Source organism: Micrococcus sp. iso_229 (assembly GCF_058072725.1).
On record NZ_CM176514.1, the window covers coordinates 791043 to 1250082 of the forward strand.

407 protein-coding genes, 19 tRNA genes, 1 other RNA gene, 4 pseudogenes and 1 riboswitch (2 of these 432 only partly in view) are annotated in these 459040 nt (G+C 73.2%); of the genes and pseudogenes, 308 read left to right on the forward strand and 123 right to left on the reverse strand.

Going from position 1 to position 459040, the window contains the following annotated elements; all coding sequences use genetic code 11:
- A protein-coding gene (locus AC3RKA_RS03695) for a Fur family transcriptional regulator (protein WP_049160055.1) crosses the window boundary here: on the reverse strand, positions 1-16 show its beginning. It extends 431 nt beyond the left edge of the window; the window shows 16 of its 447 coding nt (coding positions 1-16); it begins with the start codon at positions 14-16; its stop codon lies beyond the left edge, outside the window.
- 111 nt (positions 17-127) lie between these two features.
- On the opposite strand from AC3RKA_RS03695, the gene AC3RKA_RS03700 reads away from it, so the two are divergent.
- Together AC3RKA_RS03700 and AC3RKA_RS03705 are read left to right on the forward strand one after the other, a co-directional pair.
- Positions 128-1255, forward strand: a complete 1128-nt coding sequence (locus AC3RKA_RS03700; RefSeq protein ID WP_060774643.1) for a sulfurtransferase — start codon at positions 128-130, stop codon at positions 1253-1255.
- Positions 1256-1299: 44 nt separating this feature from the next.
- On the forward strand, positions 1300-1728 hold the full coding sequence (locus tag AC3RKA_RS03705) for an HIT family protein (protein WP_049160060.1): 429 nt from the start codon (positions 1300-1302) through the stop codon (positions 1726-1728).
- Positions 1729-1752: 24 nt separating this feature from the next.
- Here AC3RKA_RS03705 and hrpA read toward each other — a convergent pair whose 3' ends face one another.
- Positions 1753-5856: an ATP-dependent RNA helicase HrpA gene (gene hrpA, locus AC3RKA_RS03710; protein ID WP_489727513.1), complete on the reverse strand. Its 4104-nt coding sequence runs from the start codon at positions 5854-5856 to the stop codon at positions 1753-1755.
- A 97-nt stretch (positions 5857-5953) separates the two neighbouring features.
- Here hrpA and putP point away from each other — a divergent pair, with 97 nt between their 5' ends.
- Together putP and thpR are read left to right on the forward strand one after the other, a co-directional pair.
- Complete coding sequence (gene putP / locus AC3RKA_RS03715) at positions 5954-7588, forward strand: sodium/proline symporter PutP (protein WP_061867898.1); 1635 nt, start codon at positions 5954-5956, stop codon at positions 7586-7588.
- A complete protein-coding gene (gene thpR, locus AC3RKA_RS03720; RefSeq protein WP_098471444.1) occupies positions 7585-8178 on the forward strand; it encodes an RNA 2',3'-cyclic phosphodiesterase in 594 nt (197 codons plus the stop codon). The genes putP and thpR overlap by 4 nt, the downstream gene beginning before the upstream one ends.
- Before the next feature lie 163 nt (positions 8179-8341).
- Here the strand turns inward: thpR and AC3RKA_RS03725 are convergent, their stop codons facing one another.
- The 4 genes from AC3RKA_RS03725 to AC3RKA_RS03740 form a co-directional block, all read right to left on the reverse strand.
- Complete coding sequence (locus tag AC3RKA_RS03725; protein ID WP_489727514.1) at positions 8342-9757, reverse strand: NAD-dependent succinate-semialdehyde dehydrogenase; 1416 nt, start codon at positions 9755-9757, stop codon at positions 8342-8344.
- A 63-nt stretch (positions 9758-9820) separates the two neighbouring features.
- On the reverse strand, positions 9821-10570 hold the full coding sequence (locus tag AC3RKA_RS03730; protein ID WP_489727515.1) for a DNA-3-methyladenine glycosylase I: 750 nt from the start codon (positions 10568-10570) through the stop codon (positions 9821-9823).
- 202 nt (positions 10571-10772) lie between these two features.
- On the reverse strand, positions 10773-12596 hold the full coding sequence (gene thiC, locus AC3RKA_RS03735) for a phosphomethylpyrimidine synthase ThiC (RefSeq protein WP_145031971.1): 1824 nt from the start codon (positions 12594-12596) through the stop codon (positions 10773-10775).
- Positions 12597-12769: 173 nt separating this feature from the next.
- Positions 12770-13927, reverse strand: coding sequence for a YkvI family membrane protein (locus AC3RKA_RS03740; RefSeq protein WP_489727516.1), 1158 nt, complete (start codon positions 13925-13927; stop codon positions 12770-12772).
- Between the two features lie 72 nt (positions 13928-13999).
- Here AC3RKA_RS03740 and thiD point away from each other — a divergent pair, with 72 nt between their 5' ends.
- Positions 14000-14839: a bifunctional hydroxymethylpyrimidine kinase/phosphomethylpyrimidine kinase gene (thiD, locus tag AC3RKA_RS03745; protein ID WP_489727517.1), complete on the forward strand. Its 840-nt coding sequence runs from the start codon at positions 14000-14002 to the stop codon at positions 14837-14839.
- Between the two features lie 199 nt (positions 14840-15038).
- Here thiD and AC3RKA_RS03750 read toward each other — a convergent pair.
- A tRNA-Arg gene (locus AC3RKA_RS03750) sits at positions 15039-15111 on the reverse strand.
- Positions 15112-15197: 86 nt separating this feature from the next.
- Positions 15198-15935, reverse strand: a complete 738-nt coding sequence (gene thiE, locus AC3RKA_RS03755) for a thiamine phosphate synthase (RefSeq protein WP_004167637.1) — start codon at positions 15933-15935, stop codon at positions 15198-15200.
- Between the two features lie 145 nt (positions 15936-16080).
- Here thiE and AC3RKA_RS03760 point away from each other — a divergent pair, with 145 nt between their 5' ends.
- The 24 genes from AC3RKA_RS03760 to AC3RKA_RS03875 all read left to right on the forward strand — a co-directional run bounded on the left by AC3RKA_RS03760 (position 16081) and on the right by AC3RKA_RS03875 (position 40933).
- Positions 16081-17250, forward strand: a complete 1170-nt coding sequence (locus tag AC3RKA_RS03760) for an FAD-dependent oxidoreductase (RefSeq protein WP_004167636.1) — start codon at positions 16081-16083, stop codon at positions 17248-17250.
- Complete coding sequence (gene thiS, locus AC3RKA_RS03765; protein WP_004167635.1) at positions 17247-17489, forward strand: sulfur carrier protein ThiS; 243 nt, start codon at positions 17247-17249, stop codon at positions 17487-17489. Before AC3RKA_RS03760 ends, thiS begins: the two co-directional genes overlap by 4 nt.
- A 3-nt stretch (positions 17490-17492) precedes the next feature.
- A complete protein-coding gene (locus AC3RKA_RS03770; protein WP_004167634.1) occupies positions 17493-18311 on the forward strand; it encodes a thiazole synthase in 819 nt (272 codons plus the stop codon).
- Positions 18308-19504, forward strand: a complete 1197-nt coding sequence (moeB, locus tag AC3RKA_RS03775) for a molybdopterin-synthase adenylyltransferase MoeB (protein WP_004167633.1) — start codon at positions 18308-18310, stop codon at positions 19502-19504. Before AC3RKA_RS03770 ends, moeB begins: the two co-directional genes overlap by 4 nt.
- Positions 19505-19619: 115 nt before the next feature.
- On the forward strand, positions 19620-21290 hold the full coding sequence (gene argS, locus AC3RKA_RS03780) for an arginine--tRNA ligase (protein ID WP_002857285.1): 1671 nt from the start codon (positions 19620-19622) through the stop codon (positions 21288-21290).
- Between the two features lie 8 nt (positions 21291-21298).
- The gene (gene lysA / locus AC3RKA_RS03785; protein WP_036335016.1) at positions 21299-22771 is read left to right on the forward strand and encodes a diaminopimelate decarboxylase; all 1473 of its coding nucleotides are present in this window, start codon (positions 21299-21301) and stop codon (positions 22769-22771) included.
- Positions 22772-22941: 170 nt separating this feature from the next.
- Positions 22942-24264 (forward strand): homoserine dehydrogenase, encoded by a 1323-nt coding sequence (locus tag AC3RKA_RS03790; protein ID WP_002857281.1) that lies wholly within the window; start codon positions 22942-22944, stop codon positions 24262-24264.
- Positions 24265-24267: 3 nt separating this feature from the next.
- Positions 24268-25380, forward strand: a complete 1113-nt coding sequence (gene thrC, locus AC3RKA_RS03795) for a threonine synthase (RefSeq protein WP_002857280.1) — start codon at positions 24268-24270, stop codon at positions 25378-25380.
- A 3-nt stretch (positions 25381-25383) separates the two neighbouring features.
- Positions 25384-26337, forward strand: coding sequence for a homoserine kinase (gene thrB / locus AC3RKA_RS03800; protein WP_002857278.1), 954 nt, complete (start codon positions 25384-25386; stop codon positions 26335-26337).
- Between the two features lie 320 nt (positions 26338-26657).
- Positions 26658-28733 carry a transcription termination factor Rho gene (gene rho / locus AC3RKA_RS03805; protein WP_002857276.1) on the forward strand — a complete coding sequence of 692 codons (2076 nt, stop codon included), beginning with the start codon at positions 26658-26660 and terminating at the stop codon, positions 28731-28733.
- Positions 28734-28848: 115 nt separating this feature from the next.
- Entirely contained in the window at positions 28849-29958 is a 1110-nt protein-coding gene (gene prfA, locus AC3RKA_RS03810) for a peptide chain release factor 1 (protein ID WP_002857274.1), read from the forward strand.
- Positions 29955-30857 carry a peptide chain release factor N(5)-glutamine methyltransferase gene (gene prmC, locus AC3RKA_RS03815; RefSeq protein ID WP_002857272.1) on the forward strand — a complete coding sequence of 301 codons (903 nt, stop codon included), beginning with the start codon at positions 29955-29957 and terminating at the stop codon, positions 30855-30857. The genes prfA and prmC overlap by 4 nt, the downstream gene beginning before the upstream one ends.
- Positions 30854-31585: an L-threonylcarbamoyladenylate synthase gene (locus tag AC3RKA_RS03820; protein ID WP_002857270.1), complete on the forward strand. Its 732-nt coding sequence runs from the start codon at positions 30854-30856 to the stop codon at positions 31583-31585. Before prmC ends, AC3RKA_RS03820 begins: the two co-directional genes overlap by 4 nt.
- 9 nt (positions 31586-31594) lie before the next feature.
- On the forward strand, positions 31595-32734 hold the full coding sequence (locus AC3RKA_RS03825; RefSeq protein WP_002857269.1) for an MraY family glycosyltransferase: 1140 nt from the start codon (positions 31595-31597) through the stop codon (positions 32732-32734).
- Complete coding sequence (locus tag AC3RKA_RS03830) at positions 32731-33165, forward strand: hypothetical protein (protein WP_002857267.1); 435 nt, start codon at positions 32731-32733, stop codon at positions 33163-33165. The genes AC3RKA_RS03825 and AC3RKA_RS03830 overlap by 4 nt, the downstream gene beginning before the upstream one ends.
- Positions 33166-33396: 231 nt before the next feature.
- Complete coding sequence (atpB, locus tag AC3RKA_RS03835) at positions 33397-34197, forward strand: F0F1 ATP synthase subunit A (RefSeq protein ID WP_002857266.1); 801 nt, start codon at positions 33397-33399, stop codon at positions 34195-34197.
- Between the two features lie 150 nt (positions 34198-34347).
- A complete protein-coding gene (locus tag AC3RKA_RS03840) occupies positions 34348-34563 on the forward strand; it encodes an ATP synthase subunit C (protein ID WP_002857264.1) in 216 nt (71 codons plus the stop codon).
- An 84-nt stretch (positions 34564-34647) separates the two neighbouring features.
- A complete protein-coding gene (locus AC3RKA_RS03845) occupies positions 34648-35202 on the forward strand; it encodes a F0F1 ATP synthase subunit B (RefSeq protein WP_002857262.1) in 555 nt (184 codons plus the stop codon).
- Positions 35199-36014 carry a F0F1 ATP synthase subunit delta gene (locus AC3RKA_RS03850; protein ID WP_002857261.1) on the forward strand — a complete coding sequence of 272 codons (816 nt, stop codon included), beginning with the start codon at positions 35199-35201 and terminating at the stop codon, positions 36012-36014. The genes AC3RKA_RS03845 and AC3RKA_RS03850 overlap by 4 nt, the downstream gene beginning before the upstream one ends.
- Positions 36015-36104: 90 nt before the next feature.
- The gene (atpA, locus tag AC3RKA_RS03855) at positions 36105-37739 is read left to right on the forward strand and encodes a F0F1 ATP synthase subunit alpha (protein WP_036334989.1); all 1635 of its coding nucleotides are present in this window, start codon (positions 36105-36107) and stop codon (positions 37737-37739) included.
- 83 nt (positions 37740-37822) lie between these two features.
- A complete protein-coding gene (locus AC3RKA_RS03860; RefSeq protein ID WP_002857258.1) occupies positions 37823-38716 on the forward strand; it encodes a F0F1 ATP synthase subunit gamma in 894 nt (297 codons plus the stop codon).
- Between the two features lie 53 nt (positions 38717-38769).
- Positions 38770-40227, forward strand: coding sequence for a F0F1 ATP synthase subunit beta (gene atpD, locus AC3RKA_RS03865; RefSeq protein WP_002857256.1), 1458 nt, complete (start codon positions 38770-38772; stop codon positions 40225-40227).
- Positions 40228-40233: 6 nt separating this feature from the next.
- The gene (locus AC3RKA_RS03870; RefSeq protein ID WP_002857254.1) at positions 40234-40509 is read left to right on the forward strand and encodes a F0F1 ATP synthase subunit epsilon; all 276 of its coding nucleotides are present in this window, start codon (positions 40234-40236) and stop codon (positions 40507-40509) included.
- Between the two features lie 34 nt (positions 40510-40543).
- The gene (locus AC3RKA_RS03875; protein WP_232502405.1) at positions 40544-40933 is read left to right on the forward strand and encodes a DUF2550 family protein; all 390 of its coding nucleotides are present in this window, start codon (positions 40544-40546) and stop codon (positions 40931-40933) included.
- Between the two features lie 14 nt (positions 40934-40947).
- Here the strand turns inward: AC3RKA_RS03875 and nucS are convergent, their stop codons facing one another.
- Positions 40948-41643, reverse strand: coding sequence for an endonuclease NucS (nucS, locus tag AC3RKA_RS03880; RefSeq protein WP_002857250.1), 696 nt, complete (start codon positions 41641-41643; stop codon positions 40948-40950).
- Between the two features lie 52 nt (positions 41644-41695).
- Here nucS and AC3RKA_RS03885 point away from each other — a divergent pair, with 52 nt between their 5' ends.
- Positions 41696-42055: an Rv1322 family protein gene (locus AC3RKA_RS03885; protein ID WP_049145255.1), complete on the forward strand. Its 360-nt coding sequence runs from the start codon at positions 41696-41698 to the stop codon at positions 42053-42055.
- Positions 42056-42089: 34 nt separating this feature from the next.
- On the opposite strand, the gene AC3RKA_RS03890 is transcribed toward AC3RKA_RS03885, so the two are convergent.
- Positions 42090-43403, reverse strand: a complete 1314-nt coding sequence (locus tag AC3RKA_RS03890; protein ID WP_269601362.1) for an AI-2E family transporter — start codon at positions 43401-43403, stop codon at positions 42090-42092.
- 125 nt (positions 43404-43528) lie between these two features.
- Between AC3RKA_RS03890 and AC3RKA_RS03895 the strand changes: the two genes are divergently transcribed.
- The 5 genes from AC3RKA_RS03895 to AC3RKA_RS03915 all read left to right on the forward strand — a co-directional run bounded on the left by AC3RKA_RS03895 (position 43529) and on the right by AC3RKA_RS03915 (position 49147).
- Entirely contained in the window at positions 43529-44485 is a 957-nt protein-coding gene (locus tag AC3RKA_RS03895; RefSeq protein WP_230955702.1) for a co-chaperone YbbN, read from the forward strand.
- A gap of 64 nt (positions 44486-44549) precedes the next feature.
- On the forward strand, positions 44550-45374 hold the full coding sequence (locus AC3RKA_RS03900) for an ABC transporter ATP-binding protein (protein WP_060774589.1): 825 nt from the start codon (positions 44550-44552) through the stop codon (positions 45372-45374).
- A complete protein-coding gene (locus AC3RKA_RS03905; protein WP_489727518.1) occupies positions 45365-46966 on the forward strand; it encodes a Tat (twin-arginine translocation) pathway signal sequence in 1602 nt (533 codons plus the stop codon). Before AC3RKA_RS03900 ends, AC3RKA_RS03905 begins: the two co-directional genes overlap by 10 nt.
- 23 nt (positions 46967-46989) lie before the next feature.
- Positions 46990-47334: a DUF3039 domain-containing protein gene (locus AC3RKA_RS03910; RefSeq protein ID WP_010079007.1), complete on the forward strand. Its 345-nt coding sequence runs from the start codon at positions 46990-46992 to the stop codon at positions 47332-47334.
- Complete coding sequence (locus tag AC3RKA_RS03915; protein WP_415752134.1) at positions 47327-49147, forward strand: DEAD/DEAH box helicase; 1821 nt, start codon at positions 47327-47329, stop codon at positions 49145-49147. Before AC3RKA_RS03910 ends, AC3RKA_RS03915 begins: the two co-directional genes overlap by 8 nt.
- 38 nt (positions 49148-49185) lie before the next feature.
- On the opposite strand, the gene AC3RKA_RS03920 is transcribed toward AC3RKA_RS03915, so the two are convergent.
- From AC3RKA_RS03920 to AC3RKA_RS03930, 3 genes are all read right to left on the reverse strand, one after another.
- Positions 49186-49647, reverse strand: coding sequence for a GNAT family N-acetyltransferase (locus AC3RKA_RS03920; RefSeq protein ID WP_489727519.1), 462 nt, complete (start codon positions 49645-49647; stop codon positions 49186-49188).
- A 149-nt stretch (positions 49648-49796) separates the two neighbouring features.
- The gene (locus AC3RKA_RS03925) at positions 49797-50480 is read right to left on the reverse strand and encodes an isochorismatase family protein (protein ID WP_002857239.1); all 684 of its coding nucleotides are present in this window, start codon (positions 50478-50480) and stop codon (positions 49797-49799) included.
- 3 nt (positions 50481-50483) lie between these two features.
- Positions 50484-51836, reverse strand: coding sequence for a nicotinate phosphoribosyltransferase (locus AC3RKA_RS03930; protein WP_489727520.1), 1353 nt, complete (start codon positions 51834-51836; stop codon positions 50484-50486).
- 64 nt (positions 51837-51900) lie between these two features.
- Between AC3RKA_RS03930 and clpS the strand changes: the two genes are divergently transcribed.
- From clpS to AC3RKA_RS03965, 7 genes are read left to right on the forward strand one after another with little or no spacing between them, the layout of a single operon-like run.
- A complete protein-coding gene (clpS, locus tag AC3RKA_RS03935) occupies positions 51901-52263 on the forward strand; it encodes an ATP-dependent Clp protease adapter ClpS (protein ID WP_002857236.1) in 363 nt (120 codons plus the stop codon).
- Between the two features lie 8 nt (positions 52264-52271).
- Positions 52272-53039 carry a DUF2017 family protein gene (locus AC3RKA_RS03940; RefSeq protein WP_489727521.1) on the forward strand — a complete coding sequence of 256 codons (768 nt, stop codon included), beginning with the start codon at positions 52272-52274 and terminating at the stop codon, positions 53037-53039.
- Positions 53036-53968 carry a glutamate racemase gene (gene murI, locus AC3RKA_RS03945; RefSeq protein WP_049158362.1) on the forward strand — a complete coding sequence of 311 codons (933 nt, stop codon included), beginning with the start codon at positions 53036-53038 and terminating at the stop codon, positions 53966-53968. Before AC3RKA_RS03940 ends, murI begins: the two co-directional genes overlap by 4 nt.
- Complete coding sequence (locus AC3RKA_RS03950) at positions 53965-54780, forward strand: MBL fold metallo-hydrolase (RefSeq protein ID WP_206396133.1); 816 nt, start codon at positions 53965-53967, stop codon at positions 54778-54780. Before murI ends, AC3RKA_RS03950 begins: the two co-directional genes overlap by 4 nt.
- 22 nt (positions 54781-54802) lie before the next feature.
- Entirely contained in the window at positions 54803-55567 is a 765-nt protein-coding gene (gene rph / locus AC3RKA_RS03955) for a ribonuclease PH (protein WP_002857227.1), read from the forward strand.
- Entirely contained in the window at positions 55564-56256 is a 693-nt protein-coding gene (locus AC3RKA_RS03960) for a non-canonical purine NTP pyrophosphatase (RefSeq protein WP_489727522.1), read from the forward strand. Before rph ends, AC3RKA_RS03960 begins: the two co-directional genes overlap by 4 nt.
- The gene (locus AC3RKA_RS03965; RefSeq protein ID WP_489727523.1) at positions 56253-57398 is read left to right on the forward strand and encodes a 3'-5' exonuclease; all 1146 of its coding nucleotides are present in this window, start codon (positions 56253-56255) and stop codon (positions 57396-57398) included. The genes AC3RKA_RS03960 and AC3RKA_RS03965 overlap by 4 nt, the downstream gene beginning before the upstream one ends.
- A gap of 5 nt (positions 57399-57403) precedes the next feature.
- Here AC3RKA_RS03965 and AC3RKA_RS03970 read toward each other — a convergent pair whose 3' ends face one another.
- Positions 57404-58558, reverse strand: coding sequence for an ADP-ribosylglycohydrolase family protein (locus tag AC3RKA_RS03970; RefSeq protein WP_410993320.1), 1155 nt, complete (start codon positions 58556-58558; stop codon positions 57404-57406).
- Positions 58559-58624: 66 nt separating this feature from the next.
- Between AC3RKA_RS03970 and AC3RKA_RS03975 the strand changes: the two genes are divergently transcribed.
- Both AC3RKA_RS03975 and AC3RKA_RS03980 read left to right on the forward strand, forming a co-directional pair.
- Positions 58625-59848, forward strand: a complete 1224-nt coding sequence (locus AC3RKA_RS03975) for an exonuclease SbcCD subunit D (protein WP_489727524.1) — start codon at positions 58625-58627, stop codon at positions 59846-59848.
- A complete protein-coding gene (locus AC3RKA_RS03980) occupies positions 59845-62889 on the forward strand; it encodes an AAA family ATPase (RefSeq protein WP_489727525.1) in 3045 nt (1014 codons plus the stop codon). The genes AC3RKA_RS03975 and AC3RKA_RS03980 overlap by 4 nt, the downstream gene beginning before the upstream one ends.
- Before the next feature lie 46 nt (positions 62890-62935).
- Here the strand turns inward: AC3RKA_RS03980 and AC3RKA_RS03985 are convergent, their stop codons facing one another.
- The 7 genes from AC3RKA_RS03985 to AC3RKA_RS04015 form a co-directional block, all read right to left on the reverse strand.
- Positions 62936-66169 carry an efflux RND transporter permease subunit gene (locus tag AC3RKA_RS03985; protein ID WP_489727526.1) on the reverse strand — a complete coding sequence of 1078 codons (3234 nt, stop codon included), beginning with the start codon at positions 66167-66169 and terminating at the stop codon, positions 62936-62938.
- Positions 66170-66176: 7 nt separating this feature from the next.
- Positions 66177-67667: a malate:quinone oxidoreductase gene (locus AC3RKA_RS03990; RefSeq protein WP_241185704.1), complete on the reverse strand. Its 1491-nt coding sequence runs from the start codon at positions 67665-67667 to the stop codon at positions 66177-66179.
- Positions 67668-67766: 99 nt separating this feature from the next.
- Positions 67767-69431, reverse strand: a complete 1665-nt coding sequence (locus AC3RKA_RS03995; protein ID WP_489727527.1) for an ABC transporter substrate-binding protein — start codon at positions 69429-69431, stop codon at positions 67767-67769.
- 48 nt (positions 69432-69479) lie between these two features.
- Positions 69480-69560, reverse strand: a tRNA-Leu gene (locus AC3RKA_RS04000).
- A gap of 65 nt (positions 69561-69625) precedes the next feature.
- The gene (gene bcp / locus AC3RKA_RS04005; RefSeq protein WP_489727528.1) at positions 69626-70114 is read right to left on the reverse strand and encodes a thioredoxin-dependent thiol peroxidase; all 489 of its coding nucleotides are present in this window, start codon (positions 70112-70114) and stop codon (positions 69626-69628) included.
- An 83-nt stretch (positions 70115-70197) separates the two neighbouring features.
- Positions 70198-70273 (reverse strand) — tRNA-Lys (locus tag AC3RKA_RS04010).
- 67 nt (positions 70274-70340) lie between these two features.
- The gene (locus AC3RKA_RS04015; RefSeq protein ID WP_126860350.1) at positions 70341-70889 is read right to left on the reverse strand and encodes a hypothetical protein; all 549 of its coding nucleotides are present in this window, start codon (positions 70887-70889) and stop codon (positions 70341-70343) included.
- A gap of 104 nt (positions 70890-70993) precedes the next feature.
- Between AC3RKA_RS04015 and ilvD the strand changes: the two genes are divergently transcribed.
- The 22 genes from ilvD to AC3RKA_RS04125 all read left to right on the forward strand — a co-directional run bounded on the left by ilvD (position 70994) and on the right by AC3RKA_RS04125 (position 95992).
- Positions 70994-72721: a dihydroxy-acid dehydratase gene (gene ilvD / locus AC3RKA_RS04020; RefSeq protein WP_060775813.1), complete on the forward strand. Its 1728-nt coding sequence runs from the start codon at positions 70994-70996 to the stop codon at positions 72719-72721.
- Positions 72722-72824: 103 nt separating this feature from the next.
- The gene (locus AC3RKA_RS04025; protein WP_396743142.1) at positions 72825-72983 is read left to right on the forward strand and encodes a hypothetical protein; all 159 of its coding nucleotides are present in this window, start codon (positions 72825-72827) and stop codon (positions 72981-72983) included.
- A 43-nt stretch (positions 72984-73026) separates the two neighbouring features.
- Positions 73027-74247 (forward strand): N-acetylglucosamine-6-phosphate deacetylase, encoded by a 1221-nt coding sequence (locus AC3RKA_RS04030; protein ID WP_489727529.1) that lies wholly within the window; start codon positions 73027-73029, stop codon positions 74245-74247.
- Positions 74248-74538: 291 nt separating this feature from the next.
- The gene (locus AC3RKA_RS04035; protein WP_095353808.1) at positions 74539-76440 is read left to right on the forward strand and encodes an acetolactate synthase large subunit; all 1902 of its coding nucleotides are present in this window, start codon (positions 74539-74541) and stop codon (positions 76438-76440) included.
- A gap of 12 nt (positions 76441-76452) precedes the next feature.
- Entirely contained in the window at positions 76453-76962 is a 510-nt protein-coding gene (gene ilvN / locus AC3RKA_RS04040; protein WP_002854209.1) for an acetolactate synthase small subunit, read from the forward strand.
- A gap of 35 nt (positions 76963-76997) precedes the next feature.
- The gene (gene ilvC, locus AC3RKA_RS04045) at positions 76998-78029 is read left to right on the forward strand and encodes a ketol-acid reductoisomerase (protein ID WP_010078979.1); all 1032 of its coding nucleotides are present in this window, start codon (positions 76998-77000) and stop codon (positions 78027-78029) included.
- 149 nt (positions 78030-78178) lie between these two features.
- Entirely contained in the window at positions 78179-79774 is a 1596-nt protein-coding gene (serA, locus tag AC3RKA_RS04050; RefSeq protein ID WP_180537289.1) for a phosphoglycerate dehydrogenase, read from the forward strand.
- A gap of 64 nt (positions 79775-79838) precedes the next feature.
- On the forward strand, positions 79839-80696 hold the full coding sequence (locus tag AC3RKA_RS04055; protein ID WP_489727530.1) for a hypothetical protein: 858 nt from the start codon (positions 79839-79841) through the stop codon (positions 80694-80696).
- Positions 80689-82314 carry a methionine--tRNA ligase gene (gene metG / locus AC3RKA_RS04060; RefSeq protein WP_489727531.1) on the forward strand — a complete coding sequence of 542 codons (1626 nt, stop codon included), beginning with the start codon at positions 80689-80691 and terminating at the stop codon, positions 82312-82314. Before AC3RKA_RS04055 ends, metG begins: the two co-directional genes overlap by 8 nt.
- Positions 82315-82385: 71 nt before the next feature.
- Complete coding sequence (locus tag AC3RKA_RS04065; protein ID WP_060775801.1) at positions 82386-83462, forward strand: 3-isopropylmalate dehydrogenase; 1077 nt, start codon at positions 82386-82388, stop codon at positions 83460-83462.
- 145 nt (positions 83463-83607) lie between these two features.
- On the forward strand, positions 83608-84699 hold the full coding sequence (locus AC3RKA_RS04070) for a branched-chain amino acid aminotransferase (protein WP_080983940.1): 1092 nt from the start codon (positions 83608-83610) through the stop codon (positions 84697-84699).
- Positions 84700-84724: 25 nt separating this feature from the next.
- Entirely contained in the window at positions 84725-86986 is a 2262-nt protein-coding gene (locus AC3RKA_RS04075) for a carbon starvation CstA family protein (RefSeq protein ID WP_489727532.1), read from the forward strand.
- 1 nt (position 86987) lies between these two features.
- The gene (locus AC3RKA_RS04080; RefSeq protein WP_049145181.1) at positions 86988-87233 is read left to right on the forward strand and encodes a YbdD/YjiX family protein; all 246 of its coding nucleotides are present in this window, start codon (positions 86988-86990) and stop codon (positions 87231-87233) included.
- Between the two features lie 195 nt (positions 87234-87428).
- Positions 87429-88223 carry a fumarylacetoacetate hydrolase family protein gene (locus AC3RKA_RS04085; protein ID WP_060775803.1) on the forward strand — a complete coding sequence of 265 codons (795 nt, stop codon included), beginning with the start codon at positions 87429-87431 and terminating at the stop codon, positions 88221-88223.
- A gap of 49 nt (positions 88224-88272) precedes the next feature.
- Positions 88273-89850, forward strand: coding sequence for a glutamate--tRNA ligase (gltX, locus tag AC3RKA_RS04090; protein ID WP_049160450.1), 1578 nt, complete (start codon positions 88273-88275; stop codon positions 89848-89850).
- An 8-nt stretch (positions 89851-89858) separates the two neighbouring features.
- Entirely contained in the window at positions 89859-90647 is a 789-nt protein-coding gene (locus AC3RKA_RS04095; RefSeq protein ID WP_206397840.1) for an HAD family hydrolase, read from the forward strand.
- A gap of 119 nt (positions 90648-90766) precedes the next feature.
- Positions 90767-90838, forward strand: a tRNA-Gln gene (locus tag AC3RKA_RS04100).
- Between the two features lie 55 nt (positions 90839-90893).
- Positions 90894-90966: transfer RNA gene (locus AC3RKA_RS04105), tRNA-Glu, on the forward strand.
- Between the two features lie 129 nt (positions 90967-91095).
- Positions 91096-91168 (forward strand) — tRNA-Glu (locus AC3RKA_RS04110).
- A gap of 113 nt (positions 91169-91281) precedes the next feature.
- Positions 91282-93090, forward strand: a complete 1809-nt coding sequence (locus AC3RKA_RS04115; protein WP_049158211.1) for a dynamin family protein — start codon at positions 91282-91284, stop codon at positions 93088-93090.
- A complete protein-coding gene (locus AC3RKA_RS04120) occupies positions 93087-94847 on the forward strand; it encodes a GTPase (protein ID WP_145031871.1) in 1761 nt (586 codons plus the stop codon). Before AC3RKA_RS04115 ends, AC3RKA_RS04120 begins: the two co-directional genes overlap by 4 nt.
- Entirely contained in the window at positions 94844-95992 is a 1149-nt protein-coding gene (locus AC3RKA_RS04125; protein WP_145031868.1) for a thiamine-phosphate kinase, read from the forward strand. Before AC3RKA_RS04120 ends, AC3RKA_RS04125 begins: the two co-directional genes overlap by 4 nt.
- Before the next feature lie 27 nt (positions 95993-96019).
- Here the strand turns inward: AC3RKA_RS04125 and AC3RKA_RS04130 are convergent, their stop codons facing one another.
- Both AC3RKA_RS04130 and AC3RKA_RS04135 read right to left on the reverse strand, forming a co-directional pair.
- Positions 96020-97486, reverse strand: coding sequence for a UDP-glucose dehydrogenase family protein (locus tag AC3RKA_RS04130; protein ID WP_002856420.1), 1467 nt, complete (start codon positions 97484-97486; stop codon positions 96020-96022).
- A gap of 123 nt (positions 97487-97609) precedes the next feature.
- On the reverse strand, positions 97610-98386 hold the full coding sequence (locus AC3RKA_RS04135) for an IclR family transcriptional regulator (RefSeq protein ID WP_002856418.1): 777 nt from the start codon (positions 98384-98386) through the stop codon (positions 97610-97612).
- 228 nt (positions 98387-98614) lie between these two features.
- On the opposite strand from AC3RKA_RS04135, the gene leuC reads away from it, so the two are divergent.
- The 6 genes from leuC to AC3RKA_RS04165 all read left to right on the forward strand — a co-directional run bounded on the left by leuC (position 98615) and on the right by AC3RKA_RS04165 (position 105104).
- Positions 98615-100069, forward strand: coding sequence for a 3-isopropylmalate dehydratase large subunit (gene leuC / locus AC3RKA_RS04140; RefSeq protein WP_036334717.1), 1455 nt, complete (start codon positions 98615-98617; stop codon positions 100067-100069).
- A gap of 3 nt (positions 100070-100072) precedes the next feature.
- Complete coding sequence (gene leuD, locus AC3RKA_RS04145) at positions 100073-100678, forward strand: 3-isopropylmalate dehydratase small subunit (RefSeq protein WP_002856414.1); 606 nt, start codon at positions 100073-100075, stop codon at positions 100676-100678.
- Positions 100679-100850: 172 nt separating this feature from the next.
- Positions 100851-102179, forward strand: a complete 1329-nt coding sequence (murA, locus tag AC3RKA_RS04150; protein ID WP_002856412.1) for a UDP-N-acetylglucosamine 1-carboxyvinyltransferase — start codon at positions 100851-100853, stop codon at positions 102177-102179.
- A gap of 5 nt (positions 102180-102184) precedes the next feature.
- On the forward strand, positions 102185-102934 hold the full coding sequence (locus tag AC3RKA_RS04155; RefSeq protein WP_260851720.1) for a lysophospholipid acyltransferase family protein: 750 nt from the start codon (positions 102185-102187) through the stop codon (positions 102932-102934).
- Positions 102931-103968 (forward strand): NAD(P)H-dependent glycerol-3-phosphate dehydrogenase, encoded by a 1038-nt coding sequence (locus AC3RKA_RS04160; RefSeq protein ID WP_489727533.1) that lies wholly within the window; start codon positions 102931-102933, stop codon positions 103966-103968. Before AC3RKA_RS04155 ends, AC3RKA_RS04160 begins: the two co-directional genes overlap by 4 nt.
- Positions 103965-105104: a D-alanine--D-alanine ligase family protein gene (locus tag AC3RKA_RS04165; RefSeq protein ID WP_489727534.1), complete on the forward strand. Its 1140-nt coding sequence runs from the start codon at positions 103965-103967 to the stop codon at positions 105102-105104. Before AC3RKA_RS04160 ends, AC3RKA_RS04165 begins: the two co-directional genes overlap by 4 nt.
- A 17-nt stretch (positions 105105-105121) precedes the next feature.
- Here AC3RKA_RS04165 and AC3RKA_RS04170 read toward each other — a convergent pair whose 3' ends face one another.
- On the reverse strand, positions 105122-105601 hold the full coding sequence (locus tag AC3RKA_RS04170) for a DUF3515 family protein (protein WP_049161674.1): 480 nt from the start codon (positions 105599-105601) through the stop codon (positions 105122-105124).
- Between the two features lie 89 nt (positions 105602-105690).
- Between AC3RKA_RS04170 and AC3RKA_RS04175 the strand changes: the two genes are divergently transcribed.
- From AC3RKA_RS04175 to rsmD, 4 genes are read left to right on the forward strand one after another with little or no spacing between them, the layout of a single operon-like run.
- Positions 105691-106815: an LCP family protein gene (locus AC3RKA_RS04175; protein WP_489727535.1), complete on the forward strand. Its 1125-nt coding sequence runs from the start codon at positions 105691-105693 to the stop codon at positions 106813-106815.
- Entirely contained in the window at positions 106812-107849 is a 1038-nt protein-coding gene (locus AC3RKA_RS04180; RefSeq protein ID WP_049161678.1) for a DAK2 domain-containing protein, read from the forward strand. Before AC3RKA_RS04175 ends, AC3RKA_RS04180 begins: the two co-directional genes overlap by 4 nt.
- Complete coding sequence (locus AC3RKA_RS04185; RefSeq protein WP_489727536.1) at positions 107839-110031, forward strand: ATP-dependent DNA helicase RecG; 2193 nt, start codon at positions 107839-107841, stop codon at positions 110029-110031. The genes AC3RKA_RS04180 and AC3RKA_RS04185 overlap by 11 nt, the downstream gene beginning before the upstream one ends.
- Before the next feature lie 3 nt (positions 110032-110034).
- Positions 110035-110598, forward strand: a complete 564-nt coding sequence (rsmD, locus tag AC3RKA_RS04190) for a 16S rRNA (guanine(966)-N(2))-methyltransferase RsmD (protein WP_216879419.1) — start codon at positions 110035-110037, stop codon at positions 110596-110598.
- 237 nt (positions 110599-110835) lie between these two features.
- On the opposite strand, the gene AC3RKA_RS04195 is transcribed toward rsmD, so the two are convergent.
- Both AC3RKA_RS04195 and AC3RKA_RS04200 read right to left on the reverse strand, forming a co-directional pair.
- Positions 110836-112089: an aminotransferase class I/II-fold pyridoxal phosphate-dependent enzyme gene (locus AC3RKA_RS04195; RefSeq protein WP_400268537.1), complete on the reverse strand. Its 1254-nt coding sequence runs from the start codon at positions 112087-112089 to the stop codon at positions 110836-110838.
- A gap of 118 nt (positions 112090-112207) precedes the next feature.
- Positions 112208-113218: an IS481 family transposase gene (locus AC3RKA_RS04200; RefSeq protein ID WP_324701571.1), complete on the reverse strand. Its 1011-nt coding sequence runs from the start codon at positions 113216-113218 to the stop codon at positions 112208-112210.
- Positions 113219-113347: 129 nt separating this feature from the next.
- On the opposite strand from AC3RKA_RS04200, the gene coaD reads away from it, so the two are divergent.
- The 18 genes from coaD to AC3RKA_RS04290 all read left to right on the forward strand — a co-directional run bounded on the left by coaD (position 113348) and on the right by AC3RKA_RS04290 (position 133897).
- Positions 113348-113821 carry a pantetheine-phosphate adenylyltransferase gene (gene coaD / locus AC3RKA_RS04205; RefSeq protein WP_489727537.1) on the forward strand — a complete coding sequence of 158 codons (474 nt, stop codon included), beginning with the start codon at positions 113348-113350 and terminating at the stop codon, positions 113819-113821.
- A gap of 68 nt (positions 113822-113889) precedes the next feature.
- Positions 113890-114804 (forward strand): UTP--glucose-1-phosphate uridylyltransferase GalU, encoded by a 915-nt coding sequence (galU, locus tag AC3RKA_RS04210; RefSeq protein ID WP_049160607.1) that lies wholly within the window; start codon positions 113890-113892, stop codon positions 114802-114804.
- Between the two features lie 173 nt (positions 114805-114977).
- Complete coding sequence (locus tag AC3RKA_RS04215; protein WP_060775663.1) at positions 114978-115550, forward strand: YceD family protein; 573 nt, start codon at positions 114978-114980, stop codon at positions 115548-115550.
- 2 nt (positions 115551-115552) lie between these two features.
- Entirely contained in the window at positions 115553-115756 is a 204-nt protein-coding gene (gene rpmF, locus AC3RKA_RS04220) for a 50S ribosomal protein L32 (protein WP_489727538.1), read from the forward strand.
- Between the two features lie 73 nt (positions 115757-115829).
- Positions 115830-116492: a ribonuclease III gene (gene rnc / locus AC3RKA_RS04225; protein ID WP_020621711.1), complete on the forward strand. Its 663-nt coding sequence runs from the start codon at positions 115830-115832 to the stop codon at positions 116490-116492.
- Positions 116493-116496: 4 nt separating this feature from the next.
- A complete protein-coding gene (gene mutM, locus AC3RKA_RS04230) occupies positions 116497-117414 on the forward strand; it encodes a bifunctional DNA-formamidopyrimidine glycosylase/DNA-(apurinic or apyrimidinic site) lyase (protein WP_060775664.1) in 918 nt (305 codons plus the stop codon).
- Positions 117415-117464: 50 nt separating this feature from the next.
- A complete protein-coding gene (locus tag AC3RKA_RS04235; RefSeq protein ID WP_060775665.1) occupies positions 117465-118610 on the forward strand; it encodes an LCP family protein in 1146 nt (381 codons plus the stop codon).
- Positions 118600-119772 carry a glycosyltransferase family 4 protein gene (locus tag AC3RKA_RS04240; RefSeq protein ID WP_060775666.1) on the forward strand — a complete coding sequence of 391 codons (1173 nt, stop codon included), beginning with the start codon at positions 118600-118602 and terminating at the stop codon, positions 119770-119772. Before AC3RKA_RS04235 ends, AC3RKA_RS04240 begins: the two co-directional genes overlap by 11 nt.
- A gap of 82 nt (positions 119773-119854) precedes the next feature.
- Positions 119855-120625, forward strand: coding sequence for a hypothetical protein (locus tag AC3RKA_RS04245; RefSeq protein WP_216879415.1), 771 nt, complete (start codon positions 119855-119857; stop codon positions 120623-120625).
- Complete coding sequence (locus tag AC3RKA_RS04250) at positions 120622-122817, forward strand: glycosyltransferase (RefSeq protein WP_060774578.1); 2196 nt, start codon at positions 120622-120624, stop codon at positions 122815-122817. Before AC3RKA_RS04245 ends, AC3RKA_RS04250 begins: the two co-directional genes overlap by 4 nt.
- Before the next feature lie 97 nt (positions 122818-122914).
- Positions 122915-124171, forward strand: a complete 1257-nt coding sequence (wecC, locus tag AC3RKA_RS04255; RefSeq protein ID WP_060774579.1) for a UDP-N-acetyl-D-mannosamine dehydrogenase — start codon at positions 122915-122917, stop codon at positions 124169-124171.
- A 50-nt stretch (positions 124172-124221) separates the two neighbouring features.
- On the forward strand, positions 124222-126027 hold the full coding sequence (locus AC3RKA_RS04260) for a glycosyltransferase family 4 protein (RefSeq protein ID WP_216879412.1): 1806 nt from the start codon (positions 124222-124224) through the stop codon (positions 126025-126027).
- Positions 126028-126139: 112 nt separating this feature from the next.
- A complete protein-coding gene (locus AC3RKA_RS04265; protein ID WP_060775010.1) occupies positions 126140-127450 on the forward strand; it encodes a nucleotide sugar dehydrogenase in 1311 nt (436 codons plus the stop codon).
- Positions 127447-128070, forward strand: a complete 624-nt coding sequence (locus tag AC3RKA_RS04270; RefSeq protein ID WP_060775009.1) for an acyltransferase — start codon at positions 127447-127449, stop codon at positions 128068-128070. Before AC3RKA_RS04265 ends, AC3RKA_RS04270 begins: the two co-directional genes overlap by 4 nt.
- Positions 128063-129166 carry a DegT/DnrJ/EryC1/StrS family aminotransferase gene (locus AC3RKA_RS04275; RefSeq protein ID WP_060775008.1) on the forward strand — a complete coding sequence of 368 codons (1104 nt, stop codon included), beginning with the start codon at positions 128063-128065 and terminating at the stop codon, positions 129164-129166. Before AC3RKA_RS04270 ends, AC3RKA_RS04275 begins: the two co-directional genes overlap by 8 nt.
- On the forward strand, positions 129163-130149 hold the full coding sequence (locus tag AC3RKA_RS04280) for a Gfo/Idh/MocA family protein (RefSeq protein ID WP_060775007.1): 987 nt from the start codon (positions 129163-129165) through the stop codon (positions 130147-130149). The genes AC3RKA_RS04275 and AC3RKA_RS04280 overlap by 4 nt, the downstream gene beginning before the upstream one ends.
- Positions 130146-131768, forward strand: a complete 1623-nt coding sequence (locus tag AC3RKA_RS04285) for a glycosyltransferase family 4 protein (RefSeq protein WP_230955735.1) — start codon at positions 130146-130148, stop codon at positions 131766-131768. Before AC3RKA_RS04280 ends, AC3RKA_RS04285 begins: the two co-directional genes overlap by 4 nt.
- On the forward strand, positions 131765-133897 hold the full coding sequence (locus AC3RKA_RS04290; RefSeq protein WP_489727539.1) for a hypothetical protein: 2133 nt from the start codon (positions 131765-131767) through the stop codon (positions 133895-133897). Before AC3RKA_RS04285 ends, AC3RKA_RS04290 begins: the two co-directional genes overlap by 4 nt.
- A 55-nt stretch (positions 133898-133952) precedes the next feature.
- On the opposite strand, the gene AC3RKA_RS04295 is transcribed toward AC3RKA_RS04290, so the two are convergent.
- The 4 genes from AC3RKA_RS04295 to AC3RKA_RS04310 are packed head-to-tail and all read right to left on the reverse strand — an operon-like array spanning position 133953 to position 140111.
- Positions 133953-136538, reverse strand: a complete 2586-nt coding sequence (locus tag AC3RKA_RS04295; protein ID WP_489727540.1) for a glycosyltransferase family 4 protein — start codon at positions 136536-136538, stop codon at positions 133953-133955.
- Positions 136539-136558: 20 nt separating this feature from the next.
- A complete protein-coding gene (locus AC3RKA_RS04300) occupies positions 136559-138355 on the reverse strand; it encodes a glycosyltransferase family 4 protein (protein WP_489727541.1) in 1797 nt (598 codons plus the stop codon).
- Positions 138352-139227, reverse strand: coding sequence for an ABC transporter ATP-binding protein (locus AC3RKA_RS04305; protein WP_060775589.1), 876 nt, complete (start codon positions 139225-139227; stop codon positions 138352-138354). Before AC3RKA_RS04305 ends, AC3RKA_RS04300 begins: the two co-directional genes overlap by 4 nt.
- A complete protein-coding gene (locus AC3RKA_RS04310) occupies positions 139224-140111 on the reverse strand; it encodes an ABC transporter permease (protein WP_002856362.1) in 888 nt (295 codons plus the stop codon). Before AC3RKA_RS04310 ends, AC3RKA_RS04305 begins: the two co-directional genes overlap by 4 nt.
- Positions 140112-140288: 177 nt before the next feature.
- Between AC3RKA_RS04310 and wecB the strand changes: the two genes are divergently transcribed.
- Positions 140289-141434, forward strand: coding sequence for a non-hydrolyzing UDP-N-acetylglucosamine 2-epimerase (gene wecB, locus AC3RKA_RS04315; RefSeq protein ID WP_060775590.1), 1146 nt, complete (start codon positions 140289-140291; stop codon positions 141432-141434).
- Between the two features lie 88 nt (positions 141435-141522).
- Here the strand turns inward: wecB and AC3RKA_RS04320 are convergent, their stop codons facing one another.
- Positions 141523-142827: an MFS transporter gene (locus tag AC3RKA_RS04320; protein WP_060775591.1), complete on the reverse strand. Its 1305-nt coding sequence runs from the start codon at positions 142825-142827 to the stop codon at positions 141523-141525.
- Positions 142828-143057: 230 nt separating this feature from the next.
- Between AC3RKA_RS04320 and AC3RKA_RS04325 the strand changes: the two genes are divergently transcribed.
- From AC3RKA_RS04325 to AC3RKA_RS04435, 23 genes and pseudogenes are all read left to right on the forward strand, one after another.
- Positions 143058-144863 (forward strand): alginate lyase family protein, encoded by a 1806-nt coding sequence (locus tag AC3RKA_RS04325; protein WP_489727542.1) that lies wholly within the window; start codon positions 143058-143060, stop codon positions 144861-144863.
- A 47-nt stretch (positions 144864-144910) separates the two neighbouring features.
- Positions 144911-146119 (forward strand): signal recognition particle-docking protein FtsY, encoded by a 1209-nt coding sequence (gene ftsY, locus AC3RKA_RS04330; RefSeq protein ID WP_489727543.1) that lies wholly within the window; start codon positions 144911-144913, stop codon positions 146117-146119.
- A gap of 195 nt (positions 146120-146314) precedes the next feature.
- Positions 146315-147577, forward strand: a complete 1263-nt coding sequence (locus AC3RKA_RS04335) for an ammonium transporter (protein WP_049158763.1) — start codon at positions 146315-146317, stop codon at positions 147575-147577.
- Positions 147578-147700: 123 nt separating this feature from the next.
- The gene (gene ffh / locus AC3RKA_RS04340) at positions 147701-149287 is read left to right on the forward strand and encodes a signal recognition particle protein (protein ID WP_489727544.1); all 1587 of its coding nucleotides are present in this window, start codon (positions 147701-147703) and stop codon (positions 149285-149287) included.
- Positions 149288-149487: 200 nt separating this feature from the next.
- Positions 149488-149934 carry a 30S ribosomal protein S16 gene (gene rpsP / locus AC3RKA_RS04345; RefSeq protein WP_489727545.1) on the forward strand — a complete coding sequence of 149 codons (447 nt, stop codon included), beginning with the start codon at positions 149488-149490 and terminating at the stop codon, positions 149932-149934.
- Between the two features lie 2 nt (positions 149935-149936).
- Positions 149937-150176, forward strand: a complete 240-nt coding sequence (locus AC3RKA_RS04350; RefSeq protein ID WP_029248213.1) for an RNA-binding protein — start codon at positions 149937-149939, stop codon at positions 150174-150176.
- A gap of 104 nt (positions 150177-150280) precedes the next feature.
- Positions 150281-150883: a ribosome maturation factor RimM gene (gene rimM, locus AC3RKA_RS04355; protein WP_002853823.1), complete on the forward strand. Its 603-nt coding sequence runs from the start codon at positions 150281-150283 to the stop codon at positions 150881-150883.
- A gap of 3 nt (positions 150884-150886) precedes the next feature.
- The gene (trmD, locus tag AC3RKA_RS04360) at positions 150887-151633 is read left to right on the forward strand and encodes a tRNA (guanosine(37)-N1)-methyltransferase TrmD (RefSeq protein ID WP_489727546.1); all 747 of its coding nucleotides are present in this window, start codon (positions 150887-150889) and stop codon (positions 151631-151633) included.
- A gap of 248 nt (positions 151634-151881) precedes the next feature.
- Positions 151882-152235 carry a 50S ribosomal protein L19 gene (gene rplS, locus AC3RKA_RS04365; protein ID WP_002853821.1) on the forward strand — a complete coding sequence of 118 codons (354 nt, stop codon included), beginning with the start codon at positions 151882-151884 and terminating at the stop codon, positions 152233-152235.
- A gap of 36 nt (positions 152236-152271) precedes the next feature.
- Complete coding sequence (gene lepB / locus AC3RKA_RS04370) at positions 152272-153015, forward strand: signal peptidase I (RefSeq protein WP_489727547.1); 744 nt, start codon at positions 152272-152274, stop codon at positions 153013-153015.
- The gene (lepB, locus tag AC3RKA_RS04375) at positions 153012-153611 is read left to right on the forward strand and encodes a signal peptidase I (protein WP_489727548.1); all 600 of its coding nucleotides are present in this window, start codon (positions 153012-153014) and stop codon (positions 153609-153611) included. Before lepB (AC3RKA_RS04370) ends, lepB (AC3RKA_RS04375) begins: the two co-directional genes overlap by 4 nt.
- Entirely contained in the window at positions 153608-154360 is a 753-nt protein-coding gene (gene rnhB, locus AC3RKA_RS04380; RefSeq protein WP_336264922.1) for a ribonuclease HII, read from the forward strand. Before lepB (AC3RKA_RS04375) ends, rnhB begins: the two co-directional genes overlap by 4 nt.
- A gap of 116 nt (positions 154361-154476) precedes the next feature.
- Entirely contained in the window at positions 154477-154800 is a 324-nt protein-coding gene (locus AC3RKA_RS04385; protein WP_002853817.1) for a DUF2469 domain-containing protein, read from the forward strand.
- A gap of 134 nt (positions 154801-154934) precedes the next feature.
- Positions 154935-155354: a YraN family protein gene (locus AC3RKA_RS04390; protein WP_002853815.1), complete on the forward strand. Its 420-nt coding sequence runs from the start codon at positions 154935-154937 to the stop codon at positions 155352-155354.
- Positions 155351-155605, forward strand: a pseudogene (locus AC3RKA_RS04395) (magnesium chelatase domain-containing protein); the annotation flags it as partial. The gene AC3RKA_RS04390 and the pseudogene AC3RKA_RS04395, both read left to right, overlap by 4 nt.
- Positions 155606-155623: 18 nt before the next feature.
- Complete coding sequence (locus AC3RKA_RS04400; protein ID WP_489727549.1) at positions 155624-157060, forward strand: recombinase family protein; 1437 nt, start codon at positions 155624-155626, stop codon at positions 157058-157060.
- Between the two features lie 28 nt (positions 157061-157088).
- Positions 157089-157568 carry a hypothetical protein gene (locus AC3RKA_RS04405; protein ID WP_489727550.1) on the forward strand — a complete coding sequence of 160 codons (480 nt, stop codon included), beginning with the start codon at positions 157089-157091 and terminating at the stop codon, positions 157566-157568.
- A gap of 107 nt (positions 157569-157675) precedes the next feature.
- Positions 157676-157894 (forward strand): hypothetical protein, encoded by a 219-nt coding sequence (locus tag AC3RKA_RS04410; RefSeq protein ID WP_170747788.1) that lies wholly within the window; start codon positions 157676-157678, stop codon positions 157892-157894.
- Positions 157891-158301 carry a hypothetical protein gene (locus AC3RKA_RS04415; protein ID WP_489727551.1) on the forward strand — a complete coding sequence of 137 codons (411 nt, stop codon included), beginning with the start codon at positions 157891-157893 and terminating at the stop codon, positions 158299-158301. The genes AC3RKA_RS04410 and AC3RKA_RS04415 overlap by 4 nt, the downstream gene beginning before the upstream one ends.
- Positions 158298-158612 (forward strand): hypothetical protein, encoded by a 315-nt coding sequence (locus AC3RKA_RS04420; RefSeq protein ID WP_489727552.1) that lies wholly within the window; start codon positions 158298-158300, stop codon positions 158610-158612. Before AC3RKA_RS04415 ends, AC3RKA_RS04420 begins: the two co-directional genes overlap by 4 nt.
- A complete protein-coding gene (locus tag AC3RKA_RS04425; RefSeq protein WP_489727553.1) occupies positions 158609-158878 on the forward strand; it encodes a hypothetical protein in 270 nt (89 codons plus the stop codon). Before AC3RKA_RS04420 ends, AC3RKA_RS04425 begins: the two co-directional genes overlap by 4 nt.
- The gene (locus AC3RKA_RS04430; RefSeq protein WP_489727554.1) at positions 158862-159977 is read left to right on the forward strand and encodes an AAA family ATPase; all 1116 of its coding nucleotides are present in this window, start codon (positions 158862-158864) and stop codon (positions 159975-159977) included. Before AC3RKA_RS04425 ends, AC3RKA_RS04430 begins: the two co-directional genes overlap by 17 nt.
- A 175-nt stretch (positions 159978-160152) precedes the next feature.
- The gene (locus tag AC3RKA_RS04435; protein ID WP_489727555.1) at positions 160153-160305 is read left to right on the forward strand and encodes a hypothetical protein; all 153 of its coding nucleotides are present in this window, start codon (positions 160153-160155) and stop codon (positions 160303-160305) included.
- A gap of 6 nt (positions 160306-160311) precedes the next feature.
- Here the strand turns inward: AC3RKA_RS04435 and AC3RKA_RS04440 are convergent, their stop codons facing one another.
- A complete protein-coding gene (locus AC3RKA_RS04440; protein WP_081091226.1) occupies positions 160312-161307 on the reverse strand; it encodes an IS481 family transposase in 996 nt (331 codons plus the stop codon).
- A gap of 307 nt (positions 161308-161614) precedes the next feature.
- Between AC3RKA_RS04440 and AC3RKA_RS04445 the strand changes: the two genes are divergently transcribed.
- From AC3RKA_RS04445 to AC3RKA_RS04455, 3 genes are all read left to right on the forward strand, one after another.
- Positions 161615-161860: a hypothetical protein gene (locus AC3RKA_RS04445; RefSeq protein WP_489727556.1), complete on the forward strand. Its 246-nt coding sequence runs from the start codon at positions 161615-161617 to the stop codon at positions 161858-161860.
- 23 nt (positions 161861-161883) lie between these two features.
- Entirely contained in the window at positions 161884-162840 is a 957-nt protein-coding gene (locus AC3RKA_RS04450) for a hypothetical protein (protein WP_489727557.1), read from the forward strand.
- A 534-nt stretch (positions 162841-163374) separates the two neighbouring features.
- Entirely contained in the window at positions 163375-163725 is a 351-nt protein-coding gene (locus AC3RKA_RS04455; protein WP_489727600.1) for a phage terminase small subunit, read from the forward strand.
- Positions 163726-164177: 452 nt separating this feature from the next.
- Here AC3RKA_RS04455 and AC3RKA_RS04460 read toward each other — a convergent pair whose 3' ends face one another.
- From AC3RKA_RS04460 to AC3RKA_RS04475, 4 genes are all read right to left on the reverse strand, one after another.
- Entirely contained in the window at positions 164178-164609 is a 432-nt protein-coding gene (locus AC3RKA_RS04460) for a hypothetical protein (RefSeq protein WP_489727558.1), read from the reverse strand.
- A 381-nt stretch (positions 164610-164990) separates the two neighbouring features.
- Positions 164991-165356: a hypothetical protein gene (locus AC3RKA_RS04465; RefSeq protein ID WP_489727559.1), complete on the reverse strand. Its 366-nt coding sequence runs from the start codon at positions 165354-165356 to the stop codon at positions 164991-164993.
- A 544-nt stretch (positions 165357-165900) separates the two neighbouring features.
- Positions 165901-166203: a hypothetical protein gene (locus tag AC3RKA_RS04470; protein WP_129867240.1), complete on the reverse strand. Its 303-nt coding sequence runs from the start codon at positions 166201-166203 to the stop codon at positions 165901-165903.
- Between the two features lie 2 nt (positions 166204-166205).
- Positions 166206-166334 carry a hypothetical protein gene (locus AC3RKA_RS04475; protein WP_489727560.1) on the reverse strand — a complete coding sequence of 43 codons (129 nt, stop codon included), beginning with the start codon at positions 166332-166334 and terminating at the stop codon, positions 166206-166208.
- Positions 166335-166371: 37 nt separating this feature from the next.
- On the opposite strand from AC3RKA_RS04475, the gene AC3RKA_RS04480 reads away from it, so the two are divergent.
- The 4 genes from AC3RKA_RS04480 (at position 166372) to AC3RKA_RS04495 (ending at position 170836) form a co-directional block, all read left to right on the forward strand.
- Complete coding sequence (locus AC3RKA_RS04480) at positions 166372-167784, forward strand: YifB family Mg chelatase-like AAA ATPase (RefSeq protein WP_489727561.1); 1413 nt, start codon at positions 166372-166374, stop codon at positions 167782-167784.
- Entirely contained in the window at positions 167781-169055 is a 1275-nt protein-coding gene (locus tag AC3RKA_RS04485) for a DNA-processing protein DprA (RefSeq protein ID WP_431794176.1), read from the forward strand. Before AC3RKA_RS04480 ends, AC3RKA_RS04485 begins: the two co-directional genes overlap by 4 nt.
- A gap of 66 nt (positions 169056-169121) precedes the next feature.
- Positions 169122-170162 (forward strand): tyrosine recombinase XerC, encoded by a 1041-nt coding sequence (locus AC3RKA_RS04490; RefSeq protein WP_489727562.1) that lies wholly within the window; start codon positions 169122-169124, stop codon positions 170160-170162.
- Between the two features lie 170 nt (positions 170163-170332).
- On the forward strand, positions 170333-170836 hold the full coding sequence (locus tag AC3RKA_RS04495) for a DUF3145 domain-containing protein (protein WP_489727563.1): 504 nt from the start codon (positions 170333-170335) through the stop codon (positions 170834-170836).
- Positions 170837-170870: 34 nt separating this feature from the next.
- Here the strand turns inward: AC3RKA_RS04495 and fabF are convergent, their stop codons facing one another.
- From fabF to aceE, 6 genes are all read right to left on the reverse strand, one after another.
- Positions 170871-172115, reverse strand: a complete 1245-nt coding sequence (gene fabF, locus AC3RKA_RS04500; RefSeq protein ID WP_489727564.1) for a beta-ketoacyl-ACP synthase II — start codon at positions 172113-172115, stop codon at positions 170871-170873.
- Between the two features lie 176 nt (positions 172116-172291).
- On the reverse strand, positions 172292-172537 hold the full coding sequence (locus tag AC3RKA_RS04505; RefSeq protein WP_002858017.1) for an acyl carrier protein: 246 nt from the start codon (positions 172535-172537) through the stop codon (positions 172292-172294).
- 61 nt (positions 172538-172598) lie between these two features.
- On the reverse strand, positions 172599-173651 hold the full coding sequence (locus AC3RKA_RS04510; protein WP_070709699.1) for a beta-ketoacyl-ACP synthase III: 1053 nt from the start codon (positions 173649-173651) through the stop codon (positions 172599-172601).
- A gap of 32 nt (positions 173652-173683) precedes the next feature.
- The gene (locus AC3RKA_RS04515) at positions 173684-174607 is read right to left on the reverse strand and encodes an ACP S-malonyltransferase (RefSeq protein WP_489727565.1); all 924 of its coding nucleotides are present in this window, start codon (positions 174605-174607) and stop codon (positions 173684-173686) included.
- 107 nt (positions 174608-174714) lie between these two features.
- A complete protein-coding gene (locus AC3RKA_RS04520) occupies positions 174715-175917 on the reverse strand; it encodes a PucR family transcriptional regulator (protein WP_145031810.1) in 1203 nt (400 codons plus the stop codon).
- A gap of 124 nt (positions 175918-176041) precedes the next feature.
- Complete coding sequence (gene aceE / locus AC3RKA_RS04525) at positions 176042-178792, reverse strand: pyruvate dehydrogenase (acetyl-transferring), homodimeric type (RefSeq protein WP_489727566.1); 2751 nt, start codon at positions 178790-178792, stop codon at positions 176042-176044.
- Positions 178793-179046: 254 nt separating this feature from the next.
- Between aceE and AC3RKA_RS04530 the strand changes: the two genes are divergently transcribed.
- From AC3RKA_RS04530 to AC3RKA_RS04550, 5 genes are all read left to right on the forward strand, one after another.
- The gene (locus tag AC3RKA_RS04530; RefSeq protein ID WP_002853631.1) at positions 179047-179478 is read left to right on the forward strand and encodes a DUF3052 domain-containing protein; all 432 of its coding nucleotides are present in this window, start codon (positions 179047-179049) and stop codon (positions 179476-179478) included.
- A complete protein-coding gene (locus AC3RKA_RS04535) occupies positions 179471-179977 on the forward strand; it encodes a redoxin domain-containing protein (protein WP_002853630.1) in 507 nt (168 codons plus the stop codon). The genes AC3RKA_RS04530 and AC3RKA_RS04535 overlap by 8 nt, the downstream gene beginning before the upstream one ends.
- A 15-nt stretch (positions 179978-179992) precedes the next feature.
- Positions 179993-180066, forward strand: a tRNA-Val gene (locus AC3RKA_RS04540).
- A gap of 86 nt (positions 180067-180152) precedes the next feature.
- On the forward strand, positions 180153-180980 hold the full coding sequence (locus tag AC3RKA_RS04545; protein WP_232502359.1) for an AzlC family ABC transporter permease: 828 nt from the start codon (positions 180153-180155) through the stop codon (positions 180978-180980).
- Positions 180977-181321: an AzlD domain-containing protein gene (locus AC3RKA_RS04550; protein ID WP_489727567.1), complete on the forward strand. Its 345-nt coding sequence runs from the start codon at positions 180977-180979 to the stop codon at positions 181319-181321. Before AC3RKA_RS04545 ends, AC3RKA_RS04550 begins: the two co-directional genes overlap by 4 nt.
- Here the strand turns inward: AC3RKA_RS04550 and AC3RKA_RS04555 are convergent.
- Positions 181308-181892, reverse strand: coding sequence for a hypothetical protein (locus AC3RKA_RS04555; RefSeq protein ID WP_036334037.1), 585 nt, complete (start codon positions 181890-181892; stop codon positions 181308-181310). The genes AC3RKA_RS04550 and AC3RKA_RS04555 overlap by 14 nt on opposite strands.
- A 138-nt stretch (positions 181893-182030) precedes the next feature.
- Between AC3RKA_RS04555 and AC3RKA_RS04560 the strand changes: the two genes are divergently transcribed.
- The 4 genes from AC3RKA_RS04560 to AC3RKA_RS04575 all read left to right on the forward strand — a co-directional run bounded on the left by AC3RKA_RS04560 (position 182031) and on the right by AC3RKA_RS04575 (position 186600).
- On the forward strand, positions 182031-182531 hold the full coding sequence (locus tag AC3RKA_RS04560) for a hypothetical protein (protein ID WP_002856848.1): 501 nt from the start codon (positions 182031-182033) through the stop codon (positions 182529-182531).
- 204 nt (positions 182532-182735) lie between these two features.
- Positions 182736-183650, forward strand: a complete 915-nt coding sequence (gene ppk2, locus AC3RKA_RS04565) for a polyphosphate kinase 2 (RefSeq protein WP_002856845.1) — start codon at positions 182736-182738, stop codon at positions 183648-183650.
- Positions 183651-183729: 79 nt separating this feature from the next.
- The gene (gene gndA / locus AC3RKA_RS04570; RefSeq protein ID WP_002856844.1) at positions 183730-185292 is read left to right on the forward strand and encodes an NADP-dependent phosphogluconate dehydrogenase; all 1563 of its coding nucleotides are present in this window, start codon (positions 183730-183732) and stop codon (positions 185290-185292) included.
- A gap of 138 nt (positions 185293-185430) precedes the next feature.
- On the forward strand, positions 185431-186600 hold the full coding sequence (locus tag AC3RKA_RS04575) for a M14 family zinc carboxypeptidase (protein ID WP_002856842.1): 1170 nt from the start codon (positions 185431-185433) through the stop codon (positions 186598-186600).
- Between the two features lie 46 nt (positions 186601-186646).
- Here the strand turns inward: AC3RKA_RS04575 and epsC are convergent, their stop codons facing one another.
- The 3 genes from epsC to msrA all read right to left on the reverse strand — a co-directional run bounded on the left by epsC (position 186647) and on the right by msrA (position 188880).
- Positions 186647-187234 carry a serine O-acetyltransferase EpsC gene (gene epsC / locus AC3RKA_RS04580; RefSeq protein WP_002856840.1) on the reverse strand — a complete coding sequence of 196 codons (588 nt, stop codon included), beginning with the start codon at positions 187232-187234 and terminating at the stop codon, positions 186647-186649.
- 43 nt (positions 187235-187277) lie between these two features.
- Positions 187278-188213 (reverse strand): cysteine synthase A, encoded by a 936-nt coding sequence (cysK, locus tag AC3RKA_RS04585; protein ID WP_002856838.1) that lies wholly within the window; start codon positions 188211-188213, stop codon positions 187278-187280.
- A gap of 85 nt (positions 188214-188298) precedes the next feature.
- Positions 188299-188880, reverse strand: a complete 582-nt coding sequence (gene msrA / locus AC3RKA_RS04590; RefSeq protein WP_002856836.1) for a peptide-methionine (S)-S-oxide reductase MsrA — start codon at positions 188878-188880, stop codon at positions 188299-188301.
- A 113-nt stretch (positions 188881-188993) separates the two neighbouring features.
- Here msrA and AC3RKA_RS04595 point away from each other — a divergent pair, with 113 nt between their 5' ends.
- The 3 genes from AC3RKA_RS04595 to AC3RKA_RS04605 all read left to right on the forward strand — a co-directional run bounded on the left by AC3RKA_RS04595 (position 188994) and on the right by AC3RKA_RS04605 (position 191722).
- Positions 188994-189920 (forward strand): Nif3-like dinuclear metal center hexameric protein, encoded by a 927-nt coding sequence (locus tag AC3RKA_RS04595; protein ID WP_002856834.1) that lies wholly within the window; start codon positions 188994-188996, stop codon positions 189918-189920.
- Complete coding sequence (locus tag AC3RKA_RS04600; RefSeq protein ID WP_002856832.1) at positions 189917-190651, forward strand: zinc ribbon domain-containing protein; 735 nt, start codon at positions 189917-189919, stop codon at positions 190649-190651. Before AC3RKA_RS04595 ends, AC3RKA_RS04600 begins: the two co-directional genes overlap by 4 nt.
- An 81-nt stretch (positions 190652-190732) precedes the next feature.
- Positions 190733-191722, forward strand: a complete 990-nt coding sequence (locus AC3RKA_RS04605) for a reverse transcriptase-like protein (protein WP_002856830.1) — start codon at positions 190733-190735, stop codon at positions 191720-191722.
- A 34-nt stretch (positions 191723-191756) separates the two neighbouring features.
- Here the strand turns inward: AC3RKA_RS04605 and AC3RKA_RS04610 are convergent, their stop codons facing one another.
- Positions 191757-192554 carry a YaaA family protein gene (locus tag AC3RKA_RS04610; RefSeq protein ID WP_002856828.1) on the reverse strand — a complete coding sequence of 266 codons (798 nt, stop codon included), beginning with the start codon at positions 192552-192554 and terminating at the stop codon, positions 191757-191759.
- A 98-nt stretch (positions 192555-192652) separates the two neighbouring features.
- On the opposite strand from AC3RKA_RS04610, the gene AC3RKA_RS04615 reads away from it, so the two are divergent.
- Positions 192653-192967, forward strand: coding sequence for a hypothetical protein (locus tag AC3RKA_RS04615; protein ID WP_002856827.1), 315 nt, complete (start codon positions 192653-192655; stop codon positions 192965-192967).
- Positions 192968-192988: 21 nt separating this feature from the next.
- Here AC3RKA_RS04615 and rnpB read toward each other — a convergent pair.
- Positions 192989-193367: RNase P RNA component class A (gene rnpB / locus AC3RKA_RS04620), an RNA gene on the reverse strand.
- 144 nt (positions 193368-193511) lie between these two features.
- On the opposite strand from rnpB, the gene AC3RKA_RS04625 reads away from it, so the two are divergent.
- A complete protein-coding gene (locus tag AC3RKA_RS04625) occupies positions 193512-194957 on the forward strand; it encodes a glyceraldehyde-3-phosphate dehydrogenase (protein ID WP_049159239.1) in 1446 nt (481 codons plus the stop codon).
- 82 nt (positions 194958-195039) lie between these two features.
- Here the strand turns inward: AC3RKA_RS04625 and def (AC3RKA_RS04630) are convergent, their stop codons facing one another.
- Together def (AC3RKA_RS04630) and AC3RKA_RS04635 are read right to left on the reverse strand one after the other, a co-directional pair.
- Complete coding sequence (gene def, locus AC3RKA_RS04630; RefSeq protein WP_126860526.1) at positions 195040-195681, reverse strand: peptide deformylase; 642 nt, start codon at positions 195679-195681, stop codon at positions 195040-195042.
- Between the two features lie 94 nt (positions 195682-195775).
- On the reverse strand, positions 195776-196081 hold the full coding sequence (locus AC3RKA_RS04635) for an antibiotic biosynthesis monooxygenase family protein (RefSeq protein ID WP_010078879.1): 306 nt from the start codon (positions 196079-196081) through the stop codon (positions 195776-195778).
- A gap of 98 nt (positions 196082-196179) precedes the next feature.
- Here AC3RKA_RS04635 and AC3RKA_RS04640 point away from each other — a divergent pair, with 98 nt between their 5' ends.
- Together AC3RKA_RS04640 and AC3RKA_RS04645 are read left to right on the forward strand one after the other, a co-directional pair.
- Positions 196180-197667: an MFS transporter gene (locus AC3RKA_RS04640; protein ID WP_489727568.1), complete on the forward strand. Its 1488-nt coding sequence runs from the start codon at positions 196180-196182 to the stop codon at positions 197665-197667.
- A gap of 181 nt (positions 197668-197848) precedes the next feature.
- The gene (locus AC3RKA_RS04645) at positions 197849-198157 is read left to right on the forward strand and encodes a helix-turn-helix domain-containing protein (RefSeq protein ID WP_489727569.1); all 309 of its coding nucleotides are present in this window, start codon (positions 197849-197851) and stop codon (positions 198155-198157) included.
- A gap of 234 nt (positions 198158-198391) precedes the next feature.
- Here AC3RKA_RS04645 and AC3RKA_RS04650 read toward each other — a convergent pair whose 3' ends face one another.
- Entirely contained in the window at positions 198392-202012 is a 3621-nt protein-coding gene (locus AC3RKA_RS04650; protein ID WP_489727570.1) for a hypothetical protein, read from the reverse strand.
- Between the two features lie 240 nt (positions 202013-202252).
- Positions 202253-202807 (reverse strand): PIN domain-containing protein, encoded by a 555-nt coding sequence (locus tag AC3RKA_RS04655; protein WP_489727571.1) that lies wholly within the window; start codon positions 202805-202807, stop codon positions 202253-202255.
- Positions 202808-203062: 255 nt separating this feature from the next.
- On the opposite strand from AC3RKA_RS04655, the gene AC3RKA_RS04660 reads away from it, so the two are divergent.
- Positions 203063-203623 (forward strand): hypothetical protein, encoded by a 561-nt coding sequence (locus AC3RKA_RS04660; protein WP_489727572.1) that lies wholly within the window; start codon positions 203063-203065, stop codon positions 203621-203623.
- 135 nt (positions 203624-203758) lie between these two features.
- Here AC3RKA_RS04660 and AC3RKA_RS04665 read toward each other — a convergent pair.
- Together AC3RKA_RS04665 and orn are read right to left on the reverse strand one after the other, a co-directional pair.
- Positions 203759-203834: transfer RNA gene (locus AC3RKA_RS04665), tRNA-His, on the reverse strand.
- Positions 203835-203946: 112 nt separating this feature from the next.
- Entirely contained in the window at positions 203947-204573 is a 627-nt protein-coding gene (gene orn / locus AC3RKA_RS04670; RefSeq protein WP_002857127.1) for an oligoribonuclease, read from the reverse strand.
- A gap of 90 nt (positions 204574-204663) precedes the next feature.
- On the opposite strand from orn, the gene mptB (AC3RKA_RS04675) reads away from it, so the two are divergent.
- The 3 genes from mptB (AC3RKA_RS04675) to AC3RKA_RS04685 are packed head-to-tail and all read left to right on the forward strand — an operon-like array spanning position 204664 to position 209425.
- Positions 204664-206319 (forward strand): polyprenol phosphomannose-dependent alpha 1,6 mannosyltransferase MptB, encoded by a 1656-nt coding sequence (mptB, locus tag AC3RKA_RS04675; protein ID WP_489727573.1) that lies wholly within the window; start codon positions 204664-204666, stop codon positions 206317-206319.
- Between the two features lie 50 nt (positions 206320-206369).
- Complete coding sequence (gene mptB, locus AC3RKA_RS04680) at positions 206370-208043, forward strand: polyprenol phosphomannose-dependent alpha 1,6 mannosyltransferase MptB (protein WP_489727574.1); 1674 nt, start codon at positions 206370-206372, stop codon at positions 208041-208043.
- On the forward strand, positions 208040-209425 hold the full coding sequence (locus AC3RKA_RS04685; protein WP_489727575.1) for a glycosyltransferase family 87 protein: 1386 nt from the start codon (positions 208040-208042) through the stop codon (positions 209423-209425). The genes mptB (AC3RKA_RS04680) and AC3RKA_RS04685 overlap by 4 nt, the downstream gene beginning before the upstream one ends.
- A 36-nt stretch (positions 209426-209461) precedes the next feature.
- Here the strand turns inward: AC3RKA_RS04685 and AC3RKA_RS04690 are convergent, their stop codons facing one another.
- Positions 209462-210907, reverse strand: coding sequence for a DUF2079 domain-containing protein (locus AC3RKA_RS04690; protein WP_145015502.1), 1446 nt, complete (start codon positions 210905-210907; stop codon positions 209462-209464).
- Between the two features lie 115 nt (positions 210908-211022).
- Positions 211023-211096 (reverse strand) — tRNA-Arg (locus AC3RKA_RS04695).
- A gap of 198 nt (positions 211097-211294) precedes the next feature.
- Between AC3RKA_RS04695 and AC3RKA_RS04700 the strand changes: the two genes are divergently transcribed.
- Both AC3RKA_RS04700 and ettA read left to right on the forward strand, forming a co-directional pair.
- Positions 211295-211843, forward strand: a complete 549-nt coding sequence (locus tag AC3RKA_RS04700; protein WP_036316845.1) for a single-stranded DNA-binding protein — start codon at positions 211295-211297, stop codon at positions 211841-211843.
- Between the two features lie 98 nt (positions 211844-211941).
- Positions 211942-213624: an energy-dependent translational throttle protein EttA gene (gene ettA, locus AC3RKA_RS04705; protein ID WP_060974242.1), complete on the forward strand. Its 1683-nt coding sequence runs from the start codon at positions 211942-211944 to the stop codon at positions 213622-213624.
- Positions 213625-213708: 84 nt separating this feature from the next.
- Here the strand turns inward: ettA and AC3RKA_RS04710 are convergent, their stop codons facing one another.
- Positions 213709-214728, reverse strand: a complete 1020-nt coding sequence (locus AC3RKA_RS04710; RefSeq protein ID WP_489727576.1) for an acyl-CoA thioesterase — start codon at positions 214726-214728, stop codon at positions 213709-213711.
- Between the two features lie 77 nt (positions 214729-214805).
- Between AC3RKA_RS04710 and AC3RKA_RS04715 the strand changes: the two genes are divergently transcribed.
- Entirely contained in the window at positions 214806-215513 is a 708-nt protein-coding gene (locus tag AC3RKA_RS04715; RefSeq protein ID WP_489727577.1) for a DUF8185 domain-containing protein, read from the forward strand.
- A gap of 37 nt (positions 215514-215550) precedes the next feature.
- Here AC3RKA_RS04715 and AC3RKA_RS04720 read toward each other — a convergent pair whose 3' ends face one another.
- From AC3RKA_RS04720 to AC3RKA_RS04735, 4 genes and pseudogenes are all read right to left on the reverse strand, one after another.
- Positions 215551-216024 (reverse strand): globin, encoded by a 474-nt coding sequence (locus AC3RKA_RS04720; protein WP_158184944.1) that lies wholly within the window; start codon positions 216022-216024, stop codon positions 215551-215553.
- Positions 216025-216192: 168 nt separating this feature from the next.
- Positions 216193-216624 (reverse strand): annotated as a pseudogene (locus AC3RKA_RS04725) (OsmC family protein); the annotation flags it as partial.
- Between the two features lie 91 nt (positions 216625-216715).
- Complete coding sequence (pepN, locus tag AC3RKA_RS04730) at positions 216716-219337, reverse strand: aminopeptidase N (RefSeq protein WP_489727601.1); 2622 nt, start codon at positions 219335-219337, stop codon at positions 216716-216718.
- 156 nt (positions 219338-219493) lie between these two features.
- Positions 219494-220264 carry an IclR family transcriptional regulator gene (locus tag AC3RKA_RS04735; protein WP_489727602.1) on the reverse strand — a complete coding sequence of 257 codons (771 nt, stop codon included), beginning with the start codon at positions 220262-220264 and terminating at the stop codon, positions 219494-219496.
- Positions 220265-220446: 182 nt separating this feature from the next.
- Between AC3RKA_RS04735 and AC3RKA_RS04740 the strand changes: the two genes are divergently transcribed.
- The 4 genes from AC3RKA_RS04740 to AC3RKA_RS04755 all read left to right on the forward strand — a co-directional run bounded on the left by AC3RKA_RS04740 (position 220447) and on the right by AC3RKA_RS04755 (position 224353).
- Entirely contained in the window at positions 220447-221301 is an 855-nt protein-coding gene (locus tag AC3RKA_RS04740; protein ID WP_489727578.1) for an alpha/beta fold hydrolase, read from the forward strand.
- Positions 221302-221315: 14 nt separating this feature from the next.
- Positions 221316-222881: a flavin-containing monooxygenase gene (locus AC3RKA_RS04745; RefSeq protein WP_489727579.1), complete on the forward strand. Its 1566-nt coding sequence runs from the start codon at positions 221316-221318 to the stop codon at positions 222879-222881.
- An 86-nt stretch (positions 222882-222967) separates the two neighbouring features.
- On the forward strand, positions 222968-223441 hold the full coding sequence (locus AC3RKA_RS04750) for a ribose-5-phosphate isomerase (RefSeq protein ID WP_044659097.1): 474 nt from the start codon (positions 222968-222970) through the stop codon (positions 223439-223441).
- Positions 223442-224353: an Fpg/Nei family DNA glycosylase gene (locus AC3RKA_RS04755; RefSeq protein ID WP_041104798.1), complete on the forward strand. Its 912-nt coding sequence runs from the start codon at positions 223442-223444 to the stop codon at positions 224351-224353.
- A 122-nt stretch (positions 224354-224475) separates the two neighbouring features.
- On the opposite strand, the gene AC3RKA_RS04760 is transcribed toward AC3RKA_RS04755, so the two are convergent.
- Positions 224476-224546: transfer RNA gene (locus AC3RKA_RS04760), tRNA-Gly, on the reverse strand.
- A 76-nt stretch (positions 224547-224622) separates the two neighbouring features.
- Here AC3RKA_RS04760 and AC3RKA_RS04765 point away from each other — a divergent pair.
- From AC3RKA_RS04765 to AC3RKA_RS04795, 7 genes are all read left to right on the forward strand, one after another.
- The gene (locus AC3RKA_RS04765) at positions 224623-225516 is read left to right on the forward strand and encodes an SDR family oxidoreductase (protein WP_036316872.1); all 894 of its coding nucleotides are present in this window, start codon (positions 224623-224625) and stop codon (positions 225514-225516) included.
- Between the two features lie 83 nt (positions 225517-225599).
- Positions 225600-225673: transfer RNA gene (locus AC3RKA_RS04770), tRNA-Pro, on the forward strand.
- 42 nt (positions 225674-225715) lie between these two features.
- Positions 225716-227170, forward strand: a complete 1455-nt coding sequence (gene tig / locus AC3RKA_RS04775; RefSeq protein ID WP_036316981.1) for a trigger factor — start codon at positions 225716-225718, stop codon at positions 227168-227170.
- A gap of 267 nt (positions 227171-227437) precedes the next feature.
- A complete protein-coding gene (locus AC3RKA_RS04780) occupies positions 227438-228052 on the forward strand; it encodes a ClpP family protease (protein ID WP_169577765.1) in 615 nt (204 codons plus the stop codon).
- Between the two features lie 41 nt (positions 228053-228093).
- Positions 228094-228759, forward strand: coding sequence for an ATP-dependent Clp protease proteolytic subunit (locus tag AC3RKA_RS04785; protein WP_041104792.1), 666 nt, complete (start codon positions 228094-228096; stop codon positions 228757-228759).
- Positions 228760-228926: 167 nt separating this feature from the next.
- Positions 228927-230225 (forward strand): ATP-dependent Clp protease ATP-binding subunit ClpX, encoded by a 1299-nt coding sequence (gene clpX, locus AC3RKA_RS04790; protein ID WP_012750840.1) that lies wholly within the window; start codon positions 228927-228929, stop codon positions 230223-230225.
- A gap of 62 nt (positions 230226-230287) precedes the next feature.
- Positions 230288-230905 (forward strand): mycothiol-dependent nitroreductase Rv2466c family protein, encoded by a 618-nt coding sequence (locus tag AC3RKA_RS04795; protein WP_036316880.1) that lies wholly within the window; start codon positions 230288-230290, stop codon positions 230903-230905.
- Between the two features lie 83 nt (positions 230906-230988).
- Here the strand turns inward: AC3RKA_RS04795 and AC3RKA_RS04800 are convergent, their stop codons facing one another.
- Together AC3RKA_RS04800 and valS are read right to left on the reverse strand one after the other, a co-directional pair.
- Positions 230989-231324: a DoxX family protein gene (locus AC3RKA_RS04800; protein WP_036316984.1), complete on the reverse strand. Its 336-nt coding sequence runs from the start codon at positions 231322-231324 to the stop codon at positions 230989-230991.
- A gap of 364 nt (positions 231325-231688) precedes the next feature.
- The gene (gene valS, locus AC3RKA_RS04805) at positions 231689-234373 is read right to left on the reverse strand and encodes a valine--tRNA ligase (RefSeq protein WP_406905514.1); all 2685 of its coding nucleotides are present in this window, start codon (positions 234371-234373) and stop codon (positions 231689-231691) included.
- A 139-nt stretch (positions 234374-234512) separates the two neighbouring features.
- Between valS and AC3RKA_RS04810 the strand changes: the two genes are divergently transcribed.
- From AC3RKA_RS04810 to ndk, 15 genes are all read left to right on the forward strand, one after another.
- Positions 234513-235307, forward strand: coding sequence for an SDR family oxidoreductase (locus AC3RKA_RS04810; RefSeq protein WP_489727580.1), 795 nt, complete (start codon positions 234513-234515; stop codon positions 235305-235307).
- Between the two features lie 43 nt (positions 235308-235350).
- A complete protein-coding gene (locus AC3RKA_RS04815; RefSeq protein ID WP_489727581.1) occupies positions 235351-236100 on the forward strand; it encodes a sirohydrochlorin chelatase in 750 nt (249 codons plus the stop codon).
- A gap of 116 nt (positions 236101-236216) precedes the next feature.
- Entirely contained in the window at positions 236217-237932 is a 1716-nt protein-coding gene (locus tag AC3RKA_RS04820) for a nitrite/sulfite reductase (RefSeq protein WP_489727582.1), read from the forward strand.
- On the forward strand, positions 237929-238654 hold the full coding sequence (locus AC3RKA_RS04825; RefSeq protein WP_049146121.1) for a phosphoadenylyl-sulfate reductase: 726 nt from the start codon (positions 237929-237931) through the stop codon (positions 238652-238654). Before AC3RKA_RS04820 ends, AC3RKA_RS04825 begins: the two co-directional genes overlap by 4 nt.
- A 32-nt stretch (positions 238655-238686) precedes the next feature.
- Entirely contained in the window at positions 238687-239622 is a 936-nt protein-coding gene (gene cysD / locus AC3RKA_RS04830; protein ID WP_002855962.1) for a sulfate adenylyltransferase subunit CysD, read from the forward strand.
- The gene (locus tag AC3RKA_RS04835) at positions 239622-240962 is read left to right on the forward strand and encodes a sulfate adenylyltransferase subunit 1 (protein ID WP_049160397.1); all 1341 of its coding nucleotides are present in this window, start codon (positions 239622-239624) and stop codon (positions 240960-240962) included. Before cysD ends, AC3RKA_RS04835 begins: the two co-directional genes overlap by 1 nt.
- A 31-nt stretch (positions 240963-240993) precedes the next feature.
- Positions 240994-241719, forward strand: coding sequence for an ABC transporter ATP-binding protein (locus tag AC3RKA_RS04840; protein ID WP_010078844.1), 726 nt, complete (start codon positions 240994-240996; stop codon positions 241717-241719).
- Entirely contained in the window at positions 241709-242632 is a 924-nt protein-coding gene (locus AC3RKA_RS04845; RefSeq protein WP_336264851.1) for an ABC transporter permease, read from the forward strand. The genes AC3RKA_RS04840 and AC3RKA_RS04845 overlap by 11 nt, the downstream gene beginning before the upstream one ends.
- Complete coding sequence (cobA, locus tag AC3RKA_RS04850) at positions 242629-243897, forward strand: uroporphyrinogen-III C-methyltransferase (protein ID WP_489727583.1); 1269 nt, start codon at positions 242629-242631, stop codon at positions 243895-243897. Before AC3RKA_RS04845 ends, cobA begins: the two co-directional genes overlap by 4 nt.
- A complete protein-coding gene (locus AC3RKA_RS04855) occupies positions 243894-245330 on the forward strand; it encodes an FAD-dependent oxidoreductase (protein WP_489727584.1) in 1437 nt (478 codons plus the stop codon). Before cobA ends, AC3RKA_RS04855 begins: the two co-directional genes overlap by 4 nt.
- A gap of 81 nt (positions 245331-245411) precedes the next feature.
- A complete protein-coding gene (locus AC3RKA_RS04860) occupies positions 245412-246047 on the forward strand; it encodes a TIGR03085 family metal-binding protein (protein WP_489727585.1) in 636 nt (211 codons plus the stop codon).
- A 278-nt stretch (positions 246048-246325) separates the two neighbouring features.
- Complete coding sequence (gene ileS, locus AC3RKA_RS04865) at positions 246326-249742, forward strand: isoleucine--tRNA ligase (protein ID WP_489727586.1); 3417 nt, start codon at positions 246326-246328, stop codon at positions 249740-249742.
- Positions 249742-251295, forward strand: coding sequence for a bifunctional folylpolyglutamate synthase/dihydrofolate synthase (locus tag AC3RKA_RS04870; protein ID WP_489727587.1), 1554 nt, complete (start codon positions 249742-249744; stop codon positions 251293-251295). The genes ileS and AC3RKA_RS04870 overlap by 1 nt, the downstream gene beginning before the upstream one ends.
- The gene (locus AC3RKA_RS04875) at positions 251292-251792 is read left to right on the forward strand and encodes a DUF4233 domain-containing protein (RefSeq protein ID WP_002853926.1); all 501 of its coding nucleotides are present in this window, start codon (positions 251292-251294) and stop codon (positions 251790-251792) included. The genes AC3RKA_RS04870 and AC3RKA_RS04875 overlap by 4 nt, the downstream gene beginning before the upstream one ends.
- A 75-nt stretch (positions 251793-251867) precedes the next feature.
- Positions 251868-252290, forward strand: coding sequence for a nucleoside-diphosphate kinase (gene ndk, locus AC3RKA_RS04880; protein WP_002853924.1), 423 nt, complete (start codon positions 251868-251870; stop codon positions 252288-252290).
- Positions 252291-252376: 86 nt separating this feature from the next.
- Here ndk and AC3RKA_RS04885 read toward each other — a convergent pair whose 3' ends face one another.
- The gene (locus tag AC3RKA_RS04885; protein ID WP_002853923.1) at positions 252377-253036 is read right to left on the reverse strand and encodes a vitamin K epoxide reductase family protein; all 660 of its coding nucleotides are present in this window, start codon (positions 253034-253036) and stop codon (positions 252377-252379) included.
- A gap of 397 nt (positions 253037-253433) precedes the next feature.
- Here AC3RKA_RS04885 and AC3RKA_RS04890 point away from each other — a divergent pair, with 397 nt between their 5' ends.
- The 11 genes from AC3RKA_RS04890 to AC3RKA_RS04940 all read left to right on the forward strand — a co-directional run bounded on the left by AC3RKA_RS04890 (position 253434) and on the right by AC3RKA_RS04940 (position 264252).
- A complete protein-coding gene (locus AC3RKA_RS04890) occupies positions 253434-256736 on the forward strand; it encodes an Rne/Rng family ribonuclease (protein WP_489727588.1) in 3303 nt (1100 codons plus the stop codon).
- 232 nt (positions 256737-256968) lie between these two features.
- Positions 256969-257274: a 50S ribosomal protein L21 gene (gene rplU / locus AC3RKA_RS04895; protein WP_002853919.1), complete on the forward strand. Its 306-nt coding sequence runs from the start codon at positions 256969-256971 to the stop codon at positions 257272-257274.
- A 51-nt stretch (positions 257275-257325) separates the two neighbouring features.
- The gene (gene rpmA / locus AC3RKA_RS04900; RefSeq protein WP_002853915.1) at positions 257326-257583 is read left to right on the forward strand and encodes a 50S ribosomal protein L27; all 258 of its coding nucleotides are present in this window, start codon (positions 257326-257328) and stop codon (positions 257581-257583) included.
- Between the two features lie 169 nt (positions 257584-257752).
- Positions 257753-259300, forward strand: a complete 1548-nt coding sequence (gene obgE, locus AC3RKA_RS04905) for a GTPase ObgE (protein WP_060774887.1) — start codon at positions 257753-257755, stop codon at positions 259298-259300.
- 3 nt (positions 259301-259303) lie between these two features.
- Positions 259304-260509: a glutamate 5-kinase gene (gene proB / locus AC3RKA_RS04910; RefSeq protein WP_002853910.1), complete on the forward strand. Its 1206-nt coding sequence runs from the start codon at positions 259304-259306 to the stop codon at positions 260507-260509.
- A gap of 72 nt (positions 260510-260581) precedes the next feature.
- On the forward strand, positions 260582-261931 hold the full coding sequence (locus AC3RKA_RS04915; protein WP_002853908.1) for a glutamate-5-semialdehyde dehydrogenase: 1350 nt from the start codon (positions 260582-260584) through the stop codon (positions 261929-261931).
- Between the two features lie 79 nt (positions 261932-262010).
- The gene (locus tag AC3RKA_RS04920) at positions 262011-262232 is read left to right on the forward strand and encodes a hypothetical protein (RefSeq protein WP_002853906.1); all 222 of its coding nucleotides are present in this window, start codon (positions 262011-262013) and stop codon (positions 262230-262232) included.
- 74 nt (positions 262233-262306) lie between these two features.
- Positions 262307-262954 (forward strand): nicotinate-nucleotide adenylyltransferase, encoded by a 648-nt coding sequence (gene nadD / locus AC3RKA_RS04925; protein ID WP_002853904.1) that lies wholly within the window; start codon positions 262307-262309, stop codon positions 262952-262954.
- Positions 262951-263376, forward strand: a complete 426-nt coding sequence (gene rsfS / locus AC3RKA_RS04930) for a ribosome silencing factor (RefSeq protein ID WP_002853902.1) — start codon at positions 262951-262953, stop codon at positions 263374-263376. The genes nadD and rsfS overlap by 4 nt, the downstream gene beginning before the upstream one ends.
- A 13-nt stretch (positions 263377-263389) precedes the next feature.
- Entirely contained in the window at positions 263390-264055 is a 666-nt protein-coding gene (locus AC3RKA_RS04935) for a histidine phosphatase family protein (RefSeq protein WP_002853899.1), read from the forward strand.
- A 121-nt stretch (positions 264056-264176) separates the two neighbouring features.
- Positions 264177-264252: transfer RNA gene (locus tag AC3RKA_RS04940), tRNA-Ala, on the forward strand.
- A gap of 86 nt (positions 264253-264338) precedes the next feature.
- Here the strand turns inward: AC3RKA_RS04940 and AC3RKA_RS04945 are convergent.
- Positions 264339-265469, reverse strand: a complete 1131-nt coding sequence (locus AC3RKA_RS04945) for an oxidoreductase (RefSeq protein WP_002853897.1) — start codon at positions 265467-265469, stop codon at positions 264339-264341.
- A gap of 169 nt (positions 265470-265638) precedes the next feature.
- On the opposite strand from AC3RKA_RS04945, the gene AC3RKA_RS04950 reads away from it, so the two are divergent.
- Together AC3RKA_RS04950 and AC3RKA_RS04955 are read left to right on the forward strand one after the other, a co-directional pair.
- Positions 265639-265714: transfer RNA gene (locus tag AC3RKA_RS04950), tRNA-Ala, on the forward strand.
- Positions 265715-265983: 269 nt separating this feature from the next.
- Entirely contained in the window at positions 265984-267063 is a 1080-nt protein-coding gene (locus tag AC3RKA_RS04955) for a hypothetical protein (RefSeq protein ID WP_489727589.1), read from the forward strand.
- Positions 267064-267159: 96 nt separating this feature from the next.
- Here the strand turns inward: AC3RKA_RS04955 and AC3RKA_RS04960 are convergent, their stop codons facing one another.
- A complete protein-coding gene (locus AC3RKA_RS04960) occupies positions 267160-267852 on the reverse strand; it encodes a TetR/AcrR family transcriptional regulator (RefSeq protein ID WP_036334098.1) in 693 nt (230 codons plus the stop codon).
- Positions 267853-268015: 163 nt separating this feature from the next.
- Between AC3RKA_RS04960 and AC3RKA_RS04965 the strand changes: the two genes are divergently transcribed.
- From AC3RKA_RS04965 to AC3RKA_RS04980, 4 genes are all read left to right on the forward strand, one after another.
- Positions 268016-269548, forward strand: a complete 1533-nt coding sequence (locus AC3RKA_RS04965) for a flavin monoamine oxidase family protein (protein WP_002853890.1) — start codon at positions 268016-268018, stop codon at positions 269546-269548.
- A gap of 26 nt (positions 269549-269574) precedes the next feature.
- Positions 269575-271236: an APC family permease gene (locus tag AC3RKA_RS04970; RefSeq protein WP_002853889.1), complete on the forward strand. Its 1662-nt coding sequence runs from the start codon at positions 269575-269577 to the stop codon at positions 271234-271236.
- On the forward strand, positions 271233-272618 hold the full coding sequence (locus tag AC3RKA_RS04975; protein ID WP_002853888.1) for an NAD-dependent succinate-semialdehyde dehydrogenase: 1386 nt from the start codon (positions 271233-271235) through the stop codon (positions 272616-272618). Before AC3RKA_RS04970 ends, AC3RKA_RS04975 begins: the two co-directional genes overlap by 4 nt.
- A 195-nt stretch (positions 272619-272813) precedes the next feature.
- Positions 272814-273125: a hypothetical protein gene (locus AC3RKA_RS04980; protein WP_002853887.1), complete on the forward strand. Its 312-nt coding sequence runs from the start codon at positions 272814-272816 to the stop codon at positions 273123-273125.
- An 81-nt stretch (positions 273126-273206) separates the two neighbouring features.
- On the opposite strand, the gene gabT is transcribed toward AC3RKA_RS04980, so the two are convergent.
- Entirely contained in the window at positions 273207-274529 is a 1323-nt protein-coding gene (gabT, locus tag AC3RKA_RS04985; RefSeq protein ID WP_004167618.1) for a 4-aminobutyrate--2-oxoglutarate transaminase, read from the reverse strand.
- 145 nt (positions 274530-274674) lie between these two features.
- Here gabT and AC3RKA_RS04990 point away from each other — a divergent pair, with 145 nt between their 5' ends.
- The 5 genes from AC3RKA_RS04990 to AC3RKA_RS05010 all read left to right on the forward strand — a co-directional run bounded on the left by AC3RKA_RS04990 (position 274675) and on the right by AC3RKA_RS05010 (position 280302).
- Complete coding sequence (locus AC3RKA_RS04990; protein WP_004167617.1) at positions 274675-275583, forward strand: LysR family transcriptional regulator; 909 nt, start codon at positions 274675-274677, stop codon at positions 275581-275583.
- Positions 275584-275677: 94 nt separating this feature from the next.
- Positions 275678-276817 carry an Ig-like domain-containing protein gene (locus AC3RKA_RS04995; protein WP_036334545.1) on the forward strand — a complete coding sequence of 380 codons (1140 nt, stop codon included), beginning with the start codon at positions 275678-275680 and terminating at the stop codon, positions 276815-276817.
- Between the two features lie 148 nt (positions 276818-276965).
- Positions 276966-277862 (forward strand): class F sortase, encoded by an 897-nt coding sequence (locus tag AC3RKA_RS05000; RefSeq protein WP_004167615.1) that lies wholly within the window; start codon positions 276966-276968, stop codon positions 277860-277862.
- A gap of 122 nt (positions 277863-277984) precedes the next feature.
- Positions 277985-279055 (forward strand): DUF305 domain-containing protein, encoded by a 1071-nt coding sequence (locus AC3RKA_RS05005; RefSeq protein WP_004167614.1) that lies wholly within the window; start codon positions 277985-277987, stop codon positions 279053-279055.
- 197 nt (positions 279056-279252) lie between these two features.
- A complete protein-coding gene (locus AC3RKA_RS05010) occupies positions 279253-280302 on the forward strand; it encodes a hypothetical protein (protein ID WP_004167613.1) in 1050 nt (349 codons plus the stop codon).
- A gap of 9 nt (positions 280303-280311) precedes the next feature.
- Here the strand turns inward: AC3RKA_RS05010 and AC3RKA_RS05015 are convergent, their stop codons facing one another.
- A complete protein-coding gene (locus tag AC3RKA_RS05015; RefSeq protein ID WP_036334543.1) occupies positions 280312-280617 on the reverse strand; it encodes a GNAT family N-acetyltransferase in 306 nt (101 codons plus the stop codon).
- 412 nt (positions 280618-281029) lie between these two features.
- Between AC3RKA_RS05015 and nrdH the strand changes: the two genes are divergently transcribed.
- The 9 genes from nrdH (at position 281030) to AC3RKA_RS05060 (ending at position 290068) form a co-directional block, all read left to right on the forward strand.
- On the forward strand, positions 281030-281275 hold the full coding sequence (nrdH, locus tag AC3RKA_RS05020; protein ID WP_020625683.1) for a glutaredoxin-like protein NrdH: 246 nt from the start codon (positions 281030-281032) through the stop codon (positions 281273-281275).
- A gap of 11 nt (positions 281276-281286) precedes the next feature.
- Positions 281287-281754: a class Ib ribonucleoside-diphosphate reductase assembly flavoprotein NrdI gene (nrdI, locus tag AC3RKA_RS05025; RefSeq protein WP_004167610.1), complete on the forward strand. Its 468-nt coding sequence runs from the start codon at positions 281287-281289 to the stop codon at positions 281752-281754.
- Between the two features lie 47 nt (positions 281755-281801).
- The gene (gene nrdE / locus AC3RKA_RS05030) at positions 281802-283928 is read left to right on the forward strand and encodes a class 1b ribonucleoside-diphosphate reductase subunit alpha (RefSeq protein WP_180537555.1); all 2127 of its coding nucleotides are present in this window, start codon (positions 281802-281804) and stop codon (positions 283926-283928) included.
- 246 nt (positions 283929-284174) lie between these two features.
- Positions 284175-285158 carry a class 1b ribonucleoside-diphosphate reductase subunit beta gene (gene nrdF, locus AC3RKA_RS05035; RefSeq protein ID WP_241179122.1) on the forward strand — a complete coding sequence of 328 codons (984 nt, stop codon included), beginning with the start codon at positions 284175-284177 and terminating at the stop codon, positions 285156-285158.
- 510 nt (positions 285159-285668) lie between these two features.
- Positions 285669-286574 (forward strand): MetQ/NlpA family ABC transporter substrate-binding protein, encoded by a 906-nt coding sequence (locus AC3RKA_RS05040; protein WP_080556403.1) that lies wholly within the window; start codon positions 285669-285671, stop codon positions 286572-286574.
- Between the two features lie 3 nt (positions 286575-286577).
- Positions 286578-287672, forward strand: a complete 1095-nt coding sequence (locus AC3RKA_RS05045; RefSeq protein ID WP_004167606.1) for a methionine ABC transporter ATP-binding protein — start codon at positions 286578-286580, stop codon at positions 287670-287672.
- Positions 287669-288346, forward strand: a complete 678-nt coding sequence (locus AC3RKA_RS05050; protein ID WP_004167605.1) for a methionine ABC transporter permease — start codon at positions 287669-287671, stop codon at positions 288344-288346. The genes AC3RKA_RS05045 and AC3RKA_RS05050 overlap by 4 nt, the downstream gene beginning before the upstream one ends.
- Before the next feature lie 88 nt (positions 288347-288434).
- Positions 288435-289301, forward strand: coding sequence for a thioesterase family protein (locus AC3RKA_RS05055; protein ID WP_004167604.1), 867 nt, complete (start codon positions 288435-288437; stop codon positions 289299-289301).
- A complete protein-coding gene (locus AC3RKA_RS05060) occupies positions 289298-290068 on the forward strand; it encodes a lipoate--protein ligase family protein (protein ID WP_004167602.1) in 771 nt (256 codons plus the stop codon). The genes AC3RKA_RS05055 and AC3RKA_RS05060 overlap by 4 nt, the downstream gene beginning before the upstream one ends.
- Before the next feature lie 27 nt (positions 290069-290095).
- Here AC3RKA_RS05060 and AC3RKA_RS05065 read toward each other — a convergent pair whose 3' ends face one another.
- Genes AC3RKA_RS05065 through AC3RKA_RS05075 form a run of 3 tightly spaced genes read right to left on the reverse strand, consistent with a single transcriptional unit; the run spans position 290096 to position 292499 of the window.
- Positions 290096-290716, reverse strand: coding sequence for a uridine kinase family protein (locus AC3RKA_RS05065; protein WP_004167601.1), 621 nt, complete (start codon positions 290714-290716; stop codon positions 290096-290098).
- A 32-nt stretch (positions 290717-290748) separates the two neighbouring features.
- Positions 290749-291405 (reverse strand): MBL fold metallo-hydrolase, encoded by a 657-nt coding sequence (locus AC3RKA_RS05070; protein WP_004167600.1) that lies wholly within the window; start codon positions 291403-291405, stop codon positions 290749-290751.
- A complete protein-coding gene (locus AC3RKA_RS05075) occupies positions 291405-292499 on the reverse strand; it encodes an S-(hydroxymethyl)mycothiol dehydrogenase (RefSeq protein ID WP_004167599.1) in 1095 nt (364 codons plus the stop codon). The genes AC3RKA_RS05070 and AC3RKA_RS05075 overlap by 1 nt, the downstream gene beginning before the upstream one ends.
- Positions 292500-292702: 203 nt before the next feature.
- On the opposite strand from AC3RKA_RS05075, the gene AC3RKA_RS05080 reads away from it, so the two are divergent.
- The 3 genes from AC3RKA_RS05080 (at position 292703) to AC3RKA_RS05090 (ending at position 294607) form a co-directional block, all read left to right on the forward strand.
- On the forward strand, positions 292703-292939 hold the full coding sequence (locus tag AC3RKA_RS05080; protein WP_004167598.1) for a hypothetical protein: 237 nt from the start codon (positions 292703-292705) through the stop codon (positions 292937-292939).
- Position 292940: 1 nt separating this feature from the next.
- Entirely contained in the window at positions 292941-293798 is an 858-nt protein-coding gene (locus AC3RKA_RS05085; RefSeq protein WP_004167597.1) for an SOS response-associated peptidase, read from the forward strand.
- A gap of 92 nt (positions 293799-293890) precedes the next feature.
- A complete protein-coding gene (locus AC3RKA_RS05090) occupies positions 293891-294607 on the forward strand; it encodes a hypothetical protein (protein WP_232502387.1) in 717 nt (238 codons plus the stop codon).
- 68 nt (positions 294608-294675) lie between these two features.
- On the opposite strand, the gene AC3RKA_RS05095 is transcribed toward AC3RKA_RS05090, so the two are convergent.
- Positions 294676-295146: a PKD domain-containing protein gene (locus AC3RKA_RS05095; protein WP_004167595.1), complete on the reverse strand. Its 471-nt coding sequence runs from the start codon at positions 295144-295146 to the stop codon at positions 294676-294678.
- A gap of 479 nt (positions 295147-295625) precedes the next feature.
- Positions 295626-296351 (reverse strand): DUF6318 family protein, encoded by a 726-nt coding sequence (locus AC3RKA_RS05100; protein ID WP_004167594.1) that lies wholly within the window; start codon positions 296349-296351, stop codon positions 295626-295628.
- A gap of 475 nt (positions 296352-296826) precedes the next feature.
- Between AC3RKA_RS05100 and AC3RKA_RS05105 the strand changes: the two genes are divergently transcribed.
- The 5 genes from AC3RKA_RS05105 to pgsA all read left to right on the forward strand — a co-directional run bounded on the left by AC3RKA_RS05105 (position 296827) and on the right by pgsA (position 304264).
- Positions 296827-297153: a DUF6504 family protein gene (locus AC3RKA_RS05105; RefSeq protein ID WP_004167593.1), complete on the forward strand. Its 327-nt coding sequence runs from the start codon at positions 296827-296829 to the stop codon at positions 297151-297153.
- Positions 297150-300848 carry a DNA polymerase III subunit alpha gene (locus tag AC3RKA_RS05110; RefSeq protein WP_004167592.1) on the forward strand — a complete coding sequence of 1233 codons (3699 nt, stop codon included), beginning with the start codon at positions 297150-297152 and terminating at the stop codon, positions 300846-300848. Before AC3RKA_RS05105 ends, AC3RKA_RS05110 begins: the two co-directional genes overlap by 4 nt.
- 109 nt (positions 300849-300957) lie before the next feature.
- Entirely contained in the window at positions 300958-302976 is a 2019-nt protein-coding gene (thrS, locus tag AC3RKA_RS05115) for a threonine--tRNA ligase (protein WP_004167591.1), read from the forward strand.
- Positions 302973-303653, forward strand: coding sequence for an HIT family protein (locus tag AC3RKA_RS05120; protein WP_004167588.1), 681 nt, complete (start codon positions 302973-302975; stop codon positions 303651-303653). The genes thrS and AC3RKA_RS05120 overlap by 4 nt, the downstream gene beginning before the upstream one ends.
- Complete coding sequence (pgsA, locus tag AC3RKA_RS05125) at positions 303653-304264, forward strand: phosphatidylinositol phosphate synthase (protein WP_004167587.1); 612 nt, start codon at positions 303653-303655, stop codon at positions 304262-304264. Before AC3RKA_RS05120 ends, pgsA begins: the two co-directional genes overlap by 1 nt.
- Before the next feature lie 24 nt (positions 304265-304288).
- Here the strand turns inward: pgsA and ybaK are convergent, their stop codons facing one another.
- From ybaK to AC3RKA_RS05140, 3 genes are read right to left on the reverse strand one after another with little or no spacing between them, the layout of a single operon-like run.
- Positions 304289-304807: a Cys-tRNA(Pro) deacylase gene (gene ybaK / locus AC3RKA_RS05130; protein WP_004167586.1), complete on the reverse strand. Its 519-nt coding sequence runs from the start codon at positions 304805-304807 to the stop codon at positions 304289-304291.
- 7 nt (positions 304808-304814) lie between these two features.
- Positions 304815-305273, reverse strand: a complete 459-nt coding sequence (locus AC3RKA_RS05135; protein WP_004167585.1) for a SufE family protein — start codon at positions 305271-305273, stop codon at positions 304815-304817.
- Positions 305274-305309: 36 nt separating this feature from the next.
- Positions 305310-306203 (reverse strand): sulfurtransferase, encoded by an 894-nt coding sequence (locus AC3RKA_RS05140; RefSeq protein WP_004167584.1) that lies wholly within the window; start codon positions 306201-306203, stop codon positions 305310-305312.
- 223 nt (positions 306204-306426) lie between these two features.
- Between AC3RKA_RS05140 and zapE the strand changes: the two genes are divergently transcribed.
- Positions 306427-307482: a cell division protein ZapE gene (gene zapE / locus AC3RKA_RS05145; RefSeq protein WP_004167583.1), complete on the forward strand. Its 1056-nt coding sequence runs from the start codon at positions 306427-306429 to the stop codon at positions 307480-307482.
- Between the two features lie 68 nt (positions 307483-307550).
- Here zapE and AC3RKA_RS05150 read toward each other — a convergent pair whose 3' ends face one another.
- Genes AC3RKA_RS05150 through AC3RKA_RS05165 form a run of 4 tightly spaced genes read right to left on the reverse strand, consistent with a single transcriptional unit; the run spans position 307551 to position 312950 of the window.
- Positions 307551-309386, reverse strand: coding sequence for an IucA/IucC family protein (locus AC3RKA_RS05150; RefSeq protein ID WP_004167581.1), 1836 nt, complete (start codon positions 309384-309386; stop codon positions 307551-307553).
- Positions 309383-310036 (reverse strand): GNAT family N-acetyltransferase, encoded by a 654-nt coding sequence (locus AC3RKA_RS05155; protein WP_004167580.1) that lies wholly within the window; start codon positions 310034-310036, stop codon positions 309383-309385. Before AC3RKA_RS05155 ends, AC3RKA_RS05150 begins: the two co-directional genes overlap by 4 nt.
- Entirely contained in the window at positions 310033-311358 is a 1326-nt protein-coding gene (locus tag AC3RKA_RS05160) for a lysine N(6)-hydroxylase/L-ornithine N(5)-oxygenase family protein (RefSeq protein WP_036334558.1), read from the reverse strand. The genes AC3RKA_RS05155 and AC3RKA_RS05160 overlap by 4 nt, the downstream gene beginning before the upstream one ends.
- The gene (locus tag AC3RKA_RS05165) at positions 311355-312950 is read right to left on the reverse strand and encodes a pyridoxal phosphate-dependent decarboxylase family protein (RefSeq protein WP_004167578.1); all 1596 of its coding nucleotides are present in this window, start codon (positions 312948-312950) and stop codon (positions 311355-311357) included. The genes AC3RKA_RS05160 and AC3RKA_RS05165 overlap by 4 nt, the downstream gene beginning before the upstream one ends.
- Positions 312951-313111: 161 nt before the next feature.
- On the opposite strand from AC3RKA_RS05165, the gene AC3RKA_RS05170 reads away from it, so the two are divergent.
- Positions 313112-314002: a siderophore-interacting protein gene (locus AC3RKA_RS05170; protein WP_049147987.1), complete on the forward strand. Its 891-nt coding sequence runs from the start codon at positions 313112-313114 to the stop codon at positions 314000-314002.
- A 97-nt stretch (positions 314003-314099) separates the two neighbouring features.
- Here AC3RKA_RS05170 and AC3RKA_RS05175 read toward each other — a convergent pair.
- The 4 genes from AC3RKA_RS05175 to AC3RKA_RS05190 all read right to left on the reverse strand — a co-directional run bounded on the left by AC3RKA_RS05175 (position 314100) and on the right by AC3RKA_RS05190 (position 314497).
- Positions 314100-314176: transfer RNA gene (locus AC3RKA_RS05175), tRNA-Gly, on the reverse strand.
- Positions 314177-314204: 28 nt separating this feature from the next.
- Positions 314205-314276: transfer RNA gene (locus AC3RKA_RS05180), tRNA-Val, on the reverse strand.
- A 58-nt stretch (positions 314277-314334) separates the two neighbouring features.
- A tRNA-Cys gene (locus AC3RKA_RS05185) sits at positions 314335-314405 on the reverse strand.
- Between the two features lie 18 nt (positions 314406-314423).
- Positions 314424-314497, reverse strand: a tRNA-Gly gene (locus tag AC3RKA_RS05190).
- 158 nt (positions 314498-314655) lie between these two features.
- On the opposite strand from AC3RKA_RS05190, the gene AC3RKA_RS05195 reads away from it, so the two are divergent.
- The 11 genes from AC3RKA_RS05195 (at position 314656) to AC3RKA_RS05245 (ending at position 324826) form a co-directional block, all read left to right on the forward strand.
- Complete coding sequence (locus AC3RKA_RS05195) at positions 314656-315645, forward strand: PD-(D/E)XK nuclease family protein (RefSeq protein WP_004167576.1); 990 nt, start codon at positions 314656-314658, stop codon at positions 315643-315645.
- Entirely contained in the window at positions 315642-316217 is a 576-nt protein-coding gene (def, locus tag AC3RKA_RS05200; protein ID WP_004167575.1) for a peptide deformylase, read from the forward strand. Before AC3RKA_RS05195 ends, def (AC3RKA_RS05200) begins: the two co-directional genes overlap by 4 nt.
- Entirely contained in the window at positions 316214-317314 is a 1101-nt protein-coding gene (locus tag AC3RKA_RS05205) for a methionyl-tRNA formyltransferase (RefSeq protein WP_004167574.1), read from the forward strand. Before def (AC3RKA_RS05200) ends, AC3RKA_RS05205 begins: the two co-directional genes overlap by 4 nt.
- A complete protein-coding gene (locus AC3RKA_RS05210) occupies positions 317311-318942 on the forward strand; it encodes an RsmB/NOP family class I SAM-dependent RNA methyltransferase (RefSeq protein ID WP_004167573.1) in 1632 nt (543 codons plus the stop codon). Before AC3RKA_RS05205 ends, AC3RKA_RS05210 begins: the two co-directional genes overlap by 4 nt.
- Before the next feature lie 16 nt (positions 318943-318958).
- Positions 318959-319630, forward strand: a complete 672-nt coding sequence (gene rpe, locus AC3RKA_RS05215) for a ribulose-phosphate 3-epimerase (RefSeq protein WP_004167572.1) — start codon at positions 318959-318961, stop codon at positions 319628-319630.
- Between the two features lie 94 nt (positions 319631-319724).
- A riboswitch (FMN riboswitch) is annotated at positions 319725-319869 on the forward strand.
- Between the two features lie 82 nt (positions 319870-319951).
- Positions 319952-320656: a nicotinamide riboside transporter PnuC gene (gene pnuC / locus AC3RKA_RS05220; RefSeq protein WP_004167571.1), complete on the forward strand. Its 705-nt coding sequence runs from the start codon at positions 319952-319954 to the stop codon at positions 320654-320656.
- A complete protein-coding gene (gene ribD / locus AC3RKA_RS05225) occupies positions 320653-321786 on the forward strand; it encodes a bifunctional diaminohydroxyphosphoribosylaminopyrimidine deaminase/5-amino-6-(5-phosphoribosylamino)uracil reductase RibD (protein WP_004167569.1) in 1134 nt (377 codons plus the stop codon). The genes pnuC and ribD overlap by 4 nt, the downstream gene beginning before the upstream one ends.
- Positions 321787-322443 (forward strand): riboflavin synthase, encoded by a 657-nt coding sequence (locus AC3RKA_RS05230; protein ID WP_004167567.1) that lies wholly within the window; start codon positions 321787-321789, stop codon positions 322441-322443.
- Complete coding sequence (locus AC3RKA_RS05235) at positions 322440-323753, forward strand: bifunctional 3,4-dihydroxy-2-butanone-4-phosphate synthase/GTP cyclohydrolase II (RefSeq protein WP_002855771.1); 1314 nt, start codon at positions 322440-322442, stop codon at positions 323751-323753. The genes AC3RKA_RS05230 and AC3RKA_RS05235 overlap by 4 nt, the downstream gene beginning before the upstream one ends.
- The gene (gene ribH, locus AC3RKA_RS05240; protein ID WP_002855769.1) at positions 323750-324232 is read left to right on the forward strand and encodes a 6,7-dimethyl-8-ribityllumazine synthase; all 483 of its coding nucleotides are present in this window, start codon (positions 323750-323752) and stop codon (positions 324230-324232) included. The genes AC3RKA_RS05235 and ribH overlap by 4 nt, the downstream gene beginning before the upstream one ends.
- A 465-nt stretch (positions 324233-324697) precedes the next feature.
- A complete protein-coding gene (locus AC3RKA_RS05245) occupies positions 324698-324826 on the forward strand; it encodes a hypothetical protein (RefSeq protein ID WP_002855768.1) in 129 nt (42 codons plus the stop codon).
- Between the two features lie 378 nt (positions 324827-325204).
- Here AC3RKA_RS05245 and AC3RKA_RS05250 read toward each other — a convergent pair whose 3' ends face one another.
- The 5 genes from AC3RKA_RS05250 to arsB form a co-directional block, all read right to left on the reverse strand.
- A complete protein-coding gene (locus tag AC3RKA_RS05250; protein ID WP_002855767.1) occupies positions 325205-325801 on the reverse strand; it encodes a cadmium resistance transporter in 597 nt (198 codons plus the stop codon).
- Complete coding sequence (gene cmtR, locus AC3RKA_RS05255) at positions 325798-326157, reverse strand: Cd(II)/Pb(II)-sensing metalloregulatory transcriptional regulator CmtR (RefSeq protein ID WP_002855766.1); 360 nt, start codon at positions 326155-326157, stop codon at positions 325798-325800. The genes AC3RKA_RS05250 and cmtR overlap by 4 nt, the downstream gene beginning before the upstream one ends.
- Before the next feature lie 98 nt (positions 326158-326255).
- Positions 326256-327593, reverse strand: a complete 1338-nt coding sequence (locus AC3RKA_RS05260; protein ID WP_002855765.1) for an FAD-dependent oxidoreductase — start codon at positions 327591-327593, stop codon at positions 326256-326258.
- A gap of 28 nt (positions 327594-327621) precedes the next feature.
- Positions 327622-328050, reverse strand: a complete 429-nt coding sequence (locus AC3RKA_RS05265; RefSeq protein ID WP_002855764.1) for an arsenate-mycothiol transferase ArsC — start codon at positions 328048-328050, stop codon at positions 327622-327624.
- A gap of 23 nt (positions 328051-328073) precedes the next feature.
- The gene (gene arsB / locus AC3RKA_RS05270) at positions 328074-329165 is read right to left on the reverse strand and encodes an ACR3 family arsenite efflux transporter (RefSeq protein ID WP_002855763.1); all 1092 of its coding nucleotides are present in this window, start codon (positions 329163-329165) and stop codon (positions 328074-328076) included.
- 82 nt (positions 329166-329247) lie between these two features.
- On the opposite strand from arsB, the gene AC3RKA_RS05275 reads away from it, so the two are divergent.
- From AC3RKA_RS05275 to AC3RKA_RS05290, 4 genes and pseudogenes are all read left to right on the forward strand, one after another.
- Positions 329248-329613: an ArsR/SmtB family transcription factor gene (locus AC3RKA_RS05275; protein ID WP_036334534.1), complete on the forward strand. Its 366-nt coding sequence runs from the start codon at positions 329248-329250 to the stop codon at positions 329611-329613.
- A gap of 85 nt (positions 329614-329698) precedes the next feature.
- A pseudogene (locus AC3RKA_RS05280) lies at positions 329699-330042 on the forward strand (arsenate reductase ArsC).
- Positions 330043-330090: 48 nt separating this feature from the next.
- The gene (locus tag AC3RKA_RS05285; protein WP_002855760.1) at positions 330091-330480 is read left to right on the forward strand and encodes an IS5 family transposase; all 390 of its coding nucleotides are present in this window, start codon (positions 330091-330093) and stop codon (positions 330478-330480) included.
- A 144-nt stretch (positions 330481-330624) separates the two neighbouring features.
- Positions 330625-330954 (forward strand): annotated as a pseudogene (locus AC3RKA_RS05290) (transposase); the annotation flags it as partial.
- A 24-nt stretch (positions 330955-330978) separates the two neighbouring features.
- Here AC3RKA_RS05290 and AC3RKA_RS05295 read toward each other — a convergent pair.
- The 3 genes from AC3RKA_RS05295 to AC3RKA_RS05305 all read right to left on the reverse strand — a co-directional run bounded on the left by AC3RKA_RS05295 (position 330979) and on the right by AC3RKA_RS05305 (position 334143).
- Complete coding sequence (locus AC3RKA_RS05295; RefSeq protein ID WP_002855758.1) at positions 330979-331995, reverse strand: CNNM domain-containing protein; 1017 nt, start codon at positions 331993-331995, stop codon at positions 330979-330981.
- Positions 331995-333416, reverse strand: a complete 1422-nt coding sequence (locus AC3RKA_RS05300) for a hemolysin family protein (RefSeq protein WP_489727590.1) — start codon at positions 333414-333416, stop codon at positions 331995-331997. The genes AC3RKA_RS05295 and AC3RKA_RS05300 overlap by 1 nt, the downstream gene beginning before the upstream one ends.
- Positions 333417-333648: 232 nt before the next feature.
- Positions 333649-334143: a GNAT family N-acetyltransferase gene (locus tag AC3RKA_RS05305; protein ID WP_036334532.1), complete on the reverse strand. Its 495-nt coding sequence runs from the start codon at positions 334141-334143 to the stop codon at positions 333649-333651.
- 777 nt (positions 334144-334920) lie between these two features.
- On the opposite strand from AC3RKA_RS05305, the gene AC3RKA_RS05310 reads away from it, so the two are divergent.
- The 15 genes from AC3RKA_RS05310 to pyk all read left to right on the forward strand — a co-directional run bounded on the left by AC3RKA_RS05310 (position 334921) and on the right by pyk (position 353010).
- The gene (locus AC3RKA_RS05310) at positions 334921-335295 is read left to right on the forward strand and encodes an MPN domain-containing protein (protein ID WP_036334528.1); all 375 of its coding nucleotides are present in this window, start codon (positions 334921-334923) and stop codon (positions 335293-335295) included.
- 854 nt (positions 335296-336149) lie between these two features.
- Positions 336150-336413, forward strand: coding sequence for a phosphoribosyl-ATP diphosphatase (locus AC3RKA_RS05315; RefSeq protein ID WP_002855752.1), 264 nt, complete (start codon positions 336150-336152; stop codon positions 336411-336413).
- 54 nt (positions 336414-336467) lie between these two features.
- Positions 336468-337316 (forward strand): ATP phosphoribosyltransferase, encoded by an 849-nt coding sequence (hisG, locus tag AC3RKA_RS05320; protein ID WP_002855750.1) that lies wholly within the window; start codon positions 336468-336470, stop codon positions 337314-337316.
- Positions 337317-337362: 46 nt separating this feature from the next.
- Positions 337363-338133, forward strand: a complete 771-nt coding sequence (gene hisF, locus AC3RKA_RS05325) for an imidazole glycerol phosphate synthase subunit HisF (protein ID WP_002855738.1) — start codon at positions 337363-337365, stop codon at positions 338131-338133.
- A gap of 44 nt (positions 338134-338177) precedes the next feature.
- The gene (gene hisI / locus AC3RKA_RS05330; RefSeq protein WP_002855722.1) at positions 338178-338558 is read left to right on the forward strand and encodes a phosphoribosyl-AMP cyclohydrolase; all 381 of its coding nucleotides are present in this window, start codon (positions 338178-338180) and stop codon (positions 338556-338558) included.
- Positions 338555-340105 carry a chorismate-binding protein gene (locus tag AC3RKA_RS05335; protein ID WP_002855721.1) on the forward strand — a complete coding sequence of 517 codons (1551 nt, stop codon included), beginning with the start codon at positions 338555-338557 and terminating at the stop codon, positions 340103-340105. The genes hisI and AC3RKA_RS05335 overlap by 4 nt, the downstream gene beginning before the upstream one ends.
- Positions 340105-340710 (forward strand): Trp biosynthesis-associated membrane protein, encoded by a 606-nt coding sequence (locus tag AC3RKA_RS05340; RefSeq protein ID WP_489727591.1) that lies wholly within the window; start codon positions 340105-340107, stop codon positions 340708-340710. The genes AC3RKA_RS05335 and AC3RKA_RS05340 overlap by 1 nt, the downstream gene beginning before the upstream one ends.
- Positions 340711-340835: 125 nt before the next feature.
- Entirely contained in the window at positions 340836-341159 is a 324-nt protein-coding gene (locus tag AC3RKA_RS05345; protein WP_049161882.1) for an HGxxPAAW family protein, read from the forward strand.
- Positions 341160-341164: 5 nt separating this feature from the next.
- Positions 341165-341971, forward strand: a complete 807-nt coding sequence (trpC, locus tag AC3RKA_RS05350; protein WP_049161880.1) for an indole-3-glycerol phosphate synthase TrpC — start codon at positions 341165-341167, stop codon at positions 341969-341971.
- Between the two features lie 29 nt (positions 341972-342000).
- Entirely contained in the window at positions 342001-343326 is a 1326-nt protein-coding gene (gene trpB, locus AC3RKA_RS05355) for a tryptophan synthase subunit beta (protein ID WP_060774921.1), read from the forward strand.
- Entirely contained in the window at positions 343323-344129 is an 807-nt protein-coding gene (gene trpA, locus AC3RKA_RS05360; RefSeq protein ID WP_049158192.1) for a tryptophan synthase subunit alpha, read from the forward strand. Before trpB ends, trpA begins: the two co-directional genes overlap by 4 nt.
- A 2-nt stretch (positions 344130-344131) precedes the next feature.
- Positions 344132-345115: a prolipoprotein diacylglyceryl transferase gene (gene lgt / locus AC3RKA_RS05365; protein ID WP_049158191.1), complete on the forward strand. Its 984-nt coding sequence runs from the start codon at positions 344132-344134 to the stop codon at positions 345113-345115.
- A 203-nt stretch (positions 345116-345318) separates the two neighbouring features.
- The gene (gene gltB, locus AC3RKA_RS05370) at positions 345319-349971 is read left to right on the forward strand and encodes a glutamate synthase large subunit (RefSeq protein ID WP_065573022.1); all 4653 of its coding nucleotides are present in this window, start codon (positions 345319-345321) and stop codon (positions 349969-349971) included.
- Complete coding sequence (locus AC3RKA_RS05375) at positions 349964-351424, forward strand: glutamate synthase subunit beta (protein ID WP_065573023.1); 1461 nt, start codon at positions 349964-349966, stop codon at positions 351422-351424. The genes gltB and AC3RKA_RS05375 overlap by 8 nt, the downstream gene beginning before the upstream one ends.
- Positions 351425-351522: 98 nt before the next feature.
- Positions 351523-353010 (forward strand): pyruvate kinase, encoded by a 1488-nt coding sequence (gene pyk, locus AC3RKA_RS05380; RefSeq protein ID WP_115261154.1) that lies wholly within the window; start codon positions 351523-351525, stop codon positions 353008-353010.
- 18 nt (positions 353011-353028) lie between these two features.
- Here the strand turns inward: pyk and AC3RKA_RS05385 are convergent, their stop codons facing one another.
- Positions 353029-353625: an ANTAR domain-containing response regulator gene (locus AC3RKA_RS05385; RefSeq protein WP_336264823.1), complete on the reverse strand. Its 597-nt coding sequence runs from the start codon at positions 353623-353625 to the stop codon at positions 353029-353031.
- 164 nt (positions 353626-353789) lie between these two features.
- On the opposite strand from AC3RKA_RS05385, the gene AC3RKA_RS05390 reads away from it, so the two are divergent.
- The 7 genes from AC3RKA_RS05390 to mnhG all read left to right on the forward strand — a co-directional run bounded on the left by AC3RKA_RS05390 (position 353790) and on the right by mnhG (position 359986).
- Positions 353790-353871, forward strand: a tRNA-Leu gene (locus AC3RKA_RS05390).
- A 70-nt stretch (positions 353872-353941) separates the two neighbouring features.
- Positions 353942-356782 carry a DUF4040 family protein gene (locus tag AC3RKA_RS05395; RefSeq protein WP_336264822.1) on the forward strand — a complete coding sequence of 947 codons (2841 nt, stop codon included), beginning with the start codon at positions 353942-353944 and terminating at the stop codon, positions 356780-356782.
- Complete coding sequence (locus AC3RKA_RS05400) at positions 356779-357234, forward strand: sodium:proton antiporter (protein WP_002855699.1); 456 nt, start codon at positions 356779-356781, stop codon at positions 357232-357234. Before AC3RKA_RS05395 ends, AC3RKA_RS05400 begins: the two co-directional genes overlap by 4 nt.
- A complete protein-coding gene (locus AC3RKA_RS05405) occupies positions 357231-358871 on the forward strand; it encodes a monovalent cation/H+ antiporter subunit D family protein (protein WP_060774928.1) in 1641 nt (546 codons plus the stop codon). The genes AC3RKA_RS05400 and AC3RKA_RS05405 overlap by 4 nt, the downstream gene beginning before the upstream one ends.
- Positions 358868-359308, forward strand: a complete 441-nt coding sequence (locus tag AC3RKA_RS05410) for a Na+/H+ antiporter subunit E (protein ID WP_081091264.1) — start codon at positions 358868-358870, stop codon at positions 359306-359308. Before AC3RKA_RS05405 ends, AC3RKA_RS05410 begins: the two co-directional genes overlap by 4 nt.
- The gene (locus AC3RKA_RS05415; RefSeq protein ID WP_049158185.1) at positions 359305-359595 is read left to right on the forward strand and encodes an MrpF/PhaF family protein; all 291 of its coding nucleotides are present in this window, start codon (positions 359305-359307) and stop codon (positions 359593-359595) included. The genes AC3RKA_RS05410 and AC3RKA_RS05415 overlap by 4 nt, the downstream gene beginning before the upstream one ends.
- A gap of 13 nt (positions 359596-359608) precedes the next feature.
- Complete coding sequence (gene mnhG, locus AC3RKA_RS05420; protein ID WP_049158184.1) at positions 359609-359986, forward strand: monovalent cation/H(+) antiporter subunit G; 378 nt, start codon at positions 359609-359611, stop codon at positions 359984-359986.
- 60 nt (positions 359987-360046) lie between these two features.
- Here the strand turns inward: mnhG and AC3RKA_RS05425 are convergent, their stop codons facing one another.
- On the reverse strand, positions 360047-360568 hold the full coding sequence (locus AC3RKA_RS05425) for a PaaI family thioesterase (protein ID WP_036315345.1): 522 nt from the start codon (positions 360566-360568) through the stop codon (positions 360047-360049).
- A 67-nt stretch (positions 360569-360635) separates the two neighbouring features.
- Here AC3RKA_RS05425 and polA point away from each other — a divergent pair, with 67 nt between their 5' ends.
- The 3 genes from polA (at position 360636) to rpsA (ending at position 366406) form a co-directional block, all read left to right on the forward strand.
- The gene (polA, locus tag AC3RKA_RS05430) at positions 360636-363449 is read left to right on the forward strand and encodes a DNA polymerase I (protein ID WP_336264821.1); all 2814 of its coding nucleotides are present in this window, start codon (positions 360636-360638) and stop codon (positions 363447-363449) included.
- Positions 363433-364806, forward strand: a complete 1374-nt coding sequence (locus tag AC3RKA_RS05435) for a GNAT family N-acetyltransferase (protein WP_336264820.1) — start codon at positions 363433-363435, stop codon at positions 364804-364806. The genes polA and AC3RKA_RS05435 overlap by 17 nt, the downstream gene beginning before the upstream one ends.
- Positions 364807-364948: 142 nt before the next feature.
- Complete coding sequence (gene rpsA, locus AC3RKA_RS05440; protein WP_002855685.1) at positions 364949-366406, forward strand: 30S ribosomal protein S1; 1458 nt, start codon at positions 364949-364951, stop codon at positions 366404-366406.
- Between the two features lie 135 nt (positions 366407-366541).
- On the opposite strand, the gene AC3RKA_RS05445 is transcribed toward rpsA, so the two are convergent.
- Together AC3RKA_RS05445 and AC3RKA_RS05450 are read right to left on the reverse strand one after the other, a co-directional pair.
- Positions 366542-367759 (reverse strand): class I SAM-dependent methyltransferase, encoded by a 1218-nt coding sequence (locus tag AC3RKA_RS05445; RefSeq protein WP_336264819.1) that lies wholly within the window; start codon positions 367757-367759, stop codon positions 366542-366544.
- Positions 367752-368453, reverse strand: coding sequence for an IMPACT family protein (locus AC3RKA_RS05450; RefSeq protein WP_002855681.1), 702 nt, complete (start codon positions 368451-368453; stop codon positions 367752-367754). The genes AC3RKA_RS05445 and AC3RKA_RS05450 overlap by 8 nt, the downstream gene beginning before the upstream one ends.
- A 154-nt stretch (positions 368454-368607) precedes the next feature.
- On the opposite strand from AC3RKA_RS05450, the gene coaE (AC3RKA_RS05455) reads away from it, so the two are divergent.
- The 7 genes from coaE (AC3RKA_RS05455) to AC3RKA_RS05485 all read left to right on the forward strand — a co-directional run bounded on the left by coaE (AC3RKA_RS05455) (position 368608) and on the right by AC3RKA_RS05485 (position 377889).
- Positions 368608-370977, forward strand: a complete 2370-nt coding sequence (coaE, locus tag AC3RKA_RS05455) for a dephospho-CoA kinase (RefSeq protein WP_002855679.1) — start codon at positions 368608-368610, stop codon at positions 370975-370977.
- Positions 370974-371621 carry a dephospho-CoA kinase gene (gene coaE / locus AC3RKA_RS05460; RefSeq protein ID WP_002855677.1) on the forward strand — a complete coding sequence of 216 codons (648 nt, stop codon included), beginning with the start codon at positions 370974-370976 and terminating at the stop codon, positions 371619-371621. The genes coaE (AC3RKA_RS05455) and coaE (AC3RKA_RS05460) overlap by 4 nt, the downstream gene beginning before the upstream one ends.
- Before the next feature lie 37 nt (positions 371622-371658).
- Positions 371659-373788 (forward strand): excinuclease ABC subunit UvrB, encoded by a 2130-nt coding sequence (gene uvrB, locus AC3RKA_RS05465; protein ID WP_002855674.1) that lies wholly within the window; start codon positions 371659-371661, stop codon positions 373786-373788.
- 76 nt (positions 373789-373864) lie between these two features.
- Positions 373865-374503 (forward strand): SatD family protein, encoded by a 639-nt coding sequence (locus tag AC3RKA_RS05470; RefSeq protein WP_002855673.1) that lies wholly within the window; start codon positions 373865-373867, stop codon positions 374501-374503.
- Complete coding sequence (locus tag AC3RKA_RS05475; protein WP_489727592.1) at positions 374500-375264, forward strand: hypothetical protein; 765 nt, start codon at positions 374500-374502, stop codon at positions 375262-375264. Before AC3RKA_RS05470 ends, AC3RKA_RS05475 begins: the two co-directional genes overlap by 4 nt.
- Positions 375265-375340: 76 nt before the next feature.
- Positions 375341-376384 (forward strand): TerC family protein, encoded by a 1044-nt coding sequence (locus tag AC3RKA_RS05480; RefSeq protein WP_002855671.1) that lies wholly within the window; start codon positions 375341-375343, stop codon positions 376382-376384.
- 245 nt (positions 376385-376629) lie between these two features.
- A complete protein-coding gene (locus tag AC3RKA_RS05485) occupies positions 376630-377889 on the forward strand; it encodes a TerC family protein (protein ID WP_002855667.1) in 1260 nt (419 codons plus the stop codon).
- A gap of 53 nt (positions 377890-377942) precedes the next feature.
- Here the strand turns inward: AC3RKA_RS05485 and AC3RKA_RS05490 are convergent, their stop codons facing one another.
- Positions 377943-379409, reverse strand: a complete 1467-nt coding sequence (locus tag AC3RKA_RS05490; protein ID WP_489727593.1) for an alpha/beta fold hydrolase — start codon at positions 379407-379409, stop codon at positions 377943-377945.
- A 32-nt stretch (positions 379410-379441) separates the two neighbouring features.
- The gene (locus tag AC3RKA_RS05495; protein ID WP_489727594.1) at positions 379442-382075 is read right to left on the reverse strand and encodes a DEAD/DEAH box helicase; all 2634 of its coding nucleotides are present in this window, start codon (positions 382073-382075) and stop codon (positions 379442-379444) included.
- Between the two features lie 42 nt (positions 382076-382117).
- Here AC3RKA_RS05495 and AC3RKA_RS05500 point away from each other — a divergent pair, with 42 nt between their 5' ends.
- Positions 382118-383041 (forward strand): methyltransferase domain-containing protein, encoded by a 924-nt coding sequence (locus AC3RKA_RS05500; RefSeq protein WP_480221681.1) that lies wholly within the window; start codon positions 382118-382120, stop codon positions 383039-383041.
- Positions 383042-383071: 30 nt separating this feature from the next.
- On the opposite strand, the gene AC3RKA_RS05505 is transcribed toward AC3RKA_RS05500, so the two are convergent.
- Complete coding sequence (locus AC3RKA_RS05505) at positions 383072-383752, reverse strand: MBL fold metallo-hydrolase (RefSeq protein WP_134416973.1); 681 nt, start codon at positions 383750-383752, stop codon at positions 383072-383074.
- A 113-nt stretch (positions 383753-383865) separates the two neighbouring features.
- Between AC3RKA_RS05505 and uvrA the strand changes: the two genes are divergently transcribed.
- The 11 genes from uvrA to secG all read left to right on the forward strand — a co-directional run bounded on the left by uvrA (position 383866) and on the right by secG (position 396867).
- Positions 383866-386850: an excinuclease ABC subunit UvrA gene (gene uvrA / locus AC3RKA_RS05510; RefSeq protein ID WP_095695702.1), complete on the forward strand. Its 2985-nt coding sequence runs from the start codon at positions 383866-383868 to the stop codon at positions 386848-386850.
- A gap of 40 nt (positions 386851-386890) precedes the next feature.
- On the forward strand, positions 386891-387562 hold the full coding sequence (locus AC3RKA_RS05515) for a lysophospholipid acyltransferase family protein (protein ID WP_036315306.1): 672 nt from the start codon (positions 386891-386893) through the stop codon (positions 387560-387562).
- Complete coding sequence (gene uvrC / locus AC3RKA_RS05520; protein ID WP_036315391.1) at positions 387555-389480, forward strand: excinuclease ABC subunit UvrC; 1926 nt, start codon at positions 387555-387557, stop codon at positions 389478-389480. The genes AC3RKA_RS05515 and uvrC overlap by 8 nt, the downstream gene beginning before the upstream one ends.
- Complete coding sequence (gene rapZ / locus AC3RKA_RS05525) at positions 389477-390373, forward strand: RNase adapter RapZ (protein ID WP_489727595.1); 897 nt, start codon at positions 389477-389479, stop codon at positions 390371-390373. Before uvrC ends, rapZ begins: the two co-directional genes overlap by 4 nt.
- Positions 390370-391416: a gluconeogenesis factor YvcK family protein gene (locus AC3RKA_RS05530; protein WP_049147872.1), complete on the forward strand. Its 1047-nt coding sequence runs from the start codon at positions 390370-390372 to the stop codon at positions 391414-391416. The genes rapZ and AC3RKA_RS05530 overlap by 4 nt, the downstream gene beginning before the upstream one ends.
- Before the next feature lie 31 nt (positions 391417-391447).
- Complete coding sequence (gene whiA / locus AC3RKA_RS05535; protein ID WP_061867952.1) at positions 391448-392413, forward strand: DNA-binding protein WhiA; 966 nt, start codon at positions 391448-391450, stop codon at positions 392411-392413.
- Positions 392414-392562: 149 nt separating this feature from the next.
- Entirely contained in the window at positions 392563-393189 is a 627-nt protein-coding gene (locus tag AC3RKA_RS05540; protein ID WP_036315296.1) for a superoxide dismutase, read from the forward strand.
- Between the two features lie 185 nt (positions 393190-393374).
- Entirely contained in the window at positions 393375-394385 is a 1011-nt protein-coding gene (gene gap / locus AC3RKA_RS05545; protein ID WP_044658949.1) for a type I glyceraldehyde-3-phosphate dehydrogenase, read from the forward strand.
- Positions 394386-394492: 107 nt separating this feature from the next.
- A complete protein-coding gene (locus tag AC3RKA_RS05550) occupies positions 394493-395740 on the forward strand; it encodes a phosphoglycerate kinase (RefSeq protein WP_489727596.1) in 1248 nt (415 codons plus the stop codon).
- Between the two features lie 2 nt (positions 395741-395742).
- Entirely contained in the window at positions 395743-396534 is a 792-nt protein-coding gene (tpiA, locus tag AC3RKA_RS05555) for a triose-phosphate isomerase (protein ID WP_145031685.1), read from the forward strand.
- 81 nt (positions 396535-396615) lie between these two features.
- Entirely contained in the window at positions 396616-396867 is a 252-nt protein-coding gene (gene secG, locus AC3RKA_RS05560; protein WP_002855646.1) for a preprotein translocase subunit SecG, read from the forward strand.
- A 93-nt stretch (positions 396868-396960) separates the two neighbouring features.
- Here the strand turns inward: secG and AC3RKA_RS05565 are convergent, their stop codons facing one another.
- From AC3RKA_RS05565 to tkt, 5 genes are read right to left on the reverse strand one after another with little or no spacing between them, the layout of a single operon-like run.
- Positions 396961-397902: a glucose-6-phosphate dehydrogenase assembly protein OpcA gene (locus AC3RKA_RS05565; protein WP_145031683.1), complete on the reverse strand. Its 942-nt coding sequence runs from the start codon at positions 397900-397902 to the stop codon at positions 396961-396963.
- Complete coding sequence (gene zwf, locus AC3RKA_RS05570; RefSeq protein WP_002855642.1) at positions 397899-399461, reverse strand: glucose-6-phosphate dehydrogenase; 1563 nt, start codon at positions 399459-399461, stop codon at positions 397899-397901. The genes AC3RKA_RS05565 and zwf overlap by 4 nt, the downstream gene beginning before the upstream one ends.
- Positions 399451-401052, reverse strand: coding sequence for a glucose-6-phosphate isomerase (locus AC3RKA_RS05575; protein ID WP_336264817.1), 1602 nt, complete (start codon positions 401050-401052; stop codon positions 399451-399453). The genes zwf and AC3RKA_RS05575 overlap by 11 nt, the downstream gene beginning before the upstream one ends.
- A gap of 55 nt (positions 401053-401107) precedes the next feature.
- Positions 401108-402226: a transaldolase gene (gene tal / locus AC3RKA_RS05580; protein ID WP_002855640.1), complete on the reverse strand. Its 1119-nt coding sequence runs from the start codon at positions 402224-402226 to the stop codon at positions 401108-401110.
- A 60-nt stretch (positions 402227-402286) separates the two neighbouring features.
- Positions 402287-404461, reverse strand: a complete 2175-nt coding sequence (gene tkt / locus AC3RKA_RS05585; RefSeq protein ID WP_336264815.1) for a transketolase — start codon at positions 404459-404461, stop codon at positions 402287-402289.
- A 262-nt stretch (positions 404462-404723) separates the two neighbouring features.
- Here tkt and AC3RKA_RS05590 point away from each other — a divergent pair, with 262 nt between their 5' ends.
- Entirely contained in the window at positions 404724-405707 is a 984-nt protein-coding gene (locus AC3RKA_RS05590; RefSeq protein WP_002855638.1) for a heme o synthase, read from the forward strand.
- A gap of 87 nt (positions 405708-405794) precedes the next feature.
- Here AC3RKA_RS05590 and AC3RKA_RS05595 read toward each other — a convergent pair whose 3' ends face one another.
- Genes AC3RKA_RS05595 through AC3RKA_RS05605 form a run of 3 tightly spaced genes read right to left on the reverse strand, consistent with a single transcriptional unit; the run spans position 405795 to position 408599 of the window.
- Positions 405795-406811, reverse strand: coding sequence for a COX15/CtaA family protein (locus AC3RKA_RS05595; protein ID WP_336264814.1), 1017 nt, complete (start codon positions 406809-406811; stop codon positions 405795-405797).
- A gap of 49 nt (positions 406812-406860) precedes the next feature.
- Positions 406861-407637: an ABC transporter permease gene (locus tag AC3RKA_RS05600; RefSeq protein ID WP_336264812.1), complete on the reverse strand. Its 777-nt coding sequence runs from the start codon at positions 407635-407637 to the stop codon at positions 406861-406863.
- Positions 407634-408599, reverse strand: a complete 966-nt coding sequence (locus AC3RKA_RS05605) for an ABC transporter ATP-binding protein (protein ID WP_223246403.1) — start codon at positions 408597-408599, stop codon at positions 407634-407636. The genes AC3RKA_RS05600 and AC3RKA_RS05605 overlap by 4 nt, the downstream gene beginning before the upstream one ends.
- 142 nt (positions 408600-408741) lie before the next feature.
- Here AC3RKA_RS05605 and AC3RKA_RS05610 point away from each other — a divergent pair, with 142 nt between their 5' ends.
- The 5 genes from AC3RKA_RS05610 to AC3RKA_RS05630 all read left to right on the forward strand — a co-directional run bounded on the left by AC3RKA_RS05610 (position 408742) and on the right by AC3RKA_RS05630 (position 413362).
- On the forward strand, positions 408742-409434 hold the full coding sequence (locus AC3RKA_RS05610; protein WP_489727603.1) for a helix-turn-helix transcriptional regulator: 693 nt from the start codon (positions 408742-408744) through the stop codon (positions 409432-409434).
- 76 nt (positions 409435-409510) lie between these two features.
- Positions 409511-410983: a Fe-S cluster assembly protein SufB gene (sufB, locus tag AC3RKA_RS05615; protein WP_049158418.1), complete on the forward strand. Its 1473-nt coding sequence runs from the start codon at positions 409511-409513 to the stop codon at positions 410981-410983.
- 1 nt (position 410984) lies between these two features.
- A complete protein-coding gene (gene sufD / locus AC3RKA_RS05620) occupies positions 410985-412223 on the forward strand; it encodes a Fe-S cluster assembly protein SufD (RefSeq protein WP_336264810.1) in 1239 nt (412 codons plus the stop codon).
- Between the two features lie 46 nt (positions 412224-412269).
- Complete coding sequence (gene sufC, locus AC3RKA_RS05625) at positions 412270-413034, forward strand: Fe-S cluster assembly ATPase SufC (RefSeq protein ID WP_010078702.1); 765 nt, start codon at positions 412270-412272, stop codon at positions 413032-413034.
- A 1-nt stretch (position 413035) separates the two neighbouring features.
- A complete protein-coding gene (locus AC3RKA_RS05630; protein WP_002855327.1) occupies positions 413036-413362 on the forward strand; it encodes a metal-sulfur cluster assembly factor in 327 nt (108 codons plus the stop codon).
- Between the two features lie 108 nt (positions 413363-413470).
- On the opposite strand, the gene ypfJ is transcribed toward AC3RKA_RS05630, so the two are convergent.
- Positions 413471-414418 (reverse strand): KPN_02809 family neutral zinc metallopeptidase, encoded by a 948-nt coding sequence (gene ypfJ / locus AC3RKA_RS05635; protein WP_036334441.1) that lies wholly within the window; start codon positions 414416-414418, stop codon positions 413471-413473.
- A 122-nt stretch (positions 414419-414540) separates the two neighbouring features.
- On the opposite strand from ypfJ, the gene abc-f reads away from it, so the two are divergent.
- On the forward strand, positions 414541-416139 hold the full coding sequence (gene abc-f / locus AC3RKA_RS05640) for a ribosomal protection-like ABC-F family protein (protein ID WP_489726973.1): 1599 nt from the start codon (positions 414541-414543) through the stop codon (positions 416137-416139).
- A 30-nt stretch (positions 416140-416169) separates the two neighbouring features.
- Here abc-f and AC3RKA_RS05645 read toward each other — a convergent pair whose 3' ends face one another.
- The 3 genes from AC3RKA_RS05645 to AC3RKA_RS05655 are packed head-to-tail and all read right to left on the reverse strand — an operon-like array spanning position 416170 to position 417916.
- Positions 416170-417084, reverse strand: a complete 915-nt coding sequence (locus AC3RKA_RS05645) for an SURF1 family cytochrome oxidase biogenesis protein (protein ID WP_336264688.1) — start codon at positions 417082-417084, stop codon at positions 416170-416172.
- A complete protein-coding gene (locus AC3RKA_RS05650) occupies positions 417081-417452 on the reverse strand; it encodes a hypothetical protein (RefSeq protein WP_206480455.1) in 372 nt (123 codons plus the stop codon). Before AC3RKA_RS05650 ends, AC3RKA_RS05645 begins: the two co-directional genes overlap by 4 nt.
- Entirely contained in the window at positions 417449-417916 is a 468-nt protein-coding gene (locus tag AC3RKA_RS05655; protein ID WP_206396632.1) for a DUF3099 domain-containing protein, read from the reverse strand. The genes AC3RKA_RS05650 and AC3RKA_RS05655 overlap by 4 nt, the downstream gene beginning before the upstream one ends.
- 171 nt (positions 417917-418087) lie before the next feature.
- Here AC3RKA_RS05655 and AC3RKA_RS05660 point away from each other — a divergent pair, with 171 nt between their 5' ends.
- A complete protein-coding gene (locus AC3RKA_RS05660; protein WP_002855336.1) occupies positions 418088-418834 on the forward strand; it encodes a beta-ketoacyl-ACP reductase in 747 nt (248 codons plus the stop codon).
- 37 nt (positions 418835-418871) lie between these two features.
- Positions 418872-419630, forward strand: a complete 759-nt coding sequence (locus AC3RKA_RS05665) for an SDR family oxidoreductase (protein ID WP_002855338.1) — start codon at positions 418872-418874, stop codon at positions 419628-419630.
- 73 nt (positions 419631-419703) lie between these two features.
- Here AC3RKA_RS05665 and serB read toward each other — a convergent pair whose 3' ends face one another.
- Positions 419704-420540 carry a phosphoserine phosphatase SerB gene (gene serB, locus AC3RKA_RS05670; RefSeq protein ID WP_336264687.1) on the reverse strand — a complete coding sequence of 279 codons (837 nt, stop codon included), beginning with the start codon at positions 420538-420540 and terminating at the stop codon, positions 419704-419706.
- Between the two features lie 86 nt (positions 420541-420626).
- On the opposite strand from serB, the gene AC3RKA_RS05675 reads away from it, so the two are divergent.
- The 5 genes from AC3RKA_RS05675 to lplB all read left to right on the forward strand — a co-directional run bounded on the left by AC3RKA_RS05675 (position 420627) and on the right by lplB (position 424657).
- The gene (locus AC3RKA_RS05675) at positions 420627-421451 is read left to right on the forward strand and encodes an ABC transporter ATP-binding protein (protein WP_052520061.1); all 825 of its coding nucleotides are present in this window, start codon (positions 420627-420629) and stop codon (positions 421449-421451) included.
- Positions 421448-422293 (forward strand): sulfite exporter TauE/SafE family protein, encoded by an 846-nt coding sequence (locus AC3RKA_RS05680; RefSeq protein ID WP_336264686.1) that lies wholly within the window; start codon positions 421448-421450, stop codon positions 422291-422293. Before AC3RKA_RS05675 ends, AC3RKA_RS05680 begins: the two co-directional genes overlap by 4 nt.
- Positions 422286-423128 carry a TrmH family RNA methyltransferase gene (locus AC3RKA_RS05685; protein WP_489726974.1) on the forward strand — a complete coding sequence of 281 codons (843 nt, stop codon included), beginning with the start codon at positions 422286-422288 and terminating at the stop codon, positions 423126-423128. The genes AC3RKA_RS05680 and AC3RKA_RS05685 overlap by 8 nt, the downstream gene beginning before the upstream one ends.
- 109 nt (positions 423129-423237) lie before the next feature.
- Positions 423238-423495, forward strand: a complete 258-nt coding sequence (locus AC3RKA_RS05690; RefSeq protein WP_144824029.1) for a type B 50S ribosomal protein L31 — start codon at positions 423238-423240, stop codon at positions 423493-423495.
- 103 nt (positions 423496-423598) lie between these two features.
- A complete protein-coding gene (lplB, locus tag AC3RKA_RS05695) occupies positions 423599-424657 on the forward strand; it encodes a lipoate-protein ligase small subunit (RefSeq protein ID WP_336264684.1) in 1059 nt (352 codons plus the stop codon).
- A gap of 79 nt (positions 424658-424736) precedes the next feature.
- Here lplB and pepN (AC3RKA_RS05700) read toward each other — a convergent pair whose 3' ends face one another.
- Entirely contained in the window at positions 424737-427385 is a 2649-nt protein-coding gene (gene pepN, locus AC3RKA_RS05700; protein WP_336264683.1) for an aminopeptidase N, read from the reverse strand.
- Positions 427386-427488: 103 nt separating this feature from the next.
- On the reverse strand, positions 427489-428733 hold the full coding sequence (gene glgC / locus AC3RKA_RS05705; protein ID WP_063190062.1) for a glucose-1-phosphate adenylyltransferase: 1245 nt from the start codon (positions 428731-428733) through the stop codon (positions 427489-427491).
- Positions 428734-428846: 113 nt separating this feature from the next.
- Between glgC and glgA the strand changes: the two genes are divergently transcribed.
- Positions 428847-430043 carry a glycogen synthase gene (gene glgA / locus AC3RKA_RS05710; protein WP_336264682.1) on the forward strand — a complete coding sequence of 399 codons (1197 nt, stop codon included), beginning with the start codon at positions 428847-428849 and terminating at the stop codon, positions 430041-430043.
- A gap of 75 nt (positions 430044-430118) precedes the next feature.
- On the opposite strand, the gene AC3RKA_RS05715 is transcribed toward glgA, so the two are convergent.
- Together AC3RKA_RS05715 and AC3RKA_RS05720 are read right to left on the reverse strand one after the other, a co-directional pair.
- The gene (locus AC3RKA_RS05715; protein ID WP_049158207.1) at positions 430119-432242 is read right to left on the reverse strand and encodes an acyl-CoA dehydrogenase family protein; all 2124 of its coding nucleotides are present in this window, start codon (positions 432240-432242) and stop codon (positions 430119-430121) included.
- Complete coding sequence (locus tag AC3RKA_RS05720) at positions 432239-432952, reverse strand: TetR/AcrR family transcriptional regulator (protein ID WP_336264681.1); 714 nt, start codon at positions 432950-432952, stop codon at positions 432239-432241. Before AC3RKA_RS05720 ends, AC3RKA_RS05715 begins: the two co-directional genes overlap by 4 nt.
- A 119-nt stretch (positions 432953-433071) precedes the next feature.
- Here AC3RKA_RS05720 and AC3RKA_RS05725 point away from each other — a divergent pair, with 119 nt between their 5' ends.
- From AC3RKA_RS05725 to AC3RKA_RS05735, 3 genes are read left to right on the forward strand one after another with little or no spacing between them, the layout of a single operon-like run.
- Positions 433072-434415: an acetyl-CoA C-acetyltransferase gene (locus AC3RKA_RS05725; protein WP_002855050.1), complete on the forward strand. Its 1344-nt coding sequence runs from the start codon at positions 433072-433074 to the stop codon at positions 434413-434415.
- A 32-nt stretch (positions 434416-434447) separates the two neighbouring features.
- The gene (locus tag AC3RKA_RS05730) at positions 434448-435797 is read left to right on the forward strand and encodes a 3-oxoacyl-ACP reductase (protein ID WP_489726975.1); all 1350 of its coding nucleotides are present in this window, start codon (positions 434448-434450) and stop codon (positions 435795-435797) included.
- A gap of 2 nt (positions 435798-435799) precedes the next feature.
- Complete coding sequence (locus AC3RKA_RS05735; RefSeq protein ID WP_049158204.1) at positions 435800-436693, forward strand: MaoC/PaaZ C-terminal domain-containing protein; 894 nt, start codon at positions 435800-435802, stop codon at positions 436691-436693.
- Positions 436694-436760: 67 nt separating this feature from the next.
- On the opposite strand, the gene malQ is transcribed toward AC3RKA_RS05735, so the two are convergent.
- Complete coding sequence (gene malQ, locus AC3RKA_RS05740; RefSeq protein ID WP_489726976.1) at positions 436761-440270, reverse strand: 4-alpha-glucanotransferase; 3510 nt, start codon at positions 440268-440270, stop codon at positions 436761-436763.
- Positions 440271-440354: 84 nt separating this feature from the next.
- Positions 440355-440438, reverse strand: a tRNA-Leu gene (locus tag AC3RKA_RS05745).
- A gap of 116 nt (positions 440439-440554) precedes the next feature.
- On the opposite strand from AC3RKA_RS05745, the gene AC3RKA_RS05750 reads away from it, so the two are divergent.
- On the forward strand, positions 440555-441880 hold the full coding sequence (locus AC3RKA_RS05750; RefSeq protein ID WP_489726977.1) for a M20/M25/M40 family metallo-hydrolase: 1326 nt from the start codon (positions 440555-440557) through the stop codon (positions 441878-441880).
- A gap of 49 nt (positions 441881-441929) precedes the next feature.
- Here the strand turns inward: AC3RKA_RS05750 and AC3RKA_RS05755 are convergent, their stop codons facing one another.
- On the reverse strand, positions 441930-442169 hold the full coding sequence (locus AC3RKA_RS05755) for a DUF5703 family protein (protein WP_036315193.1): 240 nt from the start codon (positions 442167-442169) through the stop codon (positions 441930-441932).
- A 94-nt stretch (positions 442170-442263) separates the two neighbouring features.
- Here AC3RKA_RS05755 and AC3RKA_RS05760 point away from each other — a divergent pair, with 94 nt between their 5' ends.
- The 3 genes from AC3RKA_RS05760 (at position 442264) to mshC (ending at position 444718) form a co-directional block, all read left to right on the forward strand.
- Positions 442264-442482: a hypothetical protein gene (locus tag AC3RKA_RS05760; protein ID WP_036315190.1), complete on the forward strand. Its 219-nt coding sequence runs from the start codon at positions 442264-442266 to the stop codon at positions 442480-442482.
- Positions 442483-442551: 69 nt separating this feature from the next.
- Positions 442552-443385 carry an undecaprenyl-diphosphate phosphatase gene (locus AC3RKA_RS05765; protein ID WP_049161802.1) on the forward strand — a complete coding sequence of 278 codons (834 nt, stop codon included), beginning with the start codon at positions 442552-442554 and terminating at the stop codon, positions 443383-443385.
- 64 nt (positions 443386-443449) lie between these two features.
- A complete protein-coding gene (mshC, locus tag AC3RKA_RS05770; RefSeq protein ID WP_049161804.1) occupies positions 443450-444718 on the forward strand; it encodes a cysteine--1-D-myo-inosityl 2-amino-2-deoxy-alpha-D-glucopyranoside ligase in 1269 nt (422 codons plus the stop codon).
- 22 nt (positions 444719-444740) lie between these two features.
- Here mshC and AC3RKA_RS05775 read toward each other — a convergent pair whose 3' ends face one another.
- On the reverse strand, positions 444741-445691 hold the full coding sequence (locus AC3RKA_RS05775; RefSeq protein WP_053090914.1) for a PAC2 family protein: 951 nt from the start codon (positions 445689-445691) through the stop codon (positions 444741-444743).
- 91 nt (positions 445692-445782) lie between these two features.
- Between AC3RKA_RS05775 and AC3RKA_RS05780 the strand changes: the two genes are divergently transcribed.
- From AC3RKA_RS05780 to dop, 5 genes are read left to right on the forward strand one after another with little or no spacing between them, the layout of a single operon-like run.
- Positions 445783-446523, forward strand: coding sequence for an HAD family hydrolase (locus AC3RKA_RS05780; RefSeq protein ID WP_049161806.1), 741 nt, complete (start codon positions 445783-445785; stop codon positions 446521-446523).
- Complete coding sequence (locus tag AC3RKA_RS05785) at positions 446520-447647, forward strand: site-2 protease family protein (RefSeq protein ID WP_049161808.1); 1128 nt, start codon at positions 446520-446522, stop codon at positions 447645-447647. Before AC3RKA_RS05780 ends, AC3RKA_RS05785 begins: the two co-directional genes overlap by 4 nt.
- 17 nt (positions 447648-447664) lie before the next feature.
- Entirely contained in the window at positions 447665-448729 is a 1065-nt protein-coding gene (locus AC3RKA_RS05790; RefSeq protein ID WP_060774967.1) for a tRNA (adenine-N1)-methyltransferase, read from the forward strand.
- The gene (gene arc / locus AC3RKA_RS05795; RefSeq protein ID WP_060774968.1) at positions 448730-450484 is read left to right on the forward strand and encodes a proteasome ATPase; all 1755 of its coding nucleotides are present in this window, start codon (positions 448730-448732) and stop codon (positions 450482-450484) included.
- Positions 450481-452208: a depupylase/deamidase Dop gene (dop, locus tag AC3RKA_RS05800; RefSeq protein ID WP_136940512.1), complete on the forward strand. Its 1728-nt coding sequence runs from the start codon at positions 450481-450483 to the stop codon at positions 452206-452208. Before arc ends, dop begins: the two co-directional genes overlap by 4 nt.
- Positions 452209-452223: 15 nt before the next feature.
- Here dop and AC3RKA_RS05805 read toward each other — a convergent pair whose 3' ends face one another.
- Both AC3RKA_RS05805 and AC3RKA_RS05810 read right to left on the reverse strand, forming a co-directional pair.
- The gene (locus AC3RKA_RS05805) at positions 452224-452817 is read right to left on the reverse strand and encodes a cyclodeaminase/cyclohydrolase family protein (RefSeq protein ID WP_489726978.1); all 594 of its coding nucleotides are present in this window, start codon (positions 452815-452817) and stop codon (positions 452224-452226) included.
- Between the two features lie 40 nt (positions 452818-452857).
- Positions 452858-453322 carry a pyrimidine dimer DNA glycosylase/endonuclease V gene (locus AC3RKA_RS05810; protein WP_002855074.1) on the reverse strand — a complete coding sequence of 155 codons (465 nt, stop codon included), beginning with the start codon at positions 453320-453322 and terminating at the stop codon, positions 452858-452860.
- 124 nt (positions 453323-453446) lie between these two features.
- On the opposite strand from AC3RKA_RS05810, the gene AC3RKA_RS05815 reads away from it, so the two are divergent.
- The 7 genes in view from AC3RKA_RS05815 to tatC are tightly spaced (at most 37 nt apart) and all read left to right on the forward strand, a layout consistent with a single transcriptional unit that may run on beyond the window.
- A complete protein-coding gene (locus tag AC3RKA_RS05815; RefSeq protein ID WP_017488237.1) occupies positions 453447-453638 on the forward strand; it encodes a ubiquitin-like protein Pup in 192 nt (63 codons plus the stop codon).
- Positions 453635-455029, forward strand: coding sequence for a Pup--protein ligase (gene pafA, locus AC3RKA_RS05820; RefSeq protein ID WP_227448449.1), 1395 nt, complete (start codon positions 453635-453637; stop codon positions 455027-455029). The genes AC3RKA_RS05815 and pafA overlap by 4 nt, the downstream gene beginning before the upstream one ends.
- Positions 455030-455066: 37 nt before the next feature.
- A complete protein-coding gene (locus AC3RKA_RS05825) occupies positions 455067-456158 on the forward strand; it encodes an FKBP-type peptidyl-prolyl cis-trans isomerase (RefSeq protein ID WP_065573075.1) in 1092 nt (363 codons plus the stop codon).
- Positions 456159-456190: 32 nt separating this feature from the next.
- Entirely contained in the window at positions 456191-456586 is a 396-nt protein-coding gene (locus AC3RKA_RS05830) for an FKBP-type peptidyl-prolyl cis-trans isomerase (RefSeq protein WP_010078659.1), read from the forward strand.
- Positions 456587-456602: 16 nt separating this feature from the next.
- A complete protein-coding gene (locus AC3RKA_RS05835) occupies positions 456603-458702 on the forward strand; it encodes a helix-turn-helix transcriptional regulator (protein ID WP_002855079.1) in 2100 nt (699 codons plus the stop codon).
- 37 nt (positions 458703-458739) lie between these two features.
- Entirely contained in the window at positions 458740-458997 is a 258-nt protein-coding gene (locus AC3RKA_RS05840; RefSeq protein ID WP_002855080.1) for a twin-arginine translocase TatA/TatE family subunit, read from the forward strand.
- A 20-nt stretch (positions 458998-459017) separates the two neighbouring features.
- Positions 459018-459040: the start of a twin-arginine translocase subunit TatC gene (gene tatC / locus AC3RKA_RS05845; protein ID WP_098471709.1), read on the forward strand. The gene runs 835 nt beyond the window's last position; only the first 23 of its 858 coding nucleotides appear in the window; its start codon is at positions 459018-459020; the stop codon falls past the right edge of the window.

Here is a 459040-nt window from a genome sequence, read left to right on the forward strand (position 1 = left end):
CGCTCACGGTGCTCACGACTCCTTCTGCGGCGGCTGCCGCCTCCTCCGCGCGGTCCGGAACGGGTCCGCGCGGGCCATCCTCCAGGTTATCAGCGGCGCCGAAGGGGGCGTGGAGTAGGGTGTCCGGGTGCACAGCGAGAGCCCGGACCCATCCCCTGTCCCGGACCGCGACGGCGCCGCCCCCGATCGACCCGACCCGCTGATCGTCGTCGACGAGAGGCAGGGCCGCGTGGTCCCGGCGCCCACGGCGGCCCCGCCCTCGGCCCATGACGCCGGCGGCGACCCGGACGCGGACACCGACGGCGTCGATCCCGAGGCCGCCGAGCCGCCCACCCTGGTGACGGTGGACGTGCTGGCCGGCTGGCTCGGCCTGGCCCCCGTCGAGGACCTGCCGCCGGTGCCCGGGGGCCCTGCCTACGCCCAGCCGGGCCGATGCCGCCCGAACCGGGTGATCCTGCTCGACGTCCGGTTCCGGGCCACGGGGGGCGGGCCGGACCACGCCGCCTATCTCCAGGGCCATCTGCCCGGCGCCGTCTACGTCTCCCTGCCCAGCCAGCTCGCCGGCCACGCCGGTCCGGCGGCGGGGCGCCACCCCCTGCCGGACGCGCGCCAGTTCGCGGAGACCGTGCGGATGTGGGGGATCGACGAGGGCGACACCATCGTGGTCTACGACGACGACCACGGCCTGTCCGCCGCGCGCGCCTGGTGGCTGCTGCGCCACGCGGGGCTGCGGGACTCCGTGCTCCTGGACGGCGGCCTCGAGGCGTGGCGCGCCGCGGGCCTGCCCCTGCAGCCCGGCGAGGTCATCCCGGTGCCCGGCACCGCCCGGCCGTCGTGGGGCCGCATGCCCGTCGTGGACACGGCCGGCGCCGAGGCGATGGCCTCCGGCGGTCTGCTCCTCGACGCGCGGGCGGCCGAGCGCTACCGCGGGGAGGTCGAGCCCCTCGACCCCGTGGCCGGTCACATCCCCGGGGCGCGGAACGTGCCCACGGCGGAGAGCATCGCCGAGGACGGTCGCCTGCGGCCCGCCGCGGAGCTGGCGGAGCGGTTCGACGCCGTCGGCGTGGACGACGCCACTCCCGTGGCCGTGTACTGCGGTTCGGGCATCACCGCGGCGCACGCCGTGCTCACCCTGGCCGTCGCGGGGCGACCCGGAGTGGCGCTCTACCCGGGTTCGTGGTCAGCATGGGTCCAGGACCCGTCCAACGCCGTCGCGGTCGGCCCCGAGCCCGACGGCGCGTCCGGCCGGGACTGACGACCCCCGGGGCCCCGCCCCGCCGACCCCTCAGGAGGATCCCCATGGCCACCGTCTTCAGCAGGATCGTCGCCGGCGAGCTGCCCGCCCGCTTCGTGTGGCAGGACCAGACATGCGTCGCGTTCCTGTCCGCCGCGCCGCTCCAGCCGGGGCACACGCTCGTGGTGCCCCGTGCGGAGGTGGACGAATGGGTGGAGGTCGACCCGGCGCTGGTCACGCACCTGACGACGGTCGCCCAGCAGATCGGCAAGGCGCAGGTGGCGGCGTTCTCCGCGCGCCGGGCCGGGCTCATGATCGCCGGCTACGAGATCCCGCACCTGCATGTGCATGTGTGGCCCTCCACCTCGCTCGCCGACTTCGACCTGGCCCGCGTGGACAACGCCCCCGATCCGGCGGACCTGGACGACGCCGCCGCCCGCCTGCGCGCGGCCCTGCGGGACCTGGGCCACGGCGAGGTCGTCCCGCAGGACTGACGGGCCGCGCCGCCCGGACCCGACTCAGGCGCGCGTGGCCCGGGCGAGCGCCTGACGCACCCGCTTCTCGGAGACCGAGACGGCCGTGCCCAGCTCCTGGGCGAAGAACGAGACGCGCAGCTCCTCGATGAGCCAGCGCACCCGCTCCAGCTCCGCGGGCACGGGCGTGCCCGCGAACCGGGCGCGGTGGGCCGCGACGGCGGCGTCGAACTCGTCCTCGAGCCCCTGCACCACCGCCATGTGCTGCCCGTCGCGCTGCAGGTGGCCGCCGGCGTCCAGCCGGTCCAGGCGCGTCAGGATGCCCTGCAGGTAGCGCGGCAGGTGCTGCAGCCGCTCCCAGCCCGTGGCGGCCACGAAGCCGGGGAACACGAGCTGCTCGAGGTGCGCCTTCACGTCCGACAGCGCCGGCGCGAGGGCGAGCGAGACCGAGCCCTTGAGCCGGCGGCGCACCTGCGCGGCCCGGGAGAGCACCTGCTCCACCAGGGACGTGACGGCGAAGACCGTGTCGATCAGGTCGGCCCGCACCCGGTCGAACAGGGCACGGAACGCGGCCTCGTCGAACGGCAGCTCGTCTCCGACGAGACGGTCGACGGCGGCCTGCGTGCAGTCCGCGACGAGGGAGTCCACCGAGCCGTGCGGGTTCTGGGTGAAGGTGAGCTTCTCCCGGTTGTCCAGGTGGTCCAGCACGTAGCGCTGGGGGCTGGGCAGGGTGGCCAGCAGCAGCCGGATCACCCCGGCCCGGTGCCAGGCCGCCTGGTCGTCCGCGGACCGGGCCACGGTCAGGCCGGCCGCGAGGCCGCCGTCGGGCGTGGTCTCCGGTACCAGGCTCGGGTAGCCCGTGATGGCGGGGCCACGCGCCCCGGCCGCGGTGGAGACGGTCCGCGGCACCGTGCCGATGCTCCATGAGGTCAGCCCGTGCCGCTCCTCGAAGGCCGGGGTCGCGCCGGACCGCCCGGGGCTCTCCGGGCGACGTCGTCCCTCGGCCCCGGCCCGCCCGTCGGCCTGGGCCCGGCGGCCGCGGCCCGTGCCGCGCGGGCCCGGCCGGGCCGAGGCGGGGTCGTCGGTGCCGGCGAGCCGGGCGGCGATCGCGGAGCGGTTGGCCTGCGCGAGCCGGGCCTGCAGCGCGGGCAGGTCCTGGCCGGCGCCCATCACTGCGCCGCGGGCGTCCACGACGCGGTAGTCCATCCGCAGGTGCAGGGGCACCGCGTCCAGGGCCCACAGTCCGGGCTCCACCACCACGCCGCGCACCCGGCGCACGGCCGCGGACAGCGCGTCCGGCAGCTCGTCCCGCAGCGGGTCGCCGTGGGCCTCGAGGTCCGCGACGAGCTGCTGGGCCACGTCCGGGGCGGGCACGAGGTTCTTGCGCACCGCCTTGGGCAACGCCTTGATGAGGGCGGTGACGAGCTCGACCCGCAGGCCGGGGACCAGCCACGCGAAGGGGCCGGGGGAGACCTGGTTGAGCAGCAGGATCGGCACGGCCACGGTCACGCCGTCGGTGCCGGCCGCGCCGGTCGGGTCGAACGTGTACTCGAGGTCGAGCTCCACGTCGCCGCCGGGCATCGGATACGTGAACGTGGTGGGGAACGCGTCGGTGTCCAGGTCCTCGGCGTCGGCGGTGAGCAGGGCGGCGACGTCGAGGTCCAGCAGGTCCGGCTGCTCCTGGCGCGCCTTCTTCCACCACGCGTCGAAGTGCCGCTCGGAGACGACGTCTCCCGGGATCCGCGCGTCGTAGAAGGCGAACAGGTCCTCGTCCCCGATCCGCAGGTCGCGGCGGCGCAGGCGCGTCTCGAGGGCGTCGACCTCCTCGAGCGCGGCCCGGTTGCGGGCGAAGAACCGGTGGCGCGTGCGCCAGTCGCCCTCCACGAGGGCGTGCCGGATGAACAGCTCGCGGGAGAGCTCCGGGTCGATCCGGCCGTACCGGACCGAGCGGTCCGGGATCAGGGTGACGCCGAACAGCGTCACCTTCTCGCGCGCGACGACGGAACCCGCCCGCCGCGACCAGTGCGGCTCGTTGTAGGTCCGCTTGACAAGGTGGCCGGCGACCTCCTCGGCCCACTCCGGCTCGATCCGGGCCACCGTGCGCGCCCACAGCCGGGAGGTCTCCACGAGCTCGGCGGCCATGACGAACGGGTGGCGCTTCTTGAACAGGGCGGAGCCGGGGAACACGGCGAAGCGGGTGCCGCGGGCGCCCGCGTACTCGCGACGGCGCTCGTCGTAGGCGCCGATCTGCGAGAGCAGGCCCGTGAGCAGGGACTTGTGCACGGCCTCGTGCCGGCCCACCGGGTCCACGGGTCCGGCCTCGACGGTGAGGCCCACGTCCTTGGCGAGCTGGCGCAGCTGGCGCACCAGGTCCTGCCACTCCTGCACGCGCAGCCAGTTGATGTGCTCACGGCGGCACAGCTTGCGGAACTGGGAGCCGGAGAGCTCCTGCTGCCGCTCGCGCAGGTACGCCCACAGGTTCAGGATCGCGGAGAAGTCCGAGTTCTCGTCCGCGAACCGGCGGTGCAGCTCGTCCGCGGCCTCACGCTGCTCCGTGGGGCGCTCGCGGGGGTCCTGGATGGTCAGGGCCGCGGCGATCACCATGACCTCCCGGACGCAGCCGCGCTCACCGGCCTCGAGGATCATGCGACCCAGCCGCGGGTCCACCGGCAGACGGGCCAGGCGGCGTCCGACCCGGGTGATGGTGCCCGCGCGGGCACCCCCGGCCTCGAGCGCGCCGAGTTCGGTGAGCGTGGTGGCGCCGTCGGTGACCTGACGGCCGTCCGGCGGCTGGACGAAGGGGAACTCCTTGACGTCGCCCGGGGTGCGGGCCACGCCGAGGGAGAGCATCTGCAGGATCACCGAGGCCAGGGAGGTGCGCAGGATCTCCGGGTCCGTGAACTCGGGGCGGGAGAGGTAGTCCTCCTCCGAGTACAGGCGGATCGCGATGCCGTCCGAGGTGCGGCCGGACCGGCCCGCGCGCTGGTTCGCGCTGGCCTGGGAGACGCGCTCGATCGGCAGGCGCTGGACCTTGGTGCGGTGGGAGTACCGCGAGATGCGCGCGGTGCCCGTGTCGATCACGTACTTGATGCCCGGCACGGTCAGGGAGGTCTCGGCGACGTTCGTGGCCAGCACGATCCGCCGGCGCACCCCGGCCCCGGCGCGGCCGAACACGCGGTGCTGCTCCGCCATGGACAGGCGACCGAACAGCGGCAGGATCTCCGTGCCGGCCAGGCGCGTGGTGCCGGCGACGACGCCGGTCAGGTGGTCCGCGGCCTCGCGGATCTCCCGCTCGCCCGGCAGGAACACGAGGATGTCGCCCGGCGGCTCGGCGGCCAGCTCGAGGACGGCGTCGCCGATCGCGTCGAGGGGGTCGCGGGTCTCGGCGGCGTCGTCCGCGTCGTCCTCGGGGTCGTCCGGGGAGGGCTCGTCGGTCAGCGGCCGGTAGCGGATCTCGACGGGGTAGGTGCGCCCCGAGACCTCGATGATCGGCGCCGGGACCACGCGGCCGCCGTCGTCGGCCTCCACTGCGTCCGCATGGTCCTCGCCCTCGGCCAGCGGCCGGCCGAAGTGCCGGGCGAAGCGCTCCGGGTCGATGGTGGCCGAGGTGATGATCACCTTCAGGTCCGGGCGCTGGGGCAGCAGGTTGCGCAGGTAGCCCAGGAGGAAGTCGATGTTGAGGCTGCGCTCGTGGGCCTCGTCCACGATGATCACGGAGTAGCGGCGCAGCTGCGGGTCGTGGGGGATCTCGGCCAGGAGGATGCCGTCCGTCATGACCTTGACCCGGGTGGCCTTCGAGGTCTGCGCCGTGAAGCGGACCTGGTAGCCGACCGTCTGTCCGATCTCCTCGCCCAGCTCCTGCGCGATGCGTTCGGCCACGGAGCGGGCGGCGATGCGCCGGGGCTGGGTGTGGCCGATCGAGCCGGCCTCCCCGAGCCCGAGGGCCAGGCACATCTTCGGCAGCTGCGTGGTCTTGCCCGAACCGGTCTCGCCCGCGACGATCACCACCTGGTGGTCGCGGATCGCGGCCATGATCTCCTCACGGCGCTCCGCCACCGGCAGGTGTTCGGGGAACGTGATCGCGGCGGCGTCGTGGGGCGTCGCGGACGGCTGCGCGGGGGGCGTGGAGGGCGGGGGAGTCTGCGTCATGACGGCCTCCATCCTAGGCGCGCGGGGGCCCGGGCCGACCCGGCCGGGACGGATCCGGGACTGGGGCTGAGAGTCCGGATGTGATTCTCTGGAGCCCATGGACACGAACACCGTCTTCCTGTTAGCGGCGATCGGCCTCTATTTCCTCGCAATGATCGCGATCGGCCTGTACGCCTCCCGCAAGAACACCGACCTCGACGACTACATGCTCGCCGGACGCGACATGAAGCCGTCCGTCGCGGCGCTCTCCGCGGGTGCGTCCGACATGTCCGGGTGGCTCCTGATGGGCCTGCCCGGCGCAATCTACGCCGCGGGCCTGGTCGAGGGCTGGATGGCGGTCGGCCTGACCGTGGGCGCGTGGGTGAACTGGCGCGTGGTCGCCCCCCGCCTGCGCTCCTACACCGAGGTGGCCGGGAACTCGATCACCATCCCGTCCTTCCTCGAGAACCGGTTCAAGGACCGCACGCACATCCTGCGGATCGTGGCCGGCCTGATCATCCTCGTGTTCTTCACCTTCTACGTCTCCTCGGGCATGGTGGCCGGCGGCAAGTTCGTCGAGTCCACCTTCGGCCCCGACTCCTTCTACGCCCAGGGCATCAGCATCAACTACCTCACCGGCATGCTCGTGGTCGCGGGCATCACGGTGCTCTACACCCTGTTCGGCGGCTTCCTCGGCGCCTCGCTGACGGACGTGGCCCAGGGCGTCCTCATGTTCCTCTCCCTGCTGGCCGTGCCCATCGTCGTGATCCTGACCATGGGCGGCTGGGACGCCGTCGTCGAGGGCATCCGCGCCGCCGACGCCGCCGGCGGCGGAGTGAACCACTTCTCGATGTTCGAGAACGCTACGCTGATCGGCGTCCTGTCCTCCCTCGCCTGGGGCCTGGGCTACTTCGGCCAGCCGCACATCATCGTCCGCTTCATGGCCCTGCGCACCCCGCACGACGCGGCCGTCGCCCGGCGCGTGGGCATCGGCTGGATGGCGCTGTCCGTGTTCGGCGCCGTGATGGTGGCCCTCGTGGGCATCGCCTACTTCCAGGCCAACCCCGGCACCACGCTCGAGGACCCGGAGACCGTGTTCCTCGTGCTGGCCTCGATCATGTTCCACCCGTTCGTGGCCGGCCTGGTGCTGGCCGCCGTCCTCGCCGCGATCATGTCCACGCTCTCCTCGCAGCTGATCGTGTGCTCCTCCGCCCTGGTGGAGGACCTCTACATGCTGCGCGGGCGCACCGGTTCCCCGACGTTCACCCTGTGGCTCGGCCGCATCGGCGTGCTGGTGGTGGCGCTCGTGGCGGGTCTGCTCGCCCTCAACCCGGACTCCTCCGTGCTCGAGCTCGTCTCCTTCGCGTGGGCCGGCTTCGGCGCCGCCTTCGGCCCCGTGATCCTGCTCGCCCTGTACTGGCCGCGGTTCACCTCGTGGGGGGCGATGGCCGCCATGCTCACCGGCGCCGCCGTCGCCTGGGTGTGGTCCGAGGCCAGCGCCGAGACGTGGGAGTGGTTCGGCCTGTACGAGCTGCTGCCGGGCTTCGTCGCCGCCCTCGTGGTGGGTGTGGTGGTGTCCCTCGTGACCCAGCGCTCGCGCCGCGTGCAGCGGCGGATCGACGCCGAGTTCACCGGCGCGATCGACATCGTGGCCGGCCGCGAGCCGCACCCGGACGTGGCCCCGGCAACCATGGCGCGGGACGCCGCCGGGGGCTCGACCGCAGCCGCCGCGGATCCGCGCGCGCAGGCGTGAGGCTCTTCCTCGCGATCCGTCCGCCGAGGGCCGTGCTCGACCACCTCGAGCCGGCCCTCGACGGCGTCCGGGACCGGGCGGGACGCGCGCTGCGCTGGACCGAGCGGGAGCAGCGGCACCTGACGCTGGCGTTCCACCCGGAGGTGCCCGCCGGGGCCGTGGACGACGTCGTCGCCGACGCCGGCCGCATCGCGGCGGGACACGCGCCGCTGGACCTGCACCTGGCCGGGGCGGGGGAGTTCTCCCACCGCACGCTCTGGATGGGGGTGGGCGGGCAGGTCCGGGAGCTCGGCGCGCTCCTGGCGGAACCGTGGCTCGCCGACGACGACGGCCGGGACCGCCGGCGCGCCCACCTCACCGTGGCGCGGGTCTCGGCGGCCGCACCGCGGCCCAGGTGTCGGAGGCGGGGCGAGCCTCGACCGTCGGCGCCCAGCACCGTGCTGCTGGCCGAGGCCGTGCACGCGCTCGCCGTGTACCGCGTCCCGCAGTGGACGGCGGACGAGGTCGAGGTCGTGGCGTCCCGGCTCGGCGAGGGCCGCTCCGGCGGCCCGCTGCACGAGGTGCTGGCGACCGTGCCGCTGCGCGGCTGAGGGGCCGACGAGCAGGCCCCGACGAAAAGGCCCCGACGAACAGAGTGGTCACGACATGCCGTGACCGGATTCCGGTGACGGCATGTCGTGACCACTCTGTGTGCCTCAGGCGGCCGACGGGCCGGCCGGAGCGGGAGACCCGCCCGGCCGACCCGGCCCGGGGTCAGCCCTCCAGCGGGCCCTGCACCGCGTACAGGCGCTTGTTGGCGAACTCGTCTAGGGCCAGGGGGCCGAGCTCGCGGCCGAAGCCCGAGCGCTTCACGCCGCCGAAGGGCAGGTTCGCCCCGGCGGCGGAGGCGAGGTTCACGTTCGCCATGCCCACCTCGAGCTGGTCGGCCACGCGCTTGGCCTCGTCCAGGTCCGTGGAGAAGACGGCACCGCCGAGACCGTACTGCGAGTCGTTGGCCAGGGCCACGGCCTCCTCGGCCGAGGACACCTTGTAGACAACGGAGGCCATGCCGAACAGCTCCTGCGTGTAGGCGGGGTTCTCCTGGTCAACGTCCGTGATCACGGCCGGGGAGACGTAGAAACCCTCGCCCTCGGGGCCCGAGACGCGCTCGCCGCCCACGTGGACGGTGGCGCCGGCCTCCTTGGCCGCGGCGATCTGCTCGGCGAGCCCGTCGGCCGCGGACTCCGAGGACAGCGGGCCGTAGACGTCGGCGTCGCGCGAGGTCGGGTCGCCGGGCTGCATCGCCGAGGAGCGCTGGACCAGCTCGTCCACGAAGTCGTCGTAGAGGTCCTCCATGACGATCATGCGCTTGTTCGAGTTGCAGGCCTGGCCCCAGTTGCCCATCCGGGTGGCCAGTGCGTCGCGGGCGGCCGCGCGGGCGTCCGGCGCGGAGAGCACGATGTACGGATCGGAGCCGCCGAGCTCGAGGACGACCTTCTTGAGATGCCGGCCGGCCTGCTCGGCGACGGCGGCGCCGGCCCGCTCCGAACCGGTGAGGGATACGCCCTTCACGCGCGGATCGGCGATGATCGTGGAGATCTGGTCGTGGGTGGCGAACACGTTCTGGTACACGCCCTCCGGCAGTCCGGCCTCGGTGAAGAGCTCTTCCAGCAGCTGCGCCACCTGCGGGTTGATCTCGGCGTGCTTCAGCAGGATGGTGTTGCCGAGCACGAGGTTCGGCGCCACGAATCGGGCCACCTGGTACACCGGGAAGTTCCACGGCATGATCCCCAGCAGCGGGCCGATCGGCAGCCGCTGGACGAACGCCTCCTGCCCGGAGAACTGCTTGATCGGCTGGTCCGCGAGCAGCTCCTCGGCCTCGTCCGCGTAGTACCCGAAGATCTGGGCGCTGTAGCGCACCTCGCCGACTGCCGCGCCGAGGGACTTGCCCATCTCCGTGGTGATCAGCGCGGCGATGTCCTTGGAGCGCTCGGCCAGCAGCTCGGAGATCCGCTTCACGACGGCGGCGCGCTCGGCCACCGACTTCTGGGACCACTGCTCGTAGGCGGCCTGCGAGGCGTCGAGGGCGTCGGCGATCTGCTGATCCGTGGCGTTGTCGAAGGACTTCAGCAGCTCCCCGGTGGCCGGGTTGATCGTGCGGTAGCCCTGAGAGGCAGAGGTGGTGGTCATCAGTCGTCACCCTTTCGTGTGGACGTCCTGCGTTGAGCTCCCCATCCTGCCGGAGGCCCCCGCTCACTCCCAGATCCCGGACGCCCCTCTTCGCCACGAGCCGAGAAGGTGGGTGTCCACGACCCCGGCGGCCTCCATCAGGGCGAAGCACGTGGTCGGCCCGACGAAGCGGCAGCCGTGCGCCTTCAGCGCCCTCGCGAGCGCGCGCGACTCGTCCGAGGTCGAGGGCACCTGCGCCACCGTCTCCGGCCGTGGGGTCGCGGCAGGCTGGTGAGCCCAGACCAGCCCCGGCAGACCGCGGGCCGGCCGGTCGCCGTCGCCGTGCCAGGCGGGGCCCGCGCCGGGGGAGCCCGGGTGCAGCGGGGCGAACCGCTCGCCGCGCATCCCCACGACGGCCCGCGCGTTCGCGACCGCGGCCTCGATCTTGCGCCGGTTCCGGATGATGCCGGGGTCCGCCAGCAGCGCCTCGACCCCCGCGTCCCCGAACGCCGCGACGGCGTCCGGGTCGAAGTCCGCGAACACCTCCCGGAACCGCGGCCGCTTGGCCAGGACGGTCCGCCAGCTCAGGCCCGACTGGAACGCCTCGAGCACGAGGCGCTCGAACAGGCCCGGCTCGTCCGTGACGGGCAGGCCCCACTCCGTGTCGTAGTACTCCCGCAGCAGCGGATCCCGTGCCGCCCACGGCGGGCGGGCTCGCCCGTCCTCACCCACGACGACGCCACTCGGCGGCGCCTGTCGCCCGCTCGCCGGTGGATCCTCGGCGGGGGTGGGGACGGGGGCGGGGAGGCCGTCGTCGGCGTGGTGCGCGCTCATGCCCCGAGCCTAGGAGCGGCCCCGGACATCCGGAGCCGGAACGCGACGCCCGGGGACGCAACGCCGGCAACGGACGCCTGTGCAGGAGGCACCGCCGGACCTCGTCACTCGAGCCGCCCTGCCAGGGAGGGCAGTCACGTGGGGGCTCGTGGACGTGGTCGCGGAGCCGGAGTCCTGGCCTTCGCGCCGCGGCACGGACCGCTCAGTCCCTCGCGAGCACCGCGTCCCCCTCGGGCCGGCGCAGGCTCGGCTCCGGCAGGTACACGGACCCACCGGCGGCCCGGAACTCCGCGGACTTCGCGGCCATGCCGGCCTCGGCGATTCCCGCCTGCTCGGACGCGCCGCCGAACTCGCTGCGGATGTCCTGGCTGATGCGCATGGAGCAGAACTTCGGCCCGCACATCGAGCAGAAGTGGGCGGTCTTGGCGGGCTCGGCCGGCAGCGTCTCGTCGTGGTACTCCTCGGCGAGCTGGGGGTCCAGGCCGAGGCCGAACTGGTCGCGCCAGCGGAACTCGAAGCGCGCCTTGGACAGCGCGTCGTCGCGGTCGCGGGCGCCGGGGTGGCCCTTGGCGACGTCGGCGGCGTGCGCGGCGATCTTGTAGGTGATCACACCCGTCTTCACGTCGTCCCGGTTCGGCAGGCCCAGGTGCTCCTTGGGCGTGACGTAGCAGAGCATCGCGGTGCCGTAGCGGGCGATCTCGGTGGCGCCGATGGCCGAGGTGATGTGGTCGTACGCCGGGGCGATGTCCGTGACGAGGGGGCCGAGCGTGTAGAACGGGGCGCCCTTGCACAGCTCCTGCTGGCGCTCCACGTTCTCCCGCACCAGGTGCAGCGGGATGTGGCCGGGGCCCTCCACCATGACCTGGACGTCGTACGCCCACGCCCGCTCCGTCAGCTCGGCCAGCGTGTCGAGCTCGGCGAACTGGGCGGCGTCGTTGGCGTCGGCCACGGAGCCCGGCCGCAGGCCGTCGCCCAGGGAGAACGCGACGTCGTAGCGCGCGAAGATCTCGCAGAGCTCGTCGTAGTTCTCGTAGAGGAAGTTCTCCTTGTGGTGGCCCAGGCACCAGCCGGCCATGATCGAGCCGCCGCGGGACACGATGCCGGTCACGCGGTCCGCGGACAGCGGCACATGGCGCAGCAGCACGCCGGCGTGCACGGTCATGTAGTCCACGCCCTGCTCGCACTGCTCGATCACGGTGTCGCGGAAGATCTCCCAGGTCAGGGCCTGGTGGTCGCCGCCGACCTTCTCGAGGGCCTGGTAGATCGGCACGGTGCCGATCGGCACGGGGGAGTTGCGCAGGATCCACTCGCGGGTGGTGTGGATGTCGTCGCCCGTGGACAGGTCCATCACGGTATCCGCGCCCCAGCGGGTGGCCCACTGCAGCTTCGAGACCTCCTCGGCGATCGACGACGTCACCGCCGAGTTGCCGATGTTCGCGTTGACCTTCACGGCGAACGCCTTGCCGATGATCATGGGCTCCGACTCGGGGTGGTTCACGTTCGCCGGGATGATGGCGCGGCCCGCGGCGACCTCGGCGCGCACGAGCTCCACGTCCACGCCCTCGCGCAGGGCGACGTAGCGCATCTCCGGGGTGATCTCGCCGCGCCGGGCGTAGTGCATCTGGGTGACGCGCGCGCCCTCCTGGGCGCGCAGCGGGGCGCGGCGCTCGCCGGCCCACTCCTGCGAGGCGGCGCCGCGGCGCACGGCCGAGCGGCCGTCGTCGAGCAGGTCGCGCTCGCGGCCCTCGTACTCCTCGACGTCGCCGCGGGCGCGGATCCACTCGGCGCGCTGGGCGGGCAGGCCGCGCTCGGGCACGGAGCCCGGGCCCATGGTGCGGTAGACGGTCAGGGGCGCGTTGGGTGTGCCGTCGGGGGAGTCGTCCTGGTGGACCTCGGTGACGGGGACGCGGATGCCGTGCTCGGCATCCTCGAGCCAGCCCAGACGGTGCGTGGGGTAGTTCTCCTCGGCGACGACCTCGGCCGTCGACTCGGCTGCGGGCAGGGGGGTGCGCTCGGAAACGGACATGGCCGCGGCTCCTTCTTCCTTCGCCGGAATGACCCGGACAGGTTCAGACGGTCTCCGGGCGGCGTCAGCCCGGTCTCAGCCCCGTGCCGTGGGGCTCCCGTGGGATGCGAGCGACCCTAGCACGTCCCCTGCGAGGCCTCACCGCCGCCGGCAGCGGCCATGCGGCGGGCCGCTCAGGCGCGCGCCGCGCGGGCCGCCCGCCGGCGCACCGTGGTGCGCTCGACGATCCACGTCACGATGAGCATCACGATGATGACGATGCCGGCGTAGCCGAGGACGGGGTAGACGGTGCCCACGAGGTCGGAGAAGCCGACGCTCGAGAGCAGGGTGGCGGCCAGGGCCGTGACGACGGCGATGACCCAGCCCGGCACGCGTCGCATCGAGGACAGCAGGGCGATGCGCTCCACCCCGCCGTACAGGCACGAGACCGCCGTCGTGAACTGCGCCAGCAGCAGGACGACCGTGTACAGCAGGGCGGCCCAGCCGCCGATCATGGCGGCCAGCTCGACCATGGGCAGCTCGGCGCGGCCGATCAGCTGGGCGTGGGCGGTCATCGCGGCCATCACCGCGCCGGCCATCACCACGAGGCCCAGGGCCCCGAGCCCGGCCCCGGCGACGAGGGAGCGCCCCGACGAGGAGCTCTCCTGCCCGATCGGGGCGAGCACCGCGTAGGCCAGCTGGATGTTGAACGCCACGTACAGCACACCCGAGAGCCACCACTGGTTGATCAGCGGGGACGAGGTCACGAGCGCGGCGACGTCGTCCACCGCGGCCCCCGGGTTCACCAACCCCCACACCGCGACGCCGACGGCGACCACGATGATCAGGGGGACCACCACGGCCTGGACGCGCACGAGGCCCGTGATGCCGGCCAGCACCGAGACCACGCAGACGGCCGCCATCACGAGCGAGCCCACGAGCGAGGGCAGCCCGAACGCGGTGTGCACCGCCGCCCCGGCCCCGGCCAGCATGATCACCAGCGTCCCCAGCAGGGACGTGGTGATGCACAGGTCCGCGAACCAGGTGGGCACGCGCGAGGTCGTGGGGTTCACGATCCGGTGGATGTCCGTGGTCCGCAGCTTCTGCGCCAGCCGCAGCACGATCACCGCGAGCAGGAAGAACAGCGTGCCGGCGATCACGAGCGCCCCCGTGCCGCCCCAGAGGCCGAAGCTCACGAAGTACTGCAGGATCTCGTTGCCCGAGGCGTACCCGGCGCCGATGGTGGTGCCGATGAACGTGGCGGCGATCCCGAGCGGGGAGGTCGGCCGCAGCGGCGCCGACTCCTCGGCTCGGCCGGGGTGCGCGGGGGAGCTCTCTGTGACGGGGGACATGCGACTACATTCTCATGGGCGGGATCGGCCCGGCCCGGGCGGCCGATCCGCCCCGACCCGAAGGAGCCCCGCATGACCCCCGCCGTCCCCCGCGTGCTCAGCATCGCCGGCTCCGACTCCGGCGGCGGCGCGGGTGTCCAGGCCGACCTGAAGACCATCGCCGCGTGGGGCGGCTACGGGATGACCGCGATCACCGCGATCACCGCCCAGAACACGCAGGGCGTGCAGGCCGTCCACCCGCTGCCGGTGGACGTGGTGCGTGCCCAGCTCGACTCGGTCGCCGCCGACATCGCCGTGGACGCCGTGAAGATCGGCATGCTCGGCACGGTGGAGCTCATGCGGGCCGTCGCCGGCTGGCTCGAGGAGACCCTGCCCGCCGTCGTCGTGCTGGACCCGGTCATGGTGGCCTCGAGCGGGGACGCTCTCACCGCGGTGGGCGACGACGACGGGCGCGCCGCGTGGTCCCGGCTGCTGCGGGCGGCGCACCTGGTGACCCCCAACCTGCCCGAGCTGGCCCGGCTGACCGGACGGGACGCGACGGACTGGGACGCCGCCCTCGACGCGGCGCGGGGCCTGGCCGCCGAGCACGACGTGACGGTGCTGCTCAAGGGCGGGCACCTGGACGAGGCCGCAGCGGCGGAGGTGCCGGACGCCGTCGTGCGCGTGGACGGGGCCGTGCACGAGGTGCGCGGCCCGCGCGTGGCGACCCGCGCCTCGCACGGCACCGGCTGCACCCTCTCCTCGGCCCTGGCCACGCTGGCCGGCGCGGGCCTGAGCTGGGAGGACGCGATCGAGCGGGCCAAGCCGTGGCTGGCCGACGCGATGCGGGCGGGGGAGGCGCTCGCGGTCGGGGACGCCTCGCGGCCGACGTGGCACGGGCCCGTGGACCACGGTCACGCGCAGCGGGGCTGATGTGCGCGGGACCTCCGGGCTTCGACACGTTCGTGGCGGGAAATCCGGCGAATGCGCACCGCGGGACGTCCCATGAGGTCGATTTCCCGCCTCGAATGCCGGTGACCCGGACCTCCCGCTCCGCTCAAGCGCCCGGGGCCGCAGAACGCGGAAGAGCCGGACCCCCGTGTCGCCACGGGGGTCCGGCTCTGTTCGCTCGTGCCCCCGGCAGGATTCGAACCTGCGGCCTTCTGCTCCGGAGGCAGACGCTCTATCCCCTGAGCTACGGAGGCGGGGGTCGCGACGCGTCGAGCGCGTTGCGGACTCGTCGACTCTACACCATCAGGACGGCCCGTCCGTGACCTCCCCGCGGGGCGCGTCAGCCGGGCAGGCCCGCGCGCAGGGTCCGGGCCGCGGCCTCGGGGTCCTCGGCCTGCGTCACGGCGCGGACCACCACGATCCGTTCCGCCCCGGCCGCGCGGACCTCGGGCAGCCGGTCCGCGTCGACGCCGCCGATGGCGAACCAGGGTCGCGCCCCCGCCGGGTCCTCGGCGTCCAGGCGCGCGGCGAGGGAGGGCAGCTCCAGTCCGACGGCGGCCCGGCCCGGCTTCGTGGGCGTCGCCCACACCGGCCCCGTGCAGAAGTAGTCCAGGCCGTCCTCCGCGCGGGCGGCGCGCACCTGCGCCTCGGTGTGGCACGAGCGGCCGAGCACCGTGTCCGGGCCCAGCAGGGCGCGGCACTGTGCGGTGGTCAGGTCGGTCTGGCCCGTGTGGAACACGTCCACCCCGGCCAGGGCGGCGACGTCGGCGCGATCGTTGGCGGCCGAGAGCGCCCCGTGCTCCCGGGCCAGCGGGACGAGCACGGCGAACGCGGCCAGCTCGACCGCCACGTCCACGGCCTTGTCCCGCACCTGGATCAGGTCCACTCCGCCGCGGAACGCCGCCGCGCAGAAGTGAGCGAACGCGGCCGTGTCGAGCGTGCCGTCCGGGCGCAGGAACCGCTGCAGGTCGGTGCAGACGTACAGCCGGGAGGCGGCGAGGCGGGCGCGGCGGCCCGCGCCGGTGTCGCCGTCGTCGTGGTCGGCCGCGGCCATCAGGAGCGGATCGGGGGAGTGCATGCGCCCACTGTGGCAGACTGGCCGCAGTTCCATGGGAGCCCGGGCCGCACACGCCGGGCTGAGAGGGCCGCAGGGGCGCACCGCGCCGGCGCGGCCGACCATCACCACTCGATGCGGGTCATGCCGCCGTGAGGAGGACCGGTCCGTGCACGTGGCCGTCGTCGGGGCCGGGATCATCGGCCTCACCGCCGCCGTGCGTCTGCGCGCCGCAGGCCACGCCGTCACCCTGATCGCCCCCGAGCTGGACACCGCCGGGCGCCCGCACGCCGTGGCCGGGGCCACCCACGCCGCGGCGGGGATGCTCGCCCCGCTCGCCGAGACCCAGTTCAGCCAGGACGACCTCGCCCCGCTGCTGCAGGCCGGCTGGGAGGCCTACCCGGCGCTCGTGGACCTGCTCGCCGCCTTCACCGGCGTCGAGACGGGCTTCCTCGCACAGGGCGCCTGGATCGTGGCCGCGGACCCCTCCGATGCCCGCGCGTGGGACCACGTGCTCGAGCACGCCTCGATCCTCGGCCGCCGGGTCGAGCCCGTCTCCGTCCGCGCGCTGCGCCGCGCCGAGCCCGCCCTGACCCCGGGCCTGGCCGCCGGCTTCGACGCCCCGGACGACCATCAGGTGGACCCGCGACGGCTCGCCGCCGCCTGCGTCGCCGCCCTGCACGCCGAGACCGGGCCCGACGGCGGCCCGCTCCCGGCCGGCGCCGGACCCGTCGCCCGGTTCCTGGCCGGACGCGTCACCGCCGCCGACCCGGAGGGCGAGGGAGTGCGCCTCACGCTGGCCGACGGGGACGTCCTCACCGCCGACGGCGCGGTCCTCGCCGCGGGCCTGGGCCACCGCGGGATCGGCGGCGCGGCCACCGCCGTCGAGGTCCCGCTGCGCCCCGTCCACGGCGACGTGCTGCGCCTGCGGGTGCGCCCCGAGCAGCTGCTGCCGGGGGAGTCGCACCTGATCACCCGCACCGTCCGCGGCCTCGTCCACGGGCGCCAGGTCTACCTCGTGCCCCGCGCGGACGGCACCCTCGTGGTCGGCGCCTCGGCCCGCGAGGACGGCCTGGCCGGCACCTCCGCCGGGGCGGTGCTGGACCTGCTCGCCGACGCCGCCGCGATCCTGCCCGCCGTCCGCGAGTGCGAGCTCGTCGAGATCACCACCGCCGCCCGCCCCGGCACCCCCGACGACGCCCCGCGCGTGCTCACCGTGCCCGAGGCCCCGGGCGCCGTCGTCGCCACCGGCTTCCACCGTCACGGGATCCTGCTCGCCCCCTGGGCGGCCGGGCGGATCCTCGAGCTGCTGCACGCCCGCCTGAAGGAGATCGCATGAGCACCCTCACCCTGACCCTCAACGGAGAGCCCGCCGAGCTGGCCGCGGCCACCGTCCGCGACGTCGTCGCGCACGTCACCGGGCGCGCGGTCGGCGACGACGGCGCCGCCGCGGACGGGCGGCGGCTCGGCGTGGCCGTGGCGGTCGGCGGCGAGGTCGTGCCCCGGTCGGCCTGGGCCACCCGGGAGCTGGCCGCCGGGGACGAGGTCGACGTCGTCACCGCGGTGCAGGGGGGCTGAGCGATGGCCGAGCACCGCACCCCGCCCGCCGCCCCCGCGATCCCGCCGCTGCGGATCGGCGGCTACGACCTGGCCTCCCGGCTCATCATGGGCACGGGCGGCATCACCGACCTCACCGCCCTCGAGGGCGCCCTCGTCGCCTCCGGCACCACGCTCACCACCGTGGCGCTGCGCCGCTGGTCCGCGGACACCCGTGACGGCCTGGTCGCGCTGCTGGACCGCCTCGGCATCGACGTGCTGCCCAACACCGCCGGCTGCTACACCGCCCGGGACGCCGTGCTCACCGCCCGGCTCGGCCGCGAGGCGCTCGAGACCGAGCTCGTGAAGGTCGAGGTCATCGCCGACGAGCGCACCCTGCTGCCCGACGTCGTCGAGACCCTCGAGGCCACCGAGCGGCTCGCCGCCGACGGCTTCACCGTCCTGGCCTACACGTCGGACGACCCCGCCATGGCGCTGCGCCTCGAGCAGGCCGGCGCCGCCGCCGTCATGCCGCTGGGGTCGCCGATCGGCTCGGGGCTGGGCATCCTCAACCGCGCACACCTGGAGCTGATCGTCTCGCGCGCCTCCGTGCCGATCGTGCTCGACGCCGGCGTGGGCACGGCCTCGGACGTCGCCCTGGCGATGGAGGCCGGCTGCGACGCCGTGCTCGCCGCCTCCGCGATCACGCGCGCCGCCGAGCCCGCCCGCATGGCCCACGCGTGCCGGCTCGCGCTCGAGGCGGGCTTCCACGCCCGCCGTGCCGGGCGCATCCCGCGCCGCGAGCACGCCCTGGCCTCCTCGCCGATGGCCGGGCGGGTCACGGCCGAGGAGGACGAGCGGTGACCGCCGCCCTGGGCTCCGCCGCCCGCGATCCCCGCGACCTCACCGCACTGTCCGACACCCAGCTGCAGCGCTTCGCCCGCCACCTGAGCCTGGACGGCTTCGGCCCCGAGGCCCAGCTGGCGCTGCTGCGCTCCCGCGTCCTCGTGGTCGGCGCCGGCGGCCTCGGGGCGCCCGTGCTGACCTACCTCGCCGCGGCGGGCGTGGGGGAGGTCCACGTGATCGACGACGACGTGGTGGACCGCTCCAACCTGCACCGCCAGGTGATCCACGCCGAGGCGGACCTCGGCCGCCCCAAGACCGCCTCCGCCGCCGCGACGATGCGCGGCCTGCACCCCGAGGTGCGCGTGGTCGAGCATCGCGAACGCCTGACCGCCGCCAACGCGCTCGAGCGGGTCGGCGCCGTGGACCTCGTGCTCGACGGCACGGACAACTACGCGACCCGCTACCTCGTGGCCGATGCGTGCGAGATCGCCGGCGTGCCCGTGGTGTGGGGCGCCATCCTGCGGTTCGCGGGGCAGGTGAGCGTGTTCGCCCCGGGCGGGCCGCTGTACCGGGACGTGTTCCCGGAGCGGCCCGAACCCGGCGAGGTGCCCTCGTGCGCGCAGGCCGGGGTGCTCGGGGTGCTGCCGGGGATCGTCGGCTCCCTCATGGCGGCCGAGGCGATCAAGCTGCTCTCCGGGGTGGGCGAGACCCTGGCCGGGCGGCTGCTCTCCGTGGACGCCCTGACGATGCGCTTCCGTGAGCTGCGGCTCGTGGCCGACCCCGAGCGGCCCCCCGTGACGGACCTGTCCGCCCACGCGGCCCAGGCCCCCCGCCCGGACGACGCCGGCGCCCCCGGCTCGGCGGAGGCCTGCGGCGCCGCGGGCGGGGAGATCGCCCCCACCGCGCTGGCCGCCCTGCTCGCCGACCCCGCCCGGGCCGCGTCCCTGACCCTGCTCGACGTCCGCGAGGACTGGGAACGCCGCCTGCGCCGGGTCGAGGCCCCCGCGGCGGTGGCCGATCGGCACGTCCCGCTCGAGGCCGTCCTCGCGGAGCCGGCGGCCCATGCGCCCGGGCAGGACCGCGTCCTGGTGGTCTACTGCGCCGCCGGAGCCCGCTCGGCCCGGGCGCGGGACGCCGTCGTCGGTGCCGACCCGAGCGCCGGCGGGCGCGTCCTGTCCCTCGCCGGCGGCCTCGCCGCCTGGCCCGCCTGACCCCCCACCCCGACGAACCCTGCGAAAGGGCCCTCACCGCGGGCCGGAGGGGGCCATCTCGCAGGGTTCGTTCGCACGCGCACGGGCGCGGCGGCCCTTCCGTAGACTTGGGCGGGTGAAGCCCGAAGACCTCTCCGCCCTGCTGTCCGCTGTCCTCACCGACGCCGTCGATGCCGGTGACCTCCCCGCCGAGCTGCGGGGGGAGATCACCCCCGCGCGCGTGAAGGTGGAGCGACCCCGCAGCCGCGAGCACGGCGACTGGGCCACCAACGTCGCCCTCCAGCTGGGCAAGAAGGCCGGGATGGCCCCGCGCGACCTCGCCGGGCTCGTGGCCGAGCGCCTGACCGGGAAGCCGGGCATCGCCGCCGTCGACGTCGCCGGCCCCGGCTTCCTCAACGTCACCCTGGACGCGGCCTCGGCCGGCGCCCTGGCCCGCGAGATCGTCGAGGCCGGCCCGGAGTACGGCCGCAACGACGCCCTGGCCGGGCACACCGTGAACATGGAGTTCGTCTCCGCCAACCCCACCGGCCCGCTGCACATCGGCCACACCCGCTGGGCCGCGCTGGGCGACGCGATCGCCCGCCTGCTGCGCGCCTCGGGCGCGGACGTCACCGCCGAGTACTACGTCAACGACGCCGGCAACCAGATGAACGTGTTCGCCGACTCGGTCCTCGCCCGCCTGCACGGCCGCGACGTCCCCGCGGGCGGCTACCCCGGCGCGTACGTGCAGGAGCTGGCCGACGCCGTCGCCCTCGAGCACCCGGACGTGCGCGAGCTGACGGACGAGGCCGCCCGCCCGGTGGTCCGCGAGGCCGCGTACCGGCTCCAGATGCAGGACATCAAGGACACGCTCGCCGCCTTCGACGTGCACTTCGACGTGTTCACCTCGGAGCAGACGCTCCACGACTCCGGCGCGATCGAACAGGCCGTGCAGCGGCTGCGCGAGCAGGGCCACATCGAGGACCGCGAGGGCGCCGTGTGGCTCAAGACCACCGACTTCGGCGACGACAAGGACCGCGTGCTCATCCGCGCCAACGGCGAGCCCACCTACTTCGCCGCCGACGCCGCCTACTACCTCCACAAGCGCGACCGCGGCTTCGAGGAGAAGGTGTACCTGCTCGGCGCCGACCACCACGGCTACGTGAACCGCCTCAAGGCGATCGCCGCCGCCGCCGGCGACGACCCGGCGACGAACATCGAGATCCTCATCGGCCAGCTCATCTCGGTCAACGGCGCGAAGCTCTCCAAGCGCGCCGGCAACATCATCGAGCTCAAGGACCTCGTGGAGTGGCTCGGCCGCGACGCCCTGCGCTACGACCTGGCCCGCTACCCCGCGGACTCGCCCCTGACGATCGACCCCGAGCTGCTGCGCTCCGCCACGAACGACAACCCCGTCTACTACGTGCAGTACGCCCACGCCCGCGCCTCGGGCGCGGCGCGCACCGCGCAGGCCCACGGCGTGGACCGCTCCGAGTTCGACGCCGCCCTGCTCACCCACGCCACCGAGTCGGAGCTGCTGGCCCAGCTGGCGGAGTTCCCGGCCGTCGTCGGCGCGGCGGCGCGCCTGCGCGAGCCGCACCGCGTGGCCCGCCACCTCGAGGTGATCGCCGGGGCCTACCACTCGTGGTACGCCGCCTGCCGGATCGTGCCCATGCCCACCGACGACGGCACGCCGCGTCCCGTGGAGACCCTCAACCGCACCCGCCTGTGGCTCAACGACGCCACCGCCCAGGTGCTGGCCAACGGCCTCGGCCTGCTCGGCGTGTCCGCCCCGGAGAAGATGTGAGCGCCCAGATGACGACGCCGCAGCCCGCCCCCGCCTCCCCGCTCGCGCCCGCCTGGCTTCCCGCGCCGGGGGACCCGGACGCGCTCGTGCCCGGCCTGTGGGCCGCCGGCGTGGACCGCGCCGCCGACGGCGAGCTCACCGTCCAGGGCCTGCGCGCGAGCGCGCTCGCCGCGGAGTTCGGCACGCCGCTGCTCGTGGTGGACGAGGACGACTTCCGCGCCCGCGCCCGCGCGTTCCGCGAGGGCTTCGACGCCGCCTTCGCCGACCTGTGCGGGGGAGCGGACGTCTACTACGCCGGCAAGTCCATGCTCACCCTCTCCACCGCCCGCTGGGCGGCCGAGGAGGGCCTGCGCGTGGACACCGCCTCCGGCGGCGAGCTGGCGATCGCGCTGGCCGCCGGCGTCGACCCGGCCCACATCGGCCTCCACGGCAACAACAAGTCGGACGCCGAGCTGCGCACCGCCCTCGAGGCGGGCGTGGGTCGGATCATCGTGGACTCGCTCGACGAGCTCACCCACCTGGCCGCGCTCGCGTCCGAGGCCGGTCGCCGCGCCCCCGTGATGCTCCGGCTGACCCCGGGCGTGCACGCGCACACCCACGACTTCATCGCCACCGCGCACGAGGACCAGAAGTTCGGGCTCTCCCTGGCCCCGGCCTCCACCGACCGGGACGGCAACGTGGCCGGCCGCTCGCCGGCCGCCGTCGCCGTGGCCGCGGCCCTGGCCGCCGAGTCGATCGAGCTGCTGGGCGTGCACTGCCACATCGGGTCCCAGATCTTCGAGGCCGAGGGCTTCGGGCTGGCGGCCGGACGCGTGCTCGAGTTCCTCGCCGAGGTCAAGGCCGAGCACGGGGTGGAGCTGGCCGAGCTCGACCTCGGCGGCGGCCACGGCATCGCCTACACGGCCGTGGACGAGCCGCGCCCGGCCGCGGAGATCGCCGACGCCCTCGCCGACGACGTCCAGAAGACCGTCGAGCGCCTCGGCCTGACGTGCCCGCGCATCTCCCTCGAACCGGGGCGGGCCATCTCGGGCCCCGCGGGGCTGACCCTCTACACGGTCGGGGTGACCAAGACCGTGGACGTGGACGCCCCCGACGGCGGCACCGCGGCCCGCCGCTACGTCGCCGTGGACGGCGGCATGTCCGACAACCCGCGTCCCGTGCTCTACGACGCCGACTACACCGCCGTCTCCGCGCGCCGCACCTCGGAGGCCGAGCCGCTGCTCTCCCGCGTGGTGGGCAAGCACTGCGAGTCCGGCGACATCCTGGTCCGCGACGTGTACCTGCCGGCCGACCTGGGCCGCGGCGACCTGTTGGCCGTGCCGGCCACGGGCGCGTACACGCACGTGATGTCCTCGAACTACAACGCGCTGGCCCGCCCGGCCGTCGTCGCGGTGTCCGGCGGGCAGGCGCGGGTGATCATCCGTCGCGAGACGCAGGAGGACCTGTTCGCCCGCGAGGCCGATCCGCGCCTCGCCCGCTGAGGATGCGGGCGCCCGCCCCCGGCCGTCGGCCTCGGGCCCGGGTGGGTCCGTCCCGCTCTGCGGACACCGAGTGTCGCGCGGTGGGACGGGCCGGGGCGCCACGCTAGATTCGAGGCCAGCCGGGCCGCGCGGTCGCGCGGGCCCGACCCCACCCTGGATCACGGAGGACCATGCCCCAGCACACCGACGCCCCCACCGCACTCAAGGTCGCCCTGCTGGGCGGCGGGACCGTGGGGTCCCAGACCGCCCGGATCCTCACCGAGGACGCCGACATCCTGCGGGACCGCGTGGGCGCCGACCTCGAGCTCACGGGCATCGCGGTGCGGGACACGGGCGCGACGCGCGACTGGCAGGCGGACCCGGCGCTCTACACCACCGACGCCGAGGCGCTCGTGGACGGCGCCGACGTCGTCATCGAGCTGATGGGCGGCATCGAGCCGGCCCGCACCCTGATCCTGCGCGCCCTGGCCGCCGGCACGTCCGTGGTGACCGGCAACAAGGCGCTGCTGGCCCAGCACGGCGAGGAGCTGTACGCCGCGGCCGCCGCCACCGGCGCGCAGCTCAGCTTCGAGGCCGCCGTCGCCGGCGCCATCCCGATCCTGCGCCCGCTGCGCGACTCCCTGGGCGGCGACCGCGTCACCCGCGTGATGGGCATCGCCAACGGCACCACCAACTTCATCCTCGACCGGATGGACTCCGAAGGGGCGGACTTCGACGACGCCCTCGCCGAGGCCCAGCGGCTCGGCTACGCCGAGGCCGACCCGACCGCCGACGTCGAGGGCCACGACGCCGCCGCGAAGGCCGCGATCCTGGCGACCATCGCGTTCGGCGCGCCGTACACCCTGGACCAGGTGGCCGTCGCGGGCATCACCGCGATCACGGCGGAGGACAACGCCGCCGCCGCGGAGGCGGGCTACGTCATCAAGCTGCTGGCGATCGCCGAGCGCGGCCGCGCCGCCGACGGCGCCGAGGGCGCGGTCCTGCGCGTGCACCCCACCCTGCTGCCGCGGGAGCACCCGCTGGCCTCCGTGCGCGGGGCGTTCAACGCCGTCTTCGTGGAGGCCGAGAACGCCGGCGAGCTCATGTTCTACGGTCCCGGCGCCGGCGGCGCCCCCACCGCGTCCGCGGTGATGGGCGACGTCGTCTCGATCGCCCAGCGCATCGTGCGCGGCGGCCCGGCACGCCTGCGCACCCCCGTCACCGCCCTGCCCGCCCTGGACCCGGCCGAGGCCCACACCTCCTTCATGGTCGTGCTGCGCGCGGCGGACCAGCCCGGCGTGCTGCGCCGCGTCGCCGGGGTGTTCGAGGAGCACGGCGTCTCCATCGAGACGCTGCGCCAGGTCCCGTCCGAGCGCGAGGACGCCCCCGGCGCGTCCCTGCGGCTGATCACCCACCGTGCGCGGCAGCGCGACCTCGACGCCACCGTCGAGGCGCTCGCCGCCCTGGACGTCGTCCACGAGGTCGCGTCCGTCCTCCGAGTCGAAGGGAACTGACCCATGGCCCACCAGTGGCGCGGCGTCGTCCGCGAGTACGCCGACCGCCTGCCCGTCACCGAGGACACGCGCGTGATCACCCTCGGCGAGGGCGGCACCCCGCTCATCCACGCCCCCCACCTCTCCGAGCTGGTGCAGGGCACCGTGCACGTGAAGTTCGAGGGCATGAACCCGACCGGCTCCTTCAAGGACCGCGGCATGACCATGGCGATCACCGCCGCCGTCGCGGACGGCGCGAAGGCCGTCGTCTGCGCATCCACCGGCAATACGTCCGCCTCGGCGGCGGCCTACGCCGCGCAGGCCGGGATCACGTGCGCCGTGCTCGTGCCCGAGGGGAAGATCTCGATGGGCAAGATGTCCCAGGCCGTGGCCCACGGCGCGGAGATCCTCCAGGTGCAGGGCAACTTCGACGACTGCCTCGAGGTGGCCCGCAAGCTCGCCGAGAACTACCCCGTGTTCCTCGTGAACTCCGTCAACCCGGCCCGCATCGAGGGGCAGAAGACCGGCGCATTCGAGGTCGTGGACACCCTCGGCGACGCCCCGGACTACCACCTGCTGCCCGTGGGCAACGCCGGCAACATCACCGCGTACTGGAAGGGCTACCGCGAGTACGCCGCCCCCTACGTGAACCCGCACGAGGGCGCCTCGGACGCCGAGCTGCCCGCGGTGGCCACGAAGACCCCCGTGATGTGGGGCTTCCAGGCCGCGGGCGCCGCCCCGATCGTCCAGGGCCACCCCGTGACCGACCCGGACACGATCGCCACCGCCATCCGGATCGGCAACCCGGCCTCGTGGGAGCAGGCCGAGGCCGCCCGCGACGAGTCCGGCGGCATGATCGACTCCGTCACGGACGAGGAGATCCTCGAGGCCCACCGCTGGCTCTCCGCGAAGGAGGGCGTGTTCGTCGAGCCCGCCTCCGCCGCCGGCGTCGCCGGGCTGCTCAAGCACCACGCCGCCGGGAACGTGCCGACCGGCAAGAGCTGGGTCATCACCGTCACCGGCCACGGCCTCAAGGACCCGCAGTGGGCCCTGCGCGGCGCCGACGGCGCCGACGTGACCCCGCGCTCGGTGCCGTTCGACGTGGTCACCGTCGCCCAGGCGCTCGGCCTGAGCTGAGCCATGGCCGCACCGCAGCCGCTGGCGCCCGGGACCGCCGCGTCCGTCTCCGTCCCCGCCACCTCCGCCAACCTCGGCCCCGGCTTCGACTCGATGGGCCTGGCCCTGGAGCTGCGCGACGAGGTGACGCTCACGGTCGTGGCGGGCCCCGACGTCGCGGAGGTCGAGGGGGAGGGCGCGGCCACCCTGCCGCGGGACGGCGCGCACCTGATCCTGCGCCTGGCGCACGAGCACCTGCGGGACCGCGGGTTCACCGCGCCGGGGCTGCACCTGCGCGCCGTGAACCGGATCCCGCACGCCCGCGGGCTCGGCTCGTCCGCGGCCGCCGTCGTCGCGGCCTACGCCGCGGCGGAGGCCCTGCTGCCGGCCGCGCTGCGCCGGGCGCCCGCGGACCTGCTCGAGGCGGCCACCCGCTTCGAGGGGCACCCGGACAACGTCGCCCCCGCGCTCGTGGGCGGGGCCACCGTCTCCTGGACCCGTGACGACGTGCCCGGCCCGGCCACGGCGCCGCTGCGGCTGCACGAGCGCGTGGTGCCGGTGGTCGCGATCCCGGACATCGAGCTGTCCACCCACGTCGCCCGGGGCGTGCTGCCCGCCGAGGTGCCCCACGCGGTGGCGGCGGCCCAGGCCGGCCGTGCCGCGCTGCTCGTCCACGCGCTGGCGGAGGACCCCGCGCTGCTGCTGGCCGCCACGCGGGACTGGCTGCATCAGGAGCCGCGCGCCGTGACCATGCCGGCCAGCTCCGCACTGGTCGCGGGGCTGCGCGGGCGCGGCCATGCCGCCGTCGTCTCCGGCGCAGGTCCCACGGTGCTCGCGCTGTGCGACGGCGTCCAGGCGGCCGAGCACGCCGCGGAGGCGGCGCGTGCTCTGACGGCGGACGGGGCGGCCGCCTGGCGCGTGCTGGTGCCGTGCGTGGCCGTGGACGGTGTTAGGGTGGAATCACTCCACCACGGCTGACCCCACCGCCTCGCGCGGCCCGGGTCTCCGGTGCCCGGGCCAGTGACGGCCGGACGCACCGTGCGCCGTCGGCCGGAACCCCGCCGCGATCCATCCCGTGCTGCGCACGGCCGGCGTGCGGGACCCCCTCCGGCTCGGTCGAGTCCGGACGCCTCCGCCCCGTCACGCAGCGACTGCGCACGATCAGGGGAGGCGCCACTGCTGAGTTCACACCATGAAACCCGGTTTTCTGGGGCGCCGCTGCGCGGCCCGACCGGATGCACACCGCAGCCCGACGCGCCACGCGCCGCCGGGCCGCATTCGAGGGAGAAGGAACCTTCGTGACCGAATCCACGGAACAGACCACGCCGACGAACGGCGGTGGCCTGGCCTCGCTCAAGCTCGCCCAGCTCCAGGCCCTGGCCTCTCAGCTCGGCATCGCCGGCGGCTCGCGCATGCGCAAGGCCGACCTGGTGACCGCGATCTCCGACCACCAGCGCGGCGGCTCCGTGGCGGACCGCGACGCCGCCGAGCGCGCGGCCCAGGCCACCGCGGCCCCCGCCGCCGAGGCCGCCCCGGCCGCCGCGTCCTCTCAGGACGCGGCCCCGGCCGCCGAGCGCCCGGCCCGCCGCCGCTCGCGCCGCGCCGACGCCGACACCTCCGCTCCGGCCGCCGCCGCCCAGGACGGGCAGCCCCAGGCCGAGGCCCGCGAGGACCAGACGGAGCAGGCCCCCCGTGAGACCGCCTCGGACCAGGATCGGTCCGGGGGGTCCGAGGCCCGCGACGAGGGCGAGGACCGCCCGCAGTCCGAGCGCCGCTCCCGCGGTCGTCGCCGCGCCGGCGACGACGACGCCCAGCAGGGTCAGGACCGTCGCTCCGACGGCGCCCAGGGCGAGGACGGCGCGGACCGCCGCGGCGACCGGGAGGACCGTGACGACAACGGGCGCGAGAACGGCCGCGGCCGCAACAGCCGCAACGGGCGGGACCGCGACAACGGCCGCGACCGTGAGAACGGCCGCGAGAACAACCGGGACCGTGAGAACGGCCGTGACGGCTCGCGCGAGCAGCGCGGCGACAAGTCCGAGGACGGCGGCCGGGGCGACGGCGGACGCGGGGACCGCAGCCGCCGCGACGACCGCGACGACGAGGGCGGCCGCAACCGTCGCAACCGCCGCAACCGCAACGAGCGCGGCCGCAACCGCCGTGGCCGCGGCGGGCCCGAGGTCGACGAGACCGAGCTGACCGAGGACGACGTCCTGCAGCCCGTGGCCGGCATCCTCGACGTGCTGGACAACTACGCGTTCGTCCGCACCTCCGGCTACCTGCCGGGCCCGAACGACGTCTACGTCTCCCTGGCCATGGTGAAGAAGTACGGTCTGCGCAAGGGCGACGCCGTCGTCGGCGCGATCCGCGCCCCGCGCGACGGAGAGAAGCAGCAGCACCACGGCGGCGGCTCCAACCGTCAGAAGTTCAACGCCCTGGTGAAGATCTCCTCGGTCAATGGCCAGCCCGCCGTCGAGCACCCGCAGCGCGTGGAGTTCGGCAAGCTCGTGCCGCTGTACCCGCAGGAGCGCCTGCGCCTGGAGACCGATCCCAAGCTGATCGGCCCCCGCGTGATCGATCTGGTCAGCCCCATCGGCAAGGGCCAGCGCGGCCTCATCGTCTCCCCGCCCAAGGCCGGCAAGACGATGATCCTGCAGTCGATCGCCAACGCGATCAAGACGAACAACCCCGAGGTCCACCTCATGATGGTGCTCGTGGACGAGCGCCCCGAGGAGGTCACCGACATGCAGCGGTCGGTGGACGGCGAGGTCATCGCCTCCACGTTCGACCGCCCGGCGGACGACCACACCACCCTCGCCGAGCTGGCCATCGAGCGCGCCAAGCGCCTCGTGGAGATGGGCCGCGACGTCGTCGTGCTGCTCGACTCCATGACCCGCCTGGGCCGCGCCTACAACCTGGCCGCCCCGGCCTCGGGCCGCATCCTCTCCGGCGGTGTGGACTCCTCGGCCCTGTACCCGCCGAAGAAGTTCTTCGGTGCCGCCCGCAACATCGAGAACGGCGGCTCGCTGACCATCCTGGCCACCGCGCTGGTCGAGACCGGCTCGCGCATGGACGAGGTGATCTTCGAGGAGTTCAAGGGCACCGGCAACATGGAGCTGCGCCTGTCCCGCCACCTCGCGGAGCGCCGCATCTTCCCGGCGGTGGACGTCAACGCGTCCGGCACGCGCCGCGAGGAGGCCCTGCTCTCGCAGGAGGAGGTCAAGATCATGTGGAAGCTGCGTCGGGTGCTCTCCGGCCTCGAGCAGCAGCAGGCCCTCGACCTGCTCACCAACAAGATCAAGGACACCGCGTCCAACGCCGAGTTCCTCATGCTGGTCTCCAAGACCACGCTGGGGTCCAAGGGCGACGACTGACCGTCCCGTCGCACGGCCCCGTCCCGTCCGGGGGAGCTCGTCTCCGCCGGACGGGGCGGGGCCGTCCGCGTCGGACAGCCCGGCCCGCTGAGGCCGGAGGAGGAGAGGCACGCACGTGTTCGATTCGGAGCAGCGGCGCGAGGCCGTGGATCGGCTCCTGGCGGAGCATCGCGAGCTGACGGCGCGCCTGTCCGACCCGGCGGTGCACCAGGACCCGGCGCTCGCCCGGCGGCTGAACCGGCGGTTCGCCGAGCTCGGCGCCGTGGTGACGGCCCACCGCGCCTGGTCGGCGGCCGTGGAGGAGCTGGCCGACGCGCGGGAGCTGGCCGCGGCCGGCGACGACGACGCGGCGGCCTTCGCGGCCGAGGTGCCCGGTCTGGAGGCGGCCGAGGCGGAGGCCGCCGAACGGCTGCGCCGGCTGCTGATCCCGCGCGACCCCGACGACGCCCGCGACGTGATCCTCGAGATCAAGGGCGGCGAGGGCGGCGAGGAGGCCGCCCTGTTCGCGGGTGACCTGCTGCGCATGTACCTGCGCTACGCCGAATCCCGGGGCTGGAAGACGGAGGTCCTCTCCGCCACGCACTCCGACCTGGGCGGCTACAAGGACGTCCACGTGGCGGTGCGGGGGAGCGCGGCCGACCCGGCCGACGGCGTCTACGCCCGGCTCAAGTTCGAGGGCGGCGTGCACCGCGTGCAGCGCGTGCCCGTCACCGAGTCCCAGGGCCGCATCCACACCTCCGCCGCCGGGGTGCTCGTGCTGCCCGAGGTGGACGCCCCGGACGAGGTCCACCTCGATCCGAACGACCTCAAGGTGGACGTCTTCCGCTCCTCCGGGCCGGGTGGCCAGTCCGTCAACACGACCGACTCCGCGGTGCGTCTGACGCACCTGCCCACGGGGATCGTCGTCTCCATGCAGAACGAGAAGTCCCAGATCCAGAACCGCGAGGCCGCGCTGCGCGTGCTGCGGTCGCGGCTGCTCGAGCGGCAGCGGGCGGAGCAGGACGCCGAGGACTCCGCGGCGCGCGCCGCGCAGGTGCGCACCATGGACCGCTCGGAACGCATCCGCACCTACAACTTCCCGGAGAACCGGATCGCGGACCACCGCACCGGCTACAAGGCGCACAACCTCGACGCGGTCCTCGACGGCGACCTCGAGGCCGTGATCGCCTCCTGCCTCGCCCTCGACGAGGAGCGCCGGCTCGCCGCGCTGGGCGCGGACGCGTGAGCGCACCGGCCTGGTCCGCGCTGCTGCGCGACGCCGCCGCCCGCCTGACCGCGGCGGGCATCGACTCGCCGCGCGTGGACGCCGAGCTGCTGCTGGCCCACGTGCTCGGCCTCGACCGCGGCGCGCTGCTGGCCCGGGTGTTCGCCGGGGCCGTGGCCGAGCCCGCGCAGGCGGCGGCGTTCGAGGCGCTCGTCGGGCGCCGCGCCGCCCGCGAGCCCGTCCAGCACCTGACCGGCGTCGCGCACTTCCACGGGCTCGACCTCGCGGTCGGCCCGGGGGTCTTCATCCCGCGACCGGAGACCGAGCTGCTCGTGGAGACCGTCGTGGCCGACCTGGCTGCGCGGCCCACGGCGGACGTGGTGGTGGACCTGTGCACCGGCTCCGGCGCGATCGCCGCGGCCGTCGCGGCGTGGGGCGAGGCACGGGGCCGCCCGCTCGCCGTCGCCGCCGTCGAGCTCGACCCGACGGCGGCCGACTGGGCCCGGCGGAACCTCGCCCTGCGCGGGGTCGACCTGCGACAAGGCGACGCCCTTGTCGCATGCCCGGACCTCGAGGGCCGCGTGGACGTCGTCGTAAGCAACCCGCCCTATGTGCCCGAGGCCGAGGTGCCCGCCCAGCCCGAGGCCCGACTGGACCCGGCGCGGGCGCTCTACGGCGGGGACGCGCCCGGGCTGCGGGTCCCGCGGGCCATCGCGCACCGGGCGGCGGACCTGCTCGCCCCGGGCGGCCTCTTCGCCATGGAGCACCACGAGACGCAGGGCCCGGCGCTCCTGGCCGCCCTCGGCGCGGACCCCCGGTTCACGGGCGTCCGCGTGCACCAGGACCTCACCGGACGAGACCGGTTCCTGACGGCGCGCCGGTCCTGCGACGCCGCGGCGGGCGCGGAGGTGGAAGAATGACCGACGTGAGTGACTTCATCGACGTCTCGGATCCGGCCGCCCTCGAGAATGCCGTGGCCCGCGCCCGCGAGGTCCTCGCGGACCGCGGCTGCGTGGTCCTGCCCACGGACACCGTCTACGGCATCGGAGCGGACGCGTTCTCCCCGCTGGCCGTGGCCGTGCTGCTGGCCGCCAAGGGCCGCAGCCGCACCATGCCGCCGCCCGTGCTCATCGCGGACCGCCGCGTCATGTCGGGCCTCGCGTACGACGTGCCGGAGGAGGCCGAAGCCCTCGCCGAGCGCTTCTGGCCCGGCGCCCTCACGCTCATCCTCAAGTCCCAGCCCACGCTGACCTGGGACCTCGGCGAGACCCGCGGCACCGTCGCCCTGCGCGTGCCGGACGACGCGGTGGCCCGCGAGCTGCTCTACGCCGTCGGCCCCATGGCCGTCTCCAGCGCGAACCGCACCGGCATGGACGCCGCCACCACCGCCGACGCCGCCCGCTCGATGCTGGGGGAGTCCGTGGCCCTCTACCTCGACGCCGGCCCCCGCGAGAGCCGGGATCCCTCGACGATCGTGGACTGCACCGTCACCCCGTTCCGCGTGGCCCGGCAGGGCTCCGTGCCCCTGGAGGAGCTGCGCGCGGTGGTGCCGGACCTGCTCGCCGAGGGCGAGGAGCCGCCGGTCGCCGCCGAGCGGATCGCGGCCGACGACGCCGCCGCGGCGCGTCCCGCCGACCGGGAGGCCTGACCGGCCCCCATGCGCGCGTATCTCGTCCTGGTCGTGGTCACGGCCGTCGCCTGCGGGGCCCTGACGCCCCTCATGCGCCGGCTGGGGCTGCGCGCGCGCGTGTTCACCCCGCTGCGCCAGCGGGACGTGCACCGGCACCCCGTGCCGAAGCTGGGCGGCGTGGCCATGGCCGCGGCCGTGCTGGTGGGATTCGCCGTCGGGGGAGTCGTGCCGTTCCTCCAGGGGATCTACGCGGACGACGCCGCGATGCGCGGGCTCCTGGTCGCCGTCGCCGTCGTGCTCGTCGTGGGCATCGCCGACGACATGTGGGACCTGCGCTGGTGGGTGAAGATGGCCGGCCAGGTGCTGGCCGGGCTCGCGGTGGCCCTGGGCGGGATCCGCATCGAGGCGATGCCGGTGGGCTGGATCCCGGTGGGGAACGAGACCACGCAGGTCATCCTCACGGTGTTCGCCGTGGTGCTGACGATGAACGCGATCAACTTCGTGGACGGTCTGGACGGCCTGGCGGCGGGCGTCGCGCTGATCGGCGGCTCGGCCTTCTTCGTCTACTCGTATCTGCTGACGCGGACCATCAACCAGTTCGACTACGCCAACCTCGCCACCCTGCTCATGGCCCTGCTCGTCGGCGCGTGCGTGGGCTTCCTGCCGTGGAACCTGGCCCCGGCCCGCATCTTCATGGGCGAGGTGGGGGCCATGATCATCGGCCTGCTGATGGCCGCGGCCGCGGTCGCCGTGACCGCGGACGTGAACGCCCTGGACGGGATGCGCTTCCGCAACGTCCCCGCCTACATGCCGATCCTGCTGCCCGTCGCCGTCCTCGCACTGCCGCTCACGGACCTCGCCCTGGCCGTGCTGCGGCGGACGGCCAAGGGCACCAGCCCCTTCTCGGCGGACCGCGGGCACCTGCACCACAAGCTCGTGGACGGCGGCTACACCCAGGCGCAGGCCGTCGCGCTGCTCTGGCTCTGGGCGTTCCTCGTGGCCTGGGGCGCGGTGTCCCTGAACTTCGTGGACCACAGGATCGTCCTGCCCGTGCTCGCCGTGGCCCTGGCCGGAGCCGGCTACCTCACCCTGCATCCGATCGTGGAGCGCCGTCGCGCGGTCCGGAACGACGCCGCGGCCCACCCGGACGAGCGGGGGGACGCGTGACCGGGGCGGGAGGTCGCCGACGCCGGCGCCGCTGGGAGAACCGCCGTGGCTGGTGGGGGATCCTCGGGTGGTCCCTGGCCGCGGCGGGGGCTGCCCTGGCGATCACGTGCGCCGCGTGGCTGCTCTCCGCCGGCGGGGAGGCGGCCGGGAGCGCCCTGCTGGGCGGCGGCGCGGTGCTCGCGCTCTCGGCGCTCACCGGGGTGACGACGGCACTCGTCTGGGACCGGGCGCGCGAGGCGGCGCTGCCGGTCAGCGTGGGGCTGTTCGTGCTCAAGATCGCGGTGTTCGCGGTGCTGCTGGGGGTCCTGCCCCGCCCCGACTGGGTCCGGCCGGACGCGGCGGCGATCGCCGCCCTCGTGACGATCCTCGTCTGGCAGGCCGCGGAGGTCCTCGTCTTCGCCCGGACCCGCCGCGGGATCTACGCCGATTGACCCGCCTGAGGGGCGAAGACACGGAGCCGCGGGCCATGCCGTGGGCCCCTTCTGCGGTACGGAGCACGGGTCACCGTTTGGTATCGTTGGAAGCGAACACTTCGACGGCGCCCATCTGCCGCCATCCGTGTCTCGCATCGCACCGGTACCCCCGCAATGTCGCGGCGCCCGCCTGTGGTCCGGGGACGAGGCTGCGGTCCCGTCGACTGCATCACTTCGGAGAGGAACCGCGTGCTGACCCTCGTGCTGGCCAACGCATCATTCGTGCCCCCCACCATCTCTGATGGTCACCTCCCGGAGATCTTCCCCTGGGGTGCGGAGTACGGCACCGGCTTCGGCAAGCAGATGCTGCTCGTCCTGCTCTCCGTGGTGCTCATCACCGCCTTCTTCGCGTGGGCCATGCGCCGTCCCCGGCTCGTGCCCGGCAAGGCCCAGTGGCTCGCCGAGTCCGGCTACTCCTTCGTCCGGAACGACATCGCGAAGGACATCCTGGGCGAGAAGAACTTCAAGCAGTGGGTGCCGCTGCTCTTCGCCATCTTCTTCTTCGTGCTGCTGAACAACCTGTTCGGCGCCATCCCGGTGCTGCAGCTGCCGACCTTCTCCCACGCGGGCGCCGCCTACGGCCTGGCCCTCATCGTCTACGCGATCTGGATCGGCGTCGGCATCAAGCGCCACGGCGTGCGCTACCTGAAGCTGGCCGTCGTGCCCTCCGGTGTGCCCGGCTGGATCCTGCCGCTGCTCGTGCCGCTGGAGATCATCTCCAACTTCATCGTGCGCCCCCTGACCCACTCCCTGCGTCTGATGGCCACCATGCTCTCCGGCCACATGATCGTGATGCTCGCCGGCGCCGGCGCCGCCTACCTGATCACGCAGACCGGCAGCCTGGCCCTGCAGGGCACCGGCATCCTGGTCATCCTCGGCTCGGTGGCCCTGTACTTCCTCGAGCTGCTGATCATGTACCTGCAGGCCTTCGTCTTCACGCTGCTGACCGCGATCTACATCCAGGGCGCGATCGACGCGAACGACCACTGATCTTCCGGGGCCGCCTCGGGCACGACCCAGGCGGCCGCGGTACGGCGGGAGAGCCCGCCACCAGTCTTCCCGGCCCTCCGCAGGAGGACCACCCGGGAGGCCGACCCTCCACAACCCGGCCGGACACCTCGGCCTCGTGAAAGGAACACCATGGAACTGCACGGTTCGCTCAACATGATCGGCTACGGCCTCGCCGCCATCGGCTCCGCCATCGGCGTGGGCCTGATCTTCGCCGCCTACATCAACGGCGTCGCCCGTCAGCCGGAGGCCCAGCGCATCCTGCAGCCGATCGCCCTCCTGGGCTTCGCGCTCGCCGAGGCCCTCGCCATCCTGGGCCTCGTCTTCGCCTTCGTCATCGGCGCCTGACGCGCCGCGTCCACGGAGCGCCCGCACGGTGAGACCGTCGGTGCTCCCTCTCCACAGGACTCTTGACCGAAGGATGGTTGAAACATGATCAGCAACGGACTGATCCTCGCGGCGGCTGAGGGGGCCAACCCCCTGATCCCCAACCCGTGGGAGATCCTCGTCGTCGTGGTGGGCTTCGCCCTGCTCATGTTCATCGTCATCAAGTTCATCGTCCCGACCCTCGAGAAGTCCTACCAGGACCGTGTCGAGGCGATCGAGGGCGGTCTGGCCAAGGCTGAGAAGGCCCAGGCCGAGGCGAACGCGATGATGGCGGACTACGAGTCGCAGCTGGCGGACGCCCGCACCGAGGCGAACCGCATCCGCGAGGATGCCCGCACCGAGGCCGCCGAGATCGTGGCCGAGGCGCGCGAGCGCGCGACCGCCGAGGCGACGCGCATCTCCGAGCAGGCGCAGGCGCAGATCGCCGCCGAGCGTCAGCAGGCCGCCGCGCAGCTCAAGGGCGAGGTCGGCTCGCTGGCCACGACCCTGGCCGGCAAGATCGTGGGCGAGTCCCTCGAGGACGACGCCCGCTCGCAGCGCGTGGTCGACCGCTTCCTGGCTGACCTGGACCGTCACCAGAGCGCAGGTGTCGCCGAATGATGACGGGCGCATCGAGGGACTCCCTGGCCGCCTCCCTGGAGGCCGTCGGTCCGGTGCTGGACGAGGGCGGCGTGGCCCTGGCACGCGAGCTGTTCGGCGCGCTGGACGTGGTGGACGAGCACGGCGCCCTGCGCCGCGCCCTGACCGACCCCGCCTGGACCACCGAGCGCCGTCACGGCCTCGTCGACTCGCTGTTCGGCGCCCGGGTGACCCCCGGTGCACTGCAGGTCCTCAAGGACCTGGCCGGCCGCCGCTGGTCGGCGGAGCGCGATCTCGGGGACGCCCTCGAGACGGTGGCCGCGCACGCGGCCGCCGCGGAGGCCGCACGCGGCGGACACGCGGGCCTGGCCGCCCTCTCGGGCGAGCTGCTGGCCTTCAACCGCACGGTGGAGGACTCGCACGAGGTGCAGCGGGCGCTCACCGATCAGCACGCACCCCTCGAGGCGCGGGCCGCTCTGGCCGGTCGTCTCCTGGGCGAGTCGGCCAGCCCGGCCGGCCGACTGCTGGTCGAGCGCGCCGTCGCGGCTCCGCGCGGCCTGAAGCCGTCCGCCGCCATCCGCAAGGCCGCGGACGTCGTCGCCGAGCGGCAGCGCCAGTGGATCGCCGAGGTGACCGTGGCCCGGCCGCTCGAGGCCGAGCAGCAGGAGCGGCTGGCCCTGGGCCTGCGCCGCGCCTTCGGCCGCGATCTCGTCATGGACGTGACGGTGGACCCCCACGTGGTGGGTGGCATCCGCGTCCAGGTCGGCGACGACGTCGTCGACGGGTCCATGGCCTCGCGCCTCCACGACCTCCAGCGGCGGATGGCCGGCTGAGGCCGGCTCCCGCCCGCATCCGGAACACCCACGAACGTAAGCATCATCGTCACGTCGATGATCACCAAGCACAGAGAGCAGGGACTGCAGATGGCCGAATTGACCATCAACGCTGACGATGTCCGCAATGCCTTGAACGATTTCGCGGCATCGTACGAACCGTCGGGCACCGATCGCACCGAGGTCGGCCGTGTCATCTCCGCGGCGGACGGCATCGCTCGTGTGGAGGGTCTGCCCTCCGTCATGGCGAACGAGCTGCTGCGCTTCGAGAACGGCATCCAGGGCCTGGCCCAGAACCTCGACACCCGCGAGATCGGTGTCGTCGTCCTCGGCGAGTTCCAGGAGATCCGCGAGGGCATGGAGGTGCAGCGCACCGGCGAGATCCTCTCCGTCCCGGTGGGCGACGCCTTCCTGGGCCGCGTGGTGGACCCGCTGGGCCAGCCCATCGACGACCTGGGCCCGATCGAGGCCGAGGGCCGCCGTGCCCTCGAGCTGCAGGCGCCGACCGTGACCGAGCGCAAGTCGGTCCACGAGCCGCTGCAGACCGGCATGAAGGCCATCGACGCCATGATCCCGATCGGCCGTGGCCAGCGTCAGCTGATCATCGGTGACCGCCAGACCGGCAAGACCGCGATCGCCGTCGACACGATCCTCAACCAGAAGGCCAACTGGGAGTCGGGCGACGTCGAGAAGCAGGTCCGCTGCGTCTACGTGGCCGTGGGCCAGAAGGCCTCCACCATCGCCGGCGTCCGCGCCACGCTGGAGGAGCACGGCGCCCTGGAGTACACCACCATCGTGGCCTCCCCGGCGTCCGACCCGGCCGGCTTCAAGTACCTCGCCCCCTACGCCGGCTCGGCCATCGGCCAGCACTGGATGTACGGCGGCAAGCACGTGCTGATCATCTTCGACGACCTGTCGAAGCAGGCCGAGGCCTACCGTGCCGTCTCCCTGCTGCTGCGCCGCCCGCCGGGCCGCGAGGCCTACCCGGGCGACGTCTTCTACCTGCACTCCCGGCTCCTCGAGCGCTGCGCCAAGCTCTCGGACGAGATGGGCGCGGGCTCCATGACCGGCCTGCCGATCATCGAGACCAAGGCGAACGACGTGTCGGCCTACATCCCGACCAACGTCATCTCCATCACCGACGGCCAGATCTTCCTGCAGTCGGACCTGTTCAACGCCAACCAGCGTCCCGCCGTGGACGTGGGCATCTCGGTGTCCCGCGTGGGCGGCGCCGCCCAGGTCAAGGCCATGAAGAAGGTCTCCGGCACGCTGAAGCTGGACCTGGCGCAGTACCGCGACCAGCAGGCGTTCTCCATGTTCGCCTCGGACCTGGACCCGGCCACCCGCCGCCAGCTCGCCCGCGGTGAGCGCCTCATGGAGCTGCTCAAGCAGCCGCAGTACTCGCCCTACCCGGTCGAGGAGCAGGTCGTGTCCATCTGGGCCGGCTCCAAGGGCCACCTCGACGAGGTGCCGGTGCAGGACGTGCTGCGCTTCGAGCGCGAGTTCATCGACCACCTGCGTCGCCACACCTCCGTCCTGACCGACATCGCCTCCACCGGCAAGCTCGAGGACGGCACCGTGTCCGCGCTCGAGTCGGCCGTCGCCGAGTTCTCCAAGGGCTTCCAGTCCTCCGAGGACGGCGGCGTGCAGGCCGGCCACGAGGAGCACCGCGCGATCGAGCAGGACCAGGTCGCGCAGGAGCAGATCACCAAGCAGAAGCGCTGACCGCCGGTCGGTGAGGGAGCGGTCCGGCGTCGGACCCCACGGGGACGACGCCGGGCCGCCCTCCCGCCAGGGAAAGGACCACCATGGGAGCCCAGATCCGGGTCTACCGTCAGAAGATCGCGTCGACGTCGTCGATGAAGAAGATCTTCAAGGCGATGGAGCTGATCGCCACGTCCCGCATCACCAAGGCACGTGAGCGCGTCAGCGCGTCGCTGCCCTACGCGAACGCGATCACCCGCGCCGTCTCGGCCGTGTCGAGCCAGCACGACATCGATCATGTCCTCACCACGGAGCCCGAGAACCCGACCCGGGCGGCCGTGCTCATCATGTCCTCGGATCGCGGCCTCGCCGGCGCGTACTCCGCGAACGTGCTGCGCAAGGCCGAGCAGCTCCTCACCCGCCTCGGCGAGGAGGGCAAGGACGTGGACGTGTACGTCGTCGGCCGCAAGGCGCAGACGTACTTCGACTTCCGCGGCCGCGACTACAAGCAGCTGTGGACCGGCCAGACGGACGCCCCCGTCGCCGAGCGCGCCTCCGAGATCGGCGAGGTGCTCGTGGACGCGTTCCTCACGGACACGGCGGACGGCGGCGTGGACGAGATCCACGTCGTGTTCACCGAGTTCGTCTCGCTCGTGAAGCAGAACCCCCACGTGGTGCGCCTGCTGCCCCTCGAGGTCGTCGAGGAGGAGGCCGCCACCGCCGAGGAGGTGCTGCCGCTCTACGAGTACGAGCCGGACGCGGGGGAGGTCCTCGACGCGCTGCTGCCCAAGTACATCGAGTCGCGCATCTTCAACACGATGCTGCAGTCGGCGGCCTCGGAGCTCGCCAACCGTCAGCGCGCCATGAAGTCGGCGGGCGACAACGCCACGAGCCTCATCAAGGACTACACGCTCCTGATGAACAACGCCCGTCAGGCCGAGATCACCCAGGAGCTCACCGAGCTCATCGCGGGCGCGGACGCGCTCAACAACTCCTGAGCCCGTTCGGGACTCACCAGACTCGCCATCCACACACGATAGAAGTGAGAGAGATGACTGCCACCATCACTGACCAGGGCACCGGGACCCCCACCGGCGGTGCCACCGGACGCGTGTCCCGCGTCATCGGCCCCGTGATCGACGCCGAGTTCCCGGCCAACGCGATGCCGGAGATCTACAACGCGCTGACCACTGAGATCGACCTCAACGGCCAGCGCCGCACGGTCACCTTCGAGGTCGCCCAGCACCTCGGCGACAACATGGTCCGTGCCATCTCCCTGCAGTCCACCGACGGCCTGGTGCGCGGCACCGACGTCGTGGACACCGGCGCCCCCATCTCGGTGCCGGTCGGCGACGCCGTGAAGGGCCACATCTTCAACGTGCTCGGCGAGACCCTGGACATGCCGTCCTCGCAGCTGCAGGCCGAGGACCGCTGGCCGATCCACCGCCCGGCGCCGAACTTCGCCTCCCTCGAGGGCTCCACCGAGATGCTGGAGACCGGCATCAAGGTCATCGACCTGCTGACCCCCTACATCAAGGGCGGCAAGATCGGCCTGTTCGGCGGCGCTGGCGTGGGCAAGACCGTGCTCATCCAGGAGATGATCACCCGTGTGGCCCGCAACTTCGGCGGCACCTCCGTGTTCGCCGGCGTCGGCGAGCGCACCCGTGAGGGCAACGACCTCTGGGTCGAGATGGACGAGGCGGACGTCCTGAAGGACACCGCCCTCGTGTTCGGCCAGATGGACGAGCCGCCGGGCACGCGTCTGCGCGTGGCCCTGTCCGCGCTGACCATGGCGGAGTACTTCCGCGATGTGCAGAACCAGGACGTGCTGCTGTTCATCGACAACATCTTCCGCTTCTCGCAGGCCGGTTCCGAGGTCTCCACGCTGCTGGGCCGCATGCCCTCCGCCGTGGGCTACCAGCCGAACCTGGCGGACGAGATGGGCGTGCTCCAGGAGCGCATCACCTCGACCCGCGGCCACTCCATCACCTCGATGCAGGCCGTGTACGTCCCCGCGGACGACTACACCGACCCGGCCCCGGCCAACGTGTTCGCGCACCTGGACGCGACCACCAACCTGACCCGTGACCTCGCGTCCCGTGGCCTGTACCCGGCCGTGGACCCGCTGGCCTCGACCTCGCGCATCCTCGACCCGCAGTACGTGGGCCAGGACCACTACGACGTGGCCATCCGCGTGAAGCAGATCCTGCAGAAGAACAAGGAGCTGCAGGACATCATCGCGATCCTCGGCGTGGACGAGCTCTCCGAGGAGGACAAGATCACCGTGGGCCGCGCCCGCAAGATCGAGCAGTTCCTCTCGCAGAACACCTACACCGCCAAGCAGTTCACCGGCGTCGAGGGCTCCACCGTCCCGGTCAAGGACACCGTCGAGGGCTTCAAGGCCATCGCCGACGGCGACCTGGACCACGTCGCGGAGCAGGCCTTCTACAACGTGGGCGGCCTGGACGACGTCGAGCGCGAGTGGGCCAAGATCCAGGCCGAGGGCTGATCGATCATGGCTGAGCTCAACGTCGAGATCGTCTCCGAGGAGCGGTCCATCTGGTCGGGCGCCGCGTCGGCCGTGTCGGCGCGCACCGTCAACGGTGAGATCGGCATCCTCCCGGGCCACACCCCGATGCTCGCCGTCCTCGGCGACGGCGAGGTCGTGGTGCGCACCACGGACGGCGGCACCGTCACGGCGCAGGCCCACGGCGGCTTCTTCTCCGTGGACCACGACCGTGTCGTGATCGCCGCGACGTCCGCCCGGCTGGGCGACGCCGCGGCGGCCTGACGCGGCGCGGCAGGACCTGACGGTGGAGGGCCCGGTGCTCATCGCCTCGGCGACCGTGGTGGCAGTCATCGTGCTGTCGACACTCGCCCTGGTGATGCGGCGCCGGGCCCTCGCCCGTGTCACGGCCGCCTTCCCGGCGGTCCTGGAGCGGGAGGGCCCGGGGCGTGAGCGCGTGATCGGCGTGTACGACGAGTCCCGTCTGCGCCTCACCGGGCCCTGGCGCCTCTCCCGGGAGCGTTGGAGCGCGGACCGGAGCCGCCTGCAGATCGACCGCCTCCCGGCGGACGAGGCCGGCCGGACCGTCCTGGAGCTGAGCGCCGGCGCACGTCCGGTGCGCGTCGTCGTCGACCCCGACGACGCCGGCGCCCTGCGCGCCTGGAGCGAGGCGGGGCCGTCCGCGGCGTCGTCCTTCTGGCGTCGCTGAGCCCGCCCGGCGCCTCAGAACAGGCGGGATTCGGCGTCGTCCACGCCGCGCATCGCGTCGTAGTCGAGGGTGACGCAGCGGATGCCGCGGTCCTCGGCGAGGGTGCGGGCCTGGGGCTTGATCTGCTGGGCCGCGAACACGCCCCGCACGGGCGCCAGGAGCGGGTCCCGGTTCATCAGCTCGAGGTAGCGGGTGAGCTGCTCGACCCCGTCGATGTCCCCGCGGCGCTTGAGCTCGACCGCCACGGTGCCGCCGTCGGCGTCGCGGGCCAGGATGTCCACGGGGCCGATCGCCGTCATGTACTCGCGGCGCACGAGGGTGTGGCCGTCGCCGAGCAGGCTGATCTGCTCGGCCAGCAGACGCTGCAGATCCGCCTCCACGCCGTCCTTGACGAGGCCGGGATCCACGCCGAGCTCGTGGGAGTCGTCCGCCAGGACCTCCTCGATGAGCACGATGAGCCGGTCGTCGGACTTCTTGGCCTGCACGCGCCAGACCTGCGTCACTCCCTGGTCGGCCTGGTCGGGGGAGGGCTCCTCCACGTGCAGGGTCGCGGGCGGCGACATCCAGTTGAGGGGCTTGTAGGAGCCACCGTCGGAGTGCACCAGCACCGAGCCGTCCGCCTTCACCATGAGCAGACGGGTGGCGGTGGGCAGGTGGGCGTTGAGGCGGCCCTCATAGGTCACGGAGCAGCGGGCAATGACGAGTCGCACCGGTCCATCCTAGGCGGACCGCGCCCACCGGCTCGTGTGCCAGCATGGAGGCATGCCCCGTTCGAACCGCCCCCGCCGCTCGTCCGCGCCTCGGCGCAGCGAGCGCGGGGCCTCCGGCGCCTCCCGGCGGTCCCGGCCGTCGCCGGGGCGCGCCGACCCGCTCGAGGAGCTCCTCGGCCTGGACGCGGGCTACTCGCGCCAGTCCGGGTCCGACGGCGGATGGCACGTCCGGCAGATCCCCGCGTGGCGCGCGGTGAAGGACTACACGTGCCCCGGCTGCGGCCGGGTGATCCGGCAGGGCCAGGCGCACCTCGTGGCCTGGCGCGCCGACTGGATCATGGGGGACGAGGACGCGGGCGCCGACCGGCGGCACTGGCACCCGGTGTGCTGGCGCACCCGCCCGAGCCGCTGACCGCGACGGTCCGGGCCGCGCCGCCGTCGTGGGCCTACCGGGCGTCCTGGCGGGGGATGAAGACCTCGCGGACCAGAAGCAGCAGCGCGGCGGCGAGCGGGATCGCCATGAGGGCGCCGAGGACGCCCAGCAGCGCGCCTCCTGCGATCACCGCGATCACGGCCACGGCCGCCGGCACGGACACCGCGCGCGCCATGACGCGCGGCGAGATGACGTAGGCCTCGATCTGCAGGTAGACGAAGTAGATGGCCGCGAACACGGCGGCGGTCTGCCACGAGGTCAGCAGGCTCACGAGGGTCAGCAGCGTGCCGCCGATCGCGGCGCCCACCAGCGGGATGAAGGCCATGAAGGCGGCGATCGCGGCGAGCAGGACGGCGAAGGGGGCGCCGGCGATGGCCAGCGCCGTGAACGCCACCGCGCCGTTGAGGGCGGCCACGAAGGACTGGCCCATCACGTAGTGGCCGACCGAGGAGGTGATCTGCTCGGACAGCGCCTCGATGCGCGGCCGGCGCGAGCGCGGTGCGAGCCGGTAGGCCCAGTACTTCATGTGCGGCAGGGAGGAGAGGAAGTACAGCGTCAGCACGACCACCACGAGCACCGAGAAGACGGCGTTCAACACGGTCTGGCCGAAGCCGAGGAGCCCGCCGAACAGGTCGGTGACGGCGGCGCCGTCGGCGGCGAGGCGCTCGGTCTGGGCGCGGACGGCCTCCTGGAGGTGGAACTCCTCGTCGAGCTGCACGAACCACTCGGCCCGCATCACCCCGTCGATGATGGCCGGCAGGTCCTGGACCAGCTGCGTGGACTGCTCGATCACCGTGGGGACCAGCAGGGCGACGAACGCCCCGGCCACGGCGGCCAGGCCGAGCGCGGCCGTGAGCACGCCGACCCAGCGGGGCGCGCCCCATGACTCGACCCGGCGCACCAGTGGGTCCAGGCCCAGGGCGATGAACAGGGCCGCGGCGATCCACACGATCAGCTGCCCGTTCGTGCGCAGCACCGAGACGACGCCGATGGCCAGGGCCACGCCCACCGCGAGCAGGAAGCCGGTCAGCACGGGGGACGCGACGGCCACGGCCGCGACCGCCGGATCCGCAGCGCCGTCGGCGGGGACCGACTCGGGGTCCACCCGGTCCTCCGCGAGGAAGGGGCGGCGCCGCCGCAGGACGGAGCCCAGGCGGAGCAGTCGACGACGACCGGCGGGAGTCGGCCCGTGCGACGGCGGCGCGGCGGCCACCTCGACCGGCTGCGCGGGGATGCCGGCCACGGGCGGCTGCTCGGCGCCCGCGGGCTCGGCTGAGGCGCGGACGCCTGCGGTGTCCGGGCCGGACGCGGTCTCCTTCTCCTCCACGCGTTCAGCGTACGTCAGGGCCCCGGACTGACCGCGCCGCGCCCGGGAGGCTACCGTGGGGCCCACTGACAACGCCCCTCGCTCCGACGACGGGGCGGCCCCGGACCGGAAGGATCGTGACCGACGTGACCGCCCAGCCCCCCTCCGACGCCCCGTCCCACCTGCGCGGCGCCGTCGACCTGTCCTCTCTCGGCACCCCGGCCTCGGCCGGACGGACCGCGCCGGGGGCCGACGCCGGCGCCGGCGGCGGCTCGTGGGTCATCGCGGACGCCGACCAGGGTCTGCTGCAGCAGCTGGTCCAGCTCTCCGCCCAGGTGCCGGTGCTGCTGCACCTGCATGTGCCCGGGGACGCGGCGAGCGAGGCGCTCTACCGACAGTTCGCGGACGCGGTCGACGCCCAGGCGGGACGGCTCGTGCTCGCGCGTCTGGACGTGGCGAAGGAGCCCGCAGTGCTGCAGGCGCTGGGCCTGGGGGCCGGCCCCGCGGTCATGGCCGTGGTGGGGGGGCAGCCGGTGCCGCTGGTCAATCAGGAGGTGCCGGAGGAGACGCTGCGCCAGCTCATGGGGGAGATCCTCGAGGTGGCCCGTGAGAACGGTGTCGCCGGCACCGTGCCCGCGGTCGCCCCGGCGCGCCAGGACGCCGGCGCCGCGGCCGCGGAGGCTCCGCCCGTGCCGCCGCTGCACCGGGCCGCCCACGAGGCCCTCGCCGCCGACGACCTGCCCGGGGCCGTCTCGGCGTGGGAGGCGGCGCTGGCCGACAGCCCCGCGGACGCCGTGGCCCAGCAGGGCCTGTCCGCGGCCCGCCTCATGCTGCGCACCCGCGACGCCGACGCCGCAGCGGTGCGCGCGGCGGCCGCGGACGGCCCGGACGACGTCGCCGCCCAGCTCGCCGTCGCCGACCTGGACGTGCTCGGCGGCCACGTGGAGGACGCCTTCGACCGGCTCGTGCGGTTCATCGCCCTCCACCCCGGCGACGACCGTGAGACGGCGCGCGCCCACCTCGTGGACCTCTACACCGTGGTGGGCACGGACGACCCCCGCGTGCAGGCCTCGCGGCGCCGACTGGCCGCAGCGCTGTTCTGAGGGACCCACGGTTCATCCCTGAGGACGACGCCGTGTCCGCCTGACGGTGGGTAACGTCCCAGGCATGACTCCCCATGCGCCCGAGCCTGTCCCCGCCCACCTGGCGGCCGCCGCCCGTCGGCGTGCGGCCGACACCCCCGATCCGGACCTCGCCCTCGTCACGCGCGGGCTGACCCAGCGGTTCGGGGACAAGCTGGCGCTGGACGCGCTGGACCTGGACGTTCCGGCCGGCTCGTTCTTCGGGGTGGTCGGGCCCAACGGGGCGGGCAAGACCACGGCCCTGTCGATGGCCACCGGGCTGCTGCGCCCGGACCACGGCCGTGCCTGGATCCACGGCGTCGACGTGTGGGAGCAGCCCCTCGAGGCCAAGCGGCGGGTCGGCGTGCTCGCCGACGGCGTGCGCACCTTCGACCGCCTCACGGGCGCGCAGCTCGTGACCTACGCCGGGCTGCTGCATGGCCTCGACGCGGACACCGTGGCCGAGCGGACCGCGGACCTGCTGCGGGTGATGGACCTGGAGGACGCCGGCCGCACGCTCGTGGCCGACTACTCCGCCGGCATGACCAAGAAGGTGTCCCTGGCGGCCGCCATGGTCCACGCCCCGGACCTGCTCGTCCTGGACGAGCCGTTCGAGGCCGTGGACCCGGTCTCCGCCGCGAACATCCGGGACATCCTGCGCTCGTACGTGGAGCGGGGCGGCACCGTGATCGTCTCGAGCCACGTGATGGACCTCGTCCAGCGCACGTGCACCCACGTCGCCGTGATCGCGGCCGGAACGCTGCGGGCCGCCGGCACGCTCGAGGAGGTCCGGGACGGGCGCGACCTCGAGGACCGCTTCGTGGACCTCGTCGGCGGCCGCCACGGCTCGGAGGGGCTGGCATGGCTCTGACGCTCGTCCGACTGCGCTGGACGCTGACCCTGAACCAGTGGCGCCGGTCCCCGTTCACCCTGGTGGTGAGCGTGCTCGGCGCGCTGTATGTGCTCGGCATGGCCGCCGTGGCCGTGACGCTGTTCGTCACGGGCCTGCCCGCCCTGCCGGACGAGGCCCGCGGCGCGACGACCGTGCTGGTCGCCGCCGTCGTGGTGCTCGCCTGGCTCGTCATCCCGCCGTTCGTCACGGGCGTGGACGCCACGCTCGACCCGCACAGCTTCGTGCTCTTCCCCGTCCCGGCCCGCACCCTCATCGCCGGGCTGGTCCTGAGCGCCTTCACGACGCCGGTCGGGCTCGCCACGCTGGCCGTGCTGGTGGGCCTGGGGGCCAGCTGGTGGGACCGGCCGGCCGCGCTGGCGGCGGGCCTGGTCGGGGGCGCGCTCGCCGCGGTGACCGCGGTGGCGATCGGCTCCGGCCTCGCCGGCCTCCTGGCCGCCTACGCGAGCCGGCGGCGGGTGCGGGACGTCGTCTCCGTCCTGCTGTTCATCCCGCTCATGCTCGGCGGCCTCGCCCTCTCGCGGGCCATCGCGTCGTTCGAGGACTTCCTGGCGATCGCGCCCCAGATCGCCCGCGGCGCGGCGTGGACCCCGTTCGGGGCGGGCCCCGCCGCGGCGTGGGCGGCCGCCGAGGGCCGCGGCGCCGCCGTCGCGCTCCACCTCGCGGTGGCGGCCGCCTGGTGCCTGGCCGCCCTGGCCCTGTGGCACCTGGCCGTGCGCCGCACCGTGGAGCCGGTGGCCGTGGGCGGCGGTCGGTCCCGTCGCGTCGCCGCGGGAGCGGACCCGACGCCGCTGCGCTGGCTGGGCCGACCGGCCACGGGCCCGCGCACCGCGATCGCGGCCCGCGCCCAGCGCTACTGGCTGGCCGACCCGCGGTACGCGGCCGGGCTCATCATCATCCCGCTCATGGCCGTCCTGCTGTGGTTCACCGGGGGCATGGCCGCGGAGGGGGGTCCCGGACTGGGCCTGCTGCTGGTCCTCGGGCCCATCACCGCCTGGTCCCTGGCCTACTCGATCTCCGCGGACATCGCCTACGACCACACGGCGTTCCACCTGCACGTCGTCTCGGGCGTGCGGGGCGTGGACGACCGCTGGGGCCGGGTCCTGGGCCTGGCGGGCTGGGGCGTGCCGATGATCCTGCTCGTGACGACGGCGACGGTGGCGGCGGCGGGTGACTGGTCCCTGCTGGCGCCGATGCTGGGCCTGGCCCTCGGCCTGTTCGGGACGACCGCCGGGCTGTCCGCACTCGTCTCCGCCCGCTTCGTCTACCCGGTTCCGAAGCCGGGGGACAGCCCGTTCGCGACGCCGCAGGGCGCGGCCATGCGGACGATGCTCGTCCAGGGCGCCGCGATGCTGGTGAGCCTGGCGCTCGCGGTGCCGTTCCTGGTGCCCTTCGTCGTCCGGCTCGTCACCGGGGCCGCCGTGTGGGGCTGGGTGACGGTGGCGCTCGGGCTCGCGTGGGGCGCCGTCGCGCTGTGGCTGGGTGTGCGCCTGGGGGCGCGCTGGTACGACCGCGCGCAGGCCGAGACCTACCAGGCCGTGGCCGCCTTCTGAGGGGCGCGGCTAGACTGGCCCGCATGAGTGTGACCGGCGAACCCGACCTGAACGACCCCTTCGCGCCCGCCGGCGGCGGCACGTCCGTCCTCGAGCGTGAGGAGCTGCGCCAGGAGATCGAGCCGGGCGACCACGAGCGCTTCGCCCACTACGTCCGCAAGGAGAAGATCACGGAGTCCGCCGTCACCGGCGCCCCCGTGATCGCCCTGTGCGGCAAGGTGTGGGTGCCGGGCCGGGACCCGAACAAGTTCCCCGTGTGCCCCACGTGCAAGGAGATCTACGAGGGCCTGCGCGAGCCGCAGGACGGCGGCGACGGCGACGGCGGCGGCAAGCGCGGTGGCTGGTTCGGAGGCCGCGGCCGTGGCTGACGGCCGCTCCCTGACGAGCGGCACCCCGGACGGCAGCGTCCAGCACGACCTGTTCCACATCGGCGAGGACCTTCCCCCCGCCATGCCCGAGCGCGCGGCGTGGGGGACGGCCCCCAAGCTGCGCCAGTGGCAGCAGGAGGCGCTGGAGCGCTATCTCGAGACCGCGCCGCAGGACTTCCTGACGGTCGCGACCCCCGGCGCGGGCAAGACCACGTTCGCGTTGCGCGTGGCCAAGATCCTGATGGACTCCGGCGTGGTGCAGCGGCTGACCGTCGTCGCGCCCACGGACCACCTCAAGCGCCAGTGGGCGGACAACGCCGCGCGCGTGGGCATCGCGATCGACCCGAACTTCAAGAACGCGGACGGGCGGCACGGCGCCGAGTACCGCGGGGTGGCGCTGACGTATGCCCAGGTGGCGAACAAGCCCGTCCTGCATCGCAACCGCACCGAGGCTGCCAAGACCCTCGTGATCCTCGACGAGATCCACCACGGCGGCGACGCCCTGAGCTGGGGCGAGGGCATCCGCGAGGCGTTCGAGCCGGCCGCGCGGCGTCTGTCCCTGACCGGCACCCCGTTCCGCTCCGACACCGCCTCCATCCCCTTCGTCCGCTACGAGCTCGGCCCGGACGGCATCGAGCGGTCGAAGGCGGACTACACGTACGGCTACGGCCCGGCGCTGCGGGACCACGTGGTGCGCCCGGTGATCTTCATGGCCTACTCCGGGCAGATGCGCTGGAAGACCTCCACCGGCGAGGTCATGGAGGCTCAGCTCGGCGAGGCCGCCACGAAGGACATCACCGCCTCCGCCTGGCGCACCGCGCTGGACCCGGCGGGCGAGTGGATCCCGTCCGTGCTGCGCGCGGCCGACCGGCGGCTCAGCGAGGTGCGCCGCAACGTGCCCGACGCCGGCGGCCTCGTGATCGCCACGGACCACCAGGACGCGCGCGCGTACGCAGCGCAGCTCGAGGCGCTGACCGGCCAGCGGCCGGCCGTGATCCTCTCGGACGACAAGGGCGCCTCGGATCGCATCGAGGAGTTCGCCGCGTCGGACGAGCGGTGGATGGTGGCGGTGCGCATGGTGTCCGAGGGCGTGGACGTGCCCCGCCTGTGCGTGGGCGTGTACGCCACGTCCACGTCCACGCCCCTGTTCTTCGCCCAGGCCGTGGGCCGCTTCGTGCGCTCCCGCCGGCGTGGGGAGACCGCCTCGGTGTTCCTGCCGTCCGTGCCCGCGCTCATGCTGCTGGCCAACGAGATGGAGCTCGAGCGGGACCACGCGTTGGACCGCAAGGAGGGCGCCGTCGAGGTCGAGGACCTCGAGGACGCCCCCGAGGAGGACCTGATCGCGGAGGCCAACCGGGCCGAGAGCGGCTCGGACGCGCTGACGCGGGAGAAGTTCGAGGCCCTCGAGTCCCGGGCCAGCTTCGACAAGGTGCTCTTCGACGGCGGCGAGTTCGGCCTCGGCGGCGCCGTCGGCTCGGAGGAGGAGCAGGACTTCCTCGGCATCCCGGGCCTGCTGGACGCCGAGCAGGTCTCCGCCCTGCTGCGGCAGCGGCAGGCCGAGCAGATCCAGCGCCGGCCGCGTGCGCAGGCGGCCGAGCCCGCCGACGTCGTGGACCACCGGCGGATGAAGGAGCTGCGCTCCGAGCTGTCCAAGACGGTGTCCGCCTGGGCTGCCCGTTCCGGCCAGCCGCACGGGGTGATCCACAACCGCCTGCGGGAGATCTCCGGCGGCCCCGCCGTGGCCCAGGCCTCCCGCGAGCAGCTGGAGAAGCGGCTGAGCACCCTGCGCGGGTGGTTCGTCGGCCGGACCTGAGGTCCGTCGGGAGCGCCGCGGGCGCCCGCGCGCCGGGGTCAGCCGTCCCGGGACTGGAAGCGCACGAAGGCGCGCAGCTCGTCGCCCTCCACGTCACGGGACTCGCGGAATCCATGGGCCTCGTAGAAGGCGCGCTGGCGCTCCTCGGTGTCCGTGAGCAGCACGTGCCGACGCACGTGGCCGAACCGGGCGAAGACGCGGCGCAGCAGCTCGGAGGCGATGCCGCGGCGCTGGTGCCCCGGATCCACGAGGATGTCCTGCAGGTAGGCGATGGTGTGGCCGTCGGAGACCACGCGGGCCAGACCGACGAGACGGCCGCCGTCGAAGGCGGTCACCACCGTGGCCGAGCCCTGCAGCCCGCCCATGAGCGTGTCCATGTCCGCCGTGTAGGCGGACCAGCCCACGGCGTCGTAGAGGGCGCGGACGTCGTCGGCGGCCGGGATCGCCCCGGAGAGGTAGCGGATGCCGTCCCGGTCGGCGGCGATGGGGGAGTCGGTCATGGCTGCTCTCCTCCTCTGCGTCGGGCACCGGCTCCGGCACGCCCGCCGGGGCCGCGTGCCCCCATCATGCCGCACGTCGTGACTTTCGTCACTGTCCCGACGTGCGGCGCCTCAGAGGCGACGCGGGCGCCGCTCGGGGCCGAACCCGCTCACGAGGTCGCCAGGATGGCCCCGGCGGCCTCCATCTCGTGGAGCGCGGCCTGGGCGGCCGCCTCGTCGACGCCGGCCACCAGGTCGGTCAGCACGGTGACCTCGTAGCCGGCGTCGAGGGCGTCGAGCACGGTGGCGCGCACGCAGTGATCCGTGGCGATGCCCACCACGGTGATCGCGTCCACACCCTGCTCGCGGAGCCACTCGTCGAGGCCGGGGGCGCCGGACTCGACGGCGGCCGCGGCCACGGCGGTGGCCCCGTACGGGCCGACGGTCCCGGAGGGGCGCTCGCCCGCGGCCCCGGTCGGGACGGCGTCGGGCTCGCCGAGGGCCCCGTCGAAGCCGGAGTAGGCGTCCGTGTGCAGGCCCTTGAGGAACTCGGCGTCGAGGTGCTCGATGTCCAGGTCGGGGTGCAGCTCGGCGCCGGTGGTGCCGGCCACGCAGTGCACCGGCCAGGTGGTGCGGAAGTCCGGCTCGGCACCGGTGGCCGCCGCGAAGTGCGTGCCCGGGTCGACGTGCCAGTCGCGCGTGGCGGCCACGGCCGTGTAGGCGTCCGCGTGCTCGGCCAGGTGCTCGCTGACCCCGGCCGCGACGGCGGCGCCGCCGGTCACGCCGAGGGCGCCGCCCTCGCAGAAGTCGTTCTGCACGTCCACGATCACCAGGGCGCGGTTCAGGTTCTCCACGGGTCAGTCCTCCAGGAAGATGGTCGGGATGGCGGGGTCGCCCGGCTGCAGGCGGCCCACGGAGGCGGGCAGCTCGCGCAGGGAGGCGGCGTGCCGCTCGGCGGCACGGGTGACGGCCTCGGGACCGGTCCAGCCCTCGGCCAGCTCGCCGGCGTGCACGAAACGGTGCAGCAGGGGACGGTCGTCGGCGTCGGGCGCGGCGCCGCGGTTGACGCCGATCACCTCGGCGGTGGCCCGGCCCCCCGGGTCTCGGCGGCGCGCGGCCTCCTTGCGGCCGCCCCGGCTGGCCTTGCCGGAACTGGCCTTGGCCACGTCCACCCACGTGCCGTCGTCGTCCTGGCGGGCCACGAGCTTGTAGACCATGGAGGCGGTGGGCGCGCCGGATCCGGTGACCAGGCGCGTGCCCACGCCGTACGAGCTGACGGGGGCGGAGCGCAGGGCGGCGATCGCGTACTCGTCCAGGTCCGAGGTGACCATGATCCCGGTCTCGGTGTTGCCCAGCTCGTCGAGCAGCTCGCGCACCCGGTGGGCCTGGATCACGAGGTCGCCGGAGTCGACCCGGACGTTCCGCAGGGCCGGGCCGGCCACCTCGACCGCGGTGCGCACGCCCTGTTCCACGTCATAGGTGTCCACGAGGAGGGTGGTGTCCGCTCCGAGCGCGGCGACCTGGGCCTCGAAGGCGGCGCGCTCCGTGTCGTGCAGCAGGGTGAAGGAGTGGGCGGCGGTGCCGACGGTCGGGATGCCGTACCGGCGGCCCGCCTCGAGGTTCGAGGTCGCGGTGAAGCCCGCGATGGCCGCGGCGCGGGCCGCGGCCACGGCGGACTCCTCGTGCGTGCGGCGCGAGCCCATCTCGGCGCACGGGCGGCCGTCCGCGACCGCCGTCATGCGGGAGGCGGCGGAGGCCACGGCGGAGTCGTAGTTGTAGATGGAGAGCAGGTAGGTCTCCAGGATGCACGCCTCGGCGAAGGTCGACTCCACCTGCAGGAGGGGGGAGTGCGGGAAGTAGGCCTCACCCTCGGCGTAGCCCACGATGTCGCCCGTGAACTCGAAGTCGGCGAGCCAGGCCAGCGTGGCGTCGTCGAGGGCGGTGGTGTCCGCGAGGAAGTCGAGCTCGGGCGTGTCGAACCGGAAGCGGGACAGGCCCTCCAGCGCGCGGCCCACGCCGGCCACCACGCCGTAGCGGCGGCCGCTGGGCAGGCGTCGGGTGAACAGCTCGAAGCGGGAGCGGCGGTGCGCGGTGCCGGCCTTCAGCGCGGCCTGGAGCATGGTCAGCTCGTAGTGGTCGGTCATCAGCGCCGTGGGGATCTGCCAGTCGTCGGCGGTCCGCGGGGCGCTGGGCACGGGGTTCTGGCTCACGCGCCCACCCTAGTGGACCGTCGCGGGGCCGGTCCTGGCCCGCCCGCCTCGTACACTGGGGCGCATGTCCGTGCTGACCCGCCACGATCCGTCCGCGCCGCGCGCCGTGCGTCCGGCGCCGGGCGAGTCCGTCCCCGCCGGCGCCACCGACACCGCCCTGCTGGAGCGGCCGCACGAGGACACGGCCCGGGACCGGCCGTGGAACGTCGTGGTGTGGAACGACCCGGTGAACCTGATGAGCTACGTCGCCTACGTGTTCCGCACCCACTTCGGCTACTCCGCGGCCAAGGCGCAGCGGCTCATGCTCGAGGTCCACGAGCGGGGCCGGTCCGTCGTGGCGACGGGCACCAAGGAGAAGGCCGAGCTGCACGTGGGCGCGATGCACGGCTACGGGCTGTGGGCCACGCTGGAGCAGGCGGAGGACTGAGGAGGGGCATGGCAGAGCGGTTCCGCTGGACGCGGCGGGGGTACACGGCGCAGCTGGAGCTGCCGGAGGTGCGCCTGCTGCGCGGGCTGGTCAGGGACGTCGTCGCCCTGCTCGAGGGCCGACGCGCGGACGTGCGCCCCGCCGAGGCGGACCCCGCCGGGGCCGTGGCCGCCAACGACGGCGTCGACACGCCCGAGGACATCCCGGCGGCGCCGCCGTCCGCGTCCGCCGCGGAGGACGCGGGCCCCGTGGCCGGACTGGACGCGTCCGACGCCGCGTTCTGGGGGCTGGTCTCCGGCCTGCACCTGAGCCAGGGCCCGGAGTCGCAGCGCTCGGCCCCCGCCGACCCGGCCGTCGCACGCCTGCTGCCGGATGCGATGCCCCAGGCCGGCGCCGCCGAGCAGGGCGCCCACCGGGCCCTGACCGAGGACGCCCTGTCCGAGGGCAAGCTCGCGGACGCGCGCCTGGCACTCGAGCTGCTGCGCTCGACGCGCGTGGAGGTGCCGCACGACCAGGCGCCGGCCTTCGGCCGCGCGCTCAACGACGTGCGCCTCGTCCTCGCCGCCCGCCTGGGCGTCGAGACCGAGGAGGACGCCGCTCGCGTGCACGCCGTGGACGACTGGCGCAGCGCGGAGGACGTCGAGTCCACCATGGCCCTGCTCTACAACTTCACCTCGTGGCTGCTGGAGACGCTCATGACGGAGATGCTCAGCGAGCTGCCCGAGGGATCGGACGAGTCTGCGCCGGGCGCCGGGGACGCGGAGGGCGAGCAGTGACCGGCCGGCGCACCGTCGTGGACGCCGCCGCGCCGATCGGCGTGTTCGACTCGGGCGTGGGCGGGCTGACCGTGGCCCGGGCGATCATGGACCAGCTGCCCCACGAGTCCATCCTCTACGTGGGCGACACGGAGCACTCGCCGTACGGCCCGCGGCCCATCGCCGAGGTGCGGGCCCTGGCCCTGGCGATCATGGACGAGCTCGTCGCGCGCGGCGTGAAGGCGCTCGTGATCGCGTGCAACTCCGCGTCGGCCGCCGTGCTGCGCGACGCTCGCGAGCGCTACACGGGAGGCCACGGCATCCCCGTGATCGAGGTGATCCAGCCCGCCGTGCGCCGCGCCGTGGCCGCCACGCGCACGGGCCGGATCGGCGTGATCGGCACCGAGGCGACCGTCGGGTCCCGCGCCTACGAGGACTCGTTCTCGGCCGCCCCGCACCTCGAGATCACCTCGGTCGCGTGCCCGCGGTTCGTGGAGTTCGTGGAGGCCGGCATCACCACCGGCCCCGAACTGCTGGAGACCGCCCGGGAGTACACGGCCCCGCTGCGTGCGGCGGGCGTGGACACCCTCGTGCTGGGATGCACCCACTACCCGCTGCTGACCGGCGCGCTCTCGCTCGTGATGGGGGAGGACGTCACGCTCGTCTCCTCCGCGGAGGAGACCGCCAAGGACCTCTACCGGGAACTGGTCCGCCTCGGCCTCGAGCACCCCCACTCGGCCGCGGGCTCCGGCCAGGCCACCCGCCACCGCTTCGCCGCCACCGGCGACCCCGACCACTTCCAGGCCCTCGCGCGCCGCTTCCTCGGACCTGAGGTCGAGTCCGTGCGACGCCTGGAGACGATCGGCGCGCCCCGCCCCGCGGCTGCGCCGGTCCCGACGCGCTCGACGGCCTCCGTGCGGCCGGGCGCCGAGCAGGAGGGTGTGACGTGAAGCTGACCATCATCGGGGCCTCCGGGTCCTTCCCCGGCCCGGGCTCGCCCGCCTCGTGCTACCTCCTGACCGCCGAGGGCGTGGCCGAGGACGGCGTCACCCCGCGCACGTGGCGGATCCTGCTGGACCTCGGCAACGGCGCCCTCGGCGTGCTGCAGCGCTACGTCGATCTCGAGGACCTGGACGGCATCCTGCTCTCCCACCTGCACCCGGACCACTTCATGGACCTGTGCGGGATGCACGTGGCCATCCGCTGGAACCCGGCCGGCTGGGGCCGCGGCCGGCTGCCCGTCTACGGACCCGCCGGCACCGCCGACCGCATCGCCGAGGCGTACGGGATGGACCCCGAGCCGGGGATGCACCAGGACTTCGAGTTCCGGTGCTGGACTGCCGGCCGGACCGAGCGGCTGGGTCCGTTCCGGTTCACCCCGGTCCCCGTGCGCCACCCCATCGACGAGGCCTACGCGATCCGGGTCGAGGTGGACCGCGTCGACGACGACGGCGGCCTCACCACCCGCGTGCTCACCTACTCCGGGGACACCGACGCGTGCGAGGGGCTCGTCGAGGCCGCGCGGGACGCGGACATGTTCCTGTGCGAGGCCGCCTTCCACGAGGGCCGGGACGACGGCATCGACGGCGTCCATCTGACCGGCCGACGGGCCGGCGAGACGGCGGCGCAGGCCGGGGCCCGGAAGCTGCTGCTCACGCACCTGCCGGTGTGGAACGATCCGCAGCGCGCCGTCCAGGAGGCCCGCGCGGTCTACGACGGCCCGCTGGCCGTCGCCGTCTCGGGGCTGAGCTACGGCGTCTGAGGGCGTGCCTAGACTGGAGACCATGAGCTCTCCCGCCACCACCGCCCCCCGCCCGGACGGCCGCGCCGTCGACGAGCTGCGCCCCATCACCATCACCCGGGGCTGGTCCCGGCAGGCGGAGGGCTCGGCCCTGATCGAGTTCGGGAACACCCGCGTGCTGTGCACCGCCTCCTTCACCGAGGGCGTGCCGCGCTGGCTCAAGGGCGAGGGGACCGGCTGGGTCACCGCCGAGTACGCGATGCTCCCGCGGGCCACCAACGAGCGCAACCAGCGCGAGTCCGTCAAGGGCCGGATCGGCGGGCGCACCCACGAGATCTCCCGCCTGATCGGCCGGTCCCTGCGCGCCGTCATCGACCTGTCCGCCCTGGGGGAGAACACCATCGTCCTGGACTGCGACGTCCTCGACGCCGACGGCGGCACCCGCACCGCCGCCATCACGGGCGCCTACGTCGCCCTCGCCGAGGCGGTGGCCTGGGCGCGGCGCGAGGGGATCCTCGCCAAGGGCGCCGCCGTCCTCAAGGACTCCGTCGCCGCGGTGTCCGTGGGCATCGTGGACGGGGTGCCCGTCCTCGACCTGCCATACGTGGAGGACGTGAAGGCGGAGACGGACATGAACGTGGTCGTCACCGGCGCCGGGGAGTTCGTGGAGGTGCAGGGCACCGCCGAGGGCGCGCCGTTCACCCGCGCCGAGTTGGACACCCTGCTGGACCTGGCCCTGATCGGCACGGGCGAGCTGGCCCGCATCCAGGCCGAGACCCTGGCCGCCGCCACGGAGGACCGGGCGTGAGCGGGCCGGCCGCCTCCTCGTCGTCGGGTGCGCCGGAGGGCGCCCGCATCGTGCTCGCCACGCACAACGCGGGCAAGGTGCGCGAGCTGCGGCAGCTGCTCGCCGGCGCCGTGCCCGGCCTCGACATGGAGACCGCGGTGGTGGACGCGGGCGCCGTGGGCGCCCCGGACGTCGTCGAGGACGGCGTCACGTTCGCCCAGAATGCGCTGAAGAAGGCCCGCGCCGTGGCCGCGCACACCGGGCTGATCGCCGTCGCGGACGACTCCGGTCTGGCCGTGGACGTGCTGCACGGCGCCCCCGGGATCTTCTCGGCCCGCTGGGCCGGGCGCCACGGGGACGACCGTGCCAACCTCGAGCTGCTGCTGGCCCAGCTGGCCGACGTGCCGGACGAGCATCGGGGTGCCCAGTTCGTGTGCGCCGCCGCGCTCGCGGTCCCCAGCGGCCCGGACACCGCGGGCGCCCGGGCCATCCACGTCGAGCACGTCGAGCACGGCCGCCTGCCCGGCACGCTGCTGCGCGAGCCCGTGGGGGACGGCGGCTTCGGCTACGACCCGATCCTGCGCCCCGAGGGCCGGGACGTGTCCACCGCGCAGCTGAGCCCCGAGGACAAGAACGCGATCAGCCACCGGGGGCACGCCTTCCGCGCGCTGCTGCCCTACCTGGTGGACGCGCTCGACGCGCGCCCGTGAGCGGCGGGCGCGCCCCCGTGCCGGGGCTGGACTTCACCGCGATCGACTTCGAGACCGCCAACGGCTTCCGCGGCTCCCCGTGTGCCGTGGGCGCCGTTCGGGTGCGGGACGGGGTCATGGTGGACCGTGCTGAGTGGCTGATCCGTCCGCCCGTGGGCTTCGACCGGTTCGATCCCCGCAACGTGCGCATCCACGGCATCACCGAGGACCGCGTCCTGGACGCCCCCCGGTTCGCGCAGGTGTACGACGAGCTCGCGGACTTCGTGGGGACGGACGTGCTCGCGGCGCACAACGCGGGCTTCGACGTCGGCGTCATCGAGTCCGGCCTCGAGGTCTCCGGGCGGGACGTGCCGGGCCTGGAGTTCGTGTGCACCCTGGTGCTGGCGCGCCGCGTCTACGACCTGCCCTCGTACGCCCTGCCCTCCGCGGCGCGCGAGGCCGGCTTCACCCCGGGACGCCACCACGACGCACTGGCCGACGCCGAGGCCTGCGCGGCCATCCTCGTGGACATCGGCCGGCGCGTGCTGGGGGCGCCGCCGGCCGACGCGGAGGTCCTGCCGGGGCTGACCGACGCGCCGGCCGGCCGCGGCGTCGACCGCCTGATGCGGGCCCAGGGGCTGAGCGTCAGCGTCCTCGCCCCCAAGGCGGCGGGATCGGGCGCCGAGTCGAAGGCCACCCGCCAGGCCCGGCGCACCGAGGGCGTCTTCGACGCGCGGGTCCCGCTGCGGGACGAACGCGCCATGCCCGACTTCATGCGCTGGCCGGACGAGGGCGTCAATCCGCTTCCGAACCCGGCCGCCGACCCGGGCCACCCCCTGTTCGGCCAGACCGTGGTGTTCACGGGCGGCATCGGCATGTCGCGTCAGAGTGCCAAGACGCGCGCGGCCGCGCACGGCGCGCAGACCGCGAACCGGGTGGGCGCGGCCACCACGATGCTCGTCGTGGGGGACGGCTTCGAGGCCGCGGACCTGCACCGCCCGCGCGCCGAGGACGGGGCACCGCAGGCCGTGACCACGGCGCTGGCGCACCGCAAGACGCGGGACGCCCTGCGCCGGCGGGAGCGTGGGCAGGCCATCGCCCTGGTCTCCGAGGGGGAGTTCCTGCAGATGCTCGACGGGAACTGGCCGGACGCCGCGCGCTGAACCGCTCAGGTGGTCGCGGCGCTCCAGCGCCGGGCGGCCTCCAGGATGACCTCGCGCTCGGCGATCCACCCCGGGACGGAGGCCTCGGCCGCGGCGCGGTCCGCGGGGTCGTGCGCACCGAACACGGCGGTGCCGTGCGCCGCGCCGAGCACCTGCCCGGCCAGCGAGGCCGTGGAATCGGAGTCGCCGTCGTGGTTCACGCCGATCCGCAGCGCCAGGGCGAGCGCCGCCGCCGGATCGGCCGGGTGCGCCGCCTGCGCGGTGAGCGCGGCATACAGCGCGATGGCCAGGGCCTCCTCCGCGACCCAGCCCTCGCCGAGCGCGGTGGGGAGGGCGCCGGGGGCGCCGGGGTCGGCGTCGACGGTGCCGACCAGGTCGACCGCCGCGGCGACGGCGGCGCGGGTCTCCTCTGCCTCCTCGCCCAGGCCGTCGAGCCACGCGCGGGCGTGCGCGACCGCGGCGGCCAGGTCCAGGCCGCGCAGCAGGGCCGCGATGACGAGGGCGTACGCGGCCGCCGCGACCCACGCGGTGGGGTGGCCGTGCGTGAGGACGGCGCCCTGGCGGGCGAGGGACACGACGTGCGGATCCTCGAGCCCCGGCACCATCCCGTACGGGGCCGAGCGCATGACCGTCCCGCAGCCCTTCGAACCCGGGTTGTGCGGGTCGCCCGGCAGGCCCATCCCCGGTTCGGCGAGCCCGCTCAGGCACGCCGTGCCCGGCGCGCGGCGCACCTTCAGCTCCGCGTGCGCGTCGATCCAGCGGGGCGGGGCCGGGGGAGCGTCCTCGGGCAGCGCGCCGTCCTGCGTGGCGAACCAGCGCAGGCACGCGAGCCACACGCACGCGGCGGGATCGGCCGGGACGCCGTCGTTCTGCCACTCGATCCACTCGAGCAGGCCGTCGAGCACGTACAGCGTCAGCTGCGTGTCGTCGGTGATCGGCAGGGCGTGGGCGCCCTCCTGGGCGAGCAGGTCCGCGGCGTCGGTGACGCCGGCGGGGCCGTGCACCGCCGCGATCCCCGACGCGGGGGTGAACTCGACGACGCCGCCCAGCGCGTCCCCGGCGGCACCGGCCGCGAGGAGGGCCAGGACCCGGTCGGCGTGCTCGGGGCCGGGCAGGGGCGTGGACGAGGAGGCGGTGGGCTCGGGCGCGGTGGCGGACATGCCGCCATCGTACGAGCTGCGCCGCGTCGTGCTTATCCCGTCCGCAGCCTCCCTAGAGTGGGCCGCATGATCCTGCTGCACACCTCGGACTGGCATCTGGGCCGGTCGTTCCACGGCACCGGGCTGCTCGAGGCCCAGGAGGAGGTCCTGGACGCCCTGGTCGCGACCGTGACGGAGCGCGGCGTGGACGCCGTCCTGCTGGCCGGGGACGTGTACGACCGCGCGCTGCCGCCGGCGGACGCCGTCCGGCTGTTGGACCGGACGCTCACCCGGCTGCACGCGGCCGGCGCCCAGGTGGTGCTCACGAGCGGCAACCACGACTCGGCGGTGCGCCTCGGCTTCGGCGGCGGACTCCTGGCGGCCGCGGGCGTGCACGTGCGCGCGGACGCGGCGGAGCTGGACCGCCCCGTGCTGCTCACCGAGCCCGGGGTCGACGGCGGTACAGGCCAGACCGTCGCCGTCTACGGCATCCCCTACCTCGAACCGCGCCACCAGGGACCGGCCTGGGGCGTGGAGCCCCACCACACGGCCGTGCTGACGGAGGCGGTCCGCCGCGTCCACGCCGATCTGGCCGCCCGCCGCGCCGAGGCGCCGGAGCCGGTGGCCGGCGTCGTGCTGGCCCACCTGTTCGCGGCCGGGGGCCACGGCTCCGAGTCCGAACGGGACATCGGCGAAGGGGAGCACGTCGAGCCGGACGCCCCGCCCGAGATGCTGGTGGGCACGCTGGGGCAGGTGCCGGTCTCCGTGTTCGACGGGCTCGACTACGCGGCCCTGGGCCACCTGCACGGCCGGCAGCGGCTGGCCGAGCACGTGCGGTACTCCGGCTCTCCGCTGCCGTACTCCTTCTCCGAGGCGGGCCACCGCAAGGGCGGCTGGCTCGTCCACGTCACGGGCGGGGCCGTCACCGACGTCGAGGCCGTGGACTGGGACGCCGGGCGGCGCCTGGCGGTGCTGTCCGGGCCGATCGAGGACCTGCTGGAGTCCCCGGAGTTCGCGTGGGCGGAGCAGTGCTGGGTGCAGGTCACCGTCACCGACGACGACCGCCCCGAGCGGGCCCTGGAGCGTCTCAAGACGCGGTTCCCCTCCGTGCTCGTCTTCCGCCACGAACCGGCCGGCGGGAGGCGGGCCCGGGAGCGCACCTACGCCCAGGTCCTGCGGCAGGCGCCCTCGGACCACGCGCTCGCGGTCGGTTTCGTGGACCACGTCCGGCAGCGGCCGGCCAACGAGGCCGAGCGGGACCTGCTGGGGGACGCCCTCGAGGCCGCCCGCGCGGCGGAGGTGCGCGCATGAGGATCCACCGGATGCGCCTGGAGGGGCTCGGGCCCTACGCCCAGGCGCAGGACGTCGACTTCGACCGGCTCAACGCGGCCGGCCTGTTCCTGCTGGACGGGCCCACCGGCGCGGGCAAGTCCACCGTGCTGGCCGCGCTGTGCTTCGCCCTCTATGGGACCGTGCCGGGCGGACGGTCGGCCGAGTCGCTCGTGACCACGCTGCGCGAGCCCGGCGCGGTGATCCCCGAGGTGCAGGTCGAGTTCACCGTGCAGGGCCGGCGCTTCGAGGTGGTCCGCTCGCCCAAGCACGAGCGGCCCCGCCGGCGACGCAGCGCGGCGGGGGGTGCCACCGTCACCACGCCGGCCACGGTCTCCCTGCGGGAACGCGTGGCCGGGGAATGGACGGCGCCGCTCACCCGGGCGGACGAGGTGGGCCAGCAGATCGCGGACGTCCTGCACCTGGACGCAGAGCAGTTCATGCAGGTGGTCCTGCTGCCCCAGGGGCAGTTCGCCCAGTTCCTCACCGCGAAGTCGGATGAGCGCCGCGCCCTGCTGCGGCGGCTCTTCGGCACGCAGCGCTTCGACGGCGTCGAGGAGCACCTGCGCGGCGAGACGGCCCGGCTGGACACCGCGGTGGCCGTGGACGCGGACGTGGCCCGGACCGCGCGGGCGCAGCTGGCCGAGGCGCTCCACGAGGCGCTCGGCCCGGACTGGCATGCGCCGGAGCCGTCACCGGACACGGACGAGCGGCTGCTCACCCTCGCCGCCGAGCGCGCGGGTCGCGCCCAGGAGGACGCACGGGCCGGCCTCGCCATGGCCCGCGCCGCCGAGCAGCAGGCTCGGGGGACGGCGCGTGAGCTGGAGACCCGCGGGCGGGACCTGGCCGCGGCCGAGGCGTGGGGGCGCCGTCGACGCGACCACGACGCCGAGGCCGAGACCGCCGCCGCGCGGCGCCGCGCCGTCGACGCCCATGAGTGCGCCGGGCGGGTGCTCGCGGCCGTGCACCGGGCCGCCGCGGCGGCGGACGTCGCCGGCACCGCGTCGGAGGCGGTGACGCAGGCCCTGGCGCACGTCGAGGACGAGCCGATCGCGGCGGCGTGGCTCGCCGCCGCCCGGGCGGACGGGGCCGCCGACGCGCCCGCCTCCCGCCAGGCGCTGGGGGAGGCCGAGCGCGCCGCGGAGGCGGTGGCGCGCGCCGTCCGGGACCGTGACCGGATGCGCGAGCTGGAGCAGGAGGCGGCCGCCGCGGCGGAGCGGCGGGCCGAGATCGACCGCGACCGCGCCGCCCTGGTCGAGTCCCGCCCCGAGCGTGAGGCGGCCGTCGCGACACTCCGCTCGGCCGTCGAACGCGGCACCGAGCGTCTCGGTGCCCGGGAGGCCGTGGACCGCGCCGTGGACGAGGCCGCCGCGCGCCGCACGGCCGCCGAGGCCGCGGCTGCCCGCGCCGTCGAGGTCGAGACCGCGGCCCGGGCCCATCGGGAGGCACAGGAGCGGCGGAGTGAGGCCGCCGAACGGCACGTCGGTCTGCTGCGTGCCCGGTACGAGCAGGCCGCCTCCGAGCTGGCGGAGCGGCTCGTGCCCGGCGAGCCGTGCGCCGTGTGCGGCTCGCCCGAGCACCCGGCCCCGGCCGCCACCGCGGACACCACGGTGACCGAGGCGGACGTGCGGGACGCCGAGCAGGCCCGGACCGCGGCCGACCGTGCCGCGGCCGACGCCGAGACCGCCCTGCGCGCCGCCGAGCAGACCCTCCGCACGGCGCGCGAGGCCGCCGCCGGGCTCGCACCCGAGGCCGCGCGAGAGGCGCTCGAGCGCGCCGAGGCCGAACGGGCCGTGCTGGACCAGGCGGCGAAGGACCTCGCCGCGGACCGCCGCCGGCTGACCGCCGCCGAGAAGACGCTCGCCGGGGCCGACGAGACCGCCGCCGCGCTCGCGGCCGAGGACGGCCGGCTCGCCGAGGCCGCCGCCCACCGCACCGCCCGGCTGACCGAGCTGCGGGACGCCGTCGAGGCCGCCCGCGGCGACGCCGAGACCCTCGACGCCCGCGGCGACCAGGTCACCGCCGCACGCCGGGTCCTGGCCGCGCTCGCGGCGGCGCAGGACGAGGACGCGCGCGCCCGGGCGGTCGCGGACGAGACCGGCCAGGCGCTCACCGCCGCGCTGGCCGAACAGCACTTCGACGACGTCGACGCGGCGCGCGCGGCCCGCCTCGAGGAGACGGACGCCGCCGCCCGCACGGCCGCCGTGCAGGAGTGGGACGCCGAACGGGCCCGCCTCGCCGAGCTCGAGACGAGCGAGCCCGTCCGCCGGGGCCGCGCCCTCGCCGAGGCGGGCGTCGCGCCGCCGACCGAGGAGCAGACCCGCGCCGCCGCCGAGGCGCTCGCCGCGGCCGAGGCCACGAGCTCGTCCCGGGCGACGGCGGTCGGGCGGCTCGATTCGCTCGTCGCCACGGTGCGCCGGCTGTCGGCCGCCCTGACCGAGGTCCTGGAGCGGTCCGCCGGGCTCATCGCCGAGCACACGCGGGTGCGGGCTCTGCTCGACCTCGTCCGCGGCGGCGGGGAGAACCTGCTCAAGATGCCCCTGACGAGCTACGTCCTCGCCGGGCGGCTCGAGGAGATCGCCGCCGCGGCCACCGAGCGTCTGCTCGCCATGACGGACCAGCGGTATTCGATCGAGTACTCCGACGCCGTGGGCGGGCGCGGGAACAAGGGCCTCGAACTCGTCATCCGGGACCACTACGTGGACGAGACACGCCACCCGGCCACGCTCTCGGGCGGCGAGACCTTCATGGCCTCCCTCGCCCTCGCCCTGGGGCTCGCGGACACCGTGCAGGCCGAAGCCGGCGGCATCGAACTGGACACGCTCTTCGTGGACGAGGGCTTCGGCTCGCTCGACGCGGACACCCTCGACGACGTCCTGGACGTCGTGGACACCCTGCGGACCGGCGGCCGGACCGTGGGCCTCGTCTCCCACGTCGAACGGATGAGGCAGGAGATCGGCGTGCGCCTCGAGGTGCGCAAGGACCGGCGCGGCTCGAGCCTCGCGGTGCACGACGGCGCCTGAGCGGCGGGGGTGCGCCCCGCCGCCCCGGTCCGCGCCACGCGTGAGGTCAGGCCCGGCGCCACCGCCGGCGGAGGCGCTGCCGGAGTCGGCCGAGGCGTCCGGCGTCGAGCTCGGACGGGGCCGCGCTTCCCTGCTCGGCCCGGCGCTCCCGCTCGGCCGCCCGCTCCGCCGCGACGCGCTGCGCCTCCCGCTCGGCCGCGACACGGCGCTCCTCCTGCAGGCGGCGCTCCCCGCGGACCTCGGTGAGCCGGTACAGCACGGGCACGAGCACGAGGGTGAGCAGGGTGGAGGACACCAGGCCGCCCACCACGGCCACCGCGAGGGGCTGGGAGATGAACCCCGCGTGCCCCGTGACGCCCAGGGCCATCGGGGTCATGGCCAGGACCGTGGCCAGGGCCGTCATCACCACCGGGCGCACGCGGTTGAGCGCGCCCACCTCGATCGCCTCGTCCAAGGTCATTCCGCGGTCGCGTCGGTACTGGTTGATCAGGTCGATCAGCACGATCGCGTTCGTCACCACGATGCCCACCAGCATGAGCAGCCCGATCATCGTGGACAGTCCCAGCGGCGTGCCGGTGGCCAGCAGCGCCAGGAACACGCCCGTGGCGGCGAAGGGGATCGACACGAGCAGCACGAGCGGCTGGCGCAGCGAGTTGAACGTCGCCACCATCACGACGTACACGGTCGCCACGGCGGCCAGCAACGCCAGCCCGAGGTCCCGGAACGTCTGCGCCTGCTGCTCCGCCGCGCCGCCCACGGCCGCGGTGACGCCCTCGGGCAGGTCCAGCTCCGCCACGGCCTGCGTGACCCGGCGTGAGACGGCCCCGAGGTCCTCGTCGTCCGGGGTCACCGTGACGACGGCGGTCCGCTCGCCGTTCGAGGACGTCACCCGGGCGGGCACGGACACCCGCGAGACCTCGGCGAGGTCCCCCAGCGGCACGGGTCCCTCGGCCGTCTCCACGGGCACCTGGCGCAGGGCGTCGAGGGACTCGACCGGCTCCGGGTCACCCAGCTGCACCGCGAAGCTCTCGAACCCGAAGCGGACCTCGCCCGCGGGCACGGCCTGCAGGGCGGCGGCGGCCTGGCCGGCCACCGCCTCCTCGGTCAGGCCGAGCCGGGCGGCGGCGACGGTGTCCACGTCCACCTGGAACGTCGGGCGCAGGTCCGAGGCCGGCGTCGTCACCTCGCGGGCACCCTCGACGGGCCGCAGCGCCTGGGCGACCTGATCGGCGGCCGCGGTGAGGGCCTGCGGGTCGGGGGCGGAGACGGACACCTCGATGTCCTGGCCGCCGCTCGGCCCCTGCTGTGTGGAGACGGACACGTCGCCCACGCCGTCGAGACCGGTGAGCTCGGCGCGCACCCCGTCCTGAAGGGCCCCTTGGTCGGCATCCGGGTCGGTCACCACCGTGAACCGCGCCCGGTCCGCCGAGGAGCCGCCGAAGGCCCCCATCGGACCGGCGGCGGTGCCGGCCGTCCACTGGACCGTCTCGACGCCGTCGGTGTCCAGCAGCACCCGCTCGATGCGCTCGGCGGCGGCGGCCGTCGTCTCCAGCGACGCCCCCGGCTCCTGCTCCGCCGTGACGACGAACGAGTTCTGTCCCGAGTCGCCCAGGAGGTTCGTGGGGATCAGCGGGACCAGCGCGGCCGTGCCGGCCAGCAGCGCCAGGGCGGCGGCGAGGGTGACCACGGTGTGCCGCTGCGTCCAGCGCAGCACCGGTCGGTAGGCCCGCGTGAGCCACCCGCCGGCCGCCACGGGCCGGTCGCCGGGGACGGCGGGCGCGGCTGCGGTCTCGGCCCCACGCCGTGGGTCGCGCAGGAACCACCAGCACAGCACCGGCACGATCGTCAGGGCGACGACGAGGGAGGCCAACAGGGCGACCGTGGCGGTCACGGCGAAGGGCCGGAACAGCTCGCCGGCCAGGCCGCCCACGAAGGCGATGGGCAGGAACACGGCCACGGAGACGAGGGTGGAGGCGGTGATCGCCGTGGCGACCTCGCGCGTGCCGTCCAGGATCGCGGTGCGCCGGTCGGCGCCCAGGCCGAGGTGCCGACGGATGTTCTCCACCACCACGATCGCGTCGTCCACGACCCGACCGATCGAGATCGTCAGCGCCCCGAGCGTCAGCGTGTTGAGGGAGTAGCCGAAGGCCGCCACCCCGATGAGGGCGGCCAGCAGGGACAGCGGAATGGACACGGCGGTGACGAGGGTGGAGCGCACCGAGAGCAGGAACACGGCGATCACCAGCACGGCGAACGCCAGGCCCAGCAGGCCCTCCTGGAACAGCGTGTCGATGGACTGCTGGATGAACGGGGCCTGGTCGAACACCACGGTCAGGTCCGCGCCGCCGCCCACCAGCGACGCCAGCTCCGGCAGGGCGTCGCGCACGGCCTCGGAGACCGCCACGAGGTCGGCGTCCGGGGTCGCGGTCACGGAGACGGACAGCGTCGGCACCCCGTCGGTGCGGGTCAGGGACGTGGGGGCCGCGGCCACGAGGGTGACGTCGGCGACCTCGTCCAGGGTGCGCGGTTCGCCGTCGCCGGAGGGAGCGACGACGATCCCGCGCAGGCCCTCGAGGTCCTCGACGGCGGCGCCCGCCTGGACGGGATAGGTGGTCGCGCCCTCGGTGACCTGGCCGACGGGGAAGAGGCCGGCGTTCTCCTCGAGTGCGTCGGTGATGTCGGAGGTGGTCAGCCCGGCGGCGGCGAGCGCGGCCGGGTCCGGGACCACGGAGACGTTCTCGTCCGTGCCGCCCAGGACGTCGGCGCCGCGGACGCCGTCGATCTTCTGCAGTCGCGGGGCCAGGACGTCCTCGGCGCGGCGGCGCAGGGTGTTGAGGTCCTCGTCCCCGGACAGGGCGAGGAAGACCACCGGGAAGTCGGAGACGGAGCCCGCGAAGGACGAGGTCTCCGCCTCCTCCGGCAGCTGGGGCCCCAGGTTGGCGACCACCCGGTCCACCTGGGACCGGGCCCGGTTCAGGTCCGTGCCGTAGGCGAACTCCAGCTGGACCGCGTTGAAGCCGGACTGCGACGTGGACCGCGAGGATTCGAGCCCCTCCACGGCCTGCAGGGCCGTCTCGAGGGGCTCGCCCACCTGCGCGTCCACGACCTCGGGGGACGCCCCCGGGTAGAGCGTCGAGACGGAGATGACGGGCAGCTCGAGCGGGGGGATCAGCTCCCGCTTGAGCTGCCCGGCGGAGAGGACGCCGAAGACCGCGATGAACACGGTGACGAGCGCCACGAGCGCCCGCCGGCCGAGTGAGAACCGTGCGAGCGCTCCCATCGCGGCCTCAGGCCAGCTTCAGTGCGGCGTCCGTGACGGTGCGGACCTCGTCCAGCAGCGCCGGGTCGTCGTTGAGCGTGTGGCCCAGCGACGGGATGAGCTCCTTGAGCGTGCCGTCCCAGCCGGCCATCTTCGCGGGGAAGCAGCGCTCGAGCAGCTTCACCATGATGGGGGCCGCGGTGGAGGCGCCCGGCGAGGCGCCGAGCAGGCCGCCGAGCGAGCCGTCCGCGTGGGTGACGACCTCGGTGCCGAACTGCAGGACGCCGCCGAAGCGGCCCTTGCGCTTCATCACCTGCACGCGCTGGCCCGCGGTGATCAGCTCCCACTCGCCGCCGTCAGCCTCCGGGTAGAACTCGTGCAGCGCGTCGATCTTCTTGTCCCGGGACTTCAGCACCTCGGTCACGAGGTACTTGGTCAGGTCCATGTTGTCCTTGGCCACGTCCAGCATCGTGCTGAGGTTGTGCGGGCGCACGGACAGCGGCAGGTCCAGGTAGGAGCCGGTCTTGAGGAAGTTCGTGGAGAACCCGGCGTAGGGACCGAACAGCAGGGACCGCTTGCCGTTGACGAAGCGGGTGTCCAGGTGGGGCACGGACATCGGCGGGGCGCCGACGGCGGCCTGGCCGTACACCTTGGCCATGTGCTGGTTGACCACGGACTCGTCCGTGCAGCGCAGGAACTGGCCGGAGACCGGGAAGCCGCCGAAGCCCTTGACCTCGGGGATGCCGGACTTCTGCAGCAGGGGCAGGGCGCCGCCGCCGGCACCGACGAAGACGAAGCGGGCGCGGTCCACGACCTCGGATCCGGCGGCCTTGTTCTTGACCTTGACCTCCCAGCGGCCGTCCGTGCCGCGGGTGAGGCCGGTGACCTTGTGACCGAAGCGCACCTCGGCGCCGGCGCCGGCCATGGCCGTGACGAGCTGGCGGGTGAGGGAGCCGAAGTCCACGTCGGTGCCGCCCGTGTTGCGGGACGCCGCCAGGCGCTGACCCGACTCACGGCCCTCGATCAGCAGCGGGGCCCAGGCACGGATCTGCTCCGGGTCCTCGCTGTGCTCCATGCCGGCGAACAGCGGCTGGGCGGACATGGCCTCGTAGCGGGCGCGGAGGTAGTCGGCGTGGTCGTCACCCCACACGAAGGACATGTGCGGCAGCGGGTTGATGAAGGACTTGGGGTCCTTGAGCGTGCCGTCCGCCACCAGGGAGGACCAGAACTGGCGGGTGGTCCAGAACTGCTCGTTGATGCCCAGCGCCTTGGTGACGTCCACCCGGCCGTTCTTGTCCATGGGCGAGTAGTTCAGCTCGCAGAGGGCGGCGTGGCCGGTGCCCGCGTTGTTCCACGGGTCGGAGGACTCCAGACCGGCCTGGTCGAGGCTCTCGTACAGGGCGATGGACCAGGTGGGCTCGAGCTTCTGCAGCAGCACGCCCAGGGTGGCGCTCATGATGCCGCCGCCGATCAGGACGACGTCGTGGGTGGCGGTGGACGAGGTGGTGGGCACGGTCAACTCCTGAAGCAGAACGACGGCGGGTGGGCGCAGTGCGACCAGGCCGAGCAGTGGCGGTCGGGCCGGGCGCCGTGATCTCCCACTGTACTACCGGTGCGTTCAGCCTTCGGTCAGCCTGACGCGCGAGAAGGGCTCGTCCAGCTGCGGCGACGTCGGGTAGGAGGCCACGCGCGGGCCGGTGGCCAGGGCCGAGATCGGGTAGACCAGCGGCAGCGCCGGCAGGTCGAGGGCCATGGCCCGGACGACGCGGCGGAACAGGCCGCGGCGCGCGTCGTCGTCGGTCTCGGCCGCCGCCGCGTCCACGTCCTCGACGACGCGCGGGTTGCGGTAGCCGGTCTCGGCGCGGCCCGAGCGTGCGAAGGGCTCGAGGAACGCGTGCGGGTCGCGGTAGTCGCCGGTGCGGCCCATCAGGTGCAGGGCTCGGGTGGGTCGGGAGACCACGGCGTGCAGGTAGTCCTGGTCCTCCGGCACGGGCACGGGCACGATGTGCATCCCCACCGCGCCGAGGTCGCGGGCGACCATCGCGTAGACCCGCTCCGGTTCGGGCAGGGAGGGGCGGGCCGTGCCGGCCGGGTAGAGGAACTCCAACGGCTCCCCGTCGTATCCTGCCAGGCGGAGGAACTCGCGGGCCCGGCCCGGGTTGACGTCGTAGCGCCGCGCCTCCTCGTCGCCGACGCCGAGGGACGGGGGGACGAGGTCGTGGGCCAGGCGGGTGCCCTCGAGGAAGACGTCGCTGCCGGCGATGCGCGGGCGGTCCACCGCGTACGCGATCGCCTGGCGCAGGTACTGAGAGCGCACGCGCGGGTGGTCCAGGTTCATGCCCACGTAGAGCACGCCCAGGGGGTCCCGGGGCAGCACCTGGGTGCCGGCCTCGACGAGGGGGCGCAGCTGGCCGGGGGCGACGACGTCGATCACGTCCGCCGTGCCGCGCCGCAGCTCCCGCAGGCGCACGGAGGCCCGACCCCACGCCTGCACGGCCACCGGGTACGCCGCCGGATCGGAGCCGCGGTGGCCGGCGCTGGGGACCAGGATCGTCGCGCCCGAGGCGCCCGGGTGGGCGCGCGTGAGCTCGGCGGTCTCCGCGGCGTCGGCCCAGCGGTAGGGGCCGGTGCCGGCGGGGGTGGTGACCTCGGAGCCGTCCACGTCGACCGTGCGGTCCCACGAGGCCGGCGAGGAGATCCCGAAGGCCGGCGAGGCCAGCGCGGCCGCGAGGTGACGGCGGGGGGAGTGCAGGCGCAGCCGCACCTCGAGCTCTCCGTGCGCCTCGACGCCGGCGAAGGCGGAGTCCGCGTCCCCGGCGTATCCGCCGAAGGCCGAGACGAACGAGGAGGGCGGGGTGACGGTCCCGTCCACGGGCGCAGGGGCGGCGGCCCACCGCTCGATGTTCGCAACCACGGCGGCGGCGTCGCACGGCTCGCCGTCGTCGAACACCACCCCGGAGACCAGGTGGAACGTGTGGAGGCGGCCGCCGTCGGACTCCTCGTGCCGCTCGGCGAGGCGGGGCGTGGGGGCGCCGGTGTCCGGGTCCACGCCGAGCAGCGTCTCGAAGACCTGGCGGATCAGACGGAAGGACTCGACGTCTAGCGCACGGGCCGGATCCCGCGTCAGCGCCCGCGCCGGGGCGCCGACCACGAGCAGCCGACCCGGTCCCGAGGAGGTCGGGGCGGCGGTGGACGGCGCCGCGGGCGACGTCGTGCAGCCGACCGCGCCCAGGCCGAGCAGGCCCAGGCCCCCGCCGAGGAAGGCGCGGCGAGTGGGCTGCATGGCGGCCTCCTCTGGCAGGTGACGTCGGGATCGGGCGGGCCCGGGGAGTGCGGGCGGGGGGACTCGAACCCCCACGTCCAGGACACTGGAACCTAAATCCAGCGCGTCTACCAGTTCCGCCACGCCCGCGCACACCCCGCGCACGGGGCGAGGCCCGATCCTACCGTGTGGTGCCCGGGCGCTGCGGGCGCGGATCAGGCCTCGTCGAGGCCGAGGGTGCGGCGCAGTCGGGCCACGTGGCCGGTCGCCTTCACGTTGTACTGCGCGTGGGTGACCTCCCCGTCCGGGCCGACGACGATCGTGGAGCGGATCAGGCCCTCGGAGGTCCGCCCGTAGTTCTTCTTCTCGCCCCAGGCGCCGTAGGCCTCGGCCACCGCGTGGTCCTCATCCGAGAGCAGGGGGAACGTCAGGCCCTCCTGCTCGGCGAACCGGATGATCTTGCCGATCGGGTCGGGGGAGATCCCCAGGACGACGTAGCCGGCCGCGGTGAGGGAGGCGAGGCTGTCCCGGAAGTCGCAGGCCTCCGTGGTGCAGCCGGGCGTGGACGCGGCCGGGTAGAAGTAGACGATCGTGTGCTTGCCCGCGCTGTCGCGCAGCGAGACGGGCCGGCCCTCCTGGTCCTGGAGGGTGAACGCAGGTGCCGTGTCGCCGGGCTGGAGGCGGTGCTGGGTCGTGTCGGTCATGGGCCCAAGCCTACGGTGGGGCCTGCCGGGGAGCGGGGACGACGAAGGCCCCGTCTCCGTGGAGACGGGGCCTTCGCTTCGTGTGGTGCACCCCCCGGGACTCGAACCCGGAACCTGCTGATTAAGAGTCAGATGCTCTACCGGTTGAGCTAGAGGTGCAGGTGCCGCACCGCCTCTCGGATCTCTCCGGTGCGCCGTGCAACGAGGTGAAACCCTACCAGGGGTTTCAGACGCCGTGCAAATCGGGGGGCGTGACGTCCGTCGTGTCCGGCTCCGGGGCCGCGTAGAGGCGGTCCAGTTCATCCATGAACGCGGTCATGAAGGCGTGGAAGTCGGTGGCGTCCTCGGCCTGGTCGAGCTCCGCGGTGCCGTCCTCCGTGAGGTCACCCACCGGGACGCGCGTGTGCTCCGGGACGTCGAACCACGTGCGGAAGCCCGTGACGGTCTCCACCTGATAGCCGCTGCCCGTGTCCGCCACGGTGGCCACGTTGGCCAGGCCCACCCCGACGACGTCGGCGCGGTCTGCGGAGGCCTCGGTCACCGGGCCGTGCGGGTCGTCCTCGGCCACGCCCGGGGTGCGGCGGTCGTGGTCGTCCGGGGTGGAGGTGGGGTCGAACGGGCACAGCAGCATCTCGAGCGGCTGGTGGCGGTACCCGATGACGAGGGGGGAGGAGGAGCCCGAGGGCTGGCCGTAGACGACGTTGTAGTCGCCATGGTTGAACACGCGCGCATCGAAGACGCGGCGCAGCCGTCTGTGCAGGGTGGGCGTGTCCATGACCCCAACGTACGCGGACCCGTCCGCACGTGTCATGCCGCCGCGCCCGTCACACGGGGACGTCGCTCCGGCCCTCTCGCGCCGTGCTCACTAGACTCCGCGGCATGGACTCCGCCGCGTCGACTCCCAGCACCCCGTCCGCCGCCCCCGACATGAAGCCGCGCTCGCGCGACGTCACCGACGGCATGGAGCGCACCGCCGCCCGCGGCATGCTCCGCGCGGTCGGCATGGGGGACGAGGACTTCGGCAAGCCGCAGATCGGCATCGCCTCGTCCTGGAACGAGATCACGCCCTGCAACCTCTCCCTGGACCGCCTCGCCCAGGCCTCGAAGGACGGCGTCCACGCCGCCGGCGGATATCCGCTGGAGTTCGGCACGGTCTCCGTCTCGGACGGCATCTCCATGGGCCACGAGGGCATGCACTTCTCCCTCGTCTCCCGCGAGGTGATCGCCGACTCGGTGGAGACCGTGATGATGGCCGAGCGCCTGGACGGCTCCGTCCTGCTCGCCGGCTGCGACAAGTCGCTGCCGGGCATGCTCATGGCCGCCGCCCGCCTGGACCTGGCCTCCGTGTTCGTCTACGCCGGCTCGATCATGCCGGGCGTCGCCCGCCTGACCGACGGCACCGAGAGGCAGGTGACCATCATCGACGCCTTCGAGGCGGTCGGCGCCTGTGCCCGCGGCCTCATGTCCGAGGAGGACCTGCTCCGCATCGAGAAGTCCATCGCCCCGGGCGAGGGCGCCTGCGGCGGCATGTACACCGCCAACACCATGGCCTCCATCGGCGAGGCCCTCGGCATGTCCCTGCCCGGTTCCGCCGCCGCCCCCTCCGCGGACCGTCGCCGTGACGCCTTCGCGCGCCGCTCCGGCGAGGCCGTGGTGAACATGCTCCGCCAGGGCATCACGGCCCGGGACATCATGACCAAGCCCGCGTTCGAGAACGCGATCGCCGTGACCATGGCCTTCGGCGGCTCCACCAACGCCGTGCTGCACCTGCTCGCCATCGCCCGGGAGGCGGGCGTCGACCTGCAGCTGTCCGACTTCAACCGCGTCGCCGACCGCACCCCGCACATCGCCGACCTCAAGCCGTTCGGCCAGTACGTCATGACGGACGTGGACCGCATCGGCGGCGTCCCCGTGGTCATGAAGGCCCTGCTGGACGAGGGCCTGCTGCACGGTGACACCCTCACCGTCACCGGCAAGACCCTCGCCGAGAACCTGGCCGCGCTCGATCCGGACCCGGTGGACGGCAGGGTCATCCGCACCATGGACGACGCGCTGCACCCCAACGGCGGCATCGCGATCCTCCACGGCTCGCTGGCCCCGGAGGGCGCCGTCGTGAAGTCCGCCGGCTTCGATGCGGACGTCTTCGAGGGCACCGCGCGCGTCTTCGACCGTGAGCGCGCCGCCATGGACGCCCTCGAGGACGGGACCATCGCCGCCGGCGACGTCGTGGTCATCCGCTATGAGGGCCCGAAGGGCGGCCCGGGCATGCGCGAGATGCTCGCGATCACCGGCGCCATCAAGGGCGCGGGTCTGGGCAAGGACGTCCTGCTGATCACCGACGGGCGCTTCTCCGGCGGCACCACCGGCCTGTGCATCGGCCACATCGCCCCCGAGGCCGCCGAGGGAGGGCCGATCGGCCTGGTGCAGGACGGCGACCGCATCCGCGTGGACATCGCCGGACGCACCATGGACCTGCTCGTGGACGAGGCCGAGCTCGCCGCCCGCCGCGAGTCCTGGGAGCCGGTGGCGCCGAAGTTCACCACGGGCGTGCTGGGCAAGTACGCCAAGCTGGTGCACTCCGCCGCCGAGGGCGCCTACCTGGGCTGAGGCCTGGTCGGCCCGCACGCCGCGTCCAGCAGGGGATGAGCATGCATGAGCTCGCCGCCCGGGCCGGGGGACCCGCGCCCCGTCCCGGGCGGGAGGCGCGCTGATGGAGGTCGTCATCCTGCCCGACGCCGGCAGTGTGGACGTGCAGCTGCTCGCCGCGCAGACCCGGCGGGACGACGCCCGCGTCTTCGACGGCGACCTCGAACTCGCGGGGGAGTACCGCCACATGGGGGAGGCCAAGCCGTCCTGGCAGGGCCTCTGAGCGCCCCTCGTCCATCGACCCGTCCACCCCGGAAGGTGCATCCGTGCCCGCCTCGGTCCCTCACCGGCCGCGCGCCGAGCAGGCGTCGCCGGCCGTCGCATCCCCGTCGGTGCTGCGCGCGGACCGCGTCCATGACGGCGAGTGCCTCGGCGGCTCCGGCTGGATCGCCCTGGCCGAGGGCCGCGTGGTGGCTGTCGGGACCGGCGACCCGCCGCGCACCCGCGGCCCCGTCCACGACCTCGGCGACGGCCTCCTCGCTCCCGGCTGCGTGGACGTGCACTGCCACGGCGGCGGCGGACACGCCTTCGAGTCCGGCGCGGCCGCGGCACGCGAGGCGGCCGCGGCCCACGCCCGTGCGGGCACGACCACGGTGGTGGCCTCCCTCGTCACGGACCACGTCGACGCGCTCGCGGCGCAGCTGACGGCCCTGACGCCCCTGTGCGCGGAGGGGGTGCTGGCCGGCGTGCACCTCGAGGGCCCTTGGCTCTCGCCCCGGCACCGCGGCGCGCACCGGGCCGCGTCCCTGCGCGCCCCGGCCCCCGACGACGTCGCGCGCCTCGTCGAGGCCGGCGCGGGCAGCCTCGCGATGGTGACGCTGGCCCCCGAGCTGCCGGGCGCCCTCGACGCGGTGCGGACGCTGCGGGCGGCGGGCGTCCTCGTCGCGATCGGCCACACCGACGCGTCCTACGAGGTCACGCGCGCGGCGATCGAGGCGGGCGCGCGGATGGCCACCCACCTGCACAACGCGTGCCGGCCCGCCCACCACCGCGAGCCCGGGCCGGCCGTCGCCCTGCTGGAGGACCCCCGCGTGGGGATCGAGACCATCGTGGACGGCGTCCACCTGCATCCGGCCACGGTGCGGCGGGTCGCCCGGGAGGCGGGGGAGCGGTGGATCCTCGTCTCGGACGCGATGGCCGCCGCCGGCTGCGGCGACGGCGACTTCTCCCTCGGACCCCTGCGGGTCCGGGTCCACGACGGCGTCGCGCGGGTGGTCGGCGCGGATGGCGCAGCCGGGGCCATCGCCGGGTCCACGGCCACGCTCGCCGGCTCGGTGCGCTCCGCCGTCGCCGCCGGGGTCGACCTCGACGCCGCGCTGCGGGCGGCGACGGCCGCGCCCGCGGACGCCCTGGGGCTCCCCGACGTCGGCCGGCTCCGAGTCGGGAGCCGAGCGGACGCCGTCGTCTTCGGCCCGGAGCTCGAGGTGCGCGGGGTGCTCCGTCACGGAACGTGGGTGAAGGCGGCCGCCCCCGCGGCGGCTGACTAGGGTGGGCTCAGGCCCGGGATCCGACCCCGACCGCTCGGTCGTCTCACGATGTGACGCTTTATCTCACATTGCGAGACAGGCGGGTGGTCGATGGCGGACGGGGCGCACGGCTGTCGATACTGAGACCACCCCCGAAGGACCCGGCGGCCCGTGTCCCCACCTCAGACTCCGCCACGCCGGCCCGATCCGTCATCGACGCGGCCACGGTCCCCGACGCCCGACGGATCCGAACGACGACCGTCCGACGCCCCCGCGACGGACACGCAGCGACGAACGCAGTGAGGTGACCCCATGAGCACGACCCCCCGCGACGCCCGCGCGGCGGTCCCGCAGGTCCCGACGCCGGCCTCCCGCCCGACGGAGACCGCCCGGGTCCAGGAGCGCCGTCCGGCCCCCCGGCCCGAGATCGTCGAGCCGCGGGTGCCCGGCGAGGGCTCCCGCGTCGAGCCGACCCGGATGACCGGCTCCGAAGGCATCATCCGCTCCCTGGAGGAGCTGGGGGTCACGGACGTGTTCGGGCTGCCCGGCGGCGCCATCCTGCCGACCTACGACCCGCTCATGGACTCCGATCGGATCCGCCACATCCTGGTGCGCCACGAGCAGGGCGCCGGTCACGCGGCGCAGGGCTACCACCTGGCCACCGGCAAGGTCGGCGTGGCCATCGCCACCTCCGGTCCCGGCGCCACCAACCTGGTGACCGCCATCGCGGACGCCCACATGGACTCCCAGGCGGTCGTGTTCATCACCGGCCAGGTCTCCTCCGCCGCGATCGGCACGGACGCCTTCCAGGAGGCGGACATCGTGGGCATCACGATGCCCATCACCAAGCACTCCCGGCTCGTGACCCGGCCCGAGGACGTCCCCCAGGCCCTCGCCGAGGCGTTCCACATCGCCGCCACGGGCCGGCCCGGGCCCGTGCTCGTGGACGTCACCAAGGACGCCCAGCAGGGCGAGTTCGAGTTCGCGTGGCCGCCCCGGATCGACCTGCCCGGCTACCGCCCCGTCCTGCGCGGCCACCCCCGGCAGATCCGCGAGGCCGCCCGGCTGATCCGCGAGGCCCGGCGCCCCGTGCTGTACGTGGGCGGCGGCGTGGCCCGCGGCGAGGCCCACGAGGAGCTGCGCGCCCTCGCCGAGCTCACGGGCGCCCCGGTGGTCACCACCCTCACCGCCCGCGGCGTCTTCCCCGACTCGCACCCCCAGCACCTGGGCATGCCGGGCATGCACGGCGGCGTCCCCGCCGTGGCCGCGCTCCAGCAGGCCGACCTGCTGATCACGCTCGGCGCCCGCTTCGACGACCGCGTGACCGGTCACCTGCCCTCGTTCGCCCCCGGCGCCCGCGTGATCCACGCGGACATCGACCCGGCCGAGATCTCCAAGAACCGCACCGCGGACGTGCCGATCGTCGGCCACGTCAAGGAGATCATCCCGGACCTGGTGGCCGAGCTCGCGACGGACACCGAGGCGCTGCCCGACCTCGCCGACTGGTGGGCGGTGCTGCGGCGCCTGCAGGACACCTACCCGATGGGCTGGACCGAGACCGAGGACGGCCTCCTCGCGCCCCAGGAGGTGATCTCGCGTCTGTCGGCCCTGTCGGGCCCCGAGGCCACCTACGTGGCCGGCGTCGGCCAGCATCAGATGTGGGCCAGCCAGTTCGTCGCCTATGAGCGGCCGCGCCAGTGGCTCAACTCGGCCGGCCTCGGGACGATGGGCTTCGCCGTCCCCGCCGCGATGGGGGCGCAGGTGGGCGAACCCGACCGCGTGGTCTGGGCCATCGACGGCGACGGCTGCTTCCAGATGACCAACCAGGAGCTCGCCACGTGCGTGATCAACCGCATCCCCATCAAGATCGCGGTGATCAACAACTCCTCGCTGGGCATGGTGCGCCAGTGGCAGACCCTCTTCTACGACGGGCGCTACTCGAACACGGACCTGAACACGGGCCACGACACCGCTCGGGTGCCGGACTTCGTCAAGCTCGCCGACGCCTACGGCGCCGCGGGCCTGCGCTGCGACCGCCGGGAGGACCTGGACGACACCATCCGCCAGGCCCTGGCCATCGACGACCGGCCCGTGATCGTGGACTTCGTGGTCTCCCGCGACGCCATGGTCTGGCCGATGGTCCCCGCGGGGGTCAGCAACGACGCGATCCAGGTGGCCCGGGGCATGACGCCCGACTGGGACCAGGAAGACTGAGGAGGGCAACCGATGGAACGCCACACCCTGTCCGTGCTCGTCGAGGACGTGCCCGGCACGCTGACCCGCGTGGCCGGCCTCTTCGCCCGGCGCGCGTTCAACATCCACTCGCTGGCCGTGGGCGTCACGGAGGTCGAGGGCCTGTCCCGGATCACCGTGGTCGTCGACGCCGACACGGACCTGCTCGAGCAGGTCACCAAGCAGCTGAACAAGCTGATCAACGTGATCAAGGTCGTCGAGCTCACGCCCGACTCCTCCGTTCAGCGCGACCACCTGCTCGTGAAGGTGCGCGCCGACGCGGCCACCCGCGGCCAGGTCGTCCAGGCGGCCGACCTGTTCCGCGCCCACGTCGTCGACGTGGCCCCGGAGTCCCTGACCCTCGAGGCCACCGGCACCCGTGACAAGCTCGAGGCCTTCCTCGAGATGATGGAGCCCTACGGCGTGCGTGAGCTCGTCCGCTCGGGCACCCTCGCCCTCGCCCGGGGGCCGCGGTCCATGACCGACCGCGCCCTGGCCCGCTGACCGTCCCGATCCACCCATCCCGTGAGGAGAACAGCATGACCGTGAAGAAGTTCTACGACGACGACGCCGACCTGTCGATCATCCAGGGCCGCACCGTGGCCGTCATCGGCTATGGCTCCCAGGGCCACGCCCACGCCCTGTCGCTGCGCGACTCCGGCGTGGACGTGCGCATCGGCCTCGCCGAGGGCTCCAAGTCCCGCGCCAAGGCCGAGGCCGAGGGCCTGCGCGTCGTCGACGTCGCCACCGCCGCCGCCGAGGCCGACCTGATCATGATCCTCACCCCGGACCAGGTCCAGGCCGACGTCTACGACCAGCACATCGCCGGCAACCTGCAGGAGGGCGACGCCCTGTTCTTCGCGCACGGCTTCAACGTGCGCTTCGGCTACATCCAGGCCCCCGAGGGCGTCGACGTCGCCCTGGTCGCCCCCAAGGGCCCGGGCCACGTGGTGCGCCGCGAGTTCGAGGCCGGCCGCGGTGTGCCCGCGCTGATCGCCGTCGAGAAGGACGCCTCCGGCCAGGCCCACGCCCTCGCCCTGTCCTACGCCAAGGCCGTGGGCGGCACCCGCGCCGGCGTCATCGAGACGACCTTCACCGAGGAGACCGAGACCGACCTGTTCGGCGAGCAGGCCGTGCTCTGCGGCGGCGCCTCCCAGCTCGTGCAGTACGGCTTCGAGACCCTCACCGAGGCCGGCTACCAGCCCGAGATCGCCTACTTCGAGGTGCTGCACGAGCTGAAGCTCATCGTCGACCTCATGGTCGAGGGCGGCATCGCCAAGCAGCGCTGGTCCATCTCCGACACCGCGGAGTACGGCGACTACGTCTCCGGCCCCCGCGTCATCACCCCCGACGTGAAGGAGAACATGAAGGCGGTCCTCGCCGACATCCAGTCCGGCGCCTTCGCGCAGCGCTTCATGGACGACCAGAAGGCCGGCGCGCCCGAGTTCAAGGAGCTGCGCGCCCGGGGCGAGGCCCACCCGATCGAGAAGACCGGCCGCGAGCTGCGCCAGATGTTCTCCTGGCTCAAGGACGCGGACGACGACTACACCGAGGGCACTGCGGCCCGCTGAGCCGCCTGAGCCCCCGACGCCGGCCCCGGGCATCGCGCTCCGGGGCCGGCGTCGCATTCCGGCCACGGTCCGGTCACGCGTCTAGGCTCGGACCGGAGCGCGGGCCGGCCCGCCTCCCATCCCACCGCACCACACCTCCAGGAGCATCCGTGAGCGCAGCCCAGCCCGTCGTCCTGATCGCCGAGGAACTCTCGCCCGCCACCGTCGAGGCCCTCGGCCCCGACTTCGAGATCCGCCGCACGGACGGCGCCGACCGCGCCCGCCTCCTCGAGGACCTGCGCGACGTCGACGCGGTGCTGATCCGCTCGGCCACCCAGATGGACGCCGAGGCGATCGCCGCCGCGCCGCAGCTGAAGGTCATCGCGCGCGCCGGCGTCGGGCTGGACAACGTGGACGTGCCCGCCGCCACCGAGGCCGGCGTCATGGTCGTCAACGCGCCGACGTCGAACATCATCTCCGCCGCCGAGCTCACCTGCGGCCACATCCTGGCCGCCGCCCGCAACATCGCGGCCGCCCACGGCTCGCTGAAGGCGGGGGAGTGGAAGCGTTCGAAGTACACGGGCGTCGAGCTGTACGGCAAGCGGCTGGGCGTGATCGGCCTGGGCCGCATCGGCGCGCTCGTGGCCGAGCGCATGAAGGCGTTCGGCATGGAGATCCTCGCCTACGACCCCTACGTGACCACCGCCCGCGCGCAGCAGCTCGGCGCGAGCCTCGTCGAGCTGGACGAGCTGCTCGAGCGCGCCGACGTGGTCACGATCCACATGCCCAAGACCCCCGAGACGGTCGGCATGATCGGCGACGAGCAGTTCGCCCGCATGAAGGACACCGCGATCATCGTGAACGTGGCCCGCGGCGGCCTCGTGGACGAGGACGCTCTCGCCCGCGCGCTCGAGGCCGGGACCATCGGCGGCGCCGGCATCGACGTCTTCAGCTCCGAGCCGGCCACGGACCTGGCGTTCTTCGCCCACGACTCCGCCGTCGTCACCCCCCACCTGGGCGCCTCGACCGCCGAGGCCCAGGAGAAGGCGGGCGTCGCCGTCGCCGGCTCCGTGCGCCTGGCCCTCTCCGGCGAGCTGGTGCCGGACGCCGTGAACGTGGCCGGCGGCGCGATCCACGAGGACGTGCGCCCCGGCCTGCCGCTGGCCGAGAAGCTGGGCCGCGTGCTCACCGCGCTGGTGGGCGAGCAGTCCATCACGGCCGTCGAGGTGGAGATCGCCGGTGAGATCGCCGAGCACGACGTCTCCGCGATGCGCCTGGCCGCCCTGAAGGGCGTGTTCACGGACATCGTCTCGGACCAGGTCTCCTACGTGAACGCCCCCGTGCTGGCCGAGCAGCGCGGCGTCGAGTGCCGCCTCACCACCACCGCGGTGTCCGAGTCCTACCGCAACACCGTCACGGTGCGCGCCGCGACCGCGCAGGGCACCCAGACCGCCGTCACCGGCACGCTCACCGGCCCGCGCCAGGTGCAGAAGCTCGTGGGCGTGGACCGGCACGAGCTCGAGGTGCCGCTGGCCGACCACCTGCTCGTGTTCGCCTACCAGGACCGCCCGGGCGTCATCGGCGTCCTGGGCCAGGCCCTCGGGGTGCAGGGCGTGAACATCGCCGGCATGGACGTCTCGCGCGACGACGAGGGCGCCGCCCTGGCCGTGCTGACCCTGGACGGGGCGCTGTCCGGGGACACCGCGGCCACGCTGGCCGCGGCCATCGGTGCCGCCCGTGCGGCCGAGGTGGACCTCTCCGTCTGACCCGTCCACGCCCGGGCGGGCGACGCGGGGCCCGTGCGCGTCGCCCTGTGTTGAGATGGTGTCCATGTCGCGTCCACCCGAGCCCCGCCCCGCTCCCGCCCCGACCGCGCGCGCCGCAGCGGCCCGCCCCGCCACGCCTCCGGGCCTGCAGGGCCGCTGGGCCCGGCGCGCGGCGGGCGGGCTGATCGGCGTCAGTGTCCTGCTCGCCGCCTGGTCGTTCGCCCTCCCCTTCGTGTTCGGGCTGGGCCCGCGGCAGGTGCCGTGGTGGCGCGAGCTCTTCGACGTGAACCACGAGGCCAACCTCACGGCGTGGTGGAGCGCGGGCCTGCTCCTGCTGGGGGCCGCGGGCTTCACCACGGTGGGTCTCGTGCGCCGCGTGCTGGGGGCGGACCGGCGGCGGAGCCTGCTCGCATGGTTGACCCCCGCGGCCCTGCTGGCGGCCATGAGCCTGGACGAATCGACGCAGATCCACGAGCACGCCGGCCAGCTGTGGGAGGCCCTGCCGTTCGCGGGGGAGAACCCGCTGCCCGCGTTCCAGTGGCTCATCCTCGGAGCACCGGCCGCGATCGTCGTCCTCGGGCTGCTCGCGCTGTGCACCGTCGCCCTGCCCCGCCGGACCCGAGCGCTGACGGTGGCGGGCGGCGCGGTGTTCTTCTTCGGCGCGATCGTCCTCGAGGCGGTGCCGCTCGTCTTCGGGATCGGGCGCAGCACCCTGGCCTACCACGTGGCGACGCACGCGGAGGAGCTGACCGAGATGATCGGGGCGTCCGTGCTCGTGGTGGCCCCGTGGGCCCACCTCCACCTGCGGCCTGCGCCGGGCCATCTGCAGGTGACCGCCGACGGCGTCCCGGACGTCGGCGCGGACGACGTCGTCCTCGGCGCGGGCCCCGGCCCCGCCGGTAGACTCGACGACTGTGACTGACGCCCGCGCCCCGTACTACCTGACCACGGCCATCTCCTACCCGAACGGCGAGCCGCACATCGGCCACGCCTACGAGTACATCGCCTCGGACGCGATGGCCCGCTTCCAGCGGCTCGACGGGCGGGACGTGCGCTTTTTGACCGGCACGGACGAGCACGGCCAGAAGATGGAGCAGACGGCGCAGCAGCAGGGCGTGAGCGCCCTCGAGCTGGCCACGCGCAACGCGGCCGTCTTCAAGGAGATGGACGACGACGTCCTGGACATCTCCTACGACCGCTTCATCCGCACCACGGACACGGACCACGCCGAGGCCGTCCGCGAGATCTGGCGGCGCATGGAGGCCAACGGGGACATCTACCTCGGCTCCTACGCCGGCTGGTACTCCGTGCGCGACGAACGCTACTTCGGCGAGGACGAGACCGAGGTGGGACAGGACGGCGTGCGCCGCGCCGTCGAGACCGGCACCGAGGTGACGTGGACGGAGGAGGAGTCCTACTTCTTCCGCCTGTCCAAGTACCAGCAGCCGCTGTTGGACCACTACCGCGACCACCCGGACTTCGCCGCCCCCCGGTACCGCTTCAACGAGGTCATCCGCTTCGTGGAGGCCGGGCTCGAGGACCTGTCCATCTCCCGGACCTCCTTCCAGTGGGGCATCGACCTGCCGGCGCCCGCGGACCCCGACGCCGACGACCCCGACCGGCGCGCCGACCACGTCACCTACGTCTGGGTCGACGCGTTGACGAACTACCTCACCGGCGCGGGCTGGCCCGCCGAGGACCCGGAGGCGTTCGCGCGCTACTGGCCGGCGGACCTGCACGTGATCGGCAAGGACATCTCCCGGTTCCACTGCATCTTCTGGCCCGCGTTCCTCATGTCGGCCGGCCTCGAGCTGCCGCGCCGCGTCATGATCCACGGCTTCCTGAACAACAACGGGGCCAAGATGTCCAAGTCCCTGGGCAACGTGGTGCACCCGCGGGAATGGGTGGCCCGGTACGGCCTGGACGCCATCCGCTTCTTCCTGCTGCGCGAGTTCCCGTTCGGCGCGGACGGCTCCTACAGCCACGAGGCCGTGGTGAGCCGCAAGAACGCGGACCTGGCCAACAACCTCGGCAACCTCGCCCAGCGCTCGCTGTCCATGGTGGCCAAGAACTGCGGTGCCGCCGTGCCCGAGCCGGGCGAGCTCACCGACGCGGACCGCGCCGTCCTGGCCCAGGTCGACGCCCTGCTGGAGCGCTCCCGGTCCGCGTACGCGGTGCAGGACTTCCACGACGCGCTCGAGGAGACCTGGCGCGTGCTCGGCGAGGTCAACGCCTACTTCGCGGACCAGGCCCCGTGGGTGCTGCGCAAGACGGACGAGCCGCGCATGCGCACGGTGCTGTACGTGACGCTGCAGGCCGTGCGCCGGGTGGCCCTGCTCGCGCAGCCGGTGATGCCCGACTCGGCATCGCGGCTGCTGGACCTGCTCGGCGTCCCCGCCGAGGGCGACGCCGGCCGCACCGGCGCGTCCGGCACCGGCCCGCGGTCCTTCGCCGCGTTCCACGAAGACCTGGTCCCCGGCACCCCGCTGCCCGCCCCGCAGCCGGTCTTCCCGCGGCACGAGGAGCCCGCCGAGGACTGAGCCCGTCCGGAGGGTGAGACCGGGTGTCACACGATGTGGTCCTCACGCGGGCCGCGCGTAGCCTGAGGGCCATGACCGAGACCACACGCAGCTCCGCAGACCCTTTGGACATCGCCGTCATCGGCGGCGACGGCATCGGCCCCGAGGTCACCGACCAGGCCGCCGCCGTCCTGCAGGCGGCGCTGCGTGCCGAGGGGCGTCCGGAGGCCCGGCTCACCCCGTATCCGCTGGGTGCGGAGCACTGGCTCGAGACCGGCGAGGCGCTCACGGACGAGGTCCTTCAGTCCCTGCGCAGCCACGACGCGATCCTGTTCGGGGCCGTGGGTGCCGCGCCCGGGGACGAGCGCATCCCGTCCGGGCTGATCGAGCGCGGCATGCTGCTCAAGCTGCGCTTCGCGCTGGACCACGGCGTGAACCTGCGCCCGGCCACCCTGCTGCCCGGCGCCGTCAGCCCCCTGGCCGCGCCCGGCGAGATCGACTTCACCGTGGTGCGCGAGGGCACGGAGGGGCCGTACGTGGGCAACGGCGGTGCGATCCGCGTGGACACCCCGCACGAGATCGCCACGGAGGTCTCCGTGAACACGGCGTTCGGCGTGCGCCGCGTCGTCGAGGACGCCTTCCGTCGCGCCGACGCGGGCGAGCGCAAGCGCCTCACGCTCGTGCACAAGCACAACGTGCTGGTCCACGCCGGCCACCTGTGGCGCCGCACCGTGGAGTCCGTGGCGGCCGACTTCCCCGCGGTCACCTGGGACTACATGCATGTCGACGCCGCCATGATCTTCCTGGCGACGGACCCGGCCCGCTTCGACGTGATCGTGACGGACAACCTGTTCGGGGACATCATCACGGACCTCGCCGCCGCCGTGACCGGCGGCATCGGGCTCGCCGCCTCCGGCAACATCAACGTCGAGGGCACGGCGCCGTCGATGTTCGAGCCGGTCCACGGCTCCGCCCCGGACATCGCGGGCCAGGGGGTCGCCGACCCCGTGGCCGCCATCCTCTCCGCCGCCCTGCTGCTCGAGCACGTGGGCGAGGCCGGCGCGGCGGCGCGCGTGCGCACCGCGGTGTGGGCGCACCTGAGGGACCGGGTGGAGGGCGCGCGGGGCACCACCGCCGAGGTGGGCGCCGACGTCGTCGCGCGGGTCTGACGCGCGGGCCCGGCGCGTCGACGCCGGGTCTAGGATGGGGCGACGGCCTGTGGCGTGTGCCACGCCCGGCGCCGTGGCCCCCGCGCGTCGTGCCCGGCACCGGAGCCGTCCCCATCCGTCACCCGTCACGAGGAGTGATCCCACCGTGTCCGAGACCGTGTTCACGCGGCAACCGCATCTGTCCCCGATGTCCGATCAGCAGCGCGTCGAGATTCTCCAGGACCCCGGTTTCGGCAACGTCTTCACGGACCACATGGTCTCGATCGACTGGACCTGGGACGAGGACGGGGGTGCGTGGCACGACGCCCGCGTGGAGCCCTACGGACCGCTGTCCCTGGACCCCTCGGCCGCGGTGCTGCACTACGGCCAGGAGATCTTCGAGGGCCTGAAGGCCTACCGGCACGAGGACGGGTCGGTGTGGACGTTCCGTCCCGAGGCCAACGCGGCCCGCCTGAACCGCTCCGCCCGCCGCCTGGCCCTGCCGGAGCTGCCCGAGGAGCTGTTCCTCGGCTCGTTGCAGGCCCAGCTCGAGGCGGACCGGGCCTGGGTGCCCACCGGCCCGGGCCAGTCCCTCTACCTGCGCCCCTTCATGTTCGCCTCCGAGGCGTTCCTCGGCGTCCGCCCGGCCCGGCAGGTGCGGTACATGGTGATCGCCTCCCCGGCCGGCAACTACTTCGGCGGCGAGCTCAAGCCGGTGACCATCTGGGTCTCGCGCGACTACGCCCGCGCCGGCAAGGGCGGCATGGGCGCGGCCAAGACCGGCGGCAACTACGCCGCCTCGCTGCTGCCCCAGCTGCAGGCCGCGGCCAAGGGCGCCGACCAGGTCGTGTTCCTCGACCAGTACAACGACGACGCGATCGAGGAGCTCGGCGGCATGAACGTGTTCTTCGTGCACGCCGACGGCCGGCTCGTCACCCCGGCGCTCACCGGCACGATCCTCGAGGGCGTCACCCGCTCCTCGATCCTCCAGCTCGGCCGGGACATGGGCCTGACCGTCGAGGAGCGTCGCGTCACCCTCGCCGAGTGGGCCGAGGGCGTCCGCTCGGGCGAGATCACCGAGGTCTTCGCGTGCGGCACCGCCGCCGTCGTGACCCCGATCGGCCGTCTGCTCGACGGCGACGACGTGATCGAGTCCGCCGGCGGGACCGACGTGACCCTGAAGATCCGCGCCGAGCTCGAGGGCATCCAGACCGGGCGCGTCGAGGACCGCCACGGCTGGCTGCACCGCCTCGTCTGACCCCACCCCACGAACGGAGACCCCCGTGAGCTCGCACCGCTCCTCCGCGCCCGTCGAGGGCGCCCCACATCCGGCTCCGACGCCGGATGACCTCCCGCCCACCGAGGCCGCCGACCGGCCCCGCTGGACGCCCGTGAAGATCGCCGTCTGGGTGGCCGTCGCGCTGCTCGGCGGCGTCGCCTGGACCATGCTCGCCCTGCACCGTGGCGAGACGATCAACGCGATCTGGTTCGTGTTCGCCGCCGTGGCGACGTTCGCGATCGGCTACCGCTTCTACTCGAAGTACGTCGAGCGCATGATCGTCCACCCGGACGACACCCGCGCCACCCCGGCCGAGTACCGGGCCGACGGCCGGGACTACGTGGCCACCGACCGCCGCGTGCTCTACGGCCACCACTTCGCGGCCATCGCCGGCGCCGGTCCGCTCGTGGGCCCCGTGCTCGCCGCGCAGATGGGCTATCTGCCCGGCACCATCTGGATCATCGTCGGCGTGATCCTGGCCGGCGCGGTCCAGGACTACCTCGTCCTGTTCTTCTCGATGCGCCGCGGCGGCCGCTCGCTCGGCCAGATGGCCCGGGACGAGCTGGGCCGCGTCGGGGGCACCGCCGCGATCGTCGCGACCCTGCTGATCATGGTGATCATCACGGCCATCCTGGCCCTCGTGGTGGTCAACGCCCTGGGCGAGTCCCCGTGGGGCGTGTTCTCCGTGGCCATGACCATCCCGATCGCGCTCTTCATGGGCGTGTACCTGCGCTGGATCCGCCCGGGCCGCATCACCGAGATCTCCGTGATCGGGTTCGTCCTGCTCCTGGCGGCCATCATCGGCGGCGGCTGGGTGGCCGGGACCGAGTGGGGCGCGGCCCTGTTCACCCTGGACCGCACCACCATCGCCTGGGCCGTGATCATCTACGGGTTCGTCGCGGCCGTGCTGCCCGTGTGGCTGTTGCTCGCGCCGCGCGACTACCTGTCCACCTTCATGAAGATCGGCGTGATCGCCGGTCTCGCGCTGGCCATCGTCGTCGTGCAGCCGCGCATCGGCACCCCCGCGTTCTCCGAGTTCGCCTCGGGCCAGACCGGCCCGGTGTGGCCCGGTTCGCTGTTCCCGTTCCTGTTCGTCACCATCGCGTGCGGTGCGCTGTCCGGCTTCCACGCGCTGATCGCCTCGGGCACGACGCCCAAGATGGTGGAGAAGGAGCGCCAGACCCGCTTCATCGGCTACGGCGGCATGCTCATGGAGGCCTTCGTGGCCATCATGGCGCTCGTGGCCGCCGTCTCGCTCGACCGCGGCATCTACTTCGCCATGAACTCCCCGGCCGCCCTCACCGGCGGCACCCCGGAGACCGCCGCCGACTTCGTCATGGGCCTCGGCCTGGCCGGGGTGAACCTCGCCCCCGGGGACCTGACCCACCTGGCCGACCTCGTGGGCGAGGAGACCGTGGTCTCCCGCACCGGCGGCGCCCCCACCCTCGCGGTCGGCCTGGCGCACATCATGGGCCAGCTCGTGGGCGGCGACGCGCTCATGGGCTTCTGGTACCACTTCGCGATCATGTTCGAGGCGCTGTTCATCCTCACCGCCGTCGACGCCGGCACCCGCGTGGCCCGGTTCATGCTGCAGGACTCCCTGGGCAACGTGGTCCCGCGCTTCAAGGACACCTCGTGGCGCGTGGGCGCGTGGGTCTGCACGGCCATCATGGTGGCCGCGTGGGGCGCTGTGCTGATCATGGGCGTCACCGATCCGCTGGGCGGCATCAACACGCTGTTCCCGCTGTTCGGCATCGCCAACCAGCTGCTCGCGGCGATCGCGCTCGCCGTCGTCCTGACGATCGTCGCGCGCCGCCGGGACTTCCGGGGCCTGTGGATCGTGGCGCTGCCGCTGGCGTTCATCACCGTGGTCACCACCGTGGCGTCGTTCCAGAAGATCTTCTCCTCCATCCCGGCAGTGGGCTACTGGGCGCAGCATCGCGCGTTCCAGGACGCGCTGGCGGCGGGGAAGACGAGCTTCGGCGCCGCGAAGTCCGTGCCGGCCATGGAGGCCGTGGTCCGGAACACGGCCATCCAGGGCACGCTCTCCGTCGTCTTCCTGGTGCTGGCGCTGATCGTCATCACGACGTCGGTGCTCGCCACGGTGCGCGCCTTCCGCGGCACCGAGGTCATCGACCACCAGGACCCGTACGTGCCCTCGCAGCGCTTCGCCCCGGCCGGGCTGTTCGCCACGGCCGAGGAGAAGGAGCTGCAGCGGCAGTGGGACGCCCTGCCGGCGGAGAAGCAGCCGGTGCGGGGTCACTGACGTGGCCGATCCGCGCGCGACGCCGGCCGGGCCCTCCACCGCGGAGGGCCCGGCCGGCCCGTCTCGGCCCGGGGTGTGGGCCCGGGTGCGCTGGTGGGTCCGCCAGCTCTCCGGAGAGGGGAAGTACGACGCGTACGTGGCCCACCACCGGGCCCACCATCCGGAGCGCGCGCCGATGACCGAGCGGGAGTTCTGGCGGGCCGAGTACGCGCGCCAGGAGGCCAATCCGGGCAGCCGCTGCTGCTGAGGGGTCTCGACCCGCACCGCGCCGCACCGCACCGCACCCCGCTGAGCCAGACGAATCCGCCCGCGAGCCAGACGAATCGGTCGCCCCGGACCGTCGGGCGAGGCCGAATCGTCTGGCTCGCGGCGTCAGCGGGGTCGGCATCGGGTTGGGGTGCCCGGCGACGGCGCCCGCCGCTCACCCACTAGGCTGGCGGCCATGCGCATCGCCCGTTTCGTGGACCAGGCCGAACCGACCTACGGCATCGTGGAGGGCCCGGCCGACGCCGACCCCTCCGAGCTGAGCATCACCGCCCTGCAGGGCGACCCGTTCTTCCACGGGATCCAGCCCACCGGCACCACGCACCGCCTCGAGGATGTGCGTCTCGTGGCCCCGATCATCCCGCGCTCGAAGATCGTGGGCGTCGGCCGCAACTGGGCCGACCACGCGAAGGAGCTCGGCAACGAGGTCCCCGCCTCGCCGCAGTTCTTCCTCAAGCCGAACACCGCCGTCGTGGGGCCGAACGAGCCCGTGACCCTGCCCAGCTGGTCGGACGAGGTCTCCTACGAGGCCGAGCTCGCCGTCGTCATCGGCACCATCTGCAAGGACGTGCCGGTGAGCCGCGTGGACGACGTCGTGTTCGGCTACACCGTGGGCAACGACCTCACCGCCCGCGACGCCCAGCGCACCGACCTGCAGTGGGCCCGCGCCAAGGGCTTCGACGGTGCCTGTCCGCTGGGCCCGTGGATCGAGACCGAGCTGGACGTGGAGCCGGCCGGCGGCCTGCGCATCACGTCCCGCCTCGACGGTGAGACCCGCCAGGACGGCACGACCGCGGACATGGTCTTCGGCGTCCGCGAGCTCGTGGCCGCGGCCTCGGAGATGTTCACCCTCCTGCCCGGCGACGTGATCCTGACCGGCACCCCGGGCGGGGTCGGGACGGTCCAGGAGGGCCAGCGCGTCGAGGCCGAGGTCGAGGGCATCGGCGTCCTCGCCACCGTCTTCCGCCGCTGACGCAGGCGCTCGACGGCGGCGTCCGGGCCCCGCGTAGACTCGGGGCATCATGACTGACGCCACCGCTCCCGTGTCCGAGAACGCCCCCGCCCCCTTCGCCGACGTCCCCCAGGTGGACGCCGAGACCCCCGTGCGCGTGCGCTTCGCCCCCTCGCCCACCGGCACCCCCCACGTGGGGTTGATCCGCACGGTCCTGTTCAACTGGGGCTGGGCGCGGCACACCGGCGGCACCCTCGTGTTCCGCATCGAGGACACGGATGCCAAGCGCGACTCGGAGGAGTCCTACCAGCAGCTGCTCGAGGCGATGCGCTGGCTCGGGATCGACTGGGACGAGGGCGTCGAGGTCGGCGGCCCGCACGAGCCGTACCGTCAGTCCCAGCGCGGACAGATCTACGCGGACGTGATCGAGAAGCTCAAGGCCGGCGGACACATCTACCCGTCCTACTCGAGCCCCGAGGAGACGGAGGCCCGTCACCGGGCCGCCGGCCGCGACCCCAAGCTCGGCTACGACGGTCACGACCGTGACCTCACGGACGAGCAGATCGCCGCCTTCGAGGCCGAGGGCCGCGCGCCGGTCTGGCGGCTGCGCATGCCGGACGAGGACATCACCTTCACCGACCTGGTGCGCGGGGAGATCACCTTCAAGGCCGGCTCCGTGCCGGACTTCGTGGTGGTCCGCGCGGACGGCTCGCCGCTGTACACCCTCGTGAACCCGGTGGACGACGCGCTCATGGGCATCACCCACGTGCTGCGCGGCGAGGACCTGCTCTCGTCCACTCCGCGCCAGATCGCGCTCTACCGCGCCCTGCACGCGATCGGCGTCGCCCGGTACATGCCGGTGTTCGGCCACCTGCCCTACGTGATGGGCGAGGGCAACAAGAAGCTGTCCAAGCGCGATCCGCAGGCCAACCTGTTCCTGCACCGGGACAACGGCTTCATCCCGGAGGGCCTGCTGAACTACCTCGGCCTGCTGGGCTGGTCCCTCTCCGCGGACGAGGACATCTTCACCCCGCAGCAGTTCGTGGAGCACTTCGACGTGCACAAGGTGCTGGCCAACCCCGCCCGCTTCGACGAGAAGAAGGCGATCGCGATCAACGGCACGCACGTGCGCATGCTCGACGTGGCCGACTTCCGTGGCCGTCTCGTGCCCTACCTGCACGCGGCCGGCCTCGTGGGCGAGCACCTGACGGAGCGGGAGATGGAGGTCCTCACCGCCGCGGCTCCGCTCGTGCAGGAGCGCGTGCAGCTGCTCGGCGAGGCCGTCGAGATGCTCGCCTTCCTCTTCACGGCGGACCGGGACGTCCGGACCGCCGAGGGCGCCCTCAAGGGCATGCCTGGGGACCTGGGCGCCGCCGTCGCCGCGGCCCGGGAGGCGCTGGCCGCCCTGCCCGAGGACGAGTTCACCACCGAGCGCATCGAGGCGGCGCTGCGGGCGTCCCTCATCGACGGCCTGGGCCTCAAGCCGCGCCAGGCGTTCGGCCCGGTGCGCGTCGCGGTGACCGGCCGCAAGGTGTCCCCGCCGCTCTTCGAGTCGCTCGAGATCCTGGGCCGGGACTCCGCGCTCGCCCGTCTGGACCGCTTCGCCGCGGAGCAGGGCCTGGACCAGGACCAGCCCGCCGACGCATGAGCCGGGGCGTGAGCACGACGCCGGCCGGCGGGTCGGCGGGCGCGCCCGCCGACCCGCCGGCCTGGGACGCCGTCCTCTTCGACCTGGACGACACGCTGCTGGATCTGCGCTCCGCCCAGCACGCCGCGTTCGACGCGACGATGCGCCGGCAGTGGGCCGGGGTCGCCGATGTCGACCCGGCGGTGCTGGCCGAGGCCACCGAGGCCTTCGCGTCCGACGCCGGCGGCCACTACGGGCGCTACGTGGCCGGGGAGCTGACGTTCGAGGAGCAGCGGCTGGCCCGCGTGGCCGACGCCCTGCGCACGCTCGGCGTGCCCGAGGACGCGGCGACCCCGCTCGACGGCCTGTGGACCACCGACTACGAAGAGGTGGTGCGCGGGCACTGGGCGCTGTTCCCCGCGACCGCCGACGTGCTCGCCGAGGTGCGGGGAACAGGCCGTGGCGTGGGGATCGTCACGAACAACGTGGAGACCTACCAGCGCGGCAAGGCCGACGCCCTCGGTCTGGAGTGGGTCGAGGTGCTGATCGGCTCGGACACGGCCGGGGCCCCGAAGCCGGACCCGGCCCCCTTCCTGGCCGGCTGCTCCCGCCTGGGCGCGGACCCGGGACGCACCCTCATGGTGGGGGACAGCCTGCGTCACGACGTCGAGGGGGCCCGGTCGGCGGGGCTCGTCCCGGTGTGGATGAGCCCCGACGCCCCCGCCCGCGGCGGGGCGGAGGAGCCGCTCTGGGACGAGGAGCACGCATGCTGGCGGATGCGGGCGATCGGCGGGCTGCGGACCTGGCTGGCGGCCTGACCCGCCGGTTTTGCACACGCCGCCCGGAGGGTGTAGAGTTCTTACTCGTTGCCGGAGAGATCCGGGAACACCGAGCTCATGAATATGATGCACATCGGTCAGGCATGCTTGACCGACAGTGGGGTATGGTGTAATTGGCAACACAACGGTTTCTGGTACCGTCATTCTAGGTTCGAGTCCTGGTACCCCAGCGAGTCTTCGGACTCAGTGAACGCGCACGGGCGGAGACGCTCGGACGTGGCGCACGGCCCCATCGTATAGCGGCCTAGTACGCCGCCCTCTCACGGCGGTAACGCGGGTTCAAATCCCGCTGGGGTCACGCAGTCGCCGCCCGGTCCTCCGACCGGAACGGCACGGGCGGATGAACGCATCCGCCGCCTGAACAGGAGACGCAGGCGCAGAAGAAGGTCTCCACGGCATCGCTTCCGCACACGCGGACAGCGCGCTCGGCCCCATCGTATAGCGGCCTAGTACGCCGCCCTCTCACGGCGGTAACGCGGGTTCAAATCCCGCTGGGGTCACCCGAGTGACAGGAAGCCCGGTCCCTGCGGACCGGGCTTCCGTCGTCTCCGGGCTCCGTCCGCCGGGCCGGCGGGATGGTTGGCCGGCGCGCGCCCGTGAGACGATGGCCCACGTGCCACACACGGATCAGAACGCCCCAGACCTCGGTGTCGACACGGCCGTCCGCCGCGTGCGCGAGCACCTCGCCGCGCTCGAGCTGCCCTTCGAGACCGTCACCGCGGGGCAGGACCGCGCCGAGCGCGAGCGCACCCTGCACCAGATCGACGACTACGTCCTGCCCCGCCTCGACTCGCTCGACGCGCCGCTGCTGGCCGTCGTCGGCGGCTCCACGGGTGCGGGCAAGTCCACGCTGGTGAACGCGCTCGTCGGCCACGAGGTCTCCCGCTCCTCCGCCCTGCGGCCCACCACGCGGCAGCCTCTGCTGCTGCACAACCCCGCCGACGCCCACTGGTTCACGGGCCCGCGGGTGCTGCCCGACCTCGCCCGCGTCAGCGTGCACCGCGACGCGGCCGCCGGCCCCGTCGAACCCGACCAGTCCGTGATGGACACGGTCGCGCTCGTGGCCGAGCCCGCACTGCCCTCGGGCATCGCCCTCGTGGACGCCCCGGACATCGACTCCGTGGCGGACCAGAACCGCGCGCTGGCCCGGCAGCTCCTCGAAGCCGCCGACCTGTGGATCTTCACGACGACGGCGCACCGCTACGCCGACGCCGTGCCCTGGCAGCTGCTGGACGAGGCCGCCGACCGCGACATCACCGTGGCCGTCGTGCTCGGCCGCGTGCCCGAGGGCGCCGCGGAGGACATCACCCCGGACCTGCGGCGCATGCTCACCGAGCGTGGCCTCGCCGACGCCCGGATCCACGTGATCCCCGAGACCCGCTTCGACGAGCGCGGCCTGCTCCCGCAGGAGCACGTCGCGGGCCTGCGCGCCTGGCTCGAGACCCTCGCCGCCGACGCCCAGGCGCGCGGCGCCGTCGCCCGCCGGACCGTGGACGGCGTGCTGGGCCAGCTGGCCGCCCGCGTCGCCGACCTGGCCCGGGCCGAGGAGGAGCAGCGGCATGCCGCGGACCTGCTCGCCCGGATCGTGGGGGACTCCACGGACCAGGCCGTCGGCCGGGTCCGTGAGGCCACCTCGGACGGCACGCTGCTGCGCGGCGAGGTGCTCTCCCGCTGGCAGGACTTCGTCGGCACGGGGGAGTTCTTCCGCGGCGTCGAGACCACGATCGGCCGGCTGCGGGACCGCCTCGGCGCCCTGGTGCGCGGGCGCCCGGCACCGCCCGAGGAGGTCGAGACCGCACTGGAGACCGGCCTGCACGCCGTGATGGTCGAGGCGGCCGCCGCGGCCGCCGAGCAGATCGAGCGGCGCTGGGCGTCCGAGCCGGCGGGCCGGGCCCTCGTGGCCGGGCGCGACCTGGGTGCCCTGACGCCGGACGCGTCGGCGCGGGCGGCCGACGTCGTGCGGGACTGGCAGTCGGACGTGCTGGCGCTGATCCAGGAGGAGGGCGCGGGCAAGCGCACGCGCGCCCGCCTGGCGGCCACCGGCGTGAACGGCGCGGCCGTGGCCCTCATGATCATCTCGTTCGCCTCCACCGGCGGACTCGCGGGCATCGAGGTCGGCATCGCCGGCGGCGCCGCCGTCGTCGGGCAGAAGCTGCTCGAGTCGATCTTCGGCGAGGACGCCGTGCGCCGCATGGCCCGGCGTGCCGATGAGCTGCTCGAGCGCCGCGTGCGGGCCTTCCTCGAGACCGTGCTCGCGGACCGCTTCCTGCCGCTGCTCCACCTCGAGCGCGAGCCGCAGGCCACCGAGGAGCTGCGCGCCCTCGTGCCGGTGCTGCGCCGCGGGGTGGCCGCCGGCGTCGACGGCCCGACCGGGCCCGAGCACGCCCCGTCCGCCGCCGAGGCGGGGGAGGAGCCCCGATGAGCCGCCGCGACACCCCCGCCCTGGCCCCCCGCCTGGACGCCCTCGGCGAGGCCGCCGAGCTGGCCGCGGGCCGCCTGCCCGAGGACGTCGTGGCCGGGGCCGACGCGGTTGTGCGCGCGGCCGGGGAGCGCCAGGCACTCTCCGCGGAGCACACCGTGGTCGGGTTCTTCGGGGCGACGGGCTCCGGCAAGTCCTCCCTGTTCAACGCGCTCACCGGCCGCGACCTGGCCCGCGTGGCCGCCACCCGGCCCACCACGTCCGAGCCACTCGCCGCGGTCTGGGGCGTGGGCCGGGGACAGGGCCTGGACTCGGACGCGGAGCACGGCGACGGCACCGGCGAGGGCGGCGGCGCGGCCGCCCTGCTCGACTGGCTCGGCGTGCGCCGCCGCCACCTGCTGGACGAGGCGCCCGTGCTCGACGACGGCCGCCCCGGCTTCCTCGGCCTCGGCCGCCGTGACGGCGCCGACGCCACCGGCCTGATCCTGCTGGACCTGCCGGACATCGACTCGGTCGAGCGGGGCAACCGCGAGATCACCTCCCGGCTGGCCGGCCACGTGGACGTGCTGGTGTGGGTCGTGGACCCGGAGAAGTACGCGGACGCCGTGCTGCACCGCGAGTTCCTGGCCACCATGGGCTCGCACGCGGCCGTCACCCTCGTGCTGCTCAACCAGGTGGACCGGCTCTCGGTGCGGGACCGGGACGTCGTGCTGGCCTCGCTGCGCCGGATGCTCTCGGGGCACGGCCTCGGCGACGTCCGGGTGCTGCCCGTGTCCGCGCGCACGGGGGAGGGCCTCGAGGAGGTCGGCCGGCAGGTTGCGGCGATCGTCGCCCAGCGCGGCGCGGCCGCCGAGCGCCTGGGCGCGGACGTCGCGGCCCGTGCCGCGGACCTCGCCGCCGCCTCGGGCGAGGGCGAGCCGGCCGGCGTCGGGCCCGGGGACGAGCAGCGGCTCGGGCGCGAGCTGGCCGTGGCCGGCGGCGTGCCGGCCGTCGTCCGGGCGGTCGAGGGCTCGTACCGGCTGCGCTCGGCCAAGCGCACCAGCTGGCCCGTGCTGCGCTGGATGCACTCCTTCCGCGCGGACCCCCTGCGGCGCCTGCACCTGATGCCCGAGCGCACCGCCCCCCGCCGCGACCGGGACGAGGTCGCCCGCGACCCCGCGCTGCACCGCACCTCCCTGCCCGAGCGCTCGGGCACCCAGCGGGCCGTCGTCGACGGCGCGGTCCGCACGTTGGCCGCCGCGGCCGGCGCGGGGGCCTCCGAGCCGTGGGCCGCCGCCATCCGCCGCGCGGGCCGGGTGCACGCCGAGGAGCTCCCCGGCGCCGTGGACCAGGCGATCGCCGCCACCGACCTCGGGGCCGGTCGGGGCAGCTGGTGGCACCCCGTGCTGGACGTGCTGCAGTGGCTCGCCCTCCTCACCGCCGTCGTCGGCGCCGGCTGGCTGGGCGTCCTCGCCCTGGCGGGGTACCTGCAGTTCCCCCTGCCGCCCGCGCCCACGGTCGAGGGCTTCCCCCTCCCGACGCTGCTGCTCGTCGGCGGCCTCGCGCTCGGCGTGCTGCTGGCCCTGCTGGCGATCCCCCTGACCCGGTGGACCGCCGCCGCGCGGGGACGCCGCGCGCGCCGCCGCCTCGAGGAGGCGACCACCGACGTCGGCCGGCGGCTCGTCGTCGACCCGGTGCGCGCCGAGGTGGACCGCTTCCACGCCTTCCGCGACGCCCTCGCCCGGGCCTCCGGCGTCTCGGTCCGGCGGGGCCGCCGGTGACGGTGCGCGACCCCGCGGCTGCGGCGGGGGCGACCGTCGGCGACCTCACGGAGTCCGAGCTGCTGGAGGTCGTCCTGACCGGGCTCGCCCCCGCCGTCCGGGACGGCCACTGGCCCGCCGGCACCGTCGCCCCGGGCGACGACGCCGCCCTCGTGCCCGCGCCCCGCGGCGGGACGCTCATCTCCACGGACGCGATGGGGGAGGGCACGGACTTCCTGCACCGCTGGCCCGCCGGCCCCCGCACCCGCGGCTACGACGCCGGCTGGAAGGCCGTCGCCCAGAACCTCTCGGACGTCAACGCGATGGGCGGGACCGCCTCCGCCCTCGTCACCGCCCTCACCCTGCCGCCGACGACGCCGGTCGCCTGGGTGCGGTCGTTCGCCGCGGGCATCGTGGGCGCGGTGCGTCACCTCGGCGCGCCGGACTGCCGGGTGGCCGGGGGCGACCTGGGCACCGGCGGACGGGTCCACGCCGCGGTGACGGTGCTCGGGGACCCGCACCCCGGCGGCGTGCTGTGCCGCACGCCGGCCGCGGCGGACCGGGACCGCGTGCTCGCCGAGGGCGCCGACCTCGTCCATGCCCAGGCGCTGCCGGGGGGTCCCCGGGCCGCCGCGGCCCCGGGGCCGGGGTGGGCCGCCGGTGGGCTCGCCCTGCTGCTCACCGATCGCGCGGAGCTGGAGCGACGGGCGGACGCCCTCCCCGCCGCCGACCGGCCGTCACCGCAGGAGCTCGCCCGCGCCGTCCGCGCCCAGCTGCGACCCCGCCCGCCGCTGGCCCTCGGGCCCGCCGCGGTGGCGGCCGGCCTGCTCACCCTCATGGACGTCTCCGACGGCCTGGGCAAGGACGCGCACCGCATGGCGGCCGCCACCGGCGGGACCGGCCCCGCGCCGGCACCGTGGCTGGACGAGGCCTGGCTGGCGGAGGCCGCCGCACCCCTGCGTCGCGTGGCCGCCCTGGCCGGGACCAGCCCGGAGGCGCTCGTGGCCGGCGGGGGCGAGGACTACGGCCTCCTGGGGCTGGCGTGGCCCGAGACCGAGTTGCCCCGGGGGTTCACGCGGATCGGCCGGCTCGTGCCGGCCGGGGCCCGGGCGCCGGCCGGGCAGCGGCCCCTGCCCGAGTCCGGCTGGGACCCGTTCGGCGGCTGAGCGTCCGGGCCGGGGTCCGCGGGCGGATCAGGCCGAGTGGAGGAGTCGCTCCGGGTCGAAGCGGTGCCCGAGGCCGATGACGTCCCACCCGTGCTCGCGCCACGATGCGACGTCCAGGACGTTGCGCCCGTCGATCAGCAGGCGGGAGGCCACGCGTGCGCCCACGGCGTCCGGATCCATCTCCCGGAACTGGCGCCACTCGGTCAGCAGCAGGGTCAGCTCGACGCCGTCCACGGCCGCGTCGAGCGAGTCCACGTAGTCGAGCCGCGGGAAACGGGCGGCCGCGTTGGCGTTGCCCTCGGGGTCGTACACGCGGACGTCGGCGCCGGCCGTGTAGAGACGGTTGGCGACGTCGAGGGCGGGGGAGTCCCGGACGTCGTCGGAGTCCGGCTTGAACGTGACGCCCAGCACGGCGATCCGCGTGCCGTTGAGCACCTGGACGCTCGCGGGGGTGGGGGCGGGCCCGGAGGCCTCGGCCCGGCGGACGCGGCCGTCGCGGGCCGCGGAGAGCACCTGCACGGCTAGGTCCACCACGCGGTCGCGGCGGCGCAGGTTGATGTCGTCCACCTCTGCCAGGAACCGCATGGTCCGGTCCAGGCCCAGCTCGGAGACGCGGGCCTGGAGCGCGCGGATGTCCTTGGGCAGGCAGCCGCCCCCGAAGCCCACGCCCGCGTTGAGGAAGCGGCGTCCGATCCGCGCGTCGTGGCCGATCGCGTCCGCGAGGGTGCCGATGTCCCCGCCCACGTTCTCGGTGATCTCCGAGAACGCGTTGATGAACGAGATCTTCGTGGCCAGGAAGGCGTTGGCGGCCACCTTCACCAGCTCGGCCGTCTCGAGGTCCGTGCTGATCCACGGGGTGTCGGCCGCGAGCTGCCGCGCGTAGACGCGGCGCAGGACGCCCTCGGCGCGGGGCCCGTGGGTGCCGATGACGAGGCGGTCCGGGGTGAGCGTGTCCCTCACCGCGAAGCCCTCTCGCAGGAACTCGGGGTTCCAGGCCAGCTCGACCTCGCCCGGCAGTCCGGCCTCCGCGCGCACGGTGCGCACGAGCTCGGCCAGGCGGCGCGCGGTGCCCACGGGCACGGTCGACTTGCCGACGATCAGCGCGTCGCGGTCGATCGCCCCGGCGAGGGAGGCGACGGCGGCGTCCACATAGCTCAGGTCCGCCGCGGTCTCGCCCACCTTCTGCGGGGTGCCGACGCCGATGAAGTGGACGTCCGCCCAGCGGGCCGCCTCCGCGACGTCGGTGGTGAAGCGCAGCCGCCCGGAGGCGACGTGGGTGCGCAACAGCTCGGGCAGGCCGGGTTCGTGGAAGGGCACCTCGCCGCGGGCCAGGCGCTCGATCTTGGCCGGGTCCACGTCCACGCCGAGCACCTCGAAGCCCAGCTCGGCCATGCAGGCGGCGTGCGTGGCACCCAGATAGCCCGTGCCGATCACGGACAGCCGCGGCGCGGCCTCCTGCTCGGCGGGGGCGGCGGGCACGGTCGTCTCGGTCACGGCGGACTCCTCGGTGGTGCGGGGGACGGCGGTCGGGGACCTGGCCGACGCTAGGCCCCGCGGGTGAACGCGGGAAGAACGGGGTGTCTCCGCGGCGCGTCCCGTCGGTGGCGCGGGCGGTCCTCAGGCCTCGCCGGCGCGGATGAGCTCGGTGAGCCGCGTCGCGGCGGAGACGACGGCGTCCGCGTGCAGTCGGCCCGGCTGACGGGAGAGCCGCTCGAGGGGGCCGGAGATCGAGACCGCCGCGATGACGCGGCCGCTGGGGCCGCGCACCGGCGCCGACACCGAGGCGACCCCGGGCTCACGCTCGGCCAGGGACTGGGCCCAGCCGCGCCGCCGCACCGCAGCGAGGACGGTGGGTGTGAAGACGGCGCCGGCCAGCCCCTCGACGAGCCGCTCGTGGTCCTCCCAGGCCAGGAGCACCTGCGCGGCGGAGCCGGCCTTCATGGACATGCGGGCGCCCACGGGGATGGTGTCGCGCAGGCCCCAGGGCCGCTCCGCGCTGGCCACGCACACGCGGGAGTCCGCCTGCCGACGGAACACCTGGGCGCTCTCTCCCGTGGCATCACGCAGCCACAGCAGCACCGGGCCGGAGGCCGTCGTGAGCCGGTCCTCGCCGGCGGCGGAGGCGAGCTCGGCCAGGCGGGTGCCCAGCACGTAGCGGCCCTGCAGGTCCTTGCCCACCATGCGGTGGTGCGTGAGGGCGGCCGCGAGCCGGTGCAGCGTGGGCCGCGCGATCCCGGTGGCGGTGACGAGCTGGGCGAGCGTGGCCGGGCCGGACTCGAGCGCGTCGAGGATCGCCACCGACTTGTCCACCACGCCGACACCGCTGGGATGCCGGTGGAGCGAGGGGCCGATGAGGTCGTCCTCGGTGGGCGGGCGCACGGGCTCGGTGGTCATGGTGTGATCGTAGTCGTCTCACTGCGCGGACGGCCTTGGGTGTCGGCGCGCGTCATGTGCGACCGGGCCGGCCGCCGCCGCTTCCGGAATGTGAGACAAAATCTCACGATATGGAATATCGCGCCCCGTGGTCGAGAACCACCCCGCCGCGCCCCACAGTGGTCCGTGAGCACCGGCGCCCCGCGCCGGGCGACGACCGACAGGTGCGTGAGCAGGAAGGTGCGGCAGATGACGACGGCGACGACGCGACCCAGGACGCTGGCCGAGAAGGTCTGGGACGAGCACGTGGTGGTGCGTGGCGAGGGCGAGGGCTCCTCCCGCACCCCCGACCTGCTCTACATCGACCTGCACCTCGTGCACGAGGTGACGAGCCCGCAGGCCTTCGAGGGGCTGCGCCTGGCCGGCCGTCCGGTGCGCCGGCCCGACCTGACCATCGCCACGGAGGACCACAACACCCCGACGCTGGACATCGACCAGCCGATCGCGGATCCCACCTCGCGCACCCAGATCGAGACCCTGCGGGCCAACTGCGCCGAGTTCGGTGTGCGTCTGCACCCGTTGGGCGACGCCGAGCAGGGCATCGTCCACGTCGTCGGCCCCCAGCTGGGTCTGACCCAGCCCGGCCTCACCGTGGTCTGCGGCGACTCCCACACCTCCACCCACGGCGCGTTCGGCGCCCTGGCGTTCGGCATCGGCACCTCCGAGGTCGAGCACGTCCTGGCCACCCAGACCCTGCCGCTGAAGCCCTTCAAGACCATGGCGGTCACCGTGGACGGCGCGCTGCGCCCGGGTGTGACGGCCAAGGACATCATCCTCGCGGTCATCGCGAAGATCGGCACGGGCGGGGGCCAGGGCTTCGTGCTCGAGTACCGCGGTGAGGCCATCCGGAACCTCTCCATGGAGGGCCGGATGACCATCTGCAACATGTCCATCGAGGCCGGCGCCCGCGCCGGCATGGTCGCCCCGGACGAGACCACCTTCGCCTACCTGAAGGGACGGCCCCACGCCCCCGAGGGCGCCGACTGGGACGCCGCCGTCGAGCACTGGCGCACCCTCGCCACGGACGAGGGTGCGGAGTTCGACGCCGAGGTGGTCATCGACGCGGACACGTTGGAGCCGTTCGTCACGTGGGGCACCAACCCGGGTCAGGGCGTGAGCCTGAACGACACCGTCCCCGCGCCCGAGGACTTCGCCGACCCGGTGGCCCAGGAGGCGGCCCGCAAGGCGCTGTCCTACATGGACCTGGCCCCCGGCACCCCGATGAAGCAGGTCGAGGTCGACACCGTGTTCATGGGCTCGTGCACCAACTCCCGCATCGAGGACCTGCGGGCGTTCGCCGAGGTCGTCCGGGGCCGGCGCAAGGCCGAGGGGCTGCGCGTCATGGTCGTGCCGGGCTCGGCGCGCGTGCGCCTGCAGGCCATGGACGAGGGCCTGGACAGGGTGTTCGAGGACTTCGGGGCTGAGTGGCGGTTCGCCGGCTGCTCCATGTGCCTGGGCATGAACCCGGACCAGCTCTCCCCGGGGGAGCGCTGCGCGTCCACCTCCAACCGCAACTTCGAGGGCCGGCAGGGCAAGGGCGGGCGCACCCACCTGGTGTCCCCGGTGGTCGCCGCGGCCACCGCCGTGCTGGGCCGCCTCGCCAGCCCGTCCGACCTGCCCGCCCTCACCCCCCAGGAGGCCTGAGCCATGGACAAGTTCACCACCCACACCGGCGTCGGCGTGCCGCTGCGCGCCTCGAACGTGGACACGGACCAGATCATCCCGGCCGTGTACCTCAAGCGGATCTCCCGCACGGGCTTCGAGGACGCCCTGTTCGCCGGCTGGCGCCAGGACCCCGACTTCATCCTGAACACCGAGCCGTTCAGCGGGGGCACCGTGCTCGTGGCGGGCTCGGACTTCGGCACCGGCTCCTCGCGCGAACACGCCGTGTGGGCGCTCAAGGACTACGGCTTCCGCGCCGTGATCTCCCCGCGCTTCGCGGACATCTTCCGCGGCAACTCCGCCAAACAGGGGCTCGTCGCGGCCCAGGTGGAGCAGGAGGACGTCGAGCGCATCTGGAAGGAGCTGGAGAACCGTCCTGGGACCCCGGTCACCGTGGACCTCGTCACACGCACCGTCGAGTGCGGGGATGTGACCGCCCCCTTCCAGATCGACGACGACACCCGTCACCGGCTGCTCGAGGGCCTGGACGACATCGCCGTCACCCTGGGGCACCAGGACGAGATCGACGCCTACGAGGCGAACCGCCCCGCGTACAAGCCCACCACCCTGCCGGCCCGCACGGCCGGCTGACCGGCCGCCGCCGGGAGCGCACCATTGCCGCGCGTGCCCGGCGACGCCCTATGCTGGGAGGCGATTCCGGGACCGCCCGCCGCACACGGCGGGCGGTCCCGTTCAGAGACCTCCCCGCTCCGGCGGAGTGGCCGAGACCGTGGCCCCGCGGCCGCGCTGAGGAAGGACGCGCATGGCGAAGCTCTTGACCATCCATGGCGGCAAGCCGCTGACCGGTGAGGTGACCGTGCGCGGTGCCAAGAACCTGGTGCCCAAGGCCATGGTGGCCGCCCTGCTCGGCAACTCGCCGTCCGTGCTCCGGAACATCCCGGAGATCAAGGACGTGGACGTCGTCAGCTCCCTCCTCGAGATCCACGGCGTGTCCGTGGAGTGGGACAAGGAGACCGGGCGGATCACGATGGACCCGGCCGGGGTGAAGTCGGCGCTGACCGCCGAGATCGACGCCCACGCCGGCGACTCGCGCATCCCGATCCTCTTCTGCGGCCCGCTCATGCACGCGATCGGGGAGGCCTTCATCCCCGACCTCGGCGGCTGCAAGATCGGCGACCGCCCGATCGACTACCACCTGGCCGTGCTGCGCAACTTCGGCGCCGTCGTGGACAAGCGCCCGGGCGGCATCTCCATCTCCGCCCCCAAGGGCCTGCACGGCGCCAAGCTCGAGCTGCCGTACCCCTCCGTCGGAGCCACCGAGCAGGTGCTGCTGACCGCCGTGAAGGCCGAGGGCATCACCGAGCTCAAGGGCGCCGCCGTCGAGCCGGAGATCCACGACCTCATCGCCGTCCTGCAGAAGATGGGCGCGATCATCACCGTGCAGACGGACCGCACCATCCGCATCGAGGGCGTGAGCGAGATGCGCGGCTACAACCACATCGCGCTGCCCGACCGCAACGAGTCCGCCTCGTGGGCCTCCGCCGCCCTGGCCACCCGCGGAGACATCTACGTCCGCGGCGCCGAGCAGCGCGACCTGACGGCGTTCCTGAACACCTACCGCAAGATCGGCGGCGAGTTCGACGTCGTCGACGACGGCATCCGGTTCTGGCACGCCGGCGGCGATCTCAACCCGCTCGTGCTCGAGACGGACGTGCACCCCGGCTTCATGACCGACTGGCAGCAGCCCCTCGTGGTGGCGCTGACCCAGGCCAAGGGGGTCTCCATCGTGCACGAGACCGTGTACGAGAACCGCTTCGGCTTCACCGACGCCCTCGTGCGGATGGGTGCCTCCATCCAGCTGCACCGCGAGTGCCTCGGCTCCGTGCCGTGCCGCTTCGGTCAGCGCAACTTCCTGCACTCGGCCGTGATCTCCGGCCCGACGCCGCTGCACGGCGTCGAGTTCGACATCCCGGACCTGCGTGGCGGTTTCTCCCACCTGATCGCCGCCCTCACCGCCGAGGGCACCTCCACGGCGACGGGCCTGGAGATCATCAACCGCGGCTACGAGCACTTCATGGCGAAGCTCGAGGGCCTCGGCGCCGACGTCGAGCTGACCGAACGCGACCGGTGAGCGGCGTGGACGCGCAGAGCCCTGCCGCCGCGGGGGGTCGTCCGACGCGTGCCGCGCGGGCCCCCTACGTGATCCCGGGGGTGATCGTGCGACCGGCGATGCGGGCCCTCGTCCGCCAGGTGTGGGAGGGGACCGAGCACCTGCCCGAGACCGGCGCGATCCTCGCCGTCAACCACATCTCGGAGGTGGACCCGCTCTCCGTGGCCCACATGGTCTACAACCAGGGCCTGTTGCCGACCTTCCTCGCCAAGGCCGAGCTCTGGAAGGTGCCCGTGCTCAAGCAGGTCCTCGAGGCCACCCGCATGATCCCGGTCGAGCGCACCCGCGACGGCGGCCGCTCGCTCGCCGCCGCTCGCGAGGCCGTCGCCACGGGCCGGGCGATCATCGTCTACCCGGAGGGCACCGTCACCCGCGATCCCGACGGCTGGCCCATGGCCGGGCGCAACGGGGCCGTGCGCCTCGCCCTGCAGACCGGCGCCCCGCTCATCCCTGTCGGTCAGTGGGGCATCCAGGAGCTGCTGCCGTACGGCGGCCGCTCCCTCCGCGTCCTCCCGCGCAAGACCGCCCGGATCCGGGTCGGCGCGCCCGTCGACCTCGCGGACCTGCGGGACCGCCCCGTGACGGCGGCGACCCTGCGTGAGGGCACCGGCCGCATGATGGCCGCGATCACCGACCTGGTCGCCGAGCTGCGCGGAGAACCGGCCCCGGAGGGCCGCTGGGACCCCACGACCGGAGCGCGGGTGACCGGGGCATGAGCGATCCGCGCACCGTCGCCGTCCTCGGGGCCGGCAGCTGGGGGTCGGCCTTCGCCCGCGTCCTGGGCCTGAGCACCAGCCCCGAGTCCGCCCGCGCGTCCGAGATCGTGATGTGGTCCCGGCGGGCCGAGGTCGCTGAGGCCATCACCGAGCGACACGAGAACCCCGAGTACCTGCCCGGCATCTCTCTGCCCACCTGCGTGCGTGCCGTCACCGACGCCGCCGAGGCGGTCCGGGGCGCCGGCGTCGTGGTGGTGGCCGTGCCCGCGCAGCACGTGCGCGAGACGCTGCGCACCGTGCGCGCCGACCTGGCTCCGGACGCCGTCGTGGTCTCCCTCGTCAAGGGCCTCGAGCGCGGCACCGACGCGCGGATGTCGCAGGTCTGCGCGGAGGAGCTGGGCCTCAGCCCGGACCGGTTCGCGGTGGTCTCCGGACCCAACCTCGCCCTCGAGATCGCGCGCGGCGAGCCCACCGCCACGGTGGTCGCCTCGGCCTCGCGCGCGACGGCGGAGCGCATCGCCGCCCTCACGGCCGGCCGGACCTTCCGGCCCTACACGAACACGGACGTCGTGGGCGTGGAGATCGGCGGCGTGGTGAAGAACGTCATCGCGCTCGCCGTGGGCATTTGCGACGGGCAGGGGCTGGGGGACAACTCCAAGGCCTCCGTCATCACCCGGGGCCTGGCCGAGACCACCCGGCTGGCCGTCGCGCTCGGCGGCGACCCGGCCACCATGGCCGGGCTCGCCGGCCTGGGCGACCTCGTGGCCACGTGCGCCTCGCCCCTCTCCCGCAACCGCACGGCCGGCCGCCACATCGGCACCGGCCTCAGCGCGGAGGAGGCGGTGGCCGCCATGAGCCAGACGGCCGAGGGCATCAAGTCCGTCTCCGCCATCGTGCACGCCGCCCGCGCCCACGGTGTGGAGATGCCCATCAGCGAGCTGATGGACCGGGTGGTCGCCGGGGACGTGGCCGTGGACCGCCTCGCCGAGCTGCTGCTCGCCCGTGACCTGAAGTCGGAAGGACGCACCGCATGACCGCCACCCCCGCCCCGGAGGCCGCCGCCGGCGCGCGTCCCCGCGTGCTCCTGCTCTTCGGCGGCCGCTCGAGCGAGCACCCCATCAGCTGCGTGACCGCGGCGGGCGTGCTGCACGCGGCCGATCGTCAGCGCTGGGACGTCGTGCCGGTGGGTGTGGCCCGCTCCGGCCTGTGGTCGCACGACGAGCTGGACGTGGCCTCGTTCCGCCTGGACGGCGACGTCCTGCCGGAGGTGCCGGAGCCCGAGGCCCCGGTGAGCCTGCGCGCCCTGCCGGACGGCACCGTCGAGCTGACCGCGGCCGACGGCTCCTCGCTGGGCCCGGTGGACGTCGTGTTCCCGCTGCTGCATGGCCCCTGGGGTGAGGACGGCACTCTCCAGGGCATGTTCGAGTCGCTGGGTCTGCCCTACGTGGGCTGCGGCGTGCTGGCCTCCGCGGTCGGCATGGACAAGCACTTCATGAAGGTCTCCTTCCAGGCCGCCGGCCTGGAGGTCGGACCGTGGGAGACCATCACCGCCCGCGACTGGGCGCGCGATCCGGAGGCGGCTCTCGCCCGGGCCGGGGCGCTCGCCTACCCGCTGTTCGTCAAGCCCGCCCGCGCCGGCTCGTCCTTCGGCATCACCCGCGTCACCGAGCCCGGGGGCCTGCGCGCCGCCGTCGAGGAGGCCCGGCGCTTCGACCCCAAGGTCGTGGTGGAGGCGGGCATCGTCGGCCGCGAGATCGAGTGCGCCGTCCTCGACGGGCACGGCTCCGCCGCCCCGCGCGCCTCGCTGCCGGGGGAGATCGTCGTGGCCCACGACGAGGGTGAGACGCAGTTCTACGACTTCGAGTCGAAGTACCAGGACACCGGCACCACCCAGCTGTCCTGCCCGGCCGAGCTGCCGGAGGAGGAGATCGAGCGGCTGCGGGCCCTGGCGATCCGCGCCTTCGAGGCCGTGGACGGATCCGGCCTGGGCCGCTGCGACTTCTTCTTCACCCCGGACGGGCGCTGGGTGGTCAACGAGATCAACACCATGCCGGGCTTCACGCCCATCAGCATGTACCCGGCCATGTGGGAGCGGACGGGCCTGTCCTACGACGATCTGATCTCGGAGCTGCTGGACCTCGCCCTCGAGCGGGGCGTCGGCCTGCACTGATGCCGCCCGCGCCGGTCTCAGCCGACGGGTGTGGCGTCCTGCAGGCTGACGCAGCCGCCGCTGGACTCGATCTGCGCGACCGCCGAGGACAGGCCCACCATCACGGTGTCCGAGCTGGCCTGGTCCTTGCCGAACAGCACCTCCACGGCCGGGTCGCGGCCATAGGTGGTGATCCGCCAGTTCTCGTCCTCGTCCCGGATGACCCAGTCGATCCCGTCCACGGAGATGCAGCGGTCCGTGGTGGGGCCGGGGACCTCGGCGCCGCAGCGCAGGACGACGGCGGCCGGGTCACCCCACACGGCCGTCGCCTGGCTGTCGGTGGGGCGCAGGTCGAGGTCGCCCAGGGCGTCGGGCATGGCCACCATGGCCGGGGCACACGCCGGGTCAGCGGCGTGGGGCGCGGCCTCCACTGTGGCCACCCGTCCGGTGCAGGCCGTGGCACCGAGGGCGATCGCGGTCAGGAGGGGCACGAGACGACGCAGACGGCGGGATTCCATCCGCCCAGGATACGTGCGGCGCCGGGACCCGCGGGGGCCCGTGCCCTAGCATGGGCGGGACCGTTCCCGTCCCCGCCTCAGGAGCCCACGTGAGCAGCACCGCGGACCCCCGCCCCCGCCCCCCGCAGGAGGACGTCGCCGTCGGGCGGCGCCGTCGTCGTCGCCGCCCGTGGCTGATCGCCCTGGCGGTGGTGCTCGTGGCGCTGCTGGCCGTGGGCATCGCGGCGGCGGTGTACGTCGGCGGGATCGCCCGGATCATCGACCAGGACACCCAGCGCTTCGACGGCGGCGCGTTCCCCGCCGAGTCGGGCCGCCCGGGTGCCGCGGGGGCGTCCGCCCAGCAGCCCACCGCGCCGCCGCCCGGCATGGACGCGGACCAGGCCGCCGAGGGCGCCCGGGGCCCCGTCGCCCCGGGCGCGGACGAGCAGGCGGACGAGCAGGCCCTCGACGTGCTGCTCGTCGGCGAGGACGCGGGTGCGGAGGGCCGTGACTCCGCCGGCCGGTCGGACACCCTCATGTGGGTCCACGTGCCCGGGGACCGCAGCGAGATCCAGGTCATGTCCATCATGCGTGACATGTGGGTGCCGATCCCGGGGCACGGGGACCACAAGGTCAACGCCGCCTACCAGTACGGCGGCATCCCGCTGACGGTGGCCACCGCGGAGAACATGTTCCAGGCGCGCGTGGACCACGTGATCGCCGTGGACCTCGCCGGCTTCAAGGGCCTCGTGGACGCCCTGGGCGGCGTCAGCGTGGACAACCCCAGCGCCTTCGTCTCGACCGGCGGCGTCGACTTCCCCGCGGGCACCGTGCAGATGGACGGGGACAAGGCCCTGGCCTACGCGCGGGAGCGGTACAACCTGCCGCGCAGCGACTTCGACCGCGTGGAGAACCAGCAGCGCCTGGTCAAGGCCATCGTGTCCGCGTTCCTCTCGCGGGACACCCTCTCGGACCCGAGCCGCGTGCAGGCCGCCGTCGAGGAGTTCGCCCCCTTCCTGACCCTCGACGACGAGCTCGACTCGAGCACCCTCGCGAACCTGGCGTGGTCCCTGCGCGACGCGCGCGACGCCCCGATCGTGACCAGCACGGTGCCGTCCGTGGGCGTGGGCTACACGGACACCGGTGAGGACGTCGTGTGGCCGGACTGGGCGGCGATCGCCCGCCTGGGCGAGGGCATCCGCACCGGGACCCTGGGGGAGGCCGTGGCGCCGTGAGCACGCCGTCCCGGCCGTCACTGGTACGGCACTGGCTCGCGCTCGCGGAGGAGCTCGTGGGCCGGGCCGCGCCGCGGCTCGACGCCCTGAACCTCTTCCCGGTCCCGGACGCGGACACGGGCACGAACATGCTCGCCACGCTGACGGCGGCCCGCACCGCGGCCGACGCCTGCCCCGCACAGGACGACGCCGGCGCCGTGCTCGCGCACGCGGGGGCGGCCGCGCTGGACTCCGCCCGGGGCAACTCGGGCATGCTGCTCGCGGTCAGCCTGGCGGGGATGGCCGAGCCCCTGCGCGGCCGGGAGCGCGTCGACGCGTTCGCCCTGGCGGCGGCGTTCGGAGCCGCCGACCGGGCCGCCCGGCAGGCCCTGTCGGATCCGCGCGAGGGGACGATCCTCACGGTGCTCTCCGCGGCCGCCCGCAGTCTCGCGCGCTCCTCCACGCAGGCCCCGGACACGCCTGCGGTGGCCGGGGACGCGGACCCGGCCGTGCGGCTCGGTCCGGCCGTGACCCTCATGCTGGCCGACTGCGTGCAGGCCGTGGAGGAGACCGAGTCGTTGCTCGCCCCGCTGACCCGGGCGCACGTCGTGGACGCCGGCGCCGTCGGGCTGCTCTGGGTGTTGGAGGCGCTGCGCTCCGTCGTCACGGGCACGCCCGTGGACGAGGAGTTGGCCACCGCGCTCCCCGGCTACGTCGAGGGCGCCCACGCCGCAGAGGGCGAGCCCGCCGCCGAGGCGGAGGCGCCGATCGAGGGGGCCGTCGAGGTGATGGGCACCCTGACGCTCACCCCGCTCGCCGCGGCCGAGCTGCGCCGACGGCTGGCCGACGTGGGGGACGCCGTGATCCTCGCCCCCGTCGGGACCGCCCGTGACGGGCAGGGCCGGGTCGCGTGGCGGGTCCACGTGCACGTGCCCCGCGCCGAGGACGCGATCGGCCCCCTGCGGGCCGCCGGCGACGTCGAGGGCCTGGCCGTCACCGACCTGGCCGGGCCGTCGCACGGAGACGCCGCACCGGACGGGTGCCATGGCCGCTGAGGCCACCGTCACCGACCTGCCCCTGTCCGAGGTGCTGGGTGGGACGCTGCCCGCCCGCCTCGAGAAGGAGCTCGGGCTGACCACGGTCGGGGACCTGCTGGACCACGTGCCGCGCCGCTGGATCGAGCGCGGCGAGCTCACCCCCATCGCCGCGCTGCCCCACGACGCCGAGGTGACCGTCGTCGCCGTCGTGGAGTCGGTGACCACACGGCGCATGCACAGCCGGCCCGGGTTCATCGTGGACGTCACCGTCGCGGACCCGTCCGTGGCCGGCGTGCCGGGGGCGAGCCTGTCCATGGCCTTCTTCAACGGCCACGACGCCCGCCGCCGCCTCGCCCCCGGGATGACCGCCATGTTCCAGGGCCGCACCACCGAGTACCGCGGCCGGATCACGCTGAACAACCCGGACTTCGCCCTCCTGGACGACGACGTCGCCCCGGGGGAGGTGGACGTGCGACCGGTGCCCCTCTACCGGGCCACGGGGAAGCTGCCGTCGTGGACGGTCCGCTCCGCCGTCGCCCGGGTGCTCGAGACCGTCGACCTGGGGCGGATCCCCGAGCTGCTCACCGAGCGGATCCGCGCGGAGGCCGCCGCGGCGCTCGACCTGGACGCGCCGCTGCCGGGAACCGCCCAGGCGTACCGGGACCTGCACGCCCCGCACGACGTCGCCGCCACCGGCCCGGCGCGGACCGCGCTGGCCCTGCGTGAGGCGCTGCTTGTCCAGGCCGCGCTCGCCTGGCGCCGGGACCGGGAGCGGGCGGTGCCCGCCGTGCCCCGCCCGCCGCGGCCCGGGGGCCTGCTCGAGGCTCTGGACGCCCGCCTGCCGTTCGCGCTGACGCCCGGCCAGGTGGCGGTGGGGGAGCAGCTGTCCGCCGAGCTGGCCCGGGACGCCCCGATGAGCCGGCTGCTGCAGGGGGACGTGGGCGCGGGCAAGACGCTCGTGGCCCTGCGGGCGATGCTGCAGGTCGTGGACGCCGGCGGCCAGGCCGCCCTGGTGGCGCCCACCGAGGTGCTCGCCGCGCAGCACCACCGTGCCCTGCTGCGCCTGATGGGTCCGCTCGCCGAGGCCGGCACCCTCGGGGCCGGCGACGGCCCGGCCACGAGGGTCGTGCTGGTCACCGGCTCGCTCAAGACCGCCGCGCGCCGCGAGGCGCTGCTGGCCCTGGCCTCCGGCGAGGCCGGGATCGCCGTGGGGACGCATGCGCTGCTCTCCGAGAAGGTGGGCTTCGCCGAGCTGGCCCTGGCCGTCGTCGACGAGCAGCACCGCTTCGGCGTGGACCAGCGCGAGGCCCTCCGGCGGGCCAACCCCGGCACGCACCTGCTCGTCATGTCCGCCACGCCCATCCCGCGCTCCGTGGCGATGACGGTGTTCGGTGACCTGGACCTGTCGGTGCTCGAGGGGCTGCCCTCGGGGCGACAGCCGGTCACCACGCACGTGGCGCGGATGGCCCACGGCCCGCGCGTGATCGGCCGGGTGTGGGAGCTGATCGCCGAGCACGTGGCGGCCGGCCACCAGGCGTTCGTGGTGTGCCCGCGCATCGACCCCGACGACGCCGACCCGGGTCACGCCAACGTGGAGGAGATGACACCCCGGCTGCGGGGTCTCCCGGCGCTGGCGGGGCTGCGGATCGACGCCGTGCACGGGCGCATGGACCAGGCCGAGCAGGATGCGGCGATGCAGGCCTTCGCGCGCGGGGAGACGGACGTGCTCGTGGCGACCACCGTCGTGGAGGTGGGCGTGGACGTGCCCAACGCGACGGTCATGGCGGTCCTCGACGCCGACGACTTCGGCCTGTCCACCCTGCACCAGCTGCGCGGCCGCGTGGGCCGCGGTCCCGGGGCGGCGGTCTGTCTGCTGGCCACGCGCCTGCCGGACGGGCACCCGTCGCTGCGCCGGCTCGAGGTCCTGGCCCAGGAGCAGGACGGCATGCGCATCGCGCAGGAGGACCTCGCCCAGCGCGGTGTCGGCGACGTGCTCGGCGCCGCCCAGTCCGGGCTGGCCTCGGGGCTGCACCACGTGGACGTCATCGCCGACGCCCCGCTGATCGCCGTGGCCGCCGACGCCGTCGCGCAGGTCATGGCGGCCGGCCCGGGGCTCTCCGCCCACCCGGCGCTCGCCGCCGAGGTGGCCCGCTGGGAGGCCGAGCACCTCACCGCCGCCGACTACCTCGAGAAGGGTTGAGCCATGTCCCGCATCATCGCCGGCGCGGCCGCCGGGCGGCCCCTGAGCGCCGTCCCCGGCACCGGCACGCGCCCCACCACGGACCGCACCAAGGAGGCCCTGTTCTCCTGGCTCGAGGCTCGCGACTGGCTGGACGGGACGGCCGTGCTCGACCTCTATGCCGGTTCCGGCGCCCTGGGGTGCGAGGCCGCCAGCCGCGGAGCGGCATCGGTGCTGCTGGTCGAGCGGGATCGGAAGGCCGTGACCGCGTGCCGCGCGAACGCCGCGCTGGTCAACCGGGCGCGCGGGGCCGACGTCGTGCGCGTGCGCGCCGGGAGCGTGGAGCAGGCGCTCGCGGCGGAGGCCGCGCCCGTGGACCTGATCCTGGCCGACCCGCCGTACCCGCTGGCCGGCCCGCCGCTCGAGGCCGTGCTGGAGGCGGCGGCCGGGCGGCTCGCCCCGGGCGGGCTGCTCGTGCTCGAGCGGGCGGCCCGGGACGCGGCGCCGCGCCGGCCGCGCGGCCTCGAGGAGGTCGAGGTGCGCGTTTACGGCGAGACCGTCCTGTACCTCTGGCAGGACGAGCGCTGACCCCACCCACCCGCTTTCGTTCGGGAAACGGCGGCGTGTCGGCCCGTTTTCGTTCGGGAAACGGCGGCGTCGTGGCCCGTTCTCACGGGGGAGACGGGAGGGCGGAACGGACTGTGCTCAGCACCGAACCGCGAGCACGGCGGCCGCCGTTTCCCGAACGAAAATGCTCTGGGGACCGCCGTTTCCCGAACGAAAGTGCTCCGGGGACCGCCGTTTCGTCAACGAAAGCGTCGGGGGTCAGGCCGCGCGCAGCCGCGGGGCCGCCTCGGCCAGGCGGCGCATCGCCTCGTCGATCGCATCCGGGGACTTGCAGAACGCCAGCCGCAGCCACGACCGCAGGTGGCCCCCGTCCGGGCGGCAGAGCGCGCCCACGGGGATGCCCGTGACGCCGGCCTCACGCGTCCACCGCACCGCGGCCTCGGCCGCGTCCGTCACACCCCACGGGGCCAGGTCCACGACGACGAAGTAGCCCGCCGCCGGGACGACCGGGTCCAGGCCCGCCTCCCGCAGGCCCGCCACGAGCCGATCCCGGGCGTCGCGGTACCGCTCGCGCTGGCCGGCGAGGTGCCGCTCGGCGTCGTCGGTGGGCAGGTAGGCGCCCAGCGCGCGCTGGAAGGCGGGGCCGGAGGAGTAGGTGAGGAACTGCTTGACGGCGCGCGCGGCCCCGACGAGCTCGGCCGGGCCGGTCAGCCAGCCGACCTTCCACCCGGTGACCGCGAACGCCTTGCCCGCGCTGGAGACCGTCAGGACCATGTCCTCGGCGCCCGCGACCGAGCGCAGGCTGACGTGCTCGCCCTCGTAGACGAGGTGGTCGTAGACCTCGTCCGAGAGGATCAGCACGCCCCGGGACCGGCACAGGGCCACGAGCTCCTCGAGCAGCTCCCGCGGATAGACCGCGCCCGTGGGGTTGTGCGGCGTGTTCACGATGAGCAGGCGCGTGCGGTCGGTGATCGCGTCCGCCACCCGCGCCGGATCCGGAAGGAAGTCCGGCGCCTCCACCGGCACGCTCACGTGCCGGGCGCCGGCCAGGGCGATCGTGGCGGCGTGCGAGTCGTAGAACGGCTCGACCGTGACGACCTCGTCGCCCGGGCGCACGAACGCCAGGACCGTCGCGGCGATGCCCTCGGTGGCACCCGTGGTGATCATGACCTGCGTGGCGGGGTCCTCCGTCACGCCCCAGTGGCGCCGGCGATGCTCTGCGACGGCCTGCCGCAGCGCGGGGTCGCCCGTGCCGGGGGCGTACTGGTTGGGGCCCGCCAGCACGGCGTCGGCCGCCAGCCGCAGCAGCGTGTCGGGGCCGTCGGCGTCGGGGAAGCCCTGGCCGAGGTTCACGGCCCCGTGCTCGACGGCGAGGCCCGTCATCGTCTCGAACACGGTGGGCACGGGGCCGGCGTCGCCGAGCAGGCCCGCGGCCGCCGCCGTGCGACGCCACGGCGCGTCCACGTCGACGTCGTGCCGTGCCGATCCGGGGGTGGGCTGGGTTCCGTCCATGGCCGCACTGTACCCAGTGCCGCGGACCGCACCCGGCGGCGCATGCCGCGTCCAGCGCGACCGCGACGCGCCGGAGCCAGACCGGACGGGCGTCCGTCGCCGCTCGGCGCGGCCCCCGCTAGGTGTAGGAGGGCATGACGTTGTTGACACGCACCGGGGCCAACGAGGCCGGTGGAGCATCTCCGCAGGAGGTATGCGGCCGATGGTAGTTGTAGTGATTCACCCACACCTGAAGGGCCTCACGCCGAGCCCGCTCTGAGGTGTAGGGGCGGGCGTAGAGGACCTCATCGACCATCAGCCGGTTGTACCGCTCGACCTTCCCGTTGTGCTTTGGCGTGTAGGGGCGGATCCGGTGATGCCGGCCCCCGAGAGAGACCACCTTCGCGGTGAAGTCCACGGCCCGGTAGTTGTTCCCGTTGTCCGTGACCACCCGGTCCGCGGTGATGCCGTGAGCGGCGAAGAACGCGCGGGCCCGGCAGTAGAACCCGATCGTGGTCACCGCCCGCTCATCCTCCAGCGCCTCCGTGTACGCCAGGCGGGTGAACCCGTCGATCGCCGAGTGTAGGTAGGTGTAGCCGACCCGCTGGCCAGACCCCCGCTTGGAAGCACGCCCCGCCTCACTGTCTCTTCCGTGGGCGCGCCAGCCTCCCCCTTCAGGGATGCGTCCGATCTTCTTCACGTCCAGGTGCACCATGTGCCCTGGCCCCCTCGCGGTGATCCTCCGGGCCGGCTGCCGGCGGAGGTCTTCTCCGGCTGGGGTCAGGTCCCGTAGGCGGGAGATCCCGGCCCGGTGCAGCCACCGCCCCACGGTGCGAAGACACACCTGGTGGCCCTCGCCGACCAGATGGTGATGGATGCGCCGGGCGGACCACTTCTCGGCCCGGCGCAGGGCCTCCAGCTCGGCCACGATCGCGGGGTCGAGCCGGGCAGGTGAGCGATGGGGCCGGCTCGACCGGTCTTGCAGTCCTGCCTCGCCTTCGGCACGGTAGCGGGCGACCCAGGTGGCCACCGTGGGCCGACTGACGCGGAACTCCGCGGCCACGTGGGACTGCGGGATCCCGTCGTTCAGGTGGCGGTGGACCATGCGCAGCCGGCCGGTGGGGGTCAGAGGTGCGTTAGCGTGAGTCACGAGCGGGCTTCCTTCCGCGGATGAGTGGATGTCGCAATTCCCATCCTGCGGGGCGGAGCCCGCTCGTCTCATCTCAGCCCGTGCCTCGTGTCAAGAACCTCATGACCCACAACAGCTAGGCTGGCACCCATGCGTCGTGCCGTCTGCCCTGGTTCGTTCGATCCCCTCCACAAGGGGCACGTCGAGGTGATCGCGCGAGCCGCGAACCTCTTCGAGGAGGTGGTGGTCGCCGTGTCCGCCAACCCGGCCAAGACGTACCGCTTCAGCGTGGAGGAGCGCATCGCCATGATCGAGGCGACGGTGTCCTCCCTCGCCGGTGTCGCGGTCCGACCCATGGGTCCGGGCCTGTTGGCCGAGTTCTGCCGGCAGATCGGCGCGGACGCGATCGTCAAGGGGCTGCGCGGCGGCGCCGACCTCGAGTTCGAGGCCCCGATGGCCGCGATGAACCGCCACCTCACCGGGGTCGAGACGGTCTACCTCCCGGCCGACGCCCGGTACACCCACGTGTCCTCCTCGCTCATCAAGGAGGTCCATGGACTCGGCGGCGACGTCGCCGAGTTCGTCCCGGCCGCGGTCCTGCGCGGCCTCGCCGGCGGGGCCTGACCCCGCCCGGCCCACCCGCGGGCCACCCCTCTGCTCGTCCCACCGCATCAACCGCAGGAGAACCGCCGATGACCGTCCCGCCCCCCTCCCGCCCCCGCACCCGCAAGGCCGTCATCCCGGCCGCCGGCCTGGGCACCCGCTTCCTGCCGGCCACCAAGGCCATGCCGAAGGAGATGCTGCCGGTGGTGGACCGGCCGGCCATCGAATACGTGGTGACGGAGGCCCGGCGTGCGGGCCTGGCGGACGTGCTGATGATCACAGGCCGGAACAAGCGGGCCCTCGAGGACCACTTCGACCGCCATCCCGCACTGGAGGCCGCGCTGGAGCACAAGGGCGACGCCAAGCGGCTCGCGCAGATCCACGAGTCGGACCTGGTGGGGGACATCCACTACGTCCGTCAGGGCGAGGCCCTCGGGCTCGGCCACGCGGTGAACTGTGCACGCCGCCACGTCGGCGAGGAGCCGTTCGCGGTCCTGCTGGGCGATGACATCATCGGCGACGGCGAGGCGCTGCTCGAGCGCATGATCGACGTGCAGCAGCGCCTCGGCGGCTCCGTGATCGCCCTCATGGAGGTCCCGGAGGAGGCCGTCTCGGCCTACGGCGTGGCCGCGGTGCAGGCCGTGCCGGGGGAGGGCGACGACGTCGTCCGCGTCACCGACCTCGTGGAGAAGCCGGCCCGCGAGGACGCCCCCTCCACCCTCGCGATCATCGGCCGCTACGTGCTGGCCCCGCAGGTGTTCGACGTGCTGGACGAGACCCCGCCCGGCCGCGGCGGGGAGATCCAGCTCACCGACGCGCTGCAGAGGCTGGCCACGGAGGACGGTGAGGGCCGCGGTGTGCACGCCGTCGTCTTCGACGGCCGCCGCTACGACACGGGGGACAAGCTCGGCTACCTGCAGGCGGTCATCGAGTTCGGGACGCGGCACGAAGACCTCGGGGCCGACCTGCGGGCCTGGCTCCGGGAGTTCACCGCCGGGCTCTGAGCCGGGCCGGCGACGCGCGGGCCGCCGCCGGCTTTGGCCGACGCGGACCCACCCGGTAGGATGGGCTGTCGGTCCGTCGTGGCTGGACCCGTGTCCAGGCCGCATCGCACCCCTGCAGAGGGCGTGCGGACGGGCCGTGTACCCCGCCGTCCCACCCGCCGAGAGGAGCGACCATGGACAGCATCCAGCACCACGGCGCCGACTCGCCGTGGGTGATCCCCGTGCGCGATCTGACGCGCGGGGCCGGAGTCCAGCGCGAGCTGACGGCCGAGTGGCCCGCCCCCGCGGGCGTCTCCACGCCGCTGCTGGGGATCCCCGAGGGGGACCCCGTCGAGCTGGACCTGCGTCTGGAGTCGGTGCACGAGGGTGTCCTCGTCACCGGCACCGCGGACGCGACCCTGAAGGGCGAGTGCGGCCGTTGCCTGCGCCCGCTGCACGAGGGGATCACCGTGGACCTGCAGGAGCTGTACCTCACCGGCGCGTCCGAGGACGACGCCGGCGAGCAGCCGCTCGTGGTGCGCGAGACCGTGGACCTGGAACCCGTGTTCCGGGACGCCGTGGTCATCGCCCTTCCGTTCCAGCCGCTGTGCCGGCCGGACTGCGAGGGCCTGTGCGCCGACTGCGGCATCCGCCTCGAGGACGCGCCCGAGGGGCACGCCCACGAGCGCGTGGACCCGCGCTGGGCCGCCCTGGCCCACCTCGCGGGCACCTCAGAGACCTCCATCACCGAGACAGAAGAGAGATAGTCGTGGCAGTCCCGAAGCGGAAGATGTCCCGTGCCAACACCCGTGCCCGCCGGTCGCAGTGGAAGGCCACCGCGCCCACCCTGGTGAAGTCCGTCGAGAACGGTCGCGTCTCGTACCGCCTGCCCCATCAGGCCGAGCTGAAGTCCGACGCCGCCGGCACCCCCCTGTTCTTCGAGTACAAGGGCCGCAAGGTCGCCGACGCCTGAGATGGCGTCCCCCTCGGCTCGCCGCGGGCCTGAGCCCGCGCCCGAGCCAGAAGAGCTGTTCGAGCGTCTCGGCGTGCACATCACCGCCGGGACGCTCGAACGTGCTCTGACGCACCGCTCGTTCGCCTATGAGCAGGGCGGGCTGCCCACCAACGAGCGCCTCGAGTTCCTCGGGGACTCGGTGCTGGGCTACGTGGTCACCGACCACATCTTCACGGTGTACCCGGACCTGGCCGAGGGCGACCTCGCGCGCCGCCGGGCCGCCGTCGTGTCCACGCGTGCCCTGGCGAAGGTGGCGCGCCGGATTGGCATCGGCCCGTTCGTGCGCCTGGGCACGGGGGAGCGCCGCACCGGCGGGGCGGACAAGGACTCGATCCTCGCCGACACCCTCGAGGCGCTCATCGGCGCCGTCTACGTGGACCACGGGGCCGTGGCCGCGGCCGCACTCGTGCACCGCCACGTGGTGCCGCTGCTGGACGAGCCGGACCTGCTGCGCGAGAGCACCGACTGGAAGACGGTCGTGGCCGAGGCCGCCAGCCGCCACGGGCTCGGCGCCGTCCGCTACGCGATCGAGGGGCAGGGCCCTGCGCACGACCCCCGATACCGGGCCACCCTCGTGGTCGGCGAGCGCGAGTACGGCTCCGCCGTCGCCAGCTCCAAGAAGCAGGCCGAGCGGGACGCCGCGGCCGCCTCGTGGCCCGCCCTCGAGGCGGGCCTGCCGGCCGCGGGGCGCTGAGCCCGTGCCGGAGCTGCCCGAGGCCGAGGTCGTCCGGCGCGGCCTGGCCCGGTGGGCCACGGACGCCGTCGCCGCGGAGCTCAAGGTCCTCGACCCCCGCTCGCTGCGTCGCAGCCCCGGCGGTGCGGACGCCCTCCGGGAGCGGCTGCTCGGCGCCCGGCTGGCCGAGCCGGCTCGCCGCGGCAAGTTCCTCTGGCTGCCCCTGGCCGAGGGCGACGACGCCGTCGTCGTGCACCTGGGGATGAGCGGGCAGATCCTCGTGGACGAACCGGGGGCCGCCGACCAGCGTCACCTGCGCCTGCGCCTGCCCGTCACCGCGGCGGACGGCTCCGCCCGCGAGCTGCGGTTCGTGGACCAGCGGATCTTCGGCGGCTGGTGGCTCGACGCCCTGCGGCCCGACGACGCCGCCGGTGGCGAGCGGATCCCCACCACGGCCGCCCACATCGCCCTGGACCCGCTGCACCCGCTGTTCGACCCCGTGGCCGTGCACGCGCGCCTGGCACGGCGCCGCTCCACCCTCAAGCGCGCGCTGCTGGACCAGTCGCTGGTCTCCGGGATCGGCAACATCTACGCGGACGAGGCCCTCTGGGGCGCCCGCCTGCACCCCGAGCGCCCGACCGAGCGCATGCGACGGGCCGACACGCTGCGCCTCATGGCGGCCGTCCAGGACGTGATGCGCCGGGCCCTGGAGGTGGGGGGCACGAGCTTCGACGCGCTCTACGTCAACGTGGACGGGCGATCGGGCTACTTCGCCCGCTCCCTGGCGGCCTACGGGCGCACCGGACAGCCGTGTCGCCGCTGCGCCGCCGAGGGGGTCGACTCCCGCATCGTCCGCGAGCCGTTCATGAACCGTGCGAGCCACCTGTGCCCGCGCTGCCAGCCCAGACCGCGCCGTCGCCGGGCCGTGGCGGCCGACGCCTGACGAGGCGTCCGTAGACTGGGCTGACCCCCGACCTCGAGCAGGAGACCCGAGTGAGCCATCCCCCGGCCGCGTCCTGGACGCCCGAGCCCCTGCCGCGTCCCGAGTCCCCGCGCGACGACGCCCCGCCGGTCGCGCGGCGCCGCCGTCGCTGGCCGTGGGTGGTCGGCATGCTCGCCGTCCTGCTGGCGGCGCTGCTCGGCCTGGGCGCCTGGTACGCGGGCTCGCTCGGGCGCACCTTCGACGACCACCGGCAGACGGTGGACGTGGGGGCGCTCGAGCAGGCGGCCGGGGACGGCCCGCTGAACGTGCTCGTCCTGGGCTCCGACTCCCGCGAGGGCGAGGGCGAGCAGGACATGGGCCAGCGCTCGGACACCATGATGCTCGTGCACATCCCCGCGGACCGACGCCAGGTCTACGTCATGTCCGTGCTGCGGGATTCGTGGGTCACCGTGCCCGGCCACGGCGAGGCGAAGATCAACTCGGCCTTCGACACGGGCGGCTACGCGCTCGCCGTGGACACGGTGGAGCTGCTGCTGGGAGTGCCCATCCACCACGTCCTGGAGGTCGACTTCCAGGGTTTCCGGGGCGTGACGAACGCGCTGGGCGGCGTCGAGGTCTGCAACCCGCAGGCCTTCTCCTCCGGTCAGGCCAACCCCTCGTACTACCCGCGCGGACACATCCTGCTGCAGGACACCGCCGCCCTGCGCTACGTGCGCGAACGGCACGCCTTCGACGACGGCGACGTCACCCGCGTGAAGAACCAGCAGCGCTACCTGGCCGGTGCGATGGACCGCTTCCTCAGCCCGCAGATCCTGGGCAATCCCGCCCGCACCACCGAGGTCGTCGCCACGTTCTCCGACCACCTCGGTGTGGACGAGGGGCTCACGTCCGGCGTGATCGCCTCGCTCGCGTGGCAGCTGCGCGACGTCCGCGGCGAGGACGTCGAGATGTTCACGGTGCCTCGCAAGGGCTTCGCGGAGGGGCCGAACGGCGACGCCATCGTCGAGCTCGACGAGGACAAGCTGGCGGACCTGCGCTCCGCCCTCGCCGACGACGACGTCCAGCGCTATGTCGACGAGCACGAGCCCAAGAAGGAGAAGAAGGCCCAGGCCGCCGGCGGGCCCGCCCCCGTGCTGACCCTGCTGACCGGCACCACGCCCGCACCCGCCCTCGGGGAGGACCCCTGTGACGACTGAGCCGCGCCGCCCCCGCCTCCTGCTGGTCTCCCACTCCTACCGGCCCGAGCGCACTCCGCCCGCGCGTCGCTGGGGCGCGGTCGTGGCGGCGCTGCGGTCGGCGGGCTGGGACGTCGACGTCGTCGCGCCCGGGGGTGTGCGCCCCTTCGCCGGGCCCGACGGCGAACGCATCCTGCCCACGCCTCGCCTGCCCCTGGGGGAGGCCGGCCGCAACGGCCGCTTCGCCGAGGCGGTGGTGCACGCCCTGCTCGCCATCCCCCGCGGGATGGCCACCCGACGCCCGGACGTGGTGGTGGCCACCGTGCCCGCCCTGCCCGTGGTGGTGCCCGGCGTCGTGCTCTCCCGCCTCTGGCGCCGTCCCCTCGTGCTGGAGATGCGCGACGCCTGGCCGGATCTCGCCCACGAGGCCGGGGTCCACCAGGGCCTGCTGGGCGTCGCGATGGAGCGTGTCGTGACCGGCGGCCAGCGCGCGGCCCGGCTCGTGGTGACCGTCACGGACGGCTTCGCGGAGACGCTGCGCGGGCGCGGCGTGCGGGTGGTCCGCACCCTGGGCAACGGCGTGGACCTGGCCCGCCTGGCCGTGGCGCCCCGGCGGGAGCGGGCCGCCGGTGAGCTCCACGTGCTGTACCTGGGCAACATGGGCGAGAGCCAGGGGCTCGAGCGGCTCATCGACGCCGCGGCGACGCTGCGTCGCACCCGGCCGGGGGTGCGCGTCCGGCTGGTCGGGGAGGGGACCCGACGTCCGGCGCTGGAGGCCCGCAACGCCGAGCTCGGCTCGCCGGCCGAGATCCTCGGACCCGTCCACGGCGCGGCCGTGGCCGAGCAGTACGCGTGGGCGGACACGCTGGTGGTGGCCCTGCGTCCCGACTGGCCGAGCTTCCGGCACACCGTGCCCTCCAAGACCTACGAGGTGCTCGCCGTCGGCCGGCACGTCACGGGCCTGGTGACGGGGGAGGCCGCCCGCACCCTCGAGGCGGCCGGCGGCGCCGAGGTCATCGGCCCGGACGTGGACGACCTGGTGCGGCACCTGGCGGCGCTCGCGGACGACCCGCACCGCACCGACGTCGGCGCGGGCGGACGCGACTGGGTGCGCCGCCACGCCGACCTGCCGGCCGTGGCCCGCCGCTACGAGCGACTGCTGCGCCGCGTCGCCGGTCGCTGAGCCCGACGTCGGCCCCTTGCTAGGGTTGACGCCGCCGCACCCGGCCGGGTGCACTCCACCGGGACACCGAGGAACAGTTCTGATGCCAGCTGGGAAGTCCATCCGTCGGGTCGCGCGCGCGGGCGCTCGCCTGCTGCCGCCCGAACAGCGCCGTCGGGTGCGCCGCACCGGCGGCGCGCTGCTGCGCAGGCTGCCGCCGCAGGTGGCCGAGGAGGTCCGCGGCGTGTTCGGCATCCGCTGGGGCGACCGTCCGGCGCACGCCCGGCCGGCCGACGCCCTGGGCCTGGCGGGCGGGCCGGCCCGCACCCGCCCCGGCAGCGCCTCCCTCACCGGCCGCGGTGCGGCCGCCGTCGGCGCCGATCCGGAGGCCGCGGCCCGTCTCGAGCGGGCCCTGGGCCTGGCCGACACGTCCCGCACCGAGCGGGGCGGGCGGGCCGTCGGCGTCGTCGCCGCCCCAGACGTGCGCGCGGCCCTCGCGGCCGCCGGGCACCGCGTCGTGCCGCTCGTGCCGGGCACCGCGGGCGCGGTGGCCGAACGCGTGGAGGCCGTCGTCGTGGATGTGGACGGCGTGGACGGGCCGTGGGCCGGGGCCCTCGACGCCGCCGGCGCGGCCCTCTACCTCGAGCTGCGGGGTGCCGTGAGCGCGGCCGCCGCGCGCGGGGTCACCGTCTGGGTGCTCTCCCGGGGCCGTCACCGGCACCGGCTCGGGGCCCTCGCCCTGCTGCACGCCGAGGACGTCATCGTCGTCGAGGCCGGCGCGGGCCGGACGCCGTTGCACTTCACCGAGGACCCGGGCGACGCGCCCCAGGGGATCGCCGACGTCCTCGCCGCCTGCCCGGAGGAGAGCGCATGAACACGCACCACCCCGACCGCCTGACCGACGCCGCCGACGTGCGCGTCCTGCTCTACGGCGACGTCGACCTGAACGTCATCGACGGCTCCGCCACGTGGCTGCCCTCCCTGGCCGAGACCCTCGCCCGCACGGGTGCGAGCGTCGACGTCCAGCTCAAGGCCGTCGAACGCCGGGACCTGCTCACCGCTCCGCTGCGCGCCCTGACGGGGGTGCGCGTGCTCGCCGCCGAGCCGGAGGCCGGGCAGGGGGGAATGACCCCCTCCCGCGCCGCGGACGTGCTGGCCCGCCGGGACGAGGAGTCCCGGTACGACGTGGTGCTCGTGCGCGGCATCCACGCCTGCCTCGAGCTCGCCGACCGCGGCGCCTTCCCGGGGCGGCTGTGGTCCTACGTGACCGAGTACGGCTACGTGGAGGACGGCTTCCCGGCCGGGCGCGTCGAGGAGCTCGGCCGCGTCGCCGCGGCGAGCCGTCTGATGCTGGCCCAGACGCCCCAGGCTCGCGCCGTGCTCGAGGCGATGGTCCCGGCCGCCGCCGGGCGCACCGAGCTGCTCTCGCCGATGGTGCCGGACGGGCTCGTTCCGGCCGAACGCGCCGAGGCGCCCGCCGACGGCCCGGTGCGTCTCGTGTACACGGGCAAGTTCGCCCACGACTGGCGCACCGACCTCATGCCGGACGTGCTGACCGCCCTCCACGAGGCCGGCGTCCCGGCCACGCTCACGATGGTGGGGGACAAGGTCCACCCCGAGCGTGACCGGCCCGGCTGGGCCGCGGGGATGCGCTCCCGCCTCGAGGCCGACCGGCCCGACTTCGAGTGGACCGGAGCGCTCTCCCGCGAGGAGTCCATGGCCCGCACCGCGGCCGCGGACGTCTCTCTGGGCTGGCGCGCCCCCGCCCTGGACCTCTCGCTCGAGATCTCCACGAAGGTGCTCGAGAGCTGCGCGGTCGGAGTGCCGCCGCTCCTGAACCGGACCGTGGCGCACGAGGAGCTGCTGGGGGCCGACTACCCCCTGTTCGTGGACGGGGTGAGGGACTCGGCCCGGGACGTGGCCGCCCGCATCGCGGCCGCCCGCCACGACCTGCCGGCCCTCTCGCGGCGCGTCGTCGAGGCCGCCGCCCCCTACCGCATGGCCGCGCGCGCACGCGCCCTGACAGGCGTCATGGACCGGCTCGGTCTGCTCGACCGACGGCCCGCCCGCGGCGGGTCACGCACCCGCGTGGTCCTGGCCGGCCACGACCTGAAGTTCGCGGGCGAGCTCGTCGACCTGCTGCGGGACGACCCGGGCGTCGAGCTGCGCATCGACCACTGGCAGGGCCTGCACCGCCACGACGAGGCCGCCTCACGCCGCCTCGTCGAGTGGGCCGACGTCGTGGTGTGCGAGTGGGCGGGCCCCAACGCCGTCTGGTACGCCCGCCACAAGCGGCCCGGCCAGCGGCTCGTGGTCCGCCTGCACATGTTCGAGCTGCGCGGTGGCTGGCTCTCCGCGCTCGAGACCGACGCCGTGGACCGCCTCGTGACCGTCTCCGATCTCTACCGGGACCTGGTGCGCGAGCACCTGCCCATCGAGCCCACGCGGGTCACGGTGATCCCCAACGCCGTGTCTGTGGCGGACCTGGACCGTCCCGGCCTGCCGGGTCGCCGGTTCCGGCTCGGCCTCGTCGGCGTGGTGCCGTTGCGCAAGCGCCTGGACCGGGCCGTGGACCTGTTGGAGATCCTGCGCGCCCATGACGAACGGTTCACCCTGCACGTGCGCGGCCGCATGCCGTGGGAGTACCCGCACGAGTGGCGCAAGCCCCTCCAGCGCGAGGGCTACCTCGACCTGTTCGCCCGCCTCGGCGCCGGTCCGCTGCGCGGGGCCGTCGCCTTCGAGCCCTTCGGGGCGGACATGGGCTCGTGGCTGACGAAGATCGGCTGGGTGCTCTCGCCGTCCACCACCGAGAGCTTCCACCTCGCGCCCGCCGAGGGCATGGTCTCGGGCGCGGTCCCGCTCGTCTGGGACCGGCCCGGCGCGAGGGGCGTGTTCGGCGACGAGTTCGTGCTCGACGACACCGACGCCGCGGCGCGGCGGGTGCTCGAGGCGGTCGCCGACGACGCGCGGTGGGACGAGCTCTCGACCCTGGCCCGGGAACGGGTGCGCGCGTACGACGAGCGCGTCGTGGCCGGTCTGTGGCGCGAGGCGCTGGGGCTGGACTGAAGCAGGCCGGGCGACGGCGGTAGGGTGGGACGCGTCCGCCCCCGCCCGCCGGTGCCTGGGGCCGCCGCCGTGAACCATTCCCCATTGAGGAGACCCCGTGAAGAAGATCGAGACCGTCGCCGTCATCGGCCTGGGCTACATCGGCCTGCCCACCGCCGCCATCCTCGCCGAGAACGGCGTGAAGGTGCTCGGCGTGGACGTCTCGGACCGCACCGTGGAGGCCGTGAACGCGGGCACGGTGCCCTTCGTGGAGCCGGACCTGGCCGGGTTCGTCACGCGCGGCGTCGAGAAGGGCCTGCTCAGCGCCTCGAAGACGACGCCGGCCGCGGACGCCTACATCGTCGCCGTGCCGACCCCGTTCAAGGACGGACACTCCCCGGACCTGGGCTACATCGAGGCCGCCGCCCGCGGCCTGGCCCCGCAGCTGACCGGCGACGAGCTCGTCATCCTCGAGTCCACCTCGCCCCCCGGCGCCACCGAGCACATGGCCGAGGTGATCTTCGCCGAGCGTCCTGAGCTGCGCGAGTCCGAGCTGGACTTCGCCCACTGCCCCGAGCGGGTGCTCCCGGGCCGCGTCATGGTCGAGCTCGTGACCAACGACCGGATCGTCGGCGGCTCGACCCGGCGCGCGGCCGAGCGGGCCCGCGACCTCTACCGCACGTTCTGCGAGGGCGAGATCCTGCTGACGGACACCCGCACCGCGGAGATGGCCAAGCTCGTGGAGAACTCCTTCCGCGACGTCAACATCGCCTTCGCCAACGAGCTGTCCGTGATCTGTGCCGAGCAGGGCATCGACGTGTGGGAGCTCATCGAGCTCGCCAACCACCATCCCCGCGTGAACATCCTGCAGCCGGGCCCCGGCGTGGGCGGCCACTGCATCGCCGTGGACCCGTGGTTCATCGTGGACGCCGCCCCGCAGACCGCCCGGCTGATCCGCGCGGCCCGGGAGATCAACGACGGCAAGCCCCAGTGGGTCATCGACCAGGTCAAGGCCGCTGCCTTCGACGTCCAGCAGGCCACCGGCCGCGCGCCCGTCGTCGCCACCCTGGGCCTGGCCTTCAAGCCGAACATCGACGACCTGCGTGAATCCCCGGCCCTGAACATCGCGGCCGAGCTGGCGGGCCAGTTCTCCGGGTCCGACGTGCTCGTGGTCGAGCCGCACGTCACGGAGCTGCCGGCCGCGCTGCAGGGCAAGGACAACGTCCGCCTGGTCGCGGCCGACGAGGCCCTGGAGGCCGCCGACATCGTGGTGCTGCTGGTGGACCACTCCGCCTTCGCCGACCTCGGCGACCGCGTGGCCGACAAGCGCGTGATCGACACGCGCGGCCAGTGGCGCACCGGCCCGTCCCTCTGACAAGACGCGGCCCGCGCCCCGCCCCGCCCCGCCGACATGAGCCCGCACCGATGACCGCACGCGAGCGCCCCGCGTCGTCCCGCCGCCCGCTGCTGCGGTCCCTGGCCCTGACCGCCCAGACCGTCCGCGAGCACGTGACGGACGACCCGGTGCTGTTGGCCCTGCAGGTCTCCCGTCGACTTCCGCCCGCGGTGGCGGACGGGGCGGCCGGCGTCCTCACCCGCCTGGGCCGGAACGGCGTCGTGCCCGCGCTCGGCCACGAGATGCGGGGCGAGCGCGCGGCGGCCCTGGCCGCCCTCGGCGTGGACGAGGCCGGCCGGCCCGTCCGCGCGTCCCGTCCGGGGGCGGGGAGCGGCCGCGGGCTGGTCCACCGGGCCGACGCGGCCCTCGGCATGGGCCGGCCCGACGTCGCCGAGACGCTGCTCGGCAGCGTGCCGGAGGAGCATCGCGGCGCGGCGTGGACGGCCGCCGCCGCACGCCTGGCGGCGCACCGCGGCGACCTGGGCGGTGCGGCCGCGCTCGCCGCGCGGCATCCCCGCAACCGTCATCTCGCCCGCCGCATGGCGGGGGAGCGGGACGCGTTCCGCGGCGTCGCCCCGACCGTGCCGACCGAGCCCGGCTACCGCCCGGTCCCGGGGCGGGTGCTGCACGTGCTGACCAACTCCCTGCCCCACACCGGGTCGGGATACGCCCAGCGCAGCCACGCGATCCTCACCTCCCTGCGGGACGAGGGCTTCGAGGTCGCCGCCGTCACGCGGCCGGGCTACCCCGTGCAGATCGGCGTGCCCTGGGCGGCACAGCGGGATGTCGTGGACGGGATCGACTACGCCCGGCTGCTGCCGGCCCGGCTCGCCCAGGGCCAGGCCGCCCGCATCCAGCAGCACGCCGAGCTGCTGGCCGCGCACGTGCGACGACACCGTCCCGCCCTGCTGCACACGACCACGCACTTCGTCAACGCGCTCGCGGTCGAGGCCGTGGCGCGGGCCTTCGGGATCCCGTGGGTGTACGAGGTCCGCGGGCAGCTCGCGGACACGTGGGCGGCGGTGCGCGGGCCCGAGGCCCTGGCCTCGGAACGGTACCGGCTCTTCCAGGAGAGGGAGGCCGAGGCCGCCCGCCGCGCCGACGGGGTCGTGACGCTCGGGGCGGGCATGCGCGACCGCCTGGTCGCGGCCGGGGTGGCCGAGGACGCCGTTGTGCTCTGCCCCAACGCCGTGGGCCCGGCCTTCGTCGCCGAGCCGGCGGACCGGGACGAGGCACGCGCCCGGCTGGGCTGGGACCTGCCGACCGACGCCTTCGTGGTGGGCACCGTCTCGAGCCTCGTGGACTACGAGGGCCTGGACACCCTGCTGCGCGCCGCCGCACGGCTGGCCCCGCACCGTCCCGGGCTGCGCGTGCACATCGCCGGCGACGGCGTCGCCCGGCCCGGGCTGCAGGCCCTGGCCGCGGAGCTCGGCATCGCGGAGCTGTGCGCCTTCCCCGGGCGGGTCGACCGCGAGGACGCGCGCCTGCACCACGCCGCCCTGGACGTGTTCACGGTCCCGCGCCGGGACCTGCCCGTCACCCGGGCGGTGACGCCGATGAAGACCGTCGAGGCCTCGGCGACCGGTCGGCCCGTCGTCGCCTCGGACCTGCCGGCCCTGGCCGAGCTCGTCGAGGACGGGCGGACCGGTCTGCTCGTCCCCGCGGAGGATCCCGCCGCGCTGGCCACCGCCCTCGACCGGCTCGCGGAGGACCCGGCCGAGCGGGCGCGCCTCGGCGCGGCCGGCCGGGACTGGGCCCTGCAGACGCGCACCTGGGAGGCCAACGCGCGCCGCTATCGGGCGCTCTACGACCGGCTCGGCGTCCACCCGCGCTGATACAGTGACGCTGGCGCCGGGCCTCCCGCACTCTCGTGTTCCGGAGGCCTCCTCGACGCCCGCCCGACGCTCGTCGCGTGGGGCCCGCGCACGGAAGGAAGACTGGACCCGCATGAAGATCGCCGTCGTCGCCCTGGGCAAGATCGGCCTGCCGCTGGCCGTGCAGTTCGCGAGCAAGGGACACGAGGTGGTCGGCGTGGACGTCAACGCCTCCGTCGTGGACCTCGTCAACGCGGGGACCGAGCCCTTCCCGGGCGAGGCCCACCTCCAGGAGAAGCTCTCCTCCGCGGTGGCCGACGGCCGCCTGCGCGCCACCACCGACTACGGCGACGCCGTCCCGGGGGCCGACGCCGTCGTGCTCGTCGTGCCGCTCTTCGTGGACGACGAGGCCCGCCCCGACTTCGGCTGGATGGACGGCGCCACCACCGAGCTGGCGAAGCACCTGACCCCGGGCACCCTCGTCTCCTACGAGACCACGCTGCCCGTGGGCACCACCCGCACCCGGTGGAAGCCGATGCTGGAGGAGGGCTCGGGCCTGACCGAGGGGGAGGACTTCCACCTCGTGTTCTCCCCGGAGCGCGTGCTCACCGGCCGCGTGTTCGAGGACCTGCGCCGCTACCCCAAGCTGATCGGCGGCCTGACCCCGGCCGGCGCCGAGCGCGCCCGCGAGTTCTACGAGGCCGTGCTGGACTTCGACGAGCGGCCTGACTTGTCCCGTCCCAACGGCGTGTGGGACCTCGGCACCGCGGAGGCCTCCGAGATGGCCAAGCTCGCGGAGACCACCTACCGCGACGTCAACATCGGCCTGGCGAACGAGTTCGCCCGCTACGCCGGCGCGAACGGCATCGACATCTACCAGGTGATCGAGGCCTCCAACTCGCAGCCGTACAGCCACATCCACCGCCCGGGCATCGCCGTGGGCGGCCACTGCATCCCGGTCTACCCGCGCCTGTACCTGTGGAACGACCCGGCCGCGGACATCGTCCGCACCGCGCGCGCCGTGAACGCCTCGATGCCGGACTTCGCCGTGGACCTGCTCGCCCAGGCCCACGGCGACCTCGCCGGTCAGCGCGTCGTCGTGCTGGGCGCCGCCTACCGCGGCGGCGTGAAGGAGACCGCGTTCTCCGGTGTGTTCGCCACTGTGGGCGCCCTGCGCACCCGCGGCGCCGAGGTCACCGTGGACGACCCGATGTACACGGACGAGGAGCTCACCGCGCTGGGCTTCACCCCGCACACCGCGGGCGCCGAGGTCGACGCCGCCATCCTGCAGACGGACCACGCCGAGTACCGCGCCCTCACCCCGGCCGACCTGCCGGGCGTGCGCACCTTCGTGGACGGCCGCAACGTCACCGACGCCGACGCCTGGGCGGGCGTGACCCGTCGGGTCATCGGCCTGCCGCAGGACGCCGAGGCCGCCCGGTGAGCGGGAACGTCTTCACCGCCGCCTCGGCCGACGTGGCCGAGGACGCCGTCCTCGGCGCCGGCACCAAGGTCTGGCACCTCGCGCAGGTCCGTGAGCAGGCCCGCCTCGGCGAACGCTGCATCGTCGGTCGCGCGGCCTACATCGGCACCGGGGTGGAGCTCGGCGACGACTGCAAGGTCCAGAACCTCGCCCTCGTCTACGAGCCGGCCCGTCTGGGCCGCGGCGTGTTCATCGGACCCGGCGTCGTCCTGACCAACGACACCTACCCCCGCGCAGTGAACCCGGACCTGTCCCAGAAGTCCGGGGACGACTGGGACGCCGTGGGCGTGGACATCGGCGACGGCGCCGCGATCGGCGCGCGGTCGGTGTGCGTGGCGCCGGTGCGCATCGGCGCGTGGGCCCTGGTGGCGGCCGGCTCGGTGGTCACCCGCGACGTGCCGGACTTCGGCCTCGTGGCCGGGGTGCCCGCGAAGCGCATCGGCTGGGTCGGCCGGACAGGCCGCCGGCTGGAGGAGAGGGACGGCGTCTGGGTGTGCCCGGACACCGGGGAGACGTTCATCGAGCGGGACGGCGCGCTGCGCCCGGCCGGGCCCGCGCAGGAGGAGGAGAACCATGGCTGAGTTCATCCCGGCGGCGAAGCCGCTCATCGGCGACGAGGAGCGTGAGGCGGTGGACCGCGTCCTGCGCTCCGGCATGGTGGCGCAGGGCCCCGAGGTCGCGGCCTTCGAGGAGGAGTTCGGTGCCGCGATGGTGGACGGCCGGGCCTGCGTGGCCGTCAACTCCGGCACCTCCGGCCTGCACCTGGGCCTGCTGGCCGCGGGCATCGGCCCCGGCGACGAGGTCATCGTGCCCGCCTTCACCTTCGCGGCGACCGGCAACGCCGTCGCCCTGACGGGTGCGACCCCGGTCTTCGCGGACGTGGACCTGCAGACGTACACCCTCGACCCCCAGGACGTGCGCGCCAAGGTGACGGAGCGGACCGCCGCCGTCATGCCGGTGCACCTGTACGGCCACCCGGCCCGCATGGACGAGCTCGAGGCGATCTGCCGCGAGCACGGCCTCCAGCTGTTCGAGGACGCGGCGCAGGCGCACGGCGCCCGCTGGAAGGGGCGCCCCGTGGGCACCTTCGGGGTGTGGGGCATGTTCAGCCTCTACCCGACCAAGAACATGACCTCGGGCGAGGGCGGCATGGTCTCCGTGGGGGAGGAGGACGTCGCCCGTCGCCTGCGCCTGCTGCGCAACCAGGGCATGGAGGTCCAGTACCGCAATGAGCTCGTGGGCTTCAACAACCGCATGACGGACATCCACGCGGCCATCGGCCGGGTGCAGCTGACCAAGGTCGGCGCGTGGACCCGGCGCCGGCAGGAGATCGCCGCCCGCTTCGACGCCGAGCTGCGCGGGGTCACCGTGCCGACGGTGCTCGGGGGCGCCGAGCATGTGTACCACCAGTACACGGTCCGCCTGCCCGAGGAGCTGGCCGGGAAGCGGGCGGACGTGCTCGCCCGTCTGAAGGACGAGTTCGGGGTCGGCACGGGTGTCTACTACCCGGTGCCCACCAACGAGCTGCCCTCCTTCGGCGTCGAGGCGGACCTGCCGAACACCCGCGTGGCCGCGTCCACCGTGTTCTCCATCCCGGTCCACCCGTCCCTGACAGACGCGGACGTCACGCGCGTCGTCGAGGCCGTCAACACCGCGGTGGCGGAGGCCGCCGCATGAGCGTGCTGCGCACCGGACTGATCGGCCTGGGCATGATGGGCCGCCACCACGCCCGCGTGATGCGCTCCATCGAGGGCACCGAGCTGGTCGCCGTCGCCGACGCGATGGGTGATCCGCACGGCGTGGCGGGGGACCTGCCCCTCTACGACTCGGTCCAGGGGCTCATCGACCACGGCGTGGACGCCGTCATGTGCGCGGTCCCGACCGGCCTGCACGAGGAGGTCGGCATGGCCCTGGCCGAGGCCGGCGTGCACGTGATGGTCGAGAAGCCCATCGCGCACAGCACCGAGGCCGGCACCCGCCTGGTCCGCGCCTTCGACGAGGCCGGCCTCGTCGGCGCCGTGGGCCACATCGAGCGCTTCAACCCCGCCCTCCAGGAGATGCGCCGCCGGATCCGGGCCGGCGAGCTGGGCCGGGTCCTGCAGATCACGACCGTGCGCCAGGGCGGCTTCCCCGCCCGCATCGCCGACGTCGGGGTCGTCAAGGACCTCGGCACGCACGACATCGACCTGACCGCGTGGCTGGCGGACAGCCCGTTCACGCGCGTGGCCGCGGAGACCATGACCAACTCCGGCCGCGAGCACGAGGACATGGTGGTCGCCAGCGGCCGCCTCGAGTGCGGGGTCATCACGAGCCATGTGGTGAACTGGCTCTCGCCGGTGAAGATCCGCCAGACCGTCGTCACCGGCGAGCTCGGCGCGTTCGTGGCGGACACCGTGCACGCGGACCTGACCTTCCAGGCCAACGGGTCGGTCCGCACCCGCTGGGAAGCGCTGTCCGCGTTCCGCGGCGTCTCCGAGGGGGACGTCACCCGCCTGGCGATCGAGAAGCCCGAGCCGCTGCACACCGAGCACGAGGCGTTCCGCGACGCGATCCTCGGAGTCCGGCAGGAGCACGTGTCCATGGCGGAGGGGCTCGACACGCTGCGCGTGGCCGAGGCGATGATCGCGTCGGCCCGCACGGGCGAGAGCGTCAGGCTGTGAGCGCAGGGGACTGGCGACGACGCGCCCGTCGGGCCGTGCGCGCGGCGGCCCGACGGGCGCGAGCCCTGCCCGAGCCCGGGCCTCGCGTGCTGCGCGCGGTGTTCGACACCCTCCCACAGGACTCGGACGCCGTGCGTCGGCTCCGGGTGGCGGCCGCCCCGCCCCGTCGGCGCCGCACGTCGCCTCCCCGCCCCGCCGCGCCCGCGGCCGCCCATGACGACACCCCGGGCTATCGCGGCTACCTGCACCTCGCCGACGTCGGGGACACCTACACCGCGCAAGAGGCAGCGACGCTGCTGCAGCTCGAGAACGCCGCGCTCAAGCGGCGCCTGTTCGCGGAGCCGGTGCCCCCGCTGCCCCCCACGGGCCACGAGGACGAGGACCTGGCCGCCGCGCCGAGGCGGGTCGCCGACCACCTCGCACGGGCGGACGCCGCCGCCGCCCAGCTCGGCGCCGACGCGCCGCGACACCTGGTCGTGGTGGGCGTGTACCCCACCCTCGAGAACCCCTACGGCAACGGCTTCGTGCACCGCCGGGTCAAGTACTTCCAGGCCGCCGGCGTCCGCGTCGACGTCGCGGTGATCGACCGGTCCGCCGAACCCCGCTCCTACGAGTACGACGGCGTCCACGTGCTGGTGGGCCGGGGAGCGGAGGCGGCCGAGCTGCTGCGCACGCGGCACTACGAGTCCGTGGCGGCCCACTTCCTCGTCCGCTCCCTCTGGGAGCCGATCCAGGACGCGCTGGCCGGGCACCGCTTCTTCGTGTTCATGCACGGCTTCGAGTCGCGCCGCTGGATCCGGACCGTGCGCAACCACCGGACCCAGGGGCAGGTGGACGACGCGATCGTCGACACCCTGGAACGCCAGCGCTTCTGGCGCGAGGTGCTCGACCACCCGCACGGCCCCGAGCGGTTCGTCTTCGTCTCGCGCTGGTGGCGCCGGGCGGCTCAGGAGGACATGGAGCTCGTCTTTCCGGGGCAACGCACGGCGATCGTGCACAACGTGATCGACACGGACCTGTTCCGCTTCGTGCCCAAGGACCCCGAGCAGCGCTTCCGCGTGCTGTGGGTCCGCTCCGCGGCGAACCTCAACTACGGCGCGGACCTCGCCGTCCGGGCCCTCGAGCGCCTGCGGGACACGCCCCTGTGGGACCGCATGCAGGTCACCGTCATCGGCGACGGCAAGTACTTCGGCCTCTTCGAGGCGGCCTTCGCGGACGACGCGAACGTCACGGTGGAGCGACGCTTCGCCGTCCAGGAGGAGATCGCGGCCCTGCACCGGGAGCACGGCGTGTTCCTGGTGCCCACCCGACTCGACTCCCAGGGCGTCTCGCGGGACGAGGCGATGGCCTCCGGGCTCGTGCCCGTGACCAACGACGCCGGCGCCGTCCGGGAGTTCGTGGACGAGGACTGCGCGATGATCGCCGGCGTGGAGGACGTGGCCGGGCTGGCCGACGGCCTGCGACGGCTCATGGAGGACCCGGACCTGTTCCTGCGGATGTCCCAGGCCGCGGCAGCCCGGGTCCGCGCCCAGACCTCGCCGGAGCACACCGTGGACCAGGAGATGGCGTTGATGGGTCTGGCGGCGGGCCCGGGCGGGCGAGGGGAGGAGAACGCATGAGCACCGTGCTGCTGCTGACGACCGGCACGGGCCCGGCGGAGGGGCTGCTGCTGCAGGATCTGCGGGACAGCGGCCACGTGGTCGACGTCCTCGACGTCGCCTCCCACGCCTGGTTGCGCCGGCGGCCCGGTCTCGCCCCGGCCCCCCTCTACCCGTGGACCGGCACCCACGCCCTGCGCGCCGCCGGCGCCCAGATCGCGCGCGAGATGCGCCGGATCACGGCCGCGGGCGCCTACGACGCGATCCTCGCCTCCGGGCTCGGCGCCGCGGGCTTCGCCGCCCGGCATGTGGAGGAGGAGTTCATCCCCCTGCTCCGCCGCGGCGACCTGGACTTCTCCGCGGCACGACGGCACGCCGAGGAGGACTTCGCAGCCCTGACGCGGGCGGTCGACCGGCTGTTCCTGGCCGACGAGTGGGAGTTCGACAAGGCCCTGTCCAAGGGCTCGCGCAGCGCCCACCTCCGGCATCCGCGCGTCGGCCTCGCGCCGCAGACGCTGGCGCCGCTCGCGGCGGAGGCCGAGACGCCGCGCGTCGTCGTCCTCCATCCGGAACACGTCGACGCCGATCGCCTCGCCGCGCAGATGGAGGCGCTCCAGACCGCGGTGGACACGGTGCCGGGCGCCTCGCTCCGCAGCCTCTCCGCTTCCGCCCTCTACCGCACCCGCGACCTCGCCGCAGGACGCGCGTTCGACGCGGTGGCGGCGACCCGGCTCGGCGGCGCCACGCACGTGGTCCTTGTGGGCTCGTCGCGCGACCACGCGGCCGTCGGTGAACTCCTGGTCGGCACCGGCTTCGCGGAACGGCTGGTGGTGGAGGACACCATCGGCTCGGGCGCGTGGGCCGCGGGCCATCCGGGCGTGCGGACGGGGCGCGGGCTGCGCCTCGTCACGGAGCTCGCCGCGGCCCTGCACGGGGGGCCCGAGCCTCACTCCGCCGTCGACACCGTCGACGGCGGCACCACCGACCTGCTGTCTGCCTACCGCGCCGCGATGACCGGTCGCGTGGACCGGACGTTCGAGGACCTCGCCGTGCTCCGGCACGACGGCCCGCTGGACGTGTTCTTCTCCACCTCGCCGCTCGAGGACCGCACCGACGGGGCCCGTCCCCAGCGGGTGCGCAACATGAACGACGCCCTCTCCGAGCCCGCCGCGGCGCTGCGGCTCTCCTCCGTCCCGGGTGTCTTCGACCGGCGGCTCCGGGTCCTGGACGAGGCGCTCGCCGCCGGCCGTCCCCTCGGACTCCTCTACGGCGAGAATTCGACGTCGCCGATCCCGGTCGGCCGGGTGACCTCCGCACTCGCGGACGTCACGGCCCGCTTCTCGGCCGGAGGCGGCACGAGCGTCTGGTTCGTGCGTGACCTGCACTGGCTGGACGAGATCGACGGGTACCTCGAGGATGCCGACGCGCGGCGCGACGTCCAGGAGCGTGGGCTCGCCGAGCTCGATGCGATGGCGGCGGCCGCGGACCGGCTGGCGGCTCCGTCTGCGGAGTCCGGGGCGGGCTTCGACGCCCTGCTGGCCCGCCACGGCCGCGGGCCCGTGGACTGGCTGCCGCTGCCGCCGGCCGTGTCCCCGGCGAACACCGTCCCCGCCGACGCTCCGGCGATCGGCGAGGAGGGCGTCACCCTGCTGTACGCCGGAGGCGTGGGCGGGATCTACGGCCTGGGCCAGTACCTCACCGCCGTCGGGACGCTCGACCCGCAGGTGCGACTCGACTTCGTCGTGCGCGCGGGGGAGCGTTCCGTGTTGGAGGACTTGCTGGCCGAGCACGGCCTGGCGGACCGGCCCGGGCTGCGGATCACCACGGTCCCGCTCGAGTGGTACGTCCCCGCGACGCGGACCGTGGTGGGCGTGGTGCTGCTGGGCGGCGAGTACGCCCGGTTCAGCTTCCCCTACAAGACCATGTCCCTGATCGAGCGCGGCTACCCCGTGCTCTGCTTCGCGGACATGGGGATCGCGGACTTCCTCGAGCGCAACCGCGTGGGGCTCGGCGTCGCGCGCTCCTCGGAGGCGATCCGCGCCGGCATCGCCGCGCTCGTGCGGGGCGGGGCGCCCGGCATGGCCGAGGCCCAGCGCACGCAGTCCTGGGCCGCCCGGGTGGCCACCGCCCGGGCATCGGCCGAGGACTGAGTCCCGGCCCCACCGGGGGCGCCCATCCGGCGACCCGGGAGGGGCCCGCCGCAGATCACACCGCGGCGGGCTCGTCCCTCGTCTCCGCAGGGCTGAGCAGGGCCTGCAGCCGCACCAGCACGGCTTCGGGCGCGTGCAGCCGTGCGTGGTGCTCGCGCGCCCGCTCCCGCCGTTCCCGCGCGGCCGCCGACGTCTCCTCCAGCAGGCCCAGCACCGTGGCGAGGAGCGTGGCGTCGTCGACCTCGGTCACCGGTGGGGCGCACTCGTCCGGCGTGGCAGCCACCGGCGGCCCGGCGACCACAGCGCTGCCCGCGGCCAGGGCCTGCAGGGCCGCGATCTCCAGTTCTCCCGTGTGCAGCGGGGCCACGACGACGTCGCCGTGGAACGCGTCGGGTCGACGGCGGAACCGGGGACCCGACGGGGCCTCGACCGGGATCCCGCGTGCGGTGAGTTCCGCGAGCAGCTCGTCCACGGCCGCCGATTCGGCCGAGGTGCGGTCCCCGGGCAGGATGAGCACGGTGCGGGGGGCGGACGCGCCGTCATGGCTGGGTCCCCGGTCCGTCGGCGTCGGGATCGGTGCCGGCAGCCAGAGCACGCCCGGCGTCAGCAGCGCCTCCACGCGCCGGTGGGAGAGCACGGGGACTCCGGCGGCCAGGGCGGCCTGGAACGGGCGGCCCTGACGCCGGATGCGGCGGTCCAGCGCCCCCCGCGCGTCCGGGTCCAGTCCTCCCCAGGGGTGGCCGGGGACGGCCGTCAGCCGCCGGTCGACGCCGGCCAGGATCCGCTCGCCGGCCACGAGGGCGACCTGGCGTCCGCGAGCCCGGAGGGAGAGCAGTTCATGGACGGGGGACTGCTCGGCCCGGCCCCACAGCGGTCCCTCGCCCCCGGTGAGGACCGTGCCGTGGGCACGGTCGTCCGTGACCCAGTCCTGCAGGACGCCCCAGACCGCCTCGGGGCCGCCCACGGCGAGGCCGCGGCCCTCGGGGACCTCCCGTGGCGGCCGCTGCGTCGCGGGGCCGGCGTCGGCGGGCCAGGCGTCCAGGAGGGGTCGGACCGTGGGCGGGTCGCCCACGACCAGGAGTCCGCGGGGCCGGGGATCGCGCGCAGGGTCCGGGGCGATCTCCACGGGCGGCGGCGCGGCGGGCGTGGGCACGAGACGCCGCCAGAGGCCGTGCAGCGCCCGCTCGGCGGCCTCCCACCCGTGGCGGGCGGTGATCTCCGGGGAGCGCGCGGCCGCGGTCAGCTCGGTCCGTCGCGCCAGGAGGTCGCGCACCGCCCGGGCGAGGTCCGCCGCGTCCCCGGGGGCGAACACGGTCCCCACCCCCTGCTCCCGGACGAAACGGGCCTGCTCGCGCAGGTCGGACACGATCAGCGGCAGACCCGCCAGCAGGCATTCACGCAGCTTGGTGGCCACCGCGCTCTCGTGGGCCGGGGTGGGGAGCAGAGGGCTCACGCCCGCGGTGGCGGAGGAGACGTACCACGTCACGGAGGCCGAGGGCACGTAGTCGACGATGTGCATCCGGTCGGCGACGTCGAGCTGGGCTGCCCGGTCGCGCAGGCCCTGCCGGGCGCCGGGGTCGGGGGAGCCCACGAACGCGACGTGGACGCCGGGCAGCAGCGGCAGGGCGTCCACCAGCGTGCCCACGCCGCGGACCTCGGCCAGCTTGCCGACGTAGACGAGCAGCGGGACGTCGTCGGACAGGCCCAGCTCGGTGCGCAGGGGCAGGCGCTCGGCCGGGTCCATCGGGACCTGCGTGCCCCACGGCCCGTTGATCACCGTCACGGGGCGTTCCGGCAGGGCGTGGTACTCGCGCATCCGGTCGGCCAGTCCGTCCGTGACGGCGACGACGGCGTCGGCCTCGTGGATCAGCTCGGCCTCGGCCGCCTTCCACGCGATGCGCTGGTCCACGGGCCCGGGCATCATCTGGCCGGGCAGCCACTCGTGGGCGTCGTAGACCCACGGCACCGGCGACAGCCCGCGCGCGGCGCGGTAGCGGTCGTAGGCGGCCGCGGCGGGGAGGGGATGGCGGTCGTGCACGTGGACGAGGTCCGGCGCGAGGTCGATCAGGGCACGCAGGAAGCCGTCCTCATAGTCCGCGATCAGGGGCCAGACTTCGCGCCAGGCGCCGGTCCGCCCGGCGGCGAAGTTCTTCAGCGCGCGCCGCCCCCGCGTTGCGGCCGGGCCTCGGCGGCCCCTCGCCGGGGCGAGGCGGTCCAGGCGACGGGCGGCCCGGCCGAGTCGGCCGCGGGCCCCGTCGGGCAGGGCGTGGGGCGACAGCCCGCGCACCACGGCCTGGGGCAGGCCCGCCCCAGCCTCGTGGGCGAGGTCCCAGGCGGTCATCGCCGCGGCCTCCTCGGGGTCCAGCACGGCGGACCAGTCCGTCGCGTCCGGCCGAGCGGTCCCGTGCAGGGTCTGCCACGCCAGGTGCCGCCGGAACGTCACGGGCACGCGCAGGAGGGGCACGGACCCGTACCGGCCGAGATTGAACGTGGTGCGGTGCGAGACGCCCACCACGACGACCTCGTAGCCGGCGCGCACCGCAGAGACCGCGGCCTTCTCCACGCGTGAGTCTCCGACGACCTGGTTCCCCACCAGCATCGCCATCCGGGGTCGGCGGGGGGCGGGCGTGGCGACGGGCATGGGGCTCCTTCTCAGCAGGGTCAGGTGGCGGCGCCCCCCAGGATCCGACGGACCAGCCGAGGCACGACGTCCTCCTCAGCATAGGTGTGCGCCACGTCTCGCCGGGCCTGGGCCACGGCGGACCGCCAGGCCCGCGCGTCGGCCGTGGCCCGGCGAAGGGCGTCGGCCATGGCGGCCACATCCGGGCTCAGCCACGCAGCGGGGTAGAGCAGGTCGGCGCCCGCCCACGCGAGCGCGGCCGGCAGACAGCCGTGCGCGGCGCCGTCGGGCAGCGTGAAGTGGAACGACTCGAAGTCCGAGACGGAGAGCGCGACGCCCACCCGGGCGTACCACGCGGGCATGTCCGGCCCGTGGGGGTCCCAGGTCACGGCGCTGGCGAGGAGCGGGTCGGTCTCGATGCGGCGCAGCTGCGCCCGGTAGTAGGCCGCCGCCGTGGGGCGCTGCGCCATCCAGCCGACCTCCTCCGGGTGGTGGCCGCGGATCCGGAGCGTGTGGCGGGGCTCGACCCGCCGGAGCGTGGCCAGCAGGTCGAGGGCGCGGTGCAGTCCCTTCCGCTCGGGCAGCACGCCGACCAGCCCGAGCACGAAGCGCCGCTCGTCGTCGCCGTCCGGGAGCGTGGGCGGCACGGCCACCGCGTTCGGCACCACCGAGGTCCGCGTGGCCGGGAAGCGGGTGTCCCGCAGCACCTGGGCGCGCACGTGCTCGGCCACGAACACCCACTCGTCCAGGGCATCCTGACGCACCCGGGACGGGAACGCGGTGCCCGCCTCCTGCAGGTGGAGCCTGCTGGTCAACCGCGTGGTGCGGTGCGGGGAGTCCAGGTGCCGGGAGTACCAGGCGAGATTGCCGAGGCTCCATTCGCAGTGCACCACGTCCGCCCACGCGGCCAGGGCGCGGCTGCGCTCGACGTCGTGGCGGGCATGACCGCGCCAGGCGTCCACGCGCACCTCGTGCCCGTCGGCGCGCAGCCGGTCCATCAGCGCGCCCGCGAACTTCAGGTCGTGGCCCGCGACGACGACGCGGCGCGGCTCCGCGGTCACCCGCACCCGGGGTGCCGGTGCGGCGGGTGGGCCGCCGTCCTCGGCGGGCGTGAGCGAGTCCAGGCGCGCCGCCCGGCCGGCGGCGGCCAGGCGCTCCCACGTCTCGGCTGCCCGGTCCGGTCCGATCACGGCGCGGCCCGCGCGTGCGGCCACGCGGGCGAGCGCGGGGTCCAGCCGGGTCCCCTCCGGGGCGAGGACCGCGTCGACGACCCCCAGCGCGGCCAGGAACCGCGCCCGGCCGGCTGCCGTCGCCGGGTCCGGGCACGCGACGAGGACCACCCCGGGGAGGCGGGCTCCGGCGGTGCGCAGGGCGGCGATCAGGGCCCCGCGGGAGGCAGGGTCAGTCACCAGCACCGTGTGCAGGCCGGGCGTGCCGGGGGGCGTCTCCAGGTCCGTGCAGCGCCGGGCGGCCAGCTCGGCGGCCGCCTCGACGGACCACCCGCCTGCCGCCGGCCCGGCCACCGGCAGGAGCAGGGCAGCCGGCGCATCGGCCGGCCGGGGGCCGAGGGGGGAGAACGCGTCGAGGGAGGGGACGCGCCCACCCGTCAGGGCGCGGCGCAGCGCCGCCGCCGCCGGGAGCGGGAGCGCGGCCGCCGCGTCCGGCACGTGCACGTCCGCCGCACGCCAGGTGCGCTCCAGGAGGGTGGCCGCGCCCCGAGCGCCGCGCGCCGCACGGAGGGCCGAGGTGCCGGCGTCGCCGGCCGTGACGACCGCCCGCTCGCCCACGACGCGGGCCCGGCCCGCCCAGCGACGCAGCCGCGCCCCGGCCACGTTCACAGCGCGGTGATCCCGGTGGGCCGCTCGCCGCCGGTCCACGCGATGCGCTCCCGCACGAGCTCTGACTGCTTGCGCTCGAGGATCTCCTGGGCCTCCTCGGTGCGCCCCTGGGCCATGGCCCGGGCGTAGAGGTTGTAGCCGCGCGTCACCGCGCGAGGGCTGCCGTCCATCGTCAGGACGCCCCGCTCGATCCAGATCACGCGCTGGCACATCTCCTGGATGGTGCTGAGGGAGTGGCTGACCAGGAACACGCAGCCGGCCTGCTCGCGCAGCTCGTCGAGCCGCTGGCGCGTGCGCTCGCGGAACTGGGCGTCGCCCGTGTTGAGCGCCTCGTCGATCACGAGGATGTCCGGGTCCACCGAGGTGGCGATCGCGAACTGCAGGCGCGCGGCCATGCCCGAGGAATACGCCTTGAGCGGCAGCTGGAGCGCGTGGTCGTCGAGGCCGGACAGGGCGACGACGGCGTCCCGCTTGGCCTCCGCCTCCGCGCGGGACATCCCCATCGCCAGACAGCCCAGACGGATGTTGTCCTCACCGGAGACCTGGCGGACGAGTGCGGCGTTGACGCCCAGCATCACGGGCGTGGAGGTCGCGTAGATGTGGCCGGTGGTCGGGCGCATCTGGCCCGTGATGAGCTTCATCAGGGTGGACTTGCCGGACCCGTTCGTGCCGATCACGCCCACGGACTCGCCGCGTCCCACCACGAACGACAGCGGCTGCAGCGCCTGGACCTCCGTGGTGCGCACGCCCCGGGCGGCGCGGACCCGGCCCCGCAGGCCCCGGCGGGGCTGGACCGCTTCGGCCGAGAGGACGCGGTAGGTCATGGACGCCTCGTCGACGACGACGGAGGGGGTCAGCGGCTCCGCGCTCATCGTTCCTCCCCGTAGGTCTCCTCGGCACGCCAGAACACCACGGTCCCCACCAGGAGCAGGGCCGCCGCCCACGCTGCGAGGACGATCCACCGCATCGGGTCGGCGTCGGAGGCGTACAGCAGGGACTGACGCGCGATGTCCAGGACGCAGTACAGGGGGTTCAGATGCATGGCGGTCATCAGCGGCGGGATGTTCGCGAAGCGGTCGGCGCTGAAGAACACGGCGGAGATGTAGAGCCAGATCCGGGTGCCGAACGCGATGAGGTTGGACAGGTCGGACCAGCGGGCCACGTAGCGGGCCAGCAGGAGGGAGGCGCCGACGTTGAACAGCGTCTGCAGCGCCAGCAGCGGGATCAGCAGCAGCCAGCGCCACGTGATCTGCTCCATCGGCGGGATGGCGAGGACCAGCAGCAGCATCACCACCAGCGTCGGGCCGAAGAGCATCAGCTCTCGGATGTTCGTCGCGATCGGCAGGGTGGCCCGCGGGAAGCGGAAGGCGCGGACGATGGAGAGGTTGGTCGAGATCGACCGCGACCCCGCCGTGATCGCACTCGAGGTGTAGCGGAACAGGAACACGCCGATGATCAGGTAGCCGAGGAAGTTCGGCACGCCGCGGCCGGTGCCGAGCAGCAGCCCGAACACGAGGAAGTACGCCGCACCGTCGAGGATCGGGTTGAGGACCATCCAGACGCGGCCGAGCGCGTTGACGGAGTTCGCCCCGGCGATCCGGGAGCGGGAGTCGAACAGGATGAACGAGCGGTACTCCCAGAGGGAGGCCAGGTAGCGCGCCAGGCCCGGGCGGGCGCCCACTCGGCGCAGGCTGGCTCCGTCCACGGTCAGGACCGCGGTGCCGCTCGGGACGCGGGGGTCGCCGGTGTCTGACATGCCGTCGCGGCCTCTCTTCATGCAGGCGGGAAGGCGGGCCGGGGCGGCCCGCCGCGAGTCGTCACTCTAGCAACCGGCGGTGCGGCGGCGCCGTCAGTAGACTGGCGCCAGCTCGCGCCCGCGTCGAGCCTGATCGAGCCGCGGCCGCGGTCCGTCGTCCAGTCAAGAGGAGCAACTGTGCCCAAGGTCATGCCCATCTACGGAACCCGCCCGGAGGCCATCAAGGTGGCCCCCATCGTCAAGGCGCTGCAGGCTGACAAGCGGTTCGAGTGCGTGGTGACCGTCACGGGGCAGCACCGCGAGATGCTGGACCAGGTCAACGAGCTGTTCGGCATCGTCCCGGACCATGACCTGAACATCATCCAGCCCCGCCAGACCCTCAACGGCGTGTTCGCCCGCACCCTCGACGGGCTCGACGCCGTCCTCGAGCAGGAGCGACCGGACGCCGTCGTCGTCCAGGGCGACACGACGACCTCGACGGCGGGCGCCGTCGCCGCCTTCAACCGCGGCATCCCCGTGGTGCACGCCGAGGCGGGCCTGCGCAGCTTCGACATCCTCTCCCCGTTCCCGGAGGAGGCCAACCGCAAGATCACCAGCCAGATCTCGGCGCTGCACCTGCCCCCGACCACCGTGAGCCGGGACAACCTGCTGCGTGAGGCCGTGGCCGCGGAGGACGTGTACGTCACGGGCAACACCGTGATCGACGCGCTGCTGGAGGCCGTCGGCCACCAGGTGCCGTTCGAGGACGAGCGTCTGGCCGAGCTGGAGGCGTCCGGCCGTCGCGTCGTCCTGGTGACCACCCACCGGCGCGAGAACCAGGGCGACGCGATGCGCGGCGTCGGGCGCGCCCTGGCCCGCCTGGCCGCGGACCACCCGGAGGTCACCTTCGTCCTGCCGGCGCATCGCAACCCGGTGGTGCGCGAGGCGATCCTGCCGGAGATCGAGGGCCGCGAGAACGTGCTCGTGACCGAGCCCCTGGCCTACGGCGAGTTCACCCACCTGCTGTCCGTGGCCACCGTCGTGCTGACGGACTCCGGCGGCGTCCAGGAGGAGGCCCCGTCCCTGGGCAAGCCCGTCCTCGTGATGCGCGAGAACACCGAGCGTCCCGAGGCCGTGACCGCCGGCACCGTGCGTCTGATCGGCACGGACGAGGAGGTCGTGGTCACCGAGGTCACCCGCCTGCTGACGGATGAGGCCGCGTACACCGCGATGTCCCAGGCGGTGAACCCCTACGGCGACGGCCGCGCGGCCGAGCGCACGGTCTCGGCGATCGCCGAGCTGCTCGGCGTGGGCGAGCGGCTGCCGGCCTTCGACGGCGCCTGAGCCGCACCGCACCTCGGACGGGGACACCCCGTCGAGGCCACGAGGCCGCCGTCCCCGCGGGGACGGCGGCCTCGTGCGTGCCCCGACTTCACCCGTCCTCGCGCGGGGTCACCCGGGCGTCCTCCGGGCGGACCAGCGGCAGGGACCCGGTGCGGGGACCGCCGGGCACGATCGGCACGTTGGTCTCCGGGGCGCGCCACCACGCGAGGGCACCGAGCAGGATGACGCCGCCGGTGAGCGCGAACGCCCACCCATAGCCGGCCGTGTCCACCACGAGGCCGGCCAGCAGCGGGCCGGAGATGGCGCCCAGGTCCGCGGACATCTGGGCGGTGGACATCACAGCGCCGGAGCGCCGCCCCTGGCCCACGACGTCGGCGATGGCCGCCTGCTGCGGGGCGTTCAGGGTGCCCGTGCCCGCGCCGGCCAGCAGGCACGCGAGCAGGAAGAGCACGGGCGAGCTCATCCAGCCGATGACCCCGGTGGTGACGGCCATGACGAGCAGGCCCGTCAGGATCAGCGGACGGCGCCCGTGCACGTCGGACAGCCGCGAGCTGAATGTCACAGCGGTGACGTTGCCGAGGGCGAACACGGACAGGGCCAGGCCCGCCATGAGCGCGCCGTCCACCTGCCAGCCCAGCAGCCCCGTGCCGGCGAACGCGGTGGCCGCGAACAGGGGCATCACCGAGTTGCGCACCCCGAACGTCGCCCAGCCGTTGGCGAAGAAGGAGACCAGCGCGGCCCGGTAGGACGGGTTGGACAGGGCCTCCCGGACCGGCATGGCGGGGCGGACGTCGCGGACGGCGCGGTCCGCGAGCCGGGTGTCCTTGAGCAGGAAGAACACGAGGGCCGCTGCCACCACCAGGGAGCTGCCGTAGATGAGGAACGGAGCCCGGTACCCGAACACGGACAGGGCGGAGCCCACGATCGGACCCACGATGTTGCCGATCAGGAACGCGGACGCGTAGGCGCCCGAGATCCGGCCGCGCATCGTGGGCGGGGACTTGCGGGCCAGGAACGCCATGGCGGACACGGTGAAGAGGGTGGAGCCGACGCCGCCGAGGGCCCGGAAGAGGAGCAGCTGCGGGAAGGTCTGTGCGAAGGCCACCAGGAACATGGACGCGGCCACGATCAGCACGCCCGTCATGTACACGGGCGTCTCGCCGAGCCGGTTCGTCAGCCTGCCGGAGACCGGGGCGAACAGGAGGCGGGTCAGCCCGAACACGGACACGACGGCGGCCACCCCGACGGCGGACGCGTCGAACGTCGCCGCGTACTGCGGCAGCAGCGGGGCGATGATGCCGAAGCCGATCGCGATGATGAACGCGGCGGCGACGAGGACCTTAATCTCACGGGGCAGGGGGACCCGCGAGGAGCGGGCGGACGACGACGGCATGACCGCCATCCTTGCACGGCGCCGGGTGTGCGGCCCGGGGCGACGTCCGCCAAGCCCCGTGGGACACTGGTGAGATGGACCACCGGTCTTCCTCCGGCCGTCGTCGCCGGATGCTTCGCGCCTGCGCTGGCGTGCTGGCCGCTGCTGTCGGGTTGGCGGGCTGTACACCGCAACCTGCCGCGGCGCCCGGCGACGAGCCCGGGGATCCTCCCCAGACAGCTGGCCACCCCATGACCGCAGTCGAACGCGCAAGCCTCTATCCGTGTCGAGCCTATGGGCAGCTCCAGAGATTCAACACGGTGGAGACCAATGCGCGGGACGTCTACGGGTGGCGCCAGTTCGATCCCGTCGCGGTGGGTGACGGATCGGGTGACATCGACTGGGATAGAGATCCTTACCAGGACGAGGGCTGGCGTCTGTGGCTGTCTTCTCTCAAGTGGATCGGGCCCAGTATCGAAGCCGGGCGTGAAGGCGACGAGGAAGCCCTCGGTGTCGCTGAGCGCGTCATACGCGATTGGCGGGCTGACCACGAAGGCGGATGGGGCGGCGACCACGATGATGCGGAAGCCAACCATCATCGCATGGGCGTCCTCCTCTGCTTCCGGGAAGTGGTCGCCGACCGCGCAGCACGTTCTGCTGAACTCGCCGAGGACGGCAGTCTGCCGGAGGAGTATGCCTGGCTGGATGATCTGATCGGCCAGCACGCGGCGCAGAACATGGCGCGCTACTCACGGCGGCACAATCACGGGTCGATGGAGAACCTGGCGCTTCTGGGTGCCGGGTGCGTTCTGGGCCGACCGGACTGGATGGAGCATGCCATGGAGCGCGCCGAAGGTGATATCCCCTTCCAGGTGGACGACCAGGGTCTCAGCAACGAAGCAGCGCCGCATTACGCGCAGTTCAACTATGTTCTCTTCCAAGACATTGATGAGACGGCAGCCGACTGCGGGGTCGAATCGGGCGCTTTCGAGGATGCGGTGAGAGAAATGGGCCAAGCCCTTCCTCATATGGTTGATTCGACGGGCTCCTACTGGCAATACGGGGACAGCGCGGAGTTCCCTGTCAAACCATTCGACGGCATGAGCGATGAACTGCGCTACGCGGCCACCAACGGGGCGGAGGGCGTCGCGCCTGCTGAGCGTGTCCGTGCCTTTGACTCCGGCCCTGTATTCGGCCGGTCATCCTGGGGAACTCCCGGAGACGGCTTCGCGGACGCCGCCGCATGGATGCTGCGCACGGGCACGGGGCGGGAGACGAAGTCCCACCGCGGTGATCTGATGCAGTTCCTGTACACGGCTCGCGGTCGCCAGATCGTCGAAGACGGGGGACATCCCGGCATCGTCGAGGACAGCTGGCGACCGTGGGGTCTGGGGCCGACTGCGCACAACGTGATCCACATTCCGACGCTCGACGAGTACCCGGGCGCGGGTCCCGCCGAGCGGGGTGATGTGTGGGTGTCGTCGGATGGCTCTGCCGACGGTGCGACGGCGCGCCAGAAGCTGGAAGTCGGCGGGGAGCGGGCCCGTTCTGTTCTCGTGCTCACCGCCCCGGACGCCGCCGTCATCGTCGATCGCACCCGCATCCTCGACGGCCGGACGGACCATGTGGTCGAGACGCTGTGGAATCTTCCGGCGGAGTTCTCGGCAGAGAGGGTCTCAGAGGACACCGTCCGGGCGGTGGACGCAGACTCCGGCGAATCGACGACCCTGGTGCAGGTGCGCCTGGACGGTGAGCCGGTGTCGCGCGGCGGTGTGCACCTGCGACGGGGTGAGACCGACGTCGAGGGCGGCCACGCCCACCACGGATGGCACTACCCCGCAGAGCAGGAGCGGGAGGAAGCGACGCAGGTCGCGTTCCGTTCGACCGGAGCCGAGTCCGCGATCGTGAGTGTGCTCGTCCCGGCCGCCGCGGGCGACGCCGTGAGGGTGGACAGTGAGAGCGCCCCGGACGGCTCCGTCATCCTCACGATCCGGAGCGAGGATGGGCACGCCCGCGTCGCGGTGCAGCAGGACGGCACCCTCTCCCGCCTGACGTGAACGGTGCGGCCCGGGGCGGGCGACGGCCCGTGTGACAGACTGGGCCCGTGGAAATCGTGCTCATAGTCTCAGTCGTGGCCGCCCTGCTGCTGGGCGGCGTGCTCGTCGGCCTGCTGGACCGCCGCCCCGCCCCGCCGAAGGGCTCGTACCAGGAAGTGCGGGACGCGGACGACCCGCGCCCGAGCCCGCGGCACGCGGCCCCGTCGGGCTCCACCGCCGTCCTGGAACGCCCCGAGGTCGACGAGGCGCCGGCCGTCGTCGCCGAGCCGGAGCCCGCCGTCGTCGAGGAGGTGGAGACCGCCCCGGCGAAGCCCGAGTACGAGCGGCCCGAGGCCGCCGGCTCGCGCCTGGCCCGCCTGCGGGCTCGCCTACTCAAGTCCAACAACGTCTTCGGCAAGGGCCTGCTGGCGCTGCTGTCCCAGGACCGCATCGACGACGACGTGTGGGACGAGATCGAGGAGACGCTGCTGATGGCGGACCTCGGCACCGAGCCCACCCTGGAGCTCGTCGACCGTCTCAAGGCCCGCGTCACGGTCGAGGGCACGCGTGACCCCGAGCAGGTGCGCACCCTGCTGCGCGAGGAACTCGTGGCGATGGTGGACCCCTCGATGGATCGCCGTCTCGCCGCGACCCGCAGGGGCGACCGCCCCGCCGTGACCATGGTCGTGGGCGTCAACGGTGTCGGCAAGACCACCACCGTGGGCAAGCTCGCCCGTGTGCTCGTGGCGGAGGACCGCACCGTCATGCTCGGCGCCGCGGACACCTTCCGCGCCGCCGCCGCCGAGCAGCTCGCCACATGGGGTGCCCGCGTGGGCGTCGAGACCGTCCGCTCCGAGAAGGAGGGCGCCGACCCGGCGTCCGTCGCCTTCGAGGCCGTGGAGCACGGCATCGCCGAGGGCGTCGACGTCGTGCTGGTGGACACCGCGGGCCGCCTGCAGAACAAGGCCAACCTCATGGACGAGCTCGGCAAGATCAAGCGCGTCATCGAGAAGCAGGCCGAGGTGGACGAGGTCCTGCTCGTCCTCGACGCCACCACCGGCCAGAACGGCCTGACCCAGGCGAAGGTGTTCGCCGAGGTCGTGGACGTCACCGGCATCGTGCTGACCAAGCTGGACGGCACCGCCAAGGGCGGCATCGTGATCGCCATCCAGCGCCAGCTTGGCGTGCCCGTCAAGCTGATCGGCCTCGGCGAGGGCCCCGACGACCTCGCACCGTTCACCGCGGAGGGCTTCGTGGACGCGCTGCTGGCCGACTGACGTCCCGCACCCCGGTCCAGGGCCCCTCCCGACGTCGTCGGGAGGGGCCCTGTTCTGTCACGGAGACGTCATCAACATGTGGCGTGGCCCACTCCTCCGGTATTGTCCCTCCATCGGCCCCGATCGGGGCCGGGCAGCGACGCCGCGGGACGGGCGTTCGCCCCCGGCTCGCGGCCCGGACCGAAGGAGACCCCCATGGAGGAGTCGAACGTCCTGGACGCAGGGACAGTGTGGATGGTGACGAGCGCGGCGATGGTCCTGCTCATGACACCCGGACTGGCCATCTTCTACGGCGGCATGACCCGCGCGAAGTCCTCGCTCAACATGATCATGATGTCCTTCGTCTCGATGGGCCTCGTCGGCGTCGTCTGGGTCCTGTGGGTCCACGGGATGACCGGTGGCGACGGGTGGGCCGGGGTGGTGGGGAACCCCGCCGGTGACCTCGGGCTGACCGGCACGATGGCCGAGGGCGGACTCGTCGCGGCGGCCTACGGCGCCACCTTTGCGATCATCGCGGTCGCCCTCATTTCCGGCGCGGTGGCCGACCGCTTCAAGTTCGTCACGTGGTGCGTCTTCGTGCCCGTCTGGACCACCGTCGTCTACGCCCCGCTGGCCTACATGGTGTGGGGCGGCGGTCTCCTCTCCGCGGACGGCGCCATCGGCGCCCGCCTGGGGGAGGCCCTCGACTTCGCCGGTGGCCTCGTGGTGCACATCAGCGCCGGCGTGGCCGCCCTCGTGCTCGCGCTGATGCTGGGCAAGCGCCACGGCTTCGGCGTGGACCCCGGCCACCGGCCGCACAACGTCCCGTTCACCATGCTCGGCGCGGCCCTGCTCTGGTTCGGCTGGTTCGGGTTCAACGGGGGCGCGGCGGGCAGTGTCGACGAGCTCGGATTGATCTGGGTGGACACCCTCGCCGCCGGCGCCGCCGGCATGCTCGGCTGGGTGTTCGTGGAGTGGCTGCGCCGCGGCCGGCCGACCTCGATCGGCACCGCGTCCGGGATCGTCTCGGGCCTGGTCGCCATCACGCCCGCGTGCGCCTTTGTGAGCCCCCTGGGGGCCGTGGCGATCGGCCTCGTCTCCGGTGCGGCCAGCGCGCTCGCGGTCAACCTCAAGTACCGCCTCGGCTTCGACGATTCGCTCGACGTCGTCGGCGTGCACCTCACCTCCGGCATCCTGGGCACCGTGCTGATCGGCTTCTTCGCCCTGCCGGACGAGGGCCGGGCGGGCCTGTTCTACGGCGGAGACGCCGGTCTTCTGGTGGCCCAGACGGTGGCCGTGCTCGTCGCCGTGGTCTTCACCGCCGTGGTGACCACGGCCATCGCCCTGGTCCTGCGCGGGACCATGGGCCTGCGGGTGAGCAAGGAGGACGAGGAGCGGGGCGTCGATCTGACCCTGCACGACGAGTCGGCCTACGACGTCGGCTTCGGCGGGGTGCCCGTCCCCGCCGAGGCGCGGTGAGCCGCCGCGGACGGGTGAGGCCGGTCGGTTGCTAGGCTTGGCGGGCGCCGCGGTGGATGCCGCGGCGCCCGCGACCGACCGCGTCCGGCTCAGTCGACCCCGCTTCGAAGGATCACACCCGCCGTGTTCAACTCCCTGTCCGACCGCCTCACAGCCACCTTCCGCAGCCTCAAGGGCAAGGGGCGGCTGAGCGAGGCGGACATCGACGCCACCGCACGCGAGATCCGCCGCGCCCTCCTGGACGCCGATGTCGCCGTGCCCGTGGTCCGCCAGTTCATCGCGCAGATCAAGGAGCGCGCCCTCGGCGCCGAGGTGGCCCAGGCACTGAACCCGGGCCAGCAGGTCTTGAAGATCGTCAACGAGGAGCTCGTGGGCATCCTCGGCGGCGAGACCCGGCGCATCCAGCACGCCAAGACGGGCACCACCGTCATCATGCTCGTGGGCCTGCAGGGCGCCGGCAAGACGACCCTCGCCGGCAAGCTCGCCCACCTGCTCAAGTCCCAGGGCCACACCCCGCTGCTCGTGGCCTGCGACCTCCAGCGTCCGAACGCCGTGAAGCAGCTGCAGGTCGGCGGCGAGCGCGCCGGCGTCCCGGTCTACGCGCCGCACCCCGGCGTCTCCTCCGAGTTCGAGGCCGCCACTGGCGACCCGGTGCAGGTGGCCCGCGACGGCGTCGCCGAGGCCAACACGAAGTACCACGACGTGGTCATCATCGACACCGCCGGCCGCCTCGGCGTGGACGCCGAGCTCATGCAGCAGGCCGCGGACATCCGCGCCGCCGTGGACCCGGACGAGGTGCTCTTCGTCATCGACGCGATGATCGGCCAGGACGCCGTGGCCACGGCCCAGGCGTTCAACGAGGGCGTCGGCTTCACCGGCGTCGTGCTCACCAAGCTCGACGGCGACGCGCGCGGCGGCGCCGCGCTGTCCGTCCGCCACGTGACCGGCAAGCCGATCATGTTCGCCTCCACGGGCGAGGGCCTGAAGGACTTCGAGGTCTTCCACCCGGACCGCATGGCCTCGCGCATCCTCGACATGGGCGACGTGCTCTCCCTGATCGAGCAGGCCGAGCAGAACTGGGACCGCACCGAGGCCGAGAAGATGGCCCGCAAATTCGCGGACCAGGAGGACTTCACCCTCGACGACTTCCTCGCCCAGATGCAGCAGCTCAAGAAGATGGGCTCGCTGAAGAAGATGCTCATGATGATGCCGGGCGCCCAGGGCATGCGGCAGCAGCTCGAGCAGTTCGACGAGTCGTCGATCGGCCGCGTCGAGGCGATCATCCACTCGATGACCCCGCACGAGCGCGTGGCCCCCAAGATCATCAACGGTTCGCGCCGTGCCCGCATCGCCCGCGGCTCGGGCGTGAGCGTGTCCGAGGTCAACGGCCTGCTCGAGCGCTTCGCGGAGGCGCAGAAGATGATGAAGCGCATGGCCGCCGGCGGTGGCATCCCGGGCATGCCCGGGATGCCGGGCGGCGCCTCCCGCAAGGCGAAGGGCAAGGGCAAGAACGCCAAGCGCGATCGCGTGAAGTCCGGCAACCCGGCCAAGGCCGCGGCCGAGCGCAAGGCGATCGAGGAGCGGCGCGCCCGCGCCGCCCAGGCGCAGGCCGGGGCCGTGTTCGGCCGCGACGGCGCGGGGATGGACGGCTTCGACCCGTCCACCCTCAACCTGCCGGCGGGCTTCGAGAAGTACCTCAAGGACCGCTGAGTCGCCCGCTGCCCGGTCTCGGCGTGCCGGGTGTGCACCGGCCCGCCCGATCTGGCAGAATGGCACGGTACTGAGCGTGAGCCCGGACGACCCTCTATCCTCCGCTGCGCTCCGTTCCGTGTGCCAGGTCGTCGACGCCCGCTGCCCCCACGCGGCGTCGTGCCCCGGCCCCCCAGATCCACTGAAGGAGAACCACACTCGTGGCTGTCAAGATTCGTCTGAAGCGGTTCGGCAAGATCCGCGCCCCGTTCTACCGCGTCGTCGTCATGGACTCGCGCACCCGCCGCGATGGCCGTGCCATCGAGGAGATCGGCAAGTACCACCCCACCGAGGAGCCCTCGTTCATCGAGATCGACTCGGAGCGCGCCCAGTACTGGCTCTCCGTCGGCGCCCAGCCGACCGAGCAGGTCGCCGCGCTGCTGAAGGTCACCGGTGACTGGCAGAAGTTCAAGGGCGAGTCGGGCGCCGAGGGCACCCTGAAGTCCAAGTCCGAGAAGGAGGCCTTCGTGGCCCCCGAGAAGGGCTCGGTCATCCTGCCGGAGGAGCCGAAGCAGGAGGAGGCCCCGGCCGAGTCCGAGCAGGCCGCCGAGGCCCCGGCCGAGGAGGCCGCTGAGGCGCCGGCCGAGGGCGCCGAGAAGTCCGAGTGACCATGCTGACCGAGGCCCTCGAGCACCTGGTGCGCGGCATCGTGGACACGCCCGAGGCGGTCCGCGTGGACGCCCGCTCCCAGCGGCGCGGCGACATGCTGGAGGTCCGCGTGGCCCCCGAGGACCTGGGTCGCGTGATCGGCCGACAGGGTCGCACCGCCACCGCGCTGCGCACCGTGCTGGACGGCCTGGCCGGCCACCCCGTCCGCGTGGACGTGGTGGAGACCGACCGCCGCTCCTGACGGCCCGTGACGCACGGCCCGCCCGCCCCTCACCGGGCCGGCGGGCCGTCGTCGTCTGCGGCCCCGCCCCTTCCCGCCACCGATCGCCCCACCCAGGAGAGCCCATGAGTCCCGCAGCCCAGGACGACCTCGTCCGCGTCGCCCGCATCGGCAAGCCGCACGGCATCCGCGGCGAGGTGACCGTGCAGGTCTTCACCGACGACCCGGACGCCCGCTTCGCCCCCGGGGAGCGCCTCGTGGTGCGCGACGGCGCCCCGGGCCTGCCGGCGGAGCTCACCGTCACCCGGGCCCGGTGGAACAAGCAGATCCTCGTGGTCGGCTTCGCCGAGTCGCCGGACCGCAACGTCGCCGAGACCCTGCGCGGCGCCCAGCTGTTCGCCGTTCCTGCCGCGCCCGAGGAGTCCGACGAGTGGTACGAGGAGGACCTCGTGGACCTCGAGGTGCGGGTCGAGGGCGAGCGCGTCGGCGTCGTCACGGCCCTGACCACCGGGGCGGTCCAGGACCTGCTGCACGTCGCGTTGGACGGCGTCGAGGAGGAGGCCCTGGTGCCCTTCGTCGAGGAGATCGTCCCGGAGATCGACCCCGAGGCCGGCGTGCTTGTGCTGACCCCGCCGCCGGGGCTCCTCGAGCTCGCCACCGGCGAGGACGAGGACGCCGCAGACGGGCCCGCCGCCGCGCGCCCCGCCGATGCGGATCCGGAGGACTGAGCGGTGCGCTTCGACGTCGTCACGATCTTCCCGGAGTACCTCGCGGTGCTCGACGTCTCGCTGCTGGGCCGTGCCCGCCGCGAGGGCCTCGTGGACGTGCACGTCCACGACCTGCGCGACTTCACCTTCGACCGGCACCGCACCGTGGACGACACCCCCTACGGCGGCGGCGCCGGCATGGTGATGAAACCCGAGCCGTGGGCGCTCGCGCTCGAGCACGTGGCGGCCCAGGGGCCCGCGGCGCTGGCCCCCGCCGATCCGGCGTCGGCGGGGCCGGGGGACCGCCCCGTGCTGCTCGTGCCGACGCCCTCGGGGGAGCGCTTCACCCAGCGGCTCGCCCGCGAACTGGCGGGCCGGGAGCACGTGGCGATCGCGTGCGGCCGGTACGAGGGCATCGACGAGCGCGTCTTCGGCTGGGCCGAGGAGCTCTTCGAGGTGCGGCTGGTCTCACTGGGCGACTACGTGCTCAACGGCGGCGAGGTCGCCGCGCTGGCGATGATCGAGGCCATCGGCCGCCTCGTGCCGGGCGTCGTGGGCAACCCGGCCTCGCTCGTCGAGGAGTCCCACGAGGACGGCCTGCTGGAGTACCCGGTCTACACCAAGCCCGCAGACTGGCGGGGCCGTGCGGTGCCGCCCGTGCTGCTCTCCGGCGATCACGGCAAGGTCGCGGCCTGGCGTCGGGCCCAGCAGGAGGAGCGCACGCGCGAGCGGCGTCCGGACCTGTGGGCGGCGTACGACTCCGAGGACTGACCCGCCGCGCCCCACGGGCTGGAGGGGCGTCGCAACGTCATCGGCTGTGGCATAATGGGTCCTCGTGTCCGCCGGACGCCCGACCTGCCACAGGGGGCGCGCGTCAACGGATCGGACCCCGGGACCGCACCCCACGTGCGGAGCCCGGCCCTCGGCTCGGGACCCGGCCCCCTCGTCATGCGGACGTGGACGGGCCGTGCGCCCGCATACCACGCGGTTGACCTGTGGCATCCGCCAGGAGAGACGACATGCACATTCTCGACTCGTTCGACAAGAAGACGCTGCGCGACGACATCCCGGAGTTCGCCCCCGGCGACACCGTCAAGGTGCACGTGAACATCATCGAGGGCAAGACCGCCCGCGTCCAGGTGTTCCAGGGCTACGTCATGGGCCGTCAGGGCTACGGCGTGCGCGAGACCTTCCGCGTCCGCAAGGTGTCCTTCGGCATCGGCGTGGAGCGCGTGTTCCCGGTGCACTCCCCGGTCATCGACAAGATCGAGGTCGTCACCAAGGGCGACGTGCGCCGCGCGAAGCTGTACTACATGCGCGACCGCCACGGCAAGGCCGCCCGCATCCGCGAGAAGCGCGCCGACGCCAAGTGATCATCCCGGTCGGCCCCGCCGACCGGTGATCGACCCATGCGCACCTCGGAGCCCCGTGACCCCCGCCGGTCACGGGGCTCCGTCGCGTCCGGGGCCGGTTCCTCCTCGGGCACGACGGCGGCCCCCGCCTCCGGTGCGAGCCGCTGGTGGGCGTGGCTCGGCCTGACCGTGGTGGCCGCCGTCGTGGTGGCCGCGGTGCTGCGGGCTCTCACCGGCCCCGTCTACCTGATCCCCTCCGGGTCGATGGAGCCGGCCCTGCAGCCCGGCGACCGCGTGCGGGTGGACGCCGCCGCGGCCGGTGGGCAGGGCCTGCATCACGGCGACGTGGTGGTGTTCGACGGCGCCGGCAGCCTGGCGCCGTACCGTTCGGCCGGATCGCTCGAGCGCGGCCTCGAGGGCGTCGCCCGGTGGTGGGGTGTCGGCGCGGCCGAGGACGTGTTCGTCAAGCGCGTGCTGGCCCTGCCGGGGGACCGCCTCGAGTGCTGTGCCCCGGACGGCCGGCTGCTGCGCAACGGCGAGCCGCTGGACGAGCCGTATCTCGGCAGGCCTGTGACCGCGGACGAGCCGGCCGCGGCGGGGACCTGGTCCTTCGAGGTGCCCGAGGGGCGCATGGTGGTCCTGGGCGACCACCGCGCCGCCTCCCGGGACTCCCGCGCACTGCTGGGCGCCCCCGGCGGCGGGCTGATCCCGCTCGAGCGGGTCGAGGGCCGGGCCGCGGGGATCGTGTGGCCGCTGGCCCGCCGCGGGACCGTGGACGTCCCCTCCGGGGACACGCCGTGACCGGGCGCCGCACCGCGCTGATCGCGGCCGCCGTGACCGTGCTCGCCTGCGTGCTGGCGTGGGCGTTCCTGGCGCGCATGTACGCCATCCCGTCCTCGTCCATGGAGCCCGGGCTGCGGGCCGGCGACCGCGTGGTCGCCACGCTGCTCACCCCGGATCCGTTCCCGGTGCGCCGCGGTGACGTGGTGGTGTTCGAGGACACGAAGGGCTGGCTGCCCGGGGGCGGCCACGTGATCAAGCGGGCCGTCGGACTGCCGGGGGACATCGTCTCCTGGACGCCCGGCGAGCAGACGCTGCGCGTGAACGGGGTGCCCGTGGAGGAGCCGTACCTCGCGCCGGGGGAGACGCCCGCGCAGGAGGCGTTCGAGGTGACCGTCCCCGCGGGGCGGCTGTGGGTGCTCGGCGACCATCGCTCGGCGTCGGCGGACTCCCGCGCGCACCTCACCGGGCCCGGGGGCGGGTTCGTGGCCCTCGACGACGTGGTGGGCCGCGCCCGGTTCGTGGTCTGGCCGCTGGACCGGATCGGCGACGCCGGCGCCGATCCCGACGCGTTCGCCGCCGTGCCGGACGCGCCCGCGCCGGAGGCCCGCACGTGACCGCCCGCCGGGGCGGTGGCCGGCCGACGGTGCGCGCCGGCCTGGACGTCGAGGCGGGGCTGGCCGCGCCGGTCCTCGCCGCGCGGGGAGTGGACCGGGTGCTCGTGGCGGGCATGGACGAGGTGGGCCGGGGCGCACTGGCCGGGCCCGTCGTCGTTGGGGTGTGCGCCGTCTGGCTGCCCGCCGCGGGGCAGATCCCTCCGGTGCGCGACTCGAAGGCGCTCACGGACCGACGCCGGCGCGTCCTGATCCCGCAGATCGAGGACTGGGCGGCCGGGGTGGCGCTGGGCGAGGCCAGCCCCCCGGAGATCGACGCGCTCGGGATCTCGGCGGCCCTCGGTCTCGCCGGGCGACGGGCCTGGGCGGCGCTGTGCGCCGCGGTGGGGCAGGAGCCGGTCGCCCTCGTGCTCGACGGTCGGGACGACTGGCTGAGCCGCTCCGATCCCGACGCCGGCCCCGCGCCCGCGCCGCGTCCGCTGCCGCCCGTGCCCACGATGCTGGTGCGGGCCGAGGATCGGTGCGCGACGGTGGCGGCCGCGTCGATCGCCGCGAAGGTGGCCCGCGACGACGTCATGATCGCCCTCGACACGGAGCACCCCGGGTACGGGTGGGCCGGGAACAAGGGGTACGGCTCGGCCGCGCACCGGGCCGCCCTGGCCGAGCGCGGGGCGAGCGAGCAGCACCGGCGCAGCTGGAACCTCGGGCTGCCGGGCGCGCCCGCGGAGGGGCCGCCCACCCTGTTCGACTGAGTCCCTGGGGCCGGGCGCGGCCGCCCGTTCGACGTGCGACCCCCGGACGGGGGAGGATGGAGGCCGTGCGTGCCCGGACTGTCGCGGGTGCGCGGCGAACACTGAGGAGGCATGTCATGAGCGCAGACGACGTCGAGGACTTCGAGGCCGAGGCCGAGCTGCTGCTCTACCGCGAGTACCGGGACGTGGTGGGCCTGTTCCGCTACGTCGTGGAGACCGAGCGGCGCTTCTACCTCGCCAACGACGTGCGGCTGACGCCCCGCCAGGCGGACGGGGACGTGTTCTTCGAGATCCTGCTCGAGGACGCCTGGGTGTGGGACGTGTACCGCACGCAGCGGTTCATCAAGCGCGTGAAGGTGCTGACCTTCAAGGACGTGAACATCGAGGAGCTTCCCACCGAGGACCTGACGGTCCCGCCGGACGGCCAGCTGCCGAGCTGACCCACCCCTGATCGGCCCCGAGGGCGGGACGCCGACGTCCACTCCTGCACAGGCGTCAGGCCCCGCACAATCCCCGCCGCCACCCACCCGGCGACCCTGCTCGGGACCACCCTGGTGCCCAGGAGGTGGTCGGGATGACGGGGACCGCGGAACGGATCGGGGCGCAGCCGCCCGGAGACAGGCGCGCCAGCCGCGCGCACACGGCATTGGGCCGGTTCGGCGAGGACGCCGCCGCGCGCTGGCTCGCCGAGCGCGGCTACGTGATCGCCGACCGCAACTGGCGGGGCGAGGCCGGAGAGCTGGACATCGTGGCCCACCACGCCGGCTGGTGGGTGGGCGTCGAGGTGAAGACCCGCTCGGGCCTGGCCTTCGGCGACCCGTTCGAGTCGATCGACCGGCGCAAGCTCACCCGGCTGCACCGCCTCACCGCGGCGTGGGTGCGGGCCCACGCCGCGGACCGCCGGGGGACGCCCTGGCGCGTCGACGCCGTCGCCGTGCTGGTGCCGCGCACGGGAGGGATCCGCTTCGACCTGCTGCAGGACGTGCGGCCGTGAGCGGCATCGGACGCACCCGCTCCATCACGCTGGCGGGTCTGCGCGGGGAGGTCGTGCACGTCGAGGCGGACATCGCCCAGTCCCTGCCCGGGTTCACCCTCCTCGGCCTGCCGGACCAGGCGCTGCAGGAGAGCCGGGACCGCATCCGCTCCGCCGCGCGCAACGCCGGACTGCCCCTGACCCGGCGGCACCTGACCGTGAACCTGCTGCCGGCGGGGGTGCACAAGCGAGGCGCCTGCCACGACCTGGCGAAACGTTAGACTAGACACATGACCAAGCGCAAGGCCACCGCCGCAATCTACGTTCGGATCAGCCGCGACGCTGACGGGCGGGCCGCTGGCGTGGAGCGCCAGGAGGCGGACTGCCGAGCGCTGGCCGAGCGCATGGGGCTCACTCTGCATCCGCGAGTTTTCAAGGACAACGACATTGGGGCTAGCTCACGGAGTCGGAAAGCGCGCCCCGCGTTTCGTGAGCTGTTGGAGGCTGTGAAAGCGGGCGAGGTGAACGTCATCCTTGCCTACTCGAACAGTCGGATCACACGCCGACCCCTTGAGTGGGAAAGCTTGATTCGTCTCTCCGAAACACACGGCTTGCAGGTGCATACCGTGGTCTCGTCCTCAGCACAGTTCGACACGGCAGATGGGCGCATGGTTCTCAGAGTGCTCGCCGCAAACGATGCCGCCGAGGCCGACCGAATTTCCGAGCGCGTGACCCGGGCGAAGCAACAGCGCCTGGAAGAAGGAGCCTTTAGGGGCGGGCCGCGTCCGTTCGGATACGAAGCCGACGGGATGACTATTCGTGAGACCGAAGCCCAGGCATTGCGGGAGGCTGCTGGCCGGATCGTTGCGGGGGAGTCGCTGCGGTCCGTCACGGCAGACCTGCGGGATCGCGGATTCAAGGGTACGCGCCGCGCCGACTCGGGGTTGCAGCCGGTCCAGCTGCGTCGAATCCTGTTGCGCCCACGCAACGCCGGTCTTGTGGAGCACTACGGCAAGGTGACCGGCCCAGCGGCATGGCCGGCCATCCTGTCAGAAGACGAGTGGCAGGCGGTGCGGTCCGTCCTCACGGATCCGGCACGCAGAACGAATCACGGGTCGAACCGAGTGAAACATCTAGGGTCGAGCCTGTTTCGCTGTGGGGTGTGCGGCGACCACGTGCGGGCGAGCGCTGCCTCTCGGGGCTATCGCGTGTATCGGTGCAAGACCGGCGCGCATGTGTCGCGTGCTCAGGAGCCAATCGACCATTTCATCCGGGAGGCCATAGCCGCCCGTCTCCGGGCCGACCCGAACGTGCTGCGGCGTGAGGATGACGCGGACGACGCAGCCCCCAATACGATTCGTCGGGAGCTTTCGATGCTGCGCGAACGCCGAACGCAGCTCGCGAACGACTATGCGGACGGGCTACTCGACGGGTCGCAAGTGAAGGCCGCTGGCGCGCGTATTGACGCGAAGATCGAAGCCGCCGCCGCCGAGCTGGCACGGCTCACGTCGGCTTCAGTGCTTTCCGGGCTTGCCGACGTAGAGGACGCCGGGAATGCGTTCCTCGCCGCGCCAATTGGAGCGCAACGGGCAATTGTGGACGGCCTCGCCACCGTCACGATCTACCCTGCGGGCAAGAAGGGACGCCCGGCAGGGTGGGAGACCGGGGACCACTATCTCGACCTCGAAACGGTGCAGATCACTTGGAAGGGAAACGACGATGACTGAGTCGGTGTTTCAGTACAGAATCCCAACAATGGCTGAAGTCCCAGTGTCAATAATGGAGCGCCAGCGGGCGTTTTCCAGCCTCACGCCTGAGCAAATGGCCGAGCGGATCGGCATCTACTGCGAGGAGGCATCGCACGAGGGCGACCCGTGGCTCATCGGCTCTCTGGCCCTGTCCCCGGAGATGAAGGCGCAGACTGGCCGCGACTATTGGACCGTACTCCCGAAGTTCATCATTGGCACGGGCCTGCAACTCGCCGTTCCTGGCGTCCAGGCGCAGACCATGATTGGAGACCGACGCATCCCGACAGATGACGACGGTCTCCCAATTCTGGCGGGCCTGGATTACTCCCAGGCGCGGACCCGATACCGGATGGAATGTGCGCGCTGTGGGCGGACCGTCACGACCCGGCAGGAGACCTTGCAGGGGGTGGCCCCGAAGTTTCGTGAGGCTGGGCTGCGGGAGGTCAGTTTGAGCGTCCTCGCCGCCGCGATACGGCGGCTTGCATGAGCATGTGCTCAGGGTGCTATAATATCTAGCGTCTGGCACCGCCTAAGCGGGCCGGGACACTAAGCCTCCAAGCAGAGGGTAATTCACCCTGCCTTGGAGGCTCTCTCGTGTCCGAGACCCTGGCCCTGCGGGGACGTGTGGCGTCCCTCAGCCGATCCCGACCTGCTACAGACCCCGACCTGATCAACGCCCGCCGCGACCTCGCCGCCGCCAAGCTCGACGCCTACGTCAAGAAGGTGGTGGCCGAGGCCCCGCCCCTGACGGACGCCCAGCGCGACCGCATCGCTGCCCTGCTGCGTCCGACCAAGGCGCGGGATGCCCAGTGAGAGCCGCCGTCCCCGCCCTGGCTGCGAACGAACGTTCGCCGAAGCCCACCCCCACCGCCGAGAAGCGCCTCACGCTGATCGGTGAGGTCGCCCAGCACTACCGGCACGAGCTGGGCCTCTCCCGGCGTGATGCCGACCTGCTGGTCCGGCTGGCGACCAAGCACCGCGCCGTGGCCGTCGCCACGCTGCCGGAGCTGCTGGCCGACGACCTGACTCCGCACCCGGCCCGGCACCTGCGCTCCGTGGACCGGCTGACGGAGGCCGGCAACGTCGGGAGGGACCGCACGCCCACGTTCACGCGCCGTGCCCACGAGGACTATCAGCGGGCTGTCCGCGCCCGCCAGAGCGCCGCTGCCCGCGACTACATCGCGGCGCACCGTGAGCGTCTGGGGGTGGCCTCCCGATGACGACCCCGAACATGGAAGAACGCCGCCCCCAGGGCAAGGGGACGGCGTTCCAGAAACCAACTGACCCGGCCACCACCAACGCGCCTGAGCCTGCCCCCACTATACCGGATGCAGCAGACCTTTTGGAAGGCGTGCACGTCCTCATCGTCGCCATTCAAGAAGCTGATCGCGTCCGCTATCGGCGTCGATTCATGTACTCCCTGGATGCCGCCGAGAAGGCCATGAACCGGGCTGTGATGCGTGGTCACCGGGCGTCCATCGTGCTCGCCCGCATCAACGAAACGGAGACGGTTCGGGGGTGGGAGGCATGACCGCCGCCGAGTCCGTGGCCGAGCGCGTGGCCGCTGACCGTGCGCTCTACGCCGCCGCCTACGCCCAGGGGCACGCCGATGGACTGGCCGAAGGACTGGCCCAGGGTGCGGCGCACCCTGCCGTGGTGGAGTCCGTCGCCCGCACGTTCGCAGGGTGGGACGGGGCCGAAGCCGCGCAGGCCCGATCCGTCGCCCGATTCCGCACCTGGCACACCGCCGCCCGCGCGGGACTGAAGGAGGTGACCGACCTTGACGACGCCGCATGACCTGGAAGAGATCGACCCCGCCGCCTACGCCTGGCCGGCCAATGGTGCGGAGGCCGCAGATGCCCCTGTGGCGACCTGGAAGCCGCTGGACCTGGCCGGGTACCTCAACGGCACGATCCAGCCCGCTCAGGCCCGCCTGATGGCGCGCACGGACGGCGTACACCTGCTGTACCCCGGACACGTTCACAGCGTCGCGGGAGAGTCCGAGTCCGGGAAGTCCATGCTGATGCTCGCCGTCGTCGTGGAGACCATCGCGGCGGGCGGGCGCGTGTTGTTCATCGACTACGAATCGGACCCGGCCACCGTGGTTGACCGGCTCGTGAAGATGGGGGCCGACCCGTCAGAGCTCGCTAACCACCTCGACTACGTGCAGCCCCAGACGGACCCCGTCAACGGGCCGTACCTGGAGGCGAGCGCCTGGTCAGCCATCAAGGCGACCCGGTACGAACTGGCCGTGCTGGACGGCGTCACGGAGGCGCTGAGCGTGTCCAGCGTGGCGAGCATCGACAACGACGAAGTGACCGGGTGGATTCGGCGCGTGCCGCGTGCGCTCGCACGGTCCACCGGGGCCGCTGTGGTGCTCGTGGACCACGTCACGAAGTCTGCCGAGGGACGGGGACGGTTCGCTATCGGTGCGCAGTCGAAGTTGTCCGCGCTCGACGGTGCTGCGTTCATCGTGGAGCCGCTGGCCCCGCTCGGGGTCGGGATGTGCGGACGGCTGGCCGTGCGGGTGGGCAAGGACCGGCCCGGGCGCATCCGTGGTCACGGTGGAGCCTGGCGCAAGTCCGACCGCACCCAGGCCGTCGCCGTGGCCGTGATCGACTCCACGGACCCGGGCCGCATCGTCTACGCGCTGGAGCCCCCGGCGCGCGAGGTGGAACCGGAGGCGCACGCCGTCCAGGTGGAGGAGGAGCGCCGCGCAGCCGTCCTGGCATGGGTCCGCGACTGCCCCAGTCCGCCGAGCCTGAACGGCATCTGTGCCGCCGTTCCCGGGCGCAAGCAAGACACCGTCGCCACCGTGCGCGAACTCGTGGCGGCGGGGCAGATCATCACTAAGCCCGGGCCGAATCGCTCGACCCTCCATCTCATCCCGTCCTGATGGTCCCCGGGTGGGTCCGGGTCCCGGTCTAAAGACCGGGACCAGGAACCACTCACGGGAACCAGGTCCCGGTGGTACCGGAACCACTGGGAACCACCGGGAACCACTCACCCCCCCCTAGACGGCCCTCGACCACCTCACGGTCGGGGGCCGTCGCCGTCCCCACGGAGGACAGATGAACACCACCACCACAACCGAACGCCCCACCGAGGCCGACAACCTGCGCCAGATGCTCCGGTTCCACATGGATCGTGCCGAACGCCACCGGCTACGCGCCGAGAAAGCCGAAACCGAACTAGAAGCCCTGAAGAAGAAGGAGGCCCCATGACCCGCCCTAGGTGTGATGTCCAGGGAGGTTGTTGAGCCGGGTGGCAGGCGCGGCGCCGATCGCGGAGTGGACGCGATGATGATTGTAGAAGTGCAGCCATCCAGGCAACGCGGCCCTGCGCTCCGTCTCTGAGCTATAGAACCGGGCGTAGGCCCACCCGTCAGCGAGCGTGCGATGGAACCGCTCAATCTTCCCGTTCGTCTGCGGCCGGTAGGGCCGAGTCCGCTTGGGCTTGATCCCGAGCTCGGTGCAGGCATCACGCCAGGCATGCGAGCGGTAGGCCGAGCCGTTGTCCGAGAGCACCCGCTCCACCTCCACTCCCAGGCGTGCGAAGTGGGCGACCGCGCGGCGCAACACCGCGATGGCCGTCTGGCTGCGTTCATCGGAGTGCATCTCGACATAGGCGAAGCGGGAGTGATCATCGATCACGGTGTGCAGAAAGCCCACCCCGAGCCGGGGCTGGTATCGGGCATCACGGGTTCCTTCGCGGTCCGAGGTCGCCGCGCGGTGCTTCATGCCCTGCTGGCGCCCGACGAATCGGTGTCCGCCCCCGTCGGGGATGCGCCCGAACTTGGTGACGTCGACGTGGATCAGCGAGCCGGGGTGGGGGTGCTCGTAGCGGCGGATCGGCTCGCCGGTGACCCGGTCCAGACGGGCGAGGCGGTTGATCCGGCAGCGCACGAGCACGGCATGGACGGTGGAGGCCGGCATCCCGAGTTCTCCAGCGATCTGTGCCGGCCCCAGGCGTCGGCGCCATCGGGCGGCCACGATCTGTTTCACCACCGCCGGCGGTGTTCTGGTCGGCATCGTGGACGGCCGGCTGGACCGGTCTGCCATCCCTGCAGGTCCCTCGGCCCGGAAGCGTGTGGCCCATTTGCGTGCGGTGGGTGGGGAGACCATGAACATCTTGGCCGCGGTGGCGACCGGCCAGTGCTCCTCGACGATGAGCTTGGCCAGGCGTAGGCGGGCGCGAGGGGTCAGGGCGGCGTTAGCGTGGGGCATGAAGGCCTTCTGTTCGCGTGAGCGGTTTCTCGACAACTCCACTCTCGCAACAGGAGGCCTTCGCCTGTCAGCTATTCACGCAACAACGTCCCTGGACATCACACCTAGGCACACCGATGCCCAGCTACGCCGGTTCATCGCCCTCGCACGAGGCGGACGCGACAGACGCGCCGACGTGCTGGACGCCATGAGGCGGCATCCCGCCGGGAAGGGGCCACGCGCGCCCCGCCCAGACCATCCCCCCATGACCGACGCGGACGGCACACCCGCCGCCCCGCTGCCCACCACCGACCCGGAGGACTGACCCATGAGAGCCCGATTCGTCGCCCGCCCCCACATGTGGGCGCACAACAACGAAACCAGTCAGACAATCCGCGCCGAGCGCGTCGAACTCACCGACGAACACGGTCACCGGCATGACGGCGTGGGCATCTTCAGCATGGGCAAACCCCGCCAAATGCTCACCCCCGAGGCCGCGTACCGACTAGCCCACGACCTCGCCGACGCCCTCGACTCAATCACCATCAACCCCCGCCCCGAGCACCACAACTGACCGTCCAAGGAAGGACACGCACCATGACCACGAACCCCATCTCTGAGATGACCACTGACCAGCTGACCAAGCTTGCCCAGACCGCCGACCAGGCCCACGCATCCGTGGACGATGCAGCCCAGAAGGCGCGCACCGCAGCACAGAAGAAGGTGGAGGCCGCACTGTCCGAGGCCGAGGCCGCACAGGCCGAACTCGCCCGGCGCAGGGATGCCGAGGCCCAGCGCATCCAGGACCGGCGCAGGGCGTTCGCGCACAACCTGCTCAACGCGGGCGGGATCGAACGTCTGGCCGAGGAGAACAGGGCCGACCTGAAGGCGGCACAGGAAGCCCTCATCGCCGCGCTGGAGGCCGATCCGGTCATGCGCGCCACTGCCCGCTACCTGTCCATTGCGCGCCGCTCAGAGTCCATCCGGTCCCTGCTGCGCGAGGCTGCCGTGGCACTGGGGCAGGAACTGCCCGCCGGCCTGGCGAACTACCGCGCCCCCAGCGGGGCCGACTTCGACACGCACCACCGCCGCGTCCTGGACCGGATGGCGTTCATCTACGCCGATGAGTGGGCCGAGACCATGCAAGACACGGCCCAGGCCAGCATCACCGGAGACGACACCACCCTGGGCAAGTACGTGCCCACCGCCGCTGAACGGCACGCCGAGAACGAGGCCGCACGCCTGGCCGCGCTGGCCGAGTTCAAGGCAGGAGAGAACGTGGAGCGCGTCGTCACCTACCCCGACGTGCCCGGGTCCCCGTTCCTGCATTACAGGGCCATCCAGTGGCGGGACAGCTACACCGGGCAGACCGTCCCCGACGCCGCGCCCGACGCTGGCCCCGGACCGGAGGGCATCCTCGCCGGACTCCACCACTGGGTGCCCGTCCACGAGGCAACCGCCGAGGACGTGGCCGCAGCCGTAGAGGCCGAGACCATCAGCATTCGATCCGCCGAGTTCTACGGCCTCCCGCTGCCCGGCACCAACGCCGCCTGACCGGACGAGAGACAGCACACGGCGACGGCCTACGCACCACCGCTTGGGCCGTCGCCGCTGCTGCAAGGAGCAACACATGGCACGCGCTAAACGCATCTGTCCGAGGCCAGGCTGTCCACGTCCTGCCGTGGGCCGCTACTGCCCGGAGCACAACAAGGAGTACGACCGGAGCCGGGGCACCGCGACTGCCCGAGGCTACGGGGCCGCGCACAGACGCGCCCGCGCCGAATGGGATACACGAGTCCAACGTGGCGGCATCTGCTGCCAGAGATGCGGCGGACCCATCACACCCGGCGAACCCTGGCACCTCGACCACGACGACCACGACCGCACGCAGTACCTCGGACCATCACACGCGCGCTGCAACAACGCGGCAGGCGGACGACGCTCCCACCTCTACGACTGACCCCCACGAGGCCAGGGGGAGCCACCGGCGGGTGGGTCGCCAGCACCGCGGGTGAGGTCTGCCAGGTGCGGGCTACGCAGATGGCCTCATCCGAATCGACGCAAGGAGGTGCCGGAATGCCCGGCCCGATGCCAAATCCGACCAAACCACGATCCCGCAGAAGGGCCACGGGAACACGCTCAAACCTCACGGAGCTGCCCGCTGAGGGCTGTACTCTGCCCGTTCCCGCTCTGCCGAAAATGCGCGACTGGTCCCGTGAAGAGCGCGCCCTGTGGAAGAACCTGTGGCAGTCGCCGCAGGCTACGCAGTGGGATGACTCATTCATCGCCGCCGTGGCCGCGTACATCGTCCATGCGACGGCGGTCTACGGGGGTACCGCGTCCGCCTGGCAGGCCCAGGAGATGCGCCACCTGGGGGCACAGTTGGGCCTCACGCCGGCGGGGATGCTCGCGTTGGGTTGGGTGGTGCGCAGTGAGTAAACGCAGGCTTGCCCGGCGTGACCTCGTGGCCCCGGTGATGCCCGCTGCGACCGACCCGAACCGGATCACGCAATGCTCATTCACGACCTCCCACGGGCCGGTGCGCGTCTGGAGCGCGGGCGGTGTCCCGTACCGGCTGCGCGTGGACGGGGTGACGTTCAGGCGGGAGTGGGACCGGGCCGCGTTTACCGCGTGGATGCATGACCCCGAGGTGGGAGCGGCGCTGGGGACGACCTAGCGCAGCCTGACGGCGCGTGGTGCGAGACGTGCCTCAGGCGGCGTCTGGAGACCGGCCCAGACCGTGGTGGCGTTTCCTAGGCGTGACGGTGCCCCCGGCCTTGAAACGGGATCGACCGGGGGCACCTCGCGCCGCCGGGCCAGCGGAGGGGGGATGCGGCGGGCGGCGCTGAGGACAACCTAGCGCAGGCAACCCGCGTGGGGCGCGCCCCGTCCTACTGATTCGGCCCGCTGACTCCTAAGTATTCGAGAAATGCCGCCGCTAGTTCCGCCCAGGCGTCCTGCGAGACGGCCCCCGGGAGGGCTTCGGCCACCGCATCGGGAAGCCGTCCATCGCCCGGCGTCCATTCGTCATCCACCCACACAATGGCCGGAGGCCACGTGCCTTCCCAGTACAGGTCATCATTGAATCCGGCGCGCGCCGTTGACGCCCTGATCTGGTCCAAGCCAAAAACACCCATATTCACGAGACGCACCACGCTAGGGAACGCGTCTCGTCGGTCCCAATGCTTCCACGCGAGGCGGAACGCCGATTGGATATCCGTGCGGTTGCGGCTAGGGATTCCGACGTGTCCGCAACGGAAGAGGCCGAGCGCAAAGCCTGTGGAGACGGCTTGCATCTCACGGCGCGAGCTGGAGGTGGTCATGGCCCGAGGCTAGCGGACCCGCCGCCGCCACGCGCTAGTCGGCGGTCGTGACGAACACGTAGACGAGGAAGCAGACCCACTGCCCGGAGTGTGGACGGTCCGTCATGCACGCGGTGGAGGTGATCACCTACGGGCGAGGTGACGTTGTGAGGCGGGTTGTCACCTCGCCAAACCCCGTTGCATCCCGCACCTTCACCGATGCCCGCGGCACCGTCCAGCAGGTCACTGGACCAGAAGGCGCGACGCCGTTCAGCCTCTCGAAGTCCGACCACATCATCGGATCGGACGGGAAGAAGTGAACGTGGCCCGAGCCGGCGGACGGGGGCTGAAAATCATCCTATTGACGGGAGAATCTGAATTATGAATGATAATTTGTTTGCTCTAACCTGCGGAATTATCACTCTCATTAGCTGCGTAGGCTGCGCCGTGTCTCTTTTTAGGGCGCGCCAATTTTGCGTACGGGATGGCAAGGGCTATCTGGATCACGAAGTGACCGACAATGACGCAGCTACATGCGAAAATAAAGGCCGGTAATTTCTCGGTCGGGCCGAAGGCGAGGGCGTAGAACGAGAATATGAATCCCATCGTGGTGGCAACGAGCAAAGCTAAGCGATAAAGGGTAAATCCATGCACAAGGATCCGAGTTTCAAGCTCCAAGCTGCCACGACGTCCAACAATCTCCCCGGCCCCTAGTAGCAGGGGCACCCCGAGAACAAAAACCTCATACAGCTTCAACGGGTCGTTCACCAGCTAAGCGTGCCATACGTGATGGCCGCTTGCAGAAGGGGCGGATGGACTGACGCCGCGTCCTAGCAGCTGACTCCCGTAGCCGTCGCGTGGACATAAACGGCTCCGGCTCTCCTGCGATGGGAGGGCCGGGGCCGGGGCCGTTTCGTGTTTCCGGGGTACAGGTGGTGTTCTACTGCGAGGGCTGGACTAGATAGGTGGTTGCCAGGCCCCTACGGGGCTAGCGGAGCCCTACGGGCCCAGGTCTTCCGGTCCCTCACTCCAGTCGACCCGCCGCCCTCCGCCCCAGCTCTGCGACATTCGCCCACGGCAACTAGACCCCCCGTGTTTCGGGGCGTCTGTTGCTATGGCCCTGGGATGCGCCGTCGACTGGCGTTCCCTCGCCCGGCGGTTCGGACGATTCGGGAGGGGTGTCACCGCGCCCTCATGATTGGCAGCGCAGAGGGCTGTAGACGCTGGAGGCTCACGCTGTGACCTCGTGCCGCCCACCTGGAACGCGCCAGGCGCGCAGGACGCGGCCCCTCGTGAAGAAGGGGCCACTAGGTCACGCGGGGCCGGAGAACACCCGCCAGAGGGGCACGTGGACGGTGGGGCCGATCCTGCGGCGCTGGCGAGCGGCCCACAGGTCCGCCGCCCACTCCGCGCCCGTCTCGTGGACCCGGTGCGTGCCGCGTGCGTCGCGGATCGTGTGCGCGTGGATCGTCCCGTCAGGGCCGACCATCACCCCGGCGCGCATGTCGCCGTGTGCGTCCCGTGCAGCCTGGGCCAGCGGGGCCGGGTCCGCGTCAGGGTGCGCGCCGACCTGGGCGAGCAGTCGGGCCGCCTTGTCGTGGTGGTAGCCGCCCATGCTCACATCGCCCCCGTGAAGATCGACGGCCAAGAGAGCATGAAGAAGCCCGCCACCGTGAGCGCCACCGATGTGGCGGCGCGGGCGACGGGCTGGAGGATGCCGGGGAGGGTACGGGTAGGGTGGTTCACGTCATCACGTCCTAGTTCGTGGTGGCCATGCCCCGGGGTGTTCCAGCACCGCCGGGGCATTCTTACGTTTGGGCGTCTTTGTTGCACTAACGCCCTGGCGATCGTCCTGGCGGCCTACGCCGCGGACGGGCGGGTGCGGAACGTCGAGGGGCCCGTGTTCCTGGCCGAGCTCGGCCTCGACGGCGCCCTGCACCGCTCGCCGGAGACCGTGGCCATGGTGATGGCCGCCGTCGACGCGGGGTGCTCCGAGGTGGTCGTCGCCGAGGATGCGGAGGCCGAGGCCCGACTGGTCCCCGGCGCCGAGGTCCGCGGCTTCGCCCATCTGCACGACGTCATCCGCGCCTTCGGCGGGGAACCGGACGGAGAGGTGCCCCGCCGCCCGGCCCGACGGCAGGTGACAGCCCCGGAACCGGAGCCGGCCCGTGCGGTGCCCGACCTCGCCGAGGTCGCCGGGCAGGCCGAGGCCCGGTTCGCGCTCGAGGTCGCCGCCGCCGGCGCCCACCACCTGCTGCTCATGGGCGCCCCGGGGGCGGGCAAGACCATGCTCGCCGAGCGCCTGCCCGGAATCCTGCCGCCCCTGGACCGGCGCACCGCGCTCGAGTGCGCCGCCCTGCGCTCCCTCCGCGGCGGCGACGCGCATGTCCGGCGCAGGGGCGGGACGTCCGAGGGGTTCGACGGCGACATCGACAGGACCCCGCCGTTCGAGGCGCCCCACCACTCGGCGTCCCGCTCGGCCCTCGTGGGCGGCGGCAGCGGCCTCGCCCGGCCGGGAGCGGCCTCCCTCGCCCACGGCGGCGTGCTGTTCCTGGACGAGGCCCCCGAGTTCGAACGACGCACCCTCGAGGCGCTGCGCCAGCCCCTCGAGTCCGGGGAGGTGCTGCTGCACCGGGCCCTCGGCGCCGTCGTCTACCCGGCCCGGTTCCAGCTCGTGCTGGCCGCCAACCCCTGCCCGTGCGGCAAGGGCGGCGGCACGGGCGTCGAGTGCCGGTGCAGCGTGCCCGAACGCCGCCGCTACGCCCAGCGGCTCTCCGGGCCGCTGCTGGACCGCGTCGACCTGCAGGTCACCGTGCGGCCCGTCGAAGCGCGGCAGCTCACGGGGGCGCCCGCCTCCGAGACCACGTCGCAGGTGGCCGCCCGGGTCGCCGCGGCCGCCGACCGCCAGGCCCGGCGCTGGGCCGCCGCCGCCGAGCGCGGGCTCGTCCCGTCCGGGCTGCGCCGCAACGCGCACGTCCCCGCCGGGGTGCTGCGGCACGGCCCGTACGCCGTGCCCCGGGCGGCCCGCCGGCCCGCGGACGACGCCGTCGACCAGGGCCTGCTGAGCGCGCGCGGCCACGCCCGCGTCCTGCGCCTCGCCTGGACCCTGGCAGACCTGCGTGGCGCCGAACGGCCCGCACCCGAGGACACCGACGTGGCACTCACGCTGCGCCACCAGAACGAGGAGGACGCATGACCACCCACGTCACCCCGGCGGCAGACCACGTCCCCGTCGCCGGGCCGCGCCGGCCGGACGCCGCCCGGCTCGCCCGCGCCGCCCTGACCCGGCTGGTCGAGCCCGGGGACGCGCTCGCGGTGCAGACCGTCACGGCGCTGGGGCCGGAGCGGGCGCTCGCCCTGCTCACGGGCCGGGAGACGATCCAGCCCGCCGAACGCGATCTGCTCGCCGATCTCGCCGGCACGCCCGACACGCTGCCCCGGCGCTGGGCCGCGGGGTTGGCCCGCTGGGCGCCCCGGGCCGCCCGGCTGGAGCCGGAGCGCGACCTCGTGACTCTGCACCGGCTCGGGGGAGGCCTGCTGATCCCCGAGGACGACGCCTGGCCCGCCGCCCTGGCGGACCTGGGCGAGGAGGCACCCCTGGGTCTGTGGTTCCGCGGCGCCGGAACGCTGCCTCCCGCGGGCCGGACGCTCGCCGTCGTCGGCAGCCGGGAGGCGACCGCGTACGGGCGGACCGTGACGGCCCGCTGTGCCGCCCACGCCGTCCAGCAGGGCGCGTGCGTGATCTCCGGTGGCGCCTACGGCATCGACGGCGCCGCCCACCGGGCCGCTCTGCAGGCGCCCGCCGCACCGGAAGACGCGGCGGATCGTGGCGGCGTCCCGCCCACGGTGGCGGTGCTGGCCGGCGGCCTCGACCGGTTCTACCCGGCCGGCCACGAGGACCTGCTCCGCGCGGTGATGGCCGCCGGGCTGCTCGTGTCCGAGATGCCGCCCGGTGCGAGCCCCACGCGCTACCGGTTCCTGCAGCGCAACCGGGTCATCGCCGCGCTCGCGGGGGCCGTGCTGGTGGTCGAGGCGCGCTGGCGTTCGGGAGCGCAGAACACGGCGGGCCACGCGTTCGGCCTCGGCCGCGAGGTGGGCGTGGTCCCCGGCCCCGTGACCTCGCCCAGCTCGGCCGGCTGCCACCGTCTGCTGCAGGAGAGCCCCGCCCGTCTCGTGACCACCGAGCAGGAGGCCCTCGCGCTGCTCGGTCAGGGGCCCGCCCGGAGCGGCGGCACGGGCGGGAGGACCTCCGCCCGGGAGGCTCCCGAGTCCGCCGTGCGGCCCACGGACGGGCTCACGATGGAGGAGGCCCTCGTCCACGAGGCGCTGCCCCTGCGCCAGGCAGTGCCCGTCGACCGGATCACCGTCAGCGCCGGGCTCGCGCTGCCCACCGTCCTGGCCTGCCTGTCCCGGCTGCAGCGGGCGGGCCTGGCCGAACGGGTCGAGGACCGGTGGCGGCGGGGATGACCTCCGGCCCCGTGCTCTCGGACCGCGCGCCGCGATGTCCGTGGGCGCGGATGGCAGAGTGGGGGGATGGCCCCGTCGTCCTCCGCCCGTCCCGCCCCGGCCCCCCGCGCCCCCTCACCCCGGGACACGGCCTGGCTCGAGGCGTTCGAGGAGCACCTGCGTCACGAGCGGAACCGCAGTCCCCAGACCGCGCGCGCGTACCTCGCCGATCTGCGCGCCCTCATCGACCACGTCGCCGGCACAGCCGGCACCTCGGGGACGCCCGCCCTGGACGACGACGCCCCCGCCCGCCGCACGCGCAGCGCACCGGACGTCCTGGCCGAGCTGGACATCGAGGACCTGCGCGGCTGGCTGGCGGCCATGAGCGGGGCCGGCCTCGCCCGCGCGACCCTGGCCCGCCGGGTGGCCGCCGTCCGCACCTTCACGGCCTGGCTGCGCCGGGAGGGCATGCGCGCGGACGACCCCGCCCTGCGGCTGCGCTCGCCCCGACCCGAGGGGACGCTGCCCCACGTGCTCCAGGAGCAGCAGGCGAGGCGGCTCCTCGCGGCCGCCCAGGAGCGTGTGGACGCCGCCGCGGCGGGTGACGATCCCGCCGCCCACGCCCTGGCCCTGCGGGACGCCGCCCTGCTCGAGCTGCTCTACGCCACCGGCGCCCGTGTGGCCGAACTCTCCGCCCTGGACGTGGATGACCTCGAGGCCGGCCGCGGCGTCGTCCGACTGACCGGCAAGGGCGACCGGCAGCGCACCGTCCCCTACGGCGCACCCGCGGGCCGCGCCCTCCAGGTGTGGCAGCGGCTCGGTCGCCCCCGCCTGGCCCGGCCGGACTCCGGCCCCGCCCTCTTCCTCGGCGCGCGCGGTGGCCGGCTGGGGGTGCGCCAGGCGCGCACCGTCGTCGACCGGGCGCTCGAGGGCCTGGGGGACACCGCGGCCCGCGGGCCGCACGCACTCCGCCACACGGCCGCGACCCACCTCCTCGACGGCGGCGCCGACCTGCGCAGCGTGCAGGAGCTGCTGGGCCACGCATCCCTGCGCACCACACAGGTCTACACGCACGTCTCCATCGACCGCCTCCGCGAGGGCTACCGGCAGGCCCACCCGCGCGCCTGACGCCGCCCCGCAGCGCCCCCGATCCCTCCACGGTGCCGCCGCGACACGCGCGGCGGCACACCGCCCCGTTGCCGGCCCAGCATCCCTGGTGCACAATGGCCCCAGGATCCACCGGAGCCGCGACGTGGTCGTAGGGGAAGACGCACCGCATCGCACCCTCGGAGGCATCCATGACCAGCACCCATACCCGCGGCGTGGTCCACATCCTCTCCGCCCCCACCGCCCTCTGCCCCCACGTGGAGTGGGCGCTGAGCTCCGTGCTCGGCCCCGCGACCTCGGTGGAGTGGGAGGGTCAGCCGGTCGCGCCCGGCCAGCACCGCGCCGAGGTGCGCTGGACGGCGCCCGCCGGCACCGGTGCGCGTCTGGCCTCCGCCCTGCGTGGCTGGCCGCACCTGCGCTTCGAGATCACGGAGGAGCCGTCCGCCGGGGTCGACGGCTCGCGCTGGTCCCACACCCCGGACCTCGGCATCTTCCACGCCACCACGGACGTCTCCGGCAACATCATGGTCTCCGAGGACCGCATCCGGTACGCCTATGAGGCCGGTGCGGGCGACCCCAGCGTGCTGATGCACGAACTCTCCCTCGCGCTCGGCGAGGCCTGGGACGATGAGCTCGAGCCGTTCCGGCTGGCCGCCGCCCACGCCAACGTGCGCTGGCTGCACCGCGCCGTCTGAGCCTTCGCCCCCGGCCGGCCGGCGGTCCTCCGGCTCAGACGCTGCGGAACACGGCCACCGCGTTGTGGCCGCCGAAGCCGAACGAGTTCTTCACGGCCACCCGCGGCCCCTCGGGCAGGCGGGCGGGGGAGCCGGTGACCACGTTCAGCGGGATCTCCGGGTCCTGGTGGTCCAGGTTGATGGTCACGGGCGCCTGGCCGTGGTGGACGGCGAGCACGGACAGGATCGACTCGATCGCACCCGAGGCGCCCAGCAGGTGGCCGGTCTGGGACTTCGTGGCCGAGACCTGCACCTGGTCCAGGTGGTCGCCGAACACGGCCCGCATGGCCAGGTACTCCGGGGCGTCGCCCTTGGGCGTGGAGGTCGCGTGGGCGTTCACGTGGCACACGTCCTCGGGGGCGATGTCGGCCGACCTCAGGGCGGCGCGCATCGCACGGGTCGCGCCCAGGCCCTCGGGCTCGGGCGCGGTGATGTGGTGGGAGTCGGAGCTGACGCCCGCGCCGGCCAGCTCGGCGTACACGCGGGCGCCGCGGGCCTTCGCGTGCTCCTCCGACTCGATCACCATGACGCCGGCGCCCTCGCCGAGGACGAAGCCGTCGCGGTCCACGTCGTAGGGGCGGGACGCGGCCTGCGGGTCGTCGTTGCGCTTGGACAGGGCCTGCATCGCGGCGAATGCGGCCATCGGCAGCGGGTGCACGGCGGCCTCGGCGGCGCCGCAGATCACGACGTCGGCCTGGCCGGAGCGGATGAGCAGCAGCGCGGTCTCGAGCGCCTCGGTGCCGGCGGCGCACGCGGACACCACGGTGCGGGCGCCGGCGCGGGCGCCGAACTCGAGGGAGAGCGCGCCGGCGGCGCCGTTGGGCATGAGCATCGGGACGGTCATGGGCAGCACGCGGCGCGGGCCGCGCTCGCGCAGGGTGTCCCAGCCGTCCAGGAGGGTCCACACGCCGCCGATGCCGGTGCCGAAGGCCACGGCGAGCCGGTCGCCGTCGACCTCCGCGCTCTCGAGGCCGGCGTCCTTCCAGGCCTCGCGCGCGGCGACGGTCGCCATCTGGGTGGCCGGGTCCTGGCGCTTCTGCTCCACCTTGGAGAGGACCTCGGAGGTGGGCACGGCCAGCTCGGCCGCGAAGGTGACGGGCAGCTCGTACTTCTCCACCCAGTCGTGCTCCATGGTGCGTGCACCGGAGACGCCCTGCAGGGCGTGGGACCAGAAGGTGGGCACGTCGCCGCCGATGGGCGTGGTGGCGCCGAGGCCGGTGATCACTGCGGTGCGGGTCATGGGTCTGCTGCCTCTGGGTCTCGAGTGGGGATCGGGCGGAGGGGTGTCGTCGGCACGACGCGCGGCGCTCGCCGGGGTGCCGGAAGTCGGGGGTGTCGGGGGCCGGGGGCGCTCACGCGCCCCCGGCGCTCACCGAGGGGACGGGACGGGCCGGGCCCGCCGCCGTCGCGGGCCGATCAGGCCTGGGCGCCGTCGATGAAGTCGACGGCGTCCTGGACGGTCTTGAGGTTCTTGACCTCCTCGTCCGGGATCTTCACGCCGAACTTGTCCTCGGCGTTGACCACGATGGTCATCATCGAGATCGAGTCGATGTCCAGATCGTCCGTGAAGGACTTCTCCGGCTGCACCTCGGCGGCGTCGAGGCCGGTCTCCTCGTTCACGATCTCGGCGAGGCCGGCGAGGATCTCTTCCTTGGAAGCCATGGGGCGTCTCCTTCGGTAGGGGTGTGGGGTGTACGTGGACAGTGAATCAGACGGCGCCGCCTCAGGGGAGGCGGACCACCTGGGCGCCGTAGACCAGCCCGGCGCCGAAGCCGATCTGCAGGGCCAGGCCGCCGGAGAGCTCGGGGTTCTCCTCCAGCAGCCGGTGCATGGCCAGCGGGATGGACGCGGCCGACGTGTTGCCGGCGTCCGCGATGTCCCGGGCCACGACGACGGACTCCGGCAGCTTCAGCTGCTTGGCGAACTCGTCGATGATCCGCATGTTGGCCTGGTGCGGGATGAACGCGGCGAGGTCCTCGGGCTCCACGCCCGCGGCGTCGAGGGCCTCGCGGGCCACCTTCGCCATCGACCACACGGCCCAGCGGAAGACGGAGGGCCCGTCCTGGCGCAGCGTCGGCCAGAGCATCCCCTCCGCGCCGGTGATCGCCGAGGCGTCGCCCGTGGTGCGGGCGTGCTCCACGGCATCGCGCAGCTCCAGCTGCGAGTGCGTCATGGAGATCGTGGACCAGCGCTCCCCGTCCGAGCCCCACACCGAGGGGGAGATGCCCGGCTCGTCCGAGGCCGAGACGATCACGGCGCCCGCGCCGTCGCCCAGCAGGAAGGAGATGGAGCGGTCCGTGGGATCCACGACGTCGGAGAGGCGCTCGACGCCGACCACGAGCACGTGCCGCGCGGTGCCGGAGCGCACGAGGGCGTCGGCCTGGGCCACGCCGTAGCAGTAGCCGGCGCACGCGGCGGAGACGTCGTAGGCGGGCGCCGGGGTGGCGCCGATCTCGTGCGCCACGAGGGCCGCGGCCGAGGGGGTGGCGTGCGGGAAGGTGACGGTCGAGACGATCACGGCGTCCAGGTCCGAGCCCTGCAGGCCGGCCCGCTCGAGGGCCTCCCGGGCGGCGCCCACGGCCATGACGGGCACGGTCTCCTCCGCCGTGGCGCGCTGGCGCGTGACGATGCCGGTGCGCTGGCGGATCCACTCGTCCGACGAGTCGATGGGGCCGATGAGGTCCTCGTTCGGGACCAGGTTCGCCGGGCGGTAGGCGCCCACGGCCACGATGCGGCTGGCCGCGGGGCGCTCGTGCTGCTTCAGGGTGACGGTCATGGTGCCTCTCTCTGCCGGGCGGTGCGCGGGGTTCAGGCCGAGTGCTCGGCCAGGAACGCCCGCGCGGCGTCCAGGTCCTCGGGGGTCTTCACGGCGAGCTGCGCGGTGCCCTTGAGGCCGCGCTTGGCCAGTCCGGTCAGTGTGCCACCGGGCAGCAGCTCCAGGATCCCCGTGACCTGCCGCGCGGCCATGGTCGCCATGCACAGGTCCCAGCGGACCGGGCGGGTGACCTGGTCCACGATCCGGGCGAGCACGTCCGTGCCGGACTCGACGGCCTCGCCGCCCCGGTTGGACAGCAGGGGCAGGCGCGGGTCCGAGGGGGAGAGGCCCGCGACGTGGGCCGCGAGGTCGTCCACGGCGGGGCGCATGTGCTCCGTGTGGAACGCACCGGCCACCTTGAGCGGGATCACGCGGGCGCGGGCGGGGGCGGACTCGGCGAGCGCGCCGAGGGCCTCCGCGGTGCCGGCGGCGACGATCTGGCCGGCGCCGTTGACATTGGCGGGCGTCAGGCCCGCCGCCTCGATGGCCGCGAGGACCTCGTCCTGGTCCCCGCCCACGACGGCGGCCATGCCCGTGGGCGTGGCCGCGGCGGCCCGGGCCATGCCGGTGGCGCGCACGCGCACCAGGGAGAGGGCCTCGGCGGGGGACAGCACGCCGGTGACGGCGGCCGCGGTGATCTCGCCCACGGAGTGGCCGGCCACGACGGTCGACTCCGGTGCGGCGGCGTCCGCCTCGAGGGCCGCGGCGGCCACCAGGCCGGCCGCCACGATCAGCGGCTGGGCGACGGCGGTGTCCTTGATGGTCTCCTCGTCCGACTCGGTGCCGTGGCGGATCAGGTCCACGCCCGCGGCATCGGAGAGGGATGCGAGCAGGTCGCGGGTCCCGTCCAGCTCGAGCCAGGGGGCGAGGAAGCCGGGCGTCTGGGACCCCTGTCCGGGGCACACGATGGCAAGCATTCCTCCATCGTGTCAGGATCGGCCGCCATCCCGGGCAGATCGCGCCACGAAGCACGGCGAGTCGGTTTGGAGGGTTTCTACAAGTGGGGGGTGTGTGTCGCGCCGGCTCAGTCCGACCCGGCCCCGTTCGTCGGCCGCGCCCCCGCGAGCCGGCCCAGGGTGATCGCGGTCTGCAGGACGTATGCGTCGCGGGGGACCAGCGGGTCCCAGCCGGTCACCTCGGCCACCCGCTTGAGGCGGTACCGCACGGTGTTCGCGTGGACGAACAGCTCGCGGGCCGTGCCCTCGAGCGAGTGGCCCAGCGCACCGTACGCGTCCACGGTCTCCAGCAGGGAGGTGCCGGCGTCGGCCAGGGGTGTGAACACCCCGTCCACGAGGGCCTCCCGGGCCGTGGGGTCGCCCAGCAGCGCCCGCTCGGGCAGCAGGTCCTCCGCCGGGGTGGGCCGGCTCGCCCGGGGATGGGCGGCCGCCGCGCTGAGCCCGGCGAGGGTGTGCCGGGCCGAGACGTGCGCCGAGACCAGCGAGTCCACGACGGGTCCCACGATCACCGGTCCCGGCGCGAACCAGGGCGCGAGCGCCTCGCCCACCGCCCGCGCGTCCCGCACCGAGCCGACCACGAGGACGAGCCGTTCGGACTGCACGCCCACGAGCAGGTCACAGTCGAGCCTCGCCGCGGCCCGCCGCAGGTCCGGGATGAACGCGGGCTTGTCCTGCCCCGGGGCGAGACCGGCCATGACCATCACGTCGTGGTCCCCACGCCAGCCCAGCGCCGTGGCCCGATGCCGGATCTCGTCCGGGTCCTGCCCGCGCAGCACCGCGTCCAGCAGGACCGACTCGAGCCGCGAGTCCATCGCACCGCGCATCTCCGCGGCCCGGGCGTAGACGTCTGCGAGTGCGAACGCGACCTCGCGCGAGTAGTGGAGGATGTGCTCCCGGACGGGCGCCTGGTCGCGCTCGGCCAGCAGCTCCGGCACCCGCGTCTCGACGACGTCCACCATCGTCCGGATGAGCTGGAGGGCTCGCTGCAGCGAGATCGCCCGGGTGAGATCGGTGGGCGCGGGCCCGAAGACGTCCTGCAGGACGTGGCCTGTGGAGGTGGGCCGCTCGAACCACGAGAGGAAGCCCTGCAGGGCGCGCTGGGCCACGAGCCCGAGGGCGCTGCGCTCGTCCGGGGTGAGTCGGCGGTACCACGGCAGGGTGGCGTCCAACCGCTGCAGCACCGCCGTGTTCAGGGCCCCCAGGTGGCTCCTGAGGCGGGCCAGCCCGTCGGTGCTCACGGGGCGAGGGGCGGCGGGGCGGGGCTCGGGCATGCGCTTCATCCTAGGCGCGTGTTGTGGGGTTCCTACAGCGACGACGCCGGCCGCCCGCCTCCATGGCGGAGGTGGGCGGCCGGCGTCGGGACGGGAGGGCGTCAGCCTCCCGACGGCGTACGGGTCAGGCGTCGCCGCCCGCGCTGCCGGTGGTGCCGGCGTTGACGTCGTCCAGGCGGTACTTCTCGTGCGCCTTCGCGGCCGTGCCCCGCTCGACCTCGCCCTCCTCCTCGAGGAGCTGCAGCGCGCGGACCACCATCGAGTGGGTGTCGATGAGGAAGTACCGACGGGCGGCGGCGCGGGTGTCCGCGAAGCCGAACTCGTCGGCGCCGAGCGCCGAGAAGCGGTTCGGCACGAACGGGCGGATCTGGTTCGTCCACGAGGTGGAGTAGTCCGAGGTGGCCACGATCGGGCCCTCGGCCCCCTGCAGCGCCTGCGTCACGTAGGGCACGCGCGGGGTGGCGGACGGGTCCTTCAGGGCGTCCTTCTCCGCCGCGACGGCGTCGCGGTACAGCTCGTTGTAGGAGGTCACCGACCACACGGAGGCGTTCACGCCCCACTCCTCGGAGAGGATCCGCTGGGCGTCGAGCGCCCACGGCACGGAGACGCCGGAGCCCAGGAGCTGGACCTTCGGGCCGTCGCCCTGGCCCTCGGAGAGGCGGTAGATGCCCTTGAGCAGGCCCTCCACGTCGAGGCCCTCGGGCTCCTCGATGTGGGTGATCGGCTCGTTGTACACCGTGAGGTAGTAGATGACGTTGCGGACGTCGTCCCCGCGGTCGTGGTCGCCGTACATGTCCTCCAGGCCCTGGCGCACGATGTGGGCGATCTCGTACGAGTACGCCGGGTCGTAGTGCTTCACGGCCGGATTCGTGGACGCCAGGACGGGGGAGTGACCGTCCATGTGCTGGGTGCCCTCGCCGGCGAGGGTGGTGCGCCCGGCGGTGGCACCGATCATGAAGCCGCGCGCGAGCTGGTCGCCTGCGGCCCAGATGTTGTCCGCGGTCCGCTGGAAGCCGAACATCGAGTAGAAGATGTAGACCGGGATCATCGGCTCGCCGTGCGTGGAGTACGCCGTGCCGATCGCGTTGAACGCCGCGGTGGCGCCGTCCTCGTTGATGCCGACGTGGTAGATCTTCCCCTGCGGGGACTCCTTGTAGGACAGGAACAGGTCCCGGTCCACGGACAGGTAGTTCTGGCCCTTGGGGTTGTAGATCTTCGCGGTCGGGAAGAACGAGTCCATGCCGAAGGTGCGGGCCTCGTCCGGGATGATCGGCACGAAGCGCGGTCCCATGTTCTTGTCCCGCATCAGGTCCTTGAGCAGGCGCACGAACGCCATGGTCGTGGCGGCCTGCTGCTTGCCCGATCCCTTGCGGGCCTGCTTGTACGCGGACTCCGGGGGCAGCGGGATCGCGTGGTAGTCGCTGCGCCGCTCCGGCACGAAGCCGCCCAGCTCCTTGCGCCGCTCCATCATGTACGTGATCTCCGGCGCGTCGGCACCCGGGTGGTAGTACGGGATGTTGTACGGGTCCTTCTCGATCTGCTCGTCCGAGATCGGGATGCGGTGGCGGTCCCGGAACACCTTGAGGTCGTCCACCGTCAGCTTCTTCATCTGGTGGGTGGCGTTGCGGCCTTCGAAGGACTTGCCCAGGCCGTAGCCCTTGATGGTGTGGGCCAGGATCACGGTGGGCTGGCCCTTGTGCTCCATGGCGGCCTTGTAGGCGGCGTAGACCTTCTTGTAGTCGTGGCCGCCGCGCTTGAGGCCCCAGATCTCGTCGTCGGTCATGTCCGCCACCATCTCCTTGGTGACGGAGGACCGGCCGAAGAAGTGGTCGCGCACGAAGCCGCCGGACTCGGCCTTGTAGGTCTGGTAGTCGCCGTCGAGCGTCTCGTTCATGATGCGCACGAGCTCGCCCTCGTCGTCGACCTCGAGCAGCGGATCCCACTCGCGGCCCCACAGGACCTTGATGACGTTCCAGCCGGCGCCCCGGAAGTAGGACTCCAGCTCCTGGACGATCTTGCCGTTGCCGCGCACCGGCCCGTCGAGACGCTGCAGGTTGCAGTTGATGACGAAGGTGAGGTTGTCGAGCTTGTCGTTGGCCGCGATGTGCAGCTGGCCGCGCGACTCGGGCTCGTCCATCTCGCCGTCGCCGAGGAAGGCCCACACGTGCTGGTCGGAGGTGTCCTTGATGCCGTTGTTGTGCAGGTACCGGTTGGTCTGCGCCTGGAAGATGGCGTTCATCGGCCCCAGGCCCATGGACACGGTGGGGTACTGCCAGAAGTGCGGCATCATCCGCGGGTGCGGGTAGGAGGGCAGGGCGTGGCCCTGGCGGGACTTCTCCTGGCGGAAGCCGTCGAGGTCCTGCTCGGTCAGGCGGCCCTCGAGGAACGCGCGGGCGTAGTTGCCCGGCGAGGAGTGGCCCTGGAAGAAGATGTGGTCGCCGCCGCCCGGGTGGTCCTGGCCGCGGAAGAAGTGGTTCAGGCCCACCTCGTAGAGGGTCGCCTGGCCCGCGTAGGAGGAGATGTGGCCGCCGACGCCGACGGCGTCGCGCTGGGCGCGCTGCACGAGGGCCATGGCGTTCCAGCGCAGGTAGTTTCGGTAGCGGCGCTCGAGCTCCTCGTCGCCCGGGTACTCCGGCTCCTGGTCCGCCGGGATCGTGTTCACGTAGTCCGTGGTGGTCACGTAGGGCAGGGCGACGGACTGGGCGCTCGCGCGCTGCATGAGGGAGCGCATGATGTACTGCGCCCGCTCCGTGCCGCGCTCCTCGATGAGTCCGTCGAGGGACTCGATCCACTCCGACGTCTCCTGCGGATCCTTGTCCGGGAGCTGGTCGGTCAGACCGCTGCGGATCTGCGAGCTCTCTTCGGCTGCGCTCACGGTGCCTCCTGGTTCTCGTGCGGAGGGGTGCTCCGCGGTGGGCTGCGGGCAGACGATCCGGTCCGGGCCCGCGACGCCGAGCCGGGCGCGTCGCCCGGAGAGTGCGTCTGTTCCTCCCCAGAGTAGACCGCAGCCGCCGCGTCCGCCCGGCCGGAGGCCCCGGAACGGCGGCGTCCACGGCGTATGGTGGTCATCATCACCCGCTCGACGGCGCGGGCCGCAGTGCCCGCCACCATCAAGGAGGACCGGACACTATGCAGGCTGGGTCGACGCCGACCTCGACGGACAGCGCCCTGCTGGCGGAGCTCGCCCTCTCGAGGGGCGACCTGGTGCAGGAGTGGGGGTACGACGACGACGTCGACTTCACCTTCCGCGACGCGCTCGAGGACGCGCTCGGCGAGGAGCTGCTGACCGAGGACGACCAGGAGCCGGCGGACGCGGTCCTCTTCTGGTGGCGCGCAGACGACGGCGACGTCACCGATCTCGCGGACGCCCTCGTGGACGCCCAGCGCTCCCTCGATGCCGGCCCCGTCTGGATCATGACCCCCCGCAAGGGTCGCGCCGGCCATGTCAGCCCGGCGGACGTCGCCGAGGCCGCCTCCACCGCGGGCCTGCACGCCACCACCGGGGCCGGCGCCTCCGAGGACTGGGCCGCTCAGAAACTCGTCCAGAAGCGCGGTGGCTGAGCCCCCGTCCGGCGGGACGCGGGGCGCCGACGTCGTCCCCGCGCTGCGTGACGACCACGGCCAGAGGTGGCCGTGGCCGCCGACGCGCGGGCCCGAGGACGCCGCCGCGCCGCGGGGCACGTGGCTCGTCTTCCTGCCCGGGGCGTTCACGCCGGTGTGCACGGACGAGCTCGGCTGGATTGGGGCGCTCGCCGAGGACGTGGCGGTCGACGAGGTGGCTGTCCGCGTGGTCGCGTGTGACGCCGCCCCCGTGCTGCGCCGCGTCCGCGAGGAGCTGGCACTGCCGGAGCCGCTCACCCTGCTCTCCGATTTCTGGCCCCACGGCGCGGCCTGCCGTGCCCTCGACGTCTTCGATGCGGAGACCGGGCGGCCCCGCCGCGTCTCCGTGCTGCTCGACGCGGACGGGGTCGAGGCCGCACGCGTGGTCGCCGCCCCGGGTCGGGCACGCGCCCGGGGCGAGCACGAGGCGGCGACGCGCGACCTGCTCGCTCACCGGTAGCCTGGACGGACACCGGCACCTGTAGCTCAGTTGGTCAGAGCATCTCGTTTACACCGAGAGGGTCGGGGGTTCGAGTCCCTCCGGGTGCACCGATCGTGGGGCCATGACATGGCGTGACGCCCTGACCTGTCATGTCGCCGGCCCGCCGAGCGCGTGTGAGACCATGCTCACCATCATGAGCTCCTCGCCAGAGTCCTCGCGCGTCCCCGTTCCGCCCTCGCGGTGGGCCGAGGTGCGCTCCGGCGTCGCCGTGACGCTGGGCGCCGGCCTCGGCCTGTTCCCGCTGGGGATGGCCTTCGGGATGCTCGTGGTCCAGGCCGGGCTGCCCGCGTGGGTCGCACCCCTGTTCTCCGTGGTCGTGTTCGCCGGGTCCGTCGAGCTGCTGCTCGTCTCGCTGGTGGTGGCGGGCACGCCGCTGCTCACGATCGCCGTGACGGTGTTCCTGGTGAACTTCCGCCACGTGTTCTATGCGTTCAGCTTCCCGCTGCGCGTGGTCCGGGGGCGCCTCGCGCGGATCTATTCGATGGGTGCCCTGATCGACGAGGCCTACGCCATCGCCGCGGCCCAGCCCCGCGGCTGGACCGGCCCCCGACTGGTGGCGATGCAGGTCGCGCTGCAGGCGTACTGGGTGCTCGGGGGCCTCGCCGGGGTGGCCGTGGCCTGGCTGCTGCCCGGGCCGGTGGAGGGCCTGGAGTTCGCGCTGGTCGCCCTCTTCATCGTGCTCGCCATGGACGCCGCCCGCACACGCGCCCAGCTGCCCCTCGTGCTGGCGGCCGCGGTCGCCGTCGGGGTGGCCCTGCTGGTGGCACCGGCACAGGTGCTCGTCGTCGCCTTCGCCCTCTACGCCGCGGTGCTGATCGCGTTCCACGTGCTCGCCGCGCGCGGAACCGCCCTGCCGCTGCCCGAGCCCATGCCCGTCACCGGACCGGTGCCCGTCGTCGCCGTGGCGGGGGAGCGGGCCGTCACGGATGCCGCGCCAGACGCCGAGGAGGACCCCCGATGACCGGCGCCGCGTACCTGGTGGCCGTGGCCGTCGTCGCGGGCCTCGTGACCTTCTGCCTGCGCGCGGTGCCGTTCGCCCTGCAGCAGCCGCTGCGGGAATCCGTGCTCGCGGCGCGGCTGGCGGTGTGGATGCCCGCTGGCGTGCTGACCATCCTGGCCCTGGTGATGCTGCTCGACGCCGCGGCGTTGGCCCCCGGAGAGCCCGTGGACGGGACGCGGGTGGCCCACGCGCTGATCGCGGCGGCGGTGACCGTCGTCGTGCATCTGCTGGCCGGGCGGCGGACCCTGGTCTCGATCGCGGCCGGCACGCTGGCGTACGTGCTGTTGGTCAACCTGGCCTGACCGGCGGCGGGGCGGGTTCGCCCAGGCGTTCGGCCCACGCGCGGGTCGCCGCGGCGAGGCGCCGGCCGTAGGCGGTGACCCCGTCGGCCAGCGTCCCGGCGTTGTAGAGCGTCCCCGCCCGGGCGATCCCCTCCGCGGAGAGGTCGCCGCCCAGGTGCCCGCGCAGGACCTCCAATCCGAAGACCAGGTTGTCCTCCAGCTCCCACAGGCGGAGGCCGCGCTCCGCCGCCTGCGCGAAGTACGGCGGCCACGTGATCTGCGCGGGCCCCACGCCGTTGGACTTCTCACCCTGCGCCACCCGGGCCACGAGCTCCTCGTAGCGCTCCCGGGTCACGGGGATGTCCGTCCCGCGCGGGGCGCTGTGCACACCGCCGGCGTCGTGGCCGAAGACGTTCCGGCCACCGGACTCGAGCTCGGCCAGGGCCGCCGCCACCGCGAGGGGAACGTCCGCTCGGCGTGCGGCGGCCACGATCGCCGCGGCGTGGTCGAGGTGTCGGCCGAGCGTCGCCGTCGGGTCGGACGGGCGGTCGCGGGCGGAGCGGCGGGTGAGGAGGTCGCGGAGCAGGCCCATCGGCCCACCCTCCCGCATCCCGGGTTGAGTTGTCGCGGGTGACGGGCCCGCGCACCCGCGACAACTCAACCCGGGATGCGGGGCAGGGGCCGGGCGGCGGCGCGTCGTCGGCGTCCGGGGCGCACTAGGGTGGAGCGCATGTCCGCGACCCCCCTCGGCTTCTGGAAGCTGCCCGCACGTCCCGACGGCGCCGCCCGTCACCTCGCCGTCATCACCGGGGGCGAGGCGCAGCAGACCATGCTCTTCCTCCAGGACGGGCAATGGTCCATCCTCGCCCTCTTCCAGGACGAGCTGGCCGGCAAGGCCGCCGCCCGCACCCTGGACGCGCTCCTGCAGTCCGTCACCTGTCTGCGCATGGGCGGCCGTGACGTCCTCGACGGTGCCGACACCCCGAGGCCCGGTATCGAGTGGGCCGGCTACGACCGCGAGTTCGAGGAGACCGACGTGGCCGAGCAGCGCGACGTCGAGCCACGCGGCCGGATCTGGATCCTCCCGGCCACGGACGGCGCATCCGTCGGCCTCAAGCTTCCCGGGCACCGCCGGTACGACGACGCCGTCGCCCAGTTCGCCGACGTCGACGCGGCGCGTGCCGCCGCCGCGGCGATCGACGAGCTCCTGGGTGTCGGCCCGCGCGGCTGAGTCGGCCGGCCCTCGCCGGCCCGGGGCCGCGAGCGTTCGCCTCCCAGGGTTCACCTGCTGTTCACCCGGCTGCGCTGCCGGGCCCGGCTTCCTCGTCCGCCGCCCGCCCATAATGGTGGGAAGAGCACAGGCCGCGGCCCGCCTCCGTCGTACCGAGGAGGGGACGGGCGGGCACGGTGACGCACCCAGTGAAGGAGACGGTCCATGGAGCTGCTGCAGCCCGACGCCCCCCGCGAGAACCTGCGCGAGTTCATCGACAAGCTGCGCGACGGCGGCTACACCGTCTCGGACGGTCACACCAACGATCCCGACCTGATCGATCCGCAGGGCCGTGCCGTGGAGACGTGGAAGGAGGACTACCCGTACGAGACGCGCATGACGCGCGAGGAGTACGAGCTGGAGAAGTACCGCCTGCAGATCGAACTGCTCAAGCTGCAGTACTGGGGCGAGGACACCGGCCAGCGCCACATCATCGTCTTCGAGGGCCGCGACGCCGCCGGCAAGGGCGGCACCATCAAGCGCTTCACCGAGCACCTGAACCCCCGCACCGCCCGCGTCGTGGCCCTCAACAAGCCCTCGGACCGCGAGCTCGGCCAGTGGTACTTCCAGCGCTACATCCAGCACTTCCCCACGGCGGGCGAGATCGTGCTGTTCGACCGCTCGTGGTACAACCGCGCCGGCGTCGAGCGCGTGATGGGCTTCGCCACGGACGAGCAGTACCGCCGCTTCATGAACCAGGTACCGCTGTTCGAGAAGATGCTCGTGGACGACGGCATCCACCTCACCAAGTTCTGGTTCTCCGTCACGCAGACCGAGCAGCGCACGCGCTTCGCGATCCGCCAGATCGACCCGGTCCGCCAGTGGAAGCTCTCGCCCATGGACCTCGAGTCCCTGGACCGCTGGGAGGCCTACACGGAGGCCAAGGAGGCCATGTTCCTCCACACGGACACGGACCACGCCCCGTGGATCTCCATCCGCTCCAACGACAAGAAGCGGGCCCGCCTCAACGCGATGCGCTACTTCCTGTCCCAGTTCGAGTACGAGGGCAAGGACCACGAGGTCGTCGGCACCCCGGACCCGCTGATCGTGCGCCGCGGCCGCGACGCCGTGGGGGACTGACCGCGGTCGACGTAGGCTGGGGGCGGGTCCGTGTCCGGCACGGCCCGTCCCACCGTCCGAGCCACAGGAGGCCCCCGCGATGACCGAGCAGACCACCACCGTCCCCGTCGGCGCCGCCGACATCGGCGTCACGGGCCTGGCGGTGATGGGCGCGAACCTCGCGCGCAACTTCGCCCGCCACGGCTACACGGTGGCCCTGCACAACCGCAGCCGGGCCCGCACGGACCAGCTCGTGGCCGAGCACGGCGACGAGGGCGCGTTCGTGGCGACGGAGACGCTCGCCGAGCTCGTGCAGTCCCTCGCCGTGCCGCGCCGGGTGCTCATCATGGTCAAGGCGGGCGCCCCCGTGGACGCCGTCATCGACCAGCTCGTCCCCCTGCTGGAGGAGGGCGACATCGTCATCGACGCCGGCAACTCCCACTACGAGGACACCCGCCGCCGCGAGGCGGCCCTCGCCGAGAAGGGCCTGCACTTCGTGGGCGTCGGCGTCTCCGGCGGCGAGGAGGGTGCCCTGCACGGTCCGGCGATCATGCCCGGCGGTCCGGAGAAGTCCTACGAGGCCCTCGGCCCGATGCTCGAGAAGATCTCCGCGCAGTTCGAGGGGGAGCCGTGCTGCGCCTGGGTCGGCACGGACGGCGCCGGCCACTACGTGAAGATGGTCCACAACGGCATCGAGTACGCGGACATGCAGGTCATCGGCGAGGCCTACGACCTGCTGCGTCGCGTGGGCGGCCTCGAGCCCGCCGAGCAGGCCGAGGTGTTCACGGCGTGGAACCAGACCGACCTGGCCTCCTACCTCATCGAGATCACGGCCGAGGTGCTCGCCCAGGTGGACGCGGCCACGGGCCGCCCGCTCGTGGACGTGATCGTGGACGAGGCCGGGCAGAAGGGCACCGGCCGCTGGACCGCGATCTCGGGTCTCGACGTCGGCTCCCCGGTGGCCGCGATCGCCGAGTCCGTCTTCGCCCGCTCGCTGTCCTCTCAGCGCGCGGTGCGCGAGGTCGCCCGTGAGACCCTCGCGGCCGGCGTCGACGAGGAGGCGCAGCGCGCCCCGCAGGACACCGACACGTTCGTGGAGGACGTGCGCCAGGCGCTGTTCGCCTCCAAGCTCGTGGCCTACGCGCAGGGCATGGACATGCTCGCCGCCGCGGCCGAGGAGTACGGCTGGTCGCTGGACCTGGGCACCATCGCCTCGCTGTGGCGGGACGGCTGCATCATCCGTGCCGACCTGCTCGACGTGATCATGCAGGCCTTCGGCGGCCGCGACACCTCCCGCCACCCGGCGCCGGGCACCCGCGCCCCCGGCCAGCCGCTCAACCTGCTCTTCGCCCCCGAGTTCGCCCAGGCGATCGCCGAGGCCCTGCCGGCCTGGCGCCGCGTCGTGGGCACCGCCGTCGCTGCGGGCGTGCCGGTGCCGGTGTTCTCCTCGGCCCTGGCGTACTACGACGGCCTGCGGGCCGACCGCCTGCCGGCCGCCCTCGTGCAGGGCCAGCGCGATTTCTTCGGCGCCCACACCTACCTGCGCGTCGACCGCGAGGGCTCGTTCCACACGCTGTGGTCCGGCGACCGCACCGAGGTCGACGGCGAGGGCGTGCCCGTGGTCATGCCGCAGCCGACCGAGGGCGACCCCACGCAGGACTGACCCGGCGGGACGGCCGATTCGCCGCCGATACCGATCCCGCGCCCCGCCGCCCGGGCCTCCGGGTGGTGGGGCTGTGTCGTGGGGCGATGAGACCCCAGACAAGAGTGATGAATCTCACAGGCGTGGTAGCCTCCCGGCATGACCTCGCCCCTCACCTCCTCGTTGTCGCGTCGCTCCGCCCTGAGCGTGCTCGCCTCCGCCGCGGGCCTGCCGCTCGTCGTCGCACCCGCCGCTTCCGCGGCCGGTTCCCTGCCCACCCCGTCCGACACCCCGCCGATGGATGCGATCCGGAACATGGCGGACATGATCCGCGAACTCCACAAGCTTGAGCGCACGACGCGCGGCGAGGTCCGGGTGACCACGCTGGCCGAGATCGGCACCGCCGATTCGCGCTCCGAGCAGGGACGCGAACTGTACGTCGCCGTCGTGGGCCACGGCCCGCGCCATGTGTGGCTGCAGGGTCGGATCCACGGCAACGAGCCCTACGGCCTCGACGCCACGCTGGATGTCCTGGCGACACTCGGCGGCAATGGCTCAGCCACCTACCGTCGGATGCGTGAGGAGTTCACGGTCCACGTGATCCCGATGTACAACCCGGACGGCTCCGAGGCGAACAGCCGGACGACCACGCTCTGGGACCGCACCGCCGACTCCCCGCTGCTCGACGAGCGCGGGCGTCCGCGCACCGTGGACCTGAACCGCGACTGGGGCGTGGGGCGGTTCGAGGCCCGCGAGTCCCGCGCCTGGTACGAGTACTGGACGATGGTCAAGCCCGAGTTCGCGCTGGACATCCACCACCAGGGGCTCAAGCAGGACTGGGAGACCGGCAAGGATGTCACGCTCTCGCTCGGCGTCTCGCTCGCCCCCGGCGGCCCCACCCTGCCGAACGTCCGCGGGGGCGAGTACGACCGCCTGGCCCGCCAGATGGCCGGCCACGTCTGGCTCGCCACGCGGCACCGCGGACACATCGCCACCGACCGCTACGACGTCGGCGAGAACACGGTGATCGACATCCGCGGCGGCGTGGTCTCGGCCATGATGCTGGGCCTGGACTGGAACGGCCTGAACCCCACCGGGCACTCGAACGTGGCGATCTTCTTCGAGACCTCCGGGAACACGCGGGACGGCAGCATCGGCCAGAAGGCGCGGGGCAAGCTCGTCCAGCAGAACATCCTGGCCGTCACCGCCGCCCTGGACGGCATGGCCACGGGCGCGGTCCGAGCCACGGACCCCGAGGTCTGGGAGCAGATCCCGCACACCCCGGTGCAGTACTACTTCACAGACTACGCAGGCATCATCCCCGCCTGAGCGGCCCGCACGTCTGCTCCGGCGGCGACCCGGCGGGACCCGGCCCTCAGATCCAGAGGGCCGGGTCCACGTATTCCGCGGGGTCCACGAGCGGCTTGCCCTCGGCCGGGCCCTTGCGCGGGCGGACGGTGGCCGGCACGCCGGTGGCGATCGCGTCGGCGGGGGTGTCCTTCACGACGACGGCGTTGGCGCCCACCGCCGTTCCCTCCCCGATCTCGACGGGTCCGAGGATCTTGGCGCCGGCCCCCACCACGACGCCGTCGCGCAGCGTGGGGTGCCGCTTCACCTTGGCCAGGGAGCGGCCGCCGAGGGTGACCCCGTGGTACAGCATCACGTCGTCGCCGATCTCCGCGGTCTCGCCGATCACGACGCCCATGCCGTGGTCGATGAAGAACCGACGACCGATCGACGCGCCGGGGTGGATCTCGATGCCCGTGGCCGCGCGCGTGACCTGCGAGAGCACGCGGGCGGGCATCTTCAACCGGTCGTGCCGCCACATCCGGTGCGCGACGCGGTGCGCCCACACGGCGTGCAGACCCGAGTAGACGAGGGCCACCTCGAGGTCACCGCGCGCCGCCGGGTCATGGGTGCGGACGGTCGCGATGTCTTCCTTGATGCGGGAGAACAGTCCCACGGGCGGCCCCTTCGGGTCGGTGCGGTCGGTGAGCGGGCGGCGGTCAGCCGCGGATGTCCTCGAAGAGGGCGGTGGAGATGTAGCGCTCGCCGAAGTCACACACGATGGCGACGATCAGCTTGCCCTCGGACTCGGGCTTGGCGGCCTCCTTGAGGGCGGCCGAGATGATCGCGCCGGTGGAGATGCCGCCGAGGATGCCCTCCTCGGTCCCGAGCCGACGGGCGGTCTCGATGGACTCCTCGAAGGTGGCCGGGTAGACCTCGTCGTAGAGGTCGGTGTCCAGGATCTCGGGCACGAAGTTCGCGCCGATGCCCTGGATCTTGTGGGGGCCGGCCTGGCCGCCGGAGAGGATGGGGGAGTCGGCCGGCTCGACGGCGATGAGCTTCACGTCCGGCTTCTGCTCGCGCAGGTACCGGCCCGCGCCCGTGATGGTGCCGCCGGTGCCGACGCCGGCGATGAACACATCCACGGCGCCCTCGGACGCGTCCCAGATCTCCGGGCCGGTGCCCGTGTAGTGGGCCTGGATGTTGGCCTGGTTCGCGAACTGCTGGGCCCAGATGGAGTTCGGGGTGCTGCGGACGATCTCCTGGGCGCGCTCGAGGGCGCCGCGCATGCCGTCTGCACCGGGGGTCAGCACGATCTCGGCGCCGAATGCCTTGAGCATCACGCGGCGCTCGGTGGACATGGTCTCAGGCATGGTCAGGATCACGCGGTAGCCGCGCGCCGCGCCGACCATGGCCAGGGCGATGCCGGTGTTGCCCGAGGTGCCCTCCACGATGGTGCCGCCGGGGGTCAGCTCGCCGGCTGCCTCCGCGGCGTCGACGATGGCGGTGCCGATGCGGTCCTTCACCGAGTTGGCCGGGTTGTAGAACTCGACCTTCACGGCGACGTCGCCGGGCAGGTCCTTCGCGAGGCGGTTCAGCCGGACCAGGGGCGTGTTGCCGACCGCCTGGGTGATGTCGTCAAGGATGCGGGCCATGGTGATACCTCCGGTGGTGGTGCGCCTCGGGGCGCGGGCGATCTAGTGGGTGTTCCTGCGTCAGGCTATCGAGCCGCGGCGGCGCTCAGGCGTCTACGAGCCACGCGGAGTAGTTCCGGCGCACCTTCGCGAGCTTCGGATCGATGACCACACGGCAGTATCCGTTGGAACGGCGCCGCGCATAGAAGTCCTGGTGGATGTCCTCGGCCGGGTGCCACGCGGACGCCGGCTCGACGCGTGTGACGATGGGGCTGTCATAGTTCGCCTGTGCCCGGGCGATCTCGTCCGCGAAGAACCGGGCCTCGGCCTCGTCGTGGGCGAAGACGGCGGAGCGGTACTGGGTGCCGACGTCGGCCCCCTGGCGGTTCAACGACGTGGGGTCGTGGCCGGTGAAGAACAGGTCCATGATCACCTCGGGCGGCACGACGGCGGCGTCGAAGCGTACACGGACCGCCTCGGCGTGGCCGGTGGTCCCGGTGCACACGGACTCGTAGCTCGGGGCGGGGTCGTCGCCTCCGGTGTAGCCGGACTCGACGGCGAGCACGCCCCGCACGCGACGGTAGACGGCGTCGAGGCACCAGAAGCAGCCGCCCGCGAGCGTCAGCTCGCGGATGTCGGCAGGCGCGCCGGAGGCGCCGAGGGGCTCGGTACGGGGGGAGTCGGTCATGGCAGGCACAGCAACGCGGCCCGCGCTTTTCATTCCCGACGACGCCGCCCCGTTCCGTCACCCAGGGCCGCCGGGTCGTGCGTGCCCGGGCCGGGTGGGCCATCATGGCCGGTATGACCGTGTCCCGTTCCGCTGTCCCCGCCTCGCCGGAGCACGCCCTGCACCCGCCGACGCTCGGGCACGTCCTCGAGGTCGTCCAGGGGCTGTGGCCGCGGGAACTGGCGGAGCCGTGGGACGCCGTCGGGCCGGTGGCCGGGCGCCCGGAGGCGCCGGTGCGGACCGTCCTGTGGGCGCTGGACCCCGTGCAGGCCGTGGCCGACGAGGCCGTCGCCCGCGGGGCCGACCTCGTGGTCACCCACCACCCGCTCCTGCTGCGCGGGACCTCGTCCGTCGCCGCCGTCGGGCATGCCGCCGCCAAGGGACGCCTGCTGCACACCCTGATCGAGCACCGCATCGCCCTGCTCGCGGCGCACACCAACGCCGACGCCGTCGTGGGCGGCGTCTCGGACGTGCTGGCCCGTGCCGTCGGCGTCACCGGAGCGCTCTCGCCCCTGACGACCTCCGCCGCCGGCACCGGGGCCGAAGGCATCGGCCGGGTGGGCGACCTGCCCGAGGAGACCGACCTGGCCGCCTTCGCCCGCGCCGTGCACGCGGCGCTGCCCGCCACGGCCGGCGGCGTGCGCGTGGCGGGCGACCCCGCCCAGCGCATCCGCCGCGTCGCCGTGTGCGGCGGCGCCGGAGACAGCCTCTTCGACGCGGTCCGCGCGTCCGGCGCGGACGTCTACGTGACCGCCGATCTGCGCCACCACCCGGCCTCGGAGGCCCGGGAGACGGCGGTGTCGGGGGATGGACGTCCCGCGCTCGTGGACGTCTCGCACTGGGCGAGCGAGTCCCTGTGGCTCGAGCACGGCGCCCGCGCCCTGGAGGCCGCCCTGGCGGAGCGGGGACTGGGCGTCACCACCCTGTTCTCAGATCACCGCAGCGACCCCTGGGACTTCCTGGTCGGGGGAGAGCGGGCCGACGAGGGGAGTCACGCATGAGTGAGGTCACCGCACCGCCGGCCGTCCAGGCCCGGCTGCTGGAGCTGCAGGAGCTCGACACGGCCCTGGACCAGGCCCGCGCCGCCGTCCGTCAGCTCAAGGCGGACCCGGAGCACGCCCGGCTGCGCGCCCGTGCGCAGGAGTTCGAGGAGGCGCTGCCCGGTCTGCAGGACGCCGCCCGCACCGCCGACCGGGCGGGGGCCGAGGCCACCGAGAAGGCCGCCGCCACCCGCGCCCGTCGGGACCGGACCCGGGAGCGGCTCGAAACGGGCCAGGGCGGGCCCAAGGAGCTGCAGGCCATGCAGCACGAGGACGACACGCTCACCGCACTGCTCGACGACCACGAGGCCGCGGCCCTCGAGGCCATGGAGGCCGCCGACGCCGCCGAGTCCCGGCTCTCGAGGGGCCACGCCGCTCTGGAGCGGGCGCGGGCCGAGGTCGAGGCCCGCGCGGCGGAGGTGCGCCGCGAGGGGCAGGCCGTGACCCAGCGTGGCCGGGACCTCATCCAGCGCCGGGCGGCGTTGGCCGCGGAGTTCCCCGCGTCGTTGCTGGCCCTGTACGAGCAGGCGCGGGAGCGCAACGGCGGCATCGGCGCGGCCCGGCTCGTCGGGAACCGGTCCGCGGCCGCGGGCACGGAGCTGTCGCCCGCGGAGGTCGCGCGCATCCGGGCCCTCCCGCCGGCCGCCGTCGCCCGTTGCCCCGAGTCCGGCGCCATCCTCATCCGGGACTGACCCCGGGCCCCGCCCCCGGCGCGATCAGTAGAGTGGGGGGCCGCGTCGGACGGCGCGACCACGGACACGAGGAGGCGCACGGTGAGCGGACGAGTCCTGCAGGTGGAGGCCGACGGCGGGTCGCGGGGCAACCCCGGCGTCGCCGGCTATGGCGCCCTGGTGCGCGACCCGGCCACGGGCGAGATCCTCCGGACCGACGCCGCCCCGTTGGGGAAGGCGTCGAACAACGTGGCCGAGTACTCCGGGCTCGTGGCCGGGCTGCGGATGGCCCGAGACCTCGACCCCGAGGCGCGGGTGCACGTGCTGATGGACTCCAAGCTCGTGGTGGAGCAGATGTCCGGGCGGTGGAAGATCAAGCACGAGGACATGCGGCGCCTCGCGGCCGAGGCCCGGTCCGTGCTGCCCCCCGAGCGCGTCACCTACGAATGGATCCCGCGCAACCGGAACAAGGACGCCGACCGCCTCTCCAACGAGGCCATGGACGCCGGCGCGCGGGGCGAGCAGTGGGACGCCGGCGCCTCCGAGGTGCCCGTTGCGGCCCCCGCGGAGGCGTCCGCGACCTCCGCGTCGGCGGTGGCCGAGTCCAGCCTCGACGCCGATGCGGACGTCCGGGCCGTGGAGGCGGACGGGCCCGACGCCGTCGCGTCGCCGGAGGATGCGACCCCGGCGCCCGCGCCCACGGGTCGGCTGCACCACGTGGAGATCTGGGTCGCCGACCTCGCGGCGGCCGAGACGAGCCTCGGCTGGCTGTTCGGTGAGCTCGGCTACGTGCCCGGCCAGGGGTGGGCCGAGGGCCGGACGTACCAGGGCGCGGGGGAGTACCTCGTGCTCGAGGCCGGGCCCGACGTCGCCGGGGGCGCCCACGAGCGCACCCGCCCGGGCCTGAACCACCTGGCCTTCCGGGCCGGATCGCGCTCCCGCGTGGACGAGCTCACCGCCGCCGCGCGCGGCCGGGGGTTCCGCCTGCTCTTCGAGGACCGCCACCCGCACGCCGGGGGAGCGGACCACTACGCCGCCTACCTCGAGACCGCGGACGGCTTCGAGGTGGAGCTGGTGGCCGTCGAGGACTGAGGCTGCGTCCGGGCAGACCGCGCCTCCTCCGGGATCACCCCTCGGGCAGGATCACCCGCAGCGCGCCGGGCTTCGCGCCGGACGGCCGGGCCAGCTCGACCTCCCAGCCGGGGCCGTCCCCGGCCCGTGCGACCACGTCCGCCACGCGGTCCAGCGTCGAGGTCTCCCGCGCCCCCGCCTCCAGGAGCGCGCGGGCCACGAGGCCGCGGGTGTGCTTGGCGAAGTGCGAGACGACCGTCCGCTCGCCGTCGCGCAGCTGGAACACGTCGACCGCGAGCGTCCGCTCCACCGGTGCCCGCCACTGGGCCGCATAGCCGCCGGAGCGGCAGTCGACGACGGGCCCGCCGTCCCGCGCGGCGAGCGCGTCGAGGGCGGGGGTCATCACGGGGCGCCAGTGCGCGGCCAGCCCGGGCAGCCCCGGCAGCTTCGCGCCGACGGGCAGCCGGAAGGCGGGGATCCGGTCCGCCAGCGCGGTGGCGCCGAACAGCGCGGAGAAGACCAGCACGGACGTGCGGGCGCGGCGCTTCGCCGCCGAGGACAGGGCGGCGTGGTCGAGAGCATCGAAGAGCACCCCCGTGAACACCCGGTGACCGGGCGCGGCAGGGGCCGAGGCCAGGCGCGTGTTCGCCTCGACCTCGCCGGCGAGCGACGCCCCGACGCCGAGGGCCGTTAAGGCATCCGGGGCGGCCGAGACTGCGGCGAGCCGCGTGAGCAGGTCCGCGCGGGCGTCTGTCACCGCGGCGTCATCGGCCAGGGCGAGGGCGTCGAGGTCGAGCGGGGCCCCGGAGCGGGGTGCGGTCTTGCCCTCGGAGGGCGGCAGCAGGATCAGCACCGGGCCAGCCTAGCCAGGCGCCCCGGGCCGGCGTCGTCGTCCGGACCTGGCACAGTGGTGGGGTCCGCACAGCCGCCCCGCATCCCAGGAGTCGCCCGATGACCGCCATGAACGTGTTCGGCGTGGTGTACCCGTTCGTCCTGCTCGTGATCGCGGCCGCCGTGTGGCTCGGGATCCGCTCCAGCGGGCGGGAGCGCACGCACGCCTCGGCCGTGGAGCAGCGCCTGCGGGAGCGCACCTTCACGGGGCAGGACCGCGTGACGCTCGAATGGCCGCGGGACCGGCGACGCCCGAGCTTGGCGAAGGTCGTCTCGATCGGCGAGTCGTACGGGTACCGCCTGCTGGACAAGCGGGAGCGCGAGCACGTGGTGGAGCTCGAGTTCGAACGGATCCTCGACGACGAGGGGTTCTGACCCCAGCCGGGGGCCGTGAGGCGGGACGGACCGGCTGTAAGCCGGGTTCTGTGCCTCGCGCGCGTTGCCCCGCGCGAGGTGACGGCCATCCATCTGGGCCCGCCATCGCTGACGGGCTCGAGCGGCCAACCCGGACGCTGGGGCGAGCAGCCCTCGTGACGCGTCCTGTTCGGCCTTGCACCGGATGGGGTTTACCGAGCCGGCCCCGTCACCGGGGCCGCTGGTGGTCTCTTACACCACCCTTTCACCCTTACCGCCGCGCACACGGCGCGGAGGCGGTCTTCTCTCTGTGGCACTGGCCCGCGGGTCTCCCCGGGTGGATGTTGTCCACCATCCTGCTCTGCGGTGCCCGGACTTTCCTCGCACCCCCGCAGGGGCACGCGGCCGTCCGCCGATCCGTCCCGACCGACCAGTCTACGCCCCGTCGAGACCGCTGGGCCGCTGCGGACGCGTCCTCACCTAGAATGGAGGAGTCCGCCGACAAGGAGGTCGGGGGATGGGGCCTGCCCAGGACGGCCCCGCCAGGTTTCAAGGAAGGACTCCCGTGGCAGACACCGCCTCGACCCAGACCCCCGAGTGGAACACGCAGCAGAACCTCGCGGAGAAGATGGTCCCCCTGCTGGGCACCCTGTACCGCGAGCACAACGTGGTCACCTCGATCTACGGGCGCTCCCTCGTGAACCGCGGCGTGATCGACATCATCAAGGCCCACCGCTACGCCCGCCGCGTGCAGGAGGCCCCGCTGAGCGTCGAGTCCACCTACCCCCTGGTCGAGGCCATGGCTGCGATGGACCTGGGCGCCGCCACCGTCGACCTGGCCGAGCTGGCCGCCAAGCAGAAGGCCTCGGGCCAGGATGTCCAGGCCTTCCTGGACGCCGAGCTCGCCGAGGTCAAGGGCAAGGCCGGTGAGGGCCTGGGCGAGACCCAGGACGTCGTGCTCTACGGCTTCGGTCGCATCGGCCGCCTGCTGGCCCGCATCCTCCTCGACCACGCCGGCGGTGGCTCCAAGCTGCGCCTGCGTGCCGTCGTCGTGCGCAAGAACTCGGAGGACGACCTGATCAAGCGCGCCTCCCTGCTGCGCCGCGACTCGATCCACGGCCCGTTCGACGGGACGATCGTGGTGGACGAGGACCGCGACGTGATCACCGCCAACGGCACCGAGATCCAGGTCATCTACTCGAACGACCCGACCACGGTGGACTACGCCTCCTACGGCATCAAGGACGCGCTGGTCGTCGACAACACCGGACGCTGGCGCGACGACGAGGGCCTGTCCCAGCACCTGCAGGCCAAGGGCGCCGCGAAGGTCCTGCTGACCGCCCCGGGCAAGGGCGAGATGAAGAACATCGTGTTCGGCGTGAACTCGGACGACATCACGCCCCAGGACACGATCGTCTCGGCGGCCTCCTGCACCACCAACGGCATCACCCCGGTGCTCAAGGTCATCCAGGACGACTACGGCATCGACCACGGCCACGTGGAGACCGTGCACGCATACACCAACGACCAGAACCTCGTGGACAACTTCCACAAGGGCGCCCGTCGTGGCCGTGCCGCCGGCATGAACATGGTCCTCACCGAGACCGGCGCCGCCAAGGCCGTGGCCAAGGCCCTGCCCGAGCTCAAGGGCAAGCTCTCCGGCAACGCCATCCGCGTCCCCACCCCGGACGTGTCCATGGCCATCCTGAACCTCGAGCTGAACACGCCCACCTCGGTGGAGGAGCTCAACGCCCGCCTGAAGCAGGAGTCCCTCACCGGCCCCCTGCGCGGCCAGGTCGGCTACGTGGACTCCCCGGAGGTCGTGTCCACCGACTTCGTCGGCTCGGACCGCGCCGGCGTCGTGGACGGCCTGGCGACCCTCGTGAACAACGACGGCAAGAACGCCATCCTCTACGTCTGGTACGACAACGAGTACGGCTACTCGCACCAGGTGATCCGCGTGGTGGAGAAGATGGCGGGCCAGCAGGTCCCCGCCTTCCCGCAGGCCTGACCCGCCGATGACCGACGGCCCGTCCCCGCAGAGGGGACGGGCCGTCGTCGTGTGCCGACCGGGTCGGACGTGGAGCCGAGGCTCAGGCCTCGTCGTCCCCGTGCTCGCCGTCGGGGCCGTGCTCGTGGTCCTCGTGGTCGTCGGCGTCGTGGCCGAAGGGGTCCTCGTCCGTGCCGGGCAGCCACGTCACACCGGGCACGTTCAGACGCTCGGCCCGCTGCGCGCGCTTCCAGCGCCGCTGCCACTTGCCCTCGAGCCGGTTCACGTAGAGGGTGCCGTTGAGGTGGTCGTACTCGTGCTGCATGATGCGCGCGAACCAGCCCTCGGCCTCGAACTCGAACATCTCGCCGTCCACGCGCTGGCCGGACAGGCGCACGCGGGTCGGGCGCTGCAGGGGGAAGCCGAGCCCGGGCACCGAGAGGCAGCCCTCGGTGTGCTCGTCCGGGTGCGGGTCCTCCCGCGGGGCCTTGTCCAGGTGGGTCAGCACGGGGTTGATCACGTGGCCCACGTTCGGCGCGTCGCCGGAGTCCGGGAACGTCCACGTGAAGATCCGCAGCCCGACCCCGACCTGCGGGGCGGCCAGGCCCACGCCGTGCGCGGCGTCCTGCGTGACGTACATGTCCTCGATCAGCTCGCGGATCTCGTCGTCGATCACCTCCACCTCGGCCGCGCGCCGGTGCAGCACGGGCTCGCCGTAGACGGTGATGGGACGGATGGAGGCCATGGCGCTGCGCTTCCCGGCCCGAGCTGCGGGCCTGCGTGGGTAGGGGGACGGGGGAGCCCCCAGCCTACCGCCGGGGACATCGCGACGTCGGCGCTCAGCCCAGGTCCACGACCTCGAACTCGAGCAGGTCGGCGCCCGTGGCGACCGGCGCCGGGCGGCCGCCCTGCTCGGCGGCGTGCGCGGCGGGCATGCGCCCGTCCCGCCAGCGCTGGAAGTCCTCCTCCGACGCCCACGTCGTGACCACGAAATAGCGGTCCTCGCCCGCGGTGGGCCGGAGCAGCTGGAAGCCCTCGAAGCCCGGCTCCTGGTCCACCGCGTGCTTGCGGGCGGCGAACCGCTTCTCGAGTTCCGGACCGGCGCCCTCGGGGACGCTGATGGCGTTGATCTTCACGACGGACATGGGCTGGCCTCCTCGTCGGCGGGGGTGCGGCGCCGGGTCGACGCCCTCACCGGCCGACTCTACGCCCGGCAGCGGACCGGGAGCCCGTCGAATGGTTGATGCCCGGCGGCGTCGCCCTGCCCGCCATCATCGCCGACCTGCACCTGGACCTCACCGACGCGCAGTGGGTGAACAGCCTCTACGCCGTGCTGCTGGCCGCGCTGCTGCTCTCCACCGTCAATCTCGCGGGCCGATGGGGTCGCAAGCGGCTCTTCCTCGCCGGGCTCGTGGTGTTTGTCGGTGGCAGCCTGCTCGCGGCGGCCGCCTCCAGCGGAGGCATGCTGATCGGGGTACGGGCCGTCCAGGCCGTGGGCGCGGCGTTCATCATGCCCTCCACGCTCTCCACCGTGAACGCCGTGTTCCGCGGCCGGCACCGGGCGGCGGCGTTCGGCGTGTGGGGTGCCGTGATCTCGGGCGCGGCGGCCATCGGCCCGCTCGCCGGCGGCGCGCTCACCCAGTGGACCTCCTGGCACTGGATCTTCCTCGTCAACCTGCCGCTGGGCGCGATCGTCTTCGTGGCGGCGCTGCTGATCGTCCCGGAGACCCGCGGCGAGAAGAAGCGGCCCGGCGTCGACGTCGACGGCGCCCTGCTCAGCGCCATCGCGTTCGGCGCGCTCGTGTTCGCCGTCATCGAGGGCCCGGACCTCGGCTGGTGGACCCCGAAGGAGGACTTGACGATCTTCGGCTGGGTCTGGGCCACGGACGCGCCGATCTCGATCGTCCCCCTCGCGCTCGCGGTCGCGGTGGCCGCCCTGGGACTGTTCGTCGCGTGGGAGCGGCACCGCGAGACGGTGCGCCGCTCGGCCCTGCTCGATCTCGGCCTGTTCTCGTTCTCCACGTTCTCGTGGGGCAACGTCACCGCGGCCATGGTCGCCGTCGGCGAGTTCGCCCTCATCTTCGTGCTGTCGCTCTACCTCATCAACGCGCTCGGCCTGGACGTGATGGGGGCGGGCCTGGTCCTGGCCGCGATGGCCGCGGGCGCGTTCCTCTCGGGCGCCGCAGCCCGTCACCTGGCGGCCCGGTTCGGCGCCCCGGGCACCGTGCTGATCGGACTGGGCCTGGAGGTGGCCGGCGTCGTGGTGCTCGCCGTGCCCCTCGTCGTGTACGGCCTCGGGCTCGGGCTGGCCTCGGCGCAGCTGATGGGCACCGTCCTCCAGGACATCCCCGTGGAGATCTCGGGTCAGGGCTCCGCGACGCAGAGCACGGTCCGGCAGATCGGCTCGGCCCTCGGCACCGCGGTCGCCGGGGCCACCCTGTCCATCGCCCTGGCCGCCACGCTGCCCGCGGCCCTGGACGACGCCGGCCTCACCGGCCCGGCGGTCGACTCGCTCGCCTCGGCCACGCGGGACTCGGCCGGCACCACGATCCCGCAGCTGCGGACACAGGGGGAGCTCGGCCCGCTCGGGGAGCACACGGGGGCCGCCGTGGATGCGCTCACGGCGGGCTTCGCCGACGCGACGCGCTGGGCACTGCTCATCGCGGCCGTGTTCCTCGTGCTCGGATTCATCGGCGCGCTGCGGCTGCGCCGGGCGTCCGGGCGTCGCTGAGCACACGAAGAAGCCCCCGGAATCCGCGAAATCCCAGGGGCTTCGGGTGGGGTCCCTCCGTAGCACCTTCAGCAACATTCCCCAGAGGACGAGAACCCTGGTCAACCGCTGGAATCGTGGGGTCTACCGGGGTCAGCACCGTGGGGCGAAGGCGCCCGTGAGTGACTCTCGGGGGCCGCTGGTGCGGAGAATCGAGACGGTACAAACACTTCTGACGGCGTCCGAGATCGACAGTCTCGTCGGGGACTATCTCGCGGGCGCAACCGTCCAGGAGCTCGCGGAGAAGTACGGCATCCACCGCGCGACGGTGTTCGCTCATCTGCGCCGTCGGAACACACCGCGCCGTGTGCCGGGGCTGGACGTGGACGAGCGAGCAGAGGTGGTTCGCCTGTTCCGAGGCGGGGTCTCGATGCGTGCGATTGCTCGACGCCTGGGTGTCGGACGGCAGGCCGTCCGGGCCGCCTTGATCGAAGCGAAGGTCATGAGTTGAAGTTGGCTCGTCGTCCGCCTCGACTTGCTGCCCTGTGCTCAACTCGTGCCGACATCCATTCGCCACGTTGAGCCGCCCAGAGTGACGTGGGGCGCGATTGCGGCCAGAAACGGCCGCCTCTTGCTCGGACCCTAGCCCCGTTGCCGCTTGCGGGTGATGTCGCTGTAGTGCTGATAGCAGACTCATCAGGCGACCTGCGCAATGCCTGGCGGGCTGCGCGGACGACGGCAGGGACTACCTACCGCCGCGGCTCCGTTTGCGGCGGGATCGTTGTCGTCCCGCGTCGACTCCGACCGCCTCGGTGGTGAGGTCGTCGATGGCGACGACGGGGAACGGGCTCTCCGTCACCAGGGGCATGATCAGTGGCTCGCTGGTTACGACGGCGCCGAACACCTTGACCCGAGTGCTTGCGGGGAGGCCCAGGTCTGCGGCGACGATGGCGATGTTGTCGCGGAGCCAGTCGATTCGTCGCGAGTGGAGTTCGACGGTCGATCTCTTGCCCTTCGTTCCGGTGAAGAGCTTCTCGACCTCATTGGCGATCTCGACTGGCGTGCGGGCAATCTCAAAGTCCTTGGCTTCGACGGCGACGATGGTGGTGCTGGGCTCATGGAACGCGAAGACGTCGATGTCGCCGATGTCGTTGCCGTCCGGGTCGGCTACTCGCTTCTTTCCGAACTTCTTCACCGAGAGACGGGTGGTGAAGCCGAGGCGATCAAATCTACGGGCGACCTGTTGCGCGAACTGGTCGTTGATTCGGCGTCTGGTCTGGGAGATGAACTTGATCATCTCGTTGGTCTCGGCCCGTCCCTGGAGCCGTCCGGAGAGAACATTGTCGACCCAGTAGGGCCCAAGCCGGTAGAGGGTTCGAAAGCCAAAGACGAGGTCTGGTCCTTGCTGGACGACGGGTCGCCGGACGTACGACATGTCTCGGTTGAACCGCCACGGCACCGCGTCGTACCCAATCGACATGAACGACGCCCTGGGGACAAGCGTGATCTTGTCGAGAACCCGTTCGATGGTCTCTGCGGTCAGGCCCTTGCTGCTCGAGATCTCGGCGATGGCACGCGTTCGGTCGACGCGATTCACCTGGTCGGCGGCCCCGAGATCCAGCAGACCCCCACATACCTCGCGCAGCTCGTCGAAGGTGAATCCGAACTCTGCCCGCGTTGCCTCGATACTCGTTGCGAGGAACTCGGCGAAATCGAATGTATTCGATTCTTCAGTCGAGTCGTCAACCGAGTCGTCGGCTTGGGCCTCACGGAGTGATCGGGAGCCAGAGTTCACGGCATATGTTTCCATCGCTTGGTGAACCGGGTGGTCCGGCTCTACTCCGAGGCGCCCCGACTCGAGGATGGACACCTCGAAGTCTGCTAGGCGGTGATGGAGGAAGTCTGAAGCTGTTCCTCGTTCGGCGATCTCCCTCGCAATGCTGAGCAGTCCGTAGTAGTCGCGCGTTTGGAGCTGTTCTGTGCCGGTCGGCGGACGCGCTGCGACGTACTCGATCAGGAACCGGTTGGCGCGCTGCGCAGAAGCACTCGCTTTGCGCTCCTCAACGAGATCGGTGGCCGCCTCAGAGTTCTCTCCGAAGCACGCGATTCGCGCACGGAGCATGATGCGGAGGAACTTGGCATTGTGGAGAAGCGACTCGTTCTGCGCGATCAGGTAATCGAGCAGGCCGCGAGGCTCGTAGACAACAATCTCGCTTTCGAGGCGATCAAAAAGATATTTAACGGCCGCATTGAGGGCAGCGACGCGGTCGTTCCCGTCAAAACCGCCTGTTGGGAAGTTGCCGCCAGACGTCGAACGGAGCCAGTCGCCTAGGTCGTCGAGCAATTGCGCGGTGACTTGGGAGTGTCCTGTCAGCGGGCGAGGCAGCCCCTTTGCCCACATGTCAGGCGCTTGACCTTGATCGAAAGCGTTGAGCATGCGCTTGGAACCGGTCGGCGCGACCCGATCCAAGACCTTTGGTAGATCGGCTACCGCCACAGCGAACAGACTTTCAAGCAACGCTGAGACCAGCTCGCGCTCGGCAAGGTTGTCTTCCTCTCGTAAGAGAGCAACGAACGTCTCGGTGATCTCGAAGTTGAAACCACTTGCGCAAGGGGAAACGCGCACCGCAGGGTCAGACTGCAACCAGCCGTTCGGCCGGCGCCACGACTCGGGCGAGGACAACTTGAGTACGAGTTCAACGGTTCGATCGGTCGTTACAACGCCGACACGGTTTGCGCATTCCCAGACCCAGTAGGCAGCGGACTCCATGAGGTCGGCCTCGACACCTATCGGGCCGTCGTCGTCCAGGTCGACAGTGACGAATACGCTGCTGGTGGTCAGTTCGACCACATAGCCTCGAAAGGGGCTGCGGGGGTCGACCATGTAGATGCCGGGGCAGTCGCTTCGATATCTGCGTTGGGCAGGGACGATGATTTTAGGGTCAAGCGGCGGCACGACTCCGTGCCTGTCTACTTCGAGTTGATACTTGGCACGAGGCGCAAGCGCCTCTCCGGTTTGGAACACCGTGAAGGTCGGCTGCGGCCCGTCCGAGAAGTAGAACGACTTCTCGGACTCCTCGTAGACGCTGAACTCGTCGAGGATGTCGGTTACAAGTGCATCCCCGGGGCGCCTGTCCTGCGCTTCGGCGAAGAGGAGTAGGCCCAACGGCCCATCGGGCTCGTGATGAAGCATGACCTCGAGGTCGTCTGACCTGACGATGAGCATCGGGTCGGCCTCGTTGATGTTGGGGACGCCCCAGAATGCGCCTCCGCCCGGGCTGTCGCTGATGACCAGGTGCAGGAGCGTCGAGGCGCTCGAGTACGTGCGGCGCTCCTCGGGCGCCATGAGGTGGGCAAGGCGCGCCAGCACGGCCTGGGTGTCGTGCATGTGGCCCCAGACGTTGGTATCCCAGTCGGTCAGCGGGTCGGTTGCGAGCACGACATGAAGGTCGCGTCTGTCATCGATCGGCAACAGGTACCTGGTGACCAGGTCGTCCTCTTCGAGGAGAACTGCGGTCCTGTCGGGGTCGAGCAGGCGCATGACGCGAGAGAGCGCGGCGGTTCGCCACCTCCGTCCCAACTCCTCGAGCTGGCCGGCCTGCTTCGCGAATCGCAAGAAGTGGAAGCGCATCGTCACGAGCAGATCGAGGGGGAGCACCACCCGGTACCCGTCGTCCAGGCGGAGGAACGGATACATGTGGAGACGGTCATCTGTGATGTCGTCCTCACAGGGTTCGGTGAGGGTTCCCGGATCGAGCGCGAAGGTGTCGATGACCATACGTAGCCACGGGTCGTACGAGTCGAGGTCGTCGCTCGAGATGAACGCGGCAGAAGCGAGTTCTTTCAGTCTCGCCGCTCCGGGAACGTCGACGGGCGTCCGTGCGGAGCCCCGCGGCAGTGTGCCGCGCTGGAGGCCGGCCCGCCTCAGCACAAGGTCGCTGATGATGAGCAGGCTGTGAACCAGCCGGAATGCTGGTTGGTAGAGGTCGTTATCCATCCAACGCTCACGGAGCATCGCGTCGATCAGGTTCGTGACGTCAGCCACTGTGTGGTCCCCGCTGCCCGACGAGACAAGGTATGGGCCGCCGGCGAAATCGATGCTCTGCACAAGGACGTCGGAGTAGGGGTCTTCTTGTCGAAGGACATCCGGACCGCCGACGTCGTCGATCTTCAGCAGTGCGCGGATAGCACTGGAACTTGCGGCGGAGATCTGCCGGTCCTCAAGCGCCATGCCGAGAGCCGCCATCCGGTGCAGGCGTAGGTGTCTCGACGCGTTCTCCGGGAGCAGCATCAAGGCGGACGCCGCAGCAACTACGGACGGCCCGTCGACGGTGCGCGGGACGTTGTCGGTGCGGATGCCTGCCATGGTGAGATTGTCGCAGTCGGTGCCGACAGGCCCGAATCGACGCGTTCTCCTCGCTCTGTTGAACCGCCCACAACCCCGCAGGCCGCCGATCTGCGCCAAGATTCTGGGCGGGTCATTCCGCCGCTTGTGACTCCGTATGCGGAAGTCCGTCGAGGGGCCAGCGGAGGCGTGGAGACGAGAAAACCCTGCCCCAGAGGGGCCGGGTGGTGTGCCCCAAGCGTAGCAGCACGACGACCACGGCTACCACTCTTGTGGCTTGATGATGCGCGGCCCGATGGTCGACGAGAGCTGGTGCGTGTACCAGTCGGAGGGCTGCATCTGGTACCACCAGTGGTTGCCGACGCCGTCGGTATGCGCGCCAGCCAGCTTGCCGGCGCGATAGCCCTTGGTGGGGTTGACGAGCCCGATCGGCACTCGACCTCGCACGTAGGTGACGGGGTAAGCCAGGTCGCTGCCGTTGGAGATCACCACAGCAGCATCCACTCGCTCGGTGAGCAATCCGATGAGCAAGTGTGAGGCAACGTTGACGTCGGAGCCCTTCTCTTCTCGGCGGGCGACGGAGGCCATGAACCGAGCATCGGGAACGTCTTGCTCGGCTCCATCCTGCACCATCAGCGGCCACTGCGAATGACTGATGACCGGCTTGCCGTTCCGGCCGGCGGTCGCGAGCGGTGCCGTGGCAACCCGCGCGACGTAGTTGCCGTAGCTGATTCGAGTGGCTGGGCCGGAGCGTTCCAGCGCACGCAAGTAGACGTCCTGTTCGCGTTGGCCGACGGGGTTGCTGGCTCCGCTCACGCGCTCAGTGCAGTAGGTGACGGTCTCGATGATCGGGCCTTGCCAGCGGGAGTGTGTGGTGATCAGATCGGAGGCAAGTGCCTTCAGATCGCGCCAAACGCCATCCGGGCGTCGAGCGACCGCACAAGCCGCGACCGCCGTAGTACAGGTTGTACCCGTCGATGTAGACGCGGACTCTCATATGTCGAGCGTAGGTGGAAGGTGCGGCATCCACGGTCTCCTAGCCGGGCTGAGCGCAGGGAGGAGAATGTAGGCATGGTGAACGACGGCTCCGACGATCAAGAGGCAGTGGCTGATCTGGAGAGTGTCAGGCTGCTCCTCGACAAGCTCACTCATCCCACGCCTGCCTTGACTCGACTGATCGACCTGGTACGGCGCGACCCCGACCTCCAAGGCCTCATGGACTCCGGTGAGAGGCGAAAGCAACGCGGCAGCCGGGGTATTCGACGGGCACGTGTGAGTGGAGGGGTGTCATCGTCTCGGGTGGGTTCGCAGGGCGGAGATGCGGGCTTGGTCGAGAGCTCAGGCTCGGTCCCGGTGACGGCGCTTCTGCCGATCGTCATCGACTACGCCAACGGGCTGACACAGGTGGAGATCGCGACCAAGCACACGCTCCACGTTCAGACTGTCCGCAAGCGGCTGGCGGTCGCCGGGGTGAAGGTTCGCAGTCACAACCGTGCGCTCAGCGACGAGGAGTTGAACGGTGCTCGTGCGGCGATCGATGGCGGGGCAAGCGCCAGGGCAGTGGCCCGTGATCTCGGCGTCGCCCACACGACGTTGCTGCGGGCGCTGAAACGTGACCGGAGTGCTCGGTGACGTCACCATCGCGCACCACCACGAGACGAGAGCGGGGCGATCGGATCACCACTGCGCACCAGGGACGAACAGTCTCTGACCAGGCAATACGCTGAAAAGTGGCAAGTCCCAGCGCCGAAACGCTGGGACTTGCATTGGGGTGAGCGACGGGGATTGAACCCGCGACCTTCTGGACCACAACCAGACGCTCTGCCGACTGAGCTACGCCCACCATGCCTGCCTCACACGGACGGATCCGCGCGGCGCAGCGGGCTCTACAGTACACCAGATCCCGCGCAGCGCCGAATCGGGGAGCGGGGGTGACGGGGGACCGGCCCGCAGGCTCAGGCCTGCGCCCCGGACACCACCTCCGCGATGGCGCGAGCCTCCTCCGTGGTGGGGCCGGGGGCGGGGGCCATGACGGCCGCCCGGTAGTAGCGCAGCTCGGTGATGGAGTCCTTGATGTCCCCGAGGGCGCGATGGCCGCCGGTCTTGGCGGGGGCCTGGTAGTAGGCGCGCGGGTACCAGCGCCGGGCCAGCTCCTTCACGGTGGACACGTCCACGATCCGGTAGTGCAGGTGGTCGACGACGGCGGGCATGTAGCGGGCGAGGAACAGCTTGTCCTGGCCCACCGTGTTGCCGGCCAGCAGGCCCTTGCCGGCGGGCACGCGGGCGGCGATGTACTCGAGGACGCGCGCGGCGGCGTCGTCGAGCTCGAGGCCCTCCGCCAGCTCCGGCAGCAGGCCGGAGGTGGTGTGCATGTCCCGGACGAAGGGATCCATCTGCTCCAGGGCCGCCGCGGAGGGACGGATCACCAGGTCGATGCCTTCGTCCAGGATGTTCAGCTCGGCGTCCGTGATGAGCACCGCCACCTCGACGAGCTCGTCGACCTGGGGGTGCAGGCCGGTCATCTCGCAGTCGATCCAGACCAGGGGGGCGCTCTCCGGCGCGGGGGTGCTCGTCTCGCTCATGCCCCCAGGTTACTCGCGTGTCTCGATGGTAGATTCGAGCGAGCCGCGCCCTCGCGCGCCCTCGCAGGACCGCACGGAAGGACCCGTCGCATGAGCGTGTCGACCCCGCGTCCGTCCGGGTCCACGGCCCACCGGCCGGAGTACGTCGGAGTCGGCGGCCTCCGCGCGGACCCCCAGGTCGCCGGCGCGGACTGGTGGCCCATCCTGGTGGGGACCCTCGGCTCCCTGCTCCTCGTGGTGGGCTCCTACTCCGTCGGCTGGCTGGCCTCGGCCTCCCCGATCAACCGCTGGCAGTGGCTGATCCCGTGGCGCACCCAGGAGACCGGCGTGCTCGCCGGCACGGCGCTCCTCACCCTCGGCTGCTGGGTGATGTTCTGGGCCTGGCTGCGCCTGGGCCAGACGATCCGCCCCTTCGGCCGCGGCGCCCTGCGCACGGTCAACCTCGCCACCGTCCTGTGGTGCCTGCCCCAGGTCGTCGCCCTGCCGATCTTCAGCCGGGACATCTTCGCCTACGTGGGACAGGGCCGTCTCATGGAGGCGGGGCAGGACCCCTACGTGGACACGATCTCCTCGCTGTCCAACTGGTTCCAGCTCGGAGCGGACGCCACCTGGGCGGACTCCGAGACCCCGTACGGTCCGATCTTCCTCTGGATCGAGCAGGCCGTCGTCGCGATCTCGGGGGACATGAACCCGGACCTCGCGATCTTCCTGTTCCGCCTGGTGGCGGTGGCCGGCGTCGCGCTGATCATGGTCTTCGTGCCGCTGCTGGCCCGCCGGCTGGGCGTGAACGGAGCGTGGGCGCAGTGGATCAGCGCCGCCAACCCGCTCTTCACCATCAGCTTCGTCGCGTCCGGGCACAACGACGCCCTCATGGTCGGCCTCGCCCTGGCCGGCACGTGGTGCGCGCTGCGCGCCGGGCATCCGCTCCGCCCCCAGCGGCCGGGGCAGTCCGTCGTGTGGGGGGTGGCCGGCGTCGTGCTGGTCACCCTCTCCCTGGGCATCAAGCCCATCACCCTCGTGCTGCTCCCGTTCATCGGCCTGCTGTGGGCCGGCCCGACGGCCCGATGGCTGCGCCGGTTCGCCTTCTGGGCCCTCACCGCCGGGATCTCCTTCGGCCTCATGGCCCTGGTGGGCGTGCTCAACGGCTTCGGCTTCGGCTGGGTGGCCGTCATGGTCGGCACGGGCACGGGCACCGTGCCGTGGGGGCCGATCGGCATGCTGTCCCTCATCACGGTGGGGGTGAGCGAGCTCCTCGGGCAGGGGGCGGACGTGCAGGCCGTCGAGGGCGTGTACAAGACCGCCGGACGCGTGCTCTCGGTGCTCATCGTGCTGGCCCTGATGTTCCTCGGCCGCCAGGACCGCGTGATGACACGCATGACCTGGGCGTTCACCGCGCTGGTGATCCTCTCGCCGATCATCCAGCCCTGGTACCTGCTGTGGCTGCTCCCGTTCTTCGCCGTGATCGGCATCCGGGACAACTGGCAGATCAAGTGGGTCGTGTTCACGGTCGGCTACTTCCTGGCCTTCGGCGCGTCGGACCAGCTCTTCACCTGGCAGTTCCTGGACATCGCGGACCAGGTCAAGGCCATGTCCCTGATCGTCTCCGCCGTGTGTCTGCTGTGGATCCTCGTCGTGGACCGCCGCACCAGCCGGTTCGTGAAGGACCGCTGGCACGTGCGCCCCGCCGTGCGCGCCGGCCTGGCCCGGCTCCGTGGCGCCCCGCGCCCCGTGGAGCCGGGGGAGTGAGGCCCGCCGCCCCCGCGACGACCGGCGCCCGGCGGCCCCGTCCGAGCCGCGTGGCGGCGCAGCCCCAGCCGGAGGCGGCCGTCCGCCGGGGCACGTGGGCGTCCGTGCTCATCACGGCGGGCTCCTGGGGCGTGGGATGGCTGCCGATGACGCCCGACTCGGTGTTCTCCGGCACCACCCTGCTCAACCCGCTGCGGGTCTACCTGCCCGGCGTGCTGCTCAGCACCGTGCTGCTGGCCGCCGGCTCGCTGCTCCTCGTCCGATCCTGGCTCGAGCTGGGCCGCGCGCTGCGGGGCCGCTGGGAGGAGCACGGCCGGCTGGTGGCCCACGCCGCCTGGTGGTGGTCCGCCCCGCTGATGCTCGCGCTGCCGATCTTCTCCCGCGATGTGTTCTCCTACCTCCAGCAGGGCCGGCTCCTCGCGTCGGGTCTCGACCCGTACTCGCAGGGCGTGTCCGCCCTGCCCGGCTGGTTCATGCAGGGGGCGGACTCCATCTGGGCCGAGTCCCCGTCCCCCTACGGGCCGCTGTTCCTGCTGTTCGCCGAGACGACGTGGCGGGCCACGGGCGGCAGCATCGAACTGTCCGTCACGGCGTTCCGCCTCCTCGCCCTGGCGGGCCTGGCACTGTGCCTGTGGGCGGTGCCGCGGCTGGCCGCCGTCGCGGGCCGGTGCGGGCCGTGGGCCACGTGGGTGGCCGTGGCGAACCCGTTGTTCCTGCTCTACATGATCGCCGGCGCGCACAATGACGCTCTGATGTCGGGGCTGATGCTCGCGGGCATCCTGCTCATGGTCCGCCCGCCCCGCCGCCGCGTGCATGCGCTGTGGGGGATCGTGCTGATCGCCCTGTCCGTCGCGATCAAGCCCCTGACAGCTTTGGTGCTGCCCTTCGTGGCCCTGCTCCTGCCCACCGGCTGGGCCCGGTTCCGCGCGGCCGATCCGCGCCTGCGCCGGCGGGACCGGCTCGGCCCGTGGTTCACGACGGCGGTGATCTCCCTGGCCGTCCTCACGATCCTCGGCGCCGGCTCCGGCCTCTGGTTCGGCTGGGTGCCGGCCATGCTCACGAGCGGGGACGCGGCGTTCCCGTACGCTCCCGTGGGCCTGCTCGGCCTGCTGCTCGGCGCGGTCGTCGAAGCCGTGACGCCCCTGGGGGCGCGCGACGTGGCCGCGGCCTTCTACACCGTGATGACGGTGGCGGCCCTCGGCTTCACGGCGTGGCTGGCCCTGCGCCGCCGCCCCCTGGACCCGGTGTTCAGCGCGGCGGCCGTGCTCGTGGTGGCCGTCGCCACCGCCCCGATCATCCAGCCGTGGTACCTGCTCTGGGTCCTGCCGCTGCTGGCGTGCGCCCTCCGCCCGCTGCCGTGGGGCGCCGACCATCCCCGCTGGCTCGGGTGGGTCACCGCGCTCGCGGTGCTGCTGCTCACCGGCGTCGGCGTGGTGGACCAGCTCTCGGTGGCACAGTGGCTGCCGGTCCTGGCCGTCCGCGTGTTCACCCTCGTCCTGATGCTCGCGGGGATCGGATGGATCATCCACCGCGATCCCGTCACCGCGCCCCTGTTCCCCGGGCGGCGGCGTCCTCCCCTGGAGGTGGTCGAGCCGCGGGCCGAGGCGGCGTCGTCGACGCCTCCGGAGGCGGGCGTGCCGCCGGACGCACCGCCCGACGGGCCGCCGTCGACCGCCGCGCACCCCGCCTCCTCGTCCACCCGCATCCCCCAGGAGAGACCGTGACCTCCCACCCCCGCAGTCCCGCCCCGACCCGCCCGAGCGCCCGCTGGGTCGGCCTGCTCGTCGGCCTGACCGTGGTGGCCGCCGCCGTCGGCGTGCTGACCAAGCAGTGGTGCCGCGTGAACGGCTGGGCGGCCCCCGGCGTCCACGCGCACATGTGCTATTCGGACTTCGCCCAGCTGTTCCCCACGCGCGGCCTCTCGGACGGCCACTTCCCCTTCTACACGCCGCTGCCGCCCGAGCAGTGGATGGAGTACCCGGCGTTGCTGGCCGTGGTCGCGGGTGTGACCATGTGGCTCGTGCCCGCCTCCGGCGACCTGCACGAGCGCACCGTGACCTACTTCGACGTGAACGCGATCGGCGTGGTGCTCTGCTGGATCGTGCTGGTCGTCGCGACCGCGTACACCGCCCGCGGTCGCTCCCGGGACGCCCTGCTCGTGGCCCTGGCCCCGGGGATCATCCTGACCTCGATGCTCAACTGGGACCTGTGGGCCGTGATGCTGGCCGCCCTGGCCCTGTGGGCGTGGACGGCGGGCCGTCCGACCCTCGCCGGCCTGCTCATCGGGCTCGGCACCGCCACGAAGCTCTACCCGCTGTTCTTCTTCGGCGCGATCTTCGTGCTGGCGCTGCGCACGGGCCGCTGGGCCGGGTTCGTGAAGGCGGCCCTGGCCGGGGCCGCGGCCTGGCTCGCGGTGAACCTCCCGTTCATGCTGACGGCGTTCGACCAGTGGTCGCGCTTCTACACGTTCTCGGGGGACCGCGCGGTCTCCTTCTCCTCGACTTGGCTGGCGCTGGCCTGGACAGGATGGTCCGGGGAGACGTTCACGACGCTTCAGAACGGCCTGTTCCTGGTGTGCTGCGTGGGGATCGCCTACCTCGCCCTCGCGGCGCGGCACCGTCCGCGCATGGCCCAGCTGTGCTTCCTGATCGTGGCGTCCTTCATCCTGTGGGGGAAGGTGTACTCGCCGCAGTTCGTGATGTGGCTGATCCCGCTCGTGGTCCTCGCGACGCCGCGGTGGCGCGCGTTCTGGGTCTGGCAGGCCGTGGAGGTCTACCACTGGGGCGGGGTGTGGATGGAGTCGGCGCGCATCACCTCCGACGGGGCGTTCGCCGGCGGCGCCTGGTGGATCACCGCCTGGTACGCCTCGGGGATCGTGGCGCACATCGTCGCCCTCGTGTGGCTCATGACCACGGTGGTCAAGGACGTCCTGGACCCCGCCCGTGACCCGGTGCGCCGCACCGCCCTCGACCAGGGCGCCCCCGAGATCGCCCCGGGGGTGGCGGAGGACCCACACGCCGGCGTCTTCACCGGTGCACCTGACCGACTGCTCCTGCCCCCGGCCGGACGCGGCCTGCAGCCGCTCGGCGGGTCCGCGGACCGCTGACGGCGGGGCGGGTCCGCCGACGCCGTGGGGCGCGGCTCAGCGGTGTTCGAGGTACGTCGTGCAGGTGGGCGAGACCGCGCGGTCCGGGTGGTGCAGGACGACGACGTCGCCCGCGGACCAGACCCGCTCGAAGCCGAGCCGCTCGGCGCGGGCCAGTGCCTGCTCCGGGGTGAGGGGGTCCCAGCCGCCGAGCTCGGGCACCGAGGTGTCCACGATCATCCACGTGGCCAGTTCGTCTCCGATGTCCCCGTGCAGCCCGACGTGGGTGCGGGCCGTCAGGTGCGGCACGGCGTTGTCGGCGGCCTCGACGCACACCCCGTCCGGGATCAGCGCGACCGCGTGGTCGAGGTCGCGGGCGTGCTGCGTCATCGTCATGTCGCCGACGATCGTGCGGTGCAGCGGGTACACCTGCGGGAAGAACGCGGTGCCGATCAGACCGGCGGCCAGCGCCGTGGAGACGAGGACGGCGGGCAGCCGGCGCAGCGCGTCCCGGCGTCCGGCCAGCCGGTGGGCCGCCTCGAGCGCGGCCATGAGCAGCAGCGGGGCGAGGATCGCGTCATACTGGTAGACGGGGGCCCACACGTTGAGCCGGTCGTTGAACAGCCGCGAGAGCAGGATCGGCAGGGCCATCAGCGTCAGCGGGCTCAGGACCGGCAGGAACAGCAGCGGGACGAAGTGCAGGAGCCAGAGGGCCACCTTCAGCGGGTGGTCGAACAGCACCGCGACGGCGTTCCACGGTTGGGTCAGCAGGAACAGGACCGAACTGCGCATGTCCGGGCCCAGGGCGGTGAACTGCCAGTAGCCGAACGCCCCGGTGGGGGAGTAGTGGGGGATCACCACGGACGTGGCGAACCAGTAGCCGAGCACACCCAGCACGGCGGTGACCGCGGCCTGCGGCCAGAAGCGCCGGATCGCCATCACCAGGGCCACGGCCAGCAGGGTCACGCCCATGTCCTCTCGGACCGTGAGCAGCAGCGCCGCCAGGCCGGTGGCGAGCCACGCCCGCTGCCCGTCCAGGGCCCACACGAGCCAGGCGAGGATCGGCACGCCGAGGGTGACCTCGTGGAAGTCCCAGTTCACCATCGCCTGGAAGGGCCAGGAGAGCAGCAGGGCGGCGACGGCGGCCAGGGCCACCCCGTGTCCCGTGCGACGACGGGCGAACAGGTACACCGGCACGGCGGACGCGGCGAGGGCCAGCGCCATGACCACGCCGAGCATGCGGGGGTCCGGCCACACCCAGTAGAAGGGGGCCAGCAGCGCGAGGATCGGGTGGAAGTGATCGCCGAGGATGTGGAAGTCCACGCCCTTGACGGAGCTGAGGGGGGCGTTGAACAGCGCGTACTGCCGCACCACCTGGTCGAAGATGCCCAGGTCGTAGCCCTTGGCCTCGTAGGTGGCGTACCGCAGGAAGGAGTGCGTCACGTACAGGGCCGCGGCCGCGACGAGCAGGGCGGCCAGCTGGACGCCCTCGCGACGGGTCACACGGACCTCGGGGACGGCGGGTCGCGGGGCGCGGAGCCAGGAGCGCAGACGGTCCAGGACGGTCTCCTTCGGGCGGTCGTCGGGCGTGCTCGGACGGCTCCGCCCCTGGTCTGGGTGCCCCAGGAGGGATTCGAACCCCCGACCGGCGGATTAGAAGGCCGCTGCTCTGTCCAGCTGAGCTACTGGGGCTGGGCCGTGTCAGTCTAACGGCCGCCGGCCGCGGCGCCGTCGGCTCCTGCACAGTCGCCCGGGGACCTCCGCGCGTCCCCAGACCGGCCCCGATCCTGCCGGGGTGCCCCGCGGTGGGGTTGTCTGGCCATGGCGGATCAGCCGATGCGCCGACGACCCGCCCCGGCGCCCACCGGGGCCCAGCCCAGGAGGCACACCATGCAGGACCTCATCACCGTGCGCGGCTTCGTGGCCACGGACCCCGCCACCCGCCACACCGCATCGGGGGCCGCCGTGACCGGCTTCCGCCTGGCCACCACCGAGCGGCGCTTCGACCGCGAGACCGCCGAGTGGGTGGACGCCCACACCAACTGGTACAGCATCTCGGCGTTCGGCCAGCTCGGCTCGAACACCGCCCAGTCCGTGAAGAAGGGCAACCCCGTGATCGTCACCGGTCGACTCCGGGTCCGCGACTGGTCCTCGGGCGATCGCTCCGGCACGTCCGTGGACGTGGTGGCGGACGCCGTCGGGCTGGACCTGGGCTTCGGCTCGGCGGCGTTCCAGCGCAGCCAGCGCGCGGCCGTGCCGCGCCCCGAGTCGGCCCCGCGCGACGACGCGTCGGGCGGACGGGCCGGCGCGGTCGGCGACGGGTTCAGCGCGGGCCTGCCGGACGGGTTCCAGGGTGGCGACGCCCCGGCCTCGCCCGGCCCGGACGAGTCGGACGCGGGCGCCCCCGAGCGCGAGCCGGCGGCGGCCGGCGTCGCCTGACCACGGGGCGGCACGGAGCACGGAGGGGGAGCGGGCTCGGTGGTCGCGGGATCGGCACGATGAGTGGAATCCCGCGGCCACCGACTAGCCTGGGCCGCATGGCGGAATTCATCTACACGATGGTCAAGGCCCGCAAGAAGGTGGGCGACAAACTGATCCTGGACGACGTCACCATGTCGTTCTACCCCGGGGCGAAGATCGGCATGGTCGGCCCCAACGGCGCCGGCAAGTCGACGATCCTGAAGATCATGGCCGGGCTGGACGAGCCCTCGAACGGCGAGGCGCGGCTCTCTCCCGGCTACTCGGTGGGCATCCTGATGCAGGAGCCCAAGCTGGACGAGTCCAAGACCGTGCTCGAGAACGTCCAGGAGGGCGTCGGCGAGATCTACGGCAAGATCCAGCGCTACAACCAGATCTCCGAGGAGATGGCGAACCCGGACGCGGACTTCGACGCCCTCATGGAGGAGATGGGCGAACTGCAGTCCGCCATCGACGCCGCGGACGCGTGGGACATCGACTCCCAGCTCGAGCAGGCGATGGACGCCCTGCGCACGCCCCCGGGGGACGAGCCGGTCACAAACCTCTCCGGTGGCGAGAAGCGCCGCGTCGCGCTGTGCAAGCTGCTGTTGGAGAAGCCGGACCTCCTCCTGCTCGACGAGCCCACCAACCACCTGGACGCCGAGTCCGTGCTGTGGCTCGAGCAGCACCTGGCCTCCTACCCGGGCGCCGTCATCGCCGTCACCCACGACCGGTACTTCCTCGACCACGTCGCGGAGTGGATCGCGGAGGTCGACCGCGGCCGCCTCTACCCGTACGAGGGCAACTACTCCACCTACCTGGAGACCAAGCGCGCCCGCCTCGAGGTGCAGGGCAAGAAGGACGCCAAGCTCGCCAAGCGCCTGGCCGATGAGCTCGACTGGGTCCGCTCCAACACGAAGGGCCGCCAGGCGAAGTCCAAGGCCCGCCTGGCCCGCTACGAGGAGATGGCGGCCGAGGCCGAGAAGACCCGCAAGCTGGACTTCGAGGAGATCCAGATCCCGCCGGGCCCGCGCCTGGGCACCGTCGTGATCGAGGCCAAGGACCTGAAGAAGGGCTTCGGGGACCGCGTCCTCATCGACGGCCTGTCCTTCTCCCTGCCCCGCAACGGCATCGTCGGCGTGATCGGCCCGAACGGCGTCGGCAAGACCACCCTGTTCAAGACCATCGTCGGTCTCGAGCCCCTGGACGGCGGCGAGCTGAAGATCGGCGAGACCGTGAAGATCTCGTACGTGGACCAGTCCCGCTCCAACATCGACCCCGAGAAGTCGCTGTGGGAGGTCGTCTCGGACGGCCTGGACTACATCAAGGTCGGCAACGTCGAGATGCCCTCGCGCGCCTACGTGTCCGCGTTCGGCTTCAAGGGCCCGGACCAGCAGAAGAAGGCCGGCGTGCTCTCCGGCGGTGAGCGCAACCGCCTGAACCTGGCCCTGACCCTCAAGGAGGGCGGCAACCTGCTGCTCCTCGATGAGCCCACCAACGACCTCGACGTGGAGACCCTGACCTCCCTCGAGAACGCGCTGCTCGAGTTCCCGGGCTGCGCGGTGGTCGTCTCCCACGACCGCTGGTTCCTGGACCGCGTCGCCACCCACATGCTGGCCTACGAGGGCACCGCGGAGGACCCGGCCAACTGGTACTGGTACGAGGGCAACTTCGAGTCCTACGAGGCCAACAAGGTCGATCGGCTCGGCCCCGAGGCCGCCCGCCCGCACCGCATGACGCACCGCAAGCTCACGCGCGACTGAGCCGACGCGCCCCCGGGCGCCGCGCCGACGACGGCCCGCCGCGATCACGTGATCGCGACGGGCCGTCGTCGTGCCGGGGCGGGGTCAGCGCCGCCAGCTGCGGCGCAGCACCGTCCGCAGGGCCATGCGCTGGGCCGCGCCACGCACGCGCGCCCGCCGGGCGGCGGCCCCCTCGGGCAGGCGGATCATGCCCTCCTGGGCGACCGTGGCCACGAGCGTCCCGTCCTCGGTGAACACGGCGCCCGTGCCGAGGCCGCGCGCGCCCTGGGCGCTGGGGGAGTCCTGGACGTAGAGCAGCCACTGGTCGACGCGGGCGGGCCGGTGGAACCACATCGCGTGGTCCAGGGACGCCACGGACATGCCGGGCTGGATCCAGGCGACGCCGTGCTGCCGCAGGATCGGCTCGAGAAGCGTGTAGTCCGAGGCGTAGGTGAGCGCCGCCCGGTGCAGCGCGGGGTCGTCGGCCAGCGGCGTGAACGTCTTCATCCACACCATGTTGCGGTTCTCGGTCTCCGGGGCCGGGTCCACGTAGAGGGCCGGGGTGACGTGACGGATGTCGAACGGCCGGGCCCACGCCCACTCCTGAGCCACGGGGTGGTTGATGCCGCCCAGCACGTCCGCTGTCGTGGGCAGGTCCTCGGGCCGGGGCACGCCCTCGGGCATGGCCACCTGGTGGTCCAGCGCGCTGCCGGCGGGTTCCTGGAAGGAGCAGGTCAGGGCGAGGATGGCCTTCTCGTTCTGAGAGGCCAGCACCCGGCGGACGGAGAAGGAGCGGCCGTCCCGCAGCGTCTCGACGGTGAACGTGATGGGCTGCAGCGCGTCCCCGGGGCGGATGAAGTAGCCGTGGAGCGAGTGGGCGGGGCGGGCGCCCGGCACCGTGCGGGAGGCGGCCGCCAGCGACTGGGCGAGCACCTGGCCGCCGAACACCCGGCCGTGCATCTGGCGGGGAGTCGTGCCCGTGAAGCGGACCTGACCCGTCACCGGGTCCGGCGCGGCCGGCGTCAGCTCCAGGATCCCGCGCAGCACGTCGGTGGGGTCCTTCGGGGCCGAGGCCGGACGGCCCGGTGCGCGACTGGGGCGGGGACGGGGATGGCGTTGCGGCACGGACGGCTCCTTCGACGTGGATGGACCCCGCGACGGCGGGGCGGCCCGGGACGCGGCGGACCTGGGACAATGCTTGCATGACCGAGCACTCCGCCGCCCCCGTCCTCCGCTTCGTCGACGACCGCGCTGTGCGGGATCTCGAGCAGCTGGCCACCCGCGCGCGTCGCGTCGCCGATACGGGGATGCGCCTGCACGTCGTGCCCGAGGCGGGGCGCTCTCGCACCCCGATGCTCGCCCAGTGGGTCTCCGTGCTGCAGCCGGCCGGGCTGGGAGACGGGGTGCCTGTCGTCCTGGGGCTGCGCACCGTGCCCCTGGCGACCGCCGACGGCGTGGCGGACCTGGACGCCGTCGTCGCCCTGGGCTCCGTCACCGAGCGCACCGCCCGGATGCGCGGCCAGGACCCCGTCGACCTGGCTTTCGCCGTGCCGCCGGGCCGCGAGCACGTCACCTGGACCGCGCTGACCCCGCCCCGCGGCGGCTGGACGCCCGCGGCCGAGGTCGCCGACGAGGAGCTGGCCGAGGTGGCCACGCGCGGCGCCGACGCCGTGCGGGACGCCTTGCCCGAGAACCCGGGGGAGGCGCTGGTCCGCAGGGTCCGGGCGCAGATGTGGGGACCCCTGCTCGGGGGCGAGGCGCTCCAGTTCCCGGCCGGCATGGCCTTCGGCGCGCACGCGCTGGGCTTCCTGCGGCCCGGCGGCCGCGCCCGGCTCAGCACGGCGGGGCCATGGACGCGCCTGGACGCCCCCGGCGGCTTCGTACTGGGCCGCCCCGCCATGGCGGTGTGAGCCCGCGCCCCATGTCGGGGCGCGGACCGCGGGCCGGTCAGGCCGAGTTCTGCAGGGAGTGGGCGGCCCGCTCCAGGTAGTCCCAGAGTTCGGCCTCGTGCAGCGGTGACAGCTCCAGCGTGTCCACGGCGGCGCGCATGTGGCGCAGCCACGCGTCGCGCGCGGCCGGGTCGATCCGATACGAGGCGTGGCGCATGCGCAGGCGGGGGTGGCCGCGCTCCTCGGAGTACGTCCGCGGTCCGCCCCAGTACTGCTCCAGGAACATCAGCAGCCGGCGCTGGGCGCCCTCGAAGTCGTCCTGCGGATACATCGGGGCGAGGATCTCGTCTTCGCGCACGCGGGCGTAGAACTCGGCGGTCAGCCGGTCGAAGGTCGGGCGGCCGCCGACGGCGTCGTAGAAGCTGGTGGCCTGACCGGGCGCGGCCGGGGTCCCCGGGGTCGCACCGGCGGGGCCCGCCGCGGCGTCGCGGGCGCGCACCTGCTCCACCGGGGCGGGCGTGCCCTCCTGCATCACCGGCTCGACCTCGGTGGGCCGCTCCGCCAGGCCCGTCACACGGGACGGGCCCTTGGCGACGCGCGGCCGCAGCACCGCCAGGGGGGCGCCCAGGCGCGCGGAGTGGTCCGGCAGCGTCGGCGTGCCGGTGGGCAGGGCCTCGGGGCGGACCGGCTCGACGGTGACCGGGGCCGAGAGCGAGTTCGCGATGAAGCACAGCCGGTGCGCCTCGGCGTGGAGGGCCTCGGCCCGCTCCCGGTCGGCCTCGTCCTGCAGCGTGACCTCGGGCCGCAGCGTGATCGCGATGAACCGCCCGGCGCCGTCGCCGTCCACCTCGAGCTCGCCCTCTACCCCGCACGTCATCCCCGTGACCACGACCCCGGAGGTCGCCGCGACATGGAGGTACGAGAGCACGTGGCACTCGGCGAGCGCGCCGAGCAGGAGGGTCTCCGGGTTCCACTTCGAGTCGTCGCCGCGGAAGGGGCGGGCGGCCGAGGCCTGGATCTCGCCGACGGCGGCGTCCTGGATCACCACGGAGCGGTCGTAGTCGCGGACGCCGGAGGTGCCCGAGCCGCGGTCGCCCGTCCACTCGGTGCGCAGGGAGAAGGTGTGCTTCATGGGTTCCAGCCTAGCCAGCCCGCGCCTCGACGGCGGCGGGGGCGGTGCTGGAGGGCATCTTCCGTGGAATGCCCACCAGCCCCCGCCCGGTTCAGGCCCCGGCGTGGACCTGATGCACGTGCGCCGTCGCGTGCTCGCGCGCGGCCAGGGCGCGGATCGTCTCGTCCCGGCCCTCGGCGAGGACGCGGGACAGCCCCGCGCGGGTGTCGGCCAGCCGCTCGGACAGGGCGGTGGCGCGGTCGGCGATCTCCGGGGTGACCTGGGCGGTCGGGTAGCCCAGCGTCGCGGCGGTCTCGGCCATCTCGTGAGAACGGGAGTCCCACATCGCCTCGACGCCCTCGAAGTAGGCGTCCGCGAAGGGCGCGATCAGCGCGGCGTCATGGACCCGGGCGAACCCGATCAGGGCCTGGCGCTGCTCCGTGTTGGACAGCTCGCCGGCCATCACCCGGTCCCAGGCCGCGCGCTTGGCCTCGGCCGTCGGCACGGCGGCCCGGGCTTGGATCGCGGCGAGCGCGCCCGTGGCGGTCGCGTCGGCGCGCTCGGCCTCGGCGATCTCGGCCTCCCCGGCGCGGCCGGCCGCCACCAGCGCGGTGAGCAGCTCCCAGCGCAGGTCCGTGGTGAGGTCCAGCCCGGGCACGGTGCGGGTGCCGTCCACGAGGGCGGCCAGGCGGTCCAGCTGCGCCGTGGTGCGCGCGTGCAGGGCGAACGCCTTGACGAACTGCAGCTGGTTGTCCGAGCCGTCCTCGGCCTCCGCGACGAGGCCCCACAGACGGTCGGCCGCCGCGACCCGCACGGCCTCGGCCTGGTCCTCGGGCAGGTACAGGCCGATCGCCGTCGCGAGCTGCCGCAGCAGCGTCTGCACCACGGACGAGTCCCGCTCGTGGCCGACGTTGGCCAGGACGAGGTCGACGAACCAGGCGGCGGAGGCCTCGCCGTCGCGCACGGTGTCCCAGGCCGCCCCCCACAGCAGGGTGCGCGCCAGGGAGCCGTCCACATCCTTCAGACGGGTGGACGCGGCCTCCCACGAGGCGTCGTCGAGGCGCAGCTTGGCGTAGGCCAGGTCGTCGTCGTTGGGCAGGATCACGGCGGGACGACGGCGGCCGGCGGCCTCGGCGACCTCGGTCACCTCACCGGCCACGTCGAGTTCGAAGCGCTCGGTGCGGGTCAGGCGGCCGGTGGCCTCGTCCACGTCGTAGAAGCCCACGGCCAGGCGGTGGGGGCGGAGCACGTCGTCGCCGGGCGCCGACGGCGAGCCGTCCGGGGCGCTCTGGCGCAGGCGCAGCGCGGTGATGATGCCGGCCTCATCCGTCTCCACCTCCGTGCGCAGCGTGTTCACACCCGAGGTCTCGAGCCACACGCGGGTCCACTCGGACAGGTCACGGCCGGACGCGGCCTCGAGCTCGGACATGAGGTCCGGCAGCTCGGTGTTGCCCCACGCGTGCTGGGCGATGTACGCGCGGACGCCGGCCATGAAGTTCTCCTGGCCCACCCAGGCCACGAGCTGGCGGAGCACGGAGGCGCCCTTGGCGTAGGTGATGCCGTCGAAGTTGACGAGCACGTCGTCGAGGTCGCGGATCCGGGCCTTGATGGGGTGCGTGGAGGAGAGCTGGTCCTGGCGGTAGGCCCAGTTCTTCTCCATGGCGGAGAAGGTGGTCCAGGCGCCGGTGTACTGCGTGTTCTCGGCGGCGGCGAGCGTGGACATGAACTCGGCGAAGGACTCGTTGAGCCACAGGTCGTTCCACCAGCGCATCGTCACCAGGTCGCCGAACCACATGTGGGCGAGCTCGTGGAGGATCGTGATGGCGCGGCGCTCGATCAGCGCCTCCGGCACGGTCCCGCGGAAGACGTACGACTCGAGGAAGGTCACACAGCCGGCGTTCTCCATCGCGCCGGCGTTGAACTCGGGCACGAACAGCTGGTCGTACTTCTCGAACGGGTAGGCGTGACCGTACTGGGCCTCGAAGAACTCGAAGCCCTGGCGGGTGAGCTCGAAGACGTTCTCCGCGTCCAGGTGCTCCACCAGCGACGCGCGGCAGTAGACGCCGAGGGGGATCGTGCGGCCGTCGGCGCTGGTCAGCTCCGAGTGCACGGAGGCGTACGGGCCGGCGACGAGCGCGGTGATGTAGGAGGAGATGCGCGGGGTGGGGGTGAACTCCCAGACTGCGGTGTCCACGCCCTGCGGGTTGTCCTCGTTCGCCACGACGCCGAGGGTGCGGCGGGAGTCCTCCGGCTGGTTGGACACCACGGCCCAGTGTGCCGGCGCGGTCACCGTGAAGCGGAACGCGGCCTTGAGGTCGGGCTGCTCGAACACCGCGAACATGCGGCGGGAATCGGGCACCTCGAACTGGGTGTAGAGGTAGACCTCCTGGTCCACGGGGTCAACGAACCGGTGCAGGCCCTCGCCGGTGTTGCTGTAGTCCCCGAGACCGTCGACCACGAGGGTGTTCTGCGCCGCCAGCGGGCCGATCCGCAGTCGGGCGCCGTCGAAGTCCGCCACGTCCAGCGCCTCGCCGTTGAGGGTCACCGCGGGAGCCTGCCCGGCCACGTAGTCGATCCACGTGTGGGTGCCCACCGCGTCCTCCGCGGCCGCGAACGTGACGGTGGTGGCCGTGCGGAAGTGCTCCGCTCCGCGGGTGAGGTCCAGGCTCACCTCGTATGCGTCCACGGTGAGGGCGGCCGCGCGCGCGGCGGCCTCTTCGCGGGTGATGTTCATGGCGGCGGCGGTGGTCACGGTCGGACTCCTCCTGGGGTCGGGCGGATGCGGCACGGCCGGGCGCCTGTGATGGGGGCCACGGCACGGTGCTCCCCAGTGTGCCACCTGGCCCGGGCGTCGTGAGCGGCGCGCCTCGGGGCGGGCCGGTCGACCTGCTCAGCCCCCGATCTCGGCCAGTCGGGTCGCCGCCGCACGCAGCACCTCAGCCACCTCGGGCACGCGTGCCGGTGGCATCCGCTGCTCGGCCGCCGAGGCCGTGAGGGACACCTGGGGGATGCTTCCCGTCCGCGCCAGAACGCCACAGGCGACTCCGGCCACCCCGGGCACGACCGGCACACCCCCGCACCACCCCTGCTCGTCCATCTGACGCAGCAGGGTGTCCAGCAGGTCGTGCAGGGCCCCGTCATCCGTCAGGTTCCAGCGGCGGGGAGGCCGGGCGACGACCGCGTCCACCTCCGCTCGTCGGCGCTCCGGCGGCAGGGAGGCCAGGAGTGCGATGCCGGCGTACCCGGCGGCAAGCCGTTTGACCTCGCCGACCTCCACGGTGAAGACGCGCACGGGGGAGTCGCCGTCGCATCGCAGGAGGTAGGCCACTCCGCCCGCAGCCCGTGCCGCCAGGTAGACCGTGTCCCCCAGCTCGTCCGCGGCGGCCTGGACCACGGCCCGGCTGGCCTCGCGTTCGATCAGGCACCGCGGCGTCACCGGTTCGAATCCGACCGGGCCCCACCGATCACCGAGTGCATAGGCGGCCCCGCGCCGGGTCACGGCGCCCTCCTCCGCCAGGTCGGCAAGCAGTCGATGGGCGGTGGGCTGGGGCAGGCCCGTCCGCTGGACGAGCTGGCTCAGCCGCAGGCCGGCGGGTCCGACCTCGTGCAGCAGGCGCATCACGAGGGCGGCGCGGGGCAGGACGCCGGTGGGTGGGGTCATAGGGGTCACCGGTCCATCGTGCCGCAGCTCCGGCATCGGAGCTAGTTCCATCTGATGGACTAAATGACTGACGCGCCTGCTTGCATTGTGAGAAATACACGCGCCATGATGGGGAATGTAGGGCGCGTCACATCGCGGGCGTCGAGCCCATAGTCCGCATATCGGTTTCCAGGAGGAGCCCCATGCCACTGACCGCATCGACCGTCACGCGCACCGTCAGCGTGGACGGTGCTTCCGTCACCTGCCACGACTCGGTGACACCCGGGGAGCTCGACCGGCCTCTTGTGCTGGTCCACGGCACGGGCGGGACGACCGCCTCGCACTTCGGCCACCTGTTCCCGATGATGGCCACGCGGACGCGCGTCATCGCCGTCGACTGGGCGCCGACGGCCGACCCCGCCGCAGACCTGACCGTCGACCTGCTGGTCGGCCAGGTGCGGGCTGCCGTCGATGAGCTCCTCGGCCCCGACGCCGCCTTCGACCTGCTGGGCTACTCACTCGGCGCCGTCGTGGCCGGGCAGCTGGCCGCGGACCTCGGTCGCCGCGTGGAGAACCTCGTGCTCGTGGCCGGCTGGGCGACGACGGATGTCCACCAGCGCCTGCGCAACGAGGTCTGGCGGCACCTGTACGCCACGAGCCCTGATGCCCTGGCCCGTTACACGGCCTTCTGCGGCCTGTCCCCGCTGGCCCTGCGCTCCCTGACCCCGGCCATGCTCGACGGAGCACTCGCCTCCCTGACCGCGGACGAGTTCACCGCCCGGCAGATGGACCTGAACGCCCGCGTAGACGTCGCCGACCGTCTCTCCGCCGTCACCGCGCGGACACTGATCGTCTCCTGTGCCGAGGACATCATGGTCCCGCCCCATCACCAGTACGAGCTGCTCGGCATCATCGACGACGCGCGGCTGACGACCATGACGAGCGGCCACGCCTTCTTCCTCGAGCGCCCGGCCGAACTCATGCAGATCGTCGACCTGTACCTGCGCGAGCCCGACCGCCACCCGGCCGGCGCGATCATCCCCGAGACCCACGCCTGAGAGAGGGGCCAGCCATGACCACCGCCATGACCACCACCACCGACGTGCGCCCCGCACCGCGCGACGAGTCCGCCGAGATCCTCATCATCGGCTCCGGATTCGCCGGCCTCGGCATGGGCGCCCAGCTGCGGCGTCACGGCCGCGAGGACTTCCTCATCCTGGACCGCGCCCAGCAGGTCGGCGGGACCTGGAGGGACAACACCTACCCGGGTGCCGCGTGCGACGTCCCGAGCCACCTCTACAGCTTCTCCTTCGCGCCGAACCCGCAGTGGTCGGGCTTCTACACACCGGGTCCGGAGATCCAGGACTACCTCGTGCGCTTCTCCGAGGACGAGGGCCTCACCCCGCACCTGCGTCTCGGGGCGGACATGCTCGAAGCGCACTGGGACCCCGAGACGGAGCGGTGGACGGTGCGGACGCCGCGCGGGACCTACACGGGACGCTGGCTCATCATGGGCACCGGGCACCTCGCCGACCCCCGCCTGCCGGACGTCCCGGGTCTCGACGCCTTCGAGGGCGAGGTCATCCATTCCGCCCGCTGGGACCACACGGTGGACCTGAAGGGCAAGCGTGTCGCCGTCGTCGGCACCGGCGCCTCCGCGATCCAGGTCATCCCCGAGCTGGCGGCGACGGCGGCCGAGCTCGTCGTCTTCCAGCGCACCCCCGCGTGGGTCACCCCGCGCGTGGTCAAGCCGTACTCCGCGGCCGTGCGCCGCATGTTCGAGCGCGCCCCGCACACCATGCAGCGCGAGCGCGACGACATCTTCTGGTTCGCCGAGTCGAACTATGCCCAGCGCCGCGGTGTGCCGGCCGCACTGGACCAGGTCCGGGCCCAGGCCCTCGGGCACCTGGCCGCCGCGGTCTCTGACCCCGAGCTCCGCGAGCGCCTCACGCCGCGGTACCTGCCGGGCTGCAAGCGTGTGCTCGTCTCCAACGACTACTACCCGGCCATGGCCCGGGACAACGTCACCCTGGAGGACAGCGCGCTGGACCGCGTCGAGGGGAGCCGGCTGTTCGGCGTGAGCGGTCACGGGTACGAGGTCGACGTCGTCGTCCTCTGCACCGGCTTCGAGGCGGCCCAGCCGCCGTTCGCCGAGCGCGTCCACGACGGTGAGGGCCGTTCCCTGGCCGATCACTGGAGCAGCGGCATGGCGGCGTTCGACTCCACGGCCGTGGCGGGATTCCCGAATCTGTTCGCCATCAACGGGCCGAACACCTCGCTGGGGCACAACTCGATCGTCTACATCATCGAGTCGCAGATCGCGTACGTCTTGGAGGCCCTGGACCGGGTGGAGCACGAGGGAATTAGGACGATGGTCCCCGAGACACTCGCCCAGGAGGAGTACGTGGACCGTCTCCAGGAGCGGGCCGCCACCTCGGTGTGGCTCGTGGACGGCGGCTGCCACTCCTGGTACGTCGACCCCCGCTCGGGCAAGTTAACGCTGATCTGGCCCGACTACGCCTACGACTTCCGCGCCCGCAACGGCCACTTCACCGGGGAGGGCTTCCTCTCCTCGGCGAGTGGGGAGCCCGAGCCCATGCCGGTGCGCGAGCCCGAGCGATCGGTCGCGCTGATCTGAGCCGGCCCGCCCCGGGGCAGGGGGTCGGGTGGGGCCGTCAGTAGACTGACCCCACCCGACCGTCGTCCTTCTGGAGGAGTCTGCGCATGCGCGTCCACATCGCCACCGACCACGCCGGCATGGAGCTGTCCGCCCACCTGGTGGAGCACCTCACCGCCGCTGGCTACGAGATGGTGGACCACGGACCCACCGAGTACGACGCGCAGGACGACTACCCGGGCTTCTGCATCAACGCCGCCCGCGCCGTCGTCGCCGACCGCGAGCAGGGACTGGACTCGCTCGGCATCGTGCTGGGCGGCTCCGGCAACGGCGAGCAGATCGCCGCCAACAAGGTGGCCGGCGTCCGAGCCGCCCTGGCCTGGAACCTGGACACGGCGCGGCTGGCCCGCGCGCACAACGACGCGAACGTCGTGGCCGTCGGCGGTCGACAGCACTCGCTCGAGGAGGCCACCGAGCTCATCGAGGCGTTCCTGGCCGAACCGTTCTCCCAGGACGAGCGCCACGTGCGCCGCATCGGGAAGATCGCGCACTACGAGACCACCGGAGAGGTGCTGATGTGAGTGCCTGAGGGCCACTCCGTCCACCGTCTCGCGCGCCAGTTCACCGACGTCTTCGGCGGCCGCCGGATCCGCGCCACGAGTCCGCAGGGCCGCTTCGCCGAGGGGGCCGCCCTGCTCGACGGCCAGGTCCTGAAGCGCGCCCGGGCCCACGGCAAGCACTTCTTCGCCGACGTCTCCGGCGGCCACGTGCTCCACGTCCACCTGGGCATGTACGGGGCGTGGACCTTCGGCGGGGATCAGGACTTCGCGGCCGCGTCCTCGATCGGCGCACCCCGCCGGATCGGCGAGCGGGAGGTCCACGACGACGGCGCCCCGGCCGCCGAGCCCGCTCGCGACGCCGACGGCTGGGTCCAGCCCCCGCCGCCGGCCGCCACGGTCCGGCTGCGACTGCGCGCCGAGCACGGCTGGGCCGACCTGATCGGCGCGAGCCGGTGCCGCGCGCTCACTCCGGCCGAGGCTGCCGACGTCGTCGCCGGCCTGGGCCCGGATCCGCTGAGCGACGACGATCCCGCGCCGTTCTACGACCTCGCCCGGCGGACACGGCGGCCGATCGGCGTCGTGCTGATGGACCAGGCGGCCGTCAGCGGGATCGGCAACATCTTCCGGGCCGAGGCGCTGTTCCGCGCCGGCATCGACCCGTGGCGGCCGGCCCGGGAGGTCTCCGCGTCGGACCTGGCATTCCTCTGGGCGGACAACGCCGCGCTCATGCGGGAGGGCGTGCGGCTCGGGCGGATCGTCACCACGCGGCCCGAGCACCGGCCGGGGATCCCTGCCGAATCGGCCTGGCCCGAGCACGCGAACTACGTGTACCAGCGGCAGGGCCTGGCCTGCCTCGTGTGCGGGCGCGAGACGATCGTGGTGGAGGAGATGGCGGCCCGGAAGCTCTACCGGTGCCTCACCTGTCAGAGCTGAGGGGCCTGTAGCAGGCCCGACCGGGCACAGCGGTCAAGGCACCGGCGCGGACGACGACGCACCCGAGAAAGCCATGAGCCGGGCCATCGTGTGCACACGATGACCCGGCTCATGAGGTCCGGAGGGGATGACGGGAATCGAACCCGCGTAGCCAGTTTGGAAGACTGGGGCTCTACCATTGAGCTACATCCCCGCGGGGCCGCGCTCGGCGCGGACCAGCGGCTGACACCGTATCACGGCGGGCCCGCGTCGGCCGTGGGGGAAGAGGCATGATGCACGGCTCCCGTCCCGCCCTCCGCAGGGCCGCGTCCGCCCTCGCCGGCCGTCGTCCCCTGTCCCTGCGCGGCGCCACCGTCCTCGTGACGGGCGGCGCGTCCGGCATCGGTCGACTGATCGCCCTGGGGGCCGCCCGCCGCGGCGCGGGCCGCGTCGTCGTCTGGGACCTCGACCTGCAGGGGGCTGAGGCCGTCGCCGCCGAGATCCGGTCTCAGGGCGCGGACGCCCAGGCCGAGCGCGTGGACGTGACGGACGCGGCCGCCGTCGAGGCCGCCGCCGCCCGCGCCGGAGAGGTGGACGTCGCCGTGAACAACGCGGGCGTCGTGACGGGCGTGCGCCTCGAGGACGCCACGGAGGAGGGCATCCGCCGCACCTTCGAGGTGAACGCACTCGCGCCGTACTGGCTGACCCGGGCGGTCCTGCCCGGAATGCGGGCCCGGGACCGCGGGGCCGTGGTCACGGTGGCCTCGGCCGCGGGGTTGGTCGGCGTCGCGCGCCAGACGGACTATTCCGCCACCAAGCACGCCGCGGTCGGCTTCGCCGAGTCCCTCGCCGCGGAGCTGCGCAAGGACGGCAGCCGCGTCACCTCCCTCGCCGTCTGCCCCTTCTACATCGACACCGGGATGTTCGCGGGCGTGCGCAGCCGGGTGCCCTGGCTGCTGCCCGTGCTGGATCCGCGCCACGTGGCGCAGGAGGTGCTGGACGCCGTCGAGGCCGGCCGCACCCGCCTGCTGCTGCCGCGCGCCGTCGGTCTGATCGCGCCCCTGCGCGCCCTGCCGGCGCCCGTCTTCGACCGCGCGATGGACGTCCTCGGGGTCAACGCCACGATGGACGGCTTCACGGGCCGGCGGTCGCGGCTTTTCGCGGGGCGCGAGACGGCGCGCTAGGATTCCACAGTCTGCCCTCGGGCAGTCCCTCGGGTGTCCGGCGAGCCTCCACCGCGTGAGCCCGCCGGCGTCGGGGACGACGGCGGGGTGTAGCTCAGCTTGGTAGAGCGCGCGCTTTGGGAGCGTGAGGCCGCAGGTTCAAATCCTGTCACCCCGACTCGACGTCAAGACCATCCACCACCACCAACAGGAGTCATCCGTGGTCAAGTCCACCGCAGAGAACCTCAGCCCGACCCGCGTCAAGCTGACCGTCGAGGTGCCGTTCGAGGAGGTGAAGCCCGCCCTGGACAAGGCGTTCAAGGACATCGCCAACCAGGTCCAGATTCCGGGCTTCCGCAAGGGCAAGATCCCGGCGCGCCTGATCGAGCAGCGCTTCGGCCGCGAGATCGTCGTGGACCAGGCCGTCAACGAGGGCCTGAACACCTGGTTCTCCGCCGCCATCGCCGAGGCCGAGGTCACGCCGATCTCCCGCCCCGAGGTCGACGTGACCGCCACCCCGGACGCGGAGAACGCCGAGGGCCCGGTGGCCTTCACCGCCGAGTTCGACGTGCGCCCGACCATCGAGCTGCCCGACTACAAGGGCCTCAAGGTGACGGTGGAGCCCGCCCAGGCCACCGAGGAGGACGAGCAGAAGGCCCTCGACGCCCTGCGCTCGCGCTTCGGCTCCCTCAAGGATGTGGACCGCCCGGCCGCCCAGGACGACTTCGTCACGATGAACCTGACCGCCACGGTCGACGGCGAGCAGGTCGACCAGGCCGAGGGCCTGTCCTACCAGGTGGGCGCCGGCACCATGCTCGAGGGCATCGACGAGGCCCTCGACGGCCTGTCCGCCGGCGAGGACGCCACCTTCGAGACCACGCTCAACGGCGGCGAGCACGACGGCGAGACCGCCGTGGTCAAGCTGGAGCTGACGGCCGTCAAGGAGCGCGAGCTGCCCGAGGCCGACGACGAGTTCGCCCAGCTGGCCTCCGAGTTCGACACCATCGCCGAGCTCAAGGAGGACCTGAAGAAGCAGGCCGCCGAGGAGGCCGTGAACCGCCAGGGCGTCGAGGCCCGCGACAAGGTCCTCGAGGAGCTGGCCAAGCTCGTCGAGGTCCCGGTGCCGGACGGCGTCATCGCCGAGCAGGTCGAGCAGCACTTCTCCGCCGGCGGCCACACCGCGGGCGACGACCACGACACCGCCGAGCACCGTGCCGAGCTCGAGCAGAACACCCGCGAGGCGTTCGCCAACGAGGTCATCCTGGACGAGGTCGCCGAGGCCGAGGAGGTCACGGTCGACCAGGGTGAGCTGATCGAGTACATCATCGCCACCTCCTCCGAGTACGGCATGGACCCGAACCAGTTCGCCATGATGCTCGACCAGGGCGGGCAGATCCCGATGATCATGGGCGAGGTCCGCCGCCGCAAGGCCCTGGCCAAGGTCCTCGAGTACGCCGAGGTCACCGACACCGACGGCAAGGCCGTGGACCTGACGGCGTTCGTGACCCCGGGCGGCCAGGAGGCCCTCGACGCTGAGGCCGAGGGCGCCGAGGCCGAGGGCGCCGACGAGGCGGAGGAGAAGCCCGCCGAGAAGGCCCCGGCCAAGAAGAAGTCGACGGCCAAGAAGGCCCCGGCCGAGCAGGCCGACGACGCCGAGGCGGCCGAGCAGGCCTGATCCCGGCCGGTGGGGACGCACCCCCGCCGAGCCACGACGACGGCGCCCCCGCCCACGCCGGTGGGGGCGCCGTCGTCGTCCCGGGGCCCCGGTGGGCGGCCCCGGGCGGGGTCCGCGACAACCTGCGCCAACAGCGAAACGCCGACGGCGTCCCGCGCGCTGGCCCGGACGCCCGGCTAGTGTCGGACTCGATCAGGGACCCGTCCGTCCGCGCGAGCGGCCGCCGTTCGGGAGGCCCGTGGACATCTCGACAGGAAGGCGGAAGTGATGACCGACATCACCCCCAGCATGCGTTCGGTGGACCCGGCGCAGCGCGAGGATTTCCTCTACACCCAGCTGCTGAAGTCGCGCATCGTCTGGCTGGGCGAGGACGTCCGTGACGACAACGCCAACGCGATCTGCTCCCAGCTGCTCCTGCTCTCGGCCGAGGACCCGGAGAAGGACATCTACCTGTACATCAACTCCCCGGGCGGCTCCGTCACCGCGGGCATGGCGATCTACGACACGATGCAGTACATCCCCAACGACGTCGTGACGGTGGCCACCGGCCTCGCCGCGTCCATGGGCCAGTTCCTGCTCGCCTCCGGCACCAAGGGCAAGCGCTACGCCACCCCCCACGCCCGCGTGCTGATGCACCAGCCCTCCGGCGGCATCGGCGGCACCGAGTCGGACATCCGCATCCAGGCCCAGCTGATCCTGCACATGAAGCAGGTGATGGCGGAGCTGACCGCCGAGCAGACCGGCCAGTCCGTGGAGACCATCCTCGAGGACAACGCGCGTGACAAGTGGTTCACCGCGCAGGAGGCCCTCGAGTACGGCTTCATCGACCACATCGCCGACCGTGCCGCGTCCGTGACCGGCGGCGGCGGCGTCCGGGGCTGAGCCCGGCCCGGACCGTCCCGACCCTCTCCAGGAGACCAAGAATGACCCAGTTCCCCGCCGGGCTCCCCACCGGGATGCCCTCCCTGCCCACGCCGGACGCGCGCTACATCCTCCCGCAGTTCGAGGAGCGCACCCCCTACGGCTTCAAGCGTCAGGACCCCTACGCCAAGCTCTTCGAGGACCGCATCGTCTTCCTCGGCGCGCAGGTGGACGACGCGTCGGCCGACGACGTGATGGCCCAGCTGCTCGTGCTCGAGGCGATGGACTCCGAACGTGACATCACCCTGTACATCAACTCGCCGGGCGGCTCGTTCACGGCCATGACGGCGATCTACGACACCATGCAGTTCATCCGCCCCGAGGTGCAGACCGTGTGCCTGGGCCAGGCCGCCTCCGCCGCGGCCGTGCTGCTGGCCGCGGGCGCCCCCGGCAAGCGTCTGGCGCTGCCCAACGCGCGCGTGCTGATCCACCAGCCGGCGATGCAGGGCGACCGCGGCACCGCCACGGACCTGCAGATCCACGCCCAGGAGATCAACCGGATGCGCGTGTGGATGGAGGAGACGCTGGCCTCCCTCACCAACCGCACGCCCGAGGAGGTCTCGCAGGACATCGACCGGGACAAGTTCCTCTCGGCCGAGCAGGCCCTCGAGTACGGCCTCGTGGACGAGGTCCTCGCCTCCCGCAAGATCACCCGCCCGTCTGCCTGACCGACGACGCCCGCCGAGGGGTCCGGCCGCGCGGCCGGGCCCCTCGGCGCCGACCGGGGACCCGGTCCCTTAACGTGTCCGTCCACGGCCGTATGCTGGACGGAATCTGACAGCGACGACGCCCGCGCGGGGCGGACGTCTCCGCCCGGCCTTCGAGGAGTACCACCATGGCGCGTATCGGAGAGAGCGCTGACCTGCTGAAATGCTCGTTCTGCGGGAAGAGCCAGAAGCAGGTGCGCAAGCTCATCGCCGGCCCGGGTGTCTACATCTGCGACGAGTGCATCGAGCTGTGCAACGAGATCATCGAGGAGGAGCTCGGCGAGGCGGCGGAGGCGGACGAGACCGTCCTGCCCACCCCGCAGGAGATCTTCGACCACCTCGAGAGCTTCGTGATCGGCCAGGAGGCGGCCAAGCGTTCCCTCGCCGTCGCCGTGTACAACCACTACAAGCGCGTGCGCGGGCCGCAGGCGCGGGGCGGTGACCTGGCCGACCGCCTCACCGAGCGGGACGACCTGGCGGACGTCGAGGTCGGCAAGTCGAACATCCTCATGGTCGGCCCCACCGGCTCCGGCAAGACGTATCTCGCGCAGACCCTCGCCCGACGGCTCAACGTCCCGTTCGCGGTCGCGGACGCCACCAGCCTCACCGAGGCCGGCTATGTGGGCGAGGACGTGGAGAACATCCTCCTCAAGCTCATCCAGGCCGCGGACTACGACGTGAAGAAGGCCGAACAGGGCATCATCTACATCGACGAGATCGACAAGATCTCGCGGAAGTCCGAGAACCCCTCCATCACCCGGGACGTCTCCGGCGAGGGCGTGCAGCAGGCCCTGCTGAAGATCCTCGAGGGCACGGTGGCGTCGGTGCCGCCGCAGGGCGGGCGCAAGCACCCCCACCAGGAGTTCCTGCAGATCGACACGTCCAACGTGCTGTTCATCGTGGCGGGCGCGTTCGCGGGCCTGGACGAGATCATCGGTTCCCGCGCCGGCCGCAAGGGCATCGGGTTCGGCGCGCCCCTGAACCACCTGGGCGCGGGGGACGTCACCTACGCGGACGTGCGGCCGGAGGACCTGCTGAAGTTCGGCCTCATCCCCGAGTTCATCGGCCGCCTGCCCGTGATCACCACCGTCGAGGACCTCACGCACGAACAGCTCGTGCGGGTGCTGACCGAACCGAAGAACGCCCTGCTCAAGCAGTACCAGAAGATGTTCCTCATGGACGGCGTGGAGCTCGAGTTCGAGCAGGACGCCCTGGACGCCGTCGTCGCCCAGGCCGAGGCCCGCGGCACCGGCGCCCGCGGCCTGCGCTCCATCATGGAGAACGTCCTCAAGCCCGTGATGTTCGAGCTGCCCTCCCGTTCGGATGTGGGCACGGTCGTCATCTCCGGGGACGTGGTGCGCGGCGAGGCCGAGCCCACGCTCATCCCGGCCGAGGTGGAACGACGTCGACGCGGCCGGAGCGCCTGACCGCCGTCGCCCAGCAGGACCGACCGGAGCCGAGACGGCTCCCTGACCGCAAGGAGCACAGCATGACCGACACCACGCAGCAGCCCACCGTCGACTTCTACTTCGACGCCACGTGCCCGTTCGCCTGGATCACCTCCCGGTGGATCCTGGAGGTCCAGAAGGTGCGCGACGTGCGGGTGGTCTTCAAGATCATGTCGCTCGCCGTCCTGAACGAGGGCCGCGACCTGGACCCCGACTACCTGGCCCGCCTCGAGAAGGCCTGGCTGCCGGCCCGCGCCGCCGTGCAGGTGCGCGAGCGGCACGGTGCCGAGGCGCTCGGCCCGTGGTACACCGCGGTCGGCACCCGCATCCACGAGCAGGGCCGCACGGACTACGAGGCCGTGGTGGCCGAGGCCCTCGAGGAGCTCGGCCACGATGCGGACATCCTGGACGCCGCCCGCACCGACGTGGCCGACGAGCAGCTGCGCGCCAGCCAGAAGGAGGCGGAGGACCTCGTGGGCAACGACGTCGGCACGCCCGTCGTGGCGTTCAACGGCACCGCCTTCTTCGGTCCCGTGATGACCCGCATCCCGCGCGGCGAGGAGGCGGGCCGCATCTTCGACGGCGCCGTCGCCCTGGCCGACTTCCCGTACTTCTACGAGATCAAGCGGGCCCGCACCACGGATCCGCAGTTCGACTGAGCCCCCGGCTCGCACGAGACCGGCCCCACACCTTCAGCGCGAAGGTGTGGGGCCGGCGTCGTCGGGGTGCGGGGCGGCGGGGGTCAGCTGCGCGCCACTCTGCCGGCCGCGCGGATCAGGGGGACCTGCAGGGGCAGCCGCCCGAGGGAGACCAGTTGCGCCGGCCAGGGCCGGCGTCGCCACCGCCAGGCCATCCACGCATTGCCGGGCCACACGCCGAGGAAGAGCGCCTGCGCGGCGCGTCCGCCCGCGCGCCGGGTGCGCGGGACGGCCAGCAGACCCGCCACGGCCAGCTCGGCCACGCCGGAGCCGTGGGTCCACGCGCGGGCCGAGCCGGGCAGGAACGGCGGGATCAGCCCGTCGAAGGGCTCAGGTCGGACGAAGTGGAGCACGCCCATGGCGGCGAGGGCGGCGGACATCCGCCGGGCGGAGGAGTCGCAGGCGCGGCGGCCGGCCGGGGCGGGATCGGGTGTCGGTCTCATCCTCTCAGTGTCCACCCCTGCCGCGGTGACCGCACTGCGACATGCGGCAGGAGCACGACCGGGAGGTGCACCACGACACCCCCGGGAGGGCCGCCGCCTCCCGACGAACTCCGATCCGGCGGCGGACTGTCCGACGTGCGCTGTGCCCTACCGGATCCCGGCCACGAACATCCCACGCTGACGGGCAGACTCGGGTTCGCAGCACGGGCGCGACGACGGCCCCGCCGCCCGTGATGGGCGACGGGGCCGTCGTCGTGCCGCGTGCGCCCCGGAGACACCTTCCGGGAGCGCGCGGCGGGGATCAGTCGTCCTCGGCCGGTGCGAGCTGCACGTCGGAGACGGTCAGGGGCGCGGACTCGCCGGCCTCGCCCTGCGTGAGGGACAGGTCCGCGATGTTGCCGGCCGCCTTGAGGTCCGCCAGGCCGCCGCGCAGCTTCTCGAGCCAGTCGGCCGGCCCGGTCACCACGGCGGAGCGAACCTCGGTCCGCTGCTTCACCTTGGCCTCGGACTTCGCCTTGCGGACGCCGCCCAGGACCTGCGCCACGGTGGGCAGGACCTCGGCGTCACCGGCGGAGGCGGCGAAGGACAGGGCCGCCACCTCGTCCGCGGCGCCCGGCCACGCGGCGGTGTGCACGGAGCCGGCGCGCCACCAGCTCCACACCTCCTCGGTGGCGAACGGCTGGAACGGGGCCAGCAGGCGCAGCAGGGCGTCCAGGGTGGTGGCCAGCGTGGTCACCACAGAGGCCTGCTCGGCCTCGCCGTGGCCGCCGTAGGCGCGGTCCTTCACGAGCTCCACGTAGTCGTCCGTGAAGGCCCAGAAGAACTGCTCGGTCACGTTGAGGGCGCGTGCGTAGTCGTAGGCCTCGAACGCGCGGGTCGCCTGCTCCACGGTGGCCGCGAGGCGCGCCAGCAGGGAGGCGTCCAGCGGGTTGGTGACGGCCGCGGCGTCGTCGGCCGTGCGGATGACGGCGTCCTGCGTGGCGCCCAGGTTCAGCACGAACTTGGCGGCGTTGAGCAGCTTGATGGCCAGGCGGCGGCCGATCTTCATCTGCGCCACCTCGTAGGCGGTGTCCGCGCCGAGGCGGGCCGAGGCGGCCCAGTAGCGGACGGCGTCCGAGCCGAACTGGTCCAGGATGTCGGTCGGGACCACCACGTTGCCCTTGGACTTGGACATCTTCTTGCGGTCCGGGTCGAGGATCCAGCCGGAGAGCGCGGTGTCCGTCCACGGCACGGAGCCGTTGAGGGCGTGGGCGCGCACCACGGTGGAGAACAGCCAGGTGCGGATGATGTCGTGGCCCTGCGGGCGCAGATCGAACGGGAAGACGTTGTTGAAGAACGCCTCGTCACGGGACCAGCGGCCCACGATCTGCGGGGTCAGCGAGGAGGTGGCCCAGGTGTCCAGGACGTCCGGGTCGCCGGTGAAGCCGCCGGGGACGTCGCGCTGGTCCTCGGAGTAGCCCGGGGCGGCCTCGGCGGCCGGGTCCACGGGGAGCTGCTCGTCGGCCGGGAGGATCGGGTTCTCATAGTCGGGCTCACCCTCCGCGTCCAGCGGGTACCAGACCGGGATCGGCACCCCGAAGAAGCGCTGGCGGGAGACGAGCCAGTCACCGTTGAGGCCCTCGACCCAGTTCTCGTAGCGGTGGCGCATGTGCTCCGGGTGCCAGGAGAGCTCGCGGCCGCGCTCGATCAGCTCCGCGCGGCGGTCGGCGTCGCGGCCGCCGTTGCGGATGTACCACTGGCGGGAGGTGACGACCTCGAGCGGCTTGTCGCCCTTCTCGTAGAAGTTCACGGCGTGCATGATCTTCTTCGGCTCTCCGTCCAGCAGGCCGGCCGCGGTGAGGGCGTCCACCACACCCTGCTTGGCGGAGAACACGGTCTTGCCGGCCACGGTGTCCGCATAGGCCTGTCGGCCGGCGTCCGTGGTGATCCACTCGGGGGTGTCGGCGGCGAAGCGGCCGTCACGGCCGATCAGGGTGCGGGTCGGCAGCTGCAGTTCGCGCCACCAGGTGACGTCGTTGAGGTCGCCGAAGGTGCAGACCATGGCGATGCCGGAGCCCTTGTCCGGCTTGGCCAGCGGGTGCGGGAAGACCTCGACCTCCACGCCGTACAGCGGGGAGGTGACGGTCGTGCCGAACAGGTGCTGGTAGCGCTCGTCGTCCGGGTGGGCGACCAGGCCGGAGCAGGAGGCCAGCAGCTCGGGGCGGGTGGTCTCGATGAAGACCTGCTCGCCGTCCGCAGCGGTGAAGGCGTAGCGGTGGTAGGCGCCGGGGACCTCGCGGTCCTCGAGCTCGGCCTGGGCCACGGCGGTGCGGAAGGTCACGTCCCACATGGTGGGGGCCTCGGCCAGGTAGGCGTCACCCGAGGCGATGCCGGTCAGGAAGGCGCGCTGGGAGACGGCGCGGGAGACGTCGTCGATGGTCCGGTAGGTCATGTCCCAGTCGACGGACAGGCCGAGACGGGTGAAGAGGTCCTCGAAGACCTTCTCGTCCTCGACGGCGAGCTCCTCGCAGAGCTCGATGAAGTTCTTGCGGGAGATCACGTCCCAGTCGCGCTGGTTCTTCGCCGGCTTCTCCGGCGGGCGGTAGCCCTCCACGTACGGCTTGGCGGGGTCGCAGCGGACGCCGTAGTAGTTCTGCACACGGCGCTCGGTGGGCAGGCCGTTGTCGTCCCAGCCCATCGGGTAGAACACGTTCTTGCCGTTCATGCGCTGGTACCGGGCGAGCACGTCGGTCTGCGTGTAGGAGAAGACGTGGCCCACGTGGAGCGAGCCGGAGGCGGTCGGCGGGGGCGTGTCGATCGAGTAGACCTGCTCGCGGGTGGTCTGCGTGTCGAACGCGTACGTGCGCTCGTCGGCCCAGCGGGCGGTCAGCTTCTCCTCGAGGCCCTCGAGGGCCGGCTTGTCCGGCACGGCCACGGCGCCGGCGGCGGGGGTGGACGGGGTCGATGCGTCGATGGGCGTGTCTGTGCCCTGCGTGTTCTCAGCCATGCCCGCCATCCTCCCATGACCGGGGCGGCGGGCTGGGCCCGCGACGACGCCCGGGACATCCCGCCCTTCCAGTCGGTCGGCCTGGCGGAGGTGATCCGGGCGGTGCTCCGAACGGCACGGCTCGGCTACGGTCGGAGGCGTGAGCCACACCCATGAACCTGCGAAGAACCCCGCCCGCGCCGCCGTCGTGACGGGGGCCACGAGCGGCATCGGCCGCGCCACGGCCCTCGAGCTCGCCCGCCGCGGCTGGCGCGTGTACGCCGTCGGCCGCCGGGCCGAGCGCCTCGAGACCCTCGCTGCCGACGCCCGGGCCGAGGGCGTGAGCGGCGACGTCGTCCCCGCCGCCCTGGACGTCACGGACGAGGCCGCCGTCGCCGCGCTGGCCTCGCGCGTCGAGGCCGACGGCGGCGCTGACACCCTCGTCAACATCGCCGGCGGCGCGCTCGGCACGGACGCGGTGGGCGTGGGCGACCGCGCCGACTGGGAGTGGATGTACCGCGTCAACGTGCTCGGCACCCTGACGATGTGCCAGGCGTTCCTGCCCATGCTCCGCGCCCACGGCGAGGGCACCGTGCTCAACCTGACCTCGACCGCCGCCGTCACCGCCTACGAGGGCGGCGCCGGCTACAACGCGGCGAAGATGGGCCAGCACGGGCTCACCGGCGCGCTGCGCCTGGAGGAGGCCGAGCACAACGTGCGGGTGATCGAGGTGCTCCCGGGCATGGTCCACACCGAGGAGTTCTCCCGCAACCGCCTGGGCGGCGACCAGTCCGCCGCGGACGCCATGTATGCGGGCGTGGAGAAGCCGCTCACCGCCGAGGACGTCGCCGAGGTGTGCGTCCATGCCGTCGAGCTGCACCACCACGTGAACCTGGATCAGATCGTGATGCGGCCGGTCGCCCAGGCCGCCCAGCACAAGGTGATCCGCCGGTGAGCGGCGGGCCGCAGAACGTGTGGGCCGACGCGGTGGGCTCGGCATGAGCGCGCCCGTGCTGCACGTGATCGCCTGCGCCCACGGTACGCACGACGCGGCCGGCCGCGTGGTGATCGACGGCCTCCGTGCCGACCTGGCGGCCCTCCTGGACGCCGAGGGGCCGGGCGCCCGGGTCCACGAGGCCTACGTGGACGTGCAGAGCCCCTCCCTCGACGAGGTCGTGGCGGCCCTGCCCCCGGGGGAGCCGGCCGTGATCGTGCCGCTGCTGCTGTCCCTGGGCCATCACGTCCACCACGACATCCACCACGCCGCGGCCGCCCGGCCCGACACGATCGCCGCCGCACCGCTGGCCGGGGCCGGGGACGACGTCGAGCCGCGCCTGGTGACCGTTCTGGCCGAGCGGGTGGCCCGGGCGGTGCCGGCCGGTGAGGCCGCGACATCGGACATCATCCTGGCGGCGGCCGGCACCCGCGCCGCGGACGGCCAGGCCCAGGTGCACGCCCTGGCCGGGGCCCTGGCCCGGGCCACGGGACTGCCCGTGACCGCGGCGTTCGGGGCGGCGGCCACCCCCCGTGTGCCCGACGCCGTCTCCCGGGTGCGCGCCGCAGGCCGTCGCGCCGTGGTGGCCGCCCACCTGCTGGCCCCCGGGTACTTCCACGACCGACTCGGCGAGAGCGGCGCGGACGCGGTCACCGACCCCCTGCTGCCGCATCCGCTGGTGGCGCGGATCGCCCTGGACCGGCTGCGGTCCGCCCTCGCCGAGGCCCCGAGGGGAGCCGCCGGAGGCCGCTGAGCCGCTCGTCACACGGCCGGGCCGGGCCGGGCCCCGGCCGCGGCCCGGCCCCGGGAACGTGACGAACCGCGTCGACGATCTTGGGGCCGGCCTGCCGGGTTCCTAGCGTGGCGGCCATGACCCAGGTGAACGAGACGTCGAGGCCGGCGCGCACCCCGCGCCGTCCCTCCGCCAAGCCGCACGGCCAGTGGAAGGTGGACGGGACCACCCCTCTGAACCACAACGAGGAGTTCAAGCAGCAGGACGACGGCCTGAACGTCCGCGAGCGCATCGAGCAGGTCTACGCCCACGAGGGCTTCGACTCGATCCCCTCGGACGACCTGCACGGCCGCTTCCGCTGGTGGGGCCTGTACACCCAGCGCCGGCAGGGGATCGACGGCGGCAAGACCGCCACCCTGGAGCCCCACGAACTCGAGGACCGCTACTTCATGCTGCGCGTGCGCATCGACGGCGGCGACCTCACCACCGAGCAGCTGCGCGTGATCGGCGGGATCTCCACCGACTTCGGCCGTGACACCGCGGACATCACCGACCGGCAGAACGTCCAGCTGCACTGGATCCGCGTCGAGGACGTCCCCGAGATCTGGCGGCGCCTGGAGTCCGTGGGCCTGTCCACCACCGAGGCCTGCGGCGACGTGCCGCGCGTGATCCTCGGCTCACCGGTGGCCGGGATCGCCGCGGACGAGATCATCGACCCCACGCCCGTGATCCGGGAGATCGCGGACCGCTGGATCGGCGACCTCGAGATCTCCAACCTGCCCCGCAAGTTCAAGACCGCCATCACCGGTCACCCCTCCCAGGACGTGGTCCACGAGATCAACGACGTCTCCCTGATCGGCGTGGTGCACCCCGAGCTGGGCCCCGGCTACGACCTGTGGGTCGGCGGCGGCCTGTCCACGAAGGCCCGCCTGGCCGACCGGATCGGCGCCTTCGTCTCGGCCGAGCGCGCCCCCGAGGTGTGGCACGCCGTCGTGAGCATCTTCCGTGACTACGGCTACCGACGCCTGCGCAACAAGGCCCGCATGAAGTACCTGCTCGAGGACTGGGGGCCGGAGAGGTTCCGCACCGTGCTGGAGGAGGAGTACCTCGGTTACGCCCTGCCCGACGGGCCCGCCCCGGCCCCGCCCACGCGCCCCGGCGACCACGTGGGGGTCCACGAGCAGAAGGACGGCCGCTTCTACATCGGCGCCGCCCCCGTCGTCGGCCGCTCCAGCGGCACCACCCTCACCGCCCTCGCGGACCTGCTCGAGGCCCACGGCTCCACGCGGCTGCGCACCACCCCCCACCAGAAGATCGTGGTGCTGGACGTGGAGCGGGACCGGGTGGACGCCGTCGTGGCCGGCTTGAAGGAGCTGGGGCTGGACCCGGAGCCGTCGGTGTTCCGCCGCTCCACCATCGCCTGCACGGGCCTGGAGTTCTGCAAGCTCGCCATCGTGGACACGAAGGACACCGCCACCGCCGCGATCGCCCAGCTCGAGGAGCGCCTGGCCGACCTCGCCGACCGCCTCCCCGAGCGGCTGAGCCTGCATGTGAACGGCTGCCCCAACTCCTGCGCCCGCATCCAGACCGCGGACATCGGTCTGAAGGGCCAGCTGCTCCCGGACGACGACGGCGGCCAGACGCCCGGCTTCCAGGTCCACCTGGGCGGCGGGCTGGCCTCCGTGGACCGCGCCGAGGCCGGCCTCGGACGCAGCGTCCGCGGCCTGAAGGTCCGCGCGGACGGCCTGGTCGACTACGTCGAGGGCGTCGTCCGCCGGTACGACGAGCAGCGTGAGCCGGGTGAGACCTTCGCCCGGTGGGCGCACCGAGTCGACGAGGAGGCCCTCCGATGAGCACCGTTCCCCCCACCCGTCCGACCGAGGACCTCGAGCGCCTGCAGGCGCTCGCGGAGTCCGGCGCCGCCGAGCTCGGCTGGGACGCCCCCGCCGAGGCGGTGGTCGACTGGGCCGCCCGCCACGTGGACCTCCGTCGGGCCGCCGTGGCCTGCTCCATGGCCGACGCCGTCCTGCCGCACCTGGTGGCGCAGCGGATGCCCGGCGTGGACGTCCTCTTCCTGGAGACCGGCTACCACTTCACCGAGACCCTCGCGACGCGCGACGAGGTGGCCCGCCGCCTCGACGTCACCGTGGTGGACGTGCTCCCGGAGCTGACCGTGGCCGAGCAGGACGAGCGCCACGGCAAGGACCTGTTCGCCCGTGACCCGGGGCTGTGCTGCGCGATGCGCAAGGTCGAGCCCCTCAACCGGGCGCTGGCCGGATACGACCTGTGGTTCACCGGCGTCCGCCGGGACGAGGCGCCGACGCGCACGAACACCCCGCTGGTGGGCTGGGACGAGGCCCACGGCATGGTCAAGGTCAACCCCGTCGCCCCGTGGAGCTTCGACGACCTGGTCGGCTACGCCACGGACCACGACGTGCCCGTGAACCTGCTCCTGCAGAACGGCTACCCCTCGATCGGCTGCCGCCCCTGCACCCGCCCCGTCGCCCCCGGGGAGGACCCCCGTGCCGGGCGCTGGGCCGGGACCGCGAAGACCGAGTGCGGCATCCACGTCTGAGCGCCGCACCCGAGACAGACCAAGGAGACACGATGACCCTCACCCATGCCCCCGACCCGGGGACCGTGAGCCCCGCCGGGCCCGACGTCCAGGACGCCCTGGAGGCCGAGGCGATCCACATCATCCGCGAGGTGGTGGCCGAGTTCGAGCGCCCCGCCATGCTCTTCTCGGGCGGCAAGGACTCCGTGGTGATGCTCCACCTGGCCGCGAAGGCCTTCTGGCCGGGGAGGATCCCCTTCCCGGTGGTCCACGTGGACACCGGCCACAACTTCCCCGAGGTCCTCGAGTTCCGCGACCGCACGGTGGAGCGGCTCGGCCTGCGGCTCGTGGTGGGCTCCGTGCAGGAATACATCGACCGCGGCGAGCTGCGTGAGCGCGCCGACGGCACCCGCAACACCCTGCAGACCACCCCCCTGCTGGACACGATCCGGACCAACCGGTTCGACGCCGTCTTCGGGGGAGGTCGCCGTGACGAGGACAAGGCGCGGGCCAAGGAGCGGATCATCAGCCTGCGCGACGCGTTCGGCCAGTGGGACCCGCGCAACCAGCGCCCCGAGCTGTGGAACCTCTACAACGGCCGTCACACCCCCGGCCAGCACGTCCGCGCGTTCCCCATCAGCAACTGGACCGAGTTGGACGTGTGGCGGTACATCGCCCGCGAGGGCATCGAGCTGCCCTCCATCTACTACGCGCACGAGCGGGAGGTCTTCCGCCGCGACGGCATGTGGCGCGCCGTGGGGGAGCACTCCCGCCCGGCCGAGGGCGAGGAGGTCACCACGCGGACGGTGCGCTACCGCACGGTGGGCGACATGTCCTGCACCGGCGCCGTCCTCTCGGAGGCCGCCACCGTCGAGGACGTGGTGCTCGAGGTCGCCGCCTCCACCCTGACCGAACGCGGGGCCACCCGCGCCGACGACCGCATCTCCGAGGCGGCGATGGAAGATCGCAAGAAGGACGGGTACTTCTGATGAGCACCGCACTGCTGGACCGGCACGCCCCCGCCGGGACCCTGTTCCGCCTGGCCACGGCCGGCTCGGTCGACGACGGCAAGTCCACCCTCGTGGGCCGCCTCCTGCACGACTCCAAGGCCGTCCTGGCCGACCAGCTCGAGGCCGTGGCCCGCACCTCCGCTGAGCGCGGCTTCGGCGGCGCCGAGGGCGGGCTGGACCTGGCGCTGCTGACCGACGGCCTGCGCGCCGAGCGGGAGCAGGGGATCACGATCGACGTCGCGTACCGGTACTTCGCCACGGACCGGCGCACCTTCGTGCTGGCCGACTGCCCCGGGCACGTGCAGTACACCCGCAACACCGTCACGGGCGCCTCGACGGCCGACGCCGTCGTGCTGCTCGTGGACGCCCGCAAGGGCGTGGTGGAGCAGACCCGGCGCCACCTCAGCGTGGTGGCCCTGCTGCGGGTGCCGCACGTGATCGTCGCCGTCAACAAGATCGATCTCGTGGACTACTCCGAGGAGGTCTTCACCGCGATCGCCGAGGACGTCCGGCGCGTGGCCCGGGAGCTCGGCCTCTCCGACGCGGTGAGCGTCCCGGTGTCCGCCCTCCAGGGCGACAACGTGGTCACCCGCTCCGCGCGGACGGACTGGTACGCCGGCCCCACGCTCATGGAGCTGCTCGAGTCCCTGCCCGGGGCGGACGCCGAGGACGACGCCGCGGCCTCCTTCCGCTTCCCGGTGCAGCTCGTGGTGCGCCCCCAGGGCGCCCTGGCCCCCGGCCTCGACCCCGAGGTCTTCCGCGACTACCGCGGCTACGCCGGGCAGGTCGTGGCGGGCACCGTCCGCCCCGGGGACGCCGTCGCCGTCCTCACCCCGGGGCAGCCGGCGCGCACCACCACCGTGGTGGGCGTCGACGCCGCCGGGGAATCCCTCGAGGAGGCCTCCGCCCCGCAGTCGATCGTCCTGCGTCTGGCCGACGAGGTGGACGTGGCCCGCGGGGACACGATCGCCGCCGCGGACACCGCCCCGCGCCCCACCGCGGAGGTGGCCGCCGCGCTGTGCTGGCTCTCCGCCGCGCCGCTGCGCGTCGGGCAGCAGGTCCTCGTCAAGCACGGCACCGCCGTCGTCCGGGCGCTCGTCCAGGAGGTGGCCGGCCGACTCGACCTCGACACCCTGCGGCTCGACCCGGCCGAGACCCTCGGGCTCAACGACATCGGACAGGTGCGCCTGCACCTGGCCGCACCGCTGCCCGTGGAGCCCTACGCCGTGCATCGGCGCACCGGGGCGTTCCTCGTGATCGACCCCCACGACGGGGCCACGCTCGCCGCCGGCATGGTGCGCGGCGGCGACGAGGCCTGAGACGGATGACGACGGCGCGACGGGAGCGGTCATGACAGTGGTGATGGAGGACGTGGGCAAGAGCTTCGGCGGGCCCACGCCCGTGCTGGAGGACGTCTCCGTGCGGATCGAGCCGGGCGAGTTCGTCTGCCTGCTCGGCGCGTCCGGATGCGGCAAGTCCACCCTGCTGAACATCATCGCCCGGCTCGAGGCGCCCACCGCGGGCGTCGTCAAGACCCCCCGGGAGGGGGCCGCGTTCATGTTCCAGGACGCCGCCCTCTTCCCGTGGCTCACCGCCCGCGGCAACATCGAGCTCGCCCTCCGCTTCGCCGGTGTGGCCGCGGGGGAGCGTCGGGAGCGTGCCGGGGAGCTGCTGCGCCTCGTCCACCTGGACGACGCCGCCGACCTGCGACCCCACCAGCTCTCCGGCGGCATGCGCCAGCGCGTCGCCCTGGCCCGGGCCCTCGCCCAGGACCGCCCCCTGCTGCTCATGGACGAGCCGTTCGCGGCCCTGGACGCGATCACCCGCGACCTGCTGCATGGGGAGCTCGAGCGCGTGTGGCGTCAGACCGGCCGGACGGTCGTGTTCGTCACCCACAACGTGGCCGAGGCCGTCCGCCTCGGCCAGCGGGTGCTGCTGCTGTCCTCACGTCCGGGTCGCGTCGTCGCCGAATGGGACGTGCCCGCAGCCGCCCGCCACGACGCGCCCGCCGCGGCCGCCCTCACGGCCGCCATCACCGCCCGACTCGGTCAGGAGATCCGTCGCCATGCGCACTGACACCCCCACCCTCGACGCCCCCGGCCGCGCGCCGGGGGCCGCCACCGACGACGAGCTGCGCGAGCTCGACAGCGGCCTCGACGCGCTCCAGGCCGTCGACTCGACCCGTCGGACGGGTCTGGCCGGGTGGGACTGGAGCCGGGTCCTGCTCCCGGTGGCCGCCGTCGTCCTGCTCGTGGCGATCTGGCAGGCCTTCGCGTGGCTGGCCGGTGCGCGCGGCGAGCCGATCACCGGTCCCGGCGACGTCCTCGGGGCCTTCGGGACGCTGTGGGCCCAGGGCCTCGTCCAGCAGGCAGTGTCGACGTCGGTGGGCCGCGCCGTCGTCGGCTTCGCACTCGCCGTGGTCGTCGGCGTCGGGCTGGGCCTGGTGCTCGGACAGGTCGGCGTCCTGCGGCGGGCGTTCGGCCCGCTGCTCACGGCCCTGATGGTGCTGCCCAACGTGGCCTGGGTGCCGCTCGCGGTGCTGTGGTTCGGCCTCAGCGACGCCACCGCGTACTTCGTGATGCTCACCGGCGCCGTCCCCGCCGTGGTCGCCGGCCTCACCACCGGCACGGACCAGGTGCCGCCGCAGCTGCGTCGCGCGGCCCGCGTGCTGGGCGCCTCGCGCCTCGAGACCGCCCTGCTGGTGGTCCTCCCGGCCGCCCTGCCCGCCTTCGTCTCCGGCCTGCGCCAGGGCTGGGCCTTCGCGTGGCGAGGCCTCATGGCCGCCGAGATCATCGCCGTCGGCGGGCCCATGGGCGTGGGACTCGGGACCCTGCTCCACGAGGGACGTGCCGCGTCCGACCTCGCCGTCGTCCTCTGCGCCGTCCTGACCATCCTGGCCGTCGGCGTCCTCGTCGAACTGACCGCATTCGGCCCCGTCGAGCGGCGCATGCTGCGCCGCCGCGGGCTGCTGGAAGGGAGCACGCGATGACCGCGTCCGATCTGTACCCCACCTCCCTGCGTCTGCTCGGCCGTCCCGTCCTGATCGTGGGCGGCGGGCGCGTGGCCGGCCGCCGCGTGGGCGCCCTCCTCGACGCCGGCGCGCTCGTCACCGTGGTGGCCCCGAAGCCGGGGGAGGAGGTGGAGCGGCTCGCGGCGGCCGGCCTGCTCACCCTGCACCGCCGCCCCTACCGCCCGTCCGACCTCGACGGGGTCTGGTTCGCCCAGACCGCCACCGGCGACCGGGCCGTGGACGGGGCCGTGGCCGCCGACGCCGAGGCCCGCCGCGTCTGGTGTGTCGACGCCTCCGACGCCGAGTCCTCCGCCGCCTGGACGCCCGCCGTCGTCCGGTCCGGGGACGTGACCGTGGCCGTCAACGCCGGGGGAGACCCTCGCCGCGCCCGCGCCCTGAAGGACGCGATCACCCTCGCCCTGTCCACGGGGCGGCTGCCGCTGCGGCGGCGGCGCGCGTCCGCCGAGCCCGGTCGCGTGGCCCTCGTCGGCGGCGGCCCCGGCGACTCCGGGCTCATCACCGTGCGCGGCCGGCAGCTGCTCGCGGAGGCCGACGTGGTGGTCGCCGACCGGCTGGGCCCGCGCGCCCTCCTGGCCGAGCTGGACCCGGCGGTGCCCGTGATCGAGGTCGGCAAGGCCCCCGGGAACCACCTGGCCACGCAGGACGAGATCAACGCCGTCCTGGTCCGGGAGGCCCGGGCCGGCCGCCTCGTCGTCCGGCTCAAGGGCGGCGACCCGTACGTGCTCGGCCGCGGCGGCGAGGAGGCAGCGCACTGCCGCGCTCACGGCGTCGACGTCGAGGTGGTGCCCGGTGTCACGAGCGCCGTCTCGGTGCCCGCCGCCGCGGGGATCCCGGTCACGCATCGCGGCGTCGCCACCGGTTTCACGCTGGTGACCGGCCACGAAGAGCTGTCCGAAGTGCCCACCCGGGCCGACCACACGCTCGTCCTGCTGATGGGCGTGCGCCGGCTCGCGGACACCGCGCGCCGACTGACGGAGCGCGGCCTCGACGGTGCGACGCCCGTGGCGATCATCGAGCGCGGCTGGATGCCGGACCAGCGGGTCACCGTGGGCACGGTGGAGACCATCGCCGCGCAGGCGGCCGCCGTCGGTGTGGAGAACCCCGCCGTGATCGTCGTGGGCGACGTCGTGCGCCTGAGCCCCTACGCCACCGGCGCGCCTGCGGCCGCCGCCCCTGCCCCGATCTTGACCCTGAACCCGACCTCCGAAGGAGCACGAGCATGACCCTGACCCCCTCGTCCTCGAGGCCTGACCGCCCGTTGCGCATCGCCATCATCGGTGCCGGACCCGCCGGGGTGTACACGGCGGACATCCTGACCAAGGAGGAGCGGGACTTCCGCGTCAGCATCGACCTGTTCGACCGGTACCCGGCCCCGTTCGGTCTGATCCGTTACGGGGTGGCCCCGGACCACCCGCGCATCAAGGGCATCGTGAACGCCCTGCACAAGGTCATGGACCGGGGCGACATCCGTTTCCTGGGCAACGTGGACTACGGCACGGACCTGAGCCTGGCGGATCTGCGTCGGCATTACGACGCGATCGTGTTCTCCACCGGGGCCGTCCGCGACGCGGCCCTGGACGTGCCCGGCGTGGAGCTGGCCGGCTCGTTCGGGGGCGCGGACTTCGCCGCCTGGTACGACGGGCACCCGGACGTGCCGCGGCACTGGCCGCTGGACGCCACCCAGGTCGCGGTGATCGGCAACGGGAACGTGGCCCTGGATGTGGCCCGGATCCTGTCCAAGCATGCCGAGGATCTGCTGCCCACGGAGATCCCGGACAACGTGTACCGGGACCTGGCCGCCTCCCCGGTCACGGATGTGCACGTGTTCGGCCGCCGCGGGCCGGCGCAGGTGAAGTTCACTCCGTTGGAGCTGCGGGAGCTGGCGCATTCCCGGGATGTGGACATCGTGCTGTACGAGGAGGACTTCGACTTCGATGAGGCCTCGGAGCAGGCGATCGAGGAGAACAACCAGGTCCGCACCATGGTGGGCACGTTGACGAACTGGCTGATGGAGCAGGAGGACCGTCAGCAGAGCGCCTCGCGTCGGCTGCATCTGCATTTCCTGCAGGCTCCGGAGGAGTTCCTGGACGAGGACGGGGACGGCCGGGTGGACGGTCTGCGGATGCGTCGGATGGAGCTGGACGGTTCCGGTGGGGTCCGCCCGAGCCAGGAGACCGTGGACTATCCGGTGCAGGCGGTCTACCGGGCGGTGGGGTATTTCGGGTCTCCGGTGGAGGGGGTGGAGTTCGATGAGGTGCGTGGGGTGATCCCGAACGCGCAGGGCCGGGTGCTGGATGCGGATGGTGCCCCGGTGCCGGGGCTGTATGCCTCGGGGTGGATCAAGCGGGGCCCGGTGGGGTTGATCGGTCACACCAAGGGTGACTCGTTGGAGACGATCACGCATCTGATCGAGGACGAGCCGGGGCTGTGGAGGGCTCAGGAGCCGTCGGAGGAGTCGGTGATCGAGCTGCTCGAGTCCCGTGAGGTGCCGTACACGACGTGGGCTGGTTGGCATGCTCTGGATGAGCATGAGAAGTCCTTGGGTGCGCAGGCCACGGAGGCCGGGCCGGTGGCGCGGGAGCGGGTGAAGGTCGTGGACCGGGAGGAGATGACCCGCATCTCCCGGGAGAGCGTCCTCCTCGGCGCCGGAGGCTGAGCCCTCCCGTCGGGTGGATTCGCGGCCGCGGCGCGGCCCACCCCTCGTCCGCGCCGCGGCCCGCTCCCTACCGTGGTGCCCATGACCACCTTCGCCGCAGCCGAACGCGCCCGCCTCGCTGACCTCCTGCTCGAGAAGGGCCCCCACGCGCCCACCCTGTGCGGCGGCTGGAGCACCCGCGACCTCGCCGCCCACCTCTGGCTGCGGGAGAGCCGGCCCGACGCCGTCGCCGCCCTGTTCCTCCCGCCGCTGTCCCGCCACCTCGACCGCCTGACCGCGGAGACCAAACGCCGCGACTACGCCGAGGTCGTGCGGGAGTGGGCCGCGGGCCCGTCGGCGCTGAACCCCATGCGGGCGGCGGACAGGCACGTGAACGCGGCCGAGCACTTCATCCACCTCGAGGACGTCCGGCGCGGCGAGTCCGCGACCGGCGGTTCGTCGCCCGCCCCGCGCTCGTTCTCCCCGGACGAGGAGGACGCCCTCTACCGCTCGCTGCGTCGCATGGCCCCGCTGTTCCTGCGTAAGTCCACGGCGCCGGTGGTCCTCCAGGGCCCGGGCCGCGCCCCGGTCACCGTCACCCGTGGGGCCGTGGCGCTGCGGGCGCCCGTCACGGTGACCGGCGAGATCGGGGAGCTCCTCCTCTGGGCCTCCGGCCGGGACGCCGTCCACGTGGAGCTCGACGGCGATGCGTCGGCGGCCGTGCGCACCGCCCTCTGACCCGCTCCGGCCCCGCGGCCGCGGGCCGGCGCGTCGTCCACTACACTGGCAGGCACAGGCGTCGACCCGGCCATCACCGGCGAGCCTCCGGAAGAACGGGCCGCAGGGCCCCAGTAGAACCGGACGGGTAAGCCCGTCACAGCAGTCATCAAGCGGCCGGCACCCCGGGGACCTCCCGACGCCGGCAAGCAAGGTGGTACCGCGTCCGCGGCCGGCCGGAGGGTCGGGCCCTCGGGCGTCCTTGCACGGAACCGACGCCCCGCACGCAAAGGACCCCCGTGTACCCCCTCGCCTCCTCCGCCCCTGACGGCCGCACCCCCGCCTCCCCGCGCTTCCCGGAGATCGAGCGCCGCATCCTGGCGTACTGGGACGAGGACGGCACCTTCCAGGCCTCGATCGACCAGCGTCCCGCCCGGAACGCGGACGGCTCGCAGAACGAGTTCGTCTTCTACGACGGCCCGCCCTTCGCCAACGGCCTGCCGCACTACGGGCACCTGCTCACCGGGTACGTCAAGGACCTCGTGGCCCGCTACCAGACGCAGCAGGGCCGCCGCGTGGAGCGCCGCTTCGGCTGGGACACCCACGGCCTGCCCGCCGAGCTCGAGGCGATGAAGCAGCTGGGCATGACGGACAAGTCCGAGATCGAGGCCATGGGCATCGACACGTTCAACGACGCCTGCCGCTCCTCGGTCCTGAAGTACACGGACCAGTGGCAGGACTACGTGACCCGCCAGGCCCGCTGGGTCGACTTCGAGAACGACTACAAGACCCTCACCCCAGACTTCATGGAGTCCGTGATCTGGGCCTTCTCCGAGCTGCACCGCAAGGGCCTGACCTACCGCGGCTTCCGCGTCCTGCCCTACTGCTGGAACGACGAGACCCCGCTGTCCAACCACGAGCTGCGCATGGACGACGACGTCTACAAGATGCGCCAGGACCCCTCGGTCACCGTCACGTTCCCGATCACCGGCCTCCCGGCGGACCCCGCCTTCGTGCCCGACGGCGGCGCCGACGCGGCGCTCGCCGCGCACCTGGCCGGCGTCCACGTCCTGGCCTGGACCACCACGCCCTGGACGCTGCCGACCAACGCGGCCCTCGCCGTCGGCCCCCAGATCCAGTACGCCGTGGTGCCGGCCGGCCCCGAAGGCGCGACCGCGGACGGGGACCGCTTCCTCCTGGCCGTGGACCTCGTGGGCGCCCACGCCAAGGAGCTCGGCTACGCCGACGCCGACGCCGCCCGCGCCGCGGTCACCGAGACGATCCCCGGCGCCCGCCTCGGCGGCCTGGCCTACGCGCCGCTGTTCACGGACGTGTTCGACGCCCACCGCGGGGAGACCTTCACCGTCAACGGCCGTGACCTCGGCGTCGAGGGCGCCCACCGCATCCTCGTGGACGACTACGTCTCCACCGAGGACGGCACCGGCGTGGTCCACCAGGCGCCGGCCTACGGTGAGGACGATCAGCGCGTGTGCGAGGCCAACGGCATCCCCGTGCTGCTCTCCGTGGACTCCGGTGCCCGTTTCCTGCCGCTGTTCGCCCGCGAGGACGTCGGGCGCGGCGACCTGCGCGAGATCGCCGGCGTGCAGGTCTTCGAGGCCAACCGCACGATCATCCGCGCCCTGCGCTCGCTGGGCCGGCTCGCGCGGGAGGCCTCCTACGAGCACTCCTACCCGCACTGCTGGCGGTGCCGCACGCCGCTGATCTACCGCGCGGTGACGTCCTGGTACGTCAAGGTCACCCAGGTCAAGGAGCGCATGCTCGAGCTGAACGAGGAGATCACCTGGATCCCCGGCAACGTGAAGCACGGGCAGTTCGGCACGTGGGTCGCCAACGCGCGCGACTGGTCCATCTCCCGCAACCGCTACTGGGGCTCGCCCATCCCGGTGTGGGAGTCCGACCACCCGGACTACCCGCTCCAGGAGGTCTACGGCTCCCTGGCGGAGATCGAGGAGGCCTTCGGCCGTCTGCCGCGCAACGCCGAGGGCGAGGTGGACCTGCACCGCCCGTGGGTGGACGACCTCACCCGCCCCCACCCGGACCCCGAGGCCGCCGCGGCCGGTGCGGTCATGCGCCGGGTCGAGGACGTGCTGGACGTCTGGTTCGACTCCGGCTCCATGCCCTACGCCCAGGTGCACTACCCGTTCGAGCGCGCGGACTGGTTCCCCACGCACAACCCGGCGGACTTCATCGTGGAGTACATCGGCCAGACGCGCGGCTGGTTCTACACCATGCACATCCTGGCGACCGCCCTGTTCGACCGGCCGGCGTTCTCCAACGTGATCTCGCACGGCATCGTGCTCGGCTCGGACGGGCAGAAGATGTCCAAGTCGCTGCGCAACTACCCGGACGTCACGGAGGTCCTGGACCGCGACGGCGCGGACGCCATGCGCTGGTTCCTCATGGCCAGCCCCATCCTGCGCGGCGGCAACCTGATCGTCACGGAGGAGGGCATCCGCGAGGGCGTCCGCCAGGTGCTGCTGCCGGCGTGGAACGCCTACCACTTCTTCACCCTGTACGCGAACACCGCGCACGACGGCGGCGCCCGCCCCGACGGGTACCGCGCGCAGGAGCGGCACACCGCCGAGGACCCCCTGGACCAGTACATCCTGGCCGCCACGGGCCGCATGCTGCGGGAGGTCAAGACCGGCCTGGACGCCTACGAGGTCTCGGACGCCACGGACGCGCTGCGCGGCTTCATGGACACGCTGACCAACTGGTACATCCGCCGGTCCCGGGAGCGATTCTTCGACGAGGACACCGTCGCCTTCGACGTCCTCTACACCGTCCTGGAGGCCTTCACCCGGGCCGCCGCGCCGCTGATGCCGCTGATCGCCGAGGAGATCTGGCGCGGTCTCACGGGCGGCCGCTCGGTCCACCTGACCGACTACCCGGACGCCGACCTGTTCCCGCACGGGCCCGAGGCGGACTCCCTCGTGGCCCGCATGGACGCCGTGCGCCGCATCAGCTCGGCCGGCTCGGCCCTGCGCAAGGGGGCCGGCCGCCGGGTGCGCCTGCCGCTGCCCCGCCTGTCCGTCGTCGTCCCGGACGCGGCGGGCCTCGAGGGCACCTACGCCCGCATCGTGGCGGACGAGCTGAACCTCAAGGACGTCGAGCTCACCGAGCTCACGGAGGAGGCGATCGCCCGCTACGGCATCGGCACGGAGCTGAAGCTGAACTTCCGCGAGCTCGGCAAGGCGTTCGGCAGGCAGGTGCCGCTCGTGAAGCAGGCGGTCGACGCCGGCGCGTACGAGGAGACGGCCGAGGGCCTGGCGGTCACGCTCGCCGACGGCGAGACCGTGACCCTGGCCCCCACGCTCTACGAGCTGCGCACCGTCTCCACCGGTGCCCCCGAGGGGACCGCGGTGGGCGTGCTGCCCGGCACCGCCGGCTTCCTCGTGCTGGACACCGAGGTCTCCGCCGAGCTGGCCGCCGAGGGCACCGCCCGGGACGTGGTCCGCGCCGTCCAGGCGGCCCGCAAGGAGGCCGGCCTGGACGTCTCCGACCGCGTGCGCACGCGGATCGAGGGCCCCACCGCCGTCGTGGCGGCGCTCGAGGCCCACCGCGGCCTCGTCGCGGAGGAGACCCTCACGGTGGACCTGGAGCTCGTGGACTCCGGCGCGGCCGACCCGCGCAAGGACCCGGCCGACGACGCCATGAAGACCGTGGCCGTCGCCGTCGCGAAGGCGGACGCGTGATGCGCGGGGACGTCCCGGGCACGGTCGAGGAGGTCTACCGGGACCTGCTCGCCCGCGCCCCGGAGAACAAGATGCAGCCGCGGCTCGAGCCGATGCGGCGCGTGCTCGCGCTGCTCGGCGACCCGCAGCACGCGGTCCCGGTGATCCACCTGACCGGCACCAACGGCAAGACGTCCACGGCGCGGATGGTCGAGGCCGTCCTGCGCGCCTACGGGCTGCGCACCGGGCGCTACACCTCGCCGCATCTGCAGCGCGTCACGGAGCGGATCAGCATCGACGGCGCCCCGGTGGCCGACGAGACCTTCGTGCGCGTGTGGGGGGAGATCCTCCCGATCGTGCAGACCGTGGACGCGGAGCTCGAGGCCGCGGGCGAGGTCCCGCTGACGTACTTCGAGGCGGTCACCACGCTGGGCTTCGCGGTGTTCGCGGACGAGCCCGTGGAGGTCGTCGTCCTGGAGGTGGGCCTCGGGGGCGTGACGGACGCGACCAACGTCGCGGACGCCGTCGTCTCCGTGGTCACCCCCATCTCCCTGGACCACACGGACCTGCTGGGGGAGACCGAGGCCGAGATCGCCGAGGAGAAGGCCGGCATCATCAAGCCCGGCGGCGCCCTCGTCTCCGCCGCCCAGGAGCGCGACGCCGCCCAGGTGCTGCTCGAGGCGGCCCGGGCGGCCGACGTGCCGTTCCGCTTCGAGGGCGTCGAGTTCGGCGTGCTCGAGCGCTCCCTGGCCGTGGGCGGCCAGCAGGTGTCCGTGCGTGGCCTCGCGGCCGAGTACCGGGACCTGTTCCTGCCGCTGCTCGGGGAGCACCAGGCGCAGAACCTCGCGGTGGCCGTGGCGGCCCTGGAGATGTTCCTGGGCGGCGGCGAGCGACCGCTGGACGAGGAGCTGCTGCGCGAGGGGCTGTCCCAGGTCACCTCGCCCGGCCGGCTCGAGGTGCTGCGCACCGCCCCCACGCTCATCGTGGACGCCGCCCACAACCCGGACGGCGTGCGGGCCACGGCCCGCGCGGTGCAGGAGGCGTTCGGTTTCACCCGCCTCTCGCTGGTCGTCGGGATCCTCCAGGAGAAGGACGCGCCGGGCATGCTCGCGGCGCTCTACCGGGCGTTCGGCGACGACGTGGAGGACCTCGCGGTGACGCAGTCCTCCTCGGCCCGCGCCATCCCGGCCGGGGAGCTGGCCCGCATGGCCGTCGACGCCGGCTGGCCCGAGGACGACGTGTACGCCACCGAGTCCGTGCCGGACGCCCTCGAGTGGGCGGTCGGCCGCGCGGAGGCCCTCGAGACGAGCGCGGACGAACTGGCCTCCGGCACCGGCGGCGGCGTGCTCGTGCTCGGCTCGATCACCCTGGCCGCCGAGGTCCGCGCCCTCGTGGGCGAGCCCCGGCATGCCGGCCCTGTCACCGTGGCCGCCCGCGGCCTCGACCCCGCCGACCTGCTCGACGCCGTCGGGCTGGCGGACGCCGACGAGGACGACCTGGACCCGGAGATCCTCGAGCTGCTCGAGGACCGCGACGACGCCGGCGCCCGCCGCCGGCCGGAGGAGGACCGATGACCCCCGACCAGCCGGAGACCGGAGGCACCACGGAGCAGGGGCGCTTCGGCGACGAGTCCTGGCGCCCCGCGCGTGAGACGCGTGCCCAGCGGCAGTGGCGCCCCGGCACTCGTCGGCGCCGCCGCTCCGTGCGCGCCCTGTTCACCTCCACGATCCTCATGCTCGAGGCGGTGCTCATCTTCTTCCTCGGGCTCATGCTGTTCGGCATGCACCGGGACGAGCCGGGCGCCTGGTGGTTCGTGGCGGGCTACTCCGCGCTGGCCGTCGTCGCGGTGCTGACCTGCGCCCTGGTGCGCAGGCCCGTCGGCATCGCGATCGGCTGGGCGATCCAGGCCGTCCTGCTGGCCTCCGGCTTCTGGGAGTACTCGATGTTCGTGGTGGGGGCCCTCTTCGCGCTGACGTGGGCGTACGCCGTGATCAAGGGCGGTGCCATGGACGTCGAGAACGCCCAGCGCGACCGCCTCGAGGCCGCCTGGGAGGCCGAGCACGGACGCTGAGACCCGGGCCCCACTAGGGTGGGGCGGGAACCGGACCGCGCTCGCGGCCGTCCGACGACGCTAGGAGCAGACCCCATGACGCACCACATCGAAGAGACCCTCGTCCTCGTCAAGCCGGACGGGGTGGCCCGCAACCTGGTCGGCGAGATCCTCGCGCGCATCGAGCGTAAGGGCTACGTGATCGCCGATCTGAAGATGCTCACGCCCACCCGCGCCATGCTGGAGCGCCACTACGAGGAGCACCAGGGCAAGCCGTTCTTCGAGCCGCTGGTCGCGTTCATGGCCTCCGGTCCCGTGGTGGCCGCGCGCGTCACGGGCGATTCGGTGATCGAGGGCTTCCGCTCGCTGGCCGGCAAGACCGATCCCACCGTGGCCGCCCCGGGCACCATCCGCGGCGACCTGGGCCGGGACTGGGGCGAGGCCGTCCAGAAGAACCTCGTCCACGGTTCGGACTCGACCCTCTCGGCCGAGCGCGAGCTCGCGATCTGGTTCGGCTGAGCCCGTTCCGGGCCCGCACGACGGCGGCCGGTCACCCGGGTGGGGTGACCGGCCGCCGTCGTCGTGTCCGGTGGGGGAGCGCGGGCTCAGTCGATCCCGATGACCCCGAGGCCCAGTTCCAGCAGGATCGAGGCGAACACCAGGACGTAGAGGAGCACGATCACGGGCCAGGCCAGCTCCCGGGCGAGTCGGACGAGGCCGGCCGGGGCCGGCAGCGTGCCGGTCTGCAGGTTCCGGGACGTCACGAGCACGAGCTGGGCGATGACCATGGCCCACACGATCATGCAGTAGAGGCACAGCGTGCCGATGCTGTAGACGGCGGAGTACCAGAGCCACACGCAGAACGCGAAGCCCGCCAGGATCCCCGCGTTCATCAGCAGCCAGTACCAGCGGGCGAAGCGGGCGCCGGCGAGCAGGGACACCGCCACGGTGATGAGCACGGAGAACGCGACCACGCCGATGTACGTGTTCGGGAAGCCGAAGGTGTGGGCCTGCCACGACTGCATCACCTGGCCGCAGGACACCCACGGGTTGAGGTCGCAGGACGTGCGGTGTGTCGGGTCCGCGGTGAGGAGGGCGCGCTCGACGATGATGATGATCGTCGCCGTCAGCGCCACGAGCGAGGTGATCAGGAGCAGCGCCGCGGTGCCCGCGGGCCGGGCGTACCAGGTGAGCCGGGCCTCCTCGGCGGGGACGTCGTCGGCAGGGGAGAGGCGGACGTCGTCCGTCAGCGGTGTCGCAGGCATGGACACGATTCTAGGGGCGTGCCCGGGGCGGATGTGAGAGAATCGGCCCTGGCCGTCCCGTGGCCACACCGCGGGGCAGCCCGCTGCGCGCCCGACGTCGGGCCGCCGCCGAGGCGCCCCCGCGTCGAGCATCGTGCGGGAGGTGGACGCCGGGCCCCGCCCGTGTGCGTCCGTGCGCCGGCCGGCGGACGGCACGTGACGCCCAGGCCCCGATCTCGAGGGCGCAGCGGTTCCGCGCCGGGCCCTGACGGTCGACGCGGTCCACCCGATGACTTCTCGGAGTCCGCCTCCCGGCGCACCCGTGGCGCACGGCGCCCGGGGCAACGCGGCCGGCGGCGGACGCGGACACGCCGGGCGGCGGCGAGTGTGGCGTCGTCGATCGGCGGGAGGTGCTGCCATGGCGGCCAACAACGAGGACACGACCCGCGCAGACGAACGTGCGAAGGAGACGGCCGCGCAGGCCGTGACGCAGACCGCGGCGGACACCGCCGCCGGGGCGGTTCAGCCGGAGCGGACCCCCGCGTCCGATGACGCCGCGGACGCGCCGGAGGAGCCGAGCGCGCCGACGCTGCAGTTCGACCCGACCGACCCGTTCGCCGTGCCGGCGAACCTGATCGAGGTCCTGCGCACCGAGACCACCTCGCGGCAGCGCTCCGAGGCTGAGGACGACCCGGAGACCTCCGGGCGTTCGCGCCGTCGTCGCCCCTCGCGCGAGGGCGGCCACGCGGAGGAGGGCGCCGCAGACGCGTCGGCGGACGCCGAGGACCGGGAGGACACCGGAGAGTCCGAGGACCGGACCGAGGGCGCCGTGGTCTCCCGTCGGCGTCGCCGGCGCCGCCGCGGCGAGGTGGACATGGAGCTCGACGGCGGCGAGGCCGGCGATCCCGAGCACACCGTCACCCGCGTGCGCGCACCGCGCCAGGCCGTCGGCACCGCCCCGGACACCGTCCAGAGCGTCAAGGGCTCCACCCGGCTCGAGGCGAAGCGCCAGCGCCGCCGCGACTCCCGCTCGGGCGGGCGTCGCCGCACCGTGATCACCGAGGCCGAGTTCCTGGCCCGCCGCGAGGCCGTGGACCGCAAGATGCTCGTGCGCCAGCGCGACCAGCGCATCCAGATCGCCGTGCTCGAGGACGGCGTGCTGGCCGAGCACTTCGTCTCACACACCACGCAGGACTCGATGATCGGCAACGTGTACCTGGGCAAGGTCCAGAACGTGCTGCCGTCCATGGAGGCCGCGTTCGTGGACATCGGCCGCGGACGCAACGCCGTGCTCTACGCGGGCGAGGTCAACTGGGACGCCGCCCAGCTGGACGGCAAGCCGAGGAAGATCGAGAACGCGCTCAAGTCCGGCGACACCGTGCTCGTCCAGGTCACCAAGGACCCGGTGGGCCACAAGGGCGCCCGCCTGACCAGCCAGGTCTCCCTGCCCGGCCGCTACCTCGTGTACGTGCCCGGAGGCTCGATGACCGGCATCTCCCGCAAGCTGCCGGACGTGGAGCGCTCGCGTCTGAAGAAGATCCTCAAGGACCACCTGCCGCAGGACGCCGGCGTGATCGTGCGCACCGCGGCCGAGGGCACCTCCGAGCAGGAGCTGCAGAACGACATCAACCGTCTGCGCGCCCAGTGGGAGGGCATCCAGGAGAAGGCGTCCGGCACCAAGGTGCTCGCCCCCGAGCTGCTCTACGCCGAGCCGGACCTGACCATCAAGACGGTCCGCGACGTCTTCAACGAGGACTTCTCCGCCATGCTCGTCCAGGGCGAGGCCACGTGGGACAACATCGAGGCCTACGTGACCTACGTCGCCCCGCACCTGCTGGGCCGTCTGCACCACTGGGTGCCGGAGGACCACGACGGCGAGGACCTGTACGCCACCCACCGCGTGGACGAGCAGCTCCACAAGGCGCTCGAGCGCAAGGTGTACCTGCCCTCCGGCGGCTCCCTCGTGATCGACCGCACCGAGGCCATGACCGTGGTGGACGTGAACACCGGCAAGTTCACGGGCTCCGGCGGCAACCTCGAGGAGACCGTCACCAAGAACAACCTCGAGGCCGCCGAGGAGATCGTCCGGCAGCTGCGCCTGCGGGACATCGGCGGCATCATCGTCATCGACTTCATCGACATGGTGCTCGAGGCCAACCGTGACCTCGTGCTGCGCCGTCTCGTGGAGTGCCTGGGCCGGGACCGCACGAAGCACCAGGTCGCCGAGGTGACCTCGCTCGGCCTGGTCCAGATGACGCGCAAGCGCATGGGGACCGGGCTCGTGGAGGTGTTCTCGGAGACCTGCGAGCACTGCGGCGGCCGCGGCATCCTCATCCAGGACACGCCCGTCGAGCGGGGCCGCTCCGGCGGTGAGCAGCGCGGCGAGGCGGAGGGCCGCCGTCGTCGCCGGCGTCGGGGCGACGGCGAGGGCGAGCACGCCCACGCCGCCGCGGCCACGACGACGAGCGCCGAGCCCACCGACTCCGAGGACGAGCGGCAGCGCCGTGAGCGGGCCGAGGCCGCCCGTGTCGCCCTGCACTCGATCGCGAAGGCCTCCGGCAAGGTGGCCGAGGAGGAGACCGCCGCCCAGGAGTCCGCCCCCGCCGAGCAGGCGGCGGACGCCGCCGAGGACTCCGCGGCCGGGGCCGTCGAGGCCGCGTCGGCCGGGCCCGCGGAGGCCGGGCAGCCGGCCGGGGCGGACGAGGAGGAGACGCCGCGTCGCCGGCGCCGTCGGGGCCGCCGCCGCAGCCGGGGCCGCGCCGAGGAGTCGGGGGACACCGGCGCCGAGGATGCGGGCTCCGAGGATGCCGCGCGGTCGCACGACGACGGCCCCGCCGAGTCCGCCGATCAGACCCGTCAGACCGAGGAGAAGGCGGCCTCCGAGGCCCCTGGGGCCCCCGAGCACCAGGACCCGGTCGTGCAGGCCGAGGAGGCCGTGGCCGCCGTCGCGGAGGCGGAGGCCGACGCCGAGGCCGAGCCCACGGAGGACGCGGCCGAGCAGGGCGACCGCCCGCGCCGGTCCCGGCGTCGCCGGGGTGGCCGTGGGCGGTCCCGCCGAGGTGGCGAGGCGGCCTCGACCGAGGCCGACGCCGAAGACCAGGGTGCGGAGCGCGCGACGCCGTCGCGGCACGACGCCGCGGACGCCGAGTCCTCGGCGGCCGCGACCTCCGAGGTCGCATCGGAGCCTGTGCCTGCCGAGGATGCCCCGGCGCCCCGGCGCCGCCGGTCCCGCCGGGCCTCGAGCGACGGCATCGTCCGTCCGGCCGCCGGTGCGGACGCGTCCACCGAGCGGGCGGCCGACCGCCCGGACGCGGCTCCGGTGGAGGCCACCGAGCCCTCGCCCGAGGAGTCCACGGACGCCACCGAGGTCCACGAGCAGCCCGCCGCCCCGGCCGCCGTCGAGGAGGCCGTGATGGTGGAGCCTGCGGCGACCGAGCCGACGGCGGAGCCCGCGGCGGACGTGGAGCAGACGCCCGCCGCGGACGCCCCGGCCGAGGCCCAGGCGGCCCCGGCGCCCGGATCGCCGCGCCGGCGCTCGCGTCGCGCCGTGTCCTCCGACGGCGTCCACGTCCAGGTCCAGGCCGCGCCCGGCGGCGCCCGGGGCGGCCGTTTCACCGCGGCCGTGGCCGAGGCGTCCACCCCCGCCGAGCCGCAGGGTGCCGCCCCGGTGATGCTCGGTGTCGGGGTGAAGGCCGCCGACCTGGCCCGCCGCGGCCGCTGACCGTCGTCGGTGCCGCCGCCCCGGGCCCGCCCCGGGCGGCGGCGACGCGCCGACACGCCTCTGTTTGGTCCGGACGCCCGGCAGCGAGTATGCTGGACCATCGGTGTTCACCGCCCGCACGCTCCCGCATGTCCCGGTGAGGGACCGCCGGACCCGGACGCAGCCGCGGTCGAGGTGCGGGCGAGCAGAACCCGATCTGATCCATTGAAACGTCGAGAGAAGTGAGTCCCAAGTGGTGTACGCGATTGTCCGCGCTGGCGGCCGCCAGGAGAAGGTTTCTGTCGGAGACCTCGTTACCCTCGACCGCGTTCCCGCTGAGACCGGTGGCTCCGTCGAGCTGCCCGCTCTGATGCTGGTGGACGGGGACGAGGTCAAGGCTGGCGCTGATGCCGCCGGTGTGAAGGTGACCGCCGAGGTCGTCTCCCACTCCCGTGGCAAGAAGGTCGTCATCATGAAGTACAAGAACAAGACCGGCTACAAGAAGCGCCAGGGCCACCGCTCTGAGCTGTCCACGGTCAAGATCACCGGGATCGCCTGAGCCGTCACCGGCACCGGCGAAACCGAGCATCCGAGAGGTTAGGCAACAGCAATGGCACATAAGAAGGCCGGCAGTTCCTCGAAGAACGGCCGCGATTCGAACCCGCAGTACCTCGGCGTCAAGCGCTACGGCGGCGAGGACGTCAACGCCGGCGAGATCATCGTCCGCCAGCGTGGCACCAAGTTCCACCCGGGCCGCAACGTCGGCCGCGGCAAGGACGACACCCTCTTCGCGCTGTCCGCCGGCTCCGTGGCCTTCGGCCAGCGCCGCGGCCGCAAGGTCGTGGACATCGTCCCCGCCGCGGAGTGATCTGACACTCGTGCGGTCTGCGTGCGGACCCTCGCCCGGCGAGGACACCCGCACCCCCTGACGCCCCGGCGGGGGCGGGCCCGGCATCCACCGGACCCGCCCCCGCCGTCGGCGTCTCCGGCCCCTGGGCCGTCTGAGTCCGATCCCTCCAGCCCCTAGGAGCACTCCCATGGCAGCCTTCGTGGACCGCGTGGTCCTCCACCTCACCGCCGGCAACGGCGGGCACGGGTGCGTCTCCGTGCATCGCGAGAAGTTCAAGCCCCTGGGCGGCCCCGACGGCGGCGACGGCGGCGACGGCGGCGACATCACCCTCGTCGTGGACTCGCAGACCACCACGCTGCTGGACTACCACCACGCCCCGCATCGGTCCGCCGAGAACGGCCAGCCGGGCATGGGCGACCACCGCGAGGGCAAGAACGGCCAGTCGCTCGTGCTCCCCGTGCCGGACGGCACGGTGGTCAAGGACGAGCAGGGCAACATCGTGGCCGATCTCGTGGGGGAGGGTGCGACCTACGTCGCCGCCGCCGGCGGTCAGGGCGGCCTCGGCAACGCGGCTCTGGCCTCGGTGAAGCGCAAGGCGCCCGGCTTCGCGCTGCTCGGCCTGCCGGGGGAGAGCCGGGACCTGACGCTCGAGATCAAGACCGTGGCGGACGTCGCGCTCGTGGGCTTCCCCTCGGCCGGCAAGTCCTCCCTCATCGCGGCCCTGTCTGCGGCCCGCCCCAAGATCGCGGACTACCCGTTCACCACGCTCGTGCCCAACCTCGGGGTCGTGCAGGCCGGCGACGTGCGCTTCACCGTGGCCGACGTCCCGGGCCTGATCCCCGGTGCCTCGGAGGGCCGCGGCCTCGGCCTGGAGTTCCTGCGCCACGTCGAGCGCTGCGCCGCGCTCGTGCACGTCCTCGACTGCGGCAGCCTCGAGTCCGACCGCGACCCGATCGCCGACTTCGAGGCCATCGAGGCCGAGCTCGAGGCCTACGCGGTGGAGCCCGTCTTCTCCCAGGGAGGGGAGGGCGTCGTGCCGCTGAACGAGCGGCCCCGCCTCATCGCCCTGAACAAGACCGACCTGCCCGACGGCGCCGCGATGGCGGACATGGTCCGCGCCGAGCTCGAGGGCCGTGGCCTGCGGGTCTTCGACATCTCGGCGCTGGCCCGCGAGGGCCTGGACGCCCTCAAGTACGCCATGGCCGAGCTCGTGGCGGAGGCCCGTTCCCGGGTGGTCGAGCCCGTGCCGGCCGCGCCCGTCGAGGTGCCGCGCCGGCATCGCCGCCGCGGCGAGCGGGCCGAATTCACGATCCGCCGCGAGGAGCGCAACCTCGAGCCGCTGTTCCGCGTGCGCGGCGAGAAGCCCGAGCGGTGGGTGGCCCAGACGGACTTCCAGAACGACGAGGCGATCGGCTACCTTGCGGACCGGCTCCAGCGGGCCGGCGTCGAGGACGGCCTGTTCAAGGCCGGTGCGAGGCCGGGCGACGCCGTGGTGATCGGCGACGACGTCACGGGCGTGGTCTTCGACTGGGAGCCCACGCTGTCCGCGGGAGCCGAGCTGCTCGCCGGGCCCCGTGGCACCGACCTGCGGCTCGACGAGCGCACCCGCGCGACCCGTGCGGAGAAGCGCGCCGAGCAGGATGCCCGCCGGGCCGCCCGTGCGGCGACCCGGGCCGAGATGGAGGCCGAGCGACGCTCCGGCCTGTGGAACGACACCGACGATCGAGAGGGATGATCCATGTCCGTGCGGCGCACCGTCGTCACCCGCTATCCGACCCCCGCCACGCGCGGCTCCGATGACCCGCGGGCCAACCCCGTGACCTCGCGGGAGACGATGCAGGCCGCGCGCCGAGTGGTCGTGAAGATCGGCTCGTCCTCGTTGACCACCCCGGACGGCCTGGACGTGGAGGCCATCGACCGGCTCGTGGACGTCCTCGCCGCCGAGCGGCAGAAGGGCACCCAGGTGGTGCTCGTGTCCTCCGGCGCCGTCGCGGCCGGCTTCCCCCACCTCGGGCTGGGCCGACGCCCCAAGGACACCGCCACCCAGCAGGCCTCGGCGGCGGTCGGCCAGAGCAAGCTCATGGCGCACTACACCACGAGCTTCGGGCGGCACGACACCGAGGTGGCCCAGGTGCTCCTGACCGCCGAGGAGCTCATGCGGCGCACCCAGTACACGAACGCGCACCGCGCCCTGTCGCGGCTGCTCACGCTCGACGTGATGCCGATCGTGAACGAGAACGACGCCGTGGCCACGCGCGAGATCCGCTTCGGCGACAACGACCGCCTCGCGGCCCTCACCGCCAACCTCTGCAAGGCGGACCTGCTGGTCCTGCTCTCGGACGTGGACGCCCTCTACACGGGCCACCCCTCGCACCCGGACGCGCGGCGCATCCCGGAGGTCACCTCGGACGACGACCTGGCCGGCGTCGACGTGCGCGTGCCCGGTTCCGCGGGCGTGGGCACGGGCGGCATGGTGACCAAGGTGGACGCGGCCGGCATCGCGGCCACCACCGGCATCCCGACCCTGCTCACCTCGGCCGCGAACGCGGGCGCCGCGTTCGCGGGGGAGGACGTGGGCACGTGGTTCTCCGCCACCGGCCGCCGCCGGTCCGCACGCGCGGCGTGGCTCGGCCTCACGGCGGAGGTCCGGGGCCGGCTCGTCATCGACGACGGCGCGGTGGCCGGGGCGATCGACCGCGGCCGCTCCCTGCTGGCCGCGGGCATCACCGGCTGCACGGGCGACTTCACGCCGGGCGACGTCGTCGAGATCGTGGACGCACACGGCCGGGTGCGGGCGCGCGGCCTCGTGCAGTACTCCTCGTCGCAGCTGCCCGCCATGCTCGGACGGACGACCGCCGACCTCCGCGAGGACCTCGGCGCGGGTTACGACGGCGTCGTCGTGCACGCGGACGACTGGGTGCGCCTGGCTCCGCCGCAGCGCTGACCAGCACGGGCTCCGGCCGAGTCGACGGACCGGGCCTCGTGCCTCGTCCGGGGCGCTCGATAGGCTGGAGGCATGCAGACCACCGAGAGCACCGCACCCCAGGATCAGTCCGGCCGCCAGGACGCCGAGGCGCCGACGCCCGAGGTCGAGGAGGCCATCCGCCAACGGGCCGAGTGGGCGCGTCAGGCCGTGCCCGAGCTGGCCACCGCCGGCCGCGTCCGCAAGGACGCCGTCCTGCGCCACATGGCTGAGGCCCTGCGAGCCAACGCGGCCGCGATCATCACGGCCAACCGCGAGGACCGCAACCGCGGCCGCGAGGCCGGCACCTCGGCGGCCATGCTGGACCGGCTCAAGCTGGACGAGGCGCGCGTCGAGGCGCTGGCCCTCGCCCTGGAGACCCTGGCCGGCCTGCCGGACCCCGTGGGCACCGTGGTCCGCGGCGGTCCGCTGCCCAACGGCGTGCGGATGAGCCAGGTGCGGGTGCCCCTGGGCGTCGTGGGCGCCGTGTACGAGGCCCGTCCGAACGTCACGGTGGACATCGCCGGCATCGCCCTGAAGTCGGGCAACGGCGTGATCCTGCGCGGCGGCTCGGCCGCGGAGTCCACCAACGCGGTCCTGATCCAGGTGTTGCGGGAGGCGCTCGTGGATCAGGGCTTCGACCCCAACATCATCCAGGGCATCGACGATCTCGGACGTCCCGGCGTCGCCGCGCTGATGGCCGCTCGTGGCGCGGTGGACGTCCTCGTCCCGCGCGGCGGCCGTGAGCTGATCCAGCGCGTGGTCCGCGAGGCCCGGGTGCCCGTGATCGAGACGGGTGAGGGCAACGTGCATCTGTACGTGGACGCCGCCGCACCCAAGCAGATGGCGGTGGACATCGCACTCAACTCGAAGACCCACCGCACCTCCGTGTGCAATGCGGCCGAGACCCTGCTGCTCCACCGGGACGCGGAGGAGACGGGCCGCGAAGTGCTGCGCGCCCTCACCCGCGCCGGCGTGCTGCTGCACGTGGACGAGGCCGCGCGGGCCTGGCTGCCCACGCTGGCCGACCGCGGCGACCACGCCCGGGACGCCGTGGACGCCACGGAGGAGGACTGGGGCACCGAGTACCTGGACATGGAGATGGCCGTGCGCGTCGTGGACTCCCTCGACCAGGCGATGGAGCACATCGGCCGGTGGTCCACGGGCCACACCGAGGCCATCGTCACGAACGACCTGGCCGCGGCCGAGCGGTTCATCACCGAGGTGGACGCCGCGGCCGTCATCGTGAACGCGTCCACGCGCTTCACCGACGGCGGCGAGCTCGGCCTCGGTGCCGAAGTGGGCATCTCCACCCAGAAGATGCACGCACGCGGGCCCATGGGCCTGGAGGAGCTCACGACCACCAAGTGGATCCTGCGCGGCGACGGGCAGATCCGCCGCTGAGCCGGGCTACGATGGACACCAGGACCCCTTCGGCCCGGCCCCGGCCAGGCCGTCTGACCCGCTGCACTGAGGAGCATCCATGCTGAACACCTCCCTGATCCTGGCCGCCGCCGAGGGCCACCACGTCGTCAACGAGCTGCCGATGGACCCCATCTGGTACGGCGTGCTCGTCTTCGCGCTGCTGATGGCCGCCCTGGCCGCCACCATGTCCATGCGCTCCCGCGCGCTGCGCCTGCCCGAGCCCACCACCGCGGTCCAGCACCACGGCACCGGCCGCGGCTCGCACACCTCCGGTCACTGACGTCTCACCGGCCCGCCGCGTCGCCGCCTCCGCCGGGGGCGACGCGGCGGGCCGTCCGTTCGTCTCCTGAGCGCATGACCGTCGCCTCCCGCACCCCCGTCCCCGAGCCCACTGCCGGGGGCGTGCGCCGTCGTCGCCTCGGCATCATGGGCGGCACCTTCGACCCGATCCACCACGGGCACCTCGTGGCCGCCTCCGAGGTGGCCGCCGAGTTCGAGCTGGACGAGGTCGTCTTCGTCCCCACGGGTCAGCCGTGGCAGAAGTCGGACCGGCAGGTCTCCCCGGCCGAGGACCGCTACCTCATGACCGTGGTGGCCACCGCCTCCAACCCCCGGTTCACCGTCTCCCGCGTGGACATCGACCGTCCCGGCGTGACCTACACCGTGGACACGCTGCGGGACCTGCGCCGCCTGCACCCGGACGCCGAGCTGTTCTTCATCACCGGCGCGGACGCCATGGGCCAGATCCTCACGTGGAAGGACGTGGACGAGCTCTGGGACCTGGCGCACTTCGTCGGTGTCACCCGTCCCGGCCACGACCTCTCGGACATGGGTCTGGGCGATGACGTGTCCCTGATGGAGATCCCCGCCATGGCGATCTCCTCCACGGACTGCCGGGAGCGCGTCCGCCGGGGCCGGCCCGTCTGGTATCTCGTCCCGGACGGCGTCGTCCAGTACATCGCCAAGCACCACCTCTACGTCTCGGAAGAGGAGACCTCGTGACCGTTCCCCAGACCACCCTGGACGCCCTCACCACCGCCGCAGCCGCCGCCGCGGACAAGCTCGGCACGCACATCGTCGCGTTCGACGTGGCCGAGCGGCTCGGCCTGACCGACGCCTTCCTGATCGCCTCCGGCGCCTCGGAGCGTCAGGTCAACGCGATCGTCGACGGCGTCGAGGAGGCGCTGCTGAAGGACGAGCAGCTCAAGCCGCTGCGTCGCGAGGGCCGGTCCGACGGCCACTGGGTGCTGCTCGACTACGGGCACTTCGTGGTGCACGTCCAGCATCGCGAGGACCGCGAGTTCTATGCGCTGGACCGCCTGTGGAAGGACACCCCGGCGATCGACCTCGGCCTGCCGGAGGAGAGCACCCGCCCGGACGCGGCCGCCCAGGACGACGGCGCCTCCGCCTCGCACGCCTCCTGAGCGCGTCCGCGAGATGCGCCTGATCCTGCTGCGTCACGGCGAGACCGACTGGAACGCCCTGGACCGGTACCAGGGGCACACGGACATCGAGCTGAACGCCGAGGGGGAGCGGCAGGCGCGCCGCGCCGCCGGCGGGCCCGTGGGCGATCTGCTCGAGGACGCGGAGGAGCTCGTGGCCGTGTGCTCCCCGCTGGCCCGGGCGCGGCGCACGGCCGAGATCGTCCTCCAGGCCCGGGTGGGCGCGGCGTCCGTGGCCGTCGACCCGGAGCTGATGGAGCTGGCCGGGGGAGAGTGGGAAGGCCTCGAGCTCAGTGCCATCGCGGAACGCTGGCCGGACGAGCACCGCCTCTGGCGGGCCGTGCCGGCGCTCGACGCCGGCCCCGTCGGCGGGGAGACCCTGCGCGGGGGCGGCGAGCGGGCCCTGCGCGCGCTGCGCGGCCACGTGCCCCCGCACTGGGGCGACACCCCGCGCGACGGGGGCGCCCAGACCCTGCTCGCCGTGGCCCACGGTGCGCTGATCCGCGCGGCCGCGGGGCTGCTCCTGCGTCACGAGGGCGAGGCCTTCGCGGCGATGGAGCGGATCGGCAACGCCCGCGCCGCCGTGCTGCAGGGCGCGTTCACTCCGGACACCGGGGCCGAGGGCTGGGGCGACTGGGCCCTCGAGGGCTACGGCATCTGAGGGCACCCCGGCCCGGACGCCGATTTGGCGCCCGCGCGGGGACCATGTACGCTGGTCGAGTTGCCAGCGAGGCAAACGGGCCGGAAACGGCGCGTGAACATCGCGGGTGACGCCCACATCTGGGGGTATGGCGCAGTTGGTAGCGCGTCTGCATGGCATGCAGAAGGTCAGGGGTTCGAATCCCCTTACCTCCACCAGTCAGAAGGCCCGGTCCATACGGACCGGGCCTTCGTCGTCGTCGGGCTCCTGCGCGGGCTCGGGACTCGACCGCCGCCCTGCGACATCACCGCAGTGCAGAACCGCGGTGATGTCGCTCCGCCGCGGTCGGTGCCGGGGACACCCCCGGGAACGCGGCGCGCTCCACCGCCGTGAGTGCGGGTTCCACCGCACGACCCTCCCGTGCGGAGGCGACGGCGGCCTCCAACACCGCCATCACGGCGAGGGCCTGGTCGGGGGTGGCCGCGTCGTCGTTCGAGCGGCCGAGGATCGCGTCGCGCACGCCCGCGTAGGACCGCTGCTGGGCTCCGATCGGCGCGGGGACGCGCTCGGTGTTCCCCTCCCCGTCGTGCAGGAGGATCGGGTCGGGGTCGACGCCCCAGCCCTCGGCGCCGGGGAACAGGCCCGCGCGCAGCTGCGCCTCCTGCTGATCCGGCAGTTCCTTCACCGCGGAGCCGCGCGTGCCGTGGACCGCGAAGCGCGGGCTGCCGCCGGCCACGAGCATCGACGCCTGCAGGACCACGCGCCGGCCCGGGTAGTGCAGCACGCAGTGCGCCCAGTCCTCCACCGGGGCGCCCCGGCGCAGGGCCGCGAGGTCGGCGTCCACGAGATCGGGGACGCCGAAGAGCAGGAGCGCCTGGTCGACCAGGTGCGGGCCGAGGTCGAACCAGATGCCGCCCCCGGGCACCGCGGCTTCCCGCCAGCGGTTCCGGACGGTCGGGCGGAAGCGGTCGATCCGGGACTCGAGGTGGACGACGTCCCCGAGCAGGCCGGAGCGGACCAGCTCGGCGATGCCCAGGAAGTCGCTGTCGAAGCGACGGTTCTGGAACACCCGCAGCACCCGCCCCGTCGCGGCCGCGAGGTCGCGCAGCTCCCGCGCCTCCGCGAGACTCAGCGTGAAGGGCTTGTCCACCACCACGTGCCTGCCCGCCCTCAGGGCGGCGCGCGCCAGCGGGGCGTGCTGGTCGTTCGGGGCGGCGATCACCACGAGGTCCACGTCATGGCGCGCCAGGAGCGCGTCCATGTCGGGCACCACGACGACGTCCGGCAGGTCCGCGTGCACCGCCTCCGGGCGGCTCGAGACGACATGGGTGAGCGCGACTCCCGCCGTGGCGCGGAGGAGCGGGACGTGGAACGTCGTCCCGGCGAAGCCGTAGCCGATGAGCGCGGTGCGGATCGGTGCGTCGGTGGGGGACATGCGGGACCTCCTGGGCTGGCGGCGGGCACGGGTGCGTCTCCTGCACGCTAGGCCGTGGGGCCGCGGCGGTCCATCGACGCCGCCCAGCCAGTTTGCGCGGTTGCCACGGGCTGGGTATCCTATCCAGGTGCTCCAGCCGGTCCGCCGGGAACGGAGTCACCACCCACCTGGGGGTATGGCGCAGTTGGTAGCGCGTCTGCATGGCATGCAGAAGGTCAGGGGTTCGAATCCCCTTACCTCCACCAGTCAGAAGGCCCGGTCCATGCGGACCGGGCCTTCGTCGTCGTACCGGCCCCGTCGTGACCACTCTGTGCTCCGCGCCCCCGCACAGCACCCCCGCCGGTCACGGCCGGGTTGCGGTCCCGCGTCGATCACGCATCGACGTCGCACAGCCCTTTCACGGCAGGCTCTGGGCGGACAGACTCGAGGCGACCCCGCCCATCGAGCCCGGAACACCGGTGCTGCAGAGGCGGGGGCCGCCGGCCCTGTTCGGCCGACTCAGTGAGGAGCTGCCATGTCCGTTATCCGTACCCGTCGTCCCTCTCTCCGTCACCTGCCCGCCGCCCTCGCCGCCGCCGGCCTCATGACCACCGTCGCGCTCGCCGGCCCCGCCGCCGCCTGGGACGACGCCCATGGCCCCCAGGCCGGCTACTTCCAGGCCGTCGACCACGAGAACGTCACCGCGGCCTTCTTCCAGACCTACGACGGCTACGATCCGGGGGACCTCACGCTCATGATCACGCCGGTGGCCGAGGACAGCACCCGCCTGGAGGGCGGCCAGGAGGTCGAGTTCACCGCCCTGGACGTCATCGACGGCGGCGCGGTGGACGTCCTGGAGACCCGCCGCGCGCTCGGCGCGGCCGGGGAAGGCCTCGTGCGGTACGACGTCGTGGCCGACGGGCGGATGCTGAACATGGGCATCACCCTCCAGGCGGACGCCGACCTCGCCGACGATCAGGGGGCGGCCGTGCACTCCGTCGACGGCCCGCAGACGGGCCACCTCGGGGACCGGCCCCTGGTCTGGGACGCGGCCATGCAGCTGGCACCCGGGGTGGTGGGCGCCGAGATCGTCCACCTGGTCGCGGCGCCGACGATGGAGGGCACCTACGCGGAGGTCGTGACCGAGCCGGCCCACGGTGAGGTCTTCGCGTTCCGTGACTCGGAGCACTCCGAGCTCCGTGCCTGGTACATCCCGGAGGAGGGGTTCGTCGGCACGGACACCTTCACCGTCGACTTCCACAGCGACCACGTCGCCCACGTCCAGACCGTCACCGTGCATGTCGGCGAGGAGATCCCCGCCGCGTACGACGGCTTCCTCGATGCCGAGGACGGCGTCCTCAATGGGAAGCCGCTCGACCTGACCGACCCGGCCACCGCTGCGGCGCTCGCCGCGTTCCGGGGCGACGAGGCCGCCCCGGCTCCGGAGGATGAGGAGGAGCAGACCGCTCCGGTCGAGGGCGACGCCGACGAGCAGCACACGACCCCGGACACGGTTGAGACGGGGCAGTCCACCGGCTGGTGGCTGGCCGGCCTCGGCGCCGCCGTCGCGGGGGTGCTGGTCGCGGCCCGCCGTCGTCTGGGCCTGACCGACTGACAGCCCGCCGCGCACAGATCCGTCGACGCGCCGCCCCTCTCGCACAGAGGGGCGGCGCGTCCGTGCCGGCCTGACACGTGGCCGGCAGTCCGCGGGTCAGTCGCCGAGGCCCGCCAGCAGCAGGTCCAGTCCCTCCTCGAAGGGTGCGTCCGCGTAGGGGTTCCGCGCCCCCGTCGCGCGCGTGCTCCCGCCCGCCCGGAAGGCCTCGGCGGCCGCGCCAAGCGCGGGCAGCCGCTCCTTCGCCCCCGCCACCTCGAAGATGTCGGCCGGAGCGTCGACGTCGTACGCGGAACCGTAGATGAACGACTCGAGCGCGATCACCCGGGCCAGCACCTGCTCCGGCGCCAGGCCGGTCCGGGCCAGCACCGCGCACACCGTCTCGTAGACCCGCTGCGTCGACGGGGCTCCCTCGATCGGCATGGTGGCGATGAGCGGGATCAGCGGCGGATGGGCCGCGAAGACGTCCCGGTAGGAGCGTGCCCACGCCCGCAGGGCGGCGACGACGGGCGCCTCGCCCCGGATCGCGGCCTCCAGCTCGACGAGCGAGACCTCGCCCATCACGGCGTCCTGCAGCAGGACGAGCAGCTCATGCTTGCCGCTGATGTGGTTGTAGAGCGCGCTCGGCGCCACGCCCAGGCGACGGCCGACCGCCGCCATGGTGAGCCCTTCGTATCCCTCGGTGCGGGCGACCGCGAGCGCCGCGTCCGCGATCGCTGCGCGGCTCAGAGCGGGGGAGAGAGGTCGTCCGCGGCGGCGACGCGTCCGGGGCGGTTCAGGGGTCTCGTCCATCCGGCCATTCTGACCCGTCGGACGGGCGGAAGGTGTCATGTCGGCCACGGACCGGCCTTCCCTTCCCGGCGCGCGGCCCGTACAGTGAGCGCCGACACTCTAAATGAACGGCATTCACCTGGGCTCTGCCCGATGCCCCCGTCCCCGCCAGAGGAGCACCCCCATGACCACCGCCCCCGCCACCGTCGGCCGCGAGCGCCGGACGAGCGACGTCGTCGTGATCGGCGCCGGCCCGGCCGGCCTCATGGCCGCCCGCACCGCGAAGGCCCAGGGCCTGACCGTCACCGTCCTGGAGGCGCGCCGGCGCGTCGGCGGCCGCACCTGGAACGGCCTGGTCGAGGGCGCCGACGGCAAGGACCACTTCATCGAGATCGGCGGCCAGTGGATCTCCCCGGACCAGACCCGCCTCATCTCCCTGGTGGAGGAGCTCGGCCTGCCGACGTTCTCCCGCTTCCGCGACGGTCGCAACGTCTACGTGGACCCGCGCGGAGAACGCCACGTCTACGACGGCCTCGACTTCCCGGTGGCCGAGAAGACGGACCGGGAGATGGATCGCCTGATCGCCAAGATCGACGAACTGACCGCCGAGATCGACGCCGCCGCCCCGTGGGAGCACCCGCGGGCCGCGGAGCTGGACAAGATCTCCTTCCGCCACTGGCTGGAGCAGCAGTCCGACGACCCGGAGGCCATCGACAACGTCTCCATCTACATCGCCTCCGGCATGCTGACCAAGCCCTCCCATACCTTCTCCCTGCTCCAGGCGCTGCTCATGGCCGCCTCGGCCGGGTCGTTCCGCAACCTGGTGGACGAGGACTTCATCCTGGACCAGCGCGTCGAGGGCGGCATGCAGTGCGTGTCCCTGGCCATGGCCGCCGAGCTGGGCGACGACGTCGTCCTCGGCCAGCCGGTGCGCACCCTGCGCTGGGCCGAGCCGGACCCGTCCACCGCGGACGAGAAGAACGGTGTGGCTGCGGACGTGCGCAACGGCGTGGCGCACGACGGCGCCGCCGGCGACGTCGTGGCGCTCACCGACGACTACGAGGTGCACGCCCGCTACGCGGTCCTGGCCATCCCGCCGAACCTCTACAGCCGCATCTCCTTCGAGCCGCCGATGCCGCGCGAGCAGCAGATCGCGCACCAGCACATCTCCATGGGCCTGGTCATCAAGGTGCACGCCGTGTACGAGACCCCGTTCTGGCGCGAGGAGGGCCTGTCCGGCACGTGCTTCGGCGGGGGCCGTCTCGTCCAGGAGATCTACGACAACACCAACCGCGGCGAGAACCTGGCCGGTGGCGCCCCGGGCGAGGAGGACCCGCACGGCACCCTCGTCGGCTTCGTGTCCGACGTGTACGCGGAGCAGATGTGGGCCCTGCCGGAGGAGGAGCGCAAGGCCGCGATCCTCGGCGCCATGGCCGAGTACCTCGGCCCCCGGACCCTCGAGCCGATCGCGTTCTTCCTCTCGGACATGGCCGCCGAGGAGTGGACCCGAGGCGCCTACGCCACCAGCTACGACCTCGGCGGGCTCTCCCGCTGGGGCCACCTCCAGAACCGCCCGACCGGCCCCATCCACTACGCGTGCTCGGACATCGCCGCCGAGGGCTACCAGCACGTGGACGGCGCGATCCGTATGGGCGAGGCCGCCGCCCTGGCCATCGCCGAGCGGGAAGCCACCGACGCGGGGCAGCCCACCGGCTGACCGGCCCGACGGACAAGGACATCCTCATGAGCGCATCCACCCCACGACGCCGCGTCGTCGACGATGAGGGACACGAGCACGTGTACCCGACCACCTCCGCCATCGAGCAGGTCAACCTGCTCAACCCGGGCGCGGTGAGCAACAAGGGGCTCCAGGCCGGCAAGGTCGGCCTGCTCGGGGCCGTGGTGATCGGCGTCTCCGTCGTCGCCCCCGCCTACACGTTGACCTCGGGCCTCGGGCCGACCATCAGCACCGTCGGCACCCACGTGCCCGCGATCCTGCTGCTCGGCTTCATCCCGATGCTCCTGGTGGCTCTCGGCTACCGGGCGCTGAACACGCGGGTGCCGGACTCCGGCACGTCGTTCACCTGGGCCACGCACGCCTTCGGGCCGTATGTCGGGTGGATGGGCGGCTGGGGTCTCATCGCCGCCTCCGTGATCGTGCTGTCCAACCTGGCGGCCGTCGCCGTCGACTTCACGTTCCTGCTGCTCGCCCAGATCACCGGGAGCCAGGCCATCGCGGATATGGCCGGCAACCTGTGGGTCAACATCCCCCTGACCCTGGTGTACCTGGCCCTGGCCGGATGGATCTCGCACCGCGGCATGGAGACCACCAAGCACCTGCAGTACATCCTGGTGGCCTTCCAGATCCTGGCCCTCGGCGCGTTCGCGGTCGCCGCCCTGACGCAGTCCTCCCGTGGCGCGGGCTTCGACCCCACCCCGGTGCAGCTGGACTGGTTCAACCCGTTCACCGCCGGCGACTTCAGTGTGGTCGCGGCCGGCGTCTCCCTGTCCATCTTCCTGTTCTGGGGCTGGGACGTGACCCTCACGATGAACGAGGAGACCAAGGACCCCGAGCGCACCCCCGGCCGGGCCGCCGCCGTCACCGTGTTCGTCATCATCGCCGTCTACATCCTGTCCGCCCTGGCCGTGATCTCCTGGGCGGGCATCGGCTCCGAGGGCCTGGGCGCGGGCAATCCGGACAACCAGGAGTCGATCTTCGCGGTCCTCGCCGGCCCGATCCTGGGCCCCTTCGCCGTGATCATGTCCAGCGCGATCCTCGTCAGCTCCCTGGCCTCCCTGCAGTCCACCATGGTCTCCCCGGCCCGCACCCTGCTGGCGATGGGCTTCTACCGGGCCGTGCCCGCGCGCTTCGCCGAGCTGAGCCCCCGGTTCAACAGCCCGGCCTTCGCGACCTGGGTGTGCGCGGGCTTCGCCGGCCTCTTCTACGTCGTCACGCGGCTGCTCTCCGAGAACGCCCTGTGGGACACCATCACCGCCCTGGGCCTGATGATCTGCTTCTACTACGGCATCACCGCCCTGGCCTGCGTCTGGTACTTCCGCCGCGAGTGGTTCGCCTCGGTGGGCAACGCCCTCACCACCTTCCTGTTCCCGCTGATCGGCGGCCTCGTGCTGCTGGTGATGTTCTGCGTGACCGCGCTGGACTCCACCGACCCCGACTACGGCTCCGGCTCGTCCGTGTTCGGCGTGGGCACGGTGTTCATCCTGGGCATGGGCGTGCTGGCCATCGGCGTGGTACTGATGATGTGGACGCGGCTGCGCCACCCGGCCTACTTCCGTGGCGAGACCCTGCCGCAGACGGACTCGACCCGACCCATCCCGATCATCCGTCCGGACGACGACGGCACTGCCGTGGTCCGGGACCCCAACGAGAGGACCCACTCATGAGCACCCCGACCGGCTATCGCGTCCAGGACCCCAGCACCGACCAGGTCGTGGAGACCTTCCCCGCTCTCGCCGACGGTGAGGTCGACCAGGTGCTGGCCGCCGCCGAGACCGCCCAGCGTGCGTGGGCCGCCCGCCCCATCGAGGAGCGCGCCACCATCGTGCAGAAGGTCGCGGACCTCTTCGAGGAGCGCAAGGACGAGCTCGCGCAGATCATCGCCACCGAGATGGGCAAGCGCGTGACCGAGGGCGTCGAGGAGGCGGAGTTCAGCTCGGCCATCTTCGGCTACTTCGCGGACAAGGGCCCCACTCTCGCCGCGGACCGCCCCATCGAGACCTTCGAGGGCGGCCGCGCCATGATCCGCCACCTGCCCCTGGGTGTGCTGCTGGGCGTCATGCCGTGGAACTTCCCGTACTACCAGATCGCCCGTTTCGCCGCGCCGAACCTGATGCTCGGCAACGCGATCGTGCTCAAGCACGCCGAGATCTGCCCGCGCTCGGCCCTGGCCGTGCAGCAGATCATGGACGACGCCGGCGTGCCGGCCGGCGTGTACACCAACGTGTTCGCCACGCACGACCAGATCGCCGAGTTCATCGCCGACCCGCGCGTGGCCGGCGTCTCCCTGACCGGCTCCGAGCGGGCCGGCTCCGTGATCGGCGCGCTCGCGGGCCAGCACCTCAAGAAGGCCGTCCTCGAGCTCGGCGGCTCGGACCCGTACATCGTGCTCGACGCCGAGGATCCGGCCGAGGCCGCCCGCACCGCGTGGGCGACCCGCATGTACAACATGGGCCAGGCCTGCAACTCCAACAAGCGCATGATCGTCTCGGCGGACATCCACGACGCCTTCGTGGCCGAGCTGGTGTCCCTGGCCGAGGCCATGAAGCCCGGGGAGGCCGCCGACGAGGACCCGACGGTCTTCACCCCGCTGTCCTCGCGCGGTGCCGCCGAGGGCCTGGCCGAGCAGGTGGAGCGGGCCCGTCAGCAGGGCGCGACCGTCCACGTCGGCGGGACCGTCACGGACGAGGCGGGCGCCCGCTTCGCCCCGGCCGTGATCACGGGCGTCACCTCCGAGATGGACGCCTACCGCGAGGAGCTCTTCGGCCCCGTCGCCGTCGTCTACAAGGTGGAGTCCGCGGACGAGGCTCTCGCCCTCGCCAACGACTCCCAGTACGGCCTGGGCGGCGCCGTGTTCTCCCAGGACGAGGCCCAGGCCGAGCGGGTCGCCCGGCAGCTCGAGGTCGGCATGGCCAACGTCAACACACCGGCGGGCGAGGGGGCGGAGATCCCGTTCGGCGGCGTCAAGCGCTCCGGCTTCGGCCGCGAGCTCGGCCCGCTCGGCATGGACGAGTTCGTCAACAAGCAGATGTACTTCGTCCAGGACTGACACCCCACGACGACGGGCCCGCCTCCGGTGACCGGAGGCGGGCCCGTCCGCGTCCCACCGGCGTGGCGGGCGTCATGGGTCAGTGACGCGCCTGCCGCACAGCGGGTTCTAGGCTGGCGCGCCCTTGTCCCCTCATCCGGGGCGTGGCCATCATGGATCGGATCCCCGTCGAGAACTGCAGAATCGAGATGTCTGATGTACCCCACCCCGATGACCTTCGACGTGGCGCGCGCCGGTCGCGCTCTCGCCCAGGTCGGTGTCCGCACCCTGGCCACCGCGGCCGGCCTCGAGAAGGAGCAGCTGCGCCGCTTCGAGAAGGGGCTGGCCGACCTGCGGGTGGACGAGCGTCTGCGTCTGGAGAAGGCCCTGCTGAAGTACGGCGTCGGGCTGGTCCCGGAGGACGAGTTCGGCGGCACGGGGGTCCGCCGGATCTTCTCCGCCGAGAAGTCCCGGCGCATCAAGGCCATGGAGAACGAAGGCGGCCCGGCATACGAGGACGACATCTGAGTCCTGTGCCGACAGGCGGCCGGCCCCGCATCCCGGGCAGGGATGCGGGGCCGTCGTCGTCGGTCCGCCGGGGGCGGCGTCTCAGGCGGACTGCAGCGCCTTCGTGACCTCGCTCAGGCCCTCCTTGAGGAGGTCCTCACCGATGGTCAGCGGCGGCAGGAAGCGGACGACGTTGCCGTAGGTGCCGCACGTGAGCAGGATGACGCCGGTGGCGCGCACGGCCGCGGCCACGGTGGCGGTCAGCGTCGCGTCCGGCTCGCCGGTGGCGGGGTCCACGAACTCGATCGCCATCATCGCGCCGCGACCGCGGACCTCGGCGATGCGGTCGTCGGTGTTCTGCTCGAAGTGCTCGCGGATGACCTGCTCGATCCGGCGGGCCTTCTCGAGGAGGCCGTCCTCCTCGACGGCCTCGAACACGGCGAGCGCCGCCGCCGTGGCGACGGGGTTGCCGCCGTAGGTGCCCCCGAGGCCGCCCGGGTGCACGGAGTCCATCACCTCGGCGCGGCCGGTGACGCCGGAGAGAGGCATGCCGCCGGCGATGCCCTTGGCGGTCGCCATCAGGTCCGGCTCGATGCCCTCGGTCTCGGAGGCGAACCAGGCGCCGGTGCGGGCGATGCCGGACTGGACCTCGTCCGCGATGAACAGGACGTCGTTGGCCTTGCACCACTCGACCACGGCCGGCAGGAAGCCCTCGGCCGGGACGATGAAGCCGCCCTCGCCCTGGATCGGCTCCATGATCACGGCGGCCAGGTTGTCGGCACCGATCTGCTTCTCCAGCGCGGAGATGGCGCGCTGCGCGGCCTCGGCGCCGGACAGGCCGTCCCGCAGCGGGTAGGAGCCGGGCACGCGGTAGATCTCGGGGGCGAACGGTCCGAAGCCGTGCTTGTAGGGCATGGACTTGGCGGTCAGCGCCATCGTCAGGGTGGTGCGGCCGTGATAGGCGTGGTCGAACGCGGCCACGGCCTGCTTGCCGGTGAAGGCGCGGGCCACCTTGACGGCGTTCTCCACGGCCTCGGCGCCGGAGTTGAACAGGGCGGTGCGGGTCTCGCCGGGGATCGGGCTGGTGCGGTCCAGCTGCTCGGCCACGGCCACGTAGCCCTCGTAGGGCGTGATCATGAACGAGGTGTGGGTGAACTGCGCGACCTGCTCCTGGACGGCGGCCACGACGCGCGGGTGGGAGGCGCCCACGGAGGTGACGGCGATGCCGGAGGCCAGGTCGATCAGGCGGTTGCCGTCCACGTCCTCGAGGATGCCGCCCGCGGCGCGGGCCGCGTACACCGGCATGGTGGTGGCCACGCCGGCCGGGACGGCGCGCTGCTGGCGCTCGGCGAGCTCACGGGAGCGGGGGCCGGGCAGCTCGGTGGCCAGGTGGCGGGTCTGCTCGAGGTCGGGGGTGGCGGTCATGGAGATGCCTCCTGGGGACGGCTCACGGGGAGCGGGGACGACGGGTGGGCACGACGACGACGCGTCGGGCCGCGTCCTCCCATGGTGGGGCGTCGAGTCCATGCCGTCCAGTGATGATCTGGCATGGAGGCTATGCTCATCCGGCATGGAGGAGAAACTGCTCAGGGCCTTCGTCACGGTGGCCGAGGTCGGCACGGTCTCGGGGGCCGCGATCCGCCTGGATCTCGTGCAGTCCGCGCTCAGTCGGCAGCTGCAGCGGCTTCAGCGTGAGCTGCGCCTCCCCCTGTTCGCCCGGGTCGCCGGCCGGCTCGAGCTGACGACGGCCGGCGAGGCGTTCCTCCCGGTGGCGCGCGAGGTCCTCGTCGCCCATCGACGGGCGGAGCAGGCGGCCCGCGCGCTCGCCTCCGGTCGGCTCACGGACGTGGCCGTGGCCGCGCCCGGCACCACCCTCATCGACGTCGTGCTGCCGTTTGTGGCCACCTTCGGCGAGGAGGACCCGCGCCCGCGCGTCGCGGAGACCCAGCTGGACGACTCGCTGCTCGACGCCGTCGCGCGGCACGACCTGGTGGTGATGCCGACGGTGCCGCCGCCCTCCGTCGCGTCGCTGCCGCTGATGGACCTGCCCGTCTGGGCGTACGTCGCCCCGGGCCACCCCTGGGCGGGCCGGACGCGGGTGTCCCTCGACGACCTCGTCGCCCAGCCCGTCGTCGCGCCCGCGCGCACCTTCATGGCGCGACGCGTCCTCGACGGCGCCGTGGCCGTGGCGGGCCTCACGCCGCCGGCCCTCGTCGAGGCGAACTCCGGGCGGGTGGCCCAGGCCCTGGTCGCGACGGGGGCGGGCGTCGCCGTCGTCACCGAGGACCCGGCCTTCGGGTTGATGCCGGTGCGGGTCATCGCGCAGGGGCGGACGCTCACGGTGCGACTGCATGCGGCATGGCGGGAGGACCACTTCGCCGCCGAGACGCTGGAGGCGATCGCCCGTCGGCTGCAGGCCTTCGTCTGGGACCGCTATGCCGAGCCCGGGGATGTGGCGTCTCACAGGAAGAGTGCGTGAATTCGGCGGCTGTGGCCAGGCAGCGCTCAACAGATGCACATGTGGCAGATAGGGTCGAGGTGTCCGTGACCCACATCACCTGCACCCACTCCAGGTGACCCACGCCCGCACCGCCGAACCGGAGGACCCCATGTCCCTGCAGTTCCCCGCCCGCCTGTCCGCCGCCGCCCTCGGTGCCGCCGTCCTCGTCGGCGTCGCCGCCGCCCCGGCCCACGCCGCCACCTGGACGCCCGAGCACGGCACCCCGTCCGGCACGTTCGTCAGCTCGGACGACAACCTGATGGAGTTCGTCCTCTACGACAACTTCGCGACCGAGGACATCCGCGCCGTCGTCGTCACCGCGTCCGGGGAGGAGACCGAGATCCAGGTCGACTTCATCACCGAGGACGACATGGGCGCCGTGTTCATGCACGACATCGAGCAGGCCCTCGGCGGCGACCTGGCGCAGCCCTACGAGGTGCACGTCTACGGCGCCGGCCAGCTCGCCTTCGGCGCGGCCTTCGCCGCCGACGGCACCATGACCCCGGTCGAGGCCGAGGAGTTCATCCCGTTCGAGGACTGGGCCGAGGTCGCCACGTGGCGCGTCTACACGGACCAGAACGCGACCGTCGTCGAGTCCCTCGTGACCGAGGACGGCGGCGTGCCGAGCCCGATCGACGCCGAGCTCACCGTGGCGCCGAAGCACGGCACGGTCGAGATCGGCGGGACCTCCTTCGGCTACACCCCGGAGAAGGACTTCCTCGGGACCGACACCTTCACCGTGGTGATGACCGCGAACGGCGTCACCCGCACGGTCGAGTTCACCGTGGAGGTGCTCGACCTGCCGGGCGACTCCACGCCCACCCCGATCGACCCGGCGCCCGCCCCCGATCCGCAGCCCGAGCCCGAGCCGGCGCCGGAACCCGAGCCCGCCCCGGAGGAGCCGGTCGATCCCGCCCCCGCCCCCGAGGAGCCCGCCCCGGAGGAGCCGGTCGATCCGGCCCCCGCCCCCGAGGAGCCCACCCCGGCCCCCGAGGAGCCCACCCCGGCACCTGAGGAGCCCGCCGAGCCGGCCGAGCCGGTGGTCGACGAGGACGAGCCCGCCGCCCCGGCCCCCGAGCAGCCGGACGAGGACGGCCACACCGTCCCGGACACGGTCGAGACCGGCAACGGCTCCGCGTGGGGCCTGGCCGCCATCGGCGCCCTGGCCGCCGGCGTTCTGGTGCGCCTGCGCCGTACCTTCGGCCTGGCCTGAGCCCGCGCCGAGGCGGCCGGGGCGCACCTGCGTCCCGGCCGTCCCGAACGGACGACGCGCCGGGCTGAGGCCGGAGCGCGTGAGACCATGCCGTCGTCGGACGCGGCCCCGGGCGGGCCGGGCCGATGCACACGAGGGGAGAACCTGGATGAACACCACCGTCCGACGCGCCCTGTGGGTGGTCCTGGTGCTGCTGTGCCTGGGACTCGTGTTCCTCGCGGTGCGCGGGGTGCTGGCGGTCGGCGCCGTGCCGATCAGCGCTGCCCCCACCCTCGGCGCCACGGCGTCCGCGATCCCGTCGTCGTCGTCCTCTGCACGCTTCACGCCCAGCCCCGCACCGACGGCCACACCGACCCCGACGCCGAGCCCGTCCTCGGCGGCACCCACGCGGGAGGCGGCGGTTCCCGTCGAGACCCAGGAGCCCGCCGGCACACCCACGCCGTCCGAGGAGCCGACCCCCACCGAGGAGCCGACCCCCACCGAGGAGCCGACCCCCACCGAGGAGCCGGCCCCCGCCGCGGCCGCCCACCTCTCCGGCCCCGCCGCCCCGTGGGACGAGATCACGGCGACGCCCGTGCACGTGGACGTCCACCAGGACGGCGAGCAGATCGTCGGAGCGGGGATCGACCTGACGCAGTTGGACGAGGGCGGCGACCTGGACCCGGAGCCGCAGACGGTCGGCTGGTACGGTCCGCCGCAGTGGGGCACCACGCCGGGGGAGCGCTCCCCGTACGCGGGGGTCCTGGCCGGGCACGTCGTCTACTACGGCGTGCGGGACGTGTTCTGGAACCTGGGCGACGTGCGGGCGGGCGCCGTCGTCGTGGTGACGTACGACGACGGCACGCAGGCCGCCTTCGAGGCGGATGCGGACGCGGTCTCGGTGGAGAAGGAGGCGCTCACCCAGGATCCGGTGCACCGCTGGGCGTGGGAGCCGGGGGGCGACGATGCGAAGGTCACGCTGATCACGTGCGACCTCGTGCCGGGCACGGGGATGGCCGGGAACGCCTTCAACAACTGGGTGGTGCAGGCCACCCGCGTCGCCTGAGGCCGCGGCGACCCCGGGGCCGGGTGGTCGGAGGGGTACCCTGGGGAGGCCGGGGCGGCCGACCGCGTCGGACCGCCCTTGACCCCGTGACCGGGTGACGACCGCCGAGAGGACCTGCGCCCATGAGCCGAGCCGACATCGCCCCCGCCCGCGTGCGCCCCCGCCGCTGGAGCGTGGCCGTCGGAGGGGCGCTCCTGAGCGTCACCCTGGCCACCGGCGGCTGCAGCGTCGCCGAGGAGCCCGGACAGACCGGTGGCACGGAGGCGGGGAACACCTACCTGGAGGGCGTGCTGGCCAGCCCCAGCCAGACGTCCGCCGACCCGCTCGCCGCGGACATCCAGTTCGCGGGTCTGCTGCTGCGCAATCACCGCGACGCGATCCAGCAGTCCGACGAGGTGCTGGGCAAGGACGGCGTGGACCGGGAGATCCGGGCCACCGCCGAACGGATGAAGTCCGAGCACGAGGAGCGGGCGGGCCGGCTCGAGTCGATGCTCGAGGGCTGGGGCGTCCCCTCGGATGACGTGCGCGGTGCGGGTGCCGAGTCGACTCCGTCTGCGCAGCCCGAGTCCACGGAGGACGCGGAGCCGACCCAGATCGTGGGCGACGAGCTGCGCGCCGGGCTCCTGTCCGACCGGGAGAAGAACGTGCTGGCCGCCGCCGAGCCGGAGGAGGCGGGACGGATCTACCTGCTCCAGATGCACCGCCTCTATCAGGGCGCGCTGACGATCTCCGCCACGGAGGCGGAGGACGGCTCGGACGACGCGGCCAAGGAGCTGGCCTCCAGCGTGGTCGAGGGCCACCGCAAGGAGCTGGAGAGCTTGGCCGAGACGCTCGCGGAGATGGGCGTGATCGGGTCGAGCGGGGCGCGCACGGCGGACCCGTCCGGGTTCACCGGCCCCATCAAGATCGAGGGCACCGGCGCGAACGGCGGCTCCGTCCCCTCGGACTTCGTCCCGGAGCCGGTGCAGCGGGTGCACAGCTTCCGCGCCACCCAGAAGCCGGTGCTGCCGTCGTCGAGCTCGCCCAGTTCCTCCAGCGCGTCGGGCTCCTCCAGCGCGTCGGGCCGGGACGCCGAGGACCAGCGGGGGCGGGACGCCGCATCGGCGAGCCCGTCGCCCAGCCCGGCCGACACGGCGCAGGCCACCCCGCGCCCCTCTTCCGGGGCAAGCCCCTCGCCCAGCGCATCCCGCTGACGCGCCGGCCGTCCCGATCCGCATCGGGCGTCGCCGTGACCGAGTCGATAGCGCTTCGTCACCGGACAGTGACCCGTATCACGTCCGTGCGGCGTAGATTCGTGCCGACGCAGCGAGTGCGGCATCCGGTCGACCTCGGGCGTCCGAGCCGGAGAACCCCTCGGCCCGTCGCAGCACCGCACCCCTGGAGGAGCACGATGCGCACCGCCCGACCGACCCGCCTTGCCGCCGCCCTGGGGGCCGGCGTCCTTCTCACCGGCGTGGGGGCGACCCCTGCCCTCGCCGCACCCGCCCACCCCGCTGGATGGACCGCCGAGCACGGCCTGCCCGGCGGATCCTTCCTCGTGGCCAGCGCGGAGGGTGAGGCCGGTGCCTCCTTCGGCACCGAGTTCGAGGTGGACGAGTCCGACGTCCGCCTGACGGTGGCTCCGGTGCTGGAGGGGGATGCCCGCGGCGCCGAGACCGAGGTCCCATTCACGTACGACGACGAGTTGGAGCGCGGTGACTTCGACGTCGCCGCGGCCCGGCGGAGCCTGGGCGAGTCGGGGACCGGTCCCGTCGTCTACACCCTCTCTGTCCTGGGCGGCGAGGTGGCCGCCCTCACCTACGGTCCGGACGCCGACCTCACCGACGCTGACCCGGGCGAGCCGCTGCGCGCCGACCAGCGTCATGAGCTCGGCTTCCACATGCTCCCCACCGTCTGGGACACCACCCTGCTCGCGGCGCCGGGGGAGCGAGACGTGTTCATCTCCTCGTACACGGGCGATGAGGCGGCGCCGCTGACGCTCGTCGCGGGCCCGGCCGAGGGCCGGGTCGTCGAGGTGACGGAGGAGGAGACCGGCGGGCCGCGCGGCTACGTCTACCAGGCGCCCGAGGGCTTCACCGGATCCGACACCGTCACCCTGCGGGCCACGAGGGACGGCGTCACGACGACGCGCACGGTGACCGTGCGGTTCGGCGACCCCCGCGTGGACCTCTACGACTGGGAGAACGGGCGGATCCCGGGGTTCGTGAACTTCCCCGTGGCCGGCCTGTTCGACGACGCTTCGGCTCCGGGCCAGCCGACCGATCCCGACACCCCCACCACGCCGGCAGAGCCCGAGACCCCCGCGGCGCCGGCCGAGGGCGAGCACACGGTGCCGGACGCGGTCGAGACCGGGCGCGGTCCGGCGGCGTGGCCCGTCGCCGTCGCGGTGCTGGCCGCGGGCGTCCTGGCCGTGGTGCGCCGGCACCGCGTCGCGGCCTGACCGCTCCGGTCAGCGGGGGGCGAGCAGCGCGCTCTTCTCCGGGTGCTCGTCGAACCACTGGGCGACGTACCAGCACATCGGCACGATGCGGCGGCCCCCTGCAGGGCCGCCGTTCGTCTCGATGTCCTCGACTGCGCCGGCGGTCAGCGTGGCGGCGTGGCCCTGGCCGCGGTGCACGGGGATGGTGAACGCCCGGTTCAGGGAGACGGCCGCGCCGTTGTCCCGGAAGTCGAGGACGGCGAGCAGGGTGCCGCCGTCGTGGAGCTCGTACCGGGACTCGGCGTCATTGCGGGTGACCGTGGGGGAGGTGCTCATGCCGGGGCAACCCCCGGTGGTGACGGGGTATTCCGACGCCGGACGGTGGCGGGCTTCTACATGTAGTGGTCCGCGGGGGTCGGACACGCCGCCCGCGGACGTGGCGAACTCGACTTTCCGGCTGTGGGAACCCGGCCCCGAGATCTCCACCGGCTGTGGACAGTCGACCTCGGTCCCGGCGTGTCCCGCATGTCCGCGCGGATCGTCTCGCACAGCAGGGTGTGGACAGGATGGGCAGAGGGTGGGGATACGTAACTACAGTGGTGTGACTACTACATGTAGGGATGGTTCCCGGCCGAGATCACTAGATGTAGTATCGACGCAGATGTTCGGCACGCCCCGCGATTCACTCTCGTGGGAGCCGCGCCGACACCCGCAGACCACCAGAGACCACGAAGGAACAGGGATCGCCATGACCGTCACCGTGTACACCAAGCCGGCCTGCGTGCAGTGCAACGCCACCTACCGTGCACTGGACAAGAAGGGCATCGCCTACGAGGTCGTGGACATGTCCCAGGACCCCGCCGCCCTCGAGCGCGTCCGTGCCCTCGGCTTCATGCAGGCCCCCGTCGTCGTCACCGAGACCGACTCCTGGTCCGGCTTCCGCCCGGACAAGATCGCCGAGCTCGCCGAGTCCGTTGCGGCATCGGTGGCCTGACCGGGGTCGACATGACAGTCGCCGCGGACCCGAGCCACATCCGCTCGGCCGAGGCGCAGGGGCTCGTCCCCACCGACGCGGGACTGATCTACTTCTCCTCCGCCTCCAACTACACGCACCGCTTCGTCGAGAAGCTCGAGTTGCCCGAGGACCGGGTGGCTCGACTGCCGTTGATCACCCGGGAGCCCACCCTCGGGGCCACCGCCCCGTACGTCCTGATGACCCCCACCTATGGCGGGGGCAGCGGGCCGGGCGCGGTCCCGAAGCAGGTGATCAAGTTCCTCAACGTCCCGGAGAACCGTCACTGGATTCGGGGCGTGATCGCGTCCGGGAACACCAACTTCCATGAGGGCTACTGCCTGGCCGGCTACATCATCTCCCGCAAGTGCCAGGTCCCCCTCATGTACAAATTCGAGCTGATGGGCACGCCCGACGACGTCGAACGCGTCCGCGGCGGCCTGGAAGGACTGTGGACATGACCATCACCGCACCCACCGAGGCGGACCTCATCCGCCAGGCGAAGAACATGCCCGCCGAGTGGCAGAACCTCGGCTACCACGAGCTCAACGCCATGCTGAACCTCTACGGCGCCGACGGTCGCATCCAGTTCGAGGCCGACCACGCGGCCGCGCGCCAGTACTTCCTGCAGCATGTCAACACCAACACGGTGTTCTTCCACGACCTGGAGGAGAAGCTCGACTACCTGCAGAAGAACGACTACTACGAGACCGAGACGTTCGAGCAGTACCCGTTCGAGTTCATCCGAGGCCTGTTCGACCGTGCCTACAAGGCCAAGTTCCGCTTCCCGACCTTCCTCGGCGCGTTCAAGTTCTACACCTCGTACGCCCTGAAGACCTTCGACGGCAAGCGCTACCTCGAGCGCTACGAGGACCGCGTCGCCGTCGTCGCCCTCCACCTGGCCCGGGGCGACCAGGAGCTGGCCACCCATCTGGTGGACGAGATGATCGCCGGCCGCTTCCAGCCGGCCACTCCCACGTTCCTCAACTCGGGCAAGAAGCAGCGCGGCGAGCTCGTCTCCTGCTTCCTGCTGCGCATCGAGGACAACATGGAGTCGATCGCCCGCGGCATCAACTCCGCCCTGCAGCTGTCCAAGCGCGGCGGCGGGGTGGCCCTCTCGCTGACCAACATCCGCGAGCACGGCGCGCCCATCAAGCAGATCGAGAACCAGTCCTCCGGCGTCATCCCCGTGATGAAGCTCCTCGAGGACTCCTTCTCCTATGCCAACCAGCTCGGCGCGCGCCAGGGCGCCGGCGCGGTGTACCTCAACGCGCACCACCCGGACATCCACCGCTTCCTCGACACCAAGCGCGAGAACGCGGACGAGAAGATCCGCATCAAGACCCTCTCCCTCGGCGTCGTGATCCCGGACATCACGTTCCAGCTGGCGAAGAAGAACGAGGACATGTACCTGTTCTCGCCGTACGACGTCGAGCGCGTCTACGGGGTGCCGTTCTCCGAGATCTCCGTGACTGAGAAGTACTACGAGATGGTCGACGACGCGCGGATCAAGAAGACCAAGATCAACGCGCGCGAGTTCTTCCAGACCATCGCCGAGATCCAGTTCGAGTCCGGCTACCCGTACGTCGTGTTCGAGGACACCGTGAACGCCGCGAACCCGATCAAGGGCCGCATCACCATGTCCAACCTGTGCTCCGAGATCCTGCAGGTCTCCGAGGCCTCCGAGTACAACGAGGACCTGAGCTACGCCCACGTGGGCCAGGACATCTCCTGCAACCTCGGGTCGATGAACATCGCCAAGACCATGGACTCGCCGGACTTCGGCCGGTCCGTGGAGACCGCGATCCGTGCGCTGACGGCCGTGTCGGTCATGTCCGACATCCAGTCGGTGCCGTCCATCGCCAAGGGCAACGCCGCCTCCCACGCCATCGGCCTGGGGCAGATGAACCTCCACGGGTACCTGGCGCGCGAGCGCGTCCACTACGGCTCGGAGGAGGGCATCGACTTCACGAACATGTACTTCTACGCGGTGCTGTTCCACGCGCTGCGGGCCTCGAACCGGATCGCCATCGAGACCGGCCAGCGGTTCGGCGGGTTCGAGGACTCGAAGTACGCCTCGGGGGAGTTCTTCGACAAGTACACGGACCAGGAGTGGGCGCCCGCCACCGAGCGCGTCGCCGAGCTGTTCGCCGAGGCCGGCATCGCCCTGCCCACGCAGGACGACTGGCGTGAGCTGAAGGCCTCCGTCATGGAGCACGGCATCTTCAACCGCAACCTGCAGGCCGTCCCGCCGACGGGCTCGATCTCCTACATCAACAACTCGACCTCCTCGATCCACCCGGTGGCCTCGAAGATCGAGATCCGCAAGGAGGGCAAGCTCGGCCGCGTGTACTACCCGGCGCCGTACCTCACCAACGAGAACCTCGAGTACTACGAGGACGCGTACGAGATCGGCTACGAGAAGATCATCGACACGTATGCCGCGGCGACGCAGCACGTGGACCAGGGCCTGTCCCTGACGCTGTTCTTCAAGGACACGGCCACCACCCGTGACCTGAACCGCGCGCAGATCTACGCGTGGACGAAGGGCATCAAGACGATCTACTACATCCGCCTGCGCCAGCTCGCGCTGGAGGGCACCGAGGTCGAGGGCTGCGTGAGCTGCATGCTCTGACAGCCGGCCCTTCGAGGCGGGAAATCCGGCGTATTCCGCGCTTCCGAGCGCGGGTGCGCTCGATTTCCCGCCTCGAAGTGGAGCCGGCGCACCCGGACGGGGAGGGCCGACGAGGTCGTGAGCCCGGACCCGTCCGAGTGGCTGCCGCTGCCCCTGCGGGCCTAGACTGTCCCGGACCCGCGCCCCGATGACCGTGCTCTCGAGAGCCCCCGGAATCCGCGGATTCCCAACGAATTCTTCTGAAGGATGTGCCCTGCCGTGACCGAGACCCAGCAGTCCCACCTCGTCGAGGCGGTCAACTGGAACCGCATTCAGGACGAGAAGGACGTGGAGGTGTGGAACCGCCTCGTCAACAACTTCTGGCTGCCGGAGAAGGTGCCGCTGTCCAACGACGTCCAGTCCTGGTCCCACCTCACGGATGAGGAGCGGCTGCTCTCCATGCGCGTGTTCACGGGCCTGACGCTGCTGGACACGATCCAGGGCACCGTGGGCGCCGTCTCCCTCATCCCGGACGCCATGACCCCGCACGAGGAGGCCGTCCTCACGAACATCGCGTTCATGGAGTCGGTGCACGCGAAGTCGTACTCCTCGATCTTCTCCACGCTGGCCTCCACCCCGGAGATCGACGAGGCGTTCCGCTGGTCCCGTGAGAACCGGAACCTGCAGGCCAAGGCCGGCCTGATCGTGGAGCGCTATGACGGCCAGGACCCGTACAAGAAGAAGATCGCCTCCACCCTGCTCGAGTCCTTCCTCTTCTACTCGGGCTTCTACTGGCCCATGTACCTCTCCGCGCACGCCCGCCTCACCAACACCGCCGACCTGATCCGCCTGATCATCCGCGACGAGGCCGTGCACGGGTACTACATCGGCTACAAGTACCAGCGGAGCATCGAGACCCTGCCGGAGGAGAAGCGGGAGGAGCTCAAGGCCTTCACCTTCGAGCTGCTATTCGAGCTGTACGAGAACGAAGTCGAGTACACCCATGACCTCTACGACGCCGTCGGCCTGGCCGAGGACGTGAAGAAGTTCCTGCACTACAACGCGAACAAGGCGCTGATGAACCTGGGCTACGAGCCCATGTTCCCGGCCGAGACCACGAACGTGAACCCCGCCATCCTCTCCGCGCTCTCCCCGAACTCGGACGAGAACCACGACTTCTTCTCCGGCTCCGGCTCCTCCTACGTGATCGGCAAGGCCGAGAACACCGAGGACGAGGACTGGGACTTCTGATCCCGCTCGCCTGAGCCCCGTCCCGACGACGGCCGGTCGCCTCCCCACGGAGGCGACCGGCCGTCGTCGTCTCGCGAGATGCACCACACTCCGGTGCCCGGTCCCCGCAGTATGACGCTGCGCGTCACCATCACGCCGGCTGGAGCGCACACGCTGCGATAGGCTTGGGCCCAGCTTCAGGAGAAGCGGCTGTGGATCCCGCCTCGGCGGGTCCACGTGGTCCCACGACGAGCCGCTCGCCAACCCCATGTTCACGGGTGGCAACGGACCGAGAAGCGGCCCGCCTCCGCTGCGTGCAGACCCCTCGAGGGGAGCCCGCGGTGACTGGGGGACGGGCAAGAGCAGCGTTCGAAAGGATCCCGGCCTCCGGCTCGGGGCGTCTCCCGCCCCCCCGCCCGCCGTGCTGTGCCCCGCGGGGAACCACCCACCGCACGGCCTACCCCGCACCGTTCCGCACCCGCCGTGCCCACCCGCGTCGGCGACGTCGCACCGTCCTCCAAGGAGAACCCCATGACGACCCCCTCGAACATCTCCCGCCGCTCCTTCGCCGGCCTGTCCCTGGCCGCCGTCGGCGCGCTCGCCCTGACCGCCTGCAACTCGCAGGCCGAGAAGAAGGGCGACGACGGCGCCCAGACCGTGCGCATCGGCGTCGTGTCCGAGAACGAGACGCACCGCGCCCTGGTGAAGCTCGCCAAGGAGAAGCACGGCATCGACGTCGAGATCCGCAACTTCACCGAGTACACGCAGCCGAACCCGGCGCTGGACAACGGCGACATCGACATGAACTGGTTCCAGCACATCGCCTACCTGGCCGACTACAACCAGGCCTCCGGCAAGGACCTGACGCTGATCGGGACCACCGAGATCATCCCGCTGCCCCTGTACTCCAAGAAGTACAAGGACGTCTCCGAGTTCAAGAAGGGCGACACCGTCGCCATCCCGAACGACACCGTGAACCAGGCCCGCGCCATCAACGTGCTCGTCGCCGCCGGCCTGCTGAAGCTGTCCAACGAGACCATCCGCCCGGAGCCCAAGGACATCGACGAGGCCGCCTCCACCGTGAAGGTCCAGACCGTGGCCGCCCAGCAGACCGTGAACGCGCTCGAGTCCGTCCAGGGCTCGGTCATCAACAACACGTTCTCGGCCGACGCCGGCATCGACACGAACACCGCCCTGTTCAAGGACGACCCCAAGGCCGACTCCGCCAAGCCGTTCGTCAACGGCTTCGCCGTGCGTCGCGAGGACCGCGACAACGAGACCTACAAGAAGATCGCGGCCCTGTACCACGAGCAGGCCGTGCTGGACGAGTCCGCGAAGCTCTCCTCCGGCACCAGCGTGCCGGTGCAGCTCGACGCCGCCCAGATCGACGAGACCCTGAAGCAGTACCAGGACGCGATCGCGAAGCAGGGCGCCTGATCCATGGCAGGTTCCCATACGTCCGACCGTGACGCGGTCACCCCGGGGCGCCCTGCTGAGGGCGCCCCGGGGGAGCCGGTCATCGTCTTCGACCACGTCAGCCGCGTCTTCGGGGCCAAGAAGGGTGCCGGGGTGAAGGCCGTGGACGACGTCTCGCTCACCGTGAACCGCGGCGAGGTCTTCGGCGTCATCGGCTTCTCCGGCGCCGGCAAGTCCACCCTGATCCGCATGATCAACGGGCTGGAGAAGCCGACCTCGGGCACCGTCACGGTGCTGGGCCAGCAGGTGTCCCACCTCTCCGAGGCCAAGCTGCGTCCGCTGCGCACCCGCATCGGCATGGTGTTCCAGCAGTTCAACCTGCTGACCTCTCGCACGGTGGCCGGGAACATCGAGTTCGCCCTGGACACGGCCGGCTGGCCGCGCTCCACGCGCCGCGCTCGCGTGGCGGAGCTGCTCGAGTTCGTCGGCCTGGCGGACAAGGCCAAGCACTACCCGGAGCAGCTCTCGGGCGGCCAGAAGCAGCGCGTCGGCATCGCCCGCGCCCTGGCCGCCGAGCCGGAGATCCTGCTCGCGGACGAGGCCACCAGCGCCCTGGATCCCTCGACGACGCACGAGGTGCTCTCTGTGCTGCGCCGCGTCAACGAGGAGCTCGGGGTCACGATCGTGGCCATCACCCACGAGATGGAGGTCATCCGCTCGATCGCCGACCGTGTCGCCGTGATGGACACCGGCCGTGTGGTGGAGACCGGCAAGGTCTACGACCTCTTCTCCCGGCCCGCCCACTCCGCCGACGCCGCGTCCTTCGTGGCCACGGCGCTCAAGGACCGGCCGAATGCCGACGAGGTGGCCCGCATCCGGGCGCGCACCGAGGGTCGGCTGATCATGGTCTCGCTCAAGGACTCCGCCGCGGTCTCGGCCGTGCTCGGCACCGCATCGACGCGCGGCGTGGGCTTCGAGATCGTCCACGGCGGCATGTCCGCCACCAAAGACTCCGCGTACGGCCTGCTCACCGTGGCGCTCACGGGCGAGGCCGCCGCGGTGGACGCGTTCGTCGCGGAGCTGGCCGGCGCCGGGGACGTGCAGGAGGTGCACCAGTGATCGAACGATTCCAGAACCTCGACTGGGGGTACTACGGCCCCGAGCTGCTGACCGCCGTGGGGGACACCCTCTACATGGTCGGCTGGGCCTTCGTCCTCGGCGGCATCCTCGGCCTGCTGATCGGGCTCGTCCTCTACACCACGCGCCCGGGCGGCATCTTCGCCAACCGTGCCGTCTACGTGGTCACGAACTTCGTGGTGAACCTGATCCGGCCCATCCCGTTCGTCATCCTCATCGCCGCCCTGCAGCCGCTGACCATCGCGGTGCTCGGCATCGGCATCGGCAACACCGCCGTGGTGTTCTGCATGATCTGGGCGTCGACGTTCGGGATCGCCCGCATCGTGGAGCAGAACCTCGTCTCGCTGGACCCCGGCGTGATCGAGGCCGCCCGCGCGATGGGCGCCTCCCGCATGCGGATCGTGCGCACCGTGGTGCTGCCCGAGGCCCTCGGCCCGCTGATCCTCGGCTTCACGTTCGTGATCATCTCGCTCGTGGACATGTCCGCGATGGCGGGCATCATCGGCGGCGGCGGCGTCGGCAACTTCGCCATCGTGGAGGGCTACAACCGGTTCCGTCCGGAGGTCACCTGGCTGGCCGTGATCGTGGTGATCGTGTTCGTCCAGGCGCTGCAGCTGATCGGCAACGGCGTCGCCCGCAAGGTCATGCGCCGCTGAACCCCGGCGCGGCCCACGCCACGACGGCCGGTGACATCCCCGCGGGGACGTCACCGGCCGTCGTCGTCGTTCTGGCAGACTTCGGCCCATGACCGACATCACCTCCACCTCCGCGACCTCCGTCGCCGACGATCCCCTGGCCTTCTACGTCCGTCTCGGCGAGCCCGCCGTGGACGCCGACGGCGTCCGCACCTCCCGCGTGCGCTCCACCGTGCACGCCCAGGGCGCATGGCGGGAAGAGGAGATGCACATGGCCGCCGTCTCGGGCCTGCTGCTGCACGAGGTGGCGGCGCACGAGACCACCCCCGGGCTGCGGGTGGGACGGCTCTCCTACGACATCCTGGGCACGCTCTGGTCGGGCGAGCTCGAGGTGGTCACGCGCACCCTGCGTCCGGGCCGGACCATCGAGCTCGTGGAGTCCGTGCTCCACGCCCGGGGCCGCACCGTGCTGACCCTGCGCGCCTGGCTGCTGTCCACCTCGGACACCGCCGCCGTCGCCCAGCTGCCGGACGAGCCCCTCCCGCCGCGCTCGCAGGCGCAGGCGCACAACGCGCTCCACGGATGGGGAGGCGGGTACATCGCCTCCCTCGACGGCGTCATCCTGCCCGGCCACGGGCCGGGCCACGGCCGGGTGTGGCTCACCACGGACCGCGAGATGGTGGCGGGGGAGAGCACGAGCGACCTGGTGCGCCTGATCAGCCTCACCGATGCGGCCAACGGGATCGCCCCGGCCCTGCCGGCGAAGCCGGGCGGGTGGTTCTTCCCCAACGTGGACCTGCAGATCCACCTGTACCGCGAGCCCACCGGCCCCTGGCTCGGCCTCGCGGGGCAGGTCACGGTGGGCCCGGACGGCGTGGGCCTGACCAGCACCGTCCTCCACGACGACGACGGCCCCTTCGCCCACGTCGAGCAGACCCTCACCCTGCGCTCCTGGCCGGTCGAGGGCGGCCTGTGAGCGCAGCCCCCCGGCTGCGCTGGGCCGTGCAGGAGCGGACCCTCGGGGCTGTCGAAGACCTCGACTGGGCCATGGACGAGCTGGCCGTCTTCCGCGCCGCCGCGGCAGAGGGAAGGGCCCTCGACGACCTGATCCGCGTCTACGTGCCCGAACCGACGGTCGCGTTCGGCCAGCGCGACGCGCGGCTGCCCGGCTTCGCGGCCGCGGCCGCGGCGGCCCGCGCTCACGGCTTCGAGCCGGTGGTGCGCCGGGCCGGCGGGCGGGCGGCGGCCTACCACCACGGCTGCCTGGTGGTGGACCACCTGAGCCAGCAGGAGGACGCGGCGCTCACGCAGCAGGCTCGGTTCGCCGAGTTCGCCGACCTGTTCGTGCGGGCGTTCGCGCGCATGGACGTGCCCGCCTCCGTGGGCGAGATCCCGGGGGAGTACTGCCCGGGCGAGTTCTCCGTGCAGGGGCCTGCGCCGACATACCCGGTGAAGCTGGCCGGCTCCGCGCAGCGCGTGGTGAAGGGGGCGTTCCTGTTCTCCACCCACGTGGTGGTGTCCGACCCCGCCCCGCTGCGGGCCGTGCTCGTCGACGTCTACCGGGAGCTCGGCCTGGACATGGACCCGCGCACGGCGGGCGCGGCCGAGGACGTGCGCCCCGGGGTGAGCGTTCCCGCGTTCGCCGCCGCCCTGCGGGAGGAGTACACGGCGTGGGCAGCCGCCGCCGGTCTCGAGGTCGTGGACGAGCAGCTCGCCGTCCTCGCCGCGGGCACCTCCGGCTGAGGGCACGGACTGGCTGCGGGCGGGCCGTCAGGCCGTGAGATCCGCGATGATCTCCCGCTTGCGCCGCGGGGTGAAGCGGGCCGCCACGGCCGCCGCCCGGCGGGCCGCGTCCGTCCGATACAGGGACCAGCCCCGCTGCACGAGGAACGGCACCGGCTTGCGGCGTTCGGCGACATCGCGCACGAACCGGCGGGCCGCCGTCGTGGTCCGCGCCTGGTCGATGTACCAGGCCGCGTAGTGGACCCCGGCCCGGTCCAGGGCGGCGGGCATGCGCTCGGCGAAGATGCCCTCCGCCACGATCACCCCGCCCGGCTCGAGCGCGACGGTGCTGTGCCCGCGGACGGAAGACGTGGAGATGTCGTAGTCGGGCACGCGCGTGGCACCCTCCTCGAGCAGCTCGACGACGGCGTCCACGGCCGCCTGCTCATCCCACGTTCCGGGGTGGTCCCAGTCGATCTCGCCGTACGGGGTGCGCGGGAACACGGGGCCGGGCCCGCCCGCGGCGCCGTCGTCCGACTGCGGACGGTAGAACGCATCGAGCGAGAGGTGGGGCCGGCCGTGCCGCCGGGCCAGGTAGGACTTGCCGGAGCCCGACGCGCCGCCGAGCAGGATCACAGAGGGAGGGGGCGAGGCGGGGAGGATGGTCACGGGGGACCATTCTCCCCCACCTCGGGGCGTCCTCAGTGGCCGCGGTCGATCCACTCCTGCAGGTGCGGCTTCTCCGTGCCGATCGTGGTGGAGTCGCCGTGGCCGGTGTGGACCACGGTGGCCTCCGGCAGCGGGAACAGACGCTCGCGGATGGACTCGATGATCGTGTCGAAGTCCGAGTACGAGCGGCCGGTGGCGCCGGGCCCGCCCTGGAACAGGGTGTCGCCGGAGAACACGACGCCGGTCGGGGCGCCGTCGTCGCCGGCCTCGCCCAGGGCGGGTGCGTACAGGCAGACCGAGCCGGGGGAGTGACCGGGGGTGTGCAGCACCCGCAGCTCGACGCCGGCCACGCGCAGGACGTCGCCCTCGGCGAGCGCGCCGTCGGGCTCCTCGTCGGGGAAGACGTCGTCCCAGAGCATGCGGTCCGCGGGGTGGAGCAGCACGGGGGCGTCCACCATCTGGCGGAACTCCTGGACCTGGCGGATGTGGTCATCGTGGCCGTGGGTGAGGACGATGGCCAGCACCTGGCGGCCGTTCACCTTCTTCCAGACGGCCGAGGCGTCGTGGGCCGGGTCGATGACGACGCACTGCTCCGCGCCGCCGACGATCCACACGTTGTTGTCCACGTCGAACGTCTCCCCGTCCAGGGAGAACGTGCCGGAGGTGACCAGGTGATCGATGCGTGCCATCAGAGCACCACCACCGAGCGCAGGACGTCGCCGGACTTCATCGTCTCGAAGGCCTCGTTCACCTCATCCAGGGCGATGGTCTCCGTGACGAACTCGTCCAGCGGCAGGCGGCCCAGGCGGTACTGGTCCACGAGCATCGGGAAGTCGCGCTCCGGCAGGCAGTCGCCGTACCACGAGGACTTCAGTGCGCCGCCGCGGCCGAACACCTCCGGCAGGGGCAGCTTCAGCTCCATGCCGGGGGTGGGCACGCCCACCAGGACGACGCGGCCGGCCAGGTCCCGGGCGTAGAACGCCTGCTCGTAGGTCTCCGGGCGGCCGACCGCCTCGATGACCACGTCGGCGCCGAAGCCGCCGGTCGCCGCGCGGATGGCCTCCACGGGGTCCTCGTCCTTCGAGTTCACGGTGTGGGTGGCGCCGAGTTCCTCAGCCTTGGCGAGCTTCTTGGCGTCGATGTCCACCGCGATGATCGTGGTGGCGCCGGCGAGCTTCGCCCCGGCGATCGCGGCCACGCCGACGCCGCCGCAGCCGATCACGGCCACGGACTCGCCGCGCTTGACCTCGCCGGTGTTGATGGCCGCGCCGATGCCGGCCATGATCCCGCAGCCGAGCAGGCCGACCGCGGCCTGTTCCTCGGGCGTGTCGACGCCGTCGACCTGGGTGCACTGCTTGGCGTGGACGAGCGTCTTGTCCGCGAACGCCCCGATGCCCAGGGCCGGGGACAGCTCCGTGCCGTCCTCGAGGGTCATCTTCTGGGTCGCGTTGTGGGTGTTGAAGCAGTACTTCGGCTCACCCTTCCGGCACGCGCGGCACTCGCCGCACACGGCGCGCCAGTTGAGGATCACGGTGTCGCCGACCTTGACGTGGTCGACGCCCTCGCCGATCGCGGAGACCACACCCGCGGCCTCGTGGCCGAGCAGATACGGGTACTCGTCCCCGATCCCGCCCTGCTGGTAGTGCAGATCCGTGTGGCAGACGCCGCAGGTCTTGATGTCGACGACGGCCTCGCCGGGTCCCGGATCGGGGATGACGATGGTCTCGATGGTGACGGGGGCGTCCTTCGCCATGGCGACGACGCCGCGGACCTTCTGGGACACGCTGTTCCTCCTGGTGGTGGGGTCTGCCCGATGCCGCGCATGCGTGGGGCGGCGCGGCGTGCGGGCTCGTTCTGCCCATCCCATCACAGGACCCTGTGCGACGCATCGGTGAGCAGCCGGGGTCCTGATGTGTGGCGTCACCGCGGCGGCCAGGGGAGACTGCAACCTGACCCGCAACACCGATGCGAACGGAGGGGCGAACCGTGGCACGAGATGGCATAGACGAGGACGAGGCGAACGCGGCTCCGGCCGGTGCCGACACGCTCACGCAGTGGCGCATCCCGCTGGTGGGGCTGCTGATCGGCGTCGGCCTGGGCGTGGTGTTCGGACTGGGCACCGAGAGGCCCTGGGGCAGCGTGACCGGCTGGGCGTCGATGGGCTTCGCCCTCGGCATCGCGTGGATGTATGTCGAGCGCGGCCGGGACGGGAGGGACCGCTGACATGTGCGGCCGCTACGTGATGGCCCGCGCTACGAGCGATCTGGTGGCCCTGGGTGACGCCGAGACGAATGAGGATCTGGTGCTGCGCCAGAGCTGGAACGTGGCGCCGACAGCCGAGGTGCCGATCCTCGTGGCGCACGTGGACGACGTCGGCGCAGGAGGCTCCCGTGGGGGCGACCGCGGTGCCGGTGCCGGGGTGACCCGGCGGATCCACGTGGCCCGATGGGGCCTGGTTCCGCCGTGGGCGAAGGAGCTGTCCGTGGGGTCCCGTGCGTTCAACGCACGCTCCGAGACCGTGGCCTCCAAGCCGACGTTCCGGGCCGCCGTCCGCGCCCGCCGCTGCGCCGTGCCGGTGGAGGGTTACTACGAGTGGAAGACGCCGGAGCCTGGCGCCAAGGGTCCCGACGGGCGGGCCGCGAAGAAGCAGCCCTACTACGTGCACCCGGCCGGGGCCGGGGACGGCGAGGGGCCGGTCATCTGGTTCGCCGGCCTGTACGAGTGGTGGCAGGACCCCGAGGCTCAGGCCGCGGGGGAGGACGCCTGGGTCCTCTCGACGACGATCCTCACCATGGCCGCACCCGACGCGGACGACGACGATCCGGTGCTCGCCGCACTCGGCCAGCTGCACGACCGGATGCCCGTGCCCATGGACGCCGAGACGATGGACCGGTGGCTCACCCCGGACACGCTCGGGTCCGCCGAAGAAGCCGACGCCCTCGTGGGCCAGGTGTGCGCCGGCGCGTACGACGTCGCGGCGGGCTGGTCGCTGCGGCCCGTGGGGAGCGCCGTGGGGAATGTCCGGAACAATGGGCCGGAGCTCACCCAGGAGATGGGAGAGCAGCAGGGCACGCTGCTCTGAGGGACGGGGCGACGAGGATGACCTTCCCGTGACGCGCGGGAACGCGGTGCCGCGGTGAGGCTGGAGACGGTCATCTCCTGTTCACCCTGTCCGTGGACGGCACCCCGGTGGCCGCCGCCCTCTACGACGAGGCCGCCGGCACTCCGGAGGGCGACATAGGCCCCTCTGCCGGGCTCGTCTACGCGTGGGGCGAGCACAGCCTGGCCGACCCCGTGTTCGGGGACTACCCCGAGCGGTTCCCCACGCTGGAGCACGCCGAGCCGGGCGTGCTGCTGCCGTTCCGGTCCGAAGGCCTGGGCGACGACGCGGCGGTCGCGGAACTCTCGTGGGGTCCGCGCTGGGGTGCCCTCTGGCGCGACACCACGTTGGACTTCTTCACCGGGTTTCACTACCTCGCCGACGCGACATACCCGACCGACGACCGCCTCGTCCTCGACTGGTCGCTGGACGGTGTGACCAAGAGTGAGGACGTCATCATCACCCAGGACGCGGAGCGGTCCGACCTCTATGCACGCGTTGAGTCGCTCGCGGACGGACAGAAGCCCCGGGCCCTGAACATGCCGGCGGGGGAGGACGCCCCGTCTCCCGGCGAGGCGGACCCGGTGCCGCCCGCCGAGCAGGAGCCCGTCGACACTCCGGCCCCCGTGGCCGGGGAGGAGCCGGGTGAGGGAACGGGCGGGGAGGAGACCCACACGACCCCGGACACGGTCGAGACCGGGCGTGACGTTCCGGCGGGCGCGCTCGGAGCGCTCGCGGCCCTCGGCGCGGGACTCGTGCTCCTGACCCGGGGGCGGGCGCGCCGGGTCTGACGCACCCGCCCGACGAGGGGGCCGCGGGGCGGTGGACGGGAGACCGTCGGCCGCCCCGCGGTCTGTGCTCAGCCGGCCGGAGCGGATTCGATGGGGCCGGTGCAGCCCCAGGCTGAGGAGTCGACGCTGCAGTCATCGGCGACATTGCGGGTGATGGTGCGCCAGATGTTCGCGGTGACGGGGGCCGAGTCGAGGCTGATAGTGCCCGGGATGAGCACCCACTCGCCCCCGGCCTCCCGGTATTCGCCGATGTAGACGGTGGTGAGGCGGACCGTGTACTGCCCGGTGTCCTCGTACACGTGGCTCGTGGGGGTGGGGACGTTGAACTCCGGCTGGCTCTGGCCTGCGACTGAGGTGGTCTTGGTGGGGGAGCCGTCCCCGTAATCCCAGTGGAAGCTCACCGGCGTGGCGCGGAGTTCGACCTCGACCCCGTTGAGGGTGGTGACGAGCGTGCGCGTCTCGGCATCTGCGTAGAAGTTCGTCTCCGCATTGCGGATCCCGCGTCCGCCGTTGTCCGACCGGATCTCAGGTTCCAGCACGAGGAGCGTGCGGACCTCGTCGATGGAGACGGGCGGGGCGCCGTTGCTGGAGGCCTTGGCCGTCCAACATTTGGGGGCGCCATAGACGGGATTCGCATCAGGTTGACGAGTGTCTGTCGTCTGTGCGCGGATCCATGAGCCTTCGGGGCAGAAGTTCGCCTCTTGCTCTCGGCAGCTCTCGAAATCCGGATTGCCCAGCTGCCCTGAGAAGCATGCACTGACCGTCTTGTGCTCTAGGCGTGGGTCCGGGCGGTCGGCGGTCGCTGAGCCATCAGTTGCAACAACTGAACTCGAGATTGATGAGTGTCTATCTGAGCATCTCTTATTCGCCGCAATGCCCTTTTTATTTATTGAGTAGTGGCTCTTCGAAGAAGTGCACGACTCGATGTCTTGTGCGTGTGAAGGTGTGGCGGCGGCAGTGGCAGGCACGAACATGAGGCTGATTGATAATGCCACTAATGCAATCCAGATGCGCCCCATCAGTTAGATCCGATCGAACCTTCATATGACATCTCGTCAACAATCCAGTGTGAAGATTCGGGGTTGAACGAGACCTCCGCGATCCAAGGCTGCTCGGAGGCCGCTTCCACATCCCCGTTCTCGGGAACAACCCCGCCCTTGGCGTACCCCGTTCCTGTGCCCGTGGTGACAAGGAGTGTCGAAACATACCCGGTTTCGGATCGATGAGTCAGAATCGAATCGATCTGTACCTCAGTACCGGTATACCACCCCCCGTCTTTGTAGATCATTTGCAGGTCGTGCGAGCTGAACTGGCAGAACTCGCAATACTCGCTGTAGAGAGAGTCGAGGAGTTCCGTGTCTCCGGTCTGCTCGGCGTAGTAGTGCGCGTCCCAGAAATAGCGAATCGCCGCCTCGGCGCCCTCCTTGGTCTCTTCCTTCATGGCGGCGGGCATCTCCGGCTTGGGCACGTTCCGCGCGGGACCGTCAGCAGACGCGGGAACGTATTCGCCGGACTCGCTCGTCGTGGCCGTGGGGGATGAGCTGACGCCCGCGGTCTCGCTCGTGCTCGCTGGCGCGGACGTCTCGACGGCGGGCTTGGCGGACGAGGGCGACGTCGTCGACGACTCGGCGGGCTCGGACTGCCCGCCGCAGGCGGTCAGTGCGAGCGCCAAGGCCACGCTGAGCGTGCCGGCCTGGGCGAATCGGTGGCGGCGCAGGGCGCGCCCGGGTGCGGTGAGAGACATTTCCCCTCCAACTGGACGTCCGTCGTGTGTCCGTGCCTCCCGCGCTGATCCCGCAGCGCGGTGCTCGTGGCATGCGAGGCCCGGTTGGTTCGGAGTATACGCAGACGGATTGTGGTCCTGCTCGCATTGTCCACAGGACCGTGCCGGCGCACTTCTTCCGGCCCAAGAGACGATTTTCTCGTGCATGTGCGCCCCAGGGTCGGGTTCGAGGCCCACGGCCAGGACTCGGCCAGCCGGCCTCACGAAAGGGGCGTTCCCGGCCTCGCCCGTCTCGGGGCCATGCGTCCTTAACGTGTCCGGCGGCTACCCTACGTTCGCACCCATCGCATTCGAACACATGTTCGAGTACGATCGGGGGTGCGGCCCCACCTTCCCACTTCTTCCCCGCGTCCGGTCCGCCGGACGGGCCGCGCTCCCATCGCCCGACGGCACCCCGTCGTCGATCCGGTCAGCAGTGCACAGGGAGAGAAGCAGAATGGGAGTCCTCACACAGTCGGTGGCGGTGGAGTGCGGGGCAGACGGCACCCCGCAGGGGCTGCGCTGGAACGGGCGGGACTACGTCCTCGCAGAGCGCCCCGTGCGCTGGTTCGAGCGGCGCCGCTGGTGGGCGGAGGAGGTCCGCGCGGAGAAGGGCCGCGGCGCCGGTCTCGTGGACCACGAGATGTGGCGGCTGCAGGTCCGCCTGGCCCGGGTCGGCGCCGCGCCCCTGCAGACCCTCGACGTCGCCCACCACCTGGACTCCGGCCGGTGGCGGCTCGTGCGCGTCCACGAGCACGCCCAGGACCTGAGGCGGTCGGCATGAGCCGGGCCGCTGCGGCCGGACGCGACGCCGCCCCCTTCGCCCACCTGCACGTCGCCTCCGCGTTCAGCGCCCACTACGGAGTCAGCTGGCCCGAGGACCTCGTGGCCGCCGCCGCGGCCGCGGACATGGACCTGCTGGCCTGCACCGACCGCGACGGGCTCTACGGCATGGCCAAGCACGTGGGCGCCTGCCTGCGCCACGGCATCACCCCGATCGTGGGCGTGGACCTGGCCGTCCGGTGGAGCGAGGACGAGGAGGCCGGCCGCGTGGTCGTGCTCGCCCGAGGAGGCTGTCATGGCTCGGGCTACCGCTCCCTGTGCGAGCTCGTCTCCGCCGCCCACGCCCGCACCACCGGGGGAGCGGCGGGCGGCAGCCCCTGGGCCAGCGTCGCCGAGCTCGCCGCCGCGGCGGCCGGCCGTGTCCCCACCGCCGCCAACCGGGACAACCCGCCCACCCCCGAGCTGTTCGTCCTCCTCGGTCCGGATTCGGACGTCGGCCGCCACCTGGCCCGCCGCCGGTACGCGGCCGGCCTCACCGCCCTGCGCCGCTGGAAGGCGGCCCTGCCCGCAGGCAGCCCCCACGCCGATGTCGTCACCCACCTCTCCGCCCCCGGCCGACGCCTCGACACCGGGCACGCCGTGAAGACCCTCCGCGCCGCCCGCCAGGCCCGCATCCCCGCCGTCCTGACCAACGCCGTGCGCTACGCGGCCCCGGACGGTGCCGCCACCGCGGACGTCCTCGACGCCGTCCGTGCCCTCAGCTCCCTCGACGCCCTCCACGACCTGCAGCCCAACGGGCAGGGCTGGCTCAAGTCCACCGCCGCCATGCACCGCATCGCCCACGAGATCGCCTTCGCCGCCGACGACCGCCCCGCCCCCCTGCTCGAGGCCACCCGCCGCCTCGCCGAGGCCTGCGCGCTCGACCCCGAGACCGACCTCGGCTGGGGCGTGCCCCGCGTCCCGGAGGCCGCCGTCATCGGCATCGACGGCCCCCCGGAGCACGTGCTGCGCGAGCGCACCCGCACCGGCCTCCTCGCCCGCTACCCCCACCTCCACACCGGGGGAGGCCTCCCCGGCACCAGCCAGGCGGCCCGGGACCTGCAGGACCGCGCCGAGCACGAGCTCGGCATCATCACCCGACTCGGCTTCTCCTCCTACTTCCTCACCGTGGCCGCCGTCGTCGACCTCATCGAGGGCATGGGCATCCGCGTGGCCGCCCGCGGCTCCGGCGCCTCCTCCCTCGTCAACCACGCCCTGCGCATCTCCCATGTCGACCCCATGGCCAACGGCCTGATCATGGAGCGCTTCCTCTCCACCGACCGCTCCACCCTCCCGGACATCGACATCGACGTGGAGTCCGCCCGCCGCCATGAGATCTACCACGCCGTCGTCGAACGCTTCGGCGCCGAGCGCACCACCCTCATGAGCATGCAGAACGCCTACCGGGCCCGCGGCGCCGTCCGCGACGCCGGCCTCGCCCTCGGCATGCCCGAACCCGAGGTGGACGCCATCGCCAAGCAGCTCTGGCGCTTCTCCGCCTCGAACTTCCGCGAAGCCCTCCAGCGCATGCCCGAACTCGGCGGCCTCTCCCGCCGCATCGAGTCCGGCCGCGCCGAGGGCGACCGCCAGCTGGACCTGCTCGTCGACCTCACCGAACGCCTCGACCGCCTGCCCCGCCACATCTCCATGCACCCCTGCGGCGTCATCCTCGGCGACGCCACCTTGCTGCACCGCACCCCCGTCCAGCCCTCCGGCATGGGCCTGCCCATGAGCCAGTTCGACAAGCACGACATGGACCCCATGGGCTTCCTCAAACTCGACATCCTCGGCGTGCGCATGCAGTCCGCCATCGCCTACACGATCGCCGAGGTCGAACGCACCACGGGCGAGCGCATCGACCTCGAACAGGTGCCCCTCGACGACCCCGCCACCTACGCGATGATCCGCACCACCCACACCCTCGGCTGCTTCCAGATCGAGTCCCCGGGCCAGCGCGAACTCGTCGGCAAGCTCGCCCCCCGCGAGTTCAACGACCTCACCGTGGACATCTCCCTCTTCCGCCCCGGCCCCATGCAGTCCGACATGGTCCGACCCTTCCTCGAACAGCGGCACGGCTGGGCACCCGCCCACTACCCGCACCCCGACCTGCGGCCCGTCCTCGCCGAGACCCACGGGGTCACCGTCTTCCACGAACAGGTCCTGCGCACCATGGACGTCATGACCGGCTGCGGACTGGCCCGCGCCGACGAGCACCGCCGCCTCCTCGGCGGCCCGCAGGAACACCTCGTCGAAGAGGCCTTCCGCACCGGCGCCCTCGCCCGCGGCTACTCCCTCGACGTCATCGACGAGGTCTGGGCCACCCTCTCCGCCTTCGGCTCCTTCGGCTTCTGCAAGGCCCACGGCGCCGCCTTCGCCGTCCCCACCTACCACTCCGCCTGGCTCAAGACCCACCACCCCGCCGCCTTCATGGCCGCCATCCTCGAACACGACCCCGGCATGTACCCCGCCCGCCTCATGGTCGCCGAGGCCCGCCGCATGGGCATCCCCGTCCTCCCCGTGGACGTCAACGCCTCCTCCCGCCACGTCCACGTCGAATGGGTCCCCGCCCACCCCGAGGTCGACGACGGCGCCCCCGGCCGCTGGGGCATCCGCCTGCCCCTCACCAGCCTCTCCGGACTCAGCGAAGCCGAGACCGACCGCCTCGACGCCGGCCGCCCCTATCGCTCCCTCGCCGACGTCCGCGACCGCGCCCGCCCCACCGCCCGCAACCTCGAACGCCTCGCCCAGCTCGGCGCCCTCGACTGCCTCCTCCCACCCGGCGGCGCCTCCCGCACCGACCTCGTCCACCACCTCGAACTCCAGCACTCCACCACCCGCGGCACCGCCCCCGGCCGCACCGCCCCGCGCTCGCGGTCCGCCCGTCCGCGGCAGGTGGAGGGCCAGCTGGCCCTGGACCTGCCGGACACCGAGCTCACCGCCCTCGCCCCGCTCTTCCCGGAACCGGGCCCGGCCGCCCGGGTCCGCACCGAGCTGGAGCTCACCGCCCTGGACGTCACCGCCCACCTCATGGACTCCCACGCCCCGTACCTGGACGCGCTCGGCGTCACCCGGGCGAAGGACCTGCTCGGGCTGCGCACGCAGTCCCGGGTGCTCGTGGCCGGGGTGCGCGTGGCCACCCAGACCCCGCCCATGCGCAGCGGCAAGCGGGTGGTGTTCCTCTCCGTGGACGACGGCACCGGCTGCGTGGACGCCTCCTTCTTCACCGAGGCCCAGCACGCCTCCGGGGAGATGCTCTTCTCCGCCCGCCTCCTGCTGATCGAGGGCACCGTCCGGCGCACCGGCGACCGGGCCGTGTCCGTCCAGGCCGTGCGCGCCTGGGACCTGCACCGACCCGAGACGCTCCCGGACCCCGACTACCTGGACGCCACTCGGCAGCAGTGGCGGGACTGGCTCGCGGCAGACCGCCGTGCCGCCGCCGCGCGCCGCAGCGGCCGGGCGGGCACCGGGGCGCAGTCCCTGCCGGACATCCCGCACCACGGCACGGGCGGCTGGCCCGTGAAGGTGCGCACCGACGTCGGGCCGGCCGGCGGGGCCCGCCCCGGCCGCACGGCACCCGATCGGCCCGCGCCGGAGCACACCCCGATCCCGGTGCCCCACCCGGAGACGTGGGAGCTGCTGCCCACCCCGGACAGATGAGACCGTCCGCCTCCGTGCCCCGCCGTCCGACCGCGCCCCTAGAATGGGACGCGGCCGACGGTGGCCCCCGTACGCCACCGATCCCGAAGCCAGACCTCGAAGGAGCACCGTGTCGGAGCCGAAGAACATCCTGCTGACCGTGGACGGAGAGCTGCGGGAGGTGACGCACGGCACCACCGGCCTCGACCTCTTCCGCGAGAAGCCGACCACCGCCGTCATGCGGGTGGACGGCCTGCTCTGGGACCTGGCCCGCGAGATCCCCGCCGGCGCGTCCGTCGAGTCGGTGGACATCACGGAGCCCGAGGGCCTCGAGGTGCTGCGGCACTCCACCGCCCACGTGATGGCCCAGGCCGTGCAGCAGCTGCGCCCGGGCGCCAAGCTCGGCGTCGGCCCGTACATCACGGACGGCTTCTACTTTGACTTCGACGTCGACGAGCCCTTCACCCCCGAGGACCTCAAGCAGATCTCCTCGCTCATGCAGAAGATCGTGAAGTCCGGCCAGACCTTCCGCCGCCGCGTCGTGGACGAGGAGACCGCCCGCGCCGAGATGGCGGACGAGCCCTACAAGCTCGAGCTGCTCGGCAAGAAGGACGCCGCGGACACCGCCGGCGAGGGCGCCTCCGTGGAGGTCGGGGCCGGGGAGATCACCGTCTACGACAACGTGGACCGCAAGACCGGCGACGCCGTGTGGTGCGACCTCTGCCGCGGCCCGCACCTGCCCTCCACCAAGCTCATCGGCAACGGCTTCGCGCTCACCCGCTCCGCCGCCGCCTACTGGCTCGGCAACGAGAAGAACAAGCAGCTGCAGCGCATCTACGGCACCGCCTGGGCCAGCAAGGACGACCTCAAGGCCTACCAGGAGCGCCTCGCCGAGGCCGAGCGCCGCGACCACCGCAAGCTCGGCGCCGAGCTGGATCTCTTCTCCTTCCCGGACGAGCTCGGCTCCGGCCTGCCCGTGTTCCACCCGCGCGGCGGCATCATCCGCAAGGAGATGGAGGACTACTCCCGTCGGCGCCACACCGAGGCCGGCTACGAGTTCGTCTACACCCCGCACATCACCAAGCAGCACCTCTACGAGGTGTCCGGCCACCTCGACTGGTACGCGGACGGCATGTTCCCGCCCATGCACATCGACGAGGTCCGTGATCCCGAGACCGGCGAGATCACGCGCCAGGGGCAGAACTACTACCTCAAGCCGATGAACTGCCCCATGCACAACCTGATCTACCGCTCCCGGGGCCGGTCCTACCGTGAGCTGCCGCTGCGGCTGTTCGAGTTCGGCTCCGTGTACCGGTACGAGAAGTCCGGCGTGGTCCACGGGCTCACGCGCGTGCGCGGCATGACCCAGGACGATGCCCACATCTACTGCACCCGCGAGCAGATGAAGGAGGAGCTGACCACCACGCTCAACTTCGTCCTCGACCTGCTCAAGGACTACGGCCTCAACGACTTCTACCTCGAGCTCTCCACTAAGGACCCGGAGAAGTTCGTCGGCTCCGACGAGATCTGGGAGGAGGCCACCCGCACCCTCGCCGAGGTCGCGGAGGCCTCCGGTCTGCAGCTCGTCCCGGACCCGGGCGGCGCCGCGTTCTACGGCCCGAAGATCTCGGTCCAGGCCCGGGACGCCATCGGCCGCACGTGGCAGATGTCCACCATCCAGCTGGACTTCAACCTGCCCGAGCGCTTCGACCTCGAGTACCAGGCCGCCGACGGGACCCGTCAGCGCCCCGTGATGATCCACCGCGCCCTCTTCGGCTCCATCGAGCGCTTCCTGGGCGTCCTCACCGAGCACTACGCCGGCGCGTTCCCGGCCTGGCTCGCCCCGGAGCAGGTCGTGGCCATCCCCGTGGCCGAGGCATTCAACGACTACCTGGACGACGTCGTCGCGAAGCTGCGCGCCGAGGGGATCCGGGCGCGCCTGGACGACTCCTCGGACCGCTTCCCGAAGAAGATCCGCACGGCGGCCAAGGAGAAGGCGCCGTTCGTGCTGATCGCCGGCGGCGAGGACAGGGAGGCGAACGCCGTGTCCTTCCGCTTCCGCGACGGCACCCAGGACAACGGCGTGCCGGTGGAGGAGGCGATCGAACGCATCGTGAAGGCGGTGCGCGAGCGCGAGGTCACCCCATGACCAGCCCCGGCACCGGCGGATCCGACGCGCGGGCGCAGGCCCGCGCGTCGGCGGACGCCGCCGCCATGGACGGCTTCGAGCTGCCCGGCGCCCCGGACGCCTTCGAGCGGTTCTGGAACGCCCACCGCATGGCGTACGTCTCCAAGGGGACGGGCCAGGTCAAGGACGAGCACACCTGCCCGTTCTGCGCGGCCCCGCAGCGCGACGATGAGGACTCCCTCATCGTCCACCGCGGCCGCACCGCCTACGTGGTGCTGAACCTGTACCCGTACAACCCCGGTCACCTGCTCGTCTGCCCCTACCGCCACGTGCCCCTGTACACGGACACCACCACGGAGGAGGCCGCCGAGATGGCGGAGCTGACCCAGACGGCGATGCTCGCCCTCGGCCAGGCCGCCGACGCGTCCGGCTACAACCTCGGCATGAACCAGGGGGCGGTGGCCGGCGCCGGGATCGCGGCCCATCTGCACCAGCACGTGGTGCCGCGGTGGACCGGCGACGGCAACTTCCTGCCGATCATCGCCCGGACCAAGAACATGTCGCAGACCCTGGGGGAGACCCGGCAGATCCTCGCGGACGTCTGGGACCGGGCCGCCCAGGACCACGCCGCGCGCCAGGCGGCCAACGCCCGTGCCGCGGCCGAGCATCCTCGCCCAGGGGCCGGAGACCCCGCCTGATGCTGGACCGTCACGCGCGCGACCTCACCACCCGCCTGTTCACCCCGGTGGCCCGTACGCTCCTGCGGGCCGGGGTCAGTCCGGACACCGTGACGGTCGTGGGCACGCTCGGCGTGAGCCTGGGCGCGCTCGTGCTCTTCCCCCTGGGGCACCTGTTCTGGGGCACGCTCTTCATCACCGCGTTCGTGTTCTCGGACCTGGTGGACGGGATCATGGCGCGTGAGGCCGGGTCCACCGGCCGCTGGGGCGCGTTCCTCGACTCCACCCTGGACCGCGTGCAGGACGCGGCCGTGTTCCTCGGGCTGTGCCTGTGGGGCTTCGGCGTCGGCGCCGCACCCGCGGTCGGCGCGCTCTCCGGCGCCTGCCTCGCCCTGGGCATGCTCGTCTCCTACGTGCGTGCCAAGGCGGAGGCCCTCGGCTGGAACGCGCACGTGGGCATCGCCGAGCGCGCCGAACGGCTCGTGGCCACCCTCGTGGTCGCCGGTCTCACCGGCCTCGGTCTGCCCCCGGTCGTCCTGGCCGTCACCTTGGGGCTGCTCGCCGCCGCCTCCTTGGTCACCGTCGGCCAGCGCATGGCCGTGGTACGCCGCCAGGCACGCGACGACTCCTGACCGGCCCGCCGCCGAACCCGCCCGTCAGCCCGCCGCGATCTCCGCGACGACGGCGCCCGTCACCTGCACGAGGTCGGCGGGCGCGATCTCCACATCCAGGCCGCGTTGCCCGCCGGAGACGTACATGAGCTCCGCGTCGAGAGCGGAGGAGTCCAGGACGACGGGGTGGGGCCGGCGCTGGCCCAGGGGCGAGACGCCGCCCCGCACGTAGCCGGTCCGGCGTTCGACGACGGCCAGATCGGCCAGGGCGAGCCGCTTGACGCCCAGCACCGCGGCGGCGGCCCGCAGGTCCAGTTGGCCGGACACGGGCACCACGCATGCGGCGAGCGCGCCGTCGGGGTCCGCCACCATCAGCGTCTTGAACAGGCGCTCGGCGGGCACGCTCAAGGCCCGGGCGACCTGGACGCCGAACCGCTCGCCGCCGGCGTCGAGGGCCACGTCGAAGGTGTGCAGCCGGTACGGGACCCCGGCGGCCTCGAGGGCGGCGACGGCCGGCGTGGCCGCCCCGTGCCGGGCGCCGCGATCCTTCTTGCGCTGGCCCACGGCGGACTCAGGCGATCCCGGCCTGCTCGCGCACGTTGCGCTTGATGCGGCCGAGCATGGCGGACATGCCGCGCAGCCGCAGGGGGGTGAGGGCCTTGGCCAGACCGAGGCGGGTGGGGATGTCCTCGGGCACGTCGAGGACCTCGAGGGCGCTCAGCCCGTCCAGGCCCTGGGTGAGCACGGAGGCGAAGCCGCGCGTGGTGGGCGCCTCCGGGGGAGCGGTGATGAAGAGGCGGACCGGGGCCTGCGGGCCGGGCTCCCCCTCGAGCTCGACAGCCAGGAACAGCGGGGTCTGACACTCCACGACCTGCTCCATCTCGGCCTCGTGGCCGTCGTAGCGCTCCGGCAGCGCCGGCAGCTCGTCCGAGAACTCCAGCAGCAGCTCGAGCTTCTCGGGATCGGGCACCCCGGCGAAGTCGTCGATGATCTCGGCCAGGGCGGCGGGCACGGCGTGGTTCTCGGTCATGGTGTCCCAGTCTAGTGATCCACGCCGTGCCGGGGCTCAGCGCGCGGGGGCCTCGCCCGGCTCTTCGCCGACGGCGATCGGCAGGCGCACGGCGTTGCCCCACTCGGTCCAGGAGCCGTCGTAGTTGCGGACGTCCTCGTGGCCGAGCAGGTACTTGAGCACGAACCAGGTGTGGGAGGACCGCTCGCCGATGCGGCAGTAGGCGATCACGTCGTCGCCCTCCTGCAGCCCGGCACCGGTGCGGTAGACCTGCTCCAGCTCGGCGCGGGACTTGAAGGTGCCGTCCTCGTTGGCCGCGGACGCCCACGGCACGGACGCCGCCGTGGGGATGTGGCCGCCGCGCAGGGTGCCCTCCTGCGGGTAGCCGGCCATGTGCGTGGTCTCGCCCGTGTACTCGGGACGGGAGCGGACGTCGATCAGCGGGGTGGTCCCGATGGCCTTGAGGACGTCCTCGCGGGCGGCGCGCTCGGTGTGGTCGTCACGCTCGATCACCGGGTACTCGGCCCGGGCCACGGTCGGGACCTCGCGGGTGGTCTCGCGTCCCTCCGCGATCCACTTGTCACGGCCGCCGTCCATCAGGCGCAGGTCCTCATGGCCGTAGAGGGTGAACACCCACAGGGCGTAGGCGGCCCACCAGTTGGACTTGTCGCCGTAGAACACCACCGTGGTGTCCCGGGAGATCCCCTTGGAGGCGGCGAGCTCGGCGAAGGCCTCGGGGCCGACGAAGTCGCGGCTGACGGGGTCGTTGAGCTCGGTGTGCCAGTCGACGCGCTGGGCGCCGGGGATGTGGCCGGTGGAGTAGAGGAGAGCGTCCTCGTTGGACTCGAGGACCACGACGTCCTCGTCGCCGACATGGTCGGCGACCCACTGCGTGGACACCAGCTTCTCGGGGTGGGCGTACTCGGAGAACTTCGCGGCGGTATCGGTCATGGCACTGCCTTCCTTCGCGTCGGGGCGGGCCCGCACGGGCCCGGGGCGGGCGGCACGACGACGGCGGGTTCCGTGTCCGTGCCCTGCGCGCCAGATTACGGCACGTCGGTGTCACGTAAGAGGGTAGGGGCCCCTCAGTCCGGGACACGCGAGGTCACATGGGTCGGGTCCACGGCCCGATAGCATGGCCCGGAATCCCCGTCGTCGACCCTGGGAGTGTCCCGTGGCTCAGATCGTCCACCTCGCCGACCGTTCGCCGCAGGTCACCCCGGACCAGCTGCTGGCCGGCTTCCACCCGTCGTACCGCTTCGGGACGGTGTCCTTCGACACCTACATCCCGGACCCCGCGCACCCCTCGCAGGCACAGGCCGTGGAGCGGCTGCGCCGGTTCGCGGCAGACCTCGGCCGGGGCGGCTCGGGCGGCGGGTTCCTCGGCGGCCTGTTCGGCGGGAAGAAGCGGGCGGCGGGGCCGGCCGGCATCTACCTCGACGGCGGCTTCGGCGTCGGCAAGACCCACCTGCTGGCCTCGACGTGGCACGCGGCCCCCGGGCCCAAGGCGTTCGGCACGTTCGTGGAGTACACCAACCTCGTGGGCGCCCTGTCCTTCCGCAAGGCGGTGGACCAGCTCAAGGAGTACACCCTCGTGTGCATCGACGAGTTCGAGCTCGACGACCCGGGGGACACCGTGCTGATGTCCCGGCTCATGCGCGAGCTGGCCGACGCCGGCGTGCGCCTGGTGGCGACATCCAACACCCTGCCGGGCTCGCTCGGCGAGGGGCGCTTCGCGGCGCAGGACTTCAAGCGCGAGATCCAGGTCCTGGCCGACCAGTTCGAGGTCATCCGCGTGGACGGCGAGGACTATCGCCACCGCGGCCTCTCTGCCGCTCCGTCGCCGCTGGACGACGCCGCCGTCGAGGCCACCGCCCAGGAGAACTTCCCCGACGCGGGCGTGCTCGCCGTGGACGACTTCGCGGACCTCACCGCGATGCTCTCCCGCGTGCACCCCTCCCGCTACCGCGAGCTCGTCAAGGACGTGGACGTGCTCGCCCTCCACGACGTGCACACCATCACGGAGCAGGCCACGGCCCTGCGCTTCGTGGTGTTCGCGGACCGCCTGTACGACAAGGACGTGCCCGTCCTCGCCTCCGGCGTGCCCTTCGACGCCCTGTTCACGCAGGAGATGATGCACGGCGGGTACATGAAGAAGTACTTCCGCACGGTCTCCCGCATGACCGCCCTGGTCCGGGAGGGCCAGACGGGCGTGGCCGAGCACAAGTGAGCCACCGCCCCTGACCGGCACGACGACGGCGCGCACCGAGGCGGGTGCGCGCCGTCGCCGGCCTACGCTCATGCCGCGGCGTCCTGCCGAAGCTCCGCCAGCGCGCGGCGCAGCGGTGCGGCCACCGGGTTGGCCAGGCGACCGGCGTAGAGCAGCGAGCCCGACGGGTCCGTCAGGTCCACCATCTGCGTGGCGTTCCGCAGCTGCAGCCGGTTCAGGCACGAGTGCGCGAAGTCCTCCGCGTCCAGGCCGAGGCGCCCCACATCCGCGACCCCCAGGGCCGTGTACTCGGCGAGGACCCGCCCCACCACGGCGTAGAACTCCTCCGCCGGCAGCAGGGCGTCCGCGTCCATCACGTCGGCCAGATGGCGCAGCACGCCGTCCAGCATGTCCGTGAAGAAGGAGAGGGAGAGGTCCTCGTCGGTCAGGTCGATGCGGATGCGCCGGGTCTGCTCCGTGAGCGGGACGCCGTCCGCGCCGACCACCACCTCCTCCCCGATGTCCTTGAGGAAGGCGCCGGTGACCCGTCCCTCACGCAGGCGGAGCACGATGTTCTCCCCGTGGGGCATGAACACGGTCGAGTGGGCGGCGGCCAGATGCACCAGCGGGGTCACGTAGGCCGTGAGCACCCCGTGCAGCCACTGCGCCGCCGTCAGCCCCGAGCGCTCGACGAGCGCCCCCGCCACGGAGCGGCCCTCGCCGTCCCGGTGCAGCAGCGCCGCCATGGTCATGACCCGCTCGCCCTCCGCCAGGCGCGGCAGCGGACTCTCCCGCCACAGGGCGGCGAGCATCTTCGTGCGAGGACCCTTCGAGCCCACGGCATGGAAGGCATCCCCGGTGTACCCGGCCGAGGCGTACTCCCGCAGCACCCCGAAGCCCCACCCCGCGAGCAGGGGGTCGGAGTCCACGAGGTCGGCCACCACCGCGTTGATCGCCGGGGTGACGGACATGTAGGCGGGGGAGAGGCCGCGCACGAACCCCATGTTCTGCACGGACAACGCCGTCTTCAGCTGCGGGGCGTGCGGGTCGCTCGCGTTGAACAGGGTGCGCACCGCCTGCATGGCCGTGAACGCGTCCGGGTCCTCGCCCACATGCACCAGCCGCCCCGCGGCGAGGTCGGGGGCGAACGCCACCTGGATCCGGTGCTCCCACTGCCACGGGTGCACCGGGATCAGCGTGTACGCCTCCGGATCGACGTCGAGCGCCGCCGCCCGCTTCGCCCACAGACCCGCCACCGCCTCGGTGATCGGCGCGGGCAGCGCCGGCACGGCGGCGCCCGCGCTCGCGGTCTCGGGCCAGGTCCACCGTCCCCCGAGCTCGGAGGGGAACGCGAGCCACACCGGGTGCAGCGCCTGCCCGCCCTCGGGAGCGAACATCGCGTATTCCGCGGCCCCCCAGCCGATGCGCCCGTTGGTGGCCACGAAGCCCGGGTGCCCCTCGCTCATGGCGGCCTCCACCGTCGTGTAGTCCGCGTCCACCAGGTCGGCGGCGGACGGGCGCTCGCCGGCCAGGGTGTGGCACCGGGCGGCGAAGGTGGAGGCGAGCTCCTCGAGATAGACGTCCAGCGCCTCGCCGGCCAGCCCGAGCACCTCGGCCGCGTCGAGGACGAAGCGGTCGACGGCCACCGCGTCCGGATCCCCGGCACGGCACACCGAGTCCGGATCCACGCCGAGGTGCTCGAGCGGGAGGGCACGCGCGGTGAACGTCCACCGCACCCCGCCCAGGGTGAGCGTGTAGGCGTGGCGGCCGGCGTCGTCGACCCGCGCGCCGCGCACCGGCGCGAACAGCCGCTCATGGGTGAACTCGCGGATCGCCTTGGCGACGAGCAGCCGGTGGGCGCGCCGGGCGGTCGGCGCCGTCAGCGCGTCCAGGCGGGACGGGGAGGACGGAGGGACGGTGGTCATGCGGACACATGCCTGTCGGGGGTGAGGAGGAGCGGGGGCTCGGGGAGGGTGAGGTCCAGCCCGGCGGCGAGGACGCCGATCCGGCTGACGGCGAAGGACTCGGGCGTGGCGATCGAGAGCATCGCCGTCTTGGATCCCAGCGCCACGGGCCCGAGCTCGGTGAACCCGGCGGCCAGGTTCTTCGCCCGGATGGCGGCGTTGCGCTCGTCCGGCTCGACGACGACACGCCGCGCCCCCGGCTGGGCCAGGCACCAGCGCACCACCGCGGCCATCACCAGGTCCGTGGTCCCGGGCACCGGGGTGTCCGTCGGGGCGACGAGCACGTGCAGGCCGACGTCGCCGGGCGCGCCCGCATACCGTCCGGCCAGCTCCGAGTGGGCCGGGTCGTAGACCTCCACCAGGAAGGTCGCGGTCCCGTCCACGAGCCCCACGTGCGCGTGGTGGTGCGGGTGCGCGGCGATCGCCTCGTACTCGGCCACGACGTCGGCCAGGCCCGCCTCCGTCATCTCCCAGTACACGGCGTGCGGGGACGTCACCCACCGGTGCAGCAGCGGATGGTCCTGCGCGCCCACGGGACGGAGCTCCACACGACGGGCCGCGCTCGCGGCCGCACCGTCCACGGTGGTCTGCGGCGGCGTCACGGCGCTCACCGGACGCCCGCCGCGACGGCGCCGAAGTCCTGGAACGCGATCGACTCGGCCTGCGCGTAGACCTCGCGGCCGGCGATCGTGCTGAGGATGCGGCCGCTGTGCTCCGCCGCCATGCCCAGGTCCGGGCCGGTGAGCCCCAGGGGCTGTTCGGCGGTGTTGTGCACGAAGATCCGGCGGCCGCTCACGTCGATCGCGTGGTCCGCGTTCGCCGTCGTCCGACCGTCCTCCGCGCGCAGCAGGTGCCGCACCGGCTCCAGGAACGGATGGTCCGGGTGGCGGTAGCCCGTGCCCGCGACGACACGGTCCACCACGTGCCGCCCGGTCACCCCGGTCTCCTCGTCGCGCAGGGTGACCTCCACCCGGGGCGCACCCGGGCCCGCGACCAGGCGGGCGTCCGTCACCGACGTGCCCGGCCACAGCCGGGCCGGGTCCAGCGGACCCACCTGGCGCTCGTACAGCGCGTGGTAGACGTCCTCGATCGTGTACTCGCTGATCCCCTTGTACAGGGACCGGTGGGACGCGTTGATCTCATCCCGCCGCGCCCGGGGCAGAGTGGCGAAGTGCCGCTCATAGTCCAGCGAGGTCAGCTCGAGCGTGAGCTGGCCGACCTCCATGCCGAAGAACCGGGGTGAGCGCGTGACCCACGTGAGGTCCGGGTGGCCCGCGTTCAGCAGGTCCAGGGCGCACTCCGCCGCCGACTGGCCGCTGCCCACCACCAGGACCGACCCGGCCCCGGCGATGTCCTCGCGACGGCCCATGTACTCACCCGTGTGCACCACGGGGGACGCGCCGACCCGGGCCGACTCCTCCGCGACGCGCGCGAGCGGCGCGGGCAGGGACGGCACCGTGCCCGTGCCCACCACCACGTGGTCGGCCCGGTGCGTGCTGGTCCCGGCCGCGGAGGCCGCCTCCACCACGAACTCGTCCGCCTGATCGTCCCACCGCACCGCCGTCACCGTGGTCGCGTAGGCGATGCCGGGCAGCTGGGCTGCCACCCACGCGCAGTAGTCTGAGAACTCCCGCCGCAGCGGGTACCAGGAACCCCGGATGTAGAAGCGGTGCAGCCGGCCCATCGCCTTGAGATACGCCAGGAACGAGTACGGGGAGGTCGGGTCCGCGAACGTCACCAGGTCCGCGAGGAACGGCACCTGGATCTGCGCGCCCGGCAGCATCATGCCCGGGTGCCACACGAACGCGTCGCGGCTCTCCACCACCTCCACCTCGACGTCGGGCAGCGGGTGGGCCAGCGCGGCCAGGCTCAGGTTGAACGGGCCCAGCCCGATCGCGAGCACGCGGCGGGGGGACGTGGACGCCGGGCTCATGCGCACACCCGCTCTCCGTGCTCGTCCACGCGCGCCGCGGACGGACGTGGCCCCGCCGAAGCGGGGAGCGTGCAGGACACGGCGACCGACGGGCCATGCGGACGGGTCCGCGCCACCCCGCGCCACCGATGACGGCTCGCCCGCACCGCGTCGACGTGCCGCAGCGCCGCCTCCTCCACGACGTCGACCAGCTCCTCCAGCTCGCCCGAGGTGACCGCGGGGTTCAGGATCGTGAACTTCAGATGGGGCACCCCGTCCACCACCGTCGTCGCGATCAGCGCGCGCCCGCCGGCCACGAGCTCCCGGTGCGTCGCCGCCTGCACCGCCGTGCACTCCTCCTCCGACAGTCCCTCGGCCCGCACCCGGAACAGCACTGTCACCAGCGTCGGATCCTCCAGCACCGCGAACGTCGGCCGGGCCCGCAGGATCCCGCACGCCTGCCGCGTGCGTTCGCGCGCCCCCGCGAACAGGGACACCACCGCCTCGGCCCCATGCTCACGCAGCGTCAGCCACAGCTTGAGCGAGTCGAACCGGCGGCTCGTCTGCAAGGACCGATCCGCCAGGTTCGGATGGACGCTGTCCTCCGGGTTCAGGTAGTCCGCATGCACCGTCACATGGCGCAGGCTCTCGGCGTCCCGCACCACCAGCGCGCTGCAGGCCAGCCCCACGTAGAACGTCTTGTGGAAGTCCATCGTCACCGAGTCCGCACGGTGCAGCCCCGGCAGCTCGTGGCGCGTCGCCGCGCTCGCGGCGAGGATCCCGCCCACGGCCGCGTCCGCATGGACCCACATCCCGTGGCGTTCGGCGACGTCGGCGATGGCCGGCAGCGGGTCGATGGCGCCGCGGTCGGTGGTCCCCAGCGTCGCGACGACGGCCATCGGCACGGCACCGGCGGCCACCTCACGTTCGACCGCCTCGGCCAGGGCCCCGGGGTCCAGACGCCCGGCGGCGTCGGTGGGGACGACGACCACGGCGTGGCGACCCAGCCCGAGCAGGCCGGCTGCCTTGGCGATGCTGTAGTGCGTGGCGGCGCTGACGAAGACGCGCAGCGAGCCGAGCACCTCGGCGGGCAGGTCGGCGAGCCCGGCGTGGCCGGTGAGGCGCTGCACGGCGCGGCCGCGGGCCAGCGTCATGGCCTGCAGGTTGGAGGCCGACCCTCCGGAGGTGAAGACGCCGTCGCCCGCGGCGAACCCGCACCAGCGTCCGACCTCGGCCAGGAGCCGCTGCTCCATGAGCGCCGCGGAGCGGGCCTGGTCCCAGGACTCGACCGCCGTGTTGAGCGCCCCGAGCACGGTGTCCGCTGCGGTGCTGGAGAGCAGGACCGGGCAGTTGAGGTGAGCGGCATAGCGCGGGTGGTGGTAGGCGGTGGTCTGGTGGGCGTAGAGCTCCGCGACCTCGGCGAGGGCGTCGTCGAGGCTGCCCGTCGGCTGCGAGAAGTTGACGGCGCCGACGGCGTCGGCCAGGTGCGTCGACGGGGTGTCCGGGTGGACCCCCGCGCGGTCGTAGGCGGTGTCGACGGCCACCCGGGCCGCCCTGCCGGTGGCGTCGAGGTAGGCGGCGGGATCGCCGAGTCCGAACAGGCGAGGGAGCATGGGAGGGCCTTCCGTGAGGGGGTCGTCGGCTCCGGGCGGCGTGCGCCACGGACGTCCCGCACAGTAGGGAAGCCTTACCTAAGAAAGCAAATACGCAACAATGACGTGACGTATTCAAAGGGAGGACTCCAGCAAAGGTGAGGCTCACCTATGCTGACCGGATGACGAGCTCCTCCGTCCTCCCCCCGCCTGCCGCCCGTCCCTCGCGTGTCGAGGCCCTGCAGATGAAGGCCTACCGCGGGCTCGCGGCCCTCGGCCAGGCGATGCCCGTTGACCGCGACGAGTATCCGCAGTGGACCATGACGGTCCGCGCCACGTGGCTGCTCGCCCCCCGGCTGCGTCGTCTCACGTTCGCCGCGGAGGAGTTCCGCACGTTCACCCCGCAGGGCTGCGACGAGTACTTCGGGCTGCTCACCCCGCCCCCGGGGCGGGCGCTCGTGATGCCCGATCCCGCGGCGCTCAATGCGCGGCGAGCGGTCGGGCGGATCCCCGAGGACGTGCGGCCGGATCTGCGGTGGTACACGGTCGCCGAGCACCGGCCCTCCGTCGGTGAGATCGACGTCGACGTCGTCGTGCACGACCATGCGGGCCCCGCCGGCACGTGGGCGCGCACCGCACGTCCGGGCGACGTCGCCGGCTTCCGCACCGGGACGGGCGCCTATCGTCTGCCGGCGGCGGGGGAGTCGCACCTCGTGGTGGGGGACGAGACCGCAGTCCCGAGCATCGCCGCCGCCCTCGCCGCGCAGCGTCGCACGCCGCGCGGGGGCCGGATGGACGTCGTCCTGGAGGTGCCCGGCCGTGACCACGTCCCCGCCCTCGAGGTCCCGGAGGGCGCCACGCTCACGGTCCTGCACCGCGGAGACGCCGTGCCGGGCGCCCTGCTCACGCCGCACCTCGAGGACCTCCCCGCCGCGCCCCGCGACCACGTGTGGGCGTGCGGCGAGCAGTCGCTCGCGACGGCGGCGCGGCGGGTGATCGTCCGCCGCGGCATCGCACCGAAGCGCGCGATCATGTTCAGCGGCTACTGGCGGGTGGACGGCCCGCGGCTCTGATCCCGTCCGACGGTCGGCGTCCGTGCTCCGAGCACGAGGCCGACCGCACGCCCCGGAACGACGAAGGGCCCCTCCGTCAGGAGGGGCCCTTCGTGTGTGGAGCGGATGACGAGATTCGAACTCGCGACCTCCACCTTGGCAAGGTGGCGCTCTAGCCAACTGAGCTACATCCGCCTGAGTCGATCCTCACGGATCGTCTCCGTGCGCGATACTGGGTTCGAACCAGTGACCTCTTCCGTGTCAGGGAAGCGCGCTACCGCTGCGCCAATCGCGCTCGTCCACCTCCGAGGAGGTGATGAACATGCCGCCACTCCCGGTCGGAGAAGCCTGCGAGGTCGGGACGGGATTCGAACCCGCGTATACGGCTTTGCAGGCCGCTGCCTCGCCTCTCGGCCACCCGACCAGGGGTGAAGGTTGAGCGAGCGGATGACGAGATTCGAACTCGCGACCTCCACCTTGGCAAGGTGGCGCTCTAGCCAACTGAGCTACATCCGCGTGTCGGTGCCGCCGGGATCGGCTCGTCCGAGCCGCTCACCTGCGTTTTCCAACGAGAAAGAACTCTAGGCCATCTCCGCCCGGATGCAAAATCGGCGTCGGCAGGCGTGTCGGGCCACTCCGTCGGGGGTCCGTGGACCCTGCCAGAATGGCTGACCATGACCCAGCCACGCCTCGCGCATCAGACCCCCCACGGACGCATGTACGCGCGCTCCCTCTCGGGCCTGCCCGAGGTCCCGTCCATCACCACCGTGATCGGCATGGAGAAGACGGACCTGGACGGCTGGGTCGGGTGGATGGCGGCCCAGTCCGTGACCCAGGATCCGCGCCTGGCGGAATCCGTGGGCTCCGCGGCGCGCCTGAAGCAGGTGGCCCGGCAGTCCGCCGACGCCGCCGCTCGCTACCGGGACGCCGCGGCCGAGCGCGGGGACCGCGTGCACGACTACGCCGAGCAGGTCGCCCAGCGTGCCCTCGGCCGCCCCCACACCATGGCGGAGGCCCGGGCCCGACTGATCGAGCATGGCGAGGGCGCCTACGCGGACCGCTTCGACGAGTGGTGGGACCTCTACGACGTCCGGCCGATCGCGGCCGAGATCACCGTCTGGAACCACACGGTGGGCTACGCGGGCACGCTGGACCTCGTCGCCCGGATCGGTGGCCGGCTGTGCCTGATCGACTACAAGACGAAGGGCACGGGGCGGGACGGACGGGTCAAGGCGCTCGACCCCAAGGTGGTCATGCAGCTGACTGCCGGCCTGAAGGCGGAGGAGTCCCTGGTGGACCCCGAGGCCGGCACCTGGGAGGAGTGGCGGCACGGTCAGGCCGAGATGCTGCTCGGCGTCGCCCTGGGGGAGACCGAGGTCGCCGTGCATCAGGCGAACCCGGGCGTGCTGCCCCGCCACTGGCACAAGTTCTGGGCCCTGCGCCAGGTCTGGAGGCACGCGCAGGCCGTGGACGACGCCGGACCTGCGCTCCGCGTCATCGGCCCGCCTCCGCCGTCGGTCCCGGCGTCGGCGGCCACCGGCCTGCAGGCCGTGCGCGCCGCGGCGTTCGGCGGCGGCTCCCACGCCGCCCCGGACGTGGCGCCCGACGGGTCGTCGTCGCGCCCGGCGTCCGCCGCCGAGGGCGGCGATAGGGTGACGGCGTGACCGTCCTGCCCGTCCGCACCGTCCCCGACCCCGTCCTGCGCACCGCCGCGTCGCCCGTCCCCGCGGGGGCGGACGTGCGCGCCCTCGTGACGGACATGATCGCGACGATGCACGCCGTCGGGGGCGTGGGCCTGGCCGCGCCCCAGGTGGGCGTGGGTCTGCGCGTCTTCGTGTTCGACGTCGCCGGCGTCGCCGGGCATGTGGTCAATCCCGTGCTCGAGACCGCCGGGCAGGCGCTGCGGGAGCCGGGCGAGGGGTGTCTGTCCGTGCCGGGGCTGCGCTACCACCCGGCGCGCGCCGCCGAGGCCGTCGTCCGCGGCACCGACGTGGACGGGAACCCGGTGGAGCACCGGGGGACCGGCCTGCTCGCCCGCTGCCTCCAGCACGAGACCGACCACCTCGACGGGATCCTCTACGTCGACCGTCTCGACGGCGAGGAACGCCGTGAGGCCCGCCGCCGCATGCGCGCCGGCGAGGTGGACCGCGCCGCTCGCCGCATCGGGGCCGCGCGCGCGGCCGCCGTCAGCTCGGCCTTCGGCGCCCCCGCCGCCGGAACAGGAGCCGCCCGATGACCGCCCCGACACCCCTGCGCGTGCTCTACGCCGGCACGCCCGAGACCGCCGTGCCCGTGCTTCGCGCCCTGCTCGACTCACCCCACGAGGTCGTCGGCGTGCTCACCCGGCCGGACGCCCCGGTCGGGCGCCGGCGGGTGCTGACCCCGTCGCCGGTCGCGGTCGTGGCCGAGGAGGCGGGCCTGCCCGTGCTCAAGGCCGACCGACTCCGCGGACCCGAGGGCGCCGATGCCCTCCAGGCGATGCGCGCGCTGGAGGCGGACGTGGCCGTCGTCGTCGCCTACGGGGCCCTCGTGCCCGCCGAGGCCCTGCAGATCCCGCGCCACGGCTGGCTCAACCTGCACTTCTCCGCGCTGCCGGCCTACCGCGGTGCCGCCCCCGTCCAGCGCGCCGTGATGGCCGGGGAGACCGAGATCGCCGCCGACGTGTTCCAGCTCGAAGAGGGCCTGGACACCGGACCCGTCTTCGCCCGCCTCACCCGCCCCGTCGCGGCCGACGAGACCGCCGGGGCCGTGCTCACCGACCTCGCCGAGCGCGGCGGCCCGCTCGTGATCGACGTGCTCGACCGCCTGGCGGACGGCACCGCGACGGCCACGCCCCAGCGCGGCGCACCCACCCACGCGCCGAAGCTCACGGCCGCAGACGGCCTGGTGGACCCCGCCCGCCCGGCGGCCGAGGTGGCCGCCCGGATCAACGGCGTCACCCCCGAGCCCGGCGCCTGGGGCTGGCTGACCGCGGGCGACGGCGCCGCCCCGGCCCGCTTCAAGCTCGACGGCGTCGCCCCGGTCCGCGCCGGCGACGACGGCTGGCCCCCCGCCCTCGACGCCGCGGTTCCCGGGCAGATCCTGGTGGCCGCGAAGGCCGCCTGGCTGCGCACCGCCGGGGGGGCCGTCCGGCTCTCCCGCGTCCAGCCGGCGGGCAGGAAGCTGATGCCGGCCGCCGACTGGGCGCGCGGCGCCGCCGCCGGGGCCGCGCTGCTGGCCGGGGAGGAGCTCGCCGACCACGAGGCGCAGGTCCGTCAGGAGGCCGCCGCCCGGGCGGCGGCACGCGAGGCCGCGCGGAACACCGCGGCACAGGACGAGGAGGCACGCGCATGAGCCGCGAAGGACAGCCAGGACGGGGCCGGGGCGAGCGAGGCGCCCGCGGGGAACGCGGCCGCGCACCCCGGTCGGACGCCCAGGACCGCCGCGACGCGCAGGGGCGCACCCGCAACCGGGGTCGCTCCGGCGCCGGGCGGAAGTACTCGGCGCAGGCGCCGTCGCAGCGCTCCCGCACCTCCGACCCGGCGCGCCGCGTCGCGTTCGGGGTGGTCCGCGCCGTCCACGCCGAGGACGCGTACGCGAACCTGGTCCTCCCGGCGCGCATCCGCCAGGCCCGCCTCGACCGGCGCGACGCCGGCTTCGCCACCGAACTCGCCTACGGCACCCTGCGCGGCCTCGGCCTGTACGACGCGATCCTGACCCGCTGCGTGGACCGCCCGCTCGAGAAGATCGACCCACCCGTGCTCGATGCCCTGCGGCTCGGCGCCCACCAGCTGCTGGGCATGCGCGTGCCCGCCCACGCCGCCCTCGACGCCACCGTCTCCCTCGTGCGGGCCGAGATCGGGGCCGGCGCCTCCGGGTTCGTGAACGCGGTGCTGCGTCGGGTCGCCGAACGGCCCCTCGAGGAGTGGCTGGCCGACGTCGCCCCCGCCGACGGCGGCGACGCCGCCCTGGCCGTCCGCGCCTCGCACCCGGTGTGGATCGTCCGCGCGCTGCGCCAGGCCTTGGCTGCCCACCGCGGCACTCGCCACATCGCCGACCGCGACGCCGAGCTGGCCGCCCTGCTCGAGGCGGACAACGCCCCGCCCGTGGTCAACCTCGTCGCCCTGCCCGTGGCCGGTGGGGCCGAGGCGCTCGCCGCGGCCCTCGACGACGGTGCCGAACCCGGGCGGCTGGCCCCGGACTCCGCCCTGCACTCCGGCGGCGACGCCGGCCGCCTGCCTGGGGTGCGCGAGGGCGTGCTCCGCGTCCAGGACGCCGGCTCCCAGCTCACCGCCCGGGCGCTGGCCCAGGCACCCGTCCCCGCGGCCGCGGGGCGGGCCGAGCGCTGGCTCGACCTATGCGCCGGCCCCGGCGGCAAGGCGGCCCTGCTGGCCGCCCTCGCCGCCGAGCGGGGTGCGACGCTCGTGGCCAACGAGGTCGCCCCGCACCGCGCCGACCTCGTCCGGCAGGCACTTGCCGCCGTGCCCGCCGACGCCTGGACCGTCCGGGTCGGGGACGGCCGCACGATCGCCGACGCCCCCGAGGCGGCCTCGGCGTTCGACCGCGTCCTCGTGGACGCCCCCTGCACCGGCCTCGGTGCGCTGCGCCGTCGCCCCGAGTCGCGCTGGCGCCGCACCCCGGCCGACCTCGCCGAGCTCACCGGCCTGCAGGCCGAGCTGCTCGACGCGGCGGTCACCGTCCTGGCCCCCGGCGGGGTGCTCGCCTACGTGACCTGCTCCCCGCACGTCGCGGAGACCGTCGTCCAGGTCCAGGACCTCGTGCGCCGCCACCCCGAGCTGGAGCTGCTCGACGCCGGCACCGCCCTCGACGCCGTCGCGCTCGACGATCTGCGCCTGGACGAGGCCGAACCCGCCGGCGGGCCGGAGCCGGGCGACGTGGTCGCCCACACGGCCCAGCTCTGGCCGCACCGGCACGGCACCGACGCCATGTTCCTGGCCCTGCTGCGCGCCCCCGGCGCCTGACCGAGAGGACCCGACCATGACCGCCCACGCCCCGCGCCTGCACCCCTCGATCCTGTCCGCGGACTTCGCCCGCCTCGCCGACGAGCTGGCCCGCATCCCCAGCGCGGACGCGGTGCACGTGGACGTCATGGACAACCACTTCGTCCCGAACCTCACCCTCGGCCTGCCCGTGGTCGAGGCGATCCGACGCGCCACGGACCTGCCGCTGGACCTCCACCTGATGATCGAGGATGCCGACCGCTGGGCGCCGGGCTACGCGGAGGCGGGGGCCGAGTCCGTCACCTTCCACGCCGAGGCCTCGGCGGCGCCCGTCCGGCTGGCCCGCGAGCTGCGCGCGGCCGGAGCGAAGGCCGGCATGGCGCTGCGGCCGGCGACCGCGGTCGAGCCCTACCTGGACATGCTCCCGGAGCTGGACATGCTCCTGCTGATGACCGTGGAGCCCGGCTTCGGGGGGCAGGCGTTCCTCGACGTCGTGCTGCCGAAGATCCGCCGGGCCCGCCGCGCCCTCGACGGCGGGCCCGTCCCGCTGGCCCTCCAGGTCGACGGCGGCGTGAACCGGGAGACCATCGAACGCGCGGCCGAGGCCGGGGCCGACGTGTTCGTGGCCGGCTCCGCGGTGTTCGGCGCCGAGGACCCCGACGCCGCCCTCGTCGGCCTGCGCACCGCCGCCGCCCGCGCCTGCCACTGAGCCCGGAGACGCGGTCGCCCGGCCGCCGCGCCGGACGTCGCCCGGCGTCGTCCGTCGTCCCCGGCCGGCCGGGCGTGCGATACTGCTGGACAGCAACGTGCTCCGAGATGCGGTGGAAGTCCGCACCGGCGGTGACAGCCCGCTAACCGCGCGGCCCGTCCTCATCCGAGGCGGTGCCGAGCGGCCTGACCGGTGGAATTCCGGTGCCGACCGTACAGTCGGGATGGGAGAGGCACGCGGCGGAGCCGTTCCGCGCCCTGCGCGGGAGGGCTGCGGAGCGCACCCCTCGGAGTCCCGATCCGAGGAGGTGGCGTCACGGTCATGGACTGGCTGGTGGACGCGTTCAACTGGACCATCCCGGTCGCCGGCGGCGGCCTGCTCATGCGCGAGGTGCTGGGCAACGTCTTCGGCCTCGCCTCCGCCCTGGGCGGCATGGCGCGCAGGGTCTGGGCCTGGCCCGTGGGCATCCTCGGCAACCTCATCCTGCTGACGGTCTTCCTCGCCTCCCTGTTCACGGGGGCCGACCACGCCACCCTGCTCGGCCAGGCCGGCCGACAGGTCATGTTCATCGCCGTCTCCGTCTACGGCTGGGCGCGCTGGCGTCAGGCCCGCCGGGGCCACGCCGAGGACGCCCCCGCCATCACCCCGGAGTGGGCCGGCTGGCGCGGGCGCGTGTTCCTCGTGACGGCCATGGCGGTCGGCACCGTCGCCCTCACCCCCGTGTTTCGCGCGCTGGGTTCGTGGGAGCCGGTGTGGGCGGACGCCTGGACGTTCGTGGGATCGCTGCTGGCGACCTATGGCATGGCGCGCGGCTGGGTGGAGTTCTGGCTGATCTGGGTGGCCGTGGACGTCGTCGGCGTGCCCCTGCTGTGGAGCACCGGCTACTACGCCTCGGCCGTGATGTACGCCTTCTACGGCGCCTTCACCCTGATCGGCTTCTTCGTGTGGCTGCGCGCCACGGACCGGGACAAGCCCGCCGTGGAGACGCTGCTGCCCGACGGCCCCGAGGGGGACGTCGCCCGATGAGCACCGCCGAGACCCCGTCCGCCGACCCCATGGACCTCGCCGTCCGCGCCGCGCTGCGCGGCGTGCGCGGCGCCAACCCCCTCGTCGGGGCCGTCCTGACCGATGAGGCCGGCCGCGTCCTGGCCGTCGGCCACCACCGCGGACGGGGGACCGCCCACGCCGAGGTCGACGCCCTGACCCGCTGGCGGGCCGCCCGTGCCGCGGATCCGGCCCTGGCCGCCCTCGACCCCGCCGGCCTGACGCTGCACGTCACCCTCGAGCCCTGCGACCACACCGGCAGCACCGGCCCCTGCTCGCAGGCCGTCCTGGACGCGGGGATCGGCGCACTGCGCTACGCCGTCGCGGACCCCACCGGTCACGACGGCGGCGGCGCGGCCCGCCTCGCCGCGCACGGGGTGCGCGTGACCGGCCCCACCGGCGAGGCGGCCGCCCTCGCGCTCTCCGCCCGCTGGCGCGAGGTCCGCGACGCGGGCCGCCCGTGGGTGACCGGGCACCTCGCCCAGTCCCTCGACGGCCACGCCGCGGCCGCCGACGGCACGAGCCGGTGGATCACCGGCCCGGACTCCCGCCTCCACGCCCACGAGGTGCGCTCCCGCGTCGACGCCATCGTCGTCGGCACGGGGACCGTTCTGGCCGACGACCCCCGCCTCACCGCCCGTGACGCCGCCGGCGCCGAACTCGCACACCAGCCCGTGCCCGTCGTCCAGGGTCACCGGCCCGTGCCCGACGGCGTCGCGCTTCGCCGCCACCCGGTGGTGCTGGAGGTCCCCGACCACGATCCGCACGCCGTCCTCGCCGCGCTCGCCGCCCATCCCGGGCCCTGGCCCCACGGCCGCCGCGCCGAGCACGTGCTCATCGAGGGCGGGCCCCGCGTGCTCGGCGCGTGGCTGCGCGCCGGCCTCGTGGACGAGCTCATGGTCTACACCGCGCCCCTGCTGCTCGGCCCGGGCCGCGCCGCCGTCGCCGGCCTGGGGGTCGCCACGCTGTCCGAGGGACTGCGCTGGCACTCCGACCCCGCGGAGGGCGGCCCCGTCCGTGTCCTCGGGGACGACGTCTGGACCCACCTGAGCCCGGTGCCGGCCCCTCACCTGCCCACCGCCCCCGCCCCCACCCGTTTCCAGGAGGACTGAGTGTTCACCGGCATCGTCACCCACCTCGGCACCGTCGTCTCCCTCGAGCACGACGCGGCCGCCGACACCGCCCTGCTGACCCTCGACGCCGGCGGCGCCCTCGACGGGCTGCCCGCCGGCGGCTCGCTCGCCGTCGACGGCGTGTGCCTCACGGCCCTCGACGGGCCTGCGGAGCGCCCCGGCGTGTTCCGCGCCGACCTCATGGGCCAGACGCTGCGGATGACCAGCCTCGGCGACCGCGCCCCGGGGGACCGGGTCAACCTCGAGCGCTGCCTGCGCCCCACCGACCACCTGGACGGGCACGTGGTCCAGGGCCACGTGGACGGTACCGGCGAGGTCCTCGCGGTCACCCCGCACGGGGCCTGGACCACCCTGCGCATCGGCCTGCCCGCCCGCCTGGCCCGCTACGTCCCCGCGCAGGGGGCCATCGCCCTGCAGGGCGTCTCCCTCACCGTCACCGCCGTCTCCGACCCGGGCGCGGCCGCGCACTGGTTCGAGGTCGGCATCATCCCGGCCACGCTCGAGGCCACCACCTTGGGCGTCCTGCGGCCGGGCGACCGCGTCAACCTCGAGACCGACGTGCTCGCCCGGTACGCCGAGCGTCTCGCGCTCATCCCCTCCGCCCCCGCCGCACCCACCGAGGAGGCCCGCCCGTGAGTGAGCACATCCGCCTGGACCCCGTCCCCGCGGCGATCGCCGCGATCGCCGCCGGCCGGCCCGTCGTCGTCGTGGACGACGCCGACCGCGAGAACGAGGGAGACCTGATCTACGCGGCCGCCCTGGCCGCCGACGAGGTCACCGCCTTCACGGTGCGCCACACCTCCGGCGTCATCTGCGCCCCCATGCCCGCGCCGTGGGCGGACCGGCTGGAGCTGCCGCCCATGACCACCGTCAACGAGGACCCCAAGGGCACCGCCTACACCGTGTCCGTGGATGCCGCCGCCGGCGTCACCACCGGCATCTCCGCCGCCGACCGCACGCAGACCCTGCGCGTGCTTGCGGGGGAGGAGTCGACCCCCGGTGACCTGACCCGGCCCGGTCACGTGTTCCCCCTGCGCGCCGTCCCCGGCGGCGTCCGGGCCCGCCGCGGCCACACCGAGGCCGGCGTCGAGCTGTGCCGCCTGGCCGGCGTCGCGCCCGTGGCCGCCATCGCCGAGCTCGTCCACGACGACGGCACCATGATGCGCCTGCCCGCCCTGCGGGAGTTCTCCGACGAGCACGGCCTCGCGCTGATCTCCATCGAGGACCTCGTGGCCCACCTGGAGGAGACGACGCCGGCCCTGACCGCCGTCCCCGCCGAGGCCACCCTGCCGACCCGGCACGGCCTGTTCCGCGTGAGCGTGCACGTGGACGCCGAGACCGGGGCCGAGCACCTGCTGCTCGTGGCGGGCGAGACCGACCCGGAGCGTCCCCTCACCGTCCGCGTGCACTCGGAGTGCCTCACCGGCGACGTCCTCGGCTCCCTGCGCTGTGACTGCGGCCCCCAGCTCGAGGACGCCCTGGCCCGCGCGGCGACCGAGGGCGGCGCCGTCCTCTACCTTCGGGGCCACGAAGGACGCGGCATCGGCCTGGCCAACAAGATCCGTGCCTACCGGCTCCAGGAGGAGGGGATGGACACCGTCGAGGCCAACCTCGCCCTCGGTCTGCCCGCCGAGGCGCGCGACTGGGCCGGGGCCGCCGCCGTCCTCACGGCCGCCGGCCATCGGCGCATCCGCCTCGTCACCAACAACCCCGCGAAGGTCGCGGGGCTGCGGGCGGCCGGCATCGACGTCGTCGAGCGTGTCCCGGCCCCCACGCCCGTCACCGAGCACAACGTCGTCTACCTGCGCACCAAGCGGGACCGGATGGCCCACGCCCTGGCGGATCGCGTGCTCGCACCGCCGACGGCCACCGGTGGCCCCGCCACGCCGGTCGATGACCCGACCACCGACCCGACCCACCCCACCCACCAGGAGGACACCCCATGAGCGGCGCCGGAGCCCCGACCTTCACCCCCGACCCCGCCGCTGCGAGCGGCCTGGACGTGGCGATCGTCGCCGCCCAGTGGCACACGGAGATCATGGACGGGCTGATCGCCGGGGCGCAGGCCGCCGCGGCCGACCTGGGCCTGAACCCCGCGCTCGTGCGCGTGTCCGGCACCGTCGAGCTCACCGTCGCTGCGGCGCGGCTGGCGGAGCGCTTCGACGTCGTCGTGGTCCTCGGCGTCGTGGTGCGCGGGGACACCCCGCACTTCGACTACGTGTGCCAGTCCGTGACCCAGGGCGTGACGGAGGTCTCGGTGCGCACAGGCGTTCCCGTGGGCTTCGGCGTGCTCACCGTGGACACCGAGCAGCAGGCCCGCGACCGGGCGGGCCTGCCCGGATCCCGCGAAGACAAGGGCCGCGAGGCCCTCGAGGCGGCGGTGCTCACCGAGCTCGCCCTGCGCTCGGTCACGCCGCGGGACTGAGGGTGGCCGGGCGGGGCTGCCTGGTGAGCCGGCTGCTCTTGACGGGGACCCTGTCCCAGGGGCCGGTGGGGGTGAGCGCAGGCCGGTCAGCCGTGCCCGTCCGGAACGCCGGCAGCCGCTCGCCGTCATGGATGGGCTCATCAGGGCCTCCCAGCCGGGGGACCCGACGGTCGAGGCGGAGAGCGAAGCCCCCGCCCATCGGCTCGGACTATCGAGATCACATCGCTCCCAAGGATCAGACCGTCGCAGTCGAGGAGCGGCGCGAGACCGGGCTGTTGCTCACCCCCCTGGTGCCGGCCCGCTCCATCGTCCCCAAGGCGCGTCTGGCCTGCGACTGGCTAGGCCGCTACGAGAAGGGCGAGCCCCCAAGTCCCGGCCCCCGGAGCGGTGATCCCCGCAGAACCGGCAACAGCCTCGGACCCGACCAGCGGGTACGCGCCCCTGGCCCGGCGTGGGGCGCCGACCGTGGCGCTGAACGTGCGGGTGCCCGAAGCGATCCGCGACGTGGTGCGTCGAAAGGCCGCAACGAACCCGGCAACGCCCGGCCAAGCAGCAGTCATCGAGGCCTTGGTCCGCCCGCACCTGATGCACTGACCGGTGCGACAGGTCGAGGGGTCTGAGCTGATCCTCCAGGCCATCGGCGACGCCTATCCCTTCCAGGGCTGAGGACCCCTGTGCGTCCTGGGTGCTGGCCCCGTGTTCCCTGCGCAACGTGGGCAGGCTGAAAGGCGTCTGCTACAAACCCTGCTGGGGCCGGTGTTGTGGCGCACTGATTGACGTCAGTCTTCGGCCGTCTGGCTGTGACTGTTGCAGGTATGTGGCGGCATTCTTGCTGAGATACGTGGCGGCAAGGACCGTCCATCCAGGAACGACACTGTTCGCAAGCTGGGGCCAGCAACGATCGCCAGGACGTCGGCATCGACAATGCCCGGAGATCTCTTTGTGGTGGTGGCCGCCGATCAGGAAGCGTGGTTAGAAACCGAAGGCCCCGCCGCTGACCAGGATGAAGAAACCCAGGCCGATCAGCACGATGGGGAACAGGATGTGTTCCCAGCGCTCCAGGACCTCAGCGATCGGTCTGCGGGTGGCGACGAACTTGGCCAGGCCCACCAGCACCGCGACCAGGGCCAGGAACACGATGCAGTAGGCAGCCACAGCCCCCGGGCCGACGCTGAGGAAGACCGGGGCGTAGACGCCGATGTTGTCCCCGCCGTTGGCGAAGGTCACCCCGGCCACGGTCCAGACGGCGACATTCTTGCCCTCGATCTTGGCGTCATCATCGTCTTCGCCTCTGCGCCACCCCTGCCAGGCCGCCCACACTCCCAGGCCCAGCGGGATGAGCCCGAAGTAGGGGATGACCCCCGGAGGCAAGAACGCGCCCGCGCCCAAGGACACGAGCACTGCCGCACCCAGGATGCCGGCGAAGCCGAGGTACTGGCCGACCAGGATTCGGACGGTGGTCCCACGCTGGCCCGCACCACGGCCGAAGAACAGGGATAGCACGATCAGGTCGTCGATGTTGGTAACCAGGAACAGACCGATCGCCTGGAGGGCTGAGGACAGGATCACGCGCCCACCCCCTTCTCGCAGCAGCCGGGCACGGAGCAGGCCGGGTCCAGGCACGGGGCACTCTCATCCACCGCGAGGGTGACCTCGACCAGAGCAGTCAGCGCCCGCGCCAGGTGTGCATTGGCGATCTCGTACCGGGTCTGGCGGCCCTCGGCAACGGCGACCGCGATCCCGCAGTCTCGCAAGCACGCCAGGTGGTTCGACACGTTCGACCGGGTCAGCCCCAAGTCCCGCGCCAGTTCGGCCGGGTATGCCGGCCGTTCCAGCAAGGTCATCAGGATCCGCGACCGGGTGGGGTCGGCCATCGCCCGGCCCAACCGGTTCATCACGTCAACACGAGAGGCAATAGTCAGCATTCACTGAACTATACAGTATGAGCTGAACTTACAGTGTCGCCTCGTAAAGCTATGCCCCAGCGGGGCGGCACAGAACGTCGTGCCGTCCCGCTGTTTGCTCATCGGCCGACGGACAGCTCGGTCAGTTGCGGGCTGCTGCAGCAGGCGTCGCCGGCTGGGGCTGGGGCGTCGCAGCTGCCGCCGAGGTCGGTGGTGCATACGCCGGTCTCGGGTAGTTCGAGGTGGACTGCGTCGGCTGCTTTGCGGTCGCCGGCCAGGGCTGCCGCGATGGAGCGGACCTGTTCGTAGCCGGTGGCCATGAGGAAGGTGGGGGCGCGGCCGTAGCTCTTCATCCCCACGATGTAGAAGTTCGTCTCCGGGTGGGCGAGGACTCGCTCACCGTGAGGCTCGACGGATCCGCAGGCGTGGAACTCGGGATCGATCAGCGGCCCCAGCTGGGACGGTGCTTCGACGGCCGGGTCCAGGGCCAGGCGGAGTTCGGAGAGCATTCCGAGATCAGGGCGGAACCCGGTGGCGGGCACCAGCACATCGACGCTCACTTCTCGCTCCCCGTCCGGGGTCACAGCGTGGACGGTCAGCGTGTCGTCGGCTCTGAAGCGAGTGATGGTGAAGGAGGTGAGGACCGCGATGCGTCCGGAGTCGACCAGCTGGCGCAGTCGCGAGCCGAGCGCTCCTCGGGCTGCGAGTTCGTCCTGGTCGCCGCCCCCGTAGACGCGGGTGAGGTCTGCGGTGCGAGCGGCCCACATGATGGTGGTGTCGGCCTCCAGGTCCGCGAGGTCCAGCAGGGTGTTGGCGGCTGAGTGGCCGGCACCGGTCACCATGACTCGCTTGCCGGCGAAGCGGTCACGGTCGCGGCCCTGCACGTCAGGCAGCGGCGCGGTGATGTGGCCCGCGGCGCGGGCCTGCTGCTCGCCGGGAGCAAGGAGCCCGGCCTGTCCGAGCGGGTTGGGCGTGGACCAGGTGCCGGAGGCGTCGATGACGGCCGAGGCGAGGACATCGTCGATGTGCCCGTCAGCGGTCTCGATTCGGACGAGGAAGGGGGTCTCCTCGCGGCGTGCGGTGCGGGTCTTGTCGATGCCGGCGCGGGAGACGGCGCTGACCCGCGCCCCGTAGCGGATCGACTCGGCGAGCTGGGGAAGCTGCGCGAGCGGTTCGAGGTAATGCTCGCGCAGTTCGTGACCGGTCGGGAGAACGTCGGCGTCGGGTGCGGTCCAGCCGGCAGCTTCGAGGAGACGCTGTGCGGCGGCGTCGAGGTTGTACTGCCACGGCGAGAAGAGCCGCGTGTGCCCCCACTCGGCGATCGCGGCTCCTGCCGCGGTCCCGGCCTCGAGGATCAGGAACGGCAGGCCGCGCTCAGAGAGGTGGGCGGCGGCGGCCAATCCGATGGGGCCGGCGCCGATGATGGCCACGGGATGTGAGTTCGTTGCGGTGGTCAAGATGATGAGTCTCCTTGCTGCGGGGCGGTCAGTTCGCGGTGCCGGTGAGGTCGGTCAGGAGCTTGCGGACGTGGGTGTCGATGTCGTCGCGGACCAAGCGCATCCGCTCCATCCCTTCGATGCCGCGCTGAGAGGGCTCATCGGTGTGCCAGGTCGTGACCGGCGCGGTCATGCCCTCGACGGGTTTGATGACGGCTTCGTCGCCGATGACGATCACGTGGTCGACGCTTCGCAGCAGCTCGGGGGTGACCGGCTGCGGGACGGCGGAGGACATGTCCGCGCCGACCTCGGCGATCGCCTCCGCGGACTGGGCGTTGATGGCGGTGCCCGGGCGGGTGCCGGCGGAATGCACGTCGACCTCATCCCCGGCGTGATGGCGCATGAGGGCGGCGGCCATCTGGGACTTGCCGCCGTTCTTCACGCAGACGAACAGGACTGAAGGGCGCTTCGTGGTCATGGCGAGGGGATCCTTCTGTGGGGTCATCGGGTGGGGGCGGTGGTGTCGCCGGGGAACAGGCGCCGCCCCATAGCGAGGGCGACGTAGACGAGGGCGACGAGGACGGGGACTTCGATCAGCGGGCCGACGACGCCGGCGAGGGCCTGGCCGGAGGTGACTCCGAAGGTGCCGATGGCGACGGCGATGGCGAGCTCGAAGTTGTTACCCGAGGCCGTGAACGCGACGGTCGTGGACTTCGCGTAGTCGAGGCCGATCGCGCGGCCGAGCAGGAAGGACCCCAGGAACATGACGACGAAGTAGACCAGCAGCGGCAGGGCGATGCGGGCCACGTCTCCCGGTGCGGAGATGATCGCGTCGCCCTGGAGGGCGAACAGCAGCACGATGGTGAACAGCAGCCCGTACAGCGCCCAGGGACTGATCTTCGGGAGAAACCGCTCCTCGTACCAGGTCCGACCCTTGGCTCGCTCACCGAGGATGCGGGTCAGGAACCCTGCGACCAGCGGGATCCCGAGGAAGATCAGCACGCTGAGGACGATCGCGCCGATCGAGAACTCGGCCGACGTGGTCGGCAGCCCCAGCCAGGACGGCAGCGCCTGGAGGTAGAACCAGCCCAGGGCACCGAAGGCGATCACCTGGAAGACGGAGTTGATCGCGACCAGCACCGCAGCTGCTTCTCGGTCACCGCAGGCGAGGTCGTTCCAGATGAGGACCATCGCGATGCAGCGTGCGAGCCCGACGATGATCAGGCCGGTGCGGTACTCCGGAAGGTCGGCCAGGAAGATCCAGGCCAGGGCGAACATGAGTGCCGGGCCGACGATCCAGTTCAGCACCAGCGAGGTCACCAGCAGGCGTCGGTCCGCGCCGATGCGCCGGGTCTCGTCGTAGCGGACCTTCGCCAGGACCGGGTACATCATCACCAACAGTCCGATCGCAATGGGCAGGGACACGGATCCGATCTTCACCGCCTCCAGCGCGGTGTTCAGGCCGGGGATGAACCGTCCCAGCAGGAGACCCACTGCCATGGCGGCCAGGATCCACACCGGGAGCCAGCGATCGAGGAAGGACATCTCCTTCATCACGCGGGGCTGCTCCACATCCTTGGTGGTCGTACTCATGAGGGGGGCCGAACCTTCCATCGACGGATATCAATGCGAACGCTATGCTTCACATCGATGACTGTCAATGTAAGGTGGGGACATGTCCACGACGACCGCGATCACAGCTGCCGGGCTCGAGACGATGAACGGCCCTGAGGAGTGCTGCAGGCTCTCAGCGGGGCCCGTCGACAGCGTCGAGGCCGAGAGGATCGCGTTCTTGCTCAAGGCGCTTTCCGATCCGACCCGTCTCCGGCTTCTATCCCATGTCGCTGCTCAGGGTTGCAATTCGGTCTGCGCCTGTGATCTCACCGAGCCGCTGGGCATCAGCCAGCCGACCGTGAGTCACCACATGAAGAAGCTCGTCGACGCTGGCCTGCTCACGCGCGAGCAGAAGGGCCGCTGGGCGCACTACTCCGTTGTGCCGTCGGCCTTCGCCGAGCTCCGTTCCTTCCTCGACATCGCCTGAACCCCCGCCGCCGACTTTGGAGATCCTCCCGACCGCACGGCCCAGTGTCCTGTTCGTCTGCGTCCACAACGCCGGTCGTTCGCAGATGGCAGCCGGCTGGCTTCGTGAACTCGCCGGCAACCGCATCAAGGTCCGCTCCGCCGGTTCCGCACCCGCCGACACGATCAACCCCGCAGCCGTGGCCGCGATGGAGATGTCGGGATCGACCTCTCCCACCAGACGCCCAAGATTCTCACCCCGGAATCCGTCCAGGCCTCCGACGTCGTGATCACTATGGGCTGCGGTGACGCCTGCCCGTTCTACCCCGGAAAGCCTTACGAGGATTGGCAGCTCGACGATCCGGCCGGCAAGGGAATCGACGAGGTCCGCCCGGTTCGCGACGAGATCCGCGCCAGGGCCGAGGAGCTCATCGCCAGCCTCCGCCCCTAGAGCGTGTTGCTAAAGGGTTTCAAGCTTTGGGTGCGCCAGTCTTGAGGGGTGTCGCGTGATGTCATCTCGGACGAGGTCTGGGCCGTGATCGGCCCGCTGTTCCCTGCCCCGAAGTCCACGGGTCGGCCCCCGGTGGATCGGCGCGCGGTGGTCGAGGCCACCGCGTGGCGCTTCCGCACGGGGGCGCCGTGGCGGGATCTGCCCGAGCGGTTCGGGAACTGGAACGCGATCTACAAGAACTTCAACCGGTGGGCCGCCCAGGGTGTGTGGGAGCGCGTGCTCGCGCGCACTCAGTCGATGGCACAGCAGGCTGGCGAGCTGGATTGGGTGGCCTCGATCGATTCCACGATCGTGCGCGTCCATCCGCACGGGGCGACCCTGCCCCGCCCCACAGGGGGCCCTGACGAACTACAAGAAATCCGGGGACGAGCCGGCTGATCATGCCATCGGACGCTCCCGTGGCGGTCTGACGACGAAGAATCATCTGGTCTGTGATGGCAAGGGCAGGGTGCTGGCGTTCGTGGTGACCGGCGGGCAGGTGGCGGACACCTCGATGTTGGCCACCCGCTGGAGCTGATCAGCGTGGCCGGCGCCCGTGGGCGGCCCAGGGCGCGGCCTGACCGCCTGATTGCGGACACGGGCTACCCCTCGAAGGCGAAGCGGGCTTGGCTGCGCCGGCATAGCATCGCGGCCACGATCCCCGAGCGGGCCGATCAGATCGCGCACCGGCGCCGCCGCCCAGGAAGACCGATCGACTTCGGTGGAGACCAGCGCCAGCGCTATCGGGGCCGCAATGTCGTGGAGCGATGCTTCAACCGGCTCAAACAGTGGCGAGGAATCGCGATGCGCTCGGACAAGTACGCCCGGAGCTATCACGCCGGGCCCTGCCTCGCCGCGACACTGCATTGGCTGACTACTACCCTTTGGCAACACGCCCTAAGCCGCGCGGGGCAACACTCCGCGCAAGACGTCGGTGAGGGTGACGACCCCAGTGAACCGGTCGTCCTGGGTCACTGCGGCCAGCTGACGGCTGTTGCGGCGCATGGAGGCAAGTGCTTCGTGCAACGGTGTGGTGGAGGGCAGCGTCAGAGCCTCCTGGATGAGCGGCTGGATTGGCGCAGAAGGCTCCATCGTGAGGGTGTCCCGCACGTGGACGACGCCCGGAACGCTCTCAGGGGTATGGTCCGGCTGGACCAGGATACGCAGGTGCCCTGAGCGCGCAGCGGCATTCTGGACCGCCTCGACGTCGGCGTCGGGGGCGACCTTGACCGGGTGCTGACCCTGGGGGAGGAGGTCCCCGAGAGTGAGGGTCTGAAGGTCCAGGGCACCGGCCAAGGTTTCATGCTTCTGCCGGTCCAGGGTGCCGGCGGCGGCGGAGTGCTCAACCAGCTGACGAATGGCCGCTGCGTCGTAGCCGCCCACGGCGGCCTGGTCCACGGGGGTGACGCCGCTGAGGGTCACCAGGCGGTTGGCCAGCCGGTTGGCCAGCAGCAGCAGGGGGCGAACGCTCCAGACGAAGGCGCGTGCGGGCACGGCCACGGCTTTGGCTGCGGCCTCGGGGTGGGCAATGGCCCAAGACTTGGGGGCCATCTCCCCGATGACCAGGTGAAGGAAGGTCACGACCAGCAAGGACAGGACGAAGGAGGCGGTTCCGGCTGCCGCTGCGGGGATGCCCCAGTCCTCCAGGACGGGGCCGAGCCATGCGTCGACGGCCGGCTTGGTGATCGCCCCCAGGGCGAAGGTGCACAAGGTGATGCCCAACTGGGCTGCGGCGAGCATGAGGGTCAGCTCGTCGACTCCCTTGAGAGCGGCCCGTGCGGCGCGGCTGCGTCCTGCCTCGGCCTCCAGTCGGTGCCGGCGGGCGCCCAGCAGGGAGAACTCCATGATGACGAAGATCGCGCTGAGCACGATCAGCCCTGTGGTCACGAGCATGACGATCAGTGGACCGTGCATCATCGCTCCTCGTCCGTGGTGGCGTCGGGCTGGGCCTCGTGGGCGGCATGGCTGCCGGCGGTGTCAGAGCGGGGCACCTCGATGAGGTGGATCCGCAGTCGAGCCGGGACCCTGCGTCGGATGGAGAGCACCTCGACCTGCAGGTGGCGGTCGTAGACCTCCTCAGCCCCGAAGTCTCGTGGGTCCTCGGGCAGGTCGATCGTGATGACCTCGCCTTCCCGGGGCAGACGGCCCAGAGCGTCGATGGTCAGACCGGCGGCGGACTCGGCCTCGGTCACGGGCAGGGGGTGCCCGACGAGGCGCTCGAGCTCGTCCAGGTGGGCCTCTGCGCTCAGGACCCAGGAGTGCAGGCCTGTGGCGGTGATCTCCTCCTGGGGGTGCAGGTCGTGCTCGTCCGTGAGCTCGCCCACGAGCTCCTCCGCGAGGTCTTCCACTGTGAGCACGCCGACGAAGCCGCCGAACTCGTCCACGATGCACGCCATCTGCTGCCCTGAGCCGTCGAGCTCCCGGGCTGCGTCGGGCAGGGACATCATCGTGGGCAGCACCAGTGCAGGGCGCATCAGGGCGGACACGGGGGTGTCCGGGGCCATCCGGGTCCCACCGAGCACGTCGGTGAGGTGGACTACCCCGAGCGGTTCGTGTTCGTTCGAGATCACCGGGTAGCGAGTGTGGCCGGTGGCCATCAGGTCGCGCACCTGAGCCAGGGAGGTCTGGGGCTGAACCTCGTCCACACGCGAGCGGGGCACCATCGCGTGCTGCACGTCCTGGTCTGGGAAGTCCAGCACCCGGTCGATCAGGACGGAGACCTCCGCGGGCAAGGATCCGGAAGCTCTGGAGTCCAGGGCAATGCGGTCCAGGTCCTCGGCGGTGGCGGTGCTGTCGACGTCGTGCACTGGCTCGATGCGCAGGAACTTGAGCAGCACCTCGGCCGCCTTGTCGAAGACCCAGATGAGACTGCCGAACAGGCCGAGGTAGATCTGCGTGGGCCGGGCCAGAGCGCGGGCCAGGGGCTCGGGGTTGGCGATGGCCAAATTCTTGGGGTACAGCTCGCCGATGATCATCTGCACCAGGGTGGCCACCACCAGTACGCCCAGCGTGGAGATGGCGATGACCACTTCAGAAGGCAGTGCGGTGCCGCCGAGCAACTCGGTCAGGGCAGCACCCACCATCGGCTCTGCCACGTAGCCCACCATGAGGCCTGTGACCGTGATCCCCAGCTGCGCGCCGGAGAGCATGAAGGAGGTGCGGCGAGTGACCTGCAGTGCGCGGGCGGCGGCGCGGTCGCCGGCCTTGGCGGCGGTCTGCAGGCGGACGCGGTCTACAGACATGTACGCGAATTCCTGGGCCACGAAGAAGCCGTTGGCGGCGATGATCGCCAGGATGATGAGGGATCCGAGGATCAGTGTCAGGACTTGATCCATGCCTGAGTCACCTCCCCACGAGGTGCAGGCGACCCCGCCAGCTGCGGGGTGGGGGTGGGGGTGACGCTCGGACTGTCACCAGGGCAGGCGGCTGGGCCGTCGCTCATGTATTCAGGGGCTCCATAAGGGGTCGAATGAATAATGGCGGCACATTACCACCGGTAACCGATCGCAGGGCAAGGTGGGGTGTGGCCTCGACGCCCCAAGGCGGGGGACGTGGGGGAGGGGCCGGTCATCCCCTGGGGGTCACCGGGCCCTCCCATCGGACTTCGCCGTCCACGACCTCGCCGGTCGGGCTCATTCCGATTCGACGGGCCACGGCGGCTGACGCCTCATGATCGGGGTGGATATGGGCGATGACCTGTTTCACGCCCATGTCCGCGAGTTCGGCCAGCAGGAGAGCAGCTGCTGCTGAGGCGTAGCCCTGGCGTTGCCACGGTGCTCCGATGACCCAGGCGATTTCGGCGGGCTGGCCAGAGACCGGGATAGTGGCTTGAACGTAGCCGAGTGCTTCCCCGGAGGTCTCGAATACCACCACGTGATTGAGCCAGGTCTCGGTCTCATCAGCCGAGTGGCCCCGGCTCTGAAGGGTGTACTGGCGGGTGAGCCCCTCAACGGTCGGCGGTTCACCCCCGGTGTACTGGTAGAGGGCCGGGTCGGCTAGAACCCTGGTCATCTCGGGTGCATCCCCCGGGGAAAGTGGCCGCAGGCGAACCTGTTCAGTCATGAGGGCAAGCAGAGCCCGGCGGGCCGGAGATGTCAACCAGTTCGTCGGCGCCGGTCGAAGTGAAGTACCTGGTCCCTACCTCGGACAGCCTCGAACTTGTGTCCATGCATATGGCGCGAGCCAGGATGGCCACAAACGGCCGATTGTGCCGGGGCGCTGGGTGTGGGTGCTGCTTGAGTCTTCATGGGCAGGGGTCGCCGGTGGATCGGTCGTGGTCTAGGTTTCTTTCGGCGTACTCGTAGAGCCCTCGTAGCTGGGCTCTCGGGCCCAACCCATCCGCCCTTGAGCTTCGGAGATCACCCGATGATCGAATCCACCCCAGCTGGCCGGGCCTCGGGGCGGTCCGCACCGCAAGTGGTCCTGGCGCTCGTGCTGCTGGTGCTCATCGTTCCCGTGGCCATAGCCGTCTTCATGGCCGCCTACGCCGTCGCGGAGTTCGCCCAGGGCAGCCACGCTCCCGTGGGGGCGCCTTCCTTGCTCGTCAGCGTGGGGCAGCTCCTCGCCGTCGCATGCTCGGCCGTCTGCGGCGTCCGGTTCGCTCGATCCAGATCCCCTCGCTCTCGGTGGGCCTGGACGGCCGCGGTGCTTGCTCTGTTGGTGCTGGCTGCCTGGCCTGTCCTGGTGGGAGGGATCGGCCTGGTGGAGCGAGAGGCGTGTGAGGTCCGCCCGGCCCCGTTCTGGTGTGAGTGAGCCTGCAACCGCAAGGGGCCGGCGCCAGGGCGCAGCTGTCCCCAGAGGGGCCATCCGGGTACGAGGACTCGTTCCTACCCTGGGGAGATGACTGCGCCGGATGCCCTGCCGCCCTTAGAGCTGCCGTCCACGGCTGAGGTGCGCTGGGTGATGTCCGCGCTGGTCCAGAGGTACTTCAGCCGTGAGACTCACGCGCGTCTCCTCGACGCCGACGTGAGCGGGGGTGTGCTGACGGTGGTGGCCTGGCAGGCCGGCCCGTCCCCAGCGGACCCGGGAGGGGTGATCGGGCACCGCACGGACCTGGGGGTGCGTCTGGCCGAGTGCGAGGGGGATCTGGACGCGGTGCTCCTGGATGCATTGCAGTTCCAGGTGTTCGAGCCGAGCGCGCCGGGCTGGGCGGCGTCCGGGGCTGAGCTGGCATGGCCGCTGGAGCGGTATCCCGAGGCCACCTGGTACGGGTGACGGGGTCGGAGCGACGCATAGAGGCGTGGGGGCGGCGTCCAGGCGGGTATACCCCTTCACCCACCCCGCCCACCCACAAGGCCATCACGTCAGTCACAGCCCCGGCCCGGGCTGTTGGACAGAAGTGGAGGAGGGTCCATGCCGTGGTGGGACAGACCGTCGGGGACCTGCAGGCCAGCCCCGGTGGGAGTCGGCCGACGCCTCGCACGGTGGTGCGCCGGCGCGCGGGACGGAATGGGTCGCCTTCATCGTGGTGGGTCATGGTCCAATCCGAGGGTCCGAGCACGGCGCTCTGCTTTCATCTAGGAGGGGGAGGAGGGCCACGCCGGCGATTCCTCCGCAGGACCGCTCGCCGCATCATGCCGGTTCCCCGTCGGCGACGTAGGCGCGGCCGCGCCGCCCAACAGATCAGTGCGGTGGGCCCGGGCGGAGTTCGGGGCAGTGATCCACCGGGCGGTGTCACAGGTGTGCAAGGAGCGGTGTCGTCGCTGGGGTCAGAAATGAGCGTGTCGTGCCCACCTGTCGGAGCTCGCCCGGGCCGTCTGTTCGGACCGCACGGGCGCGTTCAGCCCGTCCCCCCTCACCCCCTGCCGCGTGGCCCGCTGGGAGGTGGATCGGATGGCCGCCCGAAGGACGACCGAGTCTCGTGGATTCGTCCTGGAGCCGCGATGCCTCGCGCTCGTGTCCCGATGGGATGGAAGAGCATGCAGGCCGGGGAGGGGGAGGATGCTGGGCGGCCTGGACGTACCGCGTGGGCTCACAGGTGCAGCGCGGGGCGAAGACCCCGCCGTCCCGTCCGTCACAATGACCGACTGCGGTCCGGGCTGGAGGGGCCGGGTCGCTAGGGTGGTCCCGTGAAGACCTTCGACGAGCTGTACGCGGAACTGACGCGCAAGGTGCAGGAGCGCCCCGAGGGCTCCGGCACCGTGGCCCAGATCGACGCCGGCGTCCATGCGATCGGCAAGAAGGTCGTCGAGGAGGCGGCCGAGGTCTGGATGGCCGCCGAGTACGAGTCGGATGAGGCCGCCGCCGAGGAGATCTCTCAGCTGCTGTACCACGTGCAGACCATGATGATCGCCCGCGGCATCAACCTCGAGGACGTCTACCGCCACCTCTGAGGCCGCCGGCCCCGTTCCCCGCCCGCCCCACCGCATCCCCGAGGAGACCGACGCGTGCTGCGCATCGCCGTTCCGAACAAGGGCGCCCTCGCCGAGGCCGCCCGTGAGATCCTGCAGGAGGCCGGCTACCGCCAGCGCCGCGACTCCCGCGAGCTGGTGCTCGTGGACCCCGAGAACCAGGTGGAGTTCTTCTACCTGCGTCCCCGGGACATCGCGGTGTACGTGGGCAAGGGCACCCTCGACGTCGGCCTCACCGGGCGGGACCTGTTCCGCGACGCCCAGGTCGAGGGCACAGCGGAGGAGATTATGGCGCTGGGCTTCGGCCGGTCCGTGTTCCGACTGGCCGCGCCCGTGGGCACGTTCGCCTCCGAGTCCGAGCTGGCCGGCAGGCGCATCGCCACCAGCTACGACGGGCTGCTGCACGCCTACCTGGAGCGCACCGGCCTCGACGCGGAGGTGGTCCACCTCGACGGCGCCGTGGAGTCCTCCGTCAAGCTCGGCGTGGCAGACGCGATCGCCGACGTCGTGGAAACCGGCAGCACCCTCCGCGCCGCCGGCATGGAGGTCTTCGGCGAGCCCATCCTCGACTCGGAGGCCGTGCTGATCGGCCGTGCGGGGGAGCGCCCCGCGGGTCTCGACGTGCTGCTGCGGCGCCTCAAGGGCGTGCTCGTGGCCCGCCGCTGGGTCATGATCGACTACGACATCCGTCGTGACCTGCTGGAGGCGGCCACCGCGGTCACCCCGGGGCTGGAGTCACCGACGGTCTCCCCGCTGCGGGACGAGACGATGGTCGCCGTGCGCTCCATGGTCCGCAAGCCGGACGCCAACCGCGTCATGGACGAGCTGTACGCCCTGGGCGCCCGCGGCATCCTCATCTCCGCGATCCACGCGATCCGCCTCTGACGGCCCGCGCCGTCCCGCCTGAGCCCCCCGAGACGAAGGAGCCGACGTGAGCCTCGCCGTGCGTGTCATCCCCTGCCTGGACGTGGACGCCGGGCGCGTGGTCAAGGGCGTGAACTTCGAGAACCTGCGCGACGCGGGCGACCCGGTCGAGCTCGCCCGTCGCTACAACGCCGCCGGCGCCGACGAGATCACGTTCCTCGACGTCACCGCCTCCACTTCGGACCGCGCGACCACCTATGACGTCGTGACGCGCACGGCCGAGGAGGTCTTCATCCCGCTGACCGTGGGCGGCGGTGTGCGCACCGTCGAGGACGTGGACCGGCTGCTGCGCACGGGGGCGGACAAGGTCTCCGTCAACACGGCGGCCGTGGCCCGGCCCGAGGTGATCACGGAGATCACCCGACGCTTCGGGTCCCAGGTCCTCGTGCTCTCCCTCGACGCCCGGCGCACGGAGGACCCGGGCTGCGCCTCCGGCTACGAGGTCACCACCCATGGCGGCCGCCAGGGCACGGGCATCGACGCCGTCGCCTGGTGCCGGGAGGCCTCCGCGCGCGGGGTGGGGGAGATCCTGCTCAACTCGATCGACGCGGACGGCACCCGCGAGGGCTTCGACCTGGAGATGATCCGGGACGTGCGCGCCGTGACACGCGTGCCGCTGATCGCCTCCGGCGGCGCCGGCGAGCCCGAGCACTTCCCGCCCGCCGTCGCGGCCGGTGCGGACGCGGTGCTCGCCGCCTCCCTGTTCCACTTCGGCCCGGACGACATGCTCGCCCGCGTCAAGGACGCGCTGCGGCAGGCGGGGCACACCGTCCGCTGACCCCGGCGGCCACGCCCCGCTCCGGCTCCCTAGACTGGACCTCCATGAGCATCTCCCCGCCCGACGACCTCGTGGCCTCCGTGACCTTCGACGACCGTGGCCTGGTGCCCGCCATCGCCCAGCAGGAGGGCACCGGTGAGGTGCTCATGATGGCGTGGATGAACGAGGAGTCCCTGCGCGCGACGCTCGAGACCGGCTGGGCCACCTACTGGTCCCGCTCGCGCGGCGAGCTGTGGCGTAAGGGGGAGACCTCGGGCCATCTGCAGCGGGTGCGCGCGGTCCACACGGACTGCGACGGCGACACCCTGCTGCTCACCGTGGACCAGACCGGCCCCGCCTGCCACACGGGCACCCGCACCTGCTTCACCGGCCGCGAGCTCGTCATGGCGCCGGCCGCCGTCGACCCCGAGGAGGCCGCCCGATGACCGCCGCCACCACTCCCTCCCGCGCGGAGTTCCTGCGTCTGGCGGACACCGCCCGCGTGATCCCCGTGGTCCGCACGGTGCTGGCGGACGGCCTCACGCCGCTGGCGATCCATCGGCGTCTGGCCGGCTCCCGCCCCGGCACCTTCCTGATGGAGTCCGCCGCCCCGGGCGCGGCGTGGTCCCGGTACAGCTTCATCGGGGCCGGCTCCGCCGTCACCCTGACCTCGCGGGACGGTGAGGCGCACTGGCGGGGCACCCCGCCCGAGGGGCTGCCCACGCAGGGCCGCGCCCTGGACGTGCTCGCGGCGTGCCTGCGCCTGCTGCGCACGGACGTGCGCGCCGAGGTCGGAGGCGTTCTGCCGCACCTCGTCTCCGGCATGGCCGGCTTCCTGGGCTGGAACACGGTCCGCGCGTGGGAGCGCCTGCCGCATCCGCCCGAGGACCACCTCGGCCTGCCCGACCTCGCGATGAACCTCGTCACCGACCTGGCCGTGCACGATGCGATGGACGGCACCGTGACGCTGATCGCCAACGCGGTGAACGGCAACGGCCTGGCCACCGGCGCGGACCGCGCCTACGACGACGCGCTCGCCCGCCTGGACGCCATGGTCGAGCGACTGGCCGCCCCGGCCGCGGACCCGGTCAGCGACGTCCCGCGCCGCTGGCTCGAGGCGGACGCGGACGAGGTCGCCGCCCAGGCCGAGGACCGGTGGGGCCCCGAAGGCTTCCGCGAGGCCGTCGCGAAGGCCCAGCGGGCGATCCGCGACGGCGAGGTGTTCCAGGCCGTCGTCTCCCGCCGCCTCTCGGTCACCACGGACGCCACCGGTCTGGACGTGTACCGCGTCCTGCGCATGGTGAACCCGAGCCCCTACATGTACCTCTTCTCCTTCGAGACCCCGGACGGGGAGCCGTACGAGATCGTGGGCTCCTCACCCGAGGCGCTCGTCACCGTGCGGGACCGCCGCGTGGTCACCCATCCGATCGCCGGCTCACGGCGGCGCGGGGCCACCGAGGAGGACGACCGCCTCCTCGGCAAGGACCTGGTGGAGGACGAGAAGGAGCGAGCCGAGCACCTCATGCTCGTGGACCTCTCCCGCAACGACCTCTCGCGCGTGTGCCGCCCCGGCACCGTCGAGGTCACCCAGTTCATGGAGCTCGAGGCCTTCAGTCACATCCTCCACCTGGTCTCGCACGTGGAGGGCCGCATGCGCGACGACGTCGACGCGCTCGACGTCCTCCGCGCCGCCTTCCCCGCCGGCACGCTGTCCGGCGCCCCGAAGCCCCGCGCCCTGCAGCTGCTGGACGAGTGGGAGCCGACCGAGCGCGGGCCCTACGGCGGCGTGGTCGGCTACTTCGACCTGGCAGGCAACATGGACATGGCGATCAACATCCGCTCGGCCACGCTGCACCGCGGCCAGGCGCACGTGCAGGCCGGCGCCGGCATCGTCGCCGACTCCGATCCCGACGCCGAGACCGCCGAGACCGTCACCAAGGCGACGGCGCCGCTGCGGTCCGTGCTGACCGCGGGCGAGCTGGGGCAGGCGTGATGCGCCGCCGCACCGTCGTCCTCGCCGCGCTGGCCGCCGGCGCGCTCGTGCTGCTCACGGCGGGCCGCACCTGGGTGACCGCCACGGGCCTGTCCGGCGGGATCGCCTCCGAGGCGACGACGTCGGGCGGGGCCGCCGCGCCCGTCGCCACAGCCATGGCGCTCGTCGTGATGGCCGGTGCCCTCGCCCTGACCACCGCCCGGCGGCTCGGCGCCGTGATCGTCGGGGTGCTCATGGCGCTGGCCGGGGTCGTGATCGCCTCGACCTCGGTCACCGCCGCCCTGGATCCGGCGACGACGGCGGCCGCCGCGGTCGCCGACGCGACGGGGACCACCGCGCTCGCGCAGGACTACGCCGTGACGGCGTGGCCGTGGGTCGCGGCGGCCGGCGGCGTGCTCGCGGCGCTGTGCGGCGTCGCGGCGGCCGTGGCGGGCCGCGGCTGGCGTTCGTCCCGGCGCTACGAGAAGACGCCGGCGGCCTCCGAGCCCAGCCCGGCCGTGGCCGGGGAGCAGCCCGCGCAGTCCGCCCGCGAGGCGGCACAGCGCCGACGCGTGGACCAGATGGACGCGTGGGACGAGCTGTCCCGCGGCAACGACCCCACCTGAGCGCCCGTCTCTCGGCGCGTCCCACACCGCCCGGGTCGTCCCGGGTCACGCGGGCCCGGCCCCGTGCCCGCATGGCACAATGAGGGACAGTCGTCATGTACACCACGCACCAGTGAGGGACAGCCATGAGCCACACCGCGAACACCCCGCACACCGAGCCCACCACCCGTCGCGCCGCCCGCAACGGCGCCGTCGAGGACGTCGTCGTCACCGAGGACGGCCGGGTGCTCAACGACCCGACCCACCTCGAGCTGCCCGGCCACGGCAGCACGCCCGGCGCGTGGGCCATGGTGGCGCTCGTGCTCGTCGGCTTCGTGGCCGGCTGCGTCGGCCTGCTCGCCGACTGGAGCGTCGTCGTGTGGATCGGGCTGGCCCTGATGGCCGTGGGCGTCGTCGTGGGCTTCGTCGCCGGCAAGGCCGGCGCGGGTCGCGGCCAGCACGGTCACTGATCCGCGTGTCCGTCCTCCAGGAGATCATCGACGGCGTCCGCGAGGACCTCGAGCCTCGTCGCCGTGCCGTGCCCGAGGCGCGCCTGGCCGAGCTGGTGGCCGCCGCCCCCGCGCCGCGTGACGCCCACGCGGCCCTGCACGGCGGACGCACCGACCCGGCGGGGATCCGGGTGATCTCCGAGGTGAAGCGGGCGAGCCCCTCCAAGGGCGCGCTCGCCGAGATCCCCGAGCCGGCCACCCTGGCCCGCGCGTACGAGCGAGGCGGCGCCAGCGCCGTCTCCGTGCTCACCGAGGCCCGCCGCTTCGGCGGTAGCCTGGCCGACCTGGACGCCGTGCGCGCCGCCGTCGATCTGCCGGTCCTGCGCAAGGACTTCACCGTCACCGAGTACCAGATCCACGAGGCCCGCGCCCACGGGGCCGACCTCGTCCTGCTGATCGTGGCCGCCCTCGACGACGCCGAGCTGGCCGGCTTCCTGCAGCTCACCGAGTTGCTGGGCATGCACGCCCTCGTGGAGGCCCACACGCCCGAGGAGATCGAGCGCGGCGTCGCCGCCGGCGCCCGTATCCTCGGCGTCAACGTGCGCAACCTCAAGACCCTGGACGTCGACCCGGCCCGCTACGCAGCGCTGGCCGACGGGCTGCCCGAGGACGTCGTCCGGGTCGCCGAGTCGGGCGTCGAGTCCGAGGAGCAGATCAAGGCCTACGCCGCCGCGGGCGCCGACGTCGTGCTCGTGGGCGAGGCCCTCGTGCGCCACGGCGCCCCCGAGGTGGCGCTGCGCGCGTTCCGCGCCGCGTCCCTCACCGTCCGCTGACCGAACCAGACCCGAGGAGCGTGGTCGCCATGAGCGCCGACCGTCCGAGCACCGAGCCCGCGATCGAGTTCGAGGGGCCCTATCAGGGTCAGGCCGGGCCCTACTTTGGCGACTACGGGGGGCAGTGGATGCCCGAGTCCCTCATGGCCGCGCTGCAGGAGCTCACCCGCACCTACGAGGAGGCGCGGCAGGACCCCGCCTTCGAGGCCGAGCTGCGGACCCTGTTCCGGGACTACGTGAACCGGCCCTCCCTGCTGAGCGAGGTGCCGCGGTTCGCCGCGGACACCCCCGGCGTGCGCATCTTCCTCAAGCGCGAGGACCTCAACCACACCGGCTCGCACAAGATCAACAACGTGATCGGCCAGGCGCTGCTCGCCCGCCGCATGGGCAAGACGCGCCTGATCGCGGAGACCGGCGCCGGCCAGCACGGCGTGGCCACGGCGACGGCGGCCGCGCTGTTCGGCATGGAGTGCACCGTGTACATGGGGGAGGAGGACACCCGCCGCCAGGCCCTGAACGTGGCCCGCATGCAGATGCTCGGCGCCGAGGTGGTCCCCGTGGCGATCGGTGCCCGCACCCTCAAGGACGCGATCAACGAGGCCCTGCGGGACTGGGTCGCCTCCGTGGACACCACGCATTACCTGATGGGCACGGTCACGGGCCCGCACCCGTTCCCCGCCATGGTGCGCTACTTCCACTCCGTGATCGGCGAAGAGGCCCGCGAGCAGATCCTGGCCCAGGCCGGCCGCCTGCCGGACGCCGTCGCGGCGTGCGTGGGCGGCGGGTCCAACGCGATGGGCCTGTTCCACGGCTTCCTCGACGACCCCGAGGTGGAGCTCTACGGCTTCGAGGCCGGGGGCGAGGGCCTCGAGACCGGGCGCCACGCCGCGTCCATCACGCTCGGACGCACCGGCGTGCTGCACGGCGCCCGCACGTACCTGATGCAGGACGAGGACGGGCAGACGATCGACTCCCACTCGATCTCCGCCGGCCTGGACTACCCGGCCGTCGGCCCGGAGCACGCCTTCCTGCACGACACGGGCCGCGCCGTCTACGAGCCGGTCTCGGACACCGAGTGCATGGACGCCTTCCTCCGGCTCACGCGCACCGAGGGCATCACACCCGCCATCGAGTCGGCCCACGCCCTGGCCGGCGCGCTGCGCCTGGCCCGGCGTTGGTCGGACGAGGGCCTCGTGGGTCCGGACGCCCCGGAGGGTCAGGAGCGGATCATCATCGTGAACCTCTCCGGCCGCGGGGACAAGGACGTCGCCACCGCGGCGGCCTGGTTCGGCCTCGGCACGGCCGCGCAGGAGAAGGACCCGCTCGAGGAGATGACCCCCGGAGAGGAGCAGTGACCGGCATGACCGTGCACTCCAAGACCGCCGCGGCCCTGGACGCCGCGAAGGCGGCCGGCCGCACCGGCCTCGTCGCCTTCCTGCCGGCCGGCTACCCGTCCGTGGACGAGTGCGTCGAGGCCGTCGTCGCCGCCGCGGAGAACGGCGCCGACGTCATCGAGCTGGGCCTGCCCTACACGGACCCCGTGATGGACGGCCCCGTGATCCAGGCCGCGACCCAGGCGGCGCTGCAGGCAGGTTTCCGCGTGGCCGACGTCTTCGACATCATCCGACGCGTGACCCAGCGCACCCACGCCGCGGTGCTGGTGATGACGTACTGGAACCTCGTGGACCGCATGGGCGTCGACGAGTTCGCGCGCCGCCTCGCCGAGGCCGGTGGCGCCGGTCTCGTCACCCCTGACCTCGTGCCCGAGGAGGCCGGCGCCTGGATGGAGGCCTCGGACCGTCACGGCCTGGACCGCGTGTTCCTCACCGCGCCCTCGTCCACGGACGAGCGTGTGCGCCTCACCGTCGAGTCCTCCCGCGGCTTCGTGTACGCCGTGTCGGTCATGGGCGTCACCGGCGCCCGCGACGCGGTGTCCACCGTCGCCGAGACCGTGGTCCGCCGGGCCCAGGATGCCGGGGCGGAGCATGTGTGCGTCGGCCTCGGCGTCTCCCAGGCCGCGCACGTCCGCGAGATCGGCGCCTACGCCGACGGCGCGATCGTCGGCACGGCCCTGGTGCGAGCGCTGACGGACGGCGGGCCGCAGGCCGTGGGCACGCTGACCCGCGAGCTCGCCTCCGGCACGGTCCGGGAGGGCTGAGGGTGACCGCCGCCCTGGCCCCGCTCGCCGCCTTCCCCGCCCCCGGGTGGGACGGGTTCCAGCTGGGCCCGGTGAAGATCCACGCGTACGCGCTGTGCATCATCCTGGGCATCGTCCTGGCGCTGTGGCTCGCCGAGCGTCGGTGGCGCGCCCGCGGCGGCCCCGAGGACCGTGTGCTCGACATCGCCCTGTGGGCCATCCCGTTCGGCTTCGTGGGCGGTCGGCTCTACCACGTGTTCTCCTCACCGGACCGGTACTTCGGGCCCGGCTTCGACGGCACGGGCGACCCGATCCAGATCCTGTACGTGTGGAACGGTGGACTGGGCATCTGGGGCGCGATCGCCCTCGGCGCCGTGGGCGCGTGGATCGCGTGCCGCCGCTACGGGCTGCGGCTGACGACCTTCGGCGACGTCGTCGCGCCGGGCATCCTGCTGGCCCAGGCCATCGGCCGGTGGGGCAACTGGTTCAACCAGGAGCTCTTCGGCGGCCCGACGACCCTGCCCTGGGGGCTCGAGGTCGACCCGGCCAGCCCGAACTTCCCGGCCGGCTACGCCCCGGACACGCTGTTCCACCCCACGTTCCTCTACGAGTGCCTGTGGAACCTGGCCGGGGTCGCGCTGCTGCTCCTCGTGGACCGCGCGCTGCACATGCGCCACGGCCTCATGCTGTGGTCCTACGTCGCCTGGTACACCGCGGGCCGCACGTGGATCGAGATGCTGCGCATCGACGACGCCGAGATGGTCACGCTCTTCGGCCTCACCCAGCGGCTCAACGTGTGGACGTCCCTGCTGGTGTTCGTCATCGCCCTCGCGTTCATCGTCGGGATCCTGCTGCGCCATCGCGGCGCGGCCGCCGGCCCCCACGCCCACCAGAGCGTGTGGCGCGCCGGGCACGCCCCCGAGGGCGACGACGGCGCCGCCGTCGCCGCGGGCCGCTCCGGGTCCCACGCCGTGGGCGCGGCGGAGGACGACGCCGTCCGGCGCTGACCCGCTCCCCGGCGCGCCCGCGAGGGGCGCCCGGGGCCCCGGTGTCCCACATGGTGGACATTCGGCGTGTCACAGAACGTCCGGTTCCGCACAGTGGGACGTCGCGCCCGGTAGCGTCTCTTCCAGCTCGGGGCCGTCGGCCCCGAGCGTCGGGGCCAGCGCCGTCCCCGTCCGAGCCCCTGCTCTCCGGAAAGGACGGCACCATGCCCGTGGCATCCTCGCCCGCCTCGGCCCCCCGCGCGGGGGGACCGGTGGATCCCTTCGTCCGCTATGCGGACGTCCCCGCCGCCCAGGGCCTCTACGACCCGTCCCGGGAGACCGAGAACTGCGGCCTCGCCGTCATCGCCACCCTGCGGGGCACCCCGAACCACGACATCGTCCAGCACGCGCTGACCGCCCTGCGCGCGCTCGAGCACCGCGGGGCGGTGGGCGCCGACGAGGGCACCGGCGACGGCGCCGGCCTGCTGACCCAGATCCCCGACGAGCTGTTCCGTGCCGTCGTCGACGCCGAGCTGCCCCCCGTGGGCGAGTACGTCGCCGGCACCGCCTTCCTGCCGCCCGTCGACGGCGAGCGCGCCGAGGCGAAGGAGGCCGTCGAGCGGCTGGCCGAGGAGGAGGGGCTGCAGGTCCTGGCGTGGCGCGAGGTGCCCACCGACCCCTCGGCCCTGGGCGTCGGCTCCCGGGCGGCCATGCCCGCGTTCGAGCAGCTGTTCCTGTCCCTGGCGGACGGTCAGGACGGCACCGAGCCGGGGCAGTCGCTGGACGTGCGGGCGTGGCGGGTGCGCCGCCGCGCCCAGTCCCGCGCCGGCGTCTACTTCCCCTCGCTCTCGTCCCAGACGATCGTCTACAAGGGCATGCTGACGACCGCCCAGCTGGAGCCGTTCTACCCGGACCTCTCCGACGAGCGGTTCACCACCCGGCTGGGCGTGGTCCACTCGCGGTTCTCCACCAACACGTTCCCCTCGTGGCCGCTGGCCCAGCCGTTCCGCACCATCGCGCACAACGGCGAGATCAACACGGTCAAGGGCAACCGCAACTGGATGCGCGCCCGTCAGGGCCAGCTCAAGCACCCGATGCTCGGCGAGGTCCCAGAGGACCTGTTCCCGCTGATCAGCCCCCTCGGCTCGGACTCGGCCTCCTTCGACGAGGTCGCGGAGCTGCTCATGCTCTCCGGGCGCCCGCTCACCCAGGCGATCATGATGATTATCCCGGAGGCGTGGGAGAACCACGCGACCATGGACCCGGCCCGCCGCGCCTTCTACCAGTACCACTCCATGCTCATGGAGCCCTGGGACGGACCGGCCGCCGTCGCCTTCTCCGACGGCACCCAGGTGGGCGCCGTGCTGGACCGCAACGGCCTGCGCCCCGCCCGCTGGTGGGTCACCGACGACGGCCTCGTCGTCCTGGCCTCCGAGGTCGGCGTCGTGCCGATCGAGCCCTCGGCGGTGGTGCGCAAGGGGCGCGTGGCCCCGGGGCGCATGTTCCTCGTGGACACCGAGCAGGGCCGGATCATCGGCGACGACGAGATCAAGGCCGAGGTCGCCTCCGCCCAGCCGTGGGAGGACTGGGTGCGCCAGAACCTCCTGGACCTGGAGTCGCTCCCCGAGCGCGAGCACGTCCGCCACACCTCCGAGTCGATCCTGCAGCGTCAGCGTATCTTCGGGTACACCTCGGAGGAGCTGCGCATCCTCGTCGGGCCGATGGCCCAGACGGGCGCCGAGCCGCTCGGTGCGATGGGCACGGACACGCCCATCGCCGTCCTCGCCAAGCGGCCCCGGCTGCTCTTCGACTACTTCGTGCAGTCCTTCGCCCAGGTGACGAACCCGCCGCTCGACGCGATCCGCGAGGAGCAGGTGACCTCGATGCGCACCGCGATCGGCCCGCAGGGCAACGTGCTCTCCCTCGAGCAGGTGCGCACCCGCCAGGTCGACGTCCCGTTCCCCGTGATCGACAACGACCAGCTGGCCCGCATCCAGCACCTGCGCGACGCCGACGGCACCCGCCTGACCCTCAAGGTGAACGGCGTGTACCGGGTGGCCGGAGGCGTCGAGGAGCTCCGCGCCCAGCTGAAGGCGATCTGCGAGCAGGTCTCGGCCGCCGTCAACCGCGGCGTGGAGTACGTGGTGCTGTCCGACCGCGGCGCCACCGCCCAGTGGGCGCCGATCCCGTCCCTGCTGCTGACCTCCGCCGTGCACCACCACCTGCTGGCCTCGGCCAACCGCACCAAGAGCTCGCTGATCGTCGAGGCGGGCGACGTGCGCGAGGTCCACCATGTGGCCGTCCTGCTCGGCTACGGGGCCTCCGCGGTCAACCCGTACCTGGCCATGGAGTCCGCCGAGGAGCTCGTGCGCACGGGGGAGGTCTCGGGCGTCACCGCCGAGCAGGCCGTGGCGAACCTGATCAAGGCGCTCGGCAAGGGCGTCCAGAAGATCATGTCCAAAATGGGCATCTCCACGGTCGCCTCCTACACCGGCGCCCAGACGTTCGAGGCGCTCGGCCTGTCCCGGCGCTTCGTGGACCGCTACTTCGTGGGCACCACGAGCCCGCTCGACGGCGTGGGCATCGACGTCGTCGCCGCCGAGATCCAGGCGCGCCACGAGTTCGCGTATCCGCCGGACGGCAACGACATCAACCCGTACCGCGAGCTCGAGGTGGGCGGCGAGTACCAGTGGCGGCGCGAGGGCGCGCCGCACCTGTTCAACCCCGAGACCGTGTTCCGCCTCCAGCACTCCACGCGGGAGCGGCGCTACGACGTCTTCAAGGACTACACGCGTCGCGTGGACGACCAGGCGGAGGAGCTCATGACCCTGCGCGGGCTCATGCGCCTGCGCACGGGCGAGCGGCCGCCGGTGCCCGTCTCCGAGGTGGAGCCCGTCGAGTCGATCGTGCGCCGCTTCTCCACCGGCGCGATGTCCTACGGCTCCATCTCGCAGGAGGCGCACGAGACCCTCGCGATCGCCATGAACCGCCTCGGCGCCCGCTCGAACTCGGGCGAGGGCGGCGAGGACCCCGAGCGCCTGCTGGACCCGGAGCGCCGCTCGAAGATCAAGCAGATCGCCTCGGGCCGGTTCGGCGTCACCAGCCTGTACCTGGCCACCGCGACCGACCTGCAGATCAAGATGGCCCAGGGCGCCAAACCCGGCGAGGGCGGCCAGCTGATGGGGACCAAGGTGTACCCGTGGGTCGCCCGCACGCGGCACTCGACCCCGGGCGTCTCCCTGGTGTCGCCGCCGCCGCACCACGACATCTACTCGATCGAGGACCTGGCGCAGCTGATCCACGACCTCAAGCGGGCCAACCCGACCGCGCGGGTCCACGTCAAGCTCGTCTCCGAGTCCGGCGTGGGCACGGTGGCCGCGGGCGTCGCCAAGGCGCGCGCCGACGTCGTGCTCATCTCCGGCCACGACGGCGGAACGGGCGCCTCCCCGCTGAACTCCCTCAAGCACGCGGGCACCCCGTGGGAGATCGGCCTGGCCGAGGCGCAGCAGACTCTCATGCTCAACGGCCTGCGCGAGCGCGTTACCGTCCAGGTGGACGGGCAGCTCAAGACCGGCCGGGACGTCGTGATCGCCGCACTGCTCGGGGCCGAGGAGTTCGGCTTCGCGACCGCCCCGCTCGTGGTCTCCGGCTGCATCATGATGCGCGTGTGCCACCTGGACACGTGCCCCGTGGGCGTGGCCACCCAGAACCCCGAGCTGCGCGCGCGCTTCACGGGCAAGCCCGAGTTCGTCGTCAACTTCTTCGAGTTCATCGCGCAGGAGGTCCGCGAGCTGCTCTCGCAGCTGGGCTTCCGCACGCTCGACGAGGCGATCGGCCACCGCGAGCTGCTCGACGTGGACGCGGCCCTGCACCACTGGAAGTCCGAGGGCCTGGACCTCTCGGGCATCCTCGCGGACCCCTCCGTCGGCCGGCGTCCGGGCCACGAGGACGCGCCCATGCGCCGCACCACCGAGCAGGACCACGACCTCGCCTCCCACATCGACCACCGGTTCATCGCCCGGCTGGGGGACACGCTCACGACGGGCACGCCCGTCGTGATGGACGAGGCCGTCGTGAACACGGACCGGTCCGTGGGCACGATGCTGGGCTACCACGTCACGAGCACGCGGCTCGCCGACGAGCTGGACGACGACACGATCACCGTGCGCCTGACGGGCGAGGCCGGCCAGTCCCTCGGCGCCTTCCTGCCCGCCGGCGTCACCCTGCGGCTCTCGGGCGACGCCAACGACTACGTCGGCAAGGGCCTGTCGGGGGGACGCGTGATCGTCCGCCCCGACGCCGAGGCCCCGTTCGTGGCCGAGGAGAACACCGTGGCCGGCAACGTGATCGGCTACGGCGCCACCTCGGGCCAGCTGTTCCTGCGCGGCCGCGTGGGGGAGCGGTTCCTCGTGCGCAACTCCGGCGCCACCGCGGTGGCCGAGGGCATCGGCGACCACGGCCTGGAGTACATGACCGGCGGTGAGGCGCTGATCCTCGGCGAGACCGGCCGCAACCTCGCCGCCGGCATGTCCGGCGGGCGGGCCTGGGTGCTGGACCTGGACCGGGAGGACCTGAACCCACTCGCCGTCCGCGAGGACGCCCTGATCCTCGAGGCACCGTCCGCGCAGGACCGGCTGCGGATCGCCGAGCTGCTGGAGCTGCACCGCGCGGAGACGGGCTCCGCCGTCGCCGCCGCGCTGCTCGCCGACCTGCGGGCCGGCGGGGACGCCGCCGACGCCGCGTGGGACCGCTTCACGACCGTCCTGCCCCGGCAGTACGACCTCGTGCTGCGCACCCGTCAGGCCGCGACGGCCGAGGGACTCGACCCGGACGGGGAGGCCGTCTGGGACCGACTGCTGGAGGTGACCCGTGGCTGATCCGCGCGGATTCCTGAAGAACCGGGAGCGCGTCGAGCGCCCCACGCGTCCGGTGCCGGTGCGCATCATGGACTTCAAGGACGTGTACGTCCGCCAGGACGAGGCGATCGTGCGCACCCAGGCCGGCCGGTGCATGGACTGCGGCATCCCGTTCTGCCACTCCGGGTGCCCGCTGGGCAACCTCATCCCGGAGTGGAACGACCTGGTCCGGCGGGGACGCTGGGACGAGGCCGCCGCGCGACTGCACTCGACCAACAACTTCCCCGAGGTCACCGGGCGGATCTGCCCCGCCCCGTGCGAGGACTCCTGCACCCTGGGCATCAACCAGCCCGCGGTCACCATCAAGCAGACCGAGGTGGCGATCGCGGAGCAGATCTTCGACAACGACTGGCTCGAGCCGGTCGTGCCGGCCCGCCTGAACGGCCACACCGTGGCCGTCGTCGGCTCGGGCCCGGCGGGACTGGCCGCGGCGCAGCAGCTCACCCGCGCCGGCTTCACCGTGGTGGTCTACGAGCGCGACGAGCGCCTCGGCGGCCTGCTGCGGCTGGGCATCCCGGACTTCAAGCTGGAGAAGGACGTCCTGGACCGGCGCCTGGCGCAGATGGAGGCCGAGGGCACCCGGTTCCGCACCGGCGTGGAGATCGGCGTCGACCTGCCCTGGGACCAGCTCAAGGCCCGCTTCGACGCCGTGATCGTGGCGACCGGCGCCCCCGTGGCCCGCGAGCTGCCCGTCCCCGGCCGCGGCCTCGACGGGATCCACCTCGCCATGGACTACCTCGTGCAGTCCAACCGCGCGGTCGCCGGCGACGAGGTCCCGGACCAGATCTCCGCCGAGGGGCGCCACGTGGTGATCCTCGGCGGCGGCGACACTGGCGCGGACTGCATCGGCACCGCGCACCGCCAGGGGGCGGCGTCCGTGACGACGCTGGCGATCGGCCAGCAGCTGCCGGTCGAGCGCCCCGTCCACCAGCCGTGGCCCACGATCCCCAAGGTCCACCAGCAGACCACGGCCGACGCCGAGGGCGGCGCCCGCGAGCACCTTGCCTCCACGGTCGAGTTCCTCGGCGACGAGCACGGCCGCGTGCGCGCCCTGCGCGTGGCGGAGACCGAGTACCGCGAGGACGGCACGCGCGGGCCCAAGGCGGGCACCGAGCGCGAGGTCCAGGCGGACCTGGTGCTGCTGGCGCTGGGCTTCACCGGCATCGAGGAGGAGCTGCTCACGCAGCAGCTCGGCGTGTACGTGACGCGCGGGCTCGTGGCCCGGAAGGACGGGTACGAGACCGACGAGCCGGGCGTGTTCGCATGCGGCGACGCCGGGCGCGGCGCCTCCCTGGTGGTCTGGGCCATCGCCGAGGGGCGTGCGTGCGCGCAGCAGGTCGACGAGTCGCTCGAGCGCTGGTCCCGACTGCCGCACCCCGTGGACCCGGACGACCGCGGCCTCGTCCTCGGCTGAGTCCTCCGTCTCATCTTCCGACGCCACGCGGGCCCGCCCTCCACCGAGGGCGGGCCCGCCCTCCACCGAGGGCGGGCCCGCCCCCTATCGTGGGTCGCATGCGACACGCGAAGATCATCGCCACCTTTGGGCCCGCCACCGACTCCGACGAGACCACCCGCGCCATCATCCGCGCGGGGGCGGACGTCGTCCGCCTCAACATGAGCCACGGCGACCACGCGGTGCATGAGACGTCCTACGAGCGGGTGCGTCGGCTGAGCGTGGAGGAGGGCCGCCCCGTCGCGATCTTCGCCGACCTCCAGGGCCCCAAGATCCGCCTCGGGCGCTTCACCGACGGCCCGCATCTGCTCGAGAGGGGCGATCGGATCACCATCACCACCCGGGACGTGCCCGGGACCCGCGAGCTGGTGGGCACCACCCACAAGGGGCTGCCCGGGGACGTCGCCCCCGGCGACGTGCTCCTGGTGGACGACGGCAAGGTGCGCCTGCGCGCCGTCGAGGTCACGGACACGGACGTGCTGGCCGAGGTCGAGGTGCCGGGCATGGTCTCGGACAACAAGGGGATCAACCTGCCGGGCGTGGCGGTGAACGTGCCCGCCCTGTCCGAGAAGGACGAGCGGGACCTGCGCTGGGCGCTGCGCACCGGCGTGGACATGGTGGCGCTGTCCTTCGTGCGGGACGCCGCGGACGTGGACCGGGTGCACGAGATCATGGACGAGGAGGAGCGCCGGGTCCCGGTCATCGCCAAGATCGAGAAGCCCCAGGCGGTGGAGAACCTCGAGGCCATCGTGGACGCGTTCGACGCCGTCATGGTGGCCCGCGGCGACCTCGGCGTGGAGCTGCCGCTCGAGGACGTGCCCGTGGTGCAGAAGCGCGCGGTGGACCTCGCCCGCCGCTGGGCGAAGCCGGTCATCGTGGCCACGCAGGTGCTCGAGTCGATGATCGACAGCCCGCGCCCGACGCGCGCCGAGGCCTCGGACTGCGCCAACGCCGTGCTCGACGGCGCGGACGCCGTCATGCTCTCGGGCGAGACCTCGGTGGGCGCGTATCCGGTCGAGACGGTCCAGACGATGGCCCGGATCATCGAGTCCACCGAGACCCACGGCCTCGAGCTCATCCACCCGCTCGGCTCGCGTCCCCGCACGCGCGGCGGCGCGATCACCCGGGCCGCCGTCGAGGTCGCGAACCAGCTCGAGATCCCGTTCCTCGCCACGTTCACCGAGTCCGGCGACTCGGCCCGTCGGCTCAGCCGCCTGCGGCCGCGTCAGCCGATCTACGCGTTCACCCACCACGAGCACACGCACAACATCCTGTGCCTGACGTGGGGCGTCTACCCGAAGATGGTCCCGTTCCAGGACTCCACGGACAAGATGACCCTCCAGGTGGAGCAGTCCCTCACGTCGGAGGGCATCGCCGAGCACGGCGACCTCGTGGTGATCGCCGCCGGGTCCCCTCCCGGGGCCGTGGGCTCCACGAACACGCTGCGCGTGCACCGCGTGGGCGACGACGCCGCGGGCGGCTCGTCCGCGGCCTCGCCCCAGACGCGCGAGCCGGTCGGCTTCTGGCCGGCCCGGTCCCCGCTCTGACGAGCGCGCGGGCGCCGCTCAGCCGACCTGGTCGATGACGGCCTGCCCGACCTCCCGCATGGTCAGGCGCCGGTCCATGGAGGTCTTCTGGATCCAGCGGAAGGACTCGGCTTCGGTCAGGCGCATCCGCTCCTGGAGCAGCGCCTTGGCCCGGTCCACGATCTTGCGGGTCTCCAGGCGGTCGCCCAGGTCCCGCACCTCGGCCTCGAGGCTGCGCAGCTCGTCGAAGCGGGCCACGGCCAGTTCGATGGCGGGGACCAGGTCGGCCTCGGTGAAGGGCTTGACCACGTAGGCCATGGCCCCGGCGGTCCGGGCGCGCTCCACCAGCTCGCGCTGGCTGAAGGCGGTCAGCATGACCACGGGGGCGAGCCGTTCCCCGGCGATCTCGCCCGCGGCCGCGATGCCGTCCATCACGGGCATCTTCACGTCCATCACCACGATGTCCGGCCGGTGCTCGCGCACGGCCTCGACGGCGGCGCGGCCGTCGCCGGCCTCGGCGACCACCCGGTAGCCCGCCCCGGTGAGCACCTCCACCAGGTCGAGGCGGATGAGGGTCTCGTCCTCGGCGACGACGGCCCGCAGGCCGGTCTCCTCGGGAGGCGTCAGCGTGGACACGGCAGCTCCTTCGTGCGGGCCGGGACGGCGTCGGTGCGGCGCCGCTGGTGGTCCACCAGGCTACCGTGCGCGATGGGCGCGTCGGCGGCGACCCCCGCCGGAAGGCCGGGGACGCCGGGCCGGGGCGCTGATAGGGTGATCGAGTCCCGCCTCCGGGCGGCACTGCCCGAATGGTGGAATCGGTAGACACGCCGCACTCAAAATGCGGTGCCGAGAGGCGTGTGGGTTCGAGTCCCACTTCGGGCACCGTCGGCGCGCGGCCACCCGCCGTGGGCGCCGTGTCCGTGACCGATCGACCCGAGCTGAGTGGTGTCCTGTGCTCCTGACCAGCCTCCTGCTGACCCTCCTCTCGGTGGTGGCGGCCGTCCCGGCCTCCCGTGCGCTGGGCAGGGACGCGGGCTGGGTCCTGGCCGCACCCCTGCTCGCCGCGGCCGGCGTGCTGATCGCGGCGTGGACGGGCGACAACAGGACGGAGCACCATCCGTGGATCCCCGCGGTCGGGGTGGACCTCGACCTCCGGCTGAACGGCCTGGCCCTGGTGTTCGCCATGATCGTCCTCGTCATCGGCGCCGCAATCCTCGCCTACTCCAGCCGGTACCTCAGCCGGGACCGCACGGAGAGCCGCCCCGGCTCCTTCTACCTGCTGATGACCGCCTTCGCGGCGTCGATGCTGCTGCTGGTGCTCGCCGACAACATCGTGGTCCTCTTCGTCGCGTGGGAGTTCACCTCCTTCACCTCCTTCTTCCTCATCGGGCGCTCGGGGGACCATGCCCGCGACCCCGCGATCCGGACCCTGCTCGTGACCGTGGGCGGTGGCCTTGCGCTCCTGGCCGCCGTCGCCGTCATGATGGTCACCGCCGGGACGGCCTCGCTCAGCGGCGTCCTGGCCTCGAACATCTGGCAGGACCCCGCCACCAGCACCGTGCTGGCCGTCCTGCTGGCCCTGGCCGCCTTCACGAAGTCCGCACAGTTCCCGTTCCAGGCCTGGTTGCCGGACTCCATGGTCGCCATCTCCCCGGTCTCCGCGTACCTGCACGCCGCGGCGATGGTGAAGGCCGGCGTGTTCCTGCTGCTCGTGTTCAGCCCCGTGCTGGCCGGCCACGCCGTGTGGTCCACGCTGCTGATCGCGTGCGGTCTCATCACGGCGCTGTTCGGCGCGATCACGGCCCTGCGTCAGCACGACCTGAAGGGCCTGCTCGCCTACTCGACCATGAGCCAGCTCGGCCTGCTGACCGCCGTCATCGGCATCGGCACGCCCGCGGCGTTGACGGCCGCGGTCGTCCACACCGTCGCGCACGCGCTGTTCAAGAGCGCCCTGTTCATGCTGATCGGCATCGTGGACCACGAGGCCGGCACCCGGGACCTGCGCGTCCTCGCCGGCAGGCACGTGCGCATGCCGATCACAGGCACGGCCCTGACACTCGCCGCCGTGTCCATGGCCGGGGTGCCGCCCCTGCTCGGCTTCGTCTCGAAGGAGGGGCTGCTCGACGCCGCCCTCGGCACCCCGGGCCCGGCCTGGGCCGCCCCGGTGGTCACGGGCGCGATCGCGCTGGCCTCCGTCTTCACCGTCGCCTACTCCGGCCGGCTGGTGCTCGGCGCGCTCGGCAGGTGGGGCGCGAGCCCGGCCGGCACTGCCCAGCCGTGGGAGTCCACCCGCGGCGAGGAGGTCCACGAGGCGAGCCCGGCCTTCTGGACCATGCCCGTGCTGGCGGCCGTGGCCGGCGTCGTGCTCGGCCTCGCCCCGCAGGCGCTGGACGCCCCCGTCTCCGCCGCCGCCCAGAGCGTGGCGGGCGCGCAGGCGCACGCGCACCTGGCCCTGTGGCACGGCGTCACCCCGGCGCTGCTCCTCTCCGCCGCCGTGATCGCCGCGGGCCTCGTCCTGGTGCTGCTGCGCCGCCCCGTGGAGCGGGTCGCCGCCCGCGCGGGCCTGCCCTTCTCGGCCCTGGACATCGTGGACGACATCCGCTTCGGCCTGGTGCGGCTGGGCGAGGTCGTCGGGCGTCACTCCGGCGGCATGGCGCCCCGGGCACACCTGCTCATCCCGTCCGTCATGCTCGGCGTCCTCGCGGTCGTCGGGGTCCTGCTCGTGGACGAGCTGCCGGACGTGGTCGGTCAGACCGCGCGCTGGCACGACTGGGCGCTCGTCGTCCTCGTGGCCGCGGGTGTCGTGGCGACCCTGCGCGCCCGCACCCGCATCGCCGCGATGGTGGTCGTGGGCACCGTCGGCTTCGGCGTGACGCTGTGGTTCTTCACCCTCGGCGCCGTGGACGTGGCCCTGACCCAGATGCTCGTCGAGGTCCTCACCGTGTGCGTGATGGTGCTGCTGCTGCGCCGCCTGCCGCGCCGCTTCCAGCGCGACCCCGCCCCGCGCCGCGCCGGCGCCCTCGTGGCCGCGACGATCGCCGGCGTCGCCTCCACCGTCGGCGTCCTGGCCTTCACCGGTCGGCGCGAGATGTCCGAGATCGCGCGCTACTACCTCACCGAGACCTACGAGCAGGCCGGCGGCGTGAACGTGGTCAACGTGATCCTCGTGGACTTCCGCGCGCTCGACACCCTGGGCGAGATGACGGTGCTCGGCATGACCGGACTGACCGTCGCGGCGCTGCTGATGAACCGCGCCCCCGTCCGGGCGCTGCGCAGCATCGTCGACGAGCGCTCCCCGCTCGCGCACGTGCACGAGAACCTCGTCTACGCGCGCACCTTCGGCCGTGGTCTCGGGCCCGTGATCATCGCGATGTCCGCCCTGCTGCTGCTGCGCGGGCACTACGAGCCGGGCGGCGGCTTCATCGCGGCCCTCGTGGCCGGTGCGGGCTACGCCCTCATGTACCTGTCGGCCGACACCGACCGCGACCGGCGCCTGCGGTGGCCCTACCTCACGCTCATCGGCAGCGGCGTGGCCCTGGGCACCGCCGCCGGTCTGACCGGCTACCTCACGGGCGAGGGCTTCCTGGCCGCCTCCGGGGTCAAGATCCTCGGCTACGGACTGTCCACCACCCTGGTCTTCGACATGGGCGTGTACCTGTGCGTGCTCGGCCTCGTGGTCGCCGCGTTCACCCTGCTGGGCCCGGACACGGTCGACCAGGCGCCCGGCGATGGCGACGCACCCGAGAAGGCCGCCCCCGGCGCGGCCACGACGCGAGAGGAGGCGACCCGATGACCGTCGCGATCACCGTGGGCCTGCTGATGTTCGGCGCGGTCTACCTGTTCTCCAAGCGCGAGCTGCTGCGCGTGATCCTCGGCATGGTGCTGCTGGGCCACGCCGGCAACCTCGCCATCCTCGCCGCGGGCGGCACCGACCGGCGCGCCCTGCCGTTCATCGGGAACGGGGACGTGGCCGCGCAGGCCGACCCGCTGCCCCAGGCATTCGTGCTGACGGCGATCGTCATCTCCTTCGCCGTCACCGTGCTGCTGCTCGTGCTCGCCGTGACGGGCCGGTCCGACGACCAGGTGGCCGACCCCTCCGAGGACGCCGACCCGCACGAGCTCGCCGCCGCGGACGCCCGTTTCCCGCGCGCCGAGCTGGGCGCCGCCGTGCGCCACCTCGCCACGCAGCCCCAGCCCGTGCTGCACGGCAGCCACCGCCATGACGACCGGGAGGAGCGCCGGTGAGCCTCGACGCCCTGGGCCTGGCCCTGCCGCTGTTCGTGGCCGTCCCCCTGCTGGCTGGCGGCCTGCTCGTGATCGCGGGGGAGCGTCCGGGGCTGCACCGCCGGGTCCTGCTCTCGCTGCTCGGGCTGAGCTCGCTCGGCGGCGCCGGGCTCATCCTGCTGACCCTGGACGGCACCGTGGTGGCCGGGGGCGTGGGCGGCTGGCCGGACGGCATCGCCATCGCGTTCGCCGCCGACACGTTCACCGGCCTGATGCTTACCCTCACCGCCGGACTCTCGTGGGTGGGCGCCCTGTTCGCCTACGGCTCCCGCGTGACGAACTCCGTCTACTTCGCGCCGCTGCTGCTCGTCCTCACGGCCGGGGTGAACGGCGCCCTGCTGACGGCGGACCTGTTCAACCTCTTCGTGTTCATCGAGGTCATGCTGCTGCCGTCCTACGGCCTGTTCGTCCTCTCCGCCAACCGGCGCGAGCCCCTGCGTCGCGTGGACGGCGCCCGGCTCTACGTCACGCTGAACCTGTTCACCTCCACGATCCTCGTGGTCGGCGTCGGCTTCATCTACGGCATCACGGGCAGCGTCAACCTCGCCGTGCTGGCCGGCGCGGCGGCGCGGGACGAGCGGGTCGCCGTCGCCGGGTTCATGGTGCTGTTCGCCCTGTCCATCAAGGCGTCCGTGGTGCCCCTGCACGGCTGGCTGTCCAAGGCGTACCCCTCGACGTCGCCGGCGGTCACCGCGATCTTCTCCGCCCTGCACACGAAGGTGGGCGTCTACGCGATCTACCGCATCTACTCCGTGCTCTACGACGGCGAGCCTCGGTACCTGTGGGCCATCCTGGTCCTGTGCTCGCTCACGCTCATGATCGGCGCGGTCGCCTCCCTCGGGGAGCAGAGCACCCGTGCGATCCTCTCGTGGCAGATGGTCAGCGGCATCGGCGGCATCCTGGTCGGCGTCGGCCTGTCCACGCAGCTCGGCCTGGCCGCCGGCATCTTCTACATGATCCACCACATGGTCGTCATGACCTCCCTGTTCACCGCGACGGGCGCCGTCGAGGTCCGGTACGGCTCCGGCCGGCTGGCGGACCTGCAGGGCCTGGCCCGGCGTGAGCCGCTGATCGCCGCCGCGTACTTCGCGGGCCTGCTCTCCCTGGTGGGGATCCCGCCGTTCTCCGGGTTCGCGGGCAAGCTCATGCTCGTGGTCGCCGGCGTGGAGGCGGGTCGGACCGTCGTCGTGGCCGTCGTGCTCGTCGCCTCGTTGCTGAGCCTGTGGGGGTTGCTGCGCATCTGGAACGGCTGGTTCTGGGGTGAACCCGAGATGCCCCGCCACCACCGGGAGCGCCTCGAGACGGCCGCCCTGCCCATCGTGGAGGCCCGCGCGGACGGCCCGGTCGCCTCGGCCGGCGCCCCCGACGGCCCCGCGGCCGTCCACACCCCCACGGGGGTGCTGCCCGTGGTCTTCAGCCGGGACGAGGACCTCACCCGCTCCCGGATCCCGTTCTCGCTGGCCCTGCCGGCGGTCCTCACCGCGACCCTGTCCCTCGCGCTCGGCCTGGGCGCGCAGGGCCTGTGGCTGGTCTCGGACACGGCCGCCCAGGGGCTGACGGACACGCATGCGTATGTGGAGGCGGTGATCGGCCGATGAGCCAGGCACACCAGTACGACGACGGCACGCAGGACTTCCGCGACGGCACGGCCAGCGTGTGGTCGTGGCCGCTGCGCCTGGCCGGCTTCGTGCTCTGGTACCTGTGGGCCCTCGTCACGTCCTCGGGCGCGGTCCTGCACGACCTGATCACCCCCGGCGACGACGCCCGCTCGGGCATCGCCCGGGTGCGCACCAGCTGTCGCACGGACCTGGAGGTCACCGTCCTGTCTTCGCTCATCACCCTCACCCCGGGCACCCTCACCCTCGGCACCCGCCGGGCGGGCGCCGTCGGCGACGAGCCGGGCGATCCGGATGCGCGCCGCCTGCTCTACGTGCATGGCCTGTACTTCGACGACGCGGACGGCCTGCGCGCAGACATCCACGACATGGAGCGGCGCATGCTCCATGCGCTGCGTCGGACAGGGGTGGCCGCATGAGCCTGACCGATCTGCACTACGACTGGTCCCTGATCGGGATCGACGTCGGCATCGCCCTGCTGCTCGTCGCCGCCGTCGTCTCCGCCTACCGGATCCTCGTGGGGCCCCTGGACGCCGACCGGGCCGTCTCCGGCGACCTGCTCACGTTCAGCGTCACCGGCATGGTCACGCTGTTCGGCGTCCGGGCGGCCAACGCCTTCACGTTCGACCTGGTGCTCATCGCCGCGATCACCGGGTTCCTGACCGGCATGTCCCTGGCCCGCGCGCTGACGCGCGGGCGACGCTGAGGAGGCCATCCCCATGGACACCGCGATGAACGTCATCGGCTCGCTCATGATCGTGCTGGGCGCGCTCGTCTTCCTCGGCGCCGCCCTGGGCCTCGTGCGCTTCCCGGACCCCTACACGCGGATCTCCGCCACCGGCACGGCCGGCGGCGTCGGCATGATCCTGCTCGTGGTCGGGGCCCTGCTCCACATGCCCTCGGTGGCCAACGTGGTCAAGGTCGTGCTGATCGTGGTCCTGCAGCTCGGGACGGCGTCGGTGGCCACGATGGCCCTGGCCCGTTCGGCCTACCTCACGGGGGTGCCCATGAACCCCGGGCACTACGACGAGCTCGCCGAGGACACCCCGGGGCGCGAGCACGACGAGCCCGCCCCACGCGCGCCGGACGAGGTCTGAGACCGCCCGCACGCGACGTCGGCCCGGCCCGTCCCGTCCCCCGGGGCGGGCCGTGCCGCCTCAGGGGCGCGGCGCCAGGACCAGGTTGGTGATGCGGGCGGTCGAGAGCCGCCGGCCCTGCTCGTCCGTCATCACCACCTCATGGGTGACGAGGGTGCCGCCCAGGTGGACGGCGGTCGCGGTGCCGGTCACGAGGCCCGAGCGGACGGCCCGGTGGTGCGTGGCGCTGATCTCGACCCCGACGACGTTGCGGTCCGGCCCGGCGTGGATCTTCGCGGCCATCGAGCCCAGGGACTCGGCGAGCACGAGGTGGGCGCCGCCGTGCAGCAGCCCGACGGGCTGCTCGTTGCCCGCCACGGGCAGGGTGGCGACGGCGCGCTCGGCCGTGAGCTCGAGGAAGCGCAGACCCATCTTCTGGGCCAGGGGGCTGATCGCCGCGCCGCCGAGGGCGGCGACAAGCTCGGGCGTCAGACCGGCCTCGGCGCAGGCCGCCTCCAGCTCGGCGGGGCTCAGCTCGGGGGTGACGCCGGGGCGGTACACGCGCTCGGAGGCGGCGGGGGTGGTCTCGGTGTGCTCACTCATGAGCACTAGGCTGGCACACGCGACCGGCGCGCCCCGCGCCGCGCGCCGAGAGGAGACGTGAGCACCCATGGCGGAAGATCCGACCCCAGAGGCCCCGCAGCGGCTGCTGGTCCTGGACGGGCACTCGATGGCGTTCCGCGCGTTCTACGCGCTGCCCGCCGAGAACTTCGCCACGGACACGGGCCAGCACACGAACGCCGTGTACGGCTTCACCGCCATGCTCCTGACCATGATCCGGCAGCAGCGGCCCACGCACGTGGCCGTGGCGTTCGACCTCTCCGGGCCCACGTTCCGCTCCGAGGAGTACGGGGAGTACAAGGCCGGCCGATCCGAGACGCCCGCGGAGTTCGCGGGCCAGATCGAGCTGACCGTGAAGGTCATGGAGGCCCTGGGCATCCCCACGCTCACGCTGGAGGGCTACGAGGCCGACGACATCGTGGCCACGCTGTCCGCGCGCGCCGAGGAGGCGGGGTGGGAGGCCGTCGTCGTCTCCGGTGACCGGGACGCGTTCCAGCTCATCTCCGAGCGCACCACCGTGCTCTACCCCAAGAAGGGCGTCTCCGACATCCCGCCGATGGATGCGGACGCCGTCCTGGCCAAGTACGGGGTCGCCCCCGCCCAGTACCCCGAGCTCGCGGCCCTCGTCGGCGAGGCCGCGGACAACCTGCCCGGCGTGCCCGGCGTCGGCCCCGGGTTCGCCGCGAAGTGGCTGAAGCAGTACGGGGACCTCGACGGCGTGCTGGCGCACGCGCACGAGATCACGGGCAAGAAGGGGGAGGCGCTGCGCGAGCATCTCGAGGACGTGCGCCGCAACCGCCGCCTCAACGCCCTCGTGCGCGACCTCGACCTGCCGATCGGGCTCGAGGCGATGCGGCTCGAGATGCCCGAGCGCGAGCCCGTGGAGGAGCTGTTCGACGCGCTGCAGTTCAACCGCATCCGGGAGCGCGTGTTCGAGGTGTTCGGCGAGCGGGTGGGCGAGGACGCGCCGCCCCCCGAGGTCGAGGCCGCCCCGGAGTTCACCGAGGCGACGACGGCCGAGGACGTGCGCGCCTTCCTCGCCGCCGAGGCCGGCACCCTGCTCGGCGTCCACGTGGACGTCGAGGGCCCGGCCCTGCTGCCCCGCCGCAAGGTGCCCGTGCCCGGCACGTTCGGCACGCCCGTCGGCGTCGCGCTGGTGGGCGAGCGCGCGGGCCTGCACGTCACCCTCGACGGCGACACCCCGGACCCGGCGCTGGTGGCCGCCGTGCGCGACGCCCTCGGCGAGGGCGGACTGGCCAAGGCCGTGCACGACCTCAAGCGCACGCTCAAGGCGCTGACCGCGCCCACCGAGGGCGACGGGCTCGGCCCGGACGCGGCCCTGGACGGCGTGGTGGACGACGTGCTGCTCTCGGCCTACCTGATCCAGCCGGACCGGCGGGACACCTCGCTCGAGGCGCTGGCGGAGGCGCATCTGCACACCCCCCTCACCGCTCCGCGCGAGCCCGCTCAGCAGCGGGCGCAGGGGACGTTCGACCTCGACGGGGGTCAGGCCGCCGCCGAACGCGCGGCCCGCGCCGCGGACGCCGTGCGGGCCGCCTGGGTGGTGCGCCGTCTCTCGACCCAGTTCACGCCCCAGGTGCTCGACCGCGGGGCGCAGCGGCTGCTGCAGGAGCTCGAGATCCCGCTCTCGCGGCTGCTCGCCCGGATGGAGCTGACCGGGATCGCCGTCGACGTCGACGCCCTGACCGGCCTGCGCGAGGACTTCACCGACGCCGCCGACGCCGCCAAGGAGTCCGCGTGGGCGTCCGTCGCGGAGGAGACCGGCGGGATGCAGGTCAACCTCGGCTCGCCCAAGCAGCTGCAGGAGGTGCTGTTCGAGCGGCTCAACATGCCGCGCACGCGCAAGACGAAGACCGGCTACTCCACGGACGTGGACTCGCTGCAGGACCTGCTCGAGCAGACCCGGCACCCGTTCCTCGAGAACCTGATGGCCCACCGTGACGCCACGAAGCTCCGGCAGACCGTGGAGGGGCTGCTCGAGACCGTCGCCCCGGACGGCCGCATCCACACCACCTACTCGCAGACCGCCGCCGCCACGGGCCGACTGTCCTCGCTGCATCCGAACCTCCAGAACATCCCGGTGCGCACCGAGGCGGGCCGCCGCATCCGTGAGGTGTTCGTGGCGGACGAGGTGGCCGGGGAGCAGGCCGTGCTGCTCTCGGCCGACTACTCCCAGATCGAGATGCGCATCATGGCGCACCTGTCCGAGGACGAGGGGCTGATCCAGGCCTTCCGCGAGGGCGAGGACCTGCACTCGTTCGTCGGCTCGCAGGTGTTCGGCGTGGACCCGGACGAGGTCACGGCCGAGCAGCGCGCGAAGGTGAAGGCGATGAGCTACGGCCTGGCCTACGGCCTGTCCTCCTTCGGGCTGTCCAAGCAGCTGAAGATCTCGGTGGACGAGGCGCGCGGCCTCATGAAGGGCTACTTCGACCGCTTCGGCGGCGTGCGCGACTACCTGCGCGACGTCGTCGCTCAGGCGCGGCAGGACGGGTACACCTCGACGATCGAGGGGCGCCGTCGCTACCTGCCGGACCTCAGCTCGGACAACCGTCAGCTGCGGGACATGGCCGAGCGCGCCGCGCTCAACGCCCCCATCCAGGGCTCGGCCGCGGACATCATCAAGCGCGCGATGCTCGACGTGCAGGCCGGCCTCGAGGAGCACAAGCTGGCCTCGCGCCTGCTGCTGCAGGTCCACGACGAGCTCATCCTCGAGGTCCCGGCCGCCGAGCTCGAGCAGGCCACGGCGCTCCTGAAGGAGCGGATGGGCCGGGCCGCCGAGCTCTCCGTGCCGCTCGACGTGCACGTCGGCCAGGGAAGGAGCTGGCATGACGCCGCACACTGACGCGCCGGAGGGTCCGTCGCTGCGGCGGCTGGCCGACGCCGCCGAGGCCCGACTCGGAGAGCACGGCCTCGCGCTGCGCGACCTCGGGGTCCTCGGCCCCGAGGATCCCGCCGCATCGCACTTCGCGGCCGCGGTCGAACGGGGCTTCTACGAGACGGTGCCCACGGGCGCCGCGCTCCGCCAGCAGCTCGAGGCCCACGCGGCCGACGGACGGCGCCGGCTCGGCGTCTACGCGCCGGGGGACGACCCGGCGGCCCGCCGCCCCGCCGCCACCTTCGAGGACTTCGTGCAGCCGCTGACCACGTGGCCCGGCCGCACCGTCGACGCGTGGCTGATCACCGACGTGACCGTCTCGCCGGACGCCCGCCGGCGCGGCGTGCTGCGGGCCATGATGCTCAGGTCCCTCGCGGACGCGCGCGACGCCGGCCTGTGCGCGGCCGCCCTGACCGCGACCGAGGCTGCCATCTACGGCCGCTTCGGCTTCGGGGCCGCCACCCGGTGGCACGCCGTGCGGATCGACGTCTCGGGCGCCCCCGCGCTCACGGGCGCCCCGGCCGGCGGGCGGGTCACGGTCGAGGAGCCGCGGGAGATCCCCGGCCTCGTGGACGAGCTGTACGGACGGGTGCTGCCGGCCACCCCCGGCTCGGTCCAGCGGACCTCGTTCAGCGTGCCTCGCTGGGAGGACCGCGAGGCGAGCCGGAACGAGGGACGCGGCTCGGGGCTGTACGCGGCGGTCCACCGCGACGACGAGGGGCGGGTCCAGGGCGTCGCGCTGTACCGGTTCGAGGGCTGGGAGAAGGAGCCGCCCACGATCACCGTCACCGCGTTCCTCGCGGCGACCGCCGACGCGCGGCGCGGGCTCGTCCACCACCTGGCCCGGCTGGACCTGGTCGAGCGGATCGAGTGGGGCCGCGCGCCCGAGACCGGCTGGCTCGAGGCGCTCTTCGTCGACGAGCGGCGGGTGAGCCGGCACCGCGGCTCCGACGACCTGTACCTGCGGGTCCTGAACCTGCCCGCCGCCATGGTGGCCCGTGGCTGGGCGGGCGACGGGGAGGTCGTCGTCGCCGTCGAGGACGCGCTCGGCGCGATCGACGGGACGTGGCGGCTCACCGTCCGCCAGGGACGGGGCGCCGCCGAGCGGCTGGGCCCCGCAGCCGACGCCGTGGGCCTGGGCGCGGGGCTCCGGCTCGACGCGGCCCGGTTCTCCGCGCTCTGGCTCGGCGGGCACTCCCGCGGGGCCGGCGCCGCGGTGCTGGCGGAGGCCGGTGTCGTGGCGGAGCTGCGGGCCGGCGCGGCGGAGGCGTTCGACGCGCTCGTGCGGCCCGGACGACCCCTGCACACCCTCGTCGGCTTCTGATACGCTAGACGGGCACATTCGTGCGCATTTGTTACATGTCCATCACGACCCACGCCGGGTGGGGGCCCTCTGGTGCCCGGATGCCGCTCACCAGCGGCATCGATCCCGACGTGACCCCCGATCCCAACGGAGTCCCTCCTACATGACCACCACTTCCAACGCCCCGCAGGTCGCCATCAACGACATCGGCTCTGCCGAGGACCTGCTCGCCGCCATCGACGCGACCATCAAGTACTTCAACGATGGCGACCTCGTCGAGGGCACCGTCGTCAAGGTGGACCGCGACGAGGTCCTGCTCGACATCGGCTACAAGACCGAGGGCGTCATCCCGTCCCGCGAGCTGTCCATCAAGCACGACGTGGACCCGGACGAGGTCGTGGCCGTGGGCGACACCGTCGAGGCCCTGGTCCTCACCAAGGAGGACAAGGAGGGTCGCCTGATCCTCTCGAAGAAGCGCGCCCAGTACGAGCGCGCCTGGGGCGACATCGAGAAGATCAAGGAGGAGGACGGCGTCGTCGAGGGCACCGTCATCGAGGTGGTCAAGGGCGGCCTCATCCTCGACATCGGCCTGCGCGGCTTCCTCCCGGCCTCCCTCGTGGAGATGCGCCGCGTGCGCGACCTGGCCCCCTACATCGGCCAGAAGCTCGAGGCGAAGATCATCGAGCTGGATAAGAACCGCAACAACGTGGTCCTGTCCCGCCGCGCCTGGCTCGAGCAGACCCAGTCCGAGGTCCGCTCGAACTTCCTCCACAAGCTGGAGAAGGGCCAGGTCCGCAACGGCACCGTGTCCTCGATCGTCAACTTCGGCGCCTTCGTGGACCTGGGCGGCGTGGACGGCCTCGTGCACGTCTCCGAGCTGTCCTGGAAGCACATCGACCACCCGTCCGAGGTCGTCGAGGTGGGCCAGGAGGTCACCGTCGAGGTCCTCGAGGTGGACATGGACCGCGAGCGTGTCTCCCTGTCGCTGAAGGCGACCCAGGAGGACCCGTGGCAGCTCTTCGCCCGCACCCACGCCCTCGGCCAGGTCGTGCCGGGCAAGGTCACCAAGCTCGTGCCGTTCGGTGCGTTCGTCCGCGTCGAGGACGGCATCGAGGGTCTCGTGCACATCTCGGAGCTGGCCTCGCGCCACATCGACACCGCCGAGCAGGTCGTGTCGGTCAACGACGAGCTGTTCGTCAAGGTCATCGACATCGACCTCGAGCGTCGCCGCATCTCCCTGTCCCTCAAGCAGGCCAACGAGGGCGTGGACCCCGAGGGCACCGAGTTCGACCCGGCGCTCTACGGCATGGCCGCGGAGTACGACGAGGAGGGCAACTACAAGTACCCCGAGGGCTTCGACGTCGAGACCAACGAGTGGATGGAGGGCTTCGAGGCCGAGCGCGCCGCCTGGGAGCAGCAGTACGCCGACGCTCAGGCCCGCTGGGAGGCCCACAAGGAGCAGGTGCGCCGCTCCCTCGAGGAGGAGGCCAACGCCGGCGCCGACGCCGGTGCGGGCCTGGGCGGCTCGTCCTACTCCTCCGAGGCCCCGTCCTCGGACGGCGGCACCCTGGCCTCGGACGAGGCCCTCGCCGCCCTGCGCGAGAAGCTCACCGGCAACTGATCGCCGCGGTGCGTGACCGTCCCTGACGGCCCGCGCCGAGCCCCCGACGCCCCGTCCCTCCCTCCGGAGGGGCGGGGCGTCGTCGCGTCCCGGGGGACCGGCCGCGGGGGAGTGGACGGGCCCCGGCGGCCGCGCTCAGCGGCGCTCGGAGACCGTCACGGTGAACGTGCGGTCGCGCGCCGTCTGCCGGGTCGGCCCGACGAGGTCCTCCAGCACCGGCCGGTACCGCAGATGCGAGTTCCAGACGCACCACAGCCGGCCGCCCGGCTCCAGCACCCGCGCCGCGGCCGCCACCAGCCGGTGGGCCATGGAGGGGTCCACGGCGTTGCCGTCGTGGAACGGGGGATTCAGGAGCACGCACTCCTCCGTCCCGTCCGGCCACGTGGCCAGGGCGTCGTCGCGCACGGCCCGGACGCGGTCCGCCACTCCGTTCGCGCGGGCCGTGGCGAGCGTCGAGGCCACCGCCACGGCGGACTGGTCGGTGGCCAGCACGGTGACGTGCGGCCACAGCCGCGCCGCCCCGACCGAGAGCAGCCCGTTGCCGCAGCCCAGGTCCACGACGCGCCCCGGCGGGCGCGGGTCGTCGGCGAGCGAGGCGAGCAGCAGACGGGAGCCCGGGTCGGCGGCGGCTCCGCCGAAGGTGCCGGCGTGGGCCACCAGGTGCAGGCGCCCCACGCCGGGGACGTCCCGGTCGGACTCCTCCGGCGGCCGGGGGGTCACGCCGGGACGCGGGCCCCGGGCCGTGAGCACGCGCGCCTTGCGTCGTCCCCGTCCGGCGACGACGTCCTCGAACGCCGCGCCGAGCACCGCGTTCATGCGCGGACTCATGTGCTTGTCGCGGCCGCCGGCCAGCAGGACCACGCCGGGGTCGGCCGCGCCCGCCACGATCCGGGACAGCCGGTCGAGCTCGTCGAGCGAGCGGGGCAGCGGCAGCAGGACCGTCCGGGCGCCCCGGGCCGCCTCCTCGGGCGTGGCCGACCGCTCGAGCTCGCCGGTCTCCCCGCCGAGGCGACCGGCGGCGCGCCACGCGGCGAGGTTCGCGTCCAGCGAGCGCTCGGCGGAGGCGTCGTCCTGGTGGACCCGCACGTCGTGGCCGGCCGTGAGCAGGGGCAGGGTCAGCGCGCCGTGCCGGTCCTCCAGCACGGCCACCGGGCCGGGGACGTGCCCGCTCGCGATCCACCCGGCCAGGGTGTCGAGCAGGAGCAGGTCCGCCGCGTCGTGGGCCTGACGGTCGGGCTCGGGCGGCAGCGGCCACCGGTCCAGCGCCGCGAAGTCCACGCCCGCGGTGAGGTCGTCCGGCAGCCCGCCGCGGGCGACATCGGGGGTGACCCCCCGGGGCAACGGCTCACTCATGGTCCACCCAGTCCTCCCCGATCCGCTCCGCATGCCCGGCGCCGGCCGTGACGTCCGCGAGCCGCGCCGCGAACGCCGCGCGGGCCTCCTCGGTGTCCGGCACACCGACCGTCAGGCGGACCGCCGCGGCGCCGTAGCTCGCCTCCAGCACCGACACGCCCGCCGCGCGCAGCTCGTTCTCCCACCGGCCGGCGTCGGTGTGGGGCGCCTCCACCGCGAGCAGGGCCAGCCGGGAGCGGGTGCGCAGCGGGGCGGCGTCGAGCGCCCCGGACACCGAGTCCGAGTAGGCGCGCACCAGGCCCCCGGCGCCCAGCTTGATCCCCCCGAACCAGCGCACGACGACGGCGCACACGTCCGTCAGGTCGGTCCGGCCCGGCGCGGTCTCGCGCTGGACGAGGGCCTCGAGCATGGGGACGCCGGCGGTGCCGGCGGGCTCGCCGTCGTCGCTGGAACGCATCCGGTCCCGGGCGGGGCCGAGGACGAACGCGCTGCACACGTGCCGCGCGTCGTGGTGCCGGCGCCGCAGGACGGCGACCATCTCGCGCGCCTGCGCCTCGTCCTCGACGCGCCCGAGGTAGGTGAGGAAGCGGCTGCGGCGGATCTCCACCTCCCGTTCCAGCCAGCCGTCGGGGTCGCGGGCGGACGCCGGCAGGACCGTGCAGCGCGCGGTCGGGGCGGGGGCGGGATCGGGCATGACCCCACCCTAGGGGCTGGCCGAGGACGGGCACGCCGTCGAGCCCGGACGTGAGCTTCGGTACAGTGGGGGACCGTGCCACCCGGCACCGGCCCACCGGTGAGCGTGCACGCGTGCCGCCGCGGGCCTCCCACGACCCTGTCCCGGGAGACTCATGACTTCCCCGCTCACTCGCCTGCACGACACGTTGGGGCTCCGCACGAGTCCGGCGATCTTTTTCGGCTCGGCCGCCGTGGTCGTCCTCTTCACCGCCGCGATGGGCCTGTTCCCGGGTCCGGTCCAGGCGGCCTTCGGCGCGGTCTCGAGCTGGCTGCGCTACGACGTCGGCTGGATCTACACGCTCAGCCTGACCCTGCTGGTGGCGTTCCTGTTCATCCTCGCCGTGACCCGGTACGGCCGGGTCAAGCTCGGCGACGACGACGCGGTGCCGGAGTACTCCGGCCTGACCTGGTTCGGCATGATGTTCGCCGCCGGCGTCGGCGCGGTGCTGATGTTCTGGGGCATCGCCGAGCCGATGAACCACTACGCCAACCCGCCCATGGCGGGGACGGAGCCATTCTCCGACCGCGCGGCCTCGGAGGCCATGTCGATCGCGAACTTCCACTTCGGCATCCACATGTGGGCGATCCTGCTCGTCCCGGGCCTGTGCTTCGGCTACTTCACGTACAAGCGCAAGCTGCCCCCGCGCGTGTCCTCCGCCTTCCAGCCCCTCCTGGGCGATCGCATCCACGGCCCCATCGGCAAGACGATCGACATCATCGCCGTGGTCTCCACCGTGTTCGGCCTCGGCGTGTCCGTGGGCCTGGGCGCCCTGCAGATCAACGCGGGCATGAACTACGTGTTGGGCACCCCCGTGGCCGGCTGGGTCCAGGCGCTCATCCTGGCCGTCATCACCGCCGTGGGCACGGCCTCCGTGCTGGCCGGCATGGACAAGGGCGTCAAGCGGCTGTCCTACGCCAACATCCTGCTGGCCATCGCCCTGCTCGTGTACGTCCTGATGTGGGCCGTCTCCAGCATGGACGTCATCCGCGGCACCGTGCAGGCGATCGGCGAGTACGCCTCGATGCTGCCCCTGCTCTCCACCTACAACGACACGTACAACTCGGGCCAGTGGTCCGGTGACTGGACCGTCTTCTACTGGGCCTGGACCGTGACGTGGGCGCCCTTCGTGGGGATGTTCTTCGCCCGCATCTCACGCGGCCGCACCATCCGCTCCTTCATCATGGCCGGCCTCGGCCTGCCCACGGCGTTCGTCATCATCTGGATGGGCATCTACGGCTACTCCGCGTTCCAGTCGGACCGCGCCACCGCGCCGGCGCCGGGCCAGGGCGGCGACCTCACGCAGACGATCGTCACCGACGGCAACGTCCAGGCCGCCCTGTTCCAGCACCTGCAGGGCACCCCGCTCTACACGGTGGCCGCGGTCGTGGCGCTCGTGGTCATCACGCTGTTCTTCATCACCTCGATCGACTCGGGCGCGCTCGTGATGGACGCGATGGCCAACGGCCACGAGGATGCGGCGCCCCGCCGCCAGTCCGTGTTCTGGGCCGTGTCCATCGGTGCGGTCTGCGCGGCCATCATCCTCACCGCGGGCGAGAACGGCCTGGCTGCGCTGCAGGAGGTGATCATCGTGATCGGCCTGCCCATCCTGCTCATCACCGTCACGCAGGCCGCACTGCTGCTGCAGGCCCTGCGCGAGGACGCGGGTGCCGCGCGGCCCATGCGGACCCGCCAGTGGAAGCAGGTGCTGCCGGCCGAGGAGTACCGCCGCCGCGCCACCGAGGACGGCGTCGACGTCTCGGACTTCGTGATCCGCCCCGAGTTCGAGGTCGGTACCGAGCCGGAGAACGACACGCACACCCCGAAGACGTGGCACCAGCAGCGCATCGACGCGGCCAAGGCCCTCGTCACCGTCGGCCTGACCGGCGGCATCGCCGCGGGCCGCACCGAGGTCGGCGCGGAGCTCGAGCGGCGGGGCGCCGTCGTCGTGGAGTTCGACGACCTGATGGGGGAGATCCTCGTGCCCGGCAACCCCGTGCTCGAGGAGCTCCGGTCGGTCTTCGGCGAGGACATCGTCCGCGCGGACGGCACCCTGGACGCGCGCGCCCTCAACCGGCTCACCACCGAGAGCTCGACCGCCCGGACGCGAATGTACGAGATCGTCTCCCCGGCGGTGCGCGACGAGGCGAACCGCCGGGCCCGCGAGATCGGCGAGGACTCCGTGCTGGTGGTCGACCTGGCCCTGCTGGCCGAGACCGGCTCCGAGCGCGACTTCGACCAGGTGCTGGCCGTCTCTGCTCCCGCCGAGGTGCGCGTCGCCCGGCTCATGGAGTCCCACGACATGACCCGCGAGCGGGCCTGGGCCTTCATCGACGAGGAGGCGGCGGACGAGGAGCGGGCCGAGATCGCGGACACCGTGATCGAGAACGACGGCTCGCTCGAGGACCTGCAGGAGGCCGTCCGGGCATACTGGGAGGCCAAGATCCAGCCTCAGCTCGAGGCCGCCCGAGGGGAGCGCGTATGACCGAGACCGACCCGGTGGCCGAACGGCCGCGCGTCCATGTGGGCCTGACCGGCGGGATCGCCGCCGGCAAGTCCGCGGTGGCCCGCGTCCTGCAGGAGCGTGGCGCGCTCCTGGTGGACTCGGACGCCCTCGCCCGGCTGGTCCTCGAGAAGGGCACCGACGGGCTGGCCGCCGTCCGGGACGAGTTCGGGGACCGCGTCATCACTGCGGACGGTGAGCTCGACCGCGTCGAGATGGCCCGCATCGTCTTCGGGGACGAGGGCGCCCGGCAGCGCCTGAACCGCATCGTGCACCCCCGGATCCGGGCCGCGGCCCGGCGCATCGTCGCCGAGGCCGGGCCGGACGCCGTCGTGGTGCAGGACGTGCCGCTGCTGGTGGAGACCGGGCAGGCGGACGCGTTCGACCTCGTGATCGTGGTGGAGGCCCCGCTCGAGGAGCGCCTGCGCCGGATGGTGGAGGACCGCGGCATGAGCCGCGCGGACGCCGAGGCGCGGATCGCGGCCCAGGCCACGGACGAGCAGCGGCGCGCCGTCGCGGACGTGGTCATCGTCAACGACGCCGACCTCGAGCGGCTCGCGTCCGTGGCGAACCAGGTGTGGGACCGGTTCCTCGCCCCCGACGCGGCTGAGCCCTCGGCGGACTGACCGCCGGGGTGTCCGGGGCGCGGCGTAGGGTTCTGCCATGAGCCTGGCCCAGAAGATCAACCGCGTCGTCGCCCCGTTCGAGGTCATCTCCCCGTACCAGCCCTCCGGTGACCAGCCGAAGGCCATCGCCGAGCTCGCCGAGCGCGTGGAGGCGGGGGAGAAGGACGTCGTCCTGATGGGGGCCACCGGCACGGGCAAGTCGGCGACGACGGCGTGGCTCGTCGAGCGCCTCCAGCGGCCCACGCTGGTGATGGTGCAGAACAAGACGCTCGCGGCGCAGCTGGCCAACGAGTTCCGCGAGCTGCTGCCCAACAACGCGGTCGAGTACTTCGTCTCCTACTACGACTACTACCAGCCTGAGGCGTACGTCCCGCAGACGGACACCTTCATCGAGAAGGACTCCTCCATCAACGAGGAGGTCGAGCGGCTGCGCCACTCGGCCACGAACGCGCTGCTGACCCGGCGGGACGTGATCGTGGTGGCCACCGTCTCCTGCATCTACGGCCTCGGCACGCCCGAGGAGTACATCGAGCAGATGGTCACCCTGCGCCGCGGTGCGGAGATGGACCGGGACGTGCTCCTGCGGCGGTTCGTGCAGATGCAGTACGTGCGCAACGACGTCGACTTCCACCGCGGCACCTTCCGTGTGCGGGGGGACACCGTGGAGATCATCCCCATGTACGAGGAGCTCGCGGTGCGCATCGAGTTCTTCGGGGACGAGATCGAGTCCATCCAGACCCTGCACCCGCTCACCGGCCAGGTGGTGCGCGAGGAGGAGGAGATGTACATCTTCCCTGCCTCGCACTACGTGGCCGGCGACGAGCGCATGGGCCGGGCGATCACCACCATCGAGGACGAGCTCCGCGAGCGGCTGCAGGAGCTGGAGTCCCAGGACAAGCTCCTCGAGGCGCAGCGGCTGCGCATGCGCACCACGTACGACCTCGAGATGATGCAGCAGATGGGCTACTGCAACGGCATCGAGAACTACTCGCGTCACATCGACGGCCGTCCCGCCGGCTCCGCCCCGCACTGCCTGCTGGACTACTTCCCGGACGACTTCCTGCTCGTGGTGGACGAGTCCCACGTGACCATCCCGCAGATCGGCGCGATGTACGAGGGGGACATGTCCCGCAAGCGCACCCTCGTGGAGCACGGCTTCCGCCTGCCCTCGGCCATGGACAACCGCCCGCTGAAGTGGGACGAGTTCCTCGAGCGGATCGGGCAGACCGTGTACCTCTCCGCCACGCCGGGCGCCTACGAGCTCGGCCAGGCGGACGGCTATGTCGAGCAGATCATCCGGCCCACCGGGCTCGTGGACCCGCAGGTGGTGGTCAAGCCGACCGAGGGCCAGATCGACGACCTGCTCGAGCAGATCCGCGTGCGCACGGCCAAGGACGAGCGCGTCCTGGTGACCACGCTGACCAAGCGCATGGCCGAGGACCTCACGGACTACCTGCTCGAGGCGGGGGTGAAGGTCGAGTACCTCCACTCGGATGTGGACACGCTGCGCCGCGTGGAGCTGCTGCGGGAGCTGCGCAAGGGCACCTTCGACGTGCTGGTGGGCATCAACCTGCTGCGCGAGGGCCTGGACCTGCCCGAGGTCTCGCTCGTGGCGATCCTGGACGCGGACAAGGAGGGCTTCCTGCGCTCCACCACCTCCCTCATCCAGACCATCGGCCGCGCCGCCCGCAACGTGTCCGGGGAGGTCCACATGTACGCGGACAACGTCACCGACTCCATGCGCCGGGCGATCGAGGAGACCGAGCGGCGCCGGGCCGTGCAGATCGCGTACAACGAGGAGCACGGGATCGACCCCCAGCCCCTGCGCAAGCGCATCGCGGACATCACGGACCAGCTGGCCCGGGAGGACGCGGACACCGCCGACTTCCTCAAGGGCATGGGCGGCGTGAAGTCCGGGTTCGACTTCGGCATGGGCCACCGCGGCCTCAGCTCGCTGGACCGGGCCCCGGCCACGGGGGAGGGCGCCGAGGCCCCGGCGGTGGACCCGGCGTCGCTGCCCGCCAAGGACCTGGCCGATCTGATCGAGCAGATGTCGCAGCAGATGCACCAGGCGGCGGCGGACCTGCAGTTCGAGCTTGCGGCCCGCCTGCGCGATGAGGTGGGCGAGCTCAAGAAGGAGCTGCGGCAGATGAAGCGGGAGCAGTGACCGCCCGGCGCGTTCCGCGCCCAGGGTGTTATGAAAACACTGATGAATGTCGTCATATCAGTGATAGTGTGACGCCATGAGCGCAGCACCCCCGGTCGCGGCCGTGATCGCGGACATCGTCGGCTCCCGCGCGCTCCCGGACCGGGAGCGGGCGCAGGAGCAGATCCTGGCCGCCTTCGCGGCCGCGGAACGGGATGTCCCGCCGCTGCGGCCCGCCTGGGCCAGCGTCGGCGACGAGTTCCAGGCGCTGCACCGCGCCTGGCCGGACGCGCTCCGGCTGACCGTCCGCGTCACGCTCGCCCTGCCCCCGGGCCTCGACCTGCGGTTCGGGATCGGCCTGGGGCAGCGGCGGGCCCTGGACGCCGGCGGAGACGGCATCGAGGACGGCACGGCCTGGTATCGGGCCCGCGAGGCCGTCGAGCGTGCACACGAGCGGGCGGCCGGTGCCGGGACCGCCTTCCGCGCCGCGGACCCGTCCCTCACCGCCGCCGTGGACGGGCTCGTCCTGCTGCGCGACCACGTCCTCGGCCGGCTCAAGGCCCGCGAGCGCCGGATCGCCGCAGCCCTGCTGGGCGGGGCGACCCAGGCGCAGACCGCCCGGGCGGAGCGGATCACGCAGTCCGCGGTGTCGCAGGCCGTCGCGCGGTCCGGGATCGACCGGCTGCTCGAGCTGGACGCCGAGCTCGCCGCCGCGGCGACGGAGGTCGCGCCGTGACCGCCCTCGCACTGCTCGCCCTGGGGCTGCACGACCTGCTCGACGCCGTCCTGCCCGGCGCCTGGCCCGCCCCCCGGCGGCGGTGGCTCGCCCGGGCCGGTGCGGCCGTGGCCGCCGTCCTCGCCGCGGTGCTCGTGGCCGTCCTGGCGCCGACCGCCCTCTCCGTCGCGGTGGGCGGCGGCCTGGTGGCCCTCGGCCTGCTGATGGGCTGGACATGGCTGCACCCGGACCGGCCGCTCGGGGTGGTCGCAGTGGTGGCCACGGTCGGCCTCGTGGCCGTGCTCGAGTCGACCCTGGCGCCCGCGGGCCTGCGCTCCGCGCCCCCTGCCCTCACGCTGCTGGCGGTGGCGCTGGCCCTGACCGAGACCGGCAACCGGGTCACCCGCGCGGTCCTCGCCCTGGCGGGCCGGCCCGCCGACGGAGGCGACGAGGAGGCGGAGGAGCCCGCGGCGGAGCCCACGACCGTGCCGTCCGCCGCGCCCACGGACCCCGCGGCCGACGGCCTGCGCGGCGGCCGCTACATCGGACCCATGGAGCGGCTGCTCATGGTCGTCCTGGGGCTCGCGCAGGCCTATCCGGTGATCGCGGCCCTGATGGCGGCCAAGGGCATCGTCCGCTTCCCGGAGATCTCGGCGGACCGAGGTGCCGGCTCACGCGCGGAGGAGTTCCTCATCGGCTCCCTCGCCAGTTGGGGCCTGGCCGCCGCCGGTGCCGTCGTCGTCTGGCTCGCCCTGGGACTGACCGCCCCCGGCGCAGCCTGAGACCGGGCCCACCCGCGGCCGAGCGCGGGGCCGCACCCGTCTAGACTGGCGCGGCCCCCACGAAAGGAACCCCTCCATGGACGTGCTCAGTCCCGTCTTCGAGACCACGACCCTTGTGGTCCTCGGCGTCATCCTCCTGCTCGACCTGCTGTACGTCGCGCGCCGCCCCCACGAGCCCTCCATGAAGGAGGCCGGCCTGTGGATCGGGTTCTACGTGGCGCTGGCGCTGGTCTTCGCGGGGCTGCTCTTCGCCCTGGGCGATGCGCAGCACGGCACCGAGTTCCTCGCCGGCTGGGTCACCGAGTACAGCCTCAGCGTGGACAACCTGTTCGTGTTCCTCATCATCATGGCCAAGTTCCAGGTGCCCCGCCGCTACCAGCAGGAGGTGCTGATGGTGGGCATCATCATCGCGCTGATCGCCCGCGCGGTGTTCATCGCGGTCGGTGCCGTCGCCATCGAGCACCTGACGTGGGTGTTCTACATCTTCGGCGCCTTCCTGCTCTGGACCGCCTGGCAGCAGCTCAAGGACGACGGCGAGGACGAGGAGTCCGAGCCGGGCGTCGTGGCCCGCCTGACCCGCCGCCTCAACGTGGCGCCCGACTACGACGGCAACCGACTGCGCACCACCGTGGACGGCCGGCGCATGTTCACCCCCATGGTGGTCGTGTTCATCACGATCGGCCTGACGGACGTGATGTTCGCGGTGGACTCCATCCCGGCGATCTTCGGCCTCACCCAGAACTGGTTCATCGTCCTGACCGCCAACATCTTCGCCCTCATGGGCCTGCGCCAGCTCTACTTCCTGCTGGGCGGGCTCATGGACCGTCTCGTGTTCCTCAAGCACGGGCTCGCGTTCATCCTCGCCTTCATCGGCGTCAAGCTCGTGTTCCACGCCCTGCACGAGAACGAGCTGCCCTTCATCAACGGCGGTCACCCCGTGACGGCCGTCCCGGAGATCTCCACGTTCGTCTCCCTCGGCGTCATCCTCGGCACCCTGGTGCTGGCCACCGTGGCGTCGCTGATCTGGGGCCGCACGGACCGGGAGTCCGCCTCCCCGCTCACCGGCCAGGTCCAGCGCATGGAGGACTACGCCGACCGGGCCCGCCGCGACGACCGCTGACCCGCCGCCCGCGCCAGCCGGCCCGTCGATGCCCCGTTCTGCCCGCCGCGGAGCGGGGCGTCGTCGTGTGACGGGGTAGACTGACCGGCGACGTAGGGGAGTATCCCGAACACTGTGGACGTCAGCACGCCGCGGCCGCCGAGAGCGCGCCGCCGGCCGGACACAGGGGCCTGCACCGGAGAACCCACGGTGGGGCGGAGAGACTTGCGGCGCAGAACTGACCCCTGACGCCGAAAGGTGACCCTGTGGAAATCAATGGACTCACGTGGGGCTTGACGATCGCCCTGATCGTCGGACTCCTCGCATTCGACTACTTCGCCCACGTGCGCAAGGCGCACACGCCGACCATCAAGGAGGCCGCGGTCTGGTCGGGCGTCTACGTCGGCCTCGCGCTCGTCTTCGGCCTCGTGTTCTTCGCCTTCGGCGACACGCAGCACGCCGTGGAGTACTACACCGGCTACCTGCTGGAGAAGGCGCTCAGCGTCGACAACCTGTTCGTGTTCCTCGTGATCATGGCCAGCTTCCGGGTGCCGCGCGAGTACCAGCAGAAGGTGCTCCTGTTCGGCATCACCTTCGCGCTGATCTCGCGCACCCTGTTCATCCTGCTCGGCGCCGCCGTCATCGCCGCGTGGTCGGACGTGTTCTACCTCTTCGGCCTGTTCCTGCTGATCATCGCCGGCGGCCAGCTCAAGGGCGAGATGTCCGGCGACGCCGAGGGCGCCCAGGACGAGGCGGACAACGTGATGGTCCGCCTCGTCAAGCGGTTCCTGCCCGCCTCCGACCAGTTCGACGGCGAACGCCTCTTCACGACGGTGGACGGCAAGCGCCTCATGACGCCGATGCTGCTCGTGATGATCGCGATCGGCGCCACGGACATCCTCTTCGCCTTCGACTCCATCCCCGCGATCTTCGGCGTGACCCAGGAGGCGTACATCGTCTTCACCGCCACGGCCTTCTCCCTGATGGGCCTGCGCCAGCTGTACTTCCTGATCGACGGCCTGCTCGACCGCCTCGTCTACCTGGCCTACGGGCTCTCCGCGCTGCTGGCGTTCATCGGCGTCAAGCTCATCCTGCACGCGCTGCACGAGAACAACCTGCCGTTCATCAACGGCGGCGAGAACGTGCCGGTGGCGGAGATCCCCACGAACCTCTCGCTCGTCGTCGTGGTGGTCATCCTGGCCATCACCGTGCTCGTGTCCCTGTACTCGCCCAAGGGCCAGGCCCTGCGGGCGCTGCAGAACGCCGAGAAGTACTCGTACCGGTACTCGAAGCTGGCCGAGGACGCCGACCCGGCCGAGCGCGAGCGCGCCGCCGCCCTGATGGACCGCTGGACGGCCCGGGCCGAGGCCCTGGACCAGCGCTGGCGCGACCAGCTGCTCGAGCACAAGGACGCGTGGTCGGCGATCATCCGCACGGCCCACGAGACCCGGTTCGCGGATCCCCGTGACGACGACGCGCGCGGGGTCTCCGAGCAGATCGTGCGGCAGGACGGGCCCACCGTCTGAGCCGATCACGGCGCCGGGGGAGCACTCCGCCGGCGCCCGGGCCCCCGAGCCGGTCAGTCGACCGGGTCGGGGGCCGTCGTCGTCCCGGCGCCGTCCGCCGCGGTCATCGCCAGGAGCCGGTCGAGGATCGCCGGCCCGTCGTCGGCGATGCCGTCGTGGTGGAAGGCGTCGGTCTCCCACACCCGCAGGCCACGGACGCGCCCCGCCGTCTCGAGCGAGAGGTCCCGGTCCACGTACACGTCGTCGGCGTAGACGGCGGCGGCCACGGGGACGGTGTTCTGCGCCAGGGCGGCCACGTCGTAGAGCGGGCCCCACTGCGTGCGCTCGGCCAGCAGCCGCGCCGTGCCGGCCAGGGGCCGCAGCCGGGGGTCGACCTCGACGGACCAGGGCATGACGTGCTCGCCCGTGGGCAGCGGGACCGCGGTCGCCTCGGGGTCGAAGTCCGGGTGCTCGGCGAGCATCCGGGACGCCGACCAGCCGGTGTCCGCCCGGCCGTCGGCCAGGTCCGCCGGCTGCGCGTAGATCGCCTCGTGCAGCACGGTGTAGAGCGGGTTGACGAGGCGGTCGTCCTGGTCGGCGACGGCGGCCAGGAACGTCTCGGACAGGCGCGGCGCGGGGCCGGTGCGGTCCACGGCCTCGGCGAGGACCCAGTGCAGGCGGTCCACGCGGGTGTTGCCGCCCAGCAGCATGCCCAGACCCTGGGCCCGTCCCACGGTGAGCGGCCCGCCGCCGGGCAGGGGGATCGGGGCGCCCGCGGCCTCGGCGGCGCGGATCAGCCCCACGGCCTCCGACCACGCGTCGCGGTCGGCCGGGTGCCGGTCGAAGAACTCCTCGGCGCGGGCGCGCATCCGGGCGTAGGTGGCCCGGTAGACCCGGTCGGCGTGGCCGGTGAGCGGGGCGAGGCCGCCGGTCACCAGGCTGCGCTGCAGGCCCTCCGGGTGGAAGGAGAGATAGCTCAGCGTGCAGAACCCGCCGAAGCTCTGGCCCAGTGTGGTCCACGGCCCGGCGCCGAGGGCGAGGCGCAGCATCTCGGCGTCCCGCACGATCGAGGGCGCCCGCAGGTGCACCAGGTGCTCGGCGCGCGCCTCGTCCGTGGCGAAGGCGCCCGGGGCGGTCAGGGTCGCCACAGTGGCCGGGGTCGAACGCCCCGTGCCGCGCTGGTCCAGCAGCAGCACGCGGTGGCTCTCGGCCAACACCCCGAGCCAGCCGCTCAGGCGCACAGGGCGAGGCCCGGCACTGCCGGGGCCACCCTGGAGGTACAGGGCCCAGGGACGCTCGCCCTCGGGGTCGTCCTTCGCCCGGATCTCGCGGGCGAAGACGGTCAGCGTGCCGCGCCCGTGCGGCCCGACGCCGGTGCCCGCCGCATCCTGCGCCTCGGCCTCGGCGAGGCCCAGCGCGTGGTCGATCGGCACCGAGAACCAGTGGTCCACCGTGACGGTGCCGTCGTAGAGCTCGGTGCGCTCGCCCACGCGGTGGCGGGCCGGCTCGAGGGGAGCGAAGCCGCGCGGGTCGCCCGCCACGGGCCGTCCTGCCGCCCGGGCGTCCCCGGCGCTCACAGGCCCCACCCGGACTCGGGCGCGCCCACGGAGACCACCCGGATCACGGGATGGCCCGCCTCGTCGGAGGCGTCCAGGTCGACCACGGCGTTGATCCCGTGGTCCAGGTCCCCGTCCGGGTCCTTCAGGACCTGCCGCACCGCCCACCAGCGCGGGCCGGCCAGCTCCAGCGGGGCGGCGACGTCGGGGGCCGCGGCCACGCGGAACAGCTCGGGGCCACGCGCGGCGGGGCCGTCGTCGATGTCCTCGTGGTCGTCGAAGTAGGCGTCGAGGGCGTCGGCCCAGTCGTCGGCGGACAGGTCGCCGGACAGGGCCGCGAGCGCCTCGTCCCGCTCGTCGCCGAACAGGCGCACCCGCTGGAACATCGCGTTGCGGACCATCACCCGGAACACGGGCTCGTTGTCCGTCAGGCGGGGCGGCGCCGGCGGCTCGAGCGCCTCCATGTCCCGGCGCAGCTCGTCGATGTCCCCGGCCACCAGGTCCTCCCACTCCTCCAGGAGGGACGAGTCGGTCTGCTTCACCATCTCGTCGAGCCAGTCCAGCAGCACCTGGAGCTCCTCGGTGCGGGCCGCCTCGGGCACCGTGTGGCGCAGCGCCTTGACCGCGTCCGTGAGGTAGCGCAGCAGCACGCCCTCGGACCGGGCGATCCCGTAGAACCGCACGTAGTCGCCGAAGCCCATGGCCCGCTCGAACATGTCGCGCACCACGGACTTGGGGGTCAGCTCGAACTCCGCGAGCCACGGGGCGTCCTGCCGGTAGAGCTCGAACTGCTGCTCGAGGAGCTCGGCCAGCGGGCGCGGGTGGGTGATCTCGTCGAGGGCCCGCATGCGGTCGTTGTAGTCCATGCCCTCGGCCTTCATGGCGGCCACGGCCTCGCCCTTGGCGTGCTTGACCTGGGCGGAGAGCACCTGGCGCGGCGGGTCGAGGGTCGCCTCGATCACGGAGACGACGTCGAGCGCGTGGTCGGGATCGGCCGGGTCCAGCAGGTCGAGCGCGGCGAGGGCGAAGGGGGAGAGCGGCTGGTTGAGCGCGAAGTCCGGCTGCAGGTCCACCGTGAGGTCCACGGTGCGGCCCTCGGCGTCCGGCTCGGGCAGACGCTCGACGACGCCCGTGGCCAGCAGCTCCCGGAAGATCCCGAGCGCGCGGCGCATGAGCACCGCCTGGCGGGCCGGGGTCTCGTGGGTGCCGCGCAGCAGGCGCCGGACCGCGATGACCGGGTCGCCGGGCCGGTCGAGGATGTTCAGCAGCATCGAGTGCGTGATCCGCATGCGGGAGACCAGCGGCTCCGGCTCGGCGGAGACGAGGCGCTCGAACGTCGCCGGCCCCCACGAGACGAAGCCGGCCGGCGGGGTCTTGCGCTTGCCGGACTTCACGGACTGCTTCATGCGCTTGGCCCGCTCGGCCTCGTCCTTGACGTTCGCGAACTTCGCCGCGGCCTTGCGCTCGGCCGCCTTGTTCTCGATCACGTGCTCGGGGGCCTGGACCACCACGGTGCCGGAGGTGTCGAAGCCGGCCCGGCCCGCCCGGCCGGCGATCTGGTGGAACTCGCGGGCCTGGAGCAGGCGGGTCTTCTCGCCGTCGAACTTGGACAGCGCGGTGAGCAGCACGGTGCGGATCGGCACGTTGATCCCGACGCCGAGCGTGTCCGTGCCGCAGATGACCTTGAGCAGCCCGTCCTGGGCCAGCTTCTCCACGAGGCGGCGGTACTTGGGCAGCATGCCCGCGTGGTGCACACCGATGCCCGCCCGGACGAGGCGGTTCAGGGTGTGCCCGAAGCCCGCGGAGAAGCGGAAGCCGGCGATCCGCGCGGCGATCGCCTCCTTCTCCTCCCTGGATGTCACCGAGATCGAGGACAGACCCTGGGCCGTCTCCACGGCGTCCAGCTGCGAGAAGTGCACGATGTACACCGGTGCCTGGTGGGTGCTCACGAGCTCCTCGACCTTCTCCTGCAGCGGCACCTCGGACCACTCGAACGTCAGCGGGATGGGGCGCTCCGCGTGGGCGACGACGGCGACCTCGCGCCCGGTGCGCTCGGTCAGGTCCGCCTCGAGGCGGGTCGTGTCGCCGAGGGTGGCCGACATCAGCAGGAACCGGGCCTGCGGCAGCTCGAGGAGGGGCACCTGCCAGGCCCAGCCGCGGGAGGGGTCCGCGTAGTAGTGGAACTCGTCCATCACCACGGTGCCGATCTCCATGCCCGAACTCTCGCGCAGCGCACGGTTGGCGAGGATCTCGGCGGTGCAGCAGATGATGGGGGCGTCACCGTTGACGGTGGAGTCACCCGTGACCATGCCCACGTTCTCCGCACCGAACACGTCCACCAGCGCGAAGAACTTCTCCGAGACGAGCGCCTTGATCGGCGCCGTGTAGTAGGAGACGGCGTCGTGGGCGAGCGCATCGGCGTGTGCGGCCAGCGCCACCAGGGACTTGCCGGACCCGGTGGGCGTCGCCAGGATCACGTGCCGGCCCTGGACCAGCTCGAGGGCGGCCTCCTCCTGGGCGGGGTAGAGCGCGATGCCGCGGTCCTCGGTCCAGGCCGCGAAGGCCCCGAAGACGTCGTCGGCGTCCGGGGTCGGCGGGAGCGCGTCGATGCGGTCGGTCAGCGAGGGCGGGTTCGTGGCGGCAGAAGTCATCGCCCCCAGGGTATCGGCCGCTCCGCGCGATACGGTGCCGCCATGAGTCAGATCGCGCCCGAGAGCCCGCACCCGGACACCGACGCCGTCGTGGGGGACGTGACCGGCCGAGAGGGCGGGGGGTTCACCTGGGATCCCGCGCAGTACGAGGGCTTCGCCGAGCACCGCGCCCGCCCCTTCCACGACCTGGTGGGGCGCGTGCGCGCCGAGGCGCCGCGCGTCGTGGTGGACCTGGGCTGCGGCCCGGGGACCCTGACCCGGACGCTGGCCGAGCGCTGGCCGGACGCCGAGGTGATCGGTCTGGACGACTCGCCCGCCATGCTGGAGCGGGCCCGGGAGCAGGCGGCCCGCACGGGCGCCCCCGCCAACCTGCGCTTCGAGGCGGTCGACGCCTCGCAGTGGCGCCCGTCGAGGGCGACGGACGTCGTGGTGTCCAACGCGATGCTCCAGTGGATCCCGACGCACCGTCGCCTGATCCGGCGCTGGCTCGGGGACCTCACGCCGGGGGCCTGGTTCGCGGCGCAGATCCCGCGGCCCTACGAGCAGCCCTCCCATGCGGCGATCGTGGCGCTGGCGGAGGACCCGGCCTTCTCCGAGCCGCTGCACGGGGTGGCGACGACCCGCACCGTGGCGCCGCCCGAGGAGTACACGCGGCTGTTCCTCGAGGCGGGGTGGTCCCCGGTCGTCTGGGAGACGGAGTACCAGCAGGTCCTGACGGGCGAGGACCCGGTGTTCCGGTGGACCTCCGGCGCGGCCCTGCGACCGAGCCTGCAGGCCCTGGCCCGCTGGGACGCCGAGGAGGGCGCCGCCGAGGGCGCCGGGCTGCTCGAGGCGTTCGTGGACCGGTACCGCGCCGCCATGCGCGAGGCGTACCCGCCGGTGCCCGGCATCACGGCCGACGACGGCGGCCCGGTCACGATCTTCCCGGCCCGGCGCCTGTTCATGGTGGGGCAGAAGCCGGCCTGACGCCGGGCCCGGGACCGCCCGGGCGCACCGTCACCAGCCGCGGTCGGCCCACTCCGGCAGGTGGGGGCGTTCGGCGCCCAGGGTCGTGGACGCGCCGTGGCCGGGGTGGACCACCACGTCGTCGTCGAACGCGTCGAAGATCCGTTCCGTGACGTCCGTGAACAGCTGACGGAACCGGCCGTCGTCGCCCTCGGTGTTGCCCACCCCGCCCGGGAAGAGGGAGTCGCCGGTGAAGAGCACGGCCGGCTCGTCCGCCTCGGGGCGGCACACCAGCGCGATGGACCCGGGCGTGTGGCCGCGCAGGGCCACCACCTCGAGGCGGAGCCCGTCCGCCCCCACGGTGTCCCCGTGGCGCAGGCGCACGTCGGGGGCGACCCCCGTGGCCTCGGCGATCGCGTCGGCGTCGTCCTCGCCGGCCGCCGTGCGGGCCCCGGTCAGGGAGGCCAGCGCCGGCAGCGCGCGCACGTGGTCCCAGTGCCGGTGCGTGGTGACGATCATCTCGAGGCGCGGCTCGCACGGGGTGTCGTCCGCGGCCGAGGCGATGAGGTCGCGGATGGCCTCGGCGTCGTCGGCGGCGTCGATCAGCACCTGCGCCCCCGTGGTCTTGGAGGTGAGCAGGTACACGTTGTTGTCCATCTCCGACACGGAGCAGGTGCGCACCGTGACGGCGGGCAGATCGTGCAGGAGGCGGTTCCGGGCGGTCTCGGGCATGCGCAACAGTGTACGGACGGGGCGGCGAGGCGCCAGGGCGGGCCCAGCCCGCGGTGGGTTCGCCCATAGGCGAGACCCCGGTGTCGTGTCCGTGCCGCCCCTATGCTGGCCGCGTGCCCAAGAACTCCTCCACCACCGTCTCCTCCGCCGTCGAGACCCACGCCGGCGGCCTCGCCTCCGGCCCCGGCGGCGCGCGCTCGGGCGAGCGGGACCGCATCGTCGTCCAGGGCGCCCGCGAGCACAACCTGAAGGACGTGGACGTCAGCTTCCCGCGGGACGCCATGGTCGTGTTCACGGGTCTGTCCGGCTCGGGCAAGTCCTCCCTGGCCTTCGACACGATCTTCGCCGAGGGCCAGCGACGCTACGTCGAGTCGCTCTCCTCCTACGCCCGCATGTTCCTGGGCCGGGTGGACAAGCCGGACGTGGACTTCATCGAGGGCCTGTCCCCGGCCGTGTCCATCGACCAGAAGTCCACCAACCGCAACCCGCGCTCCACGGTGGGGACCATCACCGAGATCTACGACTACATGCGCCTGCTCTGGGCGCGCGTCGGGGTGCCGCACTGCCCGCAGTGCGGGGAGCCGGTGAGCCGGCAGACCCCGCAGCAGATCGTGGACCAGCTCGAGGAGCTGCCCGAGCGCACCCGCTTCCAGGTGCTCGCGCCCGTGGTCCGCGGCCGCAAGGGCGAGTTCGTGGACCTGTTCCAGGACCTGTCCACGCAGGGCTTCGCCCGCGCCGTCGTGGACGGGGAGACCGTCCAGCTCTCGGACCCGCCCGTGCTGAAGAAGCAGGTCAAGCACACCATCGCCGTCGTCGTGGACCGCCTCGCCATGAAGGAGGGCATCCGCCAGCGCCTCACCGACTCGGTGGAGACCGCCCTGAAGCTGGCGGACGGCCTCGTCGTGGCCGAGTTCGTGGACGTGGAGCCGGTCGCCGAGAAGGCCAAGAAGAACACCGCGGAGTTCGGCGGGCGGGACGCCGAGGGCAACCCCCGGTACCGCTCGTTCTCCGAGAAGCTCTCCTGCCCCAACGGGCACGAGCAGACCGTGGACGAGATTGAGCCGCGCTCGTTCTCCTTCAACAACCCGTTCGGCGCGTGCCCCGAGTGCACCGGCATCGGCTCCCGCCTGCAGGTGGACCCGGACCTCGTCGTCGCCAACGACGAGCTGTCCCTGCGTGAGGGCGCCGTGGTGCCGTGGTCGCTGGGCAAGTCCACCTCGGACTACTGGCTGCGCGTGCTCGGCGGGCTGGGCAAGGAGATGGGCTTCTCCCTGGACACCCCGTGGAAGGACCTGACGGAGGCGGAGCGCGACGCCGTCCTGAACGGCAAGGACTTCAAGGTGGAGGTGACGTTCCGCAACCGGTTCGGGCGCGAGCGCCGCTACACCACGGGCTTCGAGGGCGTCATCCCCTACGTGATGCGCAAGCACGGGGAGACCGAGTCGGACGGCGCCCGCGAGCGCTACGAGTCGTTCATGCGGGAGATCCCGTGCCCGGCGTGCCACGGGGCCCGCCTCAACCCCACGGTCCTGAACGTGCTCGTGGGCGGCCTGTCCATCGCGGACGCCACCCGCCTGCCCATGCGGGAGGCCATGGAGTTCTTCTCGGGGCTGCGACTGACGGACCGCGAGCGGCAGATCGCGGACCAGGTGCTCAAGGAGATCCTGGCCCGGCTGGCGTTCCTGCTGGACGTCGGCCTCGAGTACCTCAACCTGGAGCGGCCGGCCGGCACCCTCTCCGGAGGCGAGGCCCAGCGCATCCGCCTGGCCACGCAGATCGGCTCCGGGCTGGTCGGCGTCCTCTACGTGCTCGACGAGCCGTCCATCGGCCTGCACCAGCGGGACAACCGCCGCCTCATCGAGACCCTCCTGCGCCTGCGGGACCTCGGCAACACCCTCATCGTCGTCGAGCACGACGAGGACACGATCGCCGAGGCGGACTGGATCGTGGACATCGGTCCTCGCGCGGGCGAGCACGGCGGCGAGGTCGTGCACTCGGGCTCCCTGGCGGATCTCAAGGCGAACACGCGGTCCGTCACCGGCGACTACCTCTCCGGCCGCCGCTCCATCGCGGTGCCGGAGCGGCGTCGCGTCCCGGAGAAGGGGCGCATGCTGACGGTCCGCGGGGCCCAGGAGAACAACCTGAAGGACGTCTCGGTGGAGGTCCCGCTCGGGGTCCTCACCGCCGTGACGGGCGTGTCCGGCTCCGGCAAGTCCACGCTGATCAACGAGATCCTCTACAAGGTCCTGGCCAACCGGCTCAACGGCGCCAAGCTCGTGCCCGGCCGGCACCGGTCCGTGGAGGGGCTCGAGCACCTGGACAAGGTGGTCCACGTGGACCAGAGCCCCATCGGGCGCACGCCGCGCTCCAACCCCGCCACCTACACGGGCGTGTTCGACGCGATCCGCAAGCTCTTCGCGGAGACGCCCGAGGCGAAGGTCCGGGGCTACCAGCAGGGCCGGTTCTCCTTCAACATCAAGGGCGGGCGCTGCGAGGCGTGCGCGGGCGACGGCACGCTGAAGATCGAGATGAACTTCCTGCCGGACGTCTACGTGCCGTGCGAGGTGTGCCACGGGGCCCGGTACAACCGGGAGACGCTCGAGGTCACCTACAAGGGCAAGAACATCGCCGAGGTCCTCGACATGCCGATCGAGGAGGCCGCGGACTTCTTCAGCGCGTACACCCGCATCTCGCGGTACCTGGACACGCTCGTCGACGTCGGTCTGGGCTACGTCCGCCTGGGCCAGCCCGCCACCACGCTCTCGGGCGGCGAGGCCCAGCGCGTGAAGCTGGCGGCCGAGCTCCAGAAGCGCTCCAACGGCCGCACCATCTACGTGCTGGACGAGCCGACCACGGGGCTGCACTTCGACGACATCCGCAAGCTCCTGCACGTGCTCCAGTCCCTCGTGGACAAGGGCAACACGGTGCTCACCATCGAGCACAACCTCGACGTGATCAAGAGTGCCGACCACGTGATCGACCTCGGCCCCGAGGGCGGCTCCGGGGGCGGCACGATCGTGGCCGCGGGCACGCCGGAGGAGGTCGCACACGTCGCGGAGAGCCACACGGGCCGGTTCCTCGCGGAACTGCTCGCGTAGCATGGACCCCGCCCACGCAGGACGCGGACGAAGGAGAGCCATGGCGACGTCGGAGCCCGTGCGCAGGAGCGCCGCCGCGCTCCTGCGGCTCACCTGCCGCCCCGAGGTCGTCGGCATGGAGCACGTCCCTGCGCGGGGCCCCTTCGTCATGGCCTCCAACCACCTGTCCTTCGTCGACTCGGTGATCCTCCAGGCCCTCGCCCCCCGCCCGGTCCACTTCTTCGCCAAGGAGGAGTACTTCACGGGCACGGGCCTGCGGGGCCGCGTCCGGCGGCGGTTCTTCGAGTCCGTGGGCTCCGTCCCCGTCCGCCGGGGCGAGCAGGCCGCCTCCGTGGCCGCGCTCGAGTCCCTCGTGGGCCTGCTCGAGTCCGGCCAGGGCGTCGGCATCTACCCGGAGGGCACCCGCAGCCGCGACGGCCGCCTCTACCGCGGCCGCACCGGTGCGGCCTGGCTGGCCCTGGCCACCGGCGCACCCGTGGTGCCCGTGGGCCTCGTCGGCACGCAGCACCTCCAGCCGCCGGACACGAACGGCTTCCGTCCCCACCGGTTCTCCGTGCGCGTGGGCGCGCCCCTGGACTTCGGCCACCCCGGGCGTCGACACACCCTGCCGCAGCGCCGCGACGCGACGGCGGCGATCATGGACGCCATCGGCGCGCTCTCGGGGCAGGAGCGCGTGGACGCCTACAACGCCGCCCCGGGCGCCCGTGGCTGATCCGGCCTCCTACCGCCCGGCTCCGGGCGAGATCTCCACGTCGCCCGGCGTCTACCGCTTCCGCGACGCGGACGGACGCGTCGTCTACGTCGGCAAGGCGAAGAACCTGCGCGCCCGCCTGAGCTCCTATTTCCAGGACCCGGCTCGGCTGGCCACCAAGACCCGGACCATGGTGTTCACGGCGGCCGCGGTCGAGTGGACCGTCGTCGGCTCCGAGCTGGAGGCGCTCCAGCTCGAGTACACGTGGATCAAGGAGTATCGCCCCCGGTTCAACATCATGTACCGGGACGACAAGTCGTACCCCTACCTGGCCGTGACCATGAACGAGCAGTTCCCGCGCGTCCAGGTGATGCGCGGCGACCGGAAGCCCGGCGTGAAGTACTTCGGCCCGTTCCACCCGGCCAAGGCGATCCGGGAGACCGTGGACCTGATGCTGCGCGTCTTCCCGGTCCGCACGTGCTCGGCGGGCGTGTTCAAGCGGGCCCGCGCCCAGGACCGGCCGTGCCTGCTCGGCTACATCGGCAAGTGCTCGGCGCCCTGCGTGGGCCGGATCAGCCCGGCGGACCATCGCGCGCTGGCCCAGGACTTCTGCGACTTCATGGCCGGGGACGCGAACCGGTTCATCCGCGAGCTGGAGAAGGCCATGGCCCGTGCCGTCGAGGAGCTGCGCTACGAGGACGCGGCCCGGCTGAGGGACGACATCGCCGCGCTGCGCCGCGTGTTCGAGCGCAACGCCGTGGTGCTGCCGGAGAACACGGAGGCGGACATCTTCGCCCTGCACGCGGACGAGCTGGAGGTCGCGGTGCAGGTGTTCCACGTCCGGCAGGGACGCATCCGCGGCCAGCGCGGCTGGGTCATGGAGCGCGTGGAGGACGTCGCCGAGCCGGAGATGGTCGCGCACCTGCTCCAGCAGGTCTACGGCGACCTCGAGGGGCCGGAGCGCATCCCGCACGAGATCCTCGTCCCGGTCGAGCCCGACGACGCCGCACAGCTCACCGAGTGGCTCTCGGGCCTGCGCGGGTCCCGGGTCGCCGTGCGCGTGCCCCGGCGGGGCTCGAAGGCGGACCTCATGGAGACCGTCCGGGAGAACGCGGAGATGGCCCTCAAGCTGCACAAGTCGCGGCGGTCCGGGGACCTCACCACCCGCTCCGCCGCCCTGCGGGAGCTGCAGGAGGCCCTGGAGATCACCGAGCCCCTGCTGCGCATCGAGTGCTACGACATCTCCCACTCCCAGGGCACCAACGTGGTCGGCTCGATGGTCGTCATGGAGGACGGGCTGCCGAAGAAGAAGGACTACCGCCGCTTCAACGTCACGGGGGAGGCCGCCCGGGACGACACGGCGTCCCTGCGCGACGTCCTGCGGCGGCGTTTCGCCCGCCTGGCCAAGGAGCGCGCGGAGGGCGCCCCGCTGTCCGGTCAGGTCGAGGGGGACGATCAGGAGGCGGGGCGCCGCTTCGCGTACCCGCCCTCGCTCGTGGTGGTCGACGGCGGCCCGCCCCAGGTGGCCGCGGCCGCGGCGGTCCTCGAGGAGCTGGGCCTGGACGACCTGCCCGTGGTCGGGCTGGCCAAGCGGCTCGAGGAGGTGTGGCTGCCAGGCGACGAGTTCCCGGTGGTCCTGCCGCGCACCTCGGAGGGCCTGTACCTGCTCCAGCGCATCCGTGACGAGTCGCACCGGTTCGCGATCGCGGGCCACCGCAGCCGGCGGTCCAAGGCGATGACCGTCTCCGCCCTGGACGGGATCCCGGGTCTGGGCCCGGCCAAGCGCACCGCGCTGCTGAACCACTTCGGCTCCGTCGCCGAGATCCGGGCCGCCGGCGTGGACCGGCTGACCGAGGTCGCCGGCATCGGGCCGCGGCTGGCCGAGGCCGTCCACACGGCGCTCACGGCCGACACGCCCGCGGATACAGTGGAGTCATGATCGAGGAGACCCTCCAGCCGGAGAAGCCGCCGAGATCCGAGGTGCTCGTGATCGCCGGGATGTCCGGCGCCGGACGGACCACCGCCGCGCACGCGCTCGAGGACCACGGCTGGGACGTGGTGGAGAACATGCCGCCGGCCCTGTTCGGCACGCTGGCCGAGCTCATCGCCCGCTCGCCGGAGGCGTTCCCGCGCCTGGCGATCGTGGTGGACGTGCGCTCGCGCTCCTACTTCGAGGAGCTGTACGCCGCCCTGCAGCACCTGGCCAACAGTGGGGTGGAGTACCGCACGGTGTTCCTCGATGCGGACGATCACGTGCTCCTCCGGCGCTTCGAGGCCGGCCGCCGCCCCCACCCGATGCAGGGCAACGCCCGGCTGCTGGACGGCATCCGCGCGGAGCGGGACGTCGTCGAGCCGCTCAAGGCGCGTGCCGACGTCGTGGTGGACACCACCGAGCTGAACGTGCACGGCCTGGCCACGGAGATCACCGAGCTGTTCTCGGAGTCCGGCCCCGTCACGCTGCGCCTGACCATCATGAGCTTCGGGTTCAAGTACGGCGTCCCGGCGGACGCGAACTTCGTGGCGGACATGCGCTTCATCCCCAACCCCCACTGGGTGCCGGCGCTGCGTCCGCACACGGGCACGGAGGCCGCGGTCGCGGACTACGTGCTCTCCCGCCCCGGTGTCGAGGACTTCCTGCGCGCGTACGTCGCCATGCTGGGGCCGGTGTTCGAGGGCTACCGGCGGGAGAACAAGCACTACGCCACGCTCGCCATCGGCTGCACGGGCGGCAAGCACCGCTCCGTGGCCGTCGCCGAGGAGCTGGCCCGGCGCCTGGCCCAGGTGCCCCACGTCACGGTGCACGTCCAGCACCGGGACATGGGGCGCGAATGACGTCCCCGCTCACCGGCCAGCTGCCCCTGCCGCCCGGGATGGGTTCGGAAGGGCGCGGGGTGGGCGCCGGCATGTCCCGCCCCACGGCCCGGGTCACCGCCCTCGGCGGCGGCCACGGCCTCTCCGCGTCCCTCGCGGCCCTGCGGCACGTGGCCGGGCACCTCACGGCCGTCGTCACGGTGGCGGACGACGGCGGCTCCTCCGGCACCATCCGCCGGGAGATGGCGGTGCTGCCGCCCGGCGACCTCCGCATGGCGCTGGCCGCCCTGTGCGACGACACCGACTGGGGTCGGACCTGGGCCCACGTCATGCAGCACCGCTTCCGCTCCACCGAGGTGCCCGCGGACCAGGCCACCCTGGACAACCACGCGCTCGGGAACCTCCTGATCGTCGCCCTCTGGGAGCTGCTGGGCGACCCGGTGGACGGGCTGCGCTGGGCCGGCGCCCTGCTGCGGGCGCACGGCGAGGTCCTGCCGGTCTCGCGGGTGCCGCTGACCATCGGCGGGGACGTGCTCAGCGCCGGCCCGGACGGCCGCCTGCGCACCCGATGCGTGGAGGGCCAGGTGGCCCTCGCGGTCGCCGCGTTCGAGGGGCGCGTCACCGACGTCCGCCTGAGCCCGTCCGACGCCCCCGCCACCCCGGAGGCGCTCTCGGCGATCGAGCTGGCCGACTGGGTGGTGCTCGGACCCGGCTCGCTGTACACGTCGGTGCTGCCGCACCTGCTGATGCCGGACGTGCGCGCGGCCCTCGCCGCCACCACCGCCCGGCGCCTCATGGTGCTGAACCTGCGCACGGGAGACCAGGAGACCACCGGCCTCACCCACGCCGACCACCTCAAGGTGCTGCGCTCCTATGCGCCGGACCTCCGGCTGGACGTGGTGATCGCCGACGTGGACGCGGTCACCGACCGGGCGGCGGTGGAGGCCGAGGCGGCCCGGATGGGCGCGCGCGTGGCGTTCAGTAGAGTGAGCAGTGCCCAGGATCCCCAGGTCCACGACCCGCTGCGCCTGGCCGTCGCGATCGACGAGGCGATGACCCACTGACGCGCGCACCTCGCCGAGAAGGAGCACGAGCATGGCGCTGACCATGACCCTCAAGGAGGAGCTGGCCCGTGTGCCGGTCGCCGCGACCCCGGAGCGGCGGGCGGAGACCGCGGCGATGCTGCGGTTCGCCGGGGGGTTGCACCTCGTGGCCGGCCGCGTCGTCGTGGAGGCGGAGCTGGACCACGGCGCCAGTGCGCGCCGCCTGCGCGCCGCCATCACCGACCTGTACGGCCTGGCCCCGGAGATCGTGGTGGTCTCCGGCGGCAACCTGCGCCGTGGTCAGCGGTACGTGCTCCGGGTCGTGCGCGGGGGAGAGGACCTCGCCCGGCAGACCGGGCTCATCGACCAGCGGGGGCGGCCCGTGCGTGGCCTCGCGCCGGTCCTCGTCAGCGGGACGACGGCGGCCACCGCCGCCGTGTGGCGCGGGGCCCTGCTGGCCCACGGCTCCCTCACCGAGCCCGGCCGCTCGGCGGCCCTCGAGGTGACCACGCCGGGCCCGGAGGCCGCCCTCGCGCTGGTGGGGGCCGCGCGTCGGCTCCGCGTGGCGGCGAAGGCACGCGAGGTGCGTCAGTCGGACCGCGTCGTGGTCCGCGACGGCGAGGCGATCGCCACGCTGCTGGCCGCCGTCGGCGCGGAGCAGACCGCGACCCTCTGGCGCGAGCGGCGCGAGCGCAAGGAGGTCCGGGCCACCGCCAACCGCCTGGCGAACTTCGACGACGCCAACCTGCGCCGCTCCGCCCAGGCCGCCGTCATGGCCGGGGCGAAGGTGGAGCGGGCCCTCGAGATCCTCGGGGACGAGGTGCCCGACCACCTTCGCTACGCGGGACGGCTGCGCCTCGAGCACAAGCAGGCCTCCCTCGACGAGCTCGGCCGCCTCGCGGACCCGCCGATGACCAAGGACGCCGTCGCCGGGCGCATCCGCCGGCTGCTGGCCATGGCGGACAAGCGGGCCGCCGAGCGGGGCATCCCCGGGACGGACGCGGCCTCCGAGGGCTGAGCGCGGGATCACCGTCGACGGGATCTGGCCCCGGCGCTCCGCCCCCGATCACAATGGAGACGGACGGAATACGCCGCCGAGACGCGAGGTTGCCCGAGGTGGAGGCCGAGGGCGTCCTGCCCGCAGCCTCGCCTGACCAAGGAGGAAGCATGACCGAATACACCCTTCCGGAGCTGGACTACGACTACGCCGCGCTGGAGCCGCACATCTCGGCCCGCATCATGGAGCTGCACCACTCCAAGCACCACGCCACGTACGTCAAGGGCGCGAACACCGCCCTGGAGAAGCTGGCCGCCGCGCGTGAGGCCGGCGACTTCGGCTCCGTGAACCAGCTGTCGAAGGACCTCGCCTTCAACCTGGGCGGGCACACGAACCACTCGATCTTCTGGAAGAACCTCTCGCCGGAGGGCGGCGACAAGCCGACCGGCGAGCTGGCCGCCGCCATCGACGAGTACTTCGGCTCGTTCGACCAGTTCCAGGCCCACTTCACCGCCGCCGCCCTCGGCATCCAGGGCTCCGGCTGGGCCGTGCTGGCCTACGAGCCCATCGGCGGCAACCTGGTGATCGAGCAGTTCTACGACCAGCAGAACGGCGTGCCGGTCGCCACCATCCCGCTGTTCCAGCTGGACATGTGGGAGCACGCCTTCTACCTCGACTACCAGAACGTCAAGGCGGACTACGTCAAGGCGATCTGGAACATCGTGAACTGGGCCGACGTGCAGGCCCGCTTCGAGGCCGCCCGCGCCGGCGCCTCCGGCCTGATCCTCCCGGCCTGATCCACACCGCGCACCGGGGCGCTGACGTCGTGGCCCCACGACGTCAGCGCCCCGATGCGGGGAGGGGCTCGGCGCTCCGGCCCTGTCCCCACCGCGCGCCCGGACCGGGCGCGACCGCTCGACCGCACCGCCCCGGACCCACCGCCACGGGGACCACGCAACGAGAACTAACGAGAGGGACCACCATGACCAAGATCGCCATCAACGGCTACGGCCGCATCGGACGCAACATCGTGCGCGTGCTCAGGGACCGCGGCCACGAGGGCCTCGAGCTGGTCGCCGTGAACGACCTCGCCGACCCCGAGGACCTGTTCTGGCTCACCAAGTACGACACCATCCTGGGCCGCTACCCGGGCGAGCTGGAGCGGACCGAGAAGGGGTTCCGCATCGACGGCCGCGACGTCGCGTTCTTCCAGGAGGCCGACCCGACGAAGCTGCCGTGGGGTGAGCTCGGCGTGGACCTGGTCATCGAGTGCACCGGCATCTTCACGACCGGCCCCAAGGCGCAGGCCCACCTCGACGCGGGGGCCAAGAAGGTCCTCATCTCGGCCCCCGCCAAGGAGGTCGACGGCACCTTCGTGATGGGCGTGAACGAGCACACCTACGACGCGGAGTCGATGCACATCGTCTCGAACGCCTCGTGCACCACGAACTGCCTGGCCCCGATGGCGAAGGTCCTCAACGACGAGTTCGGCATCGTGGACGGCATCATGACCACGATCCACGCGTACACCGGCGACCAGAACCTGCACGACAACGTGCACAAGAAGGATCGCCGTCGGGCGCGCGCCGCGGCCCAGAACATGGTGCCCACCTCCACGGGCGCGGCCAAGGCCATCGGCGAGGTCATCCCGGAGCTGAAGGGCAAGCTCGACGGCTTCGCCATGCGGGTGCCCACCATCACCGGCTCGGCCACCGACCTGACCGTGGAGCTGACGCGCCACGTGGAGGTCGAGGAGATCAACGCGGCGTTCAAGAAGGCCGCGGAGTCCGGTCCGCTGCAGGGCCGCCTGGTCTACTCGGAGGACCCGATCGTGTCCTCGGACATCATCACCTCCCCGGCGGCGTGCACCTTCGACGCCCCGCTGACCAAGTCCATCGGCCAGACCGTGAAGATCATCGGCTGGTACGACAACGAGTACGGCTACACCTCCCAGCTCATGGACTTCGCAGACCTCATCGGCTCGAAGCTCTGAGCCCGCACGGCGCCCGACGGCCCGGGCCGACGGTTCCTCCGTCGGCCCGGGCCGTCCGCCTAGACTGCACCGTGAACCGACCCCGCTCCGGCACCCCAGGAGGCATCATGCCCGCACCGACCCTCACCGATCTGCTCGAGGCCGGCGTCGCCGGCCGCACCGTGCTCATCCGGTCCGACCTGAACGTCCCGCTGGACGGGGACACCGTCACCGACGACGGCCGCATCCGTGCCTCGCTGCCCGCGATCCGGGACCTGGCCGAGGCCGGTGCGCGCGTGATCGTCATGGCCCACCTGGGCCGCCCCAAGGGTGAGCCGGACCCCGCGTACTCCCTCCGCCCCGTCGCCGCGCGCATGGCCGAGCTGCTGGGCACCGACGTCGCCCTCGCCGCGGACGTGACCGGGGACGACGCGCGCGCCCAGGCCGCCGCCCTGCAGGACGGCCAGGTGCTGCTGCTGGAGAACGTGCGCTTCGACGCTCGCGAGACCTCCAAGGACGATGCCGAGCGCGCCGCACTCGCCGGCGAGATGGCGGCCCTGGCCGGCGAGGACGGCGCCTACGTGGGCGACGCCTTCGGCGCGGTCCACCGCAAGCACGCCTCCGTGTTCGACGTCGCGGCGCAGCTGCCGGCCTACCAGGGTCCGCTGGTCGCCGCCGAGCTCGAGGTGCTCACCCGCCTGACCGAGTCCCCGGAGCGGCCCTACGTCGTCGTGCTGGGCGGGTCGAAGGTCTCGGACAAGCTGGCCGTGATCGACAACCTGCTGGACAAGGCCGACACGCTGCTGATCGGCGGCGGCATGCTCTTCACCTTCCTCAAGGCGCAGGGCCACGAGGTGGGCGCCTCCCTGCTCGAGGAGGACCAGCTCGACACCGTCCGCGAGTACCTGCGCCGCTCCGAGGCCGGGGCCGCCCGCATCGTGCTCCCCACGGACATCGTGATGGCCTCCGGCTTCGCGGCCGACGCCGAGCACGAGGTCCTGGCTGTGGACGCCCTCACCTCAGGCGCGCACGGCGCGTCGGCCATGGGCTTGGACATCGGCCCCGAGACGGCCCGGGCGTTCGCGGAGCAGATCCGCGGCGCCCAGACCGTGTTCTGGAACGGCCCCATGGGCGTGTTCGAGTTCCCGGCCTTCGCGGAGGGCACCCGGGCGGTGGCCCAGGCCCTCACCGAGGCCTCCGCGGCCGGCGGCCTGTCGGTGGTCGGCGGCGGCGACTCCGCGGCGGCCGTGCGCACGCTCGGCTTCGCCGACGACGCGTTCGGCCACATCTCCACCGGTGGCGGCGCCTCCCTCGAATACCTCGAGGGCAAGGAGCTCCCGGGCGTCACCGCCCTGGCCGGCGAGGGGCGGGCGTGAGCATGGCGGAGCAGACCACGCGCGTGCCGCTGATCGCGGGCAACTGGAAGATGAACCTGGACCACCTCGAGGCCGTCACCCTGGTGCAGCGCCTCACGTGGCTCCTCACGGACGCAGACCATGACCAGGAGGCCGTGGAGGTCGCGGTGTTCCCGCCCTTCACGGACCTGCGGTCCGTGCAGACGCTCGTCACCGGCGACCGCCTGGACCTCGCCTACGGCGCGCAGGACCTCTCGCCTGAGGACGCCGGCGCCTACACGGGCGACGTCTCCGGCGCGTTCCTGGCGGCGCTGGGGTGCCGTTACGCGATCGTGGGCCACTCCGAGCGCCGCACCCTCCACGGGGAGGACGACGCCCTCGTCGCGCGCAAGGCCGCCGCGGCCCTGCGCCACGGCCTCACCCCGGTGATCTGCGTGGGCGAGGGCCAGGAGGTGCGCCAGGCCGGCCGGCACGTCGAGCACACGCTCGCCCAGCTGGAGGGCTCCATCGCGGGCCTGTCGGCGCAGGACGTGGCCGGCGTCGTCGTCGCCTACGAGCCCGTGTGGGCGATCGGCACGGGCGAGGTCGCCGGCCCTGAGGACGCGCAGCAGATGGGCGCGGCCCTGCGCGCCCGCGTGGCCGCACTGCACGGCGACGACGTCGCCGCCGGGCTGCGGATCCTCTACGGCGGCTCCGTGAAGTCCTCCAGCGCGCCGGCCCTGCTGGCGCAGCCGGACGTGGACGGCGCCCTCGTGGGCGGCGCCAGCCTCGACGCGGACGAGTTTGCTAAGATCGTCCGGTTCGACCAGGCCTGATCCGTCCGGCCCGACCGACCGCATTCTCCGTGACGGCCCCGGCACGCGCCGGGGCCGCACCTCGACCCGAGGAGCCCTCCCGTGGACGTCCTGACCCTGGCCCTGCAGATCCTCGTGGCCGTGCTCAGCGTGGTCATCGTGCTGCTCATCCTGCTGCACAAGGGCCGCGGCGGCGGCGTCTCGGACATGTTCGGCGGTGGCGTGACCACCTCGATGAGCTCCTCGGGCTCCGCCCAGCGCCTGCTCACCCGCCTGACCGTCGGCTCCGTGGTCGCCTGGGGTGTCGTCATCGCGCTGCTCGGCGTCCTGCCGCGTCTGACCCTGGAGTCCTGAGGCCGCCCCGCCGGGCCCCGACGCGAACGCCCCGTACGGATGATCCGTGCGGGGCGTTCGCGCGTCCCGGGCCGCTGCGGCGCCGGGCGCCCCTCAGCGCTCGGAGGCCTGCACGGGGGAGAGGTCCGTGCGCGGCAGGCCCCGGTGGAGCACGGCGCCGAAGACCTCGTCCGGGTCCAGCCGCCGCAGCTCCTCCGCCAGGCAATCCTGGTTCGTCCGGCGCGGCAGGGAGATGCGCTGCACCGGCCGACCCTGCTGATAGAGCCGGGCCACCTGCGAGTGCGAGCGGGAGAGCACCACGTCCCCGTCCGTGCACCGCAGGCGCACCGCACGGATCCCGTGGCCGGCCTTCGAGTGCGCGATCGTCACGGGCACCTTCAGGGCCAGGGTGAGCCACGCCGCCAGCAGCATGGTGCTGGGGGAGTCCGGCGCCCCGTCCACCGTCACCGAGCGCAGGGTGGCCACGTCGAGCGTGTCGAAGATGCCGGCCACCTGGATCCGCCACAGCGTCAGGCGCGTCCAGGCCAGATCGGTGTCCCCCTCATGGTGGCCCGCGCGCAGAGCCCACAGGGCGGGCTCGGCCATGGACGCCGAGGCCGTGTCCGTGATCCGGCGGTGGGCCAGGCGACCGAGCGGCGTCGCCGAGGGGACCTCGGGCGGCACCCCGGGCCACCACGCGACGATGGGCGCATCGGGCAGGAGCAGACCGGAGACCAGTGACTCGTCGGCGTGGGCGTTCTCCCCGGCGCACCACAGCACCACGACGTCGGAGGCGCCGGCGTCGCCGCCGACCCGGATCTCGGCATCCAGGCGGGTGGGGGCCGCGGGGTCGCCCAGGGCCAGGACGATGATGCGGCACGGATGCTCCAGGGAGGCCGCATTGGCGGCCTGGACGGCGGACTCGATGCCGGCGTCGTCCGTGCTGATCACGAGGGTGAGGACGCGGCCGAGGGTCACGACCCCGCTCTTCTCGCGCAGCTGCGTGATGCGCTTGGCCACCTGGGAGGTGGTGGTGTCCTGCATGCGGATCTTCACGGGCGCCTCCAGCTTCGTCCGTCGCGGGCCATGAGGGCGTCGGCCGAGGGCGGGCCCCACGTGCCCGGGGCGTAGGGCTCGGGCTGGGTGCCCAGGCTCGCCCAGTGCTCCTCGAACGGGTCCACGATCCGCCAGGACAGCTCCACCTCGGCCTGACGCGGGAACAGCGGCGGCTCCCCGAGGAGCACGTCGAGGATGAGCCGTTCGTACGCCTCGGGGGAGTCCTCGGTGAAGGCGTGACCGTAGCCGAAGTCCATCGTGACGTCGCGGATCTCGGCCTGCGTGCCGGGCACCTTGGACGCGAAGCGGATGGTGACGCCCTCGTCCGGCTGCACCCGGATGACGATGACGTTCTGCCCGAACTCGTCCCCGTCGTGGACGGGGAACAGCAGGTGCGGGGGCTTCTTGAAGACGACGGCGATCTCGGTCACCCGCCGACCGAGGCGCTTGCCGGCCCGCAGGTAGAACGGGACGCCCTGCCAGCGGCGCGTGCGGATGCCCACCTTGAGCGCGGCGTACGTCTCCGTGACGGACGCCGGGTTGAAGCCCTCCTCGTCGAGGAAGCCTGTGACCCGCTCGCCGCCCTGCCAGCCGGAGGTGTACTGGCCGCGGGCGGAGGCCGCCGCGAGTCCCTCGGGCGTGTCCGGGACGGTCACGGCCTCGAGGACCTTCTCCTTCTCCGCGCGCAGGTGGTCCGCGTCGAACGAGATCGGCTCCTCCATCGCGGTGAACGCGAGCAGCTGCAGGAGGTGGTTCTGGATGACGTCGCGGGCCGCGCCCACGCCGTCGTAGTAGCTCGCCCGTCCGCCGATGCCGATGTCCTCGGCCATCGTGATCTGGACGTGGTCCACGTGCTCCGCGTTCCAGAGCGGCTCGAACATCCGGTTGGCGAACCGGAACGCGAGGATGTTCTGCACCGTCTCCTTGCCGAGGTAGTGGTCGATGCGGAACACCGCGTCCGAGGGGAAGACGCGCTCGATCACGGCGTTGAGCTCCTGCGCGCTGGCCAGGTCGTGGCCGAAGGGCTTCTCGATGACCACGCGGCGCCACGGGCCCTCGGCCGGCTGGGACCGGTCGGCCAGGCCCTGGTCGGCCAGGTGGCGGGAGACGGCCTCGAACCAGTCCGGCGGGATGGAGAGGTAGAACGCGGTGTTCCCGCGCGTGCCGCGTGAGGTCTCGAGCTCGGCGAGCACCTCGTCGAGACGGACGTAGGCCGCCTCGTCGTCGAACGCGCCGGAGACGAAGCGCAGGCCGCCCCGGAACTGGTCCCACACGGTCTCGTCGAACGTGGTCCGGGAGGAGGCCTCCACGGCGGCGCGCACGTAGTCGGCGAACTCCTCGTCGGACCAGTCGCGGCGGCCGAACCCGACGAGGGAGAACGCCGGTGGCAGCAGGCCGCGCTGGGCGAGGTCGTACATGGCAGGCAGGAGCTTCTTCTTCGCCAGGTCGCCCGTCACGCCGAACAGCACGAGAGCCGACGGACCCGCAATGCGGGTCAGGCGCCGGTCACGGGGGTCACGCAGCGGGTTGCGGGGGACGGTCCGGGACTCACCGGCCACGGACGGCGCTCCTCAGGGCCTCGATGCCCGCGTCGCGGCGGCGCAGGTGCAGGGTGACCACGGGGCGGTCGAGATCGCCCAGCACCCGGGCGTCGCCCGCGGCCTGCGCGGCGATGAGCCTGCCCAGGGAGAACGGGCGGCCGGGCACCTCGAGGTCCAGGCCGGCGTCGCCGGTGATCTGCAGGAACACGCCGACGGCCGGGCCGCCCTTGTGGAACTGTCCGGTGGAGTGCAGGAACCGCGGACCCCAGCCGAACGTGACCGGGCGGCCGACCAGGTCCGCCAGGTCCGCGCGCAGCCCCTCGAGCTCGGCGTCGTCATGACGGGACAGGTAGGCGTGGACCGCCAGGTAGCCGTCCTCGGGCACCAGCGCCGCCGTGGCGCGCAGCACGCCGGCCAGGTCCGGGGCAGAGGTCACGGACGCCGGGCCGGAGACCTCGACGCCCTCCACCTCACCGTCGGCCGTCCGCTCGGCGGCGGGGCCGTCCAGCAGGGTGCGCGCGGCGGCCTTGGCGGCCTCCACGTCCGGCTGGTCGAAGGGGTTGATCCCGAGCAGGCGGCCGGCCACCGCGGTGGCCACCTCCCACAGCAGCAGCTGGGCGCCGAGCGAGCCGGCGACCTGCACGCCGTGGCCCGGGGCCGCGACGTCGTCCTCGCCGACGAGCTGCACCTGCAGCAGGTCGGGGGCGTCCCACGCGGTCTCGGGGTCGCCGGGGGCGACGACGACGGGCAGCAGCCCGGTGCCGTCCTTGCCCGTGGACTCGGCGATCAGCTGCTCGATCCAGGCCGGCAGTCCGGCGATGCCGGACCCGTGGTCGGCGAAGACGAGCTTGTCGCGCAGCGGCTGCGTGCCGCCCAGGGCCGCGCCGAGCTGCAGGCCCGGGTTGTCCTCGTCGTCGGCCGTCAGCAGGTCGAGCACGGCCTCCGCGTCGTCCAGCAGGGCCGCGACGTCCACGCCGGCCAGGCCGGTGGGGACCAGGCCGAACGCGGTGAGGGCCGAGAAGCGCCCGCCCACGGTCGGGTCCGCGGTGAAGACGGCGCGCCAGCCGGCGGACTCGCACGCGGCGTGCAGCGGTGAGCCCGGGTCCGTGACGGCGACCAGGCGGGTGCGGGGGTCGATCCCCGCGTCGCGGAACGCGGCCTCGACGACGCGACGCTGCGAGTCGGTCTCCACGGTGGAGCCGGACTTGGAGGAGACCACCAGCACGGTCCGCTCGAGGTCGCGCTCGAGGGCACGGGAGACCTGCAGCGGGTCCGTGGAGTCCAGGACCTCGAGCTCGACGCCGGCCGTCGCCGCGATCACCTCGGGGGCCAGGGATGAGCCGCCCATGCCCGCCAGGACCACGCGGTCCACGCCCTCGGCGCGCAGCTCCCGGGTCAGCTGGGCGATGTGCGGGACGAGGGTGCGGGAGTCCTCGAACAGGTCGATCCAGCCGAGCCGCTTGGCGGCCTCGTCGCGGGCCGGCGCCCCCCACAGGTCGGCGTCCTGCGCCCCGAGGCGGGAGGCGACGCGGTCCTGGAGGAGGGCGGGCAGATGGCGGTCGATCGCCTCGAGGGCGGCTCCGGTGGCGGTGAGGCCGAGGGTGCTCATGGGGGGTCCTTCCGTGCGCGTGGCGAGCGGGCGGCGGTGTCGGGGGCGGGTGCGGTCAGCGGTGGGCGTCGAGCCCGGAGCGGACCGAGCCGAGCAGCTCGTCCCACGCGGCCTCGAACTTCTCCAGGCCCTCAGTCTCCAGCACGTCCACGACGTCCTGGTAGGACACGCCCGCCGCACCGACCGCGTCGAGCAGGGCGTCGGCGTCGGCATAGGCGCCCGTGATGGTGTCCGCCGTGATCACCCCGTGATCGGCGACCGCCTCGAGGGTCTTCTCCGGCAGGGTGGTCACGGTGTGCGGTGCCACGAGTTCGGTGACGTACAGCGTGTCCGGCAGGGCGGGGTCCTTGACGCCGGTGGAGGCCCACAGGGGCCGCTGCACGGGGGCGCCGGCCGCCTCGAGCAGGCGCCAGCGCTCCGAGTCCAGGGCCTGCTCGAAGGCGCGGTAGGCCAGGCGCGCGTTGGCGACGGCGGCCCGGCCGGTCAGCGCCTCGGCCTCGGGGGTGCCGATCGCGCGCAGCCGCGCGTCGACCTCCGTGTCCACACGGGAGACGAAGAAGGAGGCCACCGAGTGGAGGCGGCGGACGTCGTGCCCGTTCGCCCGGGCCTTCTCCAGGCCGGTGAGCCAGGCGTTGAGCACCCGGCGGTAGCGGGGCAGCGAGAAGATCAGGGTCACGTTCACGCTGATGCCCTCGCCGAGCACGTCCGCGATGGCGGACAGGCCCTCCACGGTCGCGGGGATCTTCACCATGAGGTTGGGCCGGTCGACGGCCGCCGCCAGCTCGCGGGCCTGGGCCACGGTGCCGGCGGCGTCGCGGGCCAGGCGCGGATCGACCTCGAGGGAGACGAACCCGTCCGCCCCGCCGGTGCGCTCGTGGACGGGCGCGAGCACGTCGGCGGCGCGGCGCACGTCCTCCGTCGTCAGGGCGACGACGGCCTCGTCCACCGAGGCGCGGGCCGCGGCGAGTTCGCGCAGCTGTCCCTGGTAGGCACCCGCGTCCGCGAGGGCGACCGCGAAGATGGACGGGTTCGTGGTGACGCCGGTGACCGAGCGGGTGGCGATCAGCTCTTCGAGCGTGCCCTCGTCCAGCCGCGTGCGGGAGAGGTCGTCGAGCCAGATCGACACACCGGCCTGGGCCAGCGCGGCGGTGTTCGGGTTCTGCGGGGTGCTCATGGTCTGCGGGTGCCTTCCCTTCGGGGGTGGACGTGCTCGGGGCGCCGTGGGCGCCGGGCCTCAGAGGAGGCCGCGGGTCACCTCGGCGACGTGCTCGCCGGTGAATCCGTACTTCTCCATCAGGCGGGCGCCGTCGGCGGACTCGCCGTAGTGCTCGAGGCTCACGCGGGCGCCCGGGGAGGAGGCCGTCACCGTGTGCTCGAACCACGGCATCGCGATGCCGGCCTCGACGGAGACGCGGACCGGGGCGTCGGGGCCGTCGGGCAGGACCTCGGCCCGGTAGGCCTCCTCCTGCTCGGCGAACCACTCGAGGCACGGGGCGGAGACGACGCGGGTCGGGACGCCGTCGGCCTGCAGCAGCGCGCGGGCCCGCACGGCCACGGAGACCTCGGAACCGGTCGCGATCAGCAGCGCGCGGGCCGGCGTCGGCGCGCCGTCGGCATCCGTGGCGTCGACGAGGACGTAGGCGCCGCGGGCCACGCCCGAGGCGGGGGCGAAGCCGTCCGTGTCCCGGGGGAGCACGGGCAGGCTCTGCCGGGACAGGATGAGGCCGGCCGGGCGGTCCCGGTGCTCGAGCACCGTCCGCCACGCCCACGCGGTCTCGTTGGCGTCGGCCGGGCGGACGACGTCGAGCCCGGGGATGGCCCGCAGCGCGGCCAGGTGCTCCACCGGCTGGTGCGTGGGGCCGTCCTCGCCGAGGCCGATGGAGTCGTGCGTCCACACGTACGTGCTCGGGGTGCCCATGAGGGCGGCCAGGCGGACGGCGGGGCGCATGTAGTCGGAGAACGTCAGGAACGTGCCCATGTACGCGCGGGTCAGGCCGCCGATCGTGATGCCGTTGACGATCGCCCCGGCCGCGAACTCGCGGATGCCGAAGTGCAGGGTGCGGCCGTGCTCGTCGCCCTGCCAGGTGGCGGTGGAGCGGCGGGCCGGGATGAAGGAGGGCTCGCCCTTCATGGTCGTGTTGTTCGACCCGGCGAGATCGGCCGAGCCGCCCCAGAGCTCGGGCATGACCGGCGCGAGGGCCGTGAGCACCTCACCCGAGGCCGCGCGCGTGGCCAGGCCCTTCTCGTCCGCGTCCCAGGACGGGAACGCGTCCGCGAAGCCGGCGGGCAGCTCTCGTCCGGCCAGTCGGTCGTACAGGCGCGCGTTCTCCGGGTGCGCCTCGCGCCAGGCCTGGAACGCCGCCTCCCAGCCGCGGCGGTACTCGGCCGAACGCTCGGCGATGGACCGGGCGCCGGCCAGGAGCTCGGGGTCGACGTCGAAGGACCTGGTCGGATCCAGCCCGAGGCCCTCCTTGAGGCCGGCGACCTCGTCCGTGCCGAGCTTGGAGCCGTGGATGCCGCCGGTGTTCTGCTTCGTGGGGGAGGGCCAGCCGATCACGGTGCGCAGCTTGATCAGCGAGGGCCGGCCGGTCTCGGCCTTGGCCGCCACGAGGGCGTCGTACAGGGCCTCCACGTCCTCCGTGTACTCGGTCACGGCGTGGCCCTGGGCGCCGTTGGTCCAGTCGACCTCCTGCACGTGCCAGCCGTAGGCCTCGTAGCGGCGCGCCACGTCCTCGGTGAACGCGACGTCCGTGTCGTCCTCGATCGAGATGCGGTTCGCGTCGTAGACGACCACCAGGTTCCCGAGCTCCTGGTGCCCGGCCAGCGAGGAGGCCTCGGCGGCGACGCCCTCCTGGATGTCCCCGTCGGAGGCGAGGACGAACACGTGGTGGTCGAACGGGGAGGTGCCGGGGGCGGCGTCGGGGTCCATCAGCCCGCGCACGCGGCGCTGCTCGTACGCGAAGCCGACGCCCATCGCCAGGCCCTGGCCCAGCGGACCCGTGGTCACCTCGACGCCGTGGGTGTGGCCGTACTCCGGGTGGCCCGGGGTCCTGGAGCCCTCGGTGCGCAGCGCCTGGATGTCCTCGATCTCGAGCCCGGCGCCCGCGGCGAACAGCTGCAGGTACTGGATGAGCGAGGCGTGGCCCGCGGAGAGGATGAAGCGGTCCCGGCCCTCCCAGCGGTCGTCCGTGGGGTCCAGGTGCATGACGTTCTGGTACAGCTGCCACGCCACGGGGGCCAGCGAGATCGCGGTGCCGGGGTGGCCGTGCCCGGCCTTCTCCACGGCGTCCGCCGAGAGCGCCTTGAGCGTGTCCACCATCCGGCGGTCCTGCTCCGAGTAGACGAACCCGCGGGCCGGGGCCACCCGGTTCAGGGTCGGGGGGGTGGACGGCTGCGCGGCGTCGGTCACGGGTTCTCTCCTGGCGGATCGGGAGCGTCGGGGCGCGACCCCGGCCGACGCCGGGGCGTCGCGGCGCGGGGCCGTCGTCCCAGCCTAGCCGCGCGACGGCGGGGCGGGCCCGACCGGGCGCCCCGTGACATCGATCGCCCCCGGGCGAACGGCCGTTGACACGGGTAGACTGGCTCAAGGCCTGCCCGCAGGCGGACCGCCCGAGTGGCCGATCCGAACCCCGGGACGGGCACGCCCACCGTCCCCTCACCGTGAGAAGCAGATGTCATCCTCCCTGGAGTCGCCGTCCGCCGCCCGCGTCGCCGCCGCCGAGCCCGGCGTCGTCGACCGGTCCCCGCTGCCCCTGCGCCGCAAGGTCCGGGCGTACGTCGAGCTGACGAAGCCCCGGGTGATCGAGCTGCTGCTGGTGACCACGCTGCCGACCATGATCTTCGCGCAGCGCGGCTTCCCGGACGTGCTGACCATGATCGCCACGCTCGTCGGCGGTGCGCTCGCCGCCGGCGCCTCCGGCACCTTCAACTGCTACATCGACCGGGACATCGACCGGGTCATGAAGCGCACCGAGAACCGGCCGCTCGTCACCGGCGAGGTCACCCCGCGCGGGGCCCTCGTGTTCGCATGGGTGCAGACGGTCGTGTCCATCCTGATCCTCGGGTTCGGCGCCAACTGGCTGGCGGCCGGCCTGGGCGTGGCCGCCATCTTCTTCTACGTGGTCGTGTACTCGCTCGTGCTCAAGCGCCGCACGGAGCAGAACATCGTGTGGGGCGGCATCGCCGGCTGCTTCCCCGTGCTGATCGGCTGGGCGGCCGTGCGCGGGACCGTCGAGTGGCCGGCCATCGTGCTGTTCCTCGTGGTCTTCCTGTGGACGCCCCCGCACTACTGGCCGCTGTCCATGAAGTACAAGCGCGACTACCAGCAGGCCGACGTGCCGATGCTCGGCGCCATCGCCTCCGCGCGCCACGTCTCCAACCAGGTCGTGCTGTACGCGTGGGCCACCGTGGCCTGCTCCCTCCTGCTCGTGCCGATGGGCTGGGCCGGCATCGTCTACACCGCGGTCGCGCTCGTCGTCGGCGGCTGGTTCATCTGGGAGTCCCACGTGCTGCAGGTGCAGGCCCAGCGCGAGGACTTCGAGGACCGCAAGGCCATGAAGGTCTTCCACCTCTCCATCACCTACCTGACGCTGCTGTTCATCGCCCTGGCCGTGGACCCGTTCGTGGGCGCGCCGCTGATGCACTTCGGCGCCTGAGCGCCGGTCCGCCCCGGGCGCTCCCCGGGACGCAGACGACGACGGCCCCGCACCTGCCGGTGCGGGGCCGTTCGTGTGGGCGGGGCGTCAGCCCGCGGCGACGGTGCGCGTGGGGGCGGCGGCCTCGACCGGGACACCCGGCCCGGCCGTGACGTAGCGGGCGACCTGGCGGTCCCAGGTCTCCGTCGCGGACGCCACGAGCAGTGCCGAGCCGAGCATGTGCAGCAGGACCACGCCGATCGGCAGGCCCGTGAAGTGCTGGGTGTAACCCACGACGGCCTGGAACACGAGGGCGAGCAGGAGCCGCAGCACGGCGGCGCGCTGCAGGCGGGAGGCACCGGCCGCGCGGCGCACCGTGAAGAACAGGACGAGGGCGGTCGCCAGGAGCAGATACACCGGGACCACGTGGGCACGCGTGACCAGCAGCGGGTCGAACTCGTGGCGCGGCGAGCCGGGGTCACCGGAGTGCGGGCCCGTGCCGGTCACCACGGTGCCCAGGTACACGGCGGCCCACGTCAGCGCGAACGCCGCCCAGGCGGCGGCGCGGGACCGGCCGGTGGTGGCGCCGTCGACGAGGGGCACCCCCGCCCGGCCGGCGCGGCGCTCGGCGGCGATGCGCACGACGAGCAGGGTCGCCACGGCCACCATGATCGAGGACACGATGAAGTGACCGGCCACCCACCACGGGTTCAGATGCGTCAGGACGACGACGCCGCCCACGAGGGCCTGGGCGGGGATGCCGGCCAGCAGGCCCACGGAGAGCCAGAAGGGGCTCCGGTGGGTGCCGCGCAGGTTCCACAGGGAGAGGAACATGGCGGCGGCGATGACCACCAGGACGAACGTCAGCGTCCGGTTGCCGAATTCGATGTAGCCGTGGATGCCCATCTCCGGGGTGTTGGTGAGGGACTCGGGTGTGCACTTGGGCCACGTGGGGCAGCCCAGGCCGGAGCCGGTGAGGCGCACGGCGCCGCCGGTGACGATGATGCCGATCTCGGACGCCAGGGACGCCACGGCGAGGGCCATGGTGGCCTTCGTGATGCGCTGCGGCAGGCGGGCGGCGAGCCCGGCCGGGGCGGTCCGGGCCGCGGGGGTGGTGGTGGACACGGTGTCCTTCCGATCGTTCGATGCAGGGGGACGGGGGACGGGGGACGGCTCAGGGCCGCCAGCGGAACCAGCGGAGCGCGGCCACGACGGCCACGGCGCCCCACACGGTGAGCACGAGCAGGGGGACGGGCGACCAGGCCCCGTCCAGGAGGGCGGCGCGCAGGGCCGTGCCCAGCGCGCCGGAGGGGAGCAGGTCCACGCCGGGCACCCGGGCGGGGAACACCGTGCCGCCGACGGCGCCGAACAGCACCCACAGCAGGTTGGCGACGGCGAGGGTCGCCTCCGGCCGGGCCGTGCCGGCGAGCAGCAATCCCAGGGCCGTGAAGGCGGCGGCCCCCAGCGCCAGGGCGGCGAGGGCCGGCAGGATCCCCTCGGGGTCCGGGCGCCAGCCGAGCGCCAGGCCGACGCCGCCGATCACGCTCACCTGCACCAGCAGGAGGGCCACCACCGCCAGGGCCTTGCCGGCGACGAGGCCGAGCGTGCCCAGCGGGGTGGTGGCCAGGGCGGCGAGCACGTCGTAGCGACGCTCGAAGCCCGTGGCGATCGCGGTGGCCGTGAACGCGGAGCTGATCACGGCCAGGGCGAGCACGCCGGGCACGGCCACGTCCAGGCCCGAGCGGCCGGGGGCGTCCAGCAGGCCGGTGACGTGCACGCCCACGAGCGCGAGCAGGGGCAACACCACGGTGACGAGGAGCTGCTCGCCGTTGCGCAGCGCGGTGCCGGTCTCATAGCCGGCCTGACGCAGGACGCGGGCGGCCAGCGGGGCGGCGCCCGCGTGGGCTCCGGTGCCGGCCGGGGCGCGGTGGTCGACGACGGGCGTGCTCATGCGGCGGTCTCCCGGAGGATCTGCTCGAGGCGCAGTCCGGCGCGCTCGAATCGGGTGGGCATCAGGGCGTGCTCCCGCCAGCTCGCCGCGAGGACGGCCAAGTCGTCCGGGCCGCGGACGCCGGCCACGCGCAGGCGGGCGGACTCGTCGAGGCCGGCCGCACGCAGCGGCGCGGGCAGGGTGTCGGCCCAGGCGCGGACGGCGTCGGGGGAGGCGTCGCCGAAGTCCACGTCGACGACGTCGCCCTCGGCCACGCGTGTGAGCTCGGCCAGCGGGCCGGAGCGGACCACGCGACCGGCGCGCAGGATGGCGACGTCGTCCGCGAGCCGCTCGGCGTCGTCGAGCAGGTGCGTGGTCAGCAGCACGGCGGCGCCGCGGTCGGTCTGTTCCCGCACGACGTCGTGCACGACGGGTCGGGTCTCCGGGTCGAGGCCCGCGGTGGGCTCGTCGAGGAACAGCATGTCCGGCCGGCCGACCAGGGCGGCCGCGAGCGCGACGCGCTGGCGCTGGCCGCCGGAGAGGCGGCGCAGGGGGCGACCGGCGACGTCGGCGATCAGCAGGCGCTCCAGCAGGGGCTCGACGGGCAGCGGGTCGCGGTACAGGGACGCCACGTGGCCGATGAAGCGGCGGGCGGGGATCGCGGGCGGCAGGCCGCCCTCCTGCCACATCACGCCGATGCGGGCGCGCAGGTCGGCGGAGGCCCGCCACGGGTCTGCGCCGAACACGCGCACGGTGCCGGCGTCGGGCCGGTCCATGCCGTGGCAGAGGCCGAGGGTGGTGGACTTGCCGGCCCCGTTGGGGCCGAGCAGCACCGTGACGGCGCCGGCACGGGCGGTGAGGTCGACGCCCCGCAGGACGGGGGTGCGGGACCGGCCGCGGCCGAGGCTCCGGTGGACGTCGCTCAGGCGCAGGACGGGCTCGTCGCGCGGCACGGGATCCGGGGTCAGGGGAGGTCGGGGCACTGTGTCAGTCTAGTCCTCGGGACCGGCGCCCCCGGCTCGTGGGGCCGGGGGCGCCCGGTCTGACGCGGGTTCCGCCGCGGGCGTCATCAAGCCAGGCGATCCTCACTTGAACCGTTCCAGATCAATAGGTCATGATGGCGTGGTGTATTCGGATCAGTCTGCGTCGCCCCCCGCTCCGGCCCCGGCCGAGGGCACGCGCGAGCGTGTGCTGCAGCTGGTCCTGACGCGTGGACCCGTGAGCGCGGCCGAGATCGGTCGCGAGCTGGAGCTGACCGCCGCCGCCGTGCGCCGCCACCTGGACGCGCTCGAGGAGGACTCGCTCGTCGAGGTCAAGCGGGTCACCGCGGCCCGCGGCGCGGGACGGCCCTCCCGCCGCTACGTGGTCACCTCGCACGCGCAGGAGCACCTGCCCAAGGACCACCTCGCCGTCGCCCTGGACACCCTGGCCCGCCTCGAGCAGCTCGGCGGGGAGGAGGAGGTGCGCCGCGCCGCGCGCCACGCCTTCCGTGAGATCGAGGAGCGCTTCACGGCCGCCGTCGGCGGCCGGGAGACCGCGCTCCAGGAGCGCACCCGGATCCTCGCGCGGGTCCTCGACGAGGCCGGCTACGCCGGCACGCTGCGCCACTTCGGCGCGGGCCTGGCGCCCACCCTCCGCGCGGACCAGGTCTGCCAGGGGCACTGCCCGTTCCAGGGAATTCCCGCCCGCCATCCGGAGTTCTGTGAAGAGGAGACCGCGCTGTTCGCCCGCCTGCTCGAGGTGGACGTGCGCCGGCTCTCGACCCTCGCCGCCGGTGCCCACGTGTGCACCACACATGTGCCGCTGGGCCGCGACTGAGCCGCGCGGGCCTCGCCCCGGCTCCCGCCGACCACCCGACCGACCCCGACCGCAGTGACTAGTGAGAGAGGCTGAGATGACCGACCAGATCGTCCAGCGGGACTCCGCGGAGACCGCCGACCCCGGCGTGATCCAGGAGATCCTCGACAAGAACCCCGAGCTCAACGCCATCGGCGCCTACCAGTACGGCTGGGCCGACTCCGACGCGGCCGGCGAGAAGGCCGTGCGTGGTCTGAACGAGGACGTCGTGCGCGACATCTCCGGCAAGAAGGACGAGCCGGAGTGGATGCGCAACCTGCGCCTCAAGGCCCTCAAGTACTTCGAGCGCAAGCCGATGCCGGCGTGGGGCCCGGACCTGTCGGGCATCGACTTCGACAACATCAAGTACTTCGTGCGCTCCACCGAGGGCCAGGCCAAGACCTGGGAGGACCTGCCCGAGGACATCCGCAACACCTACGAGCGCCTGGGCATCCCCGAGGCCGAGCGCGAGCGTCTCGTGGCCGGCGTCGCCGCCCAGTACGAGTCCGAGGTCGTCTACCACCAGATCCGCGAGGACCTGGAGGAGCAGGGCGTCGTGTTCCTCGACACCGACACCGCGCTCAAGGAGCACCCGGAGATCTTCGAGGAGTACTTCGGCACCGTGATCCCGGTCGGCGACAACAAGTTCGCCTCCCTGAACACGGCCGTGTGGTCCGGCGGCTCCTTCGTGTACGTGCCCAAGGGCGTGCACGTGGAGATCCCGCTGCAGGCCTACTTCCGCATCAACACGGAGAACATGGGCCAGTTCGAGCGGACGCTGATCATCGCGGACGAGGACTCGTACGTGCACTACATCGAGGGCTGCACCGCCCCGATCTACCAGTCCGACTCGCTGCACTCGGCCGTCGTCGAGATCGTGGTGAAGAAGAACGCCCGCGTGCGCTACACCACCATCCAGAACTGGTCCACGAACGTGTACAACCTCGTGACCAAGCGCGCCGTGGTCGAGGCCGGCGGCACCATGGAGTGGATCGACGGCAACATCGGCTCCAAGGTGACCATGAAGTACCCGGCGGTGTACCTGACCGGCGAGCACGCCACCGGCGAGACCCTCTCCGTCGCGTTCGCGGGCAAGGACCAGCACCAGGACACCGGCTCCAAGATGGTGCACATGGCCCCGCACACGAACTCCTCGATCGTGTCCAAGTCCGTGGCCCGCAGCGGCGGCCGCGCCGCCTATCGCGGCCTGGTGCAGATCGCCGAGGGCGCGAACGGCTCCGCCAACTCGGTGGTGTGCGACGCCCTGCTCGTGGACACGGTCTCCCGCTCCGACACGTACCCGTACATCGACATCCGCGAGGACGACGTGACCCTCGGCCACGAGGCCACCGTCTCGAAGGTGTCCGAGGAGCAGCTCTTCTACCTCATGAGCCGCGGCATGTCCGAGGACGAGGCCATGGCCATGATCGTGCGCGGCTTCATCGAGCCGATCGCCCGCGAGCTGCCCATGGAGTACGCGCTCGAGCTCAACAAGCTGATCGAACTGCAGATGGAAGGATCGGTGGGCTGACATGACCGACACCGTGGAGAACACCCAGCGGACCATGATCCCGGGCATGGGCGAGGAGGGCGAGAAGCTCACCGTCGCACAGAACTCGGCCGCCCGGGCCGGGGGCCGGGAGCGCAATGCCGCGGGCTCGCGCGCCGATCGCCTCAGCTCCTTCGAGCTGTCCGACTTCCCCGTGCTCACGGGGCGCGAGGAGGACTGGCGCTTCACCCCGCTCAAGCGCCTGGGCGGGCTGCACCTGCCCGAGGGCGACGACGCGCGCCTGACCGGTGCCGCGCCCGCCGTGACCGTGGCCGAGCAGGCCGGCGTCACGGTGGAGACCGTGACCCGCGACGACGCCCGCGTCGGCTCCGTCCTGACCCCGGACGACCGCGTGTCCGCCGCGGCCTGGAACTCGGTCTCCGAGGCCACCGTCGTGACGATCTCCGGTGAGGTCGCCGAGCCGGTGCGCATCGACGTCGTCGGCTCCTCCGCCGACCCGGCCGCGATGCACCTGACCGTGCTCGTGGAGGAGAACGCGCAGGCCGACGTCGTGATCGCCCACCGCGGCACCGCCGTGCTGGCCCAGAACGTCGAGTTCGACGTGCGCCGCGACGCCCGCCTGAACGTCGTCGCGCTGCAGGCCTGGGAGGGCGATGCCGTGCACGTCTCGGCCCAGCAGGCCTCGGTCGCCACGAACGCGCACTTCAAGCACGTGGCCGTGTCCTACGGCGGCGGCGTGGTGCGGCTGACCCCGACCGCGCGGTTCGCCGCGGAGCGCGGCGAGGCCGAGATGTACGGCCTGTACTTCGCCGACGCCGGTCAGCACCTCGAGAACCGCCTGTTCGTGGACCACAACCAGCCGGACTGCGTCTCGAACGTGCTCTACAAGGGCGCCCTGCAGGGCACGGACGCGCGCACCGTGTGGGTGGGCGATGTGCTGATCCGCAAGGAGGCCGAGGGCACGGACACGTACGAGAAGAACCAGAACCTGCTGCTTTCCGACGGGGCGCGCGCGGACTCGGTGCCGAACCTGGAGATCGAGACCGGCGTGATCGAGGGCGCGGGCCACGCGTCCGCGACCGGCCGCTTCGACGAGACCCAGCTGTTCTACCTGATGGCCCGCGGCATCTCCGAGACCGAGGCCCGCCGCCTGATCGTGCGCGGCTTCCTCAACGAGATCATCCAGAAGATCGGCATCGGCGACGTCGAGGACGAGCTGACCGCCGTCATGGAGGACGAGCTCCGCATCGCGCAGCTCTGACCGACGCCCCGCAGACCCCACCGCCTTCCACCCGAGGAGAACCACCATGGCAACCCTGCAGATCACCGACCTGCACGTGCAGATCGCGACCGAGAACGGCCCCAAGGAGATCCTGAAGGGCCTCTCCCTGACCATCGAGACGGGCGAGACCCACGCGATCATGGGCCCGAACGGCTCCGGCAAGTCCACCCTGGCCTCGACCATCGCCGGCCACCCGCGCTACGAGGTCACCTCCGGCTCCATCACCCTCGACGGCGAGGACGTGCTGGAGATGAGCGTCGACGAGCGCGCGCAGGCCGGCCTCTTCCTGGCCATGCAGTACCCCGTGGAGATCCCGGGCGTCACCATGACCAACTTCCTGCGCACCGCCAAGACCGCGCTCGACGGCCAGGCCCCCTCGCTGCGCACCTGGACCAAGGACGTCAAGGGCGCCTTCGAGGCCCTGCAGATCGACCCGGCGTTCATGAACCGCAACGTCAACGAGGGCTTCTCCGGCGGCGAGAAGAAGCGCGCCGAGATCCTCCAGCTCGAGCTGTTCAAGCCCAAGTTCGCGATCCTCGACGAGACCGACTCCGGCCTCGACGTCGACGCGCTGCGCATCGTCTCCGAGGGCGTCAACCGCGCCCAGGCGCAGAACGAGATGGGCACCCTGCTGATCACCCACTACACGCGGATCCTCAACTACATCAAGCCGGACCACGTGCACGTGCTGGTGGACGGCCGCGTCGCCGAGTCCGGCGGCCCGGAGCTCGCCGAGCAGCTCGAGGCCGAGGGCTACGCCCGCTTCGAGAAGGCCGCGGCGGGGGCCTGAGATGACGGAGACCACGAACCAGGCGCCCACGGAGGACATCCGTGAGGCCCTCAAGGACGTCATCGACCCGGAGCTGGGCGTCAACGTCGTGGACCTGGGCCTGCTCTACGGGCTGCACTACGCCGACGACGGCGCGCTGCTCGTGGACATGACCCTGACCACCGCGGCCTGCCCGCTCACGGACGAGATCGAGGACCAGGTCTCCCGCGCGATCGGCACCATGGTGGACGAGTGGCGGCTGAACTGGGTCTGGATGCCCCCGTGGGGCCCCGAGCGGATCACCGAGGACGGCCGCGACCAGATGCGCGCCCTCGGCTTCAACATCTGATCCGGCCCGGACGACGACGGCGGCCCGTCACCTTCTGCGCGAAGGTGACGGGCCGCCGTCGTGGTGGGGGAGTGCGGACGGGCCCGCAGGCGCCCCGGGGCTCCCGGCTCAGATGTCCAGGGAGGAGGCCCGGAACGTGTCGCACTGACGGATGTCCGGCTCCTGCTGGGAGCTCTGGTAGCCGCGCATGAACCAGGCCATGCGCTGCTCGGAGGTGCCGTGCGTGAACGCCTCGGGGTCCACCCGACCGGTGTGGGTGGACTGGATGCGGTCATCGCCCACGGCGGAGGCCGCGTCGATGGCCTGGCGCAGCTGGTCCTGCGAGATCGGCTTCAGGAACGACTCACCGGACTCGGGGTCCACGGTGGAGGCCGCGTGCCCGGCCCACATGCCGGCGAAGCAGTCGGCCTGCAGCTCCGCGCGCACGGCGCCGGAGGTGGGGCCGGTGGTCCCGTCCTTGGAGTGCTGCAGGTAGCCGGTGACCTGCTGGACGTGGTGGCCGTACTCGTGCGCCACGATGTACTCCTCCGCCAGCGGCCCGCCCTCGGCGCCGAAGTCGGTCTGCAGCGTCTCGAAGAACGCGGTGTCGAAGTACATGGACTCGTCCGCCGGGCAGTAGAACGGGCCCGTGGCCGAGGAGGCGCTGCCGCAGCCGGTGCTCACGCCGCCCTGGAACAGGGTCAGCTGCGGCTGGCGCCACTGGATGTCCGAGAACTGCGCCAGGTACTCGCCCCAGAACTCGTCCGCAGCCTCGGTGGTCGCGATGACGCGGCAGTCCGTGTTCTGGTTGGCGTCCGCACCGCTGGCGCACTCCTCGTCCGAGAGGGGCTGGCCCTGGCCGCCCGAGCCCGTCTGCTGCTGGTACTGGCTCTGGCCGACGGACCCGCCGCCCGTGTCGATCCCGAGCTGCTCGGCCAGCCCGGGGGCGAAGATCGCGAGCAGCAACGCGAGCAGGCCGCCGCCACCGCCGATGGCGATGCCCCGGCCCCCCAGCCCGCCGCCACCGCCCGATCGGGCCCGGCCGGCGTCGATCTGCACGTTCTCGTTGAAGCTCATGGGGCCAGAGTGTAGACGGACTAGACTGGCCCGGCACCGCACTGGCCCCCGCCCGTCGAGATCGGCCGGGCCCCGCCGGTGCACCCCTGTTCTTCCCTCGACCCCTGGAGTCTGACACCCCCATGCTGACCGTCACCGATGTCGAACTGCGCGTGGGCGCCCGTCTCCTCATGGACGAGGTGAACTTCCGCGTGGACAAGGGGGACAAGGTCGGCCTCGTGGGGCGCAACGGCGCCGGCAAGACGACGCTGACCAAGGTCCTGGCCGGCGGCGGGCAGCCCACGGCGGGCACCGTGACCCGGACCGGTCGCATCGGCTACCTGCCCCAGGACCCCAAGGTCGAGGACATGGACCAGTCCGGTCGTGACCGCATCCTCTCCGCCCGCGACCTGGACCAGACCATCCGCCGCATGCGCGAGGCCGAGGCCGGGATGGCCGCCGTCGACGACGCCGAGCGGGAGCGGGCGATGAACCGCTACTCCCGCCTGGAGGCGGAGTTCGAGGCCCGCGGCGGCTACGCGGCCGAGTCCGAGGCCGCCCGGATCACGTCCAACCTCGGCCTGCCGGACCGCGTCCTGGACCAGCCGCTGCACACCCTCTCCGGCGGCCAGCGCCGCCGCGTGGAGCTCGCCCGCATCCTCTTCTCCGACGCGGACATACTGCTGCTGGACGAGCCCACCAACCACCTCGACCACGACTCGATCGTGTGGCTGCGCGACTACCTGAAGACCTACTCCGGCGGCCTCCTGATGATCTCGCACGACGTCGAGCTCATGGAGATGACCGTGAACAAGGTCCTCTACCTGGACGCGAACCGGCAGACCATGGACGTCTACAACATGACGTGGAAGAACTACCTCGCCCAGCGCCAGCAGGACGAGGCGCGCCGCCGCCGGGAGTTCGCCAACGCGGAGAAGAAGGCCTCAGCCCTCATGGCCCAGGCCGAGAAGATGCGCGCCAAGGCGACCAAGGCCACCGCCGCGCAGAACATGATCAAGCGCGCCGAGCGGCTCATGCGCGGCGTCGAGGGCGAGCGCGCGGTCGACCGCGTGGCCGCGATCCGCTTCCCCACCCCGCAGGCCTCCGGCAAGACGCCGCTGCGCGCCAAGAACCTCTCCAAGTTCTACGGCTCGCTCGAGATCTTCACGGGAGTGGACCTGGCGATCGACCGCGGCTCGCGCGTGGTGATCCTGGGCTACAACGGCGCCGGCAAGACGACGCTGCTGCGCATGCTCGCCCGGGAGGAGACCCCGGACACCGGCGAGGTCCAGGCGGGCCACGGGCTCAAGCTGGGCTACTTCGCCCAGGAGCACGACACCCTGGACCAGGACGCGTCCGTCCTGGAGAACATGCGCCACGCCGCCCCGCAGCTCGGCGACACCCAGGCGCGCACGCTGCTCGGCTCGTTCCTCTTCCAGGGCGACGACGTCGACAAGCCCGCCCGCGTCCTCTCCGGCGGCGAGAAGACCCGCCTGGCGCTGGCCACGCTCGTGGCCTCGAGTGCGAACGTGCTGCTGCTGGACGAGCCCACGAACAACCTCGACCCCGCCAGCCGCGAGGAGATCCTGAACGCGCTGCACCAGTACGAGGGTGCCGTGGTGCTCGTGACCCACGACGAGGGCGCCGTCGAGGCGCTCGACCCCGAGCGCGTGGTGCTGCTGCCGGACGGGGTCGAGGACCTCTGGAACGACGACTACAGGGACCTCATCACCCTCGCCTGAGTGCGCGGGCCGCCGAGGCGGAGGGCGGGCTCAGTCGAAGAGCGCGTCCTCGGCCTCCTCGTCCGTGAGCCGCCCGTCGCGTCGCCGGACCGGCTTGGCGCGGGGGACCCGGTGCGCGGAGAGCAGCCCGTCGTCCGCGGCGTCGTCGAGGGCGTCGGCCCGGTCGTTGCGGGCGCGCATCCACGCGGAGTACCCCCACACCCCGAAGCCCATGGCCGCGAACAGGTACCACTGGATCGCGTAGGACAGGTGCGGGCCCTCGTCGAGGGTGGGCTCGACGAGCTTCTGCGGCATCGGCTCCACCGCCGGGTCCTCCGTGACCATGATCCCGTAGGCCGTCCCGGCCACGGGCCCGCCCACGGTGTCGGCGATCTCGGCGAGGTCGATCGAGGGCACCTGACCGTCCGGGGCGTCGCGGTCCAGGGCCGGCTCCCCGGGCTTGACCCGCACCACGACCTCGGCGTGGCCGGTGGGCGGGGTCGGCACGGCGTCCGGACGCCCCGGGCTGTTGCCCACCGGGAGCCAGCCGCGGTCCACCACGACGACGGGGCCCTCGTCCGTCCGGAACGGCACGAGCACCTCGTAGCCGGGCTGGCCGGCCCGGGGGCGGTTGCGGACGATGAGCGTCTCGTCGACGAGGTACTCGCCGGTCAGTGTCACGGGCGTCCACTCGTCCTCGGTCTGGAACGCGGTGAACAGCCGCGAGGCCTCGGCGAACGGGACCGGGTCGTCGTCGTAGTTCTCCAGGACGCGGTTGACGCGGTGCTGGACCTCCACGCGGCGGTCCCACTGCCACTGGGCGAGCGCGTGGCACAGGAACGCGAAGAGGACGCACACCACGAAGCCGAGGATCCACGGGCCGGTGGCGAGGAAGCCGAAGCGCAGGGGCGGCAGGCGTTCGGCGTCGCGGGCGTTCGGGGCCGTCATGGGGGCGGGGGTGCTCATGGGCGCGGGGGCTCCTGCGGGGTCTCGGGCGTGTCGACCTCGGGCGCCTGCGTGGCGGCCGGGTCGAGCGGGCGGGAGCGCCGCAGGAAGCCGCGGGCGCTCAGGAAGTCGTCCAGGAAGGGCCGATGGTCCGCGCAGGCCAGCCAGGTCTTCACGCGGTCCGGGGCGTGGACGCGCGGGTTGTTCCACTCCAGGGCCCAGGCGGCCTCCGCGGCGCAGCCGCGACGCGAGCAGACCGGCCGCTCGGGCCCGTCCGCGGCGGCGTGCGGGGATCGGGCAGTGGAGGCACCGGCGGCGGGGTCGAGGCGGCCGGACGCCAGGGCGCCCAGCAGGTCCATGCCCGGCTCACCCGGGACCGCGCCGATCACGCGGCGCCCCGTCCGGGCAGGCCGGGACCGCCGGCGGACGAGGACCCTCGGCCCAGCGCCCGGGGCGCACGGTCGCGCGGGTCGTCCACGAGGTCGCCGGTGAGCACGATCGGCTCGGGCGCCGCCGCGTCGTCGGGGCGGGGGGTCAGGGCCGGTCCCTGGGCGGGCACGGCACGCAGGGTGCCGGCCTGCTGCGGGCCGGTGTTGTTCACGCGCACGACGGCGACGTAGGGCAGCACGACCGCGCCGAGGATGAACCCGAGCTGCCACCAGCCGTGGGTGAAGAGCGCGGCGACGAAGCAGGCGGTGCGGACCAGCATCTGGACCAGGTAGACCCTCATGCGCGCCTCCCGGTCCGCGCTGCGGCCGGCGGCGGCGGTGGTGACCCCCTGGACCTCCGGTGTCGCCCCGCGCCCGGCGTGGGCGGGACGGCCGGCTCGGGAGCCGGCGGCGGAGCTGGTCATGGCGCATCCTCCTGGCACGTCGCGCCCTGCGGAGGGCCCCCGCGCGGCCGCGGACGTAGAGTGGTGGTTCACATGCCGGCGCGCCCGCCGTCGGCGGCGTCCCGCAGGACGGCGTCGACGGCACCGCGCCGGTGCTCCAGTCTAGTCCCGTCCCGTCCGGAAGGTGTTCCCATGGCCGATCAGACCACCACGCCCGCAGCGGACGCGCAGGCCGCCGGCCGCAGCGTCCTCGTCACGGGGGGCAATCGCGGCATCGGCCTGGCCATCGCCCGGGCGTTCGCCGCGAACGGCGACCGGGTGGCCATCACCTCCCGCTCGGGGGAGGGGCCGGAGGGGGTCCTCGCGGTCCGGGCCGACGTGACGGACGCGGCCTCCGTGGACGCGGCCTTCCGCGAGGTCGAGGAGGCCCACGGCCCGGTCGAGGTGCTCGTGGCCAACGCCGGCATCACCCACGACCAGCTGCTGCTGCGCATGTCCGAGGACGACTTCACCTCGGTGATCGACACGAACCTCACCGGCGCCTTCCGCGTGGTGCAGCGCGCCACCAAGGGCATGATGCGCCTGAAGCGCGGCCGCATCGTCCTGGTCTCCTCCGTGGTGGGCCTGCTCGGCTCGCCCGGCCAGGTCAACTACGCCGCCTCCAAGTCCGGCCTCGTCGGGATGGCCCGCTCGATCACGCGCGAGCTCGGCGCGCGCGGCGTGACCGCGAACGTCGTGGCCCCCGGCTACATCGACACCGAGATGACGCAGTCCCTCGACGACGAGCTCAAGGCCCAGTACAAGACGTCCATCCCGGCCGGCCGCTTCGCGGCCCCGGAGGAGGTGGCCGGCGTCGTGCGCTGGCTGGCCTCGGACGAGGCCGCGTACATCTCCGGGGCCGTGATCCCCGTGGACGGCGGCCTGGGCATGGGCCACTGACGACCACCGACCGCTGAGCAGACAGGAAGCACAGAACATGACCGAGCAGGACCTGGCCGGACGCGGCGTCGTCGTCACCGGCTCCTCCCGCGGCATCGGAGCCGCCACCGCCGAGCTGCTGGCCGCCCGCGGCGCGGGCGTCGTGGTGAACTACCGCCAGAAGGCGCCGCGCGCGAACAAGGTGGTGCAGAAGATCGAGGAGGCCGGCGGACGCGCCGTGGCCGTGGGCGGCGACGTGACCGTCGCCGAGGACCGGGCCGCGCTGCTGGACGCCGCCGTGGAGCACTTCGGCTCGCTGGACGTGCTGGTGCTCAACGCCTCGGGCGGCATGGAGTCCCAGTTCGGCGAGGACTACGCCCTGAAGCTCAACCGTGACGCCCAGGCCGCGCTGGCCGACGCCGCGCTCGAGCGCATGGACGGCGGCGGGCAGATCGTGTTCGTGACCTCCCACCAGGCGCACTTCATCGACGAGGTCGCCACGATGGACTCCTACGAGCCCGTGGCCCGCTCCAAGCGCGCCGGCGAGGACGCCCTGCGTGAGCGCATCCCCGCGTTCACGGAGAAGGGCGTGGGCTTCGTGGTGGTCTCCGGCGACATGATCGAGGGCACCATCACCGCCACCCTGCTCAACCGCGCCGAGCCCGGTGCCATCGAGGCCCGCCGCGAGGCCGCCGGCAGGCTCTACTCCGTGGAGGAGTTCGCCGCCGAGATCGCCTCCCTCGTGGGCCGCGACGACCTCGAGGTCGGCCACACCGAGCTCGTGGGCGGCGCCGAGGACTTCCTCCAGCAGAGCTGAACCGCACCACACCCCTGACGACGAGGGCCGGATCCGTGGGATCCGGCCCTTGTGACATCCCGGTGCGGGCGCCTCAGAGACCGAGGAGCCACCGCAGAGGGGTGAAGGAGGGCACGTCGACGACGACGTCCGCGTGCTCCCGGAGGATCGGCTTCGCGCACAGGGCCACGCCGCAGCCGGCCGCCTCGAGCAGGTCGATGTCGTTGGCGCCGTCGCCCACACCCACGGCCTGCTCGGGGGTGAGCCCCGCGTCCTCGGCCCAGGCGCGCAGCATGGCGGCCTTCGCCGCGCGGTCCACGACGTCGCCGAGCACCTTCCCGGTCAGGTGCCCGTCCCGGACCTCGAGCTCGTTGGCGCAGTAGGCGTGCACGCCCCACGCCTCGGCCAGCGGGGCGAGCACCTGCGTGAAGCCGCCCGAGACGGCGCACACCCGGCCGCCGGCCGCGGTGACGGCCTCGATCAGCGCGAGGGCTCCGTCGGTGGGCCGGATGGCCCGCACCACGTCCGCCACGACGCCCACGGGCAGCCCCGCGAGCGCCTCGACGCGCGCGTGCAGCGAGGCGGTGAAGTCGAGCTCGCCGCGCATCGCCCGCTCCGTCACCTCGGCGACCTCGGCCTCGCGGCCGGCGTGGGCGGCGAGCAGCTCGATGACCTCCTGCCGGATCAGCGTGGAGTCCACGTCCGTCACCACGAGGGGCGCCGGTGCGGCGGCGACCGTCGCCGGCAGCGTGAGCACGTCCCACCCGGAGCCCGGCTCCGGGGCCGCCGCCCACTCGTCCGCGGCGAAGCGCCAGCCCAGCAGGCCGTCGTCGATGAGCCGCTCGGCGCCGTCGGGCACGCCGACCGGGGGCGCGTCCGTGACGAGGAGGGCGGGGTCGGCGGTGACGACGAGGCGGCGCAGGGTGCTCATGCGCGGCATCCTAGGCGGGGGTGCGGGCGCGGCCGGGCGTGCGTCGCATCGGCGACGCGCCCGCTCACCGGACTAGGCTGGCCCCCATGACCACCCCCGCGCCTCCCGACGACTGGTTCCTCCCGGATGAGGACGCCGTGCTGCAGATGCGCCGCGTGCGCGTGCGCCGCGGCACGACCGACATCCTCGGCCCCCTGGACTGGACGGTCCGCGCGGGGCAGCGGTGGATCGTGATGGGCCCGAACGGCGCCGGCAAGTCGACGCTGCTCCAGCTGGCCGCGGCCCGCCTGCACCCGACCGCCGGCGACGTCGGCGTGCTGGACGAGGTGCTCGGCGCCGTCGACGTGTTCGAGCTGCGCCCGCGCATCGGCCTGTCCTCCGCCCAGCTCGCCGCCCAGGTGCCCGCGAACGAGACCGTGCAGGACGCCGTCGTCACCGCCGCCTACGGGATCACCGGCACGTGGCGCGAGCGGTACGAGACGGAGGATCGCGCCCGCGCGCTCGGCCTCGTGGCGACCTGGGGGCTCTCCCGCCTCGCGCACCGCGCGTTCGGCACCCTCTCCGACGGGGAGCGCAAGCGCGTGCTCATCGCCCGCGCCCTGATGACCGACCCCGAGCTGCTCCTGCTGGACGAGCCCGCCGCGGGCCTGGACCTCGCCGGGCGGGAGGACCTCGTGCGTCAGCTGACGGCGCTCGCCACGGACGAGGACGCGCCCGCGCTGGTCCTCGTCACGCACCACCTCGAGGAGGTGCCCCCGGGCTTCACGCATGCGCTGCTGCTGCGGGACGGCGGCGTCGTGGCGGCCGGGCCCATCGAGTCGACGCTCACCGAGGAGCACCTCTCCGCGGCGTTCGGCACGGACCTGAAGGTGACCCGCACCGGCGGTCGGTACACCGCCGTGGCTCGGTGACGGGGCTGCTGACCGCGCAGCTGCTGGGCATGGACCTGTGGCAGGTCCTGCTCGTGCTGCTCGCGGGGTTCTGGGCCGGCACGATCAACTCGGTGATCGGCTCGGGCACGCTCGTCACCTTCCCCACGCTCGTGGCGGTCGGCTTCCCGCCCGTGACAGCCCAGGTCTCCAATGCGATGGGCCTGGTGGCCTCGGGCTTCTCCGGCACGTACGGGTACCGCCGCGAGCTGGCCCAGTCCCGGGTGCTCCTGCCGAAGCTGACCGTCGCGTCGCTGCTCGGCGGGGTCATCGGCGCCGCCCTGCTCACCACGCTGCCCCCGGCCGTGTTCGGCTACGTCGCGCCGGTGCTGCTCGTGGTGGCCCTGACGGTCGTCGTGCTGCAGCCGCGCATCCAGAGGTGGGTCCGGCGTCGGGCGGAGGACCACGGGCCGACCCCCGGCGCGGACTCTCCCGTGCCGGAGGGCCCCGTGACCCCGACGCTGTGGACGCTCGTGTTCCTGACCGGCATCTACGGCGGCTACTTCGTGGCGGCCCAGGGCGTCATGCTCATGGCCATCTTCGGCGTGCTGCTGGTGGGCGGCACCCTCGTGCACGCCAACGCGGTGAAGACGTGGCTGTCGCTGGTGGTCAACCTCACCGCCGCCGCGTTCTACCTGGTCTTCGCCTTCGACCGCATCGACTGGCGGGCCGTCCTGTTGATCGCGCTCTCCTCGCTCGTGGGCGGGCTCGTGGGCGCGCGGATCGGGCGGCGCATCTCGCCCACGGCGCTGCGCGTCACCATCGTGATCGTGGGCCTGGCCGGGCTGGTGGTCATGGTGATGCGGCAGGTCTCGGGTGGGTGAGGGCGGGGCCCGCGAGGTGCGCCTGGAGCGGATCGAGGACCTCGCCGACCCCCGCCTGGCCCCCTACACGACCATGACGGACGCGGCACTGCGCCGTCGCGTCGACGCGGAGCACGGCGTCTTCCTCGCCGAGTCCTCCCAGGTGGTCCGCCGCGCGCTGGACGCCGGACACACCCCGCGCTCCTTCCTGCTGGGGGACCGCTACCGCGGGTCCTTCGCGGACGTGCTCGCCGCCCATCCGGACGTCCCGGTCTTCACCGGACCCGACGACGTGCTCGAGGCCCTCACCGGGTTCCACCTGCACCGCGGCGCCCTGGCCGCGATGGACCGCCCGGCACCCTGGCCGGTCGCCGAGGTCCTCGCGGGCGCCCGGCGCGTGCTCATCGCCGAGGACCTCGTGGACCACACGAACCTGGGCGCCGTGGTGCGCTCCGCCGTCGCCCTCGGCTGGGACGCGCTGCTGCTCACCCCGCAGGCCGCCGACCCGCTGTACCGGCGCGCCATCCGCGTCTCGATGGGCACGGTGTTCCGCCTGCCGTGGGCGCGCCTGCCCGGTCCGGTCGCCGCGTCGCTGCCCGCGCTGCGGGCGGCCGGGTTCGCGGTGGCCGCCCTCGAGGTGACGGAGCGGGCGGTGGGCCTGGACTCCGCTCGGATCGAGCCGCTGCGGACCGCCGAGCGCCTGGCCCTCGTCCTCGGCCAGGAGGGGCCGGGGGTCCGGCCCGAGACCCTCGCCCAGACCGACGCCGACGTCGTCATCCCCATGCCCGCCGGCGTCGACTCGCTGAACGTGGCCGCGGCCGCGGCGGTCGCGCTGTGGGAGCTGCGCGCGCGCTGACCGGCCCGGGTGCGGTAGAGTGGGCGGCTGGCCCGCCGTCCGGCGGACCCCCTGACCACACCTCTCGCGCCCCTGGTCCCAATCAGGTGGCTGAAACGAAGGATGCACCATGAAGTCTGAGATCCACCCGGATTACCGCTACGTCATCTTCAACGACCTCGCCTCCGGTGAGAAGATCCTCACCCGCACCACCGCGAACTCCGAGAAGACCGCGGAGTGGAGCGATGGCAACACCTACCCGGTGATCGACGTCGAGATCTCGGCCGCCTCGCACCCGTTCTACACGGGCAAGCAGCGCATCATGGACACCGCCGGCCGCGTCGAGCGCTTCAACGCCCGCTTCAAGGGCTTCGGCGGCAAGAAGTGACCGCGGCGGCCTGAGCCGCACGCACAGCACGACGACGGGCCCCGCGCCCCCGGAGGGATCCGGGCGGTGCGGGGCCCGTCGCGTCGCCCGTAGGCTGACGGGCATGACGACTCTCCACGGTGAATACAAGGTGATCGGCGGCAAGCTGGTCGCGGCGGACCTGACCCTCGCGGACGGCCGGATCGCGACCGCCAGCATCAACGGCGACTTCTTCCTCGAGCCGGACGAGGCGCTCGAGGACCTCAACGCGGCGGTCACCGGGCTGTCCGCGGACGCCGAGCACCGCGTCATCCGGGAGGCCGTCGAGCGGGGTCTGCGACCCGAGGCCGAGCTGTTCGGCGTGGACGCCTTCGCGGTCGCCTCGGCCGTGCGTCGCGCCCTCGGCAAGGCGACCACGTGGGGGGACCACGAGTGGGAGGTCATCGGGCCGGAGCCGATGCCGATCGCGCTGACCGTGGCCCTGGACGAGGTGCTCACCCGACAGGTGGCCGAGGGACGTCGCAAGCCGACCATGCGTCTGTGGCAGTGGAACGAGCCGGCCGTGGTGATCGGCGCCTTCCAGTCGCTGGCCAACGAGGTGGACCCAGAGGGGGCGCGGCGGCACGGCATCAACGTGGTGCGGCGGATCTCCGGCGGCGGCGCGATGTTCATGGAGGCGGACAACTGCGTCACGTACTCGCTGCACGTGCCGTCGTCGCTGGTCGACGGGCTGGAGACGGCGGAGACCTACCCGTTCCTGGACGAGTGGACCATGGACGCGCTTTCCCGACTCGGCGTGCACGCGTTCTACCAGCCGCTCAACGACATCGCCACGGAGCAGGGGAAGATCGGCGGCGCCGCGCAGAAGCGGGTGGGCACGGCCGGGCTCCTGCACCACGTGACGATGAGCTACGACATCGACGCGGACAAGATGCTCGAGGTGCTGCGCATCGGCCGGGAGAAGCTGCGCGGCAAGGGGGTGGCCTCGGCGAAGAAGCGCGTGGATCCGCTCCGCCGCCAGACCGGCGTCTCCCGCGCGGAGATCTGGGAGACCATGATGACCGCCTTCCAGGAGCGCTACGGCGCCCGCCGCGTCGAGCTGGACGAGGCCACCCGCGAGGAGGCCGAGCAGCTGGCTCGCACCAAGTTCACGACCCCGGAGTGGACGGCGCGGGTGCCCTGAGCCACCGGGGTCACGACACGCCGCCTCGCCCGAGGGGAGGCGGCGTGTCGTGACCACTCTGCGCGGGAGGGCTTACCGCTCAGCCCGCCGACTGCACCGCCTGCACGCGCAGGGACCGCCGCAGGGCGTCCGTGTGCTCCACGACCAGGCGCCGCAGGGCCCCCGGGGCGTCGGGGTGCTCGTCCAGCCAGCGCTGGGCCGCGGCCAGCGTCGGGTGCGACTCCTGCGCGCCGGCGCCGCCGGCCACCGCGTCCTGGCGGCCCGGGAACAGCCCGCCGATCGCGCGCGAGGCCAGCCCGTTGGAGCGCGAGGCCCACACCGAGGTCAGGCGCGGCCAGAAGCCGGACTCGTAGGGCGCGAGCAGCGCCACGTCGCCCGCGGCGAAGCCGGCCGCCGTGGCCGAGAGCAGGTCGTTGGACAGCTCCGTGCCGGTGGCCGTGCGGCCGGACATGACCGCCTCCCATGCCGCGGCCTTGACCTCGGCCTCGGGGCGGGCAGCCGCGGCGAGGCGGTGCCACGTGACCGTCTGGGCGGTGCGGCCGGCCTCGAGCTCCGCGTCCAGGCGGTCCTGGTCGGCCCGGCCGGTCGCGGCGAGGGCCTGGAGCACGAGCCAGCGCAGCTCCGCGTCGACCGCCACGCCCGGCGCCGACGTCGCCGTGTCCTCGCCGAGCAGGGCGGCCTCGAGGGCCGCGGCCATCCCGACGTCGGCCCGCGCCAGCGTCGCCCACGTGCGGGCCGCGGTGCGCTGGCGGTCGGAGCCGGCCTCGAGCGCCCGGGTCTGTTCGGCCAGCACCTCGCCCACCAGGGTGCGCAGAGCGTCCCGGTCCTCGGCGCGGGCGTACTGGCCCACGGCCGCGGCGGCCTGCGCCAGCACCTGCGCGTGCACGCCCACGGTCGCGATCCGCGCGGACAGCGTCGCGACCGCGTCGAGGAACCGGGCGACCGGCAGCTCGCCGTCGCGGGTCATCGACCACAGGGCGGCCCACACGGTGGCCTCCGCGAGCGGGTCCGCGATGGGGTGCGTCAGGGCCGCGCGCAGCGAGCCCGCGTCGAGCGCGACGGCGGCGTAGGTGAGGTCCTTGTCGTTGGGCAGCACGAGGCGGACGCCCCCGGGGACCTCGAGGTCCGGCAGGGGCACGGCCGCGCCCTCCGCCCCACCCGGCACGTCGGCGGTGACCTGGGCGGTGCGGCGCAGGACGCCGTCCTGCCCGGGCGTGAAGACGCCGACCTTCAGCACGTGCGGGCGGAGGATCGGCCCGCCCGTGACCGGGTCCGCGCCCTCCTGACGCAGCACCGGGGCGTCGCCGTCGACGTCGACCCGCAGCCGGGGCACTCCGGAGGTGTGCAGCCACGCGTCCGCCCACGCGCGCATGTCCCGCCCCGAGGCGGCCTCGAGGACCGCCATGAAGTCGGCGAGGGAGGCGTTGCCCCACGCGTGGGCGGCGAAGTAGCGGTGTGCGGCGTCGAGGAACGCGTCACGGCCCACGTAGGCGGCCAGCTGCTTGAGCACGGAGGCGCCCTTGGCGTAGGTGATGCCGTCGAAGTTCTGACGGGCGGCCTCGAGGTCGACGATGTCCGCGACGATGGGGTGCGTCGTCGGCATCTGGTCCTGCACGTACGCCCAGGCCTTGCGGCGGGACGCGAAGGTCACCCACGCGGTCCGGAAGTCGGTGGCCTCGTCCACGCCGAGGGCGCCCATGTAGTCCGCGAACGACTCCTTGAGCCACAGGTCGTCCCACCAGTGCATCGTCACGAGGTCGCCGAACCACATGTGCGCCATCTCGTGGAGGATCACGTTGGCCCGGCCCTCGTACTGGACCGCGGTGGCCCGCGAGGTGAACACGAAGTCCTCGGTGAAGGTCACGAGGCCCGGGTTCTCCATGGCGCCGAGGTTGTACTCGGGCACGAACGCCTGGTCGTACTTGCCCCACGGGTACGCGACGCCGAAGAGGTCGTGGAAGAACGTCAGCCCCCGCTTCGTCACGTCGAACACGGCCTCGGGGTCGAACGCGTCGGCCATCGTGCGCCGGGTGAACAGCCGCAGCGGCACGGCCTGCGCGCCGCTGGCCGGGTGACCGTCCCAGGCGCCCTCCCACTGCGCATAGGGGCCGGCGAGCAGCGTCGTGATGTAGGTGGACTGGGGGAGCGTCGGGGCGAACTCCACCCGGACGACACCGTCCCCGGCCGGCATCCGGGACACCTCCGGTCGGTTCGAGGCCAGCACCCAGTCCTCAGGTCCGGTGAGGGAGAAGGTGAAGGCGGCCTTGAGGTCCGGCTGCTCGAAGTCCGGGAACACGCGGCGCGCGTCGGCGGGCTCGTACTGGGTGTAGAGGTAGACCTCGCCGTCGGCGGGGTCCGTGAAGCGGTGCAGGCCCTCGCCCGACCGGGAGTACACGGACCGGCCGACCAGCTCGACCACGTTCTGCGCCGCCAGGTCGGGCAGCAGCACCCGGGCCTCGCCCACGACCTCGGCCACGTCCAGCGCCGTGCCGTTGAGGGTCACCGACTCCACACCCCCGTGGATCCAGTCCAGGTGGGTCTGCGCGCCCGGCTCGGCGCACGCGAAGCGGATCACGGTGCGGACCGGATAGGTGTCGGTCGCGGCGTCCCGGGCGTCGGAGAGGTCCACGTCCACGACGTAGTCCTGCACCGTGAGCAGGCGGGAGCGGTCTGCGGCCTCAGCGCGGGTGACGTTGGTGGCGTCGAGGTCGGGGGTGGTGTCGGTCAAGGCGAGCCTCCGGTCGGGGATCCAGCGGGGACGGCGACGCGCGGACACACCGGGGCGTGCCCGCGCGTCGGCGGTGGTCCGGGACCGGCGGCCCGGGGCCGCGTCAGTGCGGCGTCGGGACGGGCTGGCCCTTGGAGAGCACCGTCAGGCCGGATTCTGTCACGGTGTAGCCGTTCGCCTCGTCCTCCGCCCGGTCGAAGCCGATGCGCGCGCCCGGGGGCACGACCACGTTCTTGTCCAGGATCGCGTTGCGCACGTGGGCCCCCTCGCCGATCACCACGGAGTCCAGCAGCACCGACTGCTCCACCCACGCCTCGTTCTGCACGCGCACGTCCGTGGAGAGCACGGATTGGGCCACGGTGCCGCCGGAGATGACCACGCCCTGGGAGAGGATCGAGTCGTTCGCCGAGCCGGGGCGGCGGGTGGACGAGCGCACGAGCTTGGCCGGCGGGGAGACGGACTGGCGGGTGTAGAGCGGCCACTCCCGGTTGTAGAGGTTGAACTCCGGCCACGGCTGCACCAGGTCCATGTGCGCGTCGTAGTAGGAGTCCAGGGTGCCGACGTCCCGCCAGTAGTGCTTGCCGGCCGTGCCCCCGGGCACCTCGTTGGCGGTGAAGTCGTACACCCCGGCCTCACCGCGCTCCACGAACAGCGGGATGATGTCCCCGCCCATGTCGTTGTTCGACTCCGGGTTCTCCTCGTCCTGGTTCAGCGCCGCCACGAGAGCGTCCGTGTCGAACACGTAGTTGCCCATCGAGGCCAGGAACTGCGTGGGGTCGTCGGGCAGGCCGGGGGTCGTCTCCGGCTTCTCCACGAAGGCCGAGATCCGCGTCCTGTCCTGCGGGTCCGTCTCGATCACCCCGAACGAGGAGGCCAGCTCGAGCGGCTGGCGCACCGCGGCCACGGTCGCCTTGGCGCCCGAGGCGATGTGCTGGTCCACCATCTGCTGGAAGTCCATGTGGTAGACGTGGTCCGCGCCGATGACGACGACGATGTCCGGCCGTGCGTCGTGGATCAGGTTCATGGACTGGTAAATGGCGTTCGCGCTGCCCGTGAACCAGTCCTTGCCCCGGCGCTGCTGCGCCGGCACGGAGGCCACGTAGTTGTTCAGCAGCGTGGACATCCGCCACGTCTCGGAGATGTGGCGGTCCAGCGAGTGCGACTTGTACTGCGTCAGCACGACGATCTCGCGGTACCGGCTGTTGACCAGGTTGGACAGCGCGAAGTCGATGAGGCGGTACGTGCCGCCGAACGGGACGGCCGGCTTGGCACGGTCGGCCGTCAGCGGCATCAGGCGCTTGCCCTCACCGCCCGCCAGCACGACCGAGAGGACCTTCTTCTGCACCATCTGCGTCACTCCTCGTGAGCCGGGTCGTCGCGACCCGCACGCGTGCTCTGGGCGTGCGGGGCATCCGTGCCGCCAGACTATCGACCCCCGCCCGGCTGAACTAGGTTGGGGGCGTGCGCATCGACATCGTGAGCAAAGAGTTCCCCCCGTCCATCTACGGCGGTGCCGGCGTCCACGTCGCCGAGCTGACCCGCGTCCTCGCCTCCCGCGCCGACGTCCGCGTGCACGCCTTCGGCGAGCCGCGTGACCCGGACTACCACGGGGCTCGCGTCCTGACGTACCCGAACCCGCCCGGGTTCGACGCCGCCAACGGGGCCGTGCAGACCCTGGCCACCGACCTCACGATCCTCGGCGACCTCGAGGGCGCCGACGTCATCCACTCCCACACCTGGTACGCCAACCTGGCCGGCCACCTCGGCAAGCTCCTGCACGAGGCCCCCCACGTCCTCTCCGCGCACTCCCTCGAGCCGCTGCGCCCCTGGAAGGCGGAGCAGCTCGGCGGCGGCTACGCCCTGTCCAGCTGGGCCGAGCGCACGGCGTACCTCGGGGCGGACGCGGTCATCGCGGTCTCGGACGGCATGCGTCGGGACATCCTGGCCTGCTACCCGGACGTGGACCCGGCGAAGGTGCACACGGTCCACAACGGCATCGACACGCAGGTCTGGACCCCGCAGACCGGCACCGCCGCACTGGAGAAGTACGGAATCGACCCGGACAAGCCCTCCGTCGCGTTCGTCGGCCGCATCACGCGCCAGAAGGGCGTGCCCCACCTGCTCCGTGCGGCCCTGCGGCTGCCGGAGGACGTCCAGCTCGTGCTGTGCGTGGGCGCCCCGGACACCGCGGAGCTGGCGCACGAGGTCAACGGACTGATCGCCGAGCTGCGGCGCACCCGCCAGGGCGTCGTCGTGATCGAGGGGATGATCCCGCGCCACGAGGTGATGGAGATCCTCACGGCCGCCACCGTGTTCGCCTGCCCCTCGGTCTACGAGCCGCTGGGCATCGTCAACCTCGAGGCGATGGCGTGCGGCACCGCCGTCGTCGCCTCCGCCGTGGGCGGCATCCCGGAGGTCGTGCAGGACGGCGAGACCGGCCTGCTCGTGCCCTTCGAGCAGGTCGACGACGGCACGGCGGCGCCCGTGGACGAGGAGGGGTTCGCCGCCGACTTCGCGGCCGCGCTCACCCGCGTCGTGGAGGACCCGGAGCGCGCCCGCGCGATGGGTGAGGCCGGCCGGGCACGCGCGATCGAGCACTTCTCGTGGGAGACCATCGCGGAGCGCACGATCGAGGTCTACGAGGCCGTGCTGCGCTGAGCCCGCCCGATCACACACACGGGCCCCCGCCACCGCGAGGTGAAGGGGGCCCGGTGCGTCCGGGGACGGCCGCGGTCAGCCGCGGCGACCCCGCGCCGCCTTCTCGCGGGCGCGCACGGCCTTCTCGTCCTCCGGCTCCTCGCCGGCGGCCCGGCGGGCCGTGAACCAGGCGTGGGCCTCCTCCTGGCGCTGGGTCTCAGCGTCCGTGGCCACCGCCATGCGCAGGTGCTCGGGCTCGAGGCCGAACGCCTCGACGAGCTCGAGGGCGAAGGGGCGCAGCCGCTCGGCGAGCCGGTTGACGTAGCCGCGCAGGGCCCGGGCGCGCTGGCTCGAGACGCGGCCGTGGGCCACGAACCAGCCGAGGTCGTCCTCGATGACGCGCAGCGCGAAGAGGTCGCGCAGCCACGTCAGGACAGTCTTCGTGGTCTCATCCGTGATGCCCTCCAGGGCGCGGGTGAAGGCCTCCCACTGCAGCAGCTCGCCGTGGTTGCGGGCGGCCTCGATGAGCTCGTGCTGGCGCGTGTTGAACGCCTCCGCCTGGGCCGCCTGGCCCTTGCCCCGGGCCCCCGAGAGGGTGCCGGCGACGTCGGCGGTCTTGGCGCGGACGCGCTCGGTGAGCAGCTCATGCTGCACGGCGGGGTCCTTGAACCAGTTCGCGGAGCGGCGCTCGGACCCGCCGTCGGCCACGGACTGGACGACCTTGTGCAGGCCCGCACGGTGGATGGCGTCCGAGGCCTGATGGACCACGTAGCGGGAGACGGCGCCCACGTTGAGACGTCCGAACTCCTTCGAGTAGTCGGTCAGCAGACGCTTGCCCACCAGCTGCAGGAGCACCGTGTTGTCGCCCTCGAACGTGACGTACACGTCCAGGTCGGCGCGCATCTGGGCCACCCGGTTCTCGGCGAGGAACCCGGCGCCGCCGCACGCCTCGCGGGCCTCCTGCAGGGTGTCCAGGGCGTGCCACGTGGTCAGGGGCTTCACGGCCGCGGCGAGCGTCTCGAGCTCCTGCCGGTCCACGTCCGTGTCGGAGCGGCCGGAGAAGACGTCGTCGAACTTCTCGACGAGCTCGTTGGAGGCGAAGGCGTCCGCGTAGGCGCGGGCCAGGCGGTCGATCAGGCGGCGCTGGTGGTTCTGGTAGTCCAGCAGCACCTCCTCCCGCTGCGGGTCGGAGGCGTTGAACTGGCGGCGCTGCTCCGCGTAGGCCAGCGCACCGTGCAGGCCGAGGAAGGAGGCCGTGGTGGCGGCGAGGGACAGGGAGACGCGGCCCTGGACGAGCGTGCCGAGCATCGTGAAGAAACGACGCCCGGGGGAGGCGATGGGCGAGGAGTATGTCCCGTCCTCGGCCACGTCGCCGTAGCGGTTGAGGAGGTTGGTGCGCGGGATGCGGACCTGGGTGAAGTGCAGGCGGCCGTTGTCGATGCCGTTCAGTCCGCCCTTGAGGCCGTCGTCCTCGCCGCCCACGCCGGGCAGGAAGGCACCCTTCTCGTCCCGGATGGGGACGTAGAAGCAGTGCACGCCGTGGTTGACGCCCCGGGTGATCAGCTGCGCGAAGACCGTGGCCGCCCTGCCGTGCAGCGCGGCGTTGCCGAGGTAGTCCTTCCAGGCGCCCTTGAACGGGGTGTGGATGACGAACTCCTGGGTCGCCTCGTCGTACGTGGCGGTCGTGGCGATCGAGGCGACGTCCGAGCCGTGCCCGATCTCGGTCATGGCGAAGGCGCCCGGGACGCTCAGGTCCATCGCGCCCGGCAGCCACCGGCGGTGGTGCTCCGCGGTGCCCAGGTGCAGGATCGCCGAGCTGAACAGGCCCCACTGCACACCGGCCTTGATCTGCAGGGAGGGGTCGGCGAGCACGAGGTCGCCGAAGGCGGAGAGGTTGCCGCCGTGGTTGTCCTCGCCGCCGAACTCGCGCGGGAAGGCGCGGTGGACCGCGTTGCGCTCCACGAGGACGCCCAGCTGCCGCAGGACGCGGGCGCGGTGCTCGTCCATGCCGAGCATCGGGTCGCGCCACAGGGCGGGGTCCTTGGCGAGTTCGCGGGATTCTCGGCGCTCCGCCGCCCAGCGGCCGAGCAGGGCCTCCTCGAGGGCCGCGGCGTCGAGGGAGCCGGGCGTCGGACGCTCGGGCGCGATCTCGGCGATGTCGGAGGGGACCTCGGTGCTGGGCGTCGGGGACTGGGGGGCGAGCTTCTCGTGGACGGTCATGACGATGCTCCTGTTCGTGAGTGGGGGCGGGCGCGGTCGGCGTCCGCCGCCGCGGGGTCGAGGGAGGCGCCGGGCGCGGCGCCGATGAGGCCGGTGAGCAGCCAGTCGGCGATGGCGCGGGCCATCGCCTCGACCGGGATGCGCCCGGCGGCCGGGGTCCGCAGCCAGGTCTCGGCGGCGGCCCGGACGAGGCCGACGGCGGCGCGCGGCCACAGGGCGAGCGGGTCCGCCGGCGCCGGGGCGTGGCCCCGCGCGGCCATCCCGCGTACCAGGCCCGACTCGAGCACGGCGTAGACGCGGTCGAGGAACGGGCCCAGCACAGGGGCCTCGGCCGTGGCGGGGGACGGGGCGACGGCGAACGCGTACACCTCGGGTGAGGTCGCCGCGACCGTGAGGTACACCTCGACCATGCGACGCAGCGCCTCGGGCTCGGAGACCGGTTCGTCCGCGACCTCGAGCAGGCGGCGCTCCATGTGGGCGGTGACCCGCTCGGACACCGCCAGGCGCAGGCCCTCGCGGTCGCCGAAGTAGCGGTAGTAGACGGTCTTGGAGGTGCCCGCGTGGGACGCGATCTCCTCCATCGAGGCGTGGGCGCCCAGGGCGTGCACGGCCGACCGGGCGGCCCGGACCAGTTCCAGACGGCGCTCGGCGCGGTGCCGGTCCCAGCGGACGCTGCGACCGTCCCGGGCGGTGGACGTGACGGGATTCACGAAACCGAGCGTATCAGGTACTGTGGGTCACAGTCACCCATCCCGACGACGTCCGTATCGTCCGGGGTGGAAACGCCCCCCGCCGCGTCGGCGGCGGGCCCGCCGTCGAGAGGACCGTCATGACCCACCACGAGACCCCCGCGTCCGAGACCGCCTCCCGCCCCGCCGTCGCCGGCGGAGCGCTGCGCCCCGCCGTCATCCTGGGCGGCAACCGCATCCCCTTCGCCCGCGCCAACACCGCCTACGCCGAGGTCGGGAACCAGGAGATGCTCACGGCCACGCTCGACGGCCTCGTCGCGCGGTTCGGGCTCCAGGGCGAGCGCCTCGGCCAGGTCACCGCCGGCGCCGTCCTCAAGCACCCGCGCAACTTCAACCTCACCCGCGAGGCCGTCCTGGGCTCCGCGCTCTCCGCCGCGACCCCGGCCGCCGACGTCCAGGTGGCCTGCGCCACCGGCATGGAGGCCCTGGGCACCCTGGCCAACAAGATCCGGCTCGGCCAGCTCGACTCCGCCATCGGCGGCGGCGTGGACTCAATCTCGGACGCACCCGTCTCGCTCTCCGACGGTGCGCGCCGCGTGCTGCTGCAGCTCAACACCGCCAAGACCACGAAGGACCGCCTGCGCGCCCTCGCCCAGCTGCGCCCCGGGCAGCTCGTGCCGGAGCCGGCCGGCGCAGGCGAGCCGCGCACCGGCATGTCCATGGGCGAGCACCAGGCCCTGACCACCCACAAGTGGGGCATCACCCGCCAGGCCCAGGACGAGCTCGCCGCGGCCTCCCACCGGAACCTCGGCGCCGCCTACGCCGCCGGGTACATGGACGATCTGGTGACCCCGTTCCACGGCCTGGCCCGCGACAACAACCTCCGCCCCGACTCCACGCCGGAGAAGCTGGCCGGCTTGAAGCCCGCGTTCGGCCGCCAGCTGGGGGACGAGGCGACCATGACGGCCGGCAACTCCACCCCGCTCACCGACGGCGCCTCCGCGGTGCTGCTCTCCTCCGAGGAGTGGGCCGCCGAGCGCGGACTGCCCGTGCTCGCCGAGTTCGTGGACATGGAGAACGCCGCCGTGGACTTCGTCGACGGGCACGAGGGCCTGCTCATGGCCCCCGCCTACGCCGTCCCGCGCCTGCTGGCCCGGCACGGGCTCACCCTCGACGACCTCGACTTCGTGGAGATCCACGAGGCGTTCGCCGGCACCGTCCTGTCCACCCTCGCCGCCTGGGAGGACGAGGAGTACTGCCGCGAGCGCCTCGGGCTGCCGGGTGCGCTGGGCTCGGTGGACCGCGCCCGGCTCAACGTGCACGGCTCCTCGTTGGCGGCCGGTCACCCCTTCGCCGCCACCGGCGGCCGCATCGTCGCCCTGCTGGCCAAGATGCTGCATGAGAAGGGGGAGGGCTCCCTCGGCCTGATCTCCGTCTGTGCTGCCGGCGGCCAGGGCATCGTCGCCCTGCTCCGCGGCCGCTGAGCCCTGACCGACCCGACCCGAGAGGACCGACCATGACCGACCGTTACGGCACCTTCGTCGCCTCGCCCCTGGGCCGCCGCCTCACCGGCGCCCTGGGCCTGCCCCAGCCCGTCGAGCTGCGCCGGCACACCCCCGGCGACCCCGTGCTGCCCGGCTCCGTGCTCGTCCTGGGCGCGACCCCCGCAGCCGCGGACGCCCGCACCCTCTTGGCCTCGTGGGGCCTCGAGGTCGCCGACGCCCCCCGTGAGGGCGCCCGCCACGCGGCGATCGTCGCGTGCTTCGACGGGGTCGCCACGCCCGCAGACCTCGGCGCGGTGGCGCTGGAGATCGGCGGCGCGCTGCGCTCGCTGGGCTCCTCCTCGCGCGTGGTGACGGTGTTCGAGGACCCCGAGGCCGCCACGGACCCGACCCTGCGCGCCGCCCGCCAGGGCGTGACGGGCCTCACCCGCTCCATCGCGCACGAGATGCGCCGCGGCGGCACGGCCAACGGCCTGGTCCTGGGCGAGGGCGTGCCGCTTACCGCCCCCGGTGCGGCCGGCGCGCTGGCGTTCCTGCTCTCCGGTCGCGCGGCGTACGTGTCCGGCCAGTTCGTGCCCGTCTCCACCGCCGACGGCGCGGTCCCCGCCGACGTGGCGCGCCCGCTGGCCGGCAAGGTCGCCGTGGTCACGGGCGCCGCCCGCGGCATCGGCGCCGCCATCGTGCGGACGCTCGCCCGCGACGGGGCCGCCGTCGTCGGCGTGGACGTCCCGGCGGCGGGCGAGGCGCTGGCCGAGGTCGTGAACGAGGTGGGCGGCACCGCGCTCGCCCTGGACATCACGGCGCCGGACGCGGGCGCTCGCATCCTCGAGCACTGCCGCAGCCGGCACGGCCGGATGGACGTGGTGGTGCACAACGCCGGGATCACCCGGGACCGGATGCTGGCCAACATGGACGCCGCGCGCTGGGACTCCGTCCTCGCCGTGAACACCACGGCCCAGCTGGCCATGAACGAGGCGTTCCTCTCCGAGGACGCCCGGGACGTGGTGGGTCAGGGGCTGCGCATCGTGGGCCTGGCCTCCATCTCCGGCATCGCGGGCAACCGCGGCCAGACGAACTACGCGGCCTCGAAGGCCGGGGTCATCGGCCTGACCGCGGCGTCCGCCCCGGTCCTCGCGGCCCGCGGGGGCACGATCAACGCGGTGGCCCCGGGCTTCATCGAGACCGAGATGACCGCGAAGATCCCGCTCGCCACGCGCGAGGTGGGCCGACGGCTCAACGCGCTGCAGCAGGGCGGCCTGCCGCAGGACGTGGCCGAGACGGTGGCCTGGCTCGCCTCGGACGCCGCCGGCGGCACCAACGGGGCCACGCTGCGGGTCTGCGGCCAGTCGAAGCTGGGGGCGTGAGGATGCAGACCACGCAGCTGTCCGCCCCGCCCTCCCTCGGCCGGCTCTACGTCCGGGCCGCCGGGCGGGCCGCCACGGACGCCGTCGTCCGTCGGCGCCGTCCCCGCGAGCTCCCGGACCGTCAGGTGGTCGTGACCGGCCACCGCATCCCGGCCGAGGCCGTGACCGCGTGGCGCGGGGCCGTCGGGTCCGCCAATCCGGCGGACCTGCCCTCGGTCCTGGTGCACACCCAGGTGTTCGGCGCGGCCATGGAGCTGATGGCCGACCCCGAGTTCCCGCTGCCCCTGCCCGGGCTGGTGCACCTGAGCAACACGGTCCTGCACCACCGGCCCGTCCCGGCGGAGACTGCCCTGCGCGTCACCGCGCGTGCGGTGGGTCTCGTCCCGCACCACGCGGGCACCGCCGTGGACGTCGTCGTGACCGTCGAGGGGCCTGGCGACGACGGCGAGGAGGCACTGCTGTGGGAGGGCGTCTCCCGGTACCTCGCCAAGGGCGTCCACCTCTCCGGCCTGCGTCCCGAGCGGCCCGCCCGCCCGGACTTCGTGCCCCCGACGCCCACCGCCCAGTGGCGCTTCGGGACGGGGGCCGGGCGCCGGTACGCGGGCGTCTCCGGGGACTGGAACCCGATCCACCTGACGAGCGTCTCGGCCCGACTGTTCGGCATGAAGGGCGCGATCGCCCACGGGATGTTCCTGGCCGCCCGGATGCTCGAGGGCCGTGAGCCGGCCGGCGCCGGGTTCCGCTGGCACATCGACTTCGAGGCGCCCGTCGTGCTGCCGACCACCGTGGCCGTCCGCTACGAGCCCCGGCCCGACGGCGGCACGCGCGTGTGCGGCTGGGATGCGCGGCGCCGGCGCCCGCACTTCTCCGGGGAGATCACTCCGCTCGAGTCCTGACGGCCACCGGCCCCGCGCTCCGGCCCGCCGAGACTCGCTGTCTCGGCGGGCCGGTGCGTTCGGGCGGTCAGGCGTCCAGCCCGGGCGACCGCCGCGGCACGGCCGCGACGGCCTCGAGCAGCCCGTCCGCGTAGGCCTCCCACGAGTGACCGGCGGCGTGGCGCACGGCCCCGGGCCCCAGCGCGGCCCAGGCGTCACGATCCGCCAGGATCTCGGCCAGGGCATCGGCCCACGCCTCGGGGGTGCCCGCCGTCACGTGGCGGCCGGACACGCCGTCGAGGACCGCGTAGACCAGTCCGCCGACCCGGTGCGCCAGCACGGGCGTGCCGCAGGCCTGCGCCTCGAGGGCGACCAGGCCGTAGGTCTCGGACGCGCTCGGCATCGCCACGACGTCCGCCGCCCGGAACTGGGCGGCGAGGGCGGGCGCGGGCACCGGCCCGGAGAACGTCACCAGGTCGGCGACCCCCTCCTGCGCGGCCAGGCCCGCCAGGTCCAGTCCGTCGTCCCCCGAGGCGGCCCCGTTCACGTGCAGGCGCACCCCCGGGTCGGCGCCCGCGCCACCGGCCCGCTCGCGCAGCACCCCGAGGGCGGCCACGAGCAGGTGCGGGCCCTTGTGCCGCTGCACGCGGCCGGCGAACAGGACGCGCAGGGCCCCGTCGTCCTCCGGTGCGCCCGGCCACTGCGCGGCGCCGTCCGGCGTGAACGTCTCGAGGTCGGCCCCGGGAGGCAGCACCCGGGTGCGGGCGCGGGCCACGTCCAGCAGCTCGCGCAGGTCGGCGACCTCGGCGGCGGAGTTGACCACGAGCAGGTCGGCCTGCCCGACGATTCCGCGTTCGGCCTCGATCCGCGCGGCCGGCTCGCGCAGCTCGGGGTCCTCGAGCATCTTCGCCGCAGCCGTGGTGTGCATGGTCTGCAGGTACGGGGCGTGCGCCGCCCGCGCCAGGGCCGCGGCGGTGGACCCGGAGAGCCAGTAGTGGCCGTGCACGAACGCGACCGGCGGGGCGTCCGCGCCACCGAGGACGGGACCGCCCGGCACGGCGTCCGAGGCGAGCCAGTCCAGGGCCGCGCGGGTGAACTCGTCGCGGAGGCCCGCCAGATCCGCCTTGGCCACGGGAGCGGACGGCCCGGCCGCGAGGTCCACGACCGTGACCGGCGGGGCCTGCCCGCCGACGTCCAGCGTCCGGACCCGTGCGCCGTCCGGTCCCACCGGCTCCTCCGCCCGGGTCAGCAGGATCATCCGCACGCCCCGGCGGGCCAGGGCGACGGCGGCCTGCCGCACGTAGACGTTCATGCCGCCCGCGTCGCCGCGGCCGGGCTGGGCCAGGGGGGAGGTGTGCAGGCTGACCCCGATCCCCACCGGCACGGACGCCCGCAGTTCGGCGTCCACGGCGTCGAACAGCCGGGCCGCCGACGCCGAGTCCGCCAGGTCCTCGACGGAGACCATCCGTCCGGCGCCGTCGCCGAGCGGCACGGTCCAGTTCGGGTACTGGTCCTGGAGGGTGCCGGGCTGGTTCTGGATGCGCCGCTCGCCCACGGCGTCCACGAGCGCCACGCTGTGCAGGGCCGAGGGCGCCTGCGCGAGCAGGCGGTGCAGGGCCACGATCTGGCGTTCGCGCACCTCGGGGCCGGCCTCGGGGACGTCCACGTCCGCCTCGGCGAGCAGCCCGCGCCGGGCCGCGGCGGCGAGGAAGGCACGCACCTCCTCCGCGGACCGGCGGCGTTCCTGGGCGACGTCCACGGTGTAGAGGCCCAGCCGTTCGCGCAGGTCCACCTGGACGCCCTCGAGGTAGCCGGCCGTGGGCGGCAGGTCGTGCGTGTTCACCGCCGCCATGGCCAGCCGCCGGTAGCGCTCCGGCGGGGTGGGCTCGCCGTCCTCCTGTTCGAACCAGAGGATCGACGTGCCGAGCACGCCGGCCTCGGCCAGGCGGCGCTGCACCCACGGCTCGAACGTGCCGAGGTCCTCGCCCACCACGACGACGCCGGCGCGCTCGGCCTCGAGCGTGAGCACGGCGAGCATCGCCTCGTGGTCGTACTCGACGTACGCGCCCTGGGTGGCGCCGGCGCCCTCCGGGATCCACCACAGGCGGAACAGCCCCAGGACGTGGTCCATGCGGATGCCGCCCGCGCCGCGCAGCACGGTGCGCAGCATGTCCCGGAACGCGGCGTAGCCGGTCTCGGCCAGGCGGCGCGGATGCCAGGGGTGCTGCGACCAGTCCTGGCCCAGCTGGTTGAACAGCTCGGGCGGCGCGCCGACGGACATGGTCGGCACCAGCACGTCCCCGAGCATCCACGCGTCCGCGGTCTCGCGGGTCGCCCCGACCGCCAGGTCCACCATGACGCCCATGCGCATGCCGGCCGCCCGGGCCCGCTCCTGCACGCCGGCGAGCTGCTCGGCGGCGATCCACTGCACCCAGCGGTGCAGGTCGACGTGGGTCGCGCGTTCGACGCGGACCCGCTCGGCCTCGACCCCGCCCGGCGCCCAGGCCGGGTCGGCGAGATCGGGCCCGGTGCCGTCGCTGTCCAGCCGCAGGACGGACCAGAGGGCGAAGTCGTCCAGGCCCGGGCCGGCCTCGGCGCGGAACCGCGCGTAGGCGGCCTCGCGCTCGGGGGAGCGGGGCACCTCGTGCACGCGACGCAGCGCGGGCCACAGGACGGCGGCGACGGCGGCCCGGTCGATCCGGCCGGTGCGCCCCAGCTCCGCCTGGACGCGGGCGCCGGCCGACCGCAGCTCCGCCTGCTCCGCGGCGGGCAGGTCGGCGAACTCGGGGATCGAGGGCACGTGCACAACCAGCGCCGAGAGGAACCGACGGGAGACGGGGGAGTAGGGGGAGTCCGCCGGGTGCGGGCCGGGCTCGACCGCGTGCAGGGGGTGCAGCAGCAGGAAGTCGGCACCGTGCCGGGCGACGATCTCGGCCAGGGACGCCATGTCCGCCGCGTCGCCGATGCCCCACGAGTCCGCCGAGGTCACCGAGTAGCCCTGCGCGGCCGCGCCCCAGCCGCGGCGCTCGAGGAAGGGACGCGGCGTGCTCAGCCGGGTCGGGGCGCAGACCAGGACCGCGGAGGCGGTGGAGCCGGAGCCGCTGGTCACCTCCAGCCGGTGCCAGCCCGGGGCGAGGTCGGCGGGGATCTGCACGTGGACGCGCTCGCGCTCGACTCCGTCGACCAGGCGGACCTCGGACACCGGCTCGCTCACGCTCACCTCGAGGGTCCGCCCGTCCTCCGTGCGCACGCGGGCCACGACCGGCTCGCCCGCGGCCACGTGGCACGGCACGGACAGACGGTGACCGGACCGGGCGGCCACGGTGGGCGGGAGCACGTCCCGCCAGGGGGCCGTCTCCGCCTCCTCCACCGCCTCGGCCAGCGCGGCGACCCCGTCCGGTCGGACCGACACCCCGAGGGCGGCGAGCACCTTCACGAGGGCCTCGTCCGGCACGGTCTGGGCCGAGCCGTCCTGCCCGACGTACTCGGGCTGCACCCCGTGGGCTCGCGCGAGCCGATGCAGCAGTGCGGGGGCTTCCAGGGCCATCGGGTCCTCCATGCCGTCGTGCGGTTCCACCGACGGCGCCTGCCGTCGCACGGACACCACTCTAGAGGGGACCCCGGGCCGGGAACACGCAGGGCCCCGGTCGTGACGACCGGGGCCCTGCTGCTCGACGAGCGGTGCGCGAGGGGGGACTTGAACCCCCACGTCCTTGCGGACACAGCGACCTCAACGCTGCGCGTCTACCAATTCCGCCACTCGCGCTCATCGGTGGAGCCCTGGGAGAGGCTCCGTCGCCCGCCGCGTTCCGGTCCTGACCGGTCCGTCCCGCTCCGGGCAACTCGAGAAAGATAGCACGGGTTCGGGCTAGGCTCAAAACCATGGCCGAGAACATCGTGAACCCCGCCCGCCCGCGCCCCGAGGACCGCGTCGTGGAGATCTGCCGCGACCTCATCCGGATCGACACCACCAACCGCGGGGGCAACGTCTCCGTCGGCGAGCCGGAGGCTGCGGAGTACTGTGCCCGGCTCATGGCCGAGGCGGGGATGACCCCCCGCTTCTTCGAGTCGGCGCCGGGCCGGGTCTCCGTCGTCGGGCACCTGCCGGGCTGGGATCCGGAGGCGCCGGGGCTCGTCATCCACGGGCACACGGACGTGGTCCCCGCCGAGGCGGACGAGTGGAGCGTGGACCCGTTCGGCGCCGAGCTCAAGGACGGCATGATCTGGGGGCGCGGCGCCGTGGACATGAAGGGCATGGACGCCATGGTGCTCGCGGTGCTGCTGCACCTGGCCCGCACGGGCCGCCGGCCGCGGCGCCCCCTGACGGTCGCGTTCTTCGCCGACGAGGAGGCCGGCGGCGTCTATGGCGCACGCTGGGTCGTGGACCACCACCCCGAGGTGTTCGACGGGTGCACCGAGGCGATCTCCGAGGTGGGCGGCTTCTCCACCGAGGTGCACGGCTCGCGCGCCTACCTCGTGCAGACCGCGGAGAAGGGGCTCGCCTGGCTGAACCTCACCGCGGAGGGCGCCCCCGGGCACGGCTCCGCCCCGCACCCGGACAACGCGGTCACCCGGCTGGCCGGCGCCATGACCCGCATCGGCGGGCACGAGTGGCCGCTCGTGTACACCAAGACCACGCGCGCGCTGCTCGAACAGGTGGCGGAGATCATGGGCGCCGACTTCGACGAGACGGACCCGACGCCGCAGCTCGACGCCCTCGGGCAGGCCCGGTCCTGGGTGGCCGGCACCCTGCGCACCTCGTCCAACCCGACGGGGCTGACCGCCGGCTACAAGCACAACGTCATCCCGTCCTCGGCGACCGGCACCGTGGACGTCCGCCTGATCCCCGGGGAGGAGGAGTCCGCCCTCGCCACGATCGCCGAGCTCGCCGGTCCGGACGTGACCATCGAGCCCGAGCACCGGGACGTCGCCCTGGAGACCCCCTTCTCCGGGGACCTGGTGGAGCTGATGATCGCCTCGCTGCAGGCGGAGGACCCCGAGGCCCAGGTGCTGCCGTTCATGCTCGGCGGGGGCACGGACAACAAGTCCCTCTCCCGGCTCGGCATCACCGGCTACGGCTTCGCGCCCATGCGCCTTCCCGCCGACCTGGCCTTCACGTCCCTGTTCCACGGCATCGACGAGCGGGTGCCCGTGGACGCGCTCGAGTTCGGCTGCCGGGTGCTCGAGCGGATGCTGGAGCCGCGCTGATCCGGGCCGCGGGCGGCGACGGCCGGGGCGGCGTCGTCGCGCCCGCGGCTCAGAGGGTCTGCAGGGTCGAGGCCACGCGCATCACGCGACGGCGCATCCAGTAGCGGCGCGCCCCGTCGCGGTAGTGCACGGAGCGCTGCAGCTCCCATTGGCCGTACTCCGCGTGCTCCACGAGGCGCCGCCGGGCGTCGGCGAGGGACTCGTGGGCGGCGACCGTCATCACCAGGTACTCCCACTTCTGTCCGCGGGAGATCGCATCGAGGGTCGAGGACATCAGCTGTTCACGCACCCGCCCATCCTGGCAGACGGCGTCGAGTCCGGCGGCCCGGTCCCGCACGGCCCACCCCTGGCCGCGCCACCGGCCACCGGGTTACCGTTCACCCATGAGCTCTGACGCCCGCATGGCCCTCGAGGCCCTCACCACCGCCCTGAACGAACACCTCGTGGCCGCGCAGAACAAGCGGGGCGAGGACGACCCGGCCGTCGAAGCCGCGTTCTTCGCCGTGGCCGACGCCTTCGAGGCCTACGAGGACGCCCTGTACGCGGACACCGAGGAGGTCACTCCGCTCGACCTCTTCGACGACGAGGACGACGACGACTGACCGTCCCGCTCGTGACGGACCGCACGGCCCCGGGTTCCCACCCGGGGCCGTCGCGTACAGTGACCCTCCGTGACGTGGATCGAAGCCATCATCCTGGGCCTGGTGCAGGGCCTCACGGAGTTCCTGCCCATCTCCTCCTCCGCCCACATCCGCATCGTGGGCGAGTTCCTGCCCTCCGGGGCCGACCCGGGGGCGGCCTTCACGGCCATCACGCAGCTCGGCACGGAGCTGGCGGTCCTCATCTACTTCTGGCGCGACATCACCCGCATCATCGGGCGGTGGTGCGCCGCGGTCACGGGGCGGATCCCGCACTCGGACCCCGATGCGCGCATGGGCTGGCTGATCATCGTGGGCTCGATCCCGATCGCGGTCCTGGGTCTGCTGCTGCAGGACTGGATCGACACGGAGTTCCGGTCGCTGTGGATCACGGCGACCATGCTCATCGTGTTCGGCGTCCTGCTCGCCCTGGCGGACCGGCTCGGTCGTCAGACCAGGCCGCTCGAGAAGCTCACCGTGCGGGACGGCGTGCTCTACGGGCTGGCCCAGGCCCTCGCGCTGGTCCCGGGCGTCTCGCGCTCCGGCGGCACCATCGCGGCCGGCCTGGCCATGGGATACACCCGGCCCGCCGCCGCCCGCTACGCGTTCCTGCTGGCGGTGCCCGCCGTGTTCGCCTCCGGCCTGTACAAGCTGTACACCTCGCTCACCGATCCCGGCACGCAGGGCCCGTACGGCATGGGGGAGACGCTGGTGGCGACCGGGATCGCCTTCGTGGTGGGCTACGCGGTCATCGCCTGGCTCATGCGCTTCATCAGCACCCACTCGTTCCTGCCGTTCGTCTGGTACCGCATCCTCCTGGGCGGCGTGCTGTTCGCCCTGCTGGGCGCGGGCGTCATCAGCGCCTGAGCCCGCTCCCGCCGCCGGGCATGACGGCCCGGCACCGCCGAACCACCCCGATGTGAGGAGTCCCGTGAAGTCCTGGAGCACCCCCGCCCCGCCCGCCGTGCCGAGCCGCCCCGACCGGCTGCGGCTGCACGACACCGCCACGGGACGGACCCGGCATCCGGGCAACGACGCCCAGCGCGCGTCGCTGTACGTCTGCGGGATCACCCCGTACGACGCGACGCATCTCGGCCACGCGAGCACCTATGTGGCCTTCGACCTGCTGCACCGCTACTGGCGCGCGGCCGGTCTCGAGGTCGCCTACGTCCAGAACGTGACCGACGTGGACGACCCCCTGCTCGAGCGGGCCGAGGCGACCGGCGTCGACTGGCGCGCTCTCGCCGAGGAGCAGACCGACCTGTTCCGTGCGGACATGGCCGCCCTCGAGGTGCTGGCCCCGGACCACTACGTCGGCGCGACCGAGGCGGTGGGCCTGGTGGTGGACGCCGTCGAGACGATGCTGGCGGCGGGCCGGGCCTACCGTGTGCCGGGCGGCGACGGCGAGCCCGACGGGGACGTCTACTTCGACGTCCGCGCGGTCCAGTCCGCGACCGACTGGCGCCTCGGGCAGGTCTCCGCGATGGACCTGGACGAGATGGCCGAGGTGTTCCCGGAGCGGGGAGGCGATCCCGACCGCCCCGGCAAGCGCGACCCGCTGGACCCGCTGCTGTGGCGCGTGCACCGCGAGGGCGAGCCGGCCTGGGACGGGCGGTCGCTCGGCTCCGGCCGGCCCGGCTGGCACATCGAGTGCTCCGTGATCTCCCGGGCCCACCTGCCGGCGCCGTTCACGGTGCAGGGCGGCGGATCCGACCTGCGGTTCCCGCACCACGAGTTCTCCGCCGCGCACGCCACCGCCGTCGACGGCCTGCCGCTCGCGCACACCTACGCGCACACCGGCATGGTGGCCCTGGACGGCGAGAAGATGTCCAAGTCCCTCGGCAACCTCGAACTCGTCTCCCGCCTGCGGGCGCGGGGCGTCGAGCCGGTGGCCGTCCGGGCGGCCATCCTCGCGCACCACTACCGGTCGGACTGGGAGTGGTCCGAGCAGGTGCTGGCCGACGCCCAGGCGCGGGTGGCCCGCTGGCGCGCCGCCCTGGACGGGCCGCATGCCGCCGCCGGCGTCGCCGTGCTGGACGCGGTCCACGCGGCGCTCTCGGACGACCTCGACGCCCCCCGCGCGCTGGAGGCCCTCGACGCATGGGCGGCCGACACCCTGCCGGGCCTGGCCGAGGCCGCCGCCGACCCGGTGCCGGTCGTCGACGTCGTGGCGGCGCTGCTGGGTCTGCGCCTGCGCTGACCCCGCCGGGCGGGGCCGGGCGTCAGCGTCCGCCGCGCCCGCGCAGGTAGCGCTCGAACTCCCGCGCGATCGACTCGCCCGAGGCCTCCGGCAGCTGCTGGGTGTCCTGGGCCTCCTCGAGCTGCCGGACGTAGGCGGCGACGTCGGGGTCCTCGGCGGCCAGCTCGTCCACGCCGCGCTGCCAGGCCCTCGCGTCGTCCTCCAGCCCGCGCGTGGACACGCTCACGTGCAGCAGGTCCTCGACCGCCTCGACCAGCCCGAGCAGCGTCTTGGGGGAGGGCGCCTGCGCCACGTAGTGGGGCACCGTCCCCCACAGCGAGAGGCTCGGCAGGCCGCGGCGGGCGGCGTCGTCCGCGATGACGCCGATGATCCCGGTGGGCCCCTCGTAGACCGGACGGTCCGCGCCGACGGCCACCCGCACGTCCACGAGCGGTGAGGTCGGGCGGGCGCGCAGGGGCCGGGTGTGGGGCACGTCCGCCAGCAGCGCGCCGAGCGTCACGACGGCGTCCACGTCGCGCGCGGCGGCCGCCGTGAACAGCTCCTCGAGGAACGCGCGCCACCGCACGTTCGGCTCCACGCCGACGGCGAGGAGCACGCGCACCCCGTCCGGCGGGGCGGCCTCGCCGGCGACGGGCCGGCCCTCCCGGTCCAGGAGCGCCTCGTGCAGGGTGACCGCCGGCCAGTCCAGCGTCCCCAGCCCGTCCGCGTCGCGCCGGACCAGGGGTCGAGTGACCTGGTAGTCGTAGAACTCGCCGTCGCACACCCGTCCCGCGTCTGCGGCGTCCCACTGCTCCCGCAGCGCGCCCAGGGCCCCGGTCGCGGCCTCCCCGGCGTCGTTCCATCCCTCGAAGGCCAGCAGCAGGACCGTGGGGGCCCGCCGCCCGGCCTCGAGCGCGTCCACGGTCGCCGTCAGGTGGGTCCGCAGCGGGCCCAGGGCGTCGTCCGGCTGGTCCTCGGAGGTAGCGTCGGTCATGGCGGCCAGCCTAGACACGGCCCGACGACGGGGTCACGGCCCGCGACCCGCCCGGCACACCCCGGCGGCGGCGCTCGATAGGATGCACTCCATGTCCCGCCACCCCGCGCCCGCCCCGGACGACCGTGCCCGCCGCCTGCCGCGCGCCGTCCTGTGGGACATGGACGGCACCCTCGTGGACACCGAGCCCCTGTGGAACGCCGTCCAGCGCCGGCTGGTGATCGAGCACGGCGGCACCTGGTCGGATGACCTGGCCGCCTCCCTCGTGGGACGCCCCCTGGACGAGGGAGCGCGCCGCCTGCAGGAGGCCGGGCTCGACCTGCCCGTGCAGCGGATCATCGACCTGACGATGGACGAGGTCGTCCAGGGGGTCGTCAACGGGGTGCCGTGGCGGCCGGGCGCCCGAGAGCTGCTCGTCGCGCTCGCCGAGGCCGGCGTGCCGGGCGCCCTCGTGACGATGTCCCACGCCCCGCTGGCCCGCGCGCTGGCCGAGCGGGCGCCGGCGGGCACGCTGGACGTCGTCGTCTCGGGGGACATGGTCGCCCGGGGCAAGCCCGACCCGGAGGCGTACCGGCTGGGCCTGCAGCTGCTGGCCGAGCGGACACCGGGGCTGACGGCCGTCGACTGCGTGGCGGTCGAGGACTCCCCGGTGGGCGTCGGCGCGGCCGTGGCCGCGGGCCTGCCCACGGTCGGCGTGCCCAGCGTGCTGCCGCTGCCGGCGGGGCTCGCGACCGTCGAGTGGACGACGCTCGCTGGCCGCACACCGGCCGACCTCGCCGCGGTCCGTCGGATCGCCGCCGCGCGTGGGCCCGGGGCGGACGGGGCCGGATGAGCGGGCCCGCCTCCGTCCGGCTGGGCACGATCGCCGGCGCACCGGTGCGCCTGTCCTGGTCCTGGCTCCTGATCGCCGCGGTCATCACCCTCGCGTTCGGCCCGCAGATCCAGCGCGCGCTGCCCTCACTCGGCGGCGGCGCCTACGCCGTGGCCCTGGGGTACGCCGTGCTCCTGGCCCTCTCCGTCCTGGCCCACGAGGCCGCCCACGCCCTCACCGGCCGTGCCTTCGGCCAGCGCACCGAGGAGATCGCGCTCACCCTGTGGGGCGGGCACACCCAGTTCCGCAGCCCGTCCGCCCGGCCGCTGGACACGGTGCTCACCGCGATGGCCGGCCCCACCGCGAACCTCGTGCTCGCGGGCCTCGCCCACCTGGCGGCCCGCGCCGTGCCCGGCCCGTCCGTCCCCGCCCTGCTGCTCGAGGTCACGGTGTGGGCCAATCTCCTCCTGGCCGCGTTCAACGCGCTGCCGGGCACCCCGCTCGACGGCGGCCGCATGGTCGAGTCCGCCGTCTGGGCCGCCACCGGCTCCCGGGCCCGCGGCGTCGAGGCGGCCGGCTGGGCCGGTCGCGTCGTCGCGGTGGGCGTCCTCGCGGCGGTGCTCGGCCCCCCGATCCTCGCGGGCCGCGCGCCGGACCTGTTCGTCGTCGTCCTGGCGGCCTGGGTCGCCCTCACCCTGTGGCGGGGCGCGGACGACGCCGTGCGCCACGGGCGCTGGAGCCGCCGGCTGGAGACCCTGCGGCTCGAGCAGGTCGAGACGCCCGCCGTCGCCCTGCCCGAGCACCTCGGCGTCGCGGAGGCCCTGGCCCAGGCGGACGACGGCCGCCGCGCCGTCGTGGCCGTGGACGGGGCCGGTCGGCCCCGCGGCGTGCTGGACCTCACGGCCGCGGCGGCCCTCACCCCGGCGCGCCGCACGACCACCGCCCTGGCCGCGGTCGCGGTCGCGCTGGCCCCGGAGGCCGTCCTCGTCCGCGATGACGTCCCCGCCTCCGGTCCCGACCTGGCCGCCCGCCTGGCCGACCCCCAGACCCCCGTGTGGGTACTGACCGACGCGCACGGCCTCGTGCGCTCCGTGGTGCCCCGCGAGACGATCCTCGCCGCCGTCGACGCGACGCGGCGTCCCTGAACCGAAGGAGCCCCCCCATGACCGAACCCACTGGCGTGAGCGCGCGCCGCGGCCCCCTGCGGGCCGGCCAGCGCGTGCAGATCAAGGACGCGAAGGGCCGCCTCAACACGATCACCCTGCTGCCCGGCGGGGAGTTCCACAGCTACCAGGGCGTGCTGCGGCACGACGACCTGATCGGCGGCTTCGAGGGCGTCGTGGTCGAGAACTCGGCCGGCCAGCCGTACCAGGTGCTGCGCCCCCTGCTGAACGACTTCGTCCTGTCCATGCCCCGCGGCGCCACGGTGGTCTACCCGAAGGACGCGGCGCAGATCGTGCAGCAGGCGGACATCTTCCCGGGCGCCGTCGTGGTCGAGGCCGGCGTGGGCTCCGGTGCCCTGTCCATGTCCCTGCTGCGCGCCGTGGGCGACCACGGTCGCCTGCACTCCTACGAGCGTCGCCCGGAGTTCGCGGACGTCGCCCGGGCCAACGTGGAGGCCTTCTTCGGCGCCGAGCACCCCGCCTGGTCGGTGCACCTCGGCGACGCGCAGGAGGAGATGCTCACGGTCCACGAGCCGGGCTCCGTGGACCGGGTGGTCCTGGACATGCTGGCCCCGTGGGAGTGCCTCGACGCCGTCGCCGAGGTCCTGGCCCCCGGCGGTGTGTGGCTGAACTACGTGGCCACCGCCACCCAGCTCTCCCGCGTGGCCGAGGCCATCCGGGACTCGGGCCGCTTCACGCAGGTCGAGGCCAACGAGACCCTCGTGCGCGGCTGGCACCTGGACGGGCTCGCCGTGCGCCCCGACCACCGCATGGTCGCGCACACCGGCTTCCTCCTCACGGCCCGCCGCCTCGCCTCGGGCGAGGAGGCGCTGCGTCTGAAGAAGCGCTCCAAGGTCTCCGAGTTCAAGGCCGAGGACGTCGAGGCCTGGCAGCCGGCCGACGAGGCCCGGTGGACGCCCGAGGCCCTCGGCGAACGGCCGATCACGGACAAGAAGGCGCGCAAGGCGGCGAAGGAGGCCCGCCTCATGGCCGCGCGGTCACGCGCCGCCGAGCAGGGCGTGGACGCGTACGGTGGGAGGACCCCGACCGGGGAGCAGGACTGAGTGGACGGAGCACCGGTGGACCACCACGCGCAATCAGGCACGGAGCACGCCGAGCAGCGCCTCGCCGAGGCGCGGGAGCTGCTGCGGCAATCCCAGGCCGAGGCCGAACGGCTGCGGCACCAGCTGCAGTCCGCCCAGCGGCACGCCGCCGGTCTGAGCGAACGCCGTCGGGCCGCCGAGGCCCAGACGCAGACGGCCGCCCGCAACAACCGGCGCATGGTCGAGCTGCTCGAGGCCACGCGCGCCGAGATCACCACGCTCAAGGAGAACCTGGACGCCGTCACGCATCCGCCGTTCACCTTCGCCACCCTCGAGGCCGTCCACGCCCCGCGCGAGCCCGAGGAGGGCGTGGAGACCGGCGCCGTGGTGCGCGGGGGAGCGGACGTCGTGCAGAACGGCCGGCGGCTGCGCGTGACGGTCTCCCCGCTGCTCGACGCCGGCCGCCTCACCCCCGGCGCCCAGGTGTTGCTGGACGAGTCCAGCTCGATCGTCGGCGTCGCCCCGGGCACGGGGTCGGGTCAGCTGCTGCGCGTCAAGGAGGCGCTGCCCGACGGCGGCCTCGTCCTGGCCGGCACGGCGGACGAGGAGCGCATGGTGCGGCGCGCGCCCGCGCTGGAGGGCGTCGACCTGCGCCACGGGGACGCCGTCACCGTGGACGCCCGCGTCGAATGGGCGCTGCGGCGGGTCGAGCTGTCCGAGGTGGACGAGGTGCTGCTGGAAGAGGTCCCGGACGTCACATTCGAGGACATCGGCGGCCTCGGCCCGCAGATCGACCGGATCCGCGAGGCCGTCGAGATCCCGTTCCTGCACCCCGAGGTCTACCGCGAGCACGGCCTGCGCGCCCCCAAGGGGATCATGCTGTACGGCCCGCCCGGCACCGGCAAGACCATGCTCGCCAAGGCCGTGGCCAACGCCCTCTCGGCCCGCAGCGCGGACGGCGAGCGCTCGTTCTTCCTCAACGTCAAGGGACCCGAGCTGCTGAACAAGTACGTGGGCGAGACCGAGCGGCAGATCCGCGTCATCTTCGACCGGGCCCGCGAGAAGGCCGACGCCGGCTTCCCCGTGGTCATCTTCTTCGACGAGATGGAGTCGCTGTTCCGCACGCGCGGCTCCGGCGTCTCCTCGGACGTGGAGACCACGATCGTCCCGCAGCTGCTCACCGAGATCGACGGCGTCGAGGCCCTCGAGAACGTGATCGTCATCGGCGCCTCCAACCGCGAGGACATGATCGACCCCGCCGTGCTCCGCCCCGGCCGGCTCGACGTGAAGATCCGCGTGGACCGTCCCGACGCCGCCGGCGCCGCCGAGATCATGGCCAAGCACCTCACCGCGGACGTGCCCCTGCACGCCGACGACGTCGCGGCGGCCGGCTCCGCGGACGCGGCCCGCGCGACGCTCATCGCCCGAACGGTGGCCGCCCTCTACGACCGCGGCGCGGACACCGCGCTGGCGGAGCTGACGGACGTGTCCGGCACGACCCACGCCCTGCACCTGGCCGACCTCGTCTCGGGCGCCGTGGTGGCCGACGTCGTGGACCGGGCCAAGCGGCACGCGGTCCGCGACTACCTCGCCGCCGGCCAGGCCCCGGCCGCGCTCGGCGTCCGCGAGGGCCACCTGCGCGAGGCCGTGGCCGCGGTGCTGGAGGACCAGACGGACCTGCTGGCCACGGTCGCGCCCGCCGAGTGGGCGCGCACCTCCGGCTGGCGCGGTCCTCGGCTGCGCTCGCTGCGCATGGTCCGGGGGGTCGAGGCATGAGCGCGTTCGGCCGCGGGACCGCGGACGGCTTCGCCCGGGCCGCCGCCGTCGACGTCGGCCCGACCCCCGCCTTCGAGGGCCAGCGTCGGCTGTTCCACGGCGCGGCCGTGCCCCCGAACGGGCGGGACGCCGCCGGCTGGGGCGTGCACCGGGTGATGGGCACGGAGACCGAGTTCGGCATCCACGCGCCGGCCAACCCGGGGGCGCACCACAGCGTGCTCTCGGTCGAGCTCGTGAACGCGTACGCGGACCTGGTCACCCGCTCCGGCTCGGCGGTGGCCGGCACGGAGTGGGACTACACGGGGGAGTCGCCGCTCGTGGACGCGCGGGGCTGGCGGCTGCCGCGTTCGGCGGCGCACCCCTCGCAGCTGACCGACGAGGCGCTCGTGGGCCCGGACGGGGAGCCCGTGCACCTGCTGCTGTCCACCGTGCTGGCCAACGGCGCGCGCTGGTACGTGGACCACGCCCACCCGGAGTACTCGTCGCCGGAGACGACCACCCCGCGGGACGCCATGGTCTGGGACGCCGCCGGGGACCTGGTCGCGCAGGCGGCGGCCGAGCACATCGGCCAGGCCGAGGGCGCCCCGGAGGTGCTGGTCTACAAGAACAACGTGGACGGCAAGGGCCGGTCCTACGGCGCGCACGAGAACTACCTCGTGGCCCGGTCCCTCGACTTCGAGGAGCTCACCGCCGTCCTGCTGCCGTTCTTCGCGGCACGGCAGGTGCTCGTGGGCGCGGGCCGCGTGGGACTCGGCCCGGCGGGGGAGCGGCCGGGCTTCCAGCTGTCCCAGCGGGCCGACTACTTCGAGGAGCCCGTGGGGCTGGAGACCACGATCCACCGGCCGATCGTCAACACGCGGGACGAGCCGCACGCCCGTCCCGAGGCCTACCGCCGACTCCACGTGATCATCGGTGACGCGACGCTGAGCCAGCACGCCACGTGGCTGCGGATGGGCATGACCGCGCTCGTCCTCGCGATGGCCGAGGCTGGGACGGCGCCCCGGCTCACCCTGGACGACCCGGTGGCCGCGCTGCAGACGATCAGCCACGACCCGGGCCTGCGGGCCACGGTGCCGCTGCTCGAACACACCGCGGACGGCCCCGTGCGCCGGCACTGGACCGGGTTGCAGATCCTGCGCTCCTACCTGGACGCGGCCCGCGCCCACTGCGCCGCCTTCGGGGTGACGGATCCGCAGACGCACGAGGTGCTGGAGGCCTGGGCCATCGACCTCGACGACGCCACCGCGGATCCCCTGTCCCTGAGCGACCGCGCCGACTGGGCGGCCAAGCTGCGCGTCCTCGAGGGCCTGCGAGCCCGCGCGGGTGCGGACTGGACCGACCCCCGCCTCGCGATGGTGGACCTGCAGTACGCCGACCTGCGCCCGGCCCGCTCCCTGCACCGCCGGCTCGTGGCCGCCGACGCGCTCCGGACGCTCGCCGACGAGGCGGAGATCCGTGCCGCCGTCGCCACGCCGCCGCGGGCCACCCGTGCGTGGACCCGCGGCAACCTCGTGGGCCGCCACGGTGACCGCGTGGCCGGCGCCGCGTGGGAGACGCTGCTGCTGCGCGGGGCGGGGGAGCGGGTGCACCGGCTGCACCTGGCCGAGCCGCTGGTCGGCGCCGCCGTGGACCTGCCCGGCTGGTGGGAGGACGCCGCCACGCCCCGGCCCGACGACGAGGCGCTCGTGGCCACGCTGCCGCCGCTGTTCGGCGCGCGGGCCTGAGGTGCGGGCGGGCGCTCAGCCCGTGACTGCCGCGCGCACGCGGCCCAGCAGGGCGTCCGCCCGCGCGACGAGACGGTCCGCCCGGTCGACGTCGGTGCGCAGGATGCCCTCCAGGCCCTCGTCGCGGAGGGGGCCCAGGTTGGTCTCGAGGGTGACCGCGGCGGCGGTGAGGCCGCCCCGGATGCAGCCGAGCGCCGCACCGACGTCGGAGAGCACGTTCGGGTTCGCCGCATCCAGCACACGCTCGGCCACGTCCAGTGCACGCTCGGCGGCGTCGACGATCCCGCGGGGTGGCCGGACGGCCTCGGTCAGGGCGGCCTGGATCGCGGCCGAGCGCCGGGACCGGGCCTCCGGGGTGTCGCGGGGCAGCCCGAACGCCTCGGCCACGGCGCCGAAGCCCCGCTCGTCGCCGTCGGCGAGGCCGAGGCACGCCGCGATCAGGCCCTCCGATGCCCGGGCGTCCTCCTCGGCCGCGCTGAACCGGGCCGCCATGGCCAGCAGTCCGGCGCCCTCGGCCACCGCCAGCGCGCCAGTCGCGCCGCCGCCGGGGGTGGGCTCGCCGGAGGCGAGGCGCCCCAGATAGCTCTCGATGCTCTCGTCGCGGATCATGCCCCCACGGTGCCAGACCGGGCCCGACCGCGGCCCGCCCTCAGGCGCGCTCCCAGGAGGCGACCGGCCCCGGGACGATCGTGAACAGCGGGTGCACGTCGGGGACGGGCGTGTCCGACCACCGTTCGAGCCAGGCGGGGCTGCGCGCGGCCAGCTTGGCGCACAGGTGACGCCACTCCAGGTCGCGCTGGCCCGTGGTGGCCGGGATCGGTGCGAGACCGGCGGGCGGGATGCGCACCGCGCCGTCGAGGACGGGGCACGGCCGGTCGATCCGGGAGTGGTCGAAGCGATAGCCGCGCGCCGTGGCCTCGGCCTCGATGCCGGAGAGGAACGCGCCGACGGCACCGGACGGGTCCGGGTGCTCCCGGAACCTCAGCAGCTGCGGGTGGTCCCGATACCCCCGCGTGCGGCCCGCCAGGACGGCCTGGGCGAGCAGGGCTTCGCGCCAGGCGCCCGTCAGGCCCTGACGGTCGAGGTGGCGGGGATGAAGGGTCCACAGGCGCATGCCCCCATCCTGCCAGCGTGGGGCAACCCGGGGACGTGGGGCTGAAACGTGGCCCGCGCGTGGGGCAGGATGGGTGGACGCGGACGGAGCACACCGACCCGCGTCGACGTACGAGGAGGCCACCATGTCCCAGGAGCAGATCCGCCCACGCCCGTCCGGCGGCGACGACGAGACCGGCGCCGCGGCGGGCCAGGCGCACGTGAAGCCCGCGGCCCAGGACCAGGGCCTGGACAGCCTGCTGGACGAGATCGACTCGGTGCTCGAGTCCAATGCCGAGGAGTTCGTCAAGGGCTTCGTCCAGAAGGGCGGCCAGTGACCGACGCGGACCGCGCCCGCCGGATCTTCGGGCTGGAGACGGAGTACGGCGTCCAGCACTGGAACCCGGAGGGGCGCCCGCTCAGTCCCGAAGAGGTCGTCCGCTACCTCTTCCGGCCCGTCGTCGAGTGGGGGCGGTCCTCGAACGTGTTCGTGACCAACGGCTCGCGGCTCTATCTCGACGTCGGCTCCCACCCCGAGTACGCGACCGCCGAGTGCTCGACACTCGACGAGCTCATCGCCTCGGACGGGGCGGGGGACCTGCTGCTGCACGACCTCGTGGTCCAGGCCGAGGAGCGCATGGCCATGGACGGGGTCGGCGGCCGGATCCACCTCTACCGCAACAACGCCGACTCCTCGGGCAGTTCCTACGGCTCCCACGAGAACTACCTGCTGCGCCGGCGCACCGAGTACCGGCGGCTCACCGAGGCGCTCGTCCCGTTCCTCGTCTCCCGGCAGATCCTCGTGGGCGCGGGCCGCGTCGTCCCCGCCGGCACGTGGCCCGAGGGCGAGGGCCCGGCCCACTTCGCGTTCTCCCAGCGCGCCGACTTCGTGCAGGACGGCGTGTCCTCCTCCACCACGCGGTCCCGGCCGATCATCAACACGCGGGACGAACCGCACGCGGACGCCTCCGAGTACCGGCGCCTCCACGTGATCGTGGGGGACACGAACCTCTCCGAGCACACCCACCTGCTGCGCTTCGGCGCCACCGACCTGCTGCTGCGGATGATCGAGGCGGGCTTCCCGCTCGGGGACCGGGTCGTCGCCAGCCCCACCCGCGCGGTCCGGCAGATCTCCCACGACCTCACCGGCACGGCCCGCATCGCGCTCCGGGAAGGGGAGGCCTCCGCGCTCGAGCTGCAGGAGCACTACCTCGAACGGGCCCGCACCTTCGTCGCCGCGGAGGGCGCCCACCACGACCGGGTGGGGGAGATCATCACCCTGTGGGGCGAGGTGCTCGACGCCGTCCGCACCGGTGACCGGTCCCGCATCGAGGATCGCATCGACTGGGCGATCAAGCTGCGCCTGCTGGAGGACTACCGGGCCCGCCACGACCTGGGCTGGGAGGCGCCCCGCCTCGCCCAGCTGGACCTGGCCTTCCACGACATCGACCCCGACCGGGGGCTGTTCCGCCTGCTGCTCCGGCGCGGCGCCGTCGCCCGCCTGCTGCCCGAGGACGCCGCCCGGTCCGCCCTCGAGACCGCCCCGCCCACCACCCGGGCCCGCGTGAGGGCGGACTTCGTGGCCCGCGCCCGGGAGCGCGGCCTGGACTACGCCGTCGACTGGACGACCCTGAAGCTCACGGACCATCCGCTGCACGCGATCGTGACGAAGGACCCGTTCGACACGTCGTCGGCCGCCGTCGACCGGCTGTTCGAGCGGATCCCCTGACAGCGCGCGCCCAGGACACGCCGTTAGGGTGACACGCATGAGTTCGTTCGAGACCCCCCAGCCCCCGACGGCCCGCCGCCGTCGCCGCCTGCTGCCGCTGCTGTCCCTCGGTGCCGCGGGCCTGATGCTGGCCACCGCCTGCGCCACCGGCGACGACGGGGCGGACCAGCCCCACAGCGACACCGCGTCGGCCTCCACGTCGGCCGCCCCCGAGCGGGCGGCCGTCGGCGAGGGCCAGGGGGAGCCGGACGCCCTGACGGGGGTCACCTTCACGGAGGGCGACGGCGGGGCGCCGACGGTCGAGATCGACGGGGAGATCGACACCGACCAGCCCACCACGCGCGTGCTGACCGCCGGCGAGGGGGAACAGGTGCAGGAGGGCGACGTCCTGAAGATGTCGATCGCCGTCGTCGACCCGGCCAGCGGCGAGGTGGTCGCCGAGAACTTCAGCGGCGAACCGGAAGCCGTGCCTGTGGACGACCAGCTCAAGTCCATGAACCCGGAGATCCACGACATGCTGGTCGGCAACGGCGCCGGCACGATCGTCGCCGCGTACAGCCCCGAGTACGACGTCTCCGTCCCGCAGACCGAGAGCGCGTCGCCGAGCGCCTCCCCCTCCACCCAGACGCAGCCCGCCCAGCTGTTCGTCTACAAGATCGACGCCATCCTGCCGAAGCAGGCCGAGGGCGAGGAGGTGACCGAGCGGGACGAGCGCCTGCCCGACGTCACCGTGGACGAGCAGAGCGGCCGGCCGAGCATCGCGAAGCCCGACGGCGAGGCGCCCCAGGAGCTGGTGGTCCAGCCTCTGATCCAGGGCGAGGGCCGCGAGGTCGGTGCGGACGACACCGTGACCGTGCAGTACGAGGGCGCGAAGTGGTCCGACGGCGAGGTCTTCGACTCGTCCTGGGAGACGGGCCAGGCGATCACGTTCTCCCTCAACCAGGTCATCGAGGGCTGGAAGGAGGGTCTGGCCGGCCAGAAGGTGGGCTCGCGCGTCCTCCTGTCGATCCCGGCCGAGAAGGCCTACGGTGAGCAGGGCAGCCCGCCGGACATCGGCGAGAACGAGCCCCTGCTGTTCGTGGTGGACATCCTGGACGCCCAGGCGCCCGCCACCGAGTCGGCGAACTGACCCCGTCCACGAGAACCCCAGAGGAGAGCACCGTGTCCTTCGGACAGCGCGACTACGACCGCACCAAGCCCGAGATCGACTTCCCGGGCGAGACCCCGCCCACCGAGCTCGTGGTGGAGGACCTGATCGAGGGCTCCGGCCCGGCCGTCGAGGCCGGCTCCCGCGTGCAGGTCCACTACGTGGGCGTGGCCTGGTCCACCGGCGAGGAGTTCGACGCCTCGTGGAACCGCGGCACCCCGCTGCCCCTGACCGTCGGCGTCGGCCAGGTCATCGCCGGCTGGGACCAGGGCCTGCTCGGCATGAAGGTCGGCGGCCGCCGCCGCCTCGAGATCCCGCCGCACCTGGGCTACGGCGCCCGCGGTGCCGGCTCCGCGATCGGGCCGAACGAGACGCTCATCTTCGTCTGCGACCTCGTCTCGGTCGACTGACCCCGGACGCCCGCCCGTGACCCCACCCGCCCCGCGGCGCGCCGGCGACGAGGCCGCCGAACGCATCATCTCGCTGCTGTGGCTGCTGCTCTCGGCGCCGCAGGGCCTGGAGCGCGATCGGATCCGACGGCAGGTCGTCGGCTATGAGGGGCTCACGGACGCCGCCTTCGAGAAGCTCTTCCAGCGGGACCGCCGCGTGCTGCGCGCCGTGGGGGTCCCGCTGGAGACGCTCGAACCCGCGGGCTTCGACGAGGGCGAGGCGGGGGTGCGGCACCGCGTCGTCCGCGATGCACTGCTGCTGCGCGACCTCGACCTCACCGTGGACGAGCGCCGCGCCCTCGTGCGGGCGCGGCGCCTGTGGGGGGACTCGCCGCTGCGCGCCGACGTCGTCCGCGCCGTGGGCCTGCTGTTCCAGCCCGCCACCGACCTCACGGGCGACGACGAGCTGGCCGGGTACCACACCCTCATGCCCCGGGCCGACCCCCGGCTCGAGGCCCTCACCCAGGCTGTGGCCGACGAGGCCGTGCTGCGCTTCCCCTACCGCGACGCGCGGGGGCGGGCCACCCGGCGCACCGTGCGGGCCTGGTTCCTCACCCTCGTGCGCGGCCGCTGGTACCTCACCGGCTGGGACCTCGACCGCGCCGCCGAGCGCAGCTTCCGGCTCACCCGGATGGAGGGGGAGCCGCGCCGCCTCGAGCGCGCGACGGACGCCCCCGGCCGTCCCGAGGACCACGACCATGCCGACCTCGTGGCGCGCCTGGCCGGACAGGCCGACGCCGAGCGGGTCCGCGTGTGGCTCGCGCCCGGCCGGGGCCAGGGCGTCCGCGCGGTCGGTGAGCCCGCCGAGCCCCGCGTCGAGGACGGTGCCGCACCGGGACCCGACTGGGAACTCTGGGAGGCCCCCGCCGGGCCTCGCGAGGACGGCCTCGCCGCGGAGATCGGCGGCCTGCTGGGCTGCGCCGTGCCCTCGGCCGCGCACCTGGACCTGACCGACCGCGTCCGCGCGGGCCTGGCCGCCGCGGCGGAGGCCCACGCCGGCCCCGCCGACCCGGCCCTGCTCGAGGTGGCGCTCGCCGCGCCCGTCCGGCGCCGCGCCCGCGACTCGAGCGAGGACCTCGTGGGCCGCCTGCTGGACATCGTGGGGCTGGCCAACCGGGCCGGTGGGGTGGACCGGGCGGAGCTGCGCGCCCGCCTCGGCATCACCGACGAGCGCCTCGACGCCGACCTCGAGACGCTGCGCTACTGCGGCATGCCCGAGCGCGACTTCCCCGGCTTCCAGTTCGAGGTGGCGGAGGTGGGCGGCCGCGTCCATGTGGAGCGCGCCGCCGACCTGGCCGGCCCCGTGCGGCTGACGCGCCCCGAGGCGCACAGCCTCGTCGCCGCCCTGCAGACGGTCGCGGACCTGCCGGTGCTGGACGAGGCCGACCGCGAGGCCGCCCGGTCCGCTCAGCGCCGGATCCGCGCCGCGGTCCTGGACGCGGGGGCCCCGGACGCGGACGACGCGGACGACGCCGCCCTCCAGGAGGCCGAGGCGCACACCGCCGGCGAGCCCCCGGTCGCCGTCGCCGCCCACTGGGACGTGGCCGTGGACCCCGCGACGGTGCGCACCCTGCTGGCCGCCGTGGCGGAGCGGGCCGTCGTCCACCTGACCTACCGCTCCGTGCATGCCGATGCCCTCACCGAGCGGGACGTGGAGCCGCTGGCCCTGGTGCAGGACGGGGCGCGCCTCTACCTGCAGGCGTGGTGCCGCCGCGCCGAGGACCACCGGGTGTTCCGGGTGGACCGGATCAGCGCGCCCGCACCCACGGGGGAGACGTTCGCGCCCCGGGCCCGGCCCGCGCGCTGGCGGGTCCATCCCGACGACGCCGCGGGGGTGCCCGTGCTGCTGCGCTGGGCCCACCCCGTCCGCGACGCGGCCGCCGGCTACCGCCCGGACGCCCAGGCCGACCTGCCCGACGGCGACCGGCTCACCCGGGTGCATCTGACCGACGCCGGCGTGGCCGCCGCGCTGGTCGGACGCCACGGCGGCGCCGTCGAGGTGCTGGCCCCCGCCGACCTCCGGGCGTCCGTGGCGGACGCGCTGGACGATGCCCTCGCGGCACTGCCGGCGCGGTAGCCTGGACCCCGGAACCCCATCGAAAGGACCCCTCATCATGGCTGGACTCCAGGGCTGGCAGCTCGTCATCATCATCCTGCTCGCGATCCTGCTCTTCGCGGCGCCGAAGCTGCCCGCGATGGCCCGCAACCTCGGCCAGTCGATGCGCATCTTCTCCTCCGAGGTGAAGCAGATGCGCACCGAGGGCAAGGGCACCACGGACGAGCGCTCCGGCGCCGGCTCCACCGCCGCGGACGAGCCGGTCGAGGGCCGCGTCGTCGAGCGTGACGAGACCGACCCGCGCGACCCGCGCTGAGCCGGAAGGACTCCCACCCGATGACCGAGGTCGACGAGGTCGC

Coding starts and splice junctions, on each gene's coding strand:
- AC3RKA_RS03705 (WP_049160060.1), top strand. CDS start 1,300: ATGGCCACCGTCTTCAGCAGGATCGTCGCCGGCGAGCTGCCCGCCCGC.
- hrpA (WP_489727513.1), bottom strand. CDS start 5,856: ATGACGCAGACTCCCCCGCCCTCCACGCCCCCCGCGCAGCCGTCCGCG.
- putP (WP_061867898.1), top strand. CDS start 5,954: ATGGACACGAACACCGTCTTCCTGTTAGCGGCGATCGGCCTCTATTTC.
- AC3RKA_RS03725 (WP_489727514.1), bottom strand. CDS start 9,757: ATGACCACCACCTCTGCCTCTCAGGGCTACCGCACGATCAACCCGGCC.
- AC3RKA_RS03730 (WP_489727515.1), bottom strand. CDS start 10,570: ATGAGCGCGCACCACGCCGACGACGGCCTCCCCGCCCCCGTCCCCACC.
- thiC (WP_145031971.1), bottom strand. CDS start 12,596: ATGTCCGTTTCCGAGCGCACCCCCCTGCCCGCAGCCGAGTCGACGGCC.
- AC3RKA_RS03740 (WP_489727516.1), bottom strand. CDS start 13,927: ATGTCCCCCGTCACAGAGAGCTCCCCCGCGCACCCCGGCCGAGCCGAG.
- thiD (WP_489727517.1), top strand. CDS start 14,000: ATGACCCCCGCCGTCCCCCGCGTGCTCAGCATCGCCGGCTCCGACTCC.
- thiE (WP_004167637.1), bottom strand. CDS start 15,935: ATGCACTCCCCCGATCCGCTCCTGATGGCCGCGGCCGACCACGACGAC.
- thiS (WP_004167635.1), top strand. CDS start 17,247: ATGAGCACCCTCACCCTGACCCTCAACGGAGAGCCCGCCGAGCTGGCC.
- AC3RKA_RS03770 (WP_004167634.1), top strand. CDS start 17,493: ATGGCCGAGCACCGCACCCCGCCCGCCGCCCCCGCGATCCCGCCGCTG.
- lysA (WP_036335016.1), top strand. CDS start 21,299: ATGACGACGCCGCAGCCCGCCCCCGCCTCCCCGCTCGCGCCCGCCTGG.
- AC3RKA_RS03790 (WP_002857281.1), top strand. CDS start 22,942: ATGCCCCAGCACACCGACGCCCCCACCGCACTCAAGGTCGCCCTGCTG.
- thrC (WP_002857280.1), top strand. CDS start 24,268: ATGGCCCACCAGTGGCGCGGCGTCGTCCGCGAGTACGCCGACCGCCTG.
- thrB (WP_002857278.1), top strand. CDS start 25,384: ATGGCCGCACCGCAGCCGCTGGCGCCCGGGACCGCCGCGTCCGTCTCC.
- AC3RKA_RS03820 (WP_002857270.1), top strand. CDS start 30,854: ATGACCGACGTGAGTGACTTCATCGACGTCTCGGATCCGGCCGCCCTC.
- AC3RKA_RS03825 (WP_002857269.1), top strand. CDS start 31,595: ATGCGCGCGTATCTCGTCCTGGTCGTGGTCACGGCCGTCGCCTGCGGG.
- AC3RKA_RS03840 (WP_002857264.1), top strand. CDS start 34,348: ATGGAACTGCACGGTTCGCTCAACATGATCGGCTACGGCCTCGCCGCC.
- AC3RKA_RS03845 (WP_002857262.1), top strand. CDS start 34,648: ATGATCAGCAACGGACTGATCCTCGCGGCGGCTGAGGGGGCCAACCCC.
- AC3RKA_RS03850 (WP_002857261.1), top strand. CDS start 35,199: ATGATGACGGGCGCATCGAGGGACTCCCTGGCCGCCTCCCTGGAGGCC.
- atpA (WP_036334989.1), top strand. CDS start 36,105: ATGGCCGAATTGACCATCAACGCTGACGATGTCCGCAATGCCTTGAAC.
- AC3RKA_RS03860 (WP_002857258.1), top strand. CDS start 37,823: ATGGGAGCCCAGATCCGGGTCTACCGTCAGAAGATCGCGTCGACGTCG.
- atpD (WP_002857256.1), top strand. CDS start 38,770: ATGACTGCCACCATCACTGACCAGGGCACCGGGACCCCCACCGGCGGT.
- AC3RKA_RS03870 (WP_002857254.1), top strand. CDS start 40,234: ATGGCTGAGCTCAACGTCGAGATCGTCTCCGAGGAGCGGTCCATCTGG.
- AC3RKA_RS03885 (WP_049145255.1), top strand. CDS start 41,696: ATGCCCCGTTCGAACCGCCCCCGCCGCTCGTCCGCGCCTCGGCGCAGC.
- AC3RKA_RS03900 (WP_060774589.1), top strand. CDS start 44,550: ATGACTCCCCATGCGCCCGAGCCTGTCCCCGCCCACCTGGCGGCCGCC.
- AC3RKA_RS03905 (WP_489727518.1), top strand. CDS start 45,365: ATGGCTCTGACGCTCGTCCGACTGCGCTGGACGCTGACCCTGAACCAG.
- AC3RKA_RS03910 (WP_010079007.1), top strand. CDS start 46,990: ATGAGTGTGACCGGCGAACCCGACCTGAACGACCCCTTCGCGCCCGCC.
- AC3RKA_RS03920 (WP_489727519.1), bottom strand. CDS start 49,647: ATGACCGACTCCCCCATCGCCGCCGACCGGGACGGCATCCGCTACCTC.
- clpS (WP_002857236.1), top strand. CDS start 51,901: ATGTCCGTGCTGACCCGCCACGATCCGTCCGCGCCGCGCGCCGTGCGT.
- AC3RKA_RS03940 (WP_489727521.1), top strand. CDS start 52,272: ATGGCAGAGCGGTTCCGCTGGACGCGGCGGGGGTACACGGCGCAGCTG.
- rph (WP_002857227.1), top strand. CDS start 54,803: ATGAGCTCTCCCGCCACCACCGCCCCCCGCCCGGACGGCCGCGCCGTC.
- AC3RKA_RS03970 (WP_410993320.1), bottom strand. CDS start 58,558: ATGTCCGCCACCGCGCCCGAGCCCACCGCCTCCTCGTCCACGCCCCTG.
- AC3RKA_RS03975 (WP_489727524.1), top strand. CDS start 58,625: ATGATCCTGCTGCACACCTCGGACTGGCATCTGGGCCGGTCGTTCCAC.
- AC3RKA_RS03980 (WP_489727525.1), top strand. CDS start 59,845: ATGAGGATCCACCGGATGCGCCTGGAGGGGCTCGGGCCCTACGCCCAG.
- AC3RKA_RS03985 (WP_489727526.1), bottom strand. CDS start 66,169: ATGGGAGCGCTCGCACGGTTCTCACTCGGCCGGCGGGCGCTCGTGGCG.
- AC3RKA_RS03995 (WP_489727527.1), bottom strand. CDS start 69,431: ATGCAGCCCACTCGCCGCGCCTTCCTCGGCGGGGGCCTGGGCCTGCTC.
- bcp (WP_489727528.1), bottom strand. CDS start 70,114: ATGACCGACACGACCCAGCACCGCCTCCAGCCCGGCGACACGGCACCT.
- AC3RKA_RS04015 (WP_126860350.1), bottom strand. CDS start 70,889: ATGGACACGCCCACCCTGCACAGACGGCTGCGCCGCGTCTTCGATGCG.
- ilvD (WP_060775813.1), top strand. CDS start 70,994: ATGGACTCCGCCGCGTCGACTCCCAGCACCCCGTCCGCCGCCCCCGAC.
- AC3RKA_RS04025 (WP_396743142.1), top strand. CDS start 72,825: ATGGAGGTCGTCATCCTGCCCGACGCCGGCAGTGTGGACGTGCAGCTG.
- AC3RKA_RS04035 (WP_095353808.1), top strand. CDS start 74,539: ATGAGCACGACCCCCCGCGACGCCCGCGCGGCGGTCCCGCAGGTCCCG.
- ilvN (WP_002854209.1), top strand. CDS start 76,453: ATGGAACGCCACACCCTGTCCGTGCTCGTCGAGGACGTGCCCGGCACG.
- ilvC (WP_010078979.1), top strand. CDS start 76,998: ATGACCGTGAAGAAGTTCTACGACGACGACGCCGACCTGTCGATCATC.
- AC3RKA_RS04055 (WP_489727530.1), top strand. CDS start 79,839: ATGTCGCGTCCACCCGAGCCCCGCCCCGCTCCCGCCCCGACCGCGCGC.
- AC3RKA_RS04065 (WP_060775801.1), top strand. CDS start 82,386: ATGACCGAGACCACACGCAGCTCCGCAGACCCTTTGGACATCGCCGTC.
- AC3RKA_RS04085 (WP_060775803.1), top strand. CDS start 87,429: ATGCGCATCGCCCGTTTCGTGGACCAGGCCGAACCGACCTACGGCATC.
- gltX (WP_049160450.1), top strand. CDS start 88,273: ATGACTGACGCCACCGCTCCCGTGTCCGAGAACGCCCCCGCCCCCTTC.
- AC3RKA_RS04120 (WP_145031871.1), top strand. CDS start 93,087: ATGAGCCGCCGCGACACCCCCGCCCTGGCCCCCCGCCTGGACGCCCTC.
- AC3RKA_RS04135 (WP_002856418.1), bottom strand. CDS start 98,386: ATGACCACCGAGCCCGTGCGCCCGCCCACCGAGGACGACCTCATCGGC.
- leuC (WP_036334717.1), top strand. CDS start 98,615: ATGACGACGGCGACGACGCGACCCAGGACGCTGGCCGAGAAGGTCTGG.
- leuD (WP_002856414.1), top strand. CDS start 100,073: ATGGACAAGTTCACCACCCACACCGGCGTCGGCGTGCCGCTGCGCGCC.
- murA (WP_002856412.1), top strand. CDS start 100,851: ATGGCGAAGCTCTTGACCATCCATGGCGGCAAGCCGCTGACCGGTGAG.
- AC3RKA_RS04160 (WP_489727533.1), top strand. CDS start 102,931: ATGAGCGATCCGCGCACCGTCGCCGTCCTCGGGGCCGGCAGCTGGGGG.
- AC3RKA_RS04165 (WP_489727534.1), top strand. CDS start 103,965: ATGACCGCCACCCCCGCCCCGGAGGCCGCCGCCGGCGCGCGTCCCCGC.
- AC3RKA_RS04170 (WP_049161674.1), bottom strand. CDS start 105,601: ATGGAATCCCGCCGTCTGCGTCGTCTCGTGCCCCTCCTGACCGCGATC.
- AC3RKA_RS04185 (WP_489727536.1), top strand. CDS start 107,839: ATGGCCGCTGAGGCCACCGTCACCGACCTGCCCCTGTCCGAGGTGCTG.
- rsmD (WP_216879419.1), top strand. CDS start 110,035: ATGTCCCGCATCATCGCCGGCGCGGCCGCCGGGCGGCCCCTGAGCGCC.
- AC3RKA_RS04195 (WP_400268537.1), bottom strand. CDS start 112,089: ATGGACGGAACCCAGCCCACCCCCGGATCGGCACGGCACGACGTCGAC.
- coaD (WP_489727537.1), top strand. CDS start 113,348: ATGCGTCGTGCCGTCTGCCCTGGTTCGTTCGATCCCCTCCACAAGGGG.
- galU (WP_049160607.1), top strand. CDS start 113,890: ATGACCGTCCCGCCCCCCTCCCGCCCCCGCACCCGCAAGGCCGTCATC.
- AC3RKA_RS04215 (WP_060775663.1), top strand. CDS start 114,978: ATGGACAGCATCCAGCACCACGGCGCCGACTCGCCGTGGGTGATCCCC.
- AC3RKA_RS04245 (WP_216879415.1), top strand. CDS start 119,855: ATGCCAGCTGGGAAGTCCATCCGTCGGGTCGCGCGCGCGGGCGCTCGC.
- AC3RKA_RS04250 (WP_060774578.1), top strand. CDS start 120,622: ATGAACACGCACCACCCCGACCGCCTGACCGACGCCGCCGACGTGCGC.
- AC3RKA_RS04260 (WP_216879412.1), top strand. CDS start 124,222: ATGACCGCACGCGAGCGCCCCGCGTCGTCCCGCCGCCCGCTGCTGCGG.
- AC3RKA_RS04265 (WP_060775010.1), top strand. CDS start 126,140: ATGAAGATCGCCGTCGTCGCCCTGGGCAAGATCGGCCTGCCGCTGGCC.
- AC3RKA_RS04275 (WP_060775008.1), top strand. CDS start 128,063: ATGGCTGAGTTCATCCCGGCGGCGAAGCCGCTCATCGGCGACGAGGAG.
- AC3RKA_RS04280 (WP_060775007.1), top strand. CDS start 129,163: ATGAGCGTGCTGCGCACCGGACTGATCGGCCTGGGCATGATGGGCCGC.
- AC3RKA_RS04290 (WP_489727539.1), top strand. CDS start 131,765: ATGAGCACCGTGCTGCTGCTGACGACCGGCACGGGCCCGGCGGAGGGG.
- AC3RKA_RS04295 (WP_489727540.1), bottom strand. CDS start 136,538: ATGCCCGTCGCCACGCCCGCCCCCCGCCGACCCCGGATGGCGATGCTG.
- AC3RKA_RS04305 (WP_060775589.1), bottom strand. CDS start 139,227: ATGAGCGCGGAGCCGCTGACCCCCTCCGTCGTCGTCGACGAGGCGTCC.
- AC3RKA_RS04310 (WP_002856362.1), bottom strand. CDS start 140,111: ATGTCAGACACCGGCGACCCCCGCGTCCCGAGCGGCACCGCGGTCCTG.
- AC3RKA_RS04320 (WP_060775591.1), bottom strand. CDS start 142,827: ATGCCGTCGTCGTCCGCCCGCTCCTCGCGGGTCCCCCTGCCCCGTGAG.
- AC3RKA_RS04325 (WP_489727542.1), top strand. CDS start 143,058: ATGACCGCAGTCGAACGCGCAAGCCTCTATCCGTGTCGAGCCTATGGG.
- AC3RKA_RS04335 (WP_049158763.1), top strand. CDS start 146,315: ATGGAGGAGTCGAACGTCCTGGACGCAGGGACAGTGTGGATGGTGACG.
- AC3RKA_RS04350 (WP_029248213.1), top strand. CDS start 149,937: ATGCTGACCGAGGCCCTCGAGCACCTGGTGCGCGGCATCGTGGACACG.
- rimM (WP_002853823.1), top strand. CDS start 150,281: ATGAGTCCCGCAGCCCAGGACGACCTCGTCCGCGTCGCCCGCATCGGC.
- rplS (WP_002853821.1), top strand. CDS start 151,882: ATGCACATTCTCGACTCGTTCGACAAGAAGACGCTGCGCGACGACATC.
- lepB (WP_489727547.1), top strand. CDS start 152,272: ATGCGCACCTCGGAGCCCCGTGACCCCCGCCGGTCACGGGGCTCCGTC.
- AC3RKA_RS04385 (WP_002853817.1), top strand. CDS start 154,477: ATGAGCGCAGACGACGTCGAGGACTTCGAGGCCGAGGCCGAGCTGCTG.
- AC3RKA_RS04390 (WP_002853815.1), top strand. CDS start 154,935: ATGACGGGGACCGCGGAACGGATCGGGGCGCAGCCGCCCGGAGACAGG.
- AC3RKA_RS04400 (WP_489727549.1), top strand. CDS start 155,624: ATGACCAAGCGCAAGGCCACCGCCGCAATCTACGTTCGGATCAGCCGC.
- AC3RKA_RS04405 (WP_489727550.1), top strand. CDS start 157,089: ATGGCTGAAGTCCCAGTGTCAATAATGGAGCGCCAGCGGGCGTTTTCC.
- AC3RKA_RS04420 (WP_489727552.1), top strand. CDS start 158,298: ATGACGACCCCGAACATGGAAGAACGCCGCCCCCAGGGCAAGGGGACG.
- AC3RKA_RS04425 (WP_489727553.1), top strand. CDS start 158,609: ATGACCGCCGCCGAGTCCGTGGCCGAGCGCGTGGCCGCTGACCGTGCG.
- AC3RKA_RS04435 (WP_489727555.1), top strand. CDS start 160,153: ATGAACACCACCACCACAACCGAACGCCCCACCGAGGCCGACAACCTG.
- AC3RKA_RS04440 (WP_081091226.1), bottom strand. CDS start 161,307: ATGCCCCACGCTAACGCCGCCCTGACCCCTCGCGCCCGCCTACGCCTG.
- AC3RKA_RS04445 (WP_489727556.1), top strand. CDS start 161,615: ATGAGAGCCCGATTCGTCGCCCGCCCCCACATGTGGGCGCACAACAAC.
- AC3RKA_RS04450 (WP_489727557.1), top strand. CDS start 161,884: ATGACCACGAACCCCATCTCTGAGATGACCACTGACCAGCTGACCAAG.
- AC3RKA_RS04455 (WP_489727600.1), top strand. CDS start 163,375: ATGCCAAATCCGACCAAACCACGATCCCGCAGAAGGGCCACGGGAACA.
- AC3RKA_RS04460 (WP_489727558.1), bottom strand. CDS start 164,609: ATGACCACCTCCAGCTCGCGCCGTGAGATGCAAGCCGTCTCCACAGGC.
- AC3RKA_RS04470 (WP_129867240.1), bottom strand. CDS start 166,203: ATGGGCGGCTACCACCACGACAAGGCGGCCCGACTGCTCGCCCAGGTC.
- AC3RKA_RS04485 (WP_431794176.1), top strand. CDS start 167,781: ATGACCACCCACGTCACCCCGGCGGCAGACCACGTCCCCGTCGCCGGG.
- AC3RKA_RS04490 (WP_489727562.1), top strand. CDS start 169,122: ATGGCCCCGTCGTCCTCCGCCCGTCCCGCCCCGGCCCCCCGCGCCCCC.
- AC3RKA_RS04495 (WP_489727563.1), top strand. CDS start 170,333: ATGACCAGCACCCATACCCGCGGCGTGGTCCACATCCTCTCCGCCCCC.
- fabF (WP_489727564.1), bottom strand. CDS start 172,115: ATGACCCGCACCGCAGTGATCACCGGCCTCGGCGCCACCACGCCCATC.
- AC3RKA_RS04505 (WP_002858017.1), bottom strand. CDS start 172,537: ATGGCTTCCAAGGAAGAGATCCTCGCCGGCCTCGCCGAGATCGTGAAC.
- AC3RKA_RS04510 (WP_070709699.1), bottom strand. CDS start 173,651: ATGACCGTCACCCTGAAGCAGCACGAGCGCCCCGCGGCCAGCCGCATC.
- AC3RKA_RS04515 (WP_489727565.1), bottom strand. CDS start 174,607: ATGCTTGCCATCGTGTGCCCCGGACAGGGGTCCCAGACGCCCGGCTTC.
- AC3RKA_RS04520 (WP_145031810.1), bottom strand. CDS start 175,917: ATGCCCGAGCCCCGCCCCGCCGCCCCTCGCCCCGTGAGCACCGACGGG.
- AC3RKA_RS04530 (WP_002853631.1), top strand. CDS start 179,047: ATGCAGGCTGGGTCGACGCCGACCTCGACGGACAGCGCCCTGCTGGCG.
- AC3RKA_RS04545 (WP_232502359.1), top strand. CDS start 180,153: ATGAGCTCCTCGCCAGAGTCCTCGCGCGTCCCCGTTCCGCCCTCGCGG.
- AC3RKA_RS04550 (WP_489727567.1), top strand. CDS start 180,977: ATGACCGGCGCCGCGTACCTGGTGGCCGTGGCCGTCGTCGCGGGCCTC.
- AC3RKA_RS04555 (WP_036334037.1), bottom strand. CDS start 181,892: ATGGGCCTGCTCCGCGACCTCCTCACCCGCCGCTCCGCCCGCGACCGC.
- AC3RKA_RS04560 (WP_002856848.1), top strand. CDS start 182,031: ATGTCCGCGACCCCCCTCGGCTTCTGGAAGCTGCCCGCACGTCCCGAC.
- ppk2 (WP_002856845.1), top strand. CDS start 182,736: ATGGAGCTGCTGCAGCCCGACGCCCCCCGCGAGAACCTGCGCGAGTTC.
- gndA (WP_002856844.1), top strand. CDS start 183,730: ATGACCGAGCAGACCACCACCGTCCCCGTCGGCGCCGCCGACATCGGC.
- AC3RKA_RS04575 (WP_002856842.1), top strand. CDS start 185,431: ATGACCTCGCCCCTCACCTCCTCGTTGTCGCGTCGCTCCGCCCTGAGC.
- cysK (WP_002856838.1), bottom strand. CDS start 188,213: ATGGCCCGCATCCTTGACGACATCACCCAGGCGGTCGGCAACACGCCC.
- msrA (WP_002856836.1), bottom strand. CDS start 188,880: ATGACCGACTCCCCCCGTACCGAGCCCCTCGGCGCCTCCGGCGCGCCT.
- AC3RKA_RS04595 (WP_002856834.1), top strand. CDS start 188,994: ATGACCGTGTCCCGTTCCGCTGTCCCCGCCTCGCCGGAGCACGCCCTG.
- AC3RKA_RS04600 (WP_002856832.1), top strand. CDS start 189,917: ATGAGTGAGGTCACCGCACCGCCGGCCGTCCAGGCCCGGCTGCTGGAG.
- AC3RKA_RS04615 (WP_002856827.1), top strand. CDS start 192,653: ATGACCGCCATGAACGTGTTCGGCGTGGTGTACCCGTTCGTCCTGCTC.
- def (WP_126860526.1), bottom strand. CDS start 195,681: ATGGCCTCCATCCGTCCCATCACCGTCTACGGCGAGCCCGTGCTGCAC.
- AC3RKA_RS04635 (WP_010078879.1), bottom strand. CDS start 196,081: ATGTCCGTCGTGAAGATCAACGCCATCAGCGTCCCCGAGGGCGCCGGT.
- AC3RKA_RS04640 (WP_489727568.1), top strand. CDS start 196,180: ATGCCCGGCGGCGTCGCCCTGCCCGCCATCATCGCCGACCTGCACCTG.
- AC3RKA_RS04650 (WP_489727570.1), bottom strand. CDS start 202,012: ATGGCAGGCATCCGCACCGACAACGTCCCGCGCACCGTCGACGGGCCG.
- AC3RKA_RS04660 (WP_489727572.1), top strand. CDS start 203,063: ATGGTGAACGACGGCTCCGACGATCAAGAGGCAGTGGCTGATCTGGAG.
- orn (WP_002857127.1), bottom strand. CDS start 204,573: ATGAGCGAGACGAGCACCCCCGCGCCGGAGAGCGCCCCCCTGGTCTGG.
- mptB (WP_489727573.1), top strand. CDS start 204,664: ATGAGCGTGTCGACCCCGCGTCCGTCCGGGTCCACGGCCCACCGGCCG.
- AC3RKA_RS04700 (WP_036316845.1), top strand. CDS start 211,295: ATGCAGGACCTCATCACCGTGCGCGGCTTCGTGGCCACGGACCCCGCC.
- ettA (WP_060974242.1), top strand. CDS start 211,942: ATGGCGGAATTCATCTACACGATGGTCAAGGCCCGCAAGAAGGTGGGC.
- AC3RKA_RS04715 (WP_489727577.1), top strand. CDS start 214,806: ATGACCGAGCACTCCGCCGCCCCCGTCCTCCGCTTCGTCGACGACCGC.
- AC3RKA_RS04720 (WP_158184944.1), bottom strand. CDS start 216,024: ATGCAGGAGGGCACGCCCGCCCCGGTGGAGCAGGTGCGCGCCCGCGAC.
- pepN (WP_489727601.1), bottom strand. CDS start 219,337: ATGAACATCACCCGCGAAGAGGCCGCCGCGCGCGCGGCCGCCCTCACC.
- AC3RKA_RS04735 (WP_489727602.1), bottom strand. CDS start 220,264: ATGACCCCACCCACCGGCGTCCTGCCCCGCGCCGCCCTCGTGATGCGC.
- AC3RKA_RS04740 (WP_489727578.1), top strand. CDS start 220,447: ATGCCACTGACCGCATCGACCGTCACGCGCACCGTCAGCGTGGACGGT.
- AC3RKA_RS04745 (WP_489727579.1), top strand. CDS start 221,316: ATGACCACCGCCATGACCACCACCACCGACGTGCGCCCCGCACCGCGC.
- AC3RKA_RS04750 (WP_044659097.1), top strand. CDS start 222,968: ATGCGCGTCCACATCGCCACCGACCACGCCGGCATGGAGCTGTCCGCC.
- AC3RKA_RS04765 (WP_036316872.1), top strand. CDS start 224,623: ATGATGCACGGCTCCCGTCCCGCCCTCCGCAGGGCCGCGTCCGCCCTC.
- AC3RKA_RS04780 (WP_169577765.1), top strand. CDS start 227,438: ATGACCGACATCACCCCCAGCATGCGTTCGGTGGACCCGGCGCAGCGC.
- AC3RKA_RS04785 (WP_041104792.1), top strand. CDS start 228,094: ATGACCCAGTTCCCCGCCGGGCTCCCCACCGGGATGCCCTCCCTGCCC.
- clpX (WP_012750840.1), top strand. CDS start 228,927: ATGGCGCGTATCGGAGAGAGCGCTGACCTGCTGAAATGCTCGTTCTGC.
- AC3RKA_RS04795 (WP_036316880.1), top strand. CDS start 230,288: ATGACCGACACCACGCAGCAGCCCACCGTCGACTTCTACTTCGACGCC.
- AC3RKA_RS04800 (WP_036316984.1), bottom strand. CDS start 231,324: ATGTCCGCCGCCCTCGCCGCCATGGGCGTGCTCCACTTCGTCCGACCT.
- valS (WP_406905514.1), bottom strand. CDS start 234,373: ATGGCTGAGAACACGCAGGGCACAGACACGCCCATCGACGCATCGACC.
- AC3RKA_RS04815 (WP_489727581.1), top strand. CDS start 235,351: ATGAGCGCGCCCGTGCTGCACGTGATCGCCTGCGCCCACGGTACGCAC.
- AC3RKA_RS04820 (WP_489727582.1), top strand. CDS start 236,217: ATGACCCAGGTGAACGAGACGTCGAGGCCGGCGCGCACCCCGCGCCGT.
- AC3RKA_RS04825 (WP_049146121.1), top strand. CDS start 237,929: ATGAGCACCGTTCCCCCCACCCGTCCGACCGAGGACCTCGAGCGCCTG.
- cysD (WP_002855962.1), top strand. CDS start 238,687: ATGACCCTCACCCATGCCCCCGACCCGGGGACCGTGAGCCCCGCCGGG.
- AC3RKA_RS04835 (WP_049160397.1), top strand. CDS start 239,622: ATGAGCACCGCACTGCTGGACCGGCACGCCCCCGCCGGGACCCTGTTC.
- AC3RKA_RS04840 (WP_010078844.1), top strand. CDS start 240,994: ATGACAGTGGTGATGGAGGACGTGGGCAAGAGCTTCGGCGGGCCCACG.
- AC3RKA_RS04845 (WP_336264851.1), top strand. CDS start 241,709: ATGCGCACTGACACCCCCACCCTCGACGCCCCCGGCCGCGCGCCGGGG.
- cobA (WP_489727583.1), top strand. CDS start 242,629: ATGACCGCGTCCGATCTGTACCCCACCTCCCTGCGTCTGCTCGGCCGT.
- AC3RKA_RS04855 (WP_489727584.1), top strand. CDS start 243,894: ATGACCCTGACCCCCTCGTCCTCGAGGCCTGACCGCCCGTTGCGCATC.
- AC3RKA_RS04860 (WP_489727585.1), top strand. CDS start 245,412: ATGACCACCTTCGCCGCAGCCGAACGCGCCCGCCTCGCTGACCTCCTG.
- AC3RKA_RS04870 (WP_489727587.1), top strand. CDS start 249,742: ATGCGCGGGGACGTCCCGGGCACGGTCGAGGAGGTCTACCGGGACCTG.
- AC3RKA_RS04875 (WP_002853926.1), top strand. CDS start 251,292: ATGACCCCCGACCAGCCGGAGACCGGAGGCACCACGGAGCAGGGGCGC.
- ndk (WP_002853924.1), top strand. CDS start 251,868: ATGACGCACCACATCGAAGAGACCCTCGTCCTCGTCAAGCCGGACGGG.
- AC3RKA_RS04885 (WP_002853923.1), bottom strand. CDS start 253,036: ATGCCTGCGACACCGCTGACGGACGACGTCCGCCTCTCCCCTGCCGAC.
- AC3RKA_RS04890 (WP_489727588.1), top strand. CDS start 253,434: ATGGCGGCCAACAACGAGGACACGACCCGCGCAGACGAACGTGCGAAG.
- rpmA (WP_002853915.1), top strand. CDS start 257,326: ATGGCACATAAGAAGGCCGGCAGTTCCTCGAAGAACGGCCGCGATTCG.
- obgE (WP_060774887.1), top strand. CDS start 257,753: ATGGCAGCCTTCGTGGACCGCGTGGTCCTCCACCTCACCGCCGGCAAC.
- proB (WP_002853910.1), top strand. CDS start 259,304: ATGTCCGTGCGGCGCACCGTCGTCACCCGCTATCCGACCCCCGCCACG.
- AC3RKA_RS04915 (WP_002853908.1), top strand. CDS start 260,582: ATGCAGACCACCGAGAGCACCGCACCCCAGGATCAGTCCGGCCGCCAG.
- AC3RKA_RS04920 (WP_002853906.1), top strand. CDS start 262,011: ATGCTGAACACCTCCCTGATCCTGGCCGCCGCCGAGGGCCACCACGTC.
- nadD (WP_002853904.1), top strand. CDS start 262,307: ATGACCGTCGCCTCCCGCACCCCCGTCCCCGAGCCCACTGCCGGGGGC.
- AC3RKA_RS04935 (WP_002853899.1), top strand. CDS start 263,390: ATGCGCCTGATCCTGCTGCGTCACGGCGAGACCGACTGGAACGCCCTG.
- AC3RKA_RS04945 (WP_002853897.1), bottom strand. CDS start 265,469: ATGTCCCCCACCGACGCACCGATCCGCACCGCGCTCATCGGCTACGGC.
- AC3RKA_RS04955 (WP_489727589.1), top strand. CDS start 265,984: ATGTCCGTTATCCGTACCCGTCGTCCCTCTCTCCGTCACCTGCCCGCC.
- AC3RKA_RS04960 (WP_036334098.1), bottom strand. CDS start 267,852: ATGGACGAGACCCCTGAACCGCCCCGGACGCGTCGCCGCCGCGGACGA.
- AC3RKA_RS04965 (WP_002853890.1), top strand. CDS start 268,016: ATGACCACCGCCCCCGCCACCGTCGGCCGCGAGCGCCGGACGAGCGAC.
- AC3RKA_RS04970 (WP_002853889.1), top strand. CDS start 269,575: ATGAGCGCATCCACCCCACGACGCCGCGTCGTCGACGATGAGGGACAC.
- AC3RKA_RS04975 (WP_002853888.1), top strand. CDS start 271,233: ATGAGCACCCCGACCGGCTATCGCGTCCAGGACCCCAGCACCGACCAG.
- AC3RKA_RS04980 (WP_002853887.1), top strand. CDS start 272,814: ATGTACCCCACCCCGATGACCTTCGACGTGGCGCGCGCCGGTCGCGCT.
- gabT (WP_004167618.1), bottom strand. CDS start 274,529: ATGACCGCCACCCCCGACCTCGAGCAGACCCGCCACCTGGCCACCGAG.
- AC3RKA_RS04990 (WP_004167617.1), top strand. CDS start 274,675: ATGGAGGAGAAACTGCTCAGGGCCTTCGTCACGGTGGCCGAGGTCGGC.
- AC3RKA_RS05000 (WP_004167615.1), top strand. CDS start 276,966: ATGAACACCACCGTCCGACGCGCCCTGTGGGTGGTCCTGGTGCTGCTG.
- AC3RKA_RS05005 (WP_004167614.1), top strand. CDS start 277,985: ATGAGCCGAGCCGACATCGCCCCCGCCCGCGTGCGCCCCCGCCGCTGG.
- AC3RKA_RS05010 (WP_004167613.1), top strand. CDS start 279,253: ATGCGCACCGCCCGACCGACCCGCCTTGCCGCCGCCCTGGGGGCCGGC.
- AC3RKA_RS05015 (WP_036334543.1), bottom strand. CDS start 280,617: ATGAGCACCTCCCCCACGGTCACCCGCAATGACGCCGAGTCCCGGTAC.
- nrdH (WP_020625683.1), top strand. CDS start 281,030: ATGACCGTCACCGTGTACACCAAGCCGGCCTGCGTGCAGTGCAACGCC.
- nrdI (WP_004167610.1), top strand. CDS start 281,287: ATGACAGTCGCCGCGGACCCGAGCCACATCCGCTCGGCCGAGGCGCAG.
- nrdE (WP_180537555.1), top strand. CDS start 281,802: ATGCCCGCCGAGTGGCAGAACCTCGGCTACCACGAGCTCAACGCCATG.
- nrdF (WP_241179122.1), top strand. CDS start 284,175: ATGTGCCCTGCCGTGACCGAGACCCAGCAGTCCCACCTCGTCGAGGCG.
- AC3RKA_RS05040 (WP_080556403.1), top strand. CDS start 285,669: ATGACGACCCCCTCGAACATCTCCCGCCGCTCCTTCGCCGGCCTGTCC.
- AC3RKA_RS05045 (WP_004167606.1), top strand. CDS start 286,578: ATGGCAGGTTCCCATACGTCCGACCGTGACGCGGTCACCCCGGGGCGC.
- AC3RKA_RS05055 (WP_004167604.1), top strand. CDS start 288,435: ATGACCGACATCACCTCCACCTCCGCGACCTCCGTCGCCGACGATCCC.
- AC3RKA_RS05070 (WP_004167600.1), bottom strand. CDS start 291,405: ATGGCACGCATCGATCACCTGGTCACCTCCGGCACGTTCTCCCTGGAC.
- AC3RKA_RS05085 (WP_004167597.1), top strand. CDS start 292,941: ATGTGCGGCCGCTACGTGATGGCCCGCGCTACGAGCGATCTGGTGGCC.
- AC3RKA_RS05100 (WP_004167594.1), bottom strand. CDS start 296,351: ATGTCTCTCACCGCACCCGGGCGCGCCCTGCGCCGCCACCGATTCGCC.
- AC3RKA_RS05105 (WP_004167593.1), top strand. CDS start 296,827: ATGGGAGTCCTCACACAGTCGGTGGCGGTGGAGTGCGGGGCAGACGGC.
- AC3RKA_RS05110 (WP_004167592.1), top strand. CDS start 297,150: ATGAGCCGGGCCGCTGCGGCCGGACGCGACGCCGCCCCCTTCGCCCAC.
- AC3RKA_RS05120 (WP_004167588.1), top strand. CDS start 302,973: ATGACCAGCCCCGGCACCGGCGGATCCGACGCGCGGGCGCAGGCCCGC.
- pgsA (WP_004167587.1), top strand. CDS start 303,653: ATGCTGGACCGTCACGCGCGCGACCTCACCACCCGCCTGTTCACCCCG.
- AC3RKA_RS05135 (WP_004167585.1), bottom strand. CDS start 305,273: ATGACCGAGAACCACGCCGTGCCCGCCGCCCTGGCCGAGATCATCGAC.
- AC3RKA_RS05140 (WP_004167584.1), bottom strand. CDS start 306,203: ATGACCGATACCGCCGCGAAGTTCTCCGAGTACGCCCACCCCGAGAAG.
- AC3RKA_RS05150 (WP_004167581.1), bottom strand. CDS start 309,386: ATGACCACCGTCCCTCCGTCCTCCCCGTCCCGCCTGGACGCGCTGACG.
- AC3RKA_RS05160 (WP_036334558.1), bottom strand. CDS start 311,358: ATGAGCCCGGCGTCCACGTCCCCCCGCCGCGTGCTCGCGATCGGGCTG.
- AC3RKA_RS05165 (WP_004167578.1), bottom strand. CDS start 312,950: ATGCTCCCTCGCCTGTTCGGACTCGGCGATCCCGCCGCCTACCTCGAC.
- AC3RKA_RS05170 (WP_049147987.1), top strand. CDS start 313,112: ATGACGAGCTCCTCCGTCCTCCCCCCGCCTGCCGCCCGTCCCTCGCGT.
- AC3RKA_RS05195 (WP_004167576.1), top strand. CDS start 314,656: ATGACCCAGCCACGCCTCGCGCATCAGACCCCCCACGGACGCATGTAC.
- AC3RKA_RS05205 (WP_004167574.1), top strand. CDS start 316,214: ATGACCGCCCCGACACCCCTGCGCGTGCTCTACGCCGGCACGCCCGAG.
- AC3RKA_RS05210 (WP_004167573.1), top strand. CDS start 317,311: ATGAGCCGCGAAGGACAGCCAGGACGGGGCCGGGGCGAGCGAGGCGCC.
- rpe (WP_004167572.1), top strand. CDS start 318,959: ATGACCGCCCACGCCCCGCGCCTGCACCCCTCGATCCTGTCCGCGGAC.
- pnuC (WP_004167571.1), top strand. CDS start 319,952: ATGGACTGGCTGGTGGACGCGTTCAACTGGACCATCCCGGTCGCCGGC.
- ribD (WP_004167569.1), top strand. CDS start 320,653: ATGAGCACCGCCGAGACCCCGTCCGCCGACCCCATGGACCTCGCCGTC.
- ribH (WP_002855769.1), top strand. CDS start 323,750: ATGAGCGGCGCCGGAGCCCCGACCTTCACCCCCGACCCCGCCGCTGCG.
- cmtR (WP_002855766.1), bottom strand. CDS start 326,157: ATGCTGACTATTGCCTCTCGTGTTGACGTGATGAACCGGTTGGGCCGG.
- AC3RKA_RS05265 (WP_002855764.1), bottom strand. CDS start 328,050: ATGACCACGAAGCGCCCTTCAGTCCTGTTCGTCTGCGTGAAGAACGGC.
- arsB (WP_002855763.1), bottom strand. CDS start 329,165: ATGAGTACGACCACCAAGGATGTGGAGCAGCCCCGCGTGATGAAGGAG.
- AC3RKA_RS05275 (WP_036334534.1), top strand. CDS start 329,248: ATGTCCACGACGACCGCGATCACAGCTGCCGGGCTCGAGACGATGAAC.
- AC3RKA_RS05295 (WP_002855758.1), bottom strand. CDS start 331,995: ATGCACGGTCCACTGATCGTCATGCTCGTGACCACAGGGCTGATCGTG.
- AC3RKA_RS05300 (WP_489727590.1), bottom strand. CDS start 333,416: ATGGATCAAGTCCTGACACTGATCCTCGGATCCCTCATCATCCTGGCG.
- AC3RKA_RS05305 (WP_036334532.1), bottom strand. CDS start 334,143: ATGACTGAACAGGTTCGCCTGCGGCCACTTTCCCCGGGGGATGCACCC.
- AC3RKA_RS05310 (WP_036334528.1), top strand. CDS start 334,921: ATGACTGCGCCGGATGCCCTGCCGCCCTTAGAGCTGCCGTCCACGGCT.
- hisI (WP_002855722.1), top strand. CDS start 338,178: ATGAGCATCTCCCCGCCCGACGACCTCGTGGCCTCCGTGACCTTCGAC.
- AC3RKA_RS05335 (WP_002855721.1), top strand. CDS start 338,555: ATGACCGCCGCCACCACTCCCTCCCGCGCGGAGTTCCTGCGTCTGGCG.
- AC3RKA_RS05340 (WP_489727591.1), top strand. CDS start 340,105: ATGCGCCGCCGCACCGTCGTCCTCGCCGCGCTGGCCGCCGGCGCGCTC.
- AC3RKA_RS05345 (WP_049161882.1), top strand. CDS start 340,836: ATGAGCCACACCGCGAACACCCCGCACACCGAGCCCACCACCCGTCGC.
- trpB (WP_060774921.1), top strand. CDS start 342,001: ATGAGCGCCGACCGTCCGAGCACCGAGCCCGCGATCGAGTTCGAGGGG.
- gltB (WP_065573022.1), top strand. CDS start 345,319: ATGCCCGTGGCATCCTCGCCCGCCTCGGCCCCCCGCGCGGGGGGACCG.
- pyk (WP_115261154.1), top strand. CDS start 351,523: ATGCGACACGCGAAGATCATCGCCACCTTTGGGCCCGCCACCGACTCC.
- AC3RKA_RS05400 (WP_002855699.1), top strand. CDS start 356,779: ATGACCGTCGCGATCACCGTGGGCCTGCTGATGTTCGGCGCGGTCTAC.
- AC3RKA_RS05410 (WP_081091264.1), top strand. CDS start 358,868: ATGAGCCAGGCACACCAGTACGACGACGGCACGCAGGACTTCCGCGAC.
- AC3RKA_RS05415 (WP_049158185.1), top strand. CDS start 359,305: ATGAGCCTGACCGATCTGCACTACGACTGGTCCCTGATCGGGATCGAC.
- mnhG (WP_049158184.1), top strand. CDS start 359,609: ATGGACACCGCGATGAACGTCATCGGCTCGCTCATGATCGTGCTGGGC.
- AC3RKA_RS05425 (WP_036315345.1), bottom strand. CDS start 360,568: ATGAGTGAGCACACCGAGACCACCCCCGCCGCCTCCGAGCGCGTGTAC.
- polA (WP_336264821.1), top strand. CDS start 360,636: ATGGCGGAAGATCCGACCCCAGAGGCCCCGCAGCGGCTGCTGGTCCTG.
- AC3RKA_RS05435 (WP_336264820.1), top strand. CDS start 363,433: ATGACGCCGCACACTGACGCGCCGGAGGGTCCGTCGCTGCGGCGGCTG.
- rpsA (WP_002855685.1), top strand. CDS start 364,949: ATGACCACCACTTCCAACGCCCCGCAGGTCGCCATCAACGACATCGGC.
- AC3RKA_RS05445 (WP_336264819.1), bottom strand. CDS start 367,759: ATGAGTGAGCCGTTGCCCCGGGGGGTCACCCCCGATGTCGCCCGCGGC.
- AC3RKA_RS05450 (WP_002855681.1), bottom strand. CDS start 368,453: ATGCCCGATCCCGCCCCCGCCCCGACCGCGCGCTGCACGGTCCTGCCG.
- coaE (WP_002855679.1), top strand. CDS start 368,608: ATGACTTCCCCGCTCACTCGCCTGCACGACACGTTGGGGCTCCGCACG.
- coaE (WP_002855677.1), top strand. CDS start 370,974: ATGACCGAGACCGACCCGGTGGCCGAACGGCCGCGCGTCCATGTGGGC.
- uvrB (WP_002855674.1), top strand. CDS start 371,659: ATGAGCCTGGCCCAGAAGATCAACCGCGTCGTCGCCCCGTTCGAGGTC.
- AC3RKA_RS05470 (WP_002855673.1), top strand. CDS start 373,865: ATGAGCGCAGCACCCCCGGTCGCGGCCGTGATCGCGGACATCGTCGGC.
- AC3RKA_RS05480 (WP_002855671.1), top strand. CDS start 375,341: ATGGACGTGCTCAGTCCCGTCTTCGAGACCACGACCCTTGTGGTCCTC.
- AC3RKA_RS05495 (WP_489727594.1), bottom strand. CDS start 382,075: ATGACTTCTGCCGCCACGAACCCGCCCTCGCTGACCGACCGCATCGAC.
- AC3RKA_RS05500 (WP_480221681.1), top strand. CDS start 382,118: ATGAGTCAGATCGCGCCCGAGAGCCCGCACCCGGACACCGACGCCGTC.
- AC3RKA_RS05505 (WP_134416973.1), bottom strand. CDS start 383,752: ATGCCCGAGACCGCCCGGAACCGCCTCCTGCACGATCTGCCCGCCGTC.
- AC3RKA_RS05515 (WP_036315306.1), top strand. CDS start 386,891: ATGGCGACGTCGGAGCCCGTGCGCAGGAGCGCCGCCGCGCTCCTGCGG.
- rapZ (WP_489727595.1), top strand. CDS start 389,477: ATGATCGAGGAGACCCTCCAGCCGGAGAAGCCGCCGAGATCCGAGGTG.
- AC3RKA_RS05530 (WP_049147872.1), top strand. CDS start 390,370: ATGACGTCCCCGCTCACCGGCCAGCTGCCCCTGCCGCCCGGGATGGGT.
- whiA (WP_061867952.1), top strand. CDS start 391,448: ATGGCGCTGACCATGACCCTCAAGGAGGAGCTGGCCCGTGTGCCGGTC.
- AC3RKA_RS05540 (WP_036315296.1), top strand. CDS start 392,563: ATGACCGAATACACCCTTCCGGAGCTGGACTACGACTACGCCGCGCTG.
- gap (WP_044658949.1), top strand. CDS start 393,375: ATGACCAAGATCGCCATCAACGGCTACGGCCGCATCGGACGCAACATC.
- AC3RKA_RS05550 (WP_489727596.1), top strand. CDS start 394,493: ATGCCCGCACCGACCCTCACCGATCTGCTCGAGGCCGGCGTCGCCGGC.
- tpiA (WP_145031685.1), top strand. CDS start 395,743: ATGGCGGAGCAGACCACGCGCGTGCCGCTGATCGCGGGCAACTGGAAG.
- AC3RKA_RS05575 (WP_336264817.1), bottom strand. CDS start 401,052: ATGAGCACCCTCGGCCTCACCGCCACCGGAGCCGCCCTCGAGGCGATC.
- tal (WP_002855640.1), bottom strand. CDS start 402,226: ATGAGCACCCCGCAGAACCCGAACACCGCCGCGCTGGCCCAGGCCGGT.
- AC3RKA_RS05590 (WP_002855638.1), top strand. CDS start 404,724: ATGTCATCCTCCCTGGAGTCGCCGTCCGCCGCCCGCGTCGCCGCCGCC.
- AC3RKA_RS05600 (WP_336264812.1), bottom strand. CDS start 407,637: ATGAGCACGCCCGTCGTCGACCACCGCGCCCCGGCCGGCACCGGAGCC.
- sufB (WP_049158418.1), top strand. CDS start 409,511: ATGACCGACCAGATCGTCCAGCGGGACTCCGCGGAGACCGCCGACCCC.
- sufD (WP_336264810.1), top strand. CDS start 410,985: ATGACCGACACCGTGGAGAACACCCAGCGGACCATGATCCCGGGCATG.
- sufC (WP_010078702.1), top strand. CDS start 412,270: ATGGCAACCCTGCAGATCACCGACCTGCACGTGCAGATCGCGACCGAG.
- AC3RKA_RS05630 (WP_002855327.1), top strand. CDS start 413,036: ATGACGGAGACCACGAACCAGGCGCCCACGGAGGACATCCGTGAGGCC.
- ypfJ (WP_036334441.1), bottom strand. CDS start 414,418: ATGAGCTTCAACGAGAACGTGCAGATCGACGCCGGCCGGGCCCGATCG.
- abc-f (WP_489726973.1), top strand. CDS start 414,541: ATGCTGACCGTCACCGATGTCGAACTGCGCGTGGGCGCCCGTCTCCTC.
- AC3RKA_RS05645 (WP_336264688.1), bottom strand. CDS start 417,084: ATGAGCACCCCCGCCCCCATGACGGCCCCGAACGCCCGCGACGCCGAA.
- AC3RKA_RS05655 (WP_206396632.1), bottom strand. CDS start 417,916: ATGACCAGCTCCGCCGCCGGCTCCCGAGCCGGCCGTCCCGCCCACGCC.
- AC3RKA_RS05660 (WP_002855336.1), top strand. CDS start 418,088: ATGGCCGATCAGACCACCACGCCCGCAGCGGACGCGCAGGCCGCCGGC.
- AC3RKA_RS05665 (WP_002855338.1), top strand. CDS start 418,872: ATGACCGAGCAGGACCTGGCCGGACGCGGCGTCGTCGTCACCGGCTCC.
- serB (WP_336264687.1), bottom strand. CDS start 420,540: ATGAGCACCCTGCGCCGCCTCGTCGTCACCGCCGACCCCGCCCTCCTC.
- AC3RKA_RS05675 (WP_052520061.1), top strand. CDS start 420,627: ATGACCACCCCCGCGCCTCCCGACGACTGGTTCCTCCCGGATGAGGAC.
- AC3RKA_RS05690 (WP_144824029.1), top strand. CDS start 423,238: ATGAAGTCTGAGATCCACCCGGATTACCGCTACGTCATCTTCAACGAC.
- lplB (WP_336264684.1), top strand. CDS start 423,599: ATGACGACTCTCCACGGTGAATACAAGGTGATCGGCGGCAAGCTGGTC.
- glgC (WP_063190062.1), bottom strand. CDS start 428,733: ATGGTGCAGAAGAAGGTCCTCTCGGTCGTGCTGGCGGGCGGTGAGGGC.
- AC3RKA_RS05715 (WP_049158207.1), bottom strand. CDS start 432,242: ATGACCGTCCACGAGAAGCTCGCCCCCCAGTCCCCGACGCCCAGCACC.
- AC3RKA_RS05725 (WP_002855050.1), top strand. CDS start 433,072: ATGACCCACCACGAGACCCCCGCGTCCGAGACCGCCTCCCGCCCCGCC.
- AC3RKA_RS05730 (WP_489726975.1), top strand. CDS start 434,448: ATGACCGACCGTTACGGCACCTTCGTCGCCTCGCCCCTGGGCCGCCGC.
- AC3RKA_RS05735 (WP_049158204.1), top strand. CDS start 435,800: ATGCAGACCACGCAGCTGTCCGCCCCGCCCTCCCTCGGCCGGCTCTAC.
- AC3RKA_RS05750 (WP_489726977.1), top strand. CDS start 440,555: ATGGCCGAGAACATCGTGAACCCCGCCCGCCCGCGCCCCGAGGACCGC.
- AC3RKA_RS05760 (WP_036315190.1), top strand. CDS start 442,264: ATGAGCTCTGACGCCCGCATGGCCCTCGAGGCCCTCACCACCGCCCTG.
- AC3RKA_RS05775 (WP_053090914.1), bottom strand. CDS start 445,691: ATGACCGACGCTACCTCCGAGGACCAGCCGGACGACGCCCTGGGCCCG.
- AC3RKA_RS05780 (WP_049161806.1), top strand. CDS start 445,783: ATGTCCCGCCACCCCGCGCCCGCCCCGGACGACCGTGCCCGCCGCCTG.
- AC3RKA_RS05785 (WP_049161808.1), top strand. CDS start 446,520: ATGAGCGGGCCCGCCTCCGTCCGGCTGGGCACGATCGCCGGCGCACCG.
- AC3RKA_RS05790 (WP_060774967.1), top strand. CDS start 447,665: ATGACCGAACCCACTGGCGTGAGCGCGCGCCGCGGCCCCCTGCGGGCC.
- dop (WP_136940512.1), top strand. CDS start 450,481: ATGAGCGCGTTCGGCCGCGGGACCGCGGACGGCTTCGCCCGGGCCGCC.
- AC3RKA_RS05805 (WP_489726978.1), bottom strand. CDS start 452,817: ATGATCCGCGACGAGAGCATCGAGAGCTATCTGGGGCGCCTCGCCTCC.
- AC3RKA_RS05810 (WP_002855074.1), bottom strand. CDS start 453,322: ATGCGCCTGTGGACCCTTCATCCCCGCCACCTCGACCGTCAGGGCCTG.
- AC3RKA_RS05815 (WP_017488237.1), top strand. CDS start 453,447: ATGTCCCAGGAGCAGATCCGCCCACGCCCGTCCGGCGGCGACGACGAG.
- AC3RKA_RS05825 (WP_065573075.1), top strand. CDS start 455,067: ATGAGTTCGTTCGAGACCCCCCAGCCCCCGACGGCCCGCCGCCGTCGC.
- AC3RKA_RS05840 (WP_002855080.1), top strand. CDS start 458,740: ATGGCTGGACTCCAGGGCTGGCAGCTCGTCATCATCATCCTGCTCGCG.